This window comes from Pelagibacterium xiamenense, assembly GCF_021166475.1.
Lineage (GTDB): Bacteria > Pseudomonadota > Alphaproteobacteria > Rhizobiales > Devosiaceae > Pelagibacterium > Pelagibacterium xiamenense.
In genome coordinates, this window is the sequence record NZ_JAJOYS010000001.1 from 54,846 (window position 1) to 505,830 (window position 450,985).

At 63.4% G+C, this 450,985-nt stretch carries 441 protein-coding genes, 4 tRNA genes and 1 pseudogene (1 of these 446 running past the window's edge); 247 read left to right on the top strand and 199 right to left on the bottom strand.

The window, feature by feature from the left end; genetic code table 11:
- Nucleotides 1-146: 146 nt before the first annotated feature.
- From LSG43_RS00300 to LSG43_RS00320, 5 genes are all read right to left on the bottom strand, one after another.
- Nucleotides 147-1,214 (bottom strand): ABC transporter ATP-binding protein, encoded by a 1,068-nt coding sequence (locus tag LSG43_RS00300; RefSeq protein WP_231800299.1) that lies wholly within the window; start codon nt 1,212-1,214, stop codon nt 147-149.
- A gap of 9 nt (nt 1,215-1,223) precedes the next feature.
- On the bottom strand, nt 1,224-4,394 hold the full coding sequence (locus LSG43_RS00305; protein WP_231800300.1) for an alpha-mannosidase: 3,171 nt from the start codon (nt 4,392-4,394) through the stop codon (nt 1,224-1,226).
- A complete protein-coding gene (locus tag LSG43_RS00310; protein WP_231800301.1) occupies nt 4,391-5,218 on the bottom strand; it encodes a carbohydrate ABC transporter permease in 828 nt (275 codons plus the stop codon). Before LSG43_RS00310 ends, LSG43_RS00305 begins: the two co-directional genes overlap by 4 nt.
- On the bottom strand, nt 5,218-6,108 hold the full coding sequence (locus tag LSG43_RS00315) for a carbohydrate ABC transporter permease (RefSeq protein WP_231800302.1): 891 nt from the start codon (nt 6,106-6,108) through the stop codon (nt 5,218-5,220). Before LSG43_RS00315 ends, LSG43_RS00310 begins: the two co-directional genes overlap by 1 nt.
- Before the next feature lie 73 nt (nt 6,109-6,181).
- A complete protein-coding gene (locus LSG43_RS00320; protein ID WP_231800303.1) occupies nt 6,182-7,507 on the bottom strand; it encodes an ABC transporter substrate-binding protein in 1,326 nt (441 codons plus the stop codon).
- Between the two features lie 247 nt (nt 7,508-7,754).
- On the opposite strand from LSG43_RS00320, the gene LSG43_RS00325 reads away from it, so the two are divergent.
- Nucleotides 7,755-8,798 carry a LacI family transcriptional regulator gene (locus LSG43_RS00325; RefSeq protein ID WP_231800304.1) on the top strand — a complete coding sequence of 348 codons (1,044 nt, stop codon included), beginning with the start codon at nt 7,755-7,757 and terminating at the stop codon, nt 8,796-8,798.
- A 34-nt stretch (nt 8,799-8,832) separates the two neighbouring features.
- On the opposite strand, the gene LSG43_RS00330 is transcribed toward LSG43_RS00325, so the two are convergent.
- A complete protein-coding gene (locus LSG43_RS00330; protein WP_231800305.1) occupies nt 8,833-9,618 on the bottom strand; it encodes an N-acyl amino acid synthase FeeM domain-containing protein in 786 nt (261 codons plus the stop codon).
- Between the two features lie 149 nt (nt 9,619-9,767).
- Nucleotides 9,768-12,062: a putative bifunctional diguanylate cyclase/phosphodiesterase gene (locus LSG43_RS00335; RefSeq protein ID WP_231800306.1), complete on the bottom strand. Its 2,295-nt coding sequence runs from the start codon at nt 12,060-12,062 to the stop codon at nt 9,768-9,770.
- A gap of 228 nt (nt 12,063-12,290) precedes the next feature.
- Between LSG43_RS00335 and LSG43_RS00340 the strand changes: the two genes are divergently transcribed.
- Nucleotides 12,291-12,593, top strand: coding sequence for a 4a-hydroxytetrahydrobiopterin dehydratase (locus tag LSG43_RS00340; RefSeq protein ID WP_231800307.1), 303 nt, complete (start codon nt 12,291-12,293; stop codon nt 12,591-12,593).
- On the opposite strand, the gene LSG43_RS00345 is transcribed toward LSG43_RS00340, so the two are convergent.
- Nucleotides 12,583-13,134: a hypothetical protein gene (locus LSG43_RS00345; RefSeq protein WP_231800308.1), complete on the bottom strand. Its 552-nt coding sequence runs from the start codon at nt 13,132-13,134 to the stop codon at nt 12,583-12,585. The genes LSG43_RS00340 and LSG43_RS00345 overlap by 11 nt on opposite strands.
- A 232-nt stretch (nt 13,135-13,366) precedes the next feature.
- Between LSG43_RS00345 and LSG43_RS00350 the strand changes: the two genes are divergently transcribed.
- The 15 genes from LSG43_RS00350 to LSG43_RS00420 all read left to right on the top strand — a co-directional run bounded on the left by LSG43_RS00350 (nt 13,367) and on the right by LSG43_RS00420 (nt 33,980).
- Nucleotides 13,367-13,975: an AprI/Inh family metalloprotease inhibitor gene (locus LSG43_RS00350; protein ID WP_231800309.1), complete on the top strand. Its 609-nt coding sequence runs from the start codon at nt 13,367-13,369 to the stop codon at nt 13,973-13,975.
- 2 nt (nt 13,976-13,977) lie between these two features.
- Nucleotides 13,978-15,117, top strand: coding sequence for a cell division protein ZapE (gene zapE / locus LSG43_RS00355; protein ID WP_231800310.1), 1,140 nt, complete (start codon nt 13,978-13,980; stop codon nt 15,115-15,117).
- A 210-nt stretch (nt 15,118-15,327) separates the two neighbouring features.
- On the top strand, nt 15,328-16,290 hold the full coding sequence (gene mdh, locus LSG43_RS00360; protein ID WP_231800311.1) for a malate dehydrogenase: 963 nt from the start codon (nt 15,328-15,330) through the stop codon (nt 16,288-16,290).
- A 65-nt stretch (nt 16,291-16,355) separates the two neighbouring features.
- Nucleotides 16,356-17,549, top strand: coding sequence for an ADP-forming succinate--CoA ligase subunit beta (sucC, locus tag LSG43_RS00365; protein WP_231800312.1), 1,194 nt, complete (start codon nt 16,356-16,358; stop codon nt 17,547-17,549).
- A 3-nt stretch (nt 17,550-17,552) separates the two neighbouring features.
- Nucleotides 17,553-17,750, top strand: coding sequence for a hypothetical protein (locus LSG43_RS00370; protein WP_231800313.1), 198 nt, complete (start codon nt 17,553-17,555; stop codon nt 17,748-17,750).
- Nucleotides 17,751-18,656 (top strand): succinate--CoA ligase subunit alpha, encoded by a 906-nt coding sequence (sucD, locus tag LSG43_RS00375; RefSeq protein WP_231800314.1) that lies wholly within the window; start codon nt 17,751-17,753, stop codon nt 18,654-18,656.
- 232 nt (nt 18,657-18,888) lie between these two features.
- Entirely contained in the window at nt 18,889-21,879 is a 2,991-nt protein-coding gene (locus LSG43_RS00380) for a 2-oxoglutarate dehydrogenase E1 component (protein ID WP_231800315.1), read from the top strand.
- Nucleotides 21,880-21,989: 110 nt separating this feature from the next.
- The gene (gene odhB, locus LSG43_RS00385; protein WP_231800316.1) at nt 21,990-23,222 is read left to right on the top strand and encodes a 2-oxoglutarate dehydrogenase complex dihydrolipoyllysine-residue succinyltransferase; all 1,233 of its coding nucleotides are present in this window, start codon (nt 21,990-21,992) and stop codon (nt 23,220-23,222) included.
- 52 nt (nt 23,223-23,274) lie between these two features.
- Nucleotides 23,275-23,664 (top strand): MAPEG family protein, encoded by a 390-nt coding sequence (locus tag LSG43_RS00390; protein ID WP_231800317.1) that lies wholly within the window; start codon nt 23,275-23,277, stop codon nt 23,662-23,664.
- Nucleotides 23,661-24,299, top strand: coding sequence for a LysE family transporter (locus tag LSG43_RS00395; RefSeq protein ID WP_231800318.1), 639 nt, complete (start codon nt 23,661-23,663; stop codon nt 24,297-24,299). The genes LSG43_RS00390 and LSG43_RS00395 overlap by 4 nt, the downstream gene beginning before the upstream one ends.
- Nucleotides 24,300-24,314: 15 nt before the next feature.
- Nucleotides 24,315-25,721, top strand: a complete 1,407-nt coding sequence (gene lpdA / locus LSG43_RS00400) for a dihydrolipoyl dehydrogenase (RefSeq protein ID WP_231800319.1) — start codon at nt 24,315-24,317, stop codon at nt 25,719-25,721.
- 344 nt (nt 25,722-26,065) lie between these two features.
- The gene (locus tag LSG43_RS00405) at nt 26,066-26,365 is read left to right on the top strand and encodes a YggT family protein (protein WP_231800320.1); all 300 of its coding nucleotides are present in this window, start codon (nt 26,066-26,068) and stop codon (nt 26,363-26,365) included.
- A 1-nt stretch (nt 26,366) separates the two neighbouring features.
- Nucleotides 26,367-26,693 carry a DUF167 family protein gene (locus LSG43_RS00410; protein ID WP_231800321.1) on the top strand — a complete coding sequence of 109 codons (327 nt, stop codon included), beginning with the start codon at nt 26,367-26,369 and terminating at the stop codon, nt 26,691-26,693.
- 209 nt (nt 26,694-26,902) lie between these two features.
- Nucleotides 26,903-29,038, top strand: a complete 2,136-nt coding sequence (locus LSG43_RS00415; protein ID WP_231800322.1) for a sodium-translocating pyrophosphatase — start codon at nt 26,903-26,905, stop codon at nt 29,036-29,038.
- Between the two features lie 199 nt (nt 29,039-29,237).
- Entirely contained in the window at nt 29,238-33,980 is a 4,743-nt protein-coding gene (locus LSG43_RS00420) for an NAD-glutamate dehydrogenase (protein WP_231800323.1), read from the top strand.
- A 72-nt stretch (nt 33,981-34,052) separates the two neighbouring features.
- On the opposite strand, the gene LSG43_RS00425 is transcribed toward LSG43_RS00420, so the two are convergent.
- The gene (locus tag LSG43_RS00425; RefSeq protein WP_231800324.1) at nt 34,053-34,616 is read right to left on the bottom strand and encodes a hypothetical protein; all 564 of its coding nucleotides are present in this window, start codon (nt 34,614-34,616) and stop codon (nt 34,053-34,055) included.
- Between the two features lie 116 nt (nt 34,617-34,732).
- On the opposite strand from LSG43_RS00425, the gene ppa reads away from it, so the two are divergent.
- From ppa to LSG43_RS00440, 3 genes are all read left to right on the top strand, one after another.
- Nucleotides 34,733-35,266 carry an inorganic diphosphatase gene (gene ppa / locus LSG43_RS00430; RefSeq protein WP_231800325.1) on the top strand — a complete coding sequence of 178 codons (534 nt, stop codon included), beginning with the start codon at nt 34,733-34,735 and terminating at the stop codon, nt 35,264-35,266.
- Between the two features lie 123 nt (nt 35,267-35,389).
- Nucleotides 35,390-36,796, top strand: a complete 1,407-nt coding sequence (gene leuC, locus LSG43_RS00435) for a 3-isopropylmalate dehydratase large subunit (RefSeq protein ID WP_231800326.1) — start codon at nt 35,390-35,392, stop codon at nt 36,794-36,796.
- On the top strand, nt 36,796-37,221 hold the full coding sequence (locus LSG43_RS00440) for a metallopeptidase family protein (protein ID WP_231802743.1): 426 nt from the start codon (nt 36,796-36,798) through the stop codon (nt 37,219-37,221). Before leuC ends, LSG43_RS00440 begins: the two co-directional genes overlap by 1 nt.
- Here the strand turns inward: LSG43_RS00440 and LSG43_RS00445 are convergent.
- On the bottom strand, nt 37,218-37,556 hold the full coding sequence (locus LSG43_RS00445; RefSeq protein WP_231800327.1) for a hypothetical protein: 339 nt from the start codon (nt 37,554-37,556) through the stop codon (nt 37,218-37,220). The genes LSG43_RS00440 and LSG43_RS00445 overlap by 4 nt on opposite strands.
- A 167-nt stretch (nt 37,557-37,723) precedes the next feature.
- On the opposite strand from LSG43_RS00445, the gene LSG43_RS00450 reads away from it, so the two are divergent.
- Nucleotides 37,724-38,890: a GGDEF domain-containing protein gene (locus LSG43_RS00450; RefSeq protein WP_231800328.1), complete on the top strand. Its 1,167-nt coding sequence runs from the start codon at nt 37,724-37,726 to the stop codon at nt 38,888-38,890.
- Here LSG43_RS00450 and LSG43_RS00455 read toward each other — a convergent pair.
- Complete coding sequence (locus LSG43_RS00455; RefSeq protein ID WP_231800329.1) at nt 38,883-39,662, bottom strand: COG3904 family protein; 780 nt, start codon at nt 39,660-39,662, stop codon at nt 38,883-38,885. The genes LSG43_RS00450 and LSG43_RS00455 overlap by 8 nt on opposite strands.
- A 20-nt stretch (nt 39,663-39,682) precedes the next feature.
- Entirely contained in the window at nt 39,683-41,062 is a 1,380-nt protein-coding gene (locus LSG43_RS00460) for a hypothetical protein (protein ID WP_231800330.1), read from the bottom strand.
- 219 nt (nt 41,063-41,281) lie between these two features.
- Between LSG43_RS00460 and LSG43_RS00465 the strand changes: the two genes are divergently transcribed.
- Complete coding sequence (locus LSG43_RS00465; protein WP_231800331.1) at nt 41,282-42,064, top strand: MBL fold metallo-hydrolase; 783 nt, start codon at nt 41,282-41,284, stop codon at nt 42,062-42,064.
- Between the two features lie 75 nt (nt 42,065-42,139).
- Here the strand turns inward: LSG43_RS00465 and LSG43_RS00470 are convergent, their stop codons facing one another.
- The 5 genes from LSG43_RS00470 to LSG43_RS00490 form a co-directional block, all read right to left on the bottom strand.
- On the bottom strand, nt 42,140-42,445 hold the full coding sequence (locus LSG43_RS00470) for an ATP-dependent Clp protease adaptor ClpS (RefSeq protein ID WP_231800332.1): 306 nt from the start codon (nt 42,443-42,445) through the stop codon (nt 42,140-42,142).
- A 154-nt stretch (nt 42,446-42,599) separates the two neighbouring features.
- Nucleotides 42,600-44,420: a translational GTPase TypA gene (gene typA, locus LSG43_RS00475; RefSeq protein WP_231800333.1), complete on the bottom strand. Its 1,821-nt coding sequence runs from the start codon at nt 44,418-44,420 to the stop codon at nt 42,600-42,602.
- Nucleotides 44,421-44,624: 204 nt separating this feature from the next.
- The gene (locus LSG43_RS00480) at nt 44,625-45,008 is read right to left on the bottom strand and encodes a VOC family protein (RefSeq protein WP_231800334.1); all 384 of its coding nucleotides are present in this window, start codon (nt 45,006-45,008) and stop codon (nt 44,625-44,627) included.
- Nucleotides 45,009-45,032: 24 nt separating this feature from the next.
- The gene (locus tag LSG43_RS00485) at nt 45,033-45,644 is read right to left on the bottom strand and encodes an RNA polymerase sigma factor (RefSeq protein ID WP_231800335.1); all 612 of its coding nucleotides are present in this window, start codon (nt 45,642-45,644) and stop codon (nt 45,033-45,035) included.
- 120 nt (nt 45,645-45,764) lie between these two features.
- On the bottom strand, nt 45,765-46,988 hold the full coding sequence (locus LSG43_RS00490; RefSeq protein ID WP_231800336.1) for an argininosuccinate synthase: 1,224 nt from the start codon (nt 46,986-46,988) through the stop codon (nt 45,765-45,767).
- A gap of 165 nt (nt 46,989-47,153) precedes the next feature.
- On the opposite strand from LSG43_RS00490, the gene LSG43_RS00495 reads away from it, so the two are divergent.
- Together LSG43_RS00495 and LSG43_RS00500 are read left to right on the top strand one after the other, a co-directional pair.
- Nucleotides 47,154-47,801 carry a LysE family translocator gene (locus tag LSG43_RS00495; RefSeq protein WP_231800337.1) on the top strand — a complete coding sequence of 216 codons (648 nt, stop codon included), beginning with the start codon at nt 47,154-47,156 and terminating at the stop codon, nt 47,799-47,801.
- A gap of 71 nt (nt 47,802-47,872) precedes the next feature.
- Entirely contained in the window at nt 47,873-48,043 is a 171-nt protein-coding gene (locus LSG43_RS00500; RefSeq protein WP_231800338.1) for a YqaE/Pmp3 family membrane protein, read from the top strand.
- Here the strand turns inward: LSG43_RS00500 and LSG43_RS00505 are convergent.
- The 6 genes from LSG43_RS00505 to thpR form a co-directional block, all read right to left on the bottom strand.
- Nucleotides 48,040-48,471: a GNAT family N-acetyltransferase gene (locus LSG43_RS00505; protein ID WP_231800339.1), complete on the bottom strand. Its 432-nt coding sequence runs from the start codon at nt 48,469-48,471 to the stop codon at nt 48,040-48,042. The genes LSG43_RS00500 and LSG43_RS00505 overlap by 4 nt on opposite strands.
- A gap of 10 nt (nt 48,472-48,481) precedes the next feature.
- Nucleotides 48,482-48,868, bottom strand: a complete 387-nt coding sequence (locus tag LSG43_RS00510) for a restriction endonuclease (RefSeq protein ID WP_231800340.1) — start codon at nt 48,866-48,868, stop codon at nt 48,482-48,484.
- A complete protein-coding gene (rlmN, locus tag LSG43_RS00515; protein WP_439651984.1) occupies nt 48,869-50,068 on the bottom strand; it encodes a dual-specificity RNA methyltransferase RlmN in 1,200 nt (399 codons plus the stop codon). It lies immediately after the preceding gene.
- Between the two features lie 108 nt (nt 50,069-50,176).
- Nucleotides 50,177-50,689: an invasion associated locus B family protein gene (locus tag LSG43_RS00520; RefSeq protein ID WP_231800341.1), complete on the bottom strand. Its 513-nt coding sequence runs from the start codon at nt 50,687-50,689 to the stop codon at nt 50,177-50,179.
- An 88-nt stretch (nt 50,690-50,777) separates the two neighbouring features.
- A complete protein-coding gene (locus LSG43_RS00525; RefSeq protein ID WP_231800342.1) occupies nt 50,778-51,305 on the bottom strand; it encodes an invasion associated locus B family protein in 528 nt (175 codons plus the stop codon).
- Between the two features lie 226 nt (nt 51,306-51,531).
- Complete coding sequence (gene thpR / locus LSG43_RS00530) at nt 51,532-52,071, bottom strand: RNA 2',3'-cyclic phosphodiesterase (protein WP_231800343.1); 540 nt, start codon at nt 52,069-52,071, stop codon at nt 51,532-51,534.
- Between the two features lie 270 nt (nt 52,072-52,341).
- On the opposite strand from thpR, the gene LSG43_RS00535 reads away from it, so the two are divergent.
- Nucleotides 52,342-53,115, top strand: a complete 774-nt coding sequence (locus LSG43_RS00535; protein WP_231800344.1) for a Bax inhibitor-1/YccA family protein — start codon at nt 52,342-52,344, stop codon at nt 53,113-53,115.
- Between the two features lie 83 nt (nt 53,116-53,198).
- Here the strand turns inward: LSG43_RS00535 and LSG43_RS00540 are convergent, their stop codons facing one another.
- The 13 genes from LSG43_RS00540 to LSG43_RS00600 form a co-directional block, all read right to left on the bottom strand.
- Nucleotides 53,199-53,609 (bottom strand): DUF2794 domain-containing protein, encoded by a 411-nt coding sequence (locus LSG43_RS00540; protein ID WP_231800345.1) that lies wholly within the window; start codon nt 53,607-53,609, stop codon nt 53,199-53,201.
- Nucleotides 53,610-53,925: 316 nt separating this feature from the next.
- Nucleotides 53,926-54,666, bottom strand: coding sequence for a DUF1223 domain-containing protein (locus LSG43_RS00545; protein WP_231800346.1), 741 nt, complete (start codon nt 54,664-54,666; stop codon nt 53,926-53,928).
- Between the two features lie 100 nt (nt 54,667-54,766).
- A complete protein-coding gene (locus LSG43_RS00550) occupies nt 54,767-56,182 on the bottom strand; it encodes a protein adenylyltransferase SelO family protein (protein WP_231800347.1) in 1,416 nt (471 codons plus the stop codon).
- Between the two features lie 32 nt (nt 56,183-56,214).
- Entirely contained in the window at nt 56,215-57,006 is a 792-nt protein-coding gene (locus LSG43_RS00555; RefSeq protein WP_231800348.1) for an anti-sigma factor family protein, read from the bottom strand.
- Between the two features lie 5 nt (nt 57,007-57,011).
- Nucleotides 57,012-57,500: an RNA polymerase sigma factor gene (locus LSG43_RS00560; protein WP_231800349.1), complete on the bottom strand. Its 489-nt coding sequence runs from the start codon at nt 57,498-57,500 to the stop codon at nt 57,012-57,014.
- A 95-nt stretch (nt 57,501-57,595) separates the two neighbouring features.
- Entirely contained in the window at nt 57,596-57,970 is a 375-nt protein-coding gene (locus LSG43_RS00565) for a COG4315 family predicted lipoprotein (RefSeq protein WP_439652009.1), read from the bottom strand.
- 236 nt (nt 57,971-58,206) lie between these two features.
- Complete coding sequence (gene rplS, locus LSG43_RS00570; RefSeq protein ID WP_231800351.1) at nt 58,207-58,764, bottom strand: 50S ribosomal protein L19; 558 nt, start codon at nt 58,762-58,764, stop codon at nt 58,207-58,209.
- A 107-nt stretch (nt 58,765-58,871) separates the two neighbouring features.
- On the bottom strand, nt 58,872-59,573 hold the full coding sequence (gene trmD, locus LSG43_RS00575; RefSeq protein ID WP_231800352.1) for a tRNA (guanosine(37)-N1)-methyltransferase TrmD: 702 nt from the start codon (nt 59,571-59,573) through the stop codon (nt 58,872-58,874).
- Nucleotides 59,570-60,124: a ribosome maturation factor RimM gene (rimM, locus tag LSG43_RS00580; RefSeq protein WP_231800353.1), complete on the bottom strand. Its 555-nt coding sequence runs from the start codon at nt 60,122-60,124 to the stop codon at nt 59,570-59,572. The genes trmD and rimM overlap by 4 nt, the downstream gene beginning before the upstream one ends.
- A gap of 319 nt (nt 60,125-60,443) precedes the next feature.
- Complete coding sequence (gene rpsP / locus LSG43_RS00585) at nt 60,444-60,872, bottom strand: 30S ribosomal protein S16 (protein ID WP_231800354.1); 429 nt, start codon at nt 60,870-60,872, stop codon at nt 60,444-60,446.
- Between the two features lie 37 nt (nt 60,873-60,909).
- Nucleotides 60,910-62,460, bottom strand: a complete 1,551-nt coding sequence (gene ffh, locus LSG43_RS00590) for a signal recognition particle protein (protein ID WP_231800355.1) — start codon at nt 62,458-62,460, stop codon at nt 60,910-60,912.
- A gap of 315 nt (nt 62,461-62,775) precedes the next feature.
- A complete protein-coding gene (locus LSG43_RS00595; RefSeq protein WP_231800356.1) occupies nt 62,776-63,732 on the bottom strand; it encodes a cupin-like domain-containing protein in 957 nt (318 codons plus the stop codon).
- Nucleotides 63,729-64,949, bottom strand: a complete 1,221-nt coding sequence (locus tag LSG43_RS00600; protein ID WP_231800357.1) for a GNAT family N-acetyltransferase — start codon at nt 64,947-64,949, stop codon at nt 63,729-63,731. Before LSG43_RS00600 ends, LSG43_RS00595 begins: the two co-directional genes overlap by 4 nt.
- 225 nt (nt 64,950-65,174) lie before the next feature.
- On the opposite strand from LSG43_RS00600, the gene dapF reads away from it, so the two are divergent.
- Genes dapF through LSG43_RS00625 form a run of 5 tightly spaced genes read left to right on the top strand, consistent with a single transcriptional unit; the run spans nt 65,175 to nt 69,533 of the window.
- Entirely contained in the window at nt 65,175-66,041 is an 867-nt protein-coding gene (dapF, locus tag LSG43_RS00605) for a diaminopimelate epimerase (protein ID WP_231800358.1), read from the top strand.
- A complete protein-coding gene (gene mtaB, locus LSG43_RS00610; protein WP_231800359.1) occupies nt 66,038-67,303 on the top strand; it encodes a tRNA (N(6)-L-threonylcarbamoyladenosine(37)-C(2))-methylthiotransferase MtaB in 1,266 nt (421 codons plus the stop codon). The genes dapF and mtaB overlap by 4 nt, the downstream gene beginning before the upstream one ends.
- Nucleotides 67,300-67,506 carry a hypothetical protein gene (locus LSG43_RS00615; RefSeq protein WP_231800360.1) on the top strand — a complete coding sequence of 69 codons (207 nt, stop codon included), beginning with the start codon at nt 67,300-67,302 and terminating at the stop codon, nt 67,504-67,506. The genes mtaB and LSG43_RS00615 overlap by 4 nt, the downstream gene beginning before the upstream one ends.
- A gap of 11 nt (nt 67,507-67,517) precedes the next feature.
- Nucleotides 67,518-68,831 carry a signal recognition particle-docking protein FtsY gene (gene ftsY, locus LSG43_RS00620; protein ID WP_231800361.1) on the top strand — a complete coding sequence of 438 codons (1,314 nt, stop codon included), beginning with the start codon at nt 67,518-67,520 and terminating at the stop codon, nt 68,829-68,831.
- Nucleotides 68,832-68,843: 12 nt separating this feature from the next.
- Nucleotides 68,844-69,533 (top strand): septation protein A, encoded by a 690-nt coding sequence (locus LSG43_RS00625; protein WP_231800362.1) that lies wholly within the window; start codon nt 68,844-68,846, stop codon nt 69,531-69,533.
- 5 nt (nt 69,534-69,538) lie between these two features.
- Here LSG43_RS00625 and LSG43_RS00630 read toward each other — a convergent pair whose 3' ends face one another.
- The 7 genes from LSG43_RS00630 to ccmA are packed head-to-tail and all read right to left on the bottom strand — an operon-like array spanning nt 69,539 to nt 73,034.
- The gene (locus LSG43_RS00630) at nt 69,539-69,958 is read right to left on the bottom strand and encodes a PIN domain-containing protein (protein ID WP_231800363.1); all 420 of its coding nucleotides are present in this window, start codon (nt 69,956-69,958) and stop codon (nt 69,539-69,541) included.
- Entirely contained in the window at nt 69,958-70,203 is a 246-nt protein-coding gene (locus tag LSG43_RS00635; RefSeq protein WP_231800364.1) for a type II toxin-antitoxin system VapB family antitoxin, read from the bottom strand. The genes LSG43_RS00630 and LSG43_RS00635 overlap by 1 nt, the downstream gene beginning before the upstream one ends.
- A gap of 54 nt (nt 70,204-70,257) precedes the next feature.
- Complete coding sequence (locus tag LSG43_RS00640; RefSeq protein ID WP_231800365.1) at nt 70,258-70,806, bottom strand: DsbE family thiol:disulfide interchange protein; 549 nt, start codon at nt 70,804-70,806, stop codon at nt 70,258-70,260.
- Nucleotides 70,803-70,964 carry a heme exporter protein CcmD gene (gene ccmD / locus LSG43_RS00645; RefSeq protein ID WP_231800366.1) on the bottom strand — a complete coding sequence of 54 codons (162 nt, stop codon included), beginning with the start codon at nt 70,962-70,964 and terminating at the stop codon, nt 70,803-70,805. The genes LSG43_RS00640 and ccmD overlap by 4 nt, the downstream gene beginning before the upstream one ends.
- Complete coding sequence (locus LSG43_RS00650) at nt 70,957-71,730, bottom strand: heme ABC transporter permease (protein WP_231800367.1); 774 nt, start codon at nt 71,728-71,730, stop codon at nt 70,957-70,959. Before LSG43_RS00650 ends, ccmD begins: the two co-directional genes overlap by 8 nt.
- On the bottom strand, nt 71,731-72,393 hold the full coding sequence (ccmB, locus tag LSG43_RS00655) for a heme exporter protein CcmB (protein ID WP_231800368.1): 663 nt from the start codon (nt 72,391-72,393) through the stop codon (nt 71,731-71,733).
- Complete coding sequence (gene ccmA, locus LSG43_RS00660; protein ID WP_231800369.1) at nt 72,390-73,034, bottom strand: heme ABC exporter ATP-binding protein CcmA; 645 nt, start codon at nt 73,032-73,034, stop codon at nt 72,390-72,392. Before ccmA ends, ccmB begins: the two co-directional genes overlap by 4 nt.
- Before the next feature lie 145 nt (nt 73,035-73,179).
- Between ccmA and acnA the strand changes: the two genes are divergently transcribed.
- A complete protein-coding gene (acnA, locus tag LSG43_RS00665) occupies nt 73,180-75,945 on the top strand; it encodes an aconitate hydratase AcnA (protein WP_231800370.1) in 2,766 nt (921 codons plus the stop codon).
- A gap of 62 nt (nt 75,946-76,007) precedes the next feature.
- Here the strand turns inward: acnA and LSG43_RS00670 are convergent, their stop codons facing one another.
- Nucleotides 76,008-76,748: a sulfite exporter TauE/SafE family protein gene (locus LSG43_RS00670; RefSeq protein ID WP_231800371.1), complete on the bottom strand. Its 741-nt coding sequence runs from the start codon at nt 76,746-76,748 to the stop codon at nt 76,008-76,010.
- A 247-nt stretch (nt 76,749-76,995) separates the two neighbouring features.
- On the opposite strand from LSG43_RS00670, the gene LSG43_RS00675 reads away from it, so the two are divergent.
- Nucleotides 76,996-77,826: a DUF2189 domain-containing protein gene (locus LSG43_RS00675; protein ID WP_231800372.1), complete on the top strand. Its 831-nt coding sequence runs from the start codon at nt 76,996-76,998 to the stop codon at nt 77,824-77,826.
- A 22-nt stretch (nt 77,827-77,848) separates the two neighbouring features.
- Here LSG43_RS00675 and LSG43_RS00680 read toward each other — a convergent pair whose 3' ends face one another.
- From LSG43_RS00680 to LSG43_RS00710, 7 genes are all read right to left on the bottom strand, one after another.
- Complete coding sequence (locus LSG43_RS00680; RefSeq protein ID WP_231800373.1) at nt 77,849-78,202, bottom strand: cytochrome C oxidase subunit IV family protein; 354 nt, start codon at nt 78,200-78,202, stop codon at nt 77,849-77,851.
- Nucleotides 78,203-78,207: 5 nt separating this feature from the next.
- Nucleotides 78,208-78,924 (bottom strand): heme-copper oxidase subunit III family protein, encoded by a 717-nt coding sequence (locus LSG43_RS00685; protein ID WP_231800374.1) that lies wholly within the window; start codon nt 78,922-78,924, stop codon nt 78,208-78,210.
- A gap of 1 nt (nt 78,925) precedes the next feature.
- Nucleotides 78,926-79,639 carry a cytochrome c oxidase subunit 3 gene (locus LSG43_RS00690; protein WP_231800375.1) on the bottom strand — a complete coding sequence of 238 codons (714 nt, stop codon included), beginning with the start codon at nt 79,637-79,639 and terminating at the stop codon, nt 78,926-78,928.
- Complete coding sequence (locus LSG43_RS00695; RefSeq protein WP_231800376.1) at nt 79,636-81,405, bottom strand: cytochrome c oxidase subunit I; 1,770 nt, start codon at nt 81,403-81,405, stop codon at nt 79,636-79,638. Before LSG43_RS00695 ends, LSG43_RS00690 begins: the two co-directional genes overlap by 4 nt.
- 35 nt (nt 81,406-81,440) lie before the next feature.
- The gene (locus LSG43_RS00700; protein WP_231800377.1) at nt 81,441-82,232 is read right to left on the bottom strand and encodes a cytochrome c oxidase subunit II; all 792 of its coding nucleotides are present in this window, start codon (nt 82,230-82,232) and stop codon (nt 81,441-81,443) included.
- Nucleotides 82,233-82,718: 486 nt separating this feature from the next.
- Entirely contained in the window at nt 82,719-83,138 is a 420-nt protein-coding gene (locus LSG43_RS00705; protein ID WP_231800378.1) for a c-type cytochrome, read from the bottom strand.
- Nucleotides 83,139-83,447: 309 nt separating this feature from the next.
- Nucleotides 83,448-83,522, bottom strand: a tRNA-Gly gene (locus LSG43_RS00710).
- A gap of 215 nt (nt 83,523-83,737) precedes the next feature.
- On the opposite strand from LSG43_RS00710, the gene trxA (LSG43_RS00715) reads away from it, so the two are divergent.
- The 3 genes from trxA (LSG43_RS00715) to LSG43_RS00725 are packed head-to-tail and all read left to right on the top strand — an operon-like array spanning nt 83,738 to nt 85,592.
- Entirely contained in the window at nt 83,738-84,673 is a 936-nt protein-coding gene (gene trxA / locus LSG43_RS00715) for a thioredoxin (RefSeq protein WP_231800379.1), read from the top strand.
- Nucleotides 84,674-84,711: 38 nt separating this feature from the next.
- Nucleotides 84,712-85,374, top strand: coding sequence for an LON peptidase substrate-binding domain-containing protein (locus LSG43_RS00720; RefSeq protein WP_231800380.1), 663 nt, complete (start codon nt 84,712-84,714; stop codon nt 85,372-85,374).
- A 5-nt stretch (nt 85,375-85,379) separates the two neighbouring features.
- On the top strand, nt 85,380-85,592 hold the full coding sequence (locus tag LSG43_RS00725) for a Trm112 family protein (RefSeq protein WP_231800381.1): 213 nt from the start codon (nt 85,380-85,382) through the stop codon (nt 85,590-85,592).
- A 27-nt stretch (nt 85,593-85,619) separates the two neighbouring features.
- On the opposite strand, the gene LSG43_RS00730 is transcribed toward LSG43_RS00725, so the two are convergent.
- Nucleotides 85,620-86,852, bottom strand: coding sequence for an FAD-dependent monooxygenase (locus LSG43_RS00730; RefSeq protein ID WP_231800382.1), 1,233 nt, complete (start codon nt 86,850-86,852; stop codon nt 85,620-85,622).
- 326 nt (nt 86,853-87,178) lie between these two features.
- Between LSG43_RS00730 and LSG43_RS00735 the strand changes: the two genes are divergently transcribed.
- The 5 genes from LSG43_RS00735 to LSG43_RS00755 all read left to right on the top strand — a co-directional run bounded on the left by LSG43_RS00735 (nt 87,179) and on the right by LSG43_RS00755 (nt 93,492).
- Nucleotides 87,179-87,517, top strand: a complete 339-nt coding sequence (locus LSG43_RS00735) for a P-II family nitrogen regulator (protein WP_231800383.1) — start codon at nt 87,179-87,181, stop codon at nt 87,515-87,517.
- A gap of 29 nt (nt 87,518-87,546) precedes the next feature.
- Nucleotides 87,547-88,917, top strand: coding sequence for an ammonium transporter family protein (locus LSG43_RS00740; RefSeq protein ID WP_231800384.1), 1,371 nt, complete (start codon nt 87,547-87,549; stop codon nt 88,915-88,917).
- Between the two features lie 328 nt (nt 88,918-89,245).
- Nucleotides 89,246-91,828, top strand: a complete 2,583-nt coding sequence (locus tag LSG43_RS00745; RefSeq protein WP_231800385.1) for a DNA translocase FtsK — start codon at nt 89,246-89,248, stop codon at nt 91,826-91,828.
- Nucleotides 91,829-91,980: 152 nt separating this feature from the next.
- Nucleotides 91,981-92,604, top strand: coding sequence for a LolA family protein (locus LSG43_RS00750; protein ID WP_231800386.1), 624 nt, complete (start codon nt 91,981-91,983; stop codon nt 92,602-92,604).
- An 87-nt stretch (nt 92,605-92,691) separates the two neighbouring features.
- Nucleotides 92,692-93,492 carry an exodeoxyribonuclease III gene (locus tag LSG43_RS00755; protein ID WP_231800387.1) on the top strand — a complete coding sequence of 267 codons (801 nt, stop codon included), beginning with the start codon at nt 92,692-92,694 and terminating at the stop codon, nt 93,490-93,492.
- A gap of 21 nt (nt 93,493-93,513) precedes the next feature.
- Here LSG43_RS00755 and LSG43_RS00760 read toward each other — a convergent pair whose 3' ends face one another.
- From LSG43_RS00760 to LSG43_RS00770, 3 genes are all read right to left on the bottom strand, one after another.
- Entirely contained in the window at nt 93,514-93,975 is a 462-nt protein-coding gene (locus tag LSG43_RS00760; protein WP_231800389.1) for a Crp/Fnr family transcriptional regulator, read from the bottom strand.
- 61 nt (nt 93,976-94,036) lie between these two features.
- On the bottom strand, nt 94,037-94,720 hold the full coding sequence (locus LSG43_RS00765) for a response regulator transcription factor (RefSeq protein WP_231800390.1): 684 nt from the start codon (nt 94,718-94,720) through the stop codon (nt 94,037-94,039).
- A gap of 119 nt (nt 94,721-94,839) precedes the next feature.
- On the bottom strand, nt 94,840-95,529 hold the full coding sequence (locus LSG43_RS00770) for a YggS family pyridoxal phosphate-dependent enzyme (RefSeq protein ID WP_231800392.1): 690 nt from the start codon (nt 95,527-95,529) through the stop codon (nt 94,840-94,842).
- A gap of 148 nt (nt 95,530-95,677) precedes the next feature.
- Between LSG43_RS00770 and leuS the strand changes: the two genes are divergently transcribed.
- From leuS to holA, 3 genes are read left to right on the top strand one after another with little or no spacing between them, the layout of a single operon-like run.
- Nucleotides 95,678-98,299: a leucine--tRNA ligase gene (gene leuS / locus LSG43_RS00775; RefSeq protein ID WP_231800393.1), complete on the top strand. Its 2,622-nt coding sequence runs from the start codon at nt 95,678-95,680 to the stop codon at nt 98,297-98,299.
- The gene (locus LSG43_RS00780; protein ID WP_231800394.1) at nt 98,286-98,786 is read left to right on the top strand and encodes a hypothetical protein; all 501 of its coding nucleotides are present in this window, start codon (nt 98,286-98,288) and stop codon (nt 98,784-98,786) included. The genes leuS and LSG43_RS00780 overlap by 14 nt, the downstream gene beginning before the upstream one ends.
- On the top strand, nt 98,783-99,805 hold the full coding sequence (holA, locus tag LSG43_RS00785; RefSeq protein ID WP_231800395.1) for a DNA polymerase III subunit delta: 1,023 nt from the start codon (nt 98,783-98,785) through the stop codon (nt 99,803-99,805). The genes LSG43_RS00780 and holA overlap by 4 nt, the downstream gene beginning before the upstream one ends.
- Before the next feature lie 151 nt (nt 99,806-99,956).
- On the opposite strand, the gene LSG43_RS00790 is transcribed toward holA, so the two are convergent.
- The 8 genes from LSG43_RS00790 to hemE all read right to left on the bottom strand — a co-directional run bounded on the left by LSG43_RS00790 (nt 99,957) and on the right by hemE (nt 108,722).
- Complete coding sequence (locus LSG43_RS00790) at nt 99,957-100,838, bottom strand: ParB/RepB/Spo0J family partition protein (RefSeq protein WP_231800396.1); 882 nt, start codon at nt 100,836-100,838, stop codon at nt 99,957-99,959.
- Nucleotides 100,839-100,849: 11 nt separating this feature from the next.
- Nucleotides 100,850-101,650 carry a ParA family protein gene (locus tag LSG43_RS00795; RefSeq protein ID WP_231800397.1) on the bottom strand — a complete coding sequence of 267 codons (801 nt, stop codon included), beginning with the start codon at nt 101,648-101,650 and terminating at the stop codon, nt 100,850-100,852.
- 148 nt (nt 101,651-101,798) lie between these two features.
- Entirely contained in the window at nt 101,799-102,467 is a 669-nt protein-coding gene (gene rsmG, locus LSG43_RS00800) for a 16S rRNA (guanine(527)-N(7))-methyltransferase RsmG (RefSeq protein WP_231800398.1), read from the bottom strand.
- Complete coding sequence (gene mnmG, locus LSG43_RS00805) at nt 102,464-104,329, bottom strand: tRNA uridine-5-carboxymethylaminomethyl(34) synthesis enzyme MnmG (protein ID WP_231800399.1); 1,866 nt, start codon at nt 104,327-104,329, stop codon at nt 102,464-102,466. The genes rsmG and mnmG overlap by 4 nt, the downstream gene beginning before the upstream one ends.
- A 138-nt stretch (nt 104,330-104,467) precedes the next feature.
- Nucleotides 104,468-105,772: a tRNA uridine-5-carboxymethylaminomethyl(34) synthesis GTPase MnmE gene (gene mnmE, locus LSG43_RS00810; protein ID WP_231800400.1), complete on the bottom strand. Its 1,305-nt coding sequence runs from the start codon at nt 105,770-105,772 to the stop codon at nt 104,468-104,470.
- Nucleotides 105,773-105,788: 16 nt separating this feature from the next.
- Nucleotides 105,789-107,054, bottom strand: coding sequence for a transcription termination factor Rho (rho, locus tag LSG43_RS00815; protein WP_231800401.1), 1,266 nt, complete (start codon nt 107,052-107,054; stop codon nt 105,789-105,791).
- Nucleotides 107,055-107,239: 185 nt separating this feature from the next.
- Nucleotides 107,240-107,674, bottom strand: coding sequence for a protoporphyrinogen oxidase HemJ (gene hemJ / locus LSG43_RS00820; protein ID WP_231800402.1), 435 nt, complete (start codon nt 107,672-107,674; stop codon nt 107,240-107,242).
- A 13-nt stretch (nt 107,675-107,687) separates the two neighbouring features.
- Nucleotides 107,688-108,722 carry a uroporphyrinogen decarboxylase gene (hemE, locus tag LSG43_RS00825; RefSeq protein WP_231800404.1) on the bottom strand — a complete coding sequence of 345 codons (1,035 nt, stop codon included), beginning with the start codon at nt 108,720-108,722 and terminating at the stop codon, nt 107,688-107,690.
- A 455-nt stretch (nt 108,723-109,177) separates the two neighbouring features.
- Between hemE and LSG43_RS00830 the strand changes: the two genes are divergently transcribed.
- Genes LSG43_RS00830 through dnaQ form a run of 4 tightly spaced genes read left to right on the top strand, consistent with a single transcriptional unit; the run spans nt 109,178 to nt 111,931 of the window.
- Nucleotides 109,178-109,783, top strand: coding sequence for a Maf family protein (locus LSG43_RS00830; protein WP_231800406.1), 606 nt, complete (start codon nt 109,178-109,180; stop codon nt 109,781-109,783).
- Nucleotides 109,780-110,628: a shikimate dehydrogenase gene (locus tag LSG43_RS00835; protein WP_231800408.1), complete on the top strand. Its 849-nt coding sequence runs from the start codon at nt 109,780-109,782 to the stop codon at nt 110,626-110,628. Before LSG43_RS00830 ends, LSG43_RS00835 begins: the two co-directional genes overlap by 4 nt.
- A 3-nt stretch (nt 110,629-110,631) precedes the next feature.
- Nucleotides 110,632-111,240, top strand: a complete 609-nt coding sequence (coaE, locus tag LSG43_RS00840; protein ID WP_231800410.1) for a dephospho-CoA kinase — start codon at nt 110,632-110,634, stop codon at nt 111,238-111,240.
- Nucleotides 111,227-111,931, top strand: coding sequence for a DNA polymerase III subunit epsilon (gene dnaQ / locus LSG43_RS00845; RefSeq protein ID WP_231800412.1), 705 nt, complete (start codon nt 111,227-111,229; stop codon nt 111,929-111,931). The genes coaE and dnaQ overlap by 14 nt, the downstream gene beginning before the upstream one ends.
- A 70-nt stretch (nt 111,932-112,001) precedes the next feature.
- Here dnaQ and secB read toward each other — a convergent pair whose 3' ends face one another.
- Both secB and LSG43_RS00855 read right to left on the bottom strand, forming a co-directional pair.
- Complete coding sequence (secB, locus tag LSG43_RS00850; protein WP_231800414.1) at nt 112,002-112,547, bottom strand: protein-export chaperone SecB; 546 nt, start codon at nt 112,545-112,547, stop codon at nt 112,002-112,004.
- Between the two features lie 131 nt (nt 112,548-112,678).
- Complete coding sequence (locus LSG43_RS00855) at nt 112,679-113,113, bottom strand: FxsA family protein (RefSeq protein WP_231800416.1); 435 nt, start codon at nt 113,111-113,113, stop codon at nt 112,679-112,681.
- 271 nt (nt 113,114-113,384) lie between these two features.
- Between LSG43_RS00855 and LSG43_RS00860 the strand changes: the two genes are divergently transcribed.
- The 5 genes from LSG43_RS00860 (at nt 113,385) to LSG43_RS00880 (ending at nt 116,067) form a co-directional block, all read left to right on the top strand.
- On the top strand, nt 113,385-114,104 hold the full coding sequence (locus LSG43_RS00860; RefSeq protein WP_231800427.1) for a Tim44/TimA family putative adaptor protein: 720 nt from the start codon (nt 113,385-113,387) through the stop codon (nt 114,102-114,104).
- A gap of 35 nt (nt 114,105-114,139) precedes the next feature.
- A complete protein-coding gene (locus LSG43_RS00865) occupies nt 114,140-114,757 on the top strand; it encodes a Smr/MutS family protein (protein ID WP_231800430.1) in 618 nt (205 codons plus the stop codon).
- A complete protein-coding gene (locus LSG43_RS00870) occupies nt 114,754-115,125 on the top strand; it encodes a helix-turn-helix domain-containing protein (RefSeq protein ID WP_231800432.1) in 372 nt (123 codons plus the stop codon). The genes LSG43_RS00865 and LSG43_RS00870 overlap by 4 nt, the downstream gene beginning before the upstream one ends.
- 81 nt (nt 115,126-115,206) lie before the next feature.
- Nucleotides 115,207-115,602 carry a DUF6152 family protein gene (locus tag LSG43_RS00875; RefSeq protein WP_231800434.1) on the top strand — a complete coding sequence of 132 codons (396 nt, stop codon included), beginning with the start codon at nt 115,207-115,209 and terminating at the stop codon, nt 115,600-115,602.
- Between the two features lie 6 nt (nt 115,603-115,608).
- Nucleotides 115,609-116,067 carry a DUF6644 family protein gene (locus LSG43_RS00880; protein WP_231800436.1) on the top strand — a complete coding sequence of 153 codons (459 nt, stop codon included), beginning with the start codon at nt 115,609-115,611 and terminating at the stop codon, nt 116,065-116,067.
- An 89-nt stretch (nt 116,068-116,156) separates the two neighbouring features.
- Here the strand turns inward: LSG43_RS00880 and hslU are convergent, their stop codons facing one another.
- Together hslU and hslV are read right to left on the bottom strand one after the other, a co-directional pair.
- Nucleotides 116,157-117,470, bottom strand: coding sequence for an ATP-dependent protease ATPase subunit HslU (gene hslU, locus LSG43_RS00885; protein ID WP_231800437.1), 1,314 nt, complete (start codon nt 117,468-117,470; stop codon nt 116,157-116,159).
- 76 nt (nt 117,471-117,546) lie between these two features.
- Entirely contained in the window at nt 117,547-118,080 is a 534-nt protein-coding gene (hslV, locus tag LSG43_RS00890; protein WP_231800438.1) for an ATP-dependent protease subunit HslV, read from the bottom strand.
- 142 nt (nt 118,081-118,222) lie between these two features.
- On the opposite strand from hslV, the gene hisB reads away from it, so the two are divergent.
- The 9 genes from hisB (at nt 118,223) to coaA (ending at nt 123,483) form a co-directional block, all read left to right on the top strand.
- Entirely contained in the window at nt 118,223-118,810 is a 588-nt protein-coding gene (gene hisB, locus LSG43_RS00895; RefSeq protein WP_231800439.1) for an imidazoleglycerol-phosphate dehydratase HisB, read from the top strand.
- A 42-nt stretch (nt 118,811-118,852) separates the two neighbouring features.
- Nucleotides 118,853-119,221 carry a DUF2628 domain-containing protein gene (locus tag LSG43_RS00900; RefSeq protein ID WP_231800440.1) on the top strand — a complete coding sequence of 123 codons (369 nt, stop codon included), beginning with the start codon at nt 118,853-118,855 and terminating at the stop codon, nt 119,219-119,221.
- Nucleotides 119,218-119,868, top strand: a complete 651-nt coding sequence (gene hisH, locus LSG43_RS00905; RefSeq protein WP_231800441.1) for an imidazole glycerol phosphate synthase subunit HisH — start codon at nt 119,218-119,220, stop codon at nt 119,866-119,868. The genes LSG43_RS00900 and hisH overlap by 4 nt, the downstream gene beginning before the upstream one ends.
- Entirely contained in the window at nt 119,868-120,236 is a 369-nt protein-coding gene (locus tag LSG43_RS00910) for a nuclear transport factor 2-like protein (protein WP_231800448.1), read from the top strand. Before hisH ends, LSG43_RS00910 begins: the two co-directional genes overlap by 1 nt.
- A complete protein-coding gene (gene hisA / locus LSG43_RS00915) occupies nt 120,233-120,964 on the top strand; it encodes a 1-(5-phosphoribosyl)-5-[(5-phosphoribosylamino)methylideneamino]imidazole-4-carboxamide isomerase (protein ID WP_231800450.1) in 732 nt (243 codons plus the stop codon). The genes LSG43_RS00910 and hisA overlap by 4 nt, the downstream gene beginning before the upstream one ends.
- The gene (locus LSG43_RS00920) at nt 120,965-121,306 is read left to right on the top strand and encodes a hypothetical protein (protein WP_231800452.1); all 342 of its coding nucleotides are present in this window, start codon (nt 120,965-120,967) and stop codon (nt 121,304-121,306) included.
- Between the two features lie 91 nt (nt 121,307-121,397).
- Nucleotides 121,398-122,162, top strand: a complete 765-nt coding sequence (gene hisF / locus LSG43_RS00925) for an imidazole glycerol phosphate synthase subunit HisF (protein WP_231800456.1) — start codon at nt 121,398-121,400, stop codon at nt 122,160-122,162.
- Nucleotides 122,163-122,209: 47 nt separating this feature from the next.
- Nucleotides 122,210-122,536 (top strand): phosphoribosyl-ATP diphosphatase, encoded by a 327-nt coding sequence (locus LSG43_RS00930; RefSeq protein ID WP_231800457.1) that lies wholly within the window; start codon nt 122,210-122,212, stop codon nt 122,534-122,536.
- Nucleotides 122,533-123,483 carry a type I pantothenate kinase gene (coaA, locus tag LSG43_RS00935; RefSeq protein WP_231800458.1) on the top strand — a complete coding sequence of 317 codons (951 nt, stop codon included), beginning with the start codon at nt 122,533-122,535 and terminating at the stop codon, nt 123,481-123,483. Before LSG43_RS00930 ends, coaA begins: the two co-directional genes overlap by 4 nt.
- Here the strand turns inward: coaA and LSG43_RS00940 are convergent.
- Nucleotides 123,480-124,481 (bottom strand): adenosine kinase, encoded by a 1,002-nt coding sequence (locus LSG43_RS00940; protein WP_231800459.1) that lies wholly within the window; start codon nt 124,479-124,481, stop codon nt 123,480-123,482. The genes coaA and LSG43_RS00940 overlap by 4 nt on opposite strands.
- Nucleotides 124,482-124,548: 67 nt before the next feature.
- Complete coding sequence (gene nth, locus LSG43_RS00945) at nt 124,549-125,244, bottom strand: endonuclease III (RefSeq protein WP_439652010.1); 696 nt, start codon at nt 125,242-125,244, stop codon at nt 124,549-124,551.
- A gap of 42 nt (nt 125,245-125,286) precedes the next feature.
- On the opposite strand from nth, the gene LSG43_RS00950 reads away from it, so the two are divergent.
- The gene (locus LSG43_RS00950; protein WP_231800460.1) at nt 125,287-125,763 is read left to right on the top strand and encodes a DUF2244 domain-containing protein; all 477 of its coding nucleotides are present in this window, start codon (nt 125,287-125,289) and stop codon (nt 125,761-125,763) included.
- A gap of 81 nt (nt 125,764-125,844) precedes the next feature.
- The gene (locus tag LSG43_RS00955; RefSeq protein WP_231800462.1) at nt 125,845-126,726 is read left to right on the top strand and encodes a methylated-DNA--[protein]-cysteine S-methyltransferase; all 882 of its coding nucleotides are present in this window, start codon (nt 125,845-125,847) and stop codon (nt 126,724-126,726) included.
- Nucleotides 126,727-126,783: 57 nt separating this feature from the next.
- Here the strand turns inward: LSG43_RS00955 and LSG43_RS00960 are convergent, their stop codons facing one another.
- The 6 genes from LSG43_RS00960 to dnaK form a co-directional block, all read right to left on the bottom strand.
- Nucleotides 126,784-127,398: a 2,3-bisphosphoglycerate-dependent phosphoglycerate mutase gene (locus tag LSG43_RS00960; RefSeq protein ID WP_231800464.1), complete on the bottom strand. Its 615-nt coding sequence runs from the start codon at nt 127,396-127,398 to the stop codon at nt 126,784-126,786.
- 16 nt (nt 127,399-127,414) lie between these two features.
- Nucleotides 127,415-128,227, bottom strand: coding sequence for a 4-hydroxy-tetrahydrodipicolinate reductase (gene dapB / locus LSG43_RS00965; RefSeq protein WP_231800473.1), 813 nt, complete (start codon nt 128,225-128,227; stop codon nt 127,415-127,417).
- Between the two features lie 60 nt (nt 128,228-128,287).
- The gene (gene pyrF / locus LSG43_RS00970) at nt 128,288-128,974 is read right to left on the bottom strand and encodes an orotidine-5'-phosphate decarboxylase (protein ID WP_231800474.1); all 687 of its coding nucleotides are present in this window, start codon (nt 128,972-128,974) and stop codon (nt 128,288-128,290) included.
- Nucleotides 128,975-129,420: 446 nt separating this feature from the next.
- On the bottom strand, nt 129,421-129,972 hold the full coding sequence (locus tag LSG43_RS00975) for an NADPH-dependent FMN reductase (RefSeq protein ID WP_231800475.1): 552 nt from the start codon (nt 129,970-129,972) through the stop codon (nt 129,421-129,423).
- Between the two features lie 161 nt (nt 129,973-130,133).
- A complete protein-coding gene (dnaJ, locus tag LSG43_RS00980) occupies nt 130,134-131,261 on the bottom strand; it encodes a molecular chaperone DnaJ (RefSeq protein ID WP_231800476.1) in 1,128 nt (375 codons plus the stop codon).
- A gap of 204 nt (nt 131,262-131,465) precedes the next feature.
- Complete coding sequence (gene dnaK, locus LSG43_RS00985) at nt 131,466-133,385, bottom strand: molecular chaperone DnaK (RefSeq protein ID WP_231800477.1); 1,920 nt, start codon at nt 133,383-133,385, stop codon at nt 131,466-131,468.
- A 294-nt stretch (nt 133,386-133,679) separates the two neighbouring features.
- Between dnaK and LSG43_RS00990 the strand changes: the two genes are divergently transcribed.
- Complete coding sequence (locus LSG43_RS00990; RefSeq protein WP_231800478.1) at nt 133,680-134,048, top strand: hypothetical protein; 369 nt, start codon at nt 133,680-133,682, stop codon at nt 134,046-134,048.
- A gap of 7 nt (nt 134,049-134,055) precedes the next feature.
- On the opposite strand, the gene grpE is transcribed toward LSG43_RS00990, so the two are convergent.
- Entirely contained in the window at nt 134,056-134,700 is a 645-nt protein-coding gene (gene grpE / locus LSG43_RS00995) for a nucleotide exchange factor GrpE (protein WP_439651986.1), read from the bottom strand.
- 106 nt (nt 134,701-134,806) lie between these two features.
- On the bottom strand, nt 134,807-135,898 hold the full coding sequence (gene hrcA, locus LSG43_RS01000) for a heat-inducible transcriptional repressor HrcA (RefSeq protein WP_231800488.1): 1,092 nt from the start codon (nt 135,896-135,898) through the stop codon (nt 134,807-134,809).
- 111 nt (nt 135,899-136,009) lie between these two features.
- Here hrcA and rph point away from each other — a divergent pair, with 111 nt between their 5' ends.
- From rph to hemW, 3 genes are read left to right on the top strand one after another with little or no spacing between them, the layout of a single operon-like run.
- Nucleotides 136,010-136,729 carry a ribonuclease PH gene (gene rph / locus LSG43_RS01005; protein ID WP_231800494.1) on the top strand — a complete coding sequence of 240 codons (720 nt, stop codon included), beginning with the start codon at nt 136,010-136,012 and terminating at the stop codon, nt 136,727-136,729.
- A complete protein-coding gene (gene rdgB, locus LSG43_RS01010; protein WP_231800502.1) occupies nt 136,729-137,367 on the top strand; it encodes an RdgB/HAM1 family non-canonical purine NTP pyrophosphatase in 639 nt (212 codons plus the stop codon). The genes rph and rdgB overlap by 1 nt, the downstream gene beginning before the upstream one ends.
- Nucleotides 137,364-138,515 carry a radical SAM family heme chaperone HemW gene (hemW, locus tag LSG43_RS01015; protein ID WP_231800504.1) on the top strand — a complete coding sequence of 384 codons (1,152 nt, stop codon included), beginning with the start codon at nt 137,364-137,366 and terminating at the stop codon, nt 138,513-138,515. Before rdgB ends, hemW begins: the two co-directional genes overlap by 4 nt.
- Before the next feature lie 4 nt (nt 138,516-138,519).
- Here the strand turns inward: hemW and LSG43_RS01020 are convergent, their stop codons facing one another.
- Nucleotides 138,520-139,779, bottom strand: coding sequence for a penicillin-binding protein activator (locus LSG43_RS01020; RefSeq protein WP_231800506.1), 1,260 nt, complete (start codon nt 139,777-139,779; stop codon nt 138,520-138,522).
- Nucleotides 139,780-139,904: 125 nt separating this feature from the next.
- On the opposite strand from LSG43_RS01020, the gene rsmI reads away from it, so the two are divergent.
- From rsmI to LSG43_RS01040, 4 genes are all read left to right on the top strand, one after another.
- Nucleotides 139,905-140,798 (top strand): 16S rRNA (cytidine(1402)-2'-O)-methyltransferase, encoded by an 894-nt coding sequence (gene rsmI, locus LSG43_RS01025; protein WP_231800507.1) that lies wholly within the window; start codon nt 139,905-139,907, stop codon nt 140,796-140,798.
- Nucleotides 140,767-141,153: a YraN family protein gene (locus LSG43_RS01030; RefSeq protein WP_231800508.1), complete on the top strand. Its 387-nt coding sequence runs from the start codon at nt 140,767-140,769 to the stop codon at nt 141,151-141,153. Before rsmI ends, LSG43_RS01030 begins: the two co-directional genes overlap by 32 nt.
- 18 nt (nt 141,154-141,171) lie before the next feature.
- Nucleotides 141,172-142,113: a glutathione synthase gene (gene gshB / locus LSG43_RS01035; RefSeq protein WP_231800509.1), complete on the top strand. Its 942-nt coding sequence runs from the start codon at nt 141,172-141,174 to the stop codon at nt 142,111-142,113.
- Between the two features lie 112 nt (nt 142,114-142,225).
- Nucleotides 142,226-142,867, top strand: coding sequence for a MarC family protein (locus tag LSG43_RS01040; RefSeq protein ID WP_231800510.1), 642 nt, complete (start codon nt 142,226-142,228; stop codon nt 142,865-142,867).
- Nucleotides 142,868-142,874: 7 nt separating this feature from the next.
- Here LSG43_RS01040 and LSG43_RS01045 read toward each other — a convergent pair whose 3' ends face one another.
- A complete protein-coding gene (locus LSG43_RS01045; RefSeq protein WP_439651987.1) occupies nt 142,875-143,717 on the bottom strand; it encodes a glycoside hydrolase family 25 protein in 843 nt (280 codons plus the stop codon).
- 163 nt (nt 143,718-143,880) lie between these two features.
- Nucleotides 143,881-144,243, bottom strand: a complete 363-nt coding sequence (locus LSG43_RS01050) for a response regulator (RefSeq protein WP_231800511.1) — start codon at nt 144,241-144,243, stop codon at nt 143,881-143,883.
- Nucleotides 144,244-144,522: 279 nt separating this feature from the next.
- Here LSG43_RS01050 and LSG43_RS01055 point away from each other — a divergent pair, with 279 nt between their 5' ends.
- Nucleotides 144,523-146,043 carry a YifB family Mg chelatase-like AAA ATPase gene (locus LSG43_RS01055; protein WP_231800512.1) on the top strand — a complete coding sequence of 507 codons (1,521 nt, stop codon included), beginning with the start codon at nt 144,523-144,525 and terminating at the stop codon, nt 146,041-146,043.
- Nucleotides 146,040-146,636 carry a DinB family protein gene (locus LSG43_RS01060; protein ID WP_231800513.1) on the top strand — a complete coding sequence of 199 codons (597 nt, stop codon included), beginning with the start codon at nt 146,040-146,042 and terminating at the stop codon, nt 146,634-146,636. The genes LSG43_RS01055 and LSG43_RS01060 overlap by 4 nt, the downstream gene beginning before the upstream one ends.
- 155 nt (nt 146,637-146,791) lie before the next feature.
- On the opposite strand, the gene LSG43_RS01065 is transcribed toward LSG43_RS01060, so the two are convergent.
- Nucleotides 146,792-148,378 (bottom strand): peptide chain release factor 3, encoded by a 1,587-nt coding sequence (locus LSG43_RS01065; protein ID WP_231800515.1) that lies wholly within the window; start codon nt 148,376-148,378, stop codon nt 146,792-146,794.
- A 186-nt stretch (nt 148,379-148,564) separates the two neighbouring features.
- Here LSG43_RS01065 and LSG43_RS01070 point away from each other — a divergent pair, with 186 nt between their 5' ends.
- Nucleotides 148,565-149,974 (top strand): MFS transporter, encoded by a 1,410-nt coding sequence (locus LSG43_RS01070; protein WP_231800517.1) that lies wholly within the window; start codon nt 148,565-148,567, stop codon nt 149,972-149,974.
- Between the two features lie 144 nt (nt 149,975-150,118).
- Here LSG43_RS01070 and aceA read toward each other — a convergent pair whose 3' ends face one another.
- Both aceA and LSG43_RS01080 read right to left on the bottom strand, forming a co-directional pair.
- Nucleotides 150,119-151,417: an isocitrate lyase gene (gene aceA, locus LSG43_RS01075; RefSeq protein WP_231800518.1), complete on the bottom strand. Its 1,299-nt coding sequence runs from the start codon at nt 151,415-151,417 to the stop codon at nt 150,119-150,121.
- Between the two features lie 28 nt (nt 151,418-151,445).
- Nucleotides 151,446-151,679: a hypothetical protein gene (locus tag LSG43_RS01080; protein WP_231800519.1), complete on the bottom strand. Its 234-nt coding sequence runs from the start codon at nt 151,677-151,679 to the stop codon at nt 151,446-151,448.
- Nucleotides 151,680-151,844: 165 nt separating this feature from the next.
- Between LSG43_RS01080 and LSG43_RS01085 the strand changes: the two genes are divergently transcribed.
- A complete protein-coding gene (locus tag LSG43_RS01085) occupies nt 151,845-153,239 on the top strand; it encodes a helix-turn-helix domain-containing protein (protein ID WP_231800521.1) in 1,395 nt (464 codons plus the stop codon).
- A 173-nt stretch (nt 153,240-153,412) separates the two neighbouring features.
- Nucleotides 153,413-153,841 carry an organic hydroperoxide resistance protein gene (locus LSG43_RS01090; RefSeq protein WP_231800524.1) on the top strand — a complete coding sequence of 143 codons (429 nt, stop codon included), beginning with the start codon at nt 153,413-153,415 and terminating at the stop codon, nt 153,839-153,841.
- A gap of 148 nt (nt 153,842-153,989) precedes the next feature.
- On the opposite strand, the gene LSG43_RS01095 is transcribed toward LSG43_RS01090, so the two are convergent.
- From LSG43_RS01095 to LSG43_RS01110, 4 genes are all read right to left on the bottom strand, one after another.
- Nucleotides 153,990-155,585, bottom strand: a complete 1,596-nt coding sequence (locus LSG43_RS01095; protein ID WP_231800527.1) for a glycoside hydrolase family 43 protein — start codon at nt 155,583-155,585, stop codon at nt 153,990-153,992.
- A gap of 70 nt (nt 155,586-155,655) precedes the next feature.
- Nucleotides 155,656-156,963, bottom strand: a complete 1,308-nt coding sequence (gene xylA / locus LSG43_RS01100) for a xylose isomerase (RefSeq protein WP_231800529.1) — start codon at nt 156,961-156,963, stop codon at nt 155,656-155,658.
- Nucleotides 156,964-158,427 carry a xylulokinase gene (xylB, locus tag LSG43_RS01105; protein ID WP_231800533.1) on the bottom strand — a complete coding sequence of 488 codons (1,464 nt, stop codon included), beginning with the start codon at nt 158,425-158,427 and terminating at the stop codon, nt 156,964-156,966.
- A 97-nt stretch (nt 158,428-158,524) separates the two neighbouring features.
- Nucleotides 158,525-159,562, bottom strand: coding sequence for a LacI family DNA-binding transcriptional regulator (locus LSG43_RS01110; RefSeq protein ID WP_231800534.1), 1,038 nt, complete (start codon nt 159,560-159,562; stop codon nt 158,525-158,527).
- 132 nt (nt 159,563-159,694) lie between these two features.
- On the opposite strand from LSG43_RS01110, the gene LSG43_RS01115 reads away from it, so the two are divergent.
- The 7 genes from LSG43_RS01115 to LSG43_RS01145 all read left to right on the top strand — a co-directional run bounded on the left by LSG43_RS01115 (nt 159,695) and on the right by LSG43_RS01145 (nt 170,535).
- Nucleotides 159,695-160,705, top strand: coding sequence for an aldose epimerase family protein (locus tag LSG43_RS01115; protein WP_231800541.1), 1,011 nt, complete (start codon nt 159,695-159,697; stop codon nt 160,703-160,705).
- Nucleotides 160,706-160,713: 8 nt separating this feature from the next.
- The gene (locus tag LSG43_RS01120) at nt 160,714-161,469 is read left to right on the top strand and encodes a GNAT family N-acetyltransferase (protein ID WP_231800543.1); all 756 of its coding nucleotides are present in this window, start codon (nt 160,714-160,716) and stop codon (nt 161,467-161,469) included.
- 171 nt (nt 161,470-161,640) lie between these two features.
- On the top strand, nt 161,641-164,283 hold the full coding sequence (gene mutS, locus LSG43_RS01125) for a DNA mismatch repair protein MutS (RefSeq protein ID WP_231802751.1): 2,643 nt from the start codon (nt 161,641-161,643) through the stop codon (nt 164,281-164,283).
- On the top strand, nt 164,264-167,068 hold the full coding sequence (locus LSG43_RS01130) for a [protein-PII] uridylyltransferase (RefSeq protein WP_231800545.1): 2,805 nt from the start codon (nt 164,264-164,266) through the stop codon (nt 167,066-167,068). Before mutS ends, LSG43_RS01130 begins: the two co-directional genes overlap by 20 nt.
- A 37-nt stretch (nt 167,069-167,105) precedes the next feature.
- Entirely contained in the window at nt 167,106-168,668 is a 1,563-nt protein-coding gene (gene murJ / locus LSG43_RS01135) for a murein biosynthesis integral membrane protein MurJ (protein WP_231800547.1), read from the top strand.
- A gap of 108 nt (nt 168,669-168,776) precedes the next feature.
- On the top strand, nt 168,777-169,811 hold the full coding sequence (gene trpS, locus LSG43_RS01140; protein ID WP_231800549.1) for a tryptophan--tRNA ligase: 1,035 nt from the start codon (nt 168,777-168,779) through the stop codon (nt 169,809-169,811).
- A 400-nt stretch (nt 169,812-170,211) separates the two neighbouring features.
- The gene (locus LSG43_RS01145) at nt 170,212-170,535 is read left to right on the top strand and encodes a YciI family protein (protein ID WP_231800551.1); all 324 of its coding nucleotides are present in this window, start codon (nt 170,212-170,214) and stop codon (nt 170,533-170,535) included.
- 109 nt (nt 170,536-170,644) lie between these two features.
- Here LSG43_RS01145 and LSG43_RS01150 read toward each other — a convergent pair whose 3' ends face one another.
- A complete protein-coding gene (locus LSG43_RS01150; protein WP_231800552.1) occupies nt 170,645-171,457 on the bottom strand; it encodes an aminotransferase class IV family protein in 813 nt (270 codons plus the stop codon).
- A 78-nt stretch (nt 171,458-171,535) separates the two neighbouring features.
- Between LSG43_RS01150 and LSG43_RS01155 the strand changes: the two genes are divergently transcribed.
- A complete protein-coding gene (locus LSG43_RS01155) occupies nt 171,536-171,898 on the top strand; it encodes a MerR family transcriptional regulator (protein ID WP_231800553.1) in 363 nt (120 codons plus the stop codon).
- A gap of 31 nt (nt 171,899-171,929) precedes the next feature.
- Here LSG43_RS01155 and LSG43_RS01160 read toward each other — a convergent pair whose 3' ends face one another.
- The gene (locus LSG43_RS01160) at nt 171,930-173,117 is read right to left on the bottom strand and encodes an epoxide hydrolase family protein (protein WP_231800554.1); all 1,188 of its coding nucleotides are present in this window, start codon (nt 173,115-173,117) and stop codon (nt 171,930-171,932) included.
- 97 nt (nt 173,118-173,214) lie between these two features.
- On the opposite strand from LSG43_RS01160, the gene LSG43_RS01165 reads away from it, so the two are divergent.
- Nucleotides 173,215-174,117 (top strand): LysR substrate-binding domain-containing protein, encoded by a 903-nt coding sequence (locus LSG43_RS01165; RefSeq protein ID WP_231800555.1) that lies wholly within the window; start codon nt 173,215-173,217, stop codon nt 174,115-174,117.
- Here LSG43_RS01165 and LSG43_RS01170 read toward each other — a convergent pair.
- A complete protein-coding gene (locus LSG43_RS01170) occupies nt 174,114-175,058 on the bottom strand; it encodes an alpha/beta fold hydrolase (RefSeq protein ID WP_231800556.1) in 945 nt (314 codons plus the stop codon). The two genes, LSG43_RS01165 and LSG43_RS01170, sit on opposite strands and share 4 nt — an antisense overlap.
- Before the next feature lie 113 nt (nt 175,059-175,171).
- Between LSG43_RS01170 and LSG43_RS01175 the strand changes: the two genes are divergently transcribed.
- Nucleotides 175,172-175,906 (top strand): helix-turn-helix transcriptional regulator, encoded by a 735-nt coding sequence (locus LSG43_RS01175; RefSeq protein WP_231800557.1) that lies wholly within the window; start codon nt 175,172-175,174, stop codon nt 175,904-175,906.
- A 45-nt stretch (nt 175,907-175,951) separates the two neighbouring features.
- Here the strand turns inward: LSG43_RS01175 and LSG43_RS01180 are convergent, their stop codons facing one another.
- On the bottom strand, nt 175,952-176,707 hold the full coding sequence (locus tag LSG43_RS01180; protein ID WP_231800558.1) for an SDR family NAD(P)-dependent oxidoreductase: 756 nt from the start codon (nt 176,705-176,707) through the stop codon (nt 175,952-175,954).
- 97 nt (nt 176,708-176,804) lie between these two features.
- Here LSG43_RS01180 and LSG43_RS01185 point away from each other — a divergent pair, with 97 nt between their 5' ends.
- Nucleotides 176,805-177,749, top strand: coding sequence for an AraC family transcriptional regulator (locus LSG43_RS01185; RefSeq protein ID WP_231800571.1), 945 nt, complete (start codon nt 176,805-176,807; stop codon nt 177,747-177,749).
- A gap of 67 nt (nt 177,750-177,816) precedes the next feature.
- Here the strand turns inward: LSG43_RS01185 and LSG43_RS01190 are convergent, their stop codons facing one another.
- The gene (locus LSG43_RS01190) at nt 177,817-178,356 is read right to left on the bottom strand and encodes a TetR/AcrR family transcriptional regulator (protein WP_231800572.1); all 540 of its coding nucleotides are present in this window, start codon (nt 178,354-178,356) and stop codon (nt 177,817-177,819) included.
- Between the two features lie 110 nt (nt 178,357-178,466).
- Between LSG43_RS01190 and LSG43_RS01195 the strand changes: the two genes are divergently transcribed.
- From LSG43_RS01195 to LSG43_RS01210, 4 genes are all read left to right on the top strand, one after another.
- A complete protein-coding gene (locus tag LSG43_RS01195; RefSeq protein WP_231800573.1) occupies nt 178,467-179,348 on the top strand; it encodes an SDR family oxidoreductase in 882 nt (293 codons plus the stop codon).
- Between the two features lie 167 nt (nt 179,349-179,515).
- Nucleotides 179,516-180,166, top strand: coding sequence for a dihydrofolate reductase family protein (locus LSG43_RS01200; protein ID WP_231800576.1), 651 nt, complete (start codon nt 179,516-179,518; stop codon nt 180,164-180,166).
- 8 nt (nt 180,167-180,174) lie between these two features.
- Nucleotides 180,175-180,543, top strand: a complete 369-nt coding sequence (locus LSG43_RS01205; protein WP_231800578.1) for an ArsR/SmtB family transcription factor — start codon at nt 180,175-180,177, stop codon at nt 180,541-180,543.
- Nucleotides 180,527-180,991, top strand: a complete 465-nt coding sequence (locus tag LSG43_RS01210; protein ID WP_231800580.1) for an SRPBCC family protein — start codon at nt 180,527-180,529, stop codon at nt 180,989-180,991. The genes LSG43_RS01205 and LSG43_RS01210 overlap by 17 nt, the downstream gene beginning before the upstream one ends.
- Before the next feature lie 496 nt (nt 180,992-181,487).
- On the opposite strand, the gene LSG43_RS01215 is transcribed toward LSG43_RS01210, so the two are convergent.
- Nucleotides 181,488-182,501 (bottom strand): zinc-binding alcohol dehydrogenase family protein, encoded by a 1,014-nt coding sequence (locus LSG43_RS01215; protein WP_231800582.1) that lies wholly within the window; start codon nt 182,499-182,501, stop codon nt 181,488-181,490.
- Nucleotides 182,502-182,606: 105 nt separating this feature from the next.
- On the opposite strand from LSG43_RS01215, the gene LSG43_RS01220 reads away from it, so the two are divergent.
- The 11 genes from LSG43_RS01220 to LSG43_RS01270 all read left to right on the top strand — a co-directional run bounded on the left by LSG43_RS01220 (nt 182,607) and on the right by LSG43_RS01270 (nt 191,390).
- Nucleotides 182,607-182,981, top strand: coding sequence for a winged helix-turn-helix transcriptional regulator (locus LSG43_RS01220; RefSeq protein WP_231800584.1), 375 nt, complete (start codon nt 182,607-182,609; stop codon nt 182,979-182,981).
- Nucleotides 182,982-183,305: 324 nt separating this feature from the next.
- On the top strand, nt 183,306-183,800 hold the full coding sequence (locus tag LSG43_RS01225) for a universal stress protein (RefSeq protein ID WP_231800586.1): 495 nt from the start codon (nt 183,306-183,308) through the stop codon (nt 183,798-183,800).
- A 371-nt stretch (nt 183,801-184,171) separates the two neighbouring features.
- Nucleotides 184,172-184,738 (top strand): NifU family protein, encoded by a 567-nt coding sequence (locus tag LSG43_RS01230; protein ID WP_231800594.1) that lies wholly within the window; start codon nt 184,172-184,174, stop codon nt 184,736-184,738.
- A gap of 104 nt (nt 184,739-184,842) precedes the next feature.
- Nucleotides 184,843-185,439 carry a tRNA (adenosine(37)-N6)-threonylcarbamoyltransferase complex dimerization subunit type 1 TsaB gene (gene tsaB, locus LSG43_RS01235; protein WP_231800595.1) on the top strand — a complete coding sequence of 199 codons (597 nt, stop codon included), beginning with the start codon at nt 184,843-184,845 and terminating at the stop codon, nt 185,437-185,439.
- Nucleotides 185,436-185,915, top strand: a complete 480-nt coding sequence (rimI, locus tag LSG43_RS01240; RefSeq protein WP_231800596.1) for a ribosomal protein S18-alanine N-acetyltransferase — start codon at nt 185,436-185,438, stop codon at nt 185,913-185,915. Before tsaB ends, rimI begins: the two co-directional genes overlap by 4 nt.
- A gap of 37 nt (nt 185,916-185,952) precedes the next feature.
- Nucleotides 185,953-186,393 carry a Fur family transcriptional regulator gene (locus LSG43_RS01245; RefSeq protein ID WP_231800597.1) on the top strand — a complete coding sequence of 147 codons (441 nt, stop codon included), beginning with the start codon at nt 185,953-185,955 and terminating at the stop codon, nt 186,391-186,393.
- Between the two features lie 10 nt (nt 186,394-186,403).
- Entirely contained in the window at nt 186,404-187,189 is a 786-nt protein-coding gene (locus tag LSG43_RS01250; protein WP_231800599.1) for a lysophospholipid acyltransferase family protein, read from the top strand.
- Between the two features lie 54 nt (nt 187,190-187,243).
- On the top strand, nt 187,244-188,614 hold the full coding sequence (gene miaB, locus LSG43_RS01255) for a tRNA (N6-isopentenyl adenosine(37)-C2)-methylthiotransferase MiaB (RefSeq protein WP_231800601.1): 1,371 nt from the start codon (nt 187,244-187,246) through the stop codon (nt 188,612-188,614).
- A 52-nt stretch (nt 188,615-188,666) separates the two neighbouring features.
- Nucleotides 188,667-189,704 (top strand): PhoH family protein, encoded by a 1,038-nt coding sequence (locus LSG43_RS01260; protein WP_231800603.1) that lies wholly within the window; start codon nt 188,667-188,669, stop codon nt 189,702-189,704.
- 5 nt (nt 189,705-189,709) lie between these two features.
- Nucleotides 189,710-190,183 (top strand): rRNA maturation RNase YbeY, encoded by a 474-nt coding sequence (gene ybeY / locus LSG43_RS01265; protein ID WP_231802753.1) that lies wholly within the window; start codon nt 189,710-189,712, stop codon nt 190,181-190,183.
- A 199-nt stretch (nt 190,184-190,382) separates the two neighbouring features.
- Complete coding sequence (locus tag LSG43_RS01270; protein WP_231800604.1) at nt 190,383-191,390, top strand: hemolysin family protein; 1,008 nt, start codon at nt 190,383-190,385, stop codon at nt 191,388-191,390.
- Between the two features lie 53 nt (nt 191,391-191,443).
- Here LSG43_RS01270 and LSG43_RS01275 read toward each other — a convergent pair whose 3' ends face one another.
- From LSG43_RS01275 to LSG43_RS01285, 3 genes are all read right to left on the bottom strand, one after another.
- Nucleotides 191,444-193,033: an MBL fold metallo-hydrolase gene (locus tag LSG43_RS01275; RefSeq protein ID WP_231800606.1), complete on the bottom strand. Its 1,590-nt coding sequence runs from the start codon at nt 193,031-193,033 to the stop codon at nt 191,444-191,446.
- A 28-nt stretch (nt 193,034-193,061) separates the two neighbouring features.
- The gene (locus tag LSG43_RS01280) at nt 193,062-193,613 is read right to left on the bottom strand and encodes an ActR/PrrA/RegA family redox response regulator transcription factor (protein WP_231800609.1); all 552 of its coding nucleotides are present in this window, start codon (nt 193,611-193,613) and stop codon (nt 193,062-193,064) included.
- Nucleotides 193,614-193,682: 69 nt separating this feature from the next.
- A complete protein-coding gene (locus LSG43_RS01285; protein ID WP_231800610.1) occupies nt 193,683-195,023 on the bottom strand; it encodes an ActS/PrrB/RegB family redox-sensitive histidine kinase in 1,341 nt (446 codons plus the stop codon).
- Nucleotides 195,024-195,179: 156 nt separating this feature from the next.
- Here LSG43_RS01285 and LSG43_RS01290 point away from each other — a divergent pair, with 156 nt between their 5' ends.
- Entirely contained in the window at nt 195,180-195,632 is a 453-nt protein-coding gene (locus tag LSG43_RS01290; RefSeq protein ID WP_231800611.1) for a DUF2852 domain-containing protein, read from the top strand.
- A gap of 198 nt (nt 195,633-195,830) precedes the next feature.
- Complete coding sequence (locus LSG43_RS01295; RefSeq protein ID WP_231800612.1) at nt 195,831-196,565, top strand: M48 family metallopeptidase; 735 nt, start codon at nt 195,831-195,833, stop codon at nt 196,563-196,565.
- Nucleotides 196,566-196,723: 158 nt separating this feature from the next.
- On the opposite strand, the gene LSG43_RS01300 is transcribed toward LSG43_RS01295, so the two are convergent.
- From LSG43_RS01300 to mutM, 7 genes are all read right to left on the bottom strand, one after another.
- On the bottom strand, nt 196,724-198,808 hold the full coding sequence (locus LSG43_RS01300) for a transglycosylase domain-containing protein (protein WP_231800613.1): 2,085 nt from the start codon (nt 198,806-198,808) through the stop codon (nt 196,724-196,726).
- Between the two features lie 229 nt (nt 198,809-199,037).
- On the bottom strand, nt 199,038-201,467 hold the full coding sequence (gene gyrB / locus LSG43_RS01305) for a DNA topoisomerase (ATP-hydrolyzing) subunit B (RefSeq protein ID WP_231800614.1): 2,430 nt from the start codon (nt 201,465-201,467) through the stop codon (nt 199,038-199,040).
- A gap of 114 nt (nt 201,468-201,581) precedes the next feature.
- The gene (recF, locus tag LSG43_RS01310; RefSeq protein WP_231800615.1) at nt 201,582-202,700 is read right to left on the bottom strand and encodes a DNA replication/repair protein RecF; all 1,119 of its coding nucleotides are present in this window, start codon (nt 202,698-202,700) and stop codon (nt 201,582-201,584) included.
- A 15-nt stretch (nt 202,701-202,715) separates the two neighbouring features.
- Complete coding sequence (gene dnaN, locus LSG43_RS01315; RefSeq protein ID WP_231800617.1) at nt 202,716-203,834, bottom strand: DNA polymerase III subunit beta; 1,119 nt, start codon at nt 203,832-203,834, stop codon at nt 202,716-202,718.
- Between the two features lie 194 nt (nt 203,835-204,028).
- Nucleotides 204,029-205,477: a chromosomal replication initiator protein DnaA gene (dnaA, locus tag LSG43_RS01320; protein ID WP_231800618.1), complete on the bottom strand. Its 1,449-nt coding sequence runs from the start codon at nt 205,475-205,477 to the stop codon at nt 204,029-204,031.
- A gap of 796 nt (nt 205,478-206,273) precedes the next feature.
- Nucleotides 206,274-206,540 carry a 30S ribosomal protein S20 gene (gene rpsT / locus LSG43_RS01325; RefSeq protein ID WP_231800621.1) on the bottom strand — a complete coding sequence of 89 codons (267 nt, stop codon included), beginning with the start codon at nt 206,538-206,540 and terminating at the stop codon, nt 206,274-206,276.
- Nucleotides 206,541-206,716: 176 nt separating this feature from the next.
- A complete protein-coding gene (gene mutM / locus LSG43_RS01330; RefSeq protein ID WP_231800623.1) occupies nt 206,717-207,598 on the bottom strand; it encodes a bifunctional DNA-formamidopyrimidine glycosylase/DNA-(apurinic or apyrimidinic site) lyase in 882 nt (293 codons plus the stop codon).
- 118 nt (nt 207,599-207,716) lie between these two features.
- On the opposite strand from mutM, the gene ubiE reads away from it, so the two are divergent.
- From ubiE to LSG43_RS01365, 7 genes are all read left to right on the top strand, one after another.
- A complete protein-coding gene (gene ubiE, locus LSG43_RS01335; protein WP_231800625.1) occupies nt 207,717-208,481 on the top strand; it encodes a bifunctional demethylmenaquinone methyltransferase/2-methoxy-6-polyprenyl-1,4-benzoquinol methylase UbiE in 765 nt (254 codons plus the stop codon).
- Nucleotides 208,482-210,023 (top strand): 2-polyprenylphenol 6-hydroxylase, encoded by a 1,542-nt coding sequence (gene ubiB / locus LSG43_RS01340; RefSeq protein ID WP_231800627.1) that lies wholly within the window; start codon nt 208,482-208,484, stop codon nt 210,021-210,023.
- 2 nt (nt 210,024-210,025) lie between these two features.
- On the top strand, nt 210,026-211,237 hold the full coding sequence (coaBC, locus tag LSG43_RS01345) for a bifunctional phosphopantothenoylcysteine decarboxylase/phosphopantothenate--cysteine ligase CoaBC (protein WP_231800629.1): 1,212 nt from the start codon (nt 210,026-210,028) through the stop codon (nt 211,235-211,237).
- A gap of 111 nt (nt 211,238-211,348) precedes the next feature.
- The gene (locus LSG43_RS01350; RefSeq protein ID WP_231800631.1) at nt 211,349-211,942 is read left to right on the top strand and encodes a hypothetical protein; all 594 of its coding nucleotides are present in this window, start codon (nt 211,349-211,351) and stop codon (nt 211,940-211,942) included.
- A gap of 5 nt (nt 211,943-211,947) precedes the next feature.
- Nucleotides 211,948-212,397 (top strand): dUTP diphosphatase, encoded by a 450-nt coding sequence (gene dut, locus LSG43_RS01355; RefSeq protein ID WP_231800633.1) that lies wholly within the window; start codon nt 211,948-211,950, stop codon nt 212,395-212,397.
- Nucleotides 212,357-213,103 carry a DUF2259 domain-containing protein gene (locus tag LSG43_RS01360; protein WP_231800640.1) on the top strand — a complete coding sequence of 249 codons (747 nt, stop codon included), beginning with the start codon at nt 212,357-212,359 and terminating at the stop codon, nt 213,101-213,103. The genes dut and LSG43_RS01360 overlap by 41 nt, the downstream gene beginning before the upstream one ends.
- Nucleotides 213,100-213,840, top strand: coding sequence for a HesA/MoeB/ThiF family protein (locus tag LSG43_RS01365; RefSeq protein WP_369412433.1), 741 nt, complete (start codon nt 213,100-213,102; stop codon nt 213,838-213,840). Before LSG43_RS01360 ends, LSG43_RS01365 begins: the two co-directional genes overlap by 4 nt.
- A 3-nt stretch (nt 213,841-213,843) precedes the next feature.
- Here the strand turns inward: LSG43_RS01365 and fabB are convergent, their stop codons facing one another.
- The 10 genes from fabB to LSG43_RS01415 all read right to left on the bottom strand — a co-directional run bounded on the left by fabB (nt 213,844) and on the right by LSG43_RS01415 (nt 224,192).
- Nucleotides 213,844-215,070, bottom strand: coding sequence for a beta-ketoacyl-ACP synthase I (gene fabB, locus LSG43_RS01370; protein ID WP_231800643.1), 1,227 nt, complete (start codon nt 215,068-215,070; stop codon nt 213,844-213,846).
- 65 nt (nt 215,071-215,135) lie between these two features.
- Nucleotides 215,136-215,651 carry a 3-hydroxyacyl-[acyl-carrier-protein] dehydratase FabA gene (fabA, locus tag LSG43_RS01375; RefSeq protein ID WP_231800646.1) on the bottom strand — a complete coding sequence of 172 codons (516 nt, stop codon included), beginning with the start codon at nt 215,649-215,651 and terminating at the stop codon, nt 215,136-215,138.
- Nucleotides 215,652-215,777: 126 nt separating this feature from the next.
- Nucleotides 215,778-217,280 (bottom strand): RNA polymerase factor sigma-54, encoded by a 1,503-nt coding sequence (gene rpoN / locus LSG43_RS01380; RefSeq protein ID WP_231800647.1) that lies wholly within the window; start codon nt 217,278-217,280, stop codon nt 215,778-215,780.
- A 139-nt stretch (nt 217,281-217,419) separates the two neighbouring features.
- Nucleotides 217,420-218,211 (bottom strand): LPS export ABC transporter ATP-binding protein, encoded by a 792-nt coding sequence (gene lptB, locus LSG43_RS01385; RefSeq protein WP_369412434.1) that lies wholly within the window; start codon nt 218,209-218,211, stop codon nt 217,420-217,422.
- On the bottom strand, nt 218,168-218,749 hold the full coding sequence (locus LSG43_RS01390; protein ID WP_231800650.1) for an LptA/OstA family protein: 582 nt from the start codon (nt 218,747-218,749) through the stop codon (nt 218,168-218,170). The genes lptB and LSG43_RS01390 overlap by 44 nt, the downstream gene beginning before the upstream one ends.
- The gene (locus tag LSG43_RS01395) at nt 218,749-219,411 is read right to left on the bottom strand and encodes a hypothetical protein (protein ID WP_231800651.1); all 663 of its coding nucleotides are present in this window, start codon (nt 219,409-219,411) and stop codon (nt 218,749-218,751) included. The genes LSG43_RS01390 and LSG43_RS01395 overlap by 1 nt, the downstream gene beginning before the upstream one ends.
- A 12-nt stretch (nt 219,412-219,423) precedes the next feature.
- Complete coding sequence (locus LSG43_RS01400; protein WP_231800655.1) at nt 219,424-220,038, bottom strand: ribonuclease D; 615 nt, start codon at nt 220,036-220,038, stop codon at nt 219,424-219,426.
- Between the two features lie 410 nt (nt 220,039-220,448).
- Nucleotides 220,449-220,535, bottom strand: a tRNA-Leu gene (locus tag LSG43_RS01405).
- Nucleotides 220,536-220,650: 115 nt separating this feature from the next.
- Nucleotides 220,651-222,633, bottom strand: a complete 1,983-nt coding sequence (locus LSG43_RS01410) for a PhoX family protein (RefSeq protein ID WP_231800658.1) — start codon at nt 222,631-222,633, stop codon at nt 220,651-220,653.
- Nucleotides 222,634-222,872: 239 nt separating this feature from the next.
- Complete coding sequence (locus LSG43_RS01415; protein ID WP_231800660.1) at nt 222,873-224,192, bottom strand: PQQ-dependent sugar dehydrogenase; 1,320 nt, start codon at nt 224,190-224,192, stop codon at nt 222,873-222,875.
- 246 nt (nt 224,193-224,438) lie between these two features.
- On the opposite strand from LSG43_RS01415, the gene LSG43_RS01420 reads away from it, so the two are divergent.
- The 11 genes from LSG43_RS01420 to LSG43_RS01470 all read left to right on the top strand — a co-directional run bounded on the left by LSG43_RS01420 (nt 224,439) and on the right by LSG43_RS01470 (nt 235,840).
- Nucleotides 224,439-225,422: a complex I NDUFA9 subunit family protein gene (locus LSG43_RS01420; RefSeq protein WP_231800662.1), complete on the top strand. Its 984-nt coding sequence runs from the start codon at nt 224,439-224,441 to the stop codon at nt 225,420-225,422.
- A gap of 173 nt (nt 225,423-225,595) precedes the next feature.
- A complete protein-coding gene (locus LSG43_RS01425; protein ID WP_231800664.1) occupies nt 225,596-226,276 on the top strand; it encodes a glutathione S-transferase family protein in 681 nt (226 codons plus the stop codon).
- Nucleotides 226,273-227,394, top strand: coding sequence for a tRNA epoxyqueuosine(34) reductase QueG (gene queG / locus LSG43_RS01430; RefSeq protein WP_231800666.1), 1,122 nt, complete (start codon nt 226,273-226,275; stop codon nt 227,392-227,394). Before LSG43_RS01425 ends, queG begins: the two co-directional genes overlap by 4 nt.
- Complete coding sequence (locus LSG43_RS01435; RefSeq protein WP_231800687.1) at nt 227,382-228,281, top strand: Rossmann-fold NAD(P)-binding domain-containing protein; 900 nt, start codon at nt 227,382-227,384, stop codon at nt 228,279-228,281. The genes queG and LSG43_RS01435 overlap by 13 nt, the downstream gene beginning before the upstream one ends.
- A gap of 33 nt (nt 228,282-228,314) precedes the next feature.
- Nucleotides 228,315-228,728, top strand: a complete 414-nt coding sequence (gene rbfA, locus LSG43_RS01440; RefSeq protein ID WP_231800690.1) for a 30S ribosome-binding factor RbfA — start codon at nt 228,315-228,317, stop codon at nt 228,726-228,728.
- A 13-nt stretch (nt 228,729-228,741) separates the two neighbouring features.
- On the top strand, nt 228,742-229,653 hold the full coding sequence (truB, locus tag LSG43_RS01445; RefSeq protein WP_231800692.1) for a tRNA pseudouridine(55) synthase TruB: 912 nt from the start codon (nt 228,742-228,744) through the stop codon (nt 229,651-229,653).
- A gap of 241 nt (nt 229,654-229,894) precedes the next feature.
- Nucleotides 229,895-231,544, top strand: a complete 1,650-nt coding sequence (locus LSG43_RS01450; RefSeq protein WP_231800693.1) for a sensor histidine kinase — start codon at nt 229,895-229,897, stop codon at nt 231,542-231,544.
- 151 nt (nt 231,545-231,695) lie between these two features.
- Nucleotides 231,696-231,965: a 30S ribosomal protein S15 gene (gene rpsO, locus LSG43_RS01455; protein ID WP_231800695.1), complete on the top strand. Its 270-nt coding sequence runs from the start codon at nt 231,696-231,698 to the stop codon at nt 231,963-231,965.
- Nucleotides 231,966-232,258: 293 nt separating this feature from the next.
- Nucleotides 232,259-234,391 (top strand): polyribonucleotide nucleotidyltransferase, encoded by a 2,133-nt coding sequence (gene pnp, locus LSG43_RS01460; RefSeq protein WP_231800698.1) that lies wholly within the window; start codon nt 232,259-232,261, stop codon nt 234,389-234,391.
- A gap of 139 nt (nt 234,392-234,530) precedes the next feature.
- Nucleotides 234,531-234,971, top strand: a complete 441-nt coding sequence (locus LSG43_RS01465) for a YciI family protein (protein WP_231800701.1) — start codon at nt 234,531-234,533, stop codon at nt 234,969-234,971.
- Nucleotides 234,972-235,045: 74 nt separating this feature from the next.
- The gene (locus LSG43_RS01470; RefSeq protein WP_231800702.1) at nt 235,046-235,840 is read left to right on the top strand and encodes an alpha/beta fold hydrolase; all 795 of its coding nucleotides are present in this window, start codon (nt 235,046-235,048) and stop codon (nt 235,838-235,840) included.
- A 412-nt stretch (nt 235,841-236,252) separates the two neighbouring features.
- Here LSG43_RS01470 and LSG43_RS01475 read toward each other — a convergent pair whose 3' ends face one another.
- Complete coding sequence (locus LSG43_RS01475; RefSeq protein ID WP_369412435.1) at nt 236,253-237,266, bottom strand: 2-hydroxyacid dehydrogenase; 1,014 nt, start codon at nt 237,264-237,266, stop codon at nt 236,253-236,255.
- A gap of 198 nt (nt 237,267-237,464) precedes the next feature.
- Between LSG43_RS01475 and LSG43_RS01480 the strand changes: the two genes are divergently transcribed.
- On the top strand, nt 237,465-238,016 hold the full coding sequence (locus LSG43_RS01480; RefSeq protein ID WP_231800703.1) for an SH3 domain-containing protein: 552 nt from the start codon (nt 237,465-237,467) through the stop codon (nt 238,014-238,016).
- Here LSG43_RS01480 and irrA read toward each other — a convergent pair.
- The gene (gene irrA, locus LSG43_RS01485; protein ID WP_304622641.1) at nt 238,013-238,456 is read right to left on the bottom strand and encodes an iron response transcriptional regulator IrrA; all 444 of its coding nucleotides are present in this window, start codon (nt 238,454-238,456) and stop codon (nt 238,013-238,015) included. The two genes, LSG43_RS01480 and irrA, sit on opposite strands and share 4 nt — an antisense overlap.
- A gap of 334 nt (nt 238,457-238,790) precedes the next feature.
- On the opposite strand from irrA, the gene hpf reads away from it, so the two are divergent.
- A complete protein-coding gene (gene hpf, locus LSG43_RS01490) occupies nt 238,791-239,357 on the top strand; it encodes a ribosome hibernation-promoting factor, HPF/YfiA family (RefSeq protein ID WP_231800711.1) in 567 nt (188 codons plus the stop codon).
- Nucleotides 239,358-239,405: 48 nt separating this feature from the next.
- Nucleotides 239,406-239,873: a PTS IIA-like nitrogen regulatory protein PtsN gene (gene ptsN / locus LSG43_RS01495; RefSeq protein WP_231800718.1), complete on the top strand. Its 468-nt coding sequence runs from the start codon at nt 239,406-239,408 to the stop codon at nt 239,871-239,873.
- Nucleotides 239,874-239,949: 76 nt separating this feature from the next.
- On the opposite strand, the gene LSG43_RS01500 is transcribed toward ptsN, so the two are convergent.
- Both LSG43_RS01500 and LSG43_RS01505 read right to left on the bottom strand, forming a co-directional pair.
- Entirely contained in the window at nt 239,950-240,252 is a 303-nt protein-coding gene (locus LSG43_RS01500; RefSeq protein WP_231800725.1) for a DUF1150 family protein, read from the bottom strand.
- Nucleotides 240,253-240,265: 13 nt separating this feature from the next.
- Nucleotides 240,266-240,688 (bottom strand): Hsp20 family protein, encoded by a 423-nt coding sequence (locus tag LSG43_RS01505; RefSeq protein ID WP_231800727.1) that lies wholly within the window; start codon nt 240,686-240,688, stop codon nt 240,266-240,268.
- Between the two features lie 118 nt (nt 240,689-240,806).
- On the opposite strand from LSG43_RS01505, the gene LSG43_RS01510 reads away from it, so the two are divergent.
- The 3 genes from LSG43_RS01510 to LSG43_RS01520 all read left to right on the top strand — a co-directional run bounded on the left by LSG43_RS01510 (nt 240,807) and on the right by LSG43_RS01520 (nt 243,949).
- Nucleotides 240,807-241,679, top strand: a complete 873-nt coding sequence (locus LSG43_RS01510) for a glycosyltransferase family 2 protein (RefSeq protein WP_231800728.1) — start codon at nt 240,807-240,809, stop codon at nt 241,677-241,679.
- A 99-nt stretch (nt 241,680-241,778) separates the two neighbouring features.
- On the top strand, nt 241,779-242,234 hold the full coding sequence (locus LSG43_RS01515) for a TadE/TadG family type IV pilus assembly protein (RefSeq protein WP_231800730.1): 456 nt from the start codon (nt 241,779-241,781) through the stop codon (nt 242,232-242,234).
- 2 nt (nt 242,235-242,236) lie between these two features.
- Nucleotides 242,237-243,949, top strand: a complete 1,713-nt coding sequence (locus LSG43_RS01520; protein ID WP_231800733.1) for a pilus assembly protein TadG-related protein — start codon at nt 242,237-242,239, stop codon at nt 243,947-243,949.
- Here the strand turns inward: LSG43_RS01520 and LSG43_RS01525 are convergent, their stop codons facing one another.
- The 3 genes from LSG43_RS01525 to LSG43_RS01535 all read right to left on the bottom strand — a co-directional run bounded on the left by LSG43_RS01525 (nt 243,950) and on the right by LSG43_RS01535 (nt 245,299).
- Entirely contained in the window at nt 243,950-244,552 is a 603-nt protein-coding gene (locus LSG43_RS01525) for a YdeI/OmpD-associated family protein (RefSeq protein ID WP_231800735.1), read from the bottom strand.
- A 136-nt stretch (nt 244,553-244,688) separates the two neighbouring features.
- Nucleotides 244,689-244,764, bottom strand: a tRNA-Ala gene (locus LSG43_RS01530).
- 112 nt (nt 244,765-244,876) lie between these two features.
- Complete coding sequence (locus LSG43_RS01535; protein ID WP_231800737.1) at nt 244,877-245,299, bottom strand: TIGR02300 family protein; 423 nt, start codon at nt 245,297-245,299, stop codon at nt 244,877-244,879.
- 207 nt (nt 245,300-245,506) lie between these two features.
- Between LSG43_RS01535 and aroA the strand changes: the two genes are divergently transcribed.
- From aroA to LSG43_RS01600, 13 genes are all read left to right on the top strand, one after another.
- Entirely contained in the window at nt 245,507-246,856 is a 1,350-nt protein-coding gene (aroA, locus tag LSG43_RS01540) for a 3-phosphoshikimate 1-carboxyvinyltransferase (protein ID WP_231800739.1), read from the top strand.
- Complete coding sequence (cmk, locus tag LSG43_RS01545; RefSeq protein WP_231800741.1) at nt 246,853-247,512, top strand: (d)CMP kinase; 660 nt, start codon at nt 246,853-246,855, stop codon at nt 247,510-247,512. The genes aroA and cmk overlap by 4 nt, the downstream gene beginning before the upstream one ends.
- 335 nt (nt 247,513-247,847) lie before the next feature.
- On the top strand, nt 247,848-249,551 hold the full coding sequence (gene rpsA / locus LSG43_RS01550; protein ID WP_231800742.1) for a 30S ribosomal protein S1: 1,704 nt from the start codon (nt 247,848-247,850) through the stop codon (nt 249,549-249,551).
- Between the two features lie 81 nt (nt 249,552-249,632).
- Nucleotides 249,633-250,115, top strand: a complete 483-nt coding sequence (locus LSG43_RS01555; RefSeq protein WP_231800743.1) for a GNAT family N-acetyltransferase — start codon at nt 249,633-249,635, stop codon at nt 250,113-250,115.
- 105 nt (nt 250,116-250,220) lie between these two features.
- Entirely contained in the window at nt 250,221-251,162 is a 942-nt protein-coding gene (gene sppA / locus LSG43_RS01560; protein ID WP_231800744.1) for a signal peptide peptidase SppA, read from the top strand.
- 56 nt (nt 251,163-251,218) lie between these two features.
- Nucleotides 251,219-251,497, top strand: a complete 279-nt coding sequence (locus LSG43_RS01565) for an integration host factor subunit beta (protein WP_231800745.1) — start codon at nt 251,219-251,221, stop codon at nt 251,495-251,497.
- 56 nt (nt 251,498-251,553) lie between these two features.
- A complete protein-coding gene (locus LSG43_RS01570) occupies nt 251,554-251,907 on the top strand; it encodes a lipopolysaccharide assembly protein LapA domain-containing protein (RefSeq protein WP_231800746.1) in 354 nt (117 codons plus the stop codon).
- Between the two features lie 9 nt (nt 251,908-251,916).
- Nucleotides 251,917-252,585, top strand: coding sequence for a phosphoribosylanthranilate isomerase (locus LSG43_RS01575; RefSeq protein ID WP_231800747.1), 669 nt, complete (start codon nt 251,917-251,919; stop codon nt 252,583-252,585).
- Complete coding sequence (gene trpB / locus LSG43_RS01580; RefSeq protein ID WP_231800748.1) at nt 252,582-253,802, top strand: tryptophan synthase subunit beta; 1,221 nt, start codon at nt 252,582-252,584, stop codon at nt 253,800-253,802. The genes LSG43_RS01575 and trpB overlap by 4 nt, the downstream gene beginning before the upstream one ends.
- 114 nt (nt 253,803-253,916) lie before the next feature.
- Nucleotides 253,917-254,096 carry a hypothetical protein gene (locus LSG43_RS01585; protein WP_231800749.1) on the top strand — a complete coding sequence of 60 codons (180 nt, stop codon included), beginning with the start codon at nt 253,917-253,919 and terminating at the stop codon, nt 254,094-254,096.
- 136 nt (nt 254,097-254,232) lie between these two features.
- Nucleotides 254,233-255,060, top strand: coding sequence for a tryptophan synthase subunit alpha (gene trpA, locus LSG43_RS01590; protein ID WP_231800750.1), 828 nt, complete (start codon nt 254,233-254,235; stop codon nt 255,058-255,060).
- A 106-nt stretch (nt 255,061-255,166) separates the two neighbouring features.
- The gene (accD, locus tag LSG43_RS01595; RefSeq protein ID WP_231800752.1) at nt 255,167-256,144 is read left to right on the top strand and encodes an acetyl-CoA carboxylase, carboxyltransferase subunit beta; all 978 of its coding nucleotides are present in this window, start codon (nt 255,167-255,169) and stop codon (nt 256,142-256,144) included.
- A 45-nt stretch (nt 256,145-256,189) separates the two neighbouring features.
- Nucleotides 256,190-257,482 (top strand): bifunctional folylpolyglutamate synthase/dihydrofolate synthase, encoded by a 1,293-nt coding sequence (locus LSG43_RS01600; RefSeq protein ID WP_231800754.1) that lies wholly within the window; start codon nt 256,190-256,192, stop codon nt 257,480-257,482.
- 74 nt (nt 257,483-257,556) lie between these two features.
- Here the strand turns inward: LSG43_RS01600 and trxA (LSG43_RS01605) are convergent, their stop codons facing one another.
- From trxA (LSG43_RS01605) to LSG43_RS01665, 13 genes are all read right to left on the bottom strand, one after another.
- Complete coding sequence (gene trxA, locus LSG43_RS01605) at nt 257,557-257,880, bottom strand: thioredoxin (RefSeq protein WP_231800756.1); 324 nt, start codon at nt 257,878-257,880, stop codon at nt 257,557-257,559.
- Nucleotides 257,881-257,981: 101 nt separating this feature from the next.
- Entirely contained in the window at nt 257,982-261,419 is a 3,438-nt protein-coding gene (gene addA / locus LSG43_RS01610; RefSeq protein WP_231800758.1) for a double-strand break repair helicase AddA, read from the bottom strand.
- Entirely contained in the window at nt 261,416-264,484 is a 3,069-nt protein-coding gene (gene addB, locus LSG43_RS01615; protein ID WP_231800760.1) for a double-strand break repair protein AddB, read from the bottom strand. Before addB ends, addA begins: the two co-directional genes overlap by 4 nt.
- Nucleotides 264,481-265,245, bottom strand: coding sequence for a nucleotidyltransferase family protein (locus LSG43_RS01620; RefSeq protein WP_231800761.1), 765 nt, complete (start codon nt 265,243-265,245; stop codon nt 264,481-264,483). Before LSG43_RS01620 ends, addB begins: the two co-directional genes overlap by 4 nt.
- Before the next feature lie 7 nt (nt 265,246-265,252).
- Complete coding sequence (tsaE, locus tag LSG43_RS01625) at nt 265,253-265,726, bottom strand: tRNA (adenosine(37)-N6)-threonylcarbamoyltransferase complex ATPase subunit type 1 TsaE (protein ID WP_231800762.1); 474 nt, start codon at nt 265,724-265,726, stop codon at nt 265,253-265,255.
- A gap of 3 nt (nt 265,727-265,729) precedes the next feature.
- Complete coding sequence (locus LSG43_RS01630) at nt 265,730-268,198, bottom strand: sensor histidine kinase (RefSeq protein ID WP_231800766.1); 2,469 nt, start codon at nt 268,196-268,198, stop codon at nt 265,730-265,732.
- 209 nt (nt 268,199-268,407) lie between these two features.
- Nucleotides 268,408-269,811: an adenosylhomocysteinase gene (gene ahcY, locus LSG43_RS01635; RefSeq protein ID WP_231800768.1), complete on the bottom strand. Its 1,404-nt coding sequence runs from the start codon at nt 269,809-269,811 to the stop codon at nt 268,408-268,410.
- A gap of 94 nt (nt 269,812-269,905) precedes the next feature.
- The gene (locus tag LSG43_RS01640) at nt 269,906-270,427 is read right to left on the bottom strand and encodes a DUF2937 family protein (RefSeq protein WP_231800770.1); all 522 of its coding nucleotides are present in this window, start codon (nt 270,425-270,427) and stop codon (nt 269,906-269,908) included.
- Nucleotides 270,428-270,444: 17 nt separating this feature from the next.
- Nucleotides 270,445-270,756, bottom strand: coding sequence for an HPr family phosphocarrier protein (locus LSG43_RS01645; RefSeq protein WP_231800771.1), 312 nt, complete (start codon nt 270,754-270,756; stop codon nt 270,445-270,447).
- 5 nt (nt 270,757-270,761) lie between these two features.
- Nucleotides 270,762-271,160: a PTS sugar transporter subunit IIA gene (locus LSG43_RS01650; protein WP_231800772.1), complete on the bottom strand. Its 399-nt coding sequence runs from the start codon at nt 271,158-271,160 to the stop codon at nt 270,762-270,764.
- Between the two features lie 97 nt (nt 271,161-271,257).
- Nucleotides 271,258-271,719, bottom strand: a complete 462-nt coding sequence (locus LSG43_RS01655; RefSeq protein WP_231800773.1) for an HPr kinase/phosphorylase — start codon at nt 271,717-271,719, stop codon at nt 271,258-271,260.
- Entirely contained in the window at nt 271,716-273,506 is a 1,791-nt protein-coding gene (locus tag LSG43_RS01660) for a sensor histidine kinase (protein ID WP_231800774.1), read from the bottom strand. The genes LSG43_RS01655 and LSG43_RS01660 overlap by 4 nt, the downstream gene beginning before the upstream one ends.
- Before the next feature lie 7 nt (nt 273,507-273,513).
- The gene (locus LSG43_RS01665) at nt 273,514-274,230 is read right to left on the bottom strand and encodes a response regulator transcription factor (protein WP_231800776.1); all 717 of its coding nucleotides are present in this window, start codon (nt 274,228-274,230) and stop codon (nt 273,514-273,516) included.
- A gap of 312 nt (nt 274,231-274,542) precedes the next feature.
- Here LSG43_RS01665 and LSG43_RS01670 point away from each other — a divergent pair, with 312 nt between their 5' ends.
- Nucleotides 274,543-276,141, top strand: coding sequence for a phosphoenolpyruvate carboxykinase (locus LSG43_RS01670; RefSeq protein ID WP_231800778.1), 1,599 nt, complete (start codon nt 274,543-274,545; stop codon nt 276,139-276,141).
- Between the two features lie 86 nt (nt 276,142-276,227).
- On the opposite strand, the gene LSG43_RS01675 is transcribed toward LSG43_RS01670, so the two are convergent.
- Both LSG43_RS01675 and LSG43_RS01680 read right to left on the bottom strand, forming a co-directional pair.
- Nucleotides 276,228-276,626 (bottom strand): nuclear transport factor 2 family protein, encoded by a 399-nt coding sequence (locus LSG43_RS01675; RefSeq protein ID WP_231800780.1) that lies wholly within the window; start codon nt 276,624-276,626, stop codon nt 276,228-276,230.
- Entirely contained in the window at nt 276,619-277,176 is a 558-nt protein-coding gene (locus tag LSG43_RS01680; RefSeq protein WP_231800782.1) for a peroxiredoxin-like family protein, read from the bottom strand. Before LSG43_RS01680 ends, LSG43_RS01675 begins: the two co-directional genes overlap by 8 nt.
- Nucleotides 277,177-277,246: 70 nt before the next feature.
- On the opposite strand from LSG43_RS01680, the gene LSG43_RS01685 reads away from it, so the two are divergent.
- Nucleotides 277,247-277,855 (top strand): TetR/AcrR family transcriptional regulator, encoded by a 609-nt coding sequence (locus LSG43_RS01685; RefSeq protein ID WP_231800784.1) that lies wholly within the window; start codon nt 277,247-277,249, stop codon nt 277,853-277,855.
- 101 nt (nt 277,856-277,956) lie between these two features.
- On the opposite strand, the gene LSG43_RS01690 is transcribed toward LSG43_RS01685, so the two are convergent.
- Nucleotides 277,957-278,553, bottom strand: coding sequence for a cell wall hydrolase (locus LSG43_RS01690; protein ID WP_439651990.1), 597 nt, complete (start codon nt 278,551-278,553; stop codon nt 277,957-277,959).
- Nucleotides 278,554-278,893: 340 nt separating this feature from the next.
- Between LSG43_RS01690 and LSG43_RS01695 the strand changes: the two genes are divergently transcribed.
- A complete protein-coding gene (locus LSG43_RS01695; RefSeq protein ID WP_231800786.1) occupies nt 278,894-280,090 on the top strand; it encodes an MFS transporter in 1,197 nt (398 codons plus the stop codon).
- On the opposite strand, the gene LSG43_RS01700 is transcribed toward LSG43_RS01695, so the two are convergent.
- The 5 genes from LSG43_RS01700 to LSG43_RS01720 all read right to left on the bottom strand — a co-directional run bounded on the left by LSG43_RS01700 (nt 280,085) and on the right by LSG43_RS01720 (nt 284,985).
- Nucleotides 280,085-280,972 carry a cation diffusion facilitator family transporter gene (locus LSG43_RS01700; protein ID WP_231800788.1) on the bottom strand — a complete coding sequence of 296 codons (888 nt, stop codon included), beginning with the start codon at nt 280,970-280,972 and terminating at the stop codon, nt 280,085-280,087. The genes LSG43_RS01695 and LSG43_RS01700 overlap by 6 nt on opposite strands.
- Nucleotides 280,973-281,052: 80 nt before the next feature.
- A complete protein-coding gene (locus tag LSG43_RS01705) occupies nt 281,053-281,724 on the bottom strand; it encodes an HAD family hydrolase (protein WP_231800789.1) in 672 nt (223 codons plus the stop codon).
- A gap of 135 nt (nt 281,725-281,859) precedes the next feature.
- On the bottom strand, nt 281,860-284,199 hold the full coding sequence (locus LSG43_RS01710) for a mechanosensitive ion channel domain-containing protein (protein ID WP_231800790.1): 2,340 nt from the start codon (nt 284,197-284,199) through the stop codon (nt 281,860-281,862).
- 203 nt (nt 284,200-284,402) lie between these two features.
- Nucleotides 284,403-284,804, bottom strand: coding sequence for a DUF1810 domain-containing protein (locus LSG43_RS01715; RefSeq protein ID WP_231802761.1), 402 nt, complete (start codon nt 284,802-284,804; stop codon nt 284,403-284,405).
- 7 nt (nt 284,805-284,811) lie between these two features.
- On the bottom strand, nt 284,812-284,985 hold the full coding sequence (locus LSG43_RS01720) for a hypothetical protein (protein WP_231800791.1): 174 nt from the start codon (nt 284,983-284,985) through the stop codon (nt 284,812-284,814).
- 79 nt (nt 284,986-285,064) lie between these two features.
- On the opposite strand from LSG43_RS01720, the gene LSG43_RS01725 reads away from it, so the two are divergent.
- Nucleotides 285,065-286,654: an anti-phage dCTP deaminase gene (locus LSG43_RS01725; protein ID WP_231800792.1), complete on the top strand. Its 1,590-nt coding sequence runs from the start codon at nt 285,065-285,067 to the stop codon at nt 286,652-286,654.
- Here LSG43_RS01725 and polA read toward each other — a convergent pair.
- Complete coding sequence (gene polA / locus LSG43_RS01730) at nt 286,651-289,542, bottom strand: DNA polymerase I (protein WP_231800793.1); 2,892 nt, start codon at nt 289,540-289,542, stop codon at nt 286,651-286,653. The two genes, LSG43_RS01725 and polA, sit on opposite strands and share 4 nt — an antisense overlap.
- Nucleotides 289,543-289,775: 233 nt before the next feature.
- On the opposite strand from polA, the gene LSG43_RS01735 reads away from it, so the two are divergent.
- A complete protein-coding gene (locus tag LSG43_RS01735) occupies nt 289,776-290,345 on the top strand; it encodes a response regulator transcription factor (protein ID WP_231800794.1) in 570 nt (189 codons plus the stop codon).
- Nucleotides 290,346-290,374: 29 nt separating this feature from the next.
- Here LSG43_RS01735 and LSG43_RS01740 read toward each other — a convergent pair whose 3' ends face one another.
- From LSG43_RS01740 to LSG43_RS01755, 4 genes and pseudogenes are all read right to left on the bottom strand, one after another.
- Nucleotides 290,375-290,908, bottom strand: a complete 534-nt coding sequence (locus LSG43_RS01740; protein ID WP_231800795.1) for a CAP domain-containing protein — start codon at nt 290,906-290,908, stop codon at nt 290,375-290,377.
- A gap of 58 nt (nt 290,909-290,966) precedes the next feature.
- Entirely contained in the window at nt 290,967-295,322 is a 4,356-nt protein-coding gene (locus tag LSG43_RS01745) for a translocation/assembly module TamB domain-containing protein (protein ID WP_231800798.1), read from the bottom strand.
- Nucleotides 295,319-297,253, bottom strand: coding sequence for an autotransporter assembly complex protein TamA (locus LSG43_RS01750; protein ID WP_231800799.1), 1,935 nt, complete (start codon nt 297,251-297,253; stop codon nt 295,319-295,321). Before LSG43_RS01750 ends, LSG43_RS01745 begins: the two co-directional genes overlap by 4 nt.
- A 649-nt stretch (nt 297,254-297,902) precedes the next feature.
- Nucleotides 297,903-298,217 (bottom strand): annotated as a pseudogene (locus tag LSG43_RS01755) (transglycosylase SLT domain-containing protein); the annotation flags it as partial.
- 274 nt (nt 298,218-298,491) lie between these two features.
- Between LSG43_RS01755 and LSG43_RS01760 the strand changes: the two are divergent.
- From LSG43_RS01760 to LSG43_RS01775, 4 genes are all read left to right on the top strand, one after another.
- Entirely contained in the window at nt 298,492-299,163 is a 672-nt protein-coding gene (locus LSG43_RS01760) for an RluA family pseudouridine synthase (protein ID WP_231800800.1), read from the top strand.
- 109 nt (nt 299,164-299,272) lie between these two features.
- Nucleotides 299,273-300,481 carry a mannonate dehydratase gene (gene uxuA, locus LSG43_RS01765; RefSeq protein ID WP_231800802.1) on the top strand — a complete coding sequence of 403 codons (1,209 nt, stop codon included), beginning with the start codon at nt 299,273-299,275 and terminating at the stop codon, nt 300,479-300,481.
- Between the two features lie 175 nt (nt 300,482-300,656).
- Nucleotides 300,657-301,301 carry a hypothetical protein gene (locus LSG43_RS01770; protein ID WP_231800803.1) on the top strand — a complete coding sequence of 215 codons (645 nt, stop codon included), beginning with the start codon at nt 300,657-300,659 and terminating at the stop codon, nt 301,299-301,301.
- Between the two features lie 143 nt (nt 301,302-301,444).
- Nucleotides 301,445-302,053: a PilZ domain-containing protein gene (locus LSG43_RS01775; protein WP_231800804.1), complete on the top strand. Its 609-nt coding sequence runs from the start codon at nt 301,445-301,447 to the stop codon at nt 302,051-302,053.
- A gap of 12 nt (nt 302,054-302,065) precedes the next feature.
- On the opposite strand, the gene LSG43_RS01780 is transcribed toward LSG43_RS01775, so the two are convergent.
- A complete protein-coding gene (locus LSG43_RS01780) occupies nt 302,066-303,130 on the bottom strand; it encodes an HD-GYP domain-containing protein (protein WP_231800806.1) in 1,065 nt (354 codons plus the stop codon).
- Nucleotides 303,131-303,568: 438 nt separating this feature from the next.
- On the opposite strand from LSG43_RS01780, the gene LSG43_RS01785 reads away from it, so the two are divergent.
- Nucleotides 303,569-303,645 (top strand) — tRNA-Arg (locus tag LSG43_RS01785).
- A 246-nt stretch (nt 303,646-303,891) separates the two neighbouring features.
- On the opposite strand, the gene LSG43_RS01790 is transcribed toward LSG43_RS01785, so the two are convergent.
- Complete coding sequence (locus LSG43_RS01790) at nt 303,892-305,166, bottom strand: MFS transporter (RefSeq protein WP_231800808.1); 1,275 nt, start codon at nt 305,164-305,166, stop codon at nt 303,892-303,894.
- Between the two features lie 458 nt (nt 305,167-305,624).
- Between LSG43_RS01790 and LSG43_RS01795 the strand changes: the two genes are divergently transcribed.
- From LSG43_RS01795 to LSG43_RS01820, 6 genes are all read left to right on the top strand, one after another.
- The gene (locus LSG43_RS01795) at nt 305,625-306,812 is read left to right on the top strand and encodes a Bug family tripartite tricarboxylate transporter substrate binding protein (protein ID WP_231800809.1); all 1,188 of its coding nucleotides are present in this window, start codon (nt 305,625-305,627) and stop codon (nt 306,810-306,812) included.
- 172 nt (nt 306,813-306,984) lie between these two features.
- Complete coding sequence (locus LSG43_RS01800; RefSeq protein WP_231800810.1) at nt 306,985-309,045, top strand: tripartite tricarboxylate transporter permease; 2,061 nt, start codon at nt 306,985-306,987, stop codon at nt 309,043-309,045.
- Between the two features lie 75 nt (nt 309,046-309,120).
- Nucleotides 309,121-310,338 (top strand): LysR family transcriptional regulator, encoded by a 1,218-nt coding sequence (locus LSG43_RS01805; protein ID WP_231800811.1) that lies wholly within the window; start codon nt 309,121-309,123, stop codon nt 310,336-310,338.
- A gap of 234 nt (nt 310,339-310,572) precedes the next feature.
- The gene (locus LSG43_RS01810; protein ID WP_231800813.1) at nt 310,573-311,436 is read left to right on the top strand and encodes an amidohydrolase family protein; all 864 of its coding nucleotides are present in this window, start codon (nt 310,573-310,575) and stop codon (nt 311,434-311,436) included.
- 295 nt (nt 311,437-311,731) lie between these two features.
- Nucleotides 311,732-312,742 carry a VOC family protein gene (locus LSG43_RS01815; protein ID WP_231800815.1) on the top strand — a complete coding sequence of 337 codons (1,011 nt, stop codon included), beginning with the start codon at nt 311,732-311,734 and terminating at the stop codon, nt 312,740-312,742.
- A 647-nt stretch (nt 312,743-313,389) separates the two neighbouring features.
- Nucleotides 313,390-314,649, top strand: a complete 1,260-nt coding sequence (locus LSG43_RS01820) for a LysR family transcriptional regulator (RefSeq protein WP_231800816.1) — start codon at nt 313,390-313,392, stop codon at nt 314,647-314,649.
- Nucleotides 314,650-314,839: 190 nt separating this feature from the next.
- On the opposite strand, the gene LSG43_RS01825 is transcribed toward LSG43_RS01820, so the two are convergent.
- Together LSG43_RS01825 and LSG43_RS01830 are read right to left on the bottom strand one after the other, a co-directional pair.
- A complete protein-coding gene (locus LSG43_RS01825; protein ID WP_231800817.1) occupies nt 314,840-315,691 on the bottom strand; it encodes an HpcH/HpaI aldolase family protein in 852 nt (283 codons plus the stop codon).
- 20 nt (nt 315,692-315,711) lie between these two features.
- Nucleotides 315,712-316,686, bottom strand: coding sequence for an ABC transporter substrate-binding protein (locus tag LSG43_RS01830; protein ID WP_231800818.1), 975 nt, complete (start codon nt 316,684-316,686; stop codon nt 315,712-315,714).
- Nucleotides 316,687-316,914: 228 nt separating this feature from the next.
- Between LSG43_RS01830 and LSG43_RS01835 the strand changes: the two genes are divergently transcribed.
- The 7 genes from LSG43_RS01835 (at nt 316,915) to LSG43_RS01865 (ending at nt 324,479) form a co-directional block, all read left to right on the top strand.
- On the top strand, nt 316,915-317,937 hold the full coding sequence (locus LSG43_RS01835; RefSeq protein WP_231800820.1) for an amidohydrolase family protein: 1,023 nt from the start codon (nt 316,915-316,917) through the stop codon (nt 317,935-317,937).
- Nucleotides 317,934-319,601 (top strand): thiamine pyrophosphate-binding protein, encoded by a 1,668-nt coding sequence (locus LSG43_RS01840; protein WP_231800822.1) that lies wholly within the window; start codon nt 317,934-317,936, stop codon nt 319,599-319,601. Before LSG43_RS01835 ends, LSG43_RS01840 begins: the two co-directional genes overlap by 4 nt.
- Before the next feature lie 136 nt (nt 319,602-319,737).
- Complete coding sequence (locus LSG43_RS01845) at nt 319,738-320,619, top strand: amidohydrolase family protein (RefSeq protein WP_231800824.1); 882 nt, start codon at nt 319,738-319,740, stop codon at nt 320,617-320,619.
- Nucleotides 320,616-321,533, top strand: coding sequence for a substrate-binding domain-containing protein (locus tag LSG43_RS01850; RefSeq protein ID WP_231800826.1), 918 nt, complete (start codon nt 320,616-320,618; stop codon nt 321,531-321,533). Before LSG43_RS01845 ends, LSG43_RS01850 begins: the two co-directional genes overlap by 4 nt.
- Nucleotides 321,534-321,589: 56 nt before the next feature.
- Nucleotides 321,590-322,618: a TRAP transporter substrate-binding protein DctP gene (gene dctP / locus LSG43_RS01855; protein ID WP_231800827.1), complete on the top strand. Its 1,029-nt coding sequence runs from the start codon at nt 321,590-321,592 to the stop codon at nt 322,616-322,618.
- Between the two features lie 120 nt (nt 322,619-322,738).
- Nucleotides 322,739-323,176 carry a TRAP transporter small permease subunit gene (locus tag LSG43_RS01860; protein WP_231800829.1) on the top strand — a complete coding sequence of 146 codons (438 nt, stop codon included), beginning with the start codon at nt 322,739-322,741 and terminating at the stop codon, nt 323,174-323,176.
- Nucleotide 323,177: 1 nt separating this feature from the next.
- Nucleotides 323,178-324,479, top strand: coding sequence for a TRAP transporter large permease (locus tag LSG43_RS01865; protein ID WP_231800832.1), 1,302 nt, complete (start codon nt 323,178-323,180; stop codon nt 324,477-324,479).
- 304 nt (nt 324,480-324,783) lie between these two features.
- Here LSG43_RS01865 and LSG43_RS01870 read toward each other — a convergent pair whose 3' ends face one another.
- The 12 genes from LSG43_RS01870 to LSG43_RS01925 all read right to left on the bottom strand — a co-directional run bounded on the left by LSG43_RS01870 (nt 324,784) and on the right by LSG43_RS01925 (nt 338,283).
- Nucleotides 324,784-325,863, bottom strand: coding sequence for a lactonase family protein (locus LSG43_RS01870; protein ID WP_231800834.1), 1,080 nt, complete (start codon nt 325,861-325,863; stop codon nt 324,784-324,786).
- Nucleotides 325,863-327,749: a hypothetical protein gene (locus LSG43_RS01875; RefSeq protein WP_231800835.1), complete on the bottom strand. Its 1,887-nt coding sequence runs from the start codon at nt 327,747-327,749 to the stop codon at nt 325,863-325,865. Before LSG43_RS01875 ends, LSG43_RS01870 begins: the two co-directional genes overlap by 1 nt.
- A gap of 119 nt (nt 327,750-327,868) precedes the next feature.
- On the bottom strand, nt 327,869-329,152 hold the full coding sequence (locus LSG43_RS01880; protein WP_231800836.1) for a siderophore-interacting protein: 1,284 nt from the start codon (nt 329,150-329,152) through the stop codon (nt 327,869-327,871).
- Nucleotides 329,153-329,519: 367 nt separating this feature from the next.
- The gene (locus LSG43_RS01885; RefSeq protein WP_231800838.1) at nt 329,520-333,344 is read right to left on the bottom strand and encodes an autotransporter outer membrane beta-barrel domain-containing protein; all 3,825 of its coding nucleotides are present in this window, start codon (nt 333,342-333,344) and stop codon (nt 329,520-329,522) included.
- A 141-nt stretch (nt 333,345-333,485) separates the two neighbouring features.
- Nucleotides 333,486-334,109 carry a hypothetical protein gene (locus LSG43_RS01890; RefSeq protein WP_231800840.1) on the bottom strand — a complete coding sequence of 208 codons (624 nt, stop codon included), beginning with the start codon at nt 334,107-334,109 and terminating at the stop codon, nt 333,486-333,488.
- A 10-nt stretch (nt 334,110-334,119) separates the two neighbouring features.
- Nucleotides 334,120-334,458: a hypothetical protein gene (locus tag LSG43_RS01895; protein WP_231800842.1), complete on the bottom strand. Its 339-nt coding sequence runs from the start codon at nt 334,456-334,458 to the stop codon at nt 334,120-334,122.
- On the bottom strand, nt 334,455-334,976 hold the full coding sequence (locus tag LSG43_RS01900; protein ID WP_231800843.1) for a DUF3592 domain-containing protein: 522 nt from the start codon (nt 334,974-334,976) through the stop codon (nt 334,455-334,457). Before LSG43_RS01900 ends, LSG43_RS01895 begins: the two co-directional genes overlap by 4 nt.
- On the bottom strand, nt 334,969-335,502 hold the full coding sequence (locus LSG43_RS01905; RefSeq protein ID WP_231800844.1) for a DUF3592 domain-containing protein: 534 nt from the start codon (nt 335,500-335,502) through the stop codon (nt 334,969-334,971). The genes LSG43_RS01900 and LSG43_RS01905 overlap by 8 nt, the downstream gene beginning before the upstream one ends.
- Nucleotides 335,503-335,543: 41 nt before the next feature.
- Nucleotides 335,544-336,023 (bottom strand): DUF805 domain-containing protein, encoded by a 480-nt coding sequence (locus tag LSG43_RS01910; protein ID WP_231800846.1) that lies wholly within the window; start codon nt 336,021-336,023, stop codon nt 335,544-335,546.
- A 35-nt stretch (nt 336,024-336,058) separates the two neighbouring features.
- On the bottom strand, nt 336,059-336,562 hold the full coding sequence (locus LSG43_RS01915; protein ID WP_231800848.1) for a hypothetical protein: 504 nt from the start codon (nt 336,560-336,562) through the stop codon (nt 336,059-336,061).
- Nucleotides 336,563-336,588: 26 nt separating this feature from the next.
- Nucleotides 336,589-337,041, bottom strand: coding sequence for a cupin domain-containing protein (locus tag LSG43_RS01920; RefSeq protein ID WP_231800850.1), 453 nt, complete (start codon nt 337,039-337,041; stop codon nt 336,589-336,591).
- A 147-nt stretch (nt 337,042-337,188) separates the two neighbouring features.
- Nucleotides 337,189-338,283, bottom strand: coding sequence for a LysR family transcriptional regulator (locus LSG43_RS01925; protein ID WP_231800852.1), 1,095 nt, complete (start codon nt 338,281-338,283; stop codon nt 337,189-337,191).
- Here LSG43_RS01925 and LSG43_RS01930 point away from each other — a divergent pair.
- From LSG43_RS01930 to LSG43_RS01940, 3 genes are read left to right on the top strand one after another with little or no spacing between them, the layout of a single operon-like run.
- Complete coding sequence (locus tag LSG43_RS01930; protein ID WP_231800854.1) at nt 338,252-338,713, top strand: cupin domain-containing protein; 462 nt, start codon at nt 338,252-338,254, stop codon at nt 338,711-338,713. The genes LSG43_RS01925 and LSG43_RS01930 overlap by 32 nt on opposite strands.
- Nucleotides 338,714-338,724: 11 nt before the next feature.
- Nucleotides 338,725-339,531, top strand: coding sequence for a glutathione S-transferase family protein (locus LSG43_RS01935; protein WP_231800856.1), 807 nt, complete (start codon nt 338,725-338,727; stop codon nt 339,529-339,531).
- 59 nt (nt 339,532-339,590) lie between these two features.
- Complete coding sequence (locus tag LSG43_RS01940; RefSeq protein ID WP_231800857.1) at nt 339,591-340,700, top strand: helix-turn-helix transcriptional regulator; 1,110 nt, start codon at nt 339,591-339,593, stop codon at nt 340,698-340,700.
- 102 nt (nt 340,701-340,802) lie between these two features.
- On the opposite strand, the gene LSG43_RS01945 is transcribed toward LSG43_RS01940, so the two are convergent.
- Nucleotides 340,803-341,645, bottom strand: a complete 843-nt coding sequence (locus LSG43_RS01945; protein WP_231800858.1) for a glucose 1-dehydrogenase — start codon at nt 341,643-341,645, stop codon at nt 340,803-340,805.
- A gap of 56 nt (nt 341,646-341,701) precedes the next feature.
- Nucleotides 341,702-342,049, bottom strand: coding sequence for a DUF2171 domain-containing protein (locus LSG43_RS01950; protein ID WP_231800859.1), 348 nt, complete (start codon nt 342,047-342,049; stop codon nt 341,702-341,704).
- Between the two features lie 170 nt (nt 342,050-342,219).
- Between LSG43_RS01950 and LSG43_RS01955 the strand changes: the two genes are divergently transcribed.
- The 4 genes from LSG43_RS01955 to LSG43_RS01970 all read left to right on the top strand — a co-directional run bounded on the left by LSG43_RS01955 (nt 342,220) and on the right by LSG43_RS01970 (nt 345,607).
- The gene (locus LSG43_RS01955; protein ID WP_231800860.1) at nt 342,220-342,609 is read left to right on the top strand and encodes a hypothetical protein; all 390 of its coding nucleotides are present in this window, start codon (nt 342,220-342,222) and stop codon (nt 342,607-342,609) included.
- Entirely contained in the window at nt 342,606-344,693 is a 2,088-nt protein-coding gene (locus LSG43_RS01960; RefSeq protein ID WP_231800861.1) for a pyrroloquinoline quinone-dependent dehydrogenase, read from the top strand. Before LSG43_RS01955 ends, LSG43_RS01960 begins: the two co-directional genes overlap by 4 nt.
- A gap of 141 nt (nt 344,694-344,834) precedes the next feature.
- Entirely contained in the window at nt 344,835-345,284 is a 450-nt protein-coding gene (locus tag LSG43_RS01965) for a DUF2383 domain-containing protein (RefSeq protein ID WP_231800862.1), read from the top strand.
- Between the two features lie 53 nt (nt 345,285-345,337).
- The gene (locus LSG43_RS01970) at nt 345,338-345,607 is read left to right on the top strand and encodes an aa3-type cytochrome c oxidase subunit IV (protein WP_231800863.1); all 270 of its coding nucleotides are present in this window, start codon (nt 345,338-345,340) and stop codon (nt 345,605-345,607) included.
- A 15-nt stretch (nt 345,608-345,622) separates the two neighbouring features.
- Here LSG43_RS01970 and LSG43_RS01975 read toward each other — a convergent pair whose 3' ends face one another.
- Nucleotides 345,623-345,805, bottom strand: coding sequence for a hypothetical protein (locus tag LSG43_RS01975; RefSeq protein WP_231800864.1), 183 nt, complete (start codon nt 345,803-345,805; stop codon nt 345,623-345,625).
- Between the two features lie 161 nt (nt 345,806-345,966).
- On the opposite strand from LSG43_RS01975, the gene LSG43_RS01980 reads away from it, so the two are divergent.
- Together LSG43_RS01980 and LSG43_RS01985 are read left to right on the top strand one after the other, a co-directional pair.
- Nucleotides 345,967-346,230, top strand: coding sequence for a DUF2934 domain-containing protein (locus LSG43_RS01980; protein WP_231800865.1), 264 nt, complete (start codon nt 345,967-345,969; stop codon nt 346,228-346,230).
- Nucleotides 346,230-347,294 (top strand): AI-2E family transporter, encoded by a 1,065-nt coding sequence (locus tag LSG43_RS01985; RefSeq protein ID WP_231800866.1) that lies wholly within the window; start codon nt 346,230-346,232, stop codon nt 347,292-347,294. Before LSG43_RS01980 ends, LSG43_RS01985 begins: the two co-directional genes overlap by 1 nt.
- A gap of 30 nt (nt 347,295-347,324) precedes the next feature.
- Here the strand turns inward: LSG43_RS01985 and LSG43_RS01990 are convergent, their stop codons facing one another.
- Nucleotides 347,325-347,975, bottom strand: coding sequence for a Crp/Fnr family transcriptional regulator (locus tag LSG43_RS01990; protein ID WP_231800874.1), 651 nt, complete (start codon nt 347,973-347,975; stop codon nt 347,325-347,327).
- A 339-nt stretch (nt 347,976-348,314) separates the two neighbouring features.
- Here LSG43_RS01990 and LSG43_RS01995 point away from each other — a divergent pair, with 339 nt between their 5' ends.
- The 3 genes from LSG43_RS01995 to ligD all read left to right on the top strand — a co-directional run bounded on the left by LSG43_RS01995 (nt 348,315) and on the right by ligD (nt 352,286).
- Entirely contained in the window at nt 348,315-348,797 is a 483-nt protein-coding gene (locus tag LSG43_RS01995; RefSeq protein WP_231800875.1) for a response regulator, read from the top strand.
- Between the two features lie 114 nt (nt 348,798-348,911).
- Entirely contained in the window at nt 348,912-349,760 is an 849-nt protein-coding gene (gene ku, locus LSG43_RS02000) for a non-homologous end joining protein Ku (RefSeq protein ID WP_231800876.1), read from the top strand.
- A gap of 3 nt (nt 349,761-349,763) precedes the next feature.
- On the top strand, nt 349,764-352,286 hold the full coding sequence (gene ligD, locus LSG43_RS02005) for a DNA ligase D (protein WP_231800878.1): 2,523 nt from the start codon (nt 349,764-349,766) through the stop codon (nt 352,284-352,286).
- Nucleotides 352,287-352,290: 4 nt separating this feature from the next.
- On the opposite strand, the gene LSG43_RS02010 is transcribed toward ligD, so the two are convergent.
- The 6 genes from LSG43_RS02010 to LSG43_RS02035 are packed head-to-tail and all read right to left on the bottom strand — an operon-like array spanning nt 352,291 to nt 358,932.
- Nucleotides 352,291-352,677: a hypothetical protein gene (locus tag LSG43_RS02010; protein ID WP_231800880.1), complete on the bottom strand. Its 387-nt coding sequence runs from the start codon at nt 352,675-352,677 to the stop codon at nt 352,291-352,293.
- A 4-nt stretch (nt 352,678-352,681) separates the two neighbouring features.
- Entirely contained in the window at nt 352,682-355,219 is a 2,538-nt protein-coding gene (gene ctaD, locus LSG43_RS02015; RefSeq protein WP_231800882.1) for a cytochrome c oxidase subunit I, read from the bottom strand.
- Nucleotides 355,220-355,227: 8 nt separating this feature from the next.
- Entirely contained in the window at nt 355,228-356,289 is a 1,062-nt protein-coding gene (locus LSG43_RS02020) for a sodium:calcium antiporter (protein ID WP_231800883.1), read from the bottom strand.
- Nucleotides 356,290-356,291: 2 nt separating this feature from the next.
- Entirely contained in the window at nt 356,292-357,284 is a 993-nt protein-coding gene (locus LSG43_RS02025; RefSeq protein ID WP_231800885.1) for a cytochrome c oxidase subunit II, read from the bottom strand.
- Entirely contained in the window at nt 357,281-358,396 is a 1,116-nt protein-coding gene (locus LSG43_RS02030) for a c-type cytochrome (protein WP_231800886.1), read from the bottom strand. The genes LSG43_RS02025 and LSG43_RS02030 overlap by 4 nt, the downstream gene beginning before the upstream one ends.
- The gene (locus LSG43_RS02035; RefSeq protein ID WP_231800887.1) at nt 358,396-358,932 is read right to left on the bottom strand and encodes a cytochrome c oxidase assembly protein; all 537 of its coding nucleotides are present in this window, start codon (nt 358,930-358,932) and stop codon (nt 358,396-358,398) included. Before LSG43_RS02035 ends, LSG43_RS02030 begins: the two co-directional genes overlap by 1 nt.
- Before the next feature lie 298 nt (nt 358,933-359,230).
- On the opposite strand from LSG43_RS02035, the gene LSG43_RS02040 reads away from it, so the two are divergent.
- Nucleotides 359,231-359,992 (top strand): hypothetical protein, encoded by a 762-nt coding sequence (locus tag LSG43_RS02040; RefSeq protein ID WP_231800888.1) that lies wholly within the window; start codon nt 359,231-359,233, stop codon nt 359,990-359,992.
- Nucleotides 359,989-360,615 (top strand): hypothetical protein, encoded by a 627-nt coding sequence (locus tag LSG43_RS02045; RefSeq protein ID WP_231800890.1) that lies wholly within the window; start codon nt 359,989-359,991, stop codon nt 360,613-360,615. Before LSG43_RS02040 ends, LSG43_RS02045 begins: the two co-directional genes overlap by 4 nt.
- Before the next feature lie 43 nt (nt 360,616-360,658).
- Here LSG43_RS02045 and LSG43_RS02050 read toward each other — a convergent pair whose 3' ends face one another.
- The 3 genes from LSG43_RS02050 to LSG43_RS02060 are packed head-to-tail and all read right to left on the bottom strand — an operon-like array spanning nt 360,659 to nt 362,654.
- On the bottom strand, nt 360,659-361,699 hold the full coding sequence (locus LSG43_RS02050) for a hypothetical protein (protein WP_231800892.1): 1,041 nt from the start codon (nt 361,697-361,699) through the stop codon (nt 360,659-360,661).
- Nucleotides 361,699-362,124 carry a phage holin family protein gene (locus LSG43_RS02055; RefSeq protein ID WP_231800894.1) on the bottom strand — a complete coding sequence of 142 codons (426 nt, stop codon included), beginning with the start codon at nt 362,122-362,124 and terminating at the stop codon, nt 361,699-361,701. Before LSG43_RS02055 ends, LSG43_RS02050 begins: the two co-directional genes overlap by 1 nt.
- The gene (locus LSG43_RS02060; RefSeq protein WP_231800896.1) at nt 362,121-362,654 is read right to left on the bottom strand and encodes a hypothetical protein; all 534 of its coding nucleotides are present in this window, start codon (nt 362,652-362,654) and stop codon (nt 362,121-362,123) included. The genes LSG43_RS02055 and LSG43_RS02060 overlap by 4 nt, the downstream gene beginning before the upstream one ends.
- Nucleotides 362,655-362,824: 170 nt before the next feature.
- Here LSG43_RS02060 and LSG43_RS02065 point away from each other — a divergent pair, with 170 nt between their 5' ends.
- The 13 genes from LSG43_RS02065 to LSG43_RS02125 all read left to right on the top strand — a co-directional run bounded on the left by LSG43_RS02065 (nt 362,825) and on the right by LSG43_RS02125 (nt 375,789).
- Nucleotides 362,825-363,670, top strand: a complete 846-nt coding sequence (locus tag LSG43_RS02065; RefSeq protein WP_231800898.1) for an ABC transporter ATP-binding protein — start codon at nt 362,825-362,827, stop codon at nt 363,668-363,670.
- Nucleotides 363,667-364,689, top strand: coding sequence for a FecCD family ABC transporter permease (locus LSG43_RS02070; protein WP_231800899.1), 1,023 nt, complete (start codon nt 363,667-363,669; stop codon nt 364,687-364,689). The genes LSG43_RS02065 and LSG43_RS02070 overlap by 4 nt, the downstream gene beginning before the upstream one ends.
- On the top strand, nt 364,686-365,762 hold the full coding sequence (locus LSG43_RS02075) for a FecCD family ABC transporter permease (protein ID WP_231800900.1): 1,077 nt from the start codon (nt 364,686-364,688) through the stop codon (nt 365,760-365,762). The genes LSG43_RS02070 and LSG43_RS02075 overlap by 4 nt, the downstream gene beginning before the upstream one ends.
- A 10-nt stretch (nt 365,763-365,772) precedes the next feature.
- Entirely contained in the window at nt 365,773-366,750 is a 978-nt protein-coding gene (locus LSG43_RS02080) for an ABC transporter substrate-binding protein (protein WP_231800901.1), read from the top strand.
- Nucleotides 366,751-366,808: 58 nt separating this feature from the next.
- A complete protein-coding gene (locus LSG43_RS02085) occupies nt 366,809-367,774 on the top strand; it encodes an iron-siderophore ABC transporter substrate-binding protein (protein ID WP_231800902.1) in 966 nt (321 codons plus the stop codon).
- Nucleotides 367,775-367,803: 29 nt separating this feature from the next.
- Entirely contained in the window at nt 367,804-368,784 is a 981-nt protein-coding gene (locus LSG43_RS02090; protein WP_231800904.1) for an ABC transporter substrate-binding protein, read from the top strand.
- Nucleotides 368,785-368,827: 43 nt separating this feature from the next.
- Entirely contained in the window at nt 368,828-369,835 is a 1,008-nt protein-coding gene (locus LSG43_RS02095; RefSeq protein WP_231800905.1) for an ABC transporter substrate-binding protein, read from the top strand.
- 81 nt (nt 369,836-369,916) lie between these two features.
- Nucleotides 369,917-370,915: an ABC transporter substrate-binding protein gene (locus tag LSG43_RS02100; protein ID WP_231800906.1), complete on the top strand. Its 999-nt coding sequence runs from the start codon at nt 369,917-369,919 to the stop codon at nt 370,913-370,915.
- Nucleotides 370,916-370,925: 10 nt separating this feature from the next.
- Entirely contained in the window at nt 370,926-371,900 is a 975-nt protein-coding gene (locus LSG43_RS02105) for an ABC transporter substrate-binding protein (RefSeq protein ID WP_231800907.1), read from the top strand.
- The gene (locus tag LSG43_RS02110) at nt 371,901-372,824 is read left to right on the top strand and encodes a sucrase ferredoxin (RefSeq protein WP_231800908.1); all 924 of its coding nucleotides are present in this window, start codon (nt 371,901-371,903) and stop codon (nt 372,822-372,824) included. It begins immediately after the preceding gene.
- 11 nt (nt 372,825-372,835) lie between these two features.
- Nucleotides 372,836-373,795 (top strand): ABC transporter substrate-binding protein, encoded by a 960-nt coding sequence (locus tag LSG43_RS02115; protein WP_231800909.1) that lies wholly within the window; start codon nt 372,836-372,838, stop codon nt 373,793-373,795.
- Between the two features lie 25 nt (nt 373,796-373,820).
- Complete coding sequence (locus tag LSG43_RS02120; protein ID WP_231800910.1) at nt 373,821-374,792, top strand: ABC transporter substrate-binding protein; 972 nt, start codon at nt 373,821-373,823, stop codon at nt 374,790-374,792.
- Between the two features lie 19 nt (nt 374,793-374,811).
- The gene (locus tag LSG43_RS02125) at nt 374,812-375,789 is read left to right on the top strand and encodes an ABC transporter substrate-binding protein (RefSeq protein WP_231800911.1); all 978 of its coding nucleotides are present in this window, start codon (nt 374,812-374,814) and stop codon (nt 375,787-375,789) included.
- On the opposite strand, the gene LSG43_RS02130 is transcribed toward LSG43_RS02125, so the two are convergent.
- Complete coding sequence (locus tag LSG43_RS02130) at nt 375,731-376,282, bottom strand: hypothetical protein (RefSeq protein ID WP_231800912.1); 552 nt, start codon at nt 376,280-376,282, stop codon at nt 375,731-375,733. The genes LSG43_RS02125 and LSG43_RS02130 overlap by 59 nt on opposite strands.
- A 234-nt stretch (nt 376,283-376,516) precedes the next feature.
- Here LSG43_RS02130 and LSG43_RS02135 point away from each other — a divergent pair, with 234 nt between their 5' ends.
- The 3 genes from LSG43_RS02135 to LSG43_RS02145 are packed head-to-tail and all read left to right on the top strand — an operon-like array spanning nt 376,517 to nt 379,481.
- On the top strand, nt 376,517-377,359 hold the full coding sequence (locus tag LSG43_RS02135; RefSeq protein WP_231800913.1) for a fumarylacetoacetate hydrolase family protein: 843 nt from the start codon (nt 376,517-376,519) through the stop codon (nt 377,357-377,359).
- Between the two features lie 5 nt (nt 377,360-377,364).
- Nucleotides 377,365-378,522 (top strand): fumarylacetoacetate hydrolase family protein, encoded by a 1,158-nt coding sequence (locus tag LSG43_RS02140; protein ID WP_231800914.1) that lies wholly within the window; start codon nt 377,365-377,367, stop codon nt 378,520-378,522.
- On the top strand, nt 378,519-379,481 hold the full coding sequence (locus LSG43_RS02145; RefSeq protein WP_231800915.1) for a D-2-hydroxyacid dehydrogenase: 963 nt from the start codon (nt 378,519-378,521) through the stop codon (nt 379,479-379,481). The genes LSG43_RS02140 and LSG43_RS02145 overlap by 4 nt, the downstream gene beginning before the upstream one ends.
- A 69-nt stretch (nt 379,482-379,550) precedes the next feature.
- On the opposite strand, the gene infB is transcribed toward LSG43_RS02145, so the two are convergent.
- The 8 genes from infB to lnt form a co-directional block, all read right to left on the bottom strand.
- Nucleotides 379,551-382,166, bottom strand: coding sequence for a translation initiation factor IF-2 (infB, locus tag LSG43_RS02150; protein WP_231800916.1), 2,616 nt, complete (start codon nt 382,164-382,166; stop codon nt 379,551-379,553).
- Nucleotides 382,163-382,783, bottom strand: a complete 621-nt coding sequence (locus LSG43_RS02155; RefSeq protein ID WP_231800917.1) for an RNA-binding protein — start codon at nt 382,781-382,783, stop codon at nt 382,163-382,165. The genes infB and LSG43_RS02155 overlap by 4 nt, the downstream gene beginning before the upstream one ends.
- Nucleotides 382,784-382,804: 21 nt before the next feature.
- Complete coding sequence (gene nusA / locus LSG43_RS02160; RefSeq protein WP_231800918.1) at nt 382,805-384,418, bottom strand: transcription termination factor NusA; 1,614 nt, start codon at nt 384,416-384,418, stop codon at nt 382,805-382,807.
- Between the two features lie 18 nt (nt 384,419-384,436).
- The gene (gene rimP, locus LSG43_RS02165; protein WP_231800919.1) at nt 384,437-385,063 is read right to left on the bottom strand and encodes a ribosome maturation factor RimP; all 627 of its coding nucleotides are present in this window, start codon (nt 385,061-385,063) and stop codon (nt 384,437-384,439) included.
- A gap of 114 nt (nt 385,064-385,177) precedes the next feature.
- Complete coding sequence (locus LSG43_RS02170) at nt 385,178-385,843, bottom strand: FAD-binding oxidoreductase (RefSeq protein WP_231800921.1); 666 nt, start codon at nt 385,841-385,843, stop codon at nt 385,178-385,180.
- A gap of 80 nt (nt 385,844-385,923) precedes the next feature.
- On the bottom strand, nt 385,924-386,622 hold the full coding sequence (gene trmB / locus LSG43_RS02175) for a tRNA (guanosine(46)-N7)-methyltransferase TrmB (RefSeq protein ID WP_231800923.1): 699 nt from the start codon (nt 386,620-386,622) through the stop codon (nt 385,924-385,926).
- A gap of 90 nt (nt 386,623-386,712) precedes the next feature.
- Complete coding sequence (metK, locus tag LSG43_RS02180; RefSeq protein ID WP_231800925.1) at nt 386,713-387,882, bottom strand: methionine adenosyltransferase; 1,170 nt, start codon at nt 387,880-387,882, stop codon at nt 386,713-386,715.
- A 127-nt stretch (nt 387,883-388,009) separates the two neighbouring features.
- Nucleotides 388,010-389,653 (bottom strand): apolipoprotein N-acyltransferase, encoded by a 1,644-nt coding sequence (gene lnt / locus LSG43_RS02185; RefSeq protein WP_231800927.1) that lies wholly within the window; start codon nt 389,651-389,653, stop codon nt 388,010-388,012.
- Nucleotides 389,654-390,141: 488 nt separating this feature from the next.
- Between lnt and urtA the strand changes: the two genes are divergently transcribed.
- From urtA to LSG43_RS02230, 9 genes are all read left to right on the top strand, one after another.
- The gene (gene urtA / locus LSG43_RS02190) at nt 390,142-391,443 is read left to right on the top strand and encodes an urea ABC transporter substrate-binding protein (RefSeq protein ID WP_231800929.1); all 1,302 of its coding nucleotides are present in this window, start codon (nt 390,142-390,144) and stop codon (nt 391,441-391,443) included.
- 79 nt (nt 391,444-391,522) lie between these two features.
- Nucleotides 391,523-393,136: an urea ABC transporter permease subunit UrtB gene (gene urtB, locus LSG43_RS02195; protein WP_231800931.1), complete on the top strand. Its 1,614-nt coding sequence runs from the start codon at nt 391,523-391,525 to the stop codon at nt 393,134-393,136.
- Nucleotides 393,137-393,296: 160 nt separating this feature from the next.
- A complete protein-coding gene (urtC, locus tag LSG43_RS02200) occupies nt 393,297-394,523 on the top strand; it encodes an urea ABC transporter permease subunit UrtC (RefSeq protein ID WP_231800932.1) in 1,227 nt (408 codons plus the stop codon).
- 6 nt (nt 394,524-394,529) lie between these two features.
- Entirely contained in the window at nt 394,530-395,282 is a 753-nt protein-coding gene (gene urtD / locus LSG43_RS02205; RefSeq protein ID WP_231800933.1) for an urea ABC transporter ATP-binding protein UrtD, read from the top strand.
- Between the two features lie 6 nt (nt 395,283-395,288).
- The gene (urtE, locus tag LSG43_RS02210; protein ID WP_231800935.1) at nt 395,289-395,990 is read left to right on the top strand and encodes an urea ABC transporter ATP-binding subunit UrtE; all 702 of its coding nucleotides are present in this window, start codon (nt 395,289-395,291) and stop codon (nt 395,988-395,990) included.
- Nucleotides 395,990-396,829, top strand: a complete 840-nt coding sequence (locus LSG43_RS02215; RefSeq protein WP_231800937.1) for an urease accessory protein UreD — start codon at nt 395,990-395,992, stop codon at nt 396,827-396,829. Before urtE ends, LSG43_RS02215 begins: the two co-directional genes overlap by 1 nt.
- A 16-nt stretch (nt 396,830-396,845) precedes the next feature.
- The gene (locus LSG43_RS02220) at nt 396,846-397,148 is read left to right on the top strand and encodes an urease subunit gamma (protein ID WP_231800938.1); all 303 of its coding nucleotides are present in this window, start codon (nt 396,846-396,848) and stop codon (nt 397,146-397,148) included.
- 12 nt (nt 397,149-397,160) lie between these two features.
- Nucleotides 397,161-397,751, top strand: a complete 591-nt coding sequence (locus LSG43_RS02225; RefSeq protein WP_231800940.1) for a HupE/UreJ family protein — start codon at nt 397,161-397,163, stop codon at nt 397,749-397,751.
- Between the two features lies 1 nt (nt 397,752).
- Nucleotides 397,753-398,058 carry an urease subunit beta gene (locus LSG43_RS02230; protein ID WP_231800942.1) on the top strand — a complete coding sequence of 102 codons (306 nt, stop codon included), beginning with the start codon at nt 397,753-397,755 and terminating at the stop codon, nt 398,056-398,058.
- 100 nt (nt 398,059-398,158) lie between these two features.
- Here the strand turns inward: LSG43_RS02230 and LSG43_RS02235 are convergent, their stop codons facing one another.
- Nucleotides 398,159-398,707, bottom strand: a complete 549-nt coding sequence (locus tag LSG43_RS02235; RefSeq protein WP_231800944.1) for a hypothetical protein — start codon at nt 398,705-398,707, stop codon at nt 398,159-398,161.
- 129 nt (nt 398,708-398,836) lie between these two features.
- Between LSG43_RS02235 and ureC the strand changes: the two genes are divergently transcribed.
- From ureC to LSG43_RS02275, 8 genes are all read left to right on the top strand, one after another.
- Nucleotides 398,837-400,546, top strand: a complete 1,710-nt coding sequence (ureC, locus tag LSG43_RS02240; protein ID WP_231800945.1) for an urease subunit alpha — start codon at nt 398,837-398,839, stop codon at nt 400,544-400,546.
- Nucleotides 400,547-400,781: 235 nt separating this feature from the next.
- Nucleotides 400,782-401,486 (top strand): AzlC family ABC transporter permease, encoded by a 705-nt coding sequence (locus tag LSG43_RS02245; protein ID WP_231800946.1) that lies wholly within the window; start codon nt 400,782-400,784, stop codon nt 401,484-401,486.
- Nucleotides 401,483-401,809 carry an AzlD domain-containing protein gene (locus tag LSG43_RS02250; RefSeq protein ID WP_231800947.1) on the top strand — a complete coding sequence of 109 codons (327 nt, stop codon included), beginning with the start codon at nt 401,483-401,485 and terminating at the stop codon, nt 401,807-401,809. The genes LSG43_RS02245 and LSG43_RS02250 overlap by 4 nt, the downstream gene beginning before the upstream one ends.
- Before the next feature lie 74 nt (nt 401,810-401,883).
- A complete protein-coding gene (locus LSG43_RS02255) occupies nt 401,884-402,258 on the top strand; it encodes an MliC family protein (protein ID WP_231800949.1) in 375 nt (124 codons plus the stop codon).
- A gap of 75 nt (nt 402,259-402,333) precedes the next feature.
- Nucleotides 402,334-402,813, top strand: a complete 480-nt coding sequence (locus LSG43_RS02260) for an urease accessory protein UreE (protein ID WP_231802763.1) — start codon at nt 402,334-402,336, stop codon at nt 402,811-402,813.
- Nucleotides 402,806-403,486 (top strand): urease accessory protein UreF, encoded by a 681-nt coding sequence (locus LSG43_RS02265; protein WP_231800950.1) that lies wholly within the window; start codon nt 402,806-402,808, stop codon nt 403,484-403,486. Before LSG43_RS02260 ends, LSG43_RS02265 begins: the two co-directional genes overlap by 8 nt.
- On the top strand, nt 403,480-404,112 hold the full coding sequence (ureG, locus tag LSG43_RS02270; RefSeq protein WP_231802765.1) for an urease accessory protein UreG: 633 nt from the start codon (nt 403,480-403,482) through the stop codon (nt 404,110-404,112). Before LSG43_RS02265 ends, ureG begins: the two co-directional genes overlap by 7 nt.
- A gap of 66 nt (nt 404,113-404,178) precedes the next feature.
- Complete coding sequence (locus LSG43_RS02275; RefSeq protein WP_231800951.1) at nt 404,179-404,640, top strand: GNAT family N-acetyltransferase; 462 nt, start codon at nt 404,179-404,181, stop codon at nt 404,638-404,640.
- Between the two features lie 90 nt (nt 404,641-404,730).
- Here LSG43_RS02275 and LSG43_RS02280 read toward each other — a convergent pair whose 3' ends face one another.
- Together LSG43_RS02280 and LSG43_RS02285 are read right to left on the bottom strand one after the other, a co-directional pair.
- On the bottom strand, nt 404,731-404,895 hold the full coding sequence (locus LSG43_RS02280; protein WP_231800952.1) for a hypothetical protein: 165 nt from the start codon (nt 404,893-404,895) through the stop codon (nt 404,731-404,733).
- Nucleotides 404,892-405,503 (bottom strand): LysE family translocator, encoded by a 612-nt coding sequence (locus LSG43_RS02285; RefSeq protein ID WP_231800953.1) that lies wholly within the window; start codon nt 405,501-405,503, stop codon nt 404,892-404,894. The genes LSG43_RS02280 and LSG43_RS02285 overlap by 4 nt, the downstream gene beginning before the upstream one ends.
- 73 nt (nt 405,504-405,576) lie before the next feature.
- Between LSG43_RS02285 and LSG43_RS02290 the strand changes: the two genes are divergently transcribed.
- The gene (locus LSG43_RS02290; protein WP_231800954.1) at nt 405,577-406,029 is read left to right on the top strand and encodes an Lrp/AsnC family transcriptional regulator; all 453 of its coding nucleotides are present in this window, start codon (nt 405,577-405,579) and stop codon (nt 406,027-406,029) included.
- On the opposite strand, the gene LSG43_RS02295 is transcribed toward LSG43_RS02290, so the two are convergent.
- Nucleotides 406,030-406,320 carry a DUF1127 domain-containing protein gene (locus LSG43_RS02295; protein ID WP_231800959.1) on the bottom strand — a complete coding sequence of 97 codons (291 nt, stop codon included), beginning with the start codon at nt 406,318-406,320 and terminating at the stop codon, nt 406,030-406,032.
- Nucleotides 406,321-406,516: 196 nt separating this feature from the next.
- Here LSG43_RS02295 and LSG43_RS02300 point away from each other — a divergent pair, with 196 nt between their 5' ends.
- Both LSG43_RS02300 and LSG43_RS02305 read left to right on the top strand, forming a co-directional pair.
- On the top strand, nt 406,517-407,386 hold the full coding sequence (locus LSG43_RS02300; protein ID WP_231800961.1) for a LysR family transcriptional regulator: 870 nt from the start codon (nt 406,517-406,519) through the stop codon (nt 407,384-407,386).
- A gap of 16 nt (nt 407,387-407,402) precedes the next feature.
- Nucleotides 407,403-407,885, top strand: a complete 483-nt coding sequence (locus LSG43_RS02305; protein ID WP_231800963.1) for an MmcB family DNA repair protein — start codon at nt 407,403-407,405, stop codon at nt 407,883-407,885.
- Here the strand turns inward: LSG43_RS02305 and LSG43_RS02310 are convergent.
- A complete protein-coding gene (locus tag LSG43_RS02310) occupies nt 407,877-408,302 on the bottom strand; it encodes an META domain-containing protein (RefSeq protein WP_231800965.1) in 426 nt (141 codons plus the stop codon). The genes LSG43_RS02305 and LSG43_RS02310 overlap by 9 nt on opposite strands.
- Before the next feature lie 144 nt (nt 408,303-408,446).
- Between LSG43_RS02310 and LSG43_RS02315 the strand changes: the two genes are divergently transcribed.
- The 7 genes from LSG43_RS02315 to LSG43_RS02345 all read left to right on the top strand — a co-directional run bounded on the left by LSG43_RS02315 (nt 408,447) and on the right by LSG43_RS02345 (nt 415,761).
- A complete protein-coding gene (locus LSG43_RS02315; protein WP_231800967.1) occupies nt 408,447-409,346 on the top strand; it encodes a ribokinase in 900 nt (299 codons plus the stop codon).
- On the top strand, nt 409,346-410,545 hold the full coding sequence (locus LSG43_RS02320) for a class I SAM-dependent RNA methyltransferase (protein ID WP_231800969.1): 1,200 nt from the start codon (nt 409,346-409,348) through the stop codon (nt 410,543-410,545). The genes LSG43_RS02315 and LSG43_RS02320 overlap by 1 nt, the downstream gene beginning before the upstream one ends.
- A 298-nt stretch (nt 410,546-410,843) precedes the next feature.
- Nucleotides 410,844-412,172, top strand: a complete 1,329-nt coding sequence (gene ugpB, locus LSG43_RS02325) for a sn-glycerol-3-phosphate ABC transporter substrate-binding protein UgpB (protein WP_231800971.1) — start codon at nt 410,844-410,846, stop codon at nt 412,170-412,172.
- A gap of 73 nt (nt 412,173-412,245) precedes the next feature.
- Nucleotides 412,246-413,130 (top strand): sn-glycerol-3-phosphate ABC transporter permease UgpA, encoded by an 885-nt coding sequence (ugpA, locus tag LSG43_RS02330; protein ID WP_231800973.1) that lies wholly within the window; start codon nt 412,246-412,248, stop codon nt 413,128-413,130.
- 3 nt (nt 413,131-413,133) lie between these two features.
- A complete protein-coding gene (ugpE, locus tag LSG43_RS02335) occupies nt 413,134-413,982 on the top strand; it encodes a sn-glycerol-3-phosphate ABC transporter permease UgpE (RefSeq protein ID WP_231800975.1) in 849 nt (282 codons plus the stop codon).
- A 3-nt stretch (nt 413,983-413,985) separates the two neighbouring features.
- Nucleotides 413,986-415,050, top strand: coding sequence for a sn-glycerol-3-phosphate ABC transporter ATP-binding protein UgpC (gene ugpC / locus LSG43_RS02340; protein ID WP_231800977.1), 1,065 nt, complete (start codon nt 413,986-413,988; stop codon nt 415,048-415,050).
- A 66-nt stretch (nt 415,051-415,116) separates the two neighbouring features.
- Nucleotides 415,117-415,761 (top strand): DUF4893 domain-containing protein, encoded by a 645-nt coding sequence (locus tag LSG43_RS02345; RefSeq protein WP_231800979.1) that lies wholly within the window; start codon nt 415,117-415,119, stop codon nt 415,759-415,761.
- A 4-nt stretch (nt 415,762-415,765) separates the two neighbouring features.
- Here LSG43_RS02345 and LSG43_RS02350 read toward each other — a convergent pair whose 3' ends face one another.
- The gene (locus tag LSG43_RS02350) at nt 415,766-416,197 is read right to left on the bottom strand and encodes an Lrp/AsnC family transcriptional regulator (protein WP_231800981.1); all 432 of its coding nucleotides are present in this window, start codon (nt 416,195-416,197) and stop codon (nt 415,766-415,768) included.
- A 130-nt stretch (nt 416,198-416,327) separates the two neighbouring features.
- Between LSG43_RS02350 and LSG43_RS02355 the strand changes: the two genes are divergently transcribed.
- The 3 genes from LSG43_RS02355 to LSG43_RS02365 are packed head-to-tail and all read left to right on the top strand — an operon-like array spanning nt 416,328 to nt 419,836.
- Entirely contained in the window at nt 416,328-417,428 is a 1,101-nt protein-coding gene (locus LSG43_RS02355; RefSeq protein ID WP_231800983.1) for a saccharopine dehydrogenase family protein, read from the top strand.
- Nucleotides 417,429-417,461: 33 nt separating this feature from the next.
- Nucleotides 417,462-418,676, top strand: a complete 1,215-nt coding sequence (locus LSG43_RS02360) for an acyl-CoA dehydrogenase (RefSeq protein WP_231800985.1) — start codon at nt 417,462-417,464, stop codon at nt 418,674-418,676.
- Nucleotides 418,676-419,836: a CaiB/BaiF CoA transferase family protein gene (locus LSG43_RS02365; protein WP_231800987.1), complete on the top strand. Its 1,161-nt coding sequence runs from the start codon at nt 418,676-418,678 to the stop codon at nt 419,834-419,836. Before LSG43_RS02360 ends, LSG43_RS02365 begins: the two co-directional genes overlap by 1 nt.
- A gap of 26 nt (nt 419,837-419,862) precedes the next feature.
- Here the strand turns inward: LSG43_RS02365 and LSG43_RS02370 are convergent, their stop codons facing one another.
- The gene (locus LSG43_RS02370; protein ID WP_231800989.1) at nt 419,863-420,627 is read right to left on the bottom strand and encodes an alpha/beta hydrolase; all 765 of its coding nucleotides are present in this window, start codon (nt 420,625-420,627) and stop codon (nt 419,863-419,865) included.
- A 201-nt stretch (nt 420,628-420,828) separates the two neighbouring features.
- Here LSG43_RS02370 and infC point away from each other — a divergent pair, with 201 nt between their 5' ends.
- From infC to LSG43_RS02435, 13 genes are all read left to right on the top strand, one after another.
- Complete coding sequence (gene infC / locus LSG43_RS02375) at nt 420,829-421,365, top strand: translation initiation factor IF-3 (RefSeq protein ID WP_231802767.1); 537 nt, start codon at nt 420,829-420,831, stop codon at nt 421,363-421,365.
- 200 nt (nt 421,366-421,565) lie between these two features.
- Nucleotides 421,566-423,911, top strand: a complete 2,346-nt coding sequence (locus tag LSG43_RS02380; protein ID WP_231800991.1) for a methyl-accepting chemotaxis protein — start codon at nt 421,566-421,568, stop codon at nt 423,909-423,911.
- A 233-nt stretch (nt 423,912-424,144) separates the two neighbouring features.
- Nucleotides 424,145-425,932 (top strand): methyl-accepting chemotaxis protein, encoded by a 1,788-nt coding sequence (locus tag LSG43_RS02385; protein WP_231800993.1) that lies wholly within the window; start codon nt 424,145-424,147, stop codon nt 425,930-425,932.
- A gap of 241 nt (nt 425,933-426,173) precedes the next feature.
- Nucleotides 426,174-426,374 (top strand): 50S ribosomal protein L35, encoded by a 201-nt coding sequence (gene rpmI, locus LSG43_RS02390; protein ID WP_231800994.1) that lies wholly within the window; start codon nt 426,174-426,176, stop codon nt 426,372-426,374.
- A gap of 33 nt (nt 426,375-426,407) precedes the next feature.
- Nucleotides 426,408-426,809, top strand: a complete 402-nt coding sequence (gene rplT / locus LSG43_RS02395; protein ID WP_231800995.1) for a 50S ribosomal protein L20 — start codon at nt 426,408-426,410, stop codon at nt 426,807-426,809.
- A 142-nt stretch (nt 426,810-426,951) separates the two neighbouring features.
- Nucleotides 426,952-428,076, top strand: coding sequence for a phenylalanine--tRNA ligase subunit alpha (pheS, locus tag LSG43_RS02400; protein WP_231800996.1), 1,125 nt, complete (start codon nt 426,952-426,954; stop codon nt 428,074-428,076).
- 5 nt (nt 428,077-428,081) lie between these two features.
- Complete coding sequence (locus LSG43_RS02405; RefSeq protein ID WP_231800998.1) at nt 428,082-428,612, top strand: DUF421 domain-containing protein; 531 nt, start codon at nt 428,082-428,084, stop codon at nt 428,610-428,612.
- 68 nt (nt 428,613-428,680) lie between these two features.
- Nucleotides 428,681-431,101 (top strand): phenylalanine--tRNA ligase subunit beta, encoded by a 2,421-nt coding sequence (gene pheT, locus LSG43_RS02410; RefSeq protein WP_231801002.1) that lies wholly within the window; start codon nt 428,681-428,683, stop codon nt 431,099-431,101.
- Nucleotides 431,094-432,260, top strand: coding sequence for a hypothetical protein (locus LSG43_RS02415; RefSeq protein WP_231801004.1), 1,167 nt, complete (start codon nt 431,094-431,096; stop codon nt 432,258-432,260). Before pheT ends, LSG43_RS02415 begins: the two co-directional genes overlap by 8 nt.
- Complete coding sequence (locus tag LSG43_RS02420; protein WP_231801005.1) at nt 432,261-433,499, top strand: O-antigen ligase family protein; 1,239 nt, start codon at nt 432,261-432,263, stop codon at nt 433,497-433,499.
- Between the two features lie 30 nt (nt 433,500-433,529).
- A complete protein-coding gene (locus tag LSG43_RS02425; protein WP_231801006.1) occupies nt 433,530-434,417 on the top strand; it encodes a glycosyltransferase family 8 protein in 888 nt (295 codons plus the stop codon).
- Nucleotides 434,418-434,451: 34 nt separating this feature from the next.
- Nucleotides 434,452-435,339 (top strand): glycosyltransferase family 8 protein, encoded by an 888-nt coding sequence (locus tag LSG43_RS02430; protein ID WP_231801007.1) that lies wholly within the window; start codon nt 434,452-434,454, stop codon nt 435,337-435,339.
- Nucleotides 435,340-435,343: 4 nt separating this feature from the next.
- Nucleotides 435,344-436,153 (top strand): glycosyltransferase family 32 protein, encoded by an 810-nt coding sequence (locus tag LSG43_RS02435; RefSeq protein WP_231801008.1) that lies wholly within the window; start codon nt 435,344-435,346, stop codon nt 436,151-436,153.
- A gap of 30 nt (nt 436,154-436,183) precedes the next feature.
- Here the strand turns inward: LSG43_RS02435 and LSG43_RS02440 are convergent, their stop codons facing one another.
- A complete protein-coding gene (locus LSG43_RS02440) occupies nt 436,184-437,221 on the bottom strand; it encodes an aldo/keto reductase (RefSeq protein WP_231801009.1) in 1,038 nt (345 codons plus the stop codon).
- 133 nt (nt 437,222-437,354) lie between these two features.
- On the opposite strand from LSG43_RS02440, the gene trhO reads away from it, so the two are divergent.
- Together trhO and LSG43_RS02450 are read left to right on the top strand one after the other, a co-directional pair.
- Nucleotides 437,355-438,374 (top strand): oxygen-dependent tRNA uridine(34) hydroxylase TrhO, encoded by a 1,020-nt coding sequence (gene trhO, locus LSG43_RS02445; RefSeq protein ID WP_231801010.1) that lies wholly within the window; start codon nt 437,355-437,357, stop codon nt 438,372-438,374.
- Nucleotides 438,371-438,718 (top strand): VOC family protein, encoded by a 348-nt coding sequence (locus LSG43_RS02450; protein WP_231801011.1) that lies wholly within the window; start codon nt 438,371-438,373, stop codon nt 438,716-438,718. The genes trhO and LSG43_RS02450 overlap by 4 nt, the downstream gene beginning before the upstream one ends.
- A gap of 13 nt (nt 438,719-438,731) precedes the next feature.
- On the opposite strand, the gene LSG43_RS02455 is transcribed toward LSG43_RS02450, so the two are convergent.
- Nucleotides 438,732-439,250, bottom strand: coding sequence for a GNAT family N-acetyltransferase (locus tag LSG43_RS02455; protein ID WP_231801012.1), 519 nt, complete (start codon nt 439,248-439,250; stop codon nt 438,732-438,734).
- 82 nt (nt 439,251-439,332) lie between these two features.
- Here LSG43_RS02455 and LSG43_RS02460 point away from each other — a divergent pair, with 82 nt between their 5' ends.
- Complete coding sequence (locus LSG43_RS02460; protein WP_231801014.1) at nt 439,333-440,274, top strand: LysR family transcriptional regulator; 942 nt, start codon at nt 439,333-439,335, stop codon at nt 440,272-440,274.
- On the opposite strand, the gene LSG43_RS16565 is transcribed toward LSG43_RS02460, so the two are convergent.
- Complete coding sequence (locus LSG43_RS16565) at nt 440,241-441,023, bottom strand: LytTR family DNA-binding domain-containing protein (RefSeq protein ID WP_231801016.1); 783 nt, start codon at nt 441,021-441,023, stop codon at nt 440,241-440,243. The two genes, LSG43_RS02460 and LSG43_RS16565, sit on opposite strands and share 34 nt — an antisense overlap.
- A gap of 97 nt (nt 441,024-441,120) precedes the next feature.
- On the opposite strand from LSG43_RS16565, the gene LSG43_RS02470 reads away from it, so the two are divergent.
- Nucleotides 441,121-441,612 carry a DUF2306 domain-containing protein gene (locus LSG43_RS02470; RefSeq protein ID WP_231801017.1) on the top strand — a complete coding sequence of 164 codons (492 nt, stop codon included), beginning with the start codon at nt 441,121-441,123 and terminating at the stop codon, nt 441,610-441,612.
- Nucleotides 441,613-441,656: 44 nt separating this feature from the next.
- On the top strand, nt 441,657-442,142 hold the full coding sequence (locus tag LSG43_RS02475) for a GyrI-like domain-containing protein (RefSeq protein ID WP_231801018.1): 486 nt from the start codon (nt 441,657-441,659) through the stop codon (nt 442,140-442,142).
- Here LSG43_RS02475 and mbfA read toward each other — a convergent pair.
- Together mbfA and LSG43_RS02485 are read right to left on the bottom strand one after the other, a co-directional pair.
- Complete coding sequence (gene mbfA / locus LSG43_RS02480) at nt 442,139-443,122, bottom strand: iron exporter MbfA (RefSeq protein WP_231801020.1); 984 nt, start codon at nt 443,120-443,122, stop codon at nt 442,139-442,141. The two genes, LSG43_RS02475 and mbfA, sit on opposite strands and share 4 nt — an antisense overlap.
- 23 nt (nt 443,123-443,145) lie before the next feature.
- The gene (locus LSG43_RS02485) at nt 443,146-444,033 is read right to left on the bottom strand and encodes a LysR substrate-binding domain-containing protein (protein WP_231801021.1); all 888 of its coding nucleotides are present in this window, start codon (nt 444,031-444,033) and stop codon (nt 443,146-443,148) included.
- A 95-nt stretch (nt 444,034-444,128) separates the two neighbouring features.
- Here LSG43_RS02485 and LSG43_RS02490 point away from each other — a divergent pair, with 95 nt between their 5' ends.
- The 4 genes from LSG43_RS02490 to LSG43_RS02505 all read left to right on the top strand — a co-directional run bounded on the left by LSG43_RS02490 (nt 444,129) and on the right by LSG43_RS02505 (nt 447,755).
- Nucleotides 444,129-444,305 (top strand): hypothetical protein, encoded by a 177-nt coding sequence (locus LSG43_RS02490; protein ID WP_231801022.1) that lies wholly within the window; start codon nt 444,129-444,131, stop codon nt 444,303-444,305.
- 86 nt (nt 444,306-444,391) lie between these two features.
- Nucleotides 444,392-445,327, top strand: a complete 936-nt coding sequence (locus LSG43_RS02495) for a CHAD domain-containing protein (RefSeq protein WP_231801023.1) — start codon at nt 444,392-444,394, stop codon at nt 445,325-445,327.
- A 109-nt stretch (nt 445,328-445,436) separates the two neighbouring features.
- A complete protein-coding gene (gene lepA, locus LSG43_RS02500) occupies nt 445,437-447,254 on the top strand; it encodes a translation elongation factor 4 (RefSeq protein ID WP_231801027.1) in 1,818 nt (605 codons plus the stop codon).
- A 153-nt stretch (nt 447,255-447,407) separates the two neighbouring features.
- Nucleotides 447,408-447,755 carry a YciI family protein gene (locus LSG43_RS02505; RefSeq protein ID WP_231801029.1) on the top strand — a complete coding sequence of 116 codons (348 nt, stop codon included), beginning with the start codon at nt 447,408-447,410 and terminating at the stop codon, nt 447,753-447,755.
- Nucleotides 447,756-447,800: 45 nt separating this feature from the next.
- Here the strand turns inward: LSG43_RS02505 and LSG43_RS02510 are convergent, their stop codons facing one another.
- Nucleotides 447,801-448,409 (bottom strand): dihydrofolate reductase family protein, encoded by a 609-nt coding sequence (locus LSG43_RS02510; protein ID WP_231801031.1) that lies wholly within the window; start codon nt 448,407-448,409, stop codon nt 447,801-447,803.
- Between the two features lie 141 nt (nt 448,410-448,550).
- A complete protein-coding gene (locus tag LSG43_RS02515; protein WP_231801034.1) occupies nt 448,551-449,771 on the bottom strand; it encodes an MFS transporter in 1,221 nt (406 codons plus the stop codon).
- A 178-nt stretch (nt 449,772-449,949) separates the two neighbouring features.
- Between LSG43_RS02515 and LSG43_RS02520 the strand changes: the two genes are divergently transcribed.
- Nucleotides 449,950-450,444 (top strand): winged helix-turn-helix transcriptional regulator, encoded by a 495-nt coding sequence (locus LSG43_RS02520; RefSeq protein ID WP_231801036.1) that lies wholly within the window; start codon nt 449,950-449,952, stop codon nt 450,442-450,444.
- 97 nt (nt 450,445-450,541) lie between these two features.
- On the opposite strand, the gene LSG43_RS02525 is transcribed toward LSG43_RS02520, so the two are convergent.
- On the bottom strand, nt 450,542-450,985 hold the 3' end of the coding sequence (locus LSG43_RS02525; protein WP_231801037.1) for a VWA domain-containing protein. 2,367 nt of this gene lie beyond the right edge of the window; 444 of the gene's 2,811 nt are visible here — the last part of the coding sequence; its start codon lies off the right edge, out of view; its stop codon occupies nt 450,542-450,544.

A 450,985-nucleotide genomic window follows, 5' to 3' on the forward strand; every position in this document is an offset into this window, starting at 1 on the left:
CGCTTTGGGCCTTCCCCGCGGCGACCCGCGAGGAACCCGGACCGGACCCGCCCAAACGTTCGTTGCGCCTGCGCCCATCAGAAGCGGGTCCGTACAGAGCAGAATAACCCGGGCTGCCGAGACGGGGATAAGTTTGCGTTACGCGCCTACCCCGCCGGGGCGCGAAGGGCCCGTCCCGCGTCGTCGAACACATGCCCCACCGCCGGATCGAGCGCGACATGGATGTCCTCGTGAAGCGCAATATCGGGCGCGCCGCCGAGCTTTATGGTCATCTCGTCGCCTTCGCGCGTGCGGAAGTGGACGATGGCGAATTCGCCCAATTGCTCTATGACCTCCACGGCACCGGATATCTGCGCGCTGTCCGCGCCGACACGTTCAAGATGCTCGGGCCGCACCCCCAGCGTCACCGCGTGCGACAAATCGCTGCCAGCGAAGGGCACGGTCCTGCCGTTGGGCAGCGCGACGCCCGACGCGCTGCCCTTGACCGGCAGCAGGTTCATCTTGTTACCGCCGATGAACTCGGCAACGAAGGTGTTCGCCGGCGAGCGGTAAAGCTCGAGTGGGGTGCCGACCTGTTCGATCACGCCCGCGTTGAGCACGACGATCTTGTCCGCCAGGGTCATCGCCTCGACCTGATCGTGCGTCACGTAAATCATTGTCGCGTCGAGGGTTTCGTGCAGCTTGGCGATCTCCACCCGCGTCTGCGCGCGCAAGGCCGCGTCGAGATTGGACAAGGGCTCGTCGAACAGGAACACTTTCGGATCACGCACGATGGCCCGCCCGATGGCCACGCGTTGGCGCTGGCCGCCCGAGAGTTGCTTTGGCATGCGCGAGAGATAGCTTTCGATCTGCAGGATACGCGCGGCCTCGTTGACACGCCTGTCGATCTCGGCCTGCGGCGCCTTGGAGAGCCGCAGCCCGAAGGCCATGTTCTCATAGACCGACATATGCGGATAAAGCGCATAGCTTTGAAACACCATCGCGATACCGCGCTGGGGTGAAGGGACATTGTTGACCACCCTGCCGCCGATCCCGATGTCCCCGCCCGAGATGGCCTCGAGCCCGGCGATCATGCGCAGCAGGGTCGATTTCCCGCACCCCGACGGTCCGACAAAGACAACGAACTCGCCCGAGCGGATATCGAGATCGATCCCATGGATGACCTCCAACGCGCCGTAGGATTTGCGCACATTCTTGAGCGTCACATCGGACATGGTGACCTCCTAGGTTTCGATCATCACGGTTGCGATTTCAAATGGCCTGAGCTTGAGCGTGATCGCGTTGTCGGCAACGGCAAGCGTCTCGCCACCCTGTTCCATCAGATTGGCCAGTTTGGCGGATTTGACCGGCACCCCGAACGTCACCGTTGCCTCGGCGCGCTTGTTCGCGGTTTCGAAAACCCGCAGCACCAGCGCATCGCTCGCTTCGGCAAGCTTGACCGTTTCGATCGTCACATTGTCCGCATCGCACCGCGCCAGGCTGAAGGGCTCGCCCCCCGGCGCGCCGGATGCAGACAGATCGCCGATAAGCCGGATGGGGTTGTTGAACCGCTCGGCCGCGCGATGGACCGTTTCGAGATCCGAAACACCCGCGTGCACGTAAAGCGCATAGCGCAGCCGGTGCTCGCCCTGATCGGCATCGGGGTGCGGATGGGTCGATCCGCGCACCAGCGTCAGCCGGACAAGCTGCTCGTGGGCGTCATAGCCATATTTGCAGTCGTTAAGGAGCGCCGCGCCGAAATCGGCCTCGCTCATATCCACCCAGCGGTGCATCGAGGCCTCGAACCGGGCCTGATCCCAGGACGTGTTCCGGTGCGTGGCGCGCGTGACGTGGCCGAACTGGATTTCCGAACGGATCTCCGAAACGTTGAGGTCGAAGGGAAACAGCACTTTGACCACCGTCGCCTGCTCGTGCCAGTCGATAAAGGTATCGAATTCGACCTGCCGCGCGCCTTCCGCGAGCGAGACGATCTGGACGAATGTCGAGGATTGATACGCCCGTTCGATCCGCAGGGCGGCGCGATAGGGTCCGGTTTCGACGACCGTGATATCCGCCGGCCCGTCCGCGAGCGGCCAGAACTGCTCTTCGAAATACCAGTCGATATCCCAGGCATCCCAGTTCATCGACTTGTCTTCATAGGCCACCAGCCTGTTGGCCGTTTGGCCCTTGGCAATCAGCTCGCGATTGCCCGCCTTGTCGAAAACCGACGTGATCTCACCCCTGATGTCGAAGCTGACGCGGATGAGATCGTTTTCCAGATGCGCCGGCGATACCGAGAGGCCCGTGCTCCGCGCCACGCCGCCTTCAGTGACCGCCACGCCGGACCAGCCCAGCGCCGGCACGGCAACCGGCACGGCCTGTTCGGTTGACCCGTCCGCGCGGGCGACTTCCTGGAACGTGAGCGTCTCGTCGCCCTGCCGCAGAGCTTTGCCCGTAAGTTCGGATGCCGCGAATGCCGCAAGCTCGCCGGTGCGGTCCTGGCTCGTGAAATTGACGAGCCGCGCGCCGCCCTGCGCCACCCCCGTCGCCGCGCGCGCCGCCGTCAGCAGCGGCCCGTTCGGCGAAGCGAGCGTGGCAAAGAGTTCGTCATATTCGGTGTCCGAATCCGAATAGACCTCCGGGATCGAGGTGCCCGGGAGAATGTCGTGGAACTGGTTGATGAGCACCGTGCGCCAGAATTCATCGAGCGCCGCGCGCGGATAGTCCGCGCCAGTGAGCACGCTTGCCATCGCCGAGAGAAACTCAAGCTCGCGCATTTCGCGTTCGGCGCGGCGGTTGTTGGCCTTGTTGGCCGCGATGTTGGTAAGCGTGCCGCGGTGATACTGCAGGTACAATTCGCCGTTCCATCGCGGGAAGCGGGCTTTCTCCGCATCCATTTTCGGGCCCAGCCGGTCAAGGAAATTCCCCAAGCCTTCGAGCTTCACTTTCGGCGCGCCGGGAATGCCGCGCTCCAGCCGCATGCCGCGCTCGATCATCGCCCGCGTCGGTCCGCCCCCGCCGTCGCCATAGCCATAGCAGAGCACGAGATCGTCGTTGACCGCCTTGGGCTCATAGCGCTTCCACGCGCCCATGACCTCGCTGACCGAGAGGTCCGAATTATAGGTCGTGAAGATCTGCTCGGAATCGAACGCCTGCGCGGTGATCAGCTGCGCCTTGGTTTCCGACCCATCGATGCCGCGCCAGAAGAAGGTGTCGTAAGGGTGCCGGTCGGTATCGTTCCAGCTCAGTTTCGACGTGATGAAGTATTCGAGCCCCGAGCGGGAAAGGATCTGCGGCATGTTGGCCGAGTACCCGAAGGTATCGGGCAGCCACACGCAGCGCGGGGTGACCCCGAACTCCTCGCGGTGGAACCGCATGCCGTGCATGATCTGCCGGACCATGGATTCGCCCGAAACGATGTTGGCGTCCGGCTCGACCCACATCGCCCCTTCGATCTCGAACTGCCCACGCGCAACGGCCCGCTTCACGCCCTCCCAGATCTCCGGATAGTCGGATTTGAGGAAGTGAAAAAGCACCGCCTGATTGTACATGAAGATGAAGCCGGGGAATTCGGCCATGAGGTTCAAAACGGTCGCAAAGCTGCGCCCCGTCTTGTCGCGGGTGTGCATGACCCGCCAGAGCCACGCCACGTCGATATGGGTGTGCCCGACCGCCGTAATCGTCGGCTGTGCTTCGGTATCGGTGAGCCCGTAGATTTCCGCGGCGATCGCCTCCGCGTCATCGAGCCCCGAGATCCCCGCGCCGCGGCGGTCGAGCGCGCGCAACGCCCGGTCCACGCAATTGAGGATCGCGTGCCGCCGCCCATCGGTTTGCGGCAGGCGGATGGCGACTTCGAGCGGAGTGATAAGGTCATAATAGAGCTTTTCAACCCGCTCGGAACGGGTGAAGAACTCGACCTTGAACCCCGCCAGCGGCCGGTCGAAGAAGGTGAAGGCGTTGACGTGGACGACGTGCTTTTCCCCCGGCACCGCGTTGCGGGCAATCACCAACTCCGTGTGGTTGCCGTCTATCGCCTGCGCGATGGCGCCGTCGATATAGGCAAGGCATTGCGGGTCGGTCGAGCCGGGCCGTTCCTGCCATTGCGAGGTAAAGCGCAGGAGGAACGTCTTGCCCTCGGCCTCCTTGGGCACCTCGACTTCGGCGGCAAACCAGGTATGACCCTGATGCCGGCTCCAGACCGTGCGCTGGGTAAACGCCGGCCAGCTGCACCAATCGTCTTGGAGCGCATCGGGCGCGGCGAGCCCGGCCTCATTGTAATGCCAGGCAATTTCCCCCGGCACGGGCGAGAGGATCTTGGCCTCGAGATCGGCGCAAAGCCGCAGGAGCTTCGCTTCCTCCTTGAGGTCATCGGTCAAGAGCCCGAGCTTGTGGGTGAGGGGATTGGTATACGTCATCCTTTAACTCCGACACCGGCGAACCCTGTGTTCATGTTCCGCCGCAACAGAAAATAGACGCCGACCGCCGGCGCCGCGTAAATGATGGAAAAGGCCGCGAGAAACCCGTAGTCGATGGAGCCCTGCCGGCCGAACGCACTGTAAAGCCCGATGGACATGGGGAACCCCGCTTCGGTGCGCGAAAAGATCAGCGGCAGGAGGAACTCGTTCCACGCGCCGGTAAACGAAAAGAACCACACCACCGCGATGCCCGCTTTCGAGAGCGGCAGGACGATCTTGATCAGGATTGTCCAAAGCGACGCGCCTTCGACATAGGCGGCTTCTTCAAGTTCGATGGGGACCGTATCGAAGAAGTTCTTGAGCAGCAGGAGCGTGAACGGCAGGTTCAGGATGGTGAGCGCGAGGACGATGCCCATCATGTTCAGGAGCCCCGCCGCCTGCGCGGCGAAATACATCGGCACGATGACCCCGGTCGCCGGCAGCATGCGCAATAGAACCAGCGCCCACAAGAACGCGTTGCGCCCCGGAATGCGCATGCGCGACAGCGGATAGGCCGCCGAGATCGCGACCACCACCGTGAGCGTCGCCGTGCCGGCCGCGATCAGCATCGAATTGACGAACTGCCGGCCCGCCGACCCGCTCAGTGCCTGCACGAAATTGTCGATCCCGATCGATTGCGGCACCTCGAGCTGCCCCGTCGCCGCCGGGTCTATGGCGTTGGTCATGAGCCAGAAGAACGGGCTGACCCAGATGAGCGCGAGAAATGCGAGCGCGAGCGCCGTCAGTCGCGAGGGCCGGTCCTGATCCATCACTTCGCGGGCCATTACTTGGGCTCCTTCAACAAACGCAGATAGAAGAGTGACAACACCCCGACGATCACCAGCATCGCCACCGAAATCGCGCTGCCATAGCCGAGTTTCCCGACCATGAAGCTCTGCTTGTAAAGGAAGATCGCAAGGACTTCAGTCTGGCGCCCCGGTCCACCGCCCGTGAGCGCGTAAATGAGCGGGAAATAGGTGAAGGTCCAGATCGTGATGAAGAGCATGTTGGTCGCTATGTGCGGCCGGATGATCGGCAGAATGACCCGCCACACCCGCTGGAACGCCGTCGCGCCATCCACCTTGGCCGCCTCGACCACCTCACGCGAAACGGAATCGAGTGCGGCGGAAAAGAGAAGATACGACCATGCCGTCCCCTTCCAGATATTGGCGATGATGACGACCGGCAGTGCAAACTCGTTGATGAAATTGACCGGTTCGAACCCCAGGGGCGTGATGATGAGATTGTTGATGAGCCCGGTCTGAGCGGTTGTCGCCGACCACAGGAACGCAGCGACGATATCGGGCACCAGCCAGCCGAGCATGATCGTCGCTTCGATCACCCCGCGCAGCACCGAGCGCTGCGTCCTGAGCGTGGCGGCAAGCAGGAAACCCAGGACCGATTGACCGACAATCGCGGAAAAGAACGAGAAGATCGTGGTGGTCCAGAGCGATTCGAGAAATCCGCGCCGGGTGAAAAGCCGCGCGTAATTGTCGAACCCGACCCAGCTCCAGTTGACCGCCTTGCGCCCCACGAGTTCGAGATCGGTGAAGCTGAACGCCAGCGCCCAGCCGGTGAAGTATAATAGCGCGCCGATCAAGAAGATCGCCGGTATGGCGAGTGCGACAAGCACCCAGAGATTGGATGCCAGCCAGGGGTGGAGCTGGTACTTCATGGCAGGGCCCGGAGATCAGAGACAAAAAAGCGGGCGCGCGGGAGGAGTCCCCGCGCACCCGGCCAGGGAGGACCTATTCGTAGGTTATGACGTTTTCTTCCCCGAACTCGTCGACGAGCGAGGCATGGTACTCGCTGATCGCGTCTTCGACGCTCACGCCATCGAGGATATCCGCCGTCATCTGCTGAACGAGCGCGGAGACGACCTGATAGCCCGGATAGGTATCGCGGCCGGTCGTGTCGGCGGCAAGTGCCGTAGCTTCGGCGAGATAGGCATCGGACGCGTAGGCGTCGGAGGCCGCGATATCGGTCCGCACGGCCATGCGGCGGTTTTCGACCGTCCAGTCGCCGAAATTGCCCGCGTCGAAAATCGTCGTCAGGAGCTGGAAGGCCAGTTCGGGGTCCTGCGCGTTCTTATTGACGCCGATCGCCCAGCCGCCCGAGATGTTGGTGGTCGCCTTGGTGTCGGGCAGACCCGAACCCGGCCATGGCGTCCAGCCGATCAACGCGTTGCGCTCGTCCGCGCTCGGAAGCGCCGGGCCGCCATTGCAATCCCAAAGGCACGTGAATTCCCACGATCCGCTTGCGAGGATGCCGATTTCGTCATTCGCCATGGCCTCGCGCACCGCCGCGCCGATATCGGTCGCGTAGTTGATCGAAGCGGTCGCGAGTTCGTCTTCGGCATAAACGTCGTGATAGAGCTCGAGCGTCCGCCGGATCGCCGGGCTGTCGCCGATCCACTTGCCCTCGGCCCAGTTCCGCAGCCGGTTGCGGTCGTCCTCGGGCGTATCGGCGCCCAAAAGCGCCATATAGAAGCCCTGCATGGTCGCCGCCTCGCCCTGCTTGGTGCCGGCGGGCAGAAGGAAGGCGTTGTCGATCCCGGTTTCCGCCTTGATGGTCCGGGCGGTCTCGAGGACGTCGTCCCAGCTTTGCGGCTCCCACGGCATTGCAATGCCCGCGGCCTCGAAAACCGACTTGTCGTACCAGAGCATGCGCACGTCCGTATCGGTCGGCAGCGCATAGACTTCGCCGTCATAGGAAACGACGTCCAATAGCGCGGGCATATAGTGCTGGTACTGGTCCCAGTCCGATCCCATGTCGCCCAACGGCATCAGATAGCCCGCCGAGGCAAGCTCGGAAACCACGAAACTGTCGAGCTGGATGACATCGGCCGCCGTCCCGGCTGCCAGATCGAGCGCCACGCGCTCGACATAACCCTCGCCGGGCAGTTTGATCGCATTGACCGTTTCCCCGGTCGCCGCCTCAAAATCGGCGATTCCCGGCTCGACAAGCGAGCTGAGCCAGTCCGCATACATGATCGAGACTTCCGCGTGGGCGGGCATGGCCATGCCGGCCACCCCGAAAACGGCGACAGCTGTCGCCAGGCTCTTGTTGAGCATCAGCTCCTCCTCCTAATGCGCTGAACCCTCCTCCAGCGTCGCCGCCAGCAAAACAGAATAATTGCAACGTTGCAATACAAATTTAGAACGTGACGGCTCCGGTGCGGTGACTATCGATTTTTATGTGTCTTTTCAGGATGATAATGACTTAACGTCGCATCTGTGGAGAGATCGTCAAACATGCATCGTTGTAAATTTACCGGTTTGACGGCGCAGGCCCTGCGTGTAGATAAGGGATGAAGGACCATTGCCAGCACTGCGTGACATGCGGGACGCCAAGAAAACCGAAAAAAAACCGAAAGGCCGTGCCACGCTGCGCACGATCGCCGAACTCACCGGATTGAGCCTGTCGACCGTTTCGCTTTCATTGCGCGGGGGCGCGAGTCTCAAGGAGGAGACCCGGCGCAAAGTAGCCGAAGCGGCGCGGGCAGTCGGCTATGTGCCCGACCGCGCCGGCGTGCGCCTCCGCACCGGCAAGACCAACGTCATCGCACTTGTGCTCGACGGCGCCCCGGATTCAATCGATTTTGCGCAAAACATGATCCAGGGCGTCGGCCACGCCATAAGGGGTACACGGTACCACCTGACGGTGACGCCCGAGTTCGAACGCACAGCGTCGGTGGAGTCGATCCGCTACATCCTGGACAACCGGACGGCCGACGGCGTCATCATAACCCACACCGCGCCGCGCGACCCGCGCGTGCAGTTGATGATGGACGCCGACTTTCCCTTCGTCTGCCACGGGCGTACGGAATTTTTCACTCCCCACGCCTATCACGACTTCCATTCCGAAGCGTTCGCCCGGCTCGCGGTCGAGCGGCTGCTTTCCAAGGGGCGGCACGACCTCCTGCTCACCATCGGGGACGATTCGACGACGAACTACCACAATATCGTCACCACTTTTAAAGGCGAGGTCGCCCGTGCAGGCATTTCCGGGACGGTCATGGACACGAGCGTCGCGCGCGGGCGCAGCAGCGAATTGCGCAAGTTCGGCATAGACCTCGCTACCGCGCCGCAAAGGCCGGACGGCATCATCTGCGACAGCGAAACCCGCGCGATCGCCCTGATCAGCGGGCTATACGAGGGCGGACTGCGGATCGGACGCGAGCTCGACCTGATTTCCAAGCAAACGACCGACATCCTGCCCACGGTCTTTCCCGACGTCGACAGTATTGAAGAGGATGTCTATTTTGCCGGGAAAGAGCTGACCCGCCTGCTGTTGCGCCGCATAGAGGGCGAGGCGCCCGAAACACTGCAGACGCTGGGCGAACCGATCCCCCACTGGCACTGACAGATGTGTCCGGCAATACCGCGCCCGCGAGAGGCTACTCCGCCGCCTCTCTCGGCGCGAACCGCTGCTCGGCGATTGCGGCCATGCGCGCGGTCGGCTGGATCGCAGCCACGTAGTTGGCTTCCGAGCCGGGCGAGAACAGGGCCGCCCGCTCCTCGGGGGTCGACATGAAGAAGGGGAAGCGGTCGGCGACGCGGTTGCGGATCTCGCTGTATTTGGCCGCATAGAGCCGAACGGGAAATTTGAGCCCGCCCCCCAAAAACCGCACACCCTCCCATTCGACCGAGCCGAAGACGCGCTTATAGAACGCAGCGTGCTCCTCGCGGATCGACGAGAGGCAGTAGTCCGGCGCGAAATATTCGCATGCCATCGCCGCGAGCCGGATCGTGAGATAGGGCAGCGCCGGATAGGCCAGCGCAGCGTCCCTGTCGGCTGTAAAGCGCGAGGGATCGACGAAATGCATGCCTGCGTCGAGCTTGGGGTGCAGAACGTCCGCATATGCCGTCATCGAGGGGGAATGCCGGTGTTCCGCCGTCAGGTGATGAAGCCGTAGCGAGCTGACGAGCTGACCGTCGATGTAAACGCCGTAGCACATGGCATTGGGCACGAAATCGAGGTCGTCCCGGGCCACCTCTTCAGTATTGGCCGGAATAAAATCCTCACGCCGATAAGCATCGTAGCGCAGCCGATATACAGGGTCGAACTGTTCGTCGAGCCGAACGCGTCTATACTCGACCTGATCGAGGATATCCATCAGCGTTGTTGCAAAACGCGATGTGGTTACAGGCTTGCGGTCGGCACCATGCTGCGTAGTACGCATTACTTATCGCCCCCGTGACGTGCAGAGACGACTTTAATCGATTTTTAACCAAACTTGAACAGCAATTTTATGTTTCCGGAAATAGGCGCAGCCAAGCGCACGCCGGCAACGTCGCTCCCGGTGAAAATTTTCGCTGGCAGGAAAAAGGGTTAGCCGCGCGTTAACCGTAATTGTGGAATTGCGTTCGACGCCGTTCCCATAGACCCGATAAGCGCCCGGATTTCGGTCGCGGGCAGCGGCATGCCGAAGAGGAAACCCTGAACCTGGTCGATCTGGGTATGGGCGCTCAGGAGCGCAAGCTGCTCTTCGGTTTCCACGCCCTCGGCTGTCAGCGTCAGATCGAGATCCTTGCCCAGCCGCGCCACGTTGGCCATGAGCTGCGCCGAGCGCGCATCGGTTGTGATGTCGGCGACGAACGACCGATCGATCTTGAGCTTGGAGAACGGCATTTCCTGCAGGTAGGAGAGCGAGGAATACCCCGTGCCGAAGTCGTCGAGCGCGATGCCGATACCCCGATCGGCAAGCGCCCGCAGACGGCGGGACGCCATTTCGCGGTCCTCGATCAGCGCGGTTTCGGTGACCTCGATCTCAAGCCGCGAGGGCGGCAGTCCGCTCTTTTTCAAAGCCCGGGACACGTCGTTGGCGAGCATATCCGACAGCAGGTCCCGCGCCGAAACGTTGACGGAAACCGAGATCGTTTCCGGCCAGTTGGCGCATTCGGCCGTCGCGGTCGTCAGAACGTAACGCGTGATCTCGTCGACAATGCCGGTTTCTTCGGCAAGTTCGATAAAGACCATGGGCGGGATCGGCCCCAGTTCGGGATGCGTCCAGCGCGCCAGCGCCTCGCAACACACGACCGACCGGTCCGCGAGCGACACCATGGGCTGGTAGACGAGCTTGATCTGCTCGCTGGCGATGGCGTCGCGCAGATCCGCCTTGAGACGCTGGCGGTAGCGGAACTCGACGTCGAGCGCGTCGTGGAATTCCTGCCATTGACCCTTGCCGCGCGCTTTGGCTTTGTAGAGCGCCAGATCGGCGCGGCTGATCAGCTCGTCGAGATCCGAAGCGTCCTCCAACAGACGCACGAAACCGATGCTCGCCTTGAGGTCCACATTCTCGCCGTCGACGTCAAAGGGCTGCGAAAGCGCGGACAGGATGTGTTCGGCCTCCGCGCCGCCGCTCATCCCGCTGGTGTTGACCGAGCGGTAGACGACGAACTCGTCGCCGCCGAACCGCGCGACGTGGCTGTCGCGCCCGATCACCGATCCGATGCGCCGGGCGGTCTCCGCGAGGACCTTATCGCCGGCCAGATGGCCCAGCGAATCGTTGACGTGCTTGAAATCGTCAAGATCGACAATCATCAGCATGGCGGGTTCGTGCCGGCGCAAACTGCGCCGCTGCGCGAGGTCCGCCTCTACGAGTTCGGTGAACTGAACGCGGTTGGGCAGACCGGTGAGCCGGTCGTAGCGCGCCATATAGTTGATGCGCTCCTGGGTCCTCACGCGCTCGGTGACGTTTTCGAGCAGCAGCACCGTACGATCCCCGCGCGAGGAGATCGTTACCTCGCAGTGAAAGTCTTCCGAAAGCTTCATCACGACCTTGCCGCCGGTCTGCCGCTCGATCATGCGCAGTATGCGGTCCGCGGTCGCATGCGGCAGCGCGCGGCGCGAGATCGCCTCGCTCAGGAGTTCGGCCACGGTACGCCCCACCCAGGCGCCTTCGGCGATCGAGGCAAAGGTCTGTTCGGCCCGGTCGTTGACGAGCGCGATCACCCCGTTCTCGTCGATCATGCACAACCCGTGCTGCATGGTGGCGAGCGCGGTATCGAGCTGGTCGGCGAGCGTCTTGGCGGCAACCCGCTCATGCACTGCCGAGAGCAGGTGATTACGCACATCCGCGCCCAGCGACCGGAAGCTGATGAGCATGGGAAGGAACAGCGAAGCAAGCACCGCCTGGTAGATGTCGCCCGCCAGCAAGAGCCCCAGAACCATTGGCCCGCCCATGCCCAGGACCTGCACGGTCATGAGTTTGTCGGAGCCGAAATTGCGTGTGACGATCCCCACCATGGCGGCAACCGTTACCGTAATGCTCACGAGTTCGGCAAAAACGTCATCGACGAAAACCGCCGAGGAAAAGCACCAGCTGCCATAGGCGAGCGCGGCGAAATAACCGAAAAAGACAGCCCGGCCCTCCCAGTATTCGGCGGCATCGACATCGTCGGGGGCGAACTGGGCCTTGTGGAACGCGCGGATGTTGTAGTCGCGTGCGATGACCAGGGCGAGAAGCAGCGCAGCGTGGAAATAAAGGATCGGCGAGCCGGCCTTGAACGCACACGCAGCCGCGCCGACCGCGCTGGCCAGCGTTCCCAACAGCATGCCCCGCCGGTCTTTATAGAGCGACGCGACTATCGAGACATAGTCGAGTGCGGGCAGCGATTTGCGCATTCCGTGAAACATCATCTAAGAGTACTACCAGCCGGTCGGAAGCCCTGCGTCCAGAACGCATTCGACCAGAACCTTCCTGTAATTGAGTTAAGTTTGAAGCGCGCAAACTCCCTTAAACGCTGCAAAATCATGCTTTGGTAAAGAGGGCATGAATGGCGCGGACCCCATTTTATGAAACGTGCAGCGACGTTTCGGCGTTCTGCCATCAAGGCAAAAAGGAGACACCGCATGAGCGAAGACACCTCCGGAATCCTGACCGGCACAGCGCTCGAGGAGCACCTTCACGAATGTCCCGGCTGGAGCGAAACCCCCGGCCCCGCGATCGCCAAGAGCTTTAAATTCCAGTCCTTCGTCGAGGCTTTCGCCTTCATGACGCAGGTCGCGCTTCTGGCCGAAAAGGCGGGACACCACCCCGACTGGTCCAACAGCTACAATAGGGTCGATATCGCGCTCTCGACCCACGACAAGGGCGGCATAACCCAGAACGATATCGCGCTCGCGCGCAAGATAAACGCGCTTGTCAGCGGCTGACCGAACGCCGTCGCTCTAGGGCCCTGAGGCCCAGATAGGCCAGTAACAGCGCCACCGCGGCGTTGGCGACCGCATGCCAGACGAATGCGCCGGGCACAATAAGGCGTATCGCATGGGCGATGGCGAGAGCCGCAAAGGCCGGCGCCAGCCAGCGCGGTGCAGGTGCGGCCCTGAAATGCAGCGCGAACCCGATGAGCCCGGCTTCGAGGAAAATCAGCGCCAGAAGGTAGAACGGCGTCAGCACCACATCGCCATAGCCGATCTCCCCCGCTGCGATTGCCCCAAGCGTGCCCGAGGTCAGAACGATGATCATCACCATCCCGTAAGATAGTGCCGCAAAGGCGATCATAACGATCCCCACGCGCCCGGCGCGGGCCATGCCCGGCTCGCTTCGCGCTGCGAAAATACCCGCTCCGACAAGAAACAGCGCGACGGTCGCGACGGTGCCGTCAGCAACGCCGACGCCTCCCGAGGCCAGCATGACGGCTTCCGCTCCGGCCCAACCGAGCGTGCTTACGATCAGCAATAGAGCTAGGATCATCGACTTCGCCTTTCCTTGTCGCGCCGTCGATAAGCCCTCGGGCGCACGATGAAAAGAGCCGCGGCCAAAAAGATGCCGCGCTCGCATGAGAGAGATGTACTCCGGAGCCTTGGCGCGAGAAACAACAGCCGTTAATCTTGCCTTTACCTCTCGCTGCCGGTTAAGTGCAGCGATCCATTATCGATTTTGCCGGGAATAGGTCCGGTCGCCGCCGGCATGGAGCGCATTTGAAATGATTGTTCGACACAAAACGACCCTCGCCCTCGCCGCGATCCTCGTCGCCGGCACGACGCTCGCGGCCTGTTCGACCCAGCGCTTCGGCGGCTCCGCGCCAGCGACCACGTCGCTGCCCCAGCCCGCGCCGATCACCCCCGTCCAGACAGGAACCGTACAGAGTTCGGACCTGCCCCCGATCGGCGGCACGGCTACGGCCGCGAGTGGCGCCACCAATACGGGACTTTACGATCCCTCGACCCAGACCGCGGCATCCGGCGGGTTCGGCACGTTCGACGACGTTTCGGGCGCTTCGACCGGCGGGCGCGACCTCACCGGTCCGCTGACCATGGAAAAACTCCTGGGCGGCTGGACACTGACCGCCGGGGTCGACCAGTGCCGGCTGAATCTCACCTACACCGCCAAGGGTGCGACGGGCCGCTACCGCGCATCGACCCCCGGTTGCACTCAGGAAACGCTCGCCGGCATCACGTCCTGGCAGCTCCTGGGCAGCCAGATCCAGTTCTACAACGAGGCCAACGAATTGATCGGCACCGTCTTCAAATCTCCGGACAACCGGCTCGTCGGCACCCTCGCCGGCGGCCAGTCGATCACGATGACGGGCTGATCTTGGCCCCGCGCACCGCCGGGGACACGTCCGTCCTCGACCGCTACGCCGATATGGTCGTCGCCGGCGAAGTCCGCCGCGACCCCGCCCAGCAGGAGGCGGCCGCACGGCTCGATGCAGTTGCGCGCGGCCTCGAGGCGCTTGAAGCGCACTCGGGATCGGTGATTGCGTCTCTCTTCAAGCGCAAGCGTGTTGCGCCCGAGGGCCTTTACATCTGGGGCGATGTCGGGCGCGGCAAGACCATGCTCATGGACCTCTTTTTTTCGTCCGTGCAGGTGACGGCCAAGCGGCGCGTGCACTTTCACGAATTCATGAACGAGGTGCATGAGGGGATCGCGAAATTCCGCAGCGAAAACCCCGGCACCAGGGGCGCGCGCGACCCCATCCCCGCCGTGGCCCGCCCGATCACCCGTTCGGTACGGCTCTTGTGCTTTGACGAGTTCGTCGTCTCCGACATCACCGACGCGATGCTTTTAAAGCGGCTCTTTGAAATCCTCTTCGCCGACGGCGTCGTCGTGGTTGCGACCTCGAATATCCCGCCCGAACGGCTTTACTGGAACGGGCTCAACCGCCAGCTCTTTTTACCCTTCATCGATCTCCTGAAGACCCATACCGAGGTCTTCAACCTCGATTCCGAAACCGACTACCGGCGCGAACGCCTCGACGCGCAGGACGTCTACCGGATCGGCACGGGTGCGGAAATCGACGAGGCGATGGACGCGCTCTTTGCCCATCTCATCGGTGGTGCCGACGCCCAGCCCATGCAGGTCGAGAGCCTCGGACGGCAAATTGCCGTACCGGCCCAGGCCATGGGTGTCGCGCGGTTTTCCTTTGCCGAGTTGTGCGAGCGTCCGCTCGGCGCGCGGGACTATTTGAAGCTCGCCAAGGCCTTCCATACCATCGTCATCGACCATGTCCCGGTGTTCTCGCGCCTCAGATCCGACGCCGCCAAGCGCTTCATTCTGCTCGTCGACACGCTCTACGACCGCGGCGTCAAGCTCGCCGCCAGCTTCGAAGCCCCGCTCGACGCGCTCGCGCAGGACGACAAGACGCGCTTCGAATTCGCCCGTTGCCTCTCCCGCCTCGAGGAAATGCGCTCGGCCGAATACATTGCGCAGCCACTGCGGCAGGTGGCGCAATAAAGCCGGCCCCGCCGGTCTCCCCCTAGAATGTTACTTTCCCTGACACGGAAATTGGCAGCGCTGCCGACCCGTTGGCGGGCCTGAAACGCGACCGTACGCAAAACATCACGTTCCGCGCCGGTTATACGAAGGGTTCACTTGCGTCCGTTTGTCACAAGGTCTATGGAGGGCGCGAGGAACAACCAACTTTACCTATAGGGAAACTTGCTCATGGCGCGGAAGAAAATCGCCCTGATCGGTGCTGGTCAGATCGGGGGAACATTGGCGCATCTGGTCGCGCTCAAGGAACTCGGCGACGTCATCTTGTTCGACATCGTCGACGGTGTCCCCCAGGGCAAGGCGCTCGACCTCGCCCAGTCCGGTCCGGTGGAAGGCTATAACGCCAGCCTCAAGGGCACGTCCGAATATAAGGACATCGAAGGCGCCGATGTGGTGATCGTCACCGCCGGCGTTCCGCGCAAGCCCGGCATGAGCCGCGACGACCTTCTTGAAATCAATCTGAAGGTCATGGAGCAGGTCGGCGCCGGCATTTCCAAATACGCTCCCGACGCCTTCGTCATCTGCATCACCAACCCGCTCGACGCCATGGTCTGGGCGCTCCAGAAATTCTCCGGACTCCCCACCAACAAGGTCGTCGGCATGGCCGGTGTCCTCGACTCGGCCCGCTTCCGCCACTTTATCGCCGACGAGTTGAACGTCTCGGTTCAGGACGTCACCGCCTTCGTCATGGGCGGGCATGGCGATACCATGGTGCCCTTGGCGCGGTATTCGACCGTCGCGGGCATCCCGCTCCCCGACATGGTCAAGATGGGCTGGATGAGCAAGGAAAAGCTCGACGAGATCATTCAGCGCACCCGCGATGGCGGCGCCGAGATCGTCGGCCTCCTGAAGACCGGTTCGGCCTTCTACGCCCCCGCCGCCTCGGCAATCGAAATGGCTGAAAGCTATCTCAAGGACAAAAAGCGCATCCTTCCCGCCGCCGCCTATCTCTCGGGCGAATTCGGCGTCAAGGACCGCTATGTCGGCGTGCCGGTCGTGATCGGCTCCGCAGGCGCTGAGAAGGTTGTCGAGATCGAATTGAACGGCGCGGAAAAGAAGATGTTCGACACCTCCGTCGCCGCCGTCGAGGGCCTTGTCGAGGCCTGCACCAAGATCGCGCCTAAGCTCGCCTAACCCCACTCCGCCGGTAGCGTTTCCGCCCCGGCGGAAACGCCCCAACCCACCGAGGGCAAGAAAGAATGAACATCCACGAATACCAGGCCAAGGAACTCCTGAAGTCCTTCGGCGCCCCCGTCGCGCAGGGCGTGGCGATCCTTTCGGCCGACGAAGCCGAAGCCGCCGCCAAGTCGCTCCCCGGACCGCTTTATGTGGTCAAGTCCCAGATTCACGCCGGCGGGCGCGGCAAGGGCAAGTTCAAGGAACTCGGCCCCGACGCCAAGGGCGGCGTGCGGCTCGCCAAATCGGTCGAAGAGGTCGTCGCCAACGCGAAGGAAATGCTCGGCAACACGCTCGTGACCAAGCAGACCGGCGAAGCGGGCAAGCAGGTCAACCGCCTTTATATCGAAGACGGCGCCAATATCGCGCGCGAGCTGTATCTCTCGCTCCTCGTCGACCGCACGACCGGCAAGGTCGCCTTCGTCGCCTCGACCGAGGGCGGCATGGACATCGAAACGGTGGCCGAGGAAACGCCTGAAAAGATCCTCACCCTGCCGATCGACCCCGATACCGGCGTTACCGGCGCAGACGCCGACAAGCTCGCCGCCGCTCTGGAGCTTTCGGGCAAGACCGCCGACCAGGCCAAGGACGTCTTCAAGCTCCTGTATAAGGCCTTCGTCGAGAAGGACATGAGCCTTCTGGAGATCAATCCCTTCATCGTCATGGACAATGGCGATGTGCGCGTCCTCGACGCCAAGGTCTCCTTTGACGGCAACGCGCTCTTCCGGCACCCGGAAATTCTCGAGCTGCGCGACCTCTCCGAAGAGGACGAAAAGGAAATCGAGGCCAGTAAATGGGACCTCGCCTATGTCGCGCTCGACGGCAATATCGGCTGCATGGTCAACGGCGCCGGTCTCGCCATGGCGACGATGGACATCATCAAGCTTTATGGCGCCGAACCGGCGAACTTCCTCGACGTTGGCGGCGGCGCCTCGAAGGAAAAGGTCACCGCAGCCTTCAAGATCATCACCGCCGACCCGAGCGTTAAAGGCATCCTCGTCAACATTTTCGGCGGCATCATGCGCTGTGACGTCATCGCCGAGGGCGTCATCGCCGCGGTCAAGGAGGTGGGCTTGAACGTCCCGCTCGTCGTGCGTCTCGAAGGTACCCGCGTTGCCGAGGGCAAGAAGATCATCGACGAGAGCGGATTGAACGTCATTTCCGCCGACGATCTCGACGACGCCGCCCAGAAGATCGTCAAAGCTGTAAACGGCTGATCCATGATGGAACTTCTCGTCGCATTGCTGCCTGTCCTCATCCTGGTTGCCCTTGTTGTGGCTGTCGCGCGCTGGGCGCAGCGGGCTTACAAGCGGCTTGTGGATGAGACAAGCGCTGCCAATCGGGCGATCGCCGATTCCAATCGTGAACTGATCGCCGAGCTGCGCGAGATCAAACAGATTTTGAAGGACCAGAACTAAATGTCCATCCTCGTCAACAAAGATACCAAGGTCCTCGTGCAGGGCCTGACCGGCAAGACCGGTACGTTCCACACCGAACAGGCGCTCGCTTACTTCGGCACCAAGATGGTCGGCGGCATTCACCCCAAAAAGGGCGGTGAAACCTGGTCGTCGGGCGTCGACGGCACCGAACTGCCGGTCTACGCCTCGGTCGCCGAGGGCAAGGAAAAGACCGGCGCCAACGCCTCGGTCGTCTATGTGCCCCCCGCCGGCGCCGCCGCCGCGATCATGGAGGCCATCGAAGCGGAGATCGAATTGATCGTCTGCATCACCGAGGGCGTGCCCGTTGCCGACATGGTCAAGGTCAAGGCCGCGCTCGAAAAGTCCAACTCGCGTCTGATCGGCCCCAACTGTCCGGGCGTGCTCACGCCCGAGGAATGCAAGATCGGCATCATGCCGGGCAATATCTTCTCCAAGGGCTCGGTCGGCATCGTCTCGCGTTCGGGCACGCTGACCTATGAAGCCGTGTTCCAGACCACCAACGAAAAGCTCGGCCAGACGACCGCGGTCGGCATTGGCGGCGATCCGGTCAAGGGCACCGAGTTCATCGACGTGCTCGAGATGTTCCTCGCCGACGACGCCACCGAATCCATCATCATGATCGGCGAGATCGGCGGCTCGGCGGAAGAAGACGCCGCCCAGTTCCTGATCGACGAGGCGAAAAAGGGTCGCAAGAAGCCGATGGCCGGCTTCATCGCGGGCCTGACCGCCCCCAAGGGCCGCACCATGGGCCACGCCGGCGCCGTCATTTCCGGCGGCAAGGGCGGTGCCGAGGACAAGATCGCGGCGATGGAAGCCGCGGGCATCAAGGTGTCGAAATCCCCCGCGCGGATCGGGGCGACCCTTGTTGAAGTCTTGAAGGGCTGACCCTTCACTTTTGCCGCGCCCGGCGCCACCTTTGAGGCTACGGTTAACCAATCCCAAAGGGCGCCGGGGCAAACTGAATGACTAACGCGTTTCGGGCGGAAGCTGTGCCGCACTCTCGCCCGAAACGGGGACGAACAGAACCGGAAACGGTTCGCACCACAATCGGCATCTGGCAGCGCGGATGCCGGTTTGACAGCAAAAACGGGGACCGCACCCCCGCCCGAGAGCAAAAATGGCACGACAGGACCAGAACGAAGCGTTCCTCCTCACCTCATTCCTCTATGGCGGCAATGCCGACTACATCGAGGACCTCTACGCCCGCTACAAGACCGATCCAAAGGGCGTGGACCCGAGTTGGGCCGACTTTTTCGCCAACCTCTCGGACAGCTCCGACGATGTGAAAAAGAACGCTTCGGGCCCGAGCTGGCGCCGCGCCGACTGGCCGCGGGTCTCCAATGGCGAGCTGGTCTCCGCGCTCGACGGCGACTGGGGCGAAATCGCGGTCAAGGCGCAAAAGGCGGCAACCGATAAGGCCAAGGCCACGGGCGCACCCGTTTCCACCGAAGCGGTCATGCAGGCGACCCGGGATTCGATCCACGCCATCATGATGATCCGCGCCTATCGCATGCGCGGCCATTTGCACGCCAATCTCGATCCGCTCGGCCTCGAAGTGCAGGAAGACGCCCCCGAGCTCGATCCGGCGAACTACGGGTTCACCGAAGCCGACTACGATCGCGAGATCTTCATCGATTTCTATCTCGGGCTCGAATACGCGACGATCCCGCAGATGCTCGACATCCTCAAGCGCACCTATTGCGGCACCATGGGCGTCGAGTTCATGCACATTTCCGACCCGGAGGCGAAATCCTGGCTGCAGGAGCGCATCGAAGGCCCGGACAAGGAAATCACCTTCACCACCAACGGCAAGAAGGCGATCCTCTCCAAGCTTGCCGAGGCTGAAGGGTTCGAAAAATTCCTCGACGTCAAATACACCGGCACCAAGCGGTTCGGGCTCGACGGTGCGGAAGCTGTGATCCCGGCGCTTGAGCAGATCATCAAGCGCGGCGGCGCGCTGGGGGTCAAGGACATCGTCCTGGGCATGGCCCACCGCGGGCGGCTCAACGTATTGACCCAGGTGATGGGCAAACCCCACCGCGCCCTCTTCCACGAATTCAAGGGCGGCGCCTTCTACCCTGACGACGTCGAGGGCTCGGGCGACGTGAAATACCACCTCGGCGCCTCCTCGGACCGCGAATTCGACGGCAATCAGGTGCACCTGTCCCTGACCGCGAACCCTTCGCACCTCGAAATCGTCGATCCCGTGGTGCTGGGCAAGGCTCGCGCCAAGCAGGACCAGAATTCCGCCGTCGACGGGCGTTTCGTCTTCAACACCCGCGAAACCGACCGCACCACGGTGCTGCCGCTGATCCTCCACGGCGACGCGGCCTTTGCCGGCCAGGGTGTGGTTGCCGAATGTTTCGGGCTGTCGGGGCTGAAGGGCCACCGTACCGGCGGCTCCATCCACTTCGTCATCAACAACCAGATCGGCTTTACCACGAGCCCGCACTTCTCGCGCTCGTCCCCGTATCCCACCGACGTGGCCAAGATGATCGAGGCCCCGGTGTTCCATGTGAACGGCGACGACCCCGAAGCCGTCGTCTTTGCCGCCAAGATCGCGATCGAATACCGCCAGAAGTTCGGCAAGCCCGTCGTCATCGACATGTTCTGCTACCGCCGCTTCGGCCACAACGAAGGCGACGAGCCCAGCTTCACCCAGCCGCTGATGTACAAGGCCATCAGGGCGCACAAGACAACCTACGAGATCTATAGCGACAAACTGGTGTCCGAAGGTGTTCTGAGCGCCGAGGAAGCCGACAAGATCAAGGCCGACTGGCGCGCCCACCTCGAAGCCGAGTACGAGGCGGGCCAGGATTACCGCCCCAACAAGGCCGACTGGCTCGACGGCGCCTGGAAGAACATCAAGCTTGCAGAAGTCGACGGCCCGCGCCGCGGCGTGACCGGCGTTGAAATCGAAAAACTCACGACCTTCGGCGAAAGGCTCTGTGCTGTGCCCGAGGGCTTCAACGTCCACCGCACGGTTCAGCGTTTCCTCGACAACCGCAAGAAGATTATCGCCTCGGGCGAAGGCGTCGACTGGGCCACTGCCGAAGCGCTGGCCTTCGCGTCGCTGGTCGATGAAGGCCACCCGGTGCGGCTTTCCGGTCAGGATGTCGAGCGCGGCACCTTCTCCCAGCGCCATTCGGTGCTCTACGACCAGGAGAACGAATCCACCTATACCCCGCTCAACAACGTAAGCGAGAACCAGGCCCGCTACGAAGTCATCAACTCGATGCTCTCCGAAGAAGCGGTGCTTGGTTTCGAATACGGCTATTCGCTTGCCGAGCCCAACGCGCTGACGATCTGGGAGGCCCAGTTCGGCGACTTCGTCAACGGCGCGCAGGTCGTCATCGACCAGTTCATCGCCGCGGGCGAGCGCAAATGGCTCCGCATGTCGGGCCTCGTCATGCTCCTGCCGCACGGCTATGAAGGCCAGGGCCCCGAGCACTCCTCGGCCCGCCCCGAGCGCTTCCTGCAGCTGTGCGCCGAGGACAATATGCAAGTGCTCAACTGCACCACCCCGGCGAACTATTTCCACGCCCTGCGGCGGCAACTCAAGCGCGATTTCCGCAAGCCCTTGATCATCATGACGCCCAAATCGCTGCTGCGGCACAAGCGGGCGGTCTCGGGCCTTGCCGAAATGGGTCCCGACAGCTTCTTCCATCGCCTGCTCTGGGACGATGCCGAGGCCCCGGGCGCACCCAAGACCGAGATCAATCTCAAGAGCGACAGCGAAATCCGCCGCGTCGTCATCTGCACGGGCAAGGTCTACTACGACCTTCTCGAAGACCGCGAGAAGCGCGGCATCAACGACGTCTATCTGATGCGCCTCGAACAGCTCTATCCGTTCCCGGCCAAGGCGCTGATCGACGAATTGACCCGCTTCCCCAACGCTGAGATCGTCTGGTGCCAGGAAGAGCCCAAGAACATGGGTGCCTGGGCGTTCGTCCAGCCCTATATCGAATGGGTGCTCGAACAGATGGGCAAGCCCGGCGCGCGTCCGCGCTATGTGGGCCGCCCCGCCTCCGCGTCGACCGCCACCGGGCTGATGCGCACGCACATCGCCCAGCTCCAGGCCTTCCTCGACGAAGCCTTTGAAGAGTAGGAGTGTTTTCAGCCAGAGTGGATACCACTTTGGCGGTTCGAAAACGCGACAGGAAAAGAACGAACACCGCTTGAAAAGCGCCTCACATCAATAGGGAAACCTTAAGAACGATGTCCACCGAAGTCCGCGTCCCGACACTTGGCGAAAGCGTCACCGAAGCCACCATCGGACAATGGTTCAAGAAGGTTGGCGACGCGGTCGCCGCCGATGAGCCCATCGTCGAGCTTGAAACCGACAAGGTGACCATCGAGGTCCCCGCCCCCGTGGCCGGCACGCTCGAAGCCGTCAACGTCAATGAAGGCGACACCGTCGAAGTCGGCGCCCTGATCGCCGCGATCGCCGCCGGCGAGGGTGCGCCCGCGCCCAAGGCCGAGGAAAAGCCCGCCGCCGCAGAAAAGAAGGCCGAACCCGCGCCCGCCGCCGCGGCCCAGCCCGCCGCAAAAAGCGAAATGCCCCCCGCTCCCTCCGCCGCCAAGATGATGGAGGAAAAGGGCGTCTCCGCCGATGCGGTCGAAGGCTCGGGCAAGCGCGGTCAGGTCCTTAAGGAAGACGTCCTCAAGGCCCTCGAAAAGACCGGCTCCGGCGAGGCCAAGGCGGCTCCCGCCCCCGCTGCCGCGCGTGCCCCCTCGTCCGCCGAGGACACCCCGCGCGAGGAACGGGTCAAGATGACCCGCCTGCGCCAGACCATCGCCCGGCGCCTCAAAGACGCCCAGAATACCGCTGCCATGCTCACCACCTTCAATGAGGTGGACATGAAGCCGGTGATGGATCTGCGCAGCCAGTACAAGGACCTCTTCGAGAAAAAGCACGGCGTGAAGCTCGGCTTCATGGGCTTTTTCACCAAGGCCGTGACGCATGCCTTGAAGGAAATCCCGGCGGTCAACGCCGAGATCGACGGCACGGATATCATCTATAAGAACTTCGCCCATATCGGCGTCGCTGTCGGCACCGACAAGGGTCTCGTCGTCCCCGTCGTGCGTGACGCCGACCAGATGACCATCGCCGAGATCGAAAAGGAAATCGGACGTCTGGGCAAAGCCGCCCGCGACGGCCAGCTCTCGATGGCCGACATGCAGGGCGGCACCTTCACCATCTCGAACGGCGGCGTCTACGGCTCGCTGATGAGCACACCGATCCTCAACGCGCCGCAGTCGGGTATCCTCGGCATGCACAAGATCCAGGAACGCCCGATGGTCGAAAACGGCCAGATCGTCATCCGCCCGATGATGTATCTGGCGCTCTCCTACGACCACCGCATCGTCGACGGCAAGGAGGCGGTGACCTTCCTCGTCCGCGTCAAGGAAAGCCTCGAGGACGTCCAGCGGCTGGTTCTCGACCTTTAAACACACGGGGAGGGTCTCGCCCGGCCCTCCCCTTTTTTGCGTCCGCCCCGTTATGAGCCTCGAACTCACGCTCCTCGTCTGGTCCGTCGTCCTGCTGTTCGTCCAGATCAGCATTCAGGCCGTATGGCTCACCGTCGATCTCGGCAGCGAATACAATGCCAGCCCGCGCGACGCGCAAAAGCCGCTCGGCACCCATGCCGCGCGCGCCAAGCGGATGCTCGACAATTTCCTCGAGACCTACCCCGCCTTCGTCGGCCTGGCGCTCACGACCGTGCTGCTTGGAACTTCGAACGGGCTCACCCAATGGGGCGCGGGGATTTATTTCGCCTTTCGCGTTTTCTATATCCCGCTCTATCTTGCCGGTGTCGCCTATATTCGCTCGCTTGTCTGGATCGCGGCCAGCGCGGGTCTCGCCATGATGGTTCTGGGGCTTTTGCTATGATCACCGAATACGGGTTCGAGTTCTTCGCGCTCCTTGTCGCTTTCGGGGTTTCCGCCGTCATTCCCGGCGCCGACTTCGCCATGGTGCTGCGCCAGTCGATCGCCCATGGCCGGCGCTCGGCGCTCTTTACAAGTGCGGGCATCGCCACCGCCATTCTCGTTCATGGCGCCTATACGATCTTCGGGCTGGGGCTGATCATCTCCCAGTCGCTCCTGGCCTTCACGATCGTCAAGATCGTGGGCGCGGCGTATCTCCTCTGGCTCGGCATTTCCGCCCTGCGCGCCGATCCGCCCCGCCAGCCCGATGTCAGCGACGCCCTGCCGCGCGACGAGATGCGCCCCACAACCGCTTTCGCACTCGGGTTCCTGACCAATCTCCTGAACCCCAAGGCCGTGCTCTTTTTCGTCGCTCTTTTCACCACCTTGGTGAGCGCCACAACGCCCATGGCCATCAAGGCGGGCTACGTCGTCTCGATGAGCATCGAGCTCTTTGTCTGGTTCGCGCTCGTATCGCTGTTTTTCGCCCTGCCCGCAGTGCGGGCCAAGTTCTTCCGCCTTGGACGTTGGTTCAACCGCGTCACGGCGTTGACCTTCATTGCACTTGCCATCCGTGTCGCTGTCGCGCGGCCCAACTAGCTAAGGAAATTCGCCATGGCCGAGAGTTTTGACGTCACCATTATCGGCACCGGACCGGGGGGCTATGTCTGTGCCGTGCGCGCCGCCCAGCTCGGAATGAAGGTCGCCGTGGTCGAGAAATGGGCCACATTCGGTGGTACCTGCCTCAATATCGGCTGCATCCCCTCCAAGGCGCTGCTGCACGCCTCCGAAATGTTCGAGGAAGCGACCCACCTCTTCCCCCAGCTCGGGATCGACATTGCCGAACCCAGGCTAAACCTCACCGCCATGATGGCCCACAAGGACGACACGGTGGCCTCCAATACCGGCGGTATCGAGTATCTGTTCAAGAAGAACAAAATCACCGCTTTCCGGGGTACCGGCGCGATTCCCGCAGCCGGCAAGGTCTTCGTCACCGCCGAAGACGGATCGGCCCAGGAGATCGAAACCAGGAACATCGTCATCGCCACCGGCTCGGTTTCGACCGACCTGCCCGGCATTGAGATCGACGAGGACAAGATCGTCACCTCGACGGGTGCGCTCAAATTCAAGAAGGTACCGGAAAACCTGCTGGTCATCGGTGCCGGCGTCATCGGGCTCGAGCTCGGCTCGGTCTGGGCGCGGCTCGGGTCCAAGGTGACGGTCGTCGAGTTTCTCGACCGTATCCTGCCGGGCATGGACGGCGAGGTGTCCAAGCAGTTCCAGCGCATGCTGCAAAAGCAGGGCATCGATTTCAAACTCTCGACCAAGGTCACCGGCATTGAAAAGACCGGCGGCGGCCTCAGCGTTACGCTCGAGCCCGCCCAGGGCGGCGACGCCGAGACCGTTGCGACCGACGCCGCGCTCGTGTCTATCGGTCGCAAGCCCTTCACCGAAGGCCTCGGCCTTGCCGACGCGGGTGTGGATCTCGACGACCGCGGTCGCGTGGTGACCGACGCCCACTACAAGACCAATGTCAACGGCATCTATGCGATCGGCGACGTCGTCGCCGGGCCGATGCTGGCCCACAAAGCCGAGGACGAGGGTATTGCGGTGGCTGAAATTCTCGCGGGACAGGCGGGGCACGTCAATTACGGCGTCATCCCCTCCGTCGTCTATACGAGCCCCGAGGTCGCCTCTGTGGGCAAGACCGAAGAGGAACTGAAGGCCGACGGCGTCGCCTACAAGGCCTCGAAATTTCCCTTCACCGCCAACGGCCGCGCCAAGGCGATGCTCGCAACTCAGGGCTTCGTGAAAATCCTAGCAGACAAGCAAACCGACCGCGTGCTCGGCTGCCACATCGTGGGCAAGAACGCCGGCGAGATGATCCACGAGGCCGCGGTTCTGATGGAATTCGGCGGCTCGGCGGAAGACCTGGCCCGCACATGCCACGCGCATCCCACAATGAGCGAAGCCGTCCGTGAAGCCGCGCTCGGCGCCAATGACGGGCCGATTCACATCTAGTGCACGCGCGCCGCTCGATAGCGGCGCGTCTCGCATTCTGCAATGGATGCAATCGCAATTTGCAACGCGATAACATATGGTTAACCATAGGGCTGGCTACATTTTGAGACAAATACCGGGCAACCCACACAATCTGGATTAACCCTCTATTGGCACGCTTCGTGCATTATAGGTTTCTGTCCGGATCTTTGTGTGTTGCGTACCGGATTACCTATTGGGCCCGGCCTCGCGTATTCTGAGGCGGGCCCTTTTTCTTGATCCCTGCCACTGTGAGCGCAGGTCTTGCCCATGCGCGGGCGAACGACTAGATATCGTCGAAACGCGGATAAGAAGGATTTGCGATCATGCTCTTTGGCCTGCTGCAATTTGTCGATCTGGTATTGAACCTGATCATCTTCATCATCATCGCACAGGTCATCGTAAGCTGGCTTCTTGCGTTCAACATCCTCAACATGTCGAACCAGTTCGTCGCGATGGTCGCCAATGCCCTTTTTCAGATCACCGACCCGCTCCTGCGCCCGATCCGCCAGTTCGTTCCCAATTTCGGCGGGCTCGATATTTCCCCGATCATCCTGTTCCTGGTGATCTATTTCATCCGGCTCGTGATTCTCTATCCGCTAATGGCGCAAGTCCGCTTCGGCTGATTTGCCAGACTGGTACAAACTCACGGAAACGGGCGTCCTCGTCTTTGTACGGGTGACGCCCAATGCGTCTCAAGACGCCATTGAAGGTATAGAGCTGCGGGCGGACGGCACTGAAGTGCTCAAATTGAGGACCCGTGTCATCCCGGACAAAGGCCGGGCCAATGCGGCAGTCGTCGCAATTCTCGCCAAGGCCCTCCGCGTTCCCAAATCCGCGCTCGCCATAACGGCCGGAGCGACCGCGCGGGTCAAGACGATCGGCGTGACGGGCGATCGGATAGTGCTCGCCGCAGCCCTCGACGCAATCACGCCCAAGACCGGCGCAAATTGACCCGATCCCCGGCCAAATACCAAGTCAGCATTATTGCCCTATCGACGCGCATTGCGGAAAGTCGATAAATTCCATTTGCTTGGCATCCGATGATCTGCCTATCCTCTCAACATCCTTGGGAGGAGTTTACACGCACAACAAAGGCGGGGAGGCTTTTGTGTGCATGTAACCAGGGCAGTATAGCTGACCAATGTTGAGGGGAATACACAATGTCTCTGGCCCTTTGGCTCATCGTTGCCTGCGGTGTGCTTTCGATCATCTATGGCATCGTCACCACGCGCACGGTTCTTGCCGCGGACGCCGGGACGGCACGCATGCAGGAGATTGCCGCCGCCGTCCGTGAGGGCGCGAGCGCCTATCTCAGGCGCCAATACACGACCATCGCCATCGTCGGCGCGGTCATCTTCGTCATCGCCTTTTTCCTTCTGGGCGCCTACGCGGCGATCGGCTTTTTGATCGGCGCGGTGCTTTCGGGAGCCGCAGGGTTCATCGGCATGAACGTTTCGGTGCGCGCCAATGTGCGCGTCGCCCAGGCTGCAACCACGTCCTTGGGCGGAGGGCTCGACCTGGCGTTCAAATCCGGCGCCGTGACCGGGCTGCTCGTCGCCGGCCTCGGGCTCCTGGGTGTCACGCTCTACTACTTCTACATGACCGCCATCGCGGGATTTGAGGCCATAGACCGCACCGTCATCGACGCGCTCGTCGCGCTCGGCTTCGGCGCCTCGCTGATCTCCATCTTCGCCCGTTTGGGCGGCGGCATCTTTACAAAAGGTGCCGACGTGGGCGGCGACATGGTAGGCAAGGTCGAAGCGGGCATCCCCGAGGACGACCCGCGCAACCCCGCAACCATCGCGGACAATGTCGGCGACAATGTCGGCGACTGCGCCGGCATGGCGGCGGACCTTTTTGAAACCTATGTCGTCACCATCGTCGCCACCATGGTGCTCGCGGCGATTATCCTGCCGGCCGACCTGAAACTCATCGGAATGGTGCTCCCGCTCGCTATCGGCGGCGCCTGCGTCATCACCTCGATCATCGGCACCTATTTCGTCAAGCTCGGCGCCAGCAGCAACATCATGGGCGCGCTCTACAAGGGCGTAATCGGCACGGGCGTGCTCTCGCTCGTGGCGCTGTTGCCTGTGATCTGGCTGATGTTCGGCGACATCATGATGCCGATAACCGTCGGCACGACCACCTTCACGCCGCTCGCGCTCTATTTCTGCGGCGTCGCCGGACTTGTGATCACCGGGCTCATCATCTGGATCACCGAATACTATACAGGAACCGACCGTCGCCCGGTCAATTCCATCGCCGAAGCCTCGATCACCGGGCACGGCACCAACGTCATCCAGGGCCTCGCGGTTTCGCTTGAATCCACGGCGTTGCCCGCGCTCGTCATCATCGCCGGGATCATCGCGACCTACTCGCTCGCAGGGCTCTTCGGCATCGGCGTCGCCGTGGTCACCATGCTCGCCCTCGCGGGCATGATCGTCGCGCTCGACGCCTTCGGGCCGGTGACCGACAACGCGGGCGGCATCGCCGAGATGGCCGGCTTGCCCGAGGAGGTGCGCAAGAACACCGATGCGCTCGACGCCGTCGGCAACACCACCAAGGCCGTGACCAAGGGCTACGCCATCGGCTCGGCGGGCCTCGGTGCACTCGTGCTCTTTGCCGCCTATACCCAGGACCTCTCCTATTTCATCGGCGAGGCCACCGAGGGCGATTTCTATTTTGGCGTCGGCCAGGTGAGCTTCTCGCTTGCCGATCCTTATGTCGTCGTGGGACTGCTCTTTGGCGGGCTTCTGCCCTTTCTTTTCGGCGGCATGTCTATGACCGCCGTCGGGCGCGCCGCGCAATCGGTCGTTGTCGAGGTGCGCCGGCAGTTCAAGGAAAAGCCCGGCATCATGGAGGGCAAGGACAAGCCCGACTACGGCCGCGCGGTCGACATGCTGACCAAGGCCGCGATCCGCGAGATGATCGTGCCCTCGCTCCTGCCGGTGCTCTCGCCCATCGTCGTCTTCCTCGTGATCCTTCTGATCGCGGGCAAGGCCGCCGCCTTCGCCGCGCTGGGCGCCATGCTCCTGGGCGTCATCGTCACCGGGCTCTTCGTCGCCATTTCGATGACCGCGGGCGGCGGGGCCTGGGACAACGCCAAAAAGAGCTTCGAGGACGGGTTCACCGATTCGACCGGCCAGGTGCACCATAAGGGCTCGGACGCCCACAAGGCCTCCGTGACCGGGGATACTGTCGGCGATCCCTACAAGGACACCGCCGGCCCCGCGGTCAACCCGATGATCAAGATCACCAACATCATTGCGCTGCTGCTCCTGGCTGTACTGCACTGACCCGACCGGGGAACGCTTGCAAAGCCGGCCCTTCAAGGGCCGGCTTTGTCGTGTCGACAGTCGTAAAAGCGTCAGCATTCCTGTCTATCATAAAGTCGTATGTCATTGAATCTTAAGCATGATATTGGACATTTAACGGAGCGGGCTCTAGTCTGGCCCTGACGCAAAACGATCGATCGCGACCGAGGGCGGAAATCCGATGACACGTACTGTCGAAACGCTGATGAGCGCCTGGAACGCGCGACTCGAAACGCTCGCCGCCGAGAAGCCGCGCGAAGCCGTCTTCATCAAGAAGGCGCTCAAGTCGTCGGACGAAAACGATCTTCTCAGCTATGACGTCGACACCCTGGAGGCGCTCCTGAGCCGCACGGCCGCCCACATCGGCGAGCGCAAACCGGGCACAGCCGACATCCGCATCTGGTCGCCCGAGGCGCCGGGTGCGCGCGACGTCGTCGTCATCGATATCTATTCCGCCGACACGCCCTTCATCGTCGATTCCGCGCTCGGGGCGATCCGCGCCGCCGGCGGCGTCATTCGCTTCATGACGCACCCCGTCGTGCCGGTCGACACCACCGGAACGCCCTGGACGGTGCTCGACAAGCCGACCCCGGAATCGCGCAACGAGTCGATCCTGCAGGTCCATATCGACCCGCCGGCGGACGCCGGTACGCTCGACACCATCCGTGCAGAACTCGAAGAAACCATGACGCACGTGCGCCGCGCCGTCATCGACTGGCGCGACATGCTCGAGCGCCTGCGCACGGTGGTCGTCGAATACCGCGAACACCCTCCGCATATGCGCGAACCCGAACTGGCCGAGGCCATGCACTTTCTTGCCTGGCTCGCGGACCATAATTTCACCTTCCTGGGCATGCGCGAATACCGGTTCACCGGCCCGGACGGCCAGCTTGCCCCGGTCGAAGGCAGCGGGCTTGGGATTCTGCGCGACGCGAACTACGTCTACTTGCGCCAGGGCGATGAGTACGTCCACACCACCGACCGGCACGCCGAGTTCCTCGCGAGCGAGGAACCGCTCATGGTCACCAAGGCCAACAAGCGCGCCCTCGTCCACCGCCGCGTGCACATGGATTATGTGGGCATCAAGATCTTCGACGCCGACGGCAGGACCGTCGGCGAATTGCGCGTGGTCGGTCTTTTTACCTCGATGTCCTTTGCGGTTCCGCACACCGAAGTGCCGCTTATCCGCCGCAAGGTGACCGCGGTGATGCAGCGCTCCGGATTCGACCCGCGCGGACATGCGGGCAAGGCCTTGATGAACGCGCTCGACAATTATCCGCGCGCGGAGATGTTTCAGATTTCCGTCGACGAGCTGTTCGAATTCGCCTCGGTGATCGCGACGCTTCCCGACCGCCCGCGCGTCCGCGTCCTCCCGCGCATCGACAGGTTCGACAATTTCGTCTCCATCCTCGTCTACCTCCCGCGCGATCGCTTCGATTCCGGGGTGCGCAGCAAGATCGGCACCTACCTCGCCGAGCGCTACGACGGCCGCGTTTCAGCCTTTACGCCGGATTTTCCCGAGGGGGATCTTGCGCGCGTGCACTTCATTATCGGCCGCAATGGCGGCCCCACGCCGCGCCCCGAGCGCGATGACCTCGAAGCCGACGTGAACGAAATCACCCGGACCTTTGCCGACAGGATGCGCGGCGAAGCCGAAGACCCGGCCTTGGTCGCAAGCTACGCAAACGCGTTTTCAGCCGACTATCAGCACGCCTATTCTCACATCGATGCGCTTGAGGATGTCGCCGTATTCAAGGGTCTCGGACCGCAAAAGACACTCGCCGTTCACCTCGAACCCGGACACGTCGAGCCCGGATCGCTGACACTCAAATTCTATCATCGCGAGCACCCCATTCCACTGTCGGACCGGGTGCCGCTCCTGGAGAATTTCGGCTTCCGCGTCATCGATGAGCGCACCTATCTGATCACCCCCGACAACGCCCGGCCGCGCTATCTGCACGACATGACCGTTGTCCCCGCCGACGGCCGGGCGCTCGACGTGCCCAAACTCGCCCCCCGGCTCGAGGCCGCAATCGTCGCCGCGTCGCTGGGTGAAATCGAGAATGACGGGTTCAACCGGCTGACCGTCCTCACAGAGATGGGCCATGCCGACATCACCATCCTGCGCGCGCTCGCGCACTACCTCAAGCAGGTCGGGATTGCCTATTCCCAGCGTTACATCTGGTCCGCGCTGGCCAATCAGCCGCAGCTCGCAAGCGCGCTGGTGACACTGTTTCACACCCTGCACGCGCCCCGCGTCGATCCCGCCCGCGAGGAAAAAATCGAGGCGCTGCAACAGGATATCGCGACGCATCTCGAGGCGGTGACATCGATCGACGAAGATCGGATCGTCCGGCGGCTGCTCAATCTCGTCGCGGTCTCGCTGCGCACCAACCTCTATCAGGACGACCGCCCCGCGCTCGCGATCAAGTTCGATGCCAGCGCCGTCGAGGGCATGCCGCGCCCGCGGCCATATCGGGAAATTTTCGTTTATTCCCCGCGGGTTGAGGGTGTCCATATGCGCGGCGGCCCCATCGCCCGCGGCGGTATCCGCTGGTCGGATCGGCCCGAGGATTTCCGCACCGAAATCCTGGGTCTGGTCAAGGCGCAGATGGTCAAGAACGCCGTCATCGTGCCTGTGGGCGCCAAGGGTGGTTTCGTGCCGCGCCGGATGCCGCTAAACCCCGACCGCGAAACGTTTTTTGCCGAAGGCACGGCGTGCTACAAGATCTTCATCGGCGCGCTTTTGGATGTCACCGACAATTTGCACGATGACACCATCGTGCCCCCTACGATGGTGCATCGCAGGGACGACGATGACCCCTATCTCGTCGTCGCCGCCGACAAGGGTACGGCGAGCTTCTCCGATACCGCCAACGCCATTTCCGTCTCCCGCGATTTTTGGCTCGGCGACGCCTTCGCGTCAGGGGGATCGGCGGGTTACGACCACAAGAAGATGGGCATCACCGCCCGCGGCGGCTGGGAAGCGGTCAAGCGGCACTTCCGCGAGATGGACCACGACATCCAGACAGAGGAATTCACCGTCGCAGGCGTCGGGGATATGTCCGGCGACGTTTTCGGCAACGGCATGCTATTGAGCGAAAAGATCAGGCTCGTCGCTGCCTTCGACCACCGCGACATCTTCATCGACCCCGATCCCGACCCTGCAACGAGCTTCGCCGAGCGCAAGCGGCTCTTCGAGATGGGCCGCTCGAGCTGGCAGGACTACGACACGTCCAGGATGTCGGAAGGCGGCGGCATTTATCCCCGCACGCTCAAATCCATCGAGCTGTCTCCGCAGGCCCAGGACCTTCTCGGCCTGGGTGCCAAAGTGTCGCCCTCCGAGGTGATGAACGCCATTTTGAAAGCGCGGGTCGATCTCCTGTGGTTCGGCGGCATCGGCACCTATATCCGCGCCTCGAGCGAAACCGATGCCGACGCCGGGGACCGCGCCAACGACGCGATCCGCATCACCGGCAAGGAGGTCGGGGCCAAAGTGATCGGCGAGGGCGCCAATCTGGGCGTCACCCAACTGGGCCGCATCGAATATGCGATGAACGGCGGCCGCATCAATACAGACGCCATCGACAATTCCGCCGGGGTGAATTCCTCGGACCTCGAGGTCAATATCAAGATCGCGCTGTCGAGCCTCGTGCGCTCGGGCGCACTGCCGATCGAGGATCGCAACGCCTTCCTCGTCGAGATGACCGAGGAAGTCGCCGCGCTCTGCCTGCGCAACAACTATCTTCAGACCCTGGCGCTATCGCTGACCGAACGCGCCGGACACCGGCAGCTTCCCGACCTCATCGACCTGATGGGAGGGCTCGAAGCCGAAGGCGAGCTCGACCGTTCGGTCGAATATCTGCCCGATGCAAATACGCTTGCCGAACGGCAGGCCGCGGGCCAGGCCCTCACGCGCCCGGAGCTGTCCGTGCTTCTGGCCTACGCCAAGAACACGCTCTTTGCCGACCTCCTGTCGTCCTCGATCCCGGACGATCCCTATCTCGCCAAGGAGCTCTTCCGCTATTTCCCCGAAACGCTCAAAGAACGCTATCCCGACGCGATCGAAACCCATCGCCTGCGCCGTGAAGTGATCGCGACGGTCCTTTCCAACGCCATGATCAACCGGGGCGGCCCGGCCTTCGTCTCGCGGCTGGTTACCATGACCTCGACCGATGCGGGCGCCGTCGCCTTCGCCTATGCCGCCGCGCGCGACGCCTATGATCTGCAGAACCTCAACGCGGCGGTCGACGCGCTCGACAACCGGATTTCGGGGGAGACGCAGCTGGCGCTCTATGCCGAAATCCAGCGCCTGCAGGTGTCCCAGGCGCTCTGGTTCCTGCGCAACGAAAAGTTCGACGCGGGGCTTTCGGACATGGTCACGCGCTACGGCAACGGGGTCGCCGAAATCCGCGCGGCGCTGCCCGACCTCGTTTCGCCCTTTCTCGCCAATGCCATCGCCGAACAGGAACGCGCCTTCGAGGCGGCCGGCACGCCCCCCGACCTCGCCCGGCGGATCGCCGCGCTTTCGGTTTTGACGCTGGCGTCCGATATCGTTTTTGTCGCGCACCGCTGCGAGCGGCCGGTCGCCGATACCGCCAAGGTCTTCTTTGCGGTCATAGAAACCTTCCGCCTTGGACGCATTACCGAACAGGGTGCGGCGATCGAAGCCACCGAACGCTTCGACCGCATGGCGCTCGACCGCGCCATGGCCAACCTGACGCGCGCCCTCCGCGACGTCACCTCCGACGTGCTGACCGCCGAGGGCAAGACCGTCGATGCCCAGCTCGTCGCATGGCAAACCCCGCGCAAGGCCGCGATCGCGCGGACGGCGGAAACGGTCGGGGACCTGATCGAGGGCGAGCTGACGATTTCGCGCCTTTCTGTGGCAGCGGGGCTCCTCTCGGATCTGGCAAAGGGGTAAGGCGCGACCCCAAGGGTCAAATCATGAAGGTGGCATAATTTGAGCGCTGGCAGCGATGACAAGGCCGGCGCCCTAAAATCCTGCTTCCCACGCCCCCACCCGCTCCGGTTCCATCGCCGCGCAATCGAACCCGGGAACGAACCGTTCCGCTGCCCGGCGGGCAAGCGTGTTGGCGTCAGGGTTCGCCCGCGCGTCGACATAGGCGACGTGGCAGGTGTTGCCGATCTCGAGCCTGGTGACGACAAGCACCTGCCCTTGCTCGCCGCCGTCCTCAAATGCGTCGAGGTAATAGCGCAAAATCGTGGCGACGGGGATCGGGCCGAATTCCGGCCGGTCCACGACGAGCCATTCGAGCGTGTCGTGGATCGTATTGAACGGGGGCAGCGTCTGGCGTCGGGCGATCTCGTCGGCAGCATCGGGCCCGTAAGAGACGAAAAAGCGCAGGTCACCCTCGGACACCAGCAGCGGATAGCCGCGATAGCCCGGGCACGTCCAGCTTGCGCCAAGTTCGTATTGCGAGACCATGGTGCACTCATCGGCGATGTCGATATGGGTATATTCGCTGCGCCACTCCTGCGCTTGCGCGGTGCCCGCGGCGAGCCCTGCGATAACTGCGATGATGGCCAATGGTTTCATGCTGGCGTCCCTCCTTCGGCGTCCGGGCTCAATATGGCTTGCAAACTCGCGCCGCGCTAGGCACAACAGCGCCCGATCCATCCCCTCCTCCCAACCCGATATGGATTGAAGATCATATGAACATCGACGCCATTGCGGTCGGCAAGAACCCGCCCGAGGATTTGAACGTCATCATCGAAGTGCCGCTGGGCGGCGAGCCGATCAAATACGAGATCGACAAGGACAGCGGCGCGCTCTTTGTCGACCGCTTTCTCTATACGCCCATGCGTTACCCCGGCAATTACGGCTTTGTGCCCCACACCCTGTGCGGCGACGGCGACCCGCTCGACGTGATCGTCCTCAACTCCCGCCCGCTGGTCCCCGGCGCCATCGTGCGCTCGCGTCCCGTCGGCGTGCTGTTCATGGAAGACGATGGCGGGGTCGACGAAAAGATCCTCGCCGTGCCGGTTTCCAAGCTCACCCGCATGTACGACTCGGTTCAGGACGTGACCGACCTGCCCGAAATCCAGATCGAGCGCGTCAAGCACTTCTTCACCCACTACAAGGACCTCGAGCCCGGCAAATGGGCCAAGATCGACCGCATCGGCGGTATCGACGATGCCCGCAAGGTGATCCTCGATTCGATCGAGCGGGCCAAGGCGGAAGGGTAAGCGACCTTGGCGCGGCGCCCTGTGCCGCGCCCCACACCTTCGGTTTACTTGACCTTTGGCCGGACACGGGCGTAGAACGTGCCCGGCCTAATTTTACCGGTTTGACGGGAAACGCGACGAAATATGAGCAAGACGCTTTACGACAAGATCTGGGACGATCACCTGGTTGCCAACAACGAGGACGGCACCTCGCTGATTTATATCGATCGTCACCTCGTTCACGAAGTAACGAGCCCCCAGGCTTTCGAAGGCCTTCGCCTTGCCGGCCGCAAGGTCCGTGCCCCCGAGCGCACGCTCGCAGTGGTCGACCATAACGTGCCGACGACCGACCGCACCCACGGTATCGACGACCCGGAATCGAAAATCCAGGTCGATACGCTGGCGAGGAACGCGGCGGATTTCGGCGTCGAATATTATAACGAACTCGACATGCGCCAGGGCATCGTCCACATCGTGGGCCCCGAGCAGGGCTTCACGCTGCCGGGCATGACGATTGTGTGCGGGGACAGCCACACCTCGACCCACGGCGCCTTCGGCGCGCTCGCCCATGGCATCGGCACCTCCGAAGTCGAGCACGTTCTTGCGACCCAGACGCTCATTCAGTCCAAGGCCAAGAACATGCGCGTCACCGTCGACGGCAAATTGCCCGAGGGCGTGACGGCCAAGGACATCATCCTCGCCATCATCGGCGAGATCGGCACTGCCGGTGGCAACGGCCACGTCATCGAATTTGCCGGCGAGGCGATCCGCGAGCTGTCCATGGAAGGCCGCATGACGGTCTGCAACATGACCATCGAAGGCGGCGCCCGCGCGGGCCTTATCGCGCCGGACGAAAAAACCTTCCAATACGTCAAGGACCGCCCGCGCGCGCCCAAGGGCACCGCTTACGGCATGGCCCTCGACTATTGGAAGACGCTCTATTCGGACGATGGCGCGCATTTCGACAAGGAAGTGCGGCTCGATGCGGCCAACCTGCCCCCGATCGTCTCCTGGGGCTCCTCGCCCGAGGACGTCGTTTCGGTGACCGGCGTCGTGCCCGATCCCGAGGCGATCCAGGACGCCAACCGCCGCGCCTCGAAAAAGCGCGCGCTCGAATATATGGGCCTCGTGCCGGGCACCAGGATCACCGATATCGAACTCGACCGCGTGTTCCTGGGCTCGTGCACCAATGGCCGCATCGAGGACCTGCGCGCCGCCGCGGCCATCGTCAAGGGCCACAAGGTTCACGAGCGGGTCAACGCCATGGTCGTTCCCGGCTCGGGGCTGGTCAAGGCCCAGGCCGAGGCCGAGGGACTCGACAAGATCTTCATCGAGGCGGGCTTCGACTGGCGTGAACCGGGCTGCTCGATGTGCCTTGCCATGAACGCCGACAAGCTCGCGCCGGGCGAACGCTGCGCCTCGACCTCGAACCGCAATTTCGAGGGCCGCCAGGGCTTCAAGGGCCGCACGCACCTCGTCTCCCCGATCATGGCCGCCGCCGCGGCGATCCGCGGGCACTTCGTAGACATCCGCGAGTGGCCGCGCGGCTGATGGCCCAGGGCGGCAAAGACGATTTTTGGGGGCGCCGCGAGGCGCCCTCTCTCGATGATATCGAGGCCCTCGCCGCCAAAGCGCTCGAAGCTCTGCCCGAGCCTTTTCGTGCGCTCGCCGCCGAGGTTCAATGCCGCGTCGCGGAGTTTCCCGAAGATGCGGTACTCGAGGACATGGGAATCGAAAGCCCATTCGATCTGCTGGGGCTTTTCGAAGGCATCGGCATGACCGAAGACGGCGCCGCGCCCTATACCGGGCAGATGCCCAACCGCGTCTGGCTGTACCGCCGCCCGATCCTCGACTACTGGGCCGAGCACACCGATACGCTCGAGGATATCGTCACCCATGTTCTGGTGCACGAGATCGGGCACCATTTCGGGCTTTCGGACGACGATATGTACGCCATAGACGACGCGCCGGACTAGGTCCCGCCGTCCAGATCGAGCGATTGCGCCTCGCTTGAGGACATGAAGCGGTAGTCGATCTGCCGGCCCTGATCCAGATCGTCGTCGACAACGAGCACCAGATCCTGCCGGCGCAGCGCCGCCATCCACTCGCCCCATTCGGCGAGCGTGAAGCCCGGCACGGGCCGGTCCGCCCCCTCGTTGTGATCCGCGTTGAGCGCATGCTGGTCGAAAGTGAGCTGCAAGAGCGGGCTGGTCCCGCCGCCGGGCTCGGGCACCTCCATCATCACCGGTGCGCCGCCCCGCGCTTCCGTCCACTGCCGTATCGCTTCTTCGTCCCTTAAGATCCGGGCCATTTTCGCGGTTCCGTTCCTTGTTCAGATGCGTCCAAAGAACAACGCAACGGCCCGCCAAACGGTTCACCGGACGATTGACCGGGATAGGTCAGCCTTTTAGATGGTTTTAACCCATTCTTATGGACGTTTTTTCTAAGTTCGTCCGGCCTGGCTAACGACGGTTTCCTATGAGCGGTGCGCTGTTCGTCTTTTCCATCAACGTCACGCTCGCGCTTGCCATGGCCGCGGGCTTTTTTGCCGTAGCCCGCTTCGACCCCAAAAACACCGCCGCGCGCTGGATGGTGCTCGCCTTTCTGCTCGGCGGACTGAGCATCGCCTCCGAATTCGCCATCAGCGGGGGGATCTTCGTCTCGCTCGCGCGCATGACCGTGGCGCTGGCCTTCCTCGCGGCCATGCTGACCGTCGCCGTAGCGCTTTCGCGCTACTACAACACCACCCAGGACTGGCCGAGCCTGAGCGTGATCTTCGTCGCCTCGGCCATGCTTTATACGCTGACCCTGGAGATGCCGCGCAACGACCCCGTCCGCCAGGTCCTCTACCAGCTGCCCTATGCGCTCGTAAGCCTCCTGGGGCTGAGCCACGTGTGGCGCTCCAAACGCCGCGCGGCGCTCGACTGGTGCCTGATGGTCCTTCTTATGGCCTCGGCGCTGCTCTTTGCCGCCAAGTCGGTGATCGCCAACCTCGTGGGCGGCGTCGGCGCACAGGCGCAGGACTATTCGCGGACCGTTTATGCGATGATCTCGCAGTCCTCCGGCGCCATCCTCGTTCTGATGGTCGGCATGCTGATCCTCGTCATGCTCGCGCGCGAAACCGCGGCGCGCCTGATCCGCCAGTCCGAGCGCGACAGCGCGACAGGGTTCCTCAACCGCACCGGTTTCATGAACCACGGCGATGCACTTTTAAGAAAGCTCGGCAATGGCAGCGCCAGCGAAGCCGCGCTGATCCTCCTCGCTCTCGACGGAAGCTTTGAGGACGCCGCCGTCGAGACGCAGATCCGGCTCCTCGCCGGATTGCTCCACGCCATCGATCCGCCCGGCGCATGCATCGGCCGGCTCGGCCCGACCCAGTTCGCCGTCCTTTTGCCGCACGTCAATCTGCTCAGCGCCCGCCAGACCGCCGAAGGCCTCCGGCGCAAGACGGCCAAAGGCGAAAAAAACGCCCCCGCCGCGACCGCCAGTTTCGGTATCACCGAACGAGAACGCACCGATACGCTGTCGGACATGATCTTGCGCGCCGACTGGGCGCTCGAAGAGGCCCGGCACGCGGGCGGCGATTGCGTGCGTCTTTCCGCCCGCGCCGCCCTCGGCGTGGTCCGTCACGGCGCCGTCAGTTGACCGCGGTGTCCGCGAGCCGGTAGCGCTCGAGCTCCTCGCGGGTGAAATAGTAGAGCTTGTCCGGCGGGGTCTCCATGGCGTGGATCCAGAGGTCCGGATCGACCTCCATGGCAACGAGATGCCGCGTGATCCGCGCCGTCAGCGTCTGGGCATCCGACATCGCCTGCGCCGGCCCGATTTCGGCAACCGCGCGCGCCGACGCCGCATAGATCTGATGCACCCCCACCGAGGCTGCCGCATCGACCGACCGGCTCGTCCCGGCTGCAAGGATCAGCGGACACGAGGACGCACAGACCGCTCCCGCGGCAACCGAGGTGCCATAGCCGCGCTCCCGGATCGCCGCTGCGATCGCAAGCGCGTCATCGAGCGACCCGCCGGGGGAATTGAGCGCGACGGTTTCGATGTAATCCCCGCGCCGTTCGAGTTCCGCTTCGAACCGCGCCGCGGCGCCCGCCCCGATGGTGCCGGTGAGCGCGAGAACGCCTTGCGGCCCGAGCTCGATCGCAAGCGGCGCCGTGAGCACCGCTTCGGGCGTGGTGATCGTTTCGTGCGGGCGGAAAGCCGGATCGCCGGGATCGATCTCGGGACGGTCCACCGCCGGCAGCACGGGATCGGCGATATTGGCCGGATCGGCCGGCGGCGTATCGGCGCTGAGCGCCATATAATCGATCAGGAGCACCGATGCCGTGCCCAAAAGCATGGCGAAAAAGGAAAGCCGCAGGATATCCCCGTCCTCGATCGCGGCGAGCCGCGCGAGGATACCTTTGGCCATGCGTTGGGGACCGGCGGCATTCATGGGCGTTGCGGGCCGTCCCCGCGCCGGCCGCGCGCGGGCAGCGTGGTGACGGTATCGTCATCGGTAACACCGTCGTCGGCTGCCGCCTCTACCGAGTGGTCCTGCGGGTGCGAGGTCTGCTCCTCGGCCTGCGAGGCATCCTCGGCTTCCATGCTTTCGACCCCAGGCGCGGGGTCCGGCTGCGGTTGCGTCGCCAGCATCTGGTTGTGCAGCGCGACGGCGCGCATCATCTCGCCCGCCGTCATCGTCTCGGCATCCTCGCGCAACGCCGCGTCGCGCCGCATGGCGCTGTGGGCCACCGCCATGATGAGGACGAGAACGACAGGCAGCAGGTCGATCGAAATCGCGCCGGCCCAGGAGGGGACGAAGTCCTCCGCGTAGCGCAGCACGGCCTCGGCACTTGAAAGCGGCACGAAACGCCGCGGTTCGACCCGCGCTTCGCCCAATATCGCATCGGCGGCGTCCGCCAGCGCGGTCGATTGCGCGGCGACCGCGTCGCGGATATTGGCCATGGCGAGCCCCTGACGGAAGACGAGGTTTTCGCTCTGCCCGTCGGCAACAGGCGCGATGAACCCCAGTGAGAGATCTTCCGCCGCGCGGCGCACCGAAGGGGCGACCGAGGTTTCCTGCAGTGCCGCGATGACCCCGGTCAATTGTACGATCTCGGCAGCGAACCGGTCCGCGCGCGGCTGCACTTCGCCCGGCGCCGAAACGAGTTCGCGCATCGCCGAAAGGTGCTGCGACCCCGTCTCGAAAAGTGCGCTCACACGCTCCTGCGACGCGGTGATCGTGCCCGTCAGCGCCTCGAGCTGGGCCGACATCTGCGAAAGAAGCTGCACCACCGAGCCCGATCCCGACGACCCCGTCAGCGCCCCGGCCTCGCGCTCCTGCTCTGCCAGCGTCGCGAAACGCTCGGACGCGCGCTGCACATCAGGCAGCAGCGACTGCGCCGAGAGCGCGTTGGCATGCGCCGCGTCGAGATCGCCCGCGTAGTCTTCGAGCGTCACCGCCATATGCTGTTCGAGCGCCGCCGACCCCGCAAGCGCTGCCGCATTGAGCCACGAGCTCATCGCGATGATCATCACCGACCCAAGCAGCATCACCCCCGCAAGGACGATCCGCTGACCCACCTCCGTCATGAGCGGCAGGAGCCGCATCATGTAGCTCCAGAAGACATAGATCCCGACCGACACCGCGGCCGAATAGATGATCGCGGCAAAAAAGACGAAATTGGCGTCGCCGTCCAGAAGCCCGCGCACGCCGAGATAGGTATAAACGCCGCTCGCCAGCGCCAGGACCGCCAGGGCAAAACGCGTCGTGGTTTCAAGCCCGGATAGCGTCTGGCCGATCCGGAGGGCGGGAGTGAGAGTGGGCATGAGCGTCCAAACGGGTCCGAAGGGGAAAAGTTGACGGCAGCTTAACAGCGATAAACGGGCGAAATCGAGGCCTTTCATCCGCCTTGCGGGCGCGGCGTCCCGCCCGCTAACGCAAAGGTGATCGCGCCGCACGCATCGAACGGCCGCGCAGGACGTTGCGCCAAGGCGCCGGAGGGGCATTCCTGGCGCGATCAATCGAATTCGCACGGAGGGACTTCTATGACGCTTTCCAGACGCACCACGCTCCGCTTGGGCGCGACCACGCTGGCGGGGCTAGGGCTTTCGGCCGTCATGCCGCGCATCGCCTTTACGCAAAACACCATGGGGGACACATACGAAACCGACGACGGCACGCTGACCGTCTCCCCGATCTCTCACGCCTCGCTCGTCCTGACCACCCCGTCCGCTGTGATCTATGCCGATCCGGTCGGTGGCGCGGCGCTTTACGAGGGCCATCCGCCTCCCGACCTCATCCTCGTCACGCACGAGCACGGGGACCATTACGATCCGGATACGCTCAGCTCGCTGATCGGCCCGGACACGCGCATCGTCGCCAACCCGGCGGTCTTCGACATGCTCCCCGAAGCGCTCGCCGCCCAGGCCGAAGCGATCGGCAATGGCGAAAGCACGAGCTTCGGTGACATCGGTATTGATGCCATCCCCGCCTACAACACCACCGAGGACCGGCTCCAATACCACCCCCAGGGCCGGGACAACGGCTATGTGCTCACCATCGGCGACACGCGCGTCTATATCGCCGGGGACACCGAGGACATCCCCGAAATGCGGGCGCTCGAGAATATCGACATCGCCTTCGTGCCGATGAACCTCCCCTACACCATGGACGAGGCCCAGGCCGCCTCCGGCGTCGGCGCTTTCGCTCCGGCGGTCGTCTACCCCTATCACTACAGGGGCAGCGACCTCGACCTGTTCGAGGACCTTCTGGGCGGGGAGAACGTAGAAACCGAGGTGGTCAGGGGGCCATGGTACGAGGACGCGTAACCCGGGTCGCCAGCCCCTCATGTCCGCCCTCTCGCAAGGAGGATGGTAAGGGGTATCGGCGGCGCTGACGCGGGCCTATTCCTCCGGCTCGGTCGTCACCATCAGGGGGAAGCCCGCGCGTTGGCCGGCTTCTATGGCGTCTTCGGCCTTGGTTTCGGCAACCTCGCGGGTATAGACCGCGATGGTGCAAACCCCGTGGGTATGCGCGGTCATCATCCGCGCATAGGCCTCGTCTTCGGTGAGCGCGAAGACCTTCTTGAGGACCGTCACGACGAACTCACGCGGAGTGAAATCGTCATTGACCAGGATCACCTTGTGCAACCGCGGCTTTTCCGGCTTGGTGATCGTTTTTGTGCTTTTTTCGGTGGATGTGTCGCTCATTCGTCCGGCTCCATCAAAAAGCCTGCGGGGTTCCGCGTGAGACAAAACCACTATAGCGCGGCCAGACCGCACTGGCCACAGGACCGGTGCGCCACGCGATCAAATTTGGGTTTGAACCGCGCCGTAAGGCACGGGTCCGGCCGTCACCCGCCGCCTAGCCAGCTTCGGCCTGCGCGGCGCGCATGGCCCGCTTGCGGTCGTGCGGATCGAGATGGATCTTGCGCAGGCGCACCGATTGCGGGGTGACTTCGACGTATTCGTCATCCGCGATATAGCTCAGCGCCTGCTCGAGGCTCAGCCGCTTGGGCGGGGTGAGCCGTACCGCCTCGTCCTTGGACGTCGTGCGGATATTGGTCAATTGCTTGCCCTTCAAGACGTTCACCTCGAGGTCGTTCTCGCGGTTGTGCTCACCCACGATCATGCCCTCATAAACGTCGACCCCGGCCTCGATCAGCATCGGCCCGCGATCTTCGAGGTTGAAAAGCGCATAGGCGACCGAACTGCCCGTGCCGTTGGAAATCAGAACGCCCGTGCGGCGCGTGGGCAGCGGACCCTTGAAGGGCGCATATTCGTGGAACACGCGGTTGAAGACCGCCGTGCCGCGCGTGTCGGACAGGAGCTCGGCCTGATAGCCGATCAATCCGCGCGTGGGCACGTGCAGCCGCACGCGGGTACGCCCGGTGCCCGAGGGGCGCATCTCGACGAGATCGCCGCGCCGCTCGGTGAGCTTTTGCACCACCGTCGAAGCGTATTCGTCGTCCACGTCGATGATGACTTCCTCGATCGGCTCGAGCTTCTGCCCGTTCTCCTCACGGAACAAGACCTTGGGACGCCCGAGGCACAATTCGAACCCCTCGCGGCGCATGGTTTCGATGAGCACGCCGAGCTGCAATTCGCCCCGGCCCGCGACGTCGAAGGAATCGTTGTCGTCGCCCGGCGTGATCCGGATCGCGATATTGCCCTCGGCCTCGCGCATCAGACGCTCGCGGATGACGCGCGACTGCACCTTGTCGCCTTCCCGGCCCGCCAGCGGACCGTCATTGATGCGGAAGGTGACCGAGATCGTCGGCGGATCGATGGGCTTGGCCTCGAGCGGCTCGGTGACCGAGGGAACGGCGATGGTGTTGGCCACGGTGGCGGTTTCGAGCCCGGCCAGCGCGACGATGTCGCCCGCGGTGCCCTCTTCGATGGGCTCGCGTTCAAGCCCGCGGAAACCCAGGACCTTGGAGATACGGCCCTTTTCGACGGTCTTGCCATCGCGGCCGAGCGCGTGGACGGAATCGCCGGGCTTGACCGAGCCCGAAACGATGCGGCCGGTCAGGATACGCCCGAGGAACGGATTGCGCTCGATTGTGGTCACCAGCATGCGGAACGGCCCGTCTTCGACCCGGGGTTCGGAGAAATGCTCGACGACCTTGTCGAGGAGCGGCCCGACGGTATCCCTGGGGCCCTGCGGCTCCTCGGCCATCCAGCCCTGCTTGGCCGAGCCGTAGAGCACCGGGAAGTCGAGCTGTTCGGGACTGGCGTCGAGCGAAACGAAGAGATCGAAAATCTCGTCGAGAACCTCGTTGTGCCGCTCTTCGGGCTTGTCGATCTTGTTGATGGCAACGATGGGCCGGAGCCCCAGCGCCAAGGCCTTCGAAAGCACGAACTTGGTCTGCGGCATCGGGCCTTCGGCGGCATCGACGAGGATCACCGCGCCATCCACCATCGACAGGATGCGCTCGACCTCGCCGCCGAAATCGGCGTGACCCGGCGTATCGACGATGTTGATGCGCGTGTCCTTCCAGTTGAGCGAGGTCACCTTGGCGAGGATGGTGATGCCGCGCTCCTTTTCGAGGTCGTTGCTGTCCATCACGCGTTCGTCGACGCGCTGGTTGTCCCGGAAGGTGCCGGACTGGCGCAGGAGGACGTCGATAAGCGTGGTCTTGCCATGGTCGACGTGGGCGATGATCGCGATATTGCGCAGGGTCATGAATGGGCCGCTAGCGTTGTGGCGCACCCAAAGCGGAACCCCTCTCGTGGGATGGACCAACGGGGGCGTTTGGCGTGCGCCGATGATTTCGGAATTGGGCGTTGCGCCAGCCCATACCCCAGCACGGCCGCGCGGACAAGGAAAAACGGCGCATTCGAGCCATGCGCGGGGCGCCGGAGCCGTTTCGTCCGGCGCCCCGAAGGGCTATTTCAGCGATCGCGGCTTGTCTTCGGCCTGCCAGAGCCCCAGGCCAAAGCCATCCGGGTCCAGAAAATCGGCGCTCCAGCCGCCGGGCGCTTCCTCGACCGGGGTGACGATGGTGACACCCTTTTCCGAGAGCGCGGCGACGATGTCGTCGATCCCGCCCTCGGTGATGTCGAAGATAAGCGCCGGGGTGTTGCCGCGCTTGCCTTCCATTTCGAAAAAGATGATCTCGAGCCCCTGGTCGAGCGATCCCGAGAGCCAGAAAGGCTCGGCGCCCTCCTGCCGGACGAGGCCCAGGCCCAGCACGTCGTTGTAGAAGGTTTCCGTGCGCTTGATGTCGGCGACGTAATAAACGACCGAAGCGCGGTGGGGTTTGGGTAGCATCTCGATTGCCTCCTTGGCGTTTGCTTACAACCCTTGTTGCCGCGCTTGGGGGTTTTGTGAGCGGCGGATGACGAAAAAATGCCCGTCCGGGTCGTGGGTCGCAAAGGTCCCCCCACGGCGCAGATAGGAGGCGAGGCCCTCCCGGATCTGCCCGTATGCCAGATCGAGACTGAGCCCGGGCAGTCCCTCGGGCATTGCGACCCCGCGCCCGGCCAGCACCTTTTTGAGCGCCACCACGCGCTGGCGCAGCGCCGCGTCGGAGATTTCGAGCAGATAGGCGATCTCGCGCCGGCTGTGCCCCGATAGCGCCAGAGCCGCAACGACGCGCAGGGATCGCGGCAGATCGCACAAAAGCGCGGCCAGCTGTTCACCGTTCCTGGCGGCTTCTGGCTCCTGCCCGTCCTGCCATTGCGCCTCGCGCTGCTGTCGGCGGGCGGCACTGCGCGCGTCGAACGCGGCACGCTTGCGAACAGCACCGGCCATCCAGCGCCGGTTGGCGGGCGATGCGATATCCCCGCGCCCGGCGCGGATCGCCGCGAGAATCACCTCCTGGACGATGTCCTCGGCCTCCTCGACCCGCCGCGCATAGCGCCGGGCGGTGCCCAAAAGGGTGCGGTAGTGACGCGATTGGTCCATGGATGGGGGCCGCCCCACGTTAGCGTTGAGCAGACTCTAGCGTCCGCGCGCAGGCTTGTCGAAGGGCAAGCGCCCAACGAAAAGCCCGGTCGCCCGGGCTTTCCTGTCGGTCGCGGCTTTTTAGGCGCCGGTTCTGAGCTTGCGCGCGCCATAGGTCTTCAAGCGCAGCCCGTTGAGCTTGATGAAGCCCTCGGCGTCGTGGTGATCGTAGGTGCCGGTGCCTTCCTCGAAGGTGACGAGGTCTTCCGAATAAAGCGAATAGGGCGAGGAGCGCCCCACGACCTGCACCGAGCCCTTGTAGAGCTTGACCGTCACCTCACCGGTGACGAACTCCTGGCTCTTGTCGATCAGGGCCTGCAGCATCTCGCGCTCGGGCGCGTACCAGAACCCGTTATAGATGAGTTCGGCATAGCGCGGCATGATCTCGTCTTTAAGATGCGCCGCGCCGCGGTCGAGCGTGATCGATTCGATCCCCCGATGCGCCGCCAGGAGGATCGTGCCGCCCGGCGTCTCGTAAATGCCGCGGCTTTTCATGCCCACGAAACGGTTCTCGACCAGGTCGAGCCGCCCGACGCCGTGCTTGCCGCCAAGTTCATTGAGCTTTTCAAGGAAGGCCGCCGGGGAGAGCGTTTCGCCATTGACCGAAACCCCGTCGCCCTTTTCGAACCCGATGGTGACCGTTTCGGGCGTATCGGGCGCCTTCTCGGGATCGACAGTGCGCTGGTAGACGTAGTCCGGCGCTTCCTGCGCAGGATCCTCGAGCACCTTGCCCTCGGACGAGGTGTGCAGAAGGTTCGCATCGACCGAGAACGGCGCCTCGCCGCGCTTGTCCTTGGGCACCGGGATCTGGTTGAGCTCGGCGTATTCGATGAGCTTGGTGCGGCTTTGAAGGTCCCATTCGCGCCAGGGCGCGATGACGCGGATCGAGGGGTTGAGCGCATAGGCGCAGAGTTCGAACCGCACCTGATCGTTGCCCTTGCCCGTCGCGCCATGCGCGATGGCGTCCGCACCGGTCTTCTCGGCGATCTCGACCATGCGCTTGGCGATCAGCGGCCGGGCGATGGAGGTGCCCAGGAGATAAACGCCTTCATAGACCGCGTTGGCGCGGAACATGGGGAAGACGAAATCGCGCACGAACTCCTCGCGCAGATCCTCGATATAGATCTCCTTGATACCCACGAGTTCGGCCTTGCGGCGCGCCTCTTCGAGCTCGTCGCCCTGGCCGAGGTCGGCTGTGAAGGTAACGACCTCGCAATCATAGGTATTGCGCAGCCATTTGAGGATGACCGAGGTATCGAGGCCGCCCGAATAGCCCAGCACGACCTTTTTGATGTCTTTGCCCATTGTGTACGCTTTTCTTTCCTTGGACAGCGTCCGCGATTGATGCGGGGCGACACTAAGCAGATCGCGCGCGCGCTGGCAACTCGGCGCCGCAAAAGCGTCATTTTCAGGTGGACGGTGGCGCGATTTCGATCAACATAGCAGCGCCGCACCCAGGAGACTTCCACCATGCCGGACTTCTTGCCCGATCTGACGATCATTCTCGCCTTTGGCCTCGCGGCCATCGTGCTCGCGATCACACCGGGCCCGGACATGGCGCTGTTCATTTCGCGCACTGTCAATTACGGGACCCGGCACGGCTTTGCGACAGTCCTCGGCGCGCTGACCGGCATTGCGGTCCACACCATGCTTGTGGCGTTCGGCATCTCGATCCTGATCCTCACCGCCCCCGCCGCCTTTATGGCGCTCAAGATCGCCGGCGCCGGCTATCTCATCTGGCTCGCCATCCAGGCGGTCCGCTCGGGCGCCGGCCTGCGGCTTTCCAAGCCGGGAGCGAAAGTGCCCACGCTCAAATCGAGCTACCTGACCGGGCTCGGGATCAACCTCACCAACCCCAAGATCGCGCTCTTTTTCGTAACCTTCCTGCCCCAATTTGTCTCCCCCGGAGACCCCGCGGCCAGCGCCAAGCTCGTCTTTTTCGGCCTCGAATTCGTCATCGTCTCGCTGCCCATCGTCATCGCCATCGTATTCGGCGCGCGCTGGCTCACCGAAACGCTGATGAAGAGCGAGGCGGTGCAAAAGGCCCTCAACTGGAGCTTCGCCGCAGTATTCGCCGGCTTTGCGGCGACCATCCTCACCGCCCAGGCCCGCCACTGACCCGCAGGGAACCGCGCCGCGCTTCGACCGTTGCTCTGGCGTAGGCAAACCTGTTTCAGAGGCACATTTTCATGTCGTTTGGCGATTTCATCCGCATTGTATTCTCGGTCCTCATTCCGCCGCTGGGCGTCTTTCTCCAGGTCGGTTTCGGACTGCACTTCTGGCTCAACATTCTCCTCACGCTTCTGGGCTATATCCCCGGGCTGATCCATGCGATCTGGATCATCGCAAAGAAGGGCTAGCGGTCGTCCGAAAGGTCGAAGTCGTACAACGCCATGATTTCCTCACGTCCGCCAAGGCTGCGATAGAGCGCCCGCGCGGGGTGGTTGTCGGTTTCGGTGCCAAGCCACGCATAGCGGGCGCCGCCGGCCTTTGCCGCATCGATCAGCGCCGAAAGCACCGCTTTACCGATCCCCCGCCGCTGATGGCTTTCTGCAACGCCAACCTCGTTGATGAAGAACTCACGCGGCTTGTCGGGGTGTATGTAGAAAAGCCCCGACGCCATGCCCACGACGGCACCGTCCTCCACCGCGAGGACGATGAGGTAATCCCGATTGGCGAGATAGGCCCGCGCAAGTTCGGGATCGATCGGGTTGTCGAAAACGTCGGGTCCCGCGCTCAGAAGGAGCGGCAGGTCGTCCTGCCCCAGAAGTCTGATCTCGACACTCACCGGCCCGTCCCTAACCTGCGCGCCGCGCGCTCTTTGCCGCCCGGCGCTTCCGCGTCATCCGGGTCGGCGCGTGAAACCCCGGCGGCTTGGTTTTGACCCACGCGATGAATTTCGCGATCTCTGGATCGGCCCTCAAGGCCCCGATATCTGAAAGCCGCCGCGCGATCTCCGCCTCCGAAAACCGGGCGTGAATGGCGGAGTGGCAAATCTGGTGCAGGCGCACCGTGCCCATGCGCGCGCCGCCCTTCAACCGCGGCGTCAGGTGGTGCCGGCTCGATTTGGCCTCGGACGGAATGGGCCGCCCACACAGGGGACAAACCTGGTCTTCACGCCTCTCTTCTTCGGCTTCGATGAGGGCCGTGGCCCGTTCGATTTTCTTTGCCGAAGGCCGGGCCATCTAAAGCATGAACGCGTCGCGGTCTTTTTTCTTGAGCCGCTCGGTTTCGCTTTTCAGCTGCCCGCAGGCCGCAAGAATGTCCCGCCCCCGCGGCGTGCGCACCGGCGACGCATAGCCCGCGCGGTTGACGATGTCGGCGAAGCTCTCGATCCGGTCCCAGTCCGAGCACTGGTAATTCGACCCCGGCCAGGGGTTGAACGGGATGAGGTTGATCTTGGCGGGGATTTTCGCCAAGAGCCGCACCAGTTCCTTGGCGTCGGCGTCGCTGTCGTTGATGTCCTTGAGCATCACATATTCGAAGGTGATGCGCTTGGCGTTCGAGACGCCCGGATAGGTCCGGCAGGCTTCCAGCAGCTCTTCGAGCGGCCATTTCTTGTTGATCGGCACGAGCACATCGCGCAGATCGTCGCGCACAGCATGGAGCGAAATCGCGAGCATCACCCCGATCTCGTCGCCCGTCGGCGCGATCTTGGGCACCACCCCGGACGTCGAGAGCGTGATCCTGCGCTTGGAGATCGAAAGCCCCGCCCCGTCCGAAGCGATCAGCAAGGCCTTCTTGACGTTGTCGTAATTATAGAGCGGCTCGCCCATCCCCATCATGACGATATTGGTGATCGCGCGGGTTTCCCCCGCCGGCACCAGCCCGTCTGTGGGTCTGACCCCGCCGGGGAAATCCCCAAGCCTTTCGCGCGCCATCATCACCTGGGCGAGGATTTCTCCCGCCGTCAGATTACGCACGAGCTTCTGCGTGCCGGTATGGCAGAACGAGCAGGTGAGCGTGCACCCCACCTGCGAGGAGACGCACAGCGTGCCACGGTCGGATTCCGGGATATAGACGGTTTCGACCTCGACCGGCGGCATATTGGGATGCGCGGGGTCGCGGAACCGGAAGAGCCATTTCCGCGTGCCGTCGTTGGACACCTGTTCCGAGACGATCTCGGGCCGCGTGAGGTCGAAAACGTCCCTCAACTCGGCGCGCAGACCCTTGGAGATATTCGCCATGCGGTCGAAATCGGCGGCGCCGTTGACATAGACCCAGTTCCAGAGCTGGCTGGCACGCATGCGCTGGTCGCGCTCGGAAAGCCCCATTTCGCCGAGTTTGCCCGCGATCTCGGCCTTCGAAAGCCCGACAAGCGGCATCCGCCCGCTCGGTGCGGGACGGGGCGCGGAGGAATGATCGATGTCTAGCGCAAGGCTCATCGTGCCTCTCGCTCCGGGTCTGGTTTTGGGAATTGGACAGTGCGCGCCGCTTACGCCAGCGTCAAGCGCGGCGCTTCCATAGCACAGGGACGCGCCCGCGCAAAGCCGCTAACACGCGTTGTCGATCTCCCGCGAGGCTGCGGTCGCGCCCGAGAGCGAGAAGGTCTGGGTGACCTTGATGCCCCTCAGGCTCGTGCCCTCGACGGTCATGGTCGATCCCGCGCGGATCGCCGCGGTGGCCGCCTGGGTTTGCGACGGGTCCGCCAGCCAGGCCGCATCCGCCTGCGTGAACATGGGAAATTCCTGCCCGCCAACCCGCATCACCGCCTGGCTGTCGGGCGCAAAATCATACCCCGCCACGAGGTTGATCTCCGAGCGGATCCCTGCGCTGGGCCGGTGGGTGATGTAGAAATAGCCCTCGGTGTACCCCTCGGGCGTCGGCTCGGTCGACGACGGCCTGGCGAGAATGAAACAGATCTGCCCCGCGCTTTCGGTGGTCGCATAGGCCGACCACGCATTGTGATCGCCCAGAACCCGCACCGACTGCGCGGCTGCGCCAAGAGGCGCCATCCCGGCGCAGACCATCACCGTAAGGAGCAAGAGCACGCGCCGCATCGACATGGTTCACCCAGTGTTCGAAATCAAAAACAAAGGCCGGAAAAAGCGTCCGACCTTTGCCAAACTCTTCGGGCCAAGGCAAGCCGACAGCCTATCGCGGGCACTCCTCGGCGGCACGGTTGAGCGCCGCGGTGATCCCGACGAGCGAATAGGTGTCAACCGTATTGGTGCCGCGCTGCGATGTCGCACGCACGATCAGCGTTGCCCCGGCCTTCATCGCTTCGACGAAACCCGGCTCGTCCTCGATCGAGGCCAGCCAAGCCGATTCGCCCTGGGTCACCATCGGATAGGACCGCCCGTCGACGCTTGCCGACGCGTTGGGATTGGTCTCGTGGATGGGATACCCCACGATGGTCGCGACCTCGTTGCGGTTCGTGGGCCTGATGGTCACGAGAAAATGAATGGGGCCCCGGTTCACATTGGTGGGCTCGCTGGACTGCGGGGTCGCCGAAACGTAGCAGATCTTGCCGCTGTCGTCGCTGTCGGTCCACGCCGTCCAATAGTCGAACACACCCAGGCTTTCCGCCCCCAACGCACCGCCGGCATAAAGGCCGACACTCGTGGCGGCAAGCGCCCCAGCCAAAATACGGCCCAATGAACGGCCGATCCTTGACGTCATCGCCAAACCCTTCCTTCTACTCGATACGAAACAATGTCTTTTGCCGGTGCGAGAGTGTGCACCGTTATGGTTACCAAGGAGCAAAGAAACGCCCAGGCCCGACCCGATTTGCGATAAAGGGAAATAAATTTGGCACCAATTGGGCTTAACTCCCGCTCACCTCGATGCAAGTAAGCCCCCGACGCTGAACACGGGCTGAACGCACACTCACGTCGCGGTGAAAGCGCTACGCGGCCAGCGGATAATCCTGCTCGACGACATAAGGCCCGCCCCCAACCGACTCCTTGCTTGAAAACAGGACGAAATGTTCGACCGTGAAGCTCAGGGGCGGGAACCGGCCAGTCTGCGAGAGGTGATGGGCGAGGTCTTCGGGCTGGGTATCCTTGAGACGCGCAAGCGTCACATGCGGCACGAACTTGCGCCCGTCCGGCACCAGACCCACCCTTTGCAGCATCCGCTCGTGGCTCGCCTGCAGGCGATTGAGCGCCTCGCTCGGCGCCAGCCCCGCATAAAGCGCGCGCGGCTTGTTGCCGCCGAAAACGCCCAGATGATCGATCGTGAGCGCAAAGGGTTCGGCATAGGCGAACCGCGCCAGGATGTCGTCCACCTCATCGGCGGTCCGGTGATCGACGTCGCCGATGTAGCGCAGGGTGATATGGTAGTTGGCCGGATCGATCCAGCGGGCCCCGGGGACCCCGCCGCGCTTCAAAGAAAGCGAAAAACCGATGTCGGAAGGAATTTCGAGGCCGGTAAAAAGCCTGGGCATGACGCACCCCCGTTTGGCTGTGGCACCGCCCCGTAACCCAGGCGATGCCGGACTGACCGGGCCGTCTGCCGGCCCGCGCAAGCGGACCCGCAGACGCCTTCCGAATCAAAACGTAACACAGCTTTAGCCTTTCGGCGTGTCAAAACGCTGAACACGCGTGCGGCGGCCCGCTTTCGCTTGTAATTTCAGCCCCTCGTCTCCATATTACCACCCAACCGGTGCGCATTGTCGGCACCTGGACGCTACATTTTCATGAGGATGGAACGAAAAATGGCAGAATACGACCGTCAGACCGTCAACGCCGGTCGCGTAGGCACGGCCGCCGCCATAGACGAGGGCCTGCGCGCACACATGCTGCGCGTCTACAACTACATGGGCATCGGTCTTGTGGTGACCGGCGTGCTCGCCTTCTTTGCAAGCCAGATGGCCGTGACCGCCGACCCTTCGGCCGCCGCCGCGCAGCTTCAGGACGGCACTCTTCTCACCCAGTGGGGCGTGCTCCTTTATACAACGCCGCTGATGTGGGTCGTCGCGCTCTCCCCGCTCGCTTTCGTGCTGGTCCTGAGCTTCGGCATCAACAAACTCTCCTTCTCCGCCGCCCAGATGGTTTACTGGGGTTTCGCCGCGGTGATGGGCCTGTCGCTCTCTTCGATCTTCCTGGTCTATACCGACGCCTCGATCGCCAAGGTGTTCTTCATCACCGCCGCAATGTTCGGCTCGATGAGCCTTTACGGCTACACCACCAAGCGCGACCTGACGGGCATGGGCTCCTTCCTGATGATGGGCCTGATCGGCCTCGTCATCGCCATGGTGGTGAACATGTTCCTTCAGAGCGGCATGCTCGACTTCGCGATTTCCGCGATCGGCGTGCTGATCTTCGTGGGTCTCACCGCCTACGACACCCAGAAGATCAAGGAAGCCTATGTCGAGGGCATGGGCCACGAAAGCCTCGGCAAGCTCGCCATCATGGGCGCGCTGTCGCTGTACCTCGACTTCATCAACCTCTTCCTGATGCTGCTGCGCCTGTTCGGCAACCGCGAATAACGCAAGCAGATCAGACAGCGAAAACAAAAAGGCCGCGGAGGATATCCGCGGCCTTTTTGCTTGTCCCCGATGCCGCCGTCCGGTCACCGCACGACGTAAAGATGCGGATCGAGCACCTTCAAGACATTGGCAAGGTCGTGCCCGCGCTTCAAAACCCGCCCGTCGGTGCCAAAGACCATGTACTGGCCCTGCTTGCGCGCCAGTTTGGGGTTCTTTTCCACCACATAGAGCGGACGCTCGGAGGCGCGCTGATAGATCGAAAACAGCGCCCGCTCGCGCAGCATGTCGAGCGCGTAATCCCGCCACTCTCCTGCGGAAACCTTCTTGCCGTAAACGTTGAGAATGAGCGCCAGTTCGCGCCGGTCGAAACTCACGACACCCGTGCCCCGGCCGGGGTGTCCGGTCTTTGTGCCATCGTATCCGGCAAGACCGCCTGCACTCACAAATTCGTTCAAGCCCGTGCCCCTCGTCGTCATGGCAATGTCACGAACCATGATTGCCGCGTTCGCCCCCAAGTGCAACCCCGCGCTTGGCACTGGTCCATTCGGCCAGAAATCTCCGCTAAAACTTCGAAATTGAGCCACAATCTGTCCGCGCTCGCGCCCCATTGCGCATTTAGCGTTGCATTATTGCCTCCAGTGGCCGGCCACCAGGTTCACCGAGCCCCCAAACCTTGACCCTGGTCGGTCGGCCCCCCTCTTCCCCCTGAGGGAACCTGATTTCAGGAAGCATGACCTCCAATTGCCAAAGACCCTTCGCCCCCGCGCCGGGCGGAGGGTTTTTCATATCCTCTGGCGGGATCGTGGCTGCTCAGATCTCGAATGCCGCCGCGCCGATCACGGCGCCCGGCAGGTCCCCGTTCTTTTCCTGGATAAGGATCGCCGCGCCGTCATTTTCGGTGCCCAGCGCTTCGGCGCACGGAATGTTGATTTCCATGCCCGTCTCGCGCGACCACATCCCGATCGGCTGGCGGCCGGTGACGATATGGGAATAGCTGAGCGCGCGGCCCGAATTCTCGCCGCGTTCGACGTCGACGGTCGCGCCGGACTTGTAGGTGACGAGCCAGACGATGGCCTCGCCGCCCGCCGCGTTCGGCCCCGCCGAGGCGGTAACGACGCCCTCGCCGGTCATCTCGAGATCGATCGCGACCGGAAGCTGCGATTGACCAACGAGGTTCAGCACCTCGTCCTCATGGCTCCCCGGCAGCCCATGGGCGCCGTTGACCACCATTTGCGGCGTATAGACGCGATTTTTGCCCCAGCTCAGGGCATAGGCGCGCTGCAGTTCGGTATGGGCCGGGCTGGCGAAGGTATCCTCCCAGCCGATATAGTCCCAGTAGTCGACATGGTAGGCGAGCACGACGACGTCCTCGCGCTCCCCCAGCCGCGCCAGCAGGGCATCGGCGGGCGGGCATGACGAGCAGCCCTGGCTGGTAAAAAGTTCGACGACCGCGACCGGCGCCGACCGCAATTCCATCCCCGCCGCCATCGGCGCGGCAAAGGCGGTCCATAACGCTGCGACAAGCGTGAGAATGGGGCGGGGCGCGATCATGGGCAATGTTCTAAGCAATGGATGAAGCACGGGCCAGTCAAATCGCGGTGAAACCTCGCAGGCCGCGGGTTAAGAAATTGCCCACTCTTCAACAAGGGCTTCACCGGTCCGCCGGCCCGGCATAGGCAGCCCGCAATTCCGCGATCTCTTCGAGCGCCGCCTCGAACGCCGACCAGTCGTCCTTGTCCGCGATCGGCGCCCAGAGCGCTTCCATCTCCTCGATCACCATCGTGCGCGGCCGGGCGCGGTCGAAATAGGGATGCGCCCGCGCTCCGGGCCGCGCTTGGTAGTTCGAAAGCGCCGCCCTGACAGGCTCGAATTCCGCCGCCGCATAAGCCGAAGCTGCGGGGCTGGCACCGAGCCGCTCGGCATCCGCCCCGCCGCGCAGATCGAAAATGACCTGCTCGAACGGCGGATTGATCGCGCCCAGGAACTTGAAAAGCGCTGCCGTGAATTCGGCATCCTGATCTTCCCCCGCCGGTACGAGCGCCAGCCGCTCGAGCACCGCCAGCGCCAGCCCCCGCTGAAAGGCCGGCCAGAAGCGGTTGAGCGCCGGTTCGAGCTTGGGGATGTCGCTCAGGGGCACGAGACACTCTGCGAGCCGCGTGAGGTTCCACGCCAGCGCGTCGGGCTGGCGCCCGAAGGCGTAGAGCCCGCCCTGGTCGAAATAGGCCGCCGTGAACCCGGCCTCGTAACGGTCGAGGAACCGCCACGGGCCATAGTCGAAGGCTTCACCGGTGATGTTGATGTTGTCAGAGTTTAGGACGCCATGAACGAACCCCGCCGCGATCATCCGCGCGCCGGTTTTGGCCACGGCCTCGCAGACCGCGCCCAGAAAGGCCGGCACTTTTTGCGCCTCGGCCAGATCACCGAGATGGGGATAATAGTGGGCGATCGCATGATCGACGAGGCGCCGGATATTCTCCGTGTCCTCGAGGTAGGCAAGACGCTGGAACGTGCCGATCCGGATATGGGAATGCGACAGCCGCACGAGCACCGAGGATCGCGTAGGCGACGGTTCGTCGTTGCGCATCAGGGATTCACCCGTTTCGATCAGAGAGAAACTCTTGGACGTATCGACCCCGAGCGCCTCGAGCATTTCGGTCGCGAGCACCTCGCGCACCCCGCCCTTCAGGGTCAGCCGCCCGTCGCCGCCGCGCGACCATGGCGTCGTACCCGACCCCTTGGTCCCCAGATCGAGCAGCCGCCCGTCCTCGAGGTCGCGCAATTGCGCGAACAAAAAGCCGCGCCCGTCGCCGAGGTCGGGGTTGTAGACCTGGAACTGATGCCCGTGATAGCGCAGCGCGAGCGGGGTCCTGAAGCTCCCCTCAAACGGTTCGAACCACCCGAACCGCGCGATCCAGTCTTCGTCGGAAAGCCCGCCAAGGCCCACGCGTTCCGCCCAGCGCCGGTTGCGGTAGCGCAGGACGGTCCTGGGGAAATCGGCCGCTTCGACGGGATCGAAGAAATCGGGCCCGAGCCCGGCATGGACGGTTTCGAACTTGGCTTGAGGCACTGGCGATCCTGGCTATTGGCGCGCCGGGGAGCCTAAGTGCTTTCGAAATGATCGTAAACCGCCCGCGATAGTGCTTCGAGTTGGGGCCGGTCGAGAAAGCCCGAAATCGCGTAGGCCACGGGTCCGTCGACCCAGCGGAACGTATTGACCCCGTCCCCGTGCGAGAACTGGAACGCCGTATCCCGGGCCCCGATATTGCGCGCCAGAAGAATGGTGGCGCGGTCTCCCTGCGCATTCTCGTACATCAGCATCGCGCCCGGCACCCCGCCGATGGGCAGGAGCCGCCCGCCAACGAGCGCAAACCCCAGCGCTTCGAGTTCAGGCGCCGTAAACGGCTTGTCGATCCGGTTGCCCAGCCAACTCACGAGATGATCCTGCTCCTCCGCGCCGACTTCGACCGGATGGCGCACTTCGCGGACATAGGTCAAATAAACGTCGCTGGCCTCCCGCGCGAGCCATTCCCCGTCCGCGAGGCTGAACCCGGACGGCGTCGTTTCGGTCACGACCGCATCGTTGAGAAGATAGCCTGCCCCACCGCCCAGAAGGAAGGCGAATGCGAGCCCGGCTGCCATCAAAACCCCCGCCGGGACGCGCCGCTGCACAGGGCCAGGCTCGGGCAGATCCACCCCATCGCCGGTCGCATACGGCGCGAAGGCCCCGCGCAGCGCGTCATCATTGGCGCGCCAATCCTCGACCTCGGCCATCAGAGCGGGATGGGATTCAAGATGCTTTGCGACGGCGAGACGGCGCGCGGGATCGAGCTGCCCGTCGAGATAGGCGTGCAGATCGTCCTCTGTGATATCGATATGGTCCCTGTCCGTCATCGTTACTAACGCTGTGTCATCGATACGATATTGTCCTGCCGCAATGCCGTCGCCAGCCCGCGCCGCGCGCGGGAAAGCCGCGACATCACCGTGCCCATAGGAATTTCGAGAACTCTCGCCACTTCCCCGTAGCTGTAGCCTTCGAGCACCACCAGAAGCAGCACCGCGCGCATATCCGGCGAAAGCGTATCGAGCGCTGCGACGAGCCGCCTTTGCAAAAGCGGATCGCGCGCCTCTTCGGCCCCGTCCCCCGCCGCCGCAAGCCCGGGCGCGTCCTCGAACGGCACGCTTTCGGGCGTCCGGCGTCCGTCGCGCACGCGGTTGCGGTTGAGGTTGGTCATGATGGCGAAAAGCCAGCCCCTTAAATTGATCCCGCGCCAACTGCGCTGATTCTCGAGCGCACGCGCCACCGTGGCCTGGAACAAATCCTCGGCCGCATCCCGATTGCCCGTGAGCCCGTAGGCATAACGCCTCAGGGCGGGCAAGTGGCTCATGAGCTCAGCCCGCAAACCCCCGCTCCTCTGCAAAACCGGTCTTCGCGCGGGGGCGTGCGGCCGCCCCCGCGCGAACGTTTGCAAGCCAGCTTACATCAAGGCCGTGCCACGTCCCAGACGCCGCCGACCCCGTCGCCCGATGTCATGCCGGGTTCGGTGTCGTTGATCCAGTAGTAAAGCGGCCAGCCATCCTTGGCCCACATCACCGTGCCGTCGGTGCGCTCGACAAGCGTATAGGCGCCTTCGGCCATCGCGCCGTCCTCGGCAAAGAAGGGCGGCCAGTTGACCGCGCATTGGTCATAGCAGTTCGAAACGCCCTCTTCGTCATTGCGGAACGTATAGAGCACCATGCCCTCGGAATCCGCGAGGACAGGCCCCAGATCGGATTCAACGGTGGTGACATCGGGGGCGGCGACCGCCAACCCGGTCGCAGCAAGAAGGGCGCCGGCGGCCAGCGCGGCGCGCGAAATCGACTTCGAAAACATGCGGGATCTCCCTTGTTGTGCCTGCATGGCACGAGGCTCTATGCCCGGCCATGTTAAGTAAGACACCGCCAGGGGGCGGTTTATTCCCGCATTGCCAGAAAAATCCGGACGCTCGCACACTGCGCCGTGCCTTCGGCACCGTTGGTGAGCGCAAAAAGGCATGAAAAAACCCGGCTGCGAGTGGCAACCGGGTTCGATCAATAGCGCTGGAAGAACGCGGCTTATTCGCCCTTGTTCTCTTCGGCAGGCGCCTCGGCGTCGGCCTGCGCGGCCTCGGCGGCAGCAGCTTCTGCAGCGGCGGCTTCCTCGGCGGCCTTTTCGGCAGCAAGGGCCTCGGCGGCAGCGATCTTTTCGGCCTCGCGGGCGGCGCGGGCGTCGGCAGCGGCCTGACGCTCATCGGCCTCGATGCGCTTGGTGCGGGCGTTGGTCGATTCAAAGATACGGGCCGACTTGCCGCGGCGGTCGCGCAGATAGTAGAGCTTCGCGCGCCGGACCTTGCCGCGCTTGAGAACCTCGATGCGGTCGATCATCGGCGAATGGACGGGGAACACACGCTCGACACCTTCGCCATAGGAGATCTTGCGCACCGTGAAGCTTTCCATGATGCCGCTGCCCGAACGCGCGATCACGACGCCTTCATAGGCCTGAAGGCGTTCTTTTTCACCTTCGCGGATCTTGACCCACACCTTGACGGTGTCGCCATGGGTAAATTCGGGGATCGCACGCTTGGCAACAAGCGCGTCGAGCTGCTCTTTTTCGAGCTGCTGGATGATGTTCATATCTCTAATCCGTTCTGATCTTTTCACTGGGGTGCCTTGAGGCACCCGGTCTTGGTTGGACGGAACTTTCGTCAAGCGGCGCGTATAAACCGGAAAAGCCCCCGAGTCTAGGGCTTTTCCCTCTTAAATTCGGCCCAGAGATCGGGCCGCCGTGCCGCGGTCAGCGCCTCCGCCTGCGACCGGCGCCAGCGTTCGACCTTGCCGTGGTCGCCCGAAGTGAGAACCGCGGGGATTTCGCGGTCCTCGAATACTTGCGGCCGCGTATAGTGGGGATATTCGAGCAGCCCCGCCTCGAAGCTTTCGTCCTCATGGCTTTCCTGCGCGCCCAGGACCCCCGGCAGGAGCCGCACCACCGCTTCGAGCAGCACCATTGCGGCCACCTCGCCGCCCGCGAGCACGTAGTCCCCGATCGAGACTTCCTCAAGCCCCCGCGCGTCGATCACCCGCTGGTCGATGCCCTCGAACCGCCCGCAAACGACAACCGCCCCGGGGCCACTGGCGAGTTCGCGCACGCGCTTTTGCGTCAACGGCACCCCGCGCGGGCTCATGACGAGCTTCGGACGCGGATCGTCCGCCGGCGCGACATCGTCAATGGCGGCGGCGAGAATATCGGGCTTTAGCACCATGCCCGCACCGCCCCCCGCGGGCGTATCGTCGACAGTGCGGTGCTTGTCGTGCGCGTAATCGCGCAGGAAATGCGTATCGAGCGACCACGCCCCGGTTTCGAGCCCCCGCCCGATGACAGAGGCACCAAGCGGACCTGGAAAGACATCGGGGAACAACGTGATGACCGAGGCGCGCCAGCTCATCGCGCGTCATCCGGATCGACGTCCTCGGGATCGCGCGGCGTCTCCTCGAGCCAGCCTTCGGGCGGGATCGCCGTGACATAACCCTCGGCAAGCTTCACCTCCGGCACCACGGCCTTGGTGAACGGCAGGAAGACCGACCGCCGCGCGCCCGAAAGCCGCACATCGAGCAGATCGTCGGCGCCGAAATTGGTCACCGCCGTGATCGTCCCCAGCTCCGACCCGTCCACGAGCCGCACCGATAGTCCGATGAGATCGGTGTGATAGAACTCGTCTTCGTCCGGCTCTTCGAGCCGGTCGCGCGTCACATAGAGCGAAACGCCATTTAGCTTTTCGGCCTGGTTGCGATCCGTAACGCCCTTGAGCGTGGCGATAACGATGGTCTTGGCCACCCGCGCCTTGGCAATCGAGATCGAAAGCCCCGGCTTATCGGTCTCGAGCGGATCGTAACCGGCGATGGCAAGCGGATCCTCGGTATAGGAGGTGATGCGCACTTCGCCCTTGATCCCGTGCGCCGCGCCGATCTTGCCGAGGAGGATGCGATTGCTTGTCATAAAGGCCATTTCATCCACTGACCTGCGTGGATATCTCCGCGCGCGGTTATGCGGTAGCCACCAAGACGCGTCAATGTTTATGGTGAGCGTGAGTGGCAAAAGCAGCAGCGCCCTGCCAGCAGGCGTGACCGGGAGAGATGGGCTCTCCCGGCTGTGGCGACAGCCTCGCCGTGCAATGGAGGGACGATAATGTGGTTCTTACCCATTACCGTCAGCCTTGATATGAAAAAAGACCCGGTCGAGCTGGCAACTGCGGATCCGGGTCTCATTCATCGTCTGGTCCCGCACGCCCGTGCGGGCAAGATCACGCCAAAAAGCCTTACTCGGCTTTGGCTTCTTCGGCAGCAGCCTCTTCAGCCGGAGCCTCGGCTTGCGCTTCCTCAGCGGGAGCCGCAGCGGCTTCCTTGGCGGCTTCTTCAGCGGCCTTCTTTTCCTCGAGGCGCTCGAGCGCCTTGGCGCCAGGCTTGCCCTTGTTGGGGTTGTTCTTGGGGGTGCGCTTGAGAAGTCCCGCGGCATCGAAGAACCGCTCGACGCGATCGGTCGGCTGGGCACCCACTTCGAGCCAATGCTTGACGCGCTCGACGTCGAAGGTCACGCGGTCCTCGCGCTCTTTGGGCAGCATCGGGTTGTAGGCGCCGATGCGCTCGATCACGCGACCATCGCGCGGCGAGCGCGCGTCAGCAACGACGATGTGGTAGTAGGGGCGCTTCTTGGAGCCACCACGGGCGAGACGAATTTTGATAGCCATGTGTTTTTGGTCTTTCTCAGCTGAATAAAGGGTTGGTCTATTTCTTCTTGCCCGGAAGCCCGGGCAGCCCCGGCAAGCCGGGGAATTTCTGATTGCCGCCGAGACCGGGGAGCGAGGACCCACCGCTCTGCTTGGCGAGCTTCGAGAAATCGTCGGGAAGTTTCGAGGGATCGGCGCCCATCTTCTTGGCCATGTCCTCGATCTGGGCGGGATCCATATCGGGCATGCCGCCACCCGACAGCATTTTCTTGCCCATGCCGCCGAACATGCCCGCAAGCCCGCCGGCGCCGTTTTTCGAAACCTTCTTCATCATGTCCGCCATCTGGCGATGCATCTTGATGAGCTTGTTGATCTCGGAAACCTCGACGCCCGCGCCTTTCGCGATGCGCTTGCGCCGCGAAGCGTTCAAAAGCTCAGGCCTGGCGCGCTCTTTTTTCGTCATCGACTGGATGATCGCGACCTGCCGGTCGAAAATCTTGTCGTCCATCCGCCCGTCGGGCAGGTTTTTCTTCATACCGCCCATGCCCGGCATCAGATTCATCAAAGCGGCCATGCCGCCCATCTTCTTCATCTGCTGGAGCTGGCCCTTGAGATCGTCCAGGTCGAACTGACCCTTCTTCATCTTCTTGGCCATCTTCTCGGCGTCTTCGGCAGTGACGTTCGCCGCCGCCTTTTCGACGAGCGAGACGATGTCGCCCATCCCGAGAATGCGGTCGGCGATGCGCTTGGGATGGAAATCCTCGAGCGCGTCCATCTTTTCCCCGACGCCGATCAATTTGATCGGCTTGCCGGTCGCCGCGCGCATCGAAAGCGCCGCCCCGCCGCGCCCATCGCCATCCACGCGGGTGAGAACGATACCGGTGATGTCGACGCGCTCATCGAACGACCGCGCGAGATTGACCGCGTCCTGACCGGTAAGGCTGTCGGCTACGAGCAGGATTTCATGCGGGTCCGAGACCTTTTTGATCTCGGCGGTCTCCGCCATCAGCCCTTCGTCGATATGGGTGCGGCCCGCCGTATCGAGCATCACGACATCATACCCGCCGCGCTTGGCTTCGGTGAGCGCGCGCTTGGCGATATCGACGGCGGACTGCCCGGGGATAATCGGCAGCGTATCGACCCCGATCTGCGTCCCGAGCGTCGCCAGCTGCTCCATCGCCGCCGGACGGCGCGTATCGAGCGAGGCGAGAAGAACCTTCTTGTTCTCCTTGTCCTTCAGCCGCTTGGCGATCTTGCCGGTCGTCGTCGTCTTGCCCGAACCCTGAAGGCCCACCATGAGGAACGGCACTGGCGCGGGCGCATTCAAGGAAATCGGCGACGCCTCTTCCCCGAGCACGCCGACTAGCTCGTCATGGACGATCTTGACCACCTGCTGGCCGGGCTTGACCGAGCGCGTGACCTCCGCGCCCACGGCACGCGTGCGCACCTGTTCGGTAAACGCCCGCACCACTTCGAGCGACACGTCGGCCTCGATCAGCGCGCGGCGGACCTCCCGCAGCGCGGCCTCGACATCGGCTTCGCTCAACGCGCCACGGCCGGTCAGGCCGTTGAATACGGCGCCAAGGCGATCGGAAAGGCTTTCAAACATACTTCGTTCGCTCGTTTGTCTCGTGTCAGGGGGTAGAACGTCGAATATGGGTCTTGAGCGCGCCCGGAAAAAGTGGAAACCGCTTTTTCGGTTCGGGCGCGCGACCACCAAGAAGCACGGTCAAATGCAAAACGCACCCGCGGGCGCAACGCGCTGGCGGATGTTGACCGATTGCCTCTCGGGCAACCCAGTGACTCGAAATCCATCATTTCCTGACAGAAGGTCGAGGCGGCTTATAAGGAGCCGCAAGCAAAGAGTCAATTGTGAGCGGAGCCCGCGAAGGGAGCGGTGCGCCCCCTCGACAGGCCCTTCGCGTTACGCCGCCTTGTGTGCCCCGGCATCTTTCTTCTGGGCGCGATAATAATAGTTCGCGTTCTTGCCCAGAACCATAGAGCGGATCATCTTGCGCAGCCCTTCGGACTTGCGTAACGGCGCGGCGATCGCAGCCCCGGTGGCGATGAAGGCGACCTTCAGGGCATCCCAACCCGGGTTCACCCCCGGCGCCTTTTGCGCAAAGCCCCGGTCGCGCAGCATCGCGTTGGCGACATAAAGCCGGTTGCGCCGCCGCACCGCGCGCGTCTTCCACGTGATCGCGACCGAGATCGAATAGGTCTCGCGGGTCTTGATGTAGTGCGGCCACAGATAGGGTACGAAAACCCCCTCGCCCGGCTTGAGATCGTTATGCATCCCCTTGGCTTCGTAGCGCTCCTCGAATTTGAGGTTCCTGTGCTTGGTGATGCAGTGCTCGATCTGGTCCTCATTGGCGATGGAACGATCGTCATTGTCGTAGATGTTGAACTGCTTGTCGCCGTGGATCTGGACGAAGAAATTGTCTTCGCTGTCGAGGTGGAACGGCGTCGTCGAGTTGGGCGAGGAGACGAAGACGAACCCCTGGATATCCGAGAACCCCGCCGCGCGCAGGCTTGAAAAGCCCTGCGCCCGCGCCACCGAAAGCAGCGCGTCTTCCAAAAGCGCCTTGTAATCGGGATGGGTTTCGACCTGCTTGAGCACCATCCACGCCCCGGCCGTCTCGACGCGCTTGACGATCTCCTCGGGCGAAAGATCGACCAGCGGGGTCGCGTCGGGATCCTGGCTCACCGCCGCCTTGCCCGAATTGTATTCGATCCGGTCGCCGGGCAGGGACTTGACCAGATCCAAAATGGCGTCGAGCGTCAGCCGCGGATCGTTTTCGAGCCCGTGGGTGATCCGGAAGGGCTTGTTGGGAAACAGTGTTTCGAAGGCCGAGCGTTCGGCCCGGAGCAGTTCGGTCATGGTTGTGCGTCCTCTTTGAAAACCGCGCGCGGTTGCGCGCCCTTGAACCGTGAATAAGCCGCCTTGACGCCCGAACGCAGCGCTGCGCGCGCGTCAAAGGCGGCAATACAGAGTTTGGGCGCCAGGCCGCGCCGCGTGGGGATGAACAGGTCGCCGACCGCCAGCCGTTCGCGCCAGACGTGGTCGATCATCGGATGCCCGGGTGCCGCTGTTGAATCGACGAACGCGACCTCTGGATCTTCGGAAAAGTGCCGCGTCAGCGCCACGGTAAGCTGGACCCCCGGCGAATAACGCGCATAATCCTCGTCATAGGCCGTCTTGAAAAAGAACGCCGTTCCCTGCGCGCGAAACACGATGCCCGAGGCCAGCGGCGCGCCCTCGAGCGTCAACTCGCAGATCTCGACGGCGCCCTCGATCGCCAGCGCCGCGCAGGCCTCCGCGATGAAAGCCGCATCGCCGCTGCGCTGGCCGAGGCTGGAGCCCGCCGCACCCTTCCAGCCTTTTGCCTCAAGCGCCAGAAAGCGTTCGAGCGCCACGGCAATCTCTTGGGGCGTGCGCGCGAGAGACCATCCGACATCGCCAAGTTCCTCGAGCCGCTTGCGCTGGCGCCGCAACTCCTTGAGCTTTTTCGAGCCCATCCCGGCACGCAGATACGCTTCGGCATCCTGCCTCGCATCGAGCGCCGCGCGTTCATGCGCGTTGCGCACAACGGGCTCGAGGCCACGAACCGCCAGCGCGGTATCGAACGCACGCGCCACCGGCCCGTCGAGCGTCGCCATGGGCAGCGCCAGCATGGCAAGTCCGCTCGCCGCGGCCGCATCGATCAGCCCGCCGGCGGCGGCAACCAGGTCGCCCGCAAGCAGCGGCGTGCCGAGCGGCATATAGGGAAAGAGCGCAACGGCAGCGGGGATGGGCAGGAACAGCGCCTTGAGCGCGGAAATGACGGGGATCTGCCCCGTGAGTGTGCCGTCTTCGTCCTGGATCCGGATCAGGCGCGGCGTCCGTGCACCCGCAACATGCCGCGTCAGCGCCCCCAGATAGGCGCGCGACTGAAAAACGTTCGGCTCGGCGGCGCGATGGGCCAAAAGGGTCCAATCGGCGGCACCCGGCGCATCCGCGCCCGCTACAGTGTCCTGCCGCTGGCTCGCGAACCAGGGCTCTTCGACAGTTTCAAGTTCGACAAGGCTGGACATCGGCGCCGCTTCAATAGTGTCCATCAAAAGTTCAGACGGTCCTATCACCAAGCAGAGGCGGGCGATCATTAAAGCTCGGCTTTGCGTTAACAGAAGCCCTTAATCGCTAAACTTGTAGCGAACTTGCGGTCCCCCCGGCCCGCGCAACCCTGCCTTTCTGTCGCGGCACCGCGCCGGTGGTGGAAATCGCAACGCTTTTGCGCCATATAAGGCCGATAAACGCACCCGAGGAAAAGGCCTGCTGTCCGCATGAGCGCGCCGCTGCCCTATTTGAAGATGAACGGTTTGGGGAACGATTTCGTCGTTCTCGACGCGCGCGCGCGCGCCATAAAGCTCACCCGCGACCAGGTCCGCGCCATTTCCGATCGCGCCGGCGGCATTGGCTGCGATCAGCTCATTATCATGGAGCCCGACGGGATCGAGGGCGTCGATCTGTTCATGCGCATCTATAACGCCGAGGGCGGCGAGGTCGACGCCTGCGGCAACGCAACCCGCTGCATCGCCGGATTTGTCGCCGGGGAAACCGGCGACGACAATGTCACCATCCGCACCAATGCCGGCATCCTCGCGACGCACATCCAGGGCGACCTCGTCACCGCCGATATGGGCACGCCCCGCTTCGATTGGGACCAGATCCCGCTCGCCGAACCCTTTGCCGACACCACCGGCATCGAACTCCAGATCGGCCCCATCGACGCGCCGGTGCTGCACACGCCCTCGGTCGTCAATGTCGGCAACCCGCACGCGATCTTCTGGGTCGACGACCTCGCCGCGCACGACCTTGCACGCTTCGGCCCCCTGTTGGAAAACCACCCGATTTTCCCCGAGCGGGCAAACATCACCATCGCCCAGGTGATGGCCGCCGACCGTATCAGGGTCGTCGTCTGGGAACGCGGCGCGGGTCTGACGCTCGCGTGCGGCACCGCCGCCTGCGCCACCGCCGTCGCCGCCGCGCGCAAGGGTCTGACGGGCCGCAAGGTGACCGTTGAACTCCCCGGCGGCCCGCTCGACATCGAATGGCGCGAAACCGACGGTCATATTCTCATGACCGGTCCGTGGACGCTCGACGGCGAAGGCGTCATCGCCCCCGAACTTCTGGGGGAAACCGCCGCATGAGTATCGAAACCATCACCTTCGGCTGCCGCCTCAACGCCTATGAATCCGAAGTGATGAAGGCCGAGGCCGAAAAGTCGGGCCTTAGCGATGCGATCATCGTCAATACCTGCGCGGTGACCGCCGAGGCCGTCCGCCAGGCCAAGCAGAGTATCCGCAAGGCGCACCGCGACCACCCGGACAAGAAGATCATCGTCACCGGCTGCGCCGCACAGACGCAGGCGCGCGATTTCGGCGACATGGCCGAAGTCGATCTCGTCATCGGCAACAACGACAAGCTCAAGGCCGAAAGCTACGAGCCCATCGCCTTTGGCGTACCGCTCAACGACAAGGTCCAGGTCAACGACATCATGAGCGTGACCGAAACCGCCGGGCATCTGATCGACGGGCTCGACGGCCGCGCGCGCGCCTTCGTGCAGGTCCAGAACGGCTGCGACCACCGCTGCACCTTCTGCATCATCCCCTATGGCCGCGGCCCCTCGCGTTCGGTGCCCATGGGCGTCGTCGTCGAGCAAATCAAGCGGCTCGTCTTCAACGGCTATCGCGAAGTCGTGCTCACGGGCGTCGACATCACCTCCTATGGCGGCGATCTGCCCGGCGCGCCGACGCTGGGCAAGCTCACCCAATCGATCCTCAGGCACGTCCCCGGCCTGCCACGCCTCAGGATCTCCTCGATCGACTCGATCGAAGCCGACCCGGCGCTCTACGAGGCCGTGACCGATCCGCGCCTCATGCCCCACCTGCACCTCTCGCTGCAATCGGGCGACGACATGATCCTGAAGCGCATGAAGCGCCGCCATCTGCGCGCCGACGCGCTCGGCATCGTCGAAAAGCTCAGGGCCCTGCGCCCCGACATGGTCTTTGGCGCCGACATCATCGCCGGTTTCCCCACCGAAACCGACGCCATGTTCGAAAATACGCTCGATTTCGTCACCGAGGCGGACCTGACCTATCTCCACGTCTTCCCCTTCTCCCCGCGCGAAGGCACCCCGGCGGCGAAGATGCCGCAGGTTGCCAAGCGTGTGGCCAGGGAACGCGCTGCGCGCCTGCGCGCGGTCGGGGAAAGCCAGTTTCAAAAACTCTGCGCCTCCCGCATCGGCATGACTGAAACTGTGCTCATCGAGCGCGACGGCGTGGGGCGTACGGAACAGTTCGTGCCGGTCCGCACTTTCTCGGGCAAGCCCGGCGAAATTGTCCCCGTTGTCATCGATGCCGCCGATGCGGCCGGGCTCGTCGGCCGGCAGCACGGATACGCAGCAGCATGAGCACCAACCTTTTCCCGCAGATCGCCGCCTGGGTCAGCCGCCTGCGCGGCAAGGCTCCCGAATCCGAAACCGCAAAAGCCGCCAGACGCGCCACCGCCGCGCGGGATAAAAAGCCCACGACGTCCGACAATGAACCGGACTCGGGCAAAGCCAAACTCAAGCGCGCGGCACGTCAGAACGATCCGAAACGCCCAGGGACCTGATCGACCAACGCATGAGCGAACCAAAAAAGAGCATATGGGACAAACTCTTCGGCGTCCCGCCCGAAAAAAGCCGGCAGGATGAGAACGAGGCGCCGGAAGCCGGGCACGCTGAGGCCGAAGAGGCCCCCGCGCCCGAAAGCGAGGCCGATCCGCGCGACGCCGCTCCGCCCGAAATGCAGGCCGAATGGGTCAAGGCTGGCCACCCCAATCCGCCCGAGCAGGAGCCACCCGTCCCCGGCGACATCTGGAACCCGCTCGATAAGCCCGACGCCATCGAGGACCGGCTGCCAGAAGACCCCGAAGCGCCCGCGGACGAGCCCGAGGCCGAAACCACGACCGAGGCGGAAGCCGAACCCATACCGGTCACACCGGACGCGACGCCCGCGCCCGCCGAGCCTGAAAAGAAAAGCTGGTTCCGCCGCCTTTCGGACGGCCTCAAGCGCTCCTCGGACAATCTCACCAATTCCATCGGCGCGATCTTCACCAAGCGCAAGCTCGACGACGCGACCCTGCAGGACCTCGAGGACACCCTGATCGCCGCCGATCTCGGCATCGATACCGCGATGGCGATCACCGAAACCCTGCGCGCGGAAAAGTTCGACAAGGACGTCGCTCCCGAAGAGGTCCGTGCCGCGCTCGCTTCGGAAGTCCAGTCCGTCCTCGCCCCGGTCGCCACGCCCCTTGAGATCGACACGGCCAAAAAGCCCTTCGTCATCCTGATGGTCGGGGTCAACGGTTCGGGCAAGACGACAACCATCGGCAAACTGACCGCGAAATACAAAGCCGAGGGCAAATCCGTGCTGCTCGCAGCCGGCGATACCTTCCGTGCCGCCGCCGTCGAGCAGCTCGAAGTCTGGGGCCAGCGCAACAATGTCGAGGTCGTGACCCGCCCCACCGGCGCCGACGCCTCCGGCCTCGCCTTCGATGCGGTCAAAAAGGCCCAGGACGAGGGCACCGATATCGTCATCATCGATACCGCCGGGCGCTTGCAGAACCGTACCGAATTGATGGACGAGCTCGAAAAGGTGATCCGCGTCATCAAAAAGCGCGATGAGACGGCCCCCCACGCCACGCTTTTGACACTCGACGCCACTACGGGTCAGAATGCACTCAACCAGGTTGAGATCTTTGGACAAAAGGCCGGTGTCACCGGCCTCGTGATGACCAAGCTCGACGGCACCGCGCGCGGCGGCATTCTCGTTGCCATCGCGCGCAAATTCGGCCTGCCGATCCATTTTATCGGCGTGGGCGAAGCCATCGGAGATCTCGAACCGTTCAAGGCAGACGATTTCGCGCGGGCCATTTCCGGCCTCGCAGAGCAATAGGCATAAAGACGAATGGCAGAGAGCCAGACCAGGCAGACCGAACCCGATTGGGAAACCTTGAAACCCCAGATCACCAAGCTCGCCCTCGAGCTCGGCCCGCTTGTCGTCTTCTTCATCGTCAACGCGCAGGCCGATAACATCCTCGGCGCGTTTCCAGTTCTTCAGGGCTGGTTCTCCCAGGGCATCATCCTCGCTACGGCGGTCTTCATGGTCGCCATGCTGATTTCGCTGACGCTCTCGAAACTGATCATGAAGCGCATCCCCGTGATGCCGCTCGTGACCGGCGTCGTCGTGCTCGTTTTCGGCTCGCTGACGCTTTACTTCCAGGACAGCACCTTCATCAAATTAAAGCCCACCATCACCAACGTGCTCTTTGGCGCAACGCTTCTGATCGGGCTCATGTTCGGCCAATCGCTGCTGCGCTACGTTTTCGGCGAGGTCTATCATTTGAAGGATCGCGGCTGGTATCTGATGACGCTGCGCTGGGGCCTCTTCTTCTTCGCCCTCGCCGCGCTCAACGAGATCGTCTGGCGCAACTTCTCCGACGATTTCTGGGTCGCCTTCAAGGTCTGGGGCATCATGCCCATCACCATGGTCTTTGCCATGGCGCAGGTCCCATTGCTGACCAAGTACGCCCCCGACCCCAAAGAAGCCGAAAGCCCGGCAAAGGCCGCTGTCGAGGCCGCGCAGACGGAGACCTGAGCGGTTTAGGCAAGATCCGTGTGGGCGAACGCCTCGCCCGAATACAGGAGCTTGAGCCTGTACGCCTTCGCACAGGCATAGCTGTAGCATTGGGCGTGACTGAGCCCTGCCCGATGACCCGAATCTCGACCATAGGTTGCCGCCGCATCGAGCGCGATACGACCGATATCGCTTGAAATGGTGATCTCACGCGCCTGCAACGCCTTGACCAAGGCATCGACCGCTTCGTGCGCCTGGGCGATCCTCCGTGCATCCGTCGCGCTTTGCGCGGTCGTCTTGGCGCGGGCAACGGCGGTGCAGGCGTGATGGATCACCAGCGGCGACACGAAATACGGCCCTCCGGCCCGCTCCAGCTGCGCCTCGAGCCCATCCGCCCCCGGCGCGTCAAGGAGGATCGCTACGATGGCCGATGCGTCGATGAACATCAGGTTTCGCCCCACATCGCGTCGATATGGGCCTTCATGTCAAAATCCGGATCGGTGGGCCCCATCGCGCGGACGAGCGCCTTGGCCCGCGCGAGCCGGTCGCGCAGCGGGATCGCGGCTCTGGCGCGCGTAATCTCCTGCCGGAGCGCCCGCCGCACGGCCTCGGTCTTGGTTGGCGCGCGGGTCAAAAGCTGCAATTCACTCGCCAGCCTGTCGACTTCGTCATCCCGGATATAGAGCGGCATCGGAATATCCTTTCGCTACGATCTGTATATTCGTAGCGCGATCCCCGACGCAAGCTACCCCCGCGCCGCCTCAATCGCCGGCAACAGCCGCTCACGATAGCTCCGCTCATCGAGCGGCCCGGTGTGCTTGAAGACGATCACGCCCTCATTATTGACCACGAAAGTCTCCGGCACACCGTAGACCCCCCAGTCGATCCCCACCCGCCGATCGCGATCCGCGCCGACGCGGTCATAGGGGTTGCCGAGTTCGGAAAGGAAGGCCCGCGCGTTTTCCGCCGGATCGTCATAGTTGATCCCGAACATCGCCACATCGACGGCTTCGGCCATTTCCATGAGATAGGGGTGCTCCGCCCGGCACGGCACGCACCAGCTCGCAAAGACGTTGACTACCGTAACGCCGTTGCCCGAAAGGTCCGCCGTCGCGAACCCGGGCAGGTCCAAGCCCTCGACCGGCGGCAGATCGAATTGGGGCACCGGCTTGTCGATCAGCGCCGAGGGCACCAGTGACGTATCCCGCCCCATCTGCGTTGCAAACACACCGACCAGCGCAACAAGCACCACAAGCGGCGCGAGCGCCAGGATAAAACGCGTCCGGCCGCTCATTGCCCGCGCCGCCTCGGACGTTTCGCTTCGAGCTCAACGATCCGCCCCCGCGTCCGCCGCGCGTCATAAACTGTCCAGCCGACAAGCGCGGCGACCACCACGACGGTCCCCAGATAAGCTGCAACGATGAATTCCCAATGCGCGCCGAGCTCAATCATTGGCACCTCCCGCAGCCCGCGCCGCCGCACGCTCGAGAGCATGCACCCGCCGCTTGCCGATCTCGGTGCGCATGCGCACCAGATGCAGGGTCAAAAACAGGAACGAAAACGCAAAGGTCATGACAAAAAGCGGAACGAGGATCGCCGCATCGATCGTCGGCCCATCGGCCCGGAACACCGATGCCGGCTGGTGCAGCGTCTGCCACCAGTCGACCGAAAACTTGATGATCGGGATATTGACCGCCCCAACAAGCGTAAAGACCGCCACGATCCGCGCGGCCTTCAATTGATCGTCGAACGCCCGCCAAAGGGCGATGATCCCGAGATAGATGAACAAAAGGACAAGCGTCGACGTCATCCGCCCGTCCCATTCCCAGAACGTGCCCCAGGTCGGCCGGCCCCACATCGATCCGGTGAAAAGCGCCACTGCCGTGAACGCGGCCCCCAGGGGCGCGGCGGCCTTCTGGCTGACATCGGCCATAGGATGCCGCCAGACGAGCGTGCCGATGGCGGAGACGGCCATCACCCCATAGCAGAACTGCGAAAGCCACGCGGTCGGTACGTGCACATACATGATGCGCACCGTATCGCCCATATAGCGCTCGCCCGGAGAGGCCGCGAACCCGTAATAGAGCCCCACGGCGAAGAGCACCGCCGTCACAACCGCCAGCGGGATCACCAGATGCCGGGACCACTGCAGAAACAGCCCCGGATGCGCGATCCGCGTGAACCAGCCCGGCTCAGCCGAATTGTCGATCCCGCTCATTCACTCTCCAGATATCCTGAGCGCCAGCGCCGCCGCGAAGGGCACGAGCGCCACGGTCAATAAACTCAGCGCCGCAAGGAACAGCATCGCCTGGCCGGATGCACCCATCGCCGACCGGCTCATCGTGCCGGCCCCGAAAATTAGCACAGGCAGCGTCAGCGGCAAGATAAGGACGGGTGCGACAAGTCCGCCACGTTTCAGCCCCACCGTCACCGCCGCCGAGAGCGCAACGAAGGCCGCTAGCGCCGGCGTTCCAAGCAACAGCCCCAAGAGCGCCGCGCCCAGCATCGCCCCGTCCATCCCGAACAAAAGCCCCAGCGCCGGCGCCGCGACGATCAGCGGCAGGCCCGACAGCAGCCAATGCGCCACGAGCTTGGCAAAGACAATCGCCTCAAGCGAAAGTGACCCGTGCCGGAACGCGATCAACGAGCCGTCCTCGAAATCGGACCGGAACAGCCGGTCATGGCTCAAAAGCTGGGCCAAAAGCGCCGCGACCCAGATCATCGCCGGCGCAATGGCCGCAAGCAGCACGCGGTCCGGCCCCACCGCGAACGGCACGACGACCCCGATGCTCAGGAAAAACAGCAAAAGCGTGAGCACGTCCCCACCGAGCCGCAGGCTCAGCTTGAGGTCGCGCGCGATGACGGCGAAAAACGCGCTCAATGCATAAGCCTTTCGAGCGCAACGGTCCGCGTCCGTGCATCGGCCTCGATGCCGAGCGGCAGATGCGTGGCGATAATCGCCATCCCGCCACGCTCGAGATGCGCGCCGATGAGCGCATTGACCCACTCGCTCCCCTCCGCGTCGAGCGCGCCTGTCGGCTCGTCGAGCAGCCACACCGGCTTTTTCGCCGCGATCAGCCTTGCCAATGCGAGACGCCGGGTTTGCCCGGCCGAGAGGACGGCCGCCGAGACCGACGCCAGGCCGCCGAGCCCGGCCGCCTCCAGCGCGTCGTCGACAGCCCCGGTTTCCCCGCCATTGACCCGCGTCCAAAAGAGCAGATTCTCGCGCACCGAGAGCCCCTTCTGGACCGCCGAAAGGTGTCCCAGAAAATGCATCTGCGCCGCCTCGCGGAGTTCCGGGTCGAGCCCAACCCATTGAATCACACCGGCTTTTTTCGCCAGATGCCCACCAAGCGTCAGAAGCGTCGTGCTCTTGCCCGACCCGTTGGGCCCGCGCAGAACCAGCGCTTGGCCCGCCCCGATCTGCGCCGAAAACCCCACAACGACATCCACCCCGCCCCGCGCGATGGCAAGGTCCGAGACGGTCAAACCGAGGGGCGGCGATGGAACGGTCGGGCTCATGGGAACCTTCCTATGGGACCGGGTTCGGCTCTGGCAAGTCCGAACGCGATTCATTATAGAAAGGGCAACCGCCCCGGTGGCGCCCGGTGGCCGCGCACGCGGGGGGAAAGACACAGTTTACCTCACAACCGAAATAGGCGGACCCGTGACAGATCATCCCGACAGCTTCAAAGCCAAGACCACGCTCGATGTGGGCAACAAGGCCTATACGATCTATTCGCTCGCCGAGGCCGAAAAGAACGGTCTCGACGGGATCGCCCGCCTGCCGAAATCCTTGAAGGTGGTGCTCGAGAACCTGCTGCGCTTCGAGGACAATCGCACGGTCAACAAGGACGACATCACCGCCGTCAAGAACTGGCTCAACGACAAGGGCAAGGCCGGCCACGAAATCTCCTACCGCCCCGCCCGCGTGCTGATGCAGGATTTCACCGGCGTCCCCGCCGTTGTCGACCTCGCCGCCATGCGCGACGCGACCCGGACGCTGGGCGCCGACGCACAGAAGATCAACCCGCAGGTTCCCGTCGACCTCGTCATCGACCACTCGGTGATGGTCGATTATTTCGGTTCCCCCACCGCGTTCGAGCAGAACGTCGCCCGCGAATACGAGCGCAATGGCGAGCGCTATGAATTCCTGCGCTGGGGCCAGTCCGCGTTCGAAAACTTCCGCGTCGTCCCCCCCGGCACCGGCATCTGCCACCAGGTGAACCTCGAATACCTCGCCCAGACCGTCTGGACCAAGAAAGTCGACGGCGAAGACATCGCCTATCCCGACACGCTTGTCGGCACCGACAGCCACACCACCATGGTCAACGGCCTTGCCGTCCTCGGCTGGGGCGTGGGCGGCATCGAGGCAGAAGCCGCCATGCTCGGTCAGCCGATCTCCATGCTCATCCCCGAAGTCATCGGCTTCAAATTCACCGGCGAGATGCCCGAGGGCACAACGGCGACCGACCTCGTCCTCTACGTCACCGAAATGCTCCGGAAAAAGGGCGTCGTCGGCAAGTTCGTCGAGTTCTACGGCGCCGGCCTTTCCTCGCTCTCGCTCGAAGACAAGGCCACCATCGCCAACATGGCCCCTGAATACGGCGCCACCTGCGGCTTCTTCCCCATCGACAGCGAAACCATCACATATCTCAAGGAAACCGGCCGCGAACCCGACCGCGTCGCGCTCGTCGAGGCCTACGCCAAGGCCCAGGGCATGTTCCGTGCCGACAATGACGAGGACCCGGTCTTCACCGACACGCTCGAACTCGACCTTTCGACCGTCGTGCCCTCGCTCGCGGGCCCCAAGCGCCCGCAGGACCGCGTCGCGCTGACCGACGCCGCGACTGCCTTCGAAAAGGCGCTCGACGAGATCACCGGCGGCCGCAAGAACGGTGCGGTGCCCGAGACCCGCGGGGAATCGCGCTATGTCGACGAAGGCGCCACCGGCGCCCACGACACCCCCGAGGATCACGACAACCACGGCTACCCGGTGACCGGCGCCGACTACCGCATCGCCGACGGCGACGTGGTGATCGCGGCGATCACCTCGTGCACCAACACCTCCAACCCCTCGGTTCTGATCGCCGCCGGCCTCGTTGCCAAGAAGGCCCGCGAATTCGGCCTGAAGGTCAAACCCTGGGTGAAGACCTCGCTGGCCCCCGGTTCGCAGGTGGTGACCGAGTATCTCGAAAAGTCCGGGCTCCAGGAAGAGCTCGATGCCATGGGCTTCAACACGGTCGGCTATGGCTGCACCACCTGTATCGGCAATTCCGGGCCGCTCGACGAGAACATCTCGCGCACCATCAACGAGAACGATCTCGTCGCGGTTTCGGTCCTCTCGGGCAACCGCAACTTCGAGGGCCGCGTCAATCCCGACGTCCGCGCCAACTACTTGGCTTCGCCTCCGCTCGTCGTCGCCTACGCGCTTTTGGGCTCGATGACCCAGGACATCACCACCCGGCCGCTCGGCACGGGTTCGGACGGCAAGCTCGTCTACCTCAAGGATGTCTGGCCGACCTCCGCCGAGGTTGCCGAGGTGCTGCGCACGGCGATTTCGACCGACATGTTCAAGCGCCGCTATGGCGACGTCTTCAAGGGCGACAAGCGCTGGCAGGAGATCAAGGTTGAAGGCGGCGAGACCTATAACTGGAATTCGGCCTCGACCTACGTCCAGAACCCGCCCTATTTCGAGGGCATGGGCACCGAACCCGAGCCGATCACCGATATCGAAGGCGCGAAGGTCCTCTCGCTCTTCCTCGATTCGATCACGACCGACCACATCTCCCCGGCCGGTTCGTTCAAGCCCTCGACCCCGGCCGGCCAGTACCTCGTCGACCGGCAGGTCAAGCCCATCGACTTCAACTCCTACGGCGCCCGCCGCGGCAACCACGAGGTGATGATGCGCGGCACCTTCGCCAATATCCGCATCAGGAACCAGATGGTCCCGGGTACCGAAGGCGGCTTCACCAAATCGCCCTCCGGCGAAACCGTGCCGATCTACGACGCGGCGATGGAGTATAAGGCCCAGGGCACCCCGCTCGTGGTCTTTGCCGGCAAGGAATACGGCACCGGCTCGTCGCGTGACTGGGCCGCCAAGGGCACGCGTCTCCTGGGTGTCCGCGCCGTCATCGCCCAGAGCTTCGAGCGCATCCACCGCTCCAACCTCGTGGGCATGGGCGTCCTGCCCTTGATGTTCGAAGAGGGCACGAGCTGGCAGTCCCTCGGCATCACGGGCGAGGAAACCATCTCGATCAAGGGTTTGACCCAACTCGAGCCGCGCCAGACGCTCAACGTCGAGATCACCTATGCCAACGGCGAGACCAAATCCGTCCCGGTCCTTCTGCGCATCGATACGCTCGACGAGCTCGAATACTACAAGCACGGCGGCATCCTGCACTACGTGCTGCGGAACCTCGTCGCGGCGTAAGGTGACCAGTGAGTGGAAAATACGAAGGGCGGCCACCGGCCGCCCTTTTCCGTTTGGGTTCGTTAAAGCCCAACCGCCATCTTGAGCCCGATCACCCCCAGAAACGCGAGGATCAACCGGTCGAACGCCCGCGCGCTCAGTTTCGAGGCCAGCCACTGCCCGATCGGCATGCAAACGGCGATCGGCACCAGCGCCAGCGTCCCCTGCAGGACCCATTCGGGCTGCATGATCCCCGCCACCCAGAGCGCCGGCCCCTGCGTGCACACGAGCACCAGGAACATCGCGGAAACTGCATAGACATGCGGGCCGCGCTCGAAACGCATGGCGTGGATGAAGGTGACGCCGATGGGCGCGGATATCCCCGTCGCGCCGTGTAGCACGCCGGCCCCGAGCCCCGCCGGGTACGCGCCGTAATACGCGCCCCGTCCCTCGACGATGAAACTCGGGCGCGCGAGGCGGAAGATGACATAGCCCACAAGCAGCAATCCGAGCGCCAGCGTAAGCCCGCGCTCGGGCACACTGTCGAGGAGCCAGGTGCCGATGGCGACCCCGACGACCACCGCGGGCAGCATGGGCAGCAGGAACCGCATGCGCGGATCGCGGCGGTAGGCGCGGAAGTGCCAGATCTGCCAGAGATTGGTGACGAGCGTCGGAACCACCAGCACCGCGACCGCGTGCTGGAGCCCGAAGACCGAGGCGAGAAACGGAATCGCGATCAACGGCATGCCCATGCCCGTCGCGCCCTTGGAGATCGATCCCGCGCCGATGGCGGCGAACACGATGGCAAGCGTGGCGAAATCCATGTCCAGATCCATGCGCTGGGAAAACGACGGAAGGCCGCCCGGGCGGGCGCTAAAATGTTTGCTAGCCCATCGGCGGCAAAAGGGCAATCGCACCTTGGGCGGGATCGGCCCGGCGACGCCCATGACTGGCGGGAACGGCCCAAATCGGGTTATGCTGATCTCCGATAGGCCGCGGTTGCAACGCCGGGCCGGCTGCCCTGGTAGTTCCCGCGTCCGACGGCCTCGTGCACGTCAGGGAGGAACGATTTTGGCCCAGCTTCATGCATCGACTGCCATCGGCGAAGACGCCGCCAATCTGAAAATCCGCGACATCACCGTTGCCGACGTCATCGACGCCCTGCGGCACGGCTTCGAGGATTTTTGGGAGCACCCCTCGCATTACGCCTTCGCCGCAATGATCTATCCGGTCGTGATCATTGTGATCGCGCTCTGGGTTTCGGGCCAGAACGTCCTGCCGCTGCTCTACCCGCTGGCCTCGGGTTTCGCGCTCATCGGCCCGTTCGTGGCGCTGATTTTTTACGAGATCAGCCGCCGCGCCGAACTCGGGCTCGATACGTCCTGGAAATACGGCTTGGGGGCGCTGCGTTCGCCTGCGTTCCCTGCCATGCTGGCGGTCGGCGGGCTCTTGTGCATTGTCTTCATCGCCTGGCTGATCGCCGCGCAACTCCTCTTTACCGGCCTGCTCGGTGCCGAACCCCCGGCTTCATTCACAGCGATGCTTTCGGAAATCTTCACAACCGGCGAAGGCTGGACGCTGATCGTCGTGGGCAACCTCGTGGGCGCGGCCTTCGCGCTGGCGGTGCTCTCGATTTCCGTCGTGAGCTTCCCCCTGATGCTCGACCGTCACGTCGGCGCGCGCACCGCAATCGAAACCTCGATCCGGGCCACCTCGGTCAACACATGGCCCGTTCTGGTCTGGGGGTTCATCATCGCGGTTCTCATCGCCATTGGCATGGCGACGCTGTTTCTCGGGCTCGTCATCATCATGCCCGCGCTCGGGCACGCCTCATGGCACCTCTACCGCAAGATGATCGTTCCGCCGCCCGACACGCCTGTCCGGACGCGCCAGCCGGGATAGGACAAGCGGGCGCCGGTCGAACCTACATGAAGACGAGCCGCATCCACTCGGTGTAGCTGCCCTCGAGCGCCATGATGGCAACGAAGACCAGAAGCACCAGGGGCGGCACGAGAATGACGTAGGTGAGCGCCAGGCGCTCCCACGCCACGTGCATGAAGACCGCGACGATCAGCCCGGCCTTGAGCATCATCAGGGTCCCCACCAGTCCCCAGCGCAGAAGGCCCTGGAAGTGCAGGAGGTCGACCATGTAGGACCCGGCGCTGAGAATGAAGAGCCACACCCAGACGGTGATGTAGAGCCGGATCGGGTGCTGCTGGCCCTCGGCGTGGGCATCCTCGTGGCCCGGTCTGTCCAAATGTGCTTCAGCGTGTGCCATTGCTCTCACCATAGGTAGAAGAATGCAAAGATGAAGACCCAGACCAGATCGACGAAGTGCCAGTAAAGGCCCATGATCTCGATCATCTCGTAGCGGCCCTTGCGCGCCGTGAAAAAGCCTGCCCGGCCGGTGTCGAAATCCCCCCGCCAGACCTTGCGCGCCATGATCAGCAAAAAGATCACCCCGATCGTGACGTGCGTGCCGTGGAACCCGGTGATCATGAAGAAGCTGGCGCCGAACTGCTCGGCGCCGAAGGGGTTGCCCCAGGGGCGCACGCCCTCTTCGATGAGCTTCGTCCATTCGAACGCCTGCATGCCGACGAAGGTCGCGCCAAAGAGCGCGGTGATGAGCAGGAGCACCGTGGTTTTCACCTTGTCCCGCGCATAGGCGAAATTGACCGCCATCGCCATCGTGCCGCTCGAGGTGATCAGGACGAAGGTCATGATCGCGATCAGGAGCAGCGGCACGTGCGCGCCGGCGATCTCGAGCGCGAACACCTCGGACGGATTGGGCCACGGCGTCGTTGTCGACATCCGCGCCGTCATGTAGCCAATGAGGAACGACCCGAAGACGAAGGTATCGGAGACAAGGAAGATCCACATCATCGCCTTGCCCCACGACGCCGTCTTGAACGAGCGCTGATCTGACGCCCAATCCCTGACGGCGCCCCTGAACCCCGGCTCGAGCGTGGGCTGCGGCCTGTTGGTGGTCGTTTCGCTCATGTCACCCACTCCCCGCTATGATACGCCCGCAAAGGGCAAGAAACGCCGCCGCCCAGCCCGAAAGCACGAGCAGCAGCACGACCCAGACCAGCAGCATGAAGAGCCAGTAGGTCGCCGCCAGATCGATGCTCAGCCGGATCGCCGCCACATCGTCCGCGCGCCGGATCTTCGCAATCGGACGCGCCAGCGCGACGATACCGCCGATCACGTGCAGCCCGTGCGCCGCCGTCATCAGGTAAAAAAAGCTCCCCGCCGGCCCCGAGGTGATCGCATACCCGTTCGCCGTCAGGATGGTCCACGCCCAGAGCTGCCCGGCGATAAAGACCGCCGCCGCGCCCATGCCGCCGATAACCCCCGCCTGTGCGAGCATAATGTCGCCGTGCCGCGCGCGGACACGCGCCCATTCGAGCGCCAGGCTCGCGGCCAGAAGCGGCAGCGAATTGGCCCAGACGATCCCCGGCAGCGGAAAGCCTCGCCAGTCTCCCAGCTGCGCCCGCAGCACATAGGCGGAAATCAGGAGCGCAAACAGCGACCCCACGACCGCAAGAAAAATGCCCAGCCCGATCTGCGCCGGCGGCAGGCGCGGTTGGTCCGCCCCGCCCAGCGTCGCCACGCTGTCGGTTTCAAGCCACGGCTTGACCATCAGCCCCTGGCGCGAAATCCACCAGAGCACCAGAAGCGCAACGACCGTGAGAAAGGCGAGGATGGCGATCATGTCGACGCCTCCCGCCCCGCGACCGCCGGCTGGTTCTGCGCAATGAAATCCTCAGGCGCGCCGGGCACCGAATAGTCGTACGCCCAGCGGTAAACGACCGGCAGCTCCTTGCCCCAGTTCCCGTGCTCGGGCGGGGTCTTGGGCGTCTGCCATTCGAGCGAGGTCGCCCGCCACGGATTGCCGCCCGCGTGCTTGCCGTTCTTGAGGCTCCAGACGAGATTGAAGATGAAAACGAGCTGCGCGAACCCCACGATGAACGCCATCACCGAAATGAACGCGTTGAGCGCCATCGCCGAGTCGGGCACCACCGCGATGTCGGTGGTCTCGAAATACCGCCGCGGCGCGCCGGTCAGCCCGACATAGTGCATGGGGAAGAAGATGAGATAGGCGCCCACGAACGTCACCCAGAAGTGGAACTTGCCCAGCCCTTCCGAGAGCATCCGCCCGGTGACCTTGGGATACCAGTGATAGATCGCCCCGAAGATCACCATGATCGGCGCCACCCCCATCACCATGTGGAAGTGCGCGACCACGAACATCGTGTCCGAGAGGGGCACGTCGATCACCACATTGCCCAGGAACAGCCCCGAAAGCCCGCCATTGACGAAGGTGACGATGAACCCCAGCGCGAACAGCATGGGGGTCGTGAAGTGGATGTCCCCGCGCCAGAGCGTCAGCACCCAGTTATAGACCTTGATCGCCGTCGGAACCGCGATGATGAGCGTCGTCGTGGCAAAGAAGAACCCGAAATAGGGGTTCATCCCGCTCACATACATGTGGTGCGCCCAAACGATGAAACTCAGCGCCCCGATGATGACGATGGCCCACACCATCATCCGATATCCGAAGATGTTGCGCCGCGCGTGCGTCGCAATGAGGTCCGAGACGATCCCGAACGCCGGCAGCGCGACGATATAGACCTCCGGGTGCCCGAAGAACCAGAAAAGGTGCTGAAAGAGGATCGGGCTGCCCCCGCCATAGCTCAATTGCTGACCGAACTCGACGAGCGTGGGCATGAAGAAGCTCGTGCCCAAAAGCTTGTCGAACAACATCATGACCGCCGCGACAAAGAGCGCCGGGAACGCCAGGAGCGCCATCACGGTGGCAACGAAAATCCCCCAGACGGTCAAGGGCATGCGCATCAGCGTCATCCCCCGCGTGCGCGCCTGCAGGACGGTCACGGTATAGTTGAGCCCGCCCATCGTGAACCCGATGATGAAAAGCGCCAGCGACACCAGCATCAGGATGATGCCGCCCTGCTGCCCGGGCGTGTTGGACATGATCGCCTGCGGCGGATAGAGCGTCCACCCCGCCCCCGTCGGACCGCCCGGCACGAAAAAGCTCGCAACCAGCACCAGCACCGCCACGAGATAGATCCAGTAGCTGAGCATATTGGCATAGGGGAACACCATGTCCCGCGCGCCTACCATCAGCGGGATGAGATAATTTCCGAACCCGCCCAGAAACAGCGCCGTCAAGAGATAAACCACCATGATCATCCCGTGCATGGTGATGAACTGGTAGTAGGCTTCAGGGCTGATGAAATTGAACGTGCCGGGAAACCCCAATTGCAGCCGGATCAGCCACGAAAGCACCAGCGCCACGAACCCGATCCCGAACGCGGTGACCGCATATTGGATCGCGATGACCTTGGCGTCTTGGGAAAAGACGTATTTCGTCCACCAGCTCCTGGGGTGATAAAGTTCCATTTCCCCGAGCTCGGCCGGCGGGGCCGAAGCGCTCGCATCATGGGGAATATCCGCCATTTACCTCCTCCTCACGGCCCCTCCCCGGGGCCCAGTCACGACGCAAATTCCGCGAACGTCATCTGCGTGCCCAGCCATTGGTCGTATTCGTCCTGCGTGACGGCGCGGAACCCACCGCGCATATACGAATGCCCCGTGCCGCAAAGTTCCGCGCACAGGATCTCGTAGCTTCCCTCTTGTGTGAGCGTTGCCCAGAAATAGGTTACCGAGCCGGGGATCATGTCCATCTTGGCGCGGATCTCGGGCACGTAGAAATTGTGCAGCACATCGACCGAGCGCAGCCCGAACCGCACCGGCGCATCCACGGGCAGAACCAGCTCCCCGCCGATGATCATGTAGTCGTCCTGCCCCGCGGGGTCTTCCGGATCGATGCCCAGGGGATTGTCGAAATTGACGAACCGGTTGTCCGCGCGCCCAAGCTGTCCGTCCTCCCCGGGCAACCTGTAGTTCCAGAGCCATTGCTGGCCGATGACCTCGATCTCCATGGCATCCTCGGGCACCGAGACAAACTGCGCCCAGACGAACAGCCCCGGCGTCAGCATGGCGATGACGCCCGCCGCCGTCAGCGTCACGAGCCACGTCTCGAGCCGTTTGTTCTCTGGCTCGTAACGCGCGGTATTCCCGTCCCGATGCCGGAAGCGGAAAAGGCAGTAGGCCATGAACAGAACCACTGCGGCAAAAACGATCCCCGTGATCCAGAAGGTGAGGATCGTCGTATCGTCGATATAGCCCCAGTTCGAGGCCAGCGGCGGAAACCACCACGGGCTTAAAAGGTGGAACGCGATCGATCCCACCACAACGGCAACCATCACCCACGCAACAACCATCGTGCCCTCACCTTCCTTCCGGAGAGAGAACATCGCACGCCAGAACCAGCCCTCTTGCGAGGTGAAATCCTGGCCGGGTCATACCCTCAAATGGCGATGTGGTCGTATGCATGGCCACGCTCCGCGCATCACCCCTCCCGGCGACCTGAATGCTTGGAACAGACTCGACGCAATTCTAAACGTAGCGCAAATATCCCGGCGCTGTCGGGTATGCATATACGTAAGTAAGTCTGCCGCTTTTGTTTCCAGGCTCCAAGAGCCTATGCGACAGGAATACCCCTCACACCTTCAACCCGACTTTGCTGGTATTGAAGACGACTTGGAATACGCAAATAATCTCATTGGTTTGGCTGGGTGTCAACTGAACCCTCCGCGCCGGCAACCCGGATGTTCGCTGCGCACGAAACGCCACCCGGCACAGCCCGTGCCGGTTCGTCAGGGCGATCGGATCGCCCTGCCGTCTTTCTGATGTGCGCGAAGTTCAGCCTATTGCGCGGCCGGATTGCCCTCTTCGTCGAACTGGGCGAGATAGGCAATGACGTTCGCCCGGTCCGCTTCCTCGGGCAGCCCTGGGAACGCCATGCGGGTGCCCGGCAGGAATTGCTGCGGCGCTTCAAGGAAGGCCATCAGCGCCTCGACATCCCATGTGACACCCGAATTCTTCATCGCGTCCGAATAGTTGAAACCCTCAACACTGCCCGCGGGCTGGTTCACCACACCGTTGAGCGCCGGCCCGACCGTGTTGACCGCGCCCGGCCCGACCCGATGGCAGGCCATGCACCGCGTGAAAACCTGCTCGCCCGCGGCCGGGTCGCCGGAAACCTCCTGGCCCGCCGCCGCGCCCGGCGCCAGCATCATCACGCCCAGCCCGATCGCCCCGACGCGCGCTTTCCAGTCAATATGCATAGCTTTCCTCCTCCTTTGAACGCGTTCACGACGCAAACGAGGACCTTTGGGCGCCCGTCGTTACCGACGGGAAGCGCCTGCACGAATAACGCGGCGCCATCGCCTGCCTCGCATCGCCCAATCAAACGCCCAAGCCCCGGCCTTCGATCCCGCGCGCACTGCCGCGGCATTGCGAAGGGGGTGCTTTTATGGATCAGTGTACGCGGTTATGGGCCGTCTGGCTATCGGCTCCGATCCGGACCCGAATCGCGCGCAAACAAAAAGGGCCCTTGCGGACCCTTTGCACCGAGATCACGTGTCCCGGAAAATTGGAGCGGGCGATGAGATTCGAACTCACGACCCCAACCTTGGCAAGGTTGTGCTCTACCCCTGAGCTACGCCCGCACTCCATATCGCCGCGTCCCTTGGCAGCGACGCGATGCGCGCCTATATGCCCAACCGGGCGATCAATTGCAACCCATATTTTGCGCGTTTTTAAGCGCTACCGAGTCTTCGGTTAACAACCCCGGTTCCGCGCTGCTTTGCAGACCCCGCGCCCATGGTGTAAAGGGTCTGACGAAACTCCCGGCGCGCCCGCGCAACAAAAGGACAGGCGGATCATGGACCTCACGATGAACGCGAACGCCACCGGCGCCCAGGGTGCGCTGATCGTCGACTCCTCGACGGCGAACTTTCAGGCCGACGTGATCGACGCTTCGCGTACCACACCTGTTCTTGTCGATTTCTGGGCGCCCTGGTGCGGCCCGTGCAAGACCCTCACCCCGGCGCTCGAGCGCGTCGTGACGGCGCTTCAGGGCAAGGTCAAGCTCGTCAAGATCAATGTCGACGAGAACCAGGCGCTCGCCGGTCAGCTTGGTGTCCAGTCGATCCCGACGGTCTTCGGCTTCGTCGGCGGCCGGCCTGTCGACGGTTTCATGGGCGCCATAGCCGAATCCGAAATCGCGAAGTTCTGCCAGAAGCTCATCGACGGCGCCGCGCGCGCCGGGGTCAAGAACCAGTCCGAGGGCGAAAGCCAGATCGAAGCTGCGCTCGAGGGGGCGCGGCAGGCGCTTGAAGCCGAGGATTACGAGCGCGCCTACCAGATCTACGCGCTCGTCCTCCAGCACGTCCCAGACAGCCAGCCCGCACTCGTCGGCGTTGCGACGGTCCAGTTCAAAACCGGCGATCTCGAGGCCGCCAAACAGACCCTCGCCATGCTGCCCGAGGACGCAAGCAACGCCGACGGCGAAGCGCTCGCAAGGGCCATCGCCCTGGCCGAGGAGGCCGAAAAGCTTGGCGATCCCGAAGCGCTCAAGACCCGGCTCGCCGGCGACCCGGACGACCACGCGGCCCGGTTCGATCTCGCCATGATCCATAACGCACGCGGCGAAAAACTCGAGGCCGCCCAGGCGCTGATCGAAATCATGCGCCGCGACCGCGAATGGCGCGAAGATGGTGCGCGGCTCAAGCTTCTTGAGCTGTTCGAGGCCTGGGGACCCAAGGACCAGGCAACAATGAAGGGCCGCCGTCTCCTCTCGGCGCTGCTTTTCCGCTAAACTGGCCAGGCTTGGACCGGCCCAAACAAGGACATTTCATGCGCCGCCCGCACTCGACATCCGATCTGCCCGAGCTTCTGGCGCTCTTTCCGCTCTCCAAGGCGCTTCTGCTGCCCGGCGCGCAGCGGCCGCTCAACATCTTTGAGCCGCGCTTTGTCGAAATGATCGACGACGCGCTTGCCGGCAACCGGCTGATCGGGCTCATCCAGCCCACTGAACGGACGAACGAGGAAGCCCCCCGCGGCCCCGTCGGCATCGAAGAGGTCGGCTGTATCGGCCGCATCGTTCATTTCGAGGAGCAGGAGGAAAACCGCTACTTCGTCGTTCTTGAGGGCGTCAGCCGCTTCGACCTCGTCGAGGAGGTAACCACCGCGACGCCGTACCGTCAGGCCAGGATCTCCACCGCCCGCTACGACAACGACTTCACCCCCGAGCTCGGCGTCGACCGAATCGACCGGGCACGGCTCCTTGCGGTCTTGCGTGAATATGCCGAATTTTCAGGCATCGATGTGGATTGGGAAGAAGTCGAACAGACCGATACCGGCCAACTGGTCAATCTCGGCGCCATGCTCAGCCCCTATGGCGCCAAGGAAAAGCAGGCGCTTTTGGAGGCCCCCACGCAGTTCGAGCGGGCCGAAACGCTTATCGCGCTCGCTGAAATGGAGATGGCCCGCGCCCGGCAGGGCGCCGTGCTGCAATAGGTCCCATGCCGAGCGACCCGCGCCACGAGCTCGACCCCAGAACGCTCGAGATGCTTGTCTGCCCGATCACCAAGACCCGGCTGGTCTTTTCCCAAGACAAGACCGAACTCATCTCAATCGTCGCCCGCCGCGCCTTTCCCATCGTCAAGGGCGTGCCCTTGCTGGTCGAAGACGCGGCACGGGTCGTCGAAGAGGACGAAATCGACCGGCTGCGGTAAGCGCCGGGCCTGTTGCGAGGACAGCCCTTAAAGCGCAACCCCCCGCAGGAGCTTCGCCCCGTCGGCCCCTGCCGCGTGCCGGATCAGCCCCTGCTTGACCGGCCCGAACCGGTCCACCATGGAAAGCCCGAAGTCCCGCAGCGCGCGCACCGGCGCCAGATCGTTGGAAAAGAGCCGGTTGAGCCCGTCGGTCATCCCCGCCATCAGCGCGGTATCGAACCGCCGCAGCCGTTCGTAGCGCGCCAGAACGTCTGCCGCGCCGTGGTCTTCCCCCAGCCGCATGGCATCGACCAGCACCTCGGCCAGCGCCGCGACGTCCTTCAATCCCAGATTGAGCCCTTGCCCGGCAATCGGGTGGATGACATGCGCCGCATCCCCGATCAAGGCGATCCGATCGCCCGCGAACCGGCGCGCCAGTTTGAGCCCCAGCGGGAAGGCCTGCACCGCGTCGGCCACCTCGACCGCCCCCAGGCTCGCCCCCATCACCGCCTCGATTTCCCCGGCCAGCGCAGCCTTGTCCATCTCCACGAGCGTCCGCGCGCGTTCGGGAGTCTCTGTCCAGACGAGTGAGGAAAAATTGCCCTTGAGCGGCAGCGAGGCAAACGGACCGGTCGGCCGGAAGTGTTCGTAAGCCGTATCCTCATGCGGCAATTCGTGCCCGATGGTCGTTACTATGCCGGACTGTTTGTAGTCGTGCGCGAAGACGTCGATCTTCGCCATGCCGCGCAGCGCCGAATTGCCCCCGTCCGCAGCCACCGCCAGCGGTGCGGTCAGAATGCGCCCATCCTCCAGCGTCACCTTCGCGCGCCCGCCATGCCCGGTAAACCCCGCGATCCCGGCGGGCGCATAAAGCGCCACCTGGCCCTCGGCGGCATCGAGCAGCGCTTTCGCGCTCGCGGTGTTGGGGACCATATGCGCAAAGGCCTCGCCCGGTCCGACCTCGCCCGCGAAGCTCAAGAACAAAGGCCGCGCGATGTCGCCAGCCCCCGAATCGGTGATCTTCATGGCGCGAATCGGGTTTGCCGCGTCCGCCATCCCCGGCCAGACGCCGATTGCCTCGAACACCCGCCGCACGCCCGCGGCGATCGCGGATGCGCGCGCATCCTTGGGCACCGAAAGCGGCCGGCGGTCGACGAGCGCGACATCGATCCCCGGCACCGAGCGCGCGAGCGCCACCGCGAGCGTCAATCCCACCGGACCGCCGCCGACAATGATGACGTCGTGACCCGTCCCGGAGGCTTGTGCCGTTTTCTCAGCCATGTCGTCAGCGCCTCGCCGCGTTCGATCCAGATGCTCGGTAAGCGCCAAGAGTGCACCCGCGTTCCCCACCGGGCAAGCCGCATTTGGCCGCAGGCTTGTCATCCGCTTGCGCGGTCCCAGCGCTGCAAATTTGTTCACCTCTTGTTAAAGATGGGAATTTTTGTGCACATTTTTTGTGCATTCAAGAATGTGTCAGGACTGGGGCACGTTTCACCCCCTCCGACATATGCGTTGTTTTTCAACGACTTGAAACGATTTCGGACAGTTTGGCACGGCTTTTGAGTCCAGATGAGCCGTGTCAGGTGCGGAATCGGAAAGGAGCACCCATGAAACTGCTTACTGCAATCATAAAGCCGTCACGGCTCGAGGAAGTGCGTCAGGCTCTCAATTCGCTCGACGTACACGGAATGACCGTGACCGAAGTCAAGGGGTACGGGCGCCAGAAGGGCCATTCCGAGATCTATCGCGGGACCGAATACGCCGTTCACTTCCTGCCCAAACTGAAGGTTGAGATCGCCGTGGACGCCGCCCAGGTCGACGCGGTCGCCAGCGCGATCAAGGACGCTGCCCAGACCGGCCGGATCGGCGATGGCAAGATTTTCATCCTCGATCTCGAACAGGCGATCCGCATCCGCACCGGCGAAACCGGTACGGACGCGCTTTGAACGCCTGGCGCTCACTTAGGGGAAAGATTATGACTCATAGAACAACGAAACTTCTCGGCACGGCGGCGCTTGCGTCCCTGCTGCTCGCATTGCCGGCGTTCGGCCAGGAAGCTGCGGCCGAAGAGGTCGTGGAAACGGTCTCCGAAGGCGTCTCCGCCGACGTCGTCTTCATTCTCAACTCGTTCCTGATGATCTTCGGCGGCGTCCTGGTCATGTGGATGGCTGCGGGCTTTGCGATGCTCGAAGCCGGCCTCGTCCGCACCAAGAACGTCTCGATGCAGCTTTTGAAGAACATCTCGCTCTTCTCCATCGCGGCGATTGCCTATTACATTGTCGGCTACAACCTCATGTACCCGCTGGGCAACTGGTCCATCGGCGCCGACGAGACCGGCGGCTTCCTCGGGGCCTTCGGCATCGGCATTCTCGAAGCCGTTGGCATCACCGCGGACGGCGCGGACGATTTCTCCTACGCGGCGACCAGCTCGGACTTCTTCTTCCAGGTGATGTTCTGCGCCACCACCGCCTCGATCGTCTCGGGCACGCTGGCCGAACGCATCAAGATCCTGCCGTTCCTGATCTTCACCTTCGTTCTGACCGCCTTCATCTACCCCATCCAGGCCTCCTGGAAGTGGGGCGGCGGCTTCCTCGACAGCCAGTTCGGCTTCCTCGACTTCGCGGGTTCGACGGTGGTTCACTCGGTCGGCGGCTGGGCCGCGCTCGCTGGCGCCATCCTTCTGGGCGCCCGCAACGGCAAGTACAATGCCGACGGCACGGTCAACGCCATGCCCGGCTCGTCCATGCCGCTCGCAACCCTTGGCGCCTTCATCCTCTGGATGGGCTGGTTCGGCTTCAACGGCGCCTCCCAGCTCGCCATGGGGTCGGTGGGTGACGTTGCCGACGTCGGCCGCATCATGGCCAACACCAACGCCGCCGCTGCCGGCGGTGCGGTCGCCGCGCTGATCCTGACGGCGATCATCTACAAGAAGGTCGACCTGACCTTCGTCCTCAACGGCGCGCTTGCCGGTCTTGTCTCGATCACGGCCGAACCGCTGACGCCGGGCCTCGGCACCGCCTCGATCATCGGCGCCGTCGGCGGCGTGATCGTGGTCTTCGCCGTGCCGCTGCTCGACCGGCTCAAGATCGACGACGTCGTGGGCGCCATTCCCGTCCACCTCCTCGCCGGTATCTGGGGCACGCTCATCGTGCCGCTGACCAATCCGGACGGCAGCTATATCAACCAGCTGATCTCGATCGTCATCGTGGGCATCTTCGTCTTCGTTGTGAGCCTGGTCGTCTGGGCCATCCTCAAGGCCACGACCGGCCTGCGTCCCTCCGAGGACGACGAGGCGCTGGGTCTCGACAAGGCCGAAGTCGGCGTCGAGGCCTACCCCGAGTTCTGATCCCACGGGATCGCCAAGCACGGAGGGCGCGGTTCGCCGCGCCCGCCTCTCCCAGGCGGCATGCAGCCCATATCCCTCTTGACCCCACATCTTGAGGCCTTCCCACTCGCAAAACCGATATGGGCTGCATCCCCTCTGGGAGACATTCAGAAGGCCCCGCCCCAAGGCGGGGTTTTTTGTTGCCTGGAATTTTCATCCGCCCGCTAATCCTAGATTAACCATGCGGGCTTAGGCTCCGGCTCGGGAGCGCTTTTTGCGTAAACGGCACCGGTCTTTCCGGTTCGGGAACGCGCCCCTTGAAGTATTTGCGTAACGAGCCGGCATTTCGATGAGTTTGCACCCTTCCCCGCATCTGGACGACACCCACGGCACCAGCGCAACGCTGCGGATCGCTATTCCCGTGCGCCTGATCGGGATCGTGCTTCTGGCCGTGTGCGCGCTTATCCTGGCCTCGCTCGCTTCCTGGCACGTCGATGACCCGAGCTTCTCCTACGCCACCGACAAACCGGCGGAAAACTGGCTCGGCTTTACCGGCGCGGCCATCGCCGACATCGTCTTCCAGCTCGTCGGCCTCGCCGCGCCCGTCCTCGTCATTCCGCCCATCGTCTGGGCCTTTTCGCTCATCGGACGCCACGTGCCCAATTTCCTGGGCCTGCGCGTCACCGGCTGGATATTCGGTACCGTGCTCGCCACCGGCGTTCTCTCCGGATTTCCCGCACCCCAGAGCTGGCCGCTGCCCCTTGGGCTCGGCGGCTTCGCCGGCACCGGCTTTTCCGCGCTCTATGCGCTCGTCCTCGGCAGCCCGCCCCAAGGCTGGGGCGCGATCCTCTATGCCCTCATTCTCCTGCCCCCGACGCTCGCGCTCATCTGGCTCTCGGCCCGCCCCGCGCGCACCCACGATTCGCTGCCCGTCCCCCGCGCCGCGCAAAAGCCCCGCGCCAGCCGCGAGCAGGCCGCGCACCCGCCCGAGCCCGAACAAAGCGATGACGACAGCGACGGCCCGTTCGCCATCGCCATCGGTTACCTTGCCCATTGGGGGTATACGCTGCTGGGCTTCGCCAAACGCATGATGGCGCGCCGCAAGGAGCCTGACCTGCCCGTGCGCCAATGGCAGACCACCGATTTCGAGCCCCAGCTCGACCGCTCCGTCCCTGCCCCCGAAGCCCGTCGGGAACCGAGCCTTGACGCGGGCGCCTCGGATTGGGACGAGCAGGACGAGCCCGATTATACCGACTACGAACCGGCTCCGGCCCGGCGCGGCACAGATACCGACGACGACATCGCACGCCTGATCGTCGAGCAGAACTCCGCCTCCCCGCGCGTCGCCGCCCCCGCGCCGCGCCCGGCGCCCTCGCGCCGCACCATGCGCGAGGCGCAGAGCTCGTTCCTCGCCGATGACGGGTTCGAGCTGCCCCCGCTCGATCTTCTCGCGGCCCCCAAGGCCAACCAGCTCAATCCCGAACACCGCCCCGAAGCGCTCGAGGAAAACGCCAAGCGCCTCGAAGGCGTTCTGGAGGATTTCGGCGTCAAGGGCGACATCATCAACGTCCGCCCCGGCCCGGTCGTCACGCTTTACGAGCTCGAACCGGCCCCCGGCATCAAATCGTCCCGCGTCATCTCGCTTGCCGACGATATTGCCCGCTCGATGAGCGCCATTGCCGCCCGCGTCGCCGTCGTTCCCGGCCGCAACGCCATCGGCATCGAACTGCCCAACACCACCCGCGAGACCGTCTTCCTGCGCGAGCTTCTCGATTCGGTGGATTACGAGAAGGCCAAGGCCAAGCTCCCGATCTGCCTCGGGAAAACCATCGGCGGCGAACCGATCATCGTCGATCTCGCGCGCATGCCGCATCTGCTCATCGCGGGCACCACCGGGTCGGGCAAGTCGGTGGGGATCAACACCATGATCCTCTCGCTGCTTTACAAGATGTCGCCCGAAGAATGCCGGCTCATCATGATCGACCCCAAGATGCTCGAGCTCTCGGTCTATGACGGCATCCCGCACCTCCTGACGCCCGTCGTCACCGACCCGCAAAAGGCCGTCGTGGCCTTGAAATGGGCCGTCCGCGAGATGGAGGACCGCTACAAGAAGATGTCGAAGGTCGGCGTGCGCAACATCGACGGCTTCAACCAGCGCGTCAGCGAGGCGCAGAAGAAGGGCGAGGTCATCACCCGCACCGTCCAGACCGGGTTCGACCGCGAAACCGGCGAGGCGATCTTCGAGAGCGAGGAATTCGACCTCGAACCGCTCCCCTATATCGTCGTCATCGTCGACGAGATGGCCGATCTGATGATGGTCGCGGGCAAGGACATCGAAGGCGCCATCCAGCGCCTCGCGCAGATGGCCCGCGCCGCCGGCATCCACCTCATCATGGCCACCCAGCGCCCCTCGGTCGACGTCATCACCGGCACGGTCAAGGCCAACTTCCCCACCCGCGTCTCCTTCCAGGTGACTTCCAAGATCGACAGCCGCACCATCCTGGGCGAGCAGGGTGCCGAACAGCTTCTGGGCAACGGCGACATGCTCTATATGGCCGGCGGCGGCCGCATCAAACGCCTGCACGGCGCGTTCGTTGACGACGGCGAGGTCGAATCGATCGTCTCGCACCTCAAGAGCCAGGGCACCCCCGAATACCTCGAATCGATCACGACCGAAGACGAGGGCGACGGCAACGCGCTCGACGAGGACGGCCAGTTCGCCGGCTCGGGCGACGAGCTTTACGACAAGGCCGTCAATATCGTCCTCTCCGACAAGAAGGCCTCCACCAGCTACATCCAGCGCCGGCTTTCGGTTGGCTACAACAAGGCCGCAACACTCATCGAGCGCATGGAGCACGAAGGCATCATTTCCCCGGCCAACCACGCGGGCAAACGCGAGGTGCTCGTGGGCGACAACGCGGACGGCTACTGAGCCGGCGCGGAACCGCCACCCGGGCGACCGCGTTAGCCGGCGATCAAACCATTGTCATCGCCGGGCAACCGGGTAACCTTCCTGTTGCCGTATTTGCTCAATAGCCCCAGGCCAAGGGGTAAAATCCATTTCGCTCGAAGGTCTTGCCGATCATGACACGCCTTATCAAAGCCGCGCTCGCACTCGTCCTCCTCGTCGCCGGCGCGACGGCCGCCACCGCCCAGACCCGGGAGCTGACGCTCGATGAAGAGTACATGCTCCAGCGGATTTCCCAGCACAATACCGAGATCCGCACCATGGCCGGCCGCTTCGTGCAGGTCGACAGCCAGGGCGGCCGCACCGAAGGCGTTTTCTGGCTCAAGCGCCCCAACCACATCCGCTTCCGCTACGGCCCCCCGAGCCGCGAGGAGATCATCTCGCAGGGGCGCGGTTTTTACGTCATCAACCGCGAAGAGCGTTCCCAATATGCCTACAACCAGGAGCACGTCCCGCTCCGCCAGGTTCTGGGTGACGAGGTGAACCTCATGACCTCCAACCTCACCGACGTCGTGATGAGCGAAACCCACGTCTCGGTCTCGCTGGTCGACGATACCCCCATCGGCACAGTCCAGGTCTCGCTCATCTTCGAGCGCGAAACCCTGGACCTCGCCCAATGGAGCCTCATCGAGCCCTCGGGCGTCGAAACCACTTTCTCGATCTACGACACCCAGAAGAACATCGATATCCCCGACAGCTATTTCTATATCGATCCCACCTATTCCCAGGTACAGCGCTGACACCCGGTCCGCGGCCCCGCCCTTTACACGTCCGCCCGCCAAAGGGATAAAGGCCCCGCGCCTTTATCCCTTTTTTCGAGTCGGTTTATGCCCTCACTTGCCACCTGGAACATCAATTCGGTGCGCCTGCGCCTGCCTATCGTCCTGGATTTCCTCGCCGAATACGCGCCGGACGTTCTGTGCCTGCAGGAGATCAAATGCACCAACGACCAGTTCCCGGCAAAACCGTTCAAACAAGCCGGCTATGCCCACCAGGCCGTTCACGGGCAGAAGGGCTATCACGGCGTCGCCATCCTTTCGAAATCCCCCATCGACGAAATTGCCACCCGCGGCTTTTGCGGCATCCCCGATTCCCGGCACGTCTCGGCCAGGCTCGATTTCGGCCGCGGCCCGGTGACCGTTCATAATTTCTATGTTCCCGCCGGCGGCGACGAGCCCGATCCCGAGCGCAACCCCAAATTCCGCCACAAGCTCGACTTCCTCGCTGAGATGTCCGACTGGTTCGACGATCTCGTTTTTGACGATCGCCAGATCATCTGCGGGGACTTCAACATCGCTCCGCACGAAAACGACGTCTGGAGCCACAAGCAGCTCTTGAACGTCGTTTCCCATACACCCGTCGAAACCGAAGCCCTCAACGCGCTCCTTGGCCGCCGTAACTGGGTCGATCTCGTGCGCCGGCATATCCCGATCGAGCAAAAGATATATTCCTGGTGGAGCTACCGCGCCAAGGACTGGTCCGCCTCCGACCGCGGCCGGCGTCTCGACCACATCTGGGCGACAAGAGACATCGCCGCCCACTCGAACGCCTGCCGCATCCTCCGCCCCGCCCGCGGGTGGTCGGACAAACCCTCCGACCACGTGCCCGTGATCGTGGATTTCGGCTAGCGCCGATGCTCAGTTCGTTTCCTATTGGGAAAACTTCGGCGCAATCTGCGCTATTCTTTCCAGATACCGCGCCAGTTCCGCCCTGAGAATCGCCGAAACGCTTTCGGCAAGCTCGGGATCGTTGCGCAGAAGTTTCAGGAACGGTTCGCGCGGTATGTACAGCAGCTGCGCCGAGGACCGGGCCCGGATCGACGTCGCGCGCGGCCGGGTCAGCATCAACCCCATCTCTCCGATAAGAGCAGGCGCGACGATGGGATAGGGCGCGCGCGCGCCGGCCCCATCAAGGTCTCCATCGATCCCCTCCAGCGTGCCGGTCACGAGCACATAGGCCCCGTCCGCCTTTTCCCCGGCGACATAAAGCGTATCCCCGCGCGCAAGCGCACGCTCCTCGCTCACAAAAGCCAGAAGCCGCAATTGCTCGTCGTTGAAACCGCCGAAAATCTCGAACTTGCGGAAGACGGCAACCGCCTCGTCGTCACCCATCGCTGCCCCCAAAAGGCACTAAGAGCTCATAGGTGACATATTTTTCAGCCGCCGCAAAGGCTTAGGGGACCAGTCTGTAGCCGCCCTCTTCAGTCACCAGCAGCCGCGCATGCGAGGGATCGCGCTCGATTTTTTGCCGCAGCCGGTAGATGTGGGTCTCGAGCGTATGGGTCGTCACCCGGTTGTTATAGCCCCAGACCTCGGCGAGCAGCACGTCGCGCGAAATCGTCTTGGCGCCCTGCCTGTAGAGGAATTTGAGGATCGCGGTTTCCTTGTCGGTCAGGCGGATTTTCTGCCCGTCGCCGTTTTCCAAGAGCTTGGCCGCCGGCTGGAAGGTATAGGGCCCGATGGTGAAGACCACGTCCTCGCTCTGATCGTGCTGGCGGAGCGCGGCGCGGATGCGGGCCAAAAGCACCGAAAACCGGAACGGCTTGGTGACATAGTCGTTGGCGCCGCTTTCCAGCCCCAGAATCTGGTCGGCATCGCTGTCGTGTCCGGTCAGGAGGATCACCGGCGCGCGGAAGCCGTTTTCGCGCATCAGCTTGAGGGCCTCGCGCCCGTCCATGTCGGGCAACCCGACATCGAGCAGCATCAGGTCGACATGACGCGATGCGGCGGCCTCGCGGGCCTGGGAGGCGGTTTCGGCCTCGGCCACCTCGAACTCCCGATAGGGCGCGAGCTGATCCCTGAGGCTGTCACGCAACTCCTTTTCGTCGTCAACGATCAACAGATGGCGCTTGATCATCCCACAAAGCCCTTGAACTCAATACGGTTTTTCGCGCGACTACAGTCTAGCCTACAGCCGGGACCCCGCCAATCACATCAGCGTTATTCTATCAGTACGTATGACGGCTGGAAATTGTTTCAATGCCCGTCGCGTGCGCCAAAGAGGGCCGAACCCACCCGCACATGGCTCGCACCCATCAGGATCGCGGTTTCAAAGTCCGCGCTCATCCCCATCGAAAGCCCCGAAACCCCGGCATCCGCAGCCAATTGCGCCAGCTGCGCGAAATACGGCCCCGGTGCCTCCTCGACCGGCGGGATGCACATCAGACCGGCGATCTCGAGCCCGTACGCTTCCCTGCACCGGCCGACGAATTGAACCGTCTCGGACACCGCGACGCCCGCCTTTTGCTCTTCGCCCCCGATATTGACCTGGACAAAGCACGGCAGCTTACGCCCCTGGGCAGCCATCTCGTTCGCGAGGATTTTCGCGAGTTTCTCCCTGTCGAGCGAATGAATGACGTCAAAGAGCGCCACGGCGTCCCTGGCCTTGTTGGTCTGCAGCGGCCCGATCAGATGCAGCCTCGCGTCCGGATATGCCGCCTTGAGGGCCGGCCATTTTCTCTGCGCCTCCTGCACCCGGTTTTCACCGAAATCGCGCTGGCCGGCGGCGAGCAGGGGTTCGATCGCATCCGTCCCGAAGGTTTTCGAAACCGCAATGAGCTTCGGGACCGCGAGCCCCTCGATTCGCCGCGCGGCTTTCTCCATCCGGAGCACGATGTCCTCGAGCCGCTGGGCGGCGGGGGTTTGCGAAGGCGCTGGCGCAGTCATGGAACGGTTGACCTTTGGGTGCTTTTCTGGTGATGGGTACTACCAACGGGAGCGCGCTCGAAAAAGGTGGGTATCACTTTTTCGCTACGAACGCGCAACCACGCAAAGACAGCACCCTCAATTTAAAAAACAAAGCTCGGGCAGCAAAGTGACCGCAAACGATTTCGAGCGCTACAATCCGCGCGAGAAAGAACCATTCTGGCAGAAAACCTGGGACGAGAAGGAAACCTTCACGGTTTCCGATGAAATCCCCGCCGACCCCTATTATGTGCTCGAGATGTTTCCCTACCCCTCGGGCCGCATCCATGTCGGTCACGTGCGCAACTACGCCATGGGCGACGTCGTCGCGCGGTTCCAGCGCGCCAGAGGCAAGACGGTCCTCCACCCCATGGGCTGGGACGCTTTCGGCATGCCCGCGGAAAACGCGGCGATGGCCAACAAGGTCCACCCGCGCGAATGGACCTACGCCAATATCGCCGCCATGCGCACCCAGCTCCAGTCCATGGGCCTTTCGCTCGACTGGAGCCGCGAGTTCGCCACCTGCGACGAGGCCTACTACCACCGCCAGCAGATGCTGTTCCTCGACTTCCTCGAGGCCGGGCTCGTCACCCGCAAGACCTCCAAGGTCAACTGGGATCCCGTCGACCAGACCGTCCTCGCCAACGAGCAGGTGATCGACGGCCGCGGCTGGCGCTCCGGCGCGCTCGTCGAACAGCGCGAACTGACCCAATGGTTCTTCAAGATTTCCGACTTCGCCGAGGAATTGCTCGAGGCCATCGATGGGCTCGACAACTGGCCGGAAAAAGTCCGTCTGATGCAGCAGAACTGGATCGGGCGCTCCGAAGGCCTGCGCATGCTCTTCGAGGTCGCGACCGAACAAAGCCCTGCCAAAACCATCGAGGTCTTCACCACACGCCCCGATACGCTCTTCGGCGCATCCTTCATCGCGCTCTCGGCCGATCATCCGCTGGCCGCCGAGCTTGCCAAGACCGACCCGGCGCTCGTCGATTTCATCGCCGAGTGCCACCGCATGGGCACAGCCGCCGAAACCATTGAAACCGCAGAGAAAAAAGGCTTCAAGACAACGCTTGAGGTCAAGCACCCGGTCATCGAGGGCGCGACGCTGCCCGTCTATGTCGCCAATTTCGTCCTGATGGATTACGGCACCGGCGCCATCTTCGGCTGCCCCGGCCACGACCAGCGCGACCTCGACTTCGCCAACGCCTATGGCCTGCCCGTCATCCCGGTCATCCTGCCCGAGGACGCGGACCCCAAAAGCTTCACCATCACCGACGAGGCCTATACCGGCCCCGGCAAGGTCTTCAATTCGGGCTTCCTCGACGGGCTCGATGTCGAGGACGCCAAGGCGAAAATCGCGCAAACGCTCGAAACCCGCCTCGTCGACGGCAAGCCGCAAGGCGTGCGCCAGACCAATTACCGGCTGCGCGACTGGGGCATCTCCCGCCAGCGCTACTGGGGCTGCCCGATCCCGGTGATCCATTGCGATCATTGCGGGGTCGTGCCCGTACCCAAGGATCAGCTCCCCGTACGCCTGCCCGAGGACGTCGAATTCGACACCCCCGGCAACCCGCTCGACCGCCATCCGGGGTTCCGCAACACCACCTGCCCCGAATGCGGCGCCGAGGCCCGGCGCGAGACCGACACGATGGACACCTTCGTGGATTCCTCGTGGTATTTCGCCCGCTTCACCGCGCCGGGCGCCGAAACCCCGACCGTCCCCGCGCTCGCCAACGCCTGGATGCCGGTCGATCAGTATATCGGCGGCATCGAGCACGCGATCCTGCACCTGCTCTATTCGCGCTTTTTCACCCGCGCGATGAAAAAGACCGGCCATATCGGCATCGACGAGCCCTTCAAGGGCCTGTTCACGCAGGGCATGGTGACTCACGAGACCTATAAGGACGATAGCGGCCAATGGCTTGCGCCCACCGAGGTCGCCATCGAGATGGTCGGCGAGGAACGCGTCGCGCGCCACATCGGAACGGGCAAGCCGGTCACCATCGGCTCGGTCGAAAAGATGAGCAAATCCAAGCGCAACGTCATCGACCCCGAGGACATGATCGCCGCCTACGGCGCCGACACCGTGCGCTGGTTCGTCCTTTCCGATTCGCCCCCCGAGCGCGACGTCCAGTGGACCGAGGCGGGCATCGAGGGCGCCTGGCGCTATGTCCAGCGCGTCTGGCGGCTGGTCAATGAGGCGAGCGCCGTGCTCGACACCAGCGCGGAAACCCTCGACGAGGATCCCGCGTCGATCGAAATGCTCAAGACCGCCCACAAGGCCGTCGATCAGATCACCCGCGACATCGCCGGCCTGAGGTTCAACCGTGCCGTCGCGCAGGTCTACGAATTGACCAACGCGATCTCGAAATTTCTCCCCGCGATCGCTCCCGCCCCATCATTGACCGCGATCAAGGCGTTGCGCACCTCGGTTGAATTCCTCATCCAGACCATCGCGCCGATGATGCCCCATCTGGCCGAGAGCTGCTGGGGCGTTCTGGGGCACGACAGGATGGTCTGCGACACCCCCTGGCCGGAAGCCGATCCGCGCTATCTCGTTGACGATACAGTGGTTTTGGCCGTGCAGGTCAACGGCAAACGCCGCGGCGAAATCTCCGTCGCCAAGGATGCCGCCGGCCCGCAGGTCGAAGAGGCGGCCCTTGCGCTCGACGCCGTCGCGCGTATCCTCGACGGCAAATCGCCCAAGAAGGTCATCGTCGTGCCCAACAGGATCGTCAATGTGGTCGCCTAGCCGCGCCGCGCGCGCGGCGGCGGTCGCAATCGCCGTGCTCGCCGCGCCAGTGCTCGCCGCGTGCAGCTTCGGTCCGGTCTATTCCGGCGCGGCCCAGAGCCGGCCGGCGCTCGCCCTGCGCTACGCCGAGCCCGGATCGAGGCTCGAGCAGATCGTCTACCAGGAACTCGCCCGCGACCTCGGCCGCTCGACCGACGCCGACGCGCCGGTGCTTTCGGTGTCCGTCGGCATAAGCGAAACCCGCGTCGGCCTGTCCTCCGCATCGAGCCCGGTGTCCGACCGCCAGGTCGTCGCAACCGCCACCTGGACGCTGCGCGAAGACGGCGCGGTGATATCCACCGGCAAGCGCACGGCTGTCTCCGGCTACCAGCGCACGGGTCAGACCTTCGCCGACGACCGCGCCGAAGCCAATGCCGAAGAACAGGCCACCCGCGCCGTTGCCGAAGCCGTTCGCCTCGCCCTGCTGGCCGAGCTCGCTCCCCAATGACGGCGCTCAAGGGCCGCGATATCGAGACCTTTCTTGCCAAACCCTCGTTAAATCAAGGGTTTATACTCGTCTATGGCCCCGATGGCGGGCTGGTCTCGGAAAACGCTGGCCGACTCCTCAAAGCCTTCGCCGGAGACCCGCCGGACCCTGAAAGTCTCGTCACCCTGCACATGAGCGAGATCGACGCCGACGCCCAGCGTCTCGGCATCGAGGCGCGCACACCTTCGCTGTTCGGATCGGGCAAGGTCATTCGCGTCCGCGCAGCCACTAACAAGCTCACCGCGACCCTGACCGAACTGCTCGACGAGAAAGCCGACGCCCTTTTCATTGTCGAGGGCGGAGACCTCAAGCCCTCGGATTCCCTGCGTAAACTGGCCGAGCAGCGCCGCGACGCCCGCGCCTTGCCCTGCTACGCCGATACCGGCCAATCCCTCGACAAGCTCATCCGCGAAAGCTTCGCCGCCGCCAATATCACCACCGAGCCCGACCTCGTCCCCTTCCTGCGCGACATGCTCGGCAATGACCGCCAGGTGACCCGTGGCGAGATCGAAAAGCTCGTTCTTTACGCCGGCGAAGGCGGCAGCCTGACCCGCGACGACGTGACCGCGCTCTGCGGCGACAACGCGGCCCTTGCCCTCGACGCGGTCGTCGACGCCATCGCCAGCGGCCATGCAAGGAATTTCGACACCGCCCTGACCCGCGCCGCGGCTGCCGGTACCGACACCCAGCGCATCCTCGCCGTCGCGCTCAACCACTTCGCCCGTCTGCGCGCCATGCGGTCCCAGATCGACGAAGGCACGCCCCCCAATCAGGTTATCGACCGCGCCACCCCGCGCATCCACTTTTCGCGCAAATCGGCGATGGAACAACAATTGCGCATCTGGAACGACGACGGCCTCGCCAGTGCCTGCGCCCGGCTGAGCCTCGCGGTCGCCCAGTCCCGCAAGTCTTCGGCCCTTGCCCAGGCCACCGCCCGGCAGGCCATGCTGGCCGTTTGCATGGCAGCGGCTCGCCGATGACCCTACTGGCCATGGGACATCTAAGTCCTTGCCAGTAAACGTATATTCTTGATCTGGCGCGCGACCGTAAAGTCAACTGCTTCACGTGAAACACCCACTAAAAAACCCGGCGCATCCGCACCGGGCTTTGAAATTTTGCGCAGGGTGGTGGCTACCCCATCAGCCGAGAGCACACACCGTCGAGTTGCTCGAGCGTCTTGTAGCGGATTTCGAGCTTCCCGCCCTTTTCCTTGTGGTCGAGCGTCACCGAAAGCCCCAGCGCATCGGACAATTGCCGCTCGAGCGCCAACGTGTCTGCGTCTTTTTCCTTGCCTTTGGTGCTGGCTTCGGAGGCCGGACGCTTCTTGGCTTCGGTATCTTTCTGGTGCAGGGCCTCGGCCTCGCGCACCGATAGCCCCGCTGAAACGATGCGGCGCGCCAGCGCCAGCGGGTCGTCCGAGGTAATCAGCGTCCGCGCGTGCCCAGCGGTCAGATCGCCGCTTTCGATCATCTCCTGCACCTCGGCGGGCAACCGCAGCAGCCGCAGCGTGTTGGCCACATGCGAGCGCGATTTGCCGATCACCTGGGCGAGATCGTTCTGCGTATAGCCGAACTGGTCCATCAGCTGCCCGTATCCTTGCGCCTCTTCGAGGGCATTGAGGTCGGCCCGCTGGACGTTCTCGATAATCGCGAGTTCGAGCGCTTCCTTGTCGTCGACTTCACGCACCAGCACGGGAACTTCGTGCAGCCCGGCCTTCTGTGCCGCCCGCCAGCGGCGCTCGCCGGCAATGATTTCGAACCGGTCGGGATCTTCCGCGCTCGGGCGCACCAGCAAGGGCTGCATCACGCCCTTCTCGCGGATCGAATTGGTCAGGTCCTCAAGCAGCTCGTCGTCGAAATCCTTGCGCGGGTTGGCGCGGTTGGCGACGACGAATTCAACCGGCAATCGCCGGACGCCCGAGCCGGTATCGAGCTGGCGGGGCGCCTCGACGGGCCCCATGTCACCAATCAAAGCGGCAAGGCCGCGGCCCAGACGGGCGGGTTTGTCGTTCATCTTGATCTCCATCAGGCCGCCCTCAACTGCCGCTCGCGCTTGATCACCTCAGTCGCTAGCCGCAGGTAAGCCTGACTGCCTGCACACTTCAAATCGTACAAAAGCGCCGGCTTGCCGTAGGACGGCGCCTCACTCAGCCGCACATTGCGCGGAATGACGGTGTCGTAGACCAGCGTCCCCATATGGTCGCGCACATCCGCCAAAACCTGTTCGGACAGGTTGTTGCGCTTGTCGTACATGGTCATCACTACGCCCTGGATCGACAAGCCGGGATTGAGCGTCGAGCGGATCTGCTCGATGGTCTGCAGAAGCTGGCTCAACCCCTCGAGCGCGAAGAATTCGCACTGCAGCGGCACCAGAACCGCATCGGCGGCCGTCAACGCATTGATCGTCAGAAGATTGAGCGAGGGCGGACAGTCGATCAGAACATAGCTGATCGGCTTGCCGTCGATCGTGATCTCGTGCGCGGTCTTGAGCGCTTCCTTGAGCCGGAACGCCCGGTCCCGCTCGGCGGCGATTGTGAGCTCGACGCCCAGAAGATCCATCGTCGAGGGGACGATGGCGACATTCGGCACCGCCGTGCGCGCCGCGGCCTCGACGACCGTGCATTCATTGAGCAGAAGGTCGTAGCTCGACCGCTCGCGCTGCGCCCGTCCAAGCCCGAGCCCTGTCGAGGCATTGCCCTGGGGATCGAGATCGATGATCAGAACCCGCTCGCCGATCGCCGCGAGCGCCGTGGCGAGGTTGATCGCCGTCGTTGTCTTGCCGACGCCGCCTTTCTGATTGGCGAGCGTGAGGATACGCGGATGCATGTGGCCTCCGAAACCTGTTTGGTTTCAATCCCTTAGCGCGCCAAACGACAAGCAACCCGCTTTATCGCCCAAAGCGCGACGAACCAAAAGACTCGCTCCGGTTTCCCAATAGGGAAAGCGCCTTGCGCCGCTTGAACCGAAGTCCCGATCAGAGCGCCCGCAGATGCGTCAGCTCCAGAATAACCCCTTCGGGGTCGATCAGGCTCCTATGATGTACCACGTCGAAGGCAAAAGAAGAATCCGCGAGTTGCAGTTCTTCACGAAATTCCCTGCCCTTATGGAAGTAAGCCCTTGCATTCGGGCCAAAGAAGGGCAGCGCATAACGCAGAAGAAGCGGTAAAGGCGCCAGGGCGCGTGAGGTTATGATATTGATTTCGCCCACATCTTCGGGGTCGACGGCTTCGATGCGCGCATTGTGGACGCGCGCGCCCGCAAGCCCGAATTCGCGAATCGCGGCATTGAGAAAAGCGCATTTGCGGCCATTGGACTCGATCAGATCGAACCGGACACCGCTATCCTTGAGCGCAATAGCGAGCGGGATTGCGGGAAAACCGCCACCGGAACCGATATCGAGCACATGCATCGGACCACGCGCCTCGGTCGCGGATGTGAAGATCAGCGGCAGCAATTGCAGCGAATCGAGAATATGCCGGTCCCAGATCGCGCGGACTGTTTCACGTGAAACGAGATTCTGCACTCGCTGCCATTTTTCCACCATGTCGTTAAGGCCCGCGAGGTCCGCATGCACCGCGTCGAGGTCGCGGCCGAACCAGTCGCGGTAGGGCTCCAGCGACGAAAGCGATCCGGACGCGCTCAACTTGCCTTTCGCTCCATACGGCCGCGCCGGATGACCGCGAGGATCAGGGTCAGCGCTGCCGGCGTCACGCCCTCGATCCGCTGGGCCTGGGCAATGGTCTGCGGCCGCGCCGCGATGAGTTTCTGCTTCATCTCGTTGGACAGCCCCGGCAAAGCGGCATAGTCGAGCCATTCGGGAATCGCCCGGCCTTCGTCACGCCGGACCGCCTCAACGTCCGCGTGCTGCCGCTCAAGATAAACCGCATACTGCGCATCGATCGCGAGTTGCTCGTAGGTGGCAGGATCGATTTCGCCCACCTCCGGCCAAAGCGTTGTAATTTCTTGCTTTTCCGTATTCGGATAACTCATCAGCTCGAACGCGGTGCGCCGCACGCCGTCGGCATTGACCTTGACACCGGCCTTGCGCGCCGCCGTCGGCGTGACCGATAGAGACTTCAACAGCGTCGTACCGGCGTTGAGCCGCGCCATGCGCGCACGGTGATGCTCTTTGCGGCGCTGGCCCACAAGGCCAACCGCGATCCCGAGATCGGTCAGTCGCTGATCGGCATTGTCCGAACGCAACTGCAACCGGAATTCGGCCCGCGACGTGAACATCCGATAGGGTTCTGTCACCCCGCGCGTCACCAGGTCGTCGATCATGACCCCCAGATAGGAATTGGTGCGCGAGAGAATGAGTGGTTCGGCGCCCTGGACTGCCAACCCCGCATTGGCCCCCGCCAGGAGACCCTGCGCCGCGGCCTCCTCGTAACCCGTCGTGCCGTTGATCTGCCCGGCAAGATAAAGCCCGGGCACCGCCCGCAGCATCAAGGCCGGCGAAAGTTCCCGCGGATCGACATGATCGTACTCGATGGCATAGCCGGGCCGCTTGATGACGACGTTCTCGAGCCCTGGCATCGCCTTGAGGAAAGCAAGCTGCACCTCTTCAGGAAGTGACGTCGAAAGGCCGTTCGGATAGATCGTCGGATCGTCGAGGCCTTCGGGTTCGAGAAAGACCAGATGGCTCTCCTTGTCCGCGAACCGAACGATCTTGTCCTCGATCGACGGACAATAGCGCGGCCCCCGGCTCTGGATGCGTCCCGAATACATTGCCGACCGCGAAAGATTGTCCGAGATGATCCGATGCGCTTCAGCGGTCGTCCGTGTCTCGAAGCACGTGATCTGTGGGTTGGTAATCGCGTCGGTCAGCGCCGAGAACGGCTCGGGCGGGTTGTCCCCGTGCTGCGCGGCGAGCGCCCCGAAATCGATCGACCCCGCATCGAGCCGCGGCGGTGTTCCGGTCTTGAGGCGCCCCAGCGTCAGTCCGAGGCCTTCAAGCCGCTCCGAAAGCCCCAGAACCGGTCGCTCCCCGGCGCGCCCGGCCGGGATCGTCTCTTCACCGCGATGGATCAGCCCGCGCAGGAACGTCCCGGTCGTCAGAACCACCGCCCTCGTCCCGAATTGCCGCCCGTCGAGCAGCACAACGCCGGCAACGGCGCCGCCTTCGGTCACAAGATCGTCGACCTCGCCCTCGATAATCTCGAGATTGGGCGTGCCGGCCAGTTCAGCCTGCATGGCGCTGCGGTAAAGCGCACGGTCCGCCTGCGCCCGCGGTCCGCGCACCGCGGGCCCCTTGCGCCGGTTGAGGACCCGGAACTGGATACCGGCGGCATCGGCCACCCGTCCCATAACCCCGTCGAGCGCGTCGATCTCGCGCACCAAATGCCCCTTGCCCAGCCCGCCGATCGCCGGGTTGCAGCTCATCTCGCCGATGGTGGCGCGCTTGTGGGTAATAAGGGCTGTTGGCACCCCCATGCGCGCGGACGCGGCCGCAGCCTCGCAGCCGGCATGCCCGCCCCCCACAACAATGACGCCGAAATCGCTCATGTGTGTCTAACTCTGTTTCACGTGAATCATCGTGGCCGCGATGTGTGTCATCAAAAGGGCCAGGATTGTTTCATTGTCGTCATCGTGTTTCACGTGAATCCGGTTCCGTTGCAACCGGCAATCGCTGTTTCACGTGAATCACTTTCCGATGCAGAACCCCGCAAACAGCCGGTCCAGCACGGTTTCCGTGTCAATAAGCCCGATCAACCGCGCCAGCGCATCCGACGTCAGCCGCAATTCCTCGGCGCACAATTCCGGTTGATCGATAAGCGTGATCCCACGATGAATGTGGCCGAGGGCCGCTTCGAGCGCCTGTCGGTCGCGTAAATGGCTGACCAGCCCGGTTTCCGCACCGCCGAGCCGCGCCTCAATATGGGTTTTGAGCCTTGAAATCAAGGCCTCCACCCCCGCGCCCGTCCGCGCAGAGACTGCGAGATCTCCGCTTTTCGGGGGCTGGAGATCGGCCTTTGTCGCCAGGCGCCAGACCGGCGACCGGGTTTCCGGCAGAGATGCCTCCGCAATATCCGGCGCGTCGAGCCACAAAACAAGGTCCGCGAGATCGAGGGCTTGCCCCGTCCGCTCTATTCCGGCCGCTTCGGCCTTGCTCGTCGTTTCGCGCAGCCCTGCAGTGTCGGTGACGATCACCAATTGCCCGCCGAGGTCGATTGCAACGTCCTTCGTGTCACGCGTTGTGCCTGCTTCGTCGGTCACAATGGCGAGGTCTGAACCGGCTAAAGCATTTAGAAGGCTGGATTTTCCCGCGTTCGGCGGTCCGGCAAGGACGATCCGGAAGCCTTCGCGAACAATGCGGCCACTGGCATAGCCGGAAAGCGCCGATTCGATATCGCGCGCCAACGTGGCGAGCCCGGGCCCGAAGTCCTGGGGCAAGTCTTGCGGAACATCATCCTCGTCGGCAAAATCGAGATGCGCCTCGATCTCCGCCCGGGCATCGATAAGAATGTCCCGCCAGCGTGTGATCTTTACCGCCAGCCCGCCGCCGAGCCGCATCAAGGCCTGCTTGCGCTGGCTTTCGGTTTCCGCCGCGAGCAGATCGCCCAGCCCTTCGATGGCCGTCAGATCGAACTTGCCGTTTTCAAACGCCCGTCTGGTGAAATCCCCCGGCCCGGCGAGAACAACGCCCTCCATGGCCGTTAAAGCGCCCAGAATGGCTTTGACGCCAGCCGGCGAGCCGTGCACGTGCAGTTCGGCGCAATCCTCGCCCGTAAAAGAACGCGGAGCAGGAAAGATGGCGATAAGGCCCTGGTCGAGGGGTTCACCCGCCCCGGGGTCCCGCAGCGTCCGCAATGCGAGCTTGCGGGGCTCAGGAAGCGCCCCGCAGAGCGTTTCGACCGCTGCAAGGGCCTTGGGGCCGGAAAGGCGCACCACCGCCACGCCAGACGGCAGAGAGCCGGAAGACAGCGCGACGATGGTGGGCTGAGCCATTTTGAACGGGATCGGCCTAGGTATTCATCGAGTCGAAGAATTCGCCATTGGTCTTGGTCTGGCGCAGCTTGTCGAGGAGGAACTCCATCGCATCCACCGTTCCCATCGGATTGAGGATGCGACGCAGGACGTACATTTTCCGCAGAATATCGGGCTCGACAAGCAGTTCTTCCTTGCGCGTGCCCGATTTCGTGACGTCGATGGCCGGGAAGACGCGCTTGTCGGAAACCTTGCGGTCGAGCACGATTTCGGAGTTGCCCGTGCCCTTGAACTCTTCGAAGATCACTTCGTCCATGCGCGATCCTGTGTCGATCAGCGCCGTCGAGATAATGGTCAGCGAGCCGCCGTCCTCGATATTGCGCGCCGCACCGAAGAAACGCTTGGGGCGTTGCAGCGCGTTGGCATCGACACCGCCGGTCAAAACCTTGCCCGATGACGGCACCACCGTGTTGTAAGCGCGGCCAAGACGGGTGATCGAATCGAGCAAAATCACGACATCGCGCTTGTGCTCGACCAGGCGTTTGGCTTTTTCGATAACCATTTCAGCCACTTGCACGTGACGCGAAGCCGGCTCGTCGAAGGTCGAGGAGATCACCTCACCCTTCACCGAGCGCTGCATGTCGGTGACTTCTTCCGGCCGCTCGTCGATCAAAAGCACGATGAGATAGCATTCGGGGTGATTGTTCGCGATCGACTGTGCGATATTCTGCAACAATACCGTCTTACCGGTACGGGGCGGTGCGACGATGAGCGCGCGCTGGCCCTTTCCAAGCGGCGCAACCAGATCGATAACGCGTGCCGACCGGTCCTTGGTCGTCGGATCCTCGAGCTCCATGCGCAGACGCTCGTCGGGATAAAGCGGCGTCAGATTGTCGAAATTGATCTTGTGCCGGACCTTTTCGGGCTCTTCGAAGTTGATCGTATTGACCTTCAAGAGCGCAAAATAACGCTCACCCTCTTTGGGCGAGCGGATCTGGCCTTCGACCGTATCCCCGGTGCGCAACCCGAAGCGCCGGATCTGGGACGGGCTGACATAAATATCGTCAGGGCCGGGAAGGTAGTTCGCGTCCGGTGAGCGCAAAAACCCGAACCCGTCCGGAAGCACCTCGACCACACCCTCGCCCGTGATATCGACCTCGCGCGTCGCCAATTGCTTCAATATGGCGAACATCAATTCCTGCTTGCGCAGGGTGTTTGCGTTTTCAACTTCGAGGTCTTCAGCAAAGGACTGCAATTCGGCCGGAGATTTGGCCTTTAAGTCCCTAAGCTTCATGAATTCCATGATCTGCCTTTTCGCGGGAGATGGATGTAGAAGGGAAAGGATATGTGGAGGAAAAGACGGGCGCGTTTGAAAAAAGGCCCTTGCCGCGACGGACGCGCGGTCTCTGCGGTTTTGCATAAACCGATTTCAGGTCCGATTGCAAGCAGAACCGCAAGCAAGCGCGCCAAGGGGCAAAAACTTACGCGTCAGAACGGTTTGACGATCACCATGATGACGATGACGATCATGAGAACCGTCGGGATCTCGTTGATCATCCGGTAGTAGCGGGCGGGCTTGTCGTTCTTGTCCGCTGCAAAAGCCTTCTGATGGCGCGCCAGGAGCCCATGGAAGCCCGAAAGCGCGATAACGAAGGCGGCCTTGACCCACATCCAGCCCTGGGAAAAATCCACCACTCCGAACCCGAAGGCGAGCGTCAGCCCGAACACCCAGCTCGCGATCATCGCCGGCGTTGTGATGCCCCTCAAAAGCCGGCGTTCCATGACCTTGAAGGTTTCCGACTGCACCGAACCGGGTTCGGCGTCCGCGTGATAGACAAAAAGCCGGGGCAAATAGAGCGAGCCCGCCATCCAGGCGATGACGGAGATAACGTGGAGGGAAAGAACCCAGGGATACCAGTTCACAGCGCGCGTCCGGTTATTGTTTTACAGCCCGGATAAGGACTTCGACGTGTTCGATAGGCGTTTGCGGTGTGATTCCGTGCCCGAGATTGAAGATATGGGGCCGATTTTTGAACCCGTCAACAATCGCCCGCGCCCGATCCTCCATCTGTTTGCCGCCGGCAACGACCCGCAGCGGATCGAGATTACCCTGCACCGTCAGCGTTTCGGGCAGCATCTTGTTGGCGAACCCAACGGGCATGGAAAAATCGAGCCCGAGAACGTTGACGCCCGTTTCGGTCGCATACCTCCCGATCATTCCGGCCGCGCCGCGGGGAAAGCCGATGATCGGCGCGTCGGGGATGTCCGCGCGGACCCGTTCGACAATCCTGGCATTGGGGCCGAGAACGTAGTGCACGAAGGCATCTTCATCGAGATTTAAGGCCCAGCTTTCGAAAATCTGGACGATATCGGCACCGGCCCTGAACTGGGCAATGAGATAGCGCGCGGAAACCTCGACGAGAATGTCAATGAGTGCCGCGAACGCTTCGGGATGCTGCAATGCAAACAGCCGCGCGGCTGCCTGGTCGGGAGATCCCTTGCCTCCCAGCATGTAGGTCGCCACGGTCCATGGCGCTCCACAGAAGCCGATCAGCGTCTTGTCGTCGGCGAGCGCTGACTTGATACGGCTCACAGCCTCGAAAACAGGCTCGAGCTGTTCCAAAGCCGTTTCAGGCGTCAGTTGATCGATTGCGTTGGCATCAAGGGGCTCGAGTAGCGGCCCTTCCCCAGCCGCAAAGCGGACCGGTTGTCCAAGCGCATGCGGAATGACGAGGATATCGGAAAAAAGGATGGCCGCATCGAGGTCGAACCGCCTGAGCGGTTGAAGGGAGACCTCGGTTGCAAAATCGGGATTGAAACACAGATCGAGGAAACCGCCGGCTTTTTCGCGTACCGCACGATATTCGGGAAGGTAGCGCCCGGCTTGCCGCATGATCCAGACGGGCGGCTTTTCCTGGCGGATACCCAAAGCCGCATCGAGCAGAGGTTTTCCGGTAGGCGTAATGGGCATGGGCAAAGGCACTCGGAGGATCGGGTTGGGGAGGGTCTAAGACTCTTAAATGAGTCTGTTTTTTCTTTATGGCTGTGTTTTGCAGGAATTCTCGGCTGCTCACAATCCCGATGTCAAACTGCCGCTGCGGCAAACCCGCCCAATCGTCGCCTGGGGATTCATTCTTGCCGGCGCCGGGGCGTTTTGGCGCAAGGCGCCGCGTTAAGGGGGCGTTAACCATGACGGGCGCCGTGGGAACATGTTAATGAAACCTTAACGAGCCGGTACGCGGCACCGGCCGATTTCCCCGGAGTTACCCACACCCTTCCATCTCGCTCCACAGCTAACGATCTGTTAACCGAAATCCGGCCAGCGGGGACAAAAGTCGCTGGTCCTGTCCGCATATCGTTTCTTAACAGGCGCCGGGGACGACCCTGTGAAAAACCGTGCCGCCGCTTTGCCCGAAAGGCCCAGAAATGCTGATCCTTGCTTCGAAAAGCCAAACGCGGAAAACGCTTCTGGACAACGCCGGTATCGCGTTTTCGGCGCGGCCTGCGGCGGTCGATGAGCGCTCGATCGAGCAGGAAGTCAGTACCTCGGGCGCGGACAAAAAGGAGGTTGCCGGAGCCCTCGCCCTCGCCAAGGCACAGGCGGTCAGCGCTGCAAATCCCGCTGCGGTCGTGATCGGTGCCGATCAGACACTCGAATGCGGCGACCTCGAAGTCCACAAGCCAAGCACGCGCGCCGACGCTGAAGCGCAATTGCGCGCCATGGCCGGCCGGCCGCACCAGCTTCACGCAGGTGTCGCGCTCGTGAAGGATGGCGTCCGCCTCTGGCAGCATGTCGAAACCGCGACGCTTCTCATCAAGAACTTTACCGATGCCGAGCTTGAGACCGTTCTTGATCTCGAAGGCGACAGCATCTTCTCATCGGTCGGTGGCTATCGGCTCGAAGGCCCGTCGGTGCGGCTCTTTGCGTCTATTTCGGGGGATTACTTCACCATTCTGGGCCTGCCGCTCTTGCCATTGATTGCCGCGCTGGCCCAGTTTGCCCCGGAAACCCTTAAACCGGGCGCGGCATGATATCGTCTTCCTCTTCGTCTCCGGCCGCCTTCGTCATCGGCCACCCGATTGCGCATTCCAAATCGCCGTTGATCCACGGATATTGGCTCGAACGCTACGGCATTTCGGGCTCATACCGGGCATTCGACGTCGCCCCGGCGGATTTGGAGGCCTTCATGGCCCGCCTGCGTGGACGCGAATTCGTCGGCGGCAACATCACCATTCCCCACAAGGAAGCGGTGATGGCCCATTGCGACGTCGTCGACCCGCTCGCGGGCACCATCGGTGCCGTCAATACGCTCGTACGCCGGGGCCAGGAAATCCACGGCAGCAACACCGACTATCTGGGCTTTCTTGCCAATCTCGATGCCGGCGCACCCGGATGGGATGGCGATCTGAAAACGGCGATCGTCCTGGGCGCCGGGGGCGCTGCGCGGGCCGTACTGGCGGCGCTGATCGCCCGGGAAACCTCGAGGATCGTCATCCTCAACCGCACGCCCGAACGCGCCCAGGCGCTTGCGCGCGATTTCGGACCTTCGGTCACCCTGGGCAGGCTCGAGGACTTCGCGGTGTTCGCGCCTGAAGCAGGGCTTCTCGTCAACACGACCTCGATCGGCATGGGCGGCACCCGCTTTGACGATCTGCCGCTCGAGACACTGGGCGAGGGGGCTGTCGTCAACGATATCGTCTACACCCCCCTCGTGACCCCGCTTCTGGCGGATGCGCGCGCGCACGGATATGCTGTCGTCGACGGGCTGGGTATGCTGCTCCATCAGGCGACGCCCGGGTTTGCCGCCTGGTTCGGCAAGGATCCGGAGGTAACCACGGAGCTGCGCGCCCGGATCGTTTCGGCCATGGGGCTTTGAAAGATGCTGCGTGTAGGGCTGACAGGGTCGATCGCGACGGGAAAATCCACCGTCCTTGCCGAATGCGCGGCGCTCGGCCTGCCCACCTATTCGGCCGACAGGGCAGTCCACGAACTTTACGAAAAAGACGCGGTGGCAGCGATGGAGACGATGTTCCCGGGCGCGACCGTCAACGGAAAGGTCGATCGCGCGGCGCTAAGCGCGATTCTGGCGGCCGACCCCCAACGCATCGTTGATCTCGAAGAGCTGATCCATCCCCTTGTGCGTGGCAAGGCCGCGGATTTCTTCGAGGCCGCCGAGGAGAGCGGCGCCGATATCGCCGTCGTTGAAATCCCGCTCCTTTTCGAAACCGGATCGCGCTATGTGCTCGACACCGTGATTGTTACGGTCTGCAGGCCTGAACTCCAGCGGCGGCGCGCGCTCGCCCGGCCCGGCATGACCCAGCAAAAATTCGACATGGTCCTGGCCCGCCAGATGAGCCAGGAAGAAAAAGCCGCGCGGGCTGATTACGTTATCGATACGTCGGGTTCGATCGCCGACAGCGCCAGCCAGTTGCGTCAGGTTATCGCCACGCTGCGCGAAAAAAGAGGCAGAGAAAATGCGGGTGAGTAATCGCGAGATCGTGCTCGATACCGAAACCACGGGCCTCAGCCCACAGCAGGGTGACAGGCTGGTGGAAATCGGCTGTGTCGAACTCGTCAATCACGTACCGACAGGCAAGAACCACCACATCTATATCAATCCCCAGCGCGACATGCCCGAAGAGGCCTTCAAGGTGCACGGGCTTTCTGATGAATTCCTGCGCGACAAGCCCCTCTTTGCCGAGGTCGCCGAGGACTTCCTCGCCTTTATCGGCGATGCGACGCTCATTATTCACAATGCGCCCTTTGATATGGGGTTTCTGAACGCCGAACTCGAATGGATCCGGCGCCCGGCGCTCAAAAATCCCGTAATCGACACCGTCATGCTCGCGCGCGAAAAGCACCCCGGCGCGCGTGTGAGCCTCGATGCGCTCTGCAAGCACTACGGCATCGACAATTCGCGCCGTACGCTTCACGGGGCGCTTCTAGACTCCGAAATCCTGGCCGAGGTCTATCTCGAGCTGATCGGCGGCCGCCAGGTTGCGCTCGCCCTTTCCGCCGAAGCCCAGAGCTACGGCACCGAACCGACGGCCCGCCCCCGCGCGATGCAGCGCCCCACCCCGTTGCCCTCACGGCTCACCGACGCCGAGCGCGCCGCGCATGCGGCGTTTCTGGAAAGAGAGCTGGGGGACAAGGCGATCTGGGCACAGTACCGGACCTGAAGCGCCCGAAAGACAAAACGCCCGAAGCCGTAGCTCCGGGCGTATTTGATCGCGGTCGACAGCGCCCCGGTCAGTTGACCGTCGGCTTTGCCTCTTCACCGGCGTCCTGTCCCGCCTGCTGCTTCTGGCGCTCGGTGGCGGCCTGAAGATTGCGGCGGTAAAGCGAAAGGAAATCGACCGGCTCGAGCATCAGCGGTGCAAAGCCGCCCTGCTGGATCGTCTGCGCCAGCACCTGCCGGGCAAACGGGAAAATGAGCCGCGGCGCTTCGACCATGAGGAGCGCACCCAGCTGGTTCTCCGGCACGTTCTTGACCCGGAAGAGCCCGCCGTAAACGAGTTCGACCGCGTAAACGACCTTGCCCTCGTGCTCGGTCTTGACGTTGATCCCGATCTCGGACGCGTAGACCTCGTCGGACTGCTTCTTGACCTGAACGTTTATATTGACGTTCGAGCCGGGCTTCTGCGCCGCCGCGACGAGCGAGCCCGGGGCGTTTGGGTTTTCAAAGCTCAGGTCCCGGATATATTGCCCGACAATCGCGAAAGACGGCGTATTGGTCGCGTCGGGCGCCTGCCCAGCAGCGCCGGTTTCGGGCGTATCCTTGGTATCCTCTGCCATCGGAGTTCGATTTCCTCTTTATGTGCCGCGCGCCCTAAGGACGTCGCGCTTCCTTGTAAGCCGGTTTGGTCAGGTGGCTACCATCTTTGGCCAAAGGCCACAAGGCGCGTGGACCGTGCGGGGCGCGAACGTTACCGGTAGGAATCGTGATCCAGATCGATCGACTTCGGTCCGTCCGCCCCCGGATGGTTGGCTGGACGGTAGGTTGTGACGACGACCATATTGCGGCTCAGCGCCGTGAAGATTGCCGAGCGGACCGCCGGGATGAACAGGATGAACCCGATAACGTCGGTGACGAATCCCGGGATCAGCAGCAGAACGCCGGCAAGCGCCAGGAGCATCGCCTCGCCAAACTGCCGCGCCGGGATTTCCCCGCGCGCCATCATTTGCTGGCAATCGATGATAAGCCCGACCCCCTGCAGGCGCAAAAGCGCGACGCCGGCGACGGCCGTACCGATGATTGCGGCCAAAGTCGCCAATATGCCGATCAGCCCGCCCACCCAGATGAAGGTGGCGATCTCGATGAACGGCATCAAAAGAATGGCCAGAAGGATCAGGCGGCCCATCGTCAAATGTCCTTGCGCACGATGCGGTGGTTGGTGACTCAACTGCGCACGAAAGCGCGCGATTTCAACCCCGAAACCTCCAAATCGGACGCAGAAACGCCTATTATCGTATAAACGTGGTGTCCGTGTCCGGGCTTTGGCGATCACCAATCGTTCAGCTTGCGGTCCCCTAAGGTGGTTTGCACGGCGCGATTGCTTATATATAGGTCACTCAATGTCGCGCGGTTGCACCGCCGCAAAAAACTCCAATGCTTGAGGATGCGAGACACTTATGGGCGAATTTCTCGATTTTCCGACCATCATCGTTATCGTGGTGGCCATTGTCGTCCTGTTGCGGCTGCGCTCGGTTCTCGGCACGCGCACCGGCAACGAGCGTCCGCCTTCAGCCCGTTACGAGCGCGTGTCCCGCACCCGGCCGGACAATGACGACACGGTCGTGCAACTGCCCAACCGCAAACCCCAGGGCGAAGATGCGGAGACGGAGCGTTTCGAACGGAAGCGCGAAGCGGAGATCGAAAGATACGCCAATGGCCGCGAGGACGTCGCCAATGGCCTGAACGAAATTGCCGCCGCCGATCCCGCCTTTTCGCCCAAGTCGTTTATCGAGGGTGCAAAGTCGGCTTACGAGATGATCGTCACAGCCTTCGCGGCCGGCGATCGCAAGACCCTCAAAACGCTCCTCGACAAGGATGTCTATGACAGCTTCGAGGCCGCGATCGCCGAGCGCGAGGCCGCCGGACAGACTGTCGAGTTCACGTTTGTGGGGCTTTCCAACATCGATTTCGCAGAAGTCGGTATGGACAAGCGCAACGCGGTGGTGACCCTGAGAATCGACGCCGAAGTCGTTTCGGTCACCCGCGACAGGGCGGGAGAAGTGGTCGAAGGCACCCCCGGTCAGGTCGTCTCGATTGCCGACGAGTGGACCTTCGTGCGCAACACCCGGTCGCGCGACCCCAACTGGAAGCTCGTCGCCACCAACGATCTGCAGTAACGCCCGATCCGCCTGGAGGCATCGGAGCGCGTGTCATGAGCAAGAAGGGGTCCGACAAGCGCAAGACCAGCGGACCCCTGCGCGACTGGCACCTCTGGCGCGAGGTCGGCAAGACCGTAAATCCCATCCAGCGCCGCAAGACCCAGGATCCCAAGGCCCTGCTCGACGAACTCGACGCCGCACTCAATGCCCGGCCCCAGCCGGACAAGCCCCCCAAGGATGCGCCGCCGCGCCTTGCAGCCCCGTCCATGCCTTCGGCCCGGCCGGTGATTTCCGCCGCTCGTCCTCCGCTCGACAAGCCCATCGAGCCGGGGCTCAGGAAACGCCTCGAACGCGGGCACCTGCCCATCGATGCAACCCTCGATCTTCACGGGATGACGCAGGAAGAGGCCCATGCCGCGCTGCATCGCTTTATCCCCGCACGTGCCGCGCGCGGCGACCGGACCATTCTTGTGATCACCGGCAAGGGCCTGAAAAAGACCGGCTACCTCCAGATCGAGCAGAAGGGCGTCCTGCGATCCATGGTCCCCGTCTGGCTCAAGGCGCCCGAACTCGCGCCCTTCGTTGCCGGCGTTGACCGCGCGCATCAGTCCCACGGCGGCGAGGGCGCGCTTTACATCCGGCTCAAGCGCAAGCGGGAGCACCGCCCATGACGCCTCTGGGCGCAAAGCTGCGCAAGATGCGGGCCGACCGCGGCATTGCGCTAAAGGACATGGCCAAGGCGCTCAACGTGTCGAGCGCCTATCTCTCCGCGCTCGAACACGGCAAGCGCGGCAAGCCCACTTGGTTCATGGTCCAGAGGATCATCGCCTATTTCAACGTCATCTGGGACGAGGCCGAGGAAATTCAGCGGCTCGCGGAAATCTCCGATCCCAAAATCACCATTGATACCGGCGGTCTGCCGCCACAGGCGACCGAGCTCACAAACCGGCTGGCCGCGGAAATTTCCAACCTCACCGCCGAGGACATGACCGCACTCAAGGACGAAATCGTCCGCCGCGCCTTGCGCAAGAAGGCGTGAACCACCTCGCCTTGACCCCGTCACAAAGCTTTTGGACCCTGCAGTCTCGATAACGGGCCGGAAGTGTATGGGAGGAAGGCCATGTCATTTTTCGCGCGCGTGAGCGTTTTGGCCATGCTGACAGGATTGCCGTTGACCCTGGCGTCCCCCGCCTTGGCGCACCATGGCTGGGCCTGGACCAGCACCGATGCGCGGTTTGAACTCAGCGGCACTCTGACCGAAATCTATATCGGCCATCCGCATGCGACTGTCGAGATCGACGATGGGGAAACGATCTGGCACGTGGATCTGGCACCGCTCGCGGCCACTCTTGCCGCCGGATTTGATGAAACAGCGGTCGCAATCGGCGAACCTGTAACGGTCATCGGTCACAGGGCGGCTGATGCCGGTCAGGCCCGGATGAAGGCTGTGCGCGTAGTGACGTCCAGCGGTACCTTCGATGTCTATCCCCGGCGCGCGGCGGCCCTTGGGGACTGATCCGTGATGCTCGAAGCCGTCGAACAATTGCCATTGGCGCAATTCTTGCGCCGGGATCTTTTTGCGTATCCGATTGTCAACGCTCTGCATATTCTCGCATTGGCAGTGCTGTTTACCACAGCGCTGCTGATGGATCTGCGTATTCTCGGCCTGGGAAACCGCCTGGATCTCAAAGCGGTAATCGATACCCTCCGTCCTCTCGCCGTCGGGTCATTTGGCGTTGCGGTTTTAACCGGTGTTTTGCTTTTTATCGTCCAGCCGCTGCATTACGCACCCAATCCGGTCTTCTGGTCGAAAATCGTACTGGTGGGGCTGGCCTTTGCCAACGCGGGCTATTTCGTGCTTGCCCGGCGTCATCTCGACCCCGGCAGCTCACGCACCCGTTTGTCCGCAGTTATGTCCATCCTGCTGTGGACCGCGGCCATTCTGGCGGGACGCGCCATCGGCTATTTCGGCAGTGAATAGGCGCGGCACCGGCCTGCAGCTTGCCTTCCTCCGCGGCGAAGCAGGCCCGGGCCCTTGCGCAAGGACAGTATGACCCGGGCCGCCGGAGGTCAGAGCACGTAGCGGCTCAGATCGGCATCGCCGGCCATCTTGCCGACCGTCGAACGCACCGTCTCGCCGGTGATCGTGATCGTCGATCCGGTCCTGTCCGGCGCGTCATAGGAAATGTCCTCGACAAGCCGTTCGAGCACCGTCTGTAGCCGCCGCGCGCCGATATTCTCGACGCTTTCGTTGACCGAAACGGCGATGTCGGCCACAGCGTCGATGGCGTCTGGCGTGAATTCGAGCGTCACACCCTCGGTTTCCATCAGCGCCACATATTGCCGGATCAGCGAATATTCGGTGTCCGAGAGAATGGCGACGAAATCGGCTTTGGTGAGCGCCTTGAGCTCAACCCGGATCGGCAACCGACCCTGAAGTTCCGGCAGCAGGTCCGAGGGCTTGGAAACGTGGAAGGCGCCCGATGCGATAAACAGGATATGGTCGGTCTTGACCGGCCCGTATTTGGTCGCAACCGTCGTGCCCTCGATAAGCGGCAGCAGGTCGCGCTGCACCCCCTCGCGCGAAACGTCGCCGCCACCGCGGCCATCGCGAACGGAGATCTTGTCAATCTCGTCGAGGAAGACGATCCCGTGGTTCTCCACGAGCTCGATCGCTTCGGCAGTCAACTTGTCCTGGTCGAGCAGCTTGTCGGCTTCTTCGTTAATGAGGATGTCGTAGCTGTCCTTGACCTTGACTGTGCGCTTCTGGCCCTTTCCGCCAAAGGCTTTCCCGAACATATCCGAAAGATTGATCATCCCCGCGCCGCCCCCGGGCATGCCGGGAATCTCGAACATGGGAATGCCGCCGGGCTGGCCGGTGACCTCGATCTCGATGTCCTTGTCGTCGAGTTCGTTGTCGCGCAGTTTCTTGCGGAAGCTGTCGCGCGTGGACGGAGAAGCCGAGTGCCCCACCAGCGCGTCGATCACCCGCTCTTCGGCATTGATATGGGCCGTCGCCTTTACTTCGGCGCGCTTCTTGTCCTTCAAGAGCACGATGCCGGCCTCGACGAGATCGCGGATCATCTGCTCGACATCGCGGCCGACATAGCCCACCTCGGTGAACTTGGTCGCTTCCACCTTGACGAAGGGCGCCTGCGCCAGCCGCGCCAGCCGGCGCGAGATTTCGGTCTTGCCGACACCGGTCGGCCCGATCATGAGGATGTTTTTCGGCGTTACTTCGCGCCGGATGTCCTCGGGCAGTTGCTGGCGGCGCCAGCGGTTTCTGAGCGCGATCGCGACCGCACGCTTGGCCTCGCCCTGACCGATGATGTAGCGGTCGAGCTCGGATACGATCTCGCGGGGGGAAAAACTTCTATCGTTCATTCTGCAACTTCTGCCTTTTGAAGGCGGCGCACCGGACCCGGTCGGCTCCGGCGCGCCAAAGGGATGGATCAGGGTCCTACGCCGTCTCGAGGCTTTCGACCGTGATGTCGGAATTGGTGTAAACGCAGATATCGGCCGCGATCTTCATCGCGCGTTCGGCGATCTGCTCGGCATCCTTGTCGGTGTCGATCATCGCGCGCGCGGCGGCCAGCGCGTAGTTCCCGCCCGAGCCGATGGCGGCAATGCCGTCTTCCGGCGACAAGACGTCCCCGGTCCCGGTCAGGATGAGGGTATCGGACTTGTCGACGACGATCATCATCGCTTCGAGACGGCGCAGATACCGGTCGGTGCGCCAGTCCTTGGCGAGCTCCACGCATGCGCGCATCAACTGGCCGGGATACTGTTCGAGCTTGGCCTCGAGGCGTTCCGAAAGCGTGAACGCGTCCGCGGTCGCACCGGCGAAACCGGCGATCACGGCGCCTCCAGCAAGATGACGGACCTTTTTGGCGCTGTGTTTCATCACCGTCTGGCCCATCGAGACCTGCCCGTCCCCGGCAACAACGACCTTGTTGCCTTTGCGCACCGAAACGATTGTGGTCATATGGGGCATACTCCAACTACTTCTCTAGGTTGCCCCATATTTAAGTGGCGACGGCCCGATTGCAATGCGGGCGCCGTTAACGGGGGCTTTGCGTTGCCGGTGCAACCCTGTTAGAGGAACATTTCTCAATCCTTGGAGGGCAAGAAGGGCCATGCGGACCGCGAGCCTTGAGCGCAAGACCAACGAAACCGACATCATGATCGAGGTCGACCTCGATGGTATCGGTGCGCATGAAATCGCCACCGGCGTTGACTTCTTTGACCACATGCTCGACCAGCTCGCAAAGCACAGCCTGATCGATCTGACGGTCAAGGCCAAGGGCGACCTCCACATCGACGATCATCACACGGTCGAGGATGTCGGCATCGCGCTCGGCCAGGCGGTCAAGGAGGCGCTGGCCGACAAGAAAGGCATCACCCGGTACGGATCGTGCGACCTCCCGATGGATGGCACGCTCTCACGGGTTGCGCTCGACGTTTCGGGCCGGGCCTTCCTCGTCTGGCGTGTCGCGTTCACGAGCGACAAGATCGGCACGTTCGATACCGAATTGGTGCGCGAATTCTTCCAGGCCTTCGCGATCAACGCCGGCATCACGCTGCACGCGGAATGCTTTTACGGCGACAACAACCACCACATCGCCGAAAGCCTCTTCAAGGCCCTCGCCCGCGCTCTGCGGCAGGCCGTTGAAATCGATCCGCGCGCCAAAGACGCGGTGCCTTCGACCAAGGGCGTGCTCTGAGCCACAAAAAGCCAGGCACGCCAAAAGGACATCTTAAAGGCGATGACCCTTTTTGCGATTTATTCCAAACCCGACGAGGGCCCCGAAGCGGTCGAGGCCGTGCGGCAGGGCTTTAGCTGGGCGGCGTTTCTGGTGACCCCGGTCTGGGCTCTGCTTTACCGCGCGTGGCTCGTGCTCTTCGCCTGGGTCGGTGTTGCTCTGACGCTGGACGTGCTGGCCAGCGCCATCGGCTCCGGAGCGGCCTACGGGCTTTACGCGGTCTTCGCACTGTGGGTCGGCTTCGCCGCTCCCCAGATCCGCGAAAGAGGCTTCGAGCGGCGTGGCTGGCTGGCACACGGCGAAATCAGCGCAACGAGCATCGAAGGGGCAGAGACCATCTGGTTCGAACGGGTGTACGGAGCGCGCGCATGAGCGGCACGGTTGCGATTATCGACTACGGCGCGGGCAATCTCAAATCCGCGCAGAAGGCCTTTGCCCGCGCCGCCGAAGGGTCCGGAACCGACGTCCTCGTCACCGCCGAGGCCGACGCCGTGCGCAAGGCCGACCGCATCGTGCTCCCCGGCGTCGGCGCCTTCGCCGACTGCATGGCGGGGCTCGAGGCCGTTCCCGGCATGCGCGACGTCCTTGAGGAGCGCGTGCTGGGCCGCGGCGTTCCGTTTTTCGGCATTTGCGTGGGCATGCAACTGCTCGCAAGCGTGGGCCGCGAAAAGGTCGAGGTCGCAGGCCTCGACTGGATCTCCGGCGCGGTGGAAAAGATCGAGCCGCAAGACCCCAGGCTCAAGGTGCCGCATATGGGCTGGAACACCCTGACGCTCACCCGCGCGCACCCGCTCTTTGACGGCATCGCGACCGGTGAAGACGGCCTCCACGCTTATTTCGTCCATTCCTACCATTTCGCCGTCGAGAACCCGGACGACCGGATCGCGACGGCCGACTATGGCGGACCGATCACCGCCGCTGTCGGCCGGAACAACGTCTTCGGCACGCAGTTTCACCCTGAGAAGAGCCAGACGCTGGGTCTGGCTCTGATTGCCAACTTCCTGACGTGGAGCCCATGATGACCGATCCCGAAGCGATCGTCCGCGCCTGGTGCGACGCCATTTCGGACCGCGACAAGGCGCGCTTTCTGGAGCTGAGCCATGCCGCGATCGCCTTTTACAGTACCGACGGGGTCGGCACCGGACACGATGTCGTCGCCGATTGGTTCGACACCGAACCCATGCGCATCACGATAACGTCCATCGAGGTCGATGGGCTGACCGTCCGGCTCCACCAGCATATCGATTGGCTCGACGCCCAGGGCAACGTGGCGGACGCTGCCGACAGCGCCGCCCAGATCGAAGTGCATGACGACAAGGTCTTTTCCTATCGCCGGATCGACGAGGCCGAAGGCCCCACCGGCGACAAGCCGGTGATTTCTCCATGATTCTTTTTCCCGCCATCGACCTGAAAGATGGCCAGTGCGTGCGACTCAAACTCGGCGACATGGAACAGGCCACGATCTTTAACGACGACCCCGCCGCCCAGGCCGCAACCTTCCAAGCCCAGGGCTTTGAATACCTCCACGTCGTCGATCTCAACGGCGCCTTCGCCGGTGAGAGCGTCAACGGCGCTGCCGTCGAGGCCATCCTCGAGGCGGTGGATTTCCCCGTTCAATTGGGCGGCGGTATCCGGACCCTCGATCACATCGACGCCTGGCTCGACAAGGGCCTCGCCCGCGTGATCCTCGGCACCATCGCCGTCCGCGACCCCGACCTCGTCAAGAACGCCTGCCGCGCGTTTCCCGGACAAGTCGCCGTCGGCATCGACGCGCGCGGCGGCAAGGTGGCCGTCGAGGGCTGGGCCGAAACCTCCGAGCTCTCCGCCATCGAACTCGCCAAGCGCTTCGAAGGCGCCGGCGTGGCCGCGATCATCTATACCGACATCGACCGCGATGGCGTGCTCAAGGGCATCAACTGGGAGGCGACGCTGGAGCTCGCAAACGCCACCTCGATCCCCGTGATCGCCTCGGGCGGCCTCGCCTCGATGGACGACATCCTGCGCATGACCCGTGCCGACGCACAGATCCTCGAAGGGGCGATCTCCGGCCGCGCGCTCTATGACGGGCGCATTGATTCACGTGAAGCATTGGCGCTTTTAAGGGGCGCGGCATAAATGACCGCGCCCGCCGGGCCGCTCGCAACAAAGCGCTTCCCCTGGTGGGTCTATATCCTCGTTCTCGCGATCATCCTTCTCTTCGCCCTGGCGCCGGTCGGCTCTGTCGTCGTCGCGGGGGCTCTGGCCGAGACCCATGGCTGTACGCTCAATGAGGGCAATATCCATCCCTGCATCATCGGCGGCACCGACTGGGGCCCAACGCTCTACGGCATGTTCGTCATGGGCTGGTTCATGCTCGTGACGCTTCCCATGGGGTTCTTCGCCCTCCTCGCCTGGCTCGCCGCCCTCATAATTCACCTCTTCCTTTATTCGCGCAGGGCGCGTAAGGAGGCCCCGTGACACGCAAAGCCCGCATCATTCCCTGCCTCCCGCTTGCCCGCAGCGGCAAAGTCGCGAGGACAGCGCAACGCAAAATTGGAGCGGCCGTCCGATGACACTCAAAGCCCGCATCATTCCCTGCCTCGACGTCAAGGATGGCCGCGTCGTCAAAGGCGTAAACTTCGTCGATCTCAAAGACGCCGGCGATCCTGTCGAAGCCGCCATCGCCTATGACGCCGCCGGCGCGGACGAATTGTGCTTCCTCGACATCGCCGCCTCCCACGAAGGCCGCGACACGATCTTCGACGTTGTCGCGCGGACCGCCGAGCACTGCTTCATGCCCGTGACCGTCGGCGGCGGCGTCCGGACGAACGACGACATCCGCAAGCTGCTTCTTTCAGGCGCGGACAAGGTCTCGATCAACTCCGCCGCGGTCGCCGATCGCGATTTCGTCGCCCGTGCGGCGGACAAATTCGGCGATCAATGCATCGTCGTATCGGTCGACGCCAAGGCAACCGACGACGGGCGTTGGGAAATCTTCACCCACGGCGGCCGCAAGCCCACCGGCATCGATGCGGTGGAGTTTGCGGTTCAATCCGTTGAACGCGGCGCCGGCGAACTGCTCGTCACCTCGATGGACCGCGACGGCACGAAATCGGGCTTCGACATCGAATTGACGCGCACCATCGCCGACGCCGTCGACGTCCCTGTCATCGCCTCGGGCGGCGTCGGCACGCTTGACCATCTCGTCGAAGGCATCCGCGACGGCCACGCCAGCGCCGTCCTCGCCGCCTCGATTTTCCACTTCGGCACCTATACGATTGGCGAAGCCAAAGCCTATATGACAAACGCCGGCATCGCGATGCGGCGGGACTGAGCCGAGGTTCGAGACCGCGACAGCAGAAGTCTATTGGGGGAATTCCAATGCCACTGACCCTTGACGCTCTCGACGCCCGTCTGGCCGAGCGCGCCGCCGCGTCACTCGAAGAGTCCTACACCGCGAAACTGATTTCCGGCGGCACCGCCAAGTGCGCCCAAAAGCTCGGCGAAGAAGCAGTGGAAACCGTCATCGCGGCGATGGCGCACGACAGGGAAGAACTCGTCAAAGAGAGCGCGGACTTGATCTATCACTGGCTCGTGCTCCTCCGGGCCGAGGGCGTGCCGCTCGCCAACGTGATGGACGAGCTCGAACGCCGCACAGCGCAATCGGGGCTCGAAGAGAAAGCCGCGCGGGGTTCTGCCGAACAATGAGTGCGCATAAGCTCGATTACGCCCCCTACCTCACCTTCTCTATGGCCGAATGGGCCAGGCTGCGCGCCGACGAGCCCATGACGCTGAACGCAGAGGACGTCGACCACCTGCGCGCGCTCAACGACCCCATCAGCCTCGCGGAGGCCGAAGAGGTCTATCTGCCGCTCACGCGCCTGCTCTCGTTCTATGTCGAAGCGGTGCAGGCGGTGCATATCGCCTCGACCCGGTTTCTGGGCCACAACGGTGCCAAGGTGCCTTTCATCATCGGCGTCGCCGGATCGGTCGCGGTCGGCAAATCGACGACGGCGCGCATCCTGCGCGCGCTCCTGCGCCGCTGGCCCTCTTCGCCCAAGGTCGACCTCGTAACGACGGACGGTTTCCTCCATCCCAACGCGGTCCTCAAAGAACGCGGGCTCATGGAGCGAAAGGGCTTTCCCGAAAGCTACGACCGCGCCGCCTTCGTCAATTTCCTTGCCCGGATTAAATCCGGCGAACCCGCCGTCTCCGCGCCGACCTACTCGCACCTCGTCTACGACGTTCTGCCCGATGAGCGCATCACGGTCGAAAAGCCCGACATCCTCATCGTCGAAGGCCTCAACATCCTCCAGCCCGGGGATCTGCCCAAAACCGGCAAGCCCATCGTCTTCGCGTCCGATTTCATCGATTTCTCGATCTATATCGACGCTGACGAACGGGTGCTCGAGGACTGGTATGTCGAACGCTTCATGAAGCTACGCGAAACCGCCTTCCGCGATCCCAAAAGCTTCTTCCGCCGCTTTGCGGAATTGACCGAGGACGAGGCGGTTGCGACCGCCAAGGACATCTGGCGGTCGATCAACCTGCTCAACCTGCGCGAGAACATCCTTCCCACGCGCGGCCGAGCCGACCTGATCCTCGAAAAAGGCCGCGACCACGCCATCCACCAGGTGGCGTTGCGGAAAGTCTAAACCGCGATCCCTTCGCCGCGCGCCATCTCCTTGAGATCGGCGATCGGCCGTGCGCCCACATGCGAGATGATTTCCGACGCTGCCAGGCACCCCAGCCGCAGCGCTTCGCTCATTTCCTGCCCGCGCGCCATGGCCAGCAGGAAGCCCGACGCAAAAAGGTCGCCCGCGCCCGTGACGTCGACGACGCTCTCGACCGGGAACGCCGGCACCGAGACGATCTCCCCATGCGCAATCGCCATCGCCCCGCGCGGTCCCATCGTGATCGCCGCGACCTCCGCGTCCTCCGCGATCTGAAGTACCGCGGCCTGGAAGTCGTCGGTCTCATAGAGCGACTTCAGTTCCTCGACATTGGCAAAGACGTAATCCATCGTCTTCGAGCGGATGAGATCGAGGAACTCCTCGCGATACCGGTTGACGCAGAACGGGTCCGACAGCGTGATCGCGGCGGCGCGTTCGGATTTGTGCGCGTAGTGCGCGGCCTTGACGAATGCCTTTTTCGCAAGCGGGGGATCCCAGAGATATCCCTCCATATAGGTGATCGCGGCGGACCCGATCGTCTCTTCGAAAATGTCCGCTTCGCTCAATTGCTGCGATGCACCCAGATAGGTGTTCATCGTGCGCTCGCCGTCATTGGTCAAAAAGATCATCGAGCGCGCGGTGGCGGTCCCATCGGTCAGATACGGCGTCTCGAAATTGATGCCCTTGTCGGAAAAGTCCCGCGCGAAAACCTCGCCCAGCTCGTCGTCGGCGACCTTGCCCACGAACGCGGCCCGGCCTCCGAGCGCGGCAACGCCCGCTGCGGTATTGGCCGCCGACCCGCCGGGGATCATCTGCTTGACGGAGGGCATCTTCTCGAAAAGCTCGGCCGAGCGCTCGGCATCGACAAGGTGCATGATCGATTTGCGCATGCCCTCATCGATCAGAAATCTGTCATCGACTGGGGCGATCACGTCGACAATGGCATTGCCGATGGTCAGGGCGTCGAACCGGGTCGTCATCAGCGCTCCGCAATTTATGGCATGGGACGTCTCTTCTCGCCCGGCTTACGGCATCGGGCCGGAGCTTTCAACTCTCTGCGGCCGTTTTGGCCGGATAGCGGCACCATTGTGAGATGATACAGCGGTCGCAGGCGGGCTTACGTGCCTTGCAGATGTAGCGCCCGTGCAGGATGAGCCAGTGGTGGGCGTGCAGCAGGTATGGCTTGGGCACTCGCTTTTCGAGTTTCTTTTCGACCTCGAGCGGCGTCTTTCCCGGCGCAAGCAGGGTACGGTTGCCGACCCGGAACAGATGCGTGTCGACGGCAATGGTTGGCTGCCCGAACCCGATATTGAGCACCACATTCGCGGTCTTGCGTCCCACCCCCGGCAATGCCTCGAGCGCCTCGCGGCTGTCTGGAACCTCGCTCTCATGTTTGTCGATGAGCGCCTGGCTGAGCGCATAAACGTTCTTGGCCTTGTTGCGGTAAAGCCCGATGGTCTTGATGTAGTCCTTGATTCCGTCCTCCCCGAGCGCGACCATTTTTTCCGGCGTATCGGCGACCTTGAACAAGGGCCGCGTCGCCTTGTTCACGCCCACATCGGTCGCCTGCGCCGAAAGGACGACGGCAACCAGCAGCGTGAAGAGATTGACATATTCGAGCTCGCCCTTGGGCTCGGGGTCGCGCGCGGCAAAGGCGGCGAACATGGCTTCGATTTCGGCTTTGGTGAGAGCTTTGACCACGGCTGGGGAACTCGGTGTTGCATTGATTCTTGTAGGCCCGATATCAATAGACAAGCGATGACCGCCTGACAAATGGCCAGCCCCGTGAGCACCAACGATACAGCCCCGCTCTATGCAGCCCTCCTGACCCCGCACCGCGCCTTGGAGGCGCGCGCCATCCGCTGGGTCATCGCGCTTGCGGCATGCCTCGCCTCGATCCCCGGCATCGTCTTTTACGCCATGGGCGCCTGGCCGGTCGTCGGCTTTCTCGGCCTCGACGTTCTCGCGCTCTACTGGGCCATGAGCGCGTCGCTCAAGGACGCGGACGCCTATGAGGAAGTGACGCTCTGGCCCGATGCGCTCGACGTCCGGCACGTCACCAAGCGAGGAAAGGAAACCCGCCGCGCGTTCAACCCTTTTTTCGTCCGCCTCTCCATCGAGCGCGACGCCGAAGACCGCGTCACCGCCCTGCGGCTCGTCACCCGCGGCCACCACACCGAAATCGGCCGCTTCCTGACCCCTGACGACAAGGCGATCTTCGCTGAAAGCTTCGGCGCGGCGCTGAGCCGGGCGAAGGGATAGCGCGTCAAAACCGGGTCGCGGCCCTGCGCTGCAGCCTTTAGAGTGAAGGCACAATCTCAATTGCAACGCGATGGTGAACCCATGTCTGCACTCGCCTCTGTTGCCGCGTTCGAACCAGGGCTCCAGCCGGACACCTACGGGACGATCTCCAAGGCCATCGAATATCTCTCGGTCCCCGGCCGTGAGGATGTCGATATCGCCGGGCTCGCGCACGCGCTTTCGATGAGCGAACGTCAGCTCGTCGATCTCTTCCGCCGCTGGTGCGGCCTGACACCCAAGAGCTTCGCCCAGGCCGTCGCGCTGAACCACGCGCGCAAACTCCTGCGCGAGAATATGAGCGTGCTCGACACGACCTATGAAGTCGGACTGTCAGCGCCCTCGCGCCTCCACGACCTTTTCGTCACCTATGACGCCGTGCCCCCGGGGGTCTACCGCGCCAAGGGCGAAGGTCTCGAGTTCACTTGGGGCTATGCGTCCTCCCCTTTCGGTCGCGCCGTCATCATGATGACCCAATACGGGGTGGCGGGGATATCTTTTGCCGATCCGGGCAGGGAGGATTTCGCCTTCGACGACCTCGCCAGCCGCTGGCCGAATGCGCGCTACCGGCGCGACGACGCGGCGGTGGCTCCGATGGCGGCCCGGATCTTCGATCCCGACCGCTGGGACCCCACGCGTCCCGTGCGGCTCGTGATGATCGGCTCGGATTTCGAGGTGAAGGTCTGGGAGACGCTTTTGAAGATCCCCACCGGCGGCGCCGCGACCTACGGCGCCATCGCCAAATCGCTCGGCCGCCCCTCTGCGGCCCGTGCGGTGGGCCGTGCCGTGGGGCGCAACCCGATTTCATTCGTCGTCCCGTGCCACCGCGTCATCGGTTCGGACGGGACGTTGACCGGCTACCACTGGGGCCTCGTGCGCAAGCGCGCGATCATGGGCTGGGAAGCCGGGCTTGTGTCAGGCCGATAGCGTGTTTCCGGAAAACGTGGGTACACGTTTTCGGCTCGGAAACGCGACGAACAAGGTTTACAGTTCCTCGGTCGAAACCCGCTTGCCCGCCGCGTCGATCATATAGACGATCGGCGCGCCGGTCGCGATTTCGCGCTTTAAGATCGCCTCTTCGTCCAACCCTTCAAGCACCATGACGAGCGCGCGCAGCGAATTGCCGTGCGCGGCGACGAGAACGGTCTCCCCCGCCTTCAAACGCGGCAGGATTTCCGCCTCATAGTACGGCAGCACCCGCGCCGCGGTATCCTTGAGACTTTCGCCGCCCGGCGGGGGCACGTCGTAGGACCGGCGCCAGATATGCACCTGCTCCTCGCCCCATTTCTCCCGGGCATCGTCTTTGTTGAGCCCGGCGAGGTCGCCATAGTCGCGCTCGTTGAGCGCCTGGTTGCGCACGATCGTGAGGTTCTCGATCCCCATCTCTTCGAGGATGAGGTCGAGCGTGCGCTGGGCGCGCACGAGCGCCGAGGTGTAAAAGGCGTCCGGCTTGTAGCCTTTGGCTTTGAGCGCCTTGCCTGCCGCGCGGGCTTCATCGATCCCCTTCTCGGTGAGGCCCGGATTGCGCCAGCCGGTAAAGAGGTTCTTGAGATTCCATTCGCTCTGGCCGTGGCGAACGAGGATCAGCGTGCCGGTCATATCTGCAATTGTCCTTTCAATCGGAAAGGCCGAGCACGTCGGCCATGGAATACAGTCCCCCGGGCTTGTCGGCGGCCCAGAGCGCGGCGCGGATCGCACCATCGGCGAAAAGCGCCCGGTCGCGCGCCGAATGCGAGAGCGTGATCGTCTCCGCCATCGAGGAAAAGAGTACCGAATGCTCCCCGACAATCCCGCCGCCCCGAAGCGTGGCGAAGCCGATAGACCCGGCCTCGCGCGGGCCGGTATGTCCGTCGCGCACGCGTACCGAATGCTGATTGAGATCGATATCCCTGCCTTCGGCTGCCGCTTCACCGAGCAAGAGCGCCGTCCCTGAAGGTGCATCGACCTTGTGCCGGTGGTGCATTTCAAGCACTTCGATATCGAAAGTCTCGTCGAGCGCCGCCGCGGCCTTTTTAACGAGCGCGGCGAGAAGATTGACCCCGAGGCTCATATTGCCCGACTTGACGATCCGCGCTCCGGCCTCGGCCGCCGCTGCAATCGCCGCATCGTCTCCGGGCGAACACCCGGTCGTCCCGATGATGTGGATGAGCCCTTTTTGCGCGACGCGTCGGGCGACCTCGACGGTCAAGGCCGGCGCCGTGAAATCGAGAACCGCGTCGACCGCGTCAAGGAGCGCAGGAAGATCGTCGCCGATTGTGACGCCGAGCGGTTCGAGCCCGGCAAGTGCGCCCGCATCCTTGCCCAGGGCTGGAGCGCCCGCGCGGTCGATGGCCGCGACCAGCGTTAGGCCTTCATGCGCGGCGACGGCCTTGATATTGGCCTGCCCCATGCGCCCACCCGCGCCCACAATGCCGATCTTAAGCGTCATGATGGTTGCCCTCGCCCTTCCTTCACCCGGTCTTTAGCCAGCCAGCACCGGTTTGGCAAATCAGCTCGAGGCCATTTCCTCGAGGATCGCCTGGGCGGCCGCCCCAGGGTCGGGAGCGGCGATGATCGGGCGCGCGACAACGAGATGACTCGCACCGGCCTGAAGCGCATCGGCCGGCGTCATGATGCGCTTCTGGTCGCCCGCGTCGGACCCCGCCGGGCGTATGCCGGGAGTGACCACGGCCATATCCGGCCCGACGATCCCGCGAACGCGCTCCGCCTCGAACGCCGACGCGACTATGCCGCCCATCCCTGCCTCCCGCGCCTGGTTGGCGCGGCGCTCGACGAGATCGGTGACCGATGCGCTGTAACCGGCGTCCTCGAGGTCGGCCTGATCCATCGAGGTGAGGACGGTGACGCCCAGAAGGCGAAGGTCGCTCCCCCTTGCCGCATCCACCGCGGCGGCCATCGCCTTGGGGTAGGCGTGGATGGTGAGCATATGTGCGCCGGTCGCCGCAATCGCGGCGACGCCCTTGGCGACCGTGTTGTCGATATCGAGGAGCTTGAGATCGAAAAAGACCTTCTTGCCCGCCTTGATCAACTCACGCCCGACGGTGAGCCCGTCGCCGCCATAAAAGAGCTGGTAGCCGATCTTGAAGAAATCCACCGTGCCGCCGAGTTTGGCGATGAGGTCCTCGGCTTCCCCGCGCGTGGAAACGTCCAGCCCGACGATCAGCGTCCCGGCCATGGCTTTCTCCCAGATGTCTCGATGATGTTGCGGCTCGATGCCATGTTTGGTGGATTTGCGCAAGACTTGGACGCGACAAAGCGCCCTCCGGCCTCTGCCATGGGGTTCACTGAGCGTGGACGGTATGCGGCGAGACGATGCCTCATACTGCATATAAAATAGCGAGGCCCGCCTCGCCGCATACATCCGGGATTTTCGGCTTGGCGTCCGCTCGGGCTGGGGCCAATCCCCGCCAGGTTTCCCCGGTGACCACAGGATCGCTGTGGCTGGCCACGGTGACGTTCGGACCTCCGCTGGGACGACTCCCATCGGACCCGGACCGGTCCCGCCCAAACGTTCGTTGCGCTCGCGCCCATCAAAGCGGGTCCGTACGCAAAAGAATACGTCAGGTTTTTGGGACGGAGATAAGTTCGGGATCCGGAGCGCCGGCAGTCGCCGGAAACCGCCTAGATTCCGCCCCGCGAAAAATGCGTGAGCTCCCTGACCATCTGCTTCATTTTCGTCTCGATCGGTGCTTCGAGAATTTCCCCCTCCGGCCCGATCGCGGTCTCATCGGGTCCGATCCCCAGGAGTGTCGGCACCACCAGCGCGCCGATTTTGGAAAGCGAATCCCTGAGGTGCGACTGCGCCCAGATCGTTCCGTATTTCCCCGACGAGACGCCACCGATCCCGAAGACCGCGTGCCGGAACGGCGACGGCCTTTGCCGCGAGAGCCAGGCCACCGTGTTGACGACGAGGGGCGGCACGCCCCCATTATATTCCGGGCAGGCGATGAAGACGATATCATGCGTGCGGAACAGGTCCGCCAGCCGCCCGGCCGCTTCGGGTACATTGTCGGGCTCGAGATCCTGGTTGAAAATCGGCATGTCGAAGTCTTTGAGCGTGATCGCGTTGACGTCGACGCCCGCGGCGCTCAGCCGCTCCCCCATCGCTTTTTGCAGCTTTTGATTGACCGAGCCGGTCCTGATGGAGCCCGAAAGGGTGAGCGCGGTGGGCATGGCGAAAATCCTCTGGTCTTTGAAAATCGTTTGCTCGTGCCGTCATTAAGAACGCAGCGCACGCATAAGGACAAGGGTGCGGCAGCGAACGCGACGTTTCGCAAAACAAAACGCCCTCCCGGAAGTGGGAGGGCGTTTCACGAAAAACCCTATCGGAAATCTCAGGCTTCGAACATCTTCTTGAGCCGGTCGAAAAACCCTTCGGAGGCCGGCGACGTCGAATAGTCCGATTCGCGCTCGAACTCTTCGAGGAGCTCGCGCTGGCGCTTGGAAAGACCCTGCGGTGTTTCGACGTCGAGCTGGACGTAAAGATCGCCCACCTGCTGGGAACGCAGGACCGGCATGCCCTTGCCCTTCAAGCGCACGCGCTGGCCCGGCTGCGTGCCTTCGTTGACTTTCACCTTGGCGCGCGTGCCTTCAAGCGTGGGCACCTCGAATTCGCCACCGAGCGCCGCCGTGATCATCGAAATCGGCACCTTGGCGAAAAGGTCCGCGCCGTCGCGCTGGAACAACTGGTGCGGCTTGACCGAAACGAAAATGTAGAGGTCACCCGACGGTCCGCCGCGCAGCCCGGCTTCGCCCTCGCCCCCGAGCCGGATGCGGGTGCCGTCCTCGATGCCCTTGGGAATGTCGACAGAAAGCGTGCGGGAGGTCTGCTTGCGGCCCTGCCCGGTGCAGTCGGTGCACGGCTGGTCCATCGTTTCGCCGCGGCCCTGGCATTGCGGGCAGGCGCGCTCGATGGTGAAGAACCCCTGTGCCTGGCGCACCTTGCCGCGGCCGTTGCACATGCGGCAGGTCGAAAACCCGGTGCCCGGCTTGGCGCCCGATCCGTCACAGGTCTCGCACTGGCTCATCGAGGGCACGTCGATGTCCACCGTTGTGCCGGTGAAGGCGTCCTCGAGCGTGATCTCCAGATTGTAGCGCAGATCCGAGCCACGCATGCGCGCGTCGCGCTGACGCTGGCGGGCCGCCCCGCCCATGAACTCTCCGAAGATATCCTCGAAGATGTCGGACATCGACGAGGAGAAATCCGGCCCGAAGCCACCGCCGTGCCCGCCATGGCCGTTGAAGGCCGCGTGGCCGAACCGGTCATAGGCCGCGCGCTTTTGCGGGTCCTTGAGCGTATCGTAGGCTTCGGAGATTTCCTTGAACTTGTGCTCGGCCGCTGTGTCGCCGGGATTGCGGTCCGGATGGTACTGCATGGCGAGCTTGCGATAGGCGGATTTGAGCGCCTTGTCGTCGCATTCGCGCGTCACGCCCAGAACGTCGTAGAAATCGGCCTTGGACATATCAGATGCCCCTCTTGATTGGGGCACGGAACGGGAAAAGCTGTGTCGCGGTCATTTCTCGTGCCAAATGGGTGTGTAGCTCGGCCAGATGCCGCAGATATTGGCGGCATTTGCCAAAAGAGCAAGTGCGAACGCCCGGACCTGTCGATCCGGGCGCCGTCTTTAGCGGTCCTGATTCACGTGAAACGGACCCGATCATGGCTCTTATGCCGACTTCTTGCTTTCGTCGTCGTCATCGTCCTTGACTTCTTCGAAGTCGGCGTCGACGACGTCGTCCTCGTTGGCGTCAGCCTTGGCATCGGACTGTGCGGCCTCGTCCTGCTGAGCCTTGTACATGGCTTCGCCGAGCTTCATGGAGGCCTGCGCGAGCGCATTGGTCTTTTCCGAAATCGCCTCGGCATTATCGCCTTCGAGCGCGGTCTTGGCTTCGGCGATCGCCGTTTCGATCTCGGCCTTGACCTCTTCGGTCACCTTGTCGCCATGCTCTTCGAGCGACTTCTCGGTGGAGTGGACGAGGCTTTCGGCCTGGTTCTTGGCTTCCACCAGTTCGCGGCGCTTCTTGTCGGCCTCGGCATTGGCCTCGGCTTCCTTGACCATCTTTTCGATGTCCTCGTCGGACAAGCCGCCCGAGGCCTGGATGCGGATCTGCTGCTCCTTGCCGGTGCCCTTGTCCTTCGCCGAAACGTTGACGATGCCGTTGGCGTCGATGTCGAAGGTGACCTCGATCTGCGGCACGCCGCGCGGCGCGGAAGGGATGCCCACGAGGTCGAACTGGCCGAGCATCTTGTTGTCCGCGGCCATTTCGCGCTCACCCTGGAAGACCCGGATGGTCACCGCCGACTGGTTGTCCTCGGCGGTCGAGAAGACCTGGGACTTCTTGGTCGGGATCGTGGTGTTGCGGTCGATCAGCCGGGTAAAGACACCGCCCAGCGTTTCGATGCCGAGCGAAAGCGGCGTGACGTCCAGGAGCAGAACGTCCTTGACGTCGCCCTGCAGCACGCCGGCCTGGATGGCGGCGCCGAGCGCAACCACTTCGTCGGGGTTGACGCCCTTGTGCGGCTCCTTGCCGAAGAACTCCTTCACCGTCTCCTGCACTTTGGGCATGCGGGTCATGCCGCCCACGAGCACGACTTCCTCGATCTCGCCGGCGCGGACGCCCGCGTCCTTCAAGGCGGCCTTGACCGGCTCGACGGTGCGCTGGATGAGGTCTTCGACGAGGCTCTCGAATTTCGAGCGCGAAAGCTTCAATTGCAGGTGCTTGGGACCGGACGCATCCGCCGTGATGAACGGCAGGTTGACTTCGGTCTGCGAGGCGCTCGAGAGCTCGATCTTGGCCTTTTCGGCCGCTTCCTTGAGCCGCTGCAGCGCCAGCTTGTCGCCCCGCAGGTCGATGCCCTGTTCCTTCTTGAACTCGTCGGCGAGGTAGTCGACCAGACGCATGTCGAAGTCTTCACCGCCAAGGAAGGTATCGCCATTGGTGGACTTCACCTCGAAGACGCCGTCGCCGATCTCGAGGATCGAGATGTCGAACGTGCCGCCGCCAAGGTCGTAAACCGCAATCGTGCCGGATTCGCGCTTCTCGAGCCCGTAGGCGAGCGCGGCGGCGGTCGGTTCGTTGATGATGCGCAGGACTTCAAGCCCGGCGATCTTGCCGGCGTCCTTGGTGGCCTGGCGCTGGGAGTCGTTGAAATAGGCGGGAACCGTGATAACGGCCTGCGTGACGGGCTCGCCGAGGTAGGATTCGGCGGTTTCCTTCATCTTGGAAAGGATCATCGCCGAGATTTCCGACGGCGAGGACTTTTTGCCGTCATACTCGACCCAGGCGTCGCCATTGTCGCCCTTGACGATCTTGTAGGGGACGAGCCCCTTGTCCTTTTCGACCGTCTTGTCTTCGTAGCGGCGCCCGATCAGGCGCTTGACGGCGAAAAGCGTGCCTTCGGGGTTGGTGACCGCCTGGCGCTTGGCCGGCTGCCCGACGAGGCGTTCGCCATCATTGGAGAAGGCGACCATCGAAGGCGTCGTACGCGCGCCTTCGGCATTCTCGATCACCTTGGGAGTTTTGCCGTCCATCACGGCAACGCACGAGTTCGTCGTGCCGAGGTCGATACCGATTACTTTTCCCATTCATCTGCCTCTTTGTTTGAGCGAGCCCATTTTGGTTTCGGCCCTCGCCATGATGCGCCCTTTAAACTGCGGCATCGCGTCCTGGCGATGGAGCCGGGCCCCTCTGGGGATGCGTTGGTTCCGTTTTGCCCGTTTTGCGGGCTTGGCTGGCTATATAAGGAGGTGCCCTTCCCCCTTCAAGCGCACGGGTGCAACCGCGCCGCTTTTTGTGACATTTGCGCCAGGACGTGGCTTTTGAGCACGGTTTTCCGTATGAGTGTGCCCTAACGGCAAAGTCTGAACAAAGGATTGGCCATGCACCCGCTTTTAAGACGCCTCGGAGCGGTCGGCTTCTTCGGCCTGGCGCTCACCGGACCCGCGCTGGCGCAGGATGCGCCGGCCGAAGCCCTTCCGGCGGAGGCCGACAAGCTGCTCTGGTGCGCCTCGGCGGTGCATTTTCTCGGCATTGCGACAGCAGACGAGACCGAGGCGGATACGTATTTCACCGCCAGCCAGATGCTTCTCGAAAAGGCAGCGGCGACGCTCATCGCCGCCGAAATCCCCGCCGACGACGTCGCCGGCATCGTCGCGACTTACGACGAACGTGTGGTCTCGGACTTCGAAAGCGACGCCGACCTGCCTTACGATCCCGGCGCCTGCCTCGACGCCCTCGAGCTCGGCTAGGACGCGCCTAGACGCTCTTGTCGATCCCCTCGTCGCCGGACTTGGGCGCCTCTTCGGGCGCGGGCTCGGGTGCGCCGTTGCGCTTGGGGCCGCCCTTGGAGACGCCGACCATGGCAGGGCGCAGCACGCGCTCGCCGATGGCATAGCCGGTCTGGACGACCTGCACCACGGTCCCCTCGGGCACCGAAGGGTCGGGTACCTCGAACATGGCCTGATGCCGGTGCGGGTCGAACTTCTCGCCCTGAGCCTCGATCGGCTTGACCCCGTGCTTTTGCAAGAGCCGCTGCATTTCGCGCTCGGTCATGTCGATCCCCTCGATGAGGGATTTCAACGTCCCTTCGGCCGTATCGCGGTCTTCCTGCGGGACGACCATCAGCGCGCGCGCGAGGTTGTCGGTGGCCACGAGCATGTCGCGGGCGAACCCGGCGATCGCATAGGCGCGGGTATCCCCTACTTCGCGCTCGGTGCGCTTCCTGAGATTTTCCATCTCGGCTGCCGTGCGCAGCACGCGGTCCCGAAGTTCGGCATTTTCCGCCTCGAGCTGGGCGATGCGCTCTTCGGGAGCCGGCTCGGCCTGTTCGGTTTCGGCGCCGGGCGCGTCCGCGCCGGTCTCGAGCTCGCTTTCAGGCGTTGCGTTTTCGTCACTCATCATAGTGGCGTGTTCCCATTCCGGGTTTGATTATCGGGCAAGTGATTTGCTCCCGCATATCGGCCAGCGGGGGAAAAATTTCAAGCCCGGATGCGCCGGGCCCGGCGCCCTAGAGCTCGCCCTTCTTGCCGATCAGCCGGGTCACGACATGCGCTGTGTAATCGACCACCGGCACGATGCGCGCATAATTCAGCCGCGTCGGCCCGATCACACCCAAAACGCCAACCACCTTGTCGTTGGCATCCTTATAGGGCGAAAGCACCACCGAGGATCCCGAAAGCGAAAACAGCTTGTTTTCCGACCCGATGAAGATGCGCACGCCCTGCGCGGTCTCGGCATCCGAGAGAAGCTCCAGGAGCCCTTTCTTGTTCTCGATCTCGTCGAACAATTCGCGCACCCGCGCAAGGTCCTCGGACGCCATCGTGTCGTCGATGAGGTTGGCGCGGCCGCGCACGATCAATGTCGGCGCGCTGGTTTCCTTGTCGATCATCGAGGCGAGGCCCTGATCGACGAGCCGCTGGGCGATCTCGTCGAGTTCGGCGCGCTGCTTTTCGCTCTGCAGCCGGATCGCTTCCTGCGCTTCCTTGAGCGTGCGCCCGGCAATGTAATGCGCGAGAAAATTGCTCGCCTGGGTCAGCGCGCTCGCGGTCAGCCCCGGCGGCAGCGCAATGATGCGGTTTTCCACCTGCCCGTCCTGCCCCACGAGAATTGCCATCGCGCGTTCGGGATCGAGCCGGACGAATTCGACGTGCTTCAAGACCATGTCCGATTTCGCCGCGATCACCATGCCCGCGCCGTGGCTGAGCCCCGAAAGCATGACGCTCGCTTCGTTGAGGACATCTTCGATATTGCCGGCGCTGCCGGTGAAATTGCGCGCGATCCTGTCGCGCTCGGCGGCATCCATGGCGCCGATTTCGAGCATGGCGTCGACGAAGAACCGCAACCCCTGCTGGGTGGGCGCCCGGCCTGCCGAGGTATGCGGCGCCGCGATCAGCCCCAGATCCTCGAGATCGGCCATCACGTTGCGCACCGAGGCTGGCGAAAGCTGGGTGTCGAGCATTTTCGAGATCGCCCGGCTGCCCACGGGTTCGCCGGTTTCGATATAGCGTTCGACCAGCCGGCGGAAAATCTCCTGGCTGCGGGCCGAGAGTGTTTCGAGGAAATCCTGCGATGGGGTCGGAGTGTTCGCCATGTTCACCATTTAAGGCGAATCCTGGGGCTAGCCAATAGCCCCGCGCTTGTTCGGACCCCGGTGAAAGGTTAAGAGGCGGTAACCAATCCAGGCGACGACGAATCCAAGGGACATTTTATTATGCGGCCAAGCGGGCGGGCACCAGACCAGATGCGGGCAGTCACCCTCGAGCGGGGCGTGGCGCCACAAGCCGAAGGCTCCTGCCTCGTGGCCTTCGGGCGCACGCGCGTGCTGTGCACCGCGAGCGTCGAAACCGGGGTCCCCTCCTGGCGCCGCGGCCAGGGGCTCGGCTGGGTAACCGCCGAATACGGCATGCTGCCGCGCGCCACCGGCCAGCGCACCCGCCGCGAGGCGACCGCCGGCAAGCAATCGGGCCGCACCCAGGAAATTCAGCGTCTGATCGGGCGCTCCTTGCGGGCGGTGATCGATATGGCGGCGCTCGGTGAAAACCAGATCGTCCTCGATTGCGACGTCCTCGAAGCCGACGGCGGCACCCGTACCGCCTCGATCACCGGCGCCTTCGTCGCGCTCAGTGAAGCCATAAACTGGATGAAGCACCGCGAACTGTTGAAGGGCGAGCCCATCCGCGACCACGTCGCGGCAATCTCCTGCGGCGTTTATCGCGGCACCCCTGTGCTCGACCTTGATTATCTCGAAGACAGCGAAGCGGAAACCGACGCTAATTTCGTTCTGACCGGCGCGGGCAAGTTCGTTGAGGTGCAGGGCACCGCCGAGGGCGAGCCGTTTTCCGCCGACGACCTCGCCGCGCTCATCGGTCTGGCCCAGAAGGGCGTCGGCGAACTCGTCGACCTGCAGAAGTCCGCGCTGGGGGCAGAGTGATGGGCGATTGGCCGAAACTTTCGCGCGGCGACACCCTCGTTCTGGCGACTCACAACGCGGGCAAGCTGGCCGAATTCCGCGATCTCCTGAAGGATTTCGGGCTGGCGATCACCTCGGCGGGCGAACTCGGCCTGCCCGAGCCCGAGGAAACCGGCACGACCTTCGTTGAAAACGCGCGGCTGAAGGCCCATGCCGCCGCCAAGGCGACCGGCCAGATCGCGCTTTCGGACGATTCGGGGATTTCCGTCGACGCGCTCGAGGGCGCCCCCGGCGTCTATACGGCGGACTGGGCCGGCATCCCGCGCGATTTCGGCCGCGCCATGCAAAAGGTCGAGGACGAACTTCAAAAGCGCGGAGCGACTGCGCCCTCCGAGCGCCGTGCCGCCTTCAACGCCACGTTCTGTCTCGCCCACCCTGACGGCCGCGACGTGATTTTCACAGGCGTCGCTCCGGGCACTCTCGTCTGGCCCCCGCGCGGGGAGAACGGGCACGGATACGACCCGATGTTCCTCCCCGACGGGCAAACCCGCACCTTCGGCGAAATGAGCGCCGAGGAAAAACACTCCTGGGCCCCGGGCAAACCGGGCCTCTCCCATCGCGCCCGTGCCTTCGCGAAATTCGTCGAGGACATCCTTTGAGCGCCAATTCCGCATTCGGGGTCTATATTCACTGGCCGTTCTGCGCGGCCAAATGCCCCTATTGCGACTTCAATTCCCACGTCCATCACGGCGCCTTCGACGAGGTTTCCTTCGTCGAGGCCTACACAAAAGAGATCGCAACGACCGCCGCCCGCGCCCCGGACCGGCTCGTCCAGTCGATCTTTTTCGGCGGTGGCACGCCCTCGCTGATGAACCCGGCCTCGGTCGAAGCGATCCTCGATGCGGTGGCCAGGCACTGGCCGGTCGCCGACAACGCGGAAATCACCCTTGAAGCCAACCCCACCTCGGTCGAGGCGGAACGCTTCCGCGGCTACCGCGCAGCCGGCGTCAACCGCGTCTCGCTCGGGGTGCAATCGCTCCGCCCCGAACCGCTCGCGCGGCTGGGGCGGCTTCATTCGGTCGAGGATGCGGTGGCCGCCGTGCGGCTCGCGCAGGAGATCTTCCCGCGCTCGAGCTTCGACATCATCTATGCCCGCCCCGAACAGACCCTGGGCGAATGGGAAGAGGAACTGACCGACGCGCTCGCGCTCTCGGCGGGGCACCTTTCGCTCTACCAGCTCACCATCGAGCAGGGCACGCGCTATTTCGACCTCTTTCACGCGGGAAAACTCAAAATGCCGTCGGAAGATCTCTCCGCCGACATGTTCGAGATGACCCAGGACCTGACCGCCTCCTACGGTCTTCCGGCCTACGAAATCTCCAATCACGCCCGCCCCGGTCAGGAAAGCCGGCACAACCTGACGTATTGGCGCTATGGCGAATATGCCGGCATCGGCCCGGGCGCCCATGGCCGGCTGCTGATCAACGGCGCCCGCCACGCCACCGCCGCGGAAAAAATGCCGTTCAAATGGTGGGAAAAGGTGATGGAAAAGGGCGACGGCCTCGAGGTCGACGATCTTCTGACCTGGGACGAGGAAGGCGACGAATACCTCGTCATGGGCCTGCGTTTGCGCGAAGGCATCGACCCGAACCGCTATGCGGCTCTCTCCCGCCGCAGCCTCGCCGCAAGTCAGATCGACTATCTCAAGGATATCGGCTTCATCGAAACCCTTCCCAACGGCCGCCTGCGCGTGACCGACAAGGGCTGGCCCGTGCTCGACGCGGTGGTCGCGGATCTGGCAGCCTAAGCGCTTACTGCCCCAAACTCGCCCCCACCGGGGGGATCACGTTTCCGCTCCCGGCCGGCCGCGCGGTCTGGGCTGGCACGCCGCCAAGCCGGACCGGATCGAGCACCTGCCCCCGTCCCTGCAGGATTTGCTTGATGACCAGCCCGTATTCGGCCCGCCCGTCAGGCAGGAAGCGGAACGGTCCGTCGCGCCCTGTGAACCCCGAAAGCCGCGTCAGAACCCCGCTCGAATACCGCGGCTGGGTCAGAACGAGCGCGTCATTGCCCGCCAGAAGCACGGCCGTATAAGCGAGCGTCGCAAACGGGTGCGGCGCGCCGCCGAACCGGGCCTCGTATTCTCGCGCCAGCATGGCGAGCCCGTTCGGATCGACCGCCGGATAGATCGCGCCCGAGAGATAGGGCTGACCCAGGACCGCGCTGTCGCCCTCCCAGTCCGCCGAACCGACAATGACGATCCGGTCGCGGCTGACCCCCGCCGCTTCGAGCAGGATCGCAAAGCTCGGCGCGGTGGCGCGGTCGGGAAGAAACAGCGTATCGATCTGCCCCGCCTTCAAGAGCGGCACAAGATTTTCGATCGCCTGCCGCCCGCTCGTCTCGTCCGAAAACATCTCGACCCCGCGCACAGCGAGGCTCATCTCCCGCGTTGTCGCCTCGAAGGCCGCGCGCTGCAACCGGCCATAGGCGTTGTCGGGGATGACCGCCGCGACCGCCTGCGCCCCTTGCGCCCGCGCGAACCCGATCGAGCGCATGACTTCGACTTCGGGCATGACGTTGAGGAGATAGACCCCGCTTTCGGCCACCGCCGAGGTGTTGGAAAACCCGATGAGCGGAATGTTCGCGCCCCTGGCGACATCGCCCGCCGCCGCAACCGCATCGGCCAGCAGCGGCCCGAGAATGAGGCTCGCCTTCTCGCTCACCGCCTCCTGTGCCGCCGCCCGCGCCCCCGAAGCGCTGCCGCCGGTATCCTTTATGACGAGCTGGATATTGCTCCCGGCGATTTCCATCGCCATGCGCGAGGCCGCTGCCATCGAGCCCCCGACATTCGCGGCGCTGCCCGAAAGCGGCAGCAGCATCGCCACCCGCACCGGGCCGGACCCTACGATATCCCCGCGCGCCGAGGGCAGCGGCTCTGCCGCTACAGACGCTGTATTGGAAGGCATCGGCAGCCCGGTGCTGGCGGGAAACCCGAAATCGGCGGTCGGCGAGCACGCTGCGAGAATGCCGAGCGCGCAGAACCCCAAAAGGAATTTCAAAGCCCCACGCATGCCACGCCCCTTTTGGTGATTCGCCTCTCCGGTAAGGATGGCGATTCTATACAAACCGGGCCGGAATGCTAAAAGGCTTTGAGTTCGGGTGGTCGTGTCCCTGCCACCGCCAACGGGAGCCCCTATTGTCAGAACCCGCCGACAAAGACTACGCCATCGGCACCCACCGGTTCACGCCCGGGCGCCCCGCGCCGGGGCTCTACCTCGTTGCGACACCGATCGGGAATTTGAAGGACATCACCATCCGCGCGCTCGATATCCTCGCGGGCGCCGACCTGATCCTGTGCGAGGATACCCGCCACACCGCGCGGCTCTGCGAGGCCTACGCCATAAGAACCCCGCGCACCGCGCTCCACGAGCATAACGAACGCGCCCGCATCGAGGGTATAGTGAAGCGTCTCGAAGAAGGCGCCGCGATCGCCCTCGTTTCGGATGCGGGCACGCCGCTCCTCTCCGATCCGGGCTTCCCTCTCGTCCGTGCCGCCCGCGAGGCGGACCTGCCTGTCTTCCCCGTCCCCGGCGCATCGGCGCTCCTCGCCGCGCTGACGGGCGCGGGGCTGCCCACCGACGCCTTCTCCTTCATCGGCTTTCTTCCCGCCAAGACCGGCCAGCGCAAGAACGCGCTCGCGCCGCTTGCCGCGCGCACCGAAACGCTCGTCTTTTACGAATCCCCCCGCCGCATTGCCGCATCGCTTTCGGACATGGCTGAAACCTTCGGCCCCGAACGTCCGGCCGTCGTCGCCATGGAGATCACCAAACGCTTCGAGCGCTTCGCCTCCGGCCCGCTCGCTGAACTCGCCGCGGATTTCGACGCCGATGATCCCAAGGGCGAGGCGGTCATCCTCGTTGGCGGCGGCGACGGCAGCCCGCCCGCTGCCGAGGGCGACTGGCAGGACGAACTCGCCACGCTCATGTCCGAAAAACCCCTGCGCGCCGCCGTTGACGATGTCGCGCAGAAATTCGGGCTCCGCCGCAAGGAGGTCTACAATGCCGCCCTCGGACTCAAGGCCCGGACTTAACCGCCGTCAGGCCGCGGAACGCCGGGGCCGGCGCGGCGAACTTTGGGCCGAACTGTTCCTGCGCGCAAAGCTCTACAAAACGCTTTACCGCCGCTACAGAACCCCCAGCGGGGAGATCGACCTCATCGTCCGGCGCGGGCGCACCATCGTCTTCGTCGAGGTCAAGCAGCGTGCCAGCGCCGCGCAATACGGCGAGGCCATGGAGGCGGTCAACACGCGCCGCATCTCCGGTGCCGCGGGCTGGTTCGAGTCCCGCCACCCGCAATATTCCGGTTTCGATTACCGCTTCGACGTGATTTTCCTTGCGCCGGGCCGCTGGCCGTCCCATCTCTCCAATGCCTTTTTCGCCCACTGACGCTTTTTGGAGCCGTGAATGCCCCTTTCCGTTGCCGTCCAGATGGACCCCATCGATGCCATCAACCCGCTTGGCGATTCGAGCTTCGCGCTGATGCTCGAAGCCCAGGCGCGCGGCCACACGCTTTTTTATTATACGCCCTCCTCGCTCGCCCAGCGCGGCGACACGGTCACGGCCCGCGTGCACCGCGTCACGGTCGACGACAAGGAAAAGGGCCTGCATTTCACCCTCGAGGACTGGAAAAAGACCGACCTTTCGGATTTCGACGTCGTCCTGTTGCGCCAGGACCCGCCGTTCGACATGAACTACATCACCACAACCCACATGCTCGAACGCATCCACCCCGAAACGCTGGTGGTCAATCACCCCGGCGAAGTGCGCAACGCGCCGGAAAAAATCCTCGTCACACAATTCCCCGAATTGATGCCCGATACGCTCATCACCCGCGACCGCGAGGAGATCCGCGCTTTCCGGGAAGAGTTCGGCGACATCATCGTCAAGCCGCTTTTCGGCAATGGCGGCGCCGGGGTCTTCCGCATCCAGCCGGGCGATGAAAACCTCGCATCGCTTCTTGAGCTCTTCGAAACCAATTTCCGCGAACCGTTCATGATCCAGCGCTACCTCCCCGAGGTCAGGAAGGGCGACAAGCGCATTATCCTCGTCGACGGCGAGCCCGTTGCCGGGCTCAACCGCGTTCCTGCCGAGGGCGAGGCGCGCTCGAACATGCATGTGGGCGGCCGTCCCGAGCTCTCGGAATTGACCGACCGCGAGCGCGAAATCTGCGCTGCGATCGGTCCCGAACTCAAAAAGCGCGATCTGATTTTCGTCGGCATCGACGTTATCGGCGGGTATCTGACGGAAATCAACGTCACCTCCCCCACCGGCATCCGCGAGGTCAAGCGCTTCGGTGGCCCCGATATCGCGGTATGCGTCTGGGACGCGATCGAAAGGCGCCGGTGATTCACGTGGAACAAGAAAGGGCGCACACAGCACCCCCGGCAGCCAACGCTTGAGCCTCCGGCTCATTTAGGCCAGTCTGCCCCCAGCTGAGTCTTGGGGGCCATTGAGGCAGATGACATCGAGTTTCCTCGTCGCTTTCGCGACGTTCTTCGCCACCGTCGGGGTCGCCGACATCGCCTTCATCTTTGCCGGGCTAACCCAGAAGAACACCAATGCCCAGCGCTTCACATTCGCGACCCGCGGCGTTCTCATCGCCGCGGCAATCTTGTTGTTCTTCGCCTTCGCCGGCAGCGCCATCCTCGATATTTTCGGGGTCACCATCCCCGCCCTGCGCACCGCCGGCGGCGTCCTGCTCCTGCTGATCGCCATCGACATGGTGTTCGCGCGCCATTCGGGCGGCACCGGCACGACCGACGAGGAAGAGGCCGAAGGCCACGCGCGCGAGGACATTTCGGTCTTCCCCCTCGCCATGCCGCTGCTCGCCGGCCCGGGCGCCATCAGCGCGGTGATCCTTCTGACCACCAGCGCCAAGTCGGACCTCGACTATTGGCTTGTCGTCGGCGCGCTGGTCGTGGTGCTGGCGCTGGCCTGGCTCACGCTTCTCGTCGCCATCCCCATCCAGCGGCTTCTGGGATTGACCGGCCTGTCGGTCGTCTCCCGCGTCGTCGGCATCCTTTTGACCGCGCTCGCCGTTCAGTTCGTCTTCGACGGCATCAAGGCGAGCGGGCTTCTGGGCGTGGCGACGGGGAGCTGATCGATCCCTATTTGATCGCCCGGCACCGCCCCTGCGCGGCGAGCGCATTGAAGGTGCGCGGATCGCAGCCGGTCAGGAAGAACTGCGCCCATTCCTCGCGCGACCCATAAAAGACGTTCCGGTCGACCTCGCCCTTGATCCCCGGGACGACGCCGGTCTGGGTGAACTGCCAGAACGCATAGGCGCGGTTCTCGTAGCGGTGATGGGGTTCGGCGGCTACCGAGCGCAACCACATCGGGTTGTCGAAGGGTTCGCCCACAAGGATGTCGCGGTGGAAATTGATGTCGGTATAAATGATCGGCACCTTGCCCGTATGCCGCTCCATCCCCACGAGGATCTCGCGGATCATCGCCAACGCCTCTTCGCGCGTCAGATCGGGCTTGCATGAGGACAAGTGGTTCCATTCGAGGTCGAGCACCGGGGGCAGCGCGTCGGGTTCCGCCGGAACATTCCGGGTGAACCACGCGACCTGCTCGTGCGCCGGGCGGCACCAGTAGATGAAGTGGTACGCGCCGCGCGGAACGCCCGCCGCGCGTGCCCGTTCCCAATTGGTGCGGAACATCGGGTCGAGGTGATCTCCGCCGTCGGTCGCCTTGATGAAGGCGAACTTAACGCCGCTGCGCGCAACCGCGTTCCAGTCGATGACGCCCTGATAGCGCGAGACGTCGATCCCCTGCACCGGCATGGAATGCGCGCGCGCAACCCCGGGATGTGGATCGTTGTCGCCCGAATAATAATTGCGCGCGCAGGCGGAAAGCAAAAGGCCCAGCGCGAATAGCGCCATCAGCGGCAACATGGCCTTGGCAAAGGTGAAAGAACCGGGGCGGCGGGGCGCGGCGGCGAGCGGCATGGAACGGATGAACTCGACAATTTGAGTAAAAGACGATCAATCCGGTTGTCGCTCACCTTCCTTTAACGAAGCGCTGAGAAGGCTGGTTAATAAGGGGTAAAAACGCGCCGGCGTCGCCCATCGGCCACGCCGGCATCGAAGCGGCGGTATGCGCTCGCGCGCGCTAGTCCGCGAGTGATCGCGCTTGCGTGACGATCTTGGTCGCATCGTATGGCTTTGGGAAAAACCAGGCGATCCTTGGCGTCTCGGGCCGGTGCTTGCCCGAAGTGACGAGCACGGGCACATCCGGCCAGTGGGCCCGGGCGATTTCGACAAGATCGAGCCCGTTGTGACGTCCAGGCGTTTCGATATCTGTAAAAATGAGATCGACATCGATCCCCCGTCCGAGGGCCTCGAGAGCCTCGTCTACGGTCGCCGCTTCAAGCACGGTGAATCCGGCGTCTTCGAATGCCTGGGCGATATCCAGCCGCAGCAGCGGTTCGTCTTCGACGACGAGCACTGCGCGGCCATCGGTATGGCTGGCCATCGCAAGCCTCCTTCGCCCCCAAAAGCTATAGGGGTAATCGTGTTCATGTTGGGACGGTGTCCGCCCGGTTTGTTCCCGACACAATGAACCGGGGCTGCGGGAAGTTCCCCGCAATTCCATCACATATGCGTCAGGGCCGGTTGTCCTCTCCACAACCTGTTCCCGAAATGTTCTTGTTCTGCCGGTCCGATGCTGCTAGCGTTCGCCGGCATTGGCAATTTCGGGCACAGTGGCAGCGCACCTCATTTGTACGGATGCGCAGGTTTTGGGGGCTTGGGGATGACCACGCGGATCACGACGGTCGCCTTTCAGGGCATCGAGGCGGTGCCTGTCGACGTGCAGGTGCAGATTTCGCCGGGCAAGCCGATGTTCAACATCGTCGGTCTCCCCGACAAGGCGGTGGGCGAAAGCCGCGAGCGCGTCCGCGCCGCACTGATTGCCTCCGGCCTCGCACTGCCTGCAAAGCACATTGCCATCAACCTCGCCCCCGCCGACCTGCCCAAGGAAGGCAGCCACTACGACCTCCCTATCGCCCTGGGGCTGATGGTCGCCATGGGCGCCATCCCCGGCGACGCGGTCGAACGCTTTATGGTCCTGGGCGAGCTTGCGCTCGACGGCCGGGTCACCGCGGTGACCGGCATTCTCCCCGCCGCGATTGCCGCCAACGCGCGCGATCTGGGCATCATCTGTCCCGCCGCCTGCGGCGCCGAGGCCGCCTGGGCGGGCGAAGAGATCGACATCATCGCGCCGCCTTCGCTGTTGGCGCTCGTCAACCACCTCGCTGGCCGCCAGATCGCCGCCCGGCCGCAGCCGGTGCCCGCGCTGCCGGGTGCCGCCGGCCCCGACCTCGCCGATCTGCGCGGCCAGGAAACCGCCCGCCGCGCGCTCGAAGTCGCCGCCGCCGGCGGGCACAATTTCCTTATGGTCGGGCCGCCGGGCGCGGGCAAATCCATGCTCGCGGCACGTTTGCCCTCGATCCTCCCGCCCCTGAGCCCGCGCGAACTGCTCGACGTCTCGATGATCCAGTCGATCGCCGGCGCCATCAAGGGCGGGCAGATCTCCGACAGCCGCCCCTTCCGCGCCCCGCACCACTCGGCCTCCATGGCCGCACTCGTGGGCGGGGGTCTGAAAGTCAAGCCCGGCGAAGTCTCCCTTGCGCACAATGGCGTGCTGTTTCTCGACGAGTTGCCCGAGTTTCAGCCCCAGGCCCTCGACAGCCTGCGTCAGCCGCTCGAATCGGGCGAAACCGTTATCGCCCGCGCCAACGCCCGCGTCACCTACCCCGCCCGCTTCCAGCTCGTCGCGGCCATGAACCCCTGCAAATGCGGCATGGCGGGCACGCCCGGGCACACCTGCAGGCGCGGCGAGAAGTGCGCCAGCGACTATCAGGGCCGCGTCTCGGGCCCGTTCCTCGACCGGATCGACATCCGCATCGACGTCCCCGCCGTCTCCGCCGCAGACATGATCGCCAGTGCCCCGGGGGAATCGAGCGCATCCGTCGCAACACGCGTGGCAAGAGCCCGCGACATCCAGCGCGAGCGCTACGCCGCGCTGGGCGCCAACACCGTCTTTACCAATTCCGGCGCCAGCGCGTCACTTATCGAACAGGTCGTCGCGCCCGACACGGAAAGCCGCGACCTCCTGTTGCGCGCGGCGGAAACCTTCTCGCTTTCGGCCCGCGCCTATCACCGCGTACTGAAAGTCGCCCGCACCCTCGCCGACCTGGCCGGCAGCGAAAAGGTGGCAAAACCACACATCGCCGAGGCACTGAGCTACAGGCTGAACATGGTGAGCGCATGATTGCCCCCGACCCCGCGCGGGTTTTCCGCAAGCTCGCCGTCAACAACGCGCTCGCCAATTACCGCCTCGCCCAGGCGGTCATCGCCCTGCCACAGGCCGAATTCGAAGCGAAGCGCACGAGCTTCTTTCCCTCGCTCAAGGAGACGCTCAACCACATTCTGGTCGTCGACTGGTTCTATCTCGACGCCCTCAAGGACGGAGAATTGGGACTCAGGGCCTTCGACAACGAGGAGCCGTTCGCGACCGCGGAAACGCTTTACGCGGCGCAGCGGGAAAGCGATCTTGACCTCTTTGCGTTAACCCGGACGCTCGTGGCGGAGGCACTCGCCGCGCCGATAAAAATCCAGCGCACCGGCCGCATCCAGATCGAACGGCTTGACGACGTGCTCTCTCACCTCTTCCAGCACCAGACCCACCACCGCGGCCAGGCCCACGCCATGCTTGCAGGCACGGCGATGAAGCCGCCCCAGCTCGACGAGTTCATCGTCGCGGACGACGCAATATGGCGCGCCGGGGAACTTGCGGCATTCGGCTGGACCGAGGATACGCTCGAGTTTGAAGATCGGCCCGGAGATATCCATGCAGATGGGTAGCGAAACAGCCGCATCGCCGGCACCCGCGAAGCGCCCGGGGGCGCCTGTGTTTCGCTGATCGCCGACGGCGATGCGAAGCATCTCTACGCCAGGTTCGGGTTCAAACCCGTCATGCCCGCATCCATCGGCATGGCCCGGGTGACGGGCAGAACGAATTAGGCCGCGATCCCGCGATCCTTCGTCGTCATGAAGGTCAGCGAAGGGAAATCCTTCGCGCAGCGATCGATTTCCCACTGGCTCGGCGCCAGGAACACAGGATCGCCGTAGCGGTCCTCGGCGATGTTGAGCCGGTGGAGCGCGGCGAATTTCTCGAATTCCTTCTCGTCGCCCACCTTCACCCATCGCGCGGTGACATATTGCGCCGGCTCGATCCGGATTGGCACGGAATATTCCACTGCCGCGCGGCTGGTGAGCACCTCAAGCTGCAGCGGCCCGACCGCGCCCACATAGTATCCCGCGCCGATCGAAGGCTTGAACACCTGTACAACGCCCTCTTCGGCAAGATCCGTCAGCGCCTTGGCGAGCTGCTTGGTCTTCGAGGTGTCGGACAAATGCACCCGGCGGAGGATTTCAGGCGCGAAATTGGGAATGCCCGTCACCGTCACGTCCGGCCCGTCCGTGAGCGTATCTCCCACGCTCAGCGTGCCGTGATTGGGAATGCCCACGACGTCCCCGGCAATCGCGGAATCGGCAAGCTCGCGCTCGCGCGCGAAAAAGAACATCGGGTTGGCGACGCGCAGATCCTTGCCCGAACGGACATTCTTGAGTTTCATCCCGCGCGTCATCGTCCCCGAGGCCAACCGCACGAAGGCGACCCGGTCGCGGTGGTTGGGGTCCATATTGGCCTGGACCTTGAAGACGAACCCGGTGCATTTCTCGTTGGCCGGATCGACAGGCGCCGGATGGGCCGGCTGCACGCGTGGGGCGGGCGCGAAGGCGCACACCGCCTCGAGCAATTCCCGCACGCCGATCGATTTGAGGGCCGAGCCGAAATAAACCGGCGTCAGGTGTCCCTCGCGATAGGCCTCCATGTGGAATTCCGGCAGCGTGCCGCGCGCCAGTTCGAGCCCTTCGAGCGCCGCGGCGACCGCATGGTTCTGGCTGTTCGAAAACCGCGAGACGACCGCTTCGACATCGCCCTCGGGCCCCTCCGCGTTACCCTCCGCGTTGACGAACCGTCCGCGCCCAAGGTCGATCATGCCGGAAAAATCAACCCCCGAGCCCAGCGGCCACATCATCGGCACGGTATCGAGCGCGAGCGTCTCCATGATCTCGTCGAGGATTTCGAGCGTGTCGCGCGCGTCCCGGTCCACCTTGTTGACGAAGGTGATGATCGGGATGTCGCGCAGCCGGCAGACTTCGAAAAGCTTGCGCGTCTGCGCCTCGATGCCCTTGGCTGCGTCGATCACCATGATCGCCGAATCGACGGCGGTAAGCGTGCGGTAGGTATCCTCGGAAAAGTCCGCGTGACCGGGCGTATCGAGAAGGTTGAGGGTCAGCCCGTCATGCTCGAACGTCATCACCGAGGAGGTGATCGAGATCCCGCGCTTCTGCTCGATCTCCATCCAGTCCGACCGCGTGCGCCGCCGTTCGCCGCGCTCCTTGACCTCGCCCGCGAGGTGAATCGCGCCCGAGTTCAGAAGCAGCTTTTCCGTAAGCGTCGTTTTGCCCGCGTCCGGGTGGGAAATGATCGCAAAAGTACGCCGGCTCAGATGGCCGGCAGGTGCGGTGGTCTCGCTCACGCTACGCTCCGAAGGACAAGGCGTGCCACGGGTCGATACGCAACCGGCGGCGTTTGCGCGCTTCCTATAAGAAAATGGCCGATTTGCGAACCCCCTCGCGTTTTCGGTGCCGCGAACCGCTTTTTGGTCTTGCCGCACCCGTGCGTCTAAATTAAACAAGTAAAACCTTGTTTAAAGGATGCGACCATGGCGACCGCAAGCGAAGCGCGCTGGTTTACAGTTCTGACCCCGCGCTATCTCGGCCCCACCGTCACGCTCTGCCTCGGCGTGGCCCTTCTTGCGTTCAACGGCTTTCTGGCCGCGACAGCGCTGCCCTCCGCTGTGGTCGATCTCAAGGGCGTCGCGCTGATGTCCTGGGCGACGACGGTCTTTCTCGTCTTCGCCATCATGGGTGGCACCGCCGCCGCCATCGTCAAGACCCGCCTTGGCGCGCGCATGGCGCTGCTTGTCGCGGCGCTGGTCTTCATCGCCGGCTCGCTGCTCGCCGCTCTGGCGGGCGGCATGCCCGAACTGCTCGTTGGCCGCGCGTTGCAGGGGCTGGGAGAAGGCGTTGTCGCGGCCATCTGCTACGCGCTCATCCCCGAGCTTTACCCCTCGAAACTCGTCCCGCGTGTTTTCGGCGCCGAATCTGTCGTCTGGGCGCTGGCCGCATTCGGTGGCCCGGCGCTCGCCGGGGTTCTGACCGAAACGATCTCATGGCGCGCGGCCTTCATGGTCAACATCCCGCTCGGGCTCATCTTCATCGCGCTGACGCTGATGGTCGTGCCGCGGCGGGTCGAAGCCGGCAATGTCGACCGTCTGCCCATGGTGCGGCTTGTGCTGATCGGCGCCGCGATCATGGCGATTTCGGTCGCCGCGGTCCTGCGCGATCCCCTGCCCACGGCGCTGTGCCTCGCGCTTGCCGGCGCCGGGCTCGTGGCCATCGTCCGCCGCGACGCGGGTGCGCGCGAAAAGCTCTTCCCAACCGGCGCCTTCCGCCTCAACGACACCGTCGGCGCGGGGCTATGGGTCGTCCTGCTGATGCCCGTGGCGCAGGCGGGCATCGCGGTCTATCTCGTCTATGCGCTGCAAAATCTCTGGGACTTCGGGGCCACTCTCGCGGGCGCCATCAACGCGGTCATGGCCGTGGCCTGGAGCACCATGGCCATCGCCATTTCGGGCGTGGCCTCGGTTCCGGGACGCCATGCGCTCATCCGGCTCGGCCCGGTGTTTCTCACCGCCGGCCTCGCCGCGCTCGCCCTCGGGGTTGCCGATCAAGCGCTCTGGCTGGTCATCACCGGCCAGGTGCTCCTCGGCTTCGGCTTTGGCGCCTCCTGGGCCTATCTCAGCCAGACCATCATGGAATCGGCGCGCCCCGGCGAGCGCGACAGGGCCTCGGGGCTCCTGCCCACCATCCAGTCCGCCGGTTACGGCATCGGCGCGGCCATTGCGGGCCTTATCGCCAACATGGCCGGGCTCGCCGCGGCGCAAACCGCCGGCGATATCCGCGCCGCGATGATCGTGGTCTTCGCCTCCGGCATCGCCATCGGCATCCTCGCCATTCTCGCGGCCCGCATCACCGTCCGCAATGCGCGGCGTCTCCTGGCCACAGCATGAAGAAGGGCCCGGAGCAGCGCGTCCGGACCCTTCCAATGATTCACGTGAAATCAGCCCGAGGAATAATGCTTCACGTGAATCATTTTCCTGTGGAGAACCGGTGAAGAACAGCGGGGAAAACGTGTCCCCGCCCCTCCCACAGTCTCAATGGAACTGCGCCGTCTCCGTCGACCCGGCCATCGCCGTCGTCGCGCTTTCGCCTTTCGAGACCGCCGTCGCGACCGCGTCGAAATAGCTCGTCCCCACCTCGCGCTGGTGGCGCGTCGCCGAAAACCCGTGCGGCTCGGCGGCGAACTCGGCCTGCTGAAGCTCCGAATACGCCGCCATGCCGCGCTCCTTGTAGCGCCGGGCGAGATCGAAGGTGGTGTAAGAGAGGTTGTGGAACCCCGCGAGCGTGATGAACTGGTATTTGTACCCCATCGCCCCGAGCTCGCGCTGGAACGCCGCCATCTCGTCTTCGCCCATATATTTCGCCCAGTTGAACGAGGGCGAGCAGTTATAGGCCAGCATCTGGTCGGGATGTTCCTTGCGGATCGCCTCGGCAAAGCGTTTCGCGTCGGCAAGGTTCGGCGTCGAGGTTTCGCACCAGATGAGATCGGCATAAGGCGCATAGGCCAGCCCGCGCGCGATCGCGGCCTCGAACCCGCCCTTGAGCCGGTAGAACCCCTCCTCGGTCCGCTCCCCGGTGATGAACGGCGCGTCGTATGCGTCGACATCGGAGGTGATCAGCTGCGCCGCCTCGGCATCGGTCCGCGCCATGATCAGCGTCGGCACGCCCATGACGTCGGCGGCCAGCCGCGCCGCGTTCAATGTCCGGATGAAGGTGCGCGTCGGAACCAGCACCTTGCCGCCCAGATGCCCGCACTTTTTCTCAGACGCGAGCTGGTCTTCGAAATGGACCGCAGCGGCCCCCGCCTCGATCATCGCCTTCATCAATTCGAAAACGTTGAGCGCGCCGCCGAACCCGGCCTCCGCGTCGGCGATGATGGGCACAAAATAGTCGATATCGGCGTCCGACTTGCCTTCGAGCCGTTCCATCTGCTGGATCTGGTCGGCGCGCTGCAGCGCCTTGTTGATGCGCCTGACGATGGCGGGCACCGAGTCGGCGGGATAAAGCGACTGGTCGGGATACATATTCCCCGACGTATTGGCGTCCGCCGCCACCTGCCAGCCCGAAAGATAGATCGCCTTCAAGCCCGCCTTGACCTGTTGCACCGCCTGGTTGCCGGTAAAGGTGCCGAGCGTGGGCACATAGTCTTCGGTATGGAGCAACTCCCAGAGCCGCCTGGCGCCGTTTTCGGCCAGGGAATGCCGGATCGGCAGCGAACCGGCGAGTTTTCTGACATCCTCGGGCGTGTAGTCCCGGGCCACATTGGCCCAGCGGTCGGGCGCCCATTCGGGGGCGGCAAAGCCGGTCGGTTCGGTCTGCGGTCTATCGAGCATTGGTGGTCTCCTCCAGAATGCGAAAGGGTTAGCTGCGCCGCGCGAAGGTCGCGGCGACCATGGGCGTACCGTTGAACAGCGTCGTCGCCGGCGCCTCGCCATGCGCGACGGTAAAGCTGTGCCGGCCGGCGCGGTGGACGATTGCGTATTGCTTTTCGGCGAGCCCCTGTGCGCGGAAGCTCGCCATCACTTCGGCCATCGAGGGCGCGATAATGGTGATGAAGTCTTCGGTCTGACCCGTCTCGTGCGTGTGGGTCTGCATGTCTCTTCTCCTGCAGTGAAACGCACCATCGCGTTCGCTTGAGTAAAGAATTGACAACACTCGGTCGAAACGCAAGAATAAACGCAATATCAGGAGGTTAAGCTGTAAAGCTTTGCAAATTATCAGCGCCGGTTTTGTAAATCCGGTAAAGAAACGGAGGAGGAAATGGCGGGTGCCGGGCCGCAAATCGGCGGGCGGATCAAGCGCTTGCGGCGCCAGAAGGGCTTAAGCCAGGCCCAGCTCGCCGAAACGCTGGAAATCTCCGCAAGCTATCTCAATCTGATCGAACACAACCGCCGCCGCATCACCGTGCCGCTTCTCTTCCGCGTCGCGGGCTATTTCGGCGTCGAGCCGGGCGAGTTGGCCGAAAGCGACGATGGCCGGCTCGCGGGCGATCTGATGGAGCTTTTCGGCGACGATATCTTCGCCGACAGCGATCTGACCAACCAGGATATCCGCGACCTCGCCGCCAATCACCCGGCGGTCGGCCGCGCGGTTTTGAAGCTCTTCGACCAGCTCAAGCAGTTCCAGCGCCCCCAAGCCCACGCGGATGCGCCCCAATCGGGCTATAACCTCGTAACCGAAGCGGTTTCCGATTTTCTTCAGGGCGAAGCCAATTATTTCCCCACCCTCGAAGCGGCCGCCGCGCGCGTCCGCGCCGATGTCGACACCGCCGCCGAAAGCTTCGAGCAGGGCCTCAGGACTTACCTTTTCAACGTCTTCGGTATCGAGGTGCGGCTCGTCTCGCTCCCCACCGGCGTGGTGCGCCGGATGGAGGATGGGGGCCGCGTCCTCGCCATCGCCGACATCCTCGAGCCCGAATCCGCGCTGTTCGTCATGGCCCAACAGGCCGCGCTTTTGAGCGCGGAGACCGAAATCATGGCGCTCATCGACCAGAGTACGCTCCCTCAGCCCGATTCAGTCGGCCTCGCGCGCAACGTCCTCGCCTCCTACCTCGCCGCGGCGCTCATCATGCCCTACGAGCCCTTCTTCACCGCGTGCCGCGATACCCGCTACGACATCGAGCGCATCGGCCGGCGCTTCCGCGCCAGTTTCGAGCAGGTCTGCCATCGCATGACTACGCTCCAGCGTCCGGGCATGAGCGGCATTCCGCTGCATCTCGTCAGGACCGACATCGCGGGCAACATCTCCAAGCGCTTCTCCCTCTCGGGCATCCACATTCCGCGCCATTCGGGCGCCTGCCCGCGCTGGAACGTCTACGCGGCCTTCCTCAATCCCGGCCAGATCAACGTCCAGGTGAGCCAGATGCCCGACGGCCAGCGCTATTTCTGCATCGCGCGGGCCGAAACCAAGGGCGGTCACGCCTATAACGCGCCCAAACGGCACCTCTCGATCGGGCTGGGCTGTTCGGTCGCCCATGCGGACAAGATGATCTACGCCGACGGGATCGATCTCAATGCTCCCGCAGGCGCGGTCCCCATCGGCGTGGGGTGCCGCATCTGCCCCCGCCGCGAATGCGGCCAGCGCGCACATCCCGCCGCCGACCACCGGTTTCCCGCCGATGACGGACAAAGGATGGAAAATCTCTATATGGGGTAGTGTGCGATGGTCAGGAGCGGGACCGGGCCAGGAAGGGGCGAATGCGCTGTCATTGAACCTGCACGCCGGGGTGCGCATTGTACACGCTCGACACGACAGGGATTGGAGCAAGTCCTGAAAATCGGGAACCGGTTTTTCGAGAGGACTTGCGGCAAATTAACAGGAGGCTAGCAATGGAAATCCAATACACCGCCCACGCCAGCGCCACCGGCGGCGGCCGTCATGACGGGCATTCAAAGACCGACGACGGCAAGGTCGACGTCAAAATCTCGAGCCCCAGGGAGATGGGCGGCCCCGGCGGGGAGGGCACCAACCCCGAGCAGCTCTTTGCCACCGGCTATGCCGCCTGCTATCTCGGCGCGCTCCGCGCCGCCGCCGGCAAGGACCACGTCAAACTGCCCGACGACACCAGGATTTCCGCCGATGTCGGCGTCGGCAAGCGCGACGACGGCCAGGGCCTGGGGCTCAAGGTCACCCTGACCGCAACCGTTCCCGGTCACGACGCCGAAAAGGTCAAGGCCTGGATGGACGCCGCCCACATCATCTGCCCCTATTCCCACGCCACGCGCGGGAACATCGAGGTCAACCTCGAGGTTGGATAGGAGCTCGGGCAGCCTGCCCCTCTCTTCGTTGCGTACCGGACAATCGCACGGCTTTGCGCCGGTGGCGTCTCACCGCCCTCGATCCCTCCCCTGATGGGGAGGGGTTAGGGGTGGGTGTATCCGGCGCGAGCTGAACCGGCTGGCGCCGTCAAACCGGCCGATAGACGAAATGCGAGAAATCCGCCGGCTGTGCCGTGCCGTTGAGGTCGTGCGCCGCCATGCCGAGGAACGCGCCGGTAAAGCTGCCGTGCTCGGCATGTCCGCCGCATTCGTCCGAAAGGATCGACGCATCGAGCGCCGGCCCGACCGCCCGCCAGCTCTCACTGCCCTCGGCATAAAAGAACTGCAGTTTCGAACTCTCGATCCGCAGCTTCATCCGGATCGGCCCGCGCCCGACCCGTACCGGTTCGCCCGGATAGGTGAGGTTTCCGTCCGGGTGGGAGACCAGCGAGGAGATCACCTCGAGCTGCGGCGTGCCGTCCTCTTCGGCTGTCAGCGCCAGATAGTGGAAATTGTAGCGCCCGTAATAGGCGATCAGCCCCGCCATCTGCCGTTCGTCATGCGGATGAAACGTGACCTCCGTTTCCGCCTCGAGATCGAAATGCTGCTGCCGCCGCGCCACCAGCGCCTGTTCGAACCAAGAGGCAATCGACTCGCGGCCATAAAGCCGCAGGTTTCCCGGCGCCGCATCGAGCGAGAAGATCCGTTCCGGTTCGGGCGTCCTCAGCCACTGGAAATCGATATGAAGCGGCTGCCCGGCGGTAAATTCATACCGCCGCTCGGCGTCGAACGCGGCCTTGTCGTAGGTTCCGGGCACCTCGACCTCGCTCTGGGGCAGGTTGGTCCCCGCTTCGAGGTAGAGCCAGCCGTCGTCTTTCCACACCGCCTTTTGCAGCGCCGTTTCGCGGCCCAGTACGCAGCGCCGCTTTTGCGTCGTGGGGCGGCCCGTAAGGTGAACGATATACGTCTCCCCCTCCGGCGTCTCGACGATGTCGCCATGCCCGGCGCGCTGCAGCGGATTGAGCGGATCGTCCTTGGCCGTCACGACATACATGTCCGGATGGAGCTCGTAGGGCCCGTCGATCGAGCGCGACCGCGCCAGCGTCGCCGCATGGTCGTACCCCGTCCCGCCCTCGGCGGTGAGGAGATAATACCAGCCCCCGCGCTTATAAAGATGCGGGCCTTCGACAAGCTTGAGCGGCGAGCCGCGGAAGATGTTCTTGCGCTCGCCCACGAGCTTGCCGGCCTCGGGGTCGAATTCCTGCAGCGCGATCCCGGCGAACCGGTGGTTGCGCGTCCGGTGGTCCCACAGCATGTTGAGGAACCACTTCTTGCCGTCATCGTCATGAAAAAGCGACGGATCGAACCCTGAGGAATTGACGTAGACGGGGTCCGACCACGGCCCCGTGATGTCCTCGGCGGTGACGATGTAGTTATGCGCGTCCTTGAAGTTGCCGTCCTTGCGCTTGACGTCCGTATAGACCAGCCAGAACTTTTCCCCGTCATGGGTGAGGCACGGCGCCCAGATCCCGCAACTGTCGGGGTTCCCGCGCATGTCGAGCTGGCTCTTGCGGGTCAATGGCCGGGTGATCAGCTCCCAGTTCGCAAGATCTTTCGAATGATGGATCTGCACCCCGGGGAACCACTCGAAGGTCGAGGTGGCGATGTAATAGTCCTCCCCGACCCGGCAGATCGAGGGATCGGGGTTGAACCCCGGCAGAATGGGGTTGGGCCGCAAGGGCATGGGTTCTCCTCCCAAAAAAACAGGCAGTCCCCCGCCCCGCTGGCAGGTTGGGGCGGGGGACGACGCGGTTCTAGACGAACCGGTTGATGAGGTTCTCGAGATATTCCTGACGGCCCGACCGCGGCTCGGGGTTGATGTTCTCGGCCTCGACCCGCGCGGCGATGTCCTCGAGCGTCCTCTCGCCCTTGAGCATGGCCTGCGCCTCGGGCGCCTGCCAACCGGCATAACGCTCCTCGAGGAATGTGTCGTAGGCGCCGTCCTCGATGATCGCCGCCGCGGCCTTGAGCCCGCGAGCGCACGTGTCCATGCCGCCGATATGCCCGTATAGCAGGTCTTCGGGGTCGATCGACTGGCGCCGCAGTTTCGCGTCGAAATTGGTGCCGCCGGTCGTGAACCCGCCGGCCTTCAGGATGTGGTAATACGCCAGCGCCACTTCCGGAACGTTGTTGGGGAACTGATCGGTATCCCAGCCCGACTGCATGTCGTTGCGGTTCATGTCGATGGACCCGAAGATCCCGTGCGCGGCCGCCATGGCGATTTCGTGCTCGAAGGTGTGCCCGGCAAGGATCGCGTGCCCCACCTCGATATTGACCTTCACCTCCTTTTCAAGCCCGTATTTCTTCAAGAACCCGTAGACCGTCGAAACGTCGTAGTCGTACTGGTGCTTGGTCGGCTCCTGCGGCTTGGGCTCGATGAGGATCGTACCGTTAAACCCGATCTTGTGCTTATAATCGACCACCATCGAGAGCATCCGCGCCATCTGGTCGAGTTCCTGGCCCATGCGGGTGTTCAAGAGCGTTTCATAGCCCTCGCGTCCGCCCCAGAGCACGTAGTTCTCGCCCCCGAGCCGTTTGGTGACGTCCATATTGGATTTGATCGTCGCCGCGGCATAGGCAAAGACGTCCGGATCGGGGTTGGTCGCCGCCCCGGACATGAAGCGCCGGTTGGAAAAGAGGTTCGAGGTGCCCCAAAGCAGCTTGACCCCCGTCTCGGCCATCTTGGTTTCGAAGATGTCCGCGAGCGCGTTCAGGCGCTTTGTCGATTCGGCAAAGCTCTCGCCCTCGGGCCGCACATCCGCATCGTGGAAGCAGAAATAGGGCGCGCCGAGCAGCGAGAACATCTCGAACGCCACATCGGCCTTGAGTTTCGCCGCTTCCATTTCCCCGTCGAACCAGGGCCGCTCGAAGGTGCGCCCGCCGAACGGGTCGCCGCCTTCCCAGGCGAACGAGTGCCAATAGGCAATGGCAAAGCGCAGATGGTCTTCCATCCGCTTGCCCAGAACGATCTCGTCGGGGTTGTAGTGCCGGAAGGCCAGCGGATTGGTGCTCTCGGGGCCCTCATAGCGGACCTTCTCGATGCCTTTGAAGAAATCGGTCATTTACGTGCGGGCCTCCTCGATACCCGGATAGAGCGCGCGATAGCGCTGGTAGTGTTCGTCATAGGCGGCGATCAGATCCGCCCTTGGTGCAATGGTCCTGGCGATTTTGGGGTTCGCGCAGACCGTTCTGGGGTCGGCCCCCGTCGCCGCGATCAGCCCCAGCCGCGCCGCGCCGAAGGCGCCGCCGAAATCGCCCGCCTCGGGCACGGCGATCTCCATCTTGAGGTTGGTCGCGATCATCTCGAGCCACAGTTCCGACCGCGAGCCGCCGCCTACGGCGATGAGCGTCTCGATGGTTGTCCCGGCATCCGAAAGGACGCGCTGGCAATCGCGTACGGCGAACGCCACGCCTTCCATCACCGCCTGCGCCATCGTCCGCGCGTCGGAAAGATGCGAGAGCCCAACGAACGACCCGCGCGCATGCGCGCTGTTGTGCGGCGTCCGCTCGCCCGACAGATAGGGCAGGAATATCTCTTCGCCCGGCCCGGAATATTCCTTCGCAACCGCCCCGGTCAGCGCCGCGGGGTCCTGCCCCACGAGCTTGGCCAGCCAGTTGAGGCTGTCCGTCGCCGAAAGGATCACGCCCATCTGGTGCCAGGTCTCGGGGATCGCGTGACAGAAGGCGTGCACCGCGCCCTCGGTATTGGGCCGGAATTTTTCGTTCGAAACGAACAGCACGCCCGAGGTCCCCAGCGACACGAACCCCTCGCCCGGCGAGACCGCGCCGATCCCGCAGGCCGAGGCTGCGTTATCGCCCCCGCCCCCGGCAACGACCACCTCGCCGCGCATCCCCCAGCGCGCTTTGAGCTCATCCTTGAGCGTGCCCGAAACCGCCGAGCCTTCGACAAGATCGGGCATATGAGCGCGCGCGAGCCCGGTCGCGGCCAACAGCGCGTCCGACCAGTCGCGCTTTTTGACGTCGAGCCATAGCGTGCCCGCCGCGTCCGACATCTCCGAAACGAACCCGCCGGTCAAAAGAAACCGCACATAATCCTTGGGCAGCAACACCTTGGCGGTGCGCGCGAAATGCTCAGGCTCGTGCTTTTTGACCCAGAGCAGCTTGGGCGCCGTGAACCCCGGCATCGCGATATTGCCCGAAATGTCCCGGCTGCGCGGCTCGTTGGCCTCCAGTTCCGCGCATTCGACATCCGAACGCACATCGTTCCAGAGGATCGCCGGGCGGATGACGGCGTTGTCTTTGTCCAACAGCGTCGCCCCGTGCATCTGCCCCGAAAGCCCTATGCCTTCGACCGACGCAACCGCCTCGGGCCGGTCCCTGGCGAGCGTATCGATGGCACCCAGAACCGCGTCCCACCAGTGAGCGGGGTCCTGTTCCGACCATCCGGGCCTGGGCCGCGATACAGAAAGCGGCGCGGTGGCCTCTCCCAGAACCGCGCCCTCGCTGTCGATCACGACGGCCTTGACCCCGGACGTCCCGATATCGAGACCGAGATAAGCACTCATGAGGCACGTACCTCAAAACCGATCATAACGAAATCTCCTCAAAAGGTGCGCGCCGTTTTTTCAGCGGCTTGTCCTTGATTATGGAATGGGTGGAGTCCTAGCGCATATTGTCTCTAAGGAAAACCTTAATCTCGATCTCCCCCGGCGCCGGCGCGGCGTCGGGTCCAAGCACCAGCCGCTTGGCCTCGGCCCAGACCGCGCGCACTTCGGCGTCCGGATCCTGGTCGATGACGCAATCGATCGCGCCCGAGCCGAGCGCCGCCCGCGTCGGCCCGGTCAATTCATGCGCAATGACGCGCAAATCCGACCGCCCCGCCTCGTTGATCGCCATTACGAGCCCGGCATTCCCCGCGCCCACATTGTAGATGCCCCCAAGCTCGGGGTTTTCCTTGAGGAAGCCGAGCGCCTTTTCGTAGGTGGGCGTAAATTCGTCCTGCCCCTCGATGGGACCCTTGACCACAAGCGTCGGAAATTCCGCTTCGACAACCGCCCGGAACCCCGCGACACGCTCGGCATGGTCGATCAGCTCCATCGACCCCGCAACGAGCCCGACCGTGCTCCCCTCGGGCAGAAACCGCCCCATCAGCGAGGCCGCAGTGCGCCCCGCCGCGATATTGTCGACCCCCACAAAGGCCCGCCTTGCCGATCCGGGGAGGTCGGAGACCAGCGTCACGATTTTGATCCCCCGCCCGGTTGCCCGCGCCACCGCCGCGTGCACTTCGGGCTTGTCGATGGCGACGATCACCGCGCAATCGCAAGCTTCCGGCGCGAGCGCATCGAGCGCGTCGGCGAGCGCGCGCGGCTCCATCGCCTTGACGCGCAAAAGCGTGAACTGCCCGCGCTCGGCCCGCGCGTTCGCTCCCGCACGCTCGACGGCGTCGGCGAGCTTGGCCATGAACTGGTTGGTCCCGTCCGGCAGGATGAAGCAAAGCCGGATATCGCGCGCCCGCGCCAGCATCGAGGCGGTAAAATCCCGTCGGTACCCGATCGCTTCGATCGCGGCCTCGACCTTCTCGACCGTGGCTGGCCGCACCCCGGCGCGCCCGTTAAGCACGCGATCGACCGTCGCCAGCGACACGCCCGCCGCCTTGGCGAGGTCGTGCACCGTCACCCTCTCGGACCGCTCCGTGCCCACCTTAGGCCTCCTCTCCCGCGCATTTGAGGTACGATACTCATTGCAGCGCATCCCCGAATCCGTCAAGTCACGGCTCGCCATCCCCGCGAAAATGGTGATAGGGGAGATAAACGGCTCTAGGGGGAGAACACCATGGCGATAACCGTCAATACCGCAGGCGAATTCAACGGCAAGCGCGTCGACGAGGCGCTTCTGGTCTCCGACACGGGAGCAGAGATCGCGCTTTTGAACTGGGGCGTCACCGTACGCGACTGGCGCGTCCCCGTCGCCGGCGGTCTGCGTTCGGTCGTACTGGGGTTCGAAACCTTCGACCCCTACCCCGAGCACTCCCCCCATTTCGGCTCGCTCGCCGGCCGCGTCGCCAACCGCATCGCGGGCGCGCAGTTCACCCTCGAGGGCCAGACCTATCACCTGCCTGAAAACCAGACCGGAAGCTGCCTCCATGGCGGCCCCGAGGGTCTCGGCCGCCAGGTCTGGGATATGGAGATCGATGAAGCCGCCAATGCGGTCAGGTTCACCCATTTCTCCCCGGACGGCGCCATGGGCTTTCCCGGCAACGTCAATTTCGAGGCGGTTTACACGCTCAAAGGCAACGCGCTGAGCCTCGAGCTCTCCGCCATGCCCGACCGCCCGACGCCCATCAGCCTCGTCCAGCACCAGTATTTCAATCTCGGCACCACCGAGACGATCCTCGACCACACGGTCGAAACCCTCGCGAGCGCCTATTCCGAGGTCGACGAAAACCTCGTGCCCACCGGCGCGCTCCTGCCCGTCTACGGCACCCAGTACGACCTGCGCAAACCCCGGACGCTCCGCGACGATGCGGGCAATCCGTTGAACTACGACGTCAACCTCGTGCTGCCCACGGCCCGCAAGTTCGAGGACCCCCTCGCAATCGTCACCGCCCCCGATAAGGACCTCACGCTGAAACTCTTTTCCGACCGTCCGGGCGTGCAGTTCTATAACGCCGTCTGGACCGACTGCCCCGTCCCCGGCATTGGCGGGCGCTATTACGGCAAGCACTCGGGCCTCTGCCTCGAGGACCAGAAATTCCCCGGCGCGCTGGCGCACGCGCATTTCCCCTCGATCGTCGTGACGCCGGACACCCCCTACCGGCATTGGTGCCGGTTCGAAATCGGGTAGGGGACTGGATGCAGGCCGCTGCGCTTGTGCATGATGCCAGTGCCCTCCTGCCGCCGCCGCTTGCGCGCGTAGGCCGGTTTAGCGCGCGCCTCGCCCTTACCGAGGCCGAGCGCGCCGCCGCCCACCGCGTGCGCCGCGCCGTCTTCGGGTTTTCCGACGCCGACCGCTTCGACGCCGACTGCGATCACCTTCTCGTTTGCGACCACACGACGGGGGTCATCGCGGGCACCGCGCGCCTTCTCCCCGCATCCGCCGCCCGCGCCGGGTTCTACGCCGAGGCCGAGTTCGACATTGCGCCGCTTTTGGCGCGTCATCCCCGTCTGCGCTTTTGCGAAGTCGGCCGCACCTGCATCGCCCCCGCCCACCGCCACGGCGCCGCCATGCACGCGCTCTGGGCCGGCCTCGCCGCCTATGCGCGCGAAAACGCCATCGATGTCTATTTCGGCACCGCGAGCCTCCCCGGCGCCGACGCGAAACGCCACGCGGACGCCCTGGGTTATCTTGCAGGCGTCGCCGCGGCCCCGGACGAATGGACCGTCCGCGCCCGCCCCGAACGCGCCGTCCCCGTCGCCCCACTCACGCGCCCTGGGGCCGGCTTGCGCCGCCGCCTCCCCCCGCTCCTGCGCGGCTATCTCGCGCTCGGCGCGTATGTGAGCCCCGAAGCCGCCATCGACCCCGCCTTCGGCACCACCGACGTCCTCGTCACGACCCGGCTCGCCAACGCCCCTGCGCCCTATCGCACACACTTTTCACATTCGTCTTAAAAGCAGCGTGAAGGGCCGCCCCGGCTGTTGGAATCGGGCACGAACTGCAATACGTTCGCAAACTTTGAAACGTCCACCCGCAAGGACCATCCAGTCCCGATGCCACAGATCATGTCCAGGGACATCGATAGCGCGCAGACCGGCCCCGCTGCCTCGAGCGCCGTGACGCCCATGATGGCGCAGTATTTCGAGATCAAGGGCGTCAACCCCGGCTATCTGCTCTTTTACCGCATGGGCGATTTTTACGAGCTCTTCTTCGAGGACGCCGAAATCGCCGCCCAGGCGCTTTCAATCACGCTCACAAAGCGCGGCAAGCATCTGGGCGAAGATATCCCCATGTGCGGGGTGCCCATCCACGCGGCCAACGATTATCTCAACAAGCTCATCCGCTTAGGCCACAAGGTCGCGATCTGCGAACAGGTCGAGGACCCCGCCGAAGCCAAAAAGCGCGGTTCGAAATCCGTCGTCAAGCGCGACGTCGTGCGGCTCGTCACCCCCGGCACGTTGACCGAAGACGACCACCTCGTCGCCCGCGCCCACAACTTCCTCGCCACCCTCGCCATGCTGCGCCACGGCGACGCCGATTTCGCCCTCGCCTGGGCCGATATCTCAACCGGGGATCTTTTCGTCGCCGACATATCGCGCGAGGCGATTGCAGACGAACTGGGCCGCATCGACGCTGCCGAACTGGCGATGACCCAATCGACCCTCGACGCCTTGCGCGAAGCCGGCATTCCGGCCCCGCTCATCGCCGATTGCACGCTCCTGCCGCCCGACCGGTTCGATTCCGAGGCCGCGGCGAGCCTCCTGCGCGGCCATTTCACCGATGGCGCTCTCGACCCCACGGCCTTCTCGCGCGCCGCCCGCGCGGCTCTGGGCGCACTCGTGGGCTATGTCGCGGAAACCCAGAAGGGCCATTTCCCGGCGCTGCGCCCGCCGCAGATCCAGAACGCCGCCCGGCACATGCGGATCGATCTGGCGACCCGCAATTCGCTCGAATTGCTCACCACCAATCGCGGCGAGACCCGGGGCAGCCTGCGCCACGCCATCGACAAGACCGTGACCCCCGCCGGTGCCCGGCTTCTCTCCGCCCGCCTGGCGGCCCCGCTCATCGACCCAGAAGCCGTCAACGCGCGGCTCGATATGGTCACGGCGCTCATCGACAATTCCGTCACCACCACCGATATTCGTGCCCAATTGCGCTCGGCCCCCGATATCGCCCGCGCCTTGAACCGCCTCGCGCTCGAACGCGGCGGCCCGCGCGACCTTGCCGCCATCGGCAACGGCGTCGCCCGCGCGCTGGAGCTTGGCGGGCTCCTCGGGGGGCTCGATCCGCTCCCCCAGGGGCTCCTCGATATCGCGGTGGCGCTCGGCAAGGCCCCTGCGGGTCTCGCCGCCGAGCTCGGATCGGCCCTCGCCGAAGACCTCCCGCTCTTGGCCCGTGACGGCGGCTTTGTTGCCGAGGGCTACGACCCCGAACTCGACACCCAGCGCCAGCTGGGCCGCGAATCCCGCACCGTCGTCGCCAGGCTCCAGGCCGAGCTTTGCGAAGCAACCGGCGTCAAGGCGCTCAAGATCAAGCACAACAACGTTCTGGGCTTCTTCGTCGAGGTGCCCTCAAACCACGGGCAAAAACTCCTCGACGCGCACCGCGAGACCTTCATCCACCGCCAGACCCTCGCCAACGCCATGCGGTTCACAACGGGCGAACTGGCCGAACTCGAAGGCAAGATCGCCCGCGCGCAGGATACCGCGCTTGAGATCGAGCTTTCGATTTTCGCGCGCCTGCGCGAGGCTGTGCTCGCGGCCACCCAAGAGCTCCAGGCCGCCGCCGACGCCATGGCCGCGCTCGACGTCGCCGCGTCGCTGGCGACCCTCGCCGCCGAACGCGGCTATTGCCGCCCGGTGATCGACGGTTCGCTCGCCTTCGAGATCGGAGGCGGACGTCACCCCGTCGTCGAAGCGACCCTCGAACGCGAGGGCCAGAGTTTCGTCGCCAACGATTGCGACCTCTCGGCTCCTGAGGACGCCGATGCCGGCCAGCTCTGGCTCATCACCGGCCCCAATATGGGCGGCAAGTCGACCTTCCTGCGCCAGAACGCGCTCATTGCCATCCTCGCGCAGATGGGCTCTTACGTCCCTGCGCGCTCGGCCCATATCGGCGCCATCGACAGGGTCTTCTCCCGCGTCGGCGCGTCCGACGACATCGCCCAGGGCCATTCGACCTTCATGGTCGAAATGGTCGAAACCGCCGCCATCCTCGACCGCGCCACCAGGCGCTCGCTTGTGATTCTGGACGAAATCGGGCGCGGCACCGCGACCTTCGACGGGCTCTCGATCGCATGGGCCTGCGTCGAGGCGCTGCACGAAACGACCCGCTGCCGCGGCCTGTTTGCGACCCATTACCACGAATTGACCGCGCTCAAGGAAACGCTGTCGCGCGTCTCCAACCACACCATGACCGTGCGCGAATACAAGGGCGACGTCGTCTTCCTCCATGAAGTGCAAAAAGGCGCCGCCGACCGCTCCTATGGCATCCAGGTCGCCCGCCTCGCCGGGCTTCCCGCCCCCGTCGTCGAGCGCGCCCGCGCCATTCTGGAGCTTCTGGAGAAGCGTGGGCAGTCCGATCCCGGCTCCGTCCTTGAAGATCTGCCGCTTTTTGCCCATATGCCGGGACCCGGGCCAGCGCAACCCGATGATAACCCGATCCACGCTATGATTGAGTCTGTCGTCCCCGACGACATGACCCCGCGCGAAGCGCTCGAATGGATCTATTCGCTGAAAAAGGCACATAATGCTGACCGCACAGGCTGAACCGCAGACCCAGGTAAAGCGTCCCCCGGCGCGCGGTGGCCTCGACGCCGAAGCCCTCGTGCGCGCCGCGCGCGAGGCGACCGCCGATGTCGCGCCCGACAGCCCCGCCGCCCGCGCGATCCTGCTCGATACGGTCAGGTCCGCGCTCAAATCCGCCCGCGCCGCCGCCGAAACCGAACTTCTCGCCACCCACAAGGGCACGCGCTGCGCCCAGGCCATCGCCCACGCACAGGACGAGGTCATCCGCGCCGTCCACATCTGGGCCACCCGTTACGTCTACCCGCGCGAAAACCCCTCCGAGGCCGAGGCCCTCGCCATCGCCGCGGTGGGCGGGTACGGCCGCGGCACGCTCGCGCCCGGCTCGGACATCGATCTCCTCTTCATCCTGCCTTATAAGCAGACCCCCTGGGGCGAGAGCGTCACCGAATTCGTCCTCTATATGCTCTGGGACCTGGGGCAGAAGGTCGGCCACGCGGTCCGCTCGGTCGACGATTCCATCCGGATGGCCAAATCCGACATGACCATCCGCACCGCGACGCTCGAAAGCCGGTTCTTGACCGGCGACAAGCGCCTCTTTAGCCAGATGCGCGACCGGTTCGAGACCGAGATCGTCGAAAAGACCGGCCCCGAATTCATCGCCGCGAAAATGGCCGAGCGCGACGCGCGCCACGAGGCCCAGGGCAACACCCGCTACGTCGTCGAGCCCAACATCAAGGACGGCAAGGGCGGGCTGCGCGACCTCAATACGCTCTACTGGATCGGCAAATATTTCTACCGCGTGCGCACCTCGCACGAGTTGATCGACAAGGGCGTCTTCTCCCGCGCCGAATTCCGCTCCTTCCAGCGCGCCGAGGATTTCCTCTGGGCCGTCCGCTGCAACCTTCACTTCCTTTTGAGGCGCGCCGACGACCGGTTGACCTTCGAAGTCCAGCAGGAAATGGCCGAGCGGCTGGGCTATGCCGACCGCGCCGGCATGCTCGGCGTCGAGCGCTTCATGAAGCGCTATTTCCTCGTCGCCAAGGATGTGGGCGATCTCACCCGTATCTTCTGCACGTCGCTCGAATTCGCCCACGCCAAAAAGGTCGACGCCTTCGGCCGCGTCTTCAAATCCTTCCGCAAGACCCGCCGCGCCATCCGCGGTGAGCCCGATTTCGTTCTCGAGCACGGCCGCATCACCATTGCCGCGCCCGACGTCTTCGAAAAAGACCCGGTCAACATCATCAAGATCTTCTGGGTTGCCGGCCGCGAAGGCGTGATGTTCCATCCCGACGCGCTCAAGCAGCTCACACGCTCCATGCGCCTGATCGACAAGAGCCTGCGCGCCGACGCCCGCGCCAACGCCTATTTCAAGGACATCCTCACCGCGCCCAAATCGGTCGAGCGTATCCTGCGGCGGATGAACGAATCCGGCGTTTTGGGCAAGTTCGTCCCCGAATTCGGCAAGATCGTCGCCCTGATGCAGTTCAATATGTATCACCACTATACGGTGGACGAGCATCTGATCCGCGCCGTCGGCGTCATGGCCGAAATCGAGAACGGCGGGCTCAAGGACGAACTGCCTTTGACCCACGAGCTCCTGCCGCATCTCTCCGATGTGCGCCTCCTCTACGTGACGCTCTTTCTCCACGACATCGCCAAGGGCCGTCCCGAGGACCATTCGGTGGCCGGCGAGGCCATTGCCCGCAAATTCTGCCCGCGCCTGGGTTTCTCCCCCGCGGAAACCGAAACCGTCGCCTGGCTCGTCCGCCATCACTTGCTCATGAGCGAGATCGCGCAATCGCGCGATATCCAGGACCCCGAGACCGCCCGCAATTTCGCCGAGGTGGTCCAGTCCCCGCAGCGGCTTGCATTGCTGATGATCCTCACCGCCTGCGACATCCGCGCCGTCGGCCCCGGCGTCTGGACGGGCTGGAAAGGCTCGCTCCTGCGCGCGCTTTATTACGCGACCGAACCGCTCCTTTCGGGCGGCCATTCCCAGGTGTCCCAGCGCCAGCGCATTTCCGAGGCTCAGGACGAACTGGCCGCCGCCCTGCCCGATTGGCCCAAATCGAAACTCAAGGCCTATACCGCGCGCCATTTCCCCAATTACTGGCTCCGCGCCGAGCCCGAACTGCAGGTCGCCCACGCCAAAATGCTCGACCGCGCCGGCGAGAACAAGGGCGCCTTTGCGGCAACCACCGCGATCAAGGAATTCGAGGGCATCACCGAGGTCAGCTTCTATACCCCCGACCACCCCCGGCTTTTGTCGCTTATCGCCGGCGCCTGCACCATGGCCGACGCCTCGATCATCGGCGCGCAGATCTTCAACACCCGCGACGGCCATGCGCTCGACACCTTCCGCCTGCGCCGCACCTTCAAGACCGACGAGGACGAAAAGGTCCGCGCCGCCCGCATCACCGAAACCGTCAAGGCGCTGCTTGAGGGCCGCAAATACCTCCCCGACGATCTGGGCCACGATTCGCGCTACAACCGCCGCCTGCAGCCCTTTTCGGTCCCCACGGAAATCTTCATTTCCAACAAGCTTTCCGACAAGTTCACGGTCATCGAAATCTCCGGCCTCGACCGCACCGGGCTGTTGTTCCATCTGACCCGCGCGATCTCGGACCTCAACCTCACCATCGGCTCGGCCCATATCGGCACCTATGGCGAAAAGGCCGTCGACGTCTTCTACGTCACCGATCTGACCGGCGGCAAAATCGAATCCAAAGCCCGCCAGAAGCGCATTCGCGACGCGCTCGAAGCCGTGTTCGAGCCCGAAAGGCAAACGAAGAAGGGCGCGGCGTGATGGAACCGGCAACAATCGCCACCCCGGACCCCCGCCCTTGAGCCTCTACCGCAATTTCTTCTCCGTCTCCGCGCTGACGCTTGTAAGCCGCGTCTTCGGCTTCGTCCGCGACATGCTTATGGCCGGCGTGCTGGGCACCGGCCCCGCCGCCGACGCGTTCTTCGCCGCCTTCCGCTTCCCCAACCTCTTCCGCCGGCTCTTTGCCGAAGGCGTCTTCAACACCGCCTTCGTGCCGATCTTTTCCGGCGCGCTCGAGCAGCAGGGCAAGGAGGCCGCGCGCGAGATCGCGACCCGCATCGTCTCCTGGCTCATCGTCTTCCTCGTTATCGTCACGATCCTCGCCGAAATCTTCATGGAGGCGATCCTCGTCCCCTTCGTGCCGGGCTTTCTCGACGACCCCGAAAAGTTCGAATTGACCGTCCTCTTGACGCGGATCTGCTTCCCCTATCTCGCCTGCATGAGCCTGATGGCCGCCTATGGCGGCATCCTGAACGGGCTGGGGCGCTTCCTCGCCGCCGCCTTCGCGCCGGTGCTTTTGAACATCGCGACGATTATCGTGCTTGTCGGCCTCGTCCTCTACCAGGCCAACGATCCGGCCTTCGACGCCATCTGGGTCACCATCGGCGTCATGGCCGGCGGCGTGGTGCAACTGGCGCTCGTCGTCTGGGCGCTGGCCAAAACCGGCTTCATGCCGCGCTTCACCTGGCCGGTCGTCGACAAATCCGTCCAGCGCTTCTGGTTCCTCGCCATCCCCGCCATGCTCGCGGGCGGCATCACCCAGATCAACATCTTCGTGGGCACCATCATCGCCTCCCAGGCCGACAGCGCCATTTCCTACCTCTATTACGCCGACCGGCTCTACCAGCTTCCGCTCGGCATCATCGGCATCGCCATTTCCGTCGTCCTCCTCCCCGAGCTTTCGAGACACCTTAAAGGCGGGCGCCTCGCCGAGGCCGAAACCAGCCAGAACACCGCGCTCTTGATCTCGATGCTCCTGAGCCTCCCCGCCGCAACCGCGCTCGCCGCGCTCGCGACCCCCATCATCTCGGTGCTCTTCGAGCGCGGCGCTTTCGACGCGGCGGCGACCCGTGCCACCGCCGACGCGCTCGTTGCCTTCGCGCTCGGACTTCCTGCCTTCGTCCTCATAAAAGTCTTCCAGCCGGGCTTTTTCGCCCGCGAGGATACGGTCACCCCGACCGTCATCGCGGGGGTTTCGGTCGTCGTCAACATCGCCATTTCGCTCGCGCTTTTCCCCGCGTTCCAGCATGTCGGCATCGCCATCGCGACCACCGTTTCCGCCTGGGTCAACACGATCGCCCTCGCCTTCCTCCTCGCCCGGCGCGGGCACTTCCGCCTGCCCGCGAGCCAGATCCGGCGCCACGCCATGATCCTCGGCGTCGCCCTCGCGATGGCGCTCGTTCTCTGGCTGCTCGCCATCCCGCTCGCCCCCTGGCTCGCGGCCAATGCCGGCACGCTGCAAAAAATCGTCGCGCTGGGCGTCCTCATCGCGGTGGGGCTCGCGGTTTATTTCGCCCTCGTGCATTTGACGGGCATCCAGAAGCTCGGCACGCTGCTCGCGCGCTTGCGGCGGACGGGCTAAGCGGCTAAACCGCAGGGGGCGTTCTCAGCAAAAGTGGGCACCGCTTTTGCGGCTCGAGAACGCACCAAACAAGCAGCCCCAGCCTTTCTTCGACTTCCCGAGACATCCATGCCATTCACCAACCGCATCTTTTCCGGCATCAAGCCTTCGGGCGATCTGCACCTGGGCAATTACCTCGGCGCCATCAAGCGCTTCGTGCCCCTTCAGGACGATTTCGAGTGCATCTATTGCGTCGTTGATATGCACGCGATCACCGTCTGGCAGGACCCGGCGGATTTGCGGCGCTGGACCTACGAGATCGCCGCGGCCTATCTCGCCGCCGGGCTCGATCCGAAAAAATCGATCATCTTCAACCAGTCCCAGGTCGCCGAGCACGCCGAACTGGCCTGGGTCTTCAACTGTGTCGCGCGCATGGGCTGGATGGCGCGCATGACCCAGTTCAAGGACAAGGCAGGCAAGAACTCGGAAAACGTCTCGCTGGGGCTCTTCGCCTATCCCTCGCTCATGGCCGCCGACATTCTCCTCTATAAGGCCACCCACGTGCCCGTAGGCGAGGATCAAAAGCAGCACCTGGAGCTGACGCGAGACATCGCCGCCAAGTTCAACAACGATTTCGGCCCCGCGATTGCAGCCAAAGGCTATGAGGAAGAATACTTCCCCCAGACCGAACCGGTCATCGCCGGCCCGGCCACCCGCGTCATGAGCCTGCGCGACGGCACCAGGAAGATGAGCAAGTCCGACGCCGCCTCGGACATGGCCACCATCTATCTGATGGACGACGCCGACGCGATCGCCAAAAAGATCAAGAAGGCCAAGACCGACCCCGAACCGCTCCCGTCCGAGGCTCAGGGCCTCGATGCCCGCCCCGAAGCCGCCAACCTCGTCTCCATCTTCGCCGCCCTCGCCGACAAGAGCGTCGACGACGTGCTCGCCGAATATGGCGGCCAGGGCTTCGGCGCCTTCAAGCCTGCTCTGGCCGAACTCGCCGTCTCGGTCCTCGCCCCCCAGGCCACCGAAATGCGCCGGCTGGTCGCCGACCCCGGCGAAATCGACACCATCCTCCGCGACGGCGCCGACCGCGCCCGCGCACTGGCGGAAACAACCATGGCCGAAGTCCGCGACATCGTCGGCTTCGTCCGGTAGGGACAAGAAGCGCCAAGCGGCACCACCTCTCAAGCATGCCAACCCGGGCTTGCCCAGGGTAATCCGAAAAGGTCGACCCGGCGCCCTCCGGTAAGGCGAAGGCCATCCCCACGCCGTCCCGGCTCTGCTCTTGCGCCTTTGATCCATGTCCTCCAGAGGCGACTTGGAGTCGTGCACATTGCGGGCTGTCGTTGCTCGCGGATTCGTACTACTTGCAAAATGCAATCAGTTTTGCTACCGAACCAATTGCAACATACAATTGGTTGATGTGATGCGATGAGCCCGCGTTGGCCTTCCGAGCGCGAATAAAGGCTCGTCCGTCTCGGACCCTTGGCAGTTTGCGCAAGCGACATCCGCCGCCAAATCGTCACGCAGAGTCCCATAAAAAGGAGATCACACAATGCCGAAATTCGTTACGATCGGGTATGGCGATCAGACCGGATACGACCGCACGTCCCAGGCCATAACCGACGCCGCTCACCAACAGGACGCTAAGCTGCGCTCGGAAGGGGCCCTGATAGGGATTGCCGGCAAGCCGGTACAGGTGCGCAATTCGGACGCGTTGGGTGTCGAAACGACCGATGGGTCCTTCATGTCATCAGATCTGCCGATCGCGGGGTTCACCATCATAGACGCTGCTGACCTGGCCGAAGCGATCGAAAAAGTCTCGACCGTCCCCTGTGCTGTCGCGCACGGCGTCGTTGAAATATGGCCATTGGAGTAGTCCACGCGCGCAATAGGTCAATCGGCGGAGCGGTAGGGGCCGCTCCGGCGCCCTGTTCGCCCTCTCATCGTCTCCGGGCAGTTTTCGGCCCGGCGGTGTTGCCGGCCGCTCAGATAACGGTCAACGGCTCGCGCTCATAGGCCCGGCCAAGCACATCGATGAAAGCTTGCGACACGGGCAGGGCGGTGGACCCAAGCGTCTTGACGGGTACGCCCGGCGTCCACGAATTCATGACCGCCGCACCCTTGAATTCGCCCATGTGCGCCGGATCGATCCGCTCCTCGCGCTGCGCGATCCCGAGCGCGTCGAGCTGGCGGCGGAGGATGGCCATTGTGATCCCCGCCAGCATATTCGCCTTGGGCCAGACGACGGCGTCGCCGTCCCAGAAGGCGAGGTTCCAGATGGTGGCCTCGCTGATAAATCCGCGCGCGTCGAGAAAGGCGGCATCGTCATACCCCGCATTCACGGCCTGCCGGAGGTAATAGGTCTTCGAGGCCTCCCCCACATGCTTGATCGATGGCAGGGGCCGCTCATGCTGCACCGTATTGAGGCGTAGCGGTCCCTTCGGGCCACCGAAGGCAGGCGCCGTGCGGACCAGCACGGCGGGATCGTCTGCCGCTCCGTGCGGGGTAAACTCTCCGTTCCGCGAATACATGGTCGCGGTCAGCGACAGGGCCGAGGGCCCGTCCGCTATCGCGCTCCTGAGCCGCTGGCGTACCGAATCGTCGGGCAGTGCCCGGCCGAAAAATTCCATCGACGCCGATCTTAGCCGCGCCAGGTGAAGATCGAGGCCCCGCACCGCGCCGTCGCGAACCTGCATGGCCGTGAAATGCGCAAACCCCGCAAAGGCGAGGGCGGAAAGCTCATCGGCACTCGCCGGTCGTCCATCGATTTCCGTTCGAAAGCCCGTTGTCTCTGTCATCGCTGTGCTCCTGAGCGGTTTACTGTGTCAGGCGCGTTTTGTAGGGTCTGACAGCACTGTCAGGGTCAAGGCCTCAGGATGAAGATCGGCGAACTCTCCCGCAAATCGGGTGTCAGCGTCAGGATGCTGCGCTACTACGAATCGCGCGGCCTGCTCACACCCGGGCGAACCCCGTCGGGATATCGGGACTATGATGCCTCCGATCTGGACACGCTTGAGCGCATCCGGTTGCTCGGAAGCGCGGGCATGACCCTCTCGACCATTCGCGAATTTTTGCCCTGTGCCCTCGACCGCAGGCATGCATTCGAGCCATGCGACGAACTCAAGTTGAAATTGCGCGGGCAGATCGACGCGCTCGACGACCGGCGCCGGAGACTGTCCGAGAGTCGCGATCTCCTGGTGAGCCTCCTTGATGCTTTCGAGGCATCGACGCCGTCGTAGAGCGTTTCGGGGTTCCTCACGGGTGGGCCGGCTATCCGCCGGCGGCCAGAACCGCCGCAAGCCCCGCCCGCAGATCGGCAACGAAGGCGTCGGGAACCTCGAGCGCGGGGAAATGTCCCCCGGCGGGCGCCGCCCGCCAGCGCACGATCCGCCGGTACCGCTCCTGCGCCCAGGCGCGCGGGCACTTCTCGATATCGCGCGGATAGATCGTGATCGCGGAGGGCACATCGACCCTAAGATCGGGATCGAACGCATTCACCCCGCCATGGCTTTCGGCATAAATGCGCGCCGCGGACGCCCCCGTCCCCGTCAGCCAGTACAAAGTGACGTCGTCGAGAATGCGGTCCCGCGATATCGTCTCGAACGGGCTGTCGGCGGTATCGCTCCACTCGGCGAACTTGTCGAGGATCCACGCCAGAAGCCCCACCGGTGAATCGACGAGCGCATACCCGATCGTTTGCGGCCGGCTCGCCTGCTGCTTGGCATAGGCGCCGCGCTCGCGCCAGAAGGCCTGGGTCTCCTCGGCCCATTGGCGGTCGGCCGCCGTCAATTCGTCCATCGACAGCCCCGGCGGCGCTTGCGCGAGCACCGTGTGGATGCCCAGGACCCTATCGGGAAACCGCCCGCCCAGCACCGTCGTGATGACCCCGCCCCAATCCCCGCCATGGGCGAGAAAGCGCCGGTAGCCCAGCCGTGCCATAAGCTCCACCCACGCCGCCGCGATCCGGCCGACCCCCCACCCGGTGGCGGCGGGTTTCTCGCTATAGCCGAACCCCGGCAGCGACGGCACGACGACGTGGAACGCCGGCGCGTCCGGGTCCCCGGGCTCCGCCAATGCCTCCACCACATGCGCGAACTCCGCAACGCTCCCCGGCCAGCCATGCGTCAGGATCAACGGCGTCGCGTCCGCCCGGCCGGACCGCCGGTGCAGGAAATGGATACCCAACCCGTCGATTGTCGTGCGGAACTGCCCGATCCGATGAAGACGCGCCTCGAAAGCCCGCCAGTCATAGGCCTTGCGCCAGTATTCGACGACCGCGACAAGATCGGCCAGCGGCACGCCCTGATCCCACCGGCGCGGATCGGGTGCGGGGCGATAGACCGTCTCGCGCTCGGGCAACCGCGCGCTCGCCAGCCGCGCGCGCAAATCCTCGAGTTCCCCCTCGCTCGCCCGCGCCGTGAACGCCTGCACGTCATTATTAGAAAAACTGCCAACCATCGGCCGCAACTCCATTCCGGAAACTTGCGACAAAGGCTAACAAGTCATGCGGGCCGGGGCTTGCCAGAAATGCTGAACCCTCGTTAGTTTTTCTAACATGTCCAACCGCCCCGACATCGCCTGGCTGCCCCTCAACGCCCTCCGTGCCTTTGCGGCCGTCCACGAAACCGGCTCCGTCGGCGCCGCCGCGGATGCGCTCAACGTGACGCATGGCGCCATAAGCCAGCACCTGCGTGGCCTCGAAGACCGCCTGCAGCGCAAGCTCTTCACCCGTTCGGGCAATCGCCTCGTCATGGCGCCCGACGCCGCCGAGCTCGCCGCCGGCCTGCTCGGCCACCTGCGGGCCATGGCCGCCGACATCGACAGCTTCCGCCGCGACGAGAATATTCTCAACATTACCGTGACGCCGCATTTCGCCCAGCACTGGCTGCTCCCGCGCATCGGCGATTTCGCAAAGCGCCACCCGCAGATCGACCTGCGCATCAATGCCGATGCGAAGCTGCACGATCTCGCGCAAGGCGATTTCGACGCCGCCGTCCGCCATGGCGACGGCGCCTGGCCGGGGCTCAATTGCGAAAGGCTGCTCGAAAGCCGCCACATCGCCGTCGCCGCGCCGTCGGCTCTGGCATCGGTCCTTGTCGAAACGCCCGGTGATCTCGTGAAACTGCCATGGATTCTCGACGAGGACCGCGACACCGAAATGGCCCACTGGTTCGCCGCTCACGGCGTCGCCCACAAGACGCACACCCGCATCACCCGCCTGCCCAGCGCCCTCACCCTTACCGCGGCGCTCGACGGGCACGGCGTGGCCTGGCTGCCCCGGGTCTACGCCGCGCCTTACCTCGCCACCGGCCGCCTCGTGCAGCTCTTTGCCGGCGACAGCCGACGCGAGGAGACCGGGAGCCACTATTACCTGTGCTGGATCGACACCAGGAACGGCCCGGCGCTCAGAGCATTCCGCCACTGGCTGAGGCGCCAGCTCGACGCGCCCCCATCCTAGGCCGCGCCCTGCCGCCCCAACCACTCCAAAATCGCCCGGTTCGTCTCCTCGGGCCTTTCCTGCTGGATCCAGTGCCCGCAATCGAGTTCGGCCACCTCCACGCCCGGCACGAAGTCCGCCAGCCGCTCGGCCTTCGCAATCGTGTCCCGTGCGCCATAAATCATGAGCGCGGGCTTCTCGATGACCGGGTCGACGTCCCCCAACAGGTGCCAGTTGCGGTCGAGGTTCCGGTACCAGTTTATGCTCCCCGTAAACCCCGACGCTTCGAACGCGGAAACGAAGACAGCCAGCTCCCTCTCGCTCATCAGCGCCTCGCCCAGGGGCGTCTCCGCCCGCGCCAGATCGATCATCATCATCCCCGGCGCAGGCGGGCCGGGCGGCACGTTCTTGCGGTAAAGATTGCCAAGGAACCGGGACACATTGGCGTCCAGCACCGCGTCCGCGACCCCCGGCTGCCGGTTGAAATGGACGAAATAGAAGTCGCCGCCAAACACCGCCTCCATGAATGCGATCCAGGGCACCTCCCCGCGCTCCTGATAGGGCAGGCTCAGATTGATCAGCCTGGCGACCCGCCCGGGGTGCAAAAGCGCCAGCCCCCAGACCACCATCGCCCCCCAGTCGTGCCCGACAAAAGTGGCGTCCGCGTACCCGAAATGATCGAGCAACCCGACCAGATCGCCCGAAAGGTGCGCGATATCGTAATCGCTCACCGCCGCCGGCCGCGATGAATTGCCGTATCCGCGCTGGTTGGGAACGATGACGTGATAGCCCGCCGCAACCAGCGCGGGCACCTGGTAGCGCCAGGAAAACGCATGCTCCGGCCAGCCATGGCAGAGCACGATGGGGTTCCCCGCATGCTCCCGCCCCGCTTCGAAAACTTCGAGCTCCACACCGTTGACGGGGATCAGCGTGGACGTGGGAAAGTCGGCTGGATCGAACATGGCAGGCCTTTCTTCTCTTTTGGGAGGGATCGGATAAGCGCCGCCCGCCTCGGACAGCGCCATAAAGAGAAGCATATGGCCAATTATGCCGTATTCTGGCACATTAAACGGCAATGACAGCCTCCAGCTTCGAACGGCGCGCCGAGCGCCGCACCCGCCTCATCGGCCTCCTGCGCTCCGAGGCCCACTGGACCACCGCCGCCCTGCGCGAGCACCTGGGCGTCAGCCAGCGCACGCTCATGCGCGAACTGGCGGCGCTCAGAAACGCCGGCTATCCCATCGAGTCCGACAAAGGCCGCGGCGGCGGCATCCGGCTCGACGGCCGCTGGGGCATCGAGCGGCTCAATCTCAGCCACCGCGAGGTGGTCGAACTGATCCTCGCGCTCGCCATCGTCGAATCCCTCAATTCACCCCTGCTCACGGGCAACCTCACGGCGATCCGGCAAAAGCTCTTCCAGGCCTTCCCCCAAAAGCAGCGCGGCGCCGTCAGCAATCTGCGCAAACGCATCATGATCGGCAACAACGCGCAGGCAAACCTCGTCTCTGCCTACACAACGGCGTCCCCGCGCGTATCCGAGGCCATGGCCGAAGCCTTCCTGCGCCAGCGATGCGTGGAGATCGCGTACCAATCCGAAGCCGGCGAGCGCACCCTTCGGGTGATCGAGGCGCAATACATCCTGCTCAACTGGCCCATCTGGTACATCGTCGCCTGGGACCACCTCCGGGGGTCGTCCCGCGTGTTCCGGATCGACCGGATCAAAACCGCGCGCATCCTCGAGGCGGGCTTCCAGCTGCGCCCCAAGCATGCGTTCACGGATCGCTACGCGCCGTTCTATCGGACGATCTAGGGGTGGATCGGCCCGCCGGCATTGTGCCGGCGGGTCTTGTTTACGCTACCAGGGAAAGGCTTCGTTGACCGAACCGGTGAAGGTGCCCGTCGGGTGTTCGCGGCTGAGGGCGACGCGAACGGCCTCGGCAGCGCCCTGCTGGACGGTCTCGGTGCCTTCGTAGTTGTTGAGCGCCGTCCTGGTGAACCCCGGGGTCACCGCGTTGACCTTGATGCCTTCGGCTTCAAGATCGATGGCGAAGGCCAGCGTCATGGCGTTGAGCGCGGTTTTGGACGCGCCATAGCCGGGGTTGAAGGTCGCTCGATAGGGATGGGGTGTGGAATTGATGGTGAGCGAGCCCAAATTGCTCGAGACGTTGACGATGCGCGCCGCGTCCGATTTGCGCAACAGGGGAATGAAGGCCTGGGTGACCGCGAGGACGCCGAAGACGTTGGTCTCCCATATGGTGCGCACCTCATCGATCGAGATCAGCGTCGCGCGCGAACGCTTGATGTAGTCCTGCATGGACTCGCTTTGCTGACCGTTGGCCCGGGAGATCGCGGCATTGTTGACCAGAATGTCGAGACGGCCGAACTGCTGCGCGACCTGCGCGGCGGCGGCGCTGATCGAAGCCGCGTCGGTGACATCGAGCTCGATGGGATGGACGTCCCCCGCGATGGTTTGAGCCGCCGCCTTGCCGCGGCCGGCGTTGCGCGAGCCAAGCAGCACCGTGAGCCCGCTGGCGGCGAGGTCGGTCGCGATCTGCAACCCGATGCCCTGATTGGCGCCGGTTACGAGTGCGATGCGTGAGTGTTCAGTCATGGCATGATCCTGTTCCTGGTTGACCGAACAGGAGATGGTCACAGGCGCCTGGACGTCCTATATTCATAAATCCAAAGAAATTTCGAATGAGTCCAGAATGGCTGATCCCCTTGCCCAGATCGTCGGTTTGCTGCGCCCGGGGGCACCGTTTTCCAAATGCGTCACGGGCTCGGGGCCATGGCGCGTGCGGCGGACGCAGTCGCCCAATCCCTATTACGTTGCCGTGCTCAAGGGGAGCCTGCGCTATCGGGATCACCAGGGCGGCGAGGTCGTCGTCAACGCGGGCGACTTCATCCTCATTCCCTCGGCGCAGGACTTCATGATGCTCAGCGATGTGCCCAGCAAGAATAGCGACATGGTCGTCGACCCGGTCATCCTGCCCGGCGGCGGATACCGCGTCGGCAGCGTCGACGGTCCCATCGATATGCGGGCGCTCGTGGGTTACTGTATCTTCCAGTCCGACGATGCGGTCCTGCTCTCCTCGCTGCTGCCCAAACTGGTGGTCGTGCGTGCCCAGCATCGTCTGGCCATGCTGATGGAGTTGCTGGGCGAGGAGGCCGTGGGAGACAGGCCGGGGCGGGAGGTCGTGTTGCAGCATCTCCTCGAAGTGCTGTTCATCGAGGCGCTGCGGACGACAGCCGAACCGGACAGCGCCCCGGGATTGCTGCGAGGCCTGTCGGACGAGCGGCTGGCCGTGGCGATAAGGCGTATGCATGCAAAGCCCGGCCGCGGCTGGACCGTCGCCGAACTGGCGCGGGAATCGGCCCTGTCGCGGTCGGGGTTCCATGCGCGGTTCGCAAGCGCGGTGGGCATGGCGCCGATGGAATATCTGACGGCCTGGCGGCTGGCTTTGGCCAAGGACCTGTTGCGCAGGCGCGAGGCGAGCGTGGGCGAAATCGCCCGGCAGGTAGGCTACCGCTCCGCCAGCGCCTTCAGTGTGGCGTTCACACGCGACGTGGGCGTCACCCCCGCGCGCTACGCGCGCGAGACCGCCACCGCCTTGTCCGGCACGGCGGCGGCGTTTGAAGGTGCCATCGCCTGAACGGCGCGCAAGTCCGGCCAGAGAACACGCCGCCCGATATGCAGCCAGCGAGCGGGAGGTAGGGCGTCTACGAATCTCCGGCGGGGGAGACGAACAGATCGAGCTCCTTGAAAGCCTCGGCAATGCACGTCTCGAGAGGCTGGGACGCTTTCTCGAACCACAAGCCGAGCGCATGGCCCAGGACGACCAGGCCCGCCTTTGCTGCAAAGGCCGCGCGCGCCGGTGCAATGCCGCGCTTTTGCAAGGCGTCGGCCACCACGCCGGCCAGCGCGGCATGCTTGGCCACTTCCCGCTCCATCAACGCTGGATTGGCTGCGATGATGTGCTGGCGCGGCTCGGAGAAGCGCCGGTTGCCCTCGAGCAATGGCGTGACATCGGCAAAGGCGCGGCGCAGAACCGCGCGCGGCGGCAGGTCCGCCGGTGCCTGCACGATCGCCTCGGTCAGCGCCGCGCTCAGCACCTCCTGGCCGGCGAACAACACCTCCCGCTTGTCGGGAAAGTGCCGAAAAAACGTGCGCTCGGTCACCCCGGCCCGCGCGGCGATCTGAGCCGCCGTGGTCTGCTCGAAACCGTTCTTTGTGAACAGCTCGAGGGCAGCGATTTGCATACGGTAACGGGCGTCTTCGGAAGAGCGTGGCATATCTTCATATAACCCTGTTGTCAGTTACTGTCATCTTGTCTATATGTCAGTCACTGACATAACGCAGGGAGATACGCATGCGCGTTTTCATCACTGGCGGCACCGGCCTCGTCGGCACCCCCGTCATCGCCGAACTGCTTGCCCACAATCACACCGTCCTGGCTTTGGCACGCTCGGAGGCCTCCGCCGACGCCGCTCGCAAGGCCGGAGCCGAGCCAATCGCCGGTAGCCTGACCGATCTCGACGTTCTGCGCGCCAGCGCAGCGAAGGCGGACGGCGTCATTCACCTGGCCTTCAGCAATGATTTCAGCAGCCCCCAAGCGCTTGCCCGCAGCGTTGCCGAAGAGACTGCGGCGCTGACCGCGCTCGGCGATGCGCTTGTTGGCAGCAATCGCCCTCTGGTCACCGTTTCGGGCACGCCCGGGATCCCGGGGCGCGCCGCGACGGAGGCCGATCCGCTGCCGCTCGATGGTCCGGTGGGTGGCCGCAGCCGCACGGTCAATGCCATTCTCGGCCTCGCCGCGCAGGGCGTACGCAGCGCGTCCGTCCGCCTGCCCCGCACAGTGCACGACAAGGGCAATGGCGGCTTTGCGGGCCTCCTGACCAATATCGCCCGCCAGTCGGGCGTCTCCGGCTATGCGGGCGATGGTAACCAGCGCTGGCCGGCGGTACACGCCCGCGACGCCGCGGTCCTGTTCCGTCTGGCGCTGGAACACGCGCAAGCCGGCACCGCCTGGCACGCCGTGGCCGACGAGGGCGACGCGGTGCGCGACATTGCCGGCGTCATCGGCCGCCGCCTCGGCCTGCCGGTGCAGTCGGTTCCCCCCGAAACCTATGGCCCGCTCGGCCCCATCTTTGCCGCCGATCAGCCCGCCTCAAGCGCACACACGCGCGAGACTCTTGGCTGGACCCCGACCCATCCGAGCCTCCTCGCCGATCTCGAAAACCTCGAGCCTTAGCGGCAACAAATGGTCCGGGCGACGCGTCTCGGCCAGGTGGGTGTCACACGCAGCCACGGCCCGGTCGCCTCGCAGCCTCATATGCCTGCGCAAAAACTTTCCTCTTGAGAGAAGTATCAATGCATGATAGTTCGCCAAAAGGAATACTATTGTGACTGGAGGCTGAAGTGCGCGTTGTCCTTTTGAATTTTCTATCGCTCGACGGCGTATATCAGGGCCCGGGATCTCCAGATGAGGATCGATCGGGCGGCTTTGACCGGGGTGGCTGGTTTGTGCCCTTCGTTGATGCGGTGATGGAGCAAAGGGTGGAAGAGTGGGCGGCCTCTGCGACCGGATTCCTGTTTGGCAGGCGAACATACGAGGAATTTTCCACTGTGTGGCCTACGATCACTGATCCGGCCGACCGCAATGCTGCACGTCTTAATTCACTTCCCAAATATGTTGCGGCAAGCGCGTCGGTCGACACCGCTTGGGGGCCGGCAACGGTCTTGAATCAGGATGTTGAAGGCGCAGTGGCGGCGCTGAAACAAAATGGAAGCGGCGAGCTTCAGGTGCACGGCAGCGGGCGGCTGGGGCGGTCGCTCTTAGCCGCAAACCTCGTTGATGAATTGCGCATCGCCATCGCTCCCGTGATTGTAGGCCAGGGTCGGAAGCTCTTTGGCGAGGCCCCAGCGCCCTTGGGGTTCAATCTGCTTTCCGAGGAACGGACCCCGGCGGGCCTTTTAATGTGTCGTTTTGAGAACTCCGGCGACGGAGCGGTCGGAACATATATCCGTGGGCAAACCAATCTATCGGTTGCCGGCTCCGCAGGCGAGTGAGGGTTTAAATGATCCAATCAGCCACGCAACAGCCTGACGAACTAAGCAATATCTTTCTTGCGCTCGCCGATCCGACCCGTCGAGCAGTCATTGCTCGACTTGGGCAAGGGCCGGCCAGCGTCAGCGAACTCGCACGTCCGTTCGACATGGGACTGCCGTCGTTCATGAAACACATTCGGCTTCTTGAAACGAGCGGGATGATCCGAACCAGAAAGGCGGGGCGGACCCGGACATGCGTAATCGACGGTCCAGGCCTTTCCAGTGCGGAGCAGTGGCTGGCGGGGCAAAGAAAAATTTGGGAAGCGCAGACGGACCGGCTGGAAGCATTCGTCTTGAGCGAACAGGAAGAGGGAGCCGTCAGTGACCGCGGAGCTTGATCTTGAGGTTTCGCGCCTTATCAAGGCACCGCGAGACCGCGTTTGGAATGCCTGGGTGGACCCGAAGCGCCTGGCTCAATGGTGGATACCACACCCTTTGACCTGCCGGGTCGTCAGTCTGGACGTGCAGCCAGGTGGGGCGTTTGTCACCGAGATGAGCAAGGATGGCGGGCCTTTCGTGCCCCACCTGTCAGCGTGCTTTCTCGAGGTTATTCCCGAGCAACGCATCGTTTACACAAACGTACTTACCGGTGGCTGGCGGCCAGCGAACAACGGGTTTGTGACGGCGATCATCACGCTATCGGACCACCCTGAAGGGACCCGATATCGCGCACAGGCCTTGCACAAAGACGGTGCGGATCGGGCGAAACATGAAGAGCTTGGATTCCACGATGGCTGGGGCACAGTCGTGGCTCAATTGGCAGAACTCGTTGAGGCCAAACCCTGATATCGAAGGAGCAATATCGGCCACGCTCCGTCCCATTCACCCCACCCCTCCTCAAATCCGCTGTGGCAGCATGCCGCGTCTCGCAACAGGCACCGGAACCCGCGCTTGTCCGATCCCTCAGACCGCTATGCGGATGAATACAAACGCAAATTTCTCGTTATCGTGGATGAGAGCGAGGAATGCGCCAAGGCGGTCACGTTTGCCGCGCAGCACCTGGCGCTGACCGGGGGGGCATCTCACCCGCCATCTGGCGTGTTCATCCGCGGTGGCGCATAACACCGGAGTTTGAACAGGGAGTCGTACAGGGCGAGATCAGCTAGGAATGCACAAACCTCAGCAGGATTGATCCTGGAAGCCGCCTTCCGTGTCGAAGAAGAGCGTACGCCGGCGACCTTGGTCGAAGTCACCGACACTAGTTGAGACCGACGATGGCCTCATGGTTGCTGTGATCGACCCCGCACATGGCCATGCCGATCTGAGGGCCGCTGTTGCTGTATCAGAAGCCCTCCAGCACGATCTTGCCCTTGGCCCGGTTGGTTTCAAGCAATGCATGGGCTTTTTTGAGCGTGGCGGAGTTGATGGGCGAGAGCACTTCCGTCACCGTCGTCTTGATCTTTCCCGCATCGATCAGCTTGGCCACCTCGTTTAGAAGCTTGCCCTGTTCGGCCATGTCGGCCGTCCCGAAGATGGAACGGGTGAACATCAGCTCCCAGTGGAGCGATACCGACTTGCGCTTGAACTCCAGCGCGCTGAGATGGGCAGGATCATCGATTAGACCGAAGCGTCCCTGCGGTGCGATCAGGGTTTCGATGGCTTTCAGGTGATGATCGGTACTGTTGGTGGAAAAGACGAATGCCGGGGCGCCCAACCCGAGGGCCGCGACTTCTTCAGCAAGGTCCTTGCTGTGGTCGACCACGTGGTGGGCACCCAGCGACAGCACCCATTCCCGGGTTTCGACGCGGGATGCGGTAGCGATCACGGTGAGGTCGGTCAGGGCGCGAAGCAGCTGGATGGCGATAGAGCCAACGCCACCAGCGCCGCCAATGGTGACAATCGCGTTGGCGGCGCCTGGCACCGGTCGGCGAACATCGAGCCGGTCAAATAGCATTTCCCAGGCGGTGATGGCGGTCAGCGGAAGGGCCGCCGCTTCGGCATTGGAGATGGTTTTCGGTTTGTGGCCCACGATGCGAGCCTCGACGAGGTGGAACTGACTATTGGCACCGGCGCGGGCGATAGAGCCGGCGTAAAAGACCTCGTCGCCCACCGCAAAGCCGGAAGCCTGTGGACCAACCTCGGCTACGCGACCCACCGCGTCCCAGCCGAGAACCTTCCATTCGCCTTCCGGCGGCCTGCCGCCACTGCGCACTTTGGTGTCGACCGGATTGACCGAGACCGCAGCGACCTCGACCAGAAGGTCGTGCCCAGTAGCAGACGGGCGGGGCAGGTCGATGTCAACCAAGGCATCCGGGCGGTCGATGGAACCGGGCTGCTGATATCCGATGGCTTTCATGGCGGGCTCTCCTTGCGAGCAATTGCTGTTCGCCACAAATGCGACTACGTGTAGTTGATCGCAATACGTACAAGCATTGCACATAGTGTCGAAAAGGATACTGTTATGGCCAAAGCGCGTCATTCACGCTTCGACTGCAATCCTGGCTGCTCGGTAGAGGCGGCGATTGGGCTGATCGACGGCAAGTGGAAGTCGATCGTCTTGTGGCATCTGCTTGGTGGCACCATGCGCTTTAACGAGATCCGCCGCACCATGCTCAACTGCACGCCGCGCATGTTGACCAAACAGTTGCGTGAGCTGGAAGAGGATGGGCTTATCGTCCGCAAGGTCTATGCGCAGGTGCCGCCCAAGGTGGAGTATTCGCTCTCTGAACTCGGCCGCAGCATGGAGCCGATTCTCTCGGCGCTGAAGCGCTGGGGCGACGCCAATATCGGACTTTATGGAAAGCCCCAAGGGCACGATCCGCGCGAAGCGACCTGATCAGCATCCGCGCAGATGAGTGGTTGGCAGACGACGGGTTTCCGCCCTCGCCATGTCCAGCGTCCACGTCCGGGCGCCGTTGATCGGCATATAGCTTCGGTGACAATTCGGGTGAATTCATCACGATGTTATGCCAGATCGGGTTGGCGTGTTGGCATGGTGGTGGGGATCAGGGCTGGAATACGGCGGCTTATCGCTGTCGCCTACCAATAGCGGACTGTCAGGTTTCCACCCCACTCTGGTCATTGCACCCCACCCCTCTTGCCACCCTCAAATCCGCTGTGGCAGCATGCCGCGTCTCGCAACAGGCACCGGAACCCGCGCTTGTCCGATCCCTCAGACCGCTATGCGGATGAATATAAACGCAAATTTCTCGTTATCGTGGATGAGAGCGAGGAATGCGCCAAGGCGGTCACGTTTGCCGCCCTGCGTGTCCGCCGCACCGGCGGCACGGTCGTGCTTCTCTCGGTGATCGAGCCCGACGACTACCAGCACTGGCTCGGCGTCGAGGAAATCATGCGCACTGAGGCGATGGAGGCCGCCGAATCCATGCAGGCCCGCCAGGCCGCCCGCATCGCCTCGTTCGGCTCGATCAAGGTCGAGCGCGTGATTCGCGAGGGCAAGAAGGCCGAGGAGATCGAAGGCCAGCTGGCCGACGACCCGGATATCGCCATCCTCGTTCTCGCCGCCGCCGATTCCGCCGAAGGCCCCGGCCCGCTGGTGTCTTCCATAGCCGCCCGCGGCGCCAACGCCCTGCGCGTCCCCGTCACCATCGTCCCCGGCTCGATCCCGGACGGCGATCTGGCGGCGCTGTGCTAGTGTAGGTGAAACCCAAAACGCGCCCGGCGCTTCTGACCTCGCCCGAGCCTTGATCCCGCCCCAGCAAGGGGAGGAAGGCAATGCCGTGCTCGCGCCTGCGTGCGCATGCCCCAAAAGCCCGGCATCGGCCCGATTCCCCTCCCCCCTTGTGGGGAGGGGTTAGGGGTGGGGTGTCAGGAGTGGGGGTATTCGGCGTCCGCCCGGAATGACGGGCGCAAGCGTGCGAGGTGACGCAGCGAGGGCGCAGGCGTGACGCCACGCAAAAGCCGCGGCCCTCCCCACTTGCAATCCCCGCCAAAAGGACTATCTTGGCATCAACTTGGAATGGTTCTAAAAAGCTGTTCCGCCCGCGCAGCAACGGATTGTACGCGATGTTTATTCAGACCGAAGTGACCCCGAACCCGGCAACGCTCAAATTCCTCCCCGGCCGCGAAGTGCTCGCCGGCGAGCCGCGTGATTTCCGCGATGCCGACGCCGCGCGCATATCTCCGCTCGCTTCGGCGCTTTTCTCCCTCGACGGGGTTTCCGGCGTGTTTTTGGGTTCCGATTTCGTTTCCGTCACCAAGGACGAGACCACCGATTGGGCCCATATCAAGCCCGCCATTCTTGGCGCGGTGATGGACCACTATATGAGCGGCAAGCCGATCCTCGCCGAGGGCGCCCCGCCCGCCGAGGCCAATGACGCCGACGAATTTTTCGACGCCGACGACGCCGAAACCGTCGAGGTGATCAAGGAGCTGCTCGCCACCCGCGTGCGCCCCGCCGTCGCCATGGATGGCGGCGACATCACCTTCAAGGGCTATAAGGAAGGCACCGTCTTCCTCCACATGCAGGGCGCCTGCTCGGGCTGCCCCTCCTCGACCGCGACGTTGAAGTCCGGCATCGAAAATCTCCTGCGCCACTTCGTCCCCGGCGTCGAGCAGGTGCAGCAGATCTGACAATCCAATAGAACAATCGAATAACGGCCTCACATCCGTAAGACCGGAGCCCCGTAAGCCCTCGCGCTTGCGGGGCTTCTGTTTTGCGCCTAAAGCCTTTTGCCATGACACTGCCCGTAACCCTCGCCATCGATACCGCCCGCGACCGATTGCAGATCGCGCTGGGCAATTCGGACGGAAAAATCGATGTCGAAATCCGCGATATCGCGCGCGGGCACGCCGAAATCATCATGGATGTCATCGTGGCCATCCTCGCGCGCAACGGGCTCGGCTACGAAAATCTCGAAAAAGTCGCGGTGACAACTGGTCCGGGCTCTTTCACGGGCCTGAGAATCGGGCTCTCCGTCGCCCGTGGGCTGGGGCTTGCTCTGGGCGTGCCCGTCCTCGGCATTTCCTCGCTTGTCGCCCTCAGTTTGTCCCACGATGGACCCATTGACCTCATCGTCGATGCCAGGCGCGGCGAGGCCTACCGCCAGGCCTTCTCGGCCCCCGGAATCCCGGCCTCTGCGCCCCAACTGGTGGCCCTCGAAACGGCGCTGGAAGCCGCCGCCCGCACCGCCCCGGACGACCCCGCAATCGACATCGCCACGATGACGAAATTCGCCGCAACCGCAAATCCGGACGATTTTCCCCCCGTTCCAAACTACATCCGCGCCGCCGACGCCAAGCCGCAAACCCGCGGAAAAGTGGCGCGCATATGAGCTACTGGACTGCTCCTGCAGGCCTTTTCATCGGCTATGGCGAACCCGCCCACGCCGATCATCTGGCGCGTCTCCACGCCCAGGGTTTTTACCGCGGCTGGCCCCGCGACGACTTCGAGGCCTACCTCGCCGACCGCCTGAAAACCCCGGCCTACGTGGCTTTGGACGCCCGCCGCACCCCCCGCGGCTTCGCCATGCTGCGCCTTTCCGGCGACGAATGCGAGCTCCTCACCATCGCCGTGGAGAAGAAATTGCGCGGCAAGGGCGTCGGCCGCGCGCTGCTTGCGGCCGCCGTCTCCGACCTCGTGACGACACCCGTACGCACCATGTTCCTCGAGGTCGACGAAACCAATCTGGGCGCCATAAAGCTCTATAAAAACTTCGGTTTTACGGAAATCGCGACGCGCCGGGGCTACTACCCCAAGCCCGACGGCTCGACCGCCACCGCCCTTGTCATGCGCGCCGATCTCGGCTAACCCCCAAGATTGACGGCGGAAATTTCGGAGGTGCGCCATGAGCACGCAATCGGGCAGCGAGGCCACGCTCGAAGAGCAATGCGTCGCACGCAACATGCGCATGACCGAGCAGCGCCGCATCATCGCCCGCGTGCTCGAAGCCGCGACCGACCACCCGGACGTCGAGGAACTCTACCGCCGCGCCGCCGCCATCGATCCCAAGATCTCGCTCTCGACAGTCTACCGCACGGTCAACCTCTTCGAGGAAGCCGGCCTCGTCACCAAGCACGATTTCAAGGACGGCCGCGCCCGTTTCGAGCAGAACCCGGACGAGCACCACGACCACCTGATCGACGTCCGAACGGGCAAGGTCATCGAATTCCGCAACGAAGAGATCGAGGCGATTCAAGAGGTTATCGCCAAGAAACTTGGCTATAGGCTCGTCGACCACCGGCTCGAACTCTACGGGGTCCCCATCGCCAGGGACGGCGACGACTAAGCGTCAAGCCATGGTTTTCCGGCTCCTGTTCCTCGCCCTCGTCGTGGTGCCGTTCACCCTGGCCGGCCTGCCGATCCAACTCCTGCTGCTCGCGCTCAGGCGCCCCGAATGGACCGTCTTGCCGCGGATTTTCTTCAAGCTTACCGCCTTCGCCCTGGGCCTGCGCATCAAAATCGTCGGCGCACCGGCCAGGAACGGTCCCGCCCTCATCGTCGCCAACCACATTTCCTGGCTCGACATTCCCGCCATCGCTGCGAAGTTCCCGGTCTGCTTTGTCGCAAAGTCCGAGATCGCGACCTGGCCCATAATCGGCGCCTTGGCCAGACTGCAAAAGACCGTTTTCGTCGACCGCACCCGCCGCACCGATGCGGGCCGCACGGCTGGCGAAATGAAGGACAGGATCGCAGAAGGCGCCAACGTTCTGCTGTTTGCCGAAGGCACCTCCGATATCGGTACCCATGTCCTGCCCTTCCGCTCGGCGCTCCTGGGCGCCGCCCGCCAGGCCATGGCCGAGGGCACGGGCCACGAGGTCGTCATCCAGCCCATGGCCATCGCCTATACGGCGCTGTCGGGCCTGCCGCTCTCGCGCCACGAACGCCCGAAGATCGCATGGATCGGTGACATGGGGTTGGGCGACAATCTCAGGCAGATTCTCTCCTCGGGCCCCAAGGACGTCACCATCGCCTTCGGAGACCCCATCAAGGGCGACGGCGATCGCAAGACAATCGCCAGAACCGCCGAACGCGAGGTCCGGCGCATGCTTGTCGCCTTGAATCGCGGCCAGCCTTTGCAATGACCCCCCATAAGGGTGTAAAGGGGCCGCTTAACGAGCGAAGTGGCATCTAGCGCGATGAGCGAAACCAACACCAAGAAGGTCTTCATCAAGACCTATGGCTGCCAGATGAACGTCTACGACAGCGACCGGATGACCGACGCGCTGTCGGAGCACGGCTATGCGCCCACCACCGAGATGGGCGAGGCCGATCTCGTGCTTCTCAACACCTGCCACATCCGCGAAAAGGCCGCCGAAAAGGTTTACTCCGAACTTGGCCGTATCCGCGATTTTCGCGACGAGCGCGGCCCCGGGGCCAAAAAAATGCTTATCGGCGTCGCCGGCTGCGTGGCGCAGGCCGAGGGCGATGAGATCATGCGCCGCGCGCCCGCGGTGGATCTCGTTTTCGGCCCCCAGTCCTATCACCGGCTCCCCGAACTCGTCGCCAAGGCCGGCGCTGAGCGCGTGATCGACACAGATTTCCCCGAGGAAGACAAGTTCGCACATCTCCCCCAGCCGCGCCGCGAAGCCACCATCAAGCGCGGCTTGACGGCGTTTCTGACCGTGCAGGAAGGCTGCGACAAGTTCTGCTCGTTCTGCGTCGTCCCCTACACCCGCGGCGCCGAAGTGTCCCGTCCCGTCGCACAGGTGATCGCCGAAGCCCGTGCGCTCGCCGATGCCGGAGTGCGCGAAGTGACGCTCCTGGGCCAGAACGTCAACGCCTATCACGGCCTCAACGACAACGGCCGCAGCGTGGGTCTTGGCGAACTCTGCCACATGCTCGCAGATATCGAGGGTCTGGAGCGTATTCGCTACACCACGAGCCATCCCCGCGACATGGACGACGATCTCATCGCCGCACACCGCGACCTCGACAAGCTCATGCCTTACCTCCATCTGCCCATCCAGTCGGGCTCGGACCGGATCTTGAAGGCAATGAACCGGCGCCACACGGCAGCCGAGTATCTCGAGTTGATCGAAAAAATCCGGGAGGCCCGCCCGGACATGGCCCTTTCTGGCGACTTCATCGTGGGTTTTCCCGGCGAGACCGAAGAGGATTTCGAAGCCACACTCGATATCGTCAGGAAGGTCGGCTACGCCTCGGCCTTTTCGTTCAAATATTCCACCCGCCCCGGCACGCCGGGCGCCGAAATGGACGATCAGGTGCCCGAACCGGTCAAGGCCGAGCGCCTCGAACGCCTGCAGGCGGAAATCAACGCGCTTCAGACGGCGTTCAACGCCGGCTGCGTGGGCATGACGTTTCCGGTGCTCATCGAAAAGCCGGGCCGGAACCCCGGCCAGGTTGCCGGGCGCTCCCCGTACCTCCAGCCTGTGCATATCGAAGCCGACGAGAGCCTCATCGGCCAGATCCTGCCGGTCGAAATCACAGGCACGGCAAAAAATTCGCTTTCCGGCACGATTGTCACAGGCAAGGCGCAAGCGGTCTGATACCATCGGACAACAGAAAGATTCGGATTTGGTACCTCCCGAGCGGCCCACCTTGACACGAAACCTGAGCGTCCAGGGCGACGCGACCCCGCCCGCCCACCTCGAACTGGCGTTCGAAGACAACCGGCTTGTGTCCCAGCTTTACGGTGAGTTCGACCAGAACCTCGCATTGATCGAGCAACGGCTCGGCGTCGAGGCCAATTCGCGCGGCAATCACGTCATGCTGCGCGGCGGCGCCAACGCCGTCGATCAGGCACGCCGCGCACTCGAGTCGCTTTATGATATGCTCGAGGAAGGCAAACACGTCTCCGTCGGCGATGTCGACGGGGTGATCCGCATGGTCCAGACCGAAGACAGCCAGCTTTCGCTGCCCACCATCGAGAAAAAGGGCAAGGTGCGCATGGCCCAGATCGCCACGCGCAAGGCCACGATTGTCGCCCGCAACCCGGCGCAGGACGGCTATATCCGCGCCATGGACCGGTTCGAGCTCGTCTTTGGTGTCGGTCCCGCGGGCACGGGCAAGACCTATCTGGCGGTGGCCCACGCCGCGACGCTTCTCGAGCGCGGCGAGATCAACCGCATCATCCTTTCCCGTCCCGCCGTCGAGGCCGGCGAGCGGCTGGGCTTTCTGCCGGGCGATCTCAAGGAAAAGGTCGATCCGTATCTGCGCCCGCTCTACGACGCGCTTTACGACATGATGCAGCCCGAAGTCGTCGACCGGTGCCTTGAAAACCGTACGATCGAGGTCGCCCCGCTTGCCTTCATGCGTGGGCGCACCCTCGCCAACGCCGCGGTCATTCTCGACGAGGCGCAGAACACCACATCCATGCAGATGAAGATGTTCCTGACCCGTCTGGGCGAAAATTCGAAGATGATCATCACCGGGGACCCCACCCAGGTCGACCTGCCGCGCGGGGAAAAATCCGGGCTCGTCGAGGCGCTGCACCTGCTTTCGGAGATCGAAGGCATCCACACCACGCGCTTTACCGACAAGGACGTCGTCCGCCATGCGCTTGTAGCCCGCATCGTGCGGGCCTATGAGGGCGCCACCGGCAAGGACCCCCTCGGCGAAGGGCGGCTCGACGTTTGAGCGTCATGCTGGAGATCGACATCGCCGTCGAGGATGGCGACTGGCCCGAAGGGCTCGAGCCGCTGGCGGAAACCGCGCTGCGGACCGCGCTTGAGCATTCCGGGCGGCAACTTGCCGGTCCGGCCGAGTTGAGCGTGCTTCTGACCGACGACGCGCACCAGAAAGACCTCAACCGCCAATGGCGCGGCAAGGATTCGGCAACCAACGTGCTCTCTTTCCCTCAGATCGAACCGGACGGCCCGGTGATGGGGCTCCTGGGCGATATTTCGCTTGGTTATGAGACACTTGTCCGCGAGACGGTGGAACTCGAGAAGCCCTTTGAGCATCATTTCGTCCACCTTCTCGTCCATGGCATGCTTCACATTCTCGGGTTCGATCACGTTTCCGAGAACGAAGCTCTTGTCATGGAAGCCAGAGAAACCGATATTATGAGGCTGTTGGGATACCCCGACCCCTATGATGGCACCCAGCCACTCTAAGGGGGGCGTTTAGCCCGAAATGCGCAATGAACCAGGAGTGCTGACGGTTGACCGAAACGAGTCACCGCACCCCAAGATGACCGACAACGATCAATCTAGCGCCGCGGCGCGCCGGCCGCATCGCCTTTTGGGCGACATTGAACAGTCTGAACCTTCACCCGACAGGCGGCCCACACTGTGGGCCAGGATCAAGTCCCTGTTGCCCGGTCGCGCGGGATCGCTGCGCACCGACCTGCAGGAAGCCCTGGAATCTCCCTATGATGCGGAGATGCCGGACAGTTTTTCCGCGTCCGAACGCGCGATCCTGCAGAACGTTCTGAATTTAAGCGATATGCGCGTCGAGGACGTCATGGTCCCCCGCGCCGATATCGAAGCGGTCGAGGTCAACGTGACCGTCGGCCACGTCATTGCGCGCTTCCGCGACGTGGGGCATTCGCGCATGCCGGTTTTCGAAGACAGCCTCGATTCGGTCATTGGCATGGTCCACATCAAGGACGTGCTCAACCGCACCACCGAACCCGTCAAACCTGAAAAACACGCCAGCGGTCCTAATGGCGCCGCCAACGGCAATGGCAGCGCCAACGGCAATGGGAATGGGGCGCCGGCGAGCCCGGTCAAGTTCACCACACCGGCGCTCAAGCAGAAGATCGGCAAGCACGATCTCGTGCGCAGGGTACTCTTTGTGCCCCCCTCGATGCCGGTCATCGACCTTCTCCAGTCCATGCAGGCGACCCGCATGCACATGGCGGTTGTGGTCGACGAATATGGCGGCACCGACGGGCTCGTAACTATCGAGGATCTGCTCGAGGCGGTCGTCGGTGACATCGAGGACGAGCACGACGAGGACGAAGCCGCGATGCTCAAGCCGCTCAACGAGGACATGTTCCTCGCCGACGCGCGCATCGAACTTTCTGAACTCGCCGAGACGATTGGGCCCGATTTCGACCCTGGCGCGGTCGCCGAGGATGTCGATACGCTTGGCGGCCTCGTTTTCGCGCTCGTGGGCCGCGTGCCCGTACGCGGCGAGGTCATCTCGAAACTCAAGGGCTTCGAGCTGGAAATCACCCGCGCAGACGCCCGTCGTGTCCGCCAGGTCCGCATCACCCGCAGAAAGCGCAAGCAGCGCCTTATGATCGCCGGCCCCAAGGCGGAAGCCTCCGCAACGGCCCCGCACGAAGGGCCATCCGGACAGCAGGCGGCCGAATGAGCTAGGGCGCCTACGCTTCCCTTCTCTCCTTGCGGGAGAGGGGAGGCACGCCCTTACCGCGCTTCGTCGAGCGCGTCCTTCACCGCATCCATCACAGCTTGCCGCGCCGTGTCGTCAGGCGCCTCACGCAATTTGTGACTCAGTTCGATGATGAATTCGGCATAGGAATTATGCCAGTCATGGGCGATCTGGCCCGGATCGATCCGCGGCCGCTCGGAGGGAATTGCGGCGCCCGCGCCCCCTGCGGGCAACTCGACGAGATCGTCGAGCTCGGGCCGGATGACCTGGTCCGAGGAGAGCCCGACCTCGAGCAGCGCGGCGGCAAAGGCCTCGCGTTCCTCGTCGTCGCCATGGGTCAGGAAAACCGACCCGTGTACGGGCAGCCGCGCTTTGACCCACGCCACAAGCTCGCCATGGTCGGCATGAGCCGAATAGTTCTGGATCGTTCGGATTGTCGCCCGCACCACCGTTTCGCGGCCGTGAATACGGACTTCGTCGGCGCCGTCCTGGATCACCTGCCCGAGCGTACCCTTCGCCTGATACCCGACGAACAGGACCGTTGCGTCGTGGTGCGGCAGGTTGTTGCGCAGGTGGTGCTTGACCCTTCCCGCATCGCACATGCCCGACGCCGAGATGATGATCGCGCCGCCATGGATCATGTTGATCGCCTTGGATTCGTCCACCGTCTCGATGATCCGGAACCGCTTGTCGGCGAAAAGCTCCTCGGCGCTCAACTCGGTATCCTCGAACTGATGCGCGAAATTGCGGAATACGCCGGTTACCCGGCGCGCGAGCGGTGAATCGAGGAAAACCGCCATGGGGTTGATCGTGCCGTCCTTGATCAGGACGCCGATGTCGTGCAGCAGCTCCTGGCTACGCTCGACGGCGAAGGCCGGAATTACGACATTGCCCCCCCGCTCGAGCGCCGCGTTGAGTTCCTCACCAAGAGCCGAACGCCGTGCCTCAAGTGTATAATCGACACGGTCGCGCCCGCCATAGGTGGATTCGCACACCACGTAGTCGAGGTCGTGCGGGCTGTCCGGTTCGAGGTAAAACGCTTTCTCGTCCGGCCCGATATCGCCCGAAAAGAGAATCCTGACCGGCTTTTCGCCGTCCGCGATCTCGAGCTCGATCGAGGCCGAGCCCAGGATATGCCCGGCATTCCAGAACCGCGCCCGCACTCCGCCGCCGGGCGAGAACCATTCGCCATAGGCGTGCGCCTGGCCATGGTCGAGCGCCAGCTCTGCGTCCTTGAGCCTGTAAAGCGGCTCGACCGGCGGCTCGCCCTGGCGCTGGCGTTTGCGGTTCTCGCGCTCCGCCTCGCTTTCCTGGATCGAGGCGGAATCGGGCAGAAGAAATTCGATCAACCCCAGCGTCGGCGCCGTCGCGTGCAGCGGCCCACGATAGCCGCCTTTATAGAGTTTGGGCACCAGCCCGACGTGGTCGATATGCGCATGGGTCAGAAGGACGAAATCCATGTCCTTGGGAGAAAAGGGGAACGGCTTTTCGTTGAGCGCCCGCACCGTCTTGTTGCCCTGAAAGAGCCCGCAATCGACAAGGAACGTGCCGGCATCGTGCGTGATCCGGTAGCACGAGCCCGTGACTGTGCCTGCGGCACCGTGGAAGGACAGGGTGACGGTCATAAGAAACTCCGGATTTTCGGGGGCGGAACTAGCGCGGCGCGCGCTTGGCGAGGATCCGTTGCAGCGTCCGGCGGTGCATGTTGAGCCGGCGCGCGGTTTCCGAGACGTTGCGGTCGCACAACTCGTAAACGCGCTGGATGTGCTCCCAGCGCACCCGGTCCGCAGACATCGGGTTTTCCGGCGGCTCGGGCTTGATCTCTTCGTCCGCAAGCAGTGCCTTGATGATATCGTCGGCATCCGCGGGTTTGGCGAGATAGTCGACGGCACCCAGTTTGACCGCCGTGACCGCAGTGGCGATATTGCCATAGCCGGTCAGAACCACGGCACGGGCGTCAGGGCGGCGTTCGTGCAAGGTGGAAACCACCTCGAGCCCGTTCCCGTCTTCGAGCCGCAGGTCGACGACGGCAAACGCTGGCGGGGCCGATTTGACGGCCGCCAACCCCGCCGCGACGCTGTCTGCGATCGATACGATGAATCCGCGCTTGTCCATAGCGCGCTCGAGCCGCGTCAGGAACGGCCTGTCGTCGTCGACGAGCAAGAGTGTTCGGGCTTCGTCAGCAAGGTCGGTCAAATCGGTCATTATCGTTTTCCTCTCGCCGTCCTTTATATGGCGAATAACGCCCCAAAGGTCAAAGCCGCCCGGTGCGGCCTATTGGTACGGCTCCTCGACCAGCGCCGCACGCGACCACGAAATCTCGACACAGGCGTGCCCGTTTGCCCGCGCGTTGAAAAAGCGCAACCGCGCGCCCGTCCGCTCGAGCAAGGTCTTCGCGATGAAAACCCCGAGCCCCAGCCCGCCTGCGCCCTCGGCCGGACGCGGATCGGCGTCCCCGCCGCGCCAGCGCGTGGTGAGGTAGGGCTCACCCAGCCGGCTCAGGAGATCGGGGGGAAATCCCGGCCCGTCATCGGTGATGGTGATCACCACGCGCGACCCATCCCAGCCTGCGCTGATCGAGACCTTTTCGCGCGCGAACTGCACGGCGTTTTCGATGAGGTTCCCCAGTCCGTACAAGAGCCCGACATTGCGCGCAATCACCGGCTCGGGCCCGCCATGCTGGGACTTTGAAAGCGCGATTGACTTGCCTGCCCCCGCGCTCGAATGCTCGTGTAGTTTGGCGAGCTCGGCGACGATGTCCGAAAGCGAGGCATGATCGAAAATATCCGACCCGCCCGGCTTGAGGCTGCGCAGTTTGCCCAAAATCGCGCGGCAGCGCGCGACCTGGTCCAGAATAAGGTCGATATCTTCGGCCATTTCCTGCGTCGGCGCGTCCGAGCGCATCTCCTTGGCTGCCAGCGCGATCGTCGCCAGCGGCGTGCCCAGTTCATGCGCCGCGGCCGCTGCGAGCCCGTCGAGCGCGGAAAGCTGCTGCTGGCGCGAAAGCGCAAGCTCGGTCACCGTCAGCGCGTCGACGAGTTGGCGGGCCTCGTGCGCGACCTTACCCGTATACCCCGCAACGAACGCCACGCCGCACAGAACGGCCACCCACATGCCCACAAGATAGATTGTTGGCGGCACGAAGGGCGCGGCGGGGTCCCAGGGCAGCGGGAGATGGAAGACCGCCAGCGCCGTCGCAATCGCACCGGCAAGAACGGCCAGCAGCACCGTTTCGCGCTGCGGCAGCACCGAGGCGGACACTGAAACCGGGGCGATCAGCAAGAGCGCAAACGGGTTGCCCAGCCCGCCGGTGAGATAGAGCAGTCCGCCCACCTGCAGACAGTCATAGGCCAGTTGCAGAAACGCAAGCCGCCGCCCGGGCCGGTGTGCGGGCCCGAATCGGATCAAGAGCCCGACATTGAGCAGTACCGAAAGCCCGATCAGCGTCAGGCACGCGACAAGCGGCAGGGGGTAGCCGAGCCCGTAATGGACAAAGAGCACGCTCGCCGCCTGCCCCGCGATCGCAAGCCAGCGCAGCAGGATAAGGGTGTCGAGCCTTAGAGGATGGGCAGGATGGGCGAGCGCATGCGCGTCGCTATCGGCCAATGGGTACATGAAAAACCACTCGGAAATCTGGGCCAGGCGCCCGGCAGGCCGGGCCTATGGGCGTTCTAGCACAGGATTTCAAGGGCCAGAAATCGCATATTGGCGCCTTGACCGCGGATTTGACGACCCCAGCTATAATCGTGTTCGAACCTGGAGAGACGGACAATGAGCACTGCGATTATCAAACCTGAATGGTCGCCCATCACCATCGCTTTGATGGTTCTGGGCTTCATTATCTTCTGGCCCCTGGGCGCAGCGATGCTCGCCTATATCCTTTGGGGCGAGTATTTCGGCGGCTCGAAAGAGAAGGCCGAAAGCTGGGTCCATAACCAGCGCGAGCACTGGAAAGCCAAGAAGGCGGCTCGCCACCACTGTCATGGCCGCCACTACCGCGGTTTCGACCGGACCGGCAACGCCGCGTTCGACGACTATCGCGAAGAACAGCTCAAGCGTCTCGAAGAGGAACGGCGCCGGCTCGACGAAGAGCGCGCCGCGTTCGAGGAATACCTCGACAACCTCCACAAGGCGCGGGACCGCGAGGAGTTCGACCGCTTCATGCGCGAACGCCGCAACCGCCCCGAAAGCAACGAAGGCGGCGATCAGCCCCACCAGTACTGAAGACGAACGAGCTAAGTCCGGCGCATATGACAGGGGATGAGCCTCCCGCCCCTGCCGGACCCCCGCCCCGGAGCCTTTCCGCCGGGGCCGTGAGAAGACGGCGTACGCTTCCCCTTGGCGTGCGCCGTTTTTCTGTCTCCCGGACACCAAGCTGGTCCATACTGGCTCGAACCGATTCGCACATCGAGGGTATACCGCATGGCCCTGGGTCTCCTGCGCGCCGCAAAAATCCCTGATACGACAGAACTCGTTATAGGCGGCGTCGCAGTCGCGGTGAGCGTGAGGGTCAATCCGCGCGCCCGGCACTACCGGTTGACGGTCTCGCGCAAGGGCGAGCCCGTACTCACGTTCCCCGCCTCGGGACGCTGGAAGGAGGCGCAAGCCTTTCTCGAACGCAATCGCGGCTGGCTCTCCAAGCGTCTCGAAAAGCGCGATGGTGTCGCAAGGCTAGGCGATGGCGCCAGGGTGCCGCTGCGCGGCGTCGAGCACACGGTTCTGGTCCGCGAAGCCTTGCGCGGAACGGTCGAGCGCACAGACGGGTCCGATGGCCCCATCCTTTCGGTCCCTGGGGGGGCGGATCATTTCAAGCGGCGGCTCGTCGACTGGTTCAAACGCGAGGCGCGTGCGGATATTGAAGCGCGGTGTGCAATTCACGCTGCAAATCTCGGCGTCTCGATCGCGGCGATCCGCATGCGCGATCAGTCGACCCGCTGGGGGTCATGCTCGTCCACGCGCACGCTCAGTTTCAACTGGCGCCTCATCATGGCACCGCCCTATGTCCTGGACTATGTCGCCGCACACGAGGTCGCCCACATCCTCGAGATGAACCACGCTCCGGCCTATTGGCGTACCCTCGCGCGTACCCTGCCGGACTATGAACGCGGCAAAGCGTGGCTCAAGGCGAACGGCCAGTCCTTGATGGCAATCGACTGACCATCCCAAGTGTCATGTTATGTCATAACATTGCAACACGGGCGCGATAGCTTCAGGCTCGGATGCGGTCCGGGACCAGTTCTGGTGCGGATCAATTGCCTCCAACAAGGGGTTCGCGCCGGACCGCATCCGACCCGGCGCCGTTTGCAGGCCCGCCCCTACTGCCCGCCAAAGATCGAATTGAGCAGGCCGCCTACAGGATCGTTGGTCGGCCCGACAAGCTGCCCGCCGGTTGCCGGTGCCTGGCCTTCGGGCGGCTGGGCGACGCGCTGCGCAAGGGGAACGTAGTGACCGGGCAAATTGGCGACGGACAGTCCTTCGTGCGCCTCGACCATGAAATTGCGCCAGATTTCAGCCGGCACAGTGCCGCCTGTCAGCCCGGCCGTCGAGGTGTCGTCGTCATTCCCGATCCACACCCCGCCGACCCAGCTTGCCGTATAGCCCACGAACCAGGCGTCGCGCGTGCTCTGGGTCGTGCCGGTCTTGCCGCCCATGGGCCAGCCGGGAATCGCCGCACGGGTCGATGTGCCTTCCTGCACGCCTGTCTGGAGCATGTCGTTCATCATCCCCACCTGCTCGTCGGTAAGAATCTGCCCCGGCCCGGAGGGAACGGCCTCGTAAAGGACTTCGCCATCGGTCGTCGTGATCCGCGTGATCACATTGGCGATGACGCCCTGCCCGCCATTGGCGAAGGGCGCGTAAGCTGCCGTCAGTTCGAGCAGCGAAACCTCCTGTGTGCCCAGCGCGATCGAAGGCACAGCCTGGAAATTGGAGGAAAAGCCCATCCGGTACGCGGTCTCGATGACGTTTTCCGGTCCGATATCGATGGCGAGCTGTGCCGCGATCGTGTTGATCGACTTGGCGAGTGCATCGCGTAACAGCATCGGGCCGCGATACTGGCGATCGTAGTTGCTCGGGGACCAGCCATTATAGTTGATCGGCTCGTCGACCATCACCGTGTCGGGCGTATAGCCCTGCTGCAGCGCGGCGAGATAGACGAATGGCTTGAAGCTCGAACCGGGCTGCCGCCGCGCCGTCACCGCGCGGTTGTACTGGCTCTGATTGTAGTCCACGCCCCCCACAAGCGCCCGCACCCGGCCTTCGGTATCCATCGCAACAAGCGCGGCCTGGTCGAAATTGCGATCCGCGCCGTACTGGCTTACCGCTTCTTTGATCACGAACTCGGCGTGTTTTTGCAGATCCCAGTCGATGGTCGTGTGGACGATCACATCCTCGTTGACCTCGCCCAGATAGGCGTTCATCAGCGTTTCCACCCAATCGGCCACGTAGTACTCGGCGCCCGCTTGCCGCGTCGGCACGCTCGTCCGAGAGGGATCGATCGCAGCCGCGTCGGCCTCTTCTTGGGTGATGAAGCCCTCGCGTACCATATTCGCGAGCGTCAGGCGCTGCCGCTCGATGGCGCGCTCGGGGTAGTTCTTGGGGTTGTAGGCCGACGGCGCGGGCAGAATGCCCGCGAGCATGGCGGCCTGCCCGAGCGAAAGATTCCGTGCCGAAATCCCGAAATAGGTCTGTGCCGCCGCCTCGATCCCTGTCGCTCCGGAGCCGAAATGCACCCGGTTCACATAGAGTTCGAGAATCTGCTCTTTGGTGTAGTTCTGCTCGAGCCACAGCGCCAAAAGCGCTTCCTGCACCTTACGACCAAGCGTCTGGTCGGGTGTGAGAAACAGGTTTTTGGCCACCTGTTGGGTAATCGTGGATGCACCGCGCGTGAGTTCGCCCGCGCGCAGGGACTCCACCGCCACCGAAGCAAGGCCGATCGGATCGACACCGAAATGCGAATAGAACCGCCGGTCTTCGTTCGCAATAATTGCCAGCGGCACATAATACGGCAACTCGTGGTAGGCGATCGCCTCGCCGCCGGTCTGCCCGCGGTTGGAGAGCAACTGGCCGTTCGACGCAAGCACCTGAATATTGGGCGGCCTCTGCGGCACCTCCCAGGTATTGGGCGCGCCGAGCTCGCGGCCGTAGTAGAAAATGATGCCGCCCACCACGATTGCGCCCAGAATGCCCATGGTGAAGCAGAAATAGATCGCGCCGACGAGAAATCCGCCCAGGCCGCCGCGCCGCTTCCTGGTCTTCGCTGGTTTGCCCCTGGGCGTCTTTTTCGGCTTCTGCGCCTTCTGCGGCTTTTCCGCACGCGCGGCTTTACCCGCCGCGCCGGCGCCATTGCCGCCTTTTTTGCCGGCGTCGATACGGTCTTCGGGAGACAGACGAAGGTCCATAGAGCTCACTTTCCGGGCAGATATGGCGATTGCGTGGCGTCCCTTCCGTTCAATCGCCGGCAGTGCTCGCGCATGGACACGCGGCAGGCCAAATCAAGGCTCTGCTATTGAGCCTAAATGTGGCCGGTTTATGTGAGGTAAAGCGGCCTTATGCAAGCGGCTAGGCCAATTTGGCCCATAACACGCCTAGTGTTGCGCATCTGCACCGGCAGGTCGTAACGCGGGCCGGTCAGACGTCCAGGTTCGAAACCGCCAACGCGTTGTCCTGTATGAAATCCCGGCGCGGCTCGACGAGGTCGCCCATCAATTGGGTGAAGATGTTATCCGCGTCGTCGCTCTGGTCCACCTTGACCTGCAGGAGCGTGCGCGCATTGGGGTCCATCGTGGTCTCCCAAAGCTGCTCCGCGTTCATTTCGCCCAGGCCTTTGTAGCGCTGCATCGACACACCCTTGCCACCCGCCGCCATCACCGCGGAAAAAAGCGAGCGCGGACCGTAAATCTCGGTCATCGTATCCTTGCGCGTCAGGGTCGGTACACCGCCATAAATCTCGTCGAGCTTGCCCGCCAGCGAGCGCAGCTTGCGTGCGTCTGCCGAGCCCAGAAGCGCCGCGTCGAGCGAATGGGCTTCGGTGACCCCGCGCACCACGCGCGAAAAGACGTACCCGCCTTCGCCGTCGAGTGTGCCCGTCCAGCCGCGTTCGGTTTCGTCGGACATGCGGTCGAGCCGGTTGGCAACGCGCTGCGCGAGGTGTTGTGCGGCGGCCGTATCGTCCATCGCCTGCGGATCGAGCGCACCGACAACCGCGGCCTGCTCGATCATCTGCCGGTTGTATTTGGTGTTCTGGGCGTCGATCAGATGGTAGAGATCGCGCGCCTGTTCAACGATCGTGAGAAGATCGGCGCCCGCGTGCGAAGACCCTGACCGTGTCGTCAGGACAGCGTCGTCGACGCCGCCCGAGAGCAGGTAATCCTCGCGCGCCCGTTCGTCCTTCAAATACTGCTCCGACTTCCCGCGCGTTACCTTATAGAGCGGCGGCTGGGCGATATAGATGTGCCCGCGCTCGATGAGTTCGGGGGTCTGCCGGTAAAAGAACGTCAACAGCAGCGTACGGATATGCGCGCCGTCAACGTCGGCGTCCGTCATGATGATGATCTTGTGGTATCTGAGCTTGTCCGGGTCGAATTCCTCACGGCCGATCCCGGTCCCGAGCGCGGTAATGAGCGTGCCGACCTGGTCGGACGAGATCATGCGGTCGAACCGCGCGCGCTCGACGTTCAAAATCTTGCCGCGGAGCGGCAGCACTGCCTGGGTCGCACGGTCGCGGCCCTGCTTGGCCGACCCGCCCGCCGAGTCGCCCTCGACAATGAAGATTTCGGCCTTGGACGGATCGCGCTCCTGGCAGTCCGCGAGCTTGCCTGGCAGCGAGGAAATCTCAAGCGCGGATTTGCGGCGCGTCAACTCGCGCGCCTTGCGCGCTGCTTCGCGCGCCGAAGCGGCTTCGGCGACCTTGGAAACGATGGTCTTGGCTTCGGCGGGGTGCTCCTCGAACCATTGGGAGAGCTTGTCGTTGACAACGTTCTCGACCACCGGCCGCACTTCGGAGGAAACCAGCTTGTCCTTGGTCTGGGACGAGAATTTCGGATCGGGCACCTTCACCGAGAGGACACATGTGAGCCCCTCGCGAGTATCGTCGCCGGTGAGCGACACCTTTTCGCGCTTCAAGATGCCGCTCTGGTCGGCATAGCTCGTCACCTGCCGGGTCAACGCGCCGCGCAAGCCGGCAAGATGCGTACCACCGTCGCGTTGAGGGATGTTGTTGGTGAAGCACAGCACGTTCTCGTGGTAGCTGTCGTTCCACCACATGGCGACTTCGACCGTGATCCCATCTTTTTCCGCAACGATCGCTATCGGCGTGTCGAGCAGGGGCGATTTGTTCTTGTCGAGATATTTGACGAAGGCCTCAAGCCCGCCCTCGTAGAGCATGTCGGTCTCAACGACCTCGGGATGCCGCTTGTCCTTGAGGATGATGTGCACGCCCGAGTTCAAAAACGCCAGTTCGCGCAGCCGGTGTTCGAGCGTCTTGTAGTCGAACTCGACCATCGTGAAAGTGTCGGTCGAGGGCATGAAGGTCACCTCGGTCCCCGAGCGCCCCTCATAAGTTCCCATTTCTTCGAGCGGCTTGTCGGCGACGCCATGCGTGAAGCTGACCTCGTGGACCTTGCCGTTGCGGCGGATCTTGAGCTTGAGCCATACCGAAAGCGCATTGACGACCGAAACGCCCACGCCGTGCAGCCCGCCGGAAACCTTGTAGGAATTCTGGTCGAACTTCCCGCCCGCGTGAAGCTGGGTCATGATCACTTCGGCCGCCGAAATCCCCTCTTCCTTGTGGATGTCGGTGGGGATGCCGCGGCCATTGTCGGTAACCGTCACCGAACCATCGGCATTGAGCGTGACGGTGACGAGGTCGGCGTGTCCCGCCAGCGCCTCGTCGATCGCGTTGTCGACGACCTCATAGACCATGTGGTGCAGGCCGGTGCCGTCATCGGTATCCCCGATATACATCCCTGGCCGCTTTCGCACCGCATCGAGGCCCTTCAGGACCTTGATCGAATCCGCGCCGTATTCGGGTTCACCGGAGATGTTCGAAATATCGCTCATGAAGCTCGAGAATCAGCCTTTGTTGGGGACCGTTCCGTTGTAGCCGATCCCCTCGTTTTCCCAAAGCAATTTGCCGGAAATTCTAGATCTTAAATGGGCAAAAATCGCCGATTTTCAACCGGTTTGGTGCAATTGGCCGCTCGCAACGGCAAAGTGTTGCGCCCGCGCCCCCAGATCGGCGAAAAGCACCGGGTCCGTGCCCGTCATCCAGCATTGCGTATCGAGCTTATCCAGCGCGTCGAAAAGCGCTGCGCGACGCTTTGGATCGAGATGCGCGGCAATTTCATCGAGCAGCAGAAAGGGCGCGATGCCTGTCATCTCTTTTACCAGCCGCGCGTGGATCAACACCAGACCGATCAGCAGCGCTTTTTGCTCTCCGGTTGAACACAACCCCGCCGGCATGCCCTTTTGCCGGTGAGTGACCGAAAAATCGACCCTGTGTGGCCCCAGTGTGGTCCGCCCCGCGGCACGGTCGAGCGCGCGGGATGCTCTCCAGCGCAGAGCCAGCTCGCCTTCGAGCTCGGAGGCCGTTTTGGGCTCGGCGTCTTCGAGCAGTGGGGAAAGATCGAGGAGCGCCTCGGGAAAGCCCGTGTCGGCGACCGAGGACGCCATCAGCGCCTGCAGGTGGGTGAGAGAGTCCGTGCGTGCAAAATGGACCGCCGAGGCGTATTCGGCCATCTGCGCCTCGATCGCCGACATCCACGCCGGGTCACCGTTCTCGTCCAGAAGCCGATTGCGCTGGCGCATGGCGGTTTCGAAATCGGCAACTGCGGCGCCATGCCCGGGAATGAGCGTTGTCACCAGCCTGTCGAAGAACCGCCGACGCTCGGACGCCGGGCCGGAAAAAAGTCCGTCCATGGCCGGTGTGAGCCACAACAGGCGCAGATATTCGCTCATCTGCGTCACCGATGAGGCGTTGGTGCCGTTGATCCGCACGCGCCGCGACCCCGCATCCCCGGCCGCTCCTGTGCCGATATCGACCGGCCCGTATTCGGTTTCGATGCTCGCCGCGACCGCCCAATTGCCATCCGAACCCGAAAGCGCAAGCGTATCGAACGGCGCCCGCCGCAATCCCCGGCCCGGCGAGAGCAAAGACACAGCTTCAATGAGATTGGTCTTGCCGGCGCCGTTCTCGCCCGTCAGCACCACATGACGCGGCGCAAGGTCGAGCGCGGCGCTCGCGTAGTTGCGAAAACTGGTGAGCCTGAGCCGCGAGATGTAGCGCTGGGGCATGGACCGCCCGCCGGGCTACACCCGCATCGGCATCAGAACGAACTGCGCCTGGGTCTCCCCGTCTTCCTTGACGAGCGTGGGCGACCCCGCGTCGTTGAAAAGGAACAGCGCGTTCTCGGTGCGGATCTGGGAGATGATCTCGAGCAGATAGCGTGCATTGAAGCCGATCTCGAACGCTTCGACGTCGAACTCGACGGCGAGTTCCTCATTGGCGGTGCCGTGATCGGGATTGGTGACCGACAGCTCCAGCATACCTTCGGACAGCGAGAGCTTCACCGCCTTGCCGCCGCGTTCGGACGCAATCGTCGAAACACGGTCGACCGCCTTGGCGAGGCCGTCGCGGTCCACCCGTAAAAGCTTGTCGTTGTTTTTCGGCGTCACGCGTTCATAGTCGGGGAAGCTGCCCTCGATGAGCTTCGAAAGAAGCACCACGCCCCCGAGCGTGAACCGGATCTTGGTGTCCGAAAGCTCGACCTCGACATCACCCTCGACGCCGTCCAGCAGCTTCAAGACCTCCGAAACCGTCTTGCGCGGCACGATAATCCCCGGCATCCCGGCCGATCCGGAAGGCGCCTCGGCCTCAACCCGCGCGAGCCGGTGCCCATCGGTTGCCACCGCGCGCATGACAATGCCGTCGCCGGCGTCGATCGTGTGGATGAAAATACCGTTGAGGTAGTACCGCGTTTCCTCATTGGAAATCGCGAACTGCGTGCGCTCGATAAGGTCCTTGAGCGCTTCGGCAGGGATCGAGAACGTATGCGTGAAGCTGCCCGATTTGAGGTCGGGGAAGCCGTCGGGGTTGAGACAGGCAAGGTGGAAGCGCGAGCGGCCCGAGGTGATCGACATCTGGTCCGCGCCGTCGGTCTCGAGCACGACCTCTGCCCCGTCCGACAGCTTGCGCACGATTTCGTAAAGCGTGTGCGCGGGCACGGTTGTGACGCCCGGCGTGCCGGTCATGGCGGGAACGGTCTCAGTCACCTCGATATCGAGATCGGTCGCCCTCAAATCCAACCCTTCGGCCGTCGCGCTCATCAGCACGTTCGCGAGGATCGGATAGGTGTTGCGGCGCTCAACGACCCGGTGCACATGGCCAAGCGATTTCAGCAAGTGGTTGCGCTCAAGCGTGACCTTCATCGCGTATTCATACCCCTTCAGGAAACCCGTGGTGCAGCGCGGCCCGGCATCGGCCCGCAATCCCGGCAGAACACCGGGCGGAGACCCTGCCCCCATTGGCCCGAAAACGCAAGGCCCCACCCCGTCGCAGGCCGCCGGGGTGGGGGATTTTCCGCAGGATTTGCTAGATGGCGGGGGGCGGCGCCAGCGATCCCCTATTCTTCGAGCATCCGCTTGAGGAGTTCGATCTCCTGGGTCAGATCTCCGTCGTCGCGCATGAGTTGTTCGACCTTACGCACCGAGTGAAGCACGGTCGTATGATCGCGGCCGCCGAACCGGCGCCCGATCTCGGGGAGCGAACGCGAGGTCAGGGCCTTGGCAAGATACATCGCGATCTGGCGCGGGCGCACCACGTCGCGCGAGCGGCGCGAGGAGAGCAGATCGGTTCGACGCACGTTGTAGTGCCGCGCCACGATCCGCAGGATGTCCTCGATCCTCACCCGCGGCGTTTCCCGGCTGCGGATCAGGTCCTGCAGCGTCTTTTCGGCAAGCCCGACGGTAATCGGTTCGCCCGTGAGCTGATTGGCCGCCACCAGGCGGTTGACCGCCCCGTCCAGATCGCGTCCGTGCGAAACGATGCAGCGCGCGATGAAATCGATGACAGGCGCGGGAAAGGCGAGCCCCGCAAATCGGGACGACGCCTGATCAGCCCGCTTCTGCACGATGGCGCGGCGCAAATCCATATCGAAGGGCGCAATGGGGATGACGAGGCCGCCCGAAAGCCGCGACCGCACGCGGTCGTCGAGCATTTCGAGATCCCGCGGCGGCGCGTCGCCCGCAACGACCACCTGCTTGGTCCCCGAAATCAGCGAGGAGAGCGTGTGGCCGAATTCGGTGGCCGACTTGCCCTGCAGGAACTGCATGTCATCGATCAGAAGAAGGTCGATCCGGCGCAGCCATTCCTTGAAGGCCAGAGCGGACTGGTGCTTCACGGCCGTAATGAAATGATACATGAAATGGTCGGCAGTGAGGTACACGATATTGCGGCCCGCATCGGACGCACCGGCAGCCCAGGCAATGGCGTTCAAAAGGTGGGTCTTGCCCAGCCCCACGGTCGAATGGATATAGACCGGGTTGAAAGTGACCGTATTGTTCGCGGCTGCCGATGCCACCTGCTTTGCGACGCCGAGCGCCATTTCGTTGGCGCCGCCGGCAACGAAGGTCTCGAAGGTCAGCTTGCGGTCGAGCGCGCTGCCCGAAAGCGCGTCCGCCGGCGCACCTCCGGCCGCACCGAACATCGTACCCGCCGAGCTGGCGGGGACCGGACGGACCTCGGCCTCCTGCGCTGCGGTTTCGACGCGTTCGGGCGAGACGTCGCTGCCGGCCACGAGCCGCGGGCGCGCCTGCCCGTTGATCCGCACGGTCAGATGCAGGCGCGAAATCGCCTCGTCCTCGGCGCGGAACGCCTCCAGGATTTTTTCGACGTAGTTCGATTGTATCCAGGAGCACAAAAATCGCGTCGGCACCGACAGATGCGCCAAGTCGCCGACGATTTCCTCAAGCGCAAGGCGTGCGAACCAGGAGGTGAAAATGTCTTCTCCGACCGCCGCCCGCAGCCGTGCGCGCACCCGCAGCCACAACTGCTCGGTATCGCCCGTTGTCATAGTCTTTGTCCCGCATTGTGCCCCAGTTTCGCCGCGCGGGTTTAGATCCGCTTGTGCTTTTTTGATTGGGTATGTGTCGCGATCCGCTGACGCGATCGATTCCATATTCGAGCCTCTTTCCCCGTTGCGCCGCCCGGTTGTTGAGCGGTCTGTGTTTTCCGTCAAAATACGCCCCAACGCAGACAACAATACTCACGCCCCATCAAATGATATTGATGGAGATCAGAATAACGAACAAATTGAAAACGGCGCGAACGCGCCTTTGGACTATATGTGAAACGACCTGGCTAGTAGTCCCGGCCTCGGCCGTGGAGCTGATGCTTGGCTTTCGCATCCGAGACTGTGCTCGATTGCATGGAACCCCCGGAGCCGCGCATCATGTTTCCCTCTTTTTTAGGCAGGACGGCGGTCGTTTCACTTGGATGCCCGCCGCTTTTGTTGTCATCCAATGAAGCCATTTTAGACAGCCAAATTTTGGCGCACAACCGCACATTTCGTCAAAAATGGGCTTGACTCTCACGTCATTTTTGAGCGCCCCCGGAAGGGGCTCGGAAAGCAAAAATTAAGGGTATGGGACTCCTTGAAGAATCGCCCCTCTGCCCAAATTTGAGGCGCCAAAAATTTTTTCCTGACAGCGCCGATTCGAACCGCCCCGTGGCGCAAAGGTGACAGTCACGTGACGGATTTGTTACGGAAATCCGAACGACGAAAAAACCCCCTCTCGGGGGCTGAAAACTCATTCTATTGGATCGGGAATATGGGGCCGGCAGGATACCTGACCGGCCCTGAAAAGGCCTTATGCGCCCAGCGCTTTGACTCGCTTGGCAAGGCGCGAAACCTTGCGGTTGGCGAGGTTCTTATGAAAGACACCCTTGCCGGCGGCACGCTGCAGCTCGGGCTCGGCGGCCCTGAGCGCGGCAGTCGCGGCGTCCTTGTCGCCCGAAGCGATCGCTTCTTCGACCTTGCGCAGATAAGTGCGCACGCGCGAGCGGCGGGCGATGTTGACTTTGGTGCGGGCTTCGATCTTGCGGGCGGCCTTCTTGGCCGAAGGGGTATTTGCCATTTTACGACTTCCTCGTGGCGATATGCCTTGCGTGCTACCCTGGGGCGCACAACCGGAATAGGAGCCGGGGATGTCCCGGCGCCGATGAAGGCTGCTCTATAGGAGCGGCAGGTTCGAGAGTCAACGCACTTTGTCGTGCCGGGCGAAGACGCGCCAGCAAGGCCGGCGCGGTTGTTTCAACGCTGGCAGACAGGGCAGAAAAAGCTCGATCGTCCCGCTTGCACGATCCGCTTAACCGTGCCCGGGCAGTCGGGTTTGAGGCAGGCTTCGCCCTCCCTGTCGTAAACGAGGAAATTGTGTTGGAAATAGCCTGGCCGTCCGTCCGCATTGCGGAAGTCTCTCAGGGTGGAGCCGCCCGCGGCGATCGCATCTTCGAGCACCGTTCTGATCGCACCCGGCAAGGCCATAAGAGCGGGGCGGGGTTTGCCGGTCTTCGTGGCAAGGCTCCCCGCGATGCGGGCCGGAGCGATACCGGCGATATGGAGCGCCTCGCACACATAGATATTTCCCAGGCCCGCGATCACCCGCTGGTCGAGCAGGACAGACTTGACGGGGCTCCTCTTCCCCATGAACGCTCTCCCGAGAAAATCCGCATTCAGCGCGTTGCCCAGAGGTTCCGGCCCCAGAAGGTCGAGATAGGGGTTGGGGGCGCTGGGACCAAAATGCGCCATGAAGCCGAACCGGCGTGGATCGCCATAATAAAGCGAGACTGCGCCGCGCTCGGGATGGCGGAGCCGGGCTGAAAAGTGAACATGCCGGGCGCCGGCCTCGCTCCTGAAGCGCCGCGAGGGCTCCTCAAGGGCTGTATCGTTGACCCAGAACGCCCCCGTCATGCCCAGATGCGCCAGCCACAACGCACCGTCGGACAGGTGGAAGAGCAGATATTTCGCCCGCCGACCCGTGGTCACCACCGTGCGGCCCATGAGCGCGTCCGCGAATCCTGGAGGAAACGGGAAGCGCAGGTCCGGGCGAAAGAGCGTTACCGCTTCGATCCGCGCGCCTTCGACAAAAGGCGCAAGACCGCGTCTTACCGTTTCGACTTCTGGAAGCTCGGGCATGGTTCGGAAGGTCCGCCAGGGCTGCGGCGCGGTAACCTTTTGCGGTCGGCCGTGCTTGCGTTATCGTTGGCCCAAGCCCATAACCACGTTGCTTTTAAAAGAACAAGAGTGCTCCGCCATGTCCCAGACGCACGAAACGACCCATTTCGGCACCGCCACCGTGCCGCTTGCGGACAAGCAGGGCATGGTCAACGAGGTCTTTTTCAAGGTCGCCGAGCGGTACGACCTGATGAACGATCTGATGAGCGGCGGCGTGCACCGCGTTTGGAAAGACACGATGGTCGCCCGGCTCGCTCCGCCTAGGACGGGGTCCCGGCCCTATAGGGTGCTCGACATGGCTGGGGGTACTGGCGACATAGCCATGCGCATCCTCGATGCCAGCCACGGCTATGCCCATGTGACGGTGTCGGACATCAATGCCGACATGCTTGCCGTCGGCGCCGAGCGCGCCAAATCCTGGCGTTACCCCGCGCAGGTCGAATTCGTCGAGGCCAACGCCGAGGAACTGCCCTTTGCGGACGCGAGCTTCGACGCCTATACGATCGCTTTCGGCATAAGGAACGTGCCACGTATCGAAAAAGCGCTTGCCGAAGCCCACAGGGTTCTCAAGCGCGGCGGGCGGCTTCTGGTGCTCGAATTCTCCAAGGTCGATGTCCCCGTTCTCGAAAAGGTCTATGATCTTTTCTCCGATGTGGTGATCCCCCCCATGGGCAAAATGGTCACCGGCGACGCTGCACCTTACCGCTATCTCGTCGATTCGATCCGCAATTTCCCCGATCCCGAGGCCTTTTCGGCCATGATCGCCGCCGCCGGGTTCAAGAGGGTCACCCACGACGCCCTCTCGGGCAATATCGCCGCGCTGCACGGAGCCTGGAAACTCTAGATGTTCGCTTATCTGCGGCTTCTCCGCGCCGGCTTCATTCTCGCGCGCGAGGGCGCCTTTTCGCTGGCCGAGAACCAGCCTCTGCCCCCGTCCGCCCGTTTCGCCGTCAAATGCGCGCGGCTGATCGAAAAGCGGGATGTCCGCAAGACCGGCAGGGTCACGCGTCTCGCCAATGCGCTCAACCGGTTGGGGCCAACCTATGTCAAGTTCGGGCAGTTGCTCGCCACGCGCCGCGATATCGTTGGGCCGGATGTGGCCGCCGACCTCGCCCAGCTCCAGGATGCCATGCCGCCTTTCGATGCGCGGCTGGTGCCGGGTCTTCTCGAAGAGGCACTGGGCGAAGATGCAGCCGCGCTGACCGATATCTCCGAGCCCATCGCCGCCGCCTCGATTGCCCAGGTCCATAAGGCGACCCTGACCCTGTCCGACGGCACCACCCGGACCGTGGCGGTCAAGCTCCTGCGTCCGGGCATCGTCCAGCGCTTCCACCGCGACCTCCAGGGCATGCGCGCGGCCACGCGCGCGCTCGAAACGCTCGTTCCTTCTGCCCGCCGGTTCAACGGCCAGCGCGTCGTCGATACGCTCACCCGGTCGGCGACGCTGGAAATGGACCTGCGCATGGAGGCCGCGGCCATCTCGGAGATGGCGGACAACAATGCCGAGGACGACGGCTTCCGTGTGCCAGAGGTCTATTGGGCCCAGACAGCGCGCTCGGTCCTCACCACCAACTGGATCGAAGCCATCCCTGTCCGCGACAGCGAGGCGATTGCCAAGGCGGGACTCGCCGGCAGCGAGCTGGCGATCACGCTCATCCAGAGCTTTCTCAAACACGCCATCCGCGATGGATTCTTCCACGCCGACATGCACCCGGGCAACCTTTTCGCCGACCCCCGGACCGGTGCCATCGTCGCCGTCGACCTCGGCATCATGGGCCGGATCGGGCTACCCGAGCGGCGCTTCCTCGCCCAGATCCTGCATGGCTTCATCACCCGTGACTACAAACGCATCGCCCAGATGCACTTTGACATAGGCTATGTACCTGCCGACCAGTCCGTCGACGATTTTGCTCAGGCGCTCCGTGCGATCGGCGAGCCCCTGGTAGGCCGCGGCGCAGACGAAATCTCAATGGCCAGGGTCCTCGGGCAATTGCTCGAAACCACCGAGGTCTTCAATATGAGCGCGCGGCCCGAACTGGTCCTCTTGCAAAAGAACATGGTGCTCGTCGAAGGCACAGCGCGCATGCTCGATCCCAGGTTCAATATGTGGACCGCCGCAGAGCCCGTGGTCGGCGATTGGGTCCGACGCCAGGTTGGCCCGTTGGGTCACATCGACCGCGCCCGCGAGAGTTTCGGCGAGATCGCCGGGCTTTTCGCCCGCGTGCCGGGTCTTGCAGCGCGCGCTGAGCGCGTGCTTGCGCAGATCGAAGCCGACCAACAGCGGGCCCGGCGGCGTGATAGGGTGATGGTTGCACTCAAATGGGGTGCGCTTATTGCGCTGGCCCTTGCCATCGCCCTCATGGCCGCAACGCTCTTGGGAGGCTAACAATGCTCCATGGCAGGCATATTCTGCTCATAATGTCCGGCGGCATCGCAGCGTACAAGGCACAGCTGCTCATACGGCTGATCCAGAGGGCCGGCGGAACGGTGCAGGCGATTTTGACCGAGAGCGCCACCGAATTCGTGTCGCCTCTGACGGTGTCGGCGCTGAGCGGCAGACCGGCGCTGACTGAGCTCTTCGATCTCACACAGGAATCCGAGATCGGTCATATCGAGCTTTCCCGCTCCGCCGATCTGATCGTGGTAGCGCCGGCAACGGCGAACCTCCTCGCCAAGCTCGCCCACGGTCTCGCCGACGACCTGGCATCGACGTGCCTTCTGGCCACGGACACGCCGATCATGGCCGCGCCGGCGATGAATGTACGGATGTGGGAAGCCGCCGCCACGCGCCGCAACATGACAGTGCTGCGCGACGATGGGGTCATCGTCGTGGGTCCCGATGAAGGCGATATGGCGTGCGGCGAATACGGGCCGGGCCGTATGGCCGAACCCGAAGCCATTCTTGAGGCCATCGAGGCGCATTTCCAAGGCGCGGACGGCGCCAAGCCGCTTGCAGGCCGGCACGTCATCGTCACCTCCGGCCCCACGCGCGAACCGATCGATCCGGTCCGCTACATCTCCAACGCCTCTTCGGGCAAGCAAGGCACGGCGATTGCCGAAGCGCTCGCCGCGCAGGGGGCCAGGGTGAGCTTTGTCACCGGCCCGGCCGAGTACGCCAATCCCCGGGGCTGCGAGGTTATTCGCGTAACGACGGCGCGGGAGATGGACGCCGCCGTCGGCGCGGCGCTGCCCGCCGATGTCGCAGTCTTCTGCGCTGCTGTCGCCGACTGGCACGTCACCAATCCCGCGCAGATCAAGATCAAGAAGGATTCCGGCGGGAACCCGCCCCTTCTCGACTTCGCGCCCAATCCCGACATTCTGAAACGCATTGCCGCGCTCGAGCCCGGGGGGCGCCCCGAACTCGTTATCGGTTTTGCCGCCGAGACTGGCGATCTCGAAGCCCGCGCGCGGGAGAAGTTTGCCGCCAAGGGCTGTGACTGGCTGCTCGCCAACGACGTCAGCGCCGAGCGTGGTGTCTTCGGCGGGGATGCGACAGAGATCGTCTTTTTTGACGCCAGCGGGCACACGTCCTGGGGCGCGATGGCCAAAACCGCTGTCGCGCAAAGGCTCGCACAGAAAATCGCCGCGCATTTTCGCTAAATGACAAGTGAATGGTTCGGGTTGCCAGCGGCCGGGATTCCGACCACAGTGCGCCGGGAAAGACATGGGCGTCCATGCGCCCGCAACGCTTGTGGACGGAGGCATAAAAGAATGAATTTCGCACCGATCGCCCGGCTGGGCGGCGCTGTGGCCGTGACCCTGGGTCTGGCCGCGTGCATGGACGTCACGATGGACCTTGAGGTTTTGAGCGAAACCGACGGGAGGGCGACGATGACGACGTCGGTTTCCAACGACGTCTACACGATGATCGAGCAGCAAGCTGACGAGGGCGGTGACGAATTCTGCCCCGACGGAGAGGTTGTCGCGGGCGACGCGACCACCGAATGCATCGTGACCTCCGAAGGCGCGTTCGACGAACTCGATCTCGGCGACGGCGAAGACGGTGGCCCCCGGATCGAGGCGATCGGAAACGGTCAGGTCCGCGTCAGCCTCCCCACCGGCGAACTCAACGAAGAGATTTCCCAAGGCATGGGCGAGGAGCAGGACGCCGAAATGATGGCGATGGTCTCGGCCATGTTCGAGGGCCACTACATTACCTTCAACGTGTCGGGTGGCGAAATCGTCGACACCAACATGGACCTTGCTGAAGATGGCATGGCCGCGAGCTACCAGATCCCATTCGCCGACCTGATGCAGGGCACGCTGGAGCTGCCCGACGAACTCTACGCGGTGGTGCAGAAATAGGACATATGATTGCGCTGAGTTTTCTCGAACATGGCAGGGGCTTGCCCCTGCCGAAGCGTCAAAGCGAGGACGCGGCGGGCTACGACCTCGCCGCGGCGTTAAGCGAAGACACGGTGCTTGTGCTGCCCCCCGGCGGCTACGACATGGTGCCGTGCGGCTTCGCGATCGCATTGCCGTCCGGCTTCGAGGCGCAGGTCCGCCCGCGCTCGGGACTCGCGGCCAGGCACGGGGTGACCGTACTCAACGCACCCGGCACGATCGACGCTGACTACCGCGGCGAGGTCAAGGTGGTCCTCATCAATCACGGCCGGGAACCCTTCGAAATCCGCCGCGGCGACCGCATCGCACAGATGGTGATCGCCGCGGTGCCCGATACCCAGTTTGTCGAAGTCGAAACGCTCGAGGAGACGGAACGTGGCAGCGGTGGCTTTGGGTCCACGGGCACCGGCGGTTAGCCTCGCGCTGGCCCTTGTCGCATTCGCGGTGCCGACGCAGGCGGCGGACCGGTATCAGTTCGACGCGCTGGGCTATTCGCAGGACGGCCGCTACTTCGCTTTCGAGCAGTTCGTCGTCCAGGATGGTTCGGGCTTTCCCGTCTCGGAAATCTTCATAATCGATCTCGATACCGACACCTTCGCTGCCGGCTCTCCTTTCGAGGGCCGCATGCAATCCGAAGAAGCGACGCTGCCGCAGGCGCGGGGGCAAGCCGGCACGGCGGCGGCGGGGGCCGCCGCAGAGCTGGGAATTTCCCGTCCCGCCGTGCCGATCGCACTTTTGGGCGATGGCGAACTCAGCGACGAGAGGCTCACGCTCGACTTCGGCATCCCCACCTGGGGGCTGGCCGAAACCGAGGGCGAATACGAGCTCAGCCTTGATATCTTCAAGGCTCCTTCAGGCGAAGATTGCATCGACTGGTTCGGGGATGAGCCGATGGGCTACGCTCTCGCGCTAACAGACAAGACCGGAACCCGTGAAATCCACCGCGATACCCGCGTACCGGCCTCGCGGGGCTGCACGATCACCTACAAGCTTTATGGCGTCTTCCTGCCGTTCGAGGCCTACGACCTCGATTCGGCCGTCGCTGTGCTCTCGGTCTGGTCGCATGGCTTCGAAGGTCCCGATCGAAAATTCATCGCTTTGCCCATCGGGGCACGCGAGTGAACCTTGGGCCTGAGGAAACCCGCCGCTACGCCCGCCATATCGTTCTCAAGGACATGGGCGGATCGGGCCAGCAGAAGCTCAAATCCGCGCGCGTACTGGTGATCGGGGCAGGGGGGCTGGGCACCCCCGTCGTCGCTTATCTCGCGGGCGCGGGCATCGGCAATCTTTCCATCCTCGACCCCGATACCGTTGACATCTCCAACTTGCAGCGGCAGGTGATCTACGAGACTGCCGACGCCGGACATGCCAAGGCCGAACGCGCACGGGACCACGCGGCGGCCCTCAACCCGCACATCGCGGTTGAGGCCGTGTCCGCGCGAATCGGAACCGAAAACGCCGGCGACCTCGTCGCCGGACACGATCTCGTCGTCGAGGGCACCGATAGCTTTGCTGCGAAAAAGGCAGTCGCAGACGCCTGCGCTGCCGCTCGTATCCCGCTTGTGACCGGTGCGCTGGGCCAGTTCGACGGGTCGTTGACCGTTCTCGCCCCGTTTCTCACCAACGCCGCCGGCGAATCCTGGCCGAGCTTCGCCGCCCTCTACCCGGTTGACCCCCGCCCGGAAGACAGCCCGCCCTGCGAGGAAGTCGGGGTCCTCAATGTCCTGCCGGGCATCGTCGGAGCAATGATGGCCAACGAAGCCATCAAATGGATCGCGGGGATCGGCGAGCCGCTCCTGGGCAAGCTCCTGATCTACTCGGCGCGGAGCGGCGAAACCCGCGTGATGCGATACCGGTGATTCTCACGCGTCGGGATGCTTGAACACCAGTGTCGCGTTTGTCCCCCCGAACCCGAAGCTGTTCGAGAGCACGCAAGCCAGATCCACATCGTCGCGGCGCTCGCGCAGGATCGGCATGTCCTCGAACTCTGGATCGAGCGTCTGGATATTGGCGCTCTCGCAGATGAAGCGGTTCTGCATCATCAAAAGCGAGTAGATGCACTCCTGTACGCCCGTGGCACCCAGCGAGTGCCCGGTGAGCGACTTCGTTGCCGAAAGCGGCGGGCATTTGTCCTCGTTGCCGAAAACCTCGCGCAGTGCCTCGATTTCCTTCCTGTCTCCGACAGGGGTCGAGGTCGCGTGGGGGTTGATGTAGTCGATCGGCATATTGACGGTTTCGAGCGCCATCCTCATGCACCGCACCGCCCCCTCGCCCGACGGCGCCACCATATCGTAGCCGTCCGACGTCGCGCCGTAGCCGATCAGTTCGGCAATGATATTGGCGCCGCGCGCCTTGGCGTGTTCGAGCTCTTCGAGGACCAGAACCCCCGCGCCACCGGCGATGACGAAACCGTCACGATCCTTGTCATAGGCGCGCGATGCGGTTTCCGGCGTGTCGTTGAAGTCCGAGCTCATCGCGCCCATGGCGTCGAAAAGGTTCGACATCGACCAGTCGAGATCTTCATGCCCGCCGGCAAAGACGATGTCCTGCTTGCCGAGCTGGATCTGTTCGTACGCATTGCCGATGCAGTGCTTCGAGGTCGCGCAGGCCGAGGAGATCGAATAGTTGACCCCGAGGATGCCATACGCGGTCGCGAGCGTCGCCGAAGCGGTCGAACTCATCGCTTTGGGCACGGCAAGCGGGCCGATGCGCTTGGGGCTCTTGCGTTCGCGGGTGATATCGGCGGCCTCGACGACCGCGCGGGTCGACGGTCCGCCCGACCCCATCACGATGCCCGTACGCGGGTTCTTGATGTCGGTTTCCTCGAGCCCGGCCATTTTGATGGCCTCTTCCATGGCGAGGTAGTTCCAAGCCGCGCCCTTGGCCATGAAGCGCGTCGTGCGCCGGTCGAGCATTTCGAACGGGTCGATCTTGGGCGCGCCGTGTACCTGGCAACGGAAGCCGAGATCGACGTAATCCTGCGCCTTGGATATCCCCGGGCGTGCGGCCTTGAGGCTCGCAAGCACCTCCTCAAGATTGTCGCCGATCGAGGAGACAATCCCCATACCGGTAACCACAACGCGTTTCATATCCGCCTCATTCCCTTGTGACCTGGTTGTGGAGCCCTGCTTCTGCGGCAGGTTCGCCGCGTGGCTTACATCGCACCGGGGTCGGTGAACAGCCCGACGCGCATATCCTTGGCTTCATATATGCGCTTGCCGTCTGCGTTTACATAGCCGTCAGCAATTCCGAGCGTCAGTCGCGAGCGCATGACGCGCTTGATGTCCACACCATATTCGACGCGCTTGACGTCGGTGGTAATCTGGCCGGTGAATTTGATTTCCCCCGCCAGCGCGCGTCCCCGCCCGGGCGAACCGCCCCAACCGAGGAAGAAACCGGTCATTTGCCAGAGCGCATCGAGTCCCAGGCAACCCGGCATCACCGGATCGCCGTGAAAGTGACACTGGAAAAACCACAAGTCCGGCGTGACATCGAGTTCCGCCCGCACCTGCCCCTTGCCGAACGGTCCGCCGTCGTCATCGATCCGCGTAATGCGATCGAACATCAACATCGGAGGCAGAGGCAGTTGCGCGTTTCCAGGTCCAAACAACTCACCGCGCCCACAGGCCAGCAACTGGTCGTAATCGTAAGAATGGGCGCGGTCTGCCATTGTGTTCCCTGAATTACCTCGAAGGTTGTGTGTAGAAGGCATTTGCAGGAAGGGTCAATAGACCATTTGGCGTGAACCGGGCCGAGTCGGGGTTTTCCCCGTAACGGCTGCGCGATGAACTGCCACTTAGGCCATTTGCGCTTTTTTTTGCCGCCTGCGGACAACCGACGAGGGGATGTTCATGCCCTCGCGGTACTTTGCGACCGTCCGGCGTGCCACCTCGATGCCCTGCTCGTTCTTGAGGACGTCCGCTATGGTGTCGTCCGAAAGAATGGCATCGGGCTTTTCCGCATCGATGAGCTGCCGGATGCGGTGACGCACCGCTTCGGCGGAATGATCTTCGCCGCCTGACGCGGACGTAAGCGCCGTTGTGAAGAAATACTTCATTTCAAAAAGCCCGCGCGGCGTGGCCATGTATTTGTTGGCCGTAACCCGCGAAACCGTCGACTCGTGCATATCTATGGCGCTCGCCACGGTCTTGAGCGTCATCGGCCGTAGATGAGAAATGCCGTAAGTGAAGAAGCCGTCCTGCTGTTTGACGATCTCGCTCGCCACCTTGAGAATGGTCTGGGCGCGCTGATCGAGGCTCTTGGTAAGCCAGTTCGCGGTCTGCAGGCAGTCGACGAGAAAGCTTTTCTCGCTCTGGTCGCGCGTCTTTTTCGAAACGGTTGCGTAGTACGTGCGGTTGACCAGAACCTTGGGCAGAATGTCGGAATTGAGTTCGATCTGCCAGGCGCCGCTGTTGCCGCGCCTAACGAAGACGTCCGGCACGACCGCCTGGATCGGCGCGCCGTCGAATGCCCGCCCCGGCCGGGGATCGAGCTCGCGGATTTCCGCCAGCATATCGAGAATGTCCTCACGATCGGCCCCCGTAGCCCGCATCAGCTGGGCAAAATCATGGCTCGCGACAAGGTCGAGATGCCGCAACAGTCCGGCCATCATCGGGTCGAGCCGGTTCTTGTCCTCAAGTTGAATGGCGAGGCATTCGGCTAGATCGCGCGCGAAGACGCCAACAGGGTCGCAGCCCTGGACTTTCTCGAGCACCGCCTCGACATGTGCGACGTCGGTGCCGAGCTGTTCGGCAATCTGGGCGCATGTTGTCGTGAGGTAGCCGCGCTCGTCGAGATTGTCGACGAGATTGCGCGCGATCAGCCGCTCCGCCGGATCCTTGATCAAGAGCCCGACCTGTTCGGAGAGGTGATCGGCAAGATTGGTCTGGGAGGAGACGAATTGATCGAGATCGGGTGCCTCGCCGCCAAAATCTCCTCCTTTGCCCTGCGGCCACGCGCTCGCCTGCGAAAGTGAATCCTGCCCGGTCTGTTCGGGAAACACATTGGCAACGTCGGTGTCGAACCCGTTGGCGATCGATACCGCGCTTTCGAGCCGGCCGCCATGATCGACGACGTCGCGGTAAGGATCGATTTCGGTATCTTTTTCGCGCGGCAACGCGTCCCCGGCGTCGGCGCTCGCGTCGTCGCGGTCAAGCAGCGGATTGCGCAGGAGTTCCGCGTCGACGAAGGCGTTGAGTTCGAGATGACTCAATTGCAGCAGCCGGATCGACTGCATCAATTGCGGGGTCAGCGTGAGGTTTTGCGATTGCCGGACTTCCAGCCGCGGCGAAAGCGCCATCGTTCGGTTCTTCCCACTTGCTCCCGGCGCACCCCCTGCGCGCCATCACGGCGCCGACCCTAGTGTGTTTTAGCGGGCTATACAAGTTTCGTGCCAGAAATAATGTCTGACAGATTTATGACAGGGCCCGATATGTGGCCTAAAGCGTGAAACTCTCGCCAAGATAGACGCGTCGTGCGTCCGGATCGGCCATGATCGTTTCCGGCGTTCCCTGAATCATGACATGCCCGTCATGAATGAGATACGCGCGGTCGACGAGCCGGAAGGTCTCGCGTACCTGATGGTCGGTGATGAGCACGCCAATGCCGCGTTGGGTGAGTTGCCGCACCAGCGCCTGGATATCGCCCACCGCGATCGGATCGACCCCGGCGAAGGGCTCGTCGAGGAGCATGAATTTCGGATCGGCCGCCAGCGCCCGGGCGATCTCGACCCGCCGCCGTTCGCCGCCCGAAAGCGCCAGCGCGTCCGAATCGCGCAGGTGCGAGACGTGGAACTCCTCGAGCAGCTCGTCGAGCCGGGCATGGCGCGCCTTTCTGTCCCGGATATGCCCCTCAAGCACCGCAAGGACATTGTCCTTGACCGACAGGCCGCGGAAGATCGAGGCTTCTTGTGGCAGATAGCCGATCCCCAGCCGCCCGCGCTGATAAAGCGGGAGGTGCGTGATCGTATGCCCGTCGAGCATGACCTCGCCCCTGTCGGGCGGCACCAACCCCATGATCATGGTGAAAACGGTCGTCTTGCCAGCGCCGTTGGGGCCCAGAAGCCCGACCGCCTCGCCGCGCTTTACGGCTATTGAGACGTCGCCGACCACCTGTCGGCCTTTGAAGCTCTTGGCCAGCCCGTTCGCGACGAGCCAGTCGCGCGCCATTTCGTTGCGCATGGATGTCCTACTCGTTCCCGGGCGTGAAAATGCCGGTGACGCGCCCGTCATTCGCGCCTTCCCCGCCGCCGGCGAAGCGCGAGGTGCCCGCGCGGGTATCGATGATCAGTTCGGCGCTGGTGATCGTGCCTGAAGCGTTGACCACCACGACATCGCCCGTGAAAACGAGAATGCGGTTTTCAAAGTCGTAGACCGCCTTGTTCCCGTCCACCGTCTGATCCTCCGTGATCATGCGCACCCGCCCGCCCGAGGCGGTGAAACTCACAAGATCCGAGGGGCCACCTTCGCCATAGAGCACGTCGACCTGTCCGGCGGTCATTTCCATGCTGCCCTGAATGATTCTGACATTGCCCGTGAACAGGGCCGAATTGCTGTCCTCGGTAATCTGCAGATCGTCCGCGGTGATTTCGACGGTTTCCCCGGCATCGGCGGCAAGCGCGTCGGCACCAAGCGGATCATTCTGCGGTGCCGCGCCCGCTTGCGCTGGCGCCGCGTCGGGGGCAGGGGTGAGCTCCTGCGACTCCTGCGCCAACACGGGCAGAACCGCCAGAACCGCGCAGAGCGCTACAAAACCGGGCCAATGCCGCATCATTCGTTCTCCGTCACCTCGCCTGTCCTGGGTGTGCCGGCATCGGCTACCGGCTGCATCTCGACCTTCGGCCCGGTAAAGTGCCACGTTGCCGCGGCAATGTCGTGAACCATCGTGTTTGCATTGAGTTCGGACCCGTTAGCATAGGTGAAACGTACCGGTCCGTCGCTTTTGATGATCTGCGCCGGCCAGTCGGCCTCGGCGCCCTCGAGCACACCTTGCGCGCCCGTGGAATCCTCGACGTAAACGGTCTCATCCGAGCTCAGATATTCTCTGCTCATCGTCCATTCCGCGCGCGAGAAGGTGACCTCGGCCCAATACCCCGCCGCACCGTCGAGATCGATAGTGAGGTCATAAAGTGTCGAAACGTCGAGATTGCCCGTATCGCTTTCCGAGCGCGCCGCTTCCATGCGGTAGACCGCGCCGTCCGCGGTGAGCCCTTCAAAGCGCGGGGACTGGATAACCAGGGTATCGGCATCGAGCGCCGCACCATCCACGACGATGGTCTCCCCGACAACGCCAAGTGCGAACTGGATCAAAGGCACCGAGAACAGAATGAGCCCCGCAACCGGCACCGCGATCCGCAACGCCGCTATCGCCCGGTTGTGCCGGGCGATATTGCGGTAGACCGCTTCGCTCATGTCCGGCTGGGCTGCGCTCAAGGCAGTTGCCCTCTAGCTGTGGGCGAAGATGTCGATTTCTGGCCAGCCGGCGAGATCGAGCTTCGCGCGCGTGGGCAGGAAGTCGAAACAGGCTTGCGCCATCTCCGCGCGGCCCTCGCGGGTCAGCATGCGGTCGAGATGACGGCGCATGTCGTGGAGGTAGAGAACGTCCGAGGCGGCGTAGTCGAGCTGCGCCTGGCTCAGTGTATCCGCGCCCCAGTCCGAGCTTTGCTGTTGCTTGCTCATGTCGATGCCCAAAAGCTCGCGCGCGAGATCCTTGAGCCCGTGCCGGTCGGTGTAGGTCCGCACCAGCCGCGAAGCGATCTTGGTGCAATAGGCCGGTTGCGGCATCACACCAAACGCATTGTAGAGCGCGGCCATGTCGAAGCGCGCGAAATGGAAAAGCTTGGTCACGCTTTCGTCGCCAAGGAGCTTTTTGATGTTCGGTGCATCGGTTTGCCCGGGCGTGATCTGGACGACGTCCGCGGTTCCGTCCCCCGGTGAGAGCTGAATGACGCACAGCCTGTCGCGGGCCGGATTGAGTCCCATCGTTTCGGTATCGACGGCTACTTGCCGTCCATAACGCGAAAGGTCGGGCAAATCGCCCTTGTGCAGTCTAACGCTCATCGCTCTCTCTTGTTCTTGCAGTGCCCGCGGGGCCAGTCCGGCCGATCAGAGGCTGTGATGCCACAGCCGGGCGCCGGTGCAAAGGGCGAACTGACCTTGCAAGCTCAGTTCGCAAGAACGCCCAACACCGCCGCCTTGGCAACCGCCTGTGCGGCGGTGGCCGCCTTGAGGCGCCGTCTCGCGCTCGCGATATGCTTCTGGATGGTATCGGACCGACGTTCCGAGCTTGAAGGCAATCACGTGTGCCGCTCGTGATCTCTGGTGGGAATCGCAGGGTCGGCGATCACCCCGATGCCGGCGACCAGCGGGCCGCGCTGCTTGAGCGGATGCTTACGCCGTCGCCCCAACCCGCGTCCCTTCCGGGACGGCGAACCGAACCCGGCGCCGGCCGATCATTATCGAAGAAGGATTGGTGCCCAGAAGAAGACTCGAACTTCCACTCCCATACGGGAACTAGCACCTGAAGCTAGCGCGTCTACCAATTCCGCCATCTGGGCAATGGTGGACGTAGTTAGTGACAGCGGGGCGCTTTGTCAATCGCTCTATGGGCCCGGCCCGCGCTTTTGCAAAGGCCGCCGCGCTTGTACGCGGCGGCCATGCCGTTAAGCGGTATTAGACGCCGATCTTGCCGCCGTCGGCCTTGGTGATGGCCACCACCGACGGACGCACCGGCATGGCGGGATCGAAATCCGGCCAGCGGGTCGAGAGGTCCTCGTAGTAAGACGGCCGGCCGTGACCTTCCCAGTCCTCTCCGCCGTCAGCCGGGTGCTGCACCGCAACGAAGAAGGTCGTGAGGTCGGGCGTAGGTTGGGGGCCGCACATTTCCGCACCCACTGGCACGCGATAGAAGAGCTTCGACGTGCCTCGCGCCTCACCCTCTGTATCCACCGCCCAGAGCCCGTCGGTGCGGCCCGTATCGGACGGCGAGTTGCCGTCAGTGGACACCCAGAGCCGCCCGTCGCTGTCGACCGCCGCGTTGTCGGGCATGCCGAACCAGCCGTTTTCGCTCGTTTCGGTGGAGAACGTCGCGCCGACCTCGGCGATCGAGGGATCGCCGCACTGCAGCAGCACTTCCCAGGTCCCCGTCGTCGCCGCGAAATCGCCATCGGCCTCGATGATTTCGATGATGTGCCCGAAGGCGTTCTCGGCACGGGGGTTGGCGGCGTCGATCTGGTCTTCGGTGCGGCGCGTATTGTTGGTCAGCATCACATAGACGCGGCCATTGGTCCCGTTGGGCTGGATGTCCTCGGGGCGGTCCATCTTGGTCGCGCCCAGAAGGTCGGCGGCACGGCGCGTTTCGATGATGACGTCGGCCTGGCTCGCGAACCCGTTCTCTTCGGTGAGCGGACCTTCACCGTAAACGACCGGCAGCCATTCCATCGAGCCGTCTTCGGCAAAGCGGGCAACATAGAGCGTGCCTTCGTCCAGAAGGTCCATGTTGGCGGCGCGGTCGTCCGGGTTGTAGGTGCCGGCGGTTACGAACTTGTAGACATAGTCGAAGCGCTCGTCGTCGCCCGAATAGAACACCACACGCCCGTCCGGTGCGACGATGGATTCGGCACCCTCATGCTTGAACCGGCCAAGCGCGGTGCGCTTCTTGGGCACAGAATTGGGATCGAACGGATCGACCTCAACCACATAGCCGAACCGGTTCATCTCGTTGGGCTCCTTGGAGACGTCGAACCGGTCGTGGAAGTTGGCCCACTCGTACCAGCCGCCGGGCGCGCCAAGCCGCTCGTAGTTTGCGGCTTCCGGGTGGCCTTCGGGCAGTTCGCCGGAAAAATAGCCGTGGAAGTTCTCTTCCGCCATGAGGTAAGTGCCCCAGGGTGTCGTGCCCCCGGCACAATTGTTGAGCGTGCCGCGCACGCGCGTGCCGGTATCGTCCTCGCTCGTCTTCAAACGGTCATGGCCGGCGGCCGGTCCGGTGATTTCCATTTCCGTCTCGCCTGTGATGCGGCGATTGTACTGGCTGTCGCGCACGTGTTCCCACTTGCCGTCCACCTTGCGGATCTCGGCAACGGTGCCGCCGTGGGCCATCAGTTCGATATTGACCTGCTCTTCGGACAGCGGGCCCTGCACGACCTCCTCGCCTTCAACCGTGATGAGACCGGGGAACATCAGGTGCGGGTTGGTGTATTCGTGATTGACGAGCAACAGCCCGTGCTCGGACGAACCCTCGAGCGGGACATAGCCGACGAAGTCGTTGTTGTAGCCGAACTGACCCGCCTGCGCGGCGGCGGTCTGGTTTTCCGGATCGAACGCCGGTGCGTCCGCAAGAACCGGATCGCCCCAGCGGAACAGAATGTCGGCGTTGTAGCCCTCGGCCACGTGATGGTCCGCGTCAACGCCGGCGGTGACCTCCGCGAAGTTGAACGCCGAGCCTTCCTGCGCGTGCGCTTTTTCGGCGGTCATCAACGCCAGCGGGCTGACGGTCGCCGCGATTGCGGTGGTCGCGAGCGAACCCTTCAGAAATCCGCGGCGGGAGAACCGGCGCGAAATCAGCTCGCCCATCGTCGGATTGTCCGAGGGATTGGTGGGGTCGAATTCGGCGTGTTCGAGCCCTTGTGTCTTGAATGTCGGAGTTTGGTCATTCATGGCCGTCCATCCTTGAAAAAGAAGAAACGGCTCTAGCGGTTGAGTGAGGCCTGTCCCCCTAGAGCACGCAATCAAGGGCGCCACCGTCACTTGAACAGGCCACGGAACAAAAGCCCGCCCGGCCGCCAATGACTGGAGAAACGCCCTGCGCGCACGCTAAGGCCGGCGTATTGCAATGTTATGACGTTACGGAAGCTGCGGAACCCGGGAGCTTCGGGTTCCGCGTGCGCTGTCGTGCCTCAGGCGTTTGTGACGCGCCACACGACGTCGCCGACATCGTCCACAGCGAGGAGCGCGCCATCCTTGGCGATTGTCACCCCGACCGGACGGCCGTTCGACGTCTTTTCGTCCGGCGCGAGGAAGCCCGTAAGAATGTCGATCGGTCGGCCGGTGGGCTTGCCGTTCTCGAACGGCACGAGCACAACCTTGTAGCCGCTCAGCTTCGAGCGGTTCCACGAGCCATGCTGCCCGATCACCATGCCGGCGGGCAACCCGTTGAGGGTATTTTCGGGCAGCCAGCACAGCCCGAGCGAGGCCGTATGCCCGCCAAGGGCATAGTCCGGCTGCGTCGCGGTAGCGACGAGCTCGGGATTGGGAGGGGTTACCCGGTCGTCCACCGTCTGGCCCCAGTAGCAATAAGGCCACCCGTAAAATCCGCCATCCTTGACCGAGGTGAGATAGTCGGGCGGCGTTTCGTCCCCCAGCCCGTCACGTTCATTGACAACGGTCCACAGCTGGCCGCCGTGCTGGTCCCAGGCCATGCCGACAGGGTTGCGCAGTCCCGAAGCGAAGATACGATGGGCGTTGGTTTCGAGGTCGAGCTCGTGGATGCAGGCGCGATCCTCTTCGGCCGCGAGCCCCTGATCCGCAATATTGCTCAGCGATCCGACGGCGACATAGAGCTTCTTGCCGTCCGGGCTCGGGATGATATTGCGTGTCCAATGCCCCCCAGGCTTGAGATCCATGAGCTTTGTGCCCGGCGCCGTGATCTTGGTCTGCCCCTCCTCATAGGGGAAGGCGACGACGCTGTCGGCATTGCCGACATAAAAGGTGTTTCCAACAAGGGCCATGCCGAAGGGCTGGCTGAGATTTTCGAGGAAGGCCTCGCGGATCTCGGGCACCCCGTCACCGTCGGCATCGCGCAGAAGCGTGATTCGGTTGGCGCTGGGCCGCGTCGCGCCCGCGCGCGTCATAACGCGGTTCATCACGTAGTTGTACGCACCGGTTACCGGCGCGGGCAGCGTCGAGGATTCCGCGACGAGCACATCGCCATTGGGCAGCACATAGGCCCACCGGGGATGTTGGAGTTTGGTCGCGAAGGCGGTGACCTTGAGCCCGGGCGCGGTATCGGGCACCGCGCCGTCGCGCCAGCCCATGGCCGTGGGCATTTTGAGCGTCGGTACGCCGCCCTGGGGGCGCGGTTCGGGGATTTGCGGGCTCGTGCCGAACGCCGGTGCATAATCCACCGGGTGCAGCCAGCGTCTCCTGATGTAAAAACCTGCAACCCCGAGCGCGAGGACGACGAGAATAACTAAAATAACAGTGCCAACGGCGCCCATGGCCAAGCCTCCCAAACAGCGCATTACAACGTTGCGCCCTTTGTGGGGTAAGCCGCGCCGAAGCGCAACCCGGGGCTGCCGCTCAGGCGCGCCAGTGGTGATAGGGCGTTTGCTGCCACCCGCGACGATTGGCGCCCGCTTCCCGCCCCGCTTGGGGTTGAAAGCGATTGAAAGCGCCGGCACGCGCGGCTAAAACCCGTTGCGAAAGCAGTTTTTGACCCTCGGCAAGAAGCGGGACACCTCACGATGGACAAGCGCGGCGGCAAGCTCGTCACCATTTTCGGCGGATCGGGCTTTATTGGCACCCAATTGACCCAGGAACTGGCCCGGCGCGGCTATCGCATCCGCGTGGCCGTACGCCGGCCCGACCTTGCCGGGCACGTCCGCATGTTTGGCTTCCCCGGTCAGATCCAGCCGGTTCAGGCCAATCTGCGCTATCCCGAATCGGTCAAGGCAGCTGTCGCCGGATCGGACGTCGTCATCAACCTCGTGGGCATCCTTTTTGAAAAGGGTAAGCAACGCTTTCGCCTGATCCAGACCCAGGGCGCAAAATACGTCGCCGAGGCGGCGCGCGATGCCGGTGTCGCGCGGCTCATCCACATGTCCGCGCTCGGCGCCGACGCGGAATCGCCCTCGGCCTATGCGCGCTCCAAGGCGCTCGGCGAGGCCGAAGTGTTCAATGCCTTTCCCGATGCCATCGTCATCCGTCCCTCGGTTGTTTTCGGACAGGACGACGGGTTTTTGAACCTTTTCGGATTTATTGCACGGCTGTTCCCTGTGATGCCGCTGATCCACGGGGACACGCGCTTCCAGCCCGTCTATGTGTCCGACGTGGCCCGCGCCTATGCGTTGGCCGTCGAAGGTAGCGTAAAGTCCGGCAAGGTCTACGAACTCGGCGGCCCGGACATCGAAACCATGCGCGACCTGATCGCGAGGGTTCTGCGCGAAACCCAGCGCAAGCGCCCGGTTCTCCCCGTTCCTGCTGGCCTCGCGAAGATGGGTGCAAGCGTCATGGCGTTCCTGCCCAGGCCGCTCCTGACCCCGGACCAGGTCGTCCAGCTCGGCATCGACAATGTCGTGTCCGAAGAGGCGATCCGGCAAAAGCGCACCTTCGCCGCCTTCGGCATCGAGCCCACCGGCATGGACGCGGTGCTTCCGTCCTACATGTGGCGCTTCCGCAAGCATGGCGAATTCGACCGTCACGGGGACAACGCCCTGGGCGTGCACTAGCCTTAATCTCCGGTTAACCGGTCCGATCGGATTGCGAGGATCGAAGGGCGCCCGGCACAAAAAGACCTTGATCCGGGCGCAGTTTCGCTTCCTAACTTGGCAGAAGGCCACCATGGCGCCGGAGAAATCCGGCGCCATGCGAACCTTTTGTCCGATTGGATCATTCACCCGCCATGCCAACGATACTGCACCACAAGCTCGACCCCGCCTCCCGCCTGATCCGGCTCATGCTCGCCGAATACGGCGTCAAAGCGGAGCTCGTCGACACCTCGCCCTGGCGGCGCGATCCCGATTTCCTCGATATCAATCCAGCCGCTTCCGTGCCGGTCATGCTCGACGAGCCGTTTCCGCCGGTGATCGGCGTATTGGCCTCGATCGCTCATATCGAAGCCAATTTCGGCCCCGACGGCCCGGTGGAATCCTTGCTGCCCGAAAGCCCCTCCGAGCGCGCGGAAACCTGGCGGCTTGTCGAGTGGGTGCTGTTGAAGCTCAACAGCGAAGTGACCGGCTACCTGCTTGAGGAAAAGCTCATCAAGCGCGAATTGCGCTCCGGAGCGCCCGACCCGGCTGTCATCCGCATCGCCAAGGCCAATTTGGGCGAACACCTTGCCTATTTCTCCTGGCTTGTCGCGACCCGGCACTGGCTTGCGGGCGACAATATGACGCTCGCGGACTTCGCGCTGGCTTCCCATTTTTCGACGCTCGACTATATGGGTGATATAGACTGGGAAAAGGCGGGCGACGCCAAGGATTGGTACGCGCGGATCAAGTCCCGTCCCGCCTTCAGAACCCTGTTGGCCGACCGCGTGGTCGGCATGCCGGCGGCCAAAAGTTACGCGGACCTCGATTTTTGAGCGCTGAGCGCGAACGTGTCGTCTCCGAACTGCAGACCCGTGCCAAAGCCTTGGGTTTTGACGCGTTCGGCATCGCTGCTGCCGACGCGCGCCCCGACCTTGGGGAAAAGCTTGAATCCGCCATCGCGCAGGGCTGGCACGGCGATATGGACTGGCTGGCCGAAACCAAAGTCCGCCGAGCCGACCCTCGGGTGCTCTGGCCAGATGCCAAATCGGTGATCCTGCTCGGCATCAACTACGGACCCCATGAGGATCCTATGGATCGCCTCAAGGACAAGGGGCTCGGCAACATATCGGTCTATGCCCAGTCGCGCGACTATCACGATGTGGTCAAAGGCAAATTGAAGGAACTCGCCGGGCTGTTGGCCCGCCGCGCCGACGCCGAGGTCAAGGTCTTCGTCGACACCGCGCCCATTATGGAGAAGCCCCTCGCCGAGGCCGCCGGAATTGGCTGGCAGGGCAAGCATTCGGTGCTCGTCTCGCGCGAATTCGGCTCGTGGCTGTTTCTGGGCGCCATTCTTACCAATGCCGAGTTGCCCGCCAGCGCGCCGCACGCCGAAAGCTGCGGCAGCTGTACCCGGTGTCTCGACGTGTGTCCCACCGACGCCTTTCCGGCGCCCTTCCGGCTGGACGCGCGTAAATGCCTTGCCTACCTCAACAACGAGCACAAGGGCCAGATCCCGCTGCAATATCGCAAGCCCATGGGTAACCGGGTATTCGGCTGCGACGATTGCCTTGCGGTATGTCCGTGGAATAAATTCGCATCGAGAGCGCGCGAAACCCGGCTGCAGGCGAAAAACGCACTTGCTCATACACGTTTGGCTGACCTTCTTGCGCTCGATGACGCGGCGTTTCGCACGTTTTTTGCCGGGACGCCGGTGAAGCGGCTGGGTTCGGCCCGGTTCTTGCGCAATTGTCTTGTCGCGGCGGGCAATTCTGGCGATTCGGGGCTGGTCGGGCTGGTCTCCGGGCATCTGGAGCACGAAAGCCCGCTCGTGCGTGGCATGGCGGTCTGGGCCGCGCGGCAGCTGGCCCCCGAGGCAACGCTCGCCGGGCTCCGTCGACGTCACGTGGAAATCGAAACCGACAGCGAGGTAATGGCTGAATGGACGATGTGAGCCTTTTCGTTTTCGGCGCCGGTTTTGCGGCCTCAGCCGCAATCGACGCGCTAAGGAGCGCGCGTCCGGGAGCGCGCGTTTCTGCGACGACACGCGATGCCGGCAAATTGAGACTGCTTGCATCCCGGGGTATCCATGCGCATCTGTTCGACGGTGAAACCCCCGGTGCCACATTGCTGCCCGACCTCGAAAGGGCGACCCATCTGCTGGTGTCGATAGGACCCGATGCCAAAGGCGATCCGGCCTTGCGCGAACACGCCTCCCATATCGAAGCGGCTCGGCGCCTCGAATGGATCGGCTATTATTCGACCATTGGCGTTTACGGCGATTCAGGAGGGGACTGGATCGACGAAACAGCGCCGACGCCCGCGACGAACCCGCGCATCGCCCGGCGGCTCGAGGCTGAAACGCTGTGGTCGGAACTGGCGAACACCAAGAATATCCCGCTCGCGATCATGCGCCTTGCGGGGATCTACGGCCCGGGGCGTTCGGCCTTTGACAAGTTGCGCGCGGGCACGGCACACCGGATCAACAAACCCGGACAGGTCTTCAACCGCATCCACACCACCGATATCGGTGAAATGACCGCCCGCGCGGCGCTGCGGCAGCTTGGCGGCGTCTACAACCTGACCGATGATGATCCCGCGCCACCCCAGGACGTCGTCGCCTACGCGGCAGACCTGCTCGGCATCGACCCGCCGCCCGAAATCCCGTTCGAGACAGCGCAAATGAGCGACATGGCGCGGTCGTTCTACGCCAACACAAAACGCGTATCGGGTGGCAAGATCAGAAAGGCGCTGGGATACGAGCTCGCCTATCCCGATTATCGCGCCGGGCTCGAGGCAATATTGAAAACCGAGGGTGTCCGCGTGCCGGCAAACGATTGACGCACACCCCGTTGCATCCTAAATGGCGCGGCCATGGCAAAACGTTCCAAAACTTCGGCTCCCTCCCAACGCATGCTGCGCGTCGGCGAACTCGTCCGCCACGAGATCGCGGCACTGCTTTCGCGCGGGGAGATCATCGACGATCTCCTTGAGACCGTGACGGTCACCGTGCCCGAAGTGCGCATGACCCCCGATCTCAAGATCGCCAATGTTTACGTGATGCCGCTCGGCGGCGAAAACGCCGAAGATGTGGCCGATGCGCTCAACGCCCACGCGCGCTTCATCCGCGGGCGCGTCACGCCTGCACTCGACCTTAAATATGCGCCCGAATTCCGCTTTTTCGTCGACAAGACGTTCGACGAATTCGGCAAGATCGACGCGCTTTTGAAGTCCGAGCGCGTCCAGCGCGACCTCGGACCGCGCGACGACGAAGAAAACGACCAATAGCGAAAGGCGCTTCGTGACCGACGGCACCAAAAAGCGCGTCAAGCGCGATCTGTCCGGCTGGCTTGTGTTCAACAAGCCTTACGACATGTCCTCGACCGAGGCCGTTGGCAAGCTGCGCTGGCTTTTCGGGGCCAGGAAGGCCGGTCACGCCGGAACCCTCGACCCCCTCGCAACCGGCGTTCTACCCATCGCATTCGGCGAGGCGACAAAAACGGTCCCCATGGTCCAGGACGGCACCAAGGTCTATCGGTTCGACATCGTTTGGGGGTCCCAGACCACGACCGACGATGTCGAAGGCGAAGTCGTCGCCACCTCGGACGTGCGCCCCGATACCGATGCGCTTCTCGCCGCCCTGCCGCGCTTTACCGGCGTCATCACCCAGGTTCCCCCAGCTTTTTCCGCGATCAAGATCAAGGGCGAACGAGCCTACGATCTCGCCCGCGCCGGCGCGAAGCTCGACATGCCGCCGCGCGAGGTCGAGATTGACGCCATCGAGGTGATCGCAAACGATGCGACCCGCGCCACGCTCTCTGTCACCTGCGCCAAAGGCACCTATGTCCGCGCTCTTGCCCGCGATATCGCCGAAGCACTGGGTACGAAGGGCCATGTCGGTGCCCTGCACCGCGCCCGGGTCGGCGCGTTCTCGGACGCCGATGCTGTGAGCCTCGAAACGCTCGAGGCCGCCGGTGCCGAACGCGACGCTATTCTGCTGCCGGTCGCCGCCGGCCTCGCCGCGCTTCCTGAGATCCGCGTCGACGCCAGCCAGGCCGGCGTCCTGCGCCGCGGCAATCCGGTGCTGTTGACCGGCCGGGATGCGCCTGTGGCGCTCGATGAGGCCTGGGCCAGCCAGCGCGGTCAGGCGGTCGCAATCGGCTATGTCGAAAAAGGTCAGTTCAAGCCCCGGCGCGTGATATTGTCCCGGTAAGTGCCATCGCGCCCACGGATTGCCCGAATCGGGTAATAGTCAAGGCTCCAGTCGGTGCCTCCTTGCACCGCCGTTTGCGGACAAGTGTGACCGCGCTGCACTTTACCCGTCCCGGGCTCCGGGCTAAGCCTCAAAAAAGATAAGGGCAGGCGGCAATGCACGGCCCGCAAGAACGGCCACATTCCACATGACCCACCCCGCCGCGAACCGCAAAGACCGAACGCCCTCCCGACCGCGGGCGATGCCCATTCTCAACTATCTCACCATCCTCGTTCTGGTGATCGTTCTCCCGGTCCTGACCTTTGCCGGCGTCCTGATCCAACGCCACAACGAGGCGCAGGAAGACACCGTCGAAACCTTTACCGTCGCCACCACGCGCTCGGTGATGCAGGCCGTCGAGCGCGAAATCTCCGGCATGATCACCACTTTGCGGGTCCTCATGACCTCCGAATCCCTGGTCGACGGCAATCTCGCGCGGTTCCACGCACATGCCCAGGACGCGCTCGCGGGGACCGGTGCCAACCTCATCGTCATCAACCGCGCCTACGAGCAGCTCCTCAACACGCGGGTCAGTTTTGGCGAGCCGCTCGGCCTGATGTCCGACCCCGAATCGGCAAACCGGTCCTTTGAAAGTCCCGACGCGATCGTTTCGGACCTTTTTTGGGGCGAAACGGCAGCGGACTGGGTTTTCAACGTCATGCTGCGCCGGCCCAACGCCGAGCCGGCCGACCACGTCGTCATTCTCACCCAGGCTGCGGCGAATTTATCCAACGCGCTTTTGACCCGCGAATTGCCGGAGGGCTGGCATGTCGCGCTTGTGGACAGCGACAATCGCGTCATTTCCGCCTCCCGGGAATCGGCCGTCGTCGGCGAACCGTTCTTCCTGCCATTGCTACACACAGAGGGCGCCTCGCGCCGGTGGAACGCGCGGACTATCGGCGGGGAAGACTACATGACCATTACGCAAGGCTCGATCCTGGCGGGTTGGTACGTCGTGGCCTGGGCCCCCGTGTCGGTCGTCACCGGCCCTTTGCGGGTCACGCTCGTCTGGCTGGTTTTCGGCGGCCTCGCGATTGCAGGGCTTGCGGCCTTCGCCGCCGCCGTCGTCGCTCGCCAGATCGCTCGCTCGGTGCGCGGGCTGGCGCGCCAGGCCCGGCGGCTCGGGGCGGGCGAAACCGTCGATCCCGTCGCCTATCCGGTCTATGAGATCGCCCAGGTGTCCGAGGCGCTGTTCGAGGCCGCCGAGAGGCGGAAAAAAGCCGAGGCCGAAGCTCGCTTCCTGATGCGCGAACTCGCCCATCGCTCCAAGAACCAGCTCACCGTCATCTCCGCGATGGCCAAGCAGACCGCCCATGGCACGGAGTCCGTCTCGCAATTTGTCGAGAGCTTCCAGAACCGGATTTATGGGCTCGCGCGCTCGACCGACCTGCTCCTTGCCCACGGCACCGGGGGGATCGAGCTGCGCGATTTGTTCAAAACCCAGATCGATCCGTTCCGTCCCGAAGACCCCGCCCGCGTCCACAAGACCGGCCCGGTTGTCCGTCTCAACGTGCAGGCCGCGCAGGTGCTGGGCATGGCCGCGCACGAAATGGCCACCAACGCGGCGAAATACGGCGCCTTTTCAGGTCCGGGGGGACGGCTGCGGGTCAACTGGGAATTCAAGGACGACGGCAGACTGCACATCTCGTGGCGCGAATTCGTGCCCGACTTCGCGACGCCGGGGGACGGCAAGGGGTTCGGGACGGTCGTGCTCAAGACGATGGTGGCCGGTTCGCTCGGCGCCGATGTCGAACGCATGGTCCACGAAGACGGCATCGAATGGGTCTTTGCCATCCCCCGCGAGAGCCTCGACCCCCAGCGCGAGCAGGCCGGGATTGAGGACGACGACTAGTTCCGGGGCGAAGAAATTTCTTCTCATATCGACGTAATTGCCCTATAGGGGGCGCCAACCGGCGGCATTTCGGCTTGCCGGAGAGGCCATACCTGGACGGCATCCCGGCTATGGCGGCTTTTCCTTCACCCGATCTCGAAAGGATGACCCGATGTCGATTACGCCAGAGCGCAAGGCCGCACTGATCAAGGAATACGCGACCAAAGACGGTGACACCGGTTCGCCGGAGGTCCAGGTCGCGATTTTGACCGAGCGGATCAACAATCTGACCGATCACTTCAAGACCCACGCCAAGGACAACCACTCCCGGCGGGGCCTTCTGAAGCTCGTTTCGACCCGCCGCAGCCTGCTTGACTACGTCAAGCGCGGCGACCAGGCGCGGTACCAGAGCCTCATCGAACGGCTCGGCATCCGCCGCTAGGATCGACTTCGAAGATGCGGCGCCCTCAAAAGCGCCGCATCTTTGCTTTTCCCCAGCCCCCAAAGAGCGGGGATAACTCTGGGGATAACCCGCGCCTTGAGGTCGTGTGCCCCAAGGCTTAATCCGACGGCCATGCGGCCCATCTGGGGCATGGCAGGATCGCCGGAAGCTTCGATTGCCGGAGCCTCTCGCCGTCTTGTCCATGTTCCAAAAAGGCCGCCGGCCCTGCGCTGGACTTCCTGCGGGCCAAAATGCCCGCCACCCGGCGCACAAAGAGGAACTGGAATAGAAAAATGTCTCTCAATTTCGATTATCACAAGGTCGAGCTCGATTGGGGCGGCCAGCCGCTGACCCTTGAGACCGGCAAGGTCGCCCGTCAGGCCGACGGCGCCGTCGTGGCCACGCTGGGCGAAACCGTGGTGCTTGCCACCGCCGTTTCGGCCAAGGAACCCAAGGCCGGCATCGACTTCTTCCCGCTGACGGTCAACTACCAGGAAAAATACTTCGCCGCCGGCAAGATCCCGGGCGGCTATTTCAAGCGCGAAGGGCGCCCGACCGAGGCTGAAACCCTGACCTCGCGCCTGATCGATCGTCCCATCCGCCCGCTTTTCCCCGCCGGGTACAAGAACGAGACCCAGGTCGTCATCACCGTGCTCCAGCATGACATGGAGAACGAGCCTGACGTCCTCGCCATGGTCGCCGCCTCTGCCGCCCTTACCATTTCGGGCATCCCGTTCATGGGTCCGATTGGCGCGGCGCGCGTTGGCTATATCGACGGCGAATATGTGCTCAATACGCCCATCGACAAGCGGTCGGATTCCAAACTCGACCTCGTCATGGCCGGCACCGCCGACGCCGTGTTGATGGTGGAGTCCGAAGCCCAGGAGCTCTCCGAAGAGGTGATGCTGGGCGCCGTGATGTTCGGCCACCAGCAGAGCCAGAAGGTGATCGAGGCGATCATCAAGCTTGCCGAACTGGCCGCCAAGGACCCGCGCGATTTCGAGCCGGTGGACAATTCCGCTCTCGAAAACGAAATGCTCGCCTTCATCGAAAACGATCTGCGCGCAGCCTACAAGATCACCACCAAGGAAGAGCGTTACGCCGCCGTGGACGCGGCCAAGGCCAAGGTCAAGGCGCACTTCCTGCCCGAAGAGGAAGAATCCAAATACACCCCCGAGCAGGTCGGCGCGGTCTTCAAGTCGCTCCAGGCCAAGATCGTCCGCTGGAACATTCTCGACACCAAGACCCGTATCGACGGTCGTGATCTTGAAACGGTCCGCGGTATCGAGGCCGCGGTTGGCGTTCTGCCGCGCACCCACGGTTCTGCGCTCTTCACGCGCGGCGAAACCCAGGCGCTTGTGGTTGCGACACTCGGGACCGGCGAAGACGAGCAGTTCATCGATTCGCTCGAAGGCACCTACAAGCAGAACTTCCTGCTGCACTACAACTTCCCGCCCTATTCGGTCGGTGAAGCCGGCCGCATGGGTTCGCCCGGCCGCCGCGAGATCGGCCACGGCAAGCTCGCCTGGCGCGCGATCAATCCCGTGCGTCCCTCCGTCGAGGAATTCCCCTATACCCTGCGCGTCGTCTCCGAGATCACCGAATCCAACGGCTCGTCCTCCATGGCGACCGTTTGCGGGACCTCGCTGGCGCTCATGGATGCCGGCGTGCCGATGAAGAAGGCCGTCGCGGGCATCGCGATGGGTCTCATCCTCGAGGGCGACAAGTTCGCCGTCCTCTCGGACATCCTCGGCGACGAGGATCACCTGGGCGACATGGACTTCAAGGTCGCCGGCACCTATGACGGCGTCACCTCGCTCCAGATGGACATCAAGATCGCCGGCATCACCGAAGAGATCATGAAGATCGCGCTCGGGCAGGCCAAGGAAGGCCGGACGCACATCCTGGGCGAAATGGCCAAGGCCATCGACACGGCGCGTTCGGAAGTGGGCGAATTCGCCCCGCGCATCGAGACGCTCAAGATCCCGACCGACAAGATCCGTGAAGTCATCGGCACCGGCGGCAAGGTGATCCGCGAGATCGTCGAGAAGACCGGCGCCAAGATCAACATCGAGGACGATGGCACCGTCAAGGTCGCTTCTTCGGACGGCAAGGCCATCGACGCGGCCATCAAGTGGATCAAGTCGATCACCGACGAGCCGGAAGTGGGCGAAATCTACCAGGGCACCGTCGTCAAGACGGCCGATTTCGGCGCCTTCGTCAACTTCTTCGGCGCCCGTGACGGCCTCGTGCACATCTCCCAGCTCGCCGAACACCGCGTGGGCAAGACCACCGACATCGTCAAGGAAGGCGACAAGGTCTGGGTCAAGCTGCTGGGCTTTGACGAGCGCGGCAAGGTCCGCCTTTCGATGAAGGTCGTCGATCAGGAGACCGGCAAGGAAGTCGAGAAGGAAGACGCCGAATAAGGCGAGAGCTTCCGTTTCCCGATTGCAGAACCCGGCGTCCAGGCGCCGGGTTTTTTTGTTTGCGTGACGGTTTGACAGTCCTATTGTTCGCGTCGACACTCCAGCCGCACGGGCGACCCCCGCCCGAAGGGAGTAAACAATGCGCTTCATGGTGATGATCAAGGCGTCCGCAGAGACCGAGGCGGGCGTGATGCCGACCGACGAGCAATTGCTCGAAATGGGCAGGTACAACGAGGAACTGGTCCAAGCGGGCGTCATGAAGGACGGCGCCGGGCTGCACCCGACCTCGAAGGGCGCGCGGATCGTCATGAAGGATGGCGAGATGCTCGTCACCGATGGCCCCTTCGCCGAGACCAAGGAAGTGATCGCCGGCTTCTGGATCTGGGAATGCGCGTCGCTCCAAGAAGCCCTCGAATGGCTCAAGAAATGCCCTGCGAGCCCCGGCCAGACCGACTACGAAATCCGTCAGGTTTTCGAGCTCGAGGATTTCGTCCAGGGCGAAGGCATCGACCAGCACAAGAAAGTCGCACAACAGATGGATGAGCAGGGCCTCGAGAGTCAGACGGCCTACCGGAAATAGTGCCGCGTTCTGTCGGTACGGCGATCCCTGCTGCGTCCTTAAGGTGCAACCGTTGCAACAAGGGAGAGCACCAGATGCCCACGGTCACATCGAAAGACGGCACGCCGATCGGCTATGAAACCTACGGCTCCGGCCCAGCGATTGTCGTCGTCGCCGGCGCCACCCAATACCGGGCCGTCGATCAGGCCTCGCCCGAACTCGCAAAGCGCCTTGCCGATGCCGGGTTCACCGTTGCCCTTTTTGACCGCCGCGGACGCGGGGAGAGCGGCGACACGCGCCCATATGCCGTGATGCGCGAGGTCGAGGACATCGAGGCCGTCATCGACGCGCTCGGCGGCAAGGCGAGCCTTTACGGCATGTCCTCGGGCGCCGTATTGGCTACCGAGGCCGCGGCCGCGCTGGGCGCGAAAGTCGAAAGGCTCGTTTGCTACGAGCCGCCGATCGACGAATCGCAATCGCGCGAACAGGCCTTCGCCGAACTCGCCGAAATGGAAGCGCTGCAGGCCAGGGGCGACGGCGCTGGGGCGATGGAAACCTTCATGAGCGCCGTCGGTATGCCCGAAGAGCAGTTGGCAGGCTTCAAAGCCTCCCCTGCATGGCCCGCATTCGCGGCCGTCGGCGGCACCATCGCCCACGACTATCGCGTCATGGCCGAGGCGACCAAAGGCGATATGAACGCCCGCTGGGCGGGGGTTACTCAACCGGCGCTTGTGGTCAATGGCGATGCGAGCTTCGATTTCATGGCTGCCGGAGCCGACCGTGCCGCCGCCGCGCTCCCCAACGCCACCCGCAAGACGCTTGCCGGGCAGGGCCACGGCCCGGATGTCGATGCCATCGCGCCGGTGTTGGTGCAGTTCCTGAGGGCGTGATCCACGAACTGCATTGTGCGGCATGCCTATTCGTCCGGCGGCCCTTGGGTCCCGGTGTCAAACAGCGTGGACGGTATGCGGCGAGACGATGCCTCATACTGAATATAAAATAGCGAGACACGCCTCGCCGCATACGTCCGGGATTTTTGGCTTGGCGTCCGCTCGGGCTGGGGCCAATCCCCGCCAGGTTTCCCCGGTGACCACAGGATCGCTGTGGCTGGCCTCGGTGACGTTCGGACCTCCGCTGGGACGACTCCCATCGGACCCGGACCGGTCCCGCCCAAACGTTCGTTGCGCCTGCGCCCATAAAAGCGGGTCCGTAACGCGCATCATAGGCGAGGTTTGAGAGGCGGGGATAAGTTTGCGCCAAGGCGCTGAGATGAAAGGGGCCTCAGGCCCCCTGCACCCGTTCTCAGGCATTTGTCCCCAGCCGCCCCTCGGGCAGAACCCGGTGCGGCGGGGTGTGGCCGTCGAGGAAGGTGCGGATGTTGACGATGACCGTCTCGCCCATCTCGATGCGGCCCTCGAGCGTTGCCGAGCCCATATGCGGAGTGAGGACCACCTTGTTCTCGCGCGCAAGCGCCAGAAGCTGGGGATTGACCCCTTTCTTGTGCTCGAACACATCGAGCGCCGCGCCCAGCAGATGTCCCGAGGCGATCAACTCGGCGAGCGCGGCTTCATCGACCAGTTCGGGCCGCGCGATATTGACGACGACCGCACCCTTTTTCATGCGCTTCAGCCGTTCGGCCGAGAGGATGTTGTAGGTTTCCCGCGTGTGCGGCGTGTGCAGCGAGACGATATCGACATGCGCCAGCATCTCCTCGACCGACGCCCAATACCGCGCGTTCAACGCCTCCTCGACCTGTGGCGGCTTGCGCGTGCGCCCGCAATAGTGGATTTCGAGCCCGAAGGCCCGTGCCCGGCGCGCCACAGCCGTGCCGATGCGGCCCAGCCCCACGATCCCGAGAGCCTTGCCACCAATGCGCTGACCCAGCATCCAGGTCGGCGCCCAGCCCGGCCACGTGCCGTCCTTCAATAGCACCCGCGCACCCTCGGCGAGCCGGCGCGGGATCGCAAGAATGAGGGCCATCGCCATGTCCGCGGTGTCCTCGGTGAGCACGGAGGGGGTATTGGTGACCGTGATCCCGGCCCCGTGCGCCGCCTCGACATCGATATTGTCGAACCCGTTGCCGAACTGCGCGATGAGCTTGAGCGACGGCGGCAGCGCGGCGATGAGCCCAGCATCGATCCTGTCGGTGATCGAAGAGACAAGAACATCGGCCTGCCGCGCCTGGCCGATCAGCACCTCGGCGGAAAGCGGAACGTCGGTTTCGTTGAATTCGGCGTCGAACAGCGCCGCCATCCGCTCCTGGATCGGTGCGGGCAGGCGCCGCGTAACGACGACTTTGGGCCGCGCGCGCGTCACACGATCACCATTTTTTCGCCCTACCGCTCGCGCCCGACGCGATACCGGACGAACGGATGGTTTCGTTCCCTGATGTCGCGTTTTTGCGCGTCACGAGCGGTCCTTTCAGTGACCGTTAACAACGGTGCAGTACTCCAATAGAAAAAATCCGCCGGGCTGGAAAGCCCCGGCGGCTGCGTAACCGGTGAGCATTCCAAGTTGTCCAGCCTCCGCCGTCAGTTCCAGGCCACTCTTTGCTCCCTTCTCGCCCTGGCCGCGCTTGCGGGCGCGGCAAGCGCCCAGCAGACCGGGCCGGTAACCGGCCTGCCCATGCCGCGCTTCGTCTCGGTCGGCGCCGCGCCGGTCAACGTGCGCGTCGGGCCGGGGACCAATTACGACATCGCCTGGGTGTTCGTGCGCCCCAACGTACCGGTCGAGATCGTCCAGGAATTCGACACCTGGCGCAAGATTCGCGACGTCGACGGCGCCGAGGGCTGGGTGCACCAGAGTCTCGTCGTCGGCGCCCGCACCGCGCTCGTCACCCCCTGGGCGGCGGAGGGCACGACGGCGCTTCTCGGCGACGAAAGCAGCGACGCCCCCGTGCGCGCATGGCTGAGCCCGGGCATGATGGTCCGGCTTGAAAGCTGCACGGGCAGCTATTGCGCCGTCGCCCTTGATCACACCGACGCCGAGGGGCACTCCCGCAGCTATGCGGGCTACGTTGCCCAGAACGCGATCTGGGGCGCCTATGAGGGCGAGGTGTTCGACTAGCCGTGGGTCTTCTTGACCCGCACGATCACGTCCACATGCGTGATCGCCATGCCGTCCGGCGCGTCCGGGAGGCCCGAGATCCGGATCGATTCGGACGGAATATCCTCGATCCGCTCCTCGTCCTCGATATAGAAATGGTGATGGTCGGTCGTGTCGGTATCGAAATAGGACCGCGCCGCATCGACGGAAATTTCCCTCAACAGCCCCGCCTGCCGGAACTGGTGCAGCGAATTGTAGATGGTCGCGAGCGACACCTGCACACCCGCCTCGGCGGCTTCCGAATGCAGCTGCTCGGCGTTCACATGCCGGTGTTCCCCGGAAAACAGCAGTTCCGCAAGCGCCAGGCGCTGCCGGGTCGGCCGCAATCCGGCCATGCGGAGCACCGCCATCAGGCACGGCCCGCGGGAGGCCTCGGCGGCGGTTTTTTGGGGAGACGTCATCAGGTGTGAGGGTTCCGGGCTTCTTGGTGCATGACCAAACTATAGTCAGCCGCACAGCCCTATACAAGCATTGTGACAGCCGAACCCATTGCACGCCGCGGCTTTGCGCCCCGGAGCAGCCACCGTCCGGCGTTCGCGGGCACTGCGCCGAGCGCGCACCCTCATTTGCCGACGCGGATAATAACGAGCGGGTTTTGCGATGTCACCAGAGGATTTGCACACCCGCGGGGCCAATCCGATTGCCTTGCCCCCGGCAGCGGGTCTAGACTCGGCTGTTGCAGAGCACGGGATCTTGACCCCGCGCCCGTCACACGAACCAACCCGAGAGGCAACCATGAGCTTGCGTGTATCCGGTAAAAACATGGACGTTGGCGAATCCCTGCGCACCACGGCCGAGGACCATATCGATGCGGTGGTGGGCAAGTATTTCGACGGAGGTTATGACGGGCAATTGACGCTCGAACCCGAAGGCATCGGGTTCCGTGCCGATTGCATGGTGCATCTCGATACCGGCGTTGTGCTCTCCGCCAGCGCTACGGCGAACGATGCCACTTCGGCCTATGAAACGATGGCCGCGCACATCGAAAAGCGGCTGCGGCGCTACAAGCGCAAGCTCAAGAACCATCGGCGGAATGCGAACGGCACCGACGCCGGCTACGCCGATTACGTCATCGCGTTTTCCGACGACGAGATCGAACTCGACGAGAACGACGCGCCCCCCGTGATCGCGGAAACGACCCAGAGCCTCAGGACGATGAGCGTCGGTGAGGCGGTTATGGAGCTCGATTTGTCGCAGTCTGACGTAATCGTGTTCCGCCACGCTGGACATGGCGGCATGAATGTGGTTTACCGCCGGGCCGATGGCAACATTGGTTGGATCGATCCGGCCCTTTCCAATTGACGAAGGGCGATGACGTCCCCCACGAACAGCACCTAAAGGCTTCTTTTCATGGAACTTGCTGACATTCTGTCGCAGGAATCGGTGATTCCGTGCGCAAAGGTCGCATCCAAACGACAGCTCCTCCAGCTTCTGGCCGAAAAGGCATCGGCGCGTGTTGGGGTCGATGCTCAGGTCATCTTCGATACGCTTTTGAGCCGCGAACAGCTCGGATCGACCGGTCTGGGCAACGGGATCGCGATCCCGCACGGCAAGATCAAGGGGCTCTCCGGCGTCACGGCGGTTTTCGCGCGTCTCGCCGAGCCGATCGATTTCGACGCCGTGGACGACCAGCCCGTCGACCTCGTCGTGATGCTGCTGGCGCCGGAGGGGTCGGGCGCCGATCACCTCAAGGCCCTGAGCAAGGTCGCCCGTCTCCTGCGCTCCGAAGGCATCCTCGACCGCCTGCGCGCGACCAAGGACGAGGCCAAGCTGCGCGAGATCCTGACGACCCCGCTCGAGACGATCCACGCGGCCTGATCGGGCTCACCCGGACAAAAAAAGCGCCATCCCGCTCGCGCAGGATGGCGTTTTCACGTTTCGGTGCGCGCGGGCGCTAGTGCAGGGTGGCGAGGGTCACCTCGTGCCCGTCGATCCAGTCCTGCACGGCTTCGCGCGTATCTGCGATCAGAACCGGCGCGCCGTCGGCGGACATCAAAAGCTCCAGTTCCTGCTCGGCCGGAGCCGCGCCCGCTTGCGGGACGAATTCGGCGAGATCGCCGGCATTCATCCGGCGCCAGAAGACGATGTCGCCGGCGCCCAGCGCGGCAAACTGTTCGGCGGTCAGGAACTTGAGAGGCTCGGCGGCGCGACCCAGCCGGGTGTCGTCAAACGTCCGCTTTTCGTCTGGTTTGTTCATAACTCTACCTCCTTCACTCGACCGGCCGGATTTCAATGCGGCGAGTCACAGGTTCGGCCTGGGGCCGATGGACGGTTACGACAAGGAGGCCGTTTTCAAGGTCGGCACCCTCGACGCGCATGCCGTCGGCAAGCAGGAAGGTGCGCTGAAACTGTCGTGCGGCAATTCCGCGATGCAGATAGTCCCGCGCACCATCATCGGTTTGCCGGCCGCGTACGATCAGTTGATTATCCTCCGCAATCACTTCCAAGTCGTTACGAGCGAAACCTGCCACGGCGATTGAGATGAGATAGGTCTCACCGCCGTTCTGGGGGCCGGTGCGCTCGATATTGTAGGGAGGATAGCCTTCCGTAGCCCGGGAAAGCCGGTCGAAGCGCTCTTCGAAGGCCTCGAAGCCCAGCACGAAAGGCGCAGAGAAAAGCGAAACGCGCGACATAGCGGTCAACCTGTCCTTGTCCATCAAGCAACATTGCCGCTCCGGCCCGATTTCGGCACCGGAGAAGCGTTGAATATGATATGGGGCGTTCGCGCACCGCTTCAAGAGACTCACGCCCATGACCAAACCCGAACCGGTCTCGATCGTCATGCCTGCCTTCAGGGCGGAAACCACCATCGCCGCTTCGGTGAAAAGCGCGCTCACCCAGGACTTCGGCGCTTTCGAATTGATCATCGTCGCCGATGACGGGACCGACTACGAGGCCGTCCTTGGCCGCGCCGGGATCGCCGATCCGCGCATCCGCTACCTCGAAAGCGGGTTGGTCGGCGGCGGCTCGCCCCCGGCGCGCAACAAGGGGCTCGAGGTCGCGCGGTACCGGTTTTCGGCCATCCTGGACGCCGACGACCGCTTCGCGCCGGCAAAGCTCTCGGCAGCCATGCCGCATCTGTTCGAATACGGACTGGTCTCGTGCGCGCTCAACGTTACGCGCCCCGACGGCCGGGTTCTGCGGCAGGTCGGCACCGGGCCGGACCGGTTGCTCACGCCCGGAACCTATAAGTTCACCAATCTCTCCATGGATTCGATGCTGGTCTACGACCGCTCCCGCGCCGATCCACGGTTCGATCCCGGATTGCCCTGTCTCACCGATCTGGATTTCCTTTTAAAGCTCTTCGCTACGATCCCGGCCTGCTATCATCTGGGAACGCCCTATCACGATTACGTCAAATTGCCGGTTTCGGTCTCGAACGGACCGGGGGTGACCGAGAAGATGGTGCGAACCAAGAACGCGATGCGGTCCCGCCTGGCGGCCGGTTACTATCCACTCCCCCATGCCCGGGACGTCGCGGGGATCGACACGTTCCTCGCGATCTCGCTGGCGGCCGAGAAAACGTACGAACCGGCGACGGATGGCGAGGGTCCGGCGCTGTTCGAGGATCATCTTGAGCCGATGCTCAGGGCCCGTTGCGACACGGCGGGCGCCGAAGCCTAAGTGTCCGCAGATACGTCAGATGACGGATGCGGCGCTTAAATTTTCGCGCAGGCCCCTGACATAAAGTGTCATGTGCGATCCTTTTCGACGGGGCCGGGCATGAGGCGTGACAGACCGTATCGGTTTTCCATGGTGGGCATTTCGCACTTCCGCGCCGACGGCACCGCGGCGGCCGTGGTCGAATTCGCCCTGCTCCTGCCCGTCTATCTGCTGCTCGTTCTGGGCATGATCGCCTACGGCATCTATTTCGGCGCCGCGCATTCCGTCCAGCAGCTCGCCGCGGACGCGGCGCGGGTGGCGGTGGCGGGATTGACCGCCGACGAACGCGCCGCGCTCGTTACCGCCTTCGTCAAGGCCAACGGCCCGAGCTATGTCCTGATCGACCCCGAGAAGCTCGCGGTGGCCCCCGAGCAGAGCCCGGCCGACCCGGCGCAGTACAACGTTACGCTGAGCTACGACGCTTCGGCGCTGCCGATCTGGAACCTTTACCCCCCGATACCGCTGCCGGGCAAAACCATCATGTACCGCTCTACGGTCAGGCAGGGCGGCATATAGCCATGCCTGGCTTGAGGACGGCCATCGCGCCCTTTCTGGCCGACGAAGCGGCCAACTTTACCGTCATGACGGCATTGATCATGCCGGTGCTGCTCGGGATCGCGGCGCTGGCGGTCGATTATGCGTCGCTCACCCACCAGAAGCGCAGGCTCCAGGCCGCCGTCGATCTCGCCGCAATCCACGCGGCGGGCGATCCGGACAATGCGGGCGCGCGCGCGCGCACCGTCCTTGTCGATGCCGGTTTTGTCGCCCCGCAGACCGCGCTCGAGGCGCTTGTCGGCGAAGAGGGACCGCTGACGGTGGTCCGGGGGCTCTATCGCGCCGATATCGGGACGCCCGCCGCAACGCGATTTGTTCCCGAGGGGAGCGCCGTCAACGCCGTGAGCGTCGCATTCACGACACCCGGGACGCTGCATTTCGCGCGCACGTTCTACGCCGGCGACATGGCCCTGGGCGCCCGCGCCACCGCCAGCGTCACACCGCGCGCCGCACTCTCCGTCGGCTCGCGGCTGGCGAGCCTCGATGCGGGCGTGCTCAATGCGCTCCTTGGCGGCCTGTTGGGCACGACGCTCGAATTCGAACTTCTCGACTACGAGGCGCTGGCAGATCTCGACATCGATCTTCTCGATGTCCTCGACGCCCTTGCCGGAGATATCGGGATTGAGGCGGGCACATATCGCCGGGTGCTCACGGCCGACGTCGCGCTCGCCGACCTCGCCGCTGCCATCGCTGCCGCTTCGAGCGATGAAGACCATGCCGCCGTCGCGGTTCTTCTGAATCTCGCCGGCCGGCTCGATGACGAGATCGTCGTCGACATGGCGAACCTCGTGGCGTTCGGCGATCTGGCCGCCCTCGGCATCGGAACGGCGTCTTCGGGCGTATGGGCGACCCTGGATGCGCTGTCGCTGGTCACCGCGGCGGCGGCACTTGCGGACGGCACCCATCAGGTCGCGCTCGATTTGGGAGCCGGAATTCCCGGGCTGGCTGGGTTCACCGCGCGGCTTGCGGTCGGCGAGCCGCCCCAGGGCGCGTGGTTCACGCTTGCCGGCGACGGCGGCTACGTGCGCACCGCGCAGGTCCGGCTGAAGTTCGAATTCTCGCTTCTGGGCGACGGCGGCCCGGGCATCGGCGCGTTCGGCGTCACCGTGCCGGTTTATGCCGAACTGGCGCCCGCCGAAGCCTGGTTGGTTTCCGTAACCTGCCCGCCCGGCGTTCCAGCCGGCGCCCGGGCGACTGTCGGGGCACGGCCGGGTGTTCTGCGGCTCGCCATCGGCGCGACCGATCCGGACGCGTTTTTCGACACCGCTGCGCCTTTTTCGGTCGGCTACGGCACCCTGGCGACGGTCGCCGGCCTCGCCCGCGTGACCGGACGCGCGGATATCGCGATGGTTCAGGACGACCCCTATACGCTTTATTTCGACGCCGCCGATGCCGCGGCGGGAACCGTCAGGACGGTCTCTACCGTCACCCCGGTCGCTTCGCTCACCGGAAGCCTCCTCGAAACCCTTGACCTGCGCCTCGAGCTCATCGGCCCGAGCCTTTTGGGCGGGCTGCTCGACGGGCTCACCGAGACCGTGGATGCCCTCGTGGCGCCCCTCGCGCCGGTCATCGACACATCCCTTGCGGCGATCTTCGAAAGCCTCGGGACTGGCCTGGGCGAAGCCGACATCCGCGTGCACGGTTTCGATTGCCGCGCCCCGGCGCTTGTGCAGTAGCTATTTCTGCTTTCCGTTGGGGTGCAGCGTCTCGCCCCGCGCGAGCATGGCGACGAACTGCGCGATCTTGCGCTGCCGCGTGTCCGTGCGCTTGGCGTTGTTGATCCGGAAGGTCAGCGCGAAAAGATTGGCACGGTTGAGCGTTTCGAACGTGGCCTTGGCCCGTGCGTCGGCGGCGACCGCGTCGAGGAAATCCTGCGGCACCTCCAGTTCGGTGCCCGGAGCATAGGCCCGCTCCCAGCGTCCGTCGGCCTTCGCCGCTTCGATTTCCTTGAGCCCCGGCGCCTGCATGAGTCCCGCTGCAATCAGGCTTTCGGCATGCCGGACATTGATGAGCGACCAGATCGACGCCTTCCGCCGTGGCGTGAAGCGCAGCACATAGGCCTCTTCGTCGAATTTTTTCTTGATCCCGTCGATCCAGCCCCAGCACAGTGCCGCCCTCACTGCCTCCTCATAGCTGAGTGTGGGGTATCCCGTGTGCACCTTGTAGAATTTCACCCAGAGGAAATCCTCTGCGGCGTGGTTGTCCCTCAGCCACGCATAGAAGGTGTCTCCCGTTTCGAACGGGAGAACCTTGTCGGGGTCGACGATAACGGGGGCCATTGTGTTGCGTCCTCAAGCCTTGCTGGCCCCAGTCAAGCGCAGGCCGGTGCTCTGGACAAGTCTCGCATTCGCGAATCCGCGCAATCGCAGCAAAAAAGCCGCGCTTGCAAGCGCGGCTTTTTGAAGTTCGGTAGGATGGTGGAGCCAAGCGGGATCGAACCGCTGACCTCCTGCATGCCATGCAGGCGCTCTCCCAGCTGAGCTATGGCCCCTTTTGTGTCCCTGTGCCGGCAGACCCGGCCCGAACGGCGGCGAACCTATGTGAGACGCGTCGCGGACGCAAGAGCAAAAATGGCGCGTGCGACGGATTTTTGACAGCCCGGTTTACCGGTCTTCGTCCTCGTCGACATCGACGTCGAAATCGATGTTGTCATCGTCGTCATCGGTCTCAAGGAAGCTGTCGTCGTCATCCCCGCCGAGATCCTCGTCGACCTCCACATCCTCGACGTCGGGGATGTCATCGCCGTTGTCATCGTCGTCATCGTTGTCGGTGTCGCTCTCGGCGTCCGAAAGCGAGATGACCTCCGCCCCGGCGGCTTCCGCGGCGAGATCGACATCGACCTCTTCTTCTTTTTCGGGCCGCGCTTTCTCGGCGGGCTTGGGCGCCTTTTCGGGCGCAGCCTCAAAGAAGGACACCGGGTAGGACTTGCCCGTATAGGGCGAAACCACGGGATCCTTGTTGAGATCGTAGAATTTTTTGCCCGTCACCGGGCATGTGCGCTTCGTACCGCGTTCATCAGTGGCCAAGGCAATTCCCCATTGCTCTTTAAATGTCTCGGATCGGCAGGGGCGGGCAATAAGGGCGCGCCGCGAATTTGCCGGTTCGGTTACGACGAAATTTTCGGCCCTGTCAAACGCTAAATGCGGGCACCTTTGTGGCGTTGGCACCGCGTTCCGGGCGTGCTAAGCCCGGCCTCGCTTTCCGTTGGATTTTCTCGAAGGCGACGCAAGACGATGTCCCACGCCAATTCCCCCCACCCCCGCGCCAGCTTCGCGCGCGGCGCGCTGACCGGCACAATCCGGGTTCCAGGCGACAAATCGATCTCTCACCGTGCCATGATGTTCGGCGCCATGGCGCGCGGGCGGACAACGGTTTCGGGGCTTCTCGAGGGCGAAGACGTGCTCGCGACCGGCCGCGCCATGCAGGCCCTGGGCGCCTCGGTCAAAAAAGAAGGCGAGCTCTGGCAGATCGACGGTCTCGGCGTCGGCGGCTTTCTCGAGCCTCAAGCGCCGCTCGATTTCGGCAATGCGGGGACCGGCGTGCGGCTCTGCATGGGCCTTGTGGGCACCTATCCGTTCGTCACCCGTTTTGTCGGCGACGCGTCGCTGTCCAAGCGCCCCATGGCCCGCGTGCTCGATCCGCTCCGCGCGGTAGGTGTCGAAGTCGTCGAGCACAACGAAAACCGGCTGCCCATCGCGCTGCGCGGCCCCAAAACTCCGCTGCCCATCGACTACCGCGTGCCCATGGCGTCGGCCCAGGTGAAGTCCTGCGTGCTCCTCGCCGGGCTCGTCGTTCCCGGAGAAACCCGCGTCGTCGAGCCGGTCATGACCCGCGATCACACGGAGAAAATGCTCGCCGGCTTCGGTGCCGAGATCGATATCGCGACCGATGACGAAGGCGAGCGCACCATCATCGTGAAGGGCCTGCCCGATCTTGTCGGCCAGGAGCTGCAGGTACCCGGCGACCCGTCTTCGGCGGGCTTTCCGCTCGTCGCCGCGCTCATCGTGCCGGGGTCCGATGTGACCATCGAGAGCGTCTTGATGAATCCGACCCGCACGGGACTGATCGAGACGCTCGTTGAGATGGGTGGCGATATTTCCATCGAGAACCGCCGCAATTCCGGCGGCGAGGACCTTGCCGACCTGCGTGTCAGGCATTCGGCCCTGACGGGCGTGAGCGTACCCGCCTCGCGCGCGCCCTCGATGATCGACGAATACCCTGTGCTCGCGGTTGCGGCCGCCTATGCGCAGGGGCGTACCGAAATGCCGGGCATCGAAGAGCTGCGCGTCAAGGAATCCGACCGTCTCGCCGCTGTCGCGCGCGGGTTGGAGGCCAATGGCGTCGTCTGCGAGGAGGGCGCCGATTATCTCGTCGTCGAGGGCAGGGGCGGCGTTGACGGCGGCGGCAAGGTGGAAACCCATCTCGATCACCGCATCGCCATGAGCTTCCTCGTCATGGGGCTGGCCGCCGACCGCGCGATTACCATCGATGACGATACGATGATCGCCACGAGCTTCCCGAGCTTCATCGGCGATTTCACGCGGCTGGGCGCAGGCTTCTCCGAAGCAGGGGAGGCGGCATGATCATCGCTGTCGACGGGCCGGCCGCCTCGGGCAAGGGCACCATCGCTGCCGCGCTCGGGCGGCATTACAACCTGCCGCACCTCGATACCGGGCTCCTGTACCGCGCCGTCGGTCGCGAGATGCGGGCCTATATCGACATGCCCGACCTCGAGGAGCGTGCGCTCGCGGTGGCGCGCGACCTCGATACCGACGCCATCGACCCCGAATATCTGATGAGCGCCGAAGTCGGGGTGCTCGCTTCCAAGGTGGCGGTGTTTCCCGGCGTCCGCCAGGCGCTGTTCGAGGCCCAGCGCGGCTTTGCCACGCAGGCCGGCGGGGCCGTGCTCGACGGGCGGGACATCGGCACTGTGATCGCGCCGGAGGCCGACGCCAAGCTTTTCATCGTCGCCGAACCGGAAATCCGGGCCGAACGCCGCGCGCGTCAGCTCGAAGCGCGCGGGCAGACCGTCGACCGTGCCGCCATGCTTGCCGAGATCGTCGCCCGCGACGAACGCGACCGGAGTGCGCCCCATGGCGGTTTCCATCCCGCCGCCGATGCGGTCTTGCTCGATACCTCACAATTGGATATAGAAGCCGCCATTACGGCAGCCATCGCCGAAGTCGATGCCGCCATTGCCCGCAAGTCAGCGTCCATGGCCGGAGGGTTTCCAGAATAAGTGGCTACCACTTATTCGGTTCGGAAAGCCGACAAACCGGAGAGGACCTTAATCCAAGCTTGCGGCTCTGGGCGGGTTCAATTTCGGGCCGGTCGTTCCTATATCGCGACCGTGTGAGGCGCAGTGCGCCTCCAGTGCTTTTGCCGGGACATCCGCAGGACAAGGACGAACGTGCGCGTGGCGTTTACGGGGATGTGTCCGTAAAGGCCCCTGGCGCGTTGGACGTGCCCGCACCCTTTTCAAGAACCGAGCCCGTTCGCGTGGACTTCATGCGGACGGACCCCATCATCAACACCAACCCAACCATGTTCCGGCCCGGCCGGAATGGAGATTGAATGGCAAATACTGCTGCAACCACCGAAGATTTCGAACAGCTCCTTATGGAGAGCTTCCAGGACATCGATCCCGTTGAGGGTACCGTTGTCAAAGGCAAGGTCGTCGCGATCGAGAAGGATCTCGCCATCGTCGACGTTGGCCTCAAGACCGAAGGCCGCGTGCCGCTGAAGGAATTCGGCGCCGCCGGCAAGGACGGCACCATCGCGGTCGGGTCCGACGTGGAGGTCTATGTCGACCGCGTCGAGAACGCCATGGGCGAAGCCGTCCTCTCGCGCGAGAAGGCTCGCCGCGAAGAAAGCTGGGTCCGCCTCGAAGCGCTCTATGAAAAGAACGAGAAGGTCGAAGGCCAGATCTTCAACCAGGTCAAGGGCGGCTTCACCGTCGATCTCGACGGCGCCGTGGCCTTCCTGCCCCGTTCGCAGGTCGATATCCGGCCGATCCGCGACATCACCCCGCTCATGAACGTGCCCCAGCCGTTCCAGATTCTCAAAATGGACAAGCGCCGCGGCAATATCGTCGTATCGCGCCGTGCCATTTTGGAAGAATCGCGCGCCGAACAGCGTTCGGAAATCGTCCAGCAGCTCGAAGAGGGCCAGGTGGTCGAGGGCGTGGTCAAGAACATCACCGATTACGGTGCGTTCGTCGACCTTGGCGGCATCGACGGCCTGCTGCACGTCACCGACATCGCGTGGCGCCGCGTCAACCACCCCAACGAGGTGCTCTCCATCGGCGAGACGATCAAGGTTCAGATCATTCGCGTCAATCAGGAAAGCCACCGTATTTCGCTGGGCATGAAGCAGCTCCAGGCCGATCCCTGGGAAGGCATCCAGGCCAAATACCCGGTCGAGGCCCGCTTCACGGGCCGCGTGACCAACATCACCGATTACGGTGCGTTCGTCGAACTCGAGCCGGGCATCGAAGGCCTGATCCACGTCTCGGAAATGAGCTGGACCAAGAAGAACGTGCACCCGGGCAAGATCGTCTCGACCTCCCAGGAAGTCGATGTCGTGGTCCTGGAAGTCGATCCCGACAAGCGCCGCATTTCGCTGGGCCTGAAGCAGACCCTCGCGAACCCGTGGGAAACCTTCGCCGACAAGTTCCCGGTTGGCGCCGAAGTCGAGGGCGAGGTCAAGAACAAGACCGAATTTGGTCTGTTCATCGGTCTCGACGGCGATGTGGACGGCATGGTCCACCTCTCCGACCTCGACTGGAACCGCCCGGGCGAAGAAGCGCTCGAAGACTATAACCGTGGCGATATCGTCAAGGCCAAGGTCCTCGACGTCGACATCGAGAAGGAGCGCATTTCGCTTGGCATCAAGCAGCTCGGCTCCGACCCGATCGAATCCGCTGCCGGCGACGGTGTGCGCAAGGGTGCGATCGTGACCACGACCGTGACGGCCGTGACCGATGGCGGCATCGAAGTTCAGATCGCGGATACCGATCTGACCGCCTTCATCCGCCGCGCCGATCTCTCACGCGACCGCTCCGAACAGCGCCCCGAGCGCTTTGCGGTCGGCGAAAAGGTCGACGCCCGCGTCACCCAGTTCGACCGCAAGACCCGCCGTATCGGTCTTTCGATCAAGGCGCTGGAAATCGCGGAAGAAAAGGAAGCTGTCGCGCAGTACGGATCGTCGGATTCCGGCGCGTCGCTTGGCGACATCCTCGGCGCCGCGCTCAAGAACCAGGACAAGGACGAAAAGTAGGCTTTTCTCCCTGGCTTGAATCCGGGCCCGCGCGGGTGACGCGCGGGCCTTTTTGCGAGTCGAGCGTTCAAGAGGTGCGGCATGCCCTGGCGTCCCATGCTGGCAGGCGATATTCCCGCCGTATTCGACCTGTCGGTGCGCATCCACCCCGGATATCCCGAGTCCGAGCCCGTCCTGGCCGAGCGCCAGGCGCTCGCGCCGGAGTGGTGCTGGCTCTATGAGGGGCGAGAAGGCCCTGCAGGCTACTTCCTTGTGCACCCCTGGCGGCTCGGAGCGCCGCCGGCGCTCAATGCGCTCCTGGGCGGATTGCCCGATACGCCCGATACGCTCTATTTCCACGATCTGGCGCTTCTGCCCGAAACCCGCGGGACCGGCGCCGCGTCGGATATCGTTCGGCGCTCGATTGCAGCCGCGCACCCGTTCAAAACGATCAGCCTCGTTGCCGTCAATGGCACGGCACCGTTCTGGAGCCGGTTCGGCTTTTTGGAGGAAACGCGGCCGGACCTCTCGGGCAAGCTGGAAAGTTACGGACCGGGAACGCGGTATATGGTGCGGCGGGTTTAACGCCTTCATCCGGCCTTTCGCCGCGCCGGCCGCGCCGCGCTCTTGCATTCCGCCAGTCCAGCGGCTAGCCGTTCTCCCCACCGACCCTTTATGCTCGAGGCCGAAATGACCCAGCTCGGCGACGATCCCGTTCACGCCATCCCCGCAACCCGCGCACTCAAGCGCTCCCGGGGCCGCTGGCGGCTTTTTGCCTTTCTCCTGATCGCGCTCGCGGTCATTCTCGCATATGCGCGCTTTACCGCGGTATGGACGCCGCGCGCGGATACGCTGGCGCGGGTCGAGATCGGCGGCACGATCACAACCGACCACGAACGCACCCGAAGGCTCGCGGAACTAGCCGAGGACGATGCGGTGCAGGCGGTGATCGTCGCGATCAACAGTCCCGGCGGCACGACGGCGGGTGGTGAGGAACTCTACGAATCCCTCCGCCGGCTCGCCGAGGTCAAGCCTGTCGTCGCCGTGATCGACGAACTGGGGGCCTCGGCGGCCTATATGACGGCTATCGGCACCGACCGGATTTTCACGCGGCGACTGTCGATCGTGGGCTCGATCGGCGTCTTTTACGGCCATGTGGACGCCGGCGGGCTGCTCGAGAATATCGGCATTGACTACGACAAGGTCGCCTCCGGCCCGCTCAAGGCCGAGCCCGACATTGACGAGCCGATAACCCCCGAAATCCGCGAGTCTCTCGCCGCGCTCGTCGACAACAGCTACCAGTGGTTCGTGGATATCGTCGCCGAGCGGCGCGAAATGCCCCGCGCCCGGGTTCTGGCCCTCGCGGACGGCCGCATCATGACTGGCGCGATGGCGGTCGATGCGGGGCTCATGGACGCCATCGGCGGTGAAGCGGAGGCGATTGCATGGCTCGAGACCGAGCGCGGCATCGACGCCGATCTGCCGGTCGTAAAGGCGTTTCCGCCGCCCGAGCGGACCAACTGGCTCGTCGAATGGCTCGTTTCAAGCGCGAATTCGGCTCTCGGTGTCGATCTCGACCGGGTTATGGCGCTTGACGGTCTCGCCGCGCTTTGGCACCCTTCATCCCGATAAACCCATCAAGAGCAAGGCCAATTTGGCTGCCCGTGTGCCGGGGGGCGCAACCGAAGATGATCAAATCCGAACTCATCGAACAGCTCGCGGCGGAAAATCCGCATCTGTTCCACCGCGACGTCGAAAATATCGTCAATGCCATCCTTGATGAAGTCAGCGATGCGCTTGCCCGCGGCGACCGGGTGGAATTGCGCGGCTTCGGCGCATTTTCGGTCAAGAACCGCCCCGCCCGCGTCGGCCGCAACCCGCGTACCGGCGAGCAGGTCGATGTGGGCGAGAAATACGTGCCGCAATTTAAGGCCGGCAAGGAAATTCGCGAGCGGCTCAACCGCTGACGGCTTCGCCGTCCAGAGGACGCTCGGACAACGCTCCGTAGGGAAGTAACCGCCTGATGGCCAAACGCATTATCGGCTGGCTCGTGCTGATTCCGCTTTGCGCGGTCATCCTCGTGTTCGCTCTCGCCAACCGGCACCCCGTTCCGGTCAACTTCAACCCGCTGATTTCGGTCGATCCGGCGGCGCCGGGAGCGGGCGTGCCGCTGTTTCTGATCATCTACGCGGTGCTCTTTTTCGGCATTGCGCTCGGCGGCATCGCCGTGTGGTTCGCGCAAGGCCAGCACCGGCGCGCCGAACGGCGATGGCGCAAGGAAGCCGAAAAGCTTCAAAGAGAGCTCGAGGGCGTGCGTGGGCGCCCGGCGAGGCGTGAAACCGATCCAGCGCTCGCAGCCGCCGACGAATTGGCGTAAAACCTCCCCATGACACAGGACCTCGTGATCAAGATCTGCGGGATCAAAACCCGCGAGATGGCCGAGCACGTCGCCGCCGCGGGCGCCGACATGATCGGCTTTGCCCATTTCGAGAAAAGCCCCCGCCATCTGCCGCTCGAAGCCGTCGCCGCGCTTGCGGGAGCACTCGAAGGCCGCATCGAAACCGTGGTCCTCATGGTCGACCCAGACGACAGGCTGCTCGATCTGGCGGCCGCAACCGGCGTCGATTGGCTGCAGCTCCACGGGCATGAAAGCGTGGAACGCGTCGCCGAAGCCGGTACGCGGACCGGCAGGAAAATTCTCAAGGTGCTCCCCATCGGCGGCTCCGCCGACGTCGCGCGCCTTCCCGAGTATCACGCGGTTGCCGACAGGCTGCTCCTGGACGCCAAGCCGCCCAGAAACGCGACGCGGCCCGGCGGGTTGGGGAAGACCTTCGACTGGTCGCTGCTCGAAACGCTTGACCGTTCCATCCCCTTCATGCTTTCGGGTGGCCTCACCATCGACAATGTCGCGGACGCGGTCGAAACGGTACGGCCTTTTGGGATCGACGTCTCCTCGGGCGTCGAGCGTATCAAGGGCGAAAAGGATGCCGAACTCGTGACCGCGTTCATCGCCCGCGCCCGTGCGGCGCAAGCCAGACAGGAAAAAGCGCTATGAGCGAGGCCATGGTCAATTCATTGCGACAGGGGCCCGACGAACAGGGCAAATTCGGCATTTATGGCGGCCGTTTCGTCGCTGAAACGCTGATGCCGCTCATCCTCGACCTCGAAAAAGCCTATCGCGCGGCGCAGGACGATCCCGAATTCCACCGCGAAATGAACGATCTGCGTGTCCATTTCGCCGGCCGGCCCTCGCCGCTTTATTTCGCCGAGCGCATGAGTGCCGACCTTGGCGGCGCGAAGATCTATTTCAAGCGCGAGGATCTCAACCACACCGGTTCGCACAAGCTCAACAATTGCCTCGGGCAGATCCTGCTCGCCAAACGCATGGGCAAGACCCGTATCATCGCGGAAACCGGCGCCGGCCAGCACGGCGTGGCGACGGCGACCGTCTGTGCGCGCTTCGGGCTGCCCTGCACGGTGTTCATGGGCGCCACCGATGTCGAACGGCAGATGCCCAACGTCCTGCGCATGAAAATGCTCGGGGCCGAGGTCAAACCGGTGACTGCCGGTGCGGGCACCCTCAAGGATGCCATGAACGAGGCGTTGCGCGACTGGGTGACGAATGTCGAAACGACTTACTACCTGATCGGCACCGCCGCGGGCCCGCATCCTTATCCGGCGATGGTCCGCGACTTTCAAAAAGTGATCGGCGAGGAAATTCGCGCGCAGATTATGGAAGCCGAGGGCCGGTTGCCCGACGCGCTCGTTGCGTGCATCGGCGGCGGTTCGAACGCCATCGGCACGTTTTACGACTTTCTCGACGAGCCGGACGTCAGGATTTTCGGCGCCGAAGCCGGCGGGCACGGGCTCGACGTCGACAACGGCCACGCCGCTTCGATGGCCGGCGGTCGGCCTGGTGTCCTTCACGGCAACCGCACCTATCTTCTCCAGGATGTCGATGGGCAGATCCTCGAGGGCCACTCGATCTCCGCCGGGCTCGACTATCCCGGCGTTGGCCCCGAGCACGCGTTCCTGCGCGACAGCGGCCGGGTGAACTATGTGCCCGTCACCGACAAGCAGGCGCTCGATGCGTTCATGGCCTGCACTAAGTTCGAGGGCATCATCCCGGCGCTCGAAAGCGCCCACGGGCTCGCCCACGTGATGGAGATCGCGCCAAAAATGGGCAAGGACGAGGTCATCGTTCTGTGCCTGTCGGGACGCGGCGACAAGGATGTGGAATCCGTCGGCCGGCACCTGGGTATGGCGATGTAGGCAAAGCCACCCGGTTTCCGCATGGCTGGCTTTCCCGTTCCGCGCTTGTGGAAACGCGTCTCCGGCGCCATTTAAAGGGCAAGACATATCAAGCCCTTGACGGAGACTATAGAGATGGCCCGCAATTCTTTCCTTGGTGGCGTTGCCGACTTCTTTGGCGACATCGGCCGCGCCCGTGCCGCTTCGGCACTCTACAACGATCTTTCGGTTCTCTCGGACGCGAGCCTCAAGGCCCGTGGCCTCAAGCGCGATGAGATCGCCGCTTACGCCTACAAAAAGTCCTTCGGCAAGTAAGGCCGGCCCCTTCCAGGTTCACGGGCGGCACCGGGCAACCCCCGGAGCCGCCTTTTGTTTGCGCGACCCATGTTGACACGCAGGGCGATCTTGCCCTTTATCGCCGCCAGTCTTCACCGGGGATAAAAGGCCATCCATGAGCGCGACGCGGATCGAGAAACGCTTTGAAAAAACAAGGCGGGAGAACCGCCCCGCATTCGTTGCGTTCGTCATGGCCGGCGACCCTGACGAGGCGACCGCCGACGCGATCCTCGCGGGGCTTCCCGCGGCCGGCGCGGATGTGATCGAACTGGGCATGCCCTTTTCCGATCCCATGGCCGACGGCGTCGCCATCCAGATGGCCGGGCGCCGGGCGCTCGAGAGCGGCATGACGCTCAAAAAGACGATCCAATCCGTCGCCCGCTTCCGCAAGACCGATCCCGATACGCCCATCATCCTCATGGGCTACTACAACCCCATATACATCTATGGCGTCGAAACTTTCCTCGCCGACGCCGCAGAGGCGGGCGTGGACGGGCTGATCGTCGTCGATCTGCCGGCCGAGGAAGACGGGGAACTGTGCATTCCCGCGCTCAAGGCCGGGCTCAATTTTATCCGCCTCACCACCCCTACGACCGACGACAACCGCCTCGCCACCGTGCTGAAAAACACCTCGGGCTTCGTCTATTACGTCTCGATGACCGGTATCACCGGCGCCGAGATCAAGAACCGCGAAGCGGTCGGCACGGCGGTCAAGCGCATCAAGGCGCATACCGACCTGCCCGTGGCGGTCGGTTTCGGGATCAAGACCGCCGAGGACGCCGCCTTTATCGGGCGCGATTCCGACGGCGTCGTGGTGGGCTCGGCGATCGTTTCGGCGATCGCCAATTCGCTCGAAAACGGCAAGGCAACCGCGGAGACATCCAAGGCTGTCCACAGCCTCGTGGCGGACCTTGCGCAAGGTGCAAAGGCTGCCAGAAGCTGATAGTATCGCCACAATCCGTACCTATATAGGATCATGTTCCGGCACTTTTGCCGGTGTCGGGCGTTGTCCCGATACACCAGAAGACCAACAGGTCGAGGCCTAGAAAATGAACTGGATCGATAACGTCGTCCGCCCCAAAATCCGCTCCTTCCTCAATCGCCGCGAGGTGGAGGAAAATCTCTGGGTCAAGTGTCCCGAGAGCGGGGAAATGGTGTTCTACCGCGATCTGGAGGCCAACCAGTGGGTCGTGCCCAATTCGGGCTACCATATGAAGATCAAGGCCAAGGACCGGCTGGCGAATTTCTTCGACGACGGGCACTACGACACCATCGCGCTCCCCGCGGTACCTCAGGACCCGCTCAAGTTCCGCGACGTCAAGCGCTACACCGACCGCTTGAAGGAAAACCGCACCAAGACCGGTATGGAAGACTGCGTGATCGTGGCGACCGGCAAGCTCTACGACCGCCCGGTGACGGTCGCAGTGCAGGATTTCGACTTTCTGGGCGGCTCGCTCGGCATGGCCGCCGGGTCGGCCATCGTCAAGGGGCTGGAGACCGCTGTCGAGCGCAAGGAACCGTTCGTCATGTTCGTCGCCTCGGGCGGTGCGCGCATGCAGGAGGGGATCTTGTCCCTGATGCAGATGCCGCGCACCACCGTTGCCGTTCAGCGCCTCAAGGAGGCGGGGCTTCCCTATATCGTCGTCATCACTAACCCCACGACCGGGGGCGTGACGGCGTCCTACGCCATGCTCGGGGACATCCAGATCGCCGAACCGGGCGCGACCATCGGTTTCGCCGGCGCGCGGGTGATCGAGCAGACCATCCGTGAAAAGCTGCCCAAGGGTTTCCAGACCTCCGAATATCTGCGCGACCACGGCATGGTCGATATGGTCGTGCACCGGCACAATCTGCGCGCGACCATCGGCTCGCTCGTGGGCATCCTGACCAAGGCCGCAGCCAATGACGACATCCCCGCTTCGGCTCCGTCCCGCTCGCTGACCATGCGCGAGGTCGCTGTCGCCGCCGAGGGCGATGGTGAGGACGATCTGGCCGCCGACGCGCCCGTCGCGGCCCACGCCGAATAGGATCGGCCCGATCCAGTAGCGATTCTCCAAGACAGGGCAGGCGCCGTGTCCCGTACCGATGCGATTCTAGAGCGCCTGTTGAGGTTGCACCCAAAGCTGATCGATCTCGAGCTGACGCGGGTCGAGCGCCTGCTCGACGCGCTAGGGCGTCCGCAGGACAGGCTGCCGCCTGTCATCCACGTTGCCGGGACCAACGGCAAAGGCTCGACCGTCGCCTTCCTGCGCGCGATGCTGGAAGCTGCGGGCAAGCGCGTGCATGTCTATACCTCTCCCCACCTGGTTGCCTTCCGCGAGCGCATACGGCTCGCGGGCACGCTCGTTTCCTCGCGCCAGCTCAACCGCGCGCTCGAGGCGTGCGAGGCGGCCAACGGGGGCGAGCCGATCACCTATTTCGAGATTACGACGGCTGCGGCGTTTCTGCTTTTCTCCGAGGTGGAGGCGGACTATCTCCTGCTCGAAGTCGGCCTGGGCGGGCGCTATGACGCAACGAACGTGATCGATCATCCGCTGGGCGCGGTGATTACGCCGATTTCAAGCGATCACACACAGTTCCTGGGCGAAACCATCGCCGAAATCACCGATTCCAAGGCCGGGATCATGAAGCGCGGCGCGCCCGCCGTCATCGGCCTGCAGCCCGACGACGCGCTCGATGTGATCGACGCAGAGGCCCAGAAGCTCGGGATAACCCCGTTCGTCGCCGGGCGCGACTATGACGGCTTTTCCCAGCGTGGGCGTTTCATCTATGAGGACGATACCGGACTGATCGATCTGCCCATGCCGGCGCTGGTCGGCAGCCATCAGGTGGAAAACGCCGCGCTGGCGGTGGCCGCAGTGCGCCATTTCGGCCTGCCCGTCGATGAAGAGGCGATGGCGAGGGCCATGCGGTCGGTTGCCTGGCCGGCACGGCTCATGCCCCTGCGCGGGGCGCTTCTTGATCATGTGGGTGAAGACAACGAGCTTTGGCTCGACGGTGGACACAACGCGGCGGGCGCGCTCGCGCTGGCTGAGGCGCTCTCGGAAATGAACCGCGCACGGCCCGCGCCGCTGGTCCTCATTACCGGCATGATGGCCTCAAAGGATGCCGCGCGCTATTTCGCGCCGTTCAAGGAACTCGCCGCCCGCGTCGTTGCCGTGCCCATTCCGGGCGAGACCGGCGCGCTCAAGGCAGCGGATCTCGTGCCGCACGTAAAGGCGCAGGGCATACCGGTTGAGACCGCGCGCTCGATCGGCGCCGCGCTCAAAAGCGCCGCAACGACAAGCGGCGCCCGCATCGTCATCTGCGGTTCGCTCTATCTTGCCGGGGCGGTCCTGAGGCAAAACAAAACGCCCCCGGACTGATCCGCCAGCTACGCGGAGGTCCGGGGGCGTCTTTGTACTCTGCCGAAACGAAAGGAGCGGCAGAGAAGCTCAGTTTAGGCCGCGTGGCCTTCGAGCCACTTGACGAGGCCGGCCTTGGGCGTGCCCGCGCCGATCTTGATGTCGGCGGCTTCACCGCCCTTAAACAGGATCATCGTCGGGATGGAACGCACGCCATACTGGGCGGCGATGGAGGGGTTCTCGTCGACATTGAGTTTGACGATCTTCACCTTGCCTTCCATCTCGGTCGAGATTTCTTCGAGGATCGGCGCGATCGCGCGGCAGGGGCCGCACCATTCGGCCCAGAAATCCACAAGGACAGGTTCCTTTGCGCCAAGCACTTCATTCTGGAAGGTGGCTTCACTTACCTGTTCAGTCATTGCATTTTACCCTTATTTCGGAAAGGCGCGGGGCCCTTCGCCCGCGGTCGAGTCCATCAATAGCTAATTAGAGTCGAAACCCAGTTCAAGGCGCCAGCCCCTCACGTGAGCGTGTAGCTGCTTGTCGCCAAATGCAAGTCTTCTTCCGGCAGCACCATGAGATGACGGTTCGCCGTCCAGAGAATGGCCGCCTCGACGGTATGCCGGGGGAATAGCCGCTGCGCCGCCAGACGGTAGAGACCGAGCTGGACGCGATAGGGAGCAGGCACATGCGCGGCATCGGGCGCAGGAGCGGCGTCGGACTTGTAGTCGACGACAAGAACGCCGCGGTCCCCGATGACGATCCTGTCCATCCGCCCCGCCAGCCGGATGGCTTTGCCCGCCCGCGTGCCGTCGAGCGCAAAGCTGACCTCGGCGCGGGCACCGGGGCCGAAAAGGCAGCCCAGCGCGGGGTCTTCGAGAATGTCGAGCGCTTCCGTCGCGATGTCCGGCGCGAGCTCGGGATGCCCGGGCAGCAGCGTTGCCGCCGCGCTTTCGGCAAGGCGTGCGCGCAGATGCTGAGGAACGCTGTTCAGATGTTCGAGCAGCGCGTGAATGCCGATACCGCGCGCGCGCGCCGTACGTGCCTCATGGAGCGATTCAGCAGCGCTGTTATAGAGCGCATCGACGTCGATGAGCGCGTCATGCTGCGAGGGGGAGACGATGGTTCGCGGCGCGCGGCGCGCGGGTGGGCCCAGCGCGAGGGGAGTAGTTGGGGTACGTTCCTCAGGTCGCGGGTCGATGACAGGCGCCGGTGGCATCGCATCCGCGGGAAAGCGCAGGACATCGCGCCCGGAGACGGCATCGGTCGACAGTTCTCCTTTCGCCGCCAGCGCCTCGCTGAGGACGCCGTACCAGGTGCCCTCGGTCTTCCCTTTGGCCTTGAGGGGGCCGGTGACATAGAGAGCGTCCTCCGCGCGCGTCATGGCGACGTAGAGATTGCGCCAGTATTCGGCGTTCTGCCGCGCCTGTACCGCCTCTCGCAAGGGAGCTGAGGCAGTGCTGTGATCGTCCTTTTTCGGGCAGAACAGCAGGAAGGGGTGTCCGCCCTCGCTCGAGAAGAAAATGCAATCCTTGACCGCCGGTGGCGTACCCGTCGCATCGGCGAGAAAGACGATGGGGGCTTCGAGACCTTTTGCGCCGTGCACCGTCATGAGCCGCACGCCGGCGGCCTTTTGCACAAGGTCGCGCTTGATGGTGATGTCGGAAGCCCGCATTTTCGCAACGAACCCCGTGAGCGAGGGCTGGTCGGACTGCTCGTGGGCGAGGGCGAGATCGAGAAATTCGGCGATCACCTCGTCGACCTCGGCCCCGAGACGTGTATGGAAGCGCTTGAGCCCGCCCGCTGCGTAAAGCACATGCGCGAAAAAGGCGTAGGGCCGGTCGAGATCGAGCCGCGCGCGCAACGCGGCGAGCTGGGCATGGGCGGCGCGCGCCGAGGGGACCTCCGACTTTGCGAGCGCGGAGAAGAGCGATACGCCCCTGCCGCGCCCGTGCGCGAGCGCAAACAGCTCGTCCTCGGTGACTTCGAAAAGCGGCGAGCGCAGGACAGCCGCGAGGAGGAGGTCGTCGGCGGGATTGAGGAGCACGTCCGCGAGCCCGAGCAGGTCGTCGACCGCAATGTGGGCGGAGACCGGCAGCCGGTCGGCGCCCGGGCTTGTGATATTGAGTTCCTTGAGCGCCCGCACGATCTCCCCGAAAACCCCCGTGCGCTTCTGAACGAGAATGAGAATATCCTCGGGCACGATCGCGCGTCCGCGCGGGCCGAGCGGAGCGCCGGTATCCACCCAGTGGGCAATGGTCCTAGCGATCGCGGTTGCGGTCTGACGCGCGGCGCTCTGGAGGTTTTCGCGCGGGGCGATGGGCCAGTCGGCGCCCAGCGGCGTCACCTCGGGCTCTTCGAATACGGGCCAGACCTCAATGCCGCCATGACCCTTGTGTGCCCGCGCGCTTTCGTGGCGGATGCCGTGCGCCCCGGCAAAGAGCGCGGCGCCCAGATTGGGCCGGGCGCAAACCTCGTCGACCCCGTCAAGGACGGTATCGAGGGTGCGGAAGCTCGTTTGTAGCGTGATATCGTGCCAGTTTTCCTCCGCCTGCCGTGCCCGCAGGCCGAATTCTTGGCCCCGCTCGTTGAAGAGCGCCGGTTCGGCGCCCTGGAACGAATAGATCGATTGCTTGGGATCGCCCACCGCAAAGAGCGTCTTGTTCCGCCCCGTACCGGCGCCTGAGAAGAAGTCGTCGGTGAGCGCGTCGATCACCTCCCATTGCTCGGGATTGGTGTCCTGACTCTCGTCAACGAGGATGTGGTCGATCCCAGCGTCGAGTTTGTAGCGCACCCAGTCCCGATGGTCGGGGTTGGAGAAAAGCGCGCCCGTGCGGGCGATGAGGTCGTCGAAATCCAGGAGCGAGCGGGCGCGCTTGTCCGCCTCGAAGCGCTGCGCGATGGCCGAAAGAACGTCGATCAGCGCAGCCGATTGCGCGGCGATGGTGAGCGCGCGGTAACGGTCGAGCATGGCTTCGAGACGCTCGGCCTCGGCGCGGAGCCGTGCGGCAAGATCGGGATCGGCGCGCTCGATGGCCTTGTTGGGAAAGCCGCGCCTGGGCACTGCGCCGCCGCCGTTGAGGTAGGCGGCGAAAAGCTGTTCGCTCGTGGGGTTTTCGCGGTCGACGTCGCACAGTTTATCTTCGAATTGGCGCTGCTTGACGCGTCCGGGCGGCGTGATCGCGTGGACGGTGTCATATTCGGCCGGCGTAACGAGCATGCCCGAGATGATGTCATGTTCGAGCGCTTCGAGCGTATCCGTGTCGGAAAGACGCAGAAAGCGCCTCAGCGCGACCTTCGCCGCCGCCGGATCCACGAGCACGGCGCCGAGCTTGCGCCCGCCGCCGAGCGCTTCGGTCACCGCCGTTTCGATGCTTGTGTCGCTGAGCGTGTCGAACAGCCGGGCAACCGCCCCGGCGACCGGCCCCGTACCCTTGAGCCCGTCGGCAAGCACTGCCTCGCGGGCGGAGCGGATAAGCTCGGCGCGCTCGTCCTCCTCCATCACAGCAAAATTAACCGGCACGCCGGCCTCGTAGGGGAATCGCTGCAGGACAGATTCGCAGAAAGCGTGGATCGTCTGGATCTTGAGACCGCCCGGCGTTTCAAGCGCGTGGGCGAAGAGCGAGCGGGCGCCGGCCATTTCTCCTTGCGCCGGATTGCGGCCAAGGACGACAGAAAGCTCGGCGACCAGTTCGGCATCATTCGCACGCGCCCATTTGGCCAGCTCCTGCGCCACGCGATGACGCATTTCGGCGGCAGCGGCCTTGGTATAAGTGAGGCACAAGATGGTTTCGGGCGCTGCGCCCGCAAGCAGCAGCCGCAGTACACGGCGCGTGAGGACGAAGGTCTTGCCCGAACCCGCATTGGCGCTCACCCAGGCCGAGGCGGTGGGATCGGAGGCGCGGGCCTGCGCGGTTTTCGTATCGTCGGGAATACGCCCGATCCGGCGATCGCTCATTCCTCCTCCTCTTCAGCGTCGGCGAGCGTCCATTCTCCGGTGCGCGCGAGATGCTCGTAGGCGCCTTTGAAACGCTGGCTGGGCTTGGGGAGAACCCGCGCCATCATGGGCTGGGTGCCGCGCATCAGGAGCGCTTCGACGTGGCGCGAGAACCGCGCAAAGCTTTCCTCGATGGCCTGGGCGAGCCCGGTGCCTCCAAGCGCGAAGGGCTTTTCCTCGAGGGCTTTGGGACCGTTGGCGATTTTGACATAACTCAGTGCTTCGGCGTCGGCACGTAAATCCTCGCCGAAACCGCCCGCAAGCGCCATCGTCGCTTCGAGCGGCAATTGCGGCGCGAGGAAGTCCTTCATTTCAGCCGGGGTCGGGACCTGTCCGGTCTTGAAGTCGATGAATTCGAGCCCGCCGGAGGTCAAGACGTCGATACGATCGGCGCGGCCGCGGAGCACGAATGCTTCGCCGCCGATGGCAAATTCCGCCTTGCCATCGATTTCCGCGTTGCGCCTGGCAACCCTGCCAGCGCGCCCGCGCTCGAAGGCTATGAACTGACGTGCGGCGTGGGAGAATCGCCTCAGCCAGATGTCGCGCCGTTCGGGGATCGCCTCGAGCCCGGCAAAGCGCGCCTGCGCGATCTCCATCAGCGTCTCGTGCGCGTCCGGGGCCGAAGGATCGCGCCCGGCGATGACATAGTCGCCGAAAATGTCGTGGATGATCGTGCCGCGTTCGGCGGCGTCGGGGTCGGCGCCGAGCGGATCGACCGGACGCAGGCCCAGGACATATTTTGCGTAGAGATCGTAGGGCGAGCGCAGCAGCGTTTCGGCCTCGGTCACCGAAAGTGACCGCGGGCGGATTTCGGCGGGCGGCCTCGGGGCGGGCCGGGTCGCGGCGCGCGAGGGTCCGTCGATGGCGTCGATCCGCGCGGCGGCGTCGACCCAGACCGCGCCGCGGGCGACCATTGCCCTGGCGACCTCCTCGCCCGCCAGGGCCTCGATACGCTGGAGGAGCCGCGAGGGGGTGGAGGGCGACGTGCCCGAGCGCTCCGCGCGGGTGAGAATGACGTTTGGTGCCCCGGCGGCCATGAGAAAATCGTGCGCGGCGAGCCCGTGCAGCTTTTCGGGCGGCTCGAGCCCCGCGGCCATGCGCATGCCGCGGCTCATCCACGGGCCGGGGTCTGCGATCTCGGGCCAGACCCCTTCGTTGAGCCCGGCAAGGATCATGAGGTCGGCGCGCATCAGCCGCGCTTCGAGCCGGCCATAGATCACTGCGTCGTCGGCCGGCACCTGCCGGGGGCGGACGCTCTCGCCGGCCATCAATTGCGAAAGCGCCAGATCGAGCCCGCGCGCGCTGTAGCGCGGGCCGAATGGGCCGAGCGCCGCGGTGGTTTCGATCCAGCGCGCAAGCTCTCCCTCACCCTCAAGGGGCGGAGCCGTTGTGTCGGGCGAGGACGCGCGCAAGCGCGTGAGCGTGTCGTCGAGCGCTGCCGCGAAGTCCGCGGCGCTGAAGGCTGGACCTGCGCAAAGCCTCGCCAGCGGCTCCAGCGCGGCCTCGAGCGCATCGAGCAGCGCGGAGATCGCCTCTGCCTTCTCCGCGTCGAGCTTGAGTGCGGGATGGGACATGTCACCGGCCAGGTTGGCCGCGACGCCCTTGCGCAGGCCGGCGAACCCCGGCGCCGGCCGCTGTCCTCGCAAGACGCCGAAATCGAGCCATTCGGTGGCCGCGGCGACAGCGCCCCGGCCCATGCCGAGCGCCGCATGGCGGTTGTGGAGAAGCGCAATCAGGTCGACCGGCCGCATTTGCCCGCAAACCAGCGTCACGACCTGCCGCACCAGCCGGCCGGCGCGCGACTGGATGAGCGGGGTGCCCGCCGCGTCGTCGAGCGTGACGTCGAACCGCGCGAGCTCGGCGCCGATCCGCCGCGCCAGGGTCTGATCCGGCGATATAACGGCGACCGAGCGGCCCGCGTCGAGCCCGTCGCGCACCGCCAGAGCGATGGCGCGGGCTTCCTCCTCGGGCGTGCGCGCAACAAGCGTGGCGACGCTATCGGTCGCCGCGGCGATGTCGCTCGGTTCGAGGGCGTTGGACCAGCCCGCCGTGTCGTCGGCGAGGGCGAGCGCGGTGCGCAAAAAGCGCGTGCGCGGCTGATCGGGCTCGGCCAGTTCGATTACCCCCGATGGCGGCACGCCGAGGCGGCGCAGGAGCCGTGCGAGGCCGTAATGGGGATGCCCGTGCGGGTTGGCCTTGTCCTCGAGGAGCGTTTCGTACTGGTGGCTGCCCATGGCCGTATCCACACCCGGGAGCACGATCGCACCTCGAGGCAGCTTGGAGATTGCAGCCATGAGATCGGCGGTCGCGGGGATCGAGCCGGTCGAACCGGCAACGATCACCGGCTTGTCGCCATAAAGCGCCGCGACGCCCTGCGCCTGGCGCGCCAGGAGCGCGTTGGTACGCGCTGCCGCATCGATTTCGCCATCCTCGGCGAGGATTGCCGGCCAGGCCTCCAGGATGGCGTGAACGAAATCGAGATTTGTCTGCCACTGCGCCGCAAGCTGCGCGTCGTCGATAGCGCCCAGAGCGGCGCTCGATTTCTGCGCGATGGTGAAGTCGTCGATGAGCGTCCCCAGCGTATCGGCGAGCGCCAGCACCTCGGCTGGGTTGGGGGCGCCTGTATAGCCGCCGAGACCGGGGCCGGAAAAAACAGGACGCGACTGTGTCGAGAGCCATTTTTCGACGAGTTGCGCGAGCATGAGCCTGCGCTTCATACGACCCACGGGAGCCGGCAGGGCCTCGGCTTCATAGGGCGGCAGAAACGGCTCGGCGGAAGGGTCCTCTCCGCCCAGCGCCTTGAGATTGGGCAGGAGGAGCGGGTCCTCGCCCATCTGGGCGATCAGCGCGTCGGCAAGCGCGTTGCGAGCGCGGCGGGTAGGCAGGAGGATGGTGATATCCGAAAGCCAGAACGGCCCCTCGCGCGGCCAGTCGGGAACGAGCGTGCCGTCGATCAGTGCCTTGGCGAGCGTCGGCAGGAAGGCCGCGTGCGGGCCGATGGAATAGATTTTCCCGGCGGCACTCATAGCGCCGCGCCGATGACCTGCTCGGTGCGCGCGATGGCGTTGGGATCCCCGACGTGGAACCATGGCGCTTCGATCATTACGCCCTTGAGCCGCCCCTTGTCCCGCGCGGCGGCAAAATGGGCATAGAGCGAGAACGGGATATCCGGCCCGCTCGCGGCAATGTCGCGCCCGATCAACGCCGCGCCGGCGTAGACCACCGGGCGCCCCAGCTTGGCCGAGAGCGTGCCGTCTTCCGCGTAAAGGAAGTCCGGACCTTTCCAGAACCCGGTCGCTTTCTCCGGCGTGACGCACAAAAGGACGATGTCCGCCTCGCCATCGGCATAGGCCTGCGCCATGCGCGCAATTGGGGTGTCGGCGTAGGGCACCCAGAACGTATCGGTATTGAGCGCGAGCACCGGATCGGTCTCAAGCAGCGGCAGCGCCCTTTTGAGCCCGCCGCCGGTATCGAGCAGGCGATCTTTCTCGTGGCTCACCGCGAAGGCGAGGTCGGGGAGCGCGGACTGCAGACGTGCGACATGCGCGGCGACCTGATCGGCCTTGTGATGCGCATTGACCGCGAACCGCGTGCACCCTTCGGCGATCGCGGCATCGATCGCATGGTCGATCAACGGCTTGCCCGCGACCTCTATTAGCGCCTTGGGCGTCTCGAACGTCAGCGGCCGCATGCGGGTGCCAAGACCGGCGGCAAGCAGCATGACGTCGGGGACAGGCGCGGTGGGTGCGGGCTGGGCGGTCAAGGGGTCGATCTCGAAAGCATCCATGGGTGGCCTAGTCTTGCGGATTGACGGCCCAGGGCGCAAGGGCCAGAGCGAGGGGATCGAGACTGCGGCCTCCGCGTTCGGTGATCGTAAGGATGCGTTCCTCGCCCGGCCCGTGCAGGGCGAGGGTGACCGCATAGCCGGGAAGCGTTTCAAGATGCGGCGCGCGGTCGGGCCATTCGACGAGAACGACAGCCTCCGGGTCGTCGAGAAGCCCCAGTTCATCGATCTCGTCTTCGTGCGAAAGCCGGTAGAGATCGGCATGGACAACACCGGGATAGGGCTGCACCAGCGCGAAAGTCGGCGATGGGACGTCGAGATCGGCGTCCTCGAGCCGGGCGCGGATCACCGCGCGGGCAAGCGCCGTTTTGCCCGTCCCGAGATCGCCATAGAGCGAAACGACATCGCCAGGCTTGAGGAGCCGCGCCAACGCAGCGCCGATGGCATCGGTTGCCGCCGCATCATGTGCAAAGAGTGTCAGCATGGGCTATTCGCCCGCGTTGAGCGCGGCCTGCGTGTTGGCCGGGACGATCACCGTGACCTTCGTCCCACGCGGTTCGCGTGCGTCGACCGAAACCGTGCCGCCGTGCAGGTTGACGAAGGTTTTGACGATGGCGAGCCCGAGCCCGGCGCCGCGCTGCCGCCCCTCGACCGACTGCCCCTCAAAGCGCTGGAACATGGCCGAGCGCATGTCCTCGGGGATACCGACGCCCTCGTCCTCGACGGTAAAAACGATGCGGTCGCCGCGGGCGGACACGTCGAGCCAGATCCGCGCACCCGGGTCGGAAAACCGTGCTGCGTTCGACAGAAGATTGTAGAGCACCTGCACGATCCGCGTGCCGTCGGCAACGAAGCTCGGCAGGTCGCGGGCGATGTGCACCTCGAGGTCCACCGGACGCTCCGAGCCGGAGGACGCGGCGGAAAGCCCGGCTTTGGCCTTTTCGACGACGGTTTCGATGTCGAGCACCGAGGTGTTGAGCTGGGCAATGCCCGCATCCACGGTGGCGAGATCGAGAATGTTATCGATCAACAGCCCCAGATTGGCGCTCGAGGAGCGGATATACTCGGTATAGGTCCGCTGGCGTTCGTTGAGCGGGCCCACCTCCTGGCTCGCGAGCAGATCGGCAAAGCCGATGATATTGGTGAGCGGAGAGCGCAGTTCGTACGACACGTTCTGGACGAAGGTGTCCTTGAGCTTGTCGGCGGCGATGAGCGCCTCGTTGCGCTCCTTGAGCACGCGCTCGTAATTGGCGCTTTCCGAGACATCGACAAAGGTCATCATCGTCTGCCCGTCGGGCAGGCGTACGATGGCGTAGTCGAGGAGCCGCCCGTCCGAGCGTGAAATCCGACCCTTGGTGTCAGAGCGGGTCGGGTTGAGATCGATGATGCCCTGCTTGAGCTCGCGCCAGATGCGGGCGCCGTCCTCGGGGAAGGTTTCGCCCGCGGCCTGGGTCAGTTCGTCGATGTGCGGGTGGTTGCCCAGGGCGTTCATCGGCAGCTTCCAAAGAAGCGACAGCCGCGGGTTGTGGAGCTTGAGCCGTCCGTTGGTGCCAAACACGGCAACGCCCTCGGTGAGGGCGTTGAGGGTTTCGCGCTGCACGTGCATGAGCGCGTTGTGCCGTGTTTCGAGCGCGAGGCGCTCGGTCATGTCTTCAAAGACGTAGATGACTCCGCCCGTCCCGGTCGCCGGCGCGGCGATGACGTTGGCGCAGCGCCCGTCGGGAAGGTACCAGGGCGTTTCCCGCGGCGCGGTGAGGGCATAGCTCATCAGGTGTTTTGCGCGCCAGTCGCGGTAGTCGGGCTCCGAAGGCAGGAGCCCCTGCGTGCGCAGCCTGTCGAGGATGGCGCGTTCGTCCGGCTCGGTATTGAGCCAGTCCACGTCCAGCCCCCAGAATTCGGCATAGGCGCTGTTGTAGTGGGTCAGCCGGCGGCCCTTGTCGAACACCGCGACAGGCGTCGCGAGCGCGTCGATCACCGTTGTCAGATGCCCGAGATCGGGCTCGGTCCGCTCGGGCTCGGCCTTTTGCGGGCGCGCTTGCGGCAGATAGCAATAGCCTGCGCTGCCGCCCGAGAGCGGGAACAGGACGAGGTCGAGCTTGCCCGCAGTGGCGTGTTCTTCGGTTAAGGCGATGGTGTCGCTGGCATCCTCGAGCGAGCGGATGTGCCTTTCGCGCGTCTTGACATCGAAGATGTCCGGCGCGGTGCCGCGTTCGCCCTTGAGACCCAGAGAGCGGGTGAAATGGAGGTAGGCAGCGTTGGCGTAGACGAGCAACCCGTCCTTGTCGCGCAACCATGCCGGTATGGTCAGGTTGGCGAGGATCGCCTGCGCATCCGCGAGCGAGGGGATACGGGTAAGGGCATCGCCCTGCAACGGCGGTTCGACGGTCGCACCCGAGGGACGCAGCCGTACAACGGCGGTGCCGCCGATCAGCCGCCCCGCCGCCCGGATGATGCGTCCATCGCGCGCAGGGACCGAAATCTCGAAGGTCCGCCCATCGATCCTTAGGTCCGTCAGCCTGTCGGCCAGGTCTTTAGCCGGGCCGGTTTCGAGCCATGCGCGGAAATCGAGCACCGCTTCGGGCCGCGTCTCGCCCGGCAGGATCTCGGTAACCGGCCCCAGGATGGAAGGCTCGAGCCCGGCGTCCTTCCAGATGATCGTGACTTCGGGCATGCCCGACAAAAGCGTTTCGAAATCGTCGAGCGCGGCGCGCATGGTGCCCAGGCGATCGGTCGAGCGCCGGTGCGCGGCTTCGGCGATCCGGCGCCATTTGACCGCCATCAGCGTTGCCGCGATGCCGAACCCGGCCGCCCCGAGCGCGATGGCATAGGGCGCCGCGCTGGCGACGGATGCGCTTGTAAGGGGCGCGGAAAGGGCGGGGCTTGCCGCAAAAAGGGCAAGGTGTGCTGTCGAAAATGCCAGGAATCCCGTTGGTTTCCGGAATCCAGCCGGACGCATACCTCTTGCCCTTGTTCTGTTGAAACGTGCCCGCCCTTTGGTCGCCGCGACCGGGCGACCGAATCACTTAACCATACCCGGCGCCCGAATCGCCTCCAAGAGTCAAACTCGCGTTTGCGTGGATAACTTTCCCCTTGCGTGGCACCAAAGGGGTGATTTGTTTTTGTCCGGGCAAAGAAAAAGGGCCCCGCAGGGCCCTTTTGAAAGGCTTAGTACCGGTAGTGATCGGGCTTGAACGGGCCCTCGGGCGTTACCCCGATATAGGCGGCCTGGGTGTCCGAAAGCCTGGTGAGCTTGGCGCCGAGCTTTTCGAGATGCAGCGCGGCGACCTTTTCGTCGAGATGCTTGGGCAGGACGTGCACGGCGTTCTCGTAGGCGTCCGCCTTGGTCCAGAGTTCGATCTGCGCCAGCGTCTGGTTGGCAAAGCTCGCGCTCATGACGAAGGACGGATGCCCCGTCGCGTTGCCGAGATTGACCAGACGGCCCTGCGAAAGAAGGATCATCCGGTTGCCGGTCGGGAAGGTGACAAGATCGACTTGCGGCTTGACGTTGGTCCAGGGGAAGTTCCGCAGTTCGGATACCTGGATCTCGTTGTCGAAGTGTCCGATATTGCAAACGATCGCCATGTCCTTGAGCTGGCGCATGTGATCGATCGTGACGATATCCTTGTTGCCGGTCGCCGTAACGATGATATCGGCGGTGGGCGCGGCGTCTTCGAGCGTCACGACCTCGAACCCGTCCATCGCCGCCTGCAGCGCACAGATCGGGTCGATCTCGGTCACCTTGACCCGCGCGCCCGCGCCTGCGAGCGACTGCGCCGAGCCCTTGCCCACATCGCCATAGCCGCAGACGATGGCGACCTTGCCGGCCATCATCACGTCGGTGCCGCGGCGGATGGCGTCGACGAGGCTTTCACGGCAGCCATACTTGTTGTCGAACTTGGACTTGGTGACGCTGTCATTGACGTTGATCGCCGGGAAGGGCAGTTCGCCGCGCTCGTGGAGCTGGTAAAGCCGCATGACGCCCGTCGTGGTTTCTTCGGAAACACCGCGGATGTTCGCCTTGACCTTGGAATAGAAGCCCGGCTCGGCCGCGAGGCGCTTTTTGACCTGCGCTGCGAAGAATTCCTCTTCCTCGCTTTTAGGGTGCGCGATGACCGAAGGATCGGTCTCAGCCTTTGCGCCGGTCAAAACCAGCATGGTGGCGTCGCCGCCATCGTCGAGGATCATATTGGCGGTTTCGCCATTGCCCCAGTCGAGAATGCGGTCGCAGAAATCCCAGTATTCCTCCAGCGTTTCGCCCTTGTGCGCGAAAACCGGAATACCCGCGGCAGCAATCGCGGCGGCGGCGTGGTCCTGGGTGGAAAAGATGTTGCACGATGCCCAGCGCACTTCGGCGCCAAGCGCCACGAGCGTTTCGATGAGCACCGCGGTCTGGATGGTCATATGGAGCGAACCGGCGATCCGCGCGCCCTTGAGCGGCTGCGCATCGGCGAATTCGCGCCGGATCGCCATAAGGCCGGGCATCTCGATTTCGGCCATTTCGATTTCCCGCCGGCCCCATTCGGCCAGGGAGATGTCCTTGACTTGATACTCGGTCGCTGCCGGTTTCATAGCCGCCTCGTCTTTTTGGAGTTTCGATCTGGGCCCGGTTTATACGCGGGCAGGCGGTCCGGTACAATACGAGATATAAAGATTTATTTATATCCTAACGCCGAGCGTCCACCCTCGGGCGCCGTATCTTGCGGCGGAAGGGCGCCGACGCGGCGGTGGTGCCGCCCCATGTCAACGCGTACCCGGCCACGAGCCCGGCGACGGCAAAGCCGAGCCCTTCGATACTGGCAGGGATGGCGGGCGTGAAGTCCTCAAGCGCGGCGGCGCCGACGTCGCTGTCGAAATAGCGCGCCAGCGACATGGTCTTTTCGATGGGATCGGCGGTCCTGAGTTCTCGCAACTGCGTCGTCAGCTCGTCATAGCGGGCAAAGACACGGCGTATCGACGTTCCGCGGTCGTTGAGGAACGGATCGGCGCTCGCGTCATAGCGCGCAAAACCTTCCTCCCGCGTCAGCCCGCTCGCGGCGGCATCGCCGTCGAACCGCGCGATCACCGCTTCAAGCTCGTCAATCGCGCCGCCAAGCCGCTGGGTATAGTACTGGGTGTATTCGGGGACCTGGGAAAAGGTGAGCGCGCCGAAAAGAGCACCGGCAAGGCAGAGTGTGCGCTTGATCATGGTGCTCCCGTTGCGGCTTAAAGCGTCAGGTCCTGGGCAGCTTCGTTGTCTTCGTCGAACCCGCACGTCACGAGGTCCGCCAGAGCTTCTATGGCTTCGCGGGCCTCATTGCCGGTGGCGCGCACGAGTATGGTCGAGCCCGGCCCGGCGGCGAGCATCATCAGCCCCATGATGGAAGTGCCGCCCACCGTCATGCCGTCGCGGGTAACCGTCACCTCCGCGTCGAAATGATCCGCGGTCCGTACGAACCGGGCCGAAGCGCGTGCATGAAGCCCGCGCTTGTTGCAGATCGTAAGCCGTTGGCATACGGCCCGGTCCGGTTCAGCCATTGCACTCATTTGCCCAACACATCGTTTGCGACGTTAATATACTTGCGGCCCGCATCCTGTGCAAACCGCACCGCCTCCTTCATATCGGCATCGGCGCGGATCCGTGCAAGCTTTACGAGCATCGGCAGGTTCACCCCCGCAATCACCTCGATATTGCGGCCCTCCATCACCGAAATCGCCAGATTGGACGGGGTGCCGCCGAACATGTCGGTGAGAATGACCACACCATCGCCGCTCTCGACCCGCTCGACCGCCGAGATGATGTCGGTGCGCCGGGCCTCCATGTCGTCTTCCGGGCCGATCGAAACCGCCTCGATCGCCTCCTGGGGGCCGACCACGTGTTCCAAAGCGGCGCGAAACTCGTCTGCAAGCCTGCCGTGGGTCACAAGGACCATGCCAATCATACGCTGAGCTTTCCGTCAGTAGGCGCCGCAACCGGGGCGAAGTGTTGTCCCGAAGGCATTTGGATTCAAGTCATAATTGGGTAGTTTGCCCCGCTTATCACGCCATCGCGCCGAGCGCGCGAAGCGCCGCGTGCACGAGGAAGCGCTGATGCAGCCCGTCGACCAGCCCGCGGCGGGGTACGGGGCAACGTGGAACCCAGATGCCGTGGATCTGGGTCGTCAATTCCCGCTCTTCGAGCAGCCGCTCCATGGTGTCGACAAGCTCGACCACCAGATGCACATGCGCGGATTCGGCGTAGGGCAGTTTTACGATGCCGCGTCCACGCAACTCGATCAGCCCTGCAATTGTCGCCGGCGGCTCCATCACCAGCCCGTCCTCGTCGACGCTCAGATCGACCCGGTCGTCGGAAATGAGGAGCGCGTCTTCCCCGCGCAGCTTCGCCTGTTCGAGCAGGTCGAGCGCGAGGAGGGATTTTCCGGCACCCGAAACGCCGGTGAGCAGAATGCCGTGGTGCGCAACGAGTATGCCGGTGCCGTGGGTGTTATGTTTTTGCGTCACGATCTGGCCCGTGGAAGAGTGAGTCTGAATACCGCCCCTGATCGGTCATCCCGGTTCCCTGCTTCTAGCGTGCCTTTGTGCGCCTGTGCAATCTGGCGCGAGATCGAAAGGCCCAATCCCGAGTGGTCGCCGAACGATTCGCCTTCCGGCCGGTCGGTATAAAACCGTTGGAACACCTTTTCGGTATCTCCCGAAATCCCGCGCCCCTCGTCCTTGACGCAGGTGACGATGGTGTCGCCTTCGATCGACACCGTAACGGTCACCGTCCCGCCGGGCGGCGAGAACGACACGGCGTTGTCGATCAGATTGGTGAACACCTGCGCAAGGCGGTTGTCGTGGCCCTTTACGATGGGTTCGCCCTTGCCCTTGGGCGTTTCCAGAACGACCCGCACGTCGCGCTTTGCCGCAAGGTCGGACTGGATCGAGACGATGGCCTCGGCGAGCCGCGCGACATCCACCGGGTCGGTGTTTTCGCGCGCCAGCTCGGCATCGATGCGGCTCGCGTTGGAAATGTCCGAAATCAGCCGGTCGAGCCGGCGCACGTCATGCTGGATGATCTCGGCCAGCCGCTCGCGGTCGGTCTCGGACTTGGCGAGCGGCAGGGTTTCGACGGCGCTCCTCAAAGAGGTCAGCGGGTTTTTGAGTTCGTGCGCGACGTCTGCGGCGAACCGTTCGATGGCTTCGATGCGGTTGTAAAGCGCGTTGGTCATGGCCCGCAGCGAGCCCGACAAATGCCCGATCTCGTCCGAGCGCTCGGTGTAATCGGGAATTTCCGCCCGCGCTTGCATTGACGTCTGCACCCGCTCGGCGGCCTCCGAAAGCCGCCGCATCGGCCCGGCGATCGTCCCCGCGAGCAGGACCGACATGAGCCCCGTCACCGTCGCGGCAACTGCAGCGATCCGCAGGATGCTCCAGCGCTCCTGCGCAACGATCTGGTCGATGTCGCCCGGCGTGGTCGACAACAGCAGCGCCCCGATCACCGCCCGCTGGCGCTGGATCGGAACGGCGACCGACACGACGAGCTGCCCGCGCTCGTCCTCGCGTACGATATCGGCGGGAGAGCCGCTGAGCGCCGAGGACACTTCGGGGTAGTTAAGCCCCTCGTCGACGCCGTAGTCCTGGTAGCGCGGGTAATCGGCCGAACCGAAGAACCGCGAGATCGCGCTCCACCACTCGAAAAGGAAGAACTCGCCTTGTGCCGGCGTGCTGATATCGGTCGAGCGGAGGATCTCCCCGCTCGCATAGATGTTGTTGGAATCGAGGATCAAAAGCCCCGCATCGTCGTAGATACGCGCCCGGGTGCGGGTCGGCGTGACGAGGTTGCGCAGGAGCGGCGCGATGCGTTCGGGATTGATGGGGAACTGCAGCGTCGGGTCGAAGAACGAGAACGGTTCGGAGACCTGGCCCTGGTAAAAATCGAGCAGCCGGTCGGGATTGACGCTGATGACGTCCGAATCCGCGGTCGCCGAAGCAGCGATCGCTGCGGAAATGATCTCGCCCTGCACCCGCAGCGACTGCACGCGCACGTCGATGAGGCCGGAACGGAAGGTGTTGAGATAAAGGATACCCGAAACCAGCAACGCCAGCGCCACAAGGTTCAGGATGACGATTCGGCGGGTGAGCGAGGCAAAGAAGGTGAAATTGATAACCCGGCCCACCCCGCGCGCAAACGCAAGGACCGGACGCAGAAAAGGTCTGCGTGCGGTCTCCGGCGGCTTGCCGGTGGCCGCATCGGGTGCTTCCGCGCTTTCGGTGCGGCTCGGCTCTCGCGAAATCCGGTCGTCCAATGACGGACTACTGCTCCTTGAAGCGATACCCCACCCCGTAAAGGGTTTCGATCATGTCAAAGCTGTTGTCGACGGCTTTGAACTTCTTGCGAAGCCGCTTGATATGGCTGTCGATGGTCCTGTCGTCAACATAGACCTGATCGTCATAGGCCGCATCCATCAGCGCATTACGGCTTTTGACCACGCCCGGGCGTTGCGCGAGCGAAAGCAGAATCAAAAATTCGGTGACCGTCAGGGTCACCCGCTGCCCGTCCCACGTACAGGTGTGGCGCTCCTGGTCCATCACCAGCGCGCCGCGCTCGAGCGTCGCCCTGGCGCCGGCGTCTTCCCCGTTGACGGCGACCGCCCCGGCCTCTTTGGGCGCGGCGACCCGGCGCAGCACGGCCTTCACGCGTTCGACCAGAAGCCGCTGGGAAAATGGCTTCGTAATGAAGTCGTCCGCCCCCATCTTGAGCCCGAACAGCTCGTCGATTTCTTCGTCCTTGGACGTCAGAAAGATGACCGGAACGTCCGATTTCTGCCGCAGACGGCGCAGAAGCTCCATCCCGTCCATGCGCGGCATCTTTATATCGAGAATGGCGAGGTCGGGCCGGTCCGAGCTCAACCCTTCAAGCCCCGAGGCGCCATCGGTATAGGTCGCAACCTGATAGCCCTCGGCTTCGAGCGTCATCGAAACGGAGGTGAGGATATTGCGGTCATCGTCGACAAGCGCGATTTTCGGCATAAAGGTTCCCTTTATACTGGCACCTGACCCAAGACAAAACGGGCGCAGACGCGGTCAACGGGCCAGTTGTTGTTTTCGATGTCGCGTTTTGGCCCGTACATTACGCGTAAATTATGGCAACGGCCAATGGTTCCGCCTTTCGGACACGCCACAACGCCGGTCCACCGGGCGTCTTGCCGCCTAGACGAACGTCTTAAGACCCATTGCCAGATGGCTCCACCCATATGGTGCGCCTATTGTCATCGCCAAGGTCGGCGGGGGCACCAAAATGCCGCGCCGTGCCGTTTTTCACCGCTGTTTGAGAGTTGAGCCATGACGAAGACGACCTGCCAGAGCCTCGCCGCGACCATCGCAGCCAAGGCCGAGAAGGTGTATCTCAACGACCCTGCGCCCGCGCTCGTCGAATACGCCGTGCGCCGCGGGGAGGGCACGCTGAGCGCCGATGGCGCCTTTGTCGCGGATACCGGCATTTTTACTGGCCGCTCGGTCAAGGACAAGTTCATCGTTCGCGACGAGAAGACCGAAAACCTTGTCTGGTGGGACAACGCCAACGCGATGACGCCGGCAAGGTTCGACGCGCTGCTCGAGGATTTCGTCGCTGCGCTCGATGGCTGCGAGGTTTTCCACCAGCAGCTCTATGCCGGCGCCGAACTCCGGCATCAGAACAATATCGCGGTGCTTACGCCTTCTGCCTGGCACGCGCTTTTTATCCGCAACCTCCTCATCCGGCCCGCCGCCGCGGCGCTGGAGGGGTTCGCGCCCGACATCACGATCGTGCACAACCCCGGTTTCCGGGCCGACCCGAAAAAGCACGGCACCAATAGCGATACCGTCATCGCGCTCGATCTTTCGCGCAATATCGTTCTGATCGGCGGTACGGCCTATGCCGGTGAAATCAAAAAGAGCGTCTTTTCGATCTTCAACTTCCACGCGCCGAGCCAGGGCGTTTTGCCCATGCACTGTTCGGCCAATGTCGGCAAGGATGGCGATACGGCGCTCTTTTTCGGGCTCTCTGGCACCGGCAAGACGACGCTTTCGACCGATCCGGCGCGTGTCCTGATCGGGGACGACGAACACGGCTGGTCCGATGACGGCGTCTTCAACCTCGAAGGCGGGTGTTACGCCAAGACCATCAATCTTTCGGCCAAGGCCGAGCCGGAAATCCATGGCGCCACCAAAGCGTTCGGTACCGTGCTCGAAAACGTGGTGCTCCATCCCGAGACCCGCGAACCCGACTTCGCCGACGGCTCGAAGACCGAAAACACCCGCGCGGCCTACCCGCTTTACGTGCTCGACAACGTCTCGCGTACGGGCACGGGTCCGACGCCGACCAACGTCGTGCTCCTGACCGCCGACGCCTTCGGGGTCCTCCCGCCGATCGCGCGCCTCAACCCCGAGCAGGCGATCTACCACTTCCTCTCCGGCTATACCGCCAAGGTCGCCGGCACCGAGCGCGGGGTCACCGAGCCCCAGGCCACGTTCTCGGCCTGCTTCGGCGCTCCCTTCATGAGCCTGCACCCCACGGTCTATGGCCGCATGCTCAAAAAGCGGTTGAAAGACAGCCTCGCCGAATGCTGGCTGATCAATACCGGCTGGACCGGCGGCCCGTATGGCGTGGGCAGGCGCATCTCGATCAAGGACACGCGACGGCTTCTGGACGCGGCCCTTTCGGGCGAACTCGTCAACACCGAGACCCGCATCGACCCGGTTTTCGGTTTCGCGGTGCCGCGAGCGGTCGAAGGCGTCGACGCCGCGCTTCTCAACCCGCGCGAAACCTGGGCGGACAAGCACGCCTATGACCGTCAGTCGGAAAAACTGGTGGCGTTGTTCGAGGCCAATTTCGCCAAGTTCGGCGCCGCCGACGCCCAGGTTGCCGAAGCCGGACCCCGGCTAGCCGTCGCAGCCGAGTAAGCACCCAGGCCAATATCTAGAGGCTCCGCCGTTTCCGGCGGGGCCTTTGTTTCTGCGCAGGGCCGATGTTACGGCCCCGTCCGCCCTCAGGCGGCTTCGGCGTCCGGCCGGCTGAAGTTCACTTCGCGCGTGACCTGCCAGCGTCCGTCCTCGAAGACGAAATCGATGCTCAGATCGATCAGCCTATTGGGCCCCCCGACCGGAATTTTCCGCGAAATCAGAACATGTCCACGATCCCCGGACACCGTGAGGCTGTGGATTCTGGCCCACATGTGGTCGTCCGGGTTCTTGTCCTTGAACGTCTGCTCCAGCAGCGCCATGAAGTCTTTCTTTTCAAGAGTCACAAGGTGCCCGTCTATACTCAGATCCATCACCACGATGTTGTCGTGATAGATGCTGTCGAGCTTTTCCATGTCGGCGCTGACGCCGGCTTTCATCAATTCTTCGACCCTGGCGCGCAGTGTGGCTTCAGTTATTTCAGACATGTTCACTCCTTAAGGTTTGGACGTAAGTCCCGTTGATTGGGGCGTCTTTCATTGGCCCGCGCCGAAAGCCGATGCCCTTGGCAATCCACTCCAGGTTGGGGCGTGAAAAAGGTACGTTCGAGGTGTCCACGATTTGCACGGTGCCGGTCTCGTCGATGACGAACAAACCCGGTTCTGCGAAGGGCCCGTCGACGTCGATCCCGTTTCGCGGGCCGGAAATGTGTAATCCCAACTCCAGCATCTGCGGAATGCTCAGGCCATACGCGACATCGAACGCCGGTGAAATCTGCGTCATGTGCGCGGCCGCTCGGGCTTCGCTATCAGCCGATATGGCGATCACATCCACGCCGAGCGCCTTGAAGTCCGGCAAGGCGGAATTGAGTTCGTTGAGATATGTCGTGCAGAGCGGGCAATGCTTGCCGCGATAGACGACCACAAGCATCCAATCCAGCCCATTGCGGGGCTTTGAGATTTCGCGCCGGCCACCGCCGAGCACAGGAAGTTCGATCGCCGGAAACACCGATCCGGCGGCGCCTTTTTTGCTGGTCACTTGAAGCGATTCCCTTTATGTATGGATCGATACATAAAGCGAGGCGCATGAGTGCGTCAAGGAATATATATTGAGCGATACAAAAAAATTAGGCCGCCCCCGGAATTTCGACTACGACAACGCATTGCTCCAGGCGATGTCGGTATTCTGGGTCAAGGGCTATGATGGAGCTTCGATGCGTGACCTGACCGGTGCCATGGGGATCTCGGGGCCCAGTCTCTACGCGGCTTTTGGTGATAAGCGCGACCTCTACCTGAAGACGATAGACCACTACTGCTCGGCGGACGCCTGCACGCCGCTTGTGGCTCTGGAAGGCGAAGAGGATATTGAAAAAGCGCTTCATGCCTTCCTGTCCGAGGTTATTCGCTCCGCAACAGCGCACGAAAGCGGCGCCAAGGGGTGTTTCCTCGCGTCCAGCGTCGTGGCGTGCGTCGGGCATGTCGATGGCGTGGGCGAGCGTGTCGACGCCGCCATCGACGACACCGAGAAGAGGTTGACCGCACGCTTCGAGCGCGAGATCCAAAAGGGCACCTTGCCTCCGACCTTCCCGGCGCGGGAACGGGCAGCACTGCTTTTCGATATCCGGCAAGGCTACATGTTTCGCGGCCGTGCGGGCTGGTCCAGCGATCGCATGCAAAAGGACGTTGCCGACCGGGTCAGAATGTTGCTGTCAACCTAGGCGGTTCAAACCGGACATAAAGCCCAAGCCACCGTCCCAACGCCATCCTGGCGGCGATGGGTACTGCGTTGGCGCCATTGCAAGCCGCCGCCGGACGCGGATCAATAAAAGATGTGGTTGCCGATCGCGGCGACCTGCGCATAGGCCGATGCCCAGGATGGCGAAACCGAGGTGGTGTGGAAATGCATCGCCGTTTCAAGCCCTTCGGCGGGCGTGTCCCCCTCGAGGAACTGGTCATAGGCGGCAAGCGCGATGACGTGCGATTTCACCCAGGATTGGCGGTCGATGATGTTGCCGTATCCGCCATCGTCGGGCCGCCCGTCGCAAGCAAACGAGAACTGGCAGCGGTTGCGCATATGCGCATTCTGAAACACCACGCCGCAAACGCTGTCGGGATAGCGCGCCGACTCGACGCGATTGAGGATGACCGAGGCAACCGCCCATTGGCCTTCTTCGGGTTCCCCGCGGCTTTCGTGATAGACGGCCTGGGCCAGGCAATAGCGCTCCGCCGCCGCAATTTCCTTGCGTTCCTCTGTGGGAACAAACGACGTCGCGACATACTCCGCGAGCAGTTCGGGCGTCAGCGCACGGGCCTCATCGGCTTGCGCCGGCACCGAAACCATCAGCAAAAAAGTGGAAATCATGGCGCCGAAAATGCGCCGTTTTATGCCATCGGTGGCGTTGCCGCTAAGCGCCATCGTTCCTTCTGCCCCCGTCTTCCGGACATTTCTGCCCGGCGCCCTCATGCGCGGAAGACCCTACAAAGACCAATCGATTAACGCATTATTAAGCTTAATCGATGGTTAACGGCCTTCTGTTTAACCCGTTATGGGACCGGGGGTAAAGACCTCAACTTGGCGTGGGGTTAGGCAAATGCGTGCAATTTGAACCAAATACGCCTCGTCTGCGGCTTCGGACGTGACAGACGGCCCGCGATTGCCTATGAACTGCACTAACATGTCACTTACCGCACCTTCACCCCCATTGCGAGAACTGACCCCGCGCCAGATTCAGTGGATCGGCGGAGGATACCTTGCGATGTTTTCATCGCTCGCCGGGCAAACCCTGTTCATCGCGCTGTTCGGCGCCGCGATCCGCGCCGAGTTCGGGTTGTCGGACGGGCAGTATGGTCTCATCTACACGGCGGCGACGCTGTGCTCGGCCATATGCCTGATATGGGCCGGTACGCTTCCCGACAGGCTCCCGGCCGCCGTGCTCGCCGGAGGAATTGCCGCGGGTCTCACGATCATGTGCCTGACAATCAGCTTTGCGCCGAGCGTGCTGGTTTTGGGCATCGCGTTGTTTGGTTTGCGGTTTTTCGGCCAGGGCATGACGACCCACAATGCCGCGACGGCGATTTCACGGTGGTTCAACCGCTTTCGCGGGCGGGCCCTGGCGATCTCGCAATTGGGGCTCAACACCGGCGAGGCCATCCTTCCGGTGCTGGTTGCATTCGGTATTGCCGCGATCGGTTGGCGCAGCGTCTGGCTCGTCGCGGCTGCGGTCGTGGCGCTCGTTCTGGCGCCGGCCATCGTCTTTCTTTTTGCCAACCCGCCGGACGGAAAACGCGCCCGGGCTGCCGGGTTTACCAATCCCGACGCCGCGAGCACCGAGCACACCGGCAGCCAGTGGACGCGGCGCAAAGTGCTCGCCGACCCTGTCTTTTGGCCCGTGCTCATCGGGCTTCTGGCAATGCCGGCAATCTCGACCGCGATCTTTTTCCACCAGACCAATCTCGTCGCCGACAAGGGCTGGGGGCTTCTGACGTTCGCGGCGTTTTTCCCCGTAATGTCAGTCACTTCGGTCATCTCCTCGATGGCGAGCGGGTGGCTCATCGATCGCTTCGGCGCCTATAGGCTGCTGCCCTTTCTCCTGCTGCCCGCCGCGCTCTCGCATCTATTGATCTGGCAGTTCTCCGCCTTCTGGGTGATCCCGGCGTTCTTTCTTCTGAACGGCTTCACCAATGGCGCCAACGGGACCATCATGAACGCCATGTGGGCCGAGCTCTACGGCACGCGGCACCTTGGATCGGTGCGGGCGATCGCGACGTCCGCCATGGTCCTGTCTTCGGCCGTAGGGCCTGGAATCGTTGGTGTTTTTATCGACCAGGGCGTGTCTGTCGCCGCGCAGGGACCGTTTTTTGCGGGCTATTGTATCGCCGCCAGCATCGTCTTTTTCACTCTGCAGGGCCGTCTCGAAATGCGGAAGGAAGCGCTTTACGCGCCCTCGCTATAGGACCAGGACGCCGGTGTGTTTGGCTTTGTCCTCGGGCTCCACGTGAATCGTGATAAGGCTTTGAGGCGCCACATCTTTCAGCGCCGCTTCGATGCGGTCACAGATGGCGTGTGCGGCCTCCACGCTCATCGTGCCCGGCACCACGAGGTGGAAGTCGATGAAGGTCATGCGGCCCGCGCGGCGGGTGCGCAGATCGTGCGCCTCGATGGCGCCCTCGGCATTGGCGCTGATTAATTCCCTAAGAGTTTCAAGGGTTTCTTTCGGGACCGCGATGTCCATGAGGCCGCCGACGCTGCGGGCGATGAGCCTCGTGCCGGACCACAGGATGTTCAACCCCACGATGACAGCAATGAGAGCATCGAGGGCTTCCAGGCCCGTTACGATGGCGACGATGAGCCCCACGATGACACCCGCCGAGGAGACGACATCGGTCAAAAGGTGCTGCCCGTCCGCCTCGAGCGCCGGCGAGGAGAAACGCCGGCCCGCGCGGATGAGGATAAAGCACCAGATGGCGTTGATTATGCTCGCCACCGCGTTGATCGAAAGCCCCTCGACCGGCGCGGTGAGCATGGCCGGGCTTTCGAACGCGCGCCAGGCTTCCGAGAAGATCATGAGCGCAGCCACGAGGATGAAAACGCCCTCGACAACCGCCGAGAAATATTCGGCCTTGTGATAGCCGTAAGGCAGCGCCGCGTCGGCGGGCCTTTGCGCGAGCGAGACCGCGACGAGCGCGGCAACCGCCGTCACCACATTGACGATCGATTCGAGCGCGTCCGAATAAAGCGCGACCGACCCCGTGAGCGCCGCCGCCCAGTATTTGAGCGCCAGGACGAGGACGCCGATGACGATACTGCCGATGGCCAGTTGGACGGGCTTGCTCATGCGTCCGGCATAAACCCGTCCGGGCGTCTTGTCTATCTTCTTGATTTTAAATGCAAATGCTTCGCAGAGGCAGCATCGGTCTACGAGGCGAGGAACATCTCGTCATGCGCGTGAACGAGGCTGTCGAGCACCGCCGCGCAGAGCGCAGCGATCTCCTCGGTCGGGCCGACGAGATCGGGCACCATCACCGTGCGCATGCCCGCCGCGTGCGCGGCCCGGACGCCCGAATGGGAATCCTCAAAGGCAATGCAATGGGCGGGGCGCGCGTTGAGGCGTCTCGCGGCGGTGAGATAGGGCTCGGGGTGCGGCTTGGGATTGGCGACGTCGTCGCGCGTGACGATGGTGTCGAAAAGCTCGAACAGCCCCGCATGCGAGAGGTGCCGCGTGGCATGGGGCTTGCGCGAGCTGGTGGCGACGGCCACGGGGATATCCCGGTCCTTGAGCGCAGTTATGAGCTCGCGCGCCCCGGCCTTGACCGGAACGCCTTCGTCCTTGGTCCGGTCGTGCATGAAAGAGCGGCACTTTTCGTCGAAAAGCGTATAGGGGAAGGCGACGCCAAAGGTTTCGACCAGCATCTTCTCGGTCGCCTCGTGCGAGGACCCGACAATGCGCAGATGCACCTCGTCGCGCATCTCGTAGCCCAGTTCGGCACAGACATCGAAAACGATCGACCGGAAGACCGATTCGGTATCGAGCAGCGTGCCGTCCATATCGAAAATGACGGCGTCGAACGGGTGCGCAAGCGCGGGCATGGGCGGGAAGCTCCTTGGCGTTAAAGAAGCACTTCTGACTAACAGAGCCGCGCCCGCGCGGCTAGCCCCGAAGACCAAGTTTTGATCGGGAGCGAACCCGGTCTCCGGCGGCAGCCATAGCCTTGCGGAATGCGCCTATTGCGGCGGATCGCCCGCATCGGTCCCCTCGTCGGCGGCGGGCAGGCCGACCTCGTCCTTGTTTGAACGCCGGCGGCGGCGTTTGGACCGGGGTTCGGCCGCTTCCGCCTCGATTTCGGTCTCTTCGGTATCGTCGCGCACCATATGGAGCGGCGGGGCGTTGCCGGCCTTGTCGACGCCGAAATAGACGGTCTGGTGCGGGAACGGGATCTCGATGTTGCGTTCGTCGAAGATGCGCTTGAGGATCGCATTGTAGGCGCGCTTGAGCGCCCACTGATTGCCCGGCAGCGTCTTGATGCGGGCGCGCAGGATGATCTCGCTGGCGCCGAACTCGTTGAGCCCCATCCATTCGAGATCGCCAATGATGACCTTGGCGTTCTCCGGGTCGGCGCGCAATTCCTCGAACGCGTCGTAGATCGCTTTCTTGGCCTCTTCGGTATCCTCGCGATAGGCCACCCCGATATCGAGCAGCGCATAGGAGAAGCCGCGCATATAGTTGGTGACCACATCGACCGAGGAGAACGGCACGATGTGATAGGCGCCCTCGAGGTCGCGCAAGGCTGCCGAGCGGATGGTCAGGCGCTCCACGACGCCGGAAATGCCCCCGATCTGCACCACGTCGCCCACATCGATCGCGCCTTCGAGCTGAATGAAGACGCCGGTGATGATGTCCTGCACCATCTTTTGCGCGCCGAACCCGACGGCCAGCCCGATGATCCCCGCCGAGGCCAGCAGTGGCGCGATATTGAGCCCCACTTCGGCCAGAACGAACATCAGGACGATGACGATGAGCGCGATGGTGACGGCGTTCCGCAACAGCACGAGCAGCGTTTTCTCGCGCGCGGAAACGCCTGTCGCGTAATCGGGGTTGATGCGGTAGTCGACCCAGGAATTGAGCACCAGCCACGCCGCGAAGGCGACGAGGAGGATGACCGCAACGGTGATCGTCGTACCTGCAAGCTGGTAGCCGATCTGGCTTTCAAGGAAGGCGAAGACGTCGAACGCCCCGAGCGCGTTGAGGCAGAAGACGATGACGGCCAGAACCACCACGAGCCGCACCACATAGAGCACGCGCGGCACAAACGCGTTGAGCCGCTTTTCAAGCAGCGGCACGCGCTCGGTGATGTTGTGCGGCAGCGAAATGCCGCCGCCGATCATCCGGGTGATGAGGTTATAGGCGATCATGCCCACAAGGATCGCCACGGCGATCTCGGCATTGGCGACGATGACGGCATAAAAGCCCGAGGTCGGCCGCACGATGACGATGAGCGCGAGCACCGCGAGATAAATCAGGATCGGCACCGCCCAGTACCGCGCGGCCATATGCTTGCCCCGCCCCGCATGGTGAATGCGCCAGCGCCGCGCGAGCTTGAGCGCAACAGGCCGGCGAATGGCCATGACCAGCGACGCGATGAGCGCGAGGATGATCAGCAGCACAATGACCGACAGCGCCCGGCCCGCCTGCGGATCGACCAGCCGGGTGACCAGCGGCAGCATGAGAAGCTGCCCGTAGACAAAGAGCGAAATCAGCGTCCGTCCCCACCCCATGGCGCCACGGGCGGTTGTATCGGAGACCGAAACCAGCCGCAGATCGGGCCGGCGCGGCGCCAAGATGACGCGCATCACCGCAAGCGTGATCTCGATGACGAGGAAGGCGTTGAGATAGAGCGAATGGGAGAAATTGATCTGCCCCTGATTGCCCAGCACGGTGAGCGCGGCGAGATAGCCCACGGCCCAGGGCACGAGGGCAAAGCCGATATCGATCAGGAACCCCAGCGAAATGCCGATCAGCTTGGCGATGAACCCTTCGGCCGCGACCGCATCGCGCAGCCGCCCGCGCAGCCCTCCGAGAAACCGGCGCAGGAGGATCAATACGCCATAGGTGATGGCCACCAGCGCGGCGAGATCGACGAGGATGAGGCCGATCTGGCCCAGTTCGCCCGCCGTAAGCGCCGAAAAGGTCTGCGGCGCGGCCGCCAGCTGATCCCAGAAATCCACGGCCCCCGCGACGGCGCCCTCGACAAGCCCCTGGGTGAAGGCGGCAATCTCGCCCCCCACCGAGCGCATATCGAGCCCGCTCTCCTCGGCGTCTTCGCCCGCCGCCGCGACGGCGCCCTGAAGTTCGGCAATGAACGCCTCGCGCGCTTCCTCGTCCTCGAGGATGCCGATGAGCGTGTCGATGGCACCCTCAACGCGCCCCTCGACGCTCTCTGCCGGCGCGTCCCCACCGCCCGCAGCCTGTCCCCAGGCCGGCGCGGTGCCCAATGCGGGCATCAGCGCGAGAATGAGTGTGACGAGCAGGCGCGGCAAAAAGCCGGCGGCGGAAGTGGCGCGCATAGTGATTTGAGCCCTCTAGTTTTTTTTCAAGCGTACATTTTTTTGTCCTGTGGTGAACCCCCGCGAGCCCGTTGAGTTCCGCGCAAGCGCGAAAACCCGACAGCCGTGCGGCTTCGGGCTGGGCGATTTCTCGCTGAGTTCGGACGCATGTGGCGCGTGCGCGCAAAAGAAACGCGCGGGCGGCGGGCGGCGTTCCCGGGCGCTCAGAGCCGCCGGATCGTCTCGGGGTCTTCCTCCCCGCCGAAAAACGCTTCGAGCGCTTCGCGGAATGCGCACTCTTCTGGCACGGCGCGGGCAAAGAGGGTCATCGCGGAGCGGAATTTGAGATCGTCGGGGGCGCCGAAGATCGCGTGCGCGGATTTATCTTTGTGCCCGAGGACGGCGCGCGTGCATTCGAGAAGCCGTGGGCCGAGGACGGGGTGGGCGGCATAGGCGCGGGCCTCGTCGAGCCCGGAGAGGGCGAAGCGCTGGCTCATGGGAGAGTGGCCGAGGCCCGCGATCTGGGGGAAGATGAACCACATCCAGTGGGTGCGTTTGCGACCATCGCGCAGTTCGGCGAGAGCCGTGGAGTATATGGGGGATTGGGCGGTGAGGAAGTGGTGCAGTGTCTCGCTAAACCTCTATCATCCTATCGCTATTATCGTTGCTCTCAGTAGCTCGCCGCTCATGATTGTCGTGTTCATCATCCTCATCTCGGCGGCCGCTTAAGTCAGCTTCCAACCATGATTTATACTGCTCGTCGCAGTCATGAAGGAGCTTTTCAACATATCCCTTGATTTTGGTCATGATAGGCCTCCAAACATGATTCTTTTAAAGAATCGTAACAATCTGTTACCATCTGGTTAAGGCAGTTTGGGGGAAAAGTGTGCTAAATCGTCTGCTGTATCCCGAGATTTTTGTCGGGCTTGTTGCGCCCGTTGGTGTCGACACCACCGACGTTAGAAAAAGCCTTACCAGCGAGTTCCAGGCGAAAGGGTACACACCGATTCACGTCAAAGTGACGGATGTGTTTCCGATCCTGCACCTTCAGGTCGGTGGAAGACACCCAATCACGAGCACGGGCTATATTGATCGGGTTCAGAACTACATAAAATTTGGGGATGAACTCCGGGAGCGCTTTGAGCGAAATGAAATCCTAGCTGCAGCAGCGATATTTTCGATAGCGAGGCTTCGAACGCAGCACTACGAAGAATTGTCCAACGAAGAAAAACACCAAACTTATGAGCGGCGTGTTTTCATTATAGATCAATGCAAAAGGCCAGAAGAGATAGACCTTCTTAGAAAGGTTTATGGAAATCTATTTTTCCAAATATCAGTATATGCGCGGCGCGAGACGCGCGCCAGGTTCATTGCCTCAAAGGTTACAAAAGATCTGGCAGTGACTGATGGAAAAACGGCAGACAGCATGGCGCTAGAATTGATTGCGGACGATGAAAATGAAGCCACAAAACCTCATGGGCAACGGGTTGGAAAAACGTTCCACGGCGCTGATTTCATCGTTAACACAGAAGTTGTAAATCTTTCTATTGGAATGCAAATTAGAAGATTCTGTGAATTACTTTTTGGATCAAATGCCATTTCTCCTACTAGGCTCGAATATGGAATGTATTCTGCAAAAGTGGCAGCGCTCCGCACGCTAGATTTATCGAGACAGGTGGGCGCGGCGATTTTTACAGAAGCGGGAGAGGTCTTGGCTATGGGCTCCAATGAAGTGCCCAAGGGTGGCGGCGGCACCTATTGGAGTGACTCGGAAGGTATAGATGCCAGAGAGTATCGACTTGAGATCGATACCAATGATGACCTCAAAAAAACTGTGGCTCGGGAGTTTTACACGCTAGTTAAGGGAAAAACTCCATCCGAAGCAGAATTTGGGAGCTTTCTGGATAGAGTAGATGTTCAAAATTCAAGAGCGATGGATGCTCTTGAATACGGAAGAATAGTCCATGCAGAAATGGGAGCCCTTATGGATGCCGCCCGGCATGGCCATTCTGTTCGAAATGCCGTATTATTTACGACCACGTTTCCATGCCATATGTGCGCAAAGCATATCGTGGCCAGTGGCATTGCAAAGGTTTACTACTTGGAACCGTATCCTAAGAGTTTAGTTTCGGAAATTCATTCGGATTCAGTTGAGGTGGATGGCTCGGATCGCGGGAAATACCGCGATTATCCAGCTAGTCGATTTGAGCATTTCTATGGAGTCACCCCAAGACGGTATCGTGAATTTTTTGAACGTACCAAGCGCAAGAAGGATGGGCAATTTGTCCCCTACTCGGGCGTAGGAGGAAAGCCGCAACCCATAGTTGAAACCTATAGACCCTCCTATGCTCAGTTAGAGCAAAAAGTAATACGGTTTGGGCTGGAACTCCTCGAACAGCTCACGGAGAAGAGAGCAGCAGGTGGGAGGAATAAGCTGAAGCCTCTTAGACTTGTCGTGCATAGCCCTGACGTCTAATGCGCCTCCCCCCAATGTTTAGCCGCCTTCGCATCCACCTTGAGCGGCACGGTTAGCTTCAACGCCGGCTCTGCCGCGCCCTCCATCGTCTTGCAGATGAACGGGATCGCCGCCTCGGCGCTCTCCGCCGGCGCTTCGAAGATCAACTCGTCGTGCACCTGCAGGAGCATGTCGGCTGCCATTTGGTTCTCCGTCAAAACCCGCTCCATGCGGATCATGGCGCGGCGGATGATGTCGGCGGCCGAGCCCTGGATGGGGGCGTTGATCGAGGCGCGTTCGATGAAGGCGCGTTCGGAGGGGTTTTTGGTGTTGGCGTTTTCGAACGGGATCTTGCGCCCGAAAATCGTCGAGACGAACCCTTGCGATTTCACCGTCTTGCGCTGGTGGTCCATGTAATCCTGGATGCCCGGGAAGCGCTCGAAATAGGTCTTGATGTACTCCCCCGCCTCCGAGCGCGAGATGCCCAGCTGGTTGGCGAGCCCGAAGGCGGAAATGCCGTAGATGATGCCGAAATTGATCGCCTTGGCGCGGCGGCGGATCATCGGGTCCATGCCTTCGATAGGGACGCCGAACATCTCGCTCGCGGTCATCGCGTGAATGTCGAGGCCCTCCTCGAAGGCGTCCTTTAGGGCCTGGATATCGGCGATGTGCGCGAGAACGCGCAATTCGATCTGCGAATAGTCCGCGGAAATCAGAAGATTGCCGTCCTCGGCGACGAAGGCGGTGCGGATTTTCCGCCCGTCCTCGGTGCGGATGGGGATGTTCTGGAGGTTCGGGTCGGTCGAGGAGAGCCGCCCCGTGGCGACGGCGGCCTGATGGTAGGAGGTGTGCACGCGCTTTGTGCGCGGGTTGATATATTCGGGCAGCGCGTCGGTATAGGTGGATTTCAATTTGGTCACCCCGCGCCAGTCGAGGATGACCTTGGCGAGCGGCACGTCCCTGGCCGCGAGATCGTCGAGCACCGAGGCGCCGGTCGACCATGCGCCGGTCTTGGTCTTGGTGCCGCCCTCGAGCCCCATCCTGCCAAAGAGGATGTCGCCGAGCTGTTTGGGGGACCCCAGGTTGAACCGCTCGCCGGCGATCTCGTGCGCCTCGGCCTCGAGCGCGGCGGCGCGCTGGGCGAAATCGCCCGAAAGCTCGGAAAGGATCTGCCGGTCGACCGAAATCCCCCGCCCCTCCATGCGTGCGAGCACGGGGATGAGCGGGCGGTCGACGGTTTCGTAGATCGTCGTGCCCGAATAGGCGGGGAGGCGGGGCTTTAGAACGTGCCAGAGCCGCATGGTGATGTCGGCGTCCTCGGCGGCGTATTTCGCGGCGGTCTCGATCTCCAGCTGGTTGAAGGTCTTCTGCGCCTTGCCGGTGCCCGCGATGTCGGAGAATTTGATCGGCGTGTGCTCGAGATAGCGCTGGGCGAGCGCGTCCATGCCGTTGTTGCGCGCGCCGTCGATGGCGTAGCTCATCACCATGGTGTCGTCGACCGGGTTAAGGTCGACGCCGTAACGCGCGAGCATGCCGATGTCGTATTTGATGTTCTGCCCGATCTTGAGGATCGCCGGGTCCTCGAAGACGGGCTTGAGCATGGCGAGCGCGGTTTCGGGCGGCATCTGGCCTTCGGCGCGACCCGAGCCGAACATGTCCCCCTCGCCCACGGTGTGGCCCACAGGAATATAGCAGCCATTGCCCGGCGCGGTGGAAAGGCAGATGCCCACGAGATCGGCCCGCTGATTGTCGAGCCCGGTGGTTTCGGTGTCGATCGCAACGTGGCCCGTCTCGATGATCCGGGCGACCCAGGCGGCCAGTGCCTCGGGCTCGCGGACGATCTCGTAAGCCTCGTAATCGATGGGGAGCGCGGCGATTTTCGCGAGCACCGCTTCGGCATGCTCGGCCGGGCCGTGGGCGGTCGCATGGGCGGCTCCGGTATCCGCCGCGATACCGGTCTCGCCCGAATGCCCGTCCGCGGAGGCGCTGAGGCCGGTGTCGGCGGAAAAATCGTCCGGGTCCACATCGAGCGCCGTCGCGACCCGGCGGGTGAAGGCGGAAAATTCCATGGCCTTGAGGAACGGGATCAGCGTTTTCGCCTCGAGCGGCTGGCGCACGAGGTCCTCGAGCGGCACCTCGACGGGGACGTCGGTTTTCAGCCGCACGAGCTCGCGGGAAATCCGCGCCATCTCGGCGTTCTCGATGATCGTCTCGCGGCGCTTGTTCTGCTTGATCTCCGAGGCGCGGGCGAGGAGCGTGTCGAGATCGCCATATTCGTTGATCAGGAGCGCCGCGGTCTTGACCCCGATGCCGGGGATGCCGGGGACGTTGTCGACGGCGTCCCCGCACAGCGCCTGGACGTCGACGACCTTGTCCGGGCCGACGCCGAACTTCTTTTCCACCTCCTCGGGCCCCATCCAGCGCAGGGGCGGCTGGCCCGGCCGCGCAATGGTGTCGAGCATCGAGACGTCCGGCCCGATCAGTTGCATCAGGTCCTTGTCGGACGAAACGATTGTGACCATCGCGCCTTTTTCGCGCGCCTGGGTGGCGTAGGTGGCGATGATGTCGTCGGCCTCGTAGCCTTCCTGCTCGATCGAGGGGATCGAAAAGGCGCGGGTGGCGGTGCGCGTCAAGGGGAATTGCGGGATCAGGTCCTCGGGCGCTTCGGGGCGGTGTGCCTTGTATTCGGGGTAGAGATCGTTGCGGAAGCTCTTGCCCGAATAATCGAAAATGACCGCCAGATGGGTCGGCGCCTCGCGCGATTTGAGATCGTCATAGAGCTTGAAGAGCATATTGCAGAACCCCGAAACCGCCCCCACGGGCAAGCCGTCGGACTTGCGGGTCAGCGGCGGCAGGGCGTGATAGGCCCGGAAAATGAAGCTCGATCCGTCAACGAGTACGAGGTGCATGAGAAGGTCGGTCCCGGATATGGCGGGGGCAGGCGCGCCCGAAAGTGGTGGTGTCGCTTTTTGCGGCGCAGATTGGCGCGAATGGGGATTCGGGGCAAGGGGCGCGATCCGCGCGATTGCGCCCGGCGCGGGTGGAGGAATTGGTTAACACTCGACAGGCACAATGGCCCCGCGCCGTGCAATGCGCGGCGAGGAGGGCGCATTCGTAGGCATTCCAACGAGAGGAGGCCGGAATGCTAGACAAATGCACGGCCATCGTGATGGCCACGGACAAGGCGTGGATCGAACGCTGCAAAAAGCTCGCCCATACGGCGGGCTTCGAGGAGACCTATGGGTTCCTGGGCGTCGACGACATCGCGCGCCGCGTCCGCAAGACGCCGGTCCAGTTCCTGTTCGCCCACTACGAACTCGGCGAGGACGTTTTGCGCGAAACCATGATCGCGATCCGGCACCACCACGAGCGCGACGTCAAATTCATGCCCATGGTGGTCTTCACCAAGGACCAGAGCGTGGCCTCGCTCAAGCACTTCCTCAAAATGGGGTTCGACGACATCGTCGCCTTCCCCTGCGCCATGACGCACCTGGTGGGCCGGCTCGAATTGCAGCTCGACCGCAAGCTCGATTATTTCCAGGCCGGGGATTATTTCGGTCCCGACCGCCGGCGGCTGATGGAGGAGGACGAGGACTACCGCAGGGAACGCCGCGCGGGGGGCACCTATACCCACTTCGTCATCCAGCGCGATATCGAACACGGCGTACGGATCCTGCACCAGAAGCAGGAGCACGCGCGCGAGAGCGCGTAGGCCGGGTTCTTCGCCTTGGGTCGGGCCGGCTAAACCTGCGCCCACGCGGGCGGGGTGACGCCCATGACGAGGGCCCAGTAGGTCCCGTACGAGTTGTTGGCCGTCGACGGTCCGCGGCGAACGGCAAGGCCGAACTGCCGGTAGTCGGGGTTGACCATGACCCTGTGGTGCGTCGGCGAGGTCATCCAGCCATCGATCACCGCTTCCAGCGTCGGCGGGCCGCCCGCGAGGTTTTCGCCCGCCCCGCCCCAGAAATTCTGCCGCCGCAGCCGCGTGATGAACGCTTCGCCGCTCTCGGCGGTATGCGCGACATTGCCCGTGCGCGCCATGATCGCCGCCTGCTCGTCGGCCACCGCCTGGAGCGTGGCATTGTGGCTCACTTCAGGCAGGTCCTCGTCCCGGCGCATCGCGTTGAGCGCCGCCTGCGCGGCGGAGGGCGAGACGTAGGAAACGGGCGTCGCCCGTGGCGTGGTCATCACATAGGACGACGCGCAGCCCGCAAGCGCGGTGGCGGCAAAGCCCGAGGATATGAGGAGAAAACGGCGGCGGGTCGGATCGGTCATGAGAAAGGTCATTAGCAGAGGCGAAGCGGCGGCGGGTACAGTTTTTGCTCGCGGGTATCTAATAATCCGTCTCGTAAAACACCCCGACCTCCGATTCCCCGCTCGCGCTCGTCGAGCCGCGGGCGGTGAGGGCCTGGGTGATGTCGATATTGATCGAGACGCGGTTTTCCGCGCCCGCTTCGACCCCCAGATAGATGTTGTCGTCGAGATAGGTGCCCGCGCGCACCGAGGCATTGCCCTCGGCATCGGTGACAATGTCGAGATCGTCAAGACCGGCGGCGGTGCGCAGGCTGTCGAGCAGCGAATTGCCGCCGCCGCCACCCGCGAGCTCGGCGGCGGTCGCTGCGAGCTGGGCCAGTTGGAGAGGCGACAGCTCGCCCACGCTGCGCCGGAAAATGAGCTGCGCGAGCACCTCGTCCTGCGGCAGCGCGGGTTGGGAGGAAAATTCGATTTCGGGCGAGGAGGCGCGGCCGGTGACGGTGATGAAGACGGTGAGATCGTCGGCGCCGGCCGAGGCGACGAAGTCGAGATAAGGATCGAGATCCCCGATCAGCGTGACCCGGCCGGATTCGAAATCGATCCTTTGCCCCAGGATCGAAAAGCGTCCCCGGATCAGTTCGAGCCCGCCTACGGGCTGGACGTCGGCGACATTGCCGGTGATGCGCAACTGGCCGCCCACTTCCGCATCGAGCCCGAGCCCGCGGATGAAAACCTGATTGGGCGCGGAAATCGTGACATCGAGCGCCAGGGGCGACGAGCGCGCCGCGCCCCCATCCCCATCGCGGCCGACCTGCGCGCGGGCGAGGGTCGCAAGGACCGCCGGGGGCGGCGAGACGTGCCGCACATCGATCACCGCACCCGATCCGCCAAGCCCCTCGGGCAGGGTGATATCGGCGCGGTCAATGTCGACGCGGCCCGAAAGCCGTCCGCCCCGGCCGATCGGACCCGAGAGGTTCAGCGTGCCGTTGAGCGTTGCGACCAGCAGATAGCCGTCCGCATATCGCGCGTCATCGAGCGTGATCGTGACGTCGGAGGTGAAGGCAGGCGCATCGAGCCCGATCGTGCCGGTGGCCGAAACCGAGCCGCCCGTCGCGAGCCGTGCGGTGAGCGCGGAAATTGCGATCCGTTCGCCCGTAAGCTGCGCGCTGCCGGTGATATCGACGAGCCGCAGCGCGAGGCCGGGGTCGATATAGTCGCCGTTCGCCACCGATACCGTGCCGGAAAATTGCGGATTGTCGAGCCGTCCGGTGACCTGCGCGTCGACCGTCGCGGTGCCCGAAACCTGCGCGCCGCGATCGGCGACGAACCGGCTGGCAAGGCTCAGGGGCGCAGTACCCCGGACCGAGACGCTAAGTCCGCGCCCGGCCAGGGGGATGGTGCCGCTCGCGGTTGCCTGCAACCCCTGCGCGCCCGTGGCGCTGGCGCTTGTCAGCGTGACGGTTCGGTCCGCATACCGGCCCTCGGCGGTCACCGAGAACGGCGCGATGCCAAATTCGGAAACCGCAGCGGCGTTGAGTCCCGCGCCCGAGATCGAAAAACTGGCCTGCGGGTTTGCCGCGGCGCCAAAAATGCGCGCCTCCCCCTCGAGCGTGCCCGCAAGCCCGAGCCCCGGCGCGACGGCGTTGGCAATCGAAAGCGGCAACGCGCTGACCGTCAGGTCGATATCGAGCGCCTCGCCCGCCGAACCGGTCGCCGTGATCCGGCCCGAACCGGCGTTGATCTCGATGCCTGAAAACTGCACCGTGTCGTCGGCCACCGTGAGCGTTGCCGGTGCCGCGAGACTTGCCGAGAGCGCTCCTTGCGTGAGCGAGAGCGTGTCGAGCGCGACGCTGTAACCCGCATCGATGGGCGAGAGCGCGCCCGCGAGCGCCAGTTCGGTGCCGTTGCCAAGCGCGGCGGACCCGTCGAACCGCGTTGTATCCTCCGCGCTCACGGCGCGCAGCATGACCGTGTCGATATCGGTTCCCGCTGCAACGATATCGCGACCGTCGATGGTGCCGCGAATGACCGGGACGCCAAAAAGGTCCTCGATCTCGATGTCGGCGGTGGCCGACCCGACCGAAACCGCCTCGGCGGTGAGGCCCGAGAGCTGCGCCTCGGCGGTGACGTTCTGCGTTGCGCCCGACCGTGCCAGAATGATGTCGGCATTGACGGTGCCCGAGGCATCGACGAGCGCCAGCGCGGCGGCGGTTTCGACTTCAGGCGCATCGAGCGTCAGCCGCGCGTCCATCAGCCCGTCGGCAAAGCGCGTCAGATTGCCCGAAAGCTCGGCCCCCGGCGCCGAAAAGGCAATGTCGGCGAGCCGCAGGCGCTCGGGCGTCGAATCGATATCCGCGCCGAGCGTGACGCGGAAGCCGTCGAGGAAGGCCGTGCCCGAAACCGTGCCGGAGAGCGTGCCGTCCTGGGTCACCCCGGTAAAACCGGCATTGGCGTTGGTAAGCGTGCGCTCGGCGATCCGGCCCTGGGGAACCGAGGCGTTGAAATCGAGCGCGATGCGGCCTTCGCTGCCCCGGGCCGTACCGGTCGCCGTCAGCGCACCGGAAAGCTGCTCGTCGATGAGCGCGAGGTCGGAAAGCGCAACGTTAAGGGCGAAATCGGCCGCGCCGGTGGCATAGGTCCCGTCGGCGGTGATTTCGACCTGCGCGTTGGTGAGCGCGAAATTCTCAGCCTCGAGACCGCGCGCGGTGCGCGCGACCCGGCCCGAAAGCGCGATTTCGCCCGCGAGCAGGTTGTCGGCAACCGGATCGTCGATGGAAAGCCCCAGCGCGGTGCCGTCGAGCGTGAGGTCGAACCCGCCAACGAGCGGCGAAACCGTGCCGGTCGCGGCAAGCGACATGGCGCCGGACAGATCGCGGCCGGCGAGCCCCGAAAACGGTGCGATCGAGGTGGTTTCGACGCCGATCGTGCCGTCGAAGACCGCGTCGTCGATCTCGCCGGAAAGATCGAGCGTGAGCGCTTCGCCCATGAGGCGGAACTGCGCGAGCGTGATCGGGTCGCCCGCCTGCCAGAGCGCGGCGATGCCGAGCCCTATTGCGTTGCCGAAGGCCTCCTCGATTTCCGGCGAGGAGGCGGAGATGCCCGAAAGCGCGCCGTCGGCGTTGAAGGTGACACGCCGGGTTGCCGGGTCCTCGAGATTGGCGGCGACGCCCGAGGCGTCGATCAAAAGCGTGTCCGCAGCGAACCGTTCGGTCGAAAAGCCGGTGATGTCGAGCGTTCCGGTCCAGTCCTCGGACTGGTCGATGCCATAGTCGACGTTGAACGCCACGCGTTCGACGCGGGTCGCGGCACCGGGCACCGGCAGGATGACGGGACGCCCGACGCGCGAGGCGATCTCGGCGGAAATGTCGAGCCGGTTCAAAAAGCCGTCGGCGGTGGTCGAGGCGCTACCCGCAAGCTCGAGCTGCCCGCCGGTGAGCGAAATGCCGCTCACCGATACCCCGCCCTCGGTACGCAGCAGCACATCGGCGGAAAACGCGGTGTTCTCGCCAAAGAACGGCCGGTAGGGTTCGGGCAGGACGGCCGTGATGGGCCCGCCGAGATCGGCTGAGATGGCGATGCCGACTTCGGTCTGATCGACGACGCCGGTGCCCTCGAGTACGCGATTGCCGCCCGCATCGAATGTGAGCGCCACGTCGAGGTCTTCAATGGGGCCCGCGCCGGTGAGCCCGAGCGCGATGTCGGGGCGCCCCTCGATGTTGAGGAGGTTGGCGACGATCCCGTTTTCCGGCTCGGTGAGGGTCAGCGAAAGGTCGATCTCGCGGGTCTCGTTGGCATAGGCCACCGCCAGCTCGAGCGTGCCGCCGGGGCCGTCGAGCCGTTCGATATCGAGGTTCGCATCGAGCGCACCACCGACTAGGCTGATCGCGCCATCCACAGAGATTTCCGAACCCAGCCCGAAGACCTGCTCCCCGAAACGGACGCTGGGCGCCGAAAGCGACTGGATTTCGACCGCAACGGGCAATTCGGGCACCGTGAACCCGCCCGCTTCGGGCGCCGGAGCCTGGAACCCGCCCCCGGTCTGCTCGGGGGGAACGGGGTTGCGGATGTAACTGATCGAATCCGCCGAAAGCGATCGGATGTCGAGCCGGCCGAACAAAAGCGCGCCCTGGTCCCAGTCGATGGCCGCGTTTTCGATGACGAGATAGATGCCCTCGGTGTCCGCAACGGTGATCTGCGCGATCGAGGCCTGCGCCGAGAGCACGCCGTCGATCCCCGCGAGGCGGATCTGCCGGTCGGGCGTCGAGATGGTGTCCTCGACAAACTGCACGAGCATGTTGCGCTGTTCGGCCGCGTTGAGTTCGGCGGCGCGCGCGAGCGTGTCCATGAGGCTTTCGCCCTCGTCCTGCGCGTAAAGGACGACGGCGGGAATGGCCAGCGCGAACGCGGCGAATATGATCGTCGCGAGCCGTCTCAAAATGCCTGTCCTATGCCGACATAGAGCGCGTAATCGGGGTCGTCCTCGGTCTTGTTGAGCGGGACCGCGAGGTCGAGCCGCAGCGGGCCCAGCGCCGTATAGTAGCGAATGCCCACGCCCGCGCCCAGGCGCAGGTCGTCGAAGGTGGGGAAGGCGTCGTCCGCGACGAAGCCGCCATCGAGGAAGGCGACGCCGCCGAAACTGTCGCCGAACCGCGCACGGGCTTCGAGCGAGCCTTCGAGCAGATAGCGTCCGCCGGTGACCCCGTCATCGGTCTCGACCCCGATGGAGCGGTATCCATAGCCCCTGACCGAGCCGCCGCCGCCCGCGAAAAACAGCATCGAGGGCGGGATTTCCGAAACGTCCGGGCCGACGATGGCGCCGGCCTTGACCCGTGCGGCGAGGATATAGTTGTCGTCCGCGTCGAGCGAGAAATAGGTCCGGCCCTCGAGGGTCGCGCCGACGATGGCGTTGCCGTAGGTGAATTCATAGAGAGGGTCGACACTGGCCGAGAGGTAGAAGCCTTCGGTCGGCTCGAGGGTGGAATCGCGGCTGTCGAAGGTGGCCGCGCCGTAAAGTCCGGCGGTGGTGAACTCGCGTGCGCCGTACGTGTCGTCCTCGAAATAGGCGTATTCGGCGGAGAACCCGCCCTCGGCGGTGATCTCGCCGGTGAACAGGTGCTCGAGCCCGACCCGGCCGGCCACCGAGGTCTCCTCGTAAAGCGGCAGCACGCTGCGCTCGGCGGAAATCGCCGCGACGAGGTCGGTATCGGGGGTCCAGATGCCGGGCTTGGTGAAGGTGCCGCCGAAGGCATAGTCGAACTCCGCCGTCTCGACGGGGAAGCCGATGCCCGAGACCTTTGCGTCGAGCCGCAGGCGCTCGGCCTGGCCGAAAAGGTTGCGGTGCAGCCAGTAGCCTTCAAGCCCCAGTCCGTCGACGCTCGACAGCGTCGCGCCGATGCCGAAGCGGCGGAGTTTCTGCTCCTGCACGAAGATCGTATAGGGCAGAACGCCGTCCGCGCGCACCGCGTCGGCCGCCTCGATCCGGAGCGAGCGGAAGACATCCAGCCGCGCAAGGCGCGCGCGGGCGAGGGCGATGTCGTCGGGGTCGTATTCCTCGCCCGGGACAAGGCCGGTCTGGCGGACGACGAAATCGGGGTCCATGTTCTGCGTGCCCGAGGTGGCGACCGGCCCGATGACAGCATGCGCGCCCGGATCGACGGTAAGGGTCACCTCGAGCGTGCCCGAGGGATGGTCGGCGACGACCTCGCGGGTGGCGATGTCGGCCTTGGGGTAGCCCAGCTGCCGCCACGCCTGCACGAGCAGCGTCTCGGCCTGCGCGATGACCCCTGCGCGGGCGACCTGGCCGGTGGCGAAGCCCGTCGAGGCGAGCGGGGGCACGGCGTCGTCCGCCGCGACATTGGCGGGCGCGGCATTGCCGACGCGCAGCGTGCCGAAGACGAACTGCCGGCCGGGGTTGACGGTGACGGTGATCGCGACGGGGTCGGGCAGCTCGGCGTCCGGCGGGATGGCGCTGGCCTCGCGGCCCGCGACGGTTATCGAAATCGCGCCGCCGTAATACCCCTCGTTATAAAGCGCCGCGAGCAGGCGTGAATAGTCGCCACGCGCCTTGGCAAGCAGTCCCGGCACGCCCGACGCGGGCTGGTCACGATCGGTCCAGAGGTTCGAGGCGTTGCGCAACGCCGTGTCGAGCGCGCCGTCTGCGCTCGTTTCGAAGGTGATCTCATAGGTGCGCGGATCGGCGATCACCGCCTCGACGTCTTCCTCATCGCCGCCGAAAAACTGGATGCCGAAGAGCTCGAACGCTGTCGCGGGCGCGCTGAGCGGAAACGCCAGAGCGCCGGAAAGAGCAAGGCTTGTCAAGAAGCGCATGATCACGGCGGTTACGCGGCCCCAACTCGATACATTCATTCCGGTTCAGGTCCGAGCCATACCGCCCCGGACCCGGCAAACGCAACTGTGCCGGAACGACATGATCAAGACCACGCCCGCGCCGGTCCTCCTTCGCCGCGAAAAGCCAAATTGAGGCAAAATGCTAGCATAGCTTGGTTAACAGGGCATCCCCGTTTGTGCGTCTTTGGTCCGATCAAAGCGCGTCGGGGCGCGTGGGCGGCGCGGGGACGGCTTCGAGCGGCCCGGTGGCCTGCGCATCGAGCAGCGAGAACGTGCCGCGCAAAAGCTCCATCCCTTCCCCGACGATGTCGTTGTCGACGGCGAGCGGGACGGGTTCGTATCCGCGCGCTTCGAGCGCCGCAACAAGCGCGTTCTCGACGGCCGGCACCGACGGGGCGGCGGGCGCGGGCAGCGGAGCGGCCTGGCTCTCGATCGCTGCAAGGGCCGCCGACGGGCGGGCGAGTGTTTCGGGCCGCGCGGGGGGCGCATAGGCGAGGGGCACCGAAACCGGTTCGGGATCGGGGACAGGCGCGGCCTCCTGCGGCGCGATGCTTGCCACCTGCACCGGATCGAATTCGGGCAGCGGCGCGGGCGCATCGGCCGGCGCCGGCGCGGCGGCGACCTGCTTTGGGGGCGTGGGCGCGACCGGGGACAGCGGCCCCGGCCTCAGCCCGGTTTCTTCGAGCAGCCCCATGTCGCGCGCGTGGTAATAATAGCCTGCGGCGTAAAGCTGGACGGCGCGGTCCTGATCGCCCTGGGCGACGAGATACGCGCCGCGCAGATATTTGACCGCGTAAATGAGATTGGTTTCCGCATCGAGGAGCCCCTCGGGCGGGCCGGAATAGCCCATCGTCCGGGCGGTGGCCGGGAGGATCTGCATGAGCCCGTAATAAGGGCCGTTGCGCGCGGCCGGGTTGAACGTGCTCTCGCGGTTGACGACGCGGCGCACGAGTTCGAGCGGGACATCGTAATATTGCGCGTAGTACTGGACGAGGACTTCGATCTGCTCGCGGGTTTGGGCCTTGGCGCCGGTCGCACATACGGCGACGACAAGCGCGGCAAAAAGGGCGATCAGCCGTCTTGCGGGCATCGACAGGGGCTCCAATGGGACGAAAGTGCCGGGTGACCTCAACAGATCGTGATTACACTGGGAGCACAAAAGGGCGAAATCGCGGCCAAACCGCATCAAAATCGCCCAATCGCGCCCGACGGCCCGGCGTTTCGTTTGCCGCGCGGGAATGCTATGGCAACCGCCCATGCTCAACCCGATGCCCAAGACGTTTATTTACAATCCCCCCACCGATCCCTGGCTGTCGATCCTTTACGAGGACGAGGCGATCATCGTCTGCGACAAACCTTCGGGCCTTTTGAGCGTGCCGGGCAAGGATCCGGCGCTTTTCGACAGCCTGCAGTCCCGCATCCTCGATGCCTATCCGGGTGCGGGGACCGTGCACCGGCTGGACAAGGATACCTCCGGCATCATGCTGTTCGCCAAGACCAAGGCGGCACACGGCAAGCTGGGGATGCAGTTCGAAAAGCGGCAGACCAAAAAGTCCTATCTCGCCCGTGTTTGGGGCGACGTTGCCCAGGACGAGGGCCTCGTCGACCTGCCACTGGCGACCGACTGGGAAAACAAGCCCCGTCAGCGCGTGGATTACGAGCGCGGCCGCGCAGCGCAAAGCCGCTGGCGGGCGCTCGGCCGCGAAGGCGGCGTAACGCGCGTGGAACTGACCCCGATCACCGGCCGCACGCACCAGCTGCGCGTTCATATGATGGAGCTTGGCCATCCCATCCTGGGCGATCCGTTCTACGCGACCGGCGCCGCGCTCGCTGCCGCCGACCGGCTGCAGCTCCATGCCGCCTATCTGGCGGTGCGGCATCCCTTGAGCGGTGAAGAGATGGCATTCACCGCGCCGGTACCGTTTTAGGGGTGTAACCGCCACCCCTGCGAAAATCGTAACTTGCAAAACGCTCACGCGTTGGGCAAATGCGCTGTTGGGGACCGGCACGCAAACTTGGCACCGGGGAGGGCAGGCAATGCGGCAAACGTGGCGGTGGTTCGGGCCGGACGATCCGGTGAGCCTATCCGATATGCTTCAGGCGGGCGTGGAGGGCGTGGTGACCGCACTCCATCACCTGGCGCCCGGCGCGGTCTGGAGCGCCAACGACATCCTCAGGCGCAAGGCCGAGATCGCCTATCTCCCCGACGGCACGACAACCGGGCTCACATGGGACGTCGTCGAGAGCCTGCCTGTCTCCGAGGCGATCAAGACCCAAACGGGGCCCTGGCGCGAACACATCGCGGCCTATAAGAAGAGCCTCGAAAATCTGGGCGCTTCCGGGATCGGCGTGGTTTGCTACAATTTCATGCCGGTGCTCGACTGGACGCGCACCGATCTTGCCTTTCGCCTGCCGCATGGCGGCACGGCGATGCGGTTCGACATCGCCGATTTCGCCGCCTTCGACATCCATATCCTGGCCCGCCCCGGCGCCGCGGAGGATTTTGCCCCGGAGGTCGTCGCAGAGGCCGCCGCGCGCTTTGCCCGCATGGACGCCGCCGCGCAAGATGCGCTGACCGGCAGGATCGTCGCAGGGCTCCCCGGCGCCGCCGAGCGCCGGTCGCTCGCGGATGTGCGGGCCCTGCTCGCGAGCTATGACGGCATCGGCCCCGACACGCTGCGCGCTCACCTTGCCGATTTCCTCGCCGAGGTCGTCCCCGTCGCCGAGCGCGCCGGGGTGCGGATGTGCTGCCATCCCGACGACCCGCCCTTTGTGCTTCTGGGCCTGCCGCGCGTCGTTTCGACTGCCGCCGATTGCCGCGCGCTGCTCGCCGCCGTGGACACGCAAGCCAACGGCATTACGCTGTGTTCGGGTTCACTCGGCGCGCGGGCGGACAACGATCTGGTGGCTATGATGGAGGAATTCGGCCCCCGCGTGCATTTCCTGCACCTGCGCAACGTCAAACGCGAAACCGGTGCGCTCACCGGGTCGTTCTACGAGGCCGAGCATCTGGGCGGGGATACCGACATGGTCGGGCTGGTCAGGGCCGTCCTTGCCGAGGAAGCCCGGCGGCGCGCGGCGGGCCGGTCGGACGCGTCGATACCCTTCCGTCCCGACCACGGCCAGGCGATCCTCGACGACCTTTCAAAGCAATCCACTCCGGGCTACCCGGCAATCGGGCGCCTGCGCGGGCTGGCCGAGCTGCGCGGGGTCGTCGCCGGGCTGAGCTACCCCGCGGCGGGCTAACGCCCACCCGCAGGCTCGGGCTGCTGTCGAACCGGCGCGGCCGTGCGCTGGAGCGCGCAGGCGCGTTAACAGTTCGTAAATCGTCTGCGGTGATGATATTCGCGAGGGGATGAGGGATCGATCGTAACGATCGCCGTCGAGGACGCGCCGGCACAAACCGCCGCGAGGAAGTCCTATGGAGTCCAAGTCGTCCAATTCGCACGACCCCATGCTGAGGGTCTTCGTAACGCTACCGGCGTCCTATACGGTCGCGGGGAGCCGGGCGGAAGGCGAGCCTGTCGCGGTGCACAGGTGCCGCACCCGCTCGATCGCGCTCGATCGCATCGTCATCGAGGCGGACACGGCGCCGCCCGAGGACACAAAGATCCATCTCAACGTTCCGGGCCTGGGTATTTACGCCGGCCAGGTCCAAAAGAGGATCGCAACCGGTTTCGTCGTCAACATCACCTTCGATGCCGCCGCGGTCGCCAAGTTGACCCCGCGGCTCGGCTGGCTCAAGCGCTACCTTGCTCGCCAGATCGACAACCGCCGCACCCATGCCCGCCACCGGCTGCCGCCATATCCTGTGCAACTGTGCGCCGACGACGGCACGGAAATCCCCGCAACGCTCTACGACCTGTCGTCCTCGGGCCTCGCGGTTCTCACCGACGCCAGGCCGGCAATCGGGGAGCGGTTCACCTTGGGCGGGATAACAGGCACCGTCGCGCGCCTGTTTGAGGGCGGCCTGGCGCTCTTTATCGATCCGCCGCGCCAGCTCGACGAACTCAGGGAGCAACTGCTCCCGCAGGAGCGGAACGACTTGGGCGCCCGGCGCGGTTGAAAGTCTCCAGAAAGTAATGAAGGGCACGGGAATGCGCGAGTGCTTGCTATCGCCATCAAGTGCATTTAATTTTAATAAAATCTAAGCATATTCAGCCAAGAATTGCCCAGGTGGCAAATGAGAACCACCAGGGGGCGCAGACCATGCAGGCAAATCCACCGGGGGCGCCCGACGAACGGTTACGCGTCTTCGCCACCCTCTCGGCATCCTATACCGTCGCCGGCGCCGGCTCCGAAGTCCACCGGTGCCGTACCCGGTCGATCGCGCTCGACCGTATCGTTATCGAGGCGGAAGGTGCGCCGCCGCAGAACGCCAAGGTCTTCCTCAACATTCCCGGTCTTGGCATCTGTTCGGGTCAAGTGAGCAAGACAATGCCCAACGGCTTCGTGGTGGCGATTGCGCTCGATACCCGCGCCGTCGCCAAGCTGATGCCGCGCCTGGGCTGGCTCAAGCGTTTCCTCGCCCGCGATACGGATAACCGGCGCGCGCATCCGCGCCATCTCATGCCGCCCTACCCGGTGACGCTCAGAGGCGATGACGGTTTTCACGCCGAAGCGACACTGTACGATCTGTCCTGTTCAGGGCTGGCGGTGATGACCGATGCCCAGCCGGATCTTGGCGCGCGGCTGACGCTGGGCGGGATTTCGGGAACGGTCGTGCGGTATTTCGAAGGCGGGCTGGCGATCTGCTTCGACGCGCCGCGCCCGCTCGAGGACCTCAGGGAGCGCCTGTTCCCGCATCCCCAGATCTAGCCGCCAAGAGGCTCACCCGGCGCGCGACGCCAGTCGGCCCGCCTCGTCCTCCGACATCACGCGCGAGAACACGAAACCGGTGAAGGCCCGCAGGAGGTCCGCATCGAGCTTGGGGCCCATTTCCCTCATGACGTCGAGTGCCAGCTCCGGTGCCATCGGCGGCTTGTAGGACCGCCGCTCGAGCAGCGCGCCGAAGATGTCGCACAGCGTGATGATGCGCACGAAATCGGAGATCTTGCTGCCCTTGAGTCCGTCGGGATACCCGCTGCCATCGAGAAATTCATGGTGATGCAGGACCGCGTCGAGAAGGCGCGGGCTGCCATAGTTCTGGGCCTTGAGGATGTCCCAGCCGAAGATGGGGTGCTGGCGGACGATGGCCATCTCCCTGGTGGTGAGCCTGCCGGGCTTGTGCAGGATCGCGGGTGGCACGCGGGCCTTGCCGACATCGTGCAGCATCGCCGCAAGCGTGAGGTCGAGCCGGTCTGACTGGGCAAAGCCCAGATGCACGGCGAAACCGGCGCAGAACCCCGCCACGAGGAGGCAATGCTGGGCCGTGACCTCGTCGATCGACCAGCTGTGGTTGAGCCAGTTGCCAATCCCTGCCGCTTCGATTGCAGAAAGGATCGTGCCGGAGCTTTCCTCGATCCGCGACGTGGCGAGCTTGCGGCCCGCGCCGGCGGCCGCAAGCGCGCCGCCGACCGCTTCGAACGCGGCATCGACGGCCTCGGTCACCGTCTGGGCGAGGATCCGCGTGGCCGCGTCGGGGAGGACCGCCGCGGCCCGGTTGCGTGGAACCACCAGATGCGCGCCGAGCGAATGCGCCTGGGTTTCCTCGTGATGGGATCCGGGGGAGACGACGAAAATCAACGTCACCCGCGCCGCGCGGTAGGCCGCCAGTATGGGGCGCGCCTGGTGGACTGTTTCGCTATTGGTAAGATCGATATCGCAAACGAGCAGCCGCGTCGCGGCGCCCGGTGCGGCGAGCTGATCAATGGCGGTCACCGTGAAGTCGCACGCCGGCCCGATTGCGCGCGCCAGTGCTGTCCCCCGCCCAATGTCATCGGTAGCGATCTGCAAGTTGTCGCTCTTATTTTTTTACAAGAAAAAGAATACGCCTTGAGCTTTAATGACATCTTACTTCGAGAGGGCGTTGGAAAAAGATGTAAACGTCGCTTGGAAAACAGGACAACTTGATCGCGTCAATATCGCCGCTGTTGCGTTCCCCTGTGTCCCGGCGTGGGCGAGGCCGGCTGCCGGAGCGGTGGTCGAGCAGGCCCTGGCGCCCGTCGATCCCGGGCGCAGGCTTTCCACAAACGCGGGGGCGTCGTTTTTGCGCGTCCCACATCCGCGACCGCTGCGAGATCGCCGTATCCGGGGAGGACTGGCCCCCCAAAGCCCGCACCCGTACTTTGAGCGGCACCGGCCCTCAATTCCCCTGTTGCGCCCGCGCCCCGCTTCGATTAGGTTCCACCCCGTTCGCGCCTCCGGCTCTTCTTTGCGCCGCGCACGCGCCGGGCACCCGTAGCTCAGCTGGATAGAGCGCTGCCCTCCGAAGGCAGAGGTCGCACGTTCGAATCGTGCCGGGTGCGCCATTTCGCTAGGTAGAACAGTGTCTTAGATCTTCAGCTTGGTCACTCTCTTAAGTGGGGCGCAAGCTGCGCGTAAGCGTCGGGGGCTGTTTTACAACTCGATGCGATGCTACGTCTGTTTTGATGCCGGTTTCGACGCGTCGATCCGACTTTTCCCCGCTGCCACGATGGATTCGGAAGCCGGCCTTGCGGTGGCTCGCCGGGGCCATCGTTTTGATGGTCGCATTTTAAGCCATTCGCTCGTTGCGGCTATTGGTTTGACGCTTTGGAACTTGCCTCATCGCTTCCGTCCAGACGCCGCACCTCGCGCAACTGCGGGAAGATGACGGCCCAGGCAGCGGCGATCGGGATGATGAGTGCGCCACCAAGTGATAATGCAGCGACAGGGCCGATCCACGTGGCCATGACACCGGCCCGAAAAGCGCCCAGCTCGTTGGAAGCACCCACAAAGATCTGATTGACCGCGTTGACGCGGCCACGCAGGCCATCGGGTGTCCAGATCTGGACCAGCACATTGCGGATGTTTACGCTGATCATGTCGAAAGCGCCGATCAGGATCAGTGCGGCCAGCGAGATCCACAACGTGGTGGACAGTGCAAAAACCAGCGTTGCCACGCCGAATCCGGCGACGGCCGCGAACATGATCTTGCCCGCGTGATTGCGGATCGGGAACAGGATAAGGGCGAGGCCCACGGCGATGGCTCCGACGGCCGGACCGGAGCGCAAAAGGCCCAGCCCTGCTGGCCCGATATCGAGCACATCGCGCGCATAGACCGGCAATAGAGCCATGGCGCCGCCAAACAGCACCGCGAAAAGATCGAGTGATATGGCGCCCAAAACCGGCCTGTTGGTCCACACGTAGCGAAAGCCCGCACTTACCGACTGCCAGCCCGCCATGGGTTTGTCTGCACGTGGCGCCAGCTTTGGAACGCCCAGGACGACAAAGAGTGACGCGGCAGCCAACAAGGCAGCGGCCGTACCAAATGCCAATCGAACGTCAATGGCGTAGAGCAAACCACCTGCAACGGGTCCGCAAATGGTCGCGAACTGATTGGCCGTAGCGTTGGCGGCCACGGCCGGGGGCAGGAGGCTGGTGGGCACGATATTGGGTACGAGGGACTGGCGTGCCGGATTATAAAAGGCCCTCGTCGTGCCGAACAATGCGATTATGAGAAAGATCATCCAGTTTGTTGCAATCCCCGCGCCGGTGACTGCGAACAAAGCCAGCGCACACACGCCCATTAGCGCGAGCGTCACGCTCATGATCGTCCGGCGTGAAAACCGGTCCGCTACCGATCCGGTAATCAGGACCAGCAACAGTGCCGGCAGGAACTGGGAGAGGCCGACAAGGCCCAGGTCAAGCGGAGAGCGCGTGAGGTCGTAGAGATACCATCCCACCGCTACCGTTTGTACCTGGACAGCAAAACTCGTCAGGACCAGGGCAAACCAATAGCTGCGATAGGCAGGTATCGAGAAGGCCGCGAAGCGGCCGGGAGTAGAAACATCGAGGGGCGTGGTGCTCACTTTGGGGCTCTGTCGGATGGCGGGGAACCAGGGCCGGGTGCGATCGGCCGGCATCCGGCCCGGCAGATATCTGATCCTGGTTGGTCTATATCAGCCTTCGATTCTCCAGATTTGCGGCAAGCCATCACGAAAGGCAATTCACCCGCCCGGGTTCTGGACGCAAATCCTATGGCTCGGAGCCCCAATTAAATGCCGCTGGTTCAAAATTTCACATCCAAGCGCCTCTGTCGTGACACAGGTGATCCATTGCCGTCCCGCCAGGTGCGCCAGTCCGGGCAGCAAGACATGTCCCGGCAGCTCATGTGGGCAGAACATAAGCAAACGCGTCGTTTTGCGGGCATCCGGTACGCGAAAGTGCATCGATTCAAGAGCATGGGACATAAGTTTGGTGATGACATCGTTTTTCTGACTGCCGCAACGGTCTAGCATCCGCAAATACGAAATCAGAGGAGCCATTTATGCGTGCAGCGCTTTGGGCGCTCCTGATTGGAGACACTGGCCTGCCGTGCGTTATCAAGCCGGAAGGCGCGAAAGGCGACGAGCCGGTGAGGAGGTCATGCCGCCTGTCGGCAGCCGTCAAGGAGGACAATTTGCAAGAGGAGGTAGCAATGTCGATACTGAAAACGTTCAAGGTATCTGGCGCGGTTCTGGCGATGACGATGGGCGTGGCCCAAGCTGCATCGGCCCAGACGGTCGAAGAATTCTATTCCAGCACGCCCGTCACAATAATGGTCAGTGCGCCGGCAGGAACCCTGTCAGATGTTCTGGCGCGCCAGTTCGCGACTTACTTTGCCCAGCACATACCTGGTGAGCCCGACATCGTTGTCATGAACGTGGCTGGAGCGGGTGGCATGGTGGCCGCAGGTCAGCTTCAAAGCAATCAGCCCACCGACGGCTCGGTCATCGGTTTTCTGCAGCGCAACAATCTCTACCGTTCGCTTGTTGATGGCACCAACGACACTTTCGATCCGCGCGAAGTGCAATGGATTGGGAGCCTGAACAAGGAAAAGTACGCCATCGTTGCCTCCGGGCAGTCACCGGTACAATCGGCCGACGACATGTTCACCACGCCCATGGTGATCGGGGCAACCGGGTTTGCCAACGAAAATCGGACGCTTGCGGCCTTGATGAATGATTATCTGGGCACGCAGTTCGAGATCATCCACGGCTATTCGGGTCGCGAAGAGGTCTATCTCGCCATGGAGCGCGGCGAGGTTGATGGCTGGCTGCCCACGGTCACGGGCCTGATCACCGGAGATCAGGCGCGACAGGTTGCGGAAGGTGAATTGACTGTCCTTATGCAACTGGGCTGGGAGAACGATCCGGCGTTTCCCGATCTGCCCAACTTCTCCGACTATGTCGAGGACCCCGAGGTCGAGGCGCTGATCGATTTCCTGATCCTGCCGTTTGAGGCGGGTCGTCCACTTGCCGTTCCCGCGGAAGTTCCCCAAGACCGTGTCGCTGCCTTGCGGGAGGCCTTCACGGCGACCATGGAGGATCCCGCGTTCAAGACGTTGATGGAGGAGGCCGGTTCACCCCTCGAGCCGATCTCGGGCGAAGAGATAGCCGCAGTGGTGGATCAGTTGTACGCAACACCCGAAGCGACCCTCGAAGACGTACGCACCCTGGTCACCGCCACCGACTGAGGAGGCGACCGCAAGCGGGGAAGGGCACCAGTTCGTTCCCCGCTCGTGCTTTTTGTCACAAGGCTGGCCGCACCCCGGCCGGCACCCCTCTTTTTCACGTTCGCACATCCTCAGGCTGGACTGTGCAGGTCCGAAGGTCCAGACAGGCCCGGGTCAAGGGAGAAATCGTCAAATGGAAGCCCTGTTCGATGGAGCCATGATGGACGCCGCCGGTCAGGCGCTGCTGACGGTCTTGCAGCCCGAGCGCATCATGTTCCTCTGGCTCGGTGTCCTGGTGGGACTGGCCATTGGTCTGCTGCCGGGTATCGGCGGCTTGACCGGCTTTGCCCTTCTGGTTCCCTTTACCTACACCATGGAGCCGTTTTCCGGCATTGCGATGCTGCTGGGCATGATGGCCGCCAGTTCGATCTCTGACCCCATACCTTCGGTCTTGTTCGGTGTTCCCGGGACCACAGCGTCCCAGGCCACGGTTCTTGATGGCCATGCGATGGCAAAAAAGGGCGAGGCGGGCCGAGCGCTGAGCGCTGCCTACGGGGCCTCGCTCGTTGGTGGGCTGGTCGGGGCGGCGGTTCTGGGACTGGCGATTCCGATTCTGCGGCCGCTGGTTTTGTCCATCGCAACGCCCGAACTGCTCGCCATCACCATTTTCGGCATCGCCATGGTGTCGGCGCTCTCCGGCAGTGCCCCCCTTCGCGGCATTGTGGCCGCCTGTATGGGCATTCTTGTCGGCATGATCGGCACCAATCTAATGACCGGTGAGCAACGCTGGACGGCAGGGGCGCTCTATCTGTGGGATGGCGTGCCCATGCTGCCGGTGTTGCTTGGTCTTTTTGCACTGCCCGAACTTTGCGATCTGGCCATCAGGCGCCGCGCTCTGGCCGAGGAGCGCAAGTTCAGCGCCACTCAGGGGATGATCAAGGGGCTCAAGGACTGCGTCGCCAACTGGTTCCTCATCTTGCGATGCAGTGGCCTGGGCGCGGTTCTTGGGGCGATCCCCGGGATCAGCGGCTCGGTGCTTGATTGGTTCGCCTATGGTCACGCCATACAGACCGAGAAGGGCGCTCGCGAAACATTCTCCAAAGGGGATGTGCGCGGCGTCATTGCGCCCGAAGCGGCCACTAATGCAAGCACCGGCGCCATCCTCGTTCCGGCCATCGCCTTCGGCGTTCCTGGCGGGGCGGCAACGGCGATCCTGCTCAGCGCCCTCATGGTCCACGGTATCGTTCCGGGCCCAGAAATGCTCACGCGCAACCTCGACATGACCTATTCGATGGTGTGGAGCATTGCGCTGGCCAATGTCTTTGGTGCCGGGATCTGCTTTGTGCTCAGTGGGCAATTGGCCAAGATATCGACACTGCGCTACACGCTGGTGCTGCCCATCATCTTGTCCATCGTTTACGTCGGCGCGTTCCAGGGCTCCAAAAGCTGGGGCGACATGATCGTTCTTCTTGGTTTCGGCATCCTGGGCTGGGTGATGAAGCAGCTCAAATGGGCCCGGCCGCCACTCATACTGGGTCTGGTGCTCGGCGCGTTGATGGAGCGCTACATGTCGATCTCGATCATGCGCTATGATGCCGATTGGCTCTTGCGGCCCGGCGTTATCATTCTGCTGGGCTTTTCGTTCCTCGTTCTCTTCCGTCCCCTGTTCGGACAATTGGCCCGCAAGGGGTTCAGGGTCGTACTGCCGGCGAGCACGCGTCCGGTTTTCCGGCCTGAGGACCTTCTCTACGTCTTCTTCATGGTGGTGGCTGGCTACATGTTGGTCCAGGCGCAGCAGTGGTCGTTCAGTGCCCGCATTGGCCCGACCGTTGTGGCGTGGACGGCGATCATTGCCGGAGCGGTCAGCCTTTTGTTCCTCGTTTTCTCGAACCGCAGCCATCCCAAAACCGAAGCGAGCGGCCAGGGAGACGACATCTACATGGATCTTAGTACCGACACCGGCGATGGATTGACCGCGCGCATCATGGTCATGCGCGCAGGGATTTTCTTGGTTTGGGTTCTTGGATTTCTGCTCGCCATGGCGCTCATCGGGATGATCCCGGCCATCGCCGTAATGATCATAGCGTTCATGCGCCTCGAGGGGCGCGAGCGCTGGACGCTCTGCATCTTGAATTCGGCGGCAGCGACGGTGCTCATTTATGTGGTCTTTGACCAGGTCATCCGGGTGCCGTGGCCTTCCACGGTACTCGGCGCCCTGTTGCCCCCACTTGCTGCGATCATCCCGTCGGTGTGACCGTGCTGACATGGCGCGCGCTGGCTGCTAACGCTTGGCTTGCGGGTTATCCAGTTGGCAGTTATGGCGAACGATTTGCACGATACCGAAGTCTTCTTCCCCAGCCTTACCCAGTTGCGGGCATTCTACGAGGCCGCCCGGTTGGGAAGCATTTCGCGCGGATCTGAAGCCTTGTTGCGCTCGCAGTCCGCAGTGACCCAGGCGGTCCAGAGCCTTGAGGCTGAACTTGAGGTGACGCTTTTTGACCGGACCCGCACGGGATCCTACGTCACAGAGATGGGCCGGATTTTGCAAAACCGGGCCGAGCGGTGCTTTTCCAAGATGGAGGCCGCCATCGATCGCGTCCAGCAGAGCGGGGCGGACAACCCAAGGCCCCCCCTTGCTAGCCGGCGCCTGACGCGGGCGCAAATTCTGGCGCTGATTGCCGTCCACGAATATGGTTCCTTTGCCCAGGCCGCGCGGCACATGCCTGTTTCGCTCGCGTCCATGCAGCGTTCGGCCCGAAATCTTGAAAAGCAGCTCGGGCGCAAACTGTTCGCCCACACCGCCCATGGAATCAGCACAAATCCGGTTGGCGCACGGCTGTCCAATGAGCTCCAACTCGCCATCCGTGAGCTGGAATGGGCGCAGGAAGAGATGCGGTCCTACCAGGGCCTGTTGCGTGGGCGGCTGCTGGTCGGTTCGCTGCTTCTTGCGGGTAACAATTACATCTCATCGGAACTGGGAAAGTTCGCCGAGCTTCACCCGCAGGTCAACATTCGCCTCATCAATGCGCCCTATGACGAATTGCTCTCCAAGCTGCGCGGCGGGTCCATCGACTTTCTGGTGGGGCTTCTCAAGTCGCCCCCACCGACCGATGATGTGGTCGAAGAGCCCTTGATGTTCGATTCCTATACAGTGGCGGCAGCCCGCAACCACCCCTTGGCCAGTATGGACGACATCTCTTGCGAGACCTTGCGCGAATATGAATGGGTCGCCCCCGGAGTTGGCGCCCAGCGGCGGCGGGTGTTTGAATCCATCTTTGGCGACGGACCGCTTCCCCGTTTCAGTGTCGAAACCCACTCGCTGCTAACGATCTTTATTCTGCTGTCCCAGAGCGAACGAATGGCCGTGATGACCCGCTCGGAACTGTCGGTGGACAAGAAGCTGGGACACAACCTTTCGGCCATCGACTATCCGATCCAGGCGCCTCCTGCGACCATTGGCGTCACAACGCGCGTCAATTGGCAGGCCACGCGCCTCCAGCGGGCATTCCTGGATTTTCTGCGCGAGGGGCCGCATCGGACCGTCTAAATCCGCGCCGCCAATCTTCTTATGTCCGATCCGTGAAAAACGCCGCCTTGTCCTCGGGGGCGCAATGTCCAGCTTTCTGTTTTTTCTTATACCAGGTGGCAGATTTGGAATTTGAGTGAACAGGGCGGAACGGTGTCTGTTGGTGGCCACCTGATCGGCCGGAGCGGGCGCGCGTTCAAGGCGTGGTTACGGAACCGGACGTGAACTGCCGCCCATATAGGAGTTCCCCAAAATATGACTGTCGTCGATATTCATCCCCATATCGTCTCGCGCGATACGGCGCGCTATCCTATGTCCCCTATTGGCGGCAAGCGTTCGGACTGGTCTCACCAGCGCTCCATCGAACTCGACACGCTGATCGAGAGCATGGACGCAGCAGGCGTGGACAAGGCCGCGGTGGTCCATTCCTCCACCACCTATGGTTTCAACTGCGACTATGTGGCCGACGCGATCGCGCAACATCCCGATCGGCTGACCGGGGTCTTCTCGGTCAATGTTCTTGAGCCGGAAGCGCCAGAAGCGATGCGCCACTGGTATGAGCGCGGCTTGACCGGAATGCGGATATTTGCCCGTGGGAGCACGCTCAAGCAGGCATGGCTATCCATCGACGACCCGCGGGTATTTCCGTGCTACGAACTGGCGGGAGAGCTCGGTATTCCCGTTGCAACCAATGCGACGGTCAAAATGCTTGAGCAGATCGAGACCGTGGTGAGCGCCTTTCCCAAGGTTTCTTTCGTGATCGATCATCTGGGACGTAGCGATTTTTCCGACGGGCCGCCTTATGACAACGCAGCACCGATCCTGAGCCTGGCACGCTTTCCCAACGTCTATCTCAAGGTCACAACCAATAATCTTCGCGAATCCCGCGACGGCAAGTCCGATCCCATGACGTTGTTTCCCAAACTGGTCTCGGTGTTCGGTGCCGATCGGATGGCGTGGGGGTCCAACTATCCTGCTTCGCAGGGCACGCTCGAGCAAATGGTGGATCTCGCACGCGATTGCCTTGCTGGTGTCTCGCAGGCGGACCGCGATTTGATCATGGGCGGCACTGCCCTCAATCTGTATCCGGCACTTGCCGAAAAGACTGCATCGGCCTGACTGACGGGCAAAGTGGCGATTGCACGGGCCAAATTACGTGTGCCCGGCCGATGAAATGCGGGCAGCACGCACTGGTTTCGCCGCGGCTGGCGCCCCCGTGAGTTTCGTGAGTAAGAACTGTCGTGCGTCCGCCTCGGCTCGATCCACGGCGCCTGCCATAAACCTGCGTCCTGCATTCTGCCGAGAAAGACTTATCTCTCGGAGCGCAATCGCTATACCCCTTCCAGCACGCCCGTGCGCTACAACCACTGCACCCAGCTGGTCAGTGGAGCACGCACAGGAGCATCATCTACCAATGAGCATACCAGAGGTCGTAAAAGATCCCCCCTTCAACATCACCCGTGCCAGCCACGTCCGTTATTACGTCAAAGATCTCGACCGCTCGGTCGAATTTTATACCGAGATCTTTGGCTTTGTGGTGAGCGCAATCGAGAACGGCATCGCCTACCTGCGTGGCACAGAGGAATCCTGTCATCACTCGGTGGTCCTGATGCAGAACGCCGATAAGGCCGGCACCTCGGAATGCATCGGGATGCGCGTGGCGTCCGAAGACGACATCCATAAGGCCAAGGCCCATTTCGAAGCAGTCGGCGGTACCGCAGAGATCGTCGAGCGCCCGCATCAGGGCCTCAGCCTGATGACCCGCTTCGGCGAAGGCTTCCCGCCAGTAGAGCTTTGCTCGAGCATGACCGTCCTGACTCGCACGATGAACGACTTCCGCTCACAGAAAGGCGGGCGGGTGCTGCGGCTCGACCACTATCAATGCGCCGTGCCCGATGCGACCTTGGCAGTAAAACGTTTCATGGCGCTTGGCTTCCGACCGTCGAAATACACGCTCGACGAGGATACGGGCAAGGTGCTCAGCATTTTCCTCAGCCGCAAGAATAATCCGCATGATCTTGTGATGGCGTATGCGATGGGGCCGCGGCTGCATCATGTCGCCTTCGTGGTATCGGACCTTCAGGCGATGCTGCGCGCAGCTGACATCGCGGCCAATATGGGTTACGGGCGCGACGTGGAACACGGGCCGGGCCGGCATGGGCCGCCCAACGGGGTCTTTCTCTACTTCCGCGACCCCGACGGGCACCGGATCGAATTCATCCTGCCGCCGATGCAGTTCATGGACCCCGAAGACCAGCCGAATACCTGGTCTTCGACCGATGGTTCCTCTCTCGTTCCCTGGGGCAACGGTCCACCACAGAAATGGCGTGAGCAGATGACGCATTTCGATGGTCTCGAACCGGCGGGTGGCCCATTGGCGCGCTGGACCTCGCTCACCGACCCCCGTCATCCCCAGAAGACGTGATGGGGGCTATTATTCAGTAGGAGCCATTCCTGGCTCGTACCAGATTCTGGCGCGAAGGCCGACTGCTGCACGCGGCTCGGCCTTCGACCTTTTTTGCAGCTCCTAGCGCGGCCAATGGGGCGGCCAACGTCGCTTTCGCCGTCATGCGTGTTGCGGTTGCCCTGTCTTCACGCACGTTGGGCCTTATTGGATGCAATCGGCTCCGGCACTCGATCGCTTGGGCCACATCAATTGAAGCACGCTCCATAGCAGCTGGGGTCGTTCTCGATGAAAAGGGGCGCGCCGCGACAAGGCCGCCCAGAGTTGACCGGAAGCTGCGAGCAAGTCGTACCGGCAAAAATTCGCCCCGCGTGCCAGATCATAAGAGACACTCCATCCATTGCCCGGTGCCCGAACGCCCGTCGCCTGTGCTCAACAGCGTATGGCGGTTTCCTGTTAGCGGTATGGAGCTGGCGAGAAAACTATGGCAAAATGGTTGAATTTTAGGCATGGGTACGTCGGTTTATCGATAGCGTTCAACGCAAAAGTTATGTCTTTGGGCAGTTTACGATTGGGCTTTCGATGGGTCGGGCTGGTAGCTATTGACCCACAGGAGGCCGGGCGAGCGAAGAGACCTTTGGCGCTCCAACATGTGAATGGAAGGCAGCATGGCTCAGTTCGCGGAAATCCCGAACCTGCGGCACTTGCGTATGTTGCAGGTTATCGGCAAGACAGGCGGCGTCAGTTGCGCATCGCGTGAGCTGAGCACTTCGCAGCCGGCCGTCACTCAAGCTGTGGCAAATCTTGAGGCCGAAATCGGCTGTCCGATCTTCGAGCGCTGCGCCACGGGCACTTATCCAACGGTTCTGGGCCGCAGGTATCTGCTTCGCATCGACCGCTTTTTCGACATTCTTGACACAGCACTGGCGCAGGCGCTCCCGCCAGGCAATCAGCGGCAGGGTCGGGGCAGCCCGAGGGCTGACTGGTTGATTACCAACACCCAGCTTCGGTCGCTCATCGTGACGTGCGAACAGGGCAGGGTGAATGAGTTTGCCACTGCCATTGGCTTGTCTCCTGCTTCCTTGTTCCGCTCCGCCCGGACCTTGGAGCGCGCTCTTGGAAGGCCATTGTTCGAGCGGACCGCGCGGGGACTGCTGCCGACCAAGCTTGGCGAAACCCTGGCGCGAGAATTCCGCCGTGCCGTGCGAGAGATTGAGATGGCCAACGGCGAGGTGTTGCTGGCCAATGGCAATGAAAGCCTCGAGATCACCGTTGGGGCCCTACCCATGGCGGGCTCACATGATCTGGCCAGGGCGACCCGTGATTTTCTGGCCCTTTATCCCTCGGCAAAGGTGCGCCTTGTGACGGGCGAGTACCACAAACTGGTTGCGGATCTCTCCAGTAGCAGGATCGACATGATCTACGGGATCCTGCGCAAACCCGAATGGGCAGAAGACCTCAGTGAAGAGCTGCTTTTCTATGACAGCTATTGCTTGGTGGTCCGGGCCGGACACCCTTTGACCCGGGTTAAAGAGGTCACGCCGGCCGACCTTGTCGATTGTGACTGGGTTGTGCCGCAGCTCAATACCCCGCGACGCAACCGTATCGAAAAGATATTCGATGCGCTTGGTCGCAAACCGCGGTTTCCCTTGGAAACGCCATCACTGGCCGTGATCCGGGCCTTTCTACTGGACTTTGATACAATCACCTTGATGACCCGCTCCGAGGTCCAGGGTGATCTGGACCGCGGCATTCTTGTCAGTTTACCCACTCGTTTCCTTGGAACAAAACTGCGCAAAGGCTTGACCACGCGGAGTGACTGGTTGCCCACAGAAGCCCACGAAGCGTTCTTGAACTGCCTGCGCAGTGTGGCGTCCGAGCTGGATTACGATCGCGCCGTAAAGCCGGAGATGATGCTGGTGTCTTAATGTCTTTTTGGGTGGGTGCACTGGGCGTTGCCAAGTGCGCCGCCAAGACAGGCGTACTCCAAGATTGACGGATGGGTTGGCAATCAAGCAGCAAAAACGCGACGCCTTTATAGTGGCGTCGCGTTTTGCATTGGTATGAGCACTTTTCCCAACAGACTTGCCAGAATGTGCCTATCGGTCTTGCTCGAAACTAGAGAAGGGCCTTTGCCTTTTCCAGGGTCTCGTAGCTGCGTGAGGGCTGGGTAAACAAGATGTCAAAGCCCTGCTCGACAACCTCAGAAACATTGGCAGCGGTCACGTGGGGGTGGGCGATGCGCACGCCGGCAGATTTTGCCTTGGCCAGGATTTCGGATTTGGCAGCGACGACGGCGGGATGCTCGTACTGGCGAGGGTAACCCAGATTCTGGCTGAGATCGCCTTCGCCAATCATGATTGCGCCAACGCCGGGTACGCTCAGGATGTCATCAAGGTTCTCCATTGCCTCGACGCTTTCGATCATCAAGACAACCATGATCTCACCGTGGGGGACGAGGGGCCACACATCGGCGCGCTCATAATATTCCTGCACTGTCAGACCCCAATATCGCGCAGCGGCGTTGGGAGCATCGCCTCGCAAGCCCTTGGGCTCGAAATTGGGGGCGTCCTTGGGGCGGGCATAGCGGCAGGCTGCGACGGCATTGCGGGCCTGCTCAGCGGTGGCGATGTGGGGGAACACCACGCCATAAACGCCCTGGTCAAGCACCTGCTTGGCCATCCAGGTGTTCATCTCTGCCCCATTGGCCGGGACCCGAACAAACGGCGTCACTGGCGGTTGGAGCGATCCCGATTCCACAATCCGCCGCCGGTTCATCAGGTGCTGGAGCGCATCCTTGAGCTCGGAGGCCGAATAGGGAGTGTGCTCCATCTCAAACAACACGCCTGTCAAAGGGGAAAGGCCGAACTGTGTGGCCTCCTCCCGATCAGCCCTGGCAAAGGCCATAGTGGCTTTTGTACCGGCTTCGAGCGCTGCAATAATGCCGTTCAAGCGTCCGATATTGTTCATTTCGTTCTCCTTTGCCGGCCCTACAGGGGCAGGAACATTTCCTCAGCGGTATAGAGCTTGGGGATCAGTCCCTGTTGGTGGCCATAGCGGATGAGGGCCTCGATGGATGCACGGTTTGCTTCCAATCCGTAGGGTATGGGGTCCCCGCCCACGATCTTTCTGTGCCTGAGATCCTTTTCCGCCTGCTTGCCGGTCGCAGTACCGTTCTCTAGCGCGGCGAGGTAGGGTGCTTTTGCCTCCACGAATGCAGCGTAGAGGGTTTCGGCCAGGTCGGGATGCTCGGCCAAAACGCTTTGCTTTATCGCGAGGGTGCCGTGGATGGGATAGACCCCGTTCTCAGCATAGACGTCTGCATTGCGCTGGGCAGGGTTATCAAAAAGCTCGGTCAGGTTCTCGGGCAAAGAGGGACCGGCCTGGTTCCAGCCTTCGCCCGGCTTGCCAGCTCTGCCGATACCTGCATCACCGGTGCAGGCTGCATCAAGCTGGCCGTTGGCCATCATTTCGACCAGTGAAGATCCCTCCGGGACCTGCCGCACATTGTGCGGCAACTGCAGCTGCTCGACATGTTCTTCGTCATCGACCCACCAGGTCACCCTGTCGATGTCCACGCCATAGGTGTTCTGCAAAAGACCCCGCTTCCAGACGCCTGTGGTCACGGAATAGGCGCGGACGCCGAAGTTTTTGCCTTCCAGGTCCTTTGGCTTTTCGATCCCGGCTTCGGGACGGACAACGAGGCCGTCATGGTGGAACCGGCGGACGAAGAACAGCGGCAAGGCGATGATGGGCACGCCATAGGCTCTTGCGATGATGTAGGTCGTCGGCGCGATCTCACAAATGTCGAAAGCCAGATCCCGAACCATGCGCCGAAATGCGGCGATATGGGGTTTGACCTCTTCAAACTCCAGATTGACGCCGGGGACGGAGACCTTCCCGGACTTGAGTGCTTCGGTGAAAGGATAAGTGCGCAAGGCAACCTTGAGCGTGGGATCAGGCATAGTGGCACCTTTCGTCTGAATGATGGCACAGCTTCTAGCCCAGCGGCAGCGCCGGGGCTTAATAGGAGTTTGCACCCTATCCATAAGATTGCGCCCCTCGAGCCCCAGGCAGGGAATGTTTCGAATGCAACAGGTACGATTTCCAATTGGACCGTTGCGAGGGCTGCGGGCTACCGCTGAGGGCGAAAGGGCCGTGAGCCCTGCGATTTATTGGGAGGCGCCAGCGCCATGATTATCGATTGCCATGGGCATTTCACCACCGTTCCCGCCTACTTCCGTGACTATCGGAAGGCGCAAATTGAAGATTATGCCCAAGGCAAGACCTCGGGTTTCTCCGATGCGCCACAAATCTCGGACGACGAGTTGCGCGAGGGCTTGGAGGCCAACCAGATCCGCCTGCAAAAGGAACGCGGCATCGACATGACGCTGTTCTCACCCATTGCGGGCCTTATGGGTCACCACCACGGCAATGAGGCGATGAGCCAACACTGGTCGCGGACCTGCAACAACCTTATCGCCCGGGTGGCCAAACTGTACCCCGAGCGCTTCGCCCCGGTCTGTCAATTGCCCCAGAGCCCTGGCGCCAACCCGGCGGGGTGTATCGAAGAACTGGAGCGTTGTGCGGAGCTTGGTTTTGTGGCCTGTAACCTCAATCCCGATCCCTCCGACGGGCACTGGACCGATCCCCCGATGACCGACGAGTGGTGGTATCCGCTCTATGAGAAATTGGTGGAGCTGGACATGCCGGCGATGATCCACGTCTCGGGCTCTTGCAACCCCAATTTCCACGGTACGGGTGCTCACTATATCAACGGCGACACGACGGTATTTATGCAGTTGTTGTTGTCGGATCTGTTCAAGACCTTCCCGAGTTTGCGTCTGGTCATCCCCCATGGGGGCGGCGCGGTGCCTTATCACTGGGGCCGCTACCGCGGGCTTGCTCAAGATCTCGGCCGCCCGCCGCTTGCCGAGGCGCTGATGGACAATGTCTATTTTGACACCTGCGTCTACCATCAGCCGGGCATCAACCTGTTGACCGAGGTAATCCCGGTCAAAAATGTCCTTTTCGGTTCCGAGATGGTTGGTGCCGTGCGGTCCATCGATCCGGAAACGGGCCAGGCCTTTGACGACACCAAGCGCTACATTGAGGCGTTGGGGCTCTCCCCCGAAGACCAGCATGCCCTGTTTGAGGGCAATGTCCGCAAAGTCTATCCTCGTCTTGACGCGCTGCTCAAGGACATGGGCAAATGACGACCTCTCGCAGTGCGGCGCGTATTCTCGTCGATCAACTGGTGATCCAGGGGGTGACCCATGTGTTCTGCGTGCCCGGCGAGAGCTTTCTTGCCGTGCTCGACGCACTCCATGACACGCCTGAGATTGAACTGGTCACGTGTCGGCATGAAGGTGCCGCGGCAATGATGGCGGAAGCCCATGGCAAGATCACCGGCCGGCCTGGGGTTCTGTTTTGCTCTCGCGGTCCCGGCGCCACCAACGCATCTTCGGGACTGCACGTGGCGTTCCAGGATAGCACTCCCATGATCATGTTCATTGGCCAGAATCCTCGGCCTGTGCTGACGCGTGAGGGCTTTCAGGAAATCGACTATCGCCGGACATTTGCCGCCCAGGCCAAGGCGGTACTGCAACTGGACGACGCAGCGCGGACTTCGGAATATCTTACGCGGGCGTTCCAACTGGCCCTCTCTGGACGACGGGGGCCCGTCGTCATTCCCATTCCCGAAGATATGCTGGAGGATCGGGCTGAGGTTAAGGACGGTCGGCGGGCACAGGAGACATTGTGCGGCCCCACGCCAAGCGCTGTCGAGCATGTCCGCGCTGCACTGGAAAGCGCCAAGCGTCCCCTCGTGATGCTAGGCGGCTCGGGTTGGACCGAGGATGGTGTAAAGCGTTTCCAGGCATTTGCCGAAGCCAGCCATTTGCCGGTAACTGCCAGCTTCCGTCGTCAGGATCTGCTCGACAACCGCAGCTCGAGCTATGTCGGAGAAATCGGGTTGGGGGTGAACCCAAAGCTCGCTGCACGGGCCCAGGAGGCGGACCTCTTGCTGGTCATTGGTGCTCGCCTCGGCGAGATTGGCACCAACAGCTACACCATAATGGACAGCCCGTGTCCCGCACAGCGCCTGATCCACGTTTACCCGGGGGCAGACGAGATCGGGCATGTCTATCAACCCGAAACGGGCATCGTGAGCAATCCAGCCCAGTTCGTGACCGCCCTCGCCCAGGCTGGCGCGGTCAAGGGTGCGTGGGCGGATTGGACTGAAGGCGCGCGCGCCGATTTCGAGGCATGGACGGCCCCGCGGCAGAGCCCGGGCCCCATCCAGATGTGCGAGATCATGCGCTGGATCGACCAGAACATGCCGGCCGATACGATCTATACCAACGGCGCTGGCAATTTTTCCGTTTGGCTGCATCGCTACCACCGCTACCGCGGGTTCGGCACGCAGGTCGCACCAATCTGTGGGTCGATGGGATACGGGGTACCGGCGGCCTTGGCCGCTAAACTCGCCCGGCCCGAGGCCACGGTGATCTGCGTCGCCGGCGATGGTGATTTCCAAATGACCGGAACCGAGTTGGCAACGGCGGTGGCCCACAAGCTTGGCGTGCGCATTCTCATTCTCAACAATGGTATGCTGGGCACCATCCGCATGCATCAGGAACGTCATTATCCGGGCCGGGTATCTGGCACACAGCTGGCCGATGGCAATCCCGACTTTACCGCTTTTGCCCGTTCTTACGGGGCTTACGCCGAAAGGGTCGAGCGGACTGAAGATTTCGCCGCTGCCTTTGGCCGTGCGGACGCTCACGATGGACCGGCGGTTCTCGAGATCATGATTGATCCCGAAGCCATCACTCCGGCGATGACATTGTCGCAGATCCGCCAAGCGGCACGGCCCTGACGATGGCCTGTCAAGGGCCGTATCGATTGTTGCCCCGGGCCATAGGAATTGGCGTCAGCCATATTCTCCCCACGCCTCTCAAGCGGCTAGGATCGCCCGCAATGAACCACTGTGCCCGCTCCCCGGAAGGTGACACATGAGCGAAAAAATCATCGACATACATCCCCATATCATCGCGGATGATACCGATAGATACCCCTTTGCCCCATTGGGCGGCATCCGTTCGGATTGGTCGGCGGAGCGGCCGTTTACCATCCACGACTACATTGCCGAAATGGATGCTGCCGGTGTCAGCCGGGCGGCGATGGTCCAGTCAGCCACAACCTATGGCTATGACAATTCCTACGTCGCCGACAGCGTCGCGGCCTTCCCCGACCGGATCGTCGGGGTGTACACGGTCGATGTCAAACTGCCGGACGCTGTGGCGACCATCGATGGTTGGCGCAAGCGCGGAATGGCCGGTTTGCGGCTCTTTGGCGCGGGGTCCACTGTACAGTCGGACGGGGCGTGGATGCTCGCGCCTGAAACGTTCCCGGTTTGGGAGCACATGGCCGATATCGACATGCCCGTTTGCATTCAGACCACCAAGATTGGCCTCGCGGTGGTGGAAGAAATTCTCGAGCGCTATCCGGAAGTCAACATTATCCTTGATCACCTCGGTCGTCCCGATTTGAGCGATGGTGCGCCCTATGCCAACGCAGCACCGCTTTGGCGGCTCGCCCGGTTTGACAACCTGTTTCTGAAAATCACGCCACGGACGTTTGATCTTTCCGAAAAGGCGCCTGCCACACCCGATACCTTCTTTCCAAGACTTGTTGCCGAATACGGCGCGGAGCGCCTGGCCTGGGGATCGAACTTCCCCGCCAATACCGGCACGCTCAAGGACCTGGTGGATCAGGGCCACCGGTGCTTTTCCGCACTCAGCAGCGCCGAGCGTGCCGCGATCTGGTCGGGCACGGCCGAGCGGCTCTATCCCCAATTGGCCGAGGCGAACACTTCACAGGCTGCAATCGCATGACCGAATTCCATAAAACATATCCTGGCCAAGGTCCTTTGACCTTGTCTGCCAACATCACCGAGTTTCCCCCAACGAGGGCCCTTTTGGCAGGGGAGGTGTCGTCAGAGTTGGTGACGCTCGACTTTGCCGGGCTGGATAAGGCCCATGACGGCTTTAAGGACATGCTGCGTCGGGGCAGGTTCGACATCTCGGAGATGGCAATTGCCACCTATCTGCAGGCCCATGCTTACGGCAAGCCTTTCACCTTGCTGCCGTTCGTTGTGTTGGGCCGCTTTCAGCACCATTGCATTGGCTACAATACGGACGTCCACAAGCAATTGGCTCCCGGTGACCTGGCCGGCAAGACGGTGGGTGTGCGCTCCTATACCCAAACAACCGGTCTCTGGGTTCGTGGCATTTTGCAGAATGAGTATGGGGTGAATCCGGACAGTGTGAACTGGCTGTGCTTTGACCAGCCGCACCTGCAAGAGTACACCGACCCACCCTCGGTCAGCTGGGGGGACCCGGCGGACGACCCGGTCAAGATGCTGCTCGCGGGCAAGCTGGATGCGGCCATCCTGGGGATGAATATGCCCAAGGACGAACGCATCAAGCCCCTCATTCCCGACCCGCACGAGACCGCAAAGGCCTGGTATGCCCGCGAGGGACTGGTGCCGCCGAACCACTATCTCATTGTTCCCAATGCGCTGTGCGATCAGCGACCCGATGTGGTCGAGGAACTGTGCAGGATGATGGCCGCCTCTCGAGCCAAGGCAAAGACCGAGGACGGAATTGACCCCTGGCCGGTCGGTATTAATGCCAACAGGCGGGCCTTGACCTGCGCGGCCAAGTTCGCCGCCCAGCAACATATGATTGATCGTCAGCCGGAGGTGGATGAGCTTTTTCACCCCCTCATCCGCGAGATCGCCCCTTGAGGACCGTCTCGCCTATACGACGCCACTTAACCACTGAACTTCATAGGGAGGAAATTATGAAGCAACTCAACATTCTAGCGCTCGGCGCAGGTCTATCGACCGTTCTGGGCCTTACGACCCCGGCCCTGGCTCAGTCCGTTGAGCTGATATACAACAATACGCTGCCGCCATTCAACGAAACCTATCAGGCCGGCATTCGCGATTTCGCGCAGGACATTGTCGAAGCGTCCGAAGGCGATATCCTGGTCACCATTCCTGACGCGGAACTCGCGCCACCCAACCGCCAATATGAGGCGGTGCGCGATGGCATTGTCGACATGGCCCTGATTGACATCAGTGCCGTCAGCCAGCTGGTTGCCCTCAACGGTATCGGTGAATTGCCCGGCAATTCGCCGTCAGCCGAAGCCGGCTCCGTCGCGCTTTGGGAAACCTATAAGGAATACTTCGAGGAGATTGGTGAATGGGAGGGGGTCAAGGTTCTGGCAACTCACGTTCTTCCCGGTCGCCAGATCCTGTCGGTGAGCGACATTGTTGCTCAAACCCCGGAGGATCTGCAAGGCGCGCGCATCTGGGCAACCTCTGCTCCTTTGGCGGCTGCTGCCGACGCTTTTGGAGGCGTTCCCATGGATACAGCCTATCCGGAGCTGCAGGAAAATGTTGAGCGGGGCAATCTCGATGTGCTGTTCATCACGCCCGGCTCGGCCAGTGGTGCAGGGGTTCGCCCCAACGTCACCCACGTCACTAAGATCCCGGGCGGGTTGGGCACTGGAGCCTTCGCGGCCATTATTTCAGAAGAGCGTTGGAACGAGCTCACCCCCGAGCAGCAGGACGCGATTCTCGAGGCAGCCGAAGACCTGCCGCGCCGCCTCGGACAGGCCAATGACGCTGAAGAAATTGCGACGGCTGACTACTTCGCCCAAATTCCCACCACCAACGTGGAGGGCGAGGCCCTGGAAGCCTTCAACGCTGTGCTTGATGAACAGGTCCAGGCGTGGATGGAAAGAGCGCGTGAAGCAGGCTTGGAGAACCCCGAGGAAGCAATGGAGTTCTACCAAAGCGTACTCGATCGCGAAACGGCCGAGTAAGACAGACTCCCCTACAGACTCGGGTCTGTAGGGGACTTTTTTGAGGCGGACATGATTTCTCGGATCAACCGAATACTTGGGGCAGTTTCTCTCATCATCTCGGGAACCGCCTTTTTCTTTATGACGTCGATCGCTTTTGTCGATGCGATCGGGCGGCAGTTCCGCCGGCCGGTTCTGGGGGCGTCCGAATATGTGGAACTGGCGCTGCTCACCTTCTTTTTTGCGTCGCTGGCTCTTGTGGTGCGTGACGACTCCCAGATCAGGGTTGGGCTTTTCGCCGATCTTTACAAGCCTCGGCTCGCTGCAATCGAACGCGTGTTTACGGGCGTGGTGGAAACGCTGGTGCTTATCGGCATCGCCTACATGATTTTCGATCAGGCCGGCCGGCTCAGTCGTTTCGGAACCGTGACCTACTTCTTGAAGATACCCGTGGCGCCCTGGGTCTTTGGGGCAGCTGTCATGTGCGTGATCGCTGTCTGGTTCGGGATATTGAATCTGACAAAACTCAAGCCGCAGCCAACACCACGCCCACACGCTTTGCCCGAAGGGGAAAACTAAGTTGCTTGTCATCCTTGTCTTTGGCAGCCTCTTGGGGCTGATCACTTTCACGCGCCTGCCGTTGGGATTCGTGATGCTGTTGACCGGCGGGGCCGGGATTGCCGTATTGCATCCACGCGGTATTCCTGCCGGTATCGCTGTTGCTGAGCAACAGATCATGGACCTGGCGCTCAACTACAACTTCTCGGTCTTGCCGCTCTTCATTCTTATGGGGGTGTTTGTTGTAAAGGCTGGGCTTGCGGAAGAGCTTTTTGAGGCGGCCAGGCGCTGGCTGGGCCATTATCGCGGTGGTCTGGGCCTTGCAACGGTTGCGGCATGTGGGGGCTTTTCCGCCATGACAGCCTCGTCGGCTGCATCGACGGCCACCATGGCCCGGCTCGCCATTCCCGAGATGGACAAGTACAAATATGATCAGGGGTTTTCCTCCGGCACGGTTGCGGCCGGCGGCACCCTGGGCATTCTCATTCCACCGTCGGGAGCCCTTATCATTTACGCTCTGCTTATCGAGGGCAGCGTGGCCGAGTTGTTCATCGCTGGCGTATTGCCAGGGATTCTGACCGCGCTGCTTTACCTGCTGGTGGTTGCAGCCGTTGCCCGTCTGGCTCCACAATGGGCGCCGTCTGGACCTCGGTTCGATTGGGGAGCGCGGTTCAGTGCGCTATGGAAGATCTGGGTGGTGCTGGCTCTGTTTGGCATCATCATGGTCGGCCTCGTGCTTGGATGGTTCTCCCCGACAGAGGCCGGCGGTATTGGTGCCGGAGGGGCCTTCATATTTGCCCTGGTGCGACGCAAACTCACCTGGGCGATTTTCGTTGATGCTCTGGCCGAGGCCGCAAAGCTCTCGACAATGATCTTTATCGTTGCGGCTGGAGCGCTGGTGCTTAACCAGTTCATCAACCTGTCCGGCGTCACCGGCGACGCTGTGGATTTCATTCAATCCCTGGGCCTTGAGCCATGGCAGGTCATTGCATGCTTGATCATCTTTTATTTCTTGCTCGGATGCATGATGGATGGGTTCGCAATGATCTTCCTGACGGTGCCCATCATCGCGCCTCTGGTCGCGGACCTGGGCTACGACTTGGTCTGGTGGGGTATTGTGACCGTCATGGTGGTAGAAATCAGCCTGATAACCCCGCCGATTGGGATGAATGTCTTTCTTCTCAAGGCCATGCAGCCCAATCTGCCTGTCACCGAGATCTACAAGGGCATCTTCCCCTATCTGGCTGCTGATTTCGTCAGACTGGCCCTGGTGCTGTTCATCCCCGCGATCGCGTTGTGGCTGCCAAGCCTGATGCACGGCTGACATACGCGGAGTTCGCTCGACACGATGGCGCCTTCGGACCCTCCGATGGCGCCATCGTTTCTATCTGCCAAGCGCTTGTTGATCACCACTGACGCGTGGCGATCGTCATGATGTGCCGGGCTGGTCAACGCGTTTGTGTTATGGCTGGCAGCAGTGGTCGAGGGTAGCGTCACGGTCTTGACGACGCGTTCAGCAACCCGTTCCGGCGCACGCATTGGACAGATGACGAAGCCTTGCCCTCAGCAGCGCTCGAACCTCGACACGCAACAGCCGCACACCAGTGCCGCCCTCCTCTAGACGTGCGTCAATAACGTGCAAGTTTGCTGATAACGACTGGGGAGACAAACGCTGCCGAGGTCGGCTTGAACACGTTCAGGGCGTGGCCGGTGGCGGAAAGCAGACCGGTTTCGGGGGCCACGGCAAACACAGTCACGACATCGCTTGCTTGATTGGCAACCAGCATCCAGCGTCCGCAGGGTGACAACCCGAGGCCCCAGGGGCGTTCGCCGCCAGCGTCAATACATTGGATTTCTGACAGTGCGCCAGTGTCCTCTTGGATGGCAAAGACGTGGATTTGGTGTGTGCCCCGATTGGAGGCGTAAAGGAACCGGCCATCTGCAGAAAGGCCGAACGCAGCCGCGCCCCGCGTGTGCTGAGCGTCGGGCTTGTCCATGGGTGTGGTGGCAAGATGGGAGAGAACCCCCTCGTTCCACGCCAGATGAAATATCTCGGCCGACAGTTCTCCCAGCATGTAGGCAAACCGTCCATCGGCACCAAACAAGACAAAGCGCGGACCGCAACCGGAAGGGAAGGCGGCGAACGGGGGATGTGCTGGGGCCAGACGCGACCCGTCCACTCGATAAACAAAGATCCGATCCGCGCCCATGTCGGGCACCAGCAGGAAGCGTCCAGAAGGATCAAGAGTTACCCCGTGGGGGTGCGGAGCTGTCTGGCGCTTGTGCGGACCGGTGCCGCTTGTCGTCTGTGTCGAACTGATCGGCGCCAATTGGCCGCTGGCGCATATGGGTACTGCCACGGCCTCCGGCCCGCCAAAATTGGCGCAGTACAGCATTTCGCCGGCATCATCTATGGTAATATGGGTCGGCCCGCCGCCAGTGCGCCGCCGTGCTAGGGGCTGCAAGGTCCCTTGGGTATTGGCGATGCAATAGCTCATGATGGTTCCGTGGCGATCATCTCGGTTGCCGACCTCGCTGACGGCGTAGAGCACGGGCCGTGCCGGGTCGGGCAGGGCAAATGTGGGCCGCTCTTCCTCGGCCACACAGCCAAGGCTCTCAAGGGCGCCGGTCGCCCCATCCAGACGAACGGCGAAGATGCCTTGTCCTGGGCCCTCACCTTGCGTCCCGATATAGGCGAGCATCACCATCAGGCCAGAAACCGAGCTGGAATGAAGCAGGGCATGGAGTCCTCCCACAGACTGTCCGTCACAAGGCGCTTATTGGATCCATCCGCTTCCATGACCATGATCTGGCCATAGGGCTGAAAGGTATAGTCATAGATCGCTGCTTCGTCACGGAACCCATATTGAGCCGTCGAATAGGCAATCTTGCCATCAAGGGTCCACACCGAGTGGGCATCGGTGGCGCGAGTCTCTGTCAGTTGGGTGCAGTCTGTACCGTCCGGACGGATCTTGCAGATATGGTAGTCGGCCCAGCCGAACTCACGCGTAAAGGTGATCCATTCGCCATCGGGAGACCAGCCGGGCATATTGTCGATTTCTGTTGTCAGCGTGCGGACGGACTTGTCCTCGACATTGACGATGCGAAGCCCTCCGCCGGCCTTGCTCCAGACTCTATAGACGATTTCGCGACCGTCCGCCGAGTAGCTGGGGAAGCCGGCGTGCTCGGTGCCGTCGGTCAGATCCTCATAATATGAGCCATCGGCCTTTACCCGCATGATCTTTGCCGTTGCGCCGCCTCGGGCGTCAAACCAGGGGCCCAATCCAAAAGCGATCCATTCGCCGTCGGGAGACCAGGTGGGCTGAAACGCGCCCGCGAGCCCCTTCTTGTTCTGAACTGGATCCAGCCCCTTGCCCGTGACATTGAAGACCACACGCCGATCCGACCCGTCTGCATTGCAGGTCACGATCGAGGAATTGCCGTTCTGCTTTTCGGTAATCGCGAGCTTGCCCTGGCGCGAGACGGCAGGAAAGACGTCGGTCGATCGGTATTCCCAATCCTCGTCCCAACTATGAAGCGGCTTGCCCTGAGCCCGCCAGGCGAAATTGACCTTTTCATAGACTACTTTCTTGCCATCGGGGGACCAACAGGGCGAGCGCAGGGCGCGGAACACCGGCTCGATCCCGGCGGTATAGTAAAGCCCCGTCTGCGGCCCCTCGTAATTCATCCAGGCCAGGTCGGTCTCGCGCAGGTTCGTGTCCATACCGATACCCTTGAGGTAGTAGGCAACGGTTCCGTCGGGCAGGATCTGCGGGTTGATCTTGAGGCCCGGTCCTTGGGTGTGCACGATGCGGTCACCACCGGTGGCGAAGTCCACCGAGACAATCTGCGAAACGCCATTGGAGATCTTCTCGGGACGGCGCGAGTACCAGTTGTGTTCGCGCTCCATCTCGTAAAACACGATACGTTTGCCGTCTGGAGAGAACTTGGGCGTGCCCAGGGCATGATCTTGTTTGAACGCGATCTGGCGAAACCCTGATCCGTCCGGCCGGATCGCATATATGCCCAGAACCTGGGTGTGTTCCCATCCGTGCCCCTGCTTGTGACCGTACCAGCCGGTATTGCGGTCCGAGGAAAACACCAGCCATTCCCCGTCCGGAGACCAGGTGGGACGAAAATATCCGTCAGGGCTCCCCGGGTCTCCAGCCACTTCTGGTCTGCCGGTGAGATTGCGGCGTTCACCTGTTGACAGATCCACGACCCAAACATTGGACTTATATCCGTCAGCGGTCGAAACGTAGGCACCCAGAGTTCCGTCGGGAGAGATCGTGAGAACATCTTCGACCGCAGGGGAGGCCACGACTGGCTGCACATCCGAACCATCGATCCGGCAGCGATACACATCGGCATTGCCATCGCCGTTCCGCTCCGTCGTGAATGTCACCCATTGGCCGTCAGGGGAGAAACTGGCGTGATAGTCAAAGTCCGATCCCTCCATCAAGAGCCGCTCGTCGCTGCCATCTGCATTGGCAATATATATCTGTGCGCTGGATGGGCCGATGCGGTTCATTAGCATCACGCCCTTCTTGCCCGGGGCAGCCTTATTGATCGTGATCGGGAATTGCTCGTTCATTACCGTTTCTCCTGCGATGACAGGTCGGGGCGAACGGGCGCCCCAGGGTCATCGGTTAACATTTCGGCCGATGCCGGCCCAATAAGGACTGCATGCTCGGCCAAAAGAACTTTGCTCTCTCAAGCTAGGGATTTATCGCTTGCGTCGGCCGTGCCACGGGTCCAGTAGCCCGCCGCTTTGAGCGCCTCGCGCGGGTGGCCCTTTTCAAGGAAATGATCGCGCAAGGCGCGGGCAACAGCGGCTTCCGCGGCGATCCATACGAAGCCGCGCCCATGAGGTAGGCTCATCGAGTTTGCCGCCTCCAACAATGAGGATGGGTTTGCGGCCTCGGCTTCGGGGCGATGAACCCAGTGGCAGGTGGCATTTGCCGCCGTATCAAAGACCTGTTCATCATCGGGACCGTCCACGGCCGCGAGGGTGATGACATGGGAGCCTTGGCCCAAGGCCTCTACCTGCCTGCCGATGGCTGGAAGTGCGGTTTCGTCGCCGATCAGAAGCCACCAGTCAAAAACGTCTGCGATGACCGATGAGCCGCGCGGGCCACCAATAGAAACGCTATCCCCCGGCCTGGCCTCGAGCGCCCATTGCGTCGCCGGACCTGCCTGATGAACAGCGAAATCCAGCGTCAGCGTTCTGGCGTCCGGGTCAAAGGCCCGAGGGGTATAATCCCGCATGATGGGCTTTCGATCTTCTTGGTGGGGCTGGTCCTGCGATGGCAGAAACAGTTTGACGTGATCGTCAAAGCCCCGACTTTCGAAGTCTTTGAGATCATCGCCGGTCAGAACCAGTCGGATCATGTGCGGGGTGAGGTAATATTTTCGTGCGATCCGCAACTTGCGCCGCTTGGGCTCAAATCTGTAACGGGTGAAGATCGAAGTTTGCTGGGCTTGGGCATCGCGGGTCAGTTCGCTGGCCAAGCGAGAAATCTTGTTTGCAACATCCACAATGTCGGTATTGGCCGGTGCGGCGCCGAGCCGGTCGCGGATAGCGGCCTTCAGTGCATCCATTGCGGCCACCACCTCCTGAGGCGCGCCGGCTCGGCCCGAGCCGGGTTTGCGAGCCCAGATCGCCGAAACCGCATCAGCGTTGGCCGCCAGAAATGCGCTGCCGGCCTCGGTAATCTGGGCGCATTTGCGGCCCACCTCGTGCTCGGCCACCGTGACGAACTTCATGTCTTCGAGCCAACCGATAGCGGGGTATATGGCGCCAGGACTGGGGATGTAGGCGCCGTCGAATTTCTGCTCGATCTGTCGAATGATCTCATAGCCGTGGCGGGGCTTGTGAGCCACGAGCGCCAAGACCATCAATCTCAGGTCGCCATAGTCAAAGGGACGTTTTTTTAATGGACGCCCGCCTTTGATCTTATTCCCTCTCCGCCCATCGGTCTGCGATCCTCGCGGCATTGCACTTCCTTTTCGATATAACGAACATGTCGATATATCGAAAAGGAAGGAGTTGCAAGACCCCCGGCTTTCCGCTGCAGATCCAACCTTTTGTTTTAGGAGGGTGTTGGATGACCGTGGACGTGCCTGCAGGTGCCCTTGCCGTCCGCCGAAATTATCGCTCAAGAGCTCGTATTTGGGTCTGCAAATGCGGATCCTGCCCTTGTCGAATCGTGCACCTTGCCGGGTGTGGCCCCGTTATTCATCCCCCGCCGGTCGCCCTGTTGCTTTGGCCGACCGGTCGATGGAAAGCACGTTCCAGAACGCCCGCCGCCCGGGTCTCCGGCGACGGGCGGAGATGCAGGGTGCACCGAAATGGTGCCGACGGTCAGAACCGAACGTTCAGTCGCGCGGTGGCCGAATGATCCTGAACTCCGGAGCCGAACTGGCCGCCATAGGCAAAGCTCATCGTGGCCTCATCGGCGAGGTTCAGATCGATCCCGGCTTCGAGCACCAGCGTATCTCGCCCAAGCGGCACGCCCGCGATGGTGAAGGCATCGCCCGAGGAAGCGAAGGACAGCTGCGAGGCTGGAGCGCCGCCAAAAGCGTGCCGCCAGCCGACCGTGCCGCGCAGGGTGGCGTCCGTCTCGCCGAACGCGATATCGGTTTCCGCGCGCAGCCCAAGGGTGGTGAAGGTCGCATCGACCACGTTGGAGGCTGCGCTCAGCGCCGCGGCGCCGCCGCTTTCGGTAAAACCGTCGGTCGCAAGGCTCACATAGGCCAGGTTGGCGAATGGTTCGAACCGGGCCGCACCAGCCTCAAAGCTGTAGGCAGCCTCACCCCAGGCTTGCAGGGTCCGCGCGTTATAGGACGCGGTGAGGCTGTCCGAGAAGCCGGAGATATCGGTTGAACGCGTCGTGTCGAGGCTGTGCCAGCTATGGGCAAGGCCGCCCGTGAGCGTGAGAGCCCCCCATTCGCCGCCGCCATAAGCCCCGAGGGTATAGGTATCGGCCGTGCCCGATGACACGCGGTCCGAAACACTGAACGTCGAACGCGAATAGCCGCCCAGCACACCGATGCGCGCAGTGTCCAGAACAAGCGCATCACCGCCCATCACGAATCCGCCGATGGTGCGGTTCATGGCGGCGGCATTGCCGTCGCTGTCCCACCGGCTCCAGCCGCCAAAGCCCTGGCCCCAGATCCCGAAATTCTCGGAAACCGGGTCCGCGATCTGCGCGGTGGCGTCCGCCCCGACACCGCCGAGCGTCACGCGCAGCCGGTCCATTGCCGCCTCGCGCGGAAACCGGCTGTCCTCAAGCAGCGCCGTCTGTGCCGAAACATGGATCTCTCCGGTCAGGCTGTCGAGGGCAGCCCGGGCATCGTCTTCGCTCCCGGCAAGGCCCACCAGTGCGTCATAGACCGCATTTCCGTCCCCGAGCGCTTCGACCGCCGGTGCAACGGCCTGCTGGTTGGGCGTTTCGGCGATCTGCGAGAAATAGGCGACCTGTTCGGATATCAGATAGACGCCGGTGGCATCGTAGCGGTCGGTGAAATCCAGAAAGATGTAGTCGTCGCTCACATCGTCGAATGTCCCCGACACGCTGCTCGCCGTGATAATCGTGTAGGTGCCCGGTGCGGCATAGGAGGAGCCGTCGTCGGACCCGTTCTCGGGTGTGACATGGATGGTGCCGCCATTGATCGTCACCGCGCCGCTGGCGTCGAGAAGGTCGTTATTGATCCCGGCAGAAAAGCCGCCATCGTCGAGCTCAACTTCGTAGACCGATCCGGGATTGAAAATAATGGTGCCCACATGGGTCGTGCCGATGGAATTGCCCGGCGCCAGGACGCCTCCCGCCTGCATGGCGACCAGACCGGACAAGGTTCCAGATCCGCCAAGAACGCCCCCATCCAGGGCAACCACGTTGCCGCCCAGGCTGCCATTGACACGCAGGGCGCCGCCGGTGATCGAGGTCACCCCCGAAAACCCCGATGAATCGCCTCCCAGGAGCGTTTCGCCCGCGGCATGATAGATGCGGCCCTCGCCGATCATGTCCGCGTCAAATGCGTAGGCATCGTCCGTGTGGTTGAAGACGAGTTTTGCATCTTCATGGTCACCGAACCACAGCTCCGCAGCGTCAAGAGTGCCCGCCCCCTGAGCGGCCGCGCCGCCTGCCGCGCCGATATTCAGCGTGCCGTCGGAACTTGCGTCGTAGCCCAGATAGGCTCTGCCCGAAACGCTGACCGTCCCGCCATCCGCGATGGTCAGGACGCCGGTACCGTCCTCGGCGATAATAAGCCAGGAATTGCTGCTGAGATTGGCCGACGCGCCGCGGACCAGAACCGTTCCCTGCCCATCCGCGTCGTAGCCCAGATAGATCGTCGAATCCGCGTGAACGCTGCCGTCGATAATGTTGAGGGTGCCGGCGCCGATGTCACCGACCAGCAATTCGTTGCCGGCTTCCATGTAGGAACCGCCGCCTGTCACGTTGACCGTGCCAAGGGTGCCGCTGTCCGCGGCGATAGCGATATCGTTGTCGATGACGGCCTGTCCCCCCTCGGCGATGGTCAACTGTCCTGTGCCACCGGCAGAATTGCCCAGATAGAGGCCGCCGGTGGCGGTCAGTTCAGACCCCGCCCCGGTAATGGTCCCGACACCGTCACCGAGGTCGCCGACGAATATGTGATCATTGGAAGACAGGGTTCCGCCCGCCGCGAGGGTCAGTTCGCCGCGCGAACCCACATCGCCGCCAAGGCTGACTTGCCCGACAGTGTTCCAGGCCGCGTCGTTGACCTCCAACGTGCCCGAACCGGAGCTGTCGTGGGAGCCGAGAATGAGTGCGAAGCCGCTATCATTCACCACGGCGCCGTTGGAAATGATGATGTTGCCCGCGCCACCGGTGCCGACATAGGTATTGTTGCCGGTGTCCCAGGCCGAACCGCCGGTTACGGTCAACGTCCCCATGCCGCCGATCTCGCCGATATTGGCGAACCCGCCCGTAGTCAGGGTGCCGCCGTTCTCGACGGTCATCACCCCGGTGCCGGAGTCGCCGACAGAAAGGTCGAACCCGATATTCAGCGTGCCGCCGTCATTGACAACCCGGCCGTCACTTCCCGTCTGCGCGCCTACGGTCATGTCGACATCGACGGTTGCCGTGCCGTCGGTGATGCTGAGGGTTCCGGTGCCGGCATCGCCGATAAAGATATTTCGGGTCGCCAATTGCCCGCTGGCGCTCGTGACCTCGATCGTCCCTTCCGCGCCAGCCTGATCGCCCAGCGTCGTCGTCGCACCGATGTCGGCAAGCCCGTCTGCGATTCTGAGCGTGCCTTCGCTGCCGCTCGAACGCGCAATGGTGAGATCACTACCGCTGGCGGAAAGATCCAGCAGCCCGCCGGATTCAATCGTGACGGTACCGGCCGCGGTGCCATTGTGTCCGATAAACCCGTCATCCGCCGCAACTGTCGCGGCATCGCGGATGTACAAAACCCCGGTGCCGCCATAGCCGACCGTCAAGGTGCCATCGGCCACATCGAGAACCGATGCCGCGCCGGTAACGGTCGCCTCCCCATAGGCGCCGGCATCGTTCGCGATGCGGATCGCTCCGCCCACGGGGCCCACACTGACGGAGCCGCCGTCCGAAACCGTCAGGTAGCCGGTTCCGCCCTCGGAAATGTAAAGCGAGTTCGTATGCTCCCACGAGCCGCCGCCTGTCACAACGACGGTGCCGGTGGACGTGGTGCCGAAGGCGATATTGCCTGTCGTATCGGACACACTCGCGCCGTCGGAAATGGTCAGTTCACCGACGCCGTCATAGCCGACCCAGATCTGGCTGTTCGATGTCCAGTCCGAGCCCGCACCATCAACGCTCACCGCGCCATCGCCGGTAAGTGTCCGGCCGATAAACGATTCGTAGCTCGTGACGCTGCCGCCGGCGCCCCCGTTGGAGATTTCCAGCACGCCGGTGCTGTTGTCGCCCACATATAGCTGGTCAAGGATATTCCACGGACTTGCCTGGGTCCCGCTCCCGCCGCCAATGACGGTCTCGGTGGTGCCGCCATCAATGATCTCCTGAGCGAAGACGGCGGCGGGCAGGAGGCTGACCAGCGCGGTCGTCGCCATCAATGCGGTGAACCGGAAACCAGCTGCATGACGCTCGTATGGCGGGCAGTTGGCGCCGGCCCGAATGCCGGTATTGCTGTCGAAACTGATCTGCACGTCGTATTCCCCGAACACTGTTTATGGCGACCCGGCCCGGAATCGGACGGGTGCCAGTCTTCAAGGCTTCTACGAAGCTACGCATCGTGCGGCATGCGACGTTTGTGCGATGCGATTGCAGTTTCTCGAGTTGTCCCGGCCTCAGGGCGACGGCAGGACGATCTTCTCGTCCCAGTAATATTGCGTCGTCATCTCGACCTCGGACCCGGCAATTTCGGCACGCGTTTCGCCAAAATCGACGGCCTGCGCCGGCGTTGTGACGATCATCCGGCGAACGGCCGGGCGCAGGGTTTCTGGATCGAGCCAGACGGAGACCCGCGAGCGTGAGGCGACGGGCGACGTCGTCTCCTGAATATAGGCGAAATGCGCAAAAGCCTTGCCGTCGATGGTCTCCGTTCCGCATTCGGTATCGCGAATGCTTTCGCGTAATCGCGCATTCTGCGCGAGCGTCTCCTCCAGCCAATTCTCGCTGCGCATTTGAGAGCGCTGCCACGTTTCGCCATCGCTCGAGGTGTATTCCTCCGAGCCCAGAACCAGCCAGTGCACGCCCGTTTCTTCGACGATCTGGTAGAAATGGCTGTAGTCGCGGAACCACTGCCCGGTGTGCTGAACGGGCACCCCTTCGATCAGGGTTGCGGTTTCGATCCGGTAGTTCTGCCAGGTCTCGCCGGCCTGGAGCAAAGCCTGGATATCCGCGCGGCAGTCGGCCGCGGCGACCGGAACTGTAGAGAAAAAAGCGATAGGCGCGAGCCAGAGATATTTCATCGATTGGCCCTTATTGGTTCATGAAATTGGCGGCATAGACCCAGAACCCGATATGCAGCCCCAAGCCCAAAAGCATGAGATTGAAGAATATCCTGCCTGGCCCGCTTTTCAGGTGGCGGCCGGCCACGTCACGCTTGAAGGACTTGTTGGCAAGGTAGCCGGGCAGCAGTTTTTCCGCGATCCAACTGTATTTCGGCGCGGCCGCGTCGCGCTCGGCAATGACCCTGGCGCCGACGAAGAATGTGCCCAACTGCCATCCGGCAAAGCCGATAAAGGCGAGGACCGCCGAACCCAGCATCCACCAGGTCGTCCATTCGATTTCTGTGACCGGGACATCATAGACCGTCATTGGCTCCGTTCCTTTTCACGGTTCCTCTTGTTGCGTTCCGCGTCCCGGGCCATCCCGATATTGACGACGCCGATAAAGAGTAGAATGCCGACGATGGTCAGTGTGTCTTGCAGCGAGCTTCCCCGCATGTCGGGATCGATTTCGCCGACAGCCGGATCATCGGGGAGATAGCGGAGCGTCACCTCGTCCGGCGGGTTGTGGCGATCAAAAAATCCGCTGGTGACCGGGACCGTGCTCTGGCGCACCTGCGCGCCAATAGTGAACCTGACCGTCATCTCATAGGCATAGCGAGGGCGATCGGTGCCACTGCGAATGATGCGTTTGGAGACAATGCGCGCCTGCGTCTTAACGCCGGAGGCATCCAGATCGCGGTAGGTTTGGTCGGTGCTGTGATAGCTCCAAACCCCGTAAAAGATCGCGCCGGCGAACGGCAGCGACAGAACAGCAATACGGATCAGGGCAAGCCAGAGACTGTCCTGCGGAAGCGTTGCAGGCCCTGATTTCGCAGTATCAGCCATTGGAAGCCACGGTGCCACGGTTGAGCCACCTGAGGACGAAAAAGGCCGCGATCCCCGCCGGAACAAGCAAGGCCAGCCCGATCAAGCCAATGGCGGCGGGCAAGGCCCAGAGCTGTTCGAAATTGTCCTGCCGGACGTCGCGTTTTTGATCGGGCGTAAAGAAGATGTCGTGGCGGGACCCGATCGCATGATTCCAGTTGGGTGACGACTGGCCGGTGCTGGCCTCTGTCATCTCCCCATCGGCGAACCGGTAGCGAAAGACCGGGCTGTAATCGATTGTAGCGCCGTCCCATGGGTTCCAGCCCTCCCAGGCGTAAACCCGCACGACTTCACCGGTCGTCCGCCGGGCATTGGCAAGAAACGATTGGCTCTCATATGCCAAGGCCGCAGCGGTTCCCAGAAAGAGTACCGGAAGAAGGAAGATCAGTACCCATACCCGCCAGGATGCCTGCCGCCGTCCATCCGGCCCGATGCGGAGCAGATAGAGTTGCGTCATGTTGAGCCGGATCAGGGCGGTGTGCAGCATCGTAACAATCCTGAACTGTGCGGTCGTGCGGCGGGTCTACGTCAAGCGGCGGGTGCGGGCGCCGCCTTGCCCAGCGGGTTGGGACCATAGGCATTCGCGCCCGGCGTGCCTTTGAGAAAGCCCAGTTCAACCACCATCCAAAGGGCCACAGCGGTTGCCGCCCACATGGCGATGGTTGTCGCAAGTCCCGGCATGAGGACCTGAGTGCCGGCAAAATCGACCGGTGAGTAGCCGATCTGAAAAATACTGATGGCCTGCATGAGAATGCCCGGTGCGATGAAGATGACGGCCCAGGGCAGGGCGGGCTTGCCGCGATCGTGCAGGCGTTTCACAACAACCGCGGACCATATGTAGACCACACCGGCGGACAGGATGATCTGGGCAAAGATCCGGACAATGCCGTCAGGCAAGACCGACAGCACGGTGCCTCCGGCAAGCAGCGATATCGCCATTATTCCAAGCAGGCCGAGCCAGAACCCCTTGCGTGCAATACGGCCCTCAAATGACATGAACAGGTCCATCGTTTTCCTCCAATTCGGCCTCGATGGCCTCGGCACTACGGTTGTGCGGTAATTGTCAGATTTCCGTCGAAATCCAGTACGTAAAAGCTGATCTGTCCCATCGTTGCGCTGCCGTCGCCATTGTCTGCGACCGTCTCGATCAGGCTCTCGGCGTCTGCGCGAAAGGCGGATGGGTCGGCATCGTTTATCGTTGCGGCGATAAACGAGATCATCTGCGATCCCGCTCCGCCCTCACCGCCCGCCCAGGGCTGGGTTGAAATGTCCAGGAGAGGGCCGTCCGGCTCCGCGTTTGTTATGAACAGGCGTCCGCCTCCGAGGGTGAAGGTGCAACTGACGATTGTCTTTGTTGCATCGCCCGGCATGGGATTTTCCGCGCAGGCCAGTTCCTGAAAACTCAAGGGTTCGCCCGTGGTCTGGGAAGCGGCTTCGATGCCGGCGATGAATTGCTCGGTCGTCAGCCCCAGAGTCTGCGCGTGTGCGGGCAGTGGCCAGCACGAGGCGGCAAGAGCGGCAATGAGCAGGGTGTTCCGATTTTGCATGCTTGTCCCTTGGTGTGATGCGCGCGCTATTGGGCGCCGAGCGGCGGCCCGACAAATTCGAGGCGAAATTTCTCGGAGATCGGTTGCATGGCCGGGAGATCGCGCGGCATCTCGAGACCGGCGGCGGCAACCTCGGCAAAGAACCCCTCGAAACCACCCGGCGTGAGAATGGTCAGCATGCGCGCAGGACTCTCCTCGCGCACCCGAAAGGTATGGGGCGTCCCGCGCGGAATATGGACCGTGCCGCCTGCCCGCACGGTAAGACGCTCGTCTCCGCGGGCGAAATCGACCGCGCCGTCGAGAACATAGAATGTCTCATCGGCATCATGGTGGACATGCATGGGCGGACCGAACCCCGGCTGGTCCTCCGAGCGGAACATTCCAATTGCCCCGCTCGTCCCCGCGGCGCTCAGAAGGATTTCATAGCGCGCGCCCATCCAAACGACGCTCGCGGTTTCCGCATGTGTGTTTGCATCCATAATCTTCGCTCCCTTAACGGTGCGGAACGTCTCGGTTCCGCCGTTTCGGGTTCGAATGTTATGGGTGTGTCACAAGCCGATCATGCGACGTTTGTACGATGCGCGCGAAATCTGGAGAGGATCATGATCCGGGCATATGCCGGACGCCTAGACCGGCAGGGGCTGCTCGCCTTCGTTCAGAGCCATCATGACGTCCGCCACCAAGTCCCGCATCCAGCGATGAGCGGGATTGTTTGTGGACCGCTTGTGCCAGACCGCCACGATCAGAGCCGGGTCCATGGGCATCGGAGGCTTGTAAATTCCAAGCCCCATCGAGGGGGCCAGATGCTCGGCCAATTGCCGTGGAATGAGCGCAATGAGCTCGCTTTCGGCAATAACACGGCAAACCCCTGAAAATACCGGCAGGGTCATTACGACATTGCGGCGGCGCCCCACCCGCGCCAGCGCGGCGTCGCCCATAGCCTGCAATTTGCCCTCGGGCGAAAACAGCACGTGACCCATCTCGCAAAACAGGTCCATCGGCAGCTCGGCCCCGGGCTTGAGGCCCGAGCGGGCAATCACCCGGTTATCCCGCGCGGCGACCGCGACGAAGCTGGAGTAGAACAAGGGGCGGCAGTCGGTCCAGTCGGGGAACGTCGCCGAGGGAATGAGCGCCATATCGGCTTCGTAGCGCTCCAAAGAATCGATGTAGCTGTAGGGCACGACATCAACAAGTTGCGCACACATGTGCGGCGCTCTGGAGCGCAACTGGCGGGCGAGAACGGGCATCAGCATCTCGGCAAAAAAATCACTCGCCGCCATCTTGAAGTTCGATGCGCTGGCGGCGGGATCGAAGGCGGGTGGCGCCAATAGCGCTTCGAGCCGGGTCAATTCCGCATGAAGCGGTAGCGACAGCGAAACCGCATAGTCGGTAGGCCTGAGACCCTGGCCGTGCCGCACGAACAGTTCGTCATCAAGCGCATGCCGAAGCCGCGCCAGCGCTCCCGAAACCGCCGATTGCGACATGCCCAGGCGCTCCCCCGCCTTCACCGTGGAACCCTCGCGCAACAGCGCGTCCAGAACACGCAGGAGGTTCAAGTCGAAAGTCCCGAAATTCACTTCGGCGATAGGTCCTATACGATCAAACGATTTTTCAAATAAATCAAATACTGCTACCGATAGCAACAACGAGAGCGCTTTCGTTTCCTTGGCACCAATCGTGGAGGAAACGATGTTAGATGAAGTGAACGGTTCCGGCGTCATCGAATGGAACGGTGTCCGCTACAAGACGATCCTGTCGCCAGCCGACAGCGGTGGCGCCATGTCGATTATCGACAGCTGGTCGCCCGCCGGTGCCGGGCCTCCGCGCCATGTGCACGATGCCGAGGATGAAATTTTCGTACTCATTGCCGGCTCCTGCGAATTCTGGCTGGAGGGCGGTCGCTTTACGCGCGGGCCGGGCGAGAGCGTCTTTATCCCGCGCGGGCGCGAACACACCTTCCGGGCAACCGCAGACGGTCCCAGCCGTCACCTGGTGATCCTGACCCCGGGCGGGTTCGAGGGCTTTTTTGCCGATATGGCCGCCGGTCAGTTCCGCATTCCCGAGGACATGGCGCAAATCACCGACTCGGCGGAGCGCCACAACATGCGCTTTACCGGACCGCCTTTGGGCGCTGACGCGCTTCAACCGTGAGTGTCCTCGCAATGAAGCCGATCGTTTATCACATCCCGGTATGCCCCTTCTCCCAGCGGCTTGAAATCCTGCTGGCACTGAAGGGGCAGACCCACGCCGTCGAGTTCCGCGTGGTCGACATCACAAAGCCACGCGACCCCGCACTTTTGGAAAAGACCCGGGGAACGACATCGCTCCCGGTTCTGGAAATGCCCGACGGTCGCATACTCAAGGAAAGCCTCGTCATTCTCGACTATCTCGACGAAGCGCTTCCCGGCCCGCCGGTCCGGAGGACCGATCCTTATGAGCATGCCATTGAACGCATGCTGATCGCGCTTGAAGGGCCCTTTACCGGTGCGGGATATATGCTGGTCATGAATCAGGACCGGGCCGAACGCGCAAAAAAGCGCGAAAGACTGCTCGAACTTTATGCCCGGATCGACGATTGTCTTGTCGCTTATGGCGGCACCCAAAGGGAGGGTGGCGACTTTCTCTTTGACGCGTTCGGTCTTGCCGAAACGGTTTTTGCACCGGTTTTCGCCAGGTTCTGGTTTCTCGAATATTACGAAGGGTTCGATCTGCCCCACGATCCTCGCTTTGAGAGGGTGCGACGCTGGCGCACGGCCTGCCTTGGCCATCATGCCGCCCAGCAGGTGAGCCGCGAGGAAATCGTCAAGCTCTACTACGACTACGCTCTGGGGATGGGAAATGGGGCCCTGCCTGCCGGCAGGGAAATCTCGAGCTTTGCCATGCGACCCCATTGGCGGGATCGGCCATGGCCGCCTGCGGATAAATACGGTCCCCCGGCAACGGACGTGGAACTGGGACTCGCAGGATGAGAGGCGCGCGAAATACAGTGGGTGCCGCCTTGCGATCGGCCCGGAAGCGGGTAAGCGGCATGGACAGTGCATCCAAAATCGTCGGGCAGATATACGATGCCGCATTCGACGCGCAGATCTGGCCCGACTTGCTGTGCGCGATTGCCGATCATTGCCGTGTGGAAAACGCCGCTCTCGTGGCCACGGACCCGCATATCGGATTTGCGTCGGTCGTGACGCCGCGGGCGGATCCCAGGATCGTTTCGGATTACGCCGATCACTGGTGGGCGCACGACCCGACTGTCAAAGCCACAGCGTCAATGCCCGTTGGCAAGATCACCAGCCTTGACGATACGGGGCGGGACACGTTCTTCGCCAGTGCATTTTATAACGACTACTGGCTTTATTCGGGACTGGGAGCCGAGCGGATTGCGGCCAATCTATTCACCGATAACGGTGGATTTGCTAGCTGCATCCTGCAGGCGTCGAAACAGCGCGACGAGATTGATCCAGACGCATACGAACGCTTCGGCTTTTTCGTCCCGCATCTCGTGCGTGCCATCGGTGTTGCCCGCAACCTCCAGCGCACGGCTTTCGAGAAGGCCCTTCTGGAGAGCGGTTATGGCGCCCATCAAACGGGATCCGTGATCGTCGACTGCTACAGGCGTGTGATCTTCGCCGACAATGTCGCTGAGGACATGCTGTCGAACCACTACGGCATCCTGGTGGCCAAAGGGCGCATTTACCTTCGCGACAGGAAGCCCGACGCAGAGCTCAACGCAGCTTTGCTTGCATGTTCCGCGGCAAGGTTCGGTGCGCCCGCGAGCCGCAGGATCACCGTCGGATCGGAGGGTGCCGCAGCATCGTTTACCGTTGAGGTCCGCCCCTTCCGTACCGCCGGAACGGCGCCGGGAGCGCCCCGTCCGGCTGCAATGCTGCTCCTGCGAGATCCCGAACTGCGGCGAAGACAGCGCATAACCCTGCTCCAGGACCGTTTCGCTTTCACCCCTGCCGAGGCCAGACTTGCCCTGGAAATCCTCGTGGGCGATGGGCGTGCCGCCGCCGCCCGGCGCTGCGGCGTTTCGGTAAATACCGCGCGCACCCAGCTCACCTGCATTTTCGAGAAGGTTGGCGTGACCCGGCAGACCGAGCTGATCCGAGCCTTGATTGATGCGGGTGTGGCGCGCTGAGCTCTAGCGTCAGGCTGATTTGCCGAGCAATGTAATTGCACACGTAGACGGCGGAAATCGGCATCCGACGCACGAGCCCGCTCAGAAGGAAAGCATCCGCACTCAGCTCGACGGCAGGTCGCCGCCATTGACGTGAATGGTCTGGCCGGTCGTATAGCGGCCGTCCTCCGAGGCGAGAAACAGGTAGGCCGGCGCGACCTCGTTGGGCTGTCCCGGCCGGCCCAGCGGTGTATTTTCGCCAAACGATTTGACGTGCTCGGCATCGAAGCTCGCGGGGATCAACGGGGTCCAGATCGGACCAGGCGCAACCGCGTTGACGAGGATCGGTTTGTCGGCCAGGCGCGCCGAAAGCGAGCGTGTCAACGCAACGATCGCGCCTTTCGTCATGGCATAATCGACCAGCTCGGGATGTCCCCTATAGGCGACGACGGACGCGGTATTGATGATGCGGGCGCCCGGCTCCAAGTGCTTGAGCGCCGCCTGCACCATAAAGAAATAGCCGAATATGTTGGTATCGAACACACGGCGGACCGCGTCTTCGTCGAGATCCGCAAGGTCGTCCCGCACGTGTTGTTCTGCGGCATTGTTGATCAGGATGTCGAGCTTGCCGAAAGTTTCGATGGCACGTTCGGTCAGCGTCCGGCACACAGCCGCATCCCCGACATCCCCTTTAAACAGTACGGCCTCGCCACCCTCGGCCTCCACCAGACGCTGTGTCTCCTCCGCATCGCCATCCTCGTCGCGATAGCCGATCACCAGCTTCGCACCCTCGCGCGCGAACAGGACGCTGATCGCGCGCCCGATCCCCGAGTCGCCGCCGGTGATGAGCGCGACCTTGTCCTTTAGCCGTCCGCTGCCCGGATAGAACGGCATATACTCCGGGCGGGGCTCCATTTGGCTTTCGATGCCGGGCTGACGGTCCTGATGCTGGGCGGGCTGCGCCATGGTCGCGCTCCTTCACTGTGTTATGCTGACCTGAAATCGGGTATGGCGGCGATTATTTACGCTGTGGCGAGATCGTCCCGGCGGACATTGAGCACGAGGCGATCGCCTGCGACCTCTTTGATCTGGTCGGGCAGGATGTATCGATCCTTTTGCAGAATGCCGTCGGCGTCGAGCAGCACATATCCTTCGCGCAAAAGTCGCGCTCGCTGGGCTTCGGGCATATCGCTGGGCCAGAGCGCCGACTTCAAAGCGTCCACAAGCGTTTCGTCGTGTTCTGTCTCCTGGCCTGCGGTCGTGGTGGCTTCGGCCTGACCGAACTTGAGGTCCTCGACGGTGCCAATGTGCTCATCGGCGCTGTCGTAGACATCCATACCTGTGCGCACGTTTTCGGGAATCCCAGCCATTTTGTATCTCCTGACCATGTCGGGTTCTCACCAGCTTCAACGGCCGGCATCCAATCGCGTTCCCGGGGGCGGAACGACACAACAATGATCCGGCGCGATGCGCGCCCGAGGAACACAGATCGGCCTGTCTCCGTTGCGTCCCCAAGACGTGCGAAAATCAGGAGGCAGGTATGAGTGCCGTCCCACACGAACAGACAGCGAGGCAGATGCTCTCTCCAGGCTACATTGCAGCGCTTGTTCTCGCCGTATTGCTCCTTGCCGCTGGCGCCGTGATTTTTCTCGGGGGCATTTGGCTGCTGGCCCTGGGTGGATCGTTCTACTACGCGGTCGCGGGTGCCGGCGTCCTGGCCACGGGCGGCTTGCTCATGGCGCGGTCGATACTGGCCGTATGGGTTTACGCTCTAACCTATGTATTCACGTTGATCTGGGCACTTTGGGAGGTCGGATTGGACGGATGGGCGCAAGTCCCCCGTCTCGTCGGCCCGACGATCGTGCTGGCGCTGGTTCTCCTGTGCATCCCGGTCCTCAGATCGAAACGAGCGGAAGGGAGGACACAGTGACTTTCCAGTCGATCTCCAAAACATGCCCGATGGTGCTTGTCGGCATGACGTTGGCGCTTGTCTCATCCGTCCCGTCATCGATCGCGCAGCAGCTTCCCCAGCAGCCGGAGGGGCAGTCTCCCGGCGCCGTGATATCCGAGCCGGTTGAAGACGGGGCACCTTCGGCCGCGCAGGCTCCCTTGGCGACGGCGGAAACCGGGGATGCCTGGCCCGCCTATGGCGGGACGTATCACGGGACGCGCTATTCTCCACTCGACCAGATCACAACCGAGAACGTCGCCAACCTCGAGCGGGTTTGGGAGTTCCGGACGGGCGACCTCCCGCCCGAAGACCAGGACGTTGCATGGTCGCCCGAAACCACACCGCTCAAGGTCGGCGACGATCTTTTCATGTGTACGCCGACGAACGTCATGATTGCCGTTGACGCCCGGACGGGCCGGGAAGAATGGCGGTACGACCCGCAAGTCTCCTATGACGCGGTTCCCCATGCGGCAGCGTGCCGGGGCGTTGCCTATTTCGAGGTCCCCAACCCCGAAGATCCCGATGCGCTCTGCGCAAACCGCGTCATAGAGGCGACGCTCGATGCGCGTCTCATCGCGGTCGACGCGCGTACCGGTCAGCCCTGTCCGGAATTCGGCCGCAGCGGGGAGGTGCCGCTCGATGAACATTTGGGACGGACAGTCCCGGGCTGGGTTGCGGTGACCTCTCCCCCCACAATCGTGCGCGGCATCGTCGTCGTCGGGCATCAGGTCAACGATAACGAAGCACTCGACGCACCATCGGGCGTGGTGCGCGGCTACGACGCGGTAACCGGCGAACTGGCGTGGGCCTGGGATCTCGGCCAGCCGGACCTCGAAGGCGAGCCTCCCGAGGGTGAAACCTATACGCGCGGAACACCCAATATGTGGACGACCGCCGCAGCCGACGAGGAACTGGGGTATGTCTATCTGCCCCTCGGCAACTCCGCGGTCGATTACTACGGTTCCGAGCGCAGCGAGGCAGAGAACGCGTACGCGACCTCGCTCGTTGCCGTCGACGTCACGACCGGCGAGGACGTATGGCACTTCCAGACCGTCTACCACGATGTGTGGGATTACGATCTGGGAAGCCAGCCGGCATTGGTGGATTTCCCGACCGAAGACGGAACGGTTCCGGCGATCATCGTATCGAGCAAGCAGGGCGATATCTATGTGCTCAATCGCGAGACAGGCGAACCCCTGTTCCCCGTTGAAGAACGGCAAGTACCCGGAGGGGGCGTCGAGCCGGACTACCTCTCTCCCGTCCAGCCGTTCTCGACCTATCACACGCTGGCCTTCGAGCCGATCGAAGAACGCGATATGTGGGGCATGACGCCAATCGACCAGCTTTGGTGCCGTATCCAGTTCCATCTCGCCCGCTATGACGGGATGTACACGCCGCCGACCGCGGATCAGCCGTATATCCAGTATCCGGGGTACAATGGCGGCCAGGATTGGGGCTCGATGGCCGTTGATGAGGAACGCGGCATTATCGTTGCGAACTACAACGACATCCCCAACTACAACCGGTTGCTCACGCGTGAGGAGGTCGAGGAACAAGGCATGCTGCCGATCACCCATCCGGAGGGGGACGAGGGCGACCCGCAGGTCGGCGTGCCCTACGGCATCGAGGTGAACCCGGGCTGGCGCAGCGACGTGACCAACCTGATATGCAAGCAGCCCCCTTATGGCGGGATCCGGGCGATCGACCTGGAAACCGGTGAGACGATCTGGGATCAGCCGTTCGGATCGGCGCGGGCGAACGGTCCCTTCGGCATACCCTCAAGGCTGCCGTTCACAATCGGCACGCCCAATAACGGCGGTCCGATCGTCACGGCCGGCGGGCTCATTTTCATCGCCGCGACGACCGACAACCTGATCCGTGCGCTGGACATTGAAACCGGCGAGGAGCTCTGGCGGGACGTCCTGCCGGCGGGGGGACAGGCCGCGCCGATCACCTTCGAGCAGGATGGCCGTCAGTATCTTGCCATGTTCGCCGGCGGCCATGGGTTCATGGAAACGCCTCCAGGCGATTATCTCTGGGCCTGGGCTCTGCCGGAAGAGTAATACGGCCGCCCCGCTGAGCCTTCCGGCCGCGAGGTCGGGGGCTCAGTTCCGTCCCGGGCGCTGAACCTAGGTTAGAAGACGGGAAACCAGGGCCAACCCGTGTCGTTAGCTCACTACTGGATAGGTGAACCGGAGACGGAAATGGCTACGACGGTCGGAAACGAACGCAACATTGAAGACCTTCTTCTTGAGCTTCTCAAGCTCGAGCATGACGCGCTTGCCGGCTATGACGCCGCGATCGAGCATCTTGAGGACCCCGAGATCAAGACACAGGTCACCGCGTTCAGGGAAGACCATGCGAGTCACATCAGCGATCTCGATGTGCTGGCGCGCGAACTCAGTATGGAAGCGCCCAGCGGCGGCGGACTGAAGAAGGTCCTGACCTCCGGCAAGGTGCTGGTTGCCGACCTTTTCGGTGACGAGGCGATCCTGAAGGCCATGATCCTCAATGAGGATGACACCGTGACCGCATACGAACGCGCGGCCGACAACGTCCATGCGAACGCGCGCGCGCGATCGATCTTTCAGGAGGCTCTCGCCGATGAACGGCGCCACCGCTCCTGGATGAAGGATGCCCTATCGTCCTCTTAGGGCCGTGTTCGAAGGTTCGCTACAGCTTTAAGAACAACCGCGAGGGAAGAAAGATGTCCGATCATTACCAGACGCAGAGTGGCGCGCGCGGCGGGTCTTCCTCGGAAGCGCGGCAAGCCTATGCCGAACACGAACGAACCTATCGCGGCTTTCTTGCCCTCTCCAAATGGTTCGTCATTCACGTGGCTCTGATCCTCATCGGCCTTTATTTCGTGACGATCCAGGGCATGCTCTACCTGGGCGGCATGTTCTGGCTTCTGGCTCTTGCGCTTATGGGATATGGCCTCGTGAACGCGGCGCTCAGATCAACGCCGCGCCACTAGGGATCGGGCCGGGCCTCAGCGTTTGGTGTTGCTCGCGCCTTTGGCGCTCGCCTCGGAGGGTTGAGGCTTGGCCGGGTTGGCTCCGCTGCGCGTACTCGCAGCCCCGGGAACCTGCCCGAACTTGGTGCCGCCGAGGTGTCCCCCGGTGGACATATGCGTGACCCGTTCGCGTTCTTTTTCGGCGTTTGCCTTGCTCATAACGGTCTCCTGGACAGTTCAAAATTCACATCTCGTCAATGCGACACCGCGGTGCGCGTTCCTCAACGCCAACATGAAGCAATGGCAGCCGTGAAATTGAACGGAGCGGGGCAATTTGCCGTTATCGGAATCAGGAAACGTGAACCAGCAGGAGAGAAGCCATGCAAGACGCCAGAACCGAGGCAATTCGCGCCAGAGCCTATGAACTCTGGGAACAGGAAGGACGGCCCGAAGGGCGCGACCAGGACCACTGGTTTCGTGCGGCTCAAGAGATTGCACAGTCCCAGGACGCTTCGAGCGGCGGCGGCGACCGCCTGCCCGATCCGGACCTGCCAGGCTCGCCCGGAACCGCATCGAATGGTTTTGAAAGCGCCGTGCCCGACAACCTGTCGCGCCGTCGTGAGACGCAAAAGACCCGGTTGTAATGGGTGAGAGACGGGATCGGACAGACCGCCCTGATGCGAACCATGCAGCTACGCCCGTACGCCACATGATGACTGTGGTGCTGCTCGGCGTGGCGCTCGTTGTGGGCACCTTCCTTGTTTGGCAGGTGATCGGTGTGCTGTTGCTCGTCTTCGCCGCTTTCGTGGTCTCGAGCATCTTTTCGATGGTGGCCAAGCACCTCCATCGTTGGCTGCGGATACCCGAGCCAATTGCGCTTCCCACGGCGATCGTGCTGATCACCGCGTCTATCGGAGGCTTCTTCGTGCTCACCGGCGCCCAGTTGCGATCCGGCGCCGAAGAGCTGGCGCGTCGGCTGCCCCAGGATGTCGAAGCTCTCGCCGAACGACTGGGTATCCGGGATCTGACCGGACAGATGGGCGAGGCGCTTCAGAACGGCGAGGCGCTCTGGAACATCGTGAACTATACCGGTGGGCTCGCAAGCGTCCTGACGGGGCTTTTGGTCGTGATTGTCGCCGGGGCGTTTATCGCGGCATCGCCGGATACCTACCGGCGCGGCTTCCTGCTGCTCTTTCCTGGCCACATGCGCGGCCGCATCGACCGCGCCATTTCCGCGACGTCGAGAGCGCTTGAGCTTTGGCTGGTCAGCAAGGTCATCATGATGCTGGCCGTATTCGCCGCCACAACGCCAGGTCTTTACTTCATCGGCGTTCCCTACGCCCTGACATTGGGCATCCTGGCGGGAGTGCTTGAGTTCATCCCTTTCTTCGGTCCTATCATCGCGGCGGCCCCCGCACTTCTCGTCGCGCTATCTGAAGGCGGCACGATGGTGTTCTGGGTTGCCGGGCTTTACCTTGTCATTCAGCAACTCGAGAACAATCTTCTGGTCCCGTTGACGCAAAAATATGCGGTCTCCCTGCCACCGGCGGTGCCGCTCTTTTCGATCCTGCTTTTTGCATCGCTGTTCGGTGTCCTCGGTCTCCTGCTCGCCCTGCCCCTGACCGTGGTGGTCGTGGTGTTGATCAAGCAGCTCTATGTCCGGGACGTATTGGGAGAGCATGTCAGCCTTCCCGGCACGGATGACTGAGTTCAAAGCCCAAAAAGGGAGCCTGCGCCCTTAGCGGCCCCCGGTCTGTGGCGTGGCTTTCTGCGCCGGATCGAACGACGGCACGCTCCGAAGATGGAGATAGCCGGGCGAAAACATCGCGATCTTCTTGAGTTCGGCAACATCTTTGAGTTCCATCACGTGGTCGCGAAATACGATGAGTTCGCGGCGGCGCAGTTCCTGCAAAGTGCGATTGACGTGGACCGAGGAGAGCCCCAGCGTGTCCGCCAGTTCGCTCTGGGTGATCGGCAAATCGAACGTGTAGACGTCCACCTGCGCGACCGCGGACAGCCGGACATAAAGCTCGCACAGCAAGTGGGCCATGCGCTCGAGCGCCGAGCGCTGCCCGATGTTCACGAGCCATTCCTGGGTAATCGACTCCTCCACAAGCGTCGACCACCATAGGGCACGGGTGATCCGCGGATATCGCTCGGTCAAGGCCAGAAGGTGTTCGGGGGTGATGACCGACACGGACACATCGGAAAGCGTTGAGACCGCACTGTCCGTCCGCCCCAGGATAAACACGCGCAGATCGCTGAGATCGCCCGGCACCAGAAACGACAGAATCTGCCTGCGTCCGTCCGGCAGGGTTCTGTGTCTGCACGCGAACCCCTCTTCGATCAGGCAGATCGCGCCCTTCAAGGATTTGTCGTCCGCGATCATCTGGCGTCCCCTGAGACGTTTGGATCCTGCTGGGAGGCTGAGGATGGCCTGCTGCTCGTCCTCGCTTAAAGCGATAAAATTCTGAAGCTTTCGAACCAACAAGTGCGTCACGCAAGATACCTCATCCAAATTCGGCTTCTCTTCAAACGCGAGACTGCGCCCGAAGTTCGCCAAAAGGGTCCCGGCCGCGCGCTGCGCCACAGGGGCCTGTTGCATGGCGGGCGGATCGACGGATTAACCTATGTTGTTCCCCCTTGAGGCGCGAACCAAGCGGCAGAAATGCCGCCGGTCGATGCAAACATTCCCCGTTCTCTGCGTTAGAGGGGAACGGAGGATCAAATGGAGAGAAACCGAGATCTCGATAAGAAGCAGATCCTCGTCGTCGAGGACGATTTCGTGCTCGCGCGGGAGATCTGCACTGAACTGGAGGCCCACGGCGCGGCGATCATCGGACCGGCACCGACCGTCCATTACGCCCGGCTGATTATCGGCAAGCGCCGCCTCGATGGCGCGGTGCTCGATATCAAGCTTTTTGGCGAGTACGTCTACGATCTGGCCGACGACCTTCAGCGCGACGGCATTCCCATGCTGTTTACCACGGCTTACCGCAACGAACAGATTGCCGCACGATACAGATCCGCTGATACCCTGCAAAAACCCATAGATCTCAATAAGCTAGTGGATCGTGTGTCGGCCTTCAAACGCCCGCGCGGTGCCGAGCCACGCAACCGCTCTGCGGGGCAACAGGCGTCCCTGCCTCATGATGCCCTGTTCGATAAATGGAGTCGCGCGCTCGCAAGAAGCATGCGGGAGCGGGACTGATCAGGCTGACCGGGTCGAATGCCCCCGCTCGCTTCTACCCCAGGGCGCGCGGATGGAACCGATTTCGCGCCCCGCCGCTTGAATCGGTGGAGCTCATAAACTGATGGATCTCGCATGCCTTCTGCACGTCCTGTCTGGAAAGGACAGATACGTCTTTCGCTCGTCTCCATACCGGTGGAACTCTATTCGGCCTCGAAGTCGGGTTCACGGATACGATTCAGGCAAATTCACGAGCCCTCGGGCAAGCCCGTGCATTATGAAAAAGTCGTCGAGGGGGTCGGCCCCGTCGACACCGACGACATCATGAAAGGATTCGAATACGAGAAAGACAATTATGTCCTTCTCACCAATGAGGAGATCGATGCGGTCAGGCTCGAAACGCGCAAGACGCTCGAGCTGACGCAGTTCGTAGGCGCCTGCGCAATCGATCCCCTCTATTTTGACAAGTCCTATTTCGTCGTCCCGCAGGACGAGCTGGCCGAGGACGCCTTCCGGGTCCTGCGCGATGCACTCAGAAGCACCGAGCGCGTCGGCCTTGGCCAGCTGGCCATGCGCGGGCGCGAATATCTCGCCGCCATCAAGCCCTGCAGCAACGGCCTGTTGCTCGAAACGCTCCACTACGAGGATGAAATCCGCGAGTCCGAGAAGTTCTTTTCCGACATTCCTGAAAAGAAGGCGGAAAAGGACCTTCTCGATGTCGCCACCGAATTGATCGAACGCAAGACGGCGGCTTTCGATGCGAGCACGTATCGGGATCATTATCGCGAGGCCTTGCGCGAGGTGATCGACACCAAACTCAAGAGCCGCGGCAAGAAGAAGGTCTCGACCAGAAAAGAGCGCGAAACCGGCGGCGAAGGCGAAAACGTCATCGATCTCATGTCCGCGCTCAAGTCGAGCCTCGAGAAATCCGGCGGCAAATCGCGATCCACGAAAAGCTCGGGCCGCAAGAAAAAGGCGAGTTGACCCATGGCACGTGCGCACGGCCTTCTGGCCGAGTACCGGAAGAAACGCGATTTTTCGAAAACCCGGGAGCCGAAAGGCTCGGCGGCGCAGGGCGCCGGCAATATCTTCGTGGTGCAAAAGCATGACGCTTCCACCCTGCACTACGATTTCCGGCTGGAGCTCGACGGCGTCCTCAAGAGCTGGGCCGTGACCAAGGGGCCGAGCGCCAACCCCGAGGACAAACGCCTCGCCGTTCGCACCGAGGACCACCCCCTGGACTATGCCCGCTTCGAGGGGACGATCCCCCCCGATGAGTATGGCGGGGGCACCGTCATGCTCTGGGATTTCGGTACGTGGACGCCCGAGGGCGATCCGCGCAAGGGCCTGAAGTCGGGCAAACTCTCTTTCACGCTCGACGGCGAACGCATGAAGGGGGGCTGGGCGCTTATCCGCATGCGCGGCAAGAAAGGCGAGGCACGCGAGAACTGGCTTCTCGTCAAGGAACGCGACGCCGAAGCACGGAACAAGGACGCATTGACCAGCCCAGATACCAGCGTCTCGACCGGCCGCAAGATGGCCGCGATCGCCAAGGACGAGGCGTCAAGGCCATCGGAACCGGTCGAGGACGCGAAAGCGCGGAAAAGCCACTCCAACGCGAAACTGCCCGGCTACCACGAACCCGAACTGGCCACCCTTGTCGACGCCGTCCCGAAGGGGGACGACTGGCTCTTTGAAATGAAATACGACGGCTACCGCGCGCTTGCTGCTCTATCTGACGACGCCGTCAGGATCTACTCGCGGCGCGGCCATGACTGGACGGACAAATTCGGCGTGCTCGTCGAACCGCTTTCGCGGTTGACGAGGGGGTCGGCGCTGATCGATGGCGAAGTCTGCGCTTTCGAAAACGGTAAAACCAGTTTTTCAACGCTCCAGACCACCCTGTCCGAGGGCGGCCCTCTTGCTTTTTTCGCCTTTGACCTGCTCGAGCAGGATGGCAAATCGTTGCGCGACGAGCCGCTTCGAAACCGCAAGAAAGCGCTCGCAAAGCTCATCGGCCGCCAGCCAAAGCATGCGGCGATCCAATATTCGCCGGACATGGAGGGGCGCGGAGAGGACGTTCTCGACGCCGTTTGCGAAGCGGGGCACGAAGGTATCATCGCCAAGCGGGCCAGCGCCCCCTATCGGTCGGGGCGTGGAAAGTCCTGGCTCAAGGTCAAATGTACGCTTCGGCAGGAATTCATCATTGTCGGCTGGTCGCCTTCAAATAAGCGCAAGGGCTTTGCCTCGTTGCTGCTCGCGACCGAAGAAGATGGCAAGCTCGTCTATCGCGGGCGCGTGGGTACGGGCTTTTCGGACGACGACCGCGCCCGCATCCAGAAAAAACTCGACGCCCGCGCGCGCAAAACGGCCCCGATTTCAGGCGTTCCCAAGGCGTTCGCGCGCGAGGCGCACTGGGTCCGCCCCGACCTTCTGGGCGAGGTCGCCTACACCGAGCGGACGTCCGATGGTGTACTGCGGCACCCCGCTTTCCTTGGCCTGCGCGAAGACAAGACGGCCACCGGCGTCTCGCTCGAAACGGCGAAGCCGGTGAACGAAAACCCTGCAACGCCAATTTCCGGAGACGGTGGAATGGATGCGCTCAGCGAAGATGACGGCATTGCCGCCGCCGAAGCCGCCGGTGTGCGGCTCACCAGTCCTGGCAAAATCCTTTTCCCCGGCCAGGGCGTCACCAAGGCGCGCCTCGTTGCGTATTACGCCGCGGTCGCCGACGCCATGCTGCCCTTCATCGCGGATCGCCCCCTTAGCCTCGTGCGGTGTCCCGCCGGCCGTGCCAGGCAATGCTTTTTCCAAAAGCACGATACCGGTGGGTTTGCGGACGCCATGAAGTCCGTGGATATCACGGAAAAGTCCGGCGAGAAGGCCGACTACTTCTACCTCGACGACCTCGCCGGGCTCATCGCCGGCGTCCAGATGGGCGTGCTGGAATACCACCTTTGGGGTGTCCGCCGCGACAAGGTTGAGAAGCCCGAGCGCATCGTATTCGATATCGACCCCGACGAGGGCCTTGCCTTCTCCGACGTCAGATCGGCCGCCTTCCGGCTGCGCGACGAACTCGAGGCGCTCGGGCTTCGGTCGTATCCCATGGTCACAGGGGGCAAGGGCATCCACGTTATTGCGCCACTCGTGCGGCGCGCGGGTTGGGACGAGGTCAAGGCCTTCTCCGCCGGACTTGCCAAAAAAATCGCCGCCGAGGATCCTCAAACATTCATCGCAACCGCGTCCAAGGCCAAGCGCGCGGGCAAGATCTTTATCGACTACCTGCGCAACGAACGGGGCTCGACCGCCATTTCGCCTTTTTCGACACGCGCGGGTGAAGGAGCGCCCGTCGCCGTTCCACTCGATTGGAACGAGCTCGACGGCATCGACAAGGCGAACGCGTTTTCCCTGGAGGCCGCGGTGGATCGGGCGCGCAACGCCAAGCCCTGGATGGACTATTTCGAGCTCAATCAGTCGGTGACCAGGGCGATGGTCGAAGCTGTCGCCTGATCGTCTATCGCAAGGATGCGCATTCGGGCAGAAAAACCGCGCCGAGCGCCGCATAGGCCATCGCGAGGATCGAAAGCCCCGTCAAAAGCCGCATGACGCCGCGTAGAAACCCCCACTGTGCGGCATCGCCTCTTTCTCCCGCAAGCAGCCGATAGCTCGCCGCCGGCGCGAGAATGGCCCAGGTCGCCACGCCGGCCGGAATGAGCGAGGCGATCACCACGCTCCACAATACCAGCGCGTTTCCGCCGCCGCTCGAGGTGCCGATGCCGGCGGCGCACAGGGCCGACTGGGACCCGTAGATCGCCGTGAGCTGGATGGCCCACAGAATGGGGCCCGCCAGGATGAAAACGAACGTGCCAACCATGCGGCGCGGAGATGTGGCATCACTCATGATATCACCCGATCAACCGTGGGAAGCCGTGGATCAGCACGAGACCGAACACCCCTTGCGCCGCCGTGTAGTAGTAAAGCAGCGCGGCATTGTCGAAGGTTACGCGGCGCTGCTTGTCCATGCCTCCGCGCAGATGGCGGGCCCCGGCGAAAAGGCACATGACGATGGCGGCAAACGCCGCCTGCCCGGTCAGGATCGGCGCCATATAGACCATGGCGCCATAGCTCGAGGCCGTGGGATCGAGCCCTGTCTGCATATGCCCGAGGATCTCGAGCGCGACACCCCCGCCCAGCAGCAGGGCGGCGATGACGAGGCCGGCAGGCACGCCGGGCGTCCGGACGTTCGGCTCGGGCAAGCGCTTGCCGAGCCACGCCATCAGCGCCGACCCGCCCGCGAACATCGCGGCCGATCCGACGGGAAACACAAGCGATGGTGGCGCGGGCGATCCGTTCGGCGCCCAGACATCGGGTGAAACGGTCCAGAGATAAAGGTAGGAAAAGAAGTACGAAATATAGAGTGCCGACGCCACCAGCATCAGCACCACCATGGCCCACCAGCTGTGGGAATTGGGGCCTGTCATATAGGTCGGCAATTTGTACCCGCCGCCGATGTCGACCTCGCCCTGGCTGGGCTTGTCCAACTGCCAGGTCCAGAGAAGGCACAGGAGGATGGCCAGCGTGCCCGACGCGATCCCCAGCCCGACCTCCTTGATGGTCAGGAGCAGGAAGCCGCCTGCCGTAAACGCCGCCGCCAGAAAGGGCGTCCATCCCGCTCCCGGCATCTGGAGGACATATTGAGGCTTTGCCTCGACCGCCGAGGTGACGATCGTTTCGCGCCCGCCGGTTGGTGCATTGGGGAGGTAATGCAGCCCCGCCTCGACCTCCCTGGGCAGATCGGGATTGTCCCATAGCGGCTCGCGGCTGGTCACATGCGGGATCGAACGGGTCGAATAGACGTCGTTGGGCAGGAACTCGAGCGTTCCGGCACCCCAGGGGTTCTCGGCGCCGCCCTCGCCGAAGCGGAAGTTGCGGATGAGATCGATGATGAAGACAAGAACACCGGCGGCGATGACGAAGGCTCCGGCGGTCGAGATCATGTTGAGGACGTCCCATCCCAGATTGCTTGGATAGGTCCAGACCCGCCGGGGCATCCCCGCAAGCCCGGTGATGTGCATGGGGAAAAAGGTGACGTTGAACCCGATGAACATGAGCCAGAACGCCCACTTTCCAAGGCGCTCCGAAAGCATCTTTTTGCTCACCATAGGTGCCCAGTAGTAGAAGGTGGCAAAGAGCGGAAAGACCATGCCGCCGATCAGCACATAATGGAAATGGGCGACGATGAAGTAGCTGTCATGCGCCTGGAAATCGAAGGGCACGATCGCAACCATGACGCCCGTCAGCCCGCCCAGCGTGAAGATGAACAGAAAGCCGAGCACAAACAGCGACGGGACCGTGATCCTGAAACGCTTGCGGCCCGCCGCGATCGTCGCGATCCAGGAAAAGACCTGGATGCCGGAGGGTATGGCGACCGCCATGCTGGCCGCCGAGAAAAACGCGAGGCTCAGTCCGGGAATTCCGGTGGTGAACATATGGTGGACCCATAGCCCGAACGAGAAAAATCCCGTGGCGATCAGCGCAACCACAATGAGGCGATATCCAACCAGCGGGGTCTGCGCCATGGTGGGCACGATCATCGAGACGAGGCCGGCCGCCGGCAGGAAGATGATGTAGACCTCCGGGTGTCCGAAAAACCAGAACAGGTGCTGCCAGAGCAGGGAATCGCCACCCAGTTCCGCCGAAAAGAACGGCCATCCGAACGCGCGCTCGATCTCGAGCAGCATCGTGGCGAGGATCACGGCGGGGAACGCGAAGATGATCATCGCGGCGAAAATGAGCATCGCCCATGCGAAAATCGGCATCTTGGCGAGCGTCATCCCCGGCGGCCGCGTGCGCAGGACACCGACGACGATCTCGATGGCCCCCGCGATCGCCGATATCTCGATAAAGCCGATGCCCAGGAGCCAGAAATCGGCATTGTCGCCCGGTGAAAATTCGGTGAGCGTGTTGGGCGGATACATGAACCATCCCCCCTTGGGGGCGAGGTCGTAGAAAATGGTCGAAAAGAAAACGAGCCCGCCGATCACATAGGCCCATATGGCGAAGGCCGAAAGCCGCGGAAACGGCAGGTCGCGCGCCGCAAGCATTTGTGGAAGCAGCATGACGCCGAGCGCCTCGACCGCGGGCACGGCAAAAAGAAACATCATCGTCGTGCCGTGAACGGTGAACAACTGGTTGTAGAGGTCCTGACTCACGAGCGTGTTGTCGCCAACGGCGAGTTGCATGCGCATCACCAGCGCCAAAACGCCGGCGAGAACGAAAAAGAGAAAAGCGACGCCGATATAGAGCGTGCCGATTACGGTGTTGTTTACCGCCGTGACGAGTCTGATGCCCTTGGGCGTCGCCCAGACGCGTTTGAGGTCCTCAAGTTCGTGCTCGGGGCGGGGGCCTGAATTGGGTAGTTTTTTCTCTTCGGTCGTACTCATATTCGGCTTCACCTGAGAAAGTAGAGAACGACAAGGCCTGCGCCGTAGCAGATGAACACGGCCACGGAATCGAACCCCATGCGCAGCACGGTTTTGTCCGCGCGCTCGGCCATGCCGATCAGGAACAGCGCCGTAAGGCCGATGCCGAGCAGGGCGCCGAACGCCGCAAAAGGGCCAACGCTGTTGAGCACGGGCTCGCCCTGCGCCACGAGGTCGATAACGAACAAGAGCCCCACATTGATCAGATTGGTGCCCAGAATGTCCGAGACCGCCAATGTGTAAAGACCCGCGCGCGCTGCGGTTACGGTGGTGCTGAACTCGGGAAGCGACGTCGCAAAGGCCAACAGGACAAACCCGACAAGGCTTCCGCCCAGCCCGGTCTGCTCGGCCAGCGCGCTACCGGTGCGCGAAAGCACGTATCCGGCGATCAGAATGACCAGGGCCAGACCCGCGGTGCGAATGACGAGATCGCGCAAGGATCGTCCCGAATATTGCGAGGCGTCCTGCTTTTCCGCTTCGATCTGCTGTTCGTTCAACCGGTGGTCGACCTCGCCCAGCCGCGCGGCAAGCCACGGTTTGCCGTTCGACTTGGAGAGCAGATAGATCGCGAAGGCGTATGCGACGGCGCTGATCCAGGCCCACGCACCGATCCCGAAAACCGAAACGTCTCCCACGACCATTCCGGCTGTCGCGATGGACAGCAAGAGCACATTGAGCCCGCCCTGGAGCAGAACGGTAGGATCGGGCAGGGACGACGTCAGTGCGCGCTTGCTGATCAGAATATCGATGATCGCAAGAATGACGATCTGTGCGGAAATCGAACCGAAGAGATTGTTGACGGCCAACGCCGCCTCCCCGGCTGCAGCCGAAGTGACGGTCACCCCGATTTCGGGAAGCGAGGTCACGCCCGCCAGCAGTACCATGCCGATTGCAGCCTGGCCGATGCCTGTCTTGTGGCTGATGGAGTTGGCCATCCGCGTGATGTGGGCGCCGGCCATCCACACGGCGACTGACGCGACCGCGAAGATCGCCAGATTGATCAGAAGATTGAATTGCGTGAAGTCGAACATGGCTAGTTCAGCCCCTCGAGATATCTGGCGAGATCCGAGACGTCCTCATCGCTGAAGATATCGTAGGCGGGCATCTTGTTTTCGGGCTTGATATGCTGGTTGTCGACGATCCAATCCGCGAACGCCTCGGCATCGTTGGGGAGCGTTGCGGCGGCCAGCGAACGGCGCGCGCCCACATGGGTCAGGTCCGGGCCGATGGTGCCCTCGGCAGCGGTGCCGCGCACCGTATGGCATGCGCCGCATCCCGCCGCGAAAAACAGGTCTCGGCCCCGGGTTTCGGCTTCGCCTTCCGGCTCCTCGGCTGGCCGCGCCTCGGCGGCGAGCCAGGCCTCGAATTCCTCGGGCGACTGCGCGATGACGAAGAAACTCATCAGCGCGTGCGCGCCGCCGCAATATTCCGCGCACTGCCCACGGCTGACACCTTCCTCGGTCGCCGTGAGCGTCAACGTGTTGGTTCGTCCGGGGATCATGTCGAGCTTGCCCGCGATCCGGGGTGCCCAGAAGCTATGGATGACGTTCGTGCTCGTCAGCGCCACCTGCACGGGCTCGCCGACAGGCAGATGCAACTCGTTGGCGGTCTCGACGACCGTTCCGTCCGGCCGCTCGTAGGTAACGCGCCACCACCACAGCTCGCCTTCAACGGAAATCTTCAATCCGTTCTGTGCGCGCTCGGGAGCGGCGCCAGCCCCGAGGGCGATGAAGCCATAGACCAGCAGGGTCGACAGGACGACGACCGGGAACCAGATGCCTGCGGCCGTGACAAACCATTCGCGCGCGAGAAGCTTTCGTGCCCGTTCGCCACCGAAGATCGAAACGCTGGCAGCGATGAGGACGGCAATGAAGATGAGCGTGCCCCCCGCCGTCATCACCCAGAAAAGGACATTCGTGCGTTCCGCTTCGACACCCATTGGCGCGAAAGCGGACTGGATGTTTGAGCAGCCTGCCAGTGCGGCAGGGGCAACAATGGCCGGAACGGCTCTCTTTAAAAACCTCATTGCCCCGCATCCTCCGCCGCGAGCGAAGCGAAAAAGGCGCTGACAGCGTCGATGTCCTCGGCGGACATGCGTTGCGCGACTTCGGCCATGATCGCGCCATATCCCGAGCGGCTCCGGCCGCCCTCGCTCCAGAGGCGCAGTTGCGCGGAGGTGTAGTTTGCGGGCTGCCCGGCAAGGAGGGGGAAGTCCGCGTTGTTCCCGCCATGGCAGGACATACAAGCCGGTACGTCCTCTTCGGGCAGACCCGAAAGCGCGATCTCACGCCCGCGCGCGACCTGGTTTTCGGGAAATTGCCAGTCACGCGCAGGGGGTGCCAGCTCGGCATAAAAGGATGCGAGTTCGGTAATCTCTGTGTCCGTCATCTCGTGCGCGACGGGCTCCATGATGCCGCTGGGCCGGACATGATCGCGATATTCGCGCAGCGCACGGACAAGATAGTCCCGCGATTGGCCGTGGAGGACCGGAACGAACGTGCCAAGGGGCGGGCGGTCCGCGTCGCCATGGCATCGCACGCAGTTCTCGAGCTGCGCGACCGCCTCGCCGGTTTCACCTTGCCCTGCTGCGGGCAGGGGCTCGAATGCCGCGGCGCCCTCTTGGTTGAGATGCTCGAGAAAGGCCACGACCGACCAGACTTCGTCGTCGCGGCTCTCGGCCGGCCACGCGGGCATGCCGGTATATTTCATGCCGTTGTGAACGATCCAGAACAGCTCCTTGGCGCTGTAATCGTCCGCCGCGTAGGTCAGGTCCGGCGGCTCGGGCAGCATATGATCGTAGATCGGATTGTTTTCCGAGCCCGGCGCGCCATGGCACTCGATGCACGCGCTTCTGACATGTTCGCGGCCGAGGGCAGCCCGATCGCCATCGCGAAAATCCGATGGGATGACGACGCCACTGGCGGATGCCTCGATCGACTGGTCCCGTGTCGTCGCGATCAGCCAATCGGTGATCGTCCAGTGTTCGGCGCGTGCGCTGATGTTATAGACGCCCGACCACACAAAGATCGTACCGGCCACCAATAACACGCCCGCAAGAATACCCGCCGCGATGCCGATGCGTTGCCAACGCGTCAACGGCTTGACGAGCGCGGGTTTGTTTTTGTCTTCCCCCGCCATTACGCCCTCGCCTCGAGCGCCATGAACCACCGCGCCGCGATGACCACACCGGCAAGAACATAGCTGAGCGGGCAAGCGACGACCATGATGAGCCCCGCCAGGTGCTGATCGGCGAGCGCCGCCTCGATATCGAGCGCGGTATGCGTCATCCCGGCATAAACCTGGCGCGGCGCGAACACGAGCAGTATGCCCAAAAGGCAAAACAGCTTGCCCGATATCAGAAGCGCGAAAATGGCGCGCCATCCCCCTTCCTGCGGGACCGAGAACACCGCCGCCCAGAACCACGCCGCGGCGAGGACGAGGCTCACATGCATGAGGATCATCAGCGCCGGGGCATGCATCGCAGCTGCAAGTACGGGTGGGGCATGCCACCCCCAGAGCAGCAGGAGCTGCACTGCGGTCGCCAGTGGCCAGCTGCGCCAGATGGGGAAGTCGAATGTGCCGCGTGCGGCACCGATCCCCAGCGGCACCAGAAAATTCATCAGCACAATATGCAGGGCCATATGCTGGCTGAGATGACCGAATTGCTCAAACAAAGCCTGTCCCGCCAAATGTCTCGTGTGCAACAAAAATCGGCTTTGAGGGTAGAGTCCTGGAACCCGAAAAAGGTTCCAACTTTTGCTCGCCTGGTGGCTAACGGGGAAACCGGGAAAAGCGTGTTCCCCGGCCGACTGGCCGGATCGGGCCGGAACTTCCCCCGGCGTCTTGGCTTCTAACCCAGGTAGTCCCGGGCCGGCGGCTCCGGAACGGCGTCCATGCGTTCTCGTTGCGGCTAGAGGAAGCGTGCGGCATCCGCGTGCTTCCTCCCTGGTAAAACGAATGAAGGAGGCGGATATGACGTCACGGAATGAGATTGACGGCGCACTCGAGGAAGGTGACATCTTTTTCCTCTATTCGCCGGACGTGAACGAAGACGAGCCTGACCGCCTGGGCGATGTCCAAAGGTTCTACATGGCCCTGCGCCCGCGCGGCGGCAAACATGTGCGCCTCATGGTTGTTGGCCGCAAGCGGCTGCCGGACGTGACCGAGCACGAGCGCGAATGGGGTTTCGTCGACGCGGTTGAGCGTTCAGAATCGAATCTCGAAAAAACGCTGCGGGAAAAGCATTACGGCACTCAAACGCGGGGAGAACAGGAGCAACCCGCCGCCCGGCCGGCCGGTGAGGGCGTATATGCTGTGACGCTCGAAGACGGTCAGCTGCATCTCTCCTACGCACTTGAATTGCCCGAAGAGCCCGGCGAGGTTCAAAAGGCGTTCAACATCGCCCAGGAGGCCAGCTTCGCCCTCTCGGTCAAGAACCCCGAAAAAGGCAGCCCGAAAAGCGCCGGCCTCGATGAGGGCGGCAAGGCGGACTATCCCGAATCGCTGCAGGACGAATTCCGGGATCGCCGGTTCGCGCGCGAGGATGTCCGCCTTCTGGATTATGAAGGCGCCGAGTTCGTTCTCGTCGGGGCAAGGACAAATCCGCAACGCGCCTATGACATCGAACTGGAAACCGAGGATGAAACCGGCTCGACCCCGGACGTGATGAGCAAGCTGCGGATGGCCAAGTCGCGCCATCCCATAGAGCCGCTGTTCGCCGGGCGCTGGTCATGATCGATTGGATCGTTGCGCATGCCGATGTGATCAACGCCCTCGGAAGCATCGGCATGCTCATTGTGTGGATAACGTATCTGCAGGTGTTTCTGTATAGCTATCGCCGCCAGGTACGGCCGAAAATCGTGATCAACCGCGCGGCCGGCTCTGCACTCGATGCTCATTGTTTCGTGAGCAATATGAGTTCGGATGCGATCTATATCGAAAGTGTCCTGATCACGCTCGAGGTCGACGGGAAGACCTGGACCCGTGCGATAACGGATATCGGCGATGTGCTCGACGCCGGTGAACAGCCCGAGGATCCTCGAAGCAGGACGCACCAGCGGCCGCTCATGCCGGGAAGCTATTATGTCCTCGGCAGCTTCGACACGCTGATCAACAGCGTAGCAAAGGCCGAGTACGACGGAGCCTTTGCAGATGACCTGAACGGTCCGATCCATGCCGAAGTCATGATTATCGCGGACTACGCGTCCGAAGATCTTCCGATTGGCGCCAAGCGGAGGTTCAAGGCCGATTGGCGAGGCACCTACTGGTATCTTTATCCTGAAACGATACACACCACCCAGATCCGATCGCGCCGCAAACGCCGTCGGATCATCGAAATGATCGCAGATCATCCCTAGGAGGGTTTCAAGGCGCAGGCAGTCCGCGCCCGTTTTTCTATCGTTACCGGTCGGCCGCTTTTTCGTCCTCCGTGTCGGCCGCATCCTGTGCGTCCGAGGCGGTATCCCGCAGCTTCTCGTGCACCCGATCAGCGGTGTCGCGTGCGCGGTCGTGGAGCTCCCCGGCCGCCTCGCGACCCCGTTCGTAGAGGCCTTCGAGACCTTCTGCCGCGTCGTCAAAGGCACGGCGCACGGAATCCGACGCCTCGCCCAGGCTTTTGTCTTCCTGGCGGGTTTGCGGCAGGCTGCCCCCTAACAAGGCGCCAACGGCAAAGGCAATCGCCCCGCTCACCAGCGGCTGATCGTGCACAAAATCGTCGACAATGCCGCCGGCGTGCTTGGCCTGATCGGCCACCGCGTCCCCGGCACGAGTGGCTTGCGCGCCGAGTTGCGAAGACGCGGTCTGCAGCCGATCGCCCAGTTGCCCGGCGCCTTCTTCGAATTGCCGCCAATTGTGCGAGGCCCAGCCCCGGGCCCGGCTGATCCGTTGGCCGGCCTCGTCCCGGAAATCGGTGATCCTGTGCCCGGCTTCGTCGATAAAGCCCTGGAAGATATGTCCCGCCTCGTCGGTGAAATGACCGGCCCTGTTTCCGATCTCGTCGGTCAGCGCCTTGAACTTTCGTCCGGCCTGGTCGGTAAACGCGCTGTGGCGCTTGCCGTCCTCTGCATCAACGACCTCGACGCGCTGCAACCATGTGCCCTTGATGACGGCCACGGGATATTCGCATTCCTCGTCGTCATAGCCAGACGACTGGGTCACCCGGCGATCGGTCGGAACTTCATCATTCCCCGATGCAGGGCGCGACACGAGCCACGCGAGGCCCGCACCCACGAGGAGGACCGGCAGGGGGTTGGCGATGACGTTGCGTTTGACATTGTCGGCATACCCGGCCAGCGGTCCGTCCTTGGTAAATCGCAATGCCTCATCGATCAGATGGCCGGGAGAGAGGCGCGTGGACAGCTGGTCAGCCTTTTGTTCGATGCGCATACGGCGGGCATCGATTTCGCGTTCGAGTTGGCGCGATGTCTTGCGTTCACTTGCCATCAGAATCTCTCCTTTGCCGCTTCGATATCCTCGCGCAGCGTGTCGACCGTCCGGGTCAGTTTAAAATTGGAGTCCCTGATCCTCCCCACGCCTGAGGAAATCAGAATCCCACCGGCAAGTCCCACGACAATGCCCGTCGCAAGCGCGGAAAGCGCGTATGCGATCGCAGGGTCCAGTCCGGTCGTCTCGAGCCAGGCCCCCAGAGCGATCACGACTGCACCAAGCAGTGCGAGGAAACCGCCGATCGCCAGCGCCGCACCAACGGCTATGAACTGGCCCCCGCGCACGGCGCCCTGCAGGCGTTCGCCGGCTTCTGTTTTCGCGAGTTCGATTTCCTGCCGGAACAACGCCGCGACGTCCTTGAACAGGCCACTGACAAGCTCGGCGATGCCCGGGTCCCTCGGCGTGGGGTCAGGTGTCGTCATCGTCCATCGTCCTTTTCGTGCCCGCTACTGGATCGCTGAAGGCGTTGCGCGGAAGCGCTCGCAAAACGGCTGATCGCGAAGCCGGAAAGAGCTGCCAGTCCCAAAAAGGCGATGGGATGCTCGCGGCCGAACCGGCTCACATTGTTCATCGCGCGATCGACACTGGGGGATTGTGCGGATCGCGACAGGTGATTCAGCCCGGTGGTTAGGTCGCGGGCATAACGCTCTGCGACGTCCCGCCCCTCAGAGGCCAGTTCAGTCGCCGCGCGCTCGATCGCCTCCGCGATTCCACCGATCTGTTCTGTGGCCTGGGCCTTTTGGCCTTTGGCATAGTCGCCGGCGGCACTGGCCATGTCGTGCACATCGTCACGCGCCGCGCGCACCATGTCGTCGAGATCGTCTTTTGCCTCCTCGCGCGCATCCGAGAGATTTTCGCTCACCTTGCGTTTGATCTCGGCACTTTTGCGCGCGGTCCGCGAGTCACGACCATCGGACGCGCGGCGGCGGGATGTCGAGGAATTGGCCATCATACGTCTCCAGCTCTTGCTGAGTTTCCATCCGAATTAACGGAAGGCCGCGCTGGTCGTTCCCTATTAAGCGCGTTATCAGCTGCTGGGTCATATATTGTTGACTATTAAAGTCAGCTTTGATACGCCCGCTTATCGTGACAATCCTGGTCATAATTTGAGGGCGTTACGGCGTGGCGGCTTGGAACGAAAACGGTGCGGATACCGGAATCCGCTTGGCGGCAAGCGCGCTCTGCGCGGGGTACGATGGCGCGTCCATTCTTTCCGATATCGATCTCACAATCCCGACGGGCAAGATGAGCGTGCTCGTGGGCGCCAACGGGTCGGGTAAGTCCACGCTCTTAAAGACCATGGCGCGCATCCTGACGCCGTCCTCGGGCACAGTGCTGCTCGACGGCAAATCGGTGCATGCGGCCAAGACCCGCGACGTCGCGCGCAAGATGGGGCTCCTGCCCCAGGGGCCGATCGCGCCCGAGGGGCTGACGGTGCGCGAACTCGTAGCCCAGGGCCGCTTCCCGCACCAGGGGTTGATGCGCCAATGGACGCGTGAGGACGAGGACGCGGTCAACGCCGCCATGGCGACCGCCGGCATCACCGAATTCGCCGATCGGCCGGTGGACTCGCTTTCGGGCGGCCAGCGCCAGCGCTGCTGGATCGCCATGGTGCTCGCGCAGGAAACCGACCTTCTGCTGCTCGACGAGCCCACGACGTTCCTCGACCTGAAGGTCCAGGTGGACCTGATGGAGCTCCTGGCGGACCTCGCCCATGCGCGCGGGCGCACGCTCGTCATCGTGCTGCACGAATTGAGCCTCGCTGCCGCCTATGCCGACCATCTCGTCATGATGAAGGATGGCCGTATCGTTTGCGCCGGTGCGCCCGAGACGATCTTCACCGCTGAACGGCTCAAGCACGTTTTCGACCTCGAGGCGCGGGTGGTCCGCGACGCGGAAACCGGGCACCTCGTCTGCGTACCGCTGGGCGCGCACGCCCGGCGCAAGGCGTCGGTGCGCGTCGCATGAGCGCCGCGGCACACGAGCCCCAAGCCCGCATGCATTTCGCCGCCTTTTCCGGCGTGCCGGTGTTGCTCGGCATCACCGTTCTGCTCTTTGCACTCCATATCGCGGTCGGCGCCAAGCCCCTGCCGCTCGGCACGGTGCTCGAAGCGATCTTCGCGCGTGACGCCACCGTTTTCGATCACATGATCATCTGGGACCTGCGCCTGCCGCGCGCGCTGATCGCGCTGGCCGTCGGTGCATCGCTCGCGGTCTCGGGGGCCCTGATGCAGGGCGTGACGCGCAACCCGCTTGCCGATCCGGGCATTCTGGGCCTGATGGCGGGCGCCTCTTTCGCGGTGGTCGTCACGGCCTTCTTTTTCGGCACCGCGCCGCTCGTCTTTCTGCCCTGGATCGCCGCCGCCGGCGCCCTTGTTGCCGCGCTCGTCGTATATTTCATCGCCCTCTGGGCACCGGGTGGCGCGACGCCCCTGACGCTGACGCTGTCGGGCGCGGCGATAACGGCTTTCCTCAGCGCGATTATTTCCATCGCTCATCTGCTCAACGAGGATTCCTTCGAGAACCTGCGCGTCTGGCTCTCGGGCTCGCTCGCCGGGCGCGACATCGAGATGCTTTATATCACCGGCCCGTGGATCGCGGTGGGGCTCCTCGTCGCGTTCTCGCTCGCCCGGCAGGTGACCGCGCTCGCCATGGGCGACGACGTTGCCAAGGGGCTCGGGGTCAAGACGGGCTGGCTCAAGGCGCAGCTTCTGATCACTGTCGTGGTTCTGACCGCCTGTGCGGTCGCGCTTGCCGGACCCATGGGGTTCGTGGGGCTTGTCATCCCGCACGTGGTGAGGCTGTTCGTCGGCTCGGATTATCGCTGGATCGTGCCCTATTCGGCAATCCTTGGCGCTGCCTATCTCCTGGGTGTCGATATCATCGCGCGCATCGCGATAGCGCCCCGCGAGATTTCCACCGGCATCATCACAGCGATGGTCGGCGCACCGGTCTTTATCCACCTCGTTCGCATGAGGGCACGATGAGCACGAGCGCCGGCACCGCTTCCGACCATGTCGTCATCCGCTCGCGCGGCGAGCGCGTCGCTTTGCGCCTGCCGGTCCGCGCGCTTGTTGCGGTTGGCGTGCTCGCCGTGTTGCTTCTGGCCGTCATCGGCGTGAGCCTCACTGTGGGCAGTTACGGCATCGAGCTTGAAACGGTGATCACAACGCTGACCGGCACCACCGTATCGGACGCCATCGACAATGTCGTTTGGCAGTTCCGCTTCCCCCGTACGCTCGCTGCTGCGCTCGTCGGTGCCATGATGGCGCTATCGGGCGGCGCACTCCAGAACGTCACCCGCAACGGGCTCGCTGATCCGTCCCTCGTGGGGATATCCCAGGGCGCCGCGCTCGCGGTGGTCTTCGCGATCGTCGCTGCGCCAGGGCTCGATTATTCCTGGCGACCCATCATAGCCTTCTCTGGCGCGCTCGCCGTCGCCACGCTCGTTCAGGCGCTGAGCTACCAGCGCCGCCGCGGCAACAACGCGATCCGTTTCATTCTCCTGGGCATCGGCGTATCCGCCTTCATCTCCTCGATCACATCGGCGCTCTTGACCTATGGCGACATCGACAGGGCCATATCGGCGCTCTCGTGGCTTGCCGGGTCGATCAACGCGGCGAGCTGGACCGACGTGCAGATCCTCTTTGTCTGGTGTGTGGTCCTCTCTCCGCTCGTTCTGGGGCTTACGCGCATCATGTCGGTGTTGCGCATGGGCGAAGATACCGCGGTCGGGCTCGGCGCGCCGGTCAAATGGGTGCGCTATGCGCTTATCTGCGTCGGTGTCGGCTTCGCCGCCGCGGCGACCGCCATCGTCGGGCCGCTGGGGTTCGTGGGCTTGCTGGCACCCCACGCGGCGCGCCGGATTGCCCGTTCGGGCGTCGGGCTGCACACGGTTCTTACGGCGCTCTGTGGCGCGCTTCTTGTCGCGCTCGCCGACCTCGTCGGCCGCGCCGCGTTCGCGCCCATCCAGATCCCCGCAGGCCTCATCACCGCCATCATCGGCGTACCCGTCTTTGTCTACCTTCTGCAGCGGGCAGCCGCCAAATCGCATCTTTAAGGCCAATTCCATGAAACATACCGCGCCCAAATTCATCCTCGCCGCTCTCTGTCTCCTGCCAGCTTACTCTGCGCCTGCCCTGGCGCAGGAGTTCCCGCTCACCATCGAGAACAGGTTCGGCACGACGGTCATTCCCCATCAGCCCGAACGTGTCGCGACGGTGGACTACGCCGGTGTCGACAACGTGCTCGCGCTGGGGTTCCAGCCGCTGACCGCCCGCGCGTGGTTCGGCCCCTATGAGGACCAACTCTGGCCCTGGGCGCAGGATCTTGCGACGGTCGAACCCGAAGTGCTCGAGGGCGATCTCAATTTCGAGCAGATCGCATCGACCGACCCCGACATCATCCTCGCCCTGCGCTCGGGCATCACCCAGGCCGACTACGACAAGCTCTCGCTCATCGCGCCGGTCGTCGCTGTGCCTCCGGGACGGGGCGACTACGATCTCGACTGGGAAGAGCAGGCCGAACTGGCCGGCCTGGCGCTCGGCCGGTCCGAAGAGGCCGCAGCGCAGATCGCGGAGGTCAAGGCGTCCCTTGCCGCCGTCGCCGCAGCCCACCCCCAATGGCAGGGCAAGACCTTCGCCATGATGACCTATTGGGCGGGATCTGTGGGGCTTTATTCGGTGAGCGATTCGAGCGGTGGGTTCGTGTCGGCGCTCGGTCTGGTGCACCATCCCAGGGTAGCCGAGCTTTCGACGCCCGGCGAATTCTACATCGAGATCTCCGAGGAGATATTGCCCGAGATCGACGCCGACGTGATCTTCTGGTTCGCGGCCCCGGACTCCCCGGAAATCGCCGGTCTCGTCGCGCGCGAGGCCATGCGCGCGCCAAGGGAGGGCCGCGAGATTTTCCTTGCGCTCGATTCTCCTGCCAACGGCGCCATGTCGTTCGGTTCGCTCCTGTCGCTCCCCGAGGCCGCCGAACGGCTGGCTCCGATGATCGATGCGGCGATCGACGGCGATCCGGCGACCGAAGTGCCGCTCGACTGATCCACCAGCACCCGGGCAGGGGACGCATCCGCTGCCTTTAAAATTGAGGAGTTTTGAAATGATCCCTTTCGCAAGGATCGTTGTCCTCTGTCTCGCCGTCCTCGTGGCGGGGCGGGCAGTCGCGCAGGATTTCCCGCTCACCATCGCGCACAAATTCGGCACCACGACCATCGAGGCGCAGCCCGAACGCGTCGCGAGTCTCGACTATAACGGCGCCGACAACCTGCTGGCGCTCGGTGTCCAGCCGGTCACCGTCAAATACTGGTTCGGAGACTATCCCCGCGCCGTGTGGCCCTGGGCCGACGCACTGCTCGAGGGCTCGCCCGAGATTTTGCGAGGTGAGCTCAATTTCGAGCAAATCGCCGCCACCGATCCCGACGTCATCATCGCGCTCTATTCGGGCATCACCGACCGGGACTACGAGAAGCTCTCGGCCATCGCACCGGTCGTTGCGGTCCCCGAGGGCGTTGGCGACTACGAGCTCGCGTGGGACCAGCAGGCACTGATCGCCGGCCGTGCCATCGGCATGGAAGCCGAGGCCGAGGAACAGGTGCAGGCGATCAAGGACGAACTCGCCGCCATCGCCGGGCGCCATCCCGATTGGGCCGGGCAGACGATCACGCTGGGCACCGTCTGGGAGGACGCGCCCTATGTCTACACCGTCTCGGACCCGCGGGTGCAGCTGCTCAACCAGCTCGGCTTCGCAAATCACCCGGAGGTCGAAGCGCTCTCGAGCCCCGGTGAATTCTCCGTCGAGATATCCGCCGAGCGTCCGGAAGTCTTTGACGCCGACGTTTTGATCTGGTTCGCCGACGAAGGCGTCGAACCGATCCGGAGCGCCATCTTCCGCCCCACGCTCACCGCCGTCCAGGAAGGCCGCGAGGTTTTTCTCGGGCCGCTCGTCACGAGCGCTTTGAGCCATACATCGCTCCTGAGCCTGCCATACGCCTTCGAGGTGCTCGAGCCCTCGATCGAATTGGCCATCGACGGCGACCCGGCAACGGAAGTGCCGGTGTCTCAATAGCGGCCCACCGAGAAAGCAAGGGGACGACCATGAAGTATTTCAAATGGACTGCAGGTGTCGCGCTCGCGCTGGCCGCTCTTGCGGCCCCGGCCGCGGCGCAGGACTTTCCGCTCACCCTCGAGCATAAATTCGGCACCACCATTATCGAACAAAAGCCCGAGCGCGTCGCGAGCATCGATTATGGCGGCATCGGCAATCTCCTTGCCGTTGGCGTATCGCCCGTTACCGTGCGCCAATGGCGGGTGATGGACGGGTTCGAACATACCGCCGGCCCCTGGGCCGAGCATCTCCTGACCACCGAACCGGTCGTGCTTGACGGCGATCTCGATTTCGAGGCGATCGCCGCCACCGACCCCGACGTAATCGTTGCGCTCTATTCGGGGATCGAGGCTGCGGACTATGAAAAGCTCAGCCTGATCGCCCCCGTGGTCGCTGTGCCGGAGGGCGTGAGCGATTACGGGCTCACCTGGGAGGAGCGCGCCCGTCTCGTCGCACGGGCCCTGGGGGAGGAAGCCGAGGCCGAGCGCCAGATCGCCGCCATCCAAAGCAGCCTTGCCAACATCGCCGCGTCCCACCCTGAATGGGCGGGCATGACCGCAGTCCTCGGCGGTTTTCGCGACGGCGCGCCGTTCGCCTATACCGAATACGACGTCCGCGCGCAGTTCCTCTACCAGATGGGCTTCGTGCCCACCGGGGCGATGGCGGAGTTGTCGGACCCGGACGGGTTCTGGCTCGATCTCTCGCCCGAACAGCTCGACGTCATCGATGCCGACGTCGTCGTCCACTACGACACCGACGACGAAGTCGCGGTTTCGCTCGAGGAACCGGCCCGCGTCTTCCTCCGGGCTTATGAAACCGGCGGCGAAGTGTTTCTCGGCGACCTTCCGGTCGCCGCGCTCGCCCGCGTCTCGCTGCTTTCGATCCCGGTCGCGCTCGAAGCGCTCGTGCCCATGCTCGAAGCCGCCGCCGACGGCGACCCGGCAACTGAAGTCCCGGACGCCCGGCAGTAGACCTGGATTACAAATTCATTCTCCAACTCAACAGGAAAAGAACATGACTGCAGCCTTTGAACCTGCCCGGTCGTTGTTGACACTGGCCCTTGCGGCCGCCGCCGTTCTGGCGCCTGTCGTTTCGGCATCGGCCCAGGACTTCCCGCTCACCATCGAGCACAAATTCGGCACGACCGTCATCGAGGAGCAGCCCGAGCGGGTGGCGACGGTTGATGGCAATGGGGCCGACAACATTCTGGCCCTGGGCATTCAGCCTGTCACGATCGAGAACTGGTATGGCGACTACGAGAACGGGTTGTGGCCCTGGGCTTCCCCGCTCCTCACGAGCGAACCCGTCATGCTGGAGCGCGGCGATCTCAATTTCGAACTGATCGCCGCCGCTCAGCCCGATGTCATTCTGTCGCTCTATAATGCGCTGACACCGGAAGAGTATGAAAAGCTCAGCCTGATCGCGCCCGTGGTTCCGGTCCCCGAGGGTCGTGGCGACTGGAGCCTGACCTGGGAAGAACGTGCCCATTTCACAGGACTTGCGACCGGAAAGCTGACCGAAGCAGACGCGCAGATCGACGCGATCAACGCGCGCGCCGAGGAGATCGCGGCGGCTCATCCCGAATGGGCTGGAAAGACCGCCCTTATCGCGTGGATCTCCCGCGACGGCCAACTCGGGCTCTATTCGTCGCACGATGCGCGGCAGCAGCTTCTTATCCAGCTCGGCTTCCAAACGCCCGACGCGGTCGATGCGCTGGACGCGGCCGGCACCGCCTCGGTCAATCTCAGCGAGGAAGCCATCGACCTGATGAACGTTGACCTGCTGGTCTGGATCGATGGGGATGGCGATGTCAGCCCCATTATCGACCTTCCGGTGCGCCGGTTCATCGAACCGCATCTCAATGGCCAGGAAGTCGTCTTCACAAAGGAAGTGACGGGTGCTTTCTCGTACGGCTCGCTCCTGAGCATGCCCTACGCGCTCGATCGGCTCGAAACGGCTATCGAGGCGGCGCTGGATGGCGACCCCGAAACATTCGCCGATGACCGGCCCGACAATTGGTAGCGATTGCGGCCGACTGGTCCAGAACGCGTTTCCAGCGTCCTGCGCGCGCCCAAAAACCTAACCCTTCACTGGAATAGGCAAATGCATTTTTTGATAAAGCATATACTCGCCGTCGCCTTCGTGGCCTTCGCGCTTACGGCCCCCGCCGTGGCTGACGACACCCGCATCTTCGTCGACGACATGGGCCACGAAGTGGAAATCCCCGTGGCGCCCCAGCGTATCGTCTCCATGCGCGGCGAGCAGTTCGCCGCGCCGCTTATCGAGATGGGCGCCAATATCGTCGGCTCCACGGGCCGCACCGATCCGCTGCTCAACGATGGCAAGCCCTATATCCGTGGGGCCTACCACGCGCTCGACTATCGCTTCGGCGACGACGGTATCGTCTGGGTCGGCAGTCCCAACGAACACGATTTCGAGGCTGTCGCCGCGGTCGAGCCCGACCTCATCATCCTGCCGGACTTCTCCGCCGAGAGCTACGACAAGCTGGCGCTGATCGCCCCCACGGTCGTCATCAACATCTGGGGCCAGTCGATGCTCGAGCGCTACCGCAAGATCGCCAATATTGCCGGCACGCTTGACGAATACGAGCGCCTTCTCGCCCGCTACAACGAACGCCTCGAACGCGCCCGCGCGACGATCGCGGACGCCATCGGCGACCCGGCAAGCGTTTCGGTCGCCGTCGCCCACGGCGCCGAGGACGGGCTCAGGGTCTACCGCGATTACGGCACGCTGAGTCAGGTGCTGCGCGATCTGGGCTTTTCGATGCCCGCGATCATTGCCGAGCAGGAAGAGGCCAATTCGACATTGAGCCCCGAACTGATCGAAGAGATCGACGCGGACTTCATCATCGATACCTATTTCCCGGCCTTCGACCAGACCGTGAGCTCGGTGACGGCCGATTGGGACGCCATGCTCCCCAACTGGCGCGACCTGCTGCACGCGGGCCGGCACAACCAGTTTTTCATGATTCATCGCGACGAGATGCGCGCGGTCACGTTCCAGTCGCTCCGCACCACGCTCGACATCGTCGTCGCCAACATCGCCTCGCGGCCCTTCGTGCCGCTGGGCGCGGACAAATAAGGAAAATCCGATGAAACTGATTTCTGCACTTGCCGCCGGCGTTCACGCGGTCGCCGCTCTTGTAACCCCCGCCATCGCCCAGCAGACCATGACGGTCACCGACGATGCCGGTCGCGAGGTCGTCGTGCCCGCGCATCCCCAGCGCGTCGTTTCCCAGAACGACAACCGCCTAACCCTGCCGCTCCTCGAACTTGGCGTACCGCTCGTGGGCAGCGCCGGGCGGATCGATGCCGGGGGTAAACCCTATCTGCGCGCGGTCCCCGACCTTCTCGGCATCGATTTCGACACCGCCGATTTCGAATTCGTGGGCACCTATAACGAACTCGACTACGAGGCGATCGCCGCGCTCGAACCCGACCTCATCGTCACCATGCTCGAAGATCAGGTCGAACAGCTGTCGATCATTGCCCCGACACTGGTCATCGATCCCAACCAGTATCCGGTCAAGGAAGGCATGCGGCGGATTGCGGATGTAACGGGCACGACGGACGCCTATGAGGCGTTGGCAGCCGCCTATGAGCGCAAGCTAGAAACCGTCTCGCACTTCATCCCCGAACCGGGCGATATCACCGTTTCGGTGACCTTCTCGTTCCCGGCGGGCGAAGACGTCTATGTTTATAACGACCTGGGCGCCCTGACTGTCGCGCTCAGCGATCTGGGACTGCAACTGCCTGCATTGGCGCGCGAGATGGACGCGCGGTCGATGCCGATCAGTCCGGAAGTCTGGCCCGAGACAGACGGCGACTTCGTCATCAATTTCTACGGCACGACGCCGGAGGACGGGCCCGAGCAGGTGCGCGCGGGGCTCGATCACTATCTCGAGGGTTGGTGCGGGTTTCTCCACGCCTGCCGGGAGGGGCAATACCTGTTCTTCCCCTACGCAAGCTACGGCTATTCCTTCGGTGCGTTGGGTCTGAACCTCGACCTTCTGACCACACATATCGCGGGCCGGGATTTCGTCCCGTTCGAGGAAGGCGGGGCGTAAATGTCCAAACACGTCTTTTGCCGCGATTTGTGCCTTGAAAGGGGCGAGCCGCACGAAGGGACGGGCAACGCGCCGGCGCGTGCATTGCTCCTCGCCTGGCCGCGCGGCAAATGGCGGACCCCACGCTGGGAATCGGCGGATATGAGCCCGGCGCTGGCCAGGGCGGTGCACCACGCCTCCCAGAACGGCGTGCACGTCGCTCTGGTCGACAAGGTGGGGGAGACCGACAGCCTCCCCCGGCTTCAGGCCCAACCGGAATCGGTTTTTGCCGATTTCGAGAACGAGACGGATTTGATCGCCGCCATCGACAACTACGTAAACGGCACGGTTTTCGAGGGCACGCGCGATCCGCGCACGACCATTCTCGTTTGCACCGACAGCCGCCGCGACGCTTGCTGCGCGCGCTACGGGTTCTCGACCTATAAGGCCTTGACCGCCATTGCCGATCCCGAAAAGTTCAACATCGTGCAGGCAACGCATCTGGGCGGATGCCGGTTTGCCGCCTCGCTTGTCGTCGTGCCGCAACGTCAGCGCTATGGCCGTATGACGGCGGGCCAGGCGCCGGCCTTTCTCGAGGCCTTGTCGCGCGGCGAGGTTTTCCTGCCCGCCTATAAGGGCCGTACGGACGTGCCCGAGCCGCTGCAGGTCGCCGAACTCGCGGCCCTGCGCTGGGCCGAGACCCACACAAGAACGACCGGCCCCGTCGCGCTCGACGCGTCCGACATGCCCGAGGACCCTCAAGAAGGCACGGAACTGACGGTTCACGCCGCCATCCACGGCACCGAACTCGATATCCGCCTCAAGGCGCGAATGTTCCACGTCCAGGGCAATTGCGGCGTCGTCGCCGAAGGCGGCGGCCAGCACACGCTGCGCTGGTGCCTCAGCGGGGTCACGACGTCGACACAGCCCCAGTTCCAACCATGAAAGTTCTTGCCATGATAAACCGCGTCGCCAGCGCGTGCCTGGTCTTTGCCTTGGCCGCTTTCCCGGCCATAGGCCAGCAAACTGTGACCTTCACCGACGATGCCGGACGCACCGTCGAGATCCCGGCCGATCCCCAGCGCATCGCCGCATTGCACGATCTTTCCATCACGGTGCCGCTGATCGAACTCGGTGTCTATCCCGCCGCGAGCCATGGGCGGACCACAGAGGAGGGCGTGGGGTTCATTCGTTCTTCAAAAGTGCTCACCGGCGTCGATTTCGATAATTCCGACATCCAATTCGTTGGCAATCTGCCCGTGGACATCGAGGCGGTCGCCATCGTCGAGCCGGACCTTATTATCACCACCCCCTGGCAGACCACGCCGGTCGAGCAACTCGAAGCCATCGCACCTACAATCGTGCTCGATGACACAGTCCGTGGCGACCTGGGCATGTATGAGACCCTTGCCGAAATCACCGGCACTGAGGACGCCCTCGCCGTTCTGGAGGGCCGCTACGAAAGTCAGATCGAGCAAATCAAGCGCCTGATCGATACCTCGGACATCTCGGTCAATGTCATTCAGGGAGTGAACGGCGAGGTGCTGTCCTGGCATACATATGGCGGGCTTGGCCGGGTGTTACGCGATGCGGGCTTTCAGTTCCCCCAACGGGTGGACGCGATCCCCGAGGGGGATTTCGAGCGTATGAGCGCAGAGACCTTCCCAGAGCTCGACGCCGACTTCCTGTTTGTCACCTACCGCACCGACACGCTCGAAACCCCCGACGACGCCATCGCCTACCTCGAAGAGGTGATGCCCAATTTCTGCGACTTCCTGCACGCGTGCCGGGAAAACCAGATGATCGTCATGCCCCGTGAGGAGGCCTCGGCGTCCTCGTATTACGGGCTCGGCGTGATGGCCTACACAATCATCTCGCACATCTCGGGCCGGGACTTCACGCCCAAGCCCGACTGACCGGAATTTTTTTAGAGGCACTTTCATGAAAGCCATACTGATGCTCGCGATGGGGGCCGTTCTGGCCCTCTCGCCTTGTTCTGCCATGGCGCAGGAAACCCGCACCGTGGTCGATGGCACCGGCACAGAAATCGCAGTGCCAACGAACCCTCAGCGCATCGTGACGCTGCACGACAGCCGGCTCACCGTGCCGCTTCTGGAACTCGGCGTCGTGCCGGTGGGCAGCCACGGCCGCGTGGCAGGGGACGGCACGCCCTTCATCCGCTCGAGCCTCGAAATCACCGGCTTTGATTTCGACAATAGCGACATCGCCTTTGTCGGCGAAACGCCCATCGATGCCGAGCAGGTTGCAGCGCTTGAGCCCGACCTGATCATCGCCCCCAACTGGGAAGAAGTCGGTATCGATCAGCTGCGCACCATCGCGCCGACCTATGTCTTCGATTATGGCGCGATCACCGACGAGTTCGAGATCTATCAAAAGATCGCCGAACTGGCCGGCGTCGAGGGCCGCCTCGCGACCCTCGAGGCGCGTTATGCCGAGCAGATCCGCATGATCCGCGCACTTGTCGCGGACCCCGCCGAAATCACCGTCAGCGTCATCCAGCCGCGTCAGGGCCAGGTGCGCGTCTGGAACACCTATTTCTCGCTCGGCAAGGTGCTGCGCGACGCAGGCTTTTCCTTCCCCGCGGCGATCGATGCCGTCGGGGGTGCGGAGGCTGCGGACTTCAGCGCCGAAGTGCTCCCCGAACTCGATGCCGACTTCATCTTCATCACCTATCCGCTGATGGCCTTCGGTCAGACCCCGGCCGATACCGAAGCGGCCATGGCCGACGTTCTGCCCGGCTGGTGCGGCGTGCTTCACGCCTGCCGCAACGGCCAGGTGATCTATCTGCCGCGTTCGGTGGCCTCCTCGACCTCCTATGAGGCCTTGGGCCAGATGGCCCAGGCCGTCGCCAGCCACATCGTCGGCCGCGATTTCGTGCCGATGCCCGATTGACCACCAAGACCTGGAGACAATGATCCACACCATGACCTACCGCACCAAACTTGCAACCGTGGCCGTTTTCGCCAGCTTCGCCGTCACCGCGGGCGTTGCCCAGGACACGCTGACCCTGACCGACGGCACCGGAACCGAAGTCGCCGTGCCCGCCGAACCCGAACGCATCGTCTCGCTCCATGACACCTCGCTCACCGTTGCGCTCATCGAGCTTGGTGTCATCCCCGTGGGCAGCCACGGCCGCACCGAGGAGGACGGTACGCCGTTCATCCGTTCGGCCGAGCTTGTCACGGGGTATGATTTCGCCAACAGCGGCATCGCATTCGTCGGCAACCTCCCAGCCGACGTCGAGGCCGTCGCCGCGCTCGAACCCGACCTGATCCTGACCACCAGCTGGCAAACCGCCGGCGTCGACCAGCTTCGCGCCATCGCGCCGACCTATGTCTTCGATATCGACGCGACCGACGATTTCGACGTCTACGCGCGGATCGCGGAGGTGACGGGCACCACGGACCGGCTGGAAAAGCTCGAAAACCGCTACCGGGCGCAGCTCGAGGTGATCAACGGCCTTGTGGACACCTCCGGGATCACCGTGAGCGTCATCCAGGGCTACAATGGCGAATTGCAGGTCTGGAATACCTATGGCTCGCTCGGCAAGGTGCTGCGCGATGCGGGCTTCACCTTCCCCGACGCGATCAATGCCATCGAGGGCAATTCACGCCAGATCTTCTCGGGTGAGGCCTATCCCGAGTTCGACGGCGATTTCATCTTCGTCACCTACCGCCCCAGCCGGGGCGAAACGCCTGCGGATGCCCGCGCCGCCCTCGACGAGGTGCTGCCCGGCTGGTGCGACGTGCTCCACGCCTGCGCCAACAATCAGGTGATTTACATCCCGCGCGAAATCGCCTCCTCGGCGACCTACGACTCGCTGTTTGCGCTCACCGAGATTGTCGGGAGCCAGATCGTCGGGCGGGATTTCGTTCCGATGCCCGAATAGAATCATCGGATTCGTCAAGCTGGGGAGCGGTTTCCCGCCGCTCCCCATCGTGCTCGATATGGCTCGAAAACCATTGATATGACCCCAACGCGATGAGCGCGAACATCGCGGCTGTCAAAAGGATCGCCGGATAGATGGCTTGAGACAGGCCCTCGGTATTGGCCTTGAAGACCATCACCAGCGCTTCGAGGCTCGCGGCGATGACAATGATGGTGATGAATTTCGTGATCGAGCGTCGCGATTCCACCGATGAACGCAGCTCGCGCTTGCGAACGATTTCCTCCTCGGCGATGAACTTGGCCGTCTCCACAACGGCAAATCCGATGATGACGATGCCGATACTATCGAGAAGCGCATTCACCGGATCGCCCGAAAGCACCCCGGCACTCGCTTTTATCACGGCGGTAATCAGCAACACTCCGGCAAGCGCCATGAGGAAAATCGTTGCCGTTACGAAATAAACCAGCGCCAGCCGGGCATAAATAGCGTTCAACGCAATTTCGTCCTTATCGATTATCCACAAGACCAACGCCCCGCTGGCCTTGCGGTTCCTTTAGCGGAACCGGCGGCGCCTCCGCACGCGCGTCGCTACCCACACTGCAGCCGTCAACCGTACCGGAATCGCAAAACCCGCCCTTCACCTCGGCGCCAAAACCGGCTATCGACGTCTCGCTGGCTAACATTTCACGATACGCTTTCAGCGCGTCTGAAACGATGGAGACGAGACATGAAACTCCTGCGCTATGGCGCTCCGGGCCAGGAAAAGCCCGGTCTTTTAGCCGGTGACGGCACGATCCGCGATCTTTCCGCCCATGTTCCCGACATTGCCGGCGATACGCTCCTGCCCGAAAGCCTTGCCGCACTCGCGGCGGTCGATCCCCAGAGCCTGCCAAAGGTCGAGGGCAACCCGCGGCTGGGCCCCTGCGTCGCGGGCACGGGCAAATTCATATGCATCGGCCTGAACTATTCCGACCACGCCGCGGAAACCGGCGCCAAGGTGCCGCCCGAGCCCATCATTTTCATGAAAGCCACCTCGGCCATCGTCGGGCCCAATGACGACGTCGAAATCCCGCGCACCTCGCAAAAGACCGATTGGGAGGTCGAACTGGGGATCGTTATTGGCAAGACTGCCAAATACGTCTCCGAGGCCGACGCGCTCGATCACGTCGCGGGCTATTGCGTCATCAACGACATTTCCGAGCGCGCCTTCCAGGCCGAGCGCTCGGGGCAGTGGACCAAGGGCAAGTCCGCCGATACCTTCGGGCCGACCGGCCCCTGGCTCGTCACCAGGGACGAGGTCGCCGACCCGCAGAACCTCAAGATGTGGCTTGAGGTCAACGGGCACCGCTACCAGGACGGCTCGACCGCGACCATGGTCTATGGCGTCAAATACCTCGTTTCCTACCTCAGCCAGTTCATGAGCCTCCGCCCGGGCGATATCATCTCGACCGGCACGCCCCCGGGCGTCGGGCTGGGCCAGAACCCGCAGGTGTTCTTGAAACCCGGCGACGTCATGGAGCTCTCCATTGAAGGGCTGGGCACCCAAAAACAGAAGACCGTTCAGGGCTAGATGCCATGACCGGGCTCGAAACCTTCAGGACCGGAACGTTTCTCGGCCGGGTGCAGGCGCCTTCAAGCGCCTGCCCGCGCGTCGTCACGATCCGGGACGGGCAGGTGGTCGATATCACCTCGGCCACGGCCCCCACCGTCCGCGATATCTGCGAAATGGATGATCCCGTGGGCTATGTCGCGAACGCCAGCGGCACGCCGATCGGCGCACTGGCGGACATCATGGCCAACAGCCGCGCGGCGGACCGCAACGCCGATAGAGCCTATCTCCTCGCGCCGATCGATCTGCAGGCGGTCAAGGCGGCCGGCGTCACCTTCGTCGTGAGCCTCCTCGAGCGCGTGATCGAGGAGCAGGCCAAGGGCGACCCGCGCAAGGCCGACGCGCTCAGAAGCGAAATCCTCGACCTCATTGGCACCGATCTCTCCGAGCTGGTACCCGGCTCCGAAACGGCCGCGGCGGTCAAGCAAAAGCTGATCGAAAAAGGCGTCTGGAGCCAGTATCTTGAGGTCGGCATCGGCCCGGATGCGGAGATTTTCACCAAGTGCCAGCCCATGGGCGCCGTCGGCCATGGCGCCGATGTCGGTCTGCATCCGGTGTCGCACTGGAACAATCCCGAACCCGAGGTAGCGGTCGTCGTCTCGTCCAAGGGCACGATCCTCGGCGCGACGCTGGGCAATGACGTCAATTTGCGCGACGTCGAGGGCCGTTCGGCGCTTCTATTGGGCAAGGCCAAGGACAACAACGCCTCGGCGTCGCTCGGCCCGTTCATCCGATTGTTCGATGACGGATTTACCCTCGAAACGGTCAAGACGCTGGACGTGGCGCTCGAAGTGCGGGGTGAGGACGGCTTCGTGCTCGAGGGCAAGAGTTCGATGAGCCGGATTTCGCGAACTCCCGAATCCCTCGTCGCATCCGCCATCGGCGATCATCACCAATACCCCGACGGGCTGGTCCTGTACCTGGGCACAATGTTCGCGCCGGTCAAGGACCGCGGTGGCGCCGGCAAGGGCTTCACCCACAAGCTCGGCGACGTCGTGACGATCTCGGCCCCCACGCTCGGCGCGCTTGAAAACACCGTGCGGCTCTCGACCCAGTGTCCGCCCTGGACCTATGGCGTCAGTCACCTGATGCGCGATCTGGCGCGTGATGGGCTTCTGGGATGACAAAGCGGCCGAAAATCGTCTTTCTCGACCGCGAAACCCTCTCGCCGGAAACCCGCCTGCGCGCGCCGGATTTTCCGCACGAACTGGTCGTTTACGACCGCACCGCCCCGAACGACATCGCCACCCGCATCGTGGATGCCGATATCGTCATCACCAACAAGGTGCCGCTGCGCGCCGATGTGCTCGAAAAGGCCCAAGGGCTCAAGCTCATCGCCGTTTCGGCAACCGGCACCGACATCATCGACCTCGACGCCGCCCGGGCCAGGGGCATCGCGGTCGCCAACATCCGCGGCTACGCGAAAAACACAGTGCCCGAACACACGTTCGCACTCATCCTCGCCCTGCGCCGCTCGCTTGTCGCCTACCGCAATTCGGTCATCGAAGGCCGGTGGCAGGAAGCGGGGCAGTTCTGCTATTTCGATTTCCCGATCGCCGATCTCGCAGGGTCGACGCTGGGTATCGTCGGCAGCGGGTCGCTGGGGTCGGCGGTCGGGCAGATCGGCAAGGCGCTGGGAATGAACGTCGTCTATTCCGGCCGTAAGGACGGGACGATCAAGCCCGGGCAGGTCCCGTTTGCGCAAATGCTCGGAACCTCGGACGTGATCACGCTCCATTGTCCGCTGACGCCCGAGACCCGCAACCTGATCGGCGCGTCCGAATTCGTGCAGATGAGCAAGAAGCCGATTTTGATCAACACTGCGCGCGGCGGGCTTGTCGACGAAGAGGCGCTCGAACGCGCCCTGGAGCTCGGGCAGGTCGCCGGCGCGGGCATTGACGTCACCGCTCCCGAGCCGCCCCCGTCCGACAGCACCGTCATGCGCATCGCAAGCCGCGAGAACGTCATCGTCACGCCCCACACCGGCTGGGCGAGCCGCGAAGCGATCCAGGCGCTTGCCGATCAGCTGATCGGCAACATCGAGGCATTCTGGGCGGGCAAGCCGCGCAATCTGGTGGTGTGAGGCGAACCTCTGAACAAAAAAAGCCCGGACCAACAGGTCCGGGCTTTTCCAATTGCTCTGCAGCCGGCGTTACAGCGTCCGCTGCACCTTTTCGACGCGGTAGCATTCGATCACGTCGCCCGGGCGCATGTCCTCGTAGCGTTCGAAGGCCATGCCGCACTCCTGTCCGGCGGGCACGTCCTTGACCTCGTCCTTGAAGCGCTTGAGCGTCGAGAGCTTGCCTTCGTGGATAACCACGTTGTCGCGCAGAAGGCGCACGCCCGCGCCACGCTCCACGGTCCCTTCGGTGACCCGGCAGCCGGCGACCTTGCCGACCTTCGAGATGTTGAACACCTCGAGGATTTCCGCGTAGCCGATAAAGGTTTCGCGCACCTCCGGCTCGAGCAAGCCGCTCATTGCCTTCTTCACGTCGTCGATGAGGTCATAGATCACGTTGTAATAGCGGATCTCGATGCCCTCGCGGCTCGCGAGTTCGGCGGCCTGCTTATTGGCACGCACGTTGAACCCGATGATCACCGCCTTGGACGCGGTCGCCAGCGTCACGTCGCTCTCGGTGATGCCGCCCACGCCCGAATAGAGGATCTGGGCGGAAACCTCGTCGGTCGAGAGCTTGTTGAGCGCGGTCACGATCGCTTCGACCGAGCCCTGCACGTCGCCCTTGATCACGAGCGGCACCTTGGAGATATCCGAATCCTTGAGCTGCTGCATCATCTGCTCGAGGCTCGTCGCGCCGCCGCCCGCGGTCTTCTCGCGGATCGTACGCTGGCGGTATTCGGTGATCTCGCGCGCCCGCGCCTCGTTCTCGACCACCGCGAAGCGGTCGCCCGCGTCAGGAACGCCGGAGAACCCGAGCACTTCGACCGGCGTCGAGGGACCGGCGGATTTCACCTGCCGGCCCTTGTCGTCGATCAGCGCGCGCACCTTGGCCCACTCGGTGCCGGCAACAAGAATGTCGCCGACATTGAGCGTGCCGCGCTGCACGAGCACGGTCGCGACAGCGCCACGGCCCTTGTCGAGCTTGGATTCGATCACGAGCCCCTGGGCGCTGCCCTTTTCGGGCGCCTTCAATTCAGCGACTTCGGCCTGCAGCAGGATGGCTTCGAGAAGACCGTCGAGATTGGTCTTCTTGAGTGCCGAAACCTCGACGTCGAGCACCTCGCCGCCCATCGATTCGACAAACACTTCGTGCTGCAACAGTTCGGTGCGGACCTTGTTGGCGTCCGCGCCGGGCTTGTCGATCTTGTTGATCGCAACGATGAGCGGCACACCGGCTGCCTTGGCGTGTTTGATCGATTCGATCGTCTGCGGCATCACGCTGTCGTCCGCAGCCACCACAAGAACCGCGATATCGGTCGCCTGGGCGCCGCGGGCGCGCATGGCGGTGAACGCCTCGTGGCCCGGGGTGTCGAGGAAAGTGATCTTCTGGCCGTTCTTTTCGACCTGATAGGCGCCGATATGCTGGGTGATGCCACCCGCTTCGGTGTCGACCACCTTGGCTTCGCGGATCGCATCGAGCAGCGAGGTCTTGCCGTGGTCGACGTGCCCCATGATCGTCACGACTGCCGGACGCGGCGCCAGATCGGCCTCGTCGCTATCCCCGATCTCTTCGAAAAGCCCTTCTTCCACGTCACTGTCGGACACGCGCTTGACGGTGTGCCCCAACTCGGTCGCGACCAGCTCTGCGGTGTCCGCATCGATCACGTCGTTGATCTTGAGCATCTGGCCCTGACCCATCAGGAGCTTGATGACGTCCACGGCGCGCTCGGACATGCGGTTGGCCAGCTCGGCCACCGTAATCGCTTCGGGAAGCGTGACTTCGCGACTGATCTTGGGTTGAGCCGCCTTGGCGACCTTGCCCATCTTCTTGTTCTGCCGCCGGCGCATCGACGCCAGCGAGCGGCCACGATCGCCATCATTGTCGGCAAGTGCGGAATTGACATTGAGCCGCCCGCGCGAATTGCCGTCGCGGCGCGACGGCTGTGTCGAGGGCTTGGGCGCAGCCGAGCGCTTGGCGCGCTCGAGCTCATCGCGGTCCACAAGAGCTTTGGGGGCCGGTGCGGCGCGGCGGCGTATACGATCATCCTCGCCTTCGCCCGGTGGGGGCGGAGGCGGCATATCGGGTTGGGCAGCCTTGGGCGAGGGCCGGTGCGCCGGCTTGGGCCGGGCCTGGCCGGCCTTGACGGGCACGATCTCTTCGAGATCGTCCTTGGCCTGCGCCGCGGGCTCGGCCTCCTGTTGGGCCTGGCGCGCCGCCTCCTCGGCGGCCTTGCGCTCGGCTTCCTCGCGCTCGGCCTTGCGCCGCGCGTCGATCTCGGCGAGGCGCCGGGCTTCTTCTTCGGCCTTGCGCTTGTCTTCGTCGGCGCGCGCGGCAGCTTCGCGCAACGCGCGTTCGCGCGCCTGCGCCTCGCTCTGGGTCAGCTTGCCCGACGGGGCCGCGTTTGAGCGCGGCGAACCCGGTTGCGGCCGCCCGCCCGGGCGCTGACCGCCTTGCGGACGTCCACCACCCGGTGCACTCTGGGGCGCACCGGCACCCGGCCCACCAACCCGGCGCGTGCGTTTTTCGACAACGACGGTACGCGAGGAACGCGACATGCCGGGCTTGGCGCCGACATTGGGCGCGCCCTTTAAGGTCAGGGTCTTCTTCCCCGAACCTGAATTGTCGCTGGTGTTGTCCTTATCGCTCATAGGCTGTCGTCTTCTCTTTCGTCTGTGGCATCGAACCGGGCCAGCCGATTGGCCTTCTCGATCACCGAATTGCTTGCCGCGCCGCTGGCGAGCGCTGCATGTATCACATGTTCGAGCCCCAATGCCAAACCCAATTGGGCGGAGGAGAGGGATTCGATATGCACGAGGTTTTCTCCCCCGTGCGGCGCGCGCCTTGCGGCCTGCAGCATCTTGCGCCGCCCGTCCTGCGCCGCGTCGCGCGCTGTAATGAGCGCGGCCGCTTCGCCTTTCGCAAGAAGGCTTTGCACCTTGGCCGCACCCGTAATGAGCTGTCCCGCCTTGCGCGCCAATCCCAGCGCGCCCACGAGGCGCTGTTCTAACCGCGTCCGGGTCAATAACGCAAGGTCGGGCGGAACCTCTACCTGCGTCTTGAGGCTGCGCGCGAAGACTTTCTTTCTTGCGGCCTCTTCGACCGCAGCCCGCGACAGGCTGATCCAGACCCCGCGCCCCGGCGCTTTGCCGTCTATGTCGGGCGCGAGAACGCCGTCTGGAGACAGCGCGAATCGAATGAGCTCGGATGCCGGCTTTTCAACCCGGCTGAGCGCACACGTGCGCAAAATCTCCTTATGACGTCCCAAGGCGCTCGCTCGGCCCCTTACTTATTCGGCGGCCCCGGTCTCGACGCCTTCGGCTTCGAGCACCTCGTCCTCGATCACCGGAAGATCCTCTTCGGTGATCCAGCCGACCTTCAGGCGCGCCGCCATGATCATGTCCTCGGCTTCCTGCCGCGAGAGCGGGAAGGCCGAAAGCGCTCCGTCGAACCGGTGGGTCTCCCCATCCTTTCGCTCGGTCCAGCCGATCAGGTCGTCCGCCACGTAGCCGGCAAAATCCTCGACCGTCTTGACCCCGTCCTTGCCCAGTGCGACGAGCATCGCCGCATTGAGGCCCGGAATGTCGTAAAGCGCGTCCTCGACGCCGAGCTTCTGGCGCTCCTCGTCCTGTTCGCGCTCGAGCGCATCGAGATATTCGGTCGCGCGGTTCTGGATTTCCGTCGCCGTTTCTTCGTCGAACCCGCCGATCGAAGCGATTTCGGCGATATCGACATAGGCGAGTTCCTCGATCGAGGAGAAGCCTTCGGACGCCAGGAGCTGTGCGACCATCTCGTCGACGTCGAGCGCTTCCATAAAGAGCGCGGAACGTTCGGTGAATTCCTTCTGCCGGCGTTCGCTTTCTTCCTGCTCGGTGAGGATATCGATATCCCACCCGAGGAGCTGGCTGGCGAGCCGCACGTTCTGTCCGCGGCGGCCGATGGCGAGCGACAACTGCTCGTCGGGAACCACCACCTCGACCCGCTCGGCCTGCTCGTCAAGGACCACCTTGGCGACATCGGCCGGCTGCAGCGCCGAAACGACCAGATCCGCTATATTGTTCGTCCAGGGGATAATATCAATCTTTTCGCCCTGCAATTCTCCCACAACCGCCTGAACGCGGCTGCCGCGCATGCCCACGCAGGCGCCGACGGGGTCGATCGAGGAATCCGAGGACGTCACCGCGATCTTGGCGCGGCTGCCCGGATCGCGGGCGATCGAACGGATCGTGATGATGCCGTCGTAGATTTCCGGCACTTCCTGCTGGAAGAGCTTGGCCATGAACTGGGGATGCGTGCGTGAAAGGAAAATCTGCGGCCCGCGCTGCTCGCGCCGGACGTCGTAGATATAGGCGCGCACACGGTCGCCGTAGCGGAACACTTCGCGCGGGATCAGTTCGTCGCGCCGGATAATCGCTTCGCCCCGCCCCAGGTCGACGATGACGTTGCCGTATTCCACGCGCTTGACCGAACCGTTGACGATCTCGCCGATGCGGTCCTTGTATTCGTCGTACATGCGCTCGCGCTCGGCATCGCGCACCTTCTGCACGATCACCTGCTTGGCCGACTGCGCCGCGATGCGGCCGAACTCGATCGGGGGCAGGGGCTCGGTCACATAATCGCCAAGCTTGGCGGCGTCGTTCTTGGCCTTGGCGTCCTCGAGCGCGATCTGCCGGCCGTATTCCTCGACCTCCTCGACGACCTCGAGCAACCGCCAAAGCCGCAATTCGCCGGTCTTGGGATTGATCTCGGCCTTGACCTCGGTCTCCGCGCCATAGCGGGCCTTGGCCGCGCGCTGGATCGCCTCTTCCATCGCCTCGATGACGATCATGCGGTCGATCGACTTCTCTCGCGCCACCGCGTCGGCGATCTGCAAAAGCTCTAGCCTGTTGGCTGAAACGGCCATGTCTTTCGTCTCCAAACCTTAATTCTGGCGATCCGCGGCGTCGTCGCCGTCGGATTCATCGTAAACGGTCTCGATGGTGTCATCCTCGTCATCGAAACCGGGTGTTTCTTCCTGCGCCTTGCGGGCAGCGTCGAGAAGCCTGTCGGTCATCACGAGCTTGGCGTCCGCCAAAGCGGCAAGCGGCAGCCGATGCACCGCATCTTCGGTCTTGGGCGCATCGGGCAGACGGATCGAGAAGCTGTCGTCATCGGCGCCCACGATCTCGCCGCGGAACCGCTTGCGCCCATCGACGGGCTCGGACAGCTCGACCTTGGCCTCGTGCCCCACCCAGGCGGCAAAGTCCCGGGCCCGGACGAGCGGCCGGTCGACGCCGGGCGAGGAGATCTCCAGATGATACTCCCGATCGATGGGGTCTTCCAAGTCGAGAACCGGATTGACGTCCCGGTGCAGCTTTTCGCAATCCTCGATCGCGAACTGCCCGTTTGCGTCCTCGCACATGATCTGCAGCGTGCAGCCGTTCTCATTGGTGACGCGCACGCGCACCAGATCGTAGCCCAGAGACTCGGCAACCGGCTCGACAATGCCCGCAATCCGGGCTTCGAGGGCCGATTCACGAACGTAGCGTTTGGTGTTCTGTGCAGTCATGTTCCGCCGGGATAATAAAAAAGAGCGGGGCCGGTCGGCACCCACTCTCTCATTGGCTCTGAGATTGTTGGACGCTGATATAGCGCCGTGTGGCGGCAATTGCAAGATGGGGCGCTATGCCTCGAAGACGACGCTCTCGGTCTTTGCGCCGAGGTCCGCGAGTATCGCCTTGATGTCGTCGACCATGGCGTCCGGGCCGCAGACGTAGAAATGCTGCGAGAAATCGCGCACGTGCTTTTCGATCATAGCCCTGTCGATCCGTCCGTGTTCGTACCCGGGCTTATCTTCGTCAGTGAGCGTATGGATCGTCCGCAGTCCGCCCATGAGCTCGAATTCGTTCTTGAGGATGATGTCGTCCTCGGTCCGGTTGGAGAATAGGAGCGTATTGCCCTCGAGCGTGCCGTCCTTTTCGAGCTGGCGCAGGATCGCGATAAACGGTGTCACCCCGGCGCCACCCGCGATGAACGTGCCCGCGCCCTTATACTGGATCGTCCCCCAGGGCTCCTCGATCAGCAGATGGTCCCCGGGCTGGAGCTTGCCGAGCTGGTCGGTGACGCCGTTGCGCTCCGGATAGATCTTGGTCGTGAATTCGAGCTCGGACCAGTCGTTGAGCGAAGTGAAGGTGAACGGATGCTTGTTCTCCCGCCATCCGTCCTTGTCGATCGCGACATCGGTGGCCTGACCCGGCTCGAAATGGAAACCTTCGGGCTTTTCGAGCCGGAAGCGGCGGACGTTGTGAGTGACCGGCTCGACGCTGTTGATCGTGATCTTGTAGGTCATGGCAATCCTTGGGCTTGGCAAAGGCTTTCTTGGTACCTTTGCTCAACCCCGAACGGCCCAAGACGTTCCAGCGCGCGGGTTCAGCCGCGCCGGGTGAAGGTAAAATAGAAGCTCTTTTGCCGCCCCTGCCGCCGCGCCTTGGCTTCGTACCGGGTGGGCTCCCACCCGGGATAGGGCGCATGCCATGCCCCCGGCGCCTCGACCGGCCAGGTGAAATCCTCCGACATTGTGACATGCGCCAGGGTCCAGTCGGCATAGTCCTCGATGTCAGTGGCAAACCGCAGCGCGCCGCCCGGTTTCAGCACGCGCGCGAACGCCTCGAGCATCGTGTGCTGGATCAGCCGCCGCTTGTGATGCCGCGCCTTGGGCCATGGGTCGGGATAAAGCACGTAAATGACGTCGAGACAGGCATCAGGCATCGCAGCAAGGAGCTTGATCACGTCGTCGGGGAAAAGCCGGATATTGTCCAGCCCCTCGCTCTCGATCGCTTCAAGAAGCTTGCCGATCCCACCGGTAAAAACCTCGCATCCGATGAACCCGTCGGCGGGGTTCTCCCGCGCCATCCGCGCCAGATGCTCGCCCCCGCCATAGCCGATCTCGAGATGCAGGCGCCCGCCCCCCGGAAAGAGCGCGCGCGGATCGACAGGCACCGAAATGTCGACGGCGAGTTCGGGCAGGAGCGTGTCGAAGAGGACCTGCTGACCCTTGTGCAGCGTCTTTCCCGCGCGGCGCCCGAAAAAGGCGCGCGGGCCGCGCGGGTCCTGCGGGATGGGCTTCATGGATTTGGGTCTGTTTGTCATCAAGGCAAAAAAGCGCAGCACGTTCGGTGCTGCGCTTTAGCGTTTCTTTCAGCCTGCCTGCAAGGGCGCTTAGGTCAGTTCCGCCTTGATGGCCTCGGCGAGGTCGGTTTTCTCCCAGGAGAAACCGCCATCCTCGCTCGGCGCACGCCCGAAATGTCCATAGGCCGCGGTGCGCTCGTAAATGGGCTTGTTCAATCCCAGATGCGTGCGGATGCCGCGCGGGGAGAGATCCATCACCTTGCGCAGGACAGGAACGAGTGCGTCGTCGTCGATCTTCCCCGTGCCGTAGGTGTCGACGAAAATCGACAGCGGCTTGGAAACGCCGATGGCGTAGGAGAGCTGGATGACGCATTTTTCGGCAAGACCGGCGGCCACGACGTTCTTGGCGAGGTAGCGCGCGGCATAGGCCGCGGAGCGGTCGACCTTGGTGGGGTCCTTGCCCGAAAACGCGCCGCCGCCATGGGGGGCTGCGCCACCATAGGTATCGACGATGATCTTGCGGCCCGTGAGCCCTGCATCGCCGTCCGGCCCGCCGATGACGAACGCGCCCGTCGGGTTGACGTAAAATTCGTCCTCGGGCGGCATCCAGCCTTCGGGCAGAGTGGATTCGACAAACGGCCGCACGAGTTCGCGCACCTTGTCCTGATCGACCCCGTCCATATGCTGGGTCGAAACGACGACAGAAGTCGCGGCAACGGGCTTGCCGTGCTCATAGCGCAGCGTCACCTGGCTCTTGGCGTCGGGACCGAATTCCTTGACCTCTCCCGAATGCCGGGCGGCGGCCATCTTCTTCAAAATGTTGTGCGCGTAGGAAATCGGCGCCGGCATCAGTTCGGGCGTTTCGTTGACGGCAAAGCCGAACATGATGCCCTGATCGCCCGCGCCTTCGTCCTTGTTGCCGTTGGCATCGACGCCCTGGGCGATATGGATCGACTGTTCGTGCACATAGCAGTCGAAATCGAAATTCTTCCAGTGGAAGCCGTCCTGCTCGTACCCGATCTCCCTGACCACCCGGCGCGCGACGGCTTCCATCGCGTCGTCGTCGATCTCGGCCGGGCCGCGGGTTTCGCCCGCGAGCACGATCCGGTTGGTTGTCGAGAGCGTTTCGACGGCCACGCGCGAATGGGGATCCTTGGCAAAGAAAAGGTCCACGATCGCGTCGGAAATCCGGTCGCAGATCTTGTCGGGATGGCCCTCGGAGACGGATTCCGAGGTGAACAGATATGAAGAACTGGCCACGTTAAACCTCATGGTGTTTGGCGAGGGCGCACGCGGGAGTGCGCGTGCACAGGCGAACCCTATGCACTTTCAGGAACCGCTTGTGACAGGACTGCAGCCATATTGCAAGTCGGATATAAAGCGATCTTTATGTCCTGTGGGCGGCAGGGCGCCGCCGGCGTTGCCTGCGCGCGGCGAAAAATCCGCCAAATCCGATAAGCGCACACCCTGCAACCAGCCCGAAAAACGGCAGGTTCCGGACTTGCACAAAGAACGGCGTTTCGATCGGCCGGGCCGGCATCCCCTTGATCGCACCGACCTGGCCGGCGCCCATTTGCGCGGTGATGCGCCCCAGCGGGTCGACGATGGCCGAAATCCCCGAATTGGCCGCGCGGACCATAGCGAGCCCTTCTTCGACCGCGCGGATGCGCGAATGATGGAAGAGTTGCGAAATGCCGAACGAGCCGTCGAACCACGCATCGTTGGTCACGACGAAAATGAACTGCGCATCCCCCGCCGCCGCCCCGAGCCCGCCCGAATAGATCGCCTCGTAGCAGATGAGCGGCAGGAAGGCCGGCGTGCCGGGCAGGCTCATCAGCCGGCGGGCATCCCCATGCGCCCAGCCGTCCGTGCCCGCGACCATCTGTGAGAACCCCAGCGACCGGAGTTGGTCGTCGAACGGCAGATATTCTCCGAACGGCACCAGCTGCGTCTTGTCGTAGCTCGATATGACCTCGCCTTCGGAATTGAAGGCGAAGATGGAATTGAAGGGCTTGGCGTTTGCGGCGACCTGCCCCTCGGTGCCGTAGGCCTCGCGCGGCGCGCCGGTCAAAAGAATGATGCCGTCGGGCAGCGCGCGGGCGATGCGCGCGAGGTATTCAGGCTCGTCCGAAAGAAAGAACGGCAGCGCGGCCTCGGGCCAGACCAGATGGGTGACGTCGTCGAGGCCCCGGTCCTCCGGATGCGTGTGCATCAGCGAAAGATCGAGCAGCCGGGTCACCGTTTCCTCGCGCGCAAACGCCTGCCACTTGATGTCCTGCGGGATCACCGGCTGGACGATACGCATGACCATGCCGTCCTGCGGCACGGTCTGTGTCGTTCGTACCCGCTGATACCCCCATCCGATCTGGACGGCGATCACCGCAATGGCCGCGAAAAGCGGCACGAGCCGGGTCACGAGGCTCCGGTCGGCCGCAGGCCAGACGAGCGCCGGTGTGGCGGAGAGAAGGACCGCGACCACCGTGAGCCCGTAGACCCCGACAAGGCTTGCCGTCTGCATCATTTCGATATTGGCGGTGAGCGCGTAGCCCAGGAGATCGAAGGGAAACCCGGTAAAGAGCGTGCCGCGCGCGAATTCCGCGAGCGACAGTCCTGCGGCGAGCGCGAAGATACGCGCGGTTCCGGTGCTCCAGAAGAGGTGCGCGAACGCGACGCCGAATGCCCAGAACAGCGCGAGCGCCCCCGCCAGCGCCAGAACCGCGAATGGCATCGCCGCCAGCATCCACCCGCCGTCGACGAAAAACGCCGCGCCGATCCAGTGGAGCGCTGCGAGGAAGTACCCCAGCCCGAAAAAGAACCCGATGCGGAAGGCGGGGCCGAAGAGCTTACCCAGAACCCCGTCGTGCTGCTCCGCCCCGTCGAGCGCCCAGACGAGCAAGGGCATGGCAACGAAAAGCGCCAGCAGAATAAAAAGCGGCGGCATGGCCAGTGCCCCGACGGCTCCTGCGAGCATCATCAGTGCGGCACGGCGCCAGCCGAAGCTCAGCATGGCGAATTCCGCCAAAGGCGTCATCGTGACCAGTTCCCGCTTGGCGAATCAGATGAGTGCAAGAGTTGCCGGGCACGGGGGGAGGCGTCAACGGTCGCGGAGCGCCCCTGGAGCAAACTCCATGGCCTCAAAGCAAATGTGCCCCGCGCCGAGCGCGGCACGGGGCACGAGATTGTGGTGCAAACAACCTCTGCCGGAGGACTCCGGCGCTGATCACTCTACGACAGTGTCGTGAAACTGTCATCGGGGAATTGCCCGATAATTGTGCACACAAACGCGACAGCGGATCGCGTGTTGCCCATAATTTAGTCATATCCGCGTGGCACATCGGAGTTGCGCGCCGGGCCTGCGCCGTTTCCGCACGGGGGCGCCAAACAGGTCAGCATCCCTGACAGGCGGATTCGCGAGCCTTTACAATTCATTAATCTTTAGGTTTCGCGCAGCGGGCCACCCTTGGCACGCTTCTTGCGAATCTTGCCGGCAGTGCAAACCACCACTGTCGGAGGACAATTATGACAGACTGGACCAAGCGTATCGGGAGCGCGGTTCTCGCAGGAGCCATGGGAGCGTCTCTTTTCGCCGCCCCGGCCCTCGCCCAGGAAGGCGAGCCGATCAAGGTCGGTATTCTGCATTCGCTTTCGGGCACGATGGCGATTTCCGAAACCACCCTCAAGGACGCCATGCTGATGCTCATTGAGCAGCAGAACGAAGCCGGCGGCGTGCTCGGCCGTCCGCTCGAACCCGTCGTCGTCGATATCGCTTCGGACTGGCCGCTCGCCGCCGAACTGGCGCGGCGCCTCATTGAGGTCGACGATGTCGATGTCGTTTTCGGCTGCTGGACCTCGGTTTGCCGCAAATCCGTCCTGCCGGTCTTCGAGGAGCTCAATTCGCTGCTGTTTTATCCCGTCCAGTACGAGGGCGAGGAATCCCAGCGCAATGTCTTCTATACGGGCGCTTCGCCCAACCAGCAGGCCATCCCCGCCGTCGACTATCTGATGAACGAGGAAGGCGTCGAGCGCTGGGTGCTTGCGGGCACGGACTATGTCTATCCCCAGACCACCAACAAGATTCTCGAGCAGTACCTGCTCGATAGCGGCGTTGCGTCCGACGACATCATGATCAACTACACCCCCTTCGGTCACTCGGACTGGCAGACGATCGTTTCCGACATCGTTGCCTTCGGATCCGAAGGCCGGAAGACCGCGGTGGTCTCGACCATCAACGGCGACGCCAACGTGCCGTTCTACCGCGAGCTTGCCAACCAGGGCGTCGATGCCGCCGATATCCCGGTTGTCGCCTTCTCGGTGGGTGAAGAGGAGCTTTCGGGCTTCGACACGACCCCGCTCGTCGGCCATCTCGCCGCATGGAACTACTTTATGAGCGTCGAGACGCCGGAAAACGAGGAATTCATCGCCGCCTGGCATGACTTCATCGGTTCCGAAGATCGCGTCACCAACGACCCGATGGAAGCCCACTATATCGGCTTCAACATGTGGGTTGAGGCCGTCGAGGCCGCCGGCACGACCGACGCGGACGCAGTGATCGACTCCATCGTCGGCATCGAGGTGCCCAACCTCACCGGCGGTGTCGCGGAAATGTTGCCCAACCACCACATCACCAAGCCTGTCCTCATCGGCGAAATCCAGGACGACGGCCAGTTCTTCGTCGTGTGGGAGACCGAGGACCTCGTTCCCGGCGATGCATGGAGCGACTACCTGCCCGAATCCGCCGTGCTCGAGGCCGATTGGACCGACCCGATGAACTGCGGCAACTACAACACCGAGACCATGACCTGCGGCGGCTCCGCCCAGTAAGGCAAAATTTCCCTCAAGCCGGGACGGGGACGGCCTGCCGCCCCCGTCCAGTTCGCCAATCCCAGCCAACGGAACCAAGATGCCATTCGCCCGTCCGTTTGCCATTCTCCTGTTTCTCCTGGCGCTTCTTGGCGCCGCGGCCGCTCCTGCGCGTGCGCAAAGCCCCGCCGAGATCGTCCCCACGATGTTCGATGCGAGCCTGCGTGAACTCGAGGACGCCGTGGCAGCCCTGGTCGCGACGGGCGACCCGGCGGTGGTGCCGGTGCTGCGCGCGCTGGGCGATGGCAACCTTTATGAAACCGACGCGGGCGGTATCTATATCTTTTCCGGCTCCGGCCCGATCCTCGACGCCGTCACCGGTGAGCCGGTTGAAGGCGTTGTGGAAGGCGACCTTTCGCGCATCCGCATCAACAATTCGCTGCGCCGCGACGTCGCCGCCGCCATCGGCAATCTGACGCTGATGAGCGAGAACGACCGGACGCGCATGAGCGCCGCGCGCGAGATGTTCTCGACCGCCGATCCTGACAATATCCCGCTCCTTGAGGAGGCCATCGCCGCCGAGGAGAACGCCGGTGTGCGCGCCGTAATGGAACAGGCCCGCGCCGCTGCGCTCCTTGCCTCGGGCGAGACGCTCACCGAGGAACAGTTCTCCCAAGCCATCGCCGCCATCGCCTCGCGCTCGGACCGCGAATCGCTCGCCATCCTCACCCGCAACCTCGCCAACGCGACGACAGATACCCAGCGCACGGCCATCAATGCCGGGATCGAGCGTATCAACCAGGCCCTTGCCATACGCGACGTCGCCCAGAACGTCTGGTACGGCATTTCGTTGGGATCGGTGCTGCTGCTCGCCGCTATCGGGCTCGCCATAACCTTCGGGGTGATGGGGGTCATCAATATGGCCCATGGCGAGATGGTGATGATCGGGGCCTATGTCACATTCATGGTGCAGGAGGTGATCCGCACCTCCTTCCCCGGCGCGTTCGACTACTCGCTCGCCATCGCGATCCCGCTGGCCTTCCTCGTCACGGGGCTCGTCGGCGTTGCCATCGAGCGCGGTATCATCCGCTGGCTCTATGGCCGGCCCCTCGAAACGCTGCTGGCCACATGGGGGCTTTCGCTCATCATCCAGCAAGGCGTGCGCACCATCTTCGGGCCGACCAACCGGGACGTGGGCAATCCCTCGTTCATGTCGGGCACCTTCGAATTCATGGGTCTGATGATCACCTGGAACCGGCTCTGGATCGTCATCTTCGCCGCGGTCGTCTTCGCGCTTTTGCTTCTGGTCCTCAACCGCACGTCGCTGGGGCTCCAGATGCGCGCGGTGACCCAGAACCGGCGGATGGCCTCGGCCATGGGCATCCGCACCCCCTGGGTCGATGCCATGACCTTCGGGCTCGGCTCGGGTGTCGCGGGGCTCGCGGGCGTGGCGCTATCGCAGATCGACAACGTCTCGCCCAACCTCGGGCAGAACTACATCATCGATTCGTTCATGGTCGTCGTCTTCGGCGGCGTGGGCAATCTCTGGGGTACGCTCGTGGGCGCGCTGACGCTCGGGGTCGCCAACAAGTTCCTCGAACCCTTCGCCGGGGCGGTCTTGGCCAAGATCGTGATCCTGGTTCTGATCATCCTCTTCATCCAGCGCCGCCCGCGCGGCCTCTTCGCACTCAAGGGAAGGGCGGTGGACGCATGATGGGAGCAACGCTGAATCGGGCCGGTTTCCTGACCTTCGTATCGCTCGATGCGCGGGCACGTGGCGTCGCCCTGCCCCTGCAGCGCACCGCCCCGCGGAGGGTTAAGAGCGTAAAAAGGCTTCGTATCGCTTTTGGCCTTCCGGCAGGGAGCTCCGTCCAATGATCACCAAGGCCGTCCTCCGCGCGCTCGACACCAAGGCGGTAATCGTCATTTCCATCCTCGTGGCCGTCGCGATCCTCGTACCGCTCTCGAACCTGTTCCTGCCCGTCGGTCACCCCATGCGTGTGCCCAATTACCTCGTCTCGCTTTTGGGCAAATACCTCTCCTACGCCATGCTCGCCCTCGCGCTCGACCTCATCTGGGGCTATGCGGGCATCCTCTCGCTCGGCCACGGCGCCTTTTTTGCGCTCGGCGGCTATGCGATGGGCATGTACCTCATGCGCCAGATCGGCGACCGTGGCGTCTACGCCAATGCGACGCTGCCCGATTTCATGGTGTTTCTCGGCTGGCAGGACCTGCCCTGGTACTGGCAGGGCATGGACATGTTCTGGTTCGCCGCGCTGATGATTGTCTTCGTGCCCGGGCTCCTCGCCTTCGTCTTCGGCTGGTTCGCCTTCAGAAGCCGCGTGACCGGCGTCTATTTCTCGATCATCTCGCAGGCGATGGTATTTGCCCTGATGCTCGCCTTCTTCCGCAACGACATGGGCTTCGGCGGCAATAACGGGCTCACGGACTTCAAGGACATCCTCGGTGCACCGATCGCCGCGCCCGCCACCCGCGCGGCGCTGTTTTCCGCCACCGCGCTCGCGCTCGCGATATCCTTCCTCCTTTGCGCGATGGTGATCAAATCCAAGCTCGGCAAGGTGATGGTCGCCGTCCGCGACGCGGAAAGCCGCACGCGGTTCATCGGCTACCGGGTCGAGAACGTCAAACTCTTCGCCTTCACCGTCTCCGCGGTCATCGCCGGGGTGGCGGGTGCGCTCTACGTGCCGCAGGTCGGGATCATCAATCCCGGCGAATTCTCCCCGGCCAACTCCATCGAAATCGTTATCTGGACCGCCGTCGGGGGCCGCGGAACGCTCTTGGGCCCGATCATCGGTGCGATCCTCGTCAACGCCGGCAAGTCCTATTTCACGGGTGCCTTCCCCGATTTCTGGCTCTTTGCACTGGGCGGCCTGTTCGTCTTCGTCACGCTCTTCATGCCAAAGGGCATCGTCGGCGTCTTCGTTTCGGCCTGGACCGCGCTCAGGGCCCGCCGCGCTTCGGCACGCGCGCAAAAGGGCATCGGATCGGTGACCCCCGGCCCGGACGAGCCCGCCACCCCGCGCACGGCACCCGACGACGAAGCGGCCCCCCACGGCGCCGAACCCAAACCCGCGGAGTAGCCGAAAATGACATCCGAACTGGCCTCTTCGCTGCTCTATCTCGATGACGTCACCGTTTCCTTCGACGGCTTCAAGGCGCTCAACAGCCTCTCTCTCGTGGTCCAGCCCGGCGAACTACAGGCGATCATCGGCCCCAACGGTGCGGGCAAGACGACGATGATGGATATCGTCACTGGCAAGACGCGCCCGGACAAGGGCGAGGTCTATTTCGAAGGCAGGATCGACCTCACAAAAAAGGACGAGGCCGAAATCGCCAACCTGGGCATCGGGCGGAAGTTCCAAAAGCCCACCGTCTTTGAAAGCCATACGGTCTGGGACAATATCGAGCTTGCGCTCAAGAACCCCCGCGGCGTCTTCGCATCCTGGTTCTATGCACGCGGGCAGAGCGATACCGGCAGGATCGCGGAAATCCTTGAAACCGTACGGCTCACCCACCGCAAGAACGACTTCGCCGCCAACCTCTCCCACGGCCAGAAGCAATGGCTCGAGATCGGCATGCTGCTCGCGCAGGATCCCAAGTTGCTGCTCGTCGACGAGCCCGTGGCGGGGATGACCGACGCCGAGACCGAGGAAACCTCGAAGCTCCTCAAGGTCATCGCGAAAAACCACTCCGTCGTCGTCGTCGAACACGACATGAGCTTCGTGCGCGATCTCGACTGCCGCGTCACCTGCCTCGCGGAGGGCTCGGTGCTGGCTCAGGGCTCGCTTGCCCATGTGAGCGCCGACGAGAAGGTCATCGAGCGGTATCTGGGGAGATAAGAGGCCATGACCCATTTAACCGTCACCGATATCGACCTTTTCTACGGCGCTGCACAGGCCCTGCGCGGGGTCACCATCGAAGCCAGGCCCAACCGCATCACCTCGGTACTCGGCCGCAACGGCGTCGGTAAATCCTCGCTCCTGCGCGCCATTACCGGCGTCCACCCCATCGCTGCCGGCACCATCGCGCTCGATGATACGCCGCTCAAGAAATCCGCCCCCTATACCCGCGCCAGGATGGGTATCGGCTATGTGCCGCAAGGCCGCGAGATCTTCCCGCTCTTGACGGTCAGGGAAAACCTCCTCACCGGCTTCGCGCCGATCAAGCCGCGCGACCGCTCCATCCCCGAGGCGGTCTTCGAGTTGTTCCCGGTCCTCAAATCCATGCTCTCGCGCCGCGGCGGCGACCTCTCGGGCGGCCAGCAGCAGCAACTGGCAATCGGGCGCGCCATGGTGACCCGGCCCAGAGTTCTCGTGCTCGACGAACCCACCGAAGGCATCCAGCCCTCGATCATCAAGGACATCGGGCGCGCGCTGCAGTTTTTGCGCGACGAGATGGGGATGACGATTCTCCTCGTCGAGCAGTATCTCGATTTCTGCCGCGAACTGTCCGATGATATATATGTCATGGACCGCGGCGAGATCATGCACTCGGGTCCCGCAAGCGATCTCGACTTGCCCGAAGTCAAACGGCACCTGATGGTCTGATGCTGCACAAGCTCGAAACCGAAGAGACCGTACCCGGCAGTCACCAGCGTGCCTATGGGGCTGGCCGCATCGCCGCCAAGACCCGTGAAGGCGTTTCCGCGCTCGATACGCTCTATCAGGAAGGCTGCGCGAAAATCCGCGCGCCGAAGAACCACGGGGACTGGCTCGACGCGGTGCTGATCAACTCCTCGGGCGGACTGACCGGCGGCGATCGCATCGACTGGACGTGTTCGGCCGGCGAGGGTGCGCACCTTGTCGCCACAACCCAGGCCTGCGAACGCATTTATCGCTCGATCGGTGGTGCCGCCAAGGTGCGCACGACGCTCTCTGCGGGGCCGCGCGCACGCCTCGATTGGCTACCGCAGGAAACCATCCTTTTCGAAGGCGCCCGGCTCGACCGTACGCTCGCCGTCGATCTTGCGGCCGACGCCACGTTCCTCGGGCTCGAGGCGGTTATTCTCGGACGCGAGGCCTCCGGCGAAGATGCGGTTTCCGCCGCGATTTCCGACACCTGGCACGTCCGGCGCGGCGGGCATCTGATCCACGCCGAAGCCAGCCGGTTGAACGCCAATGACGCCCTGGCACGTGCCAATATCGCGCTGCTGAACGGCGCGCGGGCCTACGCGACGCTCTGCTACGTCGCGGATGACGCCGAGCGGCACATCGAAGCGCTCAAGGCTATCCTCTCGCCATTCGAAACCGCCGGCGCGAGCCGCATCGGGGAAAAAATCGTCATGCGCGCGGCTGCCCCTTCGGGCTATCGTCTGCGCAAGATCGTCATGCCGGCCATCGCGGCGCTCGCCGCGGGCAACGCGGTGCCGCGGCTCTGGACATTATAGGGGGACAAAACGGCGTATGAACCTGACACCCAGGGAAAAAGACAAACTTTTGATCGCCATGGCGGCGGTCGTCGCGCGGCGGCGGCTTGAACGCGGCGTGAAGCTCAACCACCCCGAAGCCGTCGCGCTTATCACCGATTTCGTTGTTGAGGGCGCCCGCGACGGCCGCGCCGTACCCGAGCTCATGGAAGCCGGCGCGCACGTTCTCACCCGCGACCAGGTGATGGATGGCGTCGCCGAAATGATCCACGACATCCAGGTCGAAGCCACATTCCCCGACGGCACCAAGCTCGTCACCGTCCACGATCCGATCCGCTAGGAGTTCTTTTTCATGATCAAGCGCATTGCACTTGCGGCCCTTGCCGTTCTCGCCGCCACGGCACCGGCCTTCGCCCATCTCGATCCGGCAACGCACGGATCGTTCGCCGCCGGGTTTTCGCACCCGCTCTTCGGGCTCGATCACATCCTTGCAATGGTCGCTGTGGGCCTTTGGGCGGCCAGCGTCGGTGGCCGTGCGCTCTGGGCCGTGCCGCTCGCCTTCGTTGCAACGATGGCGCTCGGCTTCGGCGCCGCGATCGCCGGCATGCCGCTGCCCTTCGTGGAGCCGGTCATTCTCGCTTCGGTGATCTTTATCGGCATCATGATCGCGCTGGCCTTGCCGATCCCAACGATCGGCGTCGCGGGCATCGTCGCGTTCTTTGCGCTCTTTCACGGTCACGCCCATGGTGGCGAACTCGGCGCGGCCGGTGCGCTCGATTTCGCCATCGGCTTCGTCATCGCCACCGCGCTGCTGCACGCAGGCGGTGTTGCGCTGGGCCTCGCCATCGCGCGGCTCATGAAGGGCCGTCATGCCAAAACGCTCATGCGCGCCGCCGGCGCTGCGACGGGCCTCGGTGGGCTCTGGCTTGCCATCGGGGGTTAAGATGATCCCCGGAGAAGTTACTCCCGCGCCCGGAGAGGTCGAACTCAACGCGGATCGTGAAGCGGTAACGCTCGAGGTCGCCAATACCGGCGACCGCCCGATCCAGGTGGGCAGTCATTACCACTTCTTTGAAACCAATGCGGGGCTCGACTTCGACCGTGAAGTGGCCCGCGGCATGCGGCTCGATATTCCCGCCGGTACCGCTGTGCGCTTCGAACCCGGCCAAACCCGTGAAGTTACATTGATCCCGATTTCAGGTGGCAGAACCGTCTACGGCTTCAACCAGAAGATCATGGGATCATTGTAGGTTTCTCATGACGGGGGGCTCTGCGTACAGGTGGACGAGGACGCAAAAAGGGCGGAGCGCCGCAGCACTCCGCCCCTGTAATCATGGTCGTTCGGTGGTGTTATGCGTCAACGAAGACCGTGACCTCACCGCCAGCAGCGGTCGAGATGCCGACCACGTCGGTTTCCGCATAACCCTCGGCTTCAAGAGCCGCCATCAGTTCGGCGTTGGCCGAAACGGCGTCATGAAGCGCGGCAAGGTTTGCTTCGGCCGCGGTGTGGGCTTCGGTCACCGCGCTCATGTCGGCGGCTTCACCCTGGGACAGCTCGGAAAGGGCCACGATTTCAAAGCTCGTGGCGGTTTCGAGCATGGGCAACGCACCCGCCGCACCTTCAATGGCCGCGACAGCATCGTCATAGCTGTGGCTCACAGAGCCGGTGGCGTCGGCTTCAACATCGGCTCCAATACCGCTGTCGTCACCCGAAGCGCCGGCTTCGGCGTCCACACCGACGTTGGCGTCGACACCAGCGTCGACATTGGAGTCTTGAGCGACAGTGACGCTTGCATCCGCACCGGCGTCAGCGTCCGTGTTAAGGCCTGCAGCCTGAATTGCGAGCGGCGCCGAAAGGGTCAGCGCGGTGCCAAGAGCAAGAACAGAAAGCTTTTTCATCGGAATATCCTCCGTTTCAGGTTGGGTTCTACCGCCCCTCTGGAGGTTAGAAACGTCGCCGGTGCGATCTGGTTTCAAGGCAATTTTGTGGCAGTGCCCGATATGCCCATAAGAGTGAGGAAATAAGTCATGCCTGCCAAAATCTCCCGCGCTTTATATGCAGACATGTATGGGCCCACCACCGGCGACAAGGTCAGGCTTGCCGATACTGAGCTCGTTATCGAAGTCGAAAAGGACCTCACCACCTATGGCGAGGAGGTGAAGTTCGGCGGCGGCAAGGTGATCCGCGATGGCATGGGGCAATCTCAGGTCACGCGCGCCGAAGGGGCCGTCGATACCGTCATCACCAACGCCCTGATCCTCGATCACTCAGGGATCTATAAGGCCGACATCGGATTGAAAGACGGGCTCATCGCCGCCATCGGCAAGGCGGGCAACCCCGACACGCAGCCCGGCGTCACCATCATCATCGGCCCGACAACGGAAATTATCGCCGGCGAAGGCAAGATCGTCACCGCCGGCGGCTTCGATTCCCACATCCACTTCATCTGCCCCCAGCAGATCGAGGAAGCGCTCATGAGCGGGGTTACGACCATGCTCGGCGGCGGCACCGGGCCGGCGCACGGTACGCTGGCGACCACCTGCACCGGCGCCTGGCACATCGAGCGCATGATCGAAAGCTTTGACGCCTTCCCCATGAATCTGGCGCTCGCGGGCAAGGGCAACGCCTCGCTCCCCGCTCCGCTCGAGGAGATGGTTCTTGCAGGCGCCTCGAGCCTCAAGCTGCACGAGGACTGGGGCACGACCCCTGCCGCCATCGACAACTGCCTCTCGGTTGCCGACGCCTTCGATGTGCAGGTGATGATCCATACCGACACGCTCAACGAATCCGGCTTTGTCGAAGATACGGTCGCCGCTTTCAAGGGCCGCACGATCCATGCGTTCCATACCGAAGGCGCCGGGGGCGGGCACGCACCCGACATCATCAAGGTGGCGAGCTTCAATAACGTCATTCCCTCCTCGACCAACCCCACGCGCCCCTATACCCGCAACACCATCGCCGAACATCTCGATATGCTGATGGTTTGCCATCACCTGGACCCGGCGATCCCCGAGGACGTTGCGTTCGCCGAAAGCCGCATCCGCAAGGAAACGATCGCGGCCGAAGACATCCTCCACGATATGGGCGCGTTCTCGATCATCGCGTCCGACAGTCAGGCCATGGGCCGCGTCGGCGAAGTGCTCATCCGCACCTGGCAGACTGCCGACAAGATGAAGCGCCAGCGCGGCCGGCTGCCCGAGGAAACCGGCGACAACGACAATGCGCGCGCCCGGCGCTACATCGCCAAATATACCATCAACCCCGCCATAACCCACGGCGTCAGCGCCCATGTCGGCTCCATCGAAACCGGAAAGCGCGCCGACATCGTCGTTTGGAACCCTGCCTTTTTCGGCGTGAAGCCCGATATGGTGCTACTCGGCGGTTCGATCGCCGCCGCCCCGATGGGCGACCCCAACGCCTCGATCCCCACCCCGCAGCCCATGCACTACCGCCCCATGTTCGCAGCCTATGGCAAGCTCAGGACCAACTCTTCGGTCACCTTCGTCTCCCGGGCCGCGGCCGAGGCGGGGTTGCGCGACCGGCTGGGCGTCGCCAAGAAACTCGTGGCGGTCGAAAATACCCGCGGTGGCATCTCCAAGGCGTCGATGATCCACAACAGCGCTACGCCCCACATCGACGTCGACCCGGAAACCTACGAGGTGCGCGCCGATGGAGAACTTCTGACCTGCGAGCCCGCCGACGTTCTACCCATGGCGCAGCGCTACTTCCTGTTTTAGGAACCGCGCTCGACATCTTGCTGCTCGCGGCACGGCAAGTCGGGGTCGCGGAAGATGCAAGCGCCGATGACTTGCCAGTGCGGCTCGGCGAATCTTGCCGCTTGCCGTACCTCGCGCGCCTATGATCCCGAGGGGCGGTTACCAGGCGATCAATCCTCTCTAAAACAGTAAGTCTGTGCGCAACCTTCAAACTTGGTTATACCTCAAGCGCGCAAATTCTTACATCGACAGCCCCATGCCCACCCCATCCGCCACTTTCCGCGCCGGTTTCCGCGAATCCCTGCCCATAACGCTGGGGTATTTCCCCATCGGCATTTCCTTCGGCATCGCCGCCGCGCGGGCAGGGCTGTCCCCGCTCGAGGCGGTATTTGTATCCGCCGTAATCTACGCAGGCGCGGCGCAGTTTCTCGCCCTGGCGCTGTTGACCGGCGGCGCGCCGGTGATCGTTTCCGCGCTGTCGGTGCTGGCGATGAACCTTCGCCACGTGCTCTATGGCCCCGCCATCCTCGAAGCCGCAAAGGAGAGGGCCGCCACCCGGTTCTCCTGGCTTTGGGGCGGTTGGCTGTCCGACGGCGCCTTCGGCGCGGCCATTGTCGGGGTCAGCCGGTCGAAAGAGAATTTTTCCGAGCGCTGGATGCTGGGGCTCGGGATTGGGCCCTACTTCTCCTGGGCGGCCGGAACGGGTACCGGGGCGATTTTCGGGGGCGGCGCGGTCGAGGATTTTCCCGCGGTCGATGCCGCTCTCGGTTTCCTGCTGCCCGCGCTGTTCCTCGCCATGCTGCTTGCGGTGCTTTCGCGCAAGCAACTGGCCGTAATCATCGCTTCTGTCATTGTCACCATCCCGGCCAGCCTCGTGTTCTCGACCACGGTTGGCATCGTGGCGGGCATGATCGCCGGCTCGCTGGTGGGTCTCGTCCGCATCAGAGGGCTCGAACGATGAACGCCGACCTTGTCATCATCACGCTCATCGTCGGCATTGGTACGTGGGTCTTCCGCGTTCTGCCCACCAAGATCGATTTGACCGCGGGACGGCCCGGCGGACCGGTAAGCCGCTTCCTCGCCGCGACCGGCCCTGCCGCCATCGCAGCGCTTTTCGCGGTCTCGTTCCTGCCCATGCTCGAGCCGGACATGACCGTCCTCGCCCCCGTCGCCATCGGCATCGCCGCGACCGTCGCCGGCTTTGCCTTTCGGCGCGACGTCGCCCTCGCCACCGTCTTCGGCGCCATCGCATACGGGCTCGCCTACGCGCTGATCGCAATGTGAACGCCCGTCATTCTCGTTCCGCAAAGCCGGTGCTAGACTCCCCAAAGGTGATTTGCATCCCGGGAGACCCGCAGATGACGTTCAAAACCCTTGCCCTTGCCGCCGCCGCGACGCTTATGGCCACCCCGGTCTTCGCCGTCGATACCTCCATGCAGCTCGTTCTTGAGCTCGAAGGCAACGCGCAGCGCGACGTTGTCCGCTATACCTGCGACGGTCTTGAAGAGACGCTTACGGTCGAATATGTCAACGCCCACCCGATCTTCCTCGCGCTCGTTCCCATCGAGGGCGAAAAGCTGATTTTCGTCAACGTCATCTCCGGTTCCGGCGCCCGCTATGCGTCGGGCCAGTACGTCTGGTGGACGACGGGCAACGAGGCGCAGCTGATCGACGAGATGGCAGAGGAGGATGCCGAGCCGGCCTCCTGCATCGCGGCGACCGACACCCCCTGACGGGACTTGCCCGCTGGCACGCTTCCTGCTTGGATCGGGCGACTGAAAATGCCGATCCGGAAAGGGTCATCCGCCATGCGCGCCATCGATCACGATCACAAGGGCCACGCCCGCGGCGAGCCGTTCGGCGTCGCCGTACTCGCCCATGACGAGCGCGCCATCCGCCGCAGGCTCATAACGCTCACCGGCGGCGAGGAGGTGCTCGTCGACTTGCCGCGAACTGTCGCGCTCGAGACCGGCGACGTTTTGGTGCTCGAGAATGGCCGCATCGTCGAGATCGTCGCCGCCGCGGAAAACCTCTACGAGATTACCGGCCGCGACACGCTCCACATCATGGAACTGTGCTGGCACATCGGCAACCGGCACCTGCCGTGCCAGATCGAGGGCGAGGCGCACGGCCCAAAGCGCATTCTGATCGGCCGCGATCACGTCATACGGGATATGCTCGAGGGCCTTGGCGCGACCGTCCGCGAAATTGTCGAACCCTTCTCGCCTGTGCGCGGCGCCTACTCGGGCGGGGAAGGCCACCACCATCATCATCACCACCATGACTGAAACGGCCGCGCTTGTCCGGCTTCTGACCTGGCTCTCCCCGGCCTTCCCCATCGGCGGCTTTGCCTATAGCCAGGGGCTTGAAACCGCGATCGCCGCGCAACGCATTACGACCATCGGCGATGTAAGGGCGTGGCTCGAAGGTCAACTTCACGCCGGCCCGGTGCGCAACGATGCCGCTTTTGTAGGCATCGCTGCCCGCGCCTTGGTCAATGACGATGTGGACGCGGTGCGCGCAGCCAACGCTCTCGCCCTCGCGCTGCAGAGTTCCGTCGAACGCGACAAGGAAACGCGCGAGCAGGCGCGGTCCTTCCTCGACGCCGCAAGCGCCTGGCCCGTCGACGTGCCGGCGCGCCTGGCCGAAACGCTCGCCGCACCCATGGCCCTGCCCGTCGCAGTGGGCGCGATGGCCGGCCTGCACCGAATCGATGCTGCATCCGCCATCGCCGGTTTCGTCAATGCGTATGCCGGCCAGCAAATCTCCGTCGCCATCCGTCTTGTGCCGCTCGGGCAGACCGAAGGCGTCACACTGCAGGCTGCGCTCGAATCCAAAATCGCAGCACTTGCCGACTGGGCCTTAGGGGCGCAGATTTCCGATATCGGATCGCTCGCCTATGGCACCGATATTGCAAGCCTCAAGCACGAAGACTTGCCAGTAAGGATATTTCGATCATGAGCAAGAACGGACCTTTGCGCGTCGGCATCGGCGGCCCTGTGGGGTCGGGCAAGACGACCCTGACCGAAAAGCTCTGCAAGGCCATGCGCGAGCATTATTCGGTTGGTGTGATCACCAACGACATTTACACGAAAGAGGACGCCATGATGCTGGCGCGGCTCCAGGCGTTGCCCGAGGAACGCGTCATCGGAGTGGAAACCGGCGGCTGTCCGCACACCGCTATTCGCGAAGACGCCTCGATCAACCTGCGTGCCATAGCCGAACTCAACGCTCGTATTCCGGACCTCGACATCGTCTTCATCGAATCGGGCGGCGACAATCTCGCGGCGACCTTCTCACCCGATCTCGCCGATCTGACGCTCTATGTCGTTTCCGTCTGCCAGGGCGAGGAGATCCCGCGCAAGGGCGGTCCGGGCATTACCCGCTCGGACATGTTGGTGATCAACAAGGCCGATCTCGCACCATATGTCGAGGTCGATCTCGCGGTGATGGACGCTGACGCCCGCCGCGGACGATCCGGCAAGCCGCACGTCTTCACCGACCTAAAGCGCGGCAAGGGCGTCGACGAGATCGTCGCCTTCCTCGAAAAGCATGGCGGGCTGGTGCGGGCGGAACTTGCACTCTAAGCCCCTGTTCCGGGCCCGGCGACAGCCTTAAGTTCGCCGTCAAAACCTGCTAATCTGCCGTGCATTATGAGCGGCCCCCTGCGCATGCGGCGCGATCTCACGCGCCCTTTCCCCGAGCCGGTTTGGCCCGATGGCATCGTGCTCGTGCCGTTTTCGGAGACGATGGCCGAGGAACTCCACGCGGTCATGCTCGACGGATATGCACCGAACGGCCATGCCGTGCCGCCCTATGCCGACTGGCGTGCACGGCTCTTGTCGGACCCCGAATACGACGCCGAACTGATCTTCGTCGCCCAGGCCGCCGACGGCGGGCTGGTGGGACTCGCTCATTGCTGGAATTCGGGCTTTCTCAAGGACCTCGTCGTCGCGCCGGACTGGCGCCGCAGAGGCATCGGCGAAGCCCTCCTCCTGCGCAGCTTCGAAGCTTGCAGAAATCGCTATCATCCCCATCTCGACCTCAAAGTCGATCGGGCCAACGAAAGCGCCATCCGCTTTTATAAAAAGCGCGGCATGGTTCCCCTTCAATAATAGTAGAATCATTCCGGTGGATGTGGAGTCGTTGCGTCAGTGCACCAGACACGCCGCGTCCCCCCGTCCTCCGCCCCATGCGGCGGCGTCTCAAGGTGCCATCCGCAACTCCACCGCCTCGGGCGAAATGACGAATCCCGACGCGCTCACCGCCGCGAACCGCACATTGCCTTCGGCACGCGGGTCAACGTTCTCAACTGCGGCAACGGCGAAAACCTGACTGTCGCCGATGTGTGTCTGGGCGTTACCGGTCAAGCCGCGCGCGTGCCGAACAGGATCGGTCCGATCGCCGCGACGAGCAGCAGCGCAGCCGTGATATTGAACGCGCGGGCATAGCCCGGCTGCACGAGAAAGCGCCGCAGGACCGTTCCGCAGGCCGCCCAGGCGGACACGCAGGGTATCGCAACCAGCGCCATGATGACGGCGGCAACGCCGACATTGGCCAGGTAGTCGGCGGCGGGCAGATAGGCCGCCGCCGCGCTCGTCGTGATTGCCCATGCCTTCGGATTGACCCACTGAAATGCCGCCGCCCCCGCAAACCCGACGGGTGGCCGGTCCTCCGCTGCCGGGCGCACTGGGCCGCTGCGCGCGATCTTTATCGCAAGCCACAACAGGTACACCGACCCGCAGATGCGCAGCACATCGTGCAAGGCGGGCACTGCGTCAAAAATCGCACCCAGGCCCAGCCCTATGGCAAGAAGCTGCAGCGCCACGCCTAGTGCGATGCCTGCAACCAGCGGCATCGAGCGCCAAAGCCCGACCCGAACACCCGAGGTGAGCGCCATGGTGTTGTTGGGCCCGGGCGTGCCGCTCATGACGATGCAGAACGCAAGGTAGGGGAGGAGGATAGCGGGTTCGATCATGCACGCAATATTAGCGACGGGCACACGCTACAGGATTGCGTTCTGATCGCCAGACGGGCTAATTGTGCAACTTATGGTGAAACTGGATGCAATCGACGAACATATATTGCGTGAGCTGCGGCGCGACGCGCGGCAGCCCAACGTGCATCTCGCCGACCGCGTGGGGCTCTCGCCCTCCGCCTGTCTCCGGCGCGTGCAGGAACTCGAGCGCTCCGGTGTCATAAAGGGCTACCGCGCCCGCATCGACCGCACCCGCGTCGGCGGCGGCTTTCTCGCCTACATCGCCGTAGGCCTTTCTGATCACACGAAGGTCAGCCAGGAGGCCTTCGAGCGGGCAATCGCCCGCGCCCCCGAAGTCGTCGAATGCCACAACATCACCGGCACGGTGGAATATCTGCTGCGCGTCGAAGTCGCCGATATCGCGGCCTACAAGTTTTTCCATACCGACGTCCTCGGCACCCTCCCGCAGGTTACGGCGATTACGACCTATGTGGTGATGGGCTCGCCCAAGGATGAGCGGGGGTGATCATGCGGCCTCCTTCCGTCCCTCGCTGCATGTCTCCGCCGGTGTGTGCCGTCCGGCACTGCGTAGCGCGAATTTCACGGGCTTGCGGATGTCCTCGCCGTAATACGCCCTGACGATTTGATAGAGCGGAATCGTTCCGCCGTGCCGCGCCGCGGTGCGGCTGACTTCGCGCAGGTCGAGATCGGCCAGTCCGACATCGGCCAGAAGGGTACGATCGAGCCCCTGCAGTCTTTGGTAGGTTTTGCGATAGGCCCGCCATAGGGCAAGCCGAGCCAGAATGATCCTGAGCATCGGAACTCCTAGGATGCCGGCGAAAACCGATCGCGAAATAGGGAGGTGGTCCCGGTCGCCGGCTATTGTGTGAATGAAAAGGACAAACGCACCGCCGATCCGCAGGGGTGGTAGGTGCACGTTTGGAGTTTGCCAAATGGACGAGCCGCATGATACGACCGGGATCGCAACTGGTTTTTCAAAAATGCAATAACCGATGGATTGGGACGATCTCCGCCTGTTTCTGGCCGTAAGCAGGCTTGGCGGCCTGTCGGCAGCCCGTACCGCAACCGGTTTGTCGGCGGCAACGCTAGGGCGGCGGATCACCGCGCTCGAGCGGCGCGTCGGCGTGCCGCTCTTTACCCGCTTGCAGACGGGTTACCGGATGACGGCGGCCGGCGAGGAGCTGTTCGGGGTCGCAGAGGAGGTCGAGCGCGCCATGGTCGCGGTCGAGCGCTGGAAAGAGGGCGCGCAGTCCCAGCGCGCGATCCGCGTTTCGGCCGGCAATTGGACCACGGACTTTCTCGCGCGCCACATCCGCTCCCTCTGGCGCCCGGGCGAGCCAGCGATCGAGTTTGTCGCCGCCAATGCGAGGATCGATATCGGTCACCGCGCCGCCGATATCGGCGTTCGCAATGCACGGCCCGAGGATACCGCGCTGGCCGGACGCCGCATCGGCTCGGTCGCCTATGCGCTTTACGGTGCAGTCGATCTCGACGCGGACGCGGAAACGGCGGTCGTCGGGCTTTCGGGCGATACCTCGACGACGCCCTCGGCGCGGTGGCTCAGCGCCACGCATGGCCGCCGCATCGTCCTGAAGGGCAACAGCGTTTACGCCGTGCGCGAACTCGTCGCCGAGGGCGCGGGCATATCGGTGTTGCCCTGTTTTGCCGGCGACGCCGACCCGCGGCTCAAACGCGCGAGCGAACTGATCGACGCGCTGACGACCGAGCAATGGCTCGTCGCGCATCACGACGAACGCCATACCCCCGCCATTCGCCAGACGCTCGAACGCATCGCCGCGCTGATGACCGAGCATGCCCCGCTCATTGCCGGCGCCCGGCCCGGTTTCGCGATTGCCCGATGAGGCGTAAACTGACCCCATGAGCGATTCCGAGCCCGCCCCCGTCCTTGTCGACGGCCGTCAGTCCGCAACCGCGCTGCGCGTCCAGCGCGGGGTCATGCGCTTCTTGCGCGGTGTGCACGATATGGCGTGTTATGCCGAAGTCCCGCTGACCAACGGTCGGCGCGCCGACGTACTGGGGGTCGGGCCCAAGGGCGAGATCTGGATTGTCGAGATCAAATCCTCGGTCCAGGATTTCCGCGTCGACGCCAAATGGCACGAATACCACGCATTCTGTGATCGCTTCTTTTTCTGCAAGCCACCCGAACTCGACGACATCTTCCCGCACGCCGAGGGTCTGATGGTCGCCGACGGCCATGACGGCGCGATCCTGCGTCCTGCCCCGCTCGACACCATGGCCGGCGCGCGGCGCAAGGCCCTGATGCTCAAGCTCGCGCGCATGGGCGCCGACCGGGTCCACGGGCTGATGGACCCCGGACCGGGCCAGACGCCCCTAGTCTGAGGCCGGCACGAGCACCGCAAGCGTTTCATCGCCGTCGTCAAGCAACGTTAGCGTGTCGCCTTCGAGCGAGAAGCCGGCTGCGGCCTCGAGCGCGTCGAAAAACGCCCGCTCTTGCTCCATCTTGGGTGGCTCGCAAGCCATCATGGTGGAAAAGACCTCGGAGATGTCGAGCCCGGCTTCGCCCTTGAACGTCACCGAGCCGCCAAAGACGTTGCACCCGCCGTTCCCGCCGATGTCGTTTTCCTCACCGAAATTGAGCGTGGCGGTGGCGCCTTCGGGCGTCTGGGCGCCCCCGAGGGAGGAAAGGGACCAGTGGGTGCCGACGAGCGGATGAATGTCCGCGCTCCTGGAAAGCGCAACCCCGGCAAAAAGCGCCGCTGCGATGCCGGCCATTCCGAAAATTGCAATTGCCTTCATGTGCCAGTTCTCCTGGATCGGGATAGCGTTGCTGGCGTCATGCCATCCCGCCAATGAACCGCGCCTGAACGCGCCACGCTTGAAAACGTTTGGACTGCGCGCGGCCACTCTGGCACAAGAACCCAAAAAACGGGGGAACGGAAAATGATTGTTGTTTACGGGTCCATCAATATCGACCTCATCGGCCACGCGCCGTCGCTCATGCGGCCCGGCGAGACGGTTCTGGGCTCGACGCTCGAATTCGCGCCCGGCGGCAAGGGCGCGAATCAGGCGCTTGCCGCTGCACGCGCCGGCGCCGGGGTGAAAATGGTCGGCTGCATCGGTGAGGACGAATTCGCCGGCCGGGCGCTTGCGCTCCTGCGCGAAGCAGAGATCGACCTCTCGTTCGTCCGCCGCATGGACCGTCATACCGGTGTGGCCATGATCGTCGTGGACGACGCGGGCGAGAACATGATTACCGTGCTTCCGGGTGCCAACAGCCGCCTGAGCGCCACAGCGCTCGACCAGGCTGGGATCACCGCCGAGGACACCCTCCTGCTCCAGCTTGAAACCCCGCTCGAAGGCGTTGCTGCTGCGGCGGCGCGCGCAAGGGCGGCCGGCGCAATGGTCGTCCTCAATCTTGCGCCCTATCGCGATTTCCCGCGGGACCTGCTCAAGGACGTTTCGGTGCTCGTCGTCAACGAAGGCGAAATGGCCGGGCTGCTCGAAAAGCTCGATGCTCCCGAAATGGCGCCGGAAAAGGCCGTCGCCTGGCTGTCTGAAACGCTCGATCTCACGGTCGTCGCGACACTCGGTGGCAAGGGCGCCATTGCGTGCGAGGCGGGTGACATCGTCAAGGTGCCGGCTTTGAAGATCACCCCGGTCGACACCGTGGGCGCCGGCGATACCTTCGTGGGTTACCTCGCCGCCGGGCTCGCTGAGGGCAGGGCCCTTAAATCCGCTCTCGAACTCGCGGCAACCGCGGCCGGCCTCGCGTGCCTTAAGCCAGGCGCCCAGCCAGCGATCCCCGAGCGTGACCTCGTTGACGAGAAGCTGGCCGGCTGATGCCCCAGGTGAAGACGCTCGAAATCTCGGCACTCGGTCATCGCGGCGAAGGCGTCGCGCTTATCGATACGAACCGCGTCTTCATCCCTTTCACACTGCCGGGCGAGACCGTCAGAGCCGAAATCGACGGCAATCGCGGCCGCCTCGTTGAACTGCTGGCCGCAAGTCCAGACCGCATCGCCGCGTCATGCCCGCATTTCGGCGCCTGCGGCGGGTGCCAGGTGCAACACCTCACGGACGTCGAGTATCGCACGTGGAAGCGCGGACTGGTCACGAGCCAACTCGAGCGCGCCGGGATCGTGGCAGAGGTTGCCGATGTGGTCCCGGCCCACGGCGCCGGCCGCCGCCGCGCCACGCTGCACGCGACCAAGACCGGTGCAGGGTTCATGAGCCTGCGTAGTCACGACATCCGCCTGCTCGATGCCTGCCCGATCCTCGTCCCCGCACTTGCTGCCGCACCGCAGATCGCCACCGCCATAGCGGCCGCCATCGGTCCGTGCGACGTATCTTTTACAGCGACCGATCTGGGGCTCGATGCCGCGATATCGGGCAAGGGCATAAAACCCAATGCCGAACTGACCAGAACCGCCGCGCGGTATGATCTCGCCCGCGTCGCCATAAACGGCGAGGTCGTGCTCAACTACCGTGTACCCACGATCCGCATGGGCGAGGCCGACGTCCCCATCCCGCCCGGCAGCTTCCTGCAGGCCACTTCCCTGGCCGAAGAAACGCTCGCCGGCCTCGTGATCGAAGCGGCAAAGGGCGCGAAATCCATCGCCGACCTCTTTTGCGGCGTCGGCCCTTTCGCCCTGCGGCTCGCCGGGCGCTCGGCGGTCTACGCTGCGGACAGCGACGCCCCCGCCATCGCCGCCCTCGATGCGGCGCACCGCAAGACCAAGGGGCTCAAGGCGGTCACGGCGGAAAAGCGCGACCTCTTTCGTGATCCGATGTCTCCCTTCGAGCTCAACCGCTTCGATACGGTTATCATTGATCCCCCGCGCGCCGGCGCAAGGGCGCAGGCTAGAGAACTCGCCGGCACGAAAGTTGCACGCGTCGTCTATGTCTCGTGCGACCCCCAGAGTTTCGCGCGGGACGCCGCCATCCTCGTCGCCGGCGGATATCGCATGGGCAGGGTGACGCCGGTCGACCAGTTTCTCCACAGTGCGCATGTCGAACTCTTGGCGGTTTTCAGCCGCTGATGCACGCGGGTGCATTACGCGCTTGTCAAATATGACAATATTGTCACAATGGGTCCTGCCACTGACGCAAAAATGCGCAGTGACCGACGTTCGGATTGCGGCGTGGAGGAGGAGCCGAAGGGAGGGCATCGATTGATTGCCGAAATGCGCCACGGCCGTTGCGGCGGGCGTTTTCACGGTCATGCAATCATCACGATACTGTCACCGAAGCTTTGCACGCCCGGTCTACGCATCGGCTCGTGGCTCTCGGGCCACCGGCCGGATGCGGTCGCAATAAGGCAATGATCGGGAGAACATCATGCATAAACATATTCTCACCTCGGGCGTAGCCGCCTTGGCGCTTTGCGCAAGCGCCGGTTCGGCCCTGGCCCAGACCCAAATCAACTGGTGGCACGCCATGGGCGGCGAGCTTGGCACCAAACTCGAGGACATCGTCGCGGGCTACAACGCCAGCCAGGACGAGTACGACGTCGTTCCCACCTATAAGGGAACCTATCCCGAAACCATGACCGCGGCCATTGCCGCGTTCCGAGCGGGCGAGCAGCCGCACATCGTGCAGGTCTTCGAAGTGGGCACCGGCACCATGATGGCCGCCGAAGGCGCCATCTATCCGGTCTATCAGCTCATGGATGATACCGGTGAGCCGTTCGATCCGAACGCGTTCCTCTCCGCCGTCGTCGGCTATTACACCGACACCAACGGCAATATGCTGTCGATGCCGTTCAACTCTTCGACCCCCATCCTCTACTACAACAAGGACGTGTTCGAAGCCGCCGGTCTCGACCCCGAGACGCCTCCGGCGACGTGGGAGGAACTTGAAGCCTTCTCGCGCCAGATCATGGAATCGGGTGCTGCCGAGTGTGGCTTTACTACTGGCTGGATCTCCTGGGTACAGCTCGAAAACTTCTCGGCCTGGCACAACCAGCCCATCGGCACGCTTGAAAACGGCTTCGGCGGCCTTGAGACCGAACTGACTGTCAATGGTCCGGCGCAGGTACAGCACTGGGCGAACCTGAAGGACTGGCAGGACGAAGGCCTGTTCCAGTATGGCGGTCCGGTCGGCGGCGATAACGCACCTCCGATGTTCTATGCGCAGGAATGCGCCATGTACATGAATTCCTCGGCGTCCCGCGCCGGCGTTGTCGCCAACGCAACAGATTTCGAGGTCGGCTACGGCATGTTGCCGTATTATGAAAGTGTTGAAGGCGCTCCGCAGAACTCGATCATCGGCGGTGCCACGCTCTGGGTTCTCCAGGGCAAGGACGAGGCCGAATACGCCGGCGTCGCGGATTTCTTCTCCTATCTTTCCTCGCCGGAAGTTCAGGCCGACTGGCACCAGTTCTCCGGCTATTTGCCGATCACCCAGGCCGCCTACGAACTTGGCCAGGAACAGGGCTATTACGAAGCCAACCCCGGCACCAGCGTCGGCATCGAGCAGATTACGCTCAATGAGCCGACCGAGAACTCCAAGGGCCTGCGCTTTGGCAGCTATGTCCAGATCCGCACCATCATCGATGAAGAGTTCGAGGAACTGCTCTCGGGCAGCAAGACCGCCCAGGAAGCGCTTGATGCCGTCGTTGAACGCGGTAACGCTCTGATCCGCGAGTTCGAAGCGGCCAACAGCTAGCCGCACGCCATCCGAACAGGCCCGCACCCCAATTTCCAGGGTGTGGGCCTGCCCTATTGGATCGGATCACATTATGCAGACCAAGCGCACGACCTTCACCAATCGCGGGCTTCCATATGCACTGGTGCTCCCGCAATTGGCGATTACGGCCATCTTCTTTCTCTGGCCCGCCGGCCAGGCATTCTACCAGAGCTTCCTGCGGCAGGATGCCTTCGGGTTCAGAACGACCTTTGTCTGGCTCGACAATTACGAGCGGCTTTTCGCCGATCCCTCCTACCTCAATTCGCTTTGGGTCACCGCGATTTTCGCGATCTCGACGACGGTGGTGTCGATCGGCCTCGCACTCGCGTTGGCTGCGGCGGTCGACAGAATGATCCGCTCGGCCCGTGCCTATACCACCTTGCTGGTCTGGCCTTACGCCGTCGCCCCTGTGGTGGCGGGTATTCTGTGGTGGTTCATGTTCAATCCCACCATCGGCATTCTGCCCTACATTCTCGACCAGTTCGGCTACGACTGGAACCACTCGCTTTCGCGCCTCGATGCCATGGTCCTGATCGTGCTCGCGGCAAGCTGGAAGCAGATTTCCTATAATTTCCTGTTCTTCCTCGCAGGGCTGCAGTCGATCCCGCATTCGCTCACTGAAGCCGCGGCTATCGACGGCGCCGGGCCGGTGAAGCGTTTTTTCACAATCATCCTGCCGCTCCTTTCACCCACGACGTTCTTCCTGATGGTGGTGAACGTGGTTTACGCCATGTTCGACACCTTCGGTATTGTCCACGGCACGACGGAAGGCGGGCCGGCGCAGTCCACCAACATCCTCGTCTACAAGGTCTACAATGACGGCTTCATCGGGCTCAATCTCGGCTCGTCGGCGGCCCAGTCGGTGGTTTTGATGAGCATTGTGGTGACGCTCACGGTCATCCAGTTCCGCTATATCGAGCGCCGGGTGGAGTACTGAGCCATGGTCGAGAACAGGCCCTTCCTTACCTTCCTTTCGCATCTCGTCCTGATCGCCGGCGTGTTCGTCGTCGCGTTTCCGGTCTATCTCGCCTTTATCGCTTCGACCCACGGTCCAACCGATTTCCTGTCCGGCCTGATTCCGCTCCTGCCCGGGCCGCACATGATCGAGAATTACAGCACCATGCTGACCGAAGGCGTCTCGACGGGCGGCGCGCCGCCCTTGGGCACGATGATGTGGAATTCGCTCATTATGGCGCTCACCATCGCCATCGGGAAAATCGCGATTTCGATCCTCTCGGCCTTCGCTATTGTCTATTTCCGGTTTCCCTTCCGGCAGACGGTGTTCTGGGCGATTTTCATCACGCTCATGTTGCCGGTCGAGGTGCGCATCCTGCCCACCTTCGAGGTGGTCGCCAATCTCAAGATGCTCAATTCCTATGCCGGGCTCACGATCCCGTTGATTGCTTCGGCGACGGCGACGTTCCTCTTCCGTCAGTTCTTCCTGACGGTTCCCGACGAACTGATGGAGGCCGCACGCGTGGACGGCGCTGGAGCGCTCAAATTCTTCCGCGATATCCTGTTGCCGCTCTCGCTCACCAATATCGCGGCGCTCTTTGTGATCCTCTTCATCTACGGCTGGAACCAGTATCTCTGGCCGCTTCTGATTACGACCGACGCGGATTACTACACCATCGTCATGGGCATCAAACGCCTGGCCGACGTCACCGATGCCGAGCCCAAGTGGAATCTTGTCATGAGCGCGACGGTGCTGGCCATGCTGCCCCCCGTCCTCGTCGTCATCTTTATGCAGCGCCTTTTCGTCAAGGGCCTGGTCGAAACGGAGAAATAGTCCATGGCCGGTATCGAGATCAAAAACGTCAGAAAAACCTATGCCGGCGGCGTGGAAGCGATCAAAGGCATCGATCTCACCATTCCCGATGGCAAACTGGTCGTGCTCGTAGGACCCTCGGGCTGCGGCAAGTCCACGCTGCTGCGTATGATCGCCGGGCTCGAAACCATCACCGATGGCACCATTGAGATCGGTGACAAGGTGGTCAACAAACTCGAGCCCGCCGAGCGTGACATCGCCATGGTGTTCCAGAACTACGCGCTCTATCCCCACATGAGCGTGCGCGGAAACCTCGCGTACGGTTTGAAGAACCGCGGCACGCCCAAGGTGGAAATCGCCGAGCGGATCGAGGAGGCCGCGCGCATCCTCGAGATCACGCCCTTCCTCGACCGCAAGCCGCGACAGCTTTCGGGTGGCCAGCGCCAGCGCGTCGCCATGGGGCGCGCCATTGTGCGCCAGCCCAAGGCGTTCTTGTTCGACGAGCCGCTCTCGAACCTCGACGCCAAGCTGCGTGGGCATATGCGCGTCGAAATCCGCCGCCTGCAGCGCACGTTCAAGACGACAGCGGTCTATGTGACCCACGATCAGCTCGAGGCAATGACGCTGGCCGACAAGCTCGTCGTCATGAATGCGGGGCGGATCGAGCAGATGGGCAAGCCGCTCGATGTCTATGCCAACCCCCAGTCGCTCTTCGTCGCCGCGTTCATGGGTTCGCCCGGGATGAATCTTATCGCGGTCGGGGAACTGCAGGCGTTGGGGGTCGGCCTGCCCGATGCAATCCCGGCAAGCACCGGAACGCTCGGCCTGCGCCCCGAAGACGTGACGCTCGAAGCACCCGCCGAGCCGCATATCGTAATCGATGCGAGCCTCGACGCTGTGGAACTGGTGGGGTCCGAGAGCCTCGTTTATGCCCGCGCGCAGGGGATTGAGAAGGACATTGTCGTTCGCACGCCGGGAATCCATCCGGGTGAACCCGGCGACGCGCTGACCTTGCATGTGGCCCATAGCGCACTGCACTGCTTCGAGCAGACAACAGGCCGCAAGGTGGAAATCCAGCGCGCGGCGTAAAGCCAACAGCCATTGGCAGTTCAGGATAATCGGGACAGGATACACGCCCGAATTGGAGGACTGCCAATGCTCAGACACGCCGCCCTGGCCCTTATGGTCGCGTTCGCACCGGTCACGGTGACTGGCACCGAGACCGTGCCGGTCGATGCGCAGGCTTATTACGACATCCTCGCCGATACGCTCTATGCAGATGACCGCAACGCGATGAAGGGTTGGGAGGAGCAGCTGCGCGCACAACTCGATGCCGTCGCCGCCGACCCGATGGACGCGGAAATCGCGGCCTGGGCCAGGGAGATTCGCGCCCTGCTCGACGCAGACCGCCTGCCGATTGCGGACGATGCAGAATTCTTGGGAAATTGGCGGGTCCGTTCGATGCAGGTCGACGATCTGGGCGCCTTTGTCTATTCGTGGTTTCCCGCCCGCGTCTTCCGCGAGGCTCGCGCGCTGGTCTTTGACAAAGACAGCGGCTCCCAGCGCCATCGCGGGTTGATGGCGCTTGAACCCAACCATCGTTTCTATCTCTTCGCCGGAGCGCTCTATTACGGGTACGAGGAGGAGCGTTTCTATTCGGCTCATATGGGCGAGGATGCCCCCAACGCGGACCGCGACATGGACGCCGTAGCCCGTGTTTATAAGCTCGGCCCCGAGCATTTCATGATGGCCTTCGCACCTGATGACGGTCGGTATCGGCTTTACGAGATCCGGCGGTAACGGCTTACCGGTCGATCCGCGTCGAGAGCACGATGGAACTCATCGTCCGTTCCACCCCCTCGAGCGCGCCGATCTCGTCGATGACCGCGTCGAGTTCGGCAACCGAGGGCGCCTCGACGATGACGATCATGTCGAAGCTCCCGCTCACCGAGTGCACCGTTTTGACATCCATGATTGCCTCGAGCGCCTTGACCACGGCGCCCGAATATTTCGGCGAGACGGTCACCATCAGATGCGCGCGGAGTTGTGCGGCAAGATAATCTCCTGAGAGTTTTGCCGTATATCCGGTGATCGTGCCGTTCCGTTCGAGCTTCTCGAGCCGGCTCTGCACCGTCGACCGCGACACCCCGAGCCTGCGCGCAAGCTCGGTCACGGGCATGCGTGCATTCTCGCGCAAAAGCGCCACAAGTTTGCGATCCGAGTTAACTTTCGTCATTCTGGCGTTAATTTTCGGCACATTGCAGGCTCTGAATCATATTTCACACGATCTGCCGAATGCAAATCAACGAAAATTGCTGGCATTCTAACGGTTCAAGGTTGGGGACTTTGAATCGGAGGGTAGAGGAATGAAAGAGATCGTTGTCGTCGGCGCTGGGCGGATCGGTGCCACTATCGCGGATATGCTCGATGCATCGGGCGATTACGCCGTGACCATCGTCGACAAAAACGCCGACCAGCTCGCCGCGCTCGCCGTGAGCAGCACCGTCAGGACCGAGAAGGTCGAGGTGGAAACTCCCGGCACGCTCGAAAAAGTGCTCGTCGGCAAATTCGCCGTCCTGAGCGCGGCACCCTATCACCTGACGACCCGCATCGCCCAGGCTGCCGCTTCGGCCAAAGTGCACTATCTCGATCTGACCGAAGACGTCAAAAGCACCCGTCGCGTCAGGGAGATCGCGGCGACCGCGCACACCGCCTTCATCCCCCAATGCGGCCTCGCGCCTGGCTTTATCGCCATCGCCGCCAATTCGCTTGCGCGCGGCTTCGATACGCTCGAAGACGTCAAGATGCGCGTCGGTGCGCTGCCGCAATTCCCCGACAACGCGCTCAACTACGCGCTCACCTGGTCGCCTGAAGGCGTCATCAACGAATATTGCGAGCCCTGCGAAGCGATCGTCGACGGCAAGCTTGTCGAAGTCGCCCCGCTCGAAGATTTGGAAGAGCTCGAAATCGACGGCATCAAATACGAGGCCTTTAACACCTCCGGCGGATTGGGCTCCACACCGCACGCAATGCTCGGCCGGGTTAAAAACCTCAACTACCGCACAATCCGCTACCCTGGCCACGCCAAGATCATGAAGCTCCTTTTGAAGGATCTTCACCTCGAGGACCGCCGCGACCTGGCGCTTGAAATCATGCGCCACGCGGTCAAACCGACCGATCAGGACGTTGTCGTGATCTATGTCGAGGTGACCGGTACCAAAGATGGCAAACCGGCAAAGGAGATATTCTCCCGCGCCATCCTCTCGGGCTATGTCGGCCAGCACAAGCGTAGCGCCATTCAGATCACAACGGCCTCGGGCGTCGCGACGGTGCTCGACATGCTCGCAGCGGGCAAGTTGCCGCAAAAAGGGTTCGTCGAGCAGGAGAACATTCCGCTCGCCGATTTTCTCGCCAACCGCTTCGGCCGCGCGTTTTCCGAGCGCGACAGGATGACAGCGGTCGCCTGAACCTGATTGAATAGGGGCGTGGGAGGATCGCCAATGGATGACGCGCGCGCAACAAAGGACAGCCCCTCGCTCTCGGACTTCCTCTGGGACGATCCGTTGCGCCTTACCGATCAGCTCGACACCGAGGAGCTGATGATCAGCGAGTCGGCCCGCGCCTTCGCCGCCGACAAGCTCCTGCCGCGCGTCGATGACGCATATCTCAACGAGGAAACCGATCCCGCCATCTTCCGCGAGATGGGAGAAACCGGCCTCCTGGGTGCCACCATCCCGGAGGCCTATGGCGGGCTCGGAGCGGGCTACGTCGCTTATGGGCTCATCGCCCGCGAGATCGAGCGTGTCGATTCGGGCTACCGCTCCATGATGAGCGTGCAATCCTCGCTCGTCATGTACCCCATCTACGCCTACGGCACCGAAGCACAGCGGCAAAAATACCTCCCCAAACTCGCCGCCGGCGAATGGATCGGCTGCTTTGGCCTGACCGAGCCCGACGCGGGTTCGGACCCCGGCGCAATGAAGACCCGCGCGCAAAAAATCGACGGCGGATACAGGATCTCGGGATCCAAGACCTGGATTTCCAACTCTCCCATCGCAGATGTCTTCGTCGTCTGGGCGAAATCCGAGGCCCATGATGGCGCCATCAAGGGTTTTGTCCTCGAAAGGAGGATGAAGGGCCTCTCCGCGCCCAAGATCGGCGGCAAGCTTTCCCTGCGCGCATCGATCACCGGCGGAATCGTCATGGATGGTGTCGAAGTCGGCGAAGATGCGCTTTTACCCAATGCCTCCGGTCTGACGGGACCATTCGGCTGCCTCAATCGCGCCCGCTACGGCATCGCCTGGGGCGTCATGGGCGCGGCGGAGGAATGCTGGCTGCGCGCGCGCCAATACGGCCTCGACCGCAAGCAGTTCGGAAAGCCGCTGGCCGGCACCCAGCTCTACCAGAAAAAGCTCGCCGACATGCAGACCGAGATCGCGCTCGGCCTCCAGGCGGCGCTGCGGGTCGGACGATTGATGGAGGCGGGGCAGGCCGCGCCCGAGATGATCTCGCTCATCAAGCGCAACAATTGCGGCAAGGCGCTGGACATCGCCCGCGCCGCACGTGACATGCATGGCGGCAACGGCATACAGATCGAGTATCACGTCATGCGCCATGCCCAGAACCTCGAAACGGTCAATACCTATGAGGGCACCCACGACGTCCATGCGCTGATCCTGGGGCGCGCCCAGACCGGATTGCAGGCCTTCATGTAATGGTCCACCCGCTTGCCGGTCTGCGCATCGTCGAACTCGCCCGCATCCTTGCCGGACCGTGGGCCGGGCAGGTGCTTGCGGATCTTGGTGCGGACGTCATTAAGGTGGAATCTCCCAACGGCGACGATACCCGCCAATGGGGCCCGCCCTTCATCGATCATGATGGCGATCGCTCGGCGGCCTATTTCCACGCCGCCAACCGAGGCAAGCGCTCGGTCGTCGCCGATTTCAACGAGCCGGACGATCTCGCCTTCGTCAAGGAATTGGTCGGCACCGCCGATGTCGTCATCGAGAATTTCAAACGCGGCGGCCTCGCGAAGTTCGGCCTCGACTACGAAAGCCTCGCACCCGCCAATCCTCGCCTCGTCTATTGTTCGATCACGGGCTTCGGCCAGACCGGCCCCTACAGCTCTCGCGCGGGCTATGATTTCCTCATCCAGGGCTTGTCGGGCATCATGGACCTGACTGGCGACCCGGAGGGGGAGCCGCAAAAGGTCGGCGTCGCCTTCGCCGATATTTTCACCGGTCTTTATAGCGTCATCGCCATCCAGGCCGCGCTCGCCCAGCGCGCGGAAACGGGCAGGGGGCAGATCATCGACATGGCGCTTTACGACGCTATGACCGGTGTGCTCGCCAACCAGGCGCTCAACTACCTCGCTACCGGGGTCTCGCCCACGCGGCTCGGCAACGCACACCCGAACATCGCGCCCTATCAGACACTACCGGTCGCCGACGGCCATTTTATCGTCGCTGTGGGCAACGACACCCAGTTCGCCCGCCTCGTCACCGTCCTCGGTCAGCCCGCGCTGGCCGCCGATCCGCGCTTTGCCACCAACGCCGACCGCGTTGCCAACCGCGCGGCTTTGACAGAAGCGCTTGAACTCCGCACCCGCACCTGGCCCCGCGACGACCTCCTGGCTGCCCTCGAAGGCGCCCGCGTTCCTGCCGGTCCGATTTACGCCGTCGCCGAAGTCTTTGCCGACCCGCAGATCAAGGCGCGCGGCATGGAGCTCTCAATCGACGGCCTGCCGGGCGTGCGCACGCCGATCGTGATGTCGGACGCAGAATTGTCTCTGGACAAACCGGCACCGCGCCTGGGCGCGGATACCGAAACGGTAAAGGCCGAACTGAAACGGCTTAGGAACCACGCCAAGCCATGAGCCTCACATGCCGGGTTTCCCGGTGCCTAAACCAGCCGCAGTACCGTTTGCAGCAGCTTCTCGATATCCGTCTCCCGGCTCAACCGGTGGTCGCCGTCGGGAATAAGCGTAAAGGTCACGGGGTCCGAAATCAGATGGCTTACGAGCTTGAGCGCGTGCGCCGGCGGCACGTCGGTATCTTTGCCGCCCTGCAAGATGGCAACCGGGCAATGGGTCCGGATCGGTTGTCCGAACATGAGGTGCTTTTCCCCGTCCTCGATGAGTTCGCGCGTCAGCACATACGGCTCATCCGAATAGTCCGACGGCTGTTCGACGCGCCCTTTCTCCCAGAGATCCAAAAGCTCTGCATCGGTGAATGTGGATCGCATCAGATCCTGCGTCATATCGACGGCCGGCGCGATCAGGACAATTCCCCGCACGCGCTTTTCGCCCCGCGCCCTGAGCGCGCGGTTGAGCAAAAGCGCCAGCCAACCGCCCATCGATGAGCCGACGACGATCTGTTCGCCCTCGGTGGAGCTGAACACTGCAAGGCTCTCCTCGAGCCAGCGGCTGATCGTGCCCTCTAGAAATGCGCCGCCCGAAGCCCCATGTCCGGAATAGTCGAACCGGGTGACGGCAAAGCCCTTCTCCTCGCCGAGCGCGTCGAGCGCCTGCGCCTTCGAGCCGATCATGTCAGATTTGAACCCGCCGAGCCAAAACAGCCCGGGCGTCTTGCCCTCCCGGCGCAGAATGGCGATATCCCGGGCCTCTGCTCCGGTTCCGACGGCAAGGTTGTCTTCGCGCGCATCCATGGCCGGTCCCTTTCAATCGGTTGATTTGCGGACGCCTACCAACACCCTTGCCAAAGGGCAAGCCGCGAGCGAATGGGTAGAGCTATTGCCCTGTTTGCCTGTTGACTTTACGCCCGATTACCAAGATTTTATGCGCTCGATCCGATAAGAGTGATCGAGCCATCTCGCCCCAAACGCAACAAACGATAAGGATGTAAGCCCATTCGTCGTCCGATGAGAGTTGTGCAGCCCCAGAAAGACGGGCCTCGCGCAAACAATGACATTAACGTGCCCGAAGTGCAGTTGATCGGTGCCGAAGGTGAAAATCTCGGCGTTGTCCGCACATCCGAGGCGATCGCCATGGCTGAGGATGTCGGCATGGACCTGGTCGAAGTCTCGCCCAACGCCAAGCCGCCGGTCTGCAAGATTCTCGATCTTGGCAAGTACAAATACTCGGCGCAGAAAAAGGCGGCCGAGGCCCGCAAGAAGCAGAAGGTGATCGATGTCAAGGAGATCAAACTCCGGCCCAATATCGATCAGCACGACTATGATGTGAAAATGCGGTCGGTCGAAAAATTCCTTGGCGAAGGCGACAAGGTAAAGGTCACCATGCGCTTCCGGGGGCGTGAAATGGCGCACCAGGAAATCGGCCTAGAGCTTTTGAACAAGGTCCGCGACCAGTTCGAGGAGATCTCCAAGGTCGAATCGACACCGCGCGCCGAAGGCCGCCAGATGGTGATGGTCCTGGCCCCGCGCTGAGCGCTTCGCACATCGCTGAACAATCGAGGAGGTGGTCGCAAGGCCACCTTTTTTGTTGGGCGCTACGGCGACGCCCTGAAGCATGCGCAATTATGGCCGGAATTCGTCTACAATAAGGACGAATATTGAATCAAATTTAACACTACGGCGCTAGCCATGGTTCTGCAGGACGCATCCGCTCGGACTATCAGGACTAGAACATGCTCTCCAGACTCAGTATCGCGCAACGGATCTATGGTGGATTTGGCGCTATCATCGCTTTGCTCGCGCTGGTGGGCGCGGCCGCCTTTATCGGCGTTCAACAGCTTTCCACCATTTTTGACGATTACCGCGCAGCCGCCCATCAGACACTTGAGCTCAGCGACTATGTGAGCGATCTGTCTGCGGCTCGGCTCGCCGCGCTCGAATACCGCATCAACCCAAGCGAAGAAACCGCCCAGTCGGTCATCGTCTGGATGGAGGACGTCGCGACCAACGACGCTGACGGCTTGGCGCGCTTCGAAGGCAACCCGGCCGCGCTTGAGGCGATCGCGCATGTTGAGGAACTCGCCCGCGGCTATATAGAAAGCTTCGTCCGCCTGCGCGAAGTCGAAGCCGAAATGGCTACGGTGGGCACGGAGTTTACCGCGCTCGCTGTCGAAATGGGCGATAGATTGACCGGGGTGATCGAACGCCTCGCAACGCTTAACGACGCGGACGCTGCGGTGAATGCCGGCCAGGCCATGGAAGCGCTGATGAGCATGCGCTTGAACGCCGAGCGGTTCTCCAACTCGGGCGCGGCGGCCGATCTCGAGGCTGCCACCGCGGCCGTTGATACGACGCGCGCCGAGCTTCAGGAACTGCGCTTTGCGACACTCGATGTCCAGGTGCAAACGATCGCCGAAGCTATCGCCAGCCAGCTCGATACCTTCGATGCTCAGTTCGAGACCTACGCGAGCCTGAGCGAGGCCGCCCGAGCCATCAATGCCGAAGAACTCGACGTCGCAAGCCCGCAAATGCAGGCGGATTACGACGCAATTCTCGATACGGTAAAGGAGACCGAAAGTGTCGTCGGGTCGAGTGCAAGCGCACAAGCGGACCTCATTACGCTGACGGTCCTCGCCGTCTCGGGCCTGGGCATTGCCGCTGGTCTTGCCATGGCCTTCTTCATCGGGCGCTGGCTCTCAAGGACCATCCGCCAGATGGCCGCGATGATGCGCCGGCTCGCCGATGGCGATCTCGATATCGAACTGACAGAAAATCAGCGCCACGAAATCGGCCAGATGGTCGACGCGCTCACTGTCTTCCGAGACAACGGCAAGGCCGTGCTCGCGGCCGATGCGGAAAAGGCGGAAGCCGCGCGGCGTGAGGCCGAGGCCAATGCCGTGCGCGCCGACCTGCAGGCCCGCATCCAGCATGTGGTTTCCGCAGCCGTCGCCGGGGATTTCTCTTCCCGTATCGACAAGACCTACGCCGAAAAGGATCTTCAGGACTTCGCCGAAGGCGTCAATATGCTCATGGAAACCGTAGAGACCGGTCTTTCCGAAACCGGAGCGGTCCTCGCCAGCATGGCGGAGCAGAACCTTTCGCGCCGCGTCGAGGGTGACTACAGCGGCGCCTTCAGTGAGCTCAAAGCCAACACCAACGCCATGGCCGACGCGTTCTCGGACGTCGTAGGCAAGCTTAAGGAAACCTCGCGCGCTCTTAAGCTCGCAACCGGCGAGATTCTGACCGGTGCCAACGATTTGTCCGAACGCACCACGCGCCAGGCGGCGACGATCGAGGAAACCTCAGCGGCCATGGAGCAGTTGGCTGGAACCGTCAGGCGCAACGCCGAACACGCCGGGGATGCCCTCAACAAGACCGAGGCCGCGGCGACGCTGGCTGAGGACGGGGGACACGTCATGGAAAAGGCGACTTCGGCAATGGAACGCATCACGACGTCCTCGGCCAAGGTCTCGGACATCATCAAGATGATCGATGACATCGCCTTCCAGACCAATCTGCTGGCGCTCAATGCCTCTGTGGAAGCGGCGCGAGCGGGCGAAGCGGGCAAGGGCTTCGCCGTCGTGGCGGTCGAGGTGCGGCGTCTGGCCCAGAGTGCTGCGGAAGCCTCTTCGGAGGTCAAGGCGCTGATCGAGCAGTCCGTATCGGAAGTCGATGGTGGTTCGGCGCTGGTCGCACGGGCCGCCGAAACCCTCGTCGCCATCCGCGACGCGGTGGCCGAGAACGCAACTCTGATGCGTGGGATCTCCGAAGCGAGCCGCGAACAGGCGTCCGCAATCTCCGAAGTCGGTACCGCCGTGCGTCAGCTCGATGAGATGACCCAGCACAACGCCGCGCTTGTCGAGGAAACCAACGCGGCGATCGAGCAGACCGAGGCGCAGGCTTCCGAAATCGATGCGATTGTCGCCGCCTTCAGGCTCGCGCCCGCAGCACCAAAGGACCTTGAAAACTGGAGCGTCGATACCGACGCCGCGTCCACGCGCAAGGCGCAAGCCCGCTCCGGCGCGGCCTACCTCAGCGAGGGCAGCGCCGCCGTCGCTGACGATTGGTCCGAGTTCTAGCCACAACCCGATCCCGCTTTTACCGCGAAACTTATGACAGGGGCGTCGCCATTGGCGGCGCCCTTTGCGTATTCAAAGTTAAATGCTTATTATGGGAATTGTGATACCAATCGGAAAGTGTTCCTGTGGAGGAGAGGGTCCGCAGAACTACGCAGACTTTAAGTTAATGTATGTTGACGACGACCTGAAATCATGGCTGGGACGCGGCCAGGCAGCGAAGGGGGGTCATCGCTATGCCAACTATGCTCCAAGGCCTATTGGGCAATACCAGATCACATGATGATCGCGGCAAGATCGACGCGATCATGCGCAGCCAGGCGGTTATTGAGTTCGCGCTCGACGGTACCATCCTCACCGCCAACGACAACTTCCTCAAGATTGTAGGCTACAGCCTCGACGAGATCGCCGGGCAGCATCACAGGATGTTTGCCGACCCCGCCTATTCACAATCGGCGGAGTATGCAGCGTTCTGGACGCGGCTGGGGGCGGGCGAGTTCGAATCCGGTGAGTTCCGGCGAATCGGCAAGCACGGCCGCGAAATCTGGCTGCAGGCCAGTTATAATCCGATCTTCGACACATCCGGTAGACCGGTCAAAGTCATCAAGCTTGCCTCCGAGATCACCGCGCAGAAAAACGCCGCAGCGGACCACGCCGGTCAGGTTGCTGCGATCTCGCGTGCACAGGCAGTGATCGAGTTCGAACCCGACGGCACAATCCTTGGTGCCAACGAGAATTTCCTCACCACAGTTGGCTATACGCTTGAGGAGATCAAAGGCCGTCATCACGGCATGTTTGTCGAGGAGGGCTATAAAAAGAGCGCCGAGTATGCCCGGTTCTGGGAGCGCTTGCGCGCCGGCGAATTCGACGCCGCCGAATTCAGGCGCTTTGGCAAGGGCGGCAAGGAAATCTGGATCATGGCGTCCTATAACCCTGTGTTCGACGCCGCGGGCCGGGTCAGAAAGGTCATCAAGTTCGCGACCGATATCACCGAGCGCAAGCGCGCCGAAGCCATCCTGAAGCTGTTGGCCGACAGCCTTGGGCGGATGGCCGAGGGCGATCTTGGCGGCCGGATAGAGACAGCGTTCACCGGGGATTACGAAACCCTTCGTCAGGCGTTCAACGCTTCGCTCGATCAGATGGCGCAAACCGTGTCGCGCATCAAAGCCGCTTCGGGCGGGCTCAGAACGGCAACCGACGAAATCTTGTCCGGCGCCAACGATCTGTCCGAGCGCACTACGCGTCAGGCTGCCACCATTGAAGAGACGTCCGCCTCGATGGAACAGCTCGCGACCACGGTTGGTGAGAACGCGAAAAAGGCGCAGGACGCACTCGAGAAAACCCGCGACGCGTCAAGGCTCGCCGAAATTGGTGGCGGGGTAATGGCGGAGGCCAACGCTGCCATGGACAAGATAACCTCATCGTCCGCCAGGGTATCCGACATCATCGGTATGATCGACGACATCGCCTTTCAGACCAACCTCCTGGCTCTGAACGCTTCTGTGGAAGCCGCGCGCGCGGGTGAGGCGGGCAAGGGCTTTGCCGTTGTGGCGGTCGAGGTGCGGCGTCTCGCGCAATCGGCTGCCGAAGCCTCCTCGGAGGTGAAGGCGCTGATCGAGGAAAGCGCCAGCGAGGTCGATGGCGGGTCCAAACTCGTTGCCCGCGCCACCCAAACGCTGAAGGCCATCCGCGAGGCGGTAAGCGAGAATGCTGAACTGATGGGAGGCATATCTGAAGCGAGCGAGGAGCAGTCCGCGGCCATAAATCAGGTCGGCGAGGCGGTGCGCCAGCTTGACGAGATGACCCAGCACAACGCAGCGCTTGTTGAAGAAACCAACGCCGCCATCGAGCAGTCCCAGGCGCAAGCCGCAGAACTCGACGGCGTCGTCTCGACGTTCAGGCTCGCGGGTGCCCACTCCGATATTGCCGGCTGGAAGGCCGACTCTGATACCGCTCCGGCGCGTAAGCGGCCCTTAGCGGCCAAGGGCAATGTGGCGCTCAAGGCGGACTGGGCCGAGTTCTAAACGGCAGGCAGTCCTTGCAGACCATCGGCAACACCATCTCCCCATGCGAGGAGATGGGGGGATGGCGTGGTTGCTGGGCAAACAAGGCTCGGCATTACTCGCACAACTTCCCGCTTGCCTTTGTGCCCCCCGATCCCTATAACGCGCACTTCCAACCGGACCGCCCGGCCAAACGGCATGCCGTGGCGATCCAGAATGCGATGGCCCCCAAGGGGTCTCCTTACTAAAAGGATGAAGCAAAATGCCCAAAATGAAGACCAAATCTGGCGCCAAGAAGCGCTTCAAGGTGACGGCCTCCGGCAAGATCGTTTCCGGCGTCGCCGGCAAGCGCCACCGCCTCATCAGCCACAACGCCAAGTACATCCGCACCAATCGCGGCACCAAGGTGCTCTCCGAGCCCGATGCCAAGATCGCCAAGAAGTACATGCCCTACGCCCGCTAAGGCGGCTGCTGTCAGATTTGAGGAACTAAAGACATGTCACGCGTGAAAAGGGGCGTCACCGCCCACGCCCGTCACAAGAAGGTCATCAAGGCCGCCAAGGGGTACTATGGCCGCCGCTCGACCAATTTCCGCACCGCCGTGCAGGCCGTCGAAAAAGCCGGCCAGTACGCGTACCGCGACCGCAAGGCCAAGAAGCGCAATTTCCGTGCGCTCTGGATCCAGCGGATCAACGCCGCCGCGCGTCAGCACGGCCTGACCTACGGCCGATTTATCGACGGCCTCAGCCGGGCTGAGGTCGCCGTGGACCGCAAGGTCCTTGCCGATCTGGCCGTTCACGAGCCGCAGGCCTTCGCCGCACTCGTTGAAAAGGCCAAGGGTGCGCTTGCCTATCTCGGCGAGATCGAGGCAGCGACCCATGAGCGGATCAACGCCTAACCCGCGTTCCGATCCGCGCCCAGTCTGAAGCTGAGGCCGAAATCAAAGCCTTGTGCCGCTCCCCGTCGTTTGGGGGTGGCGCAGGGCTTTTTCGTTTGCTACCGCTTCACCCGCATTTCAAAGACCTTTTGCTGGAACGAAAATGTCCGAACCTCTCGCCGACCTCTCGGCGCGCCTCTCCGCCGCGATTGATGCCGCAGACACCGAAGCCGCGCTGGACGCCGTGCGCGTCGAAGCGCTGGGCAAGAAGGGGGCCGTCTCGGCGCTTCTGGCTGGCCTCGGCAAGATGACGCCCGAAGAGCGCAAGGAGCAGGGCCCTGCGATTAACGGTCTTAAAAACGAGATCATGGGCAGGATCGATGCCCGCCGCGAGCAGCTCAGGGCCGAGGCCCTCGCCAGGCGCCTCGCGAGCGAGACGGTTGATGTTACGCTCCCCCTGCGGCCCGCTCCTGCTGCCTCCGGCCGCGTTCATCCGGTCTCCCAGGTCATCGACGAGATCACCGCCATTTTCTCGGACATGGGCTTTTCGATCGCCGAAGGCCCGGATATCGAAACGGACTACTATAACTTCACCGCGCTCAACTTCCCCGAAGGCCATCCGGCGCGGGAGATGCATGACACTTTCTTCTTCCAGCCCGGACCCGACGGCAGCCGCAAGCTCCTGCGTACGCACACCTCGCCCGTGCAGGTGCGCGTCATGCAGCAGACCAATCAAAAGCCCGCCGCCGGCTACATGACCCCGCCGCAGGATCCCCCCATCCGCGTCGTCATTCCCGGCCGGACCTACCGCAACGACAGTGACCAGACCCACACCCCGATGTTCCATCAGGTTGAGGGACTGGTGATCGACAAGTCGTCCCATATCGGCCAGCTCCGCTGGGTACTCGAAGAATTCCTGAAGGCCTTCTTTGAGGTCGAAAGTGTCGCCACCCGCTTCCGCCCAAGTTTCTTTCCCTTCACCGAACCTTCGATGGAAGTCGACGTCCAGTGCGACCGCTCGGGCAATGACGTCAAGATCGGCCAGGGCAGCGACTGGATGGAAATTCTGGGTTGCGGCATGGTGCATCCCAACGTGATTTCGAACGCCGGGCTAGACCCGGACGTCTATCAGGGCTTCGCCTGGGGCATCGGCATCGACAGGCTCGCCATGCTCAAATACGGCATGCCGGACCTGCGTGCGTTCTTCGACGCCGACCAACGCTGGCTGGACCATTACGGGTTCAGGCCGCTTGATTTGCCGACTTTGTTTGGGGGGCTTTCGAGCTAGTCAGTATGTGGTTCGACGATTGGGCATCGCTGGAGCAGATCGTCATCAAGGCCGTGGTCGGCTTTGCCTCGCTCGTTGCGCTGCTCCGTATTGCGGGTAAGCGTAGCATCGCCAAGCTCAACGCTTTCGATCTCGTGCTGGTCTTTACGGTCGGCTCGATCCTGGCGACTACGATCCTCAATACCCAAACCACGATTTCCGAGGGGCTGCTTGCGCTTGGGATGCTGGTGGGCCTGCAATGGCTTACGGCATGGCTGGCGACCCGCTCGGCGGCCTTTCGGGGGCTAATAAAGTCTGAGCCGACGCTACTGGTTTACGAAGGGAAGCTCTTGCGCGCCAACATGCGGCGCGAACGGGTAGCCGATATCGAGGTGCAGGCCGCCCTTCGCCAGCAGGGGGTGCACGACATCTCGCAGGTCAAGGCTGTGGTTCTCGAGACCGAAGGCGACATTACGGTCCTCAAAGCGAGCGGCGGCGATGACATTCCCGAGACCCTCCGCAAATCCGGCATCTCCGTTCCCGGGGACCACGATTGACCGGCCAGAAATATATCACCGTACCGCGCGGCTGCGTCCGCTTGAACACTGCAACAGGCTCATGATTCATGAAATTCACCATTGAATGGCTCAAGGACTATCTCGATACCGATGCTACGGCGGACGAGATCGTCAAGACGCTCACCATGATCGGCCTTGAGGTCGAGGACGTTATCGATACGGGCGCGCGGCTGCGGGACTTCGTCACGGCTCAAGTCGTTAGCGCCGAAAAGCACCCCAACGCCGACAAGTTGAGGGTCTGCAAGGTCGACGCGGGCACGGGCGAACTGATCGACGTCGTCTGCGGTGCCCCCAATGCGCGCACGGGAATGAAAGCCGTCTTCGCACCGGTCGGCACCTATATTCCCGGCTCGGACTTCACTCTTACCAAGGGCAATATCCGCGGTCAGGCGTCCAACGGCATGCTGTGCTCGGGCCGTGAGCTCGAGATTTCCGACGACCATGACGGCATCATAGAACTGCCCGAAGATGCGCCGGTCGGCGTGCCCTATCCCGACTATGCGGGGCTCAACGATGTGGTGATCGACGTTGCGATTACGCCCAACCGGGGCGATTGCACCGGGATTTACGGCATCGCCCGCGACCTCGCCGCCGCTGGTCTGGGCCGTCTGCACGATGCTGCGATCCAGCCGGTGCCGTCCACGTGCCCGAGCCCCATAGCGCCGCTCGAACATCGCTTCGCTGAAGGTGAACCCAGGACCATCCGCAAGTTCGCCGGGCGCCTCATCAAAAACGTCAGGAATGGCCCCTCGCCGCAATGGCTCCAGGACCGGCTGCGCGCGGTAGGGCTGCGGCCGATCAATGCGCTTGCCGACATTACCAACTTCATCTCGCAGGGCCGTGGACGTCCGCTGCACGCTTACGACGCTGACAAAATCGTGGGCACCCCGCACCTGCGCAACGCGCGGCCCGGCGAAACCCTGGACGGGCTCGATGGCAAGACGTACACGCTCGATGAAACCATGTGCGTCATCGCCGATGACCAGGGTCCGCTCTGCCTGGGTGGCATCCTCGGCGGCGAGCGCAGCTCGTGCACCGAGGAGACCGTCAACATCTTCATGGAATGCGCCGCCTGGGACCCCGACCTGATCGCCCAGACCGGGCGCAAGACGGGTATCGTATCGGACGCCCGCTACCGCCTCGAGCGCTCGGTCGATCCGGCGCTCACCGAGCCGGGCCTCGAGCTCGCCACGCGCATGGTGCTCGACATCTGTGGCGGGGAAGCTTGCGAGCCCGTCATTTCGGGCGAAGAAGAGATCCCCGAGACCGTCATCACCTTCCCGATTGCCGAAGTTCAGCGTCTGACCGGCCTAAAGGTCGGCTTGCCGGAAGTGAAAGCCATTCTCACGGGATTGGGCTTCTGGGTGTCCGGAATGGGCGAAACGGTCAAGGTCGCTGTCCCCTCATGGCGTCCCGACGTTACGATGAAGGCCGACCTCGTCGAAGAGGTGATGCGCATCTATGGCGTTGACAGCGTGCCCGTCGAGCCGCTCCCGCGCGCGGACCACGTGGCCCAGACCATGCTGACCCCGATCCAGAACCGCCGCCGCATCGTCCGGCGGGCGCTCGCGGTGCGCGGCATGGACGAGGCGATGACGTGGTCGTTCATCTCCGAAGATCTTGCCACCCGCTTTGGCGGCGGCCAGCCCGAGCTCCGGCTCGCCAACGCCATTGCCTCGGACATGACCGACATGCGCCCTTCGCTGCTGCCGGGGCTGCTGACCGCCGCGGCGCGCAACGCCAATCGCGGCCATGCCGATGTGGCGCTCTTTGAGGTCGGCCAGATATTCCTTTCCGACACCCCCGAAGGCCAGCACACGCACGCCACGGGCATCCGTACCGGCACCGCCCGGCTCACAGGCGCGGGCCGTCACTGGCAGGGCAAGGCCGAACCCGTTGGCGTCTATGACTCCAAGGCCGACCTCGCCGCCGCGCTCGATGCGCTCGGAGTCGATATCGAAAAGGCGCAAGTCGTTGCCGAACCTGCCACCTGGAGCCATCCCGGCCGCGGCGGCCGCGTGCAGCTCGGGCCCAAACTGATCCTCGGATGGTTCGGCGAACTGCATCCCGCGCTCGCCGCAGATCTCGATCTCGACGGCCCTGTCGCCGCGTTCGAAATCGACCTTGATGCCATCCCCCTCCCGCGCAGGAAAGCGACGTCCAAACCCGCGCTCGACGCCTCGGCACTCCTGCCTTTGAGCCGCGACTTCGCCTTCGTGGTGGACCGGTCGGTCGAAGCCGCCACGCTCCTGCGCGCGGCAAAAGGCGCGGAAAAGACGCTCGTCACCGACGTCACGGTCTTCGACGTATTCGAGGGTAATCATGTGGGCGAGGGCAAGAAGTCGATCGCCATCGAGGTCACCCTCCAGCCGCGCGAAAAGACGTTGACTGACGAGGAGATCGAAGCGGTCGGCGGCAAGATCGTGGCGGCTGTCGAAAAGGCGACCGGAGGCGCTTTGCGTGCCTAGCGCGCAGATCATCGAACTCGAAAGCAGCGCCGCCTTCCTCCCCGGGGAGGGCGCGCTCCGTCGCCGTCCCCGTGCGCCGGGCCGCAAGCGCCCCGAGGCCTTCTGGGCCGCCTTCGAGGACCGCGCGCTCGTCTATGACTGCTTCCGGTCGGCGGACGGGAGCGAAATCGTCCTTGCCTGCCCGCCACCTTGCACGCTCTTGCCCCAATGGGAGGCCGCCCGCTTTACCGCCCGGCCGTCGGGCAAACCGCTCACCCCGCGCCTTCACATTTCGCGCTCGACGATGACCGCCACGCTGACCGGTGCCCCCGAGGGTACGACCGGCGTCACGCTCACATTCGAAGGGCAGAACTTCGATCTCCCCGTCCGGCCCAACCTCGCCGAGGCCTTCGCCGGCCGGCGCGTCATGTTCACAATGAACAAGGACAACGATCTCGCGTGGATCGCCCTTTGGGCCGACTGGCATGCCAAGCTTCACGGCGTCGATGCCATCGTCGTCTTCGACAATGCCTCCACGCGGTATGCGCCGAGCGATATAGAAACGACACTCGCCGCCATCCCGGGAATGAAGACCGTCGCGGTCCCATCCTGGCCATACCGCTACGGTCCCGTCGACCCCGCGGTGCTGTTCCACCCCTACTGGGCCAACTTCCTCCAGGTCGCGAGCTTCCGCACCACGGTCTCCCGCCTCGCCCCGAAGGCCCAGGGCATCCTCAACTGCGACATCGACGAACTCGTGGGTGGCCCGGACGCCTTCGCAGCGCTGGCAGGCAGTCCCGACGGCCTCGTCATGCTCAAGGGCACCTGGGTTGAAACGGCCATCGCGCCCGAAGATGCGCGCCACGCATACCATTTGCGCTACCGCTACCGGCACAAGAACCGGCTCAAGTCCATATGCGCCAACAAATGGCTCATCGATCCCCAGCGCCCATGGGCGCAGGATCCCGCCTTCACCCCAATGATGCACCGCATCTACGGACTGTCCAAATCCACCAGTCGCCGCGCCCCGGCCTTGCCCTTCTTCCACTTCCAGGCGATCAATACCAATTGGAAGGAGGAGCGGAACATGACGCAAGCTCACGATGCCGGGGGCCACACGCGGCTGCGAAACCTTGACGAACAGGTCGAGCGATACCTGGCCGGGAGCGAGTCAATCTAGATGGAGCCGCGCCTTGCATTCATAGACCGGGCGATCGCTCCGTTCGTTCTTGTCTCGCTGTTTGTGCTTGCCAACGCCATCGGCAACGCCTCGCCCTATCTCTACCTGATTGCCCTGGTGCTGGTTTGGCCCTTCCTTCTGCGCACACAAAATGGCCGCGATGCCCTGCGCCACCCGGTGGGCCTTGGCTACCTTGTCGCGTTCGCGTGCCTGGCCATCGGCTTTATCGGTTCCGCCGAAACCTGGAGCGATCTCAGCAATCTGGGCAATTTCCTGCCCCTTTTGCTGTTTTTCCCGGCCTTTGCGCTCTTTGACCGTAGCGCCGGCCAAAATCGCACCCAGATCGTCGCCGGGTTTGCGCTAGCCGGCGCTGCGGTAGCGCTCGCGAGCGCGGTTCATGACGTCTGGTGGCTCGGGTTGAGCCGCGCCGAGGGCTTCGTCAATCTTACCAACCCGTTCGCCATGGCCTCGATCATGCTGGGCTTTCTTCCCCTCATGGGCCTGCTCTCGGGCAAGGGGCACTGGCGCTTCGTTTTCCTGCTTGGCCCTCTCATGGGCACAGGGGCGGGCGTGCTTGCAGGAACGCGCTCCGCACCCATCGTGGCGGTCGGCCTCGCCACCATTTTCGCAATGTTCGTTGCTGTACGGCTCCCGGTAAAATGGCGATTGATCTGGGGCGGGATCGTTGCGCTTCTGGCCTTGGCGCTGGTGTTCGCCTTTATCGCGTTCGACGATCAGATGCGTGCGCTGCGCGGGTTCAACACTATCTATGCCTTCCTCACCGAAGGAACCGCACCTGACAATTCGACGGCAATCCGGATTCAGCTTTATATCGGCGGCATACACGCCTTTCTCGATTCCCCCATATTCGGCTTCGGGTGGTACGATCACGTCGAAGCTGCCCGCCAGTATATGACCCCCGAGATCGCCGAGAAGGTGGAACGCTGGTCGCATTTCCATAACGACTATCTCAATTTTGCCGCCCTCGCCGGCGTCTTCGGCATCGCCTTTTACGCCCTCTATCTCCTGCTGCCGGTGATCGGTGCGCTCAAGAGTGTGGCCGACAGCCAATACGCCGCCCGCCTCTATGGCGCGCTGGCGATCACCGGCAGTTATGCGCTGCACGGGCTGTTCAACACCGCCTTCGGTGCCGAACTGCTGCTCTGCTTCAGCCCGGTCGCCACCGCCGTCCTTTTGGGCTATTGCAAAGACGCGCCAGTGCGCCGCCAAGCCCTCTGAGCCTCGCCAGAAAAGAGGAAAAGACAGCCCATGCATATTGTTTCTGGCGATGGCCCGATCCATATCGCGCTCACCTTCGACGACAGCTTCTGGGCTCCCGCCTACGCCACCATGCGTTCGATCTGCCTTGCGACGCACCGGCGCAAGGACCTTGTCTTCCATCTTTGCCATCGCCCGCTCAGCACCGGGCACCGTGCCGACCTCGAAAAGATCGCAACCGAATTCGGCGCGAGCCTGCATTTCCACGACCTCACCGCTTCCCGGCACTTTCTCGAGCTCGCCGGCCGGGTTCCGCACCACAAGCGCCTGACCGATATCGTCTACGCGCGCTTCGTCCTCGACCGCTTCCTGCCCGAGGACGTCACCCGTCTCATCTATCTCGATTGCGACATGATGGTGGTCGCTCCCATAGAAAAGCTGTGGGAAACCGATCTGGGCGACAAGCCCATCGGCGCCGTGCAGGACCCATGGGGCAAGCTTATCGGCGGGGGGCGTGACATCAATCAGCGCGACGGCATCCTCGACCCGGCCGATCCCTATTTCAACGCCGGCCTCCTGCTCATCGATATCGGTCGCTGGCGCGAACAGCAGGTCGCCGAAAAGCTGGAGGCTTACATCGTCGACGGCACGGTCGACCGCCTGAGCTACAGCCAGAACGTGCTCAACCTGATTTTCGCAAACAACTGGCACCGGCTCCACGACCTCTGGAACGTGGTCGATCCCGTTCCCGCCCACGTGGCGCTCAATCCGTTCAATGTACATTTTACCGGGACCGGTCGCCCCTGGCGGCTGCTCTCGCGCGTGGGCTATGCGCGGCTTTACCGTCACGTTATGACCAATGAACTTTTTTACCGCTACTGGCGCTTCCGGATGAAAAAGCGCGCCGCGCAATACCTGCCCTTCCTCAAGGCCCGCTGATACAACTCCGCTAGGACAAAGGCCCGCTCAGCCCATGCAAGAGACCCAGACCGGCGCTGCGATCCACATCGCGCTCACCTTTGACGACAGCTTCTGGGCGCCGGCCTTCGGACTCATGCGCTCGATCTGTCTGCATACCCATCGCCGCACCGATCTGGTCTTCCACCTTTGCCACCGTCCCCTGACCGAGGAACACCGGGCGGATCTTCTGAAGATCGAAGATGAATTCGGTGCGACGCTCAAATTCTACGACCTGAGCGAGAACGCCGAATTCCTCGAACTCGTCGCCAATGCGCCCTACCACAAGCGCATGACCAACATCGTTTACGCGCGCCTGCTGCTCGACCGCTTTCTGCCAAAGGACGTCAAGCGGCTCATCTATCTCGATTGCGACATGATGGTGATGGCCCCGATCGAAAAACTCGCCGAACTCGATCTCGAAGGCAAATCCGTCGCCGCGGTCGAAGAACCCTCCGCGCTCAACATTTCCAATCGGCGCGACGCGAAGGAAAACCGCGACCTCATCGATCCCGCCGACCCCTATTTCAACGCCGGCCTCGTCGTCATCGATATGGAAAAATGGCACGCCGCCCGCATCCCCGAGCGCCTCGCCGCCTATATCGCCGACGGCACCATGGACCGGATCTACTACGACCAGGACCTGCTCAACATAGTCTTCTGCAACGATGCCTACCTCCTCGACCAGCGCTGGAACCTGATCGGGCCCCGTCCCGAACACCAGGCGTTCAATCCATTCATTTTGCACTATACCGGCGAGCGCAAACCCTGGAATCTGGTCTCGGGCGTTGCCTTTGCGCGCACCTACCGCCACGTCATGACCAACGAACTCTTTTACCGCTACTGGCGCTTCCGCATGAAAAAGCGTCTCGCCAAATACCTGCCGTTCATCAAAGTGCGCTGACCTCGTGGCCGATCTCCCCACCATCGTTTCGTTCTGGCATGGTCCGATGGGCTACCTCGAAAGGCTGTGCCTCACGTCCTTTCTCGACCACGGCCACACGGTCGCGCTCTACGCCTATGAGCGGCCCGAGAACCTCCCCGATGGCGTCGATTTCCGCGATGCCAACGAGATTGTCGCGCGTGACAGGATTTTCTTTTACAAAGGCGATCGCACCCCGGCGGTCTTTGCCGATCTCTTCCGCATCGAACTGATCGCGCAGGGCAGGGGCATATGGGTCGATTGCGACGTTTATTGCGTGCGCCCCTATCGCGATACCGGCGACTATCTCTTCGGCTTCGACAGCCACCCCAACTGGCGCAATGTCTGGACCGCACAGATCAACAACGCCGTCCTCGGCATGCCGTCGGATTCGGAACTCGTGCGGCGGCTTCTCTCTATCTTCGAGCCCGGCGCAGTGCCGCCGGGGCTTCCCTTCTGGCGCCGGGCCGAGGTTGCCGTGCGCCGGGGTCTGGGCGAGGAACTGCCGGTTCACCACATGCAGTTCGGGGCCACCGGCCCGGCGCCGCTGGGCCATTTCGTGCGCGAACTGGGGCTGATCGACAAGGTGCGGCCCAAGGATGTGCTCTACCCGCTCGACTACGACGACGCGGCGAGCCTCCTTGTCTCGGGCAGCGATATCGAAGGCATCGTCACGCCCGCAACGCTCTCGGTCCATATCTGGAACAGCGCCCTTACCAGCCGTCACGGCCGCGCGCCCATGCCGCCCGAGCCCGGCAGCTTCATCCACCGGGAACTCAGGCGCCTGGGACTATAAGAAGGGCCCCGTAACGGGGCCCTGCTGGCGCTACCGCAGCCACCCACTCGGGCGCGGATGCAGCTCCATCAGCCCGCCGGCGGTTGCCTGATCGATGGCGGCGATCTCCTCTGCCGTCAGCTCAAGATTTTTGAGCACGCCAAGATTGTCGCGCAACTGCTCGAGCGTCCGCACGCCAACGAGCGCCGAGGTCATCTCATCGCGCCGCAGCACCCACGAAAGCGCGAGCTGCACCATGGATTGCCCGCGCTTTTGTGCAATCGGCGCGAGCTTCTCGACGGCATCGAGCACACGCGGCTCGACGTGGCTTTCCCGCAGCGACGAACCTTTCTCGCCTGCCCGCGTGCCTTCCTTGTTGCCCTTGTTGTACTTGCCCGAAAGAACACCCTGCGCGAGCGGCGAGAACGCGATCATGCCGATGCCGAGTTCCCCGCACGCATCGATCGTCCTGTCGTCCTCGATCCAGCGGTTGAGCACTGAATAGGACGGCTGATGGATGGTGAGCGCCACACCCATCTCCTTCAGGATCCGATAGGCTTCGCGGGTCTCGTTCTCGGGGTAGCTTGAGATGCCAACGTATAGCGCCTTGCCCGAGTGCACGGCGTGGGCGAGCGCGCCCATCGTCTCTTCGAGCGGCGTTTCGGGGTCGTAGCGGTGGGAATAGAAGATGTCGACATAGTCGAGCCCCATCCGCCTGAGGGACTGATCGAGGCTTGCGAGCAGATACTTGCGCGAGCCGAACTCGCCATAAGGTCCGTCCCACATGTGGTAGCCGGCCTTTGTCGAAATGATCATCTCGTCGCGATAGGGCCGGAAGTCGCGCGCCAGAACCTGCCCGAACAGCTCTTCGGAAGAGCCCGCCGGCGGGCCGTAATTGTTGGCGAGATCGAAATGGGTAATCCCGCTGTCGAACGCGTAGCCGAGAATTTCGAACGCGGAGGGGTAGTCCCGCGTGCCGCCGAAATTCTGCCAAAGCCCCAGCGAGATCGCCGGGAGCTTGAGCCCCGATTTGCCGCAACGGCGATAGGACATAGCGCCATAGCGCGCCGGATCAGCACGATAAGTCATTGAAATCTCCTCCGGATGGATTGCCGCCGGATGCCGCGGCTGGTGATGTACGATCCTCATCACTATGCCGCCCCGTCGGGTCGCACGCAAGGCCCGCTTGCCGCCCGCTGCCGCGAGGGTGTAAGGGAGGCCCATGAGCGACCCCGCACCCGTGAAAATCGTTGCGCTTTACAAGTTCGTCGACCAGCCGGACTTTGAAACCCTGCGCGCGCCCATTGCCGAATTCTGCTGCGCGCGCGGGATTCGCGGCACGCTCCTGCTCGCTCCCGAGGGGATCAACGGCACCGTCGCGGGAACCCCTGACGCCATCGGCGAGCTTGTGTCGTGGCTTGAGAGCGGCAACATCTTCGGGGGCCGGTTTGCTGGCGCCGAGATCAAATATTCCACGGCGGATACGATGCCCTTCCACCGCATGAAGGTGCGGCTCAAGGAGGAGATCGTCACCCTGCGCGCGCCGGAGGCCAATCCCGGCAGGCAGGTGGGCACCTATGTCGATCCGGAGGACTGGAACGCGCTGATCGAGGATGAGGAGATCGTCCTCATCGATACGCGTAACGATTATGAAGTGGGGCTGGGTACGTTCAGGAACGCCGTCGACCCCAGGACGGAAACCTTCACCGCGTTCAAGGACTACGTTGCGGCCAATCTCGACCCCGCGCGGCACAAGAAGGTCGCCATGTTCTGCACCGGCGGCATCCGCTGCGAAAAGGCATCCTCCTATATGCTCGCGCAGGGTTTCGAGGAGGTCTACCACCTCAAGGGCGGCATTCTCGCCTATCTTGAAAAGGTGCCGCAGGAGCAAAGCCGCTGGGAGGGCGAATGCTTCGTCTTCGACGAGCGCGTGTCGGTCGGGCACGGGCTGAAGATCGGTGAAGCCACGCTCTGCCGCGCCTGCAGGCAGCCGCTCTCGCCGCTGGACCGCGAGCGTCCCGAATTCGTCGACGGCGTCCAATGCCATCACTGCGCGGCTTCGATGAGCGAGGACAAGCGTGCAGCAGCCGCCGAGCGTCAACGCCAGATCGAACTCGCCACAGCCCGTGGCGAGGCGCATATGGGCGCCGATGCGGCCGCCGCTGCCGAGGCACGCCGCCAGGCCAACAAATCCCGCCGGCAAGCCGACCGCCAACGCAATCGGGCAGGGGAGCTCTCATGAGCGTCAAACGCATCGTCGCCAATCTCGAAGGCGATCCGGATACCGCGCAGAATTTTTATGGCGAATTGCTGGGGCTCGAAGTCCGCATGGATATGGGCTGGATCCGCACCTATGGCTCCGCCGAGGATATGACGGTCCAGATGAGCGTCATGATGCAGGGCGGTTCAAACACTCCGGTCCCGGATCTTTCAATCGAAGTCGACGACGTCGACGCCATCCTTGAAAAGGCCAAGGAGATGGGGATCGCCATCGAATACGGCCCGGCCGACGAGCCCTGGGGCGTCCGCCGTTTCTTCGTCCGCGACCCGTTCGGGAAACTCGTCAATATTTTGATGCACGCATAGGGCGAAAAGAGCGCTAGTACCCGCGCGGCGGCGCCGGGTCGTCGTTCAAAAGCAGCACCATATTGACCTGGTCGAGCCATTTGCCGTGCTTGAACCCCGCCTGCGGCAGCGTCCCCGCAAGCGCAAAGCCGAACCGTTCGTGAAACGCGATCGAACCGGTGTTCTTGGCGTCGATGACGGCCACCATGAGGTGAAACCCCTTCGCCCTGGCATCGGCAATCAGCGCCTCCATCAGCGCCTTGCCCACCCCGCGCCCCTGCGCGTCCTCGCGCAGGTAGATCGAGTGCTCGATCGTCTTTCGGTATCCCGAGCGCGAACGGTAGGTCCCGTAACTCGCCATCCCCAGGACGGTGTCGTCCTCGACCGCCACGAGCACGGTAAACCCGCCATTCTGTCGGTCTAAAAGCCACGCCCGCCGGTCCTCGATCGTCTCCTCGGCCTCCGTCCAGATCGCATCGAGATTGCGCACGGCGTGGTTGTGGATCTCCAGAATCTGCGGAAGATCGGCCTCAGTGGCGGGGCGGATGAGCATGGATGTGCACCTTTTCAATTATATATGCCGATGCTAAACTGAAAAACACAATGAATATCAATCATAAAAATAAAGAATTTTTATGGATATCGACCAGCTCCGTACCTTCGACCGTATCGCCCGCGACTTGAGTTTCACCAAGGCCGCCGCCCGGCTCAACGTCACCCAGGCGACGGTCTCGATGCGGATGCGCGTGCTCGAGGATACGCTTGGCGTTCAGCTTTTCGCCCGCGGCCGCAAGATCGCATTGACCGATCAGGGCATGACCTTTCTGCCCTATGCCCGGCGCATCCTCAATACGGTTCAGGAAGGCCGCGAGGCCCTGCGCCGCGTCGAGCGCGGGCGGATCACGCTGGGATCGCTGCGCTCGCTCGTCACGCCCCTGATCAGCGATTCGCTCTTGCGGTTTCAGGCCAGCCACAAGGATGTGGACGTCATCGTGATGGAAGGTCACCACCATCACGTCACCGCCATGCTCCACGACCGTTCGGTCGAGCTGGGCATCATCGCCTGGCCCAATCTCGATCCTCTGGTCCCCGAACTCTATCCGCTGCTCGTCATGCGCGAGCCCGTGCCGCTTGTTCTCGCCCCGCGCCTTGCCGCAAAGTTGTCCCCGCGCCCGCTCCTGTCCGACGTCCTCGCCCTCGTCCCACGCGTCATTTCGCTCCGCTGGTGGCAGGTCGATCCCGAAGGTGCCACCGCGCTCGTCCGCCGCGCCCAGACGAGCGTTGAAATTCCCACTGGCCCCGCGCGCAAATTGGCGCTCGCGGGTGAGGGGCTCGGCTTCTTCGTCCGATCGGCCATTGCCGAACAGCTCGCCAGCGGCGAACTCGTCGAGATCAAGCCCCGCGATTTCGAACCCCTTCACCGCGACATTGCGGCAGTGGCGCTTTCAAAGGCCGCGCTCGAACGTGACATGGTCCGCGATTTCGCCGGCGAGATCGCTATCGAATGCGCAAAGCTGGGCACCATCCTCGAAAACCGGCTCGATCAGCCGAACGCCGCCCGCGCCGCAGCGAGATAGCTCCGGCTCACAGGTAAAAGCGCTCCGGACCTCAGCGCAACGAACGTCTTGCCGTTCCTGCGCTCGAGCCCGGCAACCGCACTGGCTGCCACCCAGTGGCTGCGATGGATCTGGAGCCCCGCCACCCCGTCGGTTTCAGCGATCGCATCGGCGAGCCGCATCAAGACCAGCGCCTTGCCGCGCGCGGTGTGCACTTCGACATAATGGTCCGCCATCGACATATGCGACAGCGGCCCGCGCACCCCATGCGGCAGCCGCGCCAGAAGCCGCGGCTCCGCCGGTGCGGCGTCCGCCATCGGGCTCTGCGCCAGAACCAGGGGCCGCACCACATATTCGAGCATCGCGATGAAAACGAGCGAAACGCCGAGGCAGTAGGCAAACAGCTCAAGCGTCATCCAGCCGCCATAGACGATGTCGGCGAAAAACAGCCGGTTGAGCAAAAGCACAACGGCGGTGACCGGCACCGCGGCGCCCGCTGCCATCACGACAACACCGGCCCAGCGCGGGGCCAGCTCCGGCACGAGCGCGCGCATCAGCACTGTGCCGCCCAATTGCCCCACACCATAGGTCACGAACGCAACGGCGATCCAATAGGGAATACGGATGAGTGGGCCAAGCTCAGCGTAGGTGCCAAACGGCCCCGTCAGCCCCAGGATTGCCCCGACCAGGGCGATGGCCATAAGCGCCCGCCGGTCGCGATAGACAGCCTGCGTTTCACGAAGCGCCGATTGCAGGGGCGGCCAGTTCACGAAGTTTTCCCTTTTGCTCGCGCAGCACCTTTTGCGTTGATAGCCAAACCGCGTCAGGGCGTCACCTGTCTAGATCAGGATTAGCAAAGGACTCTCAATGGACCTGACGCCCCTTACCCACTCGATCCTCGCGGTCCAGCTCCACGCTGGCGCGGCCCTGCTCGCCACGCTGCTGGGCACAGTGGTGATGCTCATGAAAAAGGGCACGCGCATCCACAAGGCCATGGGCCGCGTCTGGCTCGGGCTGATGGCGGCAGTCGCGCTCTCCTCCTTCGGCATCACCGAAGTCCGCATGTTCGGACCCTATTCGCTGCTCCATGCGCTTTCGGTCTTCACGCTCTTCTCGCTTGTCGGCGGGTTCTGGGCGGCGCGCACGGGCAATCTTCTCGCCCACCGCTCGACCATGATTTCGCTTTATGTCTTCGCGCTGCTCCTCACCGGCGGTTTCACGCTGCTCCCGGGCCGCCGCATGCACGCGGTCATCTTCGCCGATGGGGGAACGACCGCCGGGCTCGTGGTGCTCGCCATCCTCGTCGCAGTGGGAACGATGATCGTGATCCAGCGCCGGCGCGGGGTGCGGTTGATCTGAGCGCCGGATTTGGAGAGACTGCCGGCGCTACAAAGGAGGCAGGTATGAACGTCGAAACCGTAAAACGCGGTCCCATGCGATTCCTCGGCATTGTCGTCACGGCGCATTGGCAGGATCTGGGCACCGCCGTGCCGGCAGGCTGGAAGGCGCTTTTCGCCCGCCACGGTGATATCGAAGCGGTCGCCACGGGTCTCGGCGATTACGCCGAAATCTCGTTGGGTGAAGACGGTGGCGTCTATACCGAACTGCTCTGCCTCCAGGTGCAGAGCCTCGCGCGCATTCCCGAGGGCATGGTGGATATCCGCCTGCCGGAAAACACCTGGCTCAAGACCGTCCACGACGGTCCGCTCGCCGGGATCGCAGACGGCTTCGGCGCCATCCTCGATCATGCGCAGGCCACAGGGGTGACCGCAAGCCAGCTCAAGCTCGATACCGGCTACGCGCCGGGCCTGCCGGCGGGCCGGCACGAGCTCCTCATTGCGCTCGAACCGGCCGCCATGCCCGAATTGACGGAGGCGGTAGAGGTCTAGGCGTTACCGATCAGGATGCCGGCCGCAAAAACCAGCGAGCCGCCGAGGACCACCTGCATGACCGCCCGCCAGAACGGCGTATCCATATATCGACTCTGGATGAACGCGATGGCCCAGAGCTCGACGATCACGATGGAGATCGCGAGCGTCGTTGCCGTCCAGAAATCGGGGATGAGATAGGGCAGGGCGTGGCCCAGCCCGCCCAGCGCCGTCATGATGCCCGAGGCGAAGCCTCGCTTGACCGGCGAGCCACGGCCGGTCAGCTTGCCGTCGTCGCTCGCCGCCTCGGTAAAGCCCATGGAAATCCCTGCGCCCACCGATGCGGCGAGGCCGACAAGAAACGTCTCCCAGGTATTCCCCGTCGCGAACGCCGCCGCAAAAATCGGCGCCAGAGTTGAAACCGACCCATCCATTAGTCCCGCAAGGCCGGGCTGCACATAGGTGAGGACGAACTTCTTGTGCGCCGCGTCTCTCTCGTCGTCGCGCACCCTGTCGGAAAGATGCGCGTCCTCGAGCGCGTCGGCGGCCCGCTCGTGACCGCGCTCGGCGGCCTCGAGATCGCCCAGGAGCTTTCGGATCGACGCATCCGTCGTTTGCGCCGCGGCTTGCGCGTAAAATCGCGCCGCGGTCTGTTCCATGTCGTGCGACTGGGCCCGCACGGTGTCGAGATCGAGCTCCGCCATCAGCCACACGGGCTTGCGTGTGAAAAAGCCGCGGACATGCTCACGCCGGATCGGGACGATCCGGTCGCCGAACTTTTTGGTGTACATGTCGATCAGAAGCCGCCGATGCTCGTCCTCTTCGGCGGCCATGCCGTCGAAGACCGCGGCGGAGGCCGGGAATTCGTCGCGCAGCCGGTCGGCATAGGCGGTGTAAATTCTGCCGTCCTCTTCTTCGGCCGAAATCGCCAGAGCGAGAATTTCCTTTTCCGAAAGCGAAGCAAAGTCCCGTTTGCCGGGCTGGAGAAATCGCGAAAACATGAGCCTGTCCTTCTAGTTTAGAATTATTCTAAACTAGCCCTGCTCATCTCGTCCAGCAGCCATGCGCGAAATTTTCGCGTCCGTGACGGCAAGGGCTTTCCCTTTTCGGTTGCGAACCAGTAGCCGTGCTCCGATACGACGCTTTGGGCGAATGGCCGCACCAGTTCGCTATGCGCCAGCGCGTAGTCGACCATGATGTCGACCGCGAGCAGCACGCCCTGCCCGGCGGTCGCCGCATAAAACGAGAGCGCCGGATCGAGATAGACGGGGCCCTCAAGAGCAATCTCCGGCACACCCGCCGCGGCCAGCCATTCATCCCATGAAAGCATGGTCATCCGGTCCCGGATCACCGGAACACGCGCGAGATCGGCGGGCGTCTTGAGCTTTTCGGCAAGCGCCGGCGCACAAACGGGGAAGACCCGTGCTCGCGCCAGAAGCGTCGCGTCGACATCGGGCCAGGTCCCCTTCCCGAACCGTATGCCGCAGTCCACGTCGGGCCGCGAGAGATCGACAAGCGCTTCGGTGGGATAGAGCCGGACCTCGATGTCGGGGTGCACCGCATGGAATTCCGAAAGCCGCCACACGAGCCAGCGCGACGCCGAGACGTTCCCCAAAGTGACGTTGAGCACGTGCCCCTCGTCGGCGACAAGCCGCGCGCTCGCCGATTTGAGGGCATCGAAACCGGATTTGAGCTCGGGCAGGATCGCCGCGAGGGCCGCGCCTGGCACCAGCCCGTGCGCGGTGCGCTCGAACAGCACGACCCCGGCGCGCTCCTCGGCCCGTCTTATGTGCTGGCTCACCGCTCCCGGCGTCACTCCCAGCGCCTCTGCCGCAGGCCCGAGGCCGCCCAGCCGCGCCACCGCTTCGATGGCCCGCAGGGCGTTGAGGGGAATGGGCAAATTGTCATTCATTTAGTTTTTCTAAACGAGCGTCGAGAGCTTGTCGATTGAAAGCATCGGAAAACGTCGGAGAATGGCTGCACTCTTCAGAACGCGGAGACGAGAAAATGTTCAGGTTCATTCGCAGGCTCCTGACCGAAGCCATATACATCGCACCGGCATCCGCATGCCGCGGCGAGCCGCCCGACTATCTGACATTGCGCGAGATTTTCGACATGCCGCCCTATCATCCCCTCTCCGGGCGCGTGATGGGAAGGGACCGACGGAACCGGAATGCGGATTGACCGGGCCCCCGCGCATGCCGCTTGGATGCGGACAAAAGACGCCCTAGATTGGGCCCACTGTCCGCATTCGACGAAAAAGGCCGCGCATGCGCACCACCAAAAAGGCATCATATCGCCTCGCCGGCAAGCGCCCCCTCGATGCCGATACGGTCATCGTTGCGCGCGGCCAGATCGACAGGATGATCGAAGATCTGCGCGATACCGAGGGCCCGCTGCCCGAGCGCGTGCACGACGTCCGCAAGGGCCTCAAGCGCATGCGGGGGCTCCTGCGTGTCGTCCGCTACGCCGATGAGGATTTCTACCGCGCCGAGAACGCCCGTTACCGCGACATTGCGCGCGACCTTGCGCCCCTGCGCGAGGCCGGCGCGCGCGACCAGCTGATCGGGGCGCTCAAGGACCGCTTCGCCGCGCAGCTGGGCGACGAACCCTTCCCCGGCGTCGAGCGCGCGCTTGCCGAGATCGCCCCCGCCGAACATGCCGGCGCCGAGGGTGTGGAGGACCTTCTCGCCCGGACCGAGGAACGGCTGGGCGAGGGGGCGTTCGCGCTCTCGTCGGTCAACTGGTCGTTCACGCCCAGGGATTCGGCCGGGGCCCTCGCCGACGGCGTCGCGAAAATCATCAAGACGCTGCGCAAATCCCAAAAGACCGCGCACGCGGCCCCGAGCCCGGAAAATCTTCACGAATGGCGCAAGGCAGTAAAATACACCGGCTTCGCCACGCGGCTCCTCAAAGCGTTCTGGCCCGGCGACGAAAAACGCATCCGCAAGGATTTGAAGGCCGCCGGCGAAATCCTGGGGCTTATTCACGATATCGACGAGTTTGCGCGCCTGCTGGCCGACGAGCGCCCGGGGCCGGACGACGAGCGGCTTGTGCTCAACGGCCTCTTCGCGGCCTGGCGGAGCCAGCTCGTCGATGAGCTCGACCCCTTGATGGACGCCGTCCTCGCCCTCAGCCCCAAGAAAACCGGCGCCCACATTGCCGACGCCTATCGCAAGACGCTCGTGGCACCCGCAAAGACGTAGGCAACCCCGTTCCGCGACCGATCGGCTGCATGTCCGGGCGTATAAACCGGCTTAAGCCCCAATAAACCATCTTTTGGGGCCTCGGCTTTCCTGCTAAACGCTCGAACCCATGAAGACACCCCAAAAGACCCCGCTCAGCCACATCCGCAATTTCTCCATCGTCGCCCATATCGACCATGGGAAATCGACCCTGGCCGACCGTCTCATTCAGATGACGGGCGCTTTGGGCGAGCGCGAGATGAAGGACCAGATCCTCGATTCGATGGATATCGAGCGCGAGCGCGGCATCACGATCAAGGCCCAGACGGTCCGGCTCGAATACACGCACACCGACGGCGAGCACTACGTCCTCAACCTGATCGACACCCCGGGGCATGTCGATTTCGCCTATGAGGTCAACCGCTCGCTGGCCGCCTGCGAGGGCTCGCTGCTCGTTGTCGACGCCGCGCAGGGCGTGGAGGCCCAGACCCTCGCCAACGTCTACCACGCGATCGAGGTCAACCACGAGATCGTACCGGTGCTCAACAAGATCGACCTGCCGGCCGCCGAGCCTGAACGCGTCAAGCAGCAGATCGAGGACGTGATCGGCATCGATGCTTCGGACTCCGTCGAGATCTCCGCCAAGTCGGGTATCGGCGTCGAAAAGGTCCTCGAGGCCATCGTCGAGCGGCTTCCTGCACCCAAGGGCGACGAGAAAGCCCCGCTCAAGGCTCTCCTCGTCGACAGCTGGTACGACCTCTATCTTGGCGTCGTGGTCCTGATCCGCGTCATCGACGGCCGCATCAGGAAGGGCCAGAAGATCCGCATGATGCAGGCTGGCGCCAGCTACGAACTCGACCGCGTCGGCGTCTTTACCCCCAAGCTCGTCGAAGTCGGCGAGCTTGGCCCGGGCGAGATCGGCTTTTTCACCGCATCGATCAAGGAAGTCGCGGACACCAATGTTGGCGACACCATCACCGACGACCGCCACCCCACCGAAAAGCCGCTCGCCGGCTTCCGTCCCGCGCAGCCGGTGGTGTTCTGCGGCCTCTTCCCTGTCGATGCGTCCGATTTCGACGACCTGCGCGCCGCCATGGGCAAGCTGCGCCTGAACGACGCCAGCTTCTCGTTTGAAATGGAAACCTCCGCCGCGCTCGGTTTCGGCTTCCGCTGCGGCTTTTTGGGGCTCCTCCACCTCGAGATCATCCAGGAGCGCCTCTCGCGCGAGTTCAACCTCGACCTCATCACCACCGCCCCCTCGGTGGTCTATGACGTCGTTCTCACCAACGGCGAAACGCTCCAGCTCCACAACCCCGCCGATCTCCCCGATCCGGTCAAGATCGAGGAAATCCACGAGCCCTGGATCAAGGCGACGATCCTGACGCCCGACGAATACCTCGGAGCCATATTGAAGCTCTGCCAGGAGCGCCGCGGCATCCAGACCAACCTGTCCTATGTCGGTCAGCGCGCCATGGTCGAATACGATCTGCCGCTCAACGAAGTCGTTTTCGATTTTTACGATCGCCTGAAATCCATTTCCAAGGGTTATGCCAGCTTCGACTATCAGATCGCCGACTACCGCGCGGGCGACCTCGTCAAGATGAGCATCCTCGTCAACGCCGAGCCCGTCGATGCGCTCTCGATGCTCGTCCACCGCTCGCAGGCCGAACACCGCGGCCGCCAGATGTGCGAGAAGCTCAAGGAGCTCATTCCCCCGCATCTCTTCACCATTCCTGTCCAGGCCGCGATCGGCGGCCGCGTCATCGCCCGCGAAACCGTTCGCGCCATGCGCAAGGACGTGACGGCCAAATGTTATGGCGGCGACGCCACCCGCAAGCGCAAGCTCCTCGAAAAGCAAAAAGAGGGCAAAAAGCGCATGCGTCAGTTCGGCAAGGTCGAAATCCCGCAAGAGGCCTTTATCAAGGCATTGCGGATGGGGGACGATTAAGCGTGGCGCCGCGCCCGCTCGTGTTCACGAAACAGGCGGCCTGAAACGCGGTCCTGGCGCCGCAAAATTTCGATAGCCGAAATGTCGATCCCCACGCTTGCGCGTCGTCCTGTGTTCAGGCCCAATCCCGGGTCCGGACTTGGAGAACACGCAATGAAATATATCGGCATCGTCAGAACCGCCAACCCCGAAGCCCTCGGTGAGCCGCCGGCGGCGCTCATGGAGGCGATCGACCGGCAAGGCAAGGAGGCGGGCGCGAAATTCCTCGAAGGCGGGCCCATGTTCAAGACCGGTCTCGGCCGTGTCCGCGGGGGTAAGCTGACGCTAGACGGTCCGTATGCGGAAACAAAGGAAGTTGTCGCCGGCTATGCGATGTACGAACTCGAATCCGACGCGGAAATGATCGAATGGACCCGCGCCTTCCTCGATCTCCACCGCCAGCATTGGCCGGAGTGGGAAGGCGAGGTGGAAGTTATCGAGCTTGTGAACGCCGTAGGCTGAGCCGACCGAAAAAACGCAGGGGTACCGCAAGGTGCCCCTGCGTTTTCAGTCAAATGAGCCTGTCTTCACCTCGCCGTCCCGTGCGTACCGGCTCATCACCACACCCGAAGGCGAGTGCGCGGTCGCAACCAGCGACCATCCGCCCGCCGTCGCATTGGCGTCGAACAGCCTCTTGCCCGCTCCCAGCACCACCGGATAGGTGAGCGTGAACATCTCGTCCACGAGATCGTGCGCAAAGAGCGTCTTCAAAAGCATTGCGGAGCCTTGCGTCAAAAGCGGCGCGCCATCCCCCGCCTTGAGTGCATTGATCCCCGCCACCGCATCGCCGGCGATCACATGCGTGTTCCGCCAGTCGCTCGAAAACTCCGTGTCGTGCGTGACGACATATTTGGTGACCTCCCCGAAGCGCCGCCCGATCTCCATGTCCTCGTGCTCGGGCCAATACCCCGCAAAGATGTCATAGGTCTTTCGCCCCAAGAGCAGGTCGAACGGCGCACGGAATACGTCGCCCAGCCACGCGCCGCTGATCTCGTCGGCATGCGGCGCCACCCAGCCGCCATACGCGAACCCGTCCGAAACGTCCTCCCGGGGCCCGCCCGGCGCCTGCATCACGCCATCGATGCTGATCATCGCCCCGACTATCAGTTTACGCATTGGAATTCTCCTTCCACTGCCGGGGCCCATGCCCCCCTGTTCGATCATAGGACGCGCGAGCGTGTGCCATCCCGACAGCGGCCGGGCAAAAACAAAGGGCCAGCGTTCCCGCCGGCCCTATGTCTCGTTGAAAGCGGCAAGTTAAATCGGCTGCGCGACGCCTTCAGGCCCGCCGCCTTCCTTCCGGGCCGGCGGGAAAGCCAGCGCCATCGCCGCCGCTCCGATCCCCACCGCCGCCGATGCGATATAGAGCCAGTGATAGGTCCCGAATGTATCGTAGAGCCATCCGCCGCCTACCGGCCCGAACGCCATCCCGATAGCCGACGTCATCGTCGCCGCGCCGAGCACCGTGCCCATCACATGCGCCCCGAAATAGTCGCGCGCGAGCACCGCATAAAGCGGCATCACGCCGCCATAGGCCATCCCCAGCACAACCGCGAGCATGTAGAATTCGGTCAGTTGCGTCACATAGATATAGCTGTAGATCCCGACCGCCTGCAGCGCCAGCCCGGCGATCAGCACGCGCTTGACCCCCAGCCGGTCCGCCAGAACCCCGAAGATGAGCCGCCCGAAAAGCCCCGAAACCCCCTCGACGCTATATATGCTCGCCGCCGCCAGAGGCGCGGCCCCGCAGATCATCGCATAGCTCACCGTATGGAAAATCGGCCCCGAATGCGCCGCGCAGCACAGGAAGAACACCGTCGCGAGCACGATGAATTGCGGCGTTTTAAGCGCGGCAAACGGCGATCCGCCCGATGCCGTCGCCGCGGCCGCTTCGCCGCCGCCGGCCGCGCTTGTCGCCGGAGCGGGCCGGACCAAAAGCCCCGCCGGCACCAGCAGAATGAGCGCCCCCACGGCGATCATCGTCATCGCAGACCGCCATCCATAGCTCTCGATCAAAAGCGCGGCAAACGGCGTCACCACCATCGGCGCCACGCCGACGCCGATCGAAACCAGCGACACGGCAAGGCTTCTGTGCTTGTCGAACCAGCCGATCGTCGCCGCCATCAGCGGGGCAAAAAAACCACCCGCCGCCGCGCCGCAAAGCCCGCCATAGGCGAGTTGAAAAACGAGCAGGTCGGTCGCCCGGCTGGCGATCAGCAGCCCGGCCACCAAAAGCCCGGCGGCCATCATCACCACCGGCCGCGCGCCGATCCGGTCGCTCAGCGTGCCCCAGCCGAACCCGGCCACACCCATGACGATGAACGCCACGGTCATCGCCATCGAAATCCCCGCCCGCGACCAGCCGGTATCGGTCTCGATGGGGGTAAGATAAACGGGCAGGGCGAACATCGCACCCATCGCCACGCACGTGATCAACGCGCCCGCGGCTACGATGACCCAACCGTAATTCCGTTCCATGATCGGTCTCCCTCCGAAAAGCTGTCCCCAATAGACGTCCCGCCAGCACCCATCCCGACACGTCCGCCGGAAAATTCTCCAGCTTGCCGGGCAGGGGGCAATCCACTTGCATTATGCAAGGTGTGTACACATGCAGGAACCGCTTGTAAACTGCAAGTGAATCAAAAAAGGAGCCCCCATGGATCAGCGGTCCGGATGTCCGATAAACCTTTCGGTGGAGCTGTTCGGCGATAAATGGACCCTCGTGGTCCTGCGCGACATTATGTTCGGCAATCTGCGCACCTATGGCGAACTCCACGCCAACTCACTGGAAGGCATCGCCACCAACATCCTCGCCGACCGCCTGAAACGGCTGACCGCCGCTCGCCTTCTCACGGCCGCCCCGGACCCGGCCCACAAACAACGCACGATCTACAGCCTCACCGACGAGGCCATAGCGCTCGTCCCGGTCATGGCCCAACTGGGCGCCTGGGGGGTAAAACATCTCCCCGCCGTATCCCCCCAACTTGCCGCCCGCGCCATCGCGCTCGAGGACGGCGGCCCGGCGATGTGGCGCGATTTCGAGGCGGAGTTGCGGTGGCTACACCGGGGGGCAGCAAAGCCGGACCGGTCCGTGCTGGCGGAACTGGATGCGGCCTATCGGGCAGCGGAGGGCGCCGGGCGAGCGCAATAGGTCACGCAGCGCTGACGCTTGCAGTGCCGGAAATCCGCCGGGCATCTTAGGGGCGCCCGGCGCCCCATTTGAGCGCGTCTTCGACCTACCGGCGCGACTATTCCACGGTGACGATGGCCCGCCCCAGCACCGCGCGGCCGGGAATGTCGAGATAGCGCACCTCGTAGCGTCCCGGCTCCTCGGGTACGGTGAAGGTCACGGCCTGTTCGGCTCCGGCCGGTTTCACGTCGATCCACGTGAAGTCCGCCTGCTCGGCTCGCGCCAGCGCCACCCGCTGGTCCGCGCTGTCGGTCCCGCCGGTCCAGGTCACCGTGATTGTCGCTCCCGGCGCCGCGGTTTCGGGGACCTTGAGCGTCGCGCCCTGGCTGAGCGCCGCGTCCGCGGCGATCACCTCGAATCCCGTGCTTGCCGCGGTCGCCCGGCCCGAATCAAGGACATAGCGCACTTCATAGAACCCCGGGGCCTCCGGCGCCTCGAACTCGGCCTCCGCCGCGTCACGGGTGCGCACATAGTCGCCCGTCGCCCCCGCCTCGGCCCCCGC

What these genes read in the sequence shown, in the direction of transcription:
- LSG43_RS01750 (WP_231800799.1), bottom strand. Translation starts at nt 297,253, where the DNA reads ATGAATGTATCGAGTTGGGGCCGCGTAACCGCCGTGATCATGCGCTTC.
- LSG43_RS00640 (WP_231800365.1), bottom strand. Translation starts at nt 70,806, where the DNA reads ATGAGCGGCCGGACGCGTTTTATCCTGGCGCTCGCGCCGCTTGTGGTG.
- urtA (WP_231800929.1), top strand. Translation starts at nt 390,142, where the DNA reads ATGACAGACTGGACCAAGCGTATCGGGAGCGCGGTTCTCGCAGGAGCC.
- LSG43_RS02255 (WP_231800949.1), top strand. Translation starts at nt 401,884, where the DNA reads ATGACGTTCAAAACCCTTGCCCTTGCCGCCGCCGCGACGCTTATGGCC.
- LSG43_RS01165 (WP_231800555.1), top strand. Translation starts at nt 173,215, where the DNA reads ATGTCCAACCGCCCCGACATCGCCTGGCTGCCCCTCAACGCCCTCCGT.
- LSG43_RS02145 (WP_231800915.1), top strand. Translation starts at nt 378,519, where the DNA reads ATGACAAAGCGGCCGAAAATCGTCTTTCTCGACCGCGAAACCCTCTCG.
- LSG43_RS00470 (WP_231800332.1), bottom strand. Translation starts at nt 42,445, where the DNA reads ATGAGCGACACATCCACCGAAAAAAGCACAAAAACGATCACCAAGCCG.
- LSG43_RS01890 (WP_231800840.1), bottom strand. Translation starts at nt 334,109, where the DNA reads ATGAAATATCTCTGGCTCGCGCCTATCGCTTTTTTCTCTACAGTTCCG.
- pnp (WP_231800698.1), top strand. Translation starts at nt 232,259, where the DNA reads ATGTCTCTCAATTTCGATTATCACAAGGTCGAGCTCGATTGGGGCGGC.
- LSG43_RS00390 (WP_231800317.1), top strand. Translation starts at nt 23,275, where the DNA reads ATGAGCCTCGAACTCACGCTCCTCGTCTGGTCCGTCGTCCTGCTGTTC.
- LSG43_RS01080 (WP_231800519.1), bottom strand. Translation starts at nt 151,679, where the DNA reads ATGCAGACCCACACGCACGAGACGGGTCAGACCGAAGACTTCATCACC.
- urtE (WP_231800935.1), top strand. Translation starts at nt 395,289, where the DNA reads ATGACCCATTTAACCGTCACCGATATCGACCTTTTCTACGGCGCTGCA.
- LSG43_RS00625 (WP_231800362.1), top strand. Translation starts at nt 68,844, where the DNA reads ATGGCAGAGAGCCAGACCAGGCAGACCGAACCCGATTGGGAAACCTTG.
- LSG43_RS01390 (WP_231800650.1), bottom strand. Translation starts at nt 218,749, where the DNA reads ATGCGGCATTGGCCCGGTTTTGTAGCGCTCTGCGCGGTTCTGGCGGTT.
- mbfA (WP_231801020.1), bottom strand. Translation starts at nt 443,122, where the DNA reads ATGTTTTCGCGATTTCTCCAGCCCGGCAAACGGGACTTTGCTTCGCTT.
- hslU (WP_231800437.1), bottom strand. Translation starts at nt 117,470, where the DNA reads ATGAACGATAGAAGTTTTTCCCCCCGCGAGATCGTATCCGAGCTCGAC.
- LSG43_RS01870 (WP_231800834.1), bottom strand. Translation starts at nt 325,863, where the DNA reads ATGGTGATGCTCGCCTATATCGGGACGCAAGGTGAGGGCCCAGGACAA.
- LSG43_RS00705 (WP_231800378.1), bottom strand. Translation starts at nt 83,138, where the DNA reads ATGCATATTGACTGGAAAGCGCGCGTCGGGGCGATCGGGCTGGGCGTG.
- LSG43_RS01775 (WP_231800804.1), top strand. Translation starts at nt 301,445, where the DNA reads ATGCAGGCAAATCCACCGGGGGCGCCCGACGAACGGTTACGCGTCTTC.
- hpf (WP_231800711.1), top strand. Translation starts at nt 238,791, where the DNA reads ATGAGCTTGCGTGTATCCGGTAAAAACATGGACGTTGGCGAATCCCTG.
- LSG43_RS00870 (WP_231800432.1), top strand. Translation starts at nt 114,754, where the DNA reads ATGACGCCTCTGGGCGCAAAGCTGCGCAAGATGCGGGCCGACCGCGGC.
- mnmE (WP_231800400.1), bottom strand. Translation starts at nt 105,772, where the DNA reads ATGGCTCAGCCCACCATCGTCGCGCTGTCTTCCGGCTCTCTGCCGTCT.
- tsaB (WP_231800595.1), top strand. Translation starts at nt 184,843, where the DNA reads ATGACACTGCCCGTAACCCTCGCCATCGATACCGCCCGCGACCGATTG.
- LSG43_RS01280 (WP_231800609.1), bottom strand. Translation starts at nt 193,613, where the DNA reads ATGACCGATTTGACCGACCTTGCTGACGAAGCCCGAACACTCTTGCTC.
- LSG43_RS01650 (WP_231800772.1), bottom strand. Translation starts at nt 271,160, where the DNA reads ATGATTGGCATGGTCCTTGTGACCCACGGCAGGCTTGCAGACGAGTTT.
- LSG43_RS01860 (WP_231800829.1), top strand. Translation starts at nt 322,739, where the DNA reads ATGACGTCGATCGCTTTTGTCGATGCGATCGGGCGGCAGTTCCGCCGG.
- LSG43_RS00990 (WP_231800478.1), top strand. Translation starts at nt 133,680, where the DNA reads ATGCACCCGCTTTTAAGACGCCTCGGAGCGGTCGGCTTCTTCGGCCTG.
- LSG43_RS01585 (WP_231800749.1), top strand. Translation starts at nt 253,917, where the DNA reads ATGGCCCGCAATTCTTTCCTTGGTGGCGTTGCCGACTTCTTTGGCGAC.
- LSG43_RS00560 (WP_231800349.1), bottom strand. Translation starts at nt 57,500, where the DNA reads ATGAGCCACTTGCCCGCCCTGAGGCGTTATGCCTACGGGCTCACGGGC.
- LSG43_RS02305 (WP_231800963.1), top strand. Translation starts at nt 407,403, where the DNA reads ATGAGCGATTCCGAGCCCGCCCCCGTCCTTGTCGACGGCCGTCAGTCC.
- LSG43_RS02105 (WP_231800907.1), top strand. Translation starts at nt 370,926, where the DNA reads ATGAAACTGATTTCTGCACTTGCCGCCGGCGTTCACGCGGTCGCCGCT.
- lnt (WP_231800927.1), bottom strand. Translation starts at nt 389,653, where the DNA reads ATGACGCCTTTGGCGGAATTCGCCATGCTGAGCTTCGGCTGGCGCCGT.
- LSG43_RS02495 (WP_231801023.1), top strand. Translation starts at nt 444,392, where the DNA reads ATGCGCACCACCAAAAAGGCATCATATCGCCTCGCCGGCAAGCGCCCC.
- LSG43_RS01575 (WP_231800747.1), top strand. Translation starts at nt 251,917, where the DNA reads ATGACACAGGACCTCGTGATCAAGATCTGCGGGATCAAAACCCGCGAG.
- LSG43_RS01925 (WP_231800852.1), bottom strand. Translation starts at nt 338,283, where the DNA reads ATGACGCCGGAACCGTTCACTTCATCTAACATCGTTTCCTCCACGATT.
- LSG43_RS01770 (WP_231800803.1), top strand. Translation starts at nt 300,657, where the DNA reads ATGGAGTCCAAGTCGTCCAATTCGCACGACCCCATGCTGAGGGTCTTC.
- trpB (WP_231800748.1), top strand. Translation starts at nt 252,582, where the DNA reads ATGAGCGAGGCCATGGTCAATTCATTGCGACAGGGGCCCGACGAACAG.
- LSG43_RS00300 (WP_231800299.1), bottom strand. Translation starts at nt 1,214, where the DNA reads ATGTCCGATGTGACGCTCAAGAATGTGCGCAAATCCTACGGCGCGTTG.
- LSG43_RS02365 (WP_231800987.1), top strand. Translation starts at nt 418,676, where the DNA reads ATGGTCCACCCGCTTGCCGGTCTGCGCATCGTCGAACTCGCCCGCATC.
- LSG43_RS02265 (WP_231800950.1), top strand. Translation starts at nt 402,806, where the DNA reads ATGACTGAAACGGCCGCGCTTGTCCGGCTTCTGACCTGGCTCTCCCCG.
- LSG43_RS01980 (WP_231800865.1), top strand. Translation starts at nt 345,967, where the DNA reads ATGCAAGACGCCAGAACCGAGGCAATTCGCGCCAGAGCCTATGAACTC.
- LSG43_RS00720 (WP_231800380.1), top strand. Translation starts at nt 84,712, where the DNA reads ATGCGCCGCCCGCACTCGACATCCGATCTGCCCGAGCTTCTGGCGCTC.
- LSG43_RS01150 (WP_231800552.1), bottom strand. Translation starts at nt 171,457, where the DNA reads ATGACAGAGACAACGGGCTTTCGAACGGAAATCGATGGACGACCGGCG.
- LSG43_RS01910 (WP_231800846.1), bottom strand. Translation starts at nt 336,023, where the DNA reads ATGGACCTGTTCATGTCATTTGAGGGCCGTATTGCACGCAAGGGGTTC.
- aroA (WP_231800739.1), top strand. Translation starts at nt 245,507, where the DNA reads ATGTCCCACGCCAATTCCCCCCACCCCCGCGCCAGCTTCGCGCGCGGC.
- pheS (WP_231800996.1), top strand. Translation starts at nt 426,952, where the DNA reads ATGTCCGAACCTCTCGCCGACCTCTCGGCGCGCCTCTCCGCCGCGATT.
- trhO (WP_231801010.1), top strand. Translation starts at nt 437,355, where the DNA reads ATGAGCGACCCCGCACCCGTGAAAATCGTTGCGCTTTACAAGTTCGTC.
- lptB (WP_369412434.1), bottom strand. Translation starts at nt 218,211, where the DNA reads ATGACGGGCGCGTCACCGGCATTTTCACGCCCGGGAACGAGTAGGACA.
- LSG43_RS01820 (WP_231800816.1), top strand. Translation starts at nt 313,390, where the DNA reads ATGGCTCAGTTCGCGGAAATCCCGAACCTGCGGCACTTGCGTATGTTG.
- ybeY (WP_231802753.1), top strand. Translation starts at nt 189,710, where the DNA reads ATGCTGGAGATCGACATCGCCGTCGAGGATGGCGACTGGCCCGAAGGG.
- LSG43_RS00350 (WP_231800309.1), top strand. Translation starts at nt 13,367, where the DNA reads ATGATTGTTCGACACAAAACGACCCTCGCCCTCGCCGCGATCCTCGTC.
- LSG43_RS02295 (WP_231800959.1), bottom strand. Translation starts at nt 406,320, where the DNA reads ATGCTCAGGATCATTCTGGCTCGGCTTGCCCTATGGCGGGCCTATCGC.
- LSG43_RS00345 (WP_231800308.1), bottom strand. Translation starts at nt 13,134, where the DNA reads ATGATCCTAGCTCTATTGCTGATCGTAAGCACGCTCGGTTGGGCCGGA.
- LSG43_RS02350 (WP_231800981.1), bottom strand. Translation starts at nt 416,197, where the DNA reads ATGACGAAAGTTAACTCGGATCGCAAACTTGTGGCGCTTTTGCGCGAG.
- LSG43_RS01800 (WP_231800810.1), top strand. Translation starts at nt 306,985, where the DNA reads ATGGAAGCCCTGTTCGATGGAGCCATGATGGACGCCGCCGGTCAGGCG.
- LSG43_RS01250 (WP_231800599.1), top strand. Translation starts at nt 186,404, where the DNA reads ATGGTTTTCCGGCTCCTGTTCCTCGCCCTCGTCGTGGTGCCGTTCACC.
- LSG43_RS00940 (WP_231800459.1), bottom strand. Translation starts at nt 124,481, where the DNA reads ATGACGACCCGGTTCGACGCCCTGACCATCGGCAATGCCATTGTCGAC.
- LSG43_RS02085 (WP_231800902.1), top strand. Translation starts at nt 366,809, where the DNA reads ATGATCCCTTTCGCAAGGATCGTTGTCCTCTGTCTCGCCGTCCTCGTG.
- LSG43_RS01570 (WP_231800746.1), top strand. Translation starts at nt 251,554, where the DNA reads ATGGCCAAACGCATTATCGGCTGGCTCGTGCTGATTCCGCTTTGCGCG.
- LSG43_RS01670 (WP_231800778.1), top strand. Translation starts at nt 274,543, where the DNA reads ATGACGAAGACGACCTGCCAGAGCCTCGCCGCGACCATCGCAGCCAAG.
- urtC (WP_231800932.1), top strand. Translation starts at nt 393,297, where the DNA reads ATGATCACCAAGGCCGTCCTCCGCGCGCTCGACACCAAGGCGGTAATC.
- LSG43_RS02250 (WP_231800947.1), top strand. Translation starts at nt 401,483, where the DNA reads ATGAACGCCGACCTTGTCATCATCACGCTCATCGTCGGCATTGGTACG.
- LSG43_RS01970 (WP_231800863.1), top strand. Translation starts at nt 345,338, where the DNA reads ATGTCCGATCATTACCAGACGCAGAGTGGCGCGCGCGGCGGGTCTTCC.
- LSG43_RS00975 (WP_231800475.1), bottom strand. Translation starts at nt 129,972, where the DNA reads ATGCCCACCGCGCTCACCCTTTCGGGCTCCATCAGGACCGGCTCGGTC.
- LSG43_RS02070 (WP_231800899.1), top strand. Translation starts at nt 363,667, where the DNA reads ATGAGCGCCGCGGCACACGAGCCCCAAGCCCGCATGCATTTCGCCGCC.
- LSG43_RS02425 (WP_231801006.1), top strand. Translation starts at nt 433,530, where the DNA reads ATGCATATTGTTTCTGGCGATGGCCCGATCCATATCGCGCTCACCTTC.
- xylB (WP_231800533.1), bottom strand. Translation starts at nt 158,427, where the DNA reads ATGAGTGCTTATCTCGGTCTCGATATCGGGACGTCCGGGGTCAAGGCC.
- LSG43_RS02455 (WP_231801012.1), bottom strand. Translation starts at nt 439,250, where the DNA reads ATGCTCATCCGCCCCGCCACTGAGGCCGATCTTCCGCAGATTCTGGAG.
- LSG43_RS01645 (WP_231800771.1), bottom strand. Translation starts at nt 270,756, where the DNA reads ATGGCTGAACCGGACCGGGCCGTATGCCAACGGCTTACGATCTGCAAC.
- sucC (WP_231800312.1), top strand. Translation starts at nt 16,356, where the DNA reads ATGAACATCCACGAATACCAGGCCAAGGAACTCCTGAAGTCCTTCGGC.
- LSG43_RS00875 (WP_231800434.1), top strand. Translation starts at nt 115,207, where the DNA reads ATGTCATTTTTCGCGCGCGTGAGCGTTTTGGCCATGCTGACAGGATTG.
- LSG43_RS00420 (WP_231800323.1), top strand. Translation starts at nt 29,238, where the DNA reads ATGACACGTACTGTCGAAACGCTGATGAGCGCCTGGAACGCGCGACTC.
- LSG43_RS01415 (WP_231800660.1), bottom strand. Translation starts at nt 224,192, where the DNA reads ATGGGCGCCGTTGGCACTGTTATTTTAGTTATTCTCGTCGTCCTCGCG.
- LSG43_RS01060 (WP_231800513.1), top strand. Translation starts at nt 146,040, where the DNA reads ATGATTGCCCCCGACCCCGCGCGGGTTTTCCGCAAGCTCGCCGTCAAC.
- holA (WP_231800395.1), top strand. Translation starts at nt 98,783, where the DNA reads ATGACGGCGCTCAAGGGCCGCGATATCGAGACCTTTCTTGCCAAACCC.
- LSG43_RS01230 (WP_231800594.1), top strand. Translation starts at nt 184,172, where the DNA reads ATGTTTATTCAGACCGAAGTGACCCCGAACCCGGCAACGCTCAAATTC.
- LSG43_RS00650 (WP_231800367.1), bottom strand. Translation starts at nt 71,730, where the DNA reads ATGAGCGGGATCGACAATTCGGCTGAGCCGGGCTGGTTCACGCGGATC.
- LSG43_RS02300 (WP_231800961.1), top strand. Translation starts at nt 406,517, where the DNA reads ATGGATTGGGACGATCTCCGCCTGTTTCTGGCCGTAAGCAGGCTTGGC.
- LSG43_RS02230 (WP_231800942.1), top strand. Translation starts at nt 397,753, where the DNA reads ATGATCCCCGGAGAAGTTACTCCCGCGCCCGGAGAGGTCGAACTCAAC.
- coaBC (WP_231800629.1), top strand. Translation starts at nt 210,026, where the DNA reads ATGCTCCATGGCAGGCATATTCTGCTCATAATGTCCGGCGGCATCGCA.
- LSG43_RS01055 (WP_231800512.1), top strand. Translation starts at nt 144,523, where the DNA reads ATGACCACGCGGATCACGACGGTCGCCTTTCAGGGCATCGAGGCGGTG.
- LSG43_RS01215 (WP_231800582.1), bottom strand. Translation starts at nt 182,501, where the DNA reads ATGAAAGCCATCGGATATCAGCAGCCCGGTTCCATCGACCGCCCGGAT.
- LSG43_RS01030 (WP_231800508.1), top strand. Translation starts at nt 140,767, where the DNA reads ATGCCGCCCTCGGACTCAAGGCCCGGACTTAACCGCCGTCAGGCCGCG.
- LSG43_RS02045 (WP_231800890.1), top strand. Translation starts at nt 359,989, where the DNA reads ATGATCGATTGGATCGTTGCGCATGCCGATGTGATCAACGCCCTCGGA.
- LSG43_RS02020 (WP_231800883.1), bottom strand. Translation starts at nt 356,289, where the DNA reads ATGTTCGACTTCACGCAATTCAATCTTCTGATCAATCTGGCGATCTTC.
- LSG43_RS01350 (WP_231800631.1), top strand. Translation starts at nt 211,349, where the DNA reads ATGAATTTCGCACCGATCGCCCGGCTGGGCGGCGCTGTGGCCGTGACC.
- LSG43_RS00520 (WP_231800341.1), bottom strand. Translation starts at nt 50,689, where the DNA reads ATGTCGATGCGGCGCGTGCTCTTGCTCCTTACGGTGATGGTCTGCGCC.
- LSG43_RS02010 (WP_231800880.1), bottom strand. Translation starts at nt 352,677, where the DNA reads ATGAGTGATGCCACATCTCCGCGCCGCATGGTTGGCACGTTCGTTTTC.
- hisH (WP_231800441.1), top strand. Translation starts at nt 119,218, where the DNA reads ATGAGCGGCACGGTTGCGATTATCGACTACGGCGCGGGCAATCTCAAA.
- LSG43_RS01510 (WP_231800728.1), top strand. Translation starts at nt 240,807, where the DNA reads ATGACCAAACCCGAACCGGTCTCGATCGTCATGCCTGCCTTCAGGGCG.
- ctaD (WP_231800882.1), bottom strand. Translation starts at nt 355,219, where the DNA reads ATGAGTACGACCGAAGAGAAAAAACTACCCAATTCAGGCCCCCGCCCC.
- LSG43_RS01850 (WP_231800826.1), top strand. Translation starts at nt 320,616, where the DNA reads ATGACCGAATTCCATAAAACATATCCTGGCCAAGGTCCTTTGACCTTG.
- LSG43_RS00855 (WP_231800416.1), bottom strand. Translation starts at nt 113,113, where the DNA reads ATGGGCCGCCTGATCCTTCTGGCCATTCTTTTGATGCCGTTCATCGAG.
- LSG43_RS01695 (WP_231800786.1), top strand. Translation starts at nt 278,894, where the DNA reads ATGTTTTCATCGCTCGCCGGGCAAACCCTGTTCATCGCGCTGTTCGGC.
- LSG43_RS00955 (WP_231800462.1), top strand. Translation starts at nt 125,845, where the DNA reads ATGTCTGCACTCGCCTCTGTTGCCGCGTTCGAACCAGGGCTCCAGCCG.
- LSG43_RS00755 (WP_231800387.1), top strand. Translation starts at nt 92,692, where the DNA reads ATGCCCTCACTTGCCACCTGGAACATCAATTCGGTGCGCCTGCGCCTG.
- LSG43_RS00685 (WP_231800374.1), bottom strand. Translation starts at nt 78,924, where the DNA reads ATGAGCGAAACGACCACCAACAGGCCGCAGCCCACGCTCGAGCCGGGG.
- coaA (WP_231800458.1), top strand. Translation starts at nt 122,533, where the DNA reads ATGAGTGCGCATAAGCTCGATTACGCCCCCTACCTCACCTTCTCTATG.
- LSG43_RS00370 (WP_231800313.1), top strand. Translation starts at nt 17,553, where the DNA reads ATGATGGAACTTCTCGTCGCATTGCTGCCTGTCCTCATCCTGGTTGCC.
- LSG43_RS01620 (WP_231800761.1), bottom strand. Translation starts at nt 265,245, where the DNA reads ATGGATGCTTTCGAGATCGACCCCTTGACCGCCCAGCCCGCACCCACC.
- LSG43_RS01085 (WP_231800521.1), top strand. Translation starts at nt 151,845, where the DNA reads ATGGCGGGTGCCGGGCCGCAAATCGGCGGGCGGATCAAGCGCTTGCGG.
- dnaJ (WP_231800476.1), bottom strand. Translation starts at nt 131,261, where the DNA reads ATGTCCAAGGCCGATTTCTACGACGTTCTGGGCGTGACGCGCGAATGC.
- LSG43_RS00330 (WP_231800305.1), bottom strand. Translation starts at nt 9,618, where the DNA reads ATGCGTACTACGCAGCATGGTGCCGACCGCAAGCCTGTAACCACATCG.
- ugpA (WP_231800973.1), top strand. Translation starts at nt 412,246, where the DNA reads ATGCAGACCAAGCGCACGACCTTCACCAATCGCGGGCTTCCATATGCA.
- LSG43_RS01410 (WP_231800658.1), bottom strand. Translation starts at nt 222,633, where the DNA reads ATGAATGACCAAACTCCGACATTCAAGACACAAGGGCTCGAACACGCC.
- LSG43_RS01170 (WP_231800556.1), bottom strand. Translation starts at nt 175,058, where the DNA reads ATGTTCGATCCAGCCGACTTTCCCACGTCCACGCTGATCCCCGTCAAC.
- LSG43_RS01295 (WP_231800612.1), top strand. Translation starts at nt 195,831, where the DNA reads ATGGCCCTGGGTCTCCTGCGCGCCGCAAAAATCCCTGATACGACAGAA.
- LSG43_RS02235 (WP_231800944.1), bottom strand. Translation starts at nt 398,707, where the DNA reads ATGAAAAAGCTTTCTGTTCTTGCTCTTGGCACCGCGCTGACCCTTTCG.
- LSG43_RS02440 (WP_231801009.1), bottom strand. Translation starts at nt 437,221, where the DNA reads ATGACTTATCGTGCTGATCCGGCGCGCTATGGCGCTATGTCCTATCGC.
- LSG43_RS01155 (WP_231800553.1), top strand. Translation starts at nt 171,536, where the DNA reads ATGAAGATCGGCGAACTCTCCCGCAAATCGGGTGTCAGCGTCAGGATG.
- LSG43_RS01920 (WP_231800850.1), bottom strand. Translation starts at nt 337,041, where the DNA reads ATGGATGCAAACACACATGCGGAAACCGCGAGCGTCGTTTGGATGGGC.
- LSG43_RS00415 (WP_231800322.1), top strand. Translation starts at nt 26,903, where the DNA reads ATGTCTCTGGCCCTTTGGCTCATCGTTGCCTGCGGTGTGCTTTCGATC.
- secB (WP_231800414.1), bottom strand. Translation starts at nt 112,547, where the DNA reads ATGGCAGAGGATACCAAGGATACGCCCGAAACCGGCGCTGCTGGGCAG.
- LSG43_RS01950 (WP_231800859.1), bottom strand. Translation starts at nt 342,049, where the DNA reads ATGGCTGGGATTCCCGAAAACGTGCGCACAGGTATGGATGTCTACGAC.
- tsaE (WP_231800762.1), bottom strand. Translation starts at nt 265,726, where the DNA reads ATGCTGACACTCTTTGCACATGATGCGGCGGCAACCGATGCCATCGGC.
- LSG43_RS02490 (WP_231801022.1), top strand. Translation starts at nt 444,129, where the DNA reads ATGTTCAGGTTCATTCGCAGGCTCCTGACCGAAGCCATATACATCGCA.
- LSG43_RS02460 (WP_231801014.1), top strand. Translation starts at nt 439,333, where the DNA reads ATGGATATCGACCAGCTCCGTACCTTCGACCGTATCGCCCGCGACTTG.
- rimP (WP_231800919.1), bottom strand. Translation starts at nt 385,063, where the DNA reads ATGACTGCACAGAACACCAAACGCTACGTTCGTGAATCGGCCCTCGAA.
- LSG43_RS01095 (WP_231800527.1), bottom strand. Translation starts at nt 155,585, where the DNA reads ATGCCCTTGCGGCCCAACCCCATTCTGCCGGGGTTCAACCCCGATCCC.
- LSG43_RS01300 (WP_231800613.1), bottom strand. Translation starts at nt 198,808, where the DNA reads ATGGACCTTCGTCTGTCTCCCGAAGACCGTATCGACGCCGGCAAAAAA.
- ugpC (WP_231800977.1), top strand. Translation starts at nt 413,986, where the DNA reads ATGGCCGGTATCGAGATCAAAAACGTCAGAAAAACCTATGCCGGCGGC.
- fabA (WP_231800646.1), bottom strand. Translation starts at nt 215,651, where the DNA reads ATGGCAGACCGCGCCCATTCTTACGATTACGACCAGTTGCTGGCCTGT.
- LSG43_RS02485 (WP_231801021.1), bottom strand. Translation starts at nt 444,033, where the DNA reads ATGAATGACAATTTGCCCATTCCCCTCAACGCCCTGCGGGCCATCGAA.
- LSG43_RS01815 (WP_231800815.1), top strand. Translation starts at nt 311,732, where the DNA reads ATGAGCATACCAGAGGTCGTAAAAGATCCCCCCTTCAACATCACCCGT.
- ccmD (WP_231800366.1), bottom strand. Translation starts at nt 70,964, where the DNA reads ATGATTGAGCTCGGCGCGCATTGGGAATTCATCGTTGCAGCTTATCTG.
- ccmA (WP_231800369.1), bottom strand. Translation starts at nt 73,034, where the DNA reads ATGAGCCCGACCGTTCCATCGCCGCCCCTCGGTTTGACCGTCTCGGAC.
- LSG43_RS02315 (WP_231800967.1), top strand. Translation starts at nt 408,447, where the DNA reads ATGATTGTTGTTTACGGGTCCATCAATATCGACCTCATCGGCCACGCG.
- LSG43_RS01220 (WP_231800584.1), top strand. Translation starts at nt 182,607, where the DNA reads ATGGCCAAAGCGCGTCATTCACGCTTCGACTGCAATCCTGGCTGCTCG.
- rlmN (WP_439651984.1), bottom strand. Translation starts at nt 50,068, where the DNA reads ATGAGCCTTGCGCTAGACATCGATCATTCCTCCGCGCCCCGTCCCGCA.
- LSG43_RS02355 (WP_231800983.1), top strand. Translation starts at nt 416,328, where the DNA reads ATGAAAGAGATCGTTGTCGTCGGCGCTGGGCGGATCGGTGCCACTATC.
- grpE (WP_439651986.1), bottom strand. Translation starts at nt 134,700, where the DNA reads ATGATGAGTGACGAAAACGCAACGCCTGAAAGCGAGCTCGAGACCGGC.
- LSG43_RS01520 (WP_231800733.1), top strand. Translation starts at nt 242,237, where the DNA reads ATGCCTGGCTTGAGGACGGCCATCGCGCCCTTTCTGGCCGACGAAGCG.
- LSG43_RS01175 (WP_231800557.1), top strand. Translation starts at nt 175,172, where the DNA reads ATGACAGCCTCCAGCTTCGAACGGCGCGCCGAGCGCCGCACCCGCCTC.
- LSG43_RS01450 (WP_231800693.1), top strand. Translation starts at nt 229,895, where the DNA reads ATGCCCATTCTCAACTATCTCACCATCCTCGTTCTGGTGATCGTTCTC.
- ffh (WP_231800355.1), bottom strand. Translation starts at nt 62,460, where the DNA reads ATGTTTGAAAGCCTTTCCGATCGCCTTGGCGCCGTATTCAACGGCCTG.
- dnaQ (WP_231800412.1), top strand. Translation starts at nt 111,227, where the DNA reads ATGCGGGTGAGTAATCGCGAGATCGTGCTCGATACCGAAACCACGGGC.
- LSG43_RS00335 (WP_231800306.1), bottom strand. Translation starts at nt 12,062, where the DNA reads ATGCGCAAATCGCTGCCCGCACTCGACTATGTCTCGATAGTCGCGTCG.
- LSG43_RS00910 (WP_231800448.1), top strand. Translation starts at nt 119,868, where the DNA reads ATGACCGATCCCGAAGCGATCGTCCGCGCCTGGTGCGACGCCATTTCG.
- addB (WP_231800760.1), bottom strand. Translation starts at nt 264,484, where the DNA reads ATGAGTGCCGCCGGGAAAATCTATTCCATCGGCCCGCACGCGGCCTTC.
- ftsY (WP_231800361.1), top strand. Translation starts at nt 67,518, where the DNA reads ATGAGCGAACCAAAAAAGAGCATATGGGACAAACTCTTCGGCGTCCCG.
- LSG43_RS01130 (WP_231800545.1), top strand. Translation starts at nt 164,264, where the DNA reads ATGCTGACCGCACAGGCTGAACCGCAGACCCAGGTAAAGCGTCCCCCG.
- LSG43_RS01045 (WP_439651987.1), bottom strand. Translation starts at nt 143,717, where the DNA reads ATGCCGCTCGCCGCCGCGCCCCGCCGCCCCGGTTCTTTCACCTTTGCC.
- rpsP (WP_231800354.1), bottom strand. Translation starts at nt 60,872, where the DNA reads ATGGCTATCAAAATTCGTCTCGCCCGTGGTGGCTCCAAGAAGCGCCCC.
- rph (WP_231800494.1), top strand. Translation starts at nt 136,010, where the DNA reads ATGCGGCCAAGCGGGCGGGCACCAGACCAGATGCGGGCAGTCACCCTC.
- LSG43_RS01185 (WP_231800571.1), top strand. Translation starts at nt 176,805, where the DNA reads ATGGCTGATCCCCTTGCCCAGATCGTCGGTTTGCTGCGCCCGGGGGCA.
- sppA (WP_231800744.1), top strand. Translation starts at nt 250,221, where the DNA reads ATGACCCAGCTCGGCGACGATCCCGTTCACGCCATCCCCGCAACCCGC.
- LSG43_RS00835 (WP_231800408.1), top strand. Translation starts at nt 109,780, where the DNA reads ATGATATCGTCTTCCTCTTCGTCTCCGGCCGCCTTCGTCATCGGCCAC.
- LSG43_RS00690 (WP_231800375.1), bottom strand. Translation starts at nt 79,639, where the DNA reads ATGATCGCCATCCTCGCCTTTCTCACGGTCGTTGCGCTTCTGGTGCTC.
- lpdA (WP_231800319.1), top strand. Translation starts at nt 24,315, where the DNA reads ATGGCCGAGAGTTTTGACGTCACCATTATCGGCACCGGACCGGGGGGC.
- LSG43_RS00865 (WP_231800430.1), top strand. Translation starts at nt 114,140, where the DNA reads ATGAGCAAGAAGGGGTCCGACAAGCGCAAGACCAGCGGACCCCTGCGC.
- LSG43_RS01895 (WP_231800842.1), bottom strand. Translation starts at nt 334,458, where the DNA reads ATGACGGTCTATGATGTCCCGGTCACAGAAATCGAATGGACGACCTGG.
- LSG43_RS00315 (WP_231800302.1), bottom strand. Translation starts at nt 6,108, where the DNA reads ATGAAGTACCAGCTCCACCCCTGGCTGGCATCCAATCTCTGGGTGCTT.
- lepA (WP_231801027.1), top strand. Translation starts at nt 445,437, where the DNA reads ATGAAGACACCCCAAAAGACCCCGCTCAGCCACATCCGCAATTTCTCC.
- LSG43_RS00730 (WP_231800382.1), bottom strand. Translation starts at nt 86,852, where the DNA reads ATGGCTGAGAAAACGGCACAAGCCTCCGGGACGGGTCACGACGTCATC.
- LSG43_RS01675 (WP_231800780.1), bottom strand. Translation starts at nt 276,626, where the DNA reads ATGTCTGAAATAACTGAAGCCACACTGCGCGCCAGGGTCGAAGAATTG.
- LSG43_RS00305 (WP_231800300.1), bottom strand. Translation starts at nt 4,394, where the DNA reads ATGACGTATACCAATCCCCTCACCCACAAGCTCGGGCTCTTGACCGAT.
- LSG43_RS01705 (WP_231800789.1), bottom strand. Translation starts at nt 281,724, where the DNA reads ATGCCCGCGCTTGCGCACCCGTTCGACGCCGTCATTTTCGATATGGAC.
- LSG43_RS01720 (WP_231800791.1), bottom strand. Translation starts at nt 284,985, where the DNA reads ATGACCAAAATCAAGGGATATGTTGAAAAGCTCCTTCATGACTGCGAC.
- LSG43_RS00860 (WP_231800427.1), top strand. Translation starts at nt 113,385, where the DNA reads ATGGGCGAATTTCTCGATTTTCCGACCATCATCGTTATCGTGGTGGCC.
- LSG43_RS01290 (WP_231800611.1), top strand. Translation starts at nt 195,180, where the DNA reads ATGAGCACTGCGATTATCAAACCTGAATGGTCGCCCATCACCATCGCT.
- LSG43_RS02215 (WP_231800937.1), top strand. Translation starts at nt 395,990, where the DNA reads ATGCTGCACAAGCTCGAAACCGAAGAGACCGTACCCGGCAGTCACCAG.
- LSG43_RS00440 (WP_231802743.1), top strand. Translation starts at nt 36,796, where the DNA reads ATGGCCCAGGGCGGCAAAGACGATTTTTGGGGGCGCCGCGAGGCGCCC.
- rpmI (WP_231800994.1), top strand. Translation starts at nt 426,174, where the DNA reads ATGCCCAAAATGAAGACCAAATCTGGCGCCAAGAAGCGCTTCAAGGTG.
- dut (WP_231800633.1), top strand. Translation starts at nt 211,948, where the DNA reads ATGATTGCGCTGAGTTTTCTCGAACATGGCAGGGGCTTGCCCCTGCCG.
- LSG43_RS02470 (WP_231801017.1), top strand. Translation starts at nt 441,121, where the DNA reads ATGGACCTGACGCCCCTTACCCACTCGATCCTCGCGGTCCAGCTCCAC.
- xylA (WP_231800529.1), bottom strand. Translation starts at nt 156,963, where the DNA reads ATGACCGATTTCTTCAAAGGCATCGAGAAGGTCCGCTATGAGGGCCCC.
- LSG43_RS01990 (WP_231800874.1), bottom strand. Translation starts at nt 347,975, where the DNA reads ATGATCGCGGACGACAAATCCTTGAAGGGCGCGATCTGCCTGATCGAA.
- mdh (WP_231800311.1), top strand. Translation starts at nt 15,328, where the DNA reads ATGGCGCGGAAGAAAATCGCCCTGATCGGTGCTGGTCAGATCGGGGGA.
- LSG43_RS02060 (WP_231800896.1), bottom strand. Translation starts at nt 362,654, where the DNA reads ATGATGGCCAATTCCTCGACATCCCGCCGCCGCGCGTCCGATGGTCGT.
- LSG43_RS02380 (WP_231800991.1), top strand. Translation starts at nt 421,566, where the DNA reads ATGCTCTCCAGACTCAGTATCGCGCAACGGATCTATGGTGGATTTGGC.
- LSG43_RS01555 (WP_231800743.1), top strand. Translation starts at nt 249,633, where the DNA reads ATGCCCTGGCGTCCCATGCTGGCAGGCGATATTCCCGCCGTATTCGAC.
- nusA (WP_231800918.1), bottom strand. Translation starts at nt 384,418, where the DNA reads ATGGCCGTTTCAGCCAACAGGCTAGAGCTTTTGCAGATCGCCGACGCG.
- LSG43_RS01875 (WP_231800835.1), bottom strand. Translation starts at nt 327,749, where the DNA reads ATGAACGAGCAATTCCCGATCACGATCAATAAGGCTGCCCCGGGCAAG.
- hisA (WP_231800450.1), top strand. Translation starts at nt 120,233, where the DNA reads ATGATTCTTTTTCCCGCCATCGACCTGAAAGATGGCCAGTGCGTGCGA.
- cmk (WP_231800741.1), top strand. Translation starts at nt 246,853, where the DNA reads ATGATCATCGCTGTCGACGGGCCGGCCGCCTCGGGCAAGGGCACCATC.
- LSG43_RS01400 (WP_231800655.1), bottom strand. Translation starts at nt 220,038, where the DNA reads ATGAGCGTTAGACTGCACAAGGGCGATTTGCCCGACCTTTCGCGTTAT.
- LSG43_RS00450 (WP_231800328.1), top strand. Translation starts at nt 37,724, where the DNA reads ATGAGCGGTGCGCTGTTCGTCTTTTCCATCAACGTCACGCTCGCGCTT.
- LSG43_RS01435 (WP_231800687.1), top strand. Translation starts at nt 227,382, where the DNA reads ATGGACGATGTGAGCCTTTTCGTTTTCGGCGCCGGTTTTGCGGCCTCA.
- LSG43_RS02345 (WP_231800979.1), top strand. Translation starts at nt 415,117, where the DNA reads ATGCTCAGACACGCCGCCCTGGCCCTTATGGTCGCGTTCGCACCGGTC.
- LSG43_RS01145 (WP_231800551.1), top strand. Translation starts at nt 170,212, where the DNA reads ATGCCGAAATTCGTTACGATCGGGTATGGCGATCAGACCGGATACGAC.
- LSG43_RS01915 (WP_231800848.1), bottom strand. Translation starts at nt 336,562, where the DNA reads ATGCAAAATCGGAACACCCTGCTCATTGCCGCTCTTGCCGCCTCGTGC.
- LSG43_RS02450 (WP_231801011.1), top strand. Translation starts at nt 438,371, where the DNA reads ATGAGCGTCAAACGCATCGTCGCCAATCTCGAAGGCGATCCGGATACC.
- LSG43_RS01880 (WP_231800836.1), bottom strand. Translation starts at nt 329,152, where the DNA reads ATGCCGCGAGGATCGCAGACCGATGGGCGGAGAGGGAATAAGATCAAA.
- LSG43_RS00930 (WP_231800457.1), top strand. Translation starts at nt 122,210, where the DNA reads ATGCCACTGACCCTTGACGCTCTCGACGCCCGTCTGGCCGAGCGCGCC.
- LSG43_RS00485 (WP_231800335.1), bottom strand. Translation starts at nt 45,644, where the DNA reads ATGGACCAATCGCGTCACTACCGCACCCTTTTGGGCACCGCCCGGCGC.
- hslV (WP_231800438.1), bottom strand. Translation starts at nt 118,080, where the DNA reads ATGCCCCATATGACCACAATCGTTTCGGTGCGCAAAGGCAACAAGGTC.
- LSG43_RS00780 (WP_231800394.1), top strand. Translation starts at nt 98,286, where the DNA reads ATGTGGTCGCCTAGCCGCGCCGCGCGCGCGGCGGCGGTCGCAATCGCC.
- mutM (WP_231800623.1), bottom strand. Translation starts at nt 207,598, where the DNA reads ATGCCCGAGCTTCCAGAAGTCGAAACGGTAAGACGCGGTCTTGCGCCT.
- LSG43_RS01935 (WP_231800856.1), top strand. Translation starts at nt 338,725, where the DNA reads ATGAAGCCGATCGTTTATCACATCCCGGTATGCCCCTTCTCCCAGCGG.
- LSG43_RS01500 (WP_231800725.1), bottom strand. Translation starts at nt 240,252, where the DNA reads ATGAACAAACCAGACGAAAAGCGGACGTTTGACGACACCCGGCTGGGT.
- LSG43_RS01525 (WP_231800735.1), bottom strand. Translation starts at nt 244,552, where the DNA reads ATGGCCCCCGTTATCGTCGACCCCGACAAGGTTCTCCCGTTCGAAACG.
- trmB (WP_231800923.1), bottom strand. Translation starts at nt 386,622, where the DNA reads ATGAAGCCCATCCCGCAGGACCCGCGCGGCCCGCGCGCCTTTTTCGGG.
- odhB (WP_231800316.1), top strand. Translation starts at nt 21,990, where the DNA reads ATGTCCACCGAAGTCCGCGTCCCGACACTTGGCGAAAGCGTCACCGAA.
- LSG43_RS01205 (WP_231800578.1), top strand. Translation starts at nt 180,175, where the DNA reads ATGATCCAATCAGCCACGCAACAGCCTGACGAACTAAGCAATATCTTT.
- LSG43_RS02090 (WP_231800904.1), top strand. Translation starts at nt 367,804, where the DNA reads ATGAAGTATTTCAAATGGACTGCAGGTGTCGCGCTCGCGCTGGCCGCT.
- LSG43_RS01630 (WP_231800766.1), bottom strand. Translation starts at nt 268,198, where the DNA reads ATGCGTCCGGCTGGATTCCGGAAACCAACGGGATTCCTGGCATTTTCG.
- LSG43_RS00695 (WP_231800376.1), bottom strand. Translation starts at nt 81,405, where the DNA reads ATGGCGGATATTCCCCATGATGCGAGCGCTTCGGCCCCGCCGGCCGAG.
- LSG43_RS00460 (WP_231800330.1), bottom strand. Translation starts at nt 41,062, where the DNA reads ATGCCCACTCTCACTCCCGCCCTCCGGATCGGCCAGACGCTATCCGGG.
- LSG43_RS02520 (WP_231801036.1), top strand. Translation starts at nt 449,950, where the DNA reads ATGGATCAGCGGTCCGGATGTCCGATAAACCTTTCGGTGGAGCTGTTC.
- LSG43_RS01900 (WP_231800843.1), bottom strand. Translation starts at nt 334,976, where the DNA reads ATGGCTGATACTGCGAAATCAGGGCCTGCAACGCTTCCGCAGGACAGT.
- mutS (WP_231802751.1), top strand. Translation starts at nt 161,641, where the DNA reads ATGATGGCGCAGTATTTCGAGATCAAGGGCGTCAACCCCGGCTATCTG.
- LSG43_RS02360 (WP_231800985.1), top strand. Translation starts at nt 417,462, where the DNA reads ATGGATGACGCGCGCGCAACAAAGGACAGCCCCTCGCTCTCGGACTTC.
- LSG43_RS01515 (WP_231800730.1), top strand. Translation starts at nt 241,779, where the DNA reads ATGAGGCGTGACAGACCGTATCGGTTTTCCATGGTGGGCATTTCGCAC.
- LSG43_RS01810 (WP_231800813.1), top strand. Translation starts at nt 310,573, where the DNA reads ATGACTGTCGTCGATATTCATCCCCATATCGTCTCGCGCGATACGGCG.
- LSG43_RS00480 (WP_231800334.1), bottom strand. Translation starts at nt 45,008, where the DNA reads ATGCTACCCAAACCCCACCGCGCTTCGGTCGTTTATTACGTCGCCGAC.
- LSG43_RS02285 (WP_231800953.1), bottom strand. Translation starts at nt 405,503, where the DNA reads ATGATCGAACCCGCTATCCTCCTCCCCTACCTTGCGTTCTGCATCGTC.
- infB (WP_231800916.1), bottom strand. Translation starts at nt 382,166, where the DNA reads ATGAGCGATAAGGACAACACCAGCGACAATTCAGGTTCGGGGAAGAAG.
- LSG43_RS00540 (WP_231800345.1), bottom strand. Translation starts at nt 53,609, where the DNA reads ATGGTTCGTGACATTGCCATGACGACGAGGGGCACGGGCTTGAACGAA.
- LSG43_RS01845 (WP_231800824.1), top strand. Translation starts at nt 319,738, where the DNA reads ATGAGCGAAAAAATCATCGACATACATCCCCATATCATCGCGGATGAT.
- hrcA (WP_231800488.1), bottom strand. Translation starts at nt 135,898, where the DNA reads ATGGTGAACATGGCGAACACTCCGACCCCATCGCAGGATTTCCTCGAA.
- gshB (WP_231800509.1), top strand. Translation starts at nt 141,172, where the DNA reads ATGCCCCTTTCCGTTGCCGTCCAGATGGACCCCATCGATGCCATCAAC.
- LSG43_RS01050 (WP_231800511.1), bottom strand. Translation starts at nt 144,243, where the DNA reads ATGGCCAGCCATACCGATGGCCGCGCAGTGCTCGTCGTCGAAGACGAA.
- LSG43_RS01505 (WP_231800727.1), bottom strand. Translation starts at nt 240,688, where the DNA reads ATGTCGCGCGTTTCGCTTTTCTCTGCGCCTTTCGTGCTGGGCTTCGAG.
- miaB (WP_231800601.1), top strand. Translation starts at nt 187,244, where the DNA reads ATGAGCGAAACCAACACCAAGAAGGTCTTCATCAAGACCTATGGCTGC.
- LSG43_RS02430 (WP_231801007.1), top strand. Translation starts at nt 434,452, where the DNA reads ATGCAAGAGACCCAGACCGGCGCTGCGATCCACATCGCGCTCACCTTT.
- LSG43_RS02245 (WP_231800946.1), top strand. Translation starts at nt 400,782, where the DNA reads ATGCCCACCCCATCCGCCACTTTCCGCGCCGGTTTCCGCGAATCCCTG.
- recF (WP_231800615.1), bottom strand. Translation starts at nt 202,700, where the DNA reads ATGCCCCAGCGCTACATCTCGCGGCTCAGGCTCACCAGTTTTCGCAAC.
- LSG43_RS02115 (WP_231800909.1), top strand. Translation starts at nt 372,836, where the DNA reads ATGATAAACCGCGTCGCCAGCGCGTGCCTGGTCTTTGCCTTGGCCGCT.
- coaE (WP_231800410.1), top strand. Translation starts at nt 110,632, where the DNA reads ATGCTGCGTGTAGGGCTGACAGGGTCGATCGCGACGGGAAAATCCACC.
- LSG43_RS02110 (WP_231800908.1), top strand. Translation starts at nt 371,901, where the DNA reads ATGTCCAAACACGTCTTTTGCCGCGATTTGTGCCTTGAAAGGGGCGAG.
- LSG43_RS00830 (WP_231800406.1), top strand. Translation starts at nt 109,178, where the DNA reads ATGCTGATCCTTGCTTCGAAAAGCCAAACGCGGAAAACGCTTCTGGAC.
- LSG43_RS00745 (WP_231800385.1), top strand. Translation starts at nt 89,246, where the DNA reads ATGAGTTTGCACCCTTCCCCGCATCTGGACGACACCCACGGCACCAGC.
- LSG43_RS01195 (WP_231800573.1), top strand. Translation starts at nt 178,467, where the DNA reads ATGCGCGTTTTCATCACTGGCGGCACCGGCCTCGTCGGCACCCCCGTC.
- LSG43_RS02475 (WP_231801018.1), top strand. Translation starts at nt 441,657, where the DNA reads ATGAACGTCGAAACCGTAAAACGCGGTCCCATGCGATTCCTCGGCATT.
- LSG43_RS00445 (WP_231800327.1), bottom strand. Translation starts at nt 37,556, where the DNA reads ATGGCCCGGATCTTAAGGGACGAAGAAGCGATACGGCAGTGGACGGAA.
- LSG43_RS00425 (WP_231800324.1), bottom strand. Translation starts at nt 34,616, where the DNA reads ATGAAACCATTGGCCATCATCGCAGTTATCGCAGGGCTCGCCGCGGGC.
- LSG43_RS02385 (WP_231800993.1), top strand. Translation starts at nt 424,145, where the DNA reads ATGCCAACTATGCTCCAAGGCCTATTGGGCAATACCAGATCACATGAT.
- LSG43_RS01700 (WP_231800788.1), bottom strand. Translation starts at nt 280,972, where the DNA reads ATGAGCAAGCCCGTCCAACTGGCCATCGGCAGTATCGTCATCGGCGTC.
- pyrF (WP_231800474.1), bottom strand. Translation starts at nt 128,974, where the DNA reads ATGGCCGGGACGCTGATCGTCGGGCTGGACGTTTCCACGCGCGGGGAA.
- LSG43_RS02030 (WP_231800886.1), bottom strand. Translation starts at nt 358,396, where the DNA reads ATGGCGGGGGAAGACAAAAACAAACCCGCGCTCGTCAAGCCGTTGACG.
- LSG43_RS00465 (WP_231800331.1), top strand. Translation starts at nt 41,282, where the DNA reads ATGACGCTTTCCAGACGCACCACGCTCCGCTTGGGCGCGACCACGCTG.
- LSG43_RS02260 (WP_231802763.1), top strand. Translation starts at nt 402,334, where the DNA reads ATGCGCGCCATCGATCACGATCACAAGGGCCACGCCCGCGGCGAGCCG.
- LSG43_RS01835 (WP_231800820.1), top strand. Translation starts at nt 316,915, where the DNA reads ATGATTATCGATTGCCATGGGCATTTCACCACCGTTCCCGCCTACTTC.
- LSG43_RS02135 (WP_231800913.1), top strand. Translation starts at nt 376,517, where the DNA reads ATGAAACTCCTGCGCTATGGCGCTCCGGGCCAGGAAAAGCCCGGTCTT.
- LSG43_RS02025 (WP_231800885.1), bottom strand. Translation starts at nt 357,284, where the DNA reads ATGAGGTTTTTAAAGAGAGCCGTTCCGGCCATTGTTGCCCCTGCCGCA.
- LSG43_RS00320 (WP_231800303.1), bottom strand. Translation starts at nt 7,507, where the DNA reads ATGCTCAACAAGAGCCTGGCGACAGCTGTCGCCGTTTTCGGGGTGGCC.
- LSG43_RS01070 (WP_231800517.1), top strand. Translation starts at nt 148,565, where the DNA reads ATGGCGACCGCAAGCGAAGCGCGCTGGTTTACAGTTCTGACCCCGCGC.
- LSG43_RS00900 (WP_231800440.1), top strand. Translation starts at nt 118,853, where the DNA reads ATGACCCTTTTTGCGATTTATTCCAAACCCGACGAGGGCCCCGAAGCG.
- urtD (WP_231800933.1), top strand. Translation starts at nt 394,530, where the DNA reads ATGACATCCGAACTGGCCTCTTCGCTGCTCTATCTCGATGACGTCACC.
- dapB (WP_231800473.1), bottom strand. Translation starts at nt 128,227, where the DNA reads ATGACGCTTAAGATCGGCATTGTGGGCGCGGGTGGGCGCATGGGGCAG.
- LSG43_RS00380 (WP_231800315.1), top strand. Translation starts at nt 18,889, where the DNA reads ATGGCACGACAGGACCAGAACGAAGCGTTCCTCCTCACCTCATTCCTC.
- ku (WP_231800876.1), top strand. Translation starts at nt 348,912, where the DNA reads ATGCCTTCTGCACGTCCTGTCTGGAAAGGACAGATACGTCTTTCGCTC.
- rpsA (WP_231800742.1), top strand. Translation starts at nt 247,848, where the DNA reads ATGGCAAATACTGCTGCAACCACCGAAGATTTCGAACAGCTCCTTATG.
- dapF (WP_231800358.1), top strand. Translation starts at nt 65,175, where the DNA reads ATGAGCGCGCCGCTGCCCTATTTGAAGATGAACGGTTTGGGGAACGAT.
- irrA (WP_304622641.1), bottom strand. Translation starts at nt 238,456, where the DNA reads ATGACGTCTCCCCAAAAAACCGCCGCCGAGGCCTCCCGCGGGCCGTGC.
- LSG43_RS00555 (WP_231800348.1), bottom strand. Translation starts at nt 57,006, where the DNA reads ATGACGGACAGGGACCATATCGATATCACAGAGGACGATCTGCACGCC.
- LSG43_RS02290 (WP_231800954.1), top strand. Translation starts at nt 405,577, where the DNA reads ATGGTGAAACTGGATGCAATCGACGAACATATATTGCGTGAGCTGCGG.
- LSG43_RS01180 (WP_231800558.1), bottom strand. Translation starts at nt 176,707, where the DNA reads ATGACTGAACACTCACGCATCGCACTCGTAACCGGCGCCAATCAGGGC.
- ppa (WP_231800325.1), top strand. Translation starts at nt 34,733, where the DNA reads ATGAACATCGACGCCATTGCGGTCGGCAAGAACCCGCCCGAGGATTTG.
- LSG43_RS02100 (WP_231800906.1), top strand. Translation starts at nt 369,917, where the DNA reads ATGCATTTTTTGATAAAGCATATACTCGCCGTCGCCTTCGTGGCCTTC.
- LSG43_RS00615 (WP_231800360.1), top strand. Translation starts at nt 67,300, where the DNA reads ATGAGCACCAACCTTTTCCCGCAGATCGCCGCCTGGGTCAGCCGCCTG.
- LSG43_RS01930 (WP_231800854.1), top strand. Translation starts at nt 338,252, where the DNA reads ATGTTAGATGAAGTGAACGGTTCCGGCGTCATCGAATGGAACGGTGTC.
- fabB (WP_231800643.1), bottom strand. Translation starts at nt 215,070, where the DNA reads ATGAAACGCGTTGTGGTTACCGGTATGGGGATTGTCTCCTCGATCGGC.
- LSG43_RS01905 (WP_231800844.1), bottom strand. Translation starts at nt 335,502, where the DNA reads ATGCTGCACACCGCCCTGATCCGGCTCAACATGACGCAACTCTATCTG.
- LSG43_RS02320 (WP_231800969.1), top strand. Translation starts at nt 409,346, where the DNA reads ATGCCCCAGGTGAAGACGCTCGAAATCTCGGCACTCGGTCATCGCGGC.
- LSG43_RS02125 (WP_231800911.1), top strand. Translation starts at nt 374,812, where the DNA reads ATGATCCACACCATGACCTACCGCACCAAACTTGCAACCGTGGCCGTT.
- LSG43_RS01470 (WP_231800702.1), top strand. Translation starts at nt 235,046, where the DNA reads ATGCCCACGGTCACATCGAAAGACGGCACGCCGATCGGCTATGAAACC.
- ubiB (WP_231800627.1), top strand. Translation starts at nt 208,482, where the DNA reads ATGTTCGCTTATCTGCGGCTTCTCCGCGCCGGCTTCATTCTCGCGCGC.
- ubiE (WP_231800625.1), top strand. Translation starts at nt 207,717, where the DNA reads ATGTCCCAGACGCACGAAACGACCCATTTCGGCACCGCCACCGTGCCG.
- addA (WP_231800758.1), bottom strand. Translation starts at nt 261,419, where the DNA reads ATGAGCGATCGCCGGATCGGGCGTATTCCCGACGATACGAAAACCGCG.
- LSG43_RS02040 (WP_231800888.1), top strand. Translation starts at nt 359,231, where the DNA reads ATGACGTCACGGAATGAGATTGACGGCGCACTCGAGGAAGGTGACATC.
- typA (WP_231800333.1), bottom strand. Translation starts at nt 44,420, where the DNA reads ATGACCCTGCGCAATATCGCGATCATCGCCCACGTCGACCATGGCAAG.
- LSG43_RS00535 (WP_231800344.1), top strand. Translation starts at nt 52,342, where the DNA reads ATGGCAGAATACGACCGTCAGACCGTCAACGCCGGTCGCGTAGGCACG.
- LSG43_RS01120 (WP_231800543.1), top strand. Translation starts at nt 160,714, where the DNA reads ATGCAGGCCGCTGCGCTTGTGCATGATGCCAGTGCCCTCCTGCCGCCG.
- trxA (WP_231800379.1), top strand. Translation starts at nt 83,738, where the DNA reads ATGGACCTCACGATGAACGCGAACGCCACCGGCGCCCAGGGTGCGCTG.
- LSG43_RS00395 (WP_231800318.1), top strand. Translation starts at nt 23,661, where the DNA reads ATGATCACCGAATACGGGTTCGAGTTCTTCGCGCTCCTTGTCGCTTTC.
- LSG43_RS01640 (WP_231800770.1), bottom strand. Translation starts at nt 270,427, where the DNA reads ATGATCAAGCGCACACTCTGCCTTGCCGGTGCTCTTTTCGGCGCGCTC.
- polA (WP_231800793.1), bottom strand. Translation starts at nt 289,542, where the DNA reads ATGCACCTCGTACTCGTTGACGGATCGAGCTTCATTTTCCGGGCCTAT.
- hisB (WP_231800439.1), top strand. Translation starts at nt 118,223, where the DNA reads ATGCGGACCGCGAGCCTTGAGCGCAAGACCAACGAAACCGACATCATG.
- ahcY (WP_231800768.1), bottom strand. Translation starts at nt 269,811, where the DNA reads ATGAAACCGGCAGCGACCGAGTATCAAGTCAAGGACATCTCCCTGGCC.
- aceA (WP_231800518.1), bottom strand. Translation starts at nt 151,417, where the DNA reads ATGCTCGATAGACCGCAGACCGAACCGACCGGCTTTGCCGCCCCCGAA.
- rbfA (WP_231800690.1), top strand. Translation starts at nt 228,315, where the DNA reads ATGGCAAAACGTTCCAAAACTTCGGCTCCCTCCCAACGCATGCTGCGC.
- LSG43_RS02310 (WP_231800965.1), bottom strand. Translation starts at nt 408,302, where the DNA reads ATGAAGGCAATTGCAATTTTCGGAATGGCCGGCATCGCAGCGGCGCTT.
- LSG43_RS00490 (WP_231800336.1), bottom strand. Translation starts at nt 46,988, where the DNA reads ATGGGCAAAGACATCAAAAAGGTCGTGCTGGGCTATTCGGGCGGCCTC.
- rpoN (WP_231800647.1), bottom strand. Translation starts at nt 217,280, where the DNA reads ATGGCGCTTTCGCCGCGGCTGGAAGTCCGGCAATCGCAAAACCTCACG.
- ureC (WP_231800945.1), top strand. Translation starts at nt 398,837, where the DNA reads ATGCCTGCCAAAATCTCCCGCGCTTTATATGCAGACATGTATGGGCCC.
- LSG43_RS01465 (WP_231800701.1), top strand. Translation starts at nt 234,531, where the DNA reads ATGCGCTTCATGGTGATGATCAAGGCGTCCGCAGAGACCGAGGCGGGC.
- LSG43_RS00735 (WP_231800383.1), top strand. Translation starts at nt 87,179, where the DNA reads ATGAAACTGCTTACTGCAATCATAAAGCCGTCACGGCTCGAGGAAGTG.
- LSG43_RS00750 (WP_231800386.1), top strand. Translation starts at nt 91,981, where the DNA reads ATGACACGCCTTATCAAAGCCGCGCTCGCACTCGTCCTCCTCGTCGCC.
- LSG43_RS01040 (WP_231800510.1), top strand. Translation starts at nt 142,226, where the DNA reads ATGACATCGAGTTTCCTCGTCGCTTTCGCGACGTTCTTCGCCACCGTC.
- LSG43_RS00500 (WP_231800338.1), top strand. Translation starts at nt 47,873, where the DNA reads ATGTCGTTTGGCGATTTCATCCGCATTGTATTCTCGGTCCTCATTCCG.
- LSG43_RS00545 (WP_231800346.1), bottom strand. Translation starts at nt 54,666, where the DNA reads ATGATCGCGCCCCGCCCCATTCTCACGCTTGTCGCAGCGTTATGGACC.
- urtB (WP_231800931.1), top strand. Translation starts at nt 391,523, where the DNA reads ATGCCATTCGCCCGTCCGTTTGCCATTCTCCTGTTTCTCCTGGCGCTT.
- ugpB (WP_231800971.1), top strand. Translation starts at nt 410,844, where the DNA reads ATGCATAAACATATTCTCACCTCGGGCGTAGCCGCCTTGGCGCTTTGC.
- LSG43_RS01965 (WP_231800862.1), top strand. Translation starts at nt 344,835, where the DNA reads ATGGCTACGACGGTCGGAAACGAACGCAACATTGAAGACCTTCTTCTT.
- LSG43_RS00340 (WP_231800307.1), top strand. Translation starts at nt 12,291, where the DNA reads ATGAGCGAAGACACCTCCGGAATCCTGACCGGCACAGCGCTCGAGGAG.
- rplS (WP_231800351.1), bottom strand. Translation starts at nt 58,764, where the DNA reads ATGAACATCATCCAGCAGCTCGAAAAAGAGCAGCTCGACGCGCTTGTT.
- trpA (WP_231800750.1), top strand. Translation starts at nt 254,233, where the DNA reads ATGAGCGCGACGCGGATCGAGAAACGCTTTGAAAAAACAAGGCGGGAG.
- LSG43_RS00765 (WP_231800390.1), bottom strand. Translation starts at nt 94,720, where the DNA reads ATGATCAAGCGCCATCTGTTGATCGTTGACGACGAAAAGGAGTTGCGT.
- LSG43_RS01160 (WP_231800554.1), bottom strand. Translation starts at nt 173,117, where the DNA reads ATGGTTGGCAGTTTTTCTAATAATGACGTGCAGGCGTTCACGGCGCGG.
- LSG43_RS01690 (WP_439651990.1), bottom strand. Translation starts at nt 278,553, where the DNA reads ATGGCGCTTAGCGGCAACGCCACCGATGGCATAAAACGGCGCATTTTC.
- LSG43_RS00670 (WP_231800371.1), bottom strand. Translation starts at nt 76,748, where the DNA reads ATGGATTTCGCCACGCTTGCCATCGTGTTCGCCGCCATCGGCGCGGGA.
- LSG43_RS00920 (WP_231800452.1), top strand. Translation starts at nt 120,965, where the DNA reads ATGACCGCGCCCGCCGGGCCGCTCGCAACAAAGCGCTTCCCCTGGTGG.
- LSG43_RS00700 (WP_231800377.1), bottom strand. Translation starts at nt 82,232, where the DNA reads ATGGTTGTTGCGTGGGTGATGGTTGCCGTTGTGGTGGGATCGATCGCG.
- LSG43_RS01090 (WP_231800524.1), top strand. Translation starts at nt 153,413, where the DNA reads ATGGAAATCCAATACACCGCCCACGCCAGCGCCACCGGCGGCGGCCGT.
- LSG43_RS01985 (WP_231800866.1), top strand. Translation starts at nt 346,230, where the DNA reads ATGGGTGAGAGACGGGATCGGACAGACCGCCCTGATGCGAACCATGCA.
- LSG43_RS02405 (WP_231800998.1), top strand. Translation starts at nt 428,082, where the DNA reads ATGTGGTTCGACGATTGGGCATCGCTGGAGCAGATCGTCATCAAGGCC.
- mtaB (WP_231800359.1), top strand. Translation starts at nt 66,038, where the DNA reads ATGAGTATCGAAACCATCACCTTCGGCTGCCGCCTCAACGCCTATGAA.
- LSG43_RS01420 (WP_231800662.1), top strand. Translation starts at nt 224,439, where the DNA reads ATGGACAAGCGCGGCGGCAAGCTCGTCACCATTTTCGGCGGATCGGGC.
- LSG43_RS01955 (WP_231800860.1), top strand. Translation starts at nt 342,220, where the DNA reads ATGAGTGCCGTCCCACACGAACAGACAGCGAGGCAGATGCTCTCTCCA.
- LSG43_RS00310 (WP_231800301.1), bottom strand. Translation starts at nt 5,218, where the DNA reads ATGGCCCGCGAAGTGATGGATCAGGACCGGCCCTCGCGACTGACGGCG.
- LSG43_RS01830 (WP_231800818.1), bottom strand. Translation starts at nt 316,686, where the DNA reads ATGCCTGATCCCACGCTCAAGGTTGCCTTGCGCACTTATCCTTTCACC.
- LSG43_RS01740 (WP_231800795.1), bottom strand. Translation starts at nt 290,908, where the DNA reads ATGACCGATCCGACCCGCCGCCGTTTTCTCCTCATATCCTCGGGCTTT.
- LSG43_RS01565 (WP_231800745.1), top strand. Translation starts at nt 251,219, where the DNA reads ATGATCAAATCCGAACTCATCGAACAGCTCGCGGCGGAAAATCCGCAT.
- trxA (WP_231800756.1), bottom strand. Translation starts at nt 257,880, where the DNA reads ATGACTGAACAGGTAAGTGAAGCCACCTTCCAGAATGAAGTGCTTGGC.
- LSG43_RS02220 (WP_231800938.1), top strand. Translation starts at nt 396,846, where the DNA reads ATGAACCTGACACCCAGGGAAAAAGACAAACTTTTGATCGCCATGGCG.
- LSG43_RS00635 (WP_231800364.1), bottom strand. Translation starts at nt 70,203, where the DNA reads ATGCCGCTCTATATCCGGGATGACGAAGTCGACAGGCTGGCGAGTGAA.
- uxuA (WP_231800802.1), top strand. Translation starts at nt 299,273, where the DNA reads ATGCGGCAAACGTGGCGGTGGTTCGGGCCGGACGATCCGGTGAGCCTA.
- LSG43_RS02120 (WP_231800910.1), top strand. Translation starts at nt 373,821, where the DNA reads ATGAAAGCCATACTGATGCTCGCGATGGGGGCCGTTCTGGCCCTCTCG.
- leuC (WP_231800326.1), top strand. Translation starts at nt 35,390, where the DNA reads ATGAGCAAGACGCTTTACGACAAGATCTGGGACGATCACCTGGTTGCC.
- LSG43_RS01115 (WP_231800541.1), top strand. Translation starts at nt 159,695, where the DNA reads ATGGCGATAACCGTCAATACCGCAGGCGAATTCAACGGCAAGCGCGTC.
- LSG43_RS02420 (WP_231801005.1), top strand. Translation starts at nt 432,261, where the DNA reads ATGGAGCCGCGCCTTGCATTCATAGACCGGGCGATCGCTCCGTTCGTT.
- dctP (WP_231800827.1), top strand. Translation starts at nt 321,590, where the DNA reads ATGAAGCAACTCAACATTCTAGCGCTCGGCGCAGGTCTATCGACCGTT.
- mnmG (WP_231800399.1), bottom strand. Translation starts at nt 104,329, where the DNA reads ATGAGCGATTTCGGCGTCATTGTTGTGGGGGGCGGGCATGCCGGCTGC.
- rimM (WP_231800353.1), bottom strand. Translation starts at nt 60,124, where the DNA reads ATGACAAGCAATCGCATCCTCCTCGGCAAGATCGGCGCGGCGCACGGG.
- sucD (WP_231800314.1), top strand. Translation starts at nt 17,751, where the DNA reads ATGTCCATCCTCGTCAACAAAGATACCAAGGTCCTCGTGCAGGGCCTG.
- ugpE (WP_231800975.1), top strand. Translation starts at nt 413,134, where the DNA reads ATGGTCGAGAACAGGCCCTTCCTTACCTTCCTTTCGCATCTCGTCCTG.
- rdgB (WP_231800502.1), top strand. Translation starts at nt 136,729, where the DNA reads ATGGGCGATTGGCCGAAACTTTCGCGCGGCGACACCCTCGTTCTGGCG.
- LSG43_RS00795 (WP_231800397.1), bottom strand. Translation starts at nt 101,650, where the DNA reads ATGCATCCGCGTATCCTCACGCTCGCCAATCAGAAAGGCGGCGTCGGC.
- LSG43_RS01020 (WP_231800506.1), bottom strand. Translation starts at nt 139,779, where the DNA reads ATGCGTGGGGCTTTGAAATTCCTTTTGGGGTTCTGCGCGCTCGGCATT.
- LSG43_RS01795 (WP_231800809.1), top strand. Translation starts at nt 305,625, where the DNA reads ATGCGTGCAGCGCTTTGGGCGCTCCTGATTGGAGACACTGGCCTGCCG.
- LSG43_RS00510 (WP_231800340.1), bottom strand. Translation starts at nt 48,868, where the DNA reads ATGGCCCGGCCTTCGGCAAAGAAAATCGAACGGGCCACGGCCCTCATC.
- trpS (WP_231800549.1), top strand. Translation starts at nt 168,777, where the DNA reads ATGCCATTCACCAACCGCATCTTTTCCGGCATCAAGCCTTCGGGCGAT.
- rpsT (WP_231800621.1), bottom strand. Translation starts at nt 206,540, where the DNA reads ATGGCAAATACCCCTTCGGCCAAGAAGGCCGCCCGCAAGATCGAAGCC.
- LSG43_RS00525 (WP_231800342.1), bottom strand. Translation starts at nt 51,305, where the DNA reads ATGACGTCAAGGATCGGCCGTTCATTGGGCCGTATTTTGGCTGGGGCG.
- LSG43_RS02170 (WP_231800921.1), bottom strand. Translation starts at nt 385,843, where the DNA reads ATGACCTACAAGATCACGATCAACAGCGTCGAGCCGGTCACTCACAAC.
- LSG43_RS02055 (WP_231800894.1), bottom strand. Translation starts at nt 362,124, where the DNA reads ATGACGACACCTGACCCCACGCCGAGGGACCCGGGCATCGCCGAGCTT.
- LSG43_RS01945 (WP_231800858.1), bottom strand. Translation starts at nt 341,645, where the DNA reads ATGGCGCAGCCCGCCCAGCATCAGGACCGTCAGCCCGGCATCGAAAGC.
- LSG43_RS02140 (WP_231800914.1), top strand. Translation starts at nt 377,365, where the DNA reads ATGACCGGGCTCGAAACCTTCAGGACCGGAACGTTTCTCGGCCGGGTG.
- LSG43_RS02510 (WP_231801031.1), bottom strand. Translation starts at nt 448,409, where the DNA reads ATGCGTAAACTGATAGTCGGGGCGATGATCAGCATCGATGGCGTGATG.
- LSG43_RS00680 (WP_231800373.1), bottom strand. Translation starts at nt 78,202, where the DNA reads ATGGCACACGCTGAAGCACATTTGGACAGACCGGGCCACGAGGATGCC.
- LSG43_RS02275 (WP_231800951.1), top strand. Translation starts at nt 404,179, where the DNA reads ATGAGCGGCCCCCTGCGCATGCGGCGCGATCTCACGCGCCCTTTCCCC.
- LSG43_RS02515 (WP_231801034.1), bottom strand. Translation starts at nt 449,771, where the DNA reads ATGGAACGGAATTACGGTTGGGTCATCGTAGCCGCGGGCGCGTTGATC.
- LSG43_RS01940 (WP_231800857.1), top strand. Translation starts at nt 339,591, where the DNA reads ATGGACAGTGCATCCAAAATCGTCGGGCAGATATACGATGCCGCATTC.
- LSG43_RS01995 (WP_231800875.1), top strand. Translation starts at nt 348,315, where the DNA reads ATGGAGAGAAACCGAGATCTCGATAAGAAGCAGATCCTCGTCGTCGAG.
- hisF (WP_231800456.1), top strand. Translation starts at nt 121,398, where the DNA reads ATGACACTCAAAGCCCGCATCATTCCCTGCCTCGACGTCAAGGATGGC.
- pheT (WP_231801002.1), top strand. Translation starts at nt 428,681, where the DNA reads ATGAAATTCACCATTGAATGGCTCAAGGACTATCTCGATACCGATGCT.
- ligD (WP_231800878.1), top strand. Translation starts at nt 349,764, where the DNA reads ATGGCACGTGCGCACGGCCTTCTGGCCGAGTACCGGAAGAAACGCGAT.
- LSG43_RS01760 (WP_231800800.1), top strand. Translation starts at nt 298,492, where the DNA reads ATGCTCAACCCGATGCCCAAGACGTTTATTTACAATCCCCCCACCGAT.
- LSG43_RS01275 (WP_231800606.1), bottom strand. Translation starts at nt 193,033, where the DNA reads ATGACCGTCACCCTGTCCTTCCACGGTGCCGCAGGCACAGTCACGGGC.
- dnaA (WP_231800618.1), bottom strand. Translation starts at nt 205,477, where the DNA reads ATGACAACGGGCGATACCGAGCAGTTGTGGCTGCGGGTGCGCGCACGG.
- LSG43_RS00455 (WP_231800329.1), bottom strand. Translation starts at nt 39,662, where the DNA reads ATGGCCAAAGGTATCCTCGCGCGGCTCGCCGCGATCGAGGACGGGGAT.
- gyrB (WP_231800614.1), bottom strand. Translation starts at nt 201,467, where the DNA reads ATGAGCGATATTTCGAACATCTCCGGTGAACCCGAATACGGCGCGGAT.
- accD (WP_231800752.1), top strand. Translation starts at nt 255,167, where the DNA reads ATGAACTGGATCGATAACGTCGTCCGCCCCAAAATCCGCTCCTTCCTC.
- dnaK (WP_231800477.1), bottom strand. Translation starts at nt 133,385, where the DNA reads ATGGGAAAAGTAATCGGTATCGACCTCGGCACGACGAACTCGTGCGTT.
- hemE (WP_231800404.1), bottom strand. Translation starts at nt 108,722, where the DNA reads ATGCCCATTACGCCTACCGGAAAACCTCTGCTCGATGCGGCTTTGGGT.
- LSG43_RS00740 (WP_231800384.1), top strand. Translation starts at nt 87,547, where the DNA reads ATGACTCATAGAACAACGAAACTTCTCGGCACGGCGGCGCTTGCGTCC.
- rimI (WP_231800596.1), top strand. Translation starts at nt 185,436, where the DNA reads ATGAGCTACTGGACTGCTCCTGCAGGCCTTTTCATCGGCTATGGCGAA.
- LSG43_RS00725 (WP_231800381.1), top strand. Translation starts at nt 85,380, where the DNA reads ATGCCGAGCGACCCGCGCCACGAGCTCGACCCCAGAACGCTCGAGATG.
- LSG43_RS00770 (WP_231800392.1), bottom strand. Translation starts at nt 95,529, where the DNA reads ATGACTGCGCCAGCGCCTTCGCAAACCCCCGCCGCCCAGCGGCTCGAG.
- LSG43_RS00630 (WP_231800363.1), bottom strand. Translation starts at nt 69,958, where the DNA reads ATGTTCATCGACGCATCGGCCATCGTAGCGATCCTCCTTGACGCGCCG.
- LSG43_RS00880 (WP_231800436.1), top strand. Translation starts at nt 115,609, where the DNA reads ATGCTCGAAGCCGTCGAACAATTGCCATTGGCGCAATTCTTGCGCCGG.
- LSG43_RS00960 (WP_231800464.1), bottom strand. Translation starts at nt 127,398, where the DNA reads ATGACCGGCACGCTGATCCTCGTTCGCCACGGCCAGAGCGAATGGAAT.
- rplT (WP_231800995.1), top strand. Translation starts at nt 426,408, where the DNA reads ATGTCACGCGTGAAAAGGGGCGTCACCGCCCACGCCCGTCACAAGAAG.
- LSG43_RS01735 (WP_231800794.1), top strand. Translation starts at nt 289,776, where the DNA reads ATGCTAGACAAATGCACGGCCATCGTGATGGCCACGGACAAGGCGTGG.
- LSG43_RS01245 (WP_231800597.1), top strand. Translation starts at nt 185,953, where the DNA reads ATGAGCACGCAATCGGGCAGCGAGGCCACGCTCGAAGAGCAATGCGTC.
- LSG43_RS00495 (WP_231800337.1), top strand. Translation starts at nt 47,154, where the DNA reads ATGCCGGACTTCTTGCCCGATCTGACGATCATTCTCGCCTTTGGCCTC.
- LSG43_RS01825 (WP_231800817.1), bottom strand. Translation starts at nt 315,691, where the DNA reads ATGAACAATATCGGACGCTTGAACGGCATTATTGCAGCGCTCGAAGCC.
- LSG43_RS01665 (WP_231800776.1), bottom strand. Translation starts at nt 274,230, where the DNA reads ATGCCGAAAATCGCGCTTGTCGACGATGACCGCAATATCCTCACCTCC.
- trmD (WP_231800352.1), bottom strand. Translation starts at nt 59,573, where the DNA reads ATGAGCTGGCGCGCCTCGGTCATCACGTTGTTCCCCGATGTCTTTCCA.
- LSG43_RS02370 (WP_231800989.1), bottom strand. Translation starts at nt 420,627, where the DNA reads ATGGATGCGCGCGAAGACAACCTTGCCGTCGGAACCGGAGCAGAGGCC.
- LSG43_RS02080 (WP_231800901.1), top strand. Translation starts at nt 365,773, where the DNA reads ATGAAACATACCGCGCCCAAATTCATCCTCGCCGCTCTCTGTCTCCTG.
- LSG43_RS00790 (WP_231800396.1), bottom strand. Translation starts at nt 100,838, where the DNA reads ATGAACGACAAACCCGCCCGTCTGGGCCGCGGCCTTGCCGCTTTGATT.
- LSG43_RS00760 (WP_231800389.1), bottom strand. Translation starts at nt 93,975, where the DNA reads ATGGGTGACGACGAGGCGGTTGCCGTCTTCCGCAAGTTCGAGATTTTC.
- LSG43_RS02225 (WP_231800940.1), top strand. Translation starts at nt 397,161, where the DNA reads ATGATCAAGCGCATTGCACTTGCGGCCCTTGCCGTTCTCGCCGCCACG.
- LSG43_RS01190 (WP_231800572.1), bottom strand. Translation starts at nt 178,356, where the DNA reads ATGCAAATCGCTGCCCTCGAGCTGTTCACAAAGAACGGTTTCGAGCAG.
- LSG43_RS01710 (WP_231800790.1), bottom strand. Translation starts at nt 284,199, where the DNA reads ATGCGCGCCACTTCCGCCGCCGGCTTTTTGCCGCGCCTGCTCGTCACA.
- LSG43_RS01975 (WP_231800864.1), bottom strand. Translation starts at nt 345,805, where the DNA reads ATGAGCAAGGCAAACGCCGAAAAAGAACGCGAACGGGTCACGCATATG.
- rho (WP_231800401.1), bottom strand. Translation starts at nt 107,054, where the DNA reads ATGGAATTCATGAAGCTTAGGGACTTAAAGGCCAAATCTCCGGCCGAA.
- rpsO (WP_231800695.1), top strand. Translation starts at nt 231,696, where the DNA reads ATGTCGATTACGCCAGAGCGCAAGGCCGCACTGATCAAGGAATACGCG.
- LSG43_RS00405 (WP_231800320.1), top strand. Translation starts at nt 26,066, where the DNA reads ATGCTCTTTGGCCTGCTGCAATTTGTCGATCTGGTATTGAACCTGATC.
- LSG43_RS00600 (WP_231800357.1), bottom strand. Translation starts at nt 64,949, where the DNA reads ATGGACACTATTGAAGCGGCGCCGATGTCCAGCCTTGTCGAACTTGAA.
- LSG43_RS01840 (WP_231800822.1), top strand. Translation starts at nt 317,934, where the DNA reads ATGACGACCTCTCGCAGTGCGGCGCGTATTCTCGTCGATCAACTGGTG.
- LSG43_RS01425 (WP_231800664.1), top strand. Translation starts at nt 225,596, where the DNA reads ATGCCAACGATACTGCACCACAAGCTCGACCCCGCCTCCCGCCTGATC.
- LSG43_RS02050 (WP_231800892.1), bottom strand. Translation starts at nt 361,699, where the DNA reads ATGGCAAGTGAACGCAAGACATCGCGCCAACTCGAACGCGAAATCGAT.
- LSG43_RS02095 (WP_231800905.1), top strand. Translation starts at nt 368,828, where the DNA reads ATGACTGCAGCCTTTGAACCTGCCCGGTCGTTGTTGACACTGGCCCTT.
- ptsN (WP_231800718.1), top strand. Translation starts at nt 239,406, where the DNA reads ATGGAACTTGCTGACATTCTGTCGCAGGAATCGGTGATTCCGTGCGCA.
- LSG43_RS00595 (WP_231800356.1), bottom strand. Translation starts at nt 63,732, where the DNA reads ATGACCGAACTGCTCCGGGCCGAACGCTCGGCCTTCGAAACACTGTTT.
- dnaN (WP_231800617.1), bottom strand. Translation starts at nt 203,834, where the DNA reads ATGAAGGTCACGCTTGAGCGCAACCACTTGCTGAAATCGCTTGGCCAT.
- LSG43_RS02505 (WP_231801029.1), top strand. Translation starts at nt 447,408, where the DNA reads ATGAAATATATCGGCATCGTCAGAACCGCCAACCCCGAAGCCCTCGGT.
- LSG43_RS02075 (WP_231800900.1), top strand. Translation starts at nt 364,686, where the DNA reads ATGAGCACGAGCGCCGGCACCGCTTCCGACCATGTCGTCATCCGCTCG.
- LSG43_RS01285 (WP_231800610.1), bottom strand. Translation starts at nt 195,023, where the DNA reads ATGTACCCATTGGCCGATAGCGACGCGCATGCGCTCGCCCATCCTGCC.
- thpR (WP_231800343.1), bottom strand. Translation starts at nt 52,071, where the DNA reads ATGCCCAGGCTTTTTACCGGCCTCGAAATTCCTTCCGACATCGGTTTT.